This window comes from Sulfurovum sp. NBC37-1, from assembly GCF_000010345.1.
Classification (GTDB): domain Bacteria; phylum Campylobacterota; class Campylobacteria; order Campylobacterales; family Sulfurovaceae; genus Sulfurovum.
The window spans coordinates 1-461,373 of the sequence record NC_009663.1 but is presented as its reverse complement, the minus strand read 5'-3'; the positions used below and the strand labels follow the sequence as shown (position 1 = coordinate 461,373).

464 protein-coding genes, 6 tRNA genes, 3 rRNA genes and 1 pseudogene (1 of these 474 only partly in view) are annotated in these 461,373 nt (G+C 44.2%); 133 read left to right on the top strand and 341 right to left on the bottom strand.

What is annotated here, in order from left to right:
- Both SUN_RS02355 and SUN_RS02350 read right to left on the bottom strand, forming a co-directional pair.
- Positions 1 to 240, bottom strand: the 5' end (the start) of a protein-coding gene (locus tag SUN_RS02355) for an aspartate kinase (protein ID WP_011980149.1). 966 nt of this gene lie to the left of the window's left edge; only the first 240 of its 1,206 coding nucleotides appear in the window; the start codon lies at positions 238 to 240; its stop codon lies beyond the left edge, outside the window.
- A 54-nt stretch (positions 241 to 294) separates the two neighbouring features.
- Complete coding sequence (locus SUN_RS02350; protein WP_011980148.1) at positions 295 to 768, bottom strand: RNA pyrophosphohydrolase; 474 nt, start codon at positions 766 to 768, stop codon at positions 295 to 297.
- 138 nt (positions 769 to 906) lie between these two features.
- On the opposite strand from SUN_RS02350, the gene hemW reads away from it, so the two are divergent.
- The 7 genes from hemW to ruvX all read left to right on the top strand — a co-directional run bounded on the left by hemW (position 907) and on the right by ruvX (position 6,592).
- A complete protein-coding gene (gene hemW / locus SUN_RS02345) occupies positions 907 to 1,968 on the top strand; it encodes a radical SAM family heme chaperone HemW (protein ID WP_011980147.1) in 1,062 nt (353 codons plus the stop codon).
- 43 nt (positions 1,969 to 2,011) lie between these two features.
- Positions 2,012 to 2,500, top strand: a complete 489-nt coding sequence (gene tatB / locus SUN_RS02340) for a Sec-independent protein translocase protein TatB (RefSeq protein WP_011980146.1) — start codon at positions 2,012 to 2,014, stop codon at positions 2,498 to 2,500.
- Positions 2,500 to 3,543 (top strand): twin-arginine translocase subunit TatC, encoded by a 1,044-nt coding sequence (gene tatC / locus SUN_RS02335; protein WP_011980145.1) that lies wholly within the window; start codon positions 2,500 to 2,502, stop codon positions 3,541 to 3,543. Before tatB ends, tatC begins: the two co-directional genes overlap by 1 nt.
- Entirely contained in the window at positions 3,544 to 4,596 is a 1,053-nt protein-coding gene (gene queA, locus SUN_RS02330) for a tRNA preQ1(34) S-adenosylmethionine ribosyltransferase-isomerase QueA (RefSeq protein WP_011980144.1), read from the top strand.
- Positions 4,597 to 4,606: 10 nt separating this feature from the next.
- Positions 4,607 to 5,248, top strand: coding sequence for a C40 family peptidase (locus SUN_RS02325; protein ID WP_011980143.1), 642 nt, complete (start codon positions 4,607 to 4,609; stop codon positions 5,246 to 5,248).
- Positions 5,249 to 5,311: 63 nt separating this feature from the next.
- Positions 5,312 to 6,205 carry an NlpC/P60 family protein gene (locus SUN_RS12930; RefSeq protein WP_011980142.1) on the top strand — a complete coding sequence of 298 codons (894 nt, stop codon included), beginning with the start codon at positions 5,312 to 5,314 and terminating at the stop codon, positions 6,203 to 6,205.
- Positions 6,206 to 6,592, top strand: a complete 387-nt coding sequence (gene ruvX, locus SUN_RS02315; RefSeq protein ID WP_011980141.1) for a Holliday junction resolvase RuvX — start codon at positions 6,206 to 6,208, stop codon at positions 6,590 to 6,592.
- Positions 6,593 to 6,618: 26 nt separating this feature from the next.
- On the opposite strand, the gene SUN_RS02310 is transcribed toward ruvX, so the two are convergent.
- Positions 6,619 to 7,704: a glycoside hydrolase family 3 protein gene (locus SUN_RS02310; protein WP_011980140.1), complete on the bottom strand. Its 1,086-nt coding sequence runs from the start codon at positions 7,702 to 7,704 to the stop codon at positions 6,619 to 6,621.
- A gap of 292 nt (positions 7,705 to 7,996) precedes the next feature.
- Between SUN_RS02310 and SUN_RS02305 the strand changes: the two genes are divergently transcribed.
- Positions 7,997 to 8,515 carry a TlpA family protein disulfide reductase gene (locus SUN_RS02305; RefSeq protein ID WP_011980139.1) on the top strand — a complete coding sequence of 173 codons (519 nt, stop codon included), beginning with the start codon at positions 7,997 to 7,999 and terminating at the stop codon, positions 8,513 to 8,515.
- Positions 8,516 to 8,589: 74 nt separating this feature from the next.
- On the opposite strand, the gene SUN_RS02300 is transcribed toward SUN_RS02305, so the two are convergent.
- The 3 genes from SUN_RS02300 to ilvC all read right to left on the bottom strand — a co-directional run bounded on the left by SUN_RS02300 (position 8,590) and on the right by ilvC (position 11,892).
- Positions 8,590 to 9,366, bottom strand: a complete 777-nt coding sequence (locus SUN_RS02300) for a DNA-processing protein DprA (protein WP_011980138.1) — start codon at positions 9,364 to 9,366, stop codon at positions 8,590 to 8,592.
- Positions 9,367 to 9,446: 80 nt separating this feature from the next.
- Positions 9,447 to 10,511: a divergent polysaccharide deacetylase family protein gene (locus SUN_RS12925; RefSeq protein WP_011980137.1), complete on the bottom strand. Its 1,065-nt coding sequence runs from the start codon at positions 10,509 to 10,511 to the stop codon at positions 9,447 to 9,449.
- Between the two features lie 355 nt (positions 10,512 to 10,866).
- A complete protein-coding gene (gene ilvC, locus SUN_RS02290) occupies positions 10,867 to 11,892 on the bottom strand; it encodes a ketol-acid reductoisomerase (RefSeq protein ID WP_011980136.1) in 1,026 nt (341 codons plus the stop codon).
- 131 nt (positions 11,893 to 12,023) lie between these two features.
- On the opposite strand from ilvC, the gene SUN_RS02285 reads away from it, so the two are divergent.
- Positions 12,024 to 12,485, top strand: a complete 462-nt coding sequence (locus tag SUN_RS02285) for an NfeD family protein (RefSeq protein ID WP_011980135.1) — start codon at positions 12,024 to 12,026, stop codon at positions 12,483 to 12,485.
- A gap of 27 nt (positions 12,486 to 12,512) precedes the next feature.
- On the top strand, positions 12,513 to 13,373 hold the full coding sequence (locus SUN_RS02280) for an SPFH domain-containing protein (protein ID WP_011980134.1): 861 nt from the start codon (positions 12,513 to 12,515) through the stop codon (positions 13,371 to 13,373).
- Between the two features lie 42 nt (positions 13,374 to 13,415).
- Here the strand turns inward: SUN_RS02280 and SUN_RS02275 are convergent, their stop codons facing one another.
- From SUN_RS02275 to SUN_RS02250, 6 genes are all read right to left on the bottom strand, one after another.
- Complete coding sequence (locus SUN_RS02275) at positions 13,416 to 13,904, bottom strand: bacterioferritin (protein ID WP_011980133.1); 489 nt, start codon at positions 13,902 to 13,904, stop codon at positions 13,416 to 13,418.
- Positions 13,901 to 15,343 (bottom strand): catalase, encoded by a 1,443-nt coding sequence (locus SUN_RS02270; protein WP_011980132.1) that lies wholly within the window; start codon positions 15,341 to 15,343, stop codon positions 13,901 to 13,903. Before SUN_RS02270 ends, SUN_RS02275 begins: the two co-directional genes overlap by 4 nt.
- Before the next feature lie 26 nt (positions 15,344 to 15,369).
- Positions 15,370 to 16,029: a ferritin family protein gene (locus SUN_RS02265; protein ID WP_011980131.1), complete on the bottom strand. Its 660-nt coding sequence runs from the start codon at positions 16,027 to 16,029 to the stop codon at positions 15,370 to 15,372.
- A 273-nt stretch (positions 16,030 to 16,302) separates the two neighbouring features.
- The gene (locus SUN_RS02260) at positions 16,303 to 17,655 is read right to left on the bottom strand and encodes an IS5-like element ISSlsp2 family transposase (RefSeq protein WP_011980130.1); all 1,353 of its coding nucleotides are present in this window, start codon (positions 17,653 to 17,655) and stop codon (positions 16,303 to 16,305) included.
- Between the two features lie 344 nt (positions 17,656 to 17,999).
- Positions 18,000 to 19,466 (bottom strand): pyruvate kinase, encoded by a 1,467-nt coding sequence (pyk, locus tag SUN_RS02255; protein ID WP_011980129.1) that lies wholly within the window; start codon positions 19,464 to 19,466, stop codon positions 18,000 to 18,002.
- Positions 19,467 to 19,481: 15 nt separating this feature from the next.
- Positions 19,482 to 20,120, bottom strand: a complete 639-nt coding sequence (locus SUN_RS02250; RefSeq protein ID WP_011980128.1) for a M15 family metallopeptidase — start codon at positions 20,118 to 20,120, stop codon at positions 19,482 to 19,484.
- A gap of 303 nt (positions 20,121 to 20,423) precedes the next feature.
- Between SUN_RS02250 and SUN_RS02245 the strand changes: the two genes are divergently transcribed.
- From SUN_RS02245 to rpsR, 9 genes are all read left to right on the top strand, one after another.
- Positions 20,424 to 20,831, top strand: a complete 408-nt coding sequence (locus SUN_RS02245) for a DUF1566 domain-containing protein (protein ID WP_011980127.1) — start codon at positions 20,424 to 20,426, stop codon at positions 20,829 to 20,831.
- Between the two features lie 74 nt (positions 20,832 to 20,905).
- Entirely contained in the window at positions 20,906 to 21,736 is an 831-nt protein-coding gene (gene htpX / locus SUN_RS02240; RefSeq protein WP_011980126.1) for a zinc metalloprotease HtpX, read from the top strand.
- Positions 21,737 to 21,826: 90 nt separating this feature from the next.
- On the top strand, positions 21,827 to 23,350 hold the full coding sequence (locus tag SUN_RS02235; RefSeq protein ID WP_011980125.1) for an FAD-dependent oxidoreductase: 1,524 nt from the start codon (positions 21,827 to 21,829) through the stop codon (positions 23,348 to 23,350).
- 162 nt (positions 23,351 to 23,512) lie between these two features.
- Positions 23,513 to 25,480: a VacB/RNase II family 3'-5' exoribonuclease gene (locus SUN_RS02230; RefSeq protein ID WP_011980124.1), complete on the top strand. Its 1,968-nt coding sequence runs from the start codon at positions 23,513 to 23,515 to the stop codon at positions 25,478 to 25,480.
- Positions 25,480 to 26,457, top strand: coding sequence for a DNA polymerase III subunit delta (gene holA, locus SUN_RS02225; protein WP_011980123.1), 978 nt, complete (start codon positions 25,480 to 25,482; stop codon positions 26,455 to 26,457). The genes SUN_RS02230 and holA overlap by 1 nt, the downstream gene beginning before the upstream one ends.
- A 196-nt stretch (positions 26,458 to 26,653) precedes the next feature.
- Positions 26,654 to 28,561 carry an EAL domain-containing protein gene (locus SUN_RS02220; RefSeq protein WP_011980122.1) on the top strand — a complete coding sequence of 636 codons (1,908 nt, stop codon included), beginning with the start codon at positions 26,654 to 26,656 and terminating at the stop codon, positions 28,559 to 28,561.
- Between the two features lie 138 nt (positions 28,562 to 28,699).
- Entirely contained in the window at positions 28,700 to 29,083 is a 384-nt protein-coding gene (gene rpsF / locus SUN_RS02215; protein ID WP_011980121.1) for a 30S ribosomal protein S6, read from the top strand.
- Positions 29,084 to 29,104: 21 nt separating this feature from the next.
- Complete coding sequence (locus SUN_RS02210; protein WP_011980120.1) at positions 29,105 to 29,602, top strand: single-stranded DNA-binding protein; 498 nt, start codon at positions 29,105 to 29,107, stop codon at positions 29,600 to 29,602.
- Positions 29,603 to 29,613: 11 nt separating this feature from the next.
- Complete coding sequence (rpsR, locus tag SUN_RS02205) at positions 29,614 to 29,877, top strand: 30S ribosomal protein S18 (RefSeq protein WP_011980119.1); 264 nt, start codon at positions 29,614 to 29,616, stop codon at positions 29,875 to 29,877.
- 22 nt (positions 29,878 to 29,899) lie between these two features.
- On the opposite strand, the gene SUN_RS02200 is transcribed toward rpsR, so the two are convergent.
- The 7 genes from SUN_RS02200 to SUN_RS02170 form a co-directional block, all read right to left on the bottom strand.
- Positions 29,900 to 30,646, bottom strand: a complete 747-nt coding sequence (locus SUN_RS02200) for a class I SAM-dependent DNA methyltransferase (RefSeq protein WP_011980118.1) — start codon at positions 30,644 to 30,646, stop codon at positions 29,900 to 29,902.
- The gene (gene hisG, locus SUN_RS02195) at positions 30,639 to 31,259 is read right to left on the bottom strand and encodes an ATP phosphoribosyltransferase (RefSeq protein ID WP_011980117.1); all 621 of its coding nucleotides are present in this window, start codon (positions 31,257 to 31,259) and stop codon (positions 30,639 to 30,641) included. The genes SUN_RS02200 and hisG overlap by 8 nt, the downstream gene beginning before the upstream one ends.
- Positions 31,260 to 31,282: 23 nt before the next feature.
- Positions 31,283 to 31,903, bottom strand: a complete 621-nt coding sequence (locus SUN_RS02190) for a type III pantothenate kinase (RefSeq protein WP_011980116.1) — start codon at positions 31,901 to 31,903, stop codon at positions 31,283 to 31,285.
- Positions 31,904 to 32,000: 97 nt separating this feature from the next.
- Positions 32,001 to 32,324 (bottom strand): hypothetical protein, encoded by a 324-nt coding sequence (locus SUN_RS02185; protein WP_011980115.1) that lies wholly within the window; start codon positions 32,322 to 32,324, stop codon positions 32,001 to 32,003.
- Between the two features lie 205 nt (positions 32,325 to 32,529).
- On the bottom strand, positions 32,530 to 33,345 hold the full coding sequence (locus SUN_RS02180; RefSeq protein ID WP_011980114.1) for a tyrosine-type recombinase/integrase: 816 nt from the start codon (positions 33,343 to 33,345) through the stop codon (positions 32,530 to 32,532).
- A gap of 20 nt (positions 33,346 to 33,365) precedes the next feature.
- A complete protein-coding gene (locus SUN_RS02175) occupies positions 33,366 to 34,376 on the bottom strand; it encodes a hypothetical protein (RefSeq protein WP_011980113.1) in 1,011 nt (336 codons plus the stop codon).
- Complete coding sequence (locus tag SUN_RS02170; protein ID WP_011980112.1) at positions 34,376 to 34,954, bottom strand: hypothetical protein; 579 nt, start codon at positions 34,952 to 34,954, stop codon at positions 34,376 to 34,378. Before SUN_RS02170 ends, SUN_RS02175 begins: the two co-directional genes overlap by 1 nt.
- A gap of 159 nt (positions 34,955 to 35,113) precedes the next feature.
- Here SUN_RS02170 and SUN_RS02165 point away from each other — a divergent pair, with 159 nt between their 5' ends.
- Together SUN_RS02165 and SUN_RS02160 are read left to right on the top strand one after the other, a co-directional pair.
- Positions 35,114 to 36,304, top strand: a complete 1,191-nt coding sequence (locus tag SUN_RS02165) for a hypothetical protein (protein WP_011980111.1) — start codon at positions 35,114 to 35,116, stop codon at positions 36,302 to 36,304.
- Positions 36,305 to 36,318: 14 nt separating this feature from the next.
- Positions 36,319 to 37,956: a hypothetical protein gene (locus tag SUN_RS02160; RefSeq protein ID WP_011980110.1), complete on the top strand. Its 1,638-nt coding sequence runs from the start codon at positions 36,319 to 36,321 to the stop codon at positions 37,954 to 37,956.
- Here SUN_RS02160 and SUN_RS02155 read toward each other — a convergent pair whose 3' ends face one another.
- Complete coding sequence (locus tag SUN_RS02155; RefSeq protein ID WP_011980109.1) at positions 37,957 to 40,173, bottom strand: endonuclease MutS2; 2,217 nt, start codon at positions 40,171 to 40,173, stop codon at positions 37,957 to 37,959.
- Between the two features lie 122 nt (positions 40,174 to 40,295).
- On the opposite strand from SUN_RS02155, the gene SUN_RS02150 reads away from it, so the two are divergent.
- Entirely contained in the window at positions 40,296 to 40,685 is a 390-nt protein-coding gene (locus SUN_RS02150) for a diacylglycerol kinase (protein ID WP_011980108.1), read from the top strand.
- A gap of 3 nt (positions 40,686 to 40,688) precedes the next feature.
- Here the strand turns inward: SUN_RS02150 and SUN_RS02145 are convergent, their stop codons facing one another.
- The 3 genes from SUN_RS02145 to SUN_RS02135 are packed head-to-tail and all read right to left on the bottom strand — an operon-like array spanning position 40,689 to position 44,156.
- On the bottom strand, positions 40,689 to 41,423 hold the full coding sequence (locus SUN_RS02145; protein WP_011980107.1) for a fumarate reductase iron-sulfur subunit: 735 nt from the start codon (positions 41,421 to 41,423) through the stop codon (positions 40,689 to 40,691).
- Complete coding sequence (locus tag SUN_RS02140) at positions 41,416 to 43,401, bottom strand: fumarate reductase flavoprotein subunit (RefSeq protein WP_011980106.1); 1,986 nt, start codon at positions 43,399 to 43,401, stop codon at positions 41,416 to 41,418. The genes SUN_RS02145 and SUN_RS02140 overlap by 8 nt, the downstream gene beginning before the upstream one ends.
- Positions 43,398 to 44,156, bottom strand: coding sequence for a fumarate reductase cytochrome b subunit (locus tag SUN_RS02135; RefSeq protein WP_011980105.1), 759 nt, complete (start codon positions 44,154 to 44,156; stop codon positions 43,398 to 43,400). The genes SUN_RS02140 and SUN_RS02135 overlap by 4 nt, the downstream gene beginning before the upstream one ends.
- A gap of 179 nt (positions 44,157 to 44,335) precedes the next feature.
- Here SUN_RS02135 and SUN_RS02130 point away from each other — a divergent pair, with 179 nt between their 5' ends.
- Positions 44,336 to 44,890 (top strand): adenylate kinase, encoded by a 555-nt coding sequence (locus tag SUN_RS02130; RefSeq protein ID WP_011980104.1) that lies wholly within the window; start codon positions 44,336 to 44,338, stop codon positions 44,888 to 44,890.
- A 43-nt stretch (positions 44,891 to 44,933) separates the two neighbouring features.
- Here SUN_RS02130 and murC read toward each other — a convergent pair whose 3' ends face one another.
- The 9 genes from murC to SUN_RS02080 form a co-directional block, all read right to left on the bottom strand.
- A complete protein-coding gene (gene murC, locus SUN_RS02125; protein WP_011980103.1) occupies positions 44,934 to 46,247 on the bottom strand; it encodes a UDP-N-acetylmuramate--L-alanine ligase in 1,314 nt (437 codons plus the stop codon).
- 44 nt (positions 46,248 to 46,291) lie between these two features.
- On the bottom strand, positions 46,292 to 46,891 hold the full coding sequence (locus tag SUN_RS02120; RefSeq protein WP_011980102.1) for a hypothetical protein: 600 nt from the start codon (positions 46,889 to 46,891) through the stop codon (positions 46,292 to 46,294).
- 38 nt (positions 46,892 to 46,929) lie between these two features.
- A complete protein-coding gene (locus SUN_RS02115; protein WP_011980101.1) occupies positions 46,930 to 48,063 on the bottom strand; it encodes a succinyldiaminopimelate transaminase in 1,134 nt (377 codons plus the stop codon).
- A 278-nt stretch (positions 48,064 to 48,341) separates the two neighbouring features.
- On the bottom strand, positions 48,342 to 49,256 hold the full coding sequence (locus tag SUN_RS02110; RefSeq protein ID WP_011980100.1) for a hypothetical protein: 915 nt from the start codon (positions 49,254 to 49,256) through the stop codon (positions 48,342 to 48,344).
- A gap of 13 nt (positions 49,257 to 49,269) precedes the next feature.
- Entirely contained in the window at positions 49,270 to 50,139 is an 870-nt protein-coding gene (locus SUN_RS13555) for a PliI family lysozyme inhibitor of I-type lysozyme (RefSeq protein WP_083760388.1), read from the bottom strand.
- Positions 50,123 to 50,776: a L,D-transpeptidase gene (locus SUN_RS02095; RefSeq protein ID WP_011980098.1), complete on the bottom strand. Its 654-nt coding sequence runs from the start codon at positions 50,774 to 50,776 to the stop codon at positions 50,123 to 50,125. Before SUN_RS02095 ends, SUN_RS13555 begins: the two co-directional genes overlap by 17 nt.
- A gap of 33 nt (positions 50,777 to 50,809) precedes the next feature.
- Positions 50,810 to 51,085, bottom strand: a complete 276-nt coding sequence (locus SUN_RS02090) for a hypothetical protein (RefSeq protein WP_011980097.1) — start codon at positions 51,083 to 51,085, stop codon at positions 50,810 to 50,812.
- Between the two features lie 195 nt (positions 51,086 to 51,280).
- Positions 51,281 to 52,177, bottom strand: a complete 897-nt coding sequence (locus SUN_RS02085) for a CPBP family intramembrane glutamic endopeptidase (RefSeq protein ID WP_011980095.1) — start codon at positions 52,175 to 52,177, stop codon at positions 51,281 to 51,283.
- A 136-nt stretch (positions 52,178 to 52,313) separates the two neighbouring features.
- Positions 52,314 to 52,682, bottom strand: coding sequence for a hypothetical protein (locus SUN_RS02080; RefSeq protein WP_162465578.1), 369 nt, complete (start codon positions 52,680 to 52,682; stop codon positions 52,314 to 52,316).
- On the opposite strand from SUN_RS02080, the gene SUN_RS13290 reads away from it, so the two are divergent.
- On the top strand, positions 52,618 to 52,773 hold the full coding sequence (locus SUN_RS13290) for a DUF805 domain-containing protein (protein ID WP_083760387.1): 156 nt from the start codon (positions 52,618 to 52,620) through the stop codon (positions 52,771 to 52,773). The two genes, SUN_RS02080 and SUN_RS13290, sit on opposite strands and share 65 nt — an antisense overlap.
- Before the next feature lie 5 nt (positions 52,774 to 52,778).
- The gene (locus SUN_RS02075; RefSeq protein ID WP_083760386.1) at positions 52,779 to 53,054 is read left to right on the top strand and encodes a hypothetical protein; all 276 of its coding nucleotides are present in this window, start codon (positions 52,779 to 52,781) and stop codon (positions 53,052 to 53,054) included.
- 25 nt (positions 53,055 to 53,079) lie between these two features.
- On the opposite strand, the gene dacB is transcribed toward SUN_RS02075, so the two are convergent.
- From dacB to yajC, 7 genes are all read right to left on the bottom strand, one after another.
- The gene (gene dacB, locus SUN_RS02070) at positions 53,080 to 54,813 is read right to left on the bottom strand and encodes a D-alanyl-D-alanine carboxypeptidase/D-alanyl-D-alanine endopeptidase (RefSeq protein WP_011980092.1); all 1,734 of its coding nucleotides are present in this window, start codon (positions 54,811 to 54,813) and stop codon (positions 53,080 to 53,082) included.
- A gap of 5 nt (positions 54,814 to 54,818) precedes the next feature.
- Complete coding sequence (locus tag SUN_RS02065; protein ID WP_232501345.1) at positions 54,819 to 55,988, bottom strand: MalY/PatB family protein; 1,170 nt, start codon at positions 55,986 to 55,988, stop codon at positions 54,819 to 54,821.
- Positions 55,973 to 58,090 carry a 5-histidylcysteine sulfoxide synthase gene (gene ovoA / locus SUN_RS02060; protein ID WP_011980090.1) on the bottom strand — a complete coding sequence of 706 codons (2,118 nt, stop codon included), beginning with the start codon at positions 58,088 to 58,090 and terminating at the stop codon, positions 55,973 to 55,975. The genes SUN_RS02065 and ovoA overlap by 16 nt, the downstream gene beginning before the upstream one ends.
- A gap of 21 nt (positions 58,091 to 58,111) precedes the next feature.
- Positions 58,112 to 58,450: a DUF6394 family protein gene (locus SUN_RS02055; protein ID WP_011980089.1), complete on the bottom strand. Its 339-nt coding sequence runs from the start codon at positions 58,448 to 58,450 to the stop codon at positions 58,112 to 58,114.
- Positions 58,451 to 58,542: 92 nt separating this feature from the next.
- Positions 58,543 to 59,514 (bottom strand): protein translocase subunit SecF, encoded by a 972-nt coding sequence (secF, locus tag SUN_RS02050; RefSeq protein ID WP_011980088.1) that lies wholly within the window; start codon positions 59,512 to 59,514, stop codon positions 58,543 to 58,545.
- Positions 59,514 to 61,094 (bottom strand): protein translocase subunit SecD, encoded by a 1,581-nt coding sequence (gene secD / locus SUN_RS02045; RefSeq protein WP_011980087.1) that lies wholly within the window; start codon positions 61,092 to 61,094, stop codon positions 59,514 to 59,516. Before secD ends, secF begins: the two co-directional genes overlap by 1 nt.
- Positions 61,081 to 61,371, bottom strand: a complete 291-nt coding sequence (gene yajC, locus SUN_RS02040; protein WP_011980086.1) for a preprotein translocase subunit YajC — start codon at positions 61,369 to 61,371, stop codon at positions 61,081 to 61,083. The genes secD and yajC overlap by 14 nt, the downstream gene beginning before the upstream one ends.
- A 10-nt stretch (positions 61,372 to 61,381) precedes the next feature.
- Here yajC and SUN_RS02035 point away from each other — a divergent pair, with 10 nt between their 5' ends.
- The 7 genes from SUN_RS02035 to SUN_RS02005 are packed head-to-tail and all read left to right on the top strand — an operon-like array spanning position 61,382 to position 66,721.
- Positions 61,382 to 62,683 (top strand): apolipoprotein N-acyltransferase, encoded by a 1,302-nt coding sequence (locus SUN_RS02035; protein ID WP_011980085.1) that lies wholly within the window; start codon positions 61,382 to 61,384, stop codon positions 62,681 to 62,683.
- Positions 62,680 to 63,060, top strand: a complete 381-nt coding sequence (yidD, locus tag SUN_RS02030) for a membrane protein insertion efficiency factor YidD (protein WP_255322720.1) — start codon at positions 62,680 to 62,682, stop codon at positions 63,058 to 63,060. The genes SUN_RS02035 and yidD overlap by 4 nt, the downstream gene beginning before the upstream one ends.
- Complete coding sequence (pyrC, locus tag SUN_RS02025) at positions 63,035 to 64,057, top strand: dihydroorotase (RefSeq protein ID WP_011980083.1); 1,023 nt, start codon at positions 63,035 to 63,037, stop codon at positions 64,055 to 64,057. The genes yidD and pyrC overlap by 26 nt, the downstream gene beginning before the upstream one ends.
- Positions 64,050 to 64,694 (top strand): carbonic anhydrase, encoded by a 645-nt coding sequence (locus SUN_RS02020; protein WP_011980082.1) that lies wholly within the window; start codon positions 64,050 to 64,052, stop codon positions 64,692 to 64,694. Before pyrC ends, SUN_RS02020 begins: the two co-directional genes overlap by 8 nt.
- A gap of 39 nt (positions 64,695 to 64,733) precedes the next feature.
- On the top strand, positions 64,734 to 65,654 hold the full coding sequence (gene cysK / locus SUN_RS02015; protein ID WP_011980081.1) for a cysteine synthase A: 921 nt from the start codon (positions 64,734 to 64,736) through the stop codon (positions 65,652 to 65,654).
- Between the two features lie 17 nt (positions 65,655 to 65,671).
- Positions 65,672 to 66,262 carry an aminotransferase class IV family protein gene (locus SUN_RS02010; protein ID WP_011980080.1) on the top strand — a complete coding sequence of 197 codons (591 nt, stop codon included), beginning with the start codon at positions 65,672 to 65,674 and terminating at the stop codon, positions 66,260 to 66,262.
- A 6-nt stretch (positions 66,263 to 66,268) separates the two neighbouring features.
- On the top strand, positions 66,269 to 66,721 hold the full coding sequence (locus SUN_RS02005; protein ID WP_232501344.1) for a hypothetical protein: 453 nt from the start codon (positions 66,269 to 66,271) through the stop codon (positions 66,719 to 66,721).
- A 14-nt stretch (positions 66,722 to 66,735) separates the two neighbouring features.
- Here the strand turns inward: SUN_RS02005 and SUN_RS02000 are convergent, their stop codons facing one another.
- On the bottom strand, positions 66,736 to 67,638 hold the full coding sequence (locus SUN_RS02000) for a LysR family transcriptional regulator (RefSeq protein WP_011980078.1): 903 nt from the start codon (positions 67,636 to 67,638) through the stop codon (positions 66,736 to 66,738).
- Between the two features lie 220 nt (positions 67,639 to 67,858).
- Between SUN_RS02000 and SUN_RS01995 the strand changes: the two genes are divergently transcribed.
- Both SUN_RS01995 and truB read left to right on the top strand, forming a co-directional pair.
- Complete coding sequence (locus SUN_RS01995; protein ID WP_011980077.1) at positions 67,859 to 69,925, top strand: ATP-dependent helicase; 2,067 nt, start codon at positions 67,859 to 67,861, stop codon at positions 69,923 to 69,925.
- Positions 69,926 to 69,929: 4 nt separating this feature from the next.
- Entirely contained in the window at positions 69,930 to 70,763 is an 834-nt protein-coding gene (gene truB, locus SUN_RS01990; protein ID WP_011980076.1) for a tRNA pseudouridine(55) synthase TruB, read from the top strand.
- Positions 70,764 to 70,776: 13 nt separating this feature from the next.
- Here truB and SUN_RS12915 read toward each other — a convergent pair whose 3' ends face one another.
- Entirely contained in the window at positions 70,777 to 71,400 is a 624-nt protein-coding gene (locus SUN_RS12915; RefSeq protein WP_011980075.1) for a ferredoxin-thioredoxin reductase catalytic domain-containing protein, read from the bottom strand.
- A gap of 279 nt (positions 71,401 to 71,679) precedes the next feature.
- Here SUN_RS12915 and SUN_RS01980 point away from each other — a divergent pair, with 279 nt between their 5' ends.
- Positions 71,680 to 72,447: a 4-(cytidine 5'-diphospho)-2-C-methyl-D-erythritol kinase gene (locus tag SUN_RS01980; protein ID WP_011980074.1), complete on the top strand. Its 768-nt coding sequence runs from the start codon at positions 71,680 to 71,682 to the stop codon at positions 72,445 to 72,447.
- Here SUN_RS01980 and SUN_RS01975 read toward each other — a convergent pair.
- The 5 genes from SUN_RS01975 to SUN_RS01955 form a co-directional block, all read right to left on the bottom strand.
- Positions 72,444 to 73,019, bottom strand: a complete 576-nt coding sequence (locus SUN_RS01975) for a hypothetical protein (RefSeq protein WP_011980073.1) — start codon at positions 73,017 to 73,019, stop codon at positions 72,444 to 72,446. The two genes, SUN_RS01980 and SUN_RS01975, sit on opposite strands and share 4 nt — an antisense overlap.
- An 87-nt stretch (positions 73,020 to 73,106) precedes the next feature.
- Complete coding sequence (locus tag SUN_RS01970; protein ID WP_011980072.1) at positions 73,107 to 73,532, bottom strand: Hsp20/alpha crystallin family protein; 426 nt, start codon at positions 73,530 to 73,532, stop codon at positions 73,107 to 73,109.
- A 133-nt stretch (positions 73,533 to 73,665) separates the two neighbouring features.
- Entirely contained in the window at positions 73,666 to 74,103 is a 438-nt protein-coding gene (locus tag SUN_RS01965; RefSeq protein ID WP_011980071.1) for an Hsp20/alpha crystallin family protein, read from the bottom strand.
- Positions 74,104 to 74,227: 124 nt separating this feature from the next.
- Entirely contained in the window at positions 74,228 to 74,896 is a 669-nt protein-coding gene (locus SUN_RS01960; RefSeq protein WP_011980070.1) for a Crp/Fnr family transcriptional regulator, read from the bottom strand.
- On the bottom strand, positions 74,897 to 75,130 hold the full coding sequence (locus tag SUN_RS01955; protein ID WP_011980069.1) for a VF530 family DNA-binding protein: 234 nt from the start codon (positions 75,128 to 75,130) through the stop codon (positions 74,897 to 74,899). It abuts the gene before it with no gap.
- A 161-nt stretch (positions 75,131 to 75,291) separates the two neighbouring features.
- On the opposite strand from SUN_RS01955, the gene smpB reads away from it, so the two are divergent.
- On the top strand, positions 75,292 to 75,753 hold the full coding sequence (smpB, locus tag SUN_RS01950; protein WP_011980068.1) for an SsrA-binding protein SmpB: 462 nt from the start codon (positions 75,292 to 75,294) through the stop codon (positions 75,751 to 75,753).
- On the opposite strand, the gene SUN_RS01945 is transcribed toward smpB, so the two are convergent.
- The 11 genes from SUN_RS01945 to SUN_RS01895 form a co-directional block, all read right to left on the bottom strand.
- Entirely contained in the window at positions 75,747 to 76,673 is a 927-nt protein-coding gene (locus SUN_RS01945) for a hypothetical protein (RefSeq protein ID WP_011980067.1), read from the bottom strand. The two genes, smpB and SUN_RS01945, sit on opposite strands and share 7 nt — an antisense overlap.
- A 6-nt stretch (positions 76,674 to 76,679) precedes the next feature.
- Positions 76,680 to 77,255, bottom strand: a complete 576-nt coding sequence (locus tag SUN_RS01940) for a hypothetical protein (RefSeq protein WP_011980066.1) — start codon at positions 77,253 to 77,255, stop codon at positions 76,680 to 76,682.
- Between the two features lie 228 nt (positions 77,256 to 77,483).
- Positions 77,484 to 77,843: a 50S ribosomal protein L19 gene (gene rplS / locus SUN_RS01935; protein WP_011980065.1), complete on the bottom strand. Its 360-nt coding sequence runs from the start codon at positions 77,841 to 77,843 to the stop codon at positions 77,484 to 77,486.
- Between the two features lie 3 nt (positions 77,844 to 77,846).
- Entirely contained in the window at positions 77,847 to 78,530 is a 684-nt protein-coding gene (gene trmD, locus SUN_RS01930; protein WP_011980064.1) for a tRNA (guanosine(37)-N1)-methyltransferase TrmD, read from the bottom strand.
- Positions 78,530 to 79,066 carry a ribosome maturation factor RimM gene (rimM, locus tag SUN_RS01925; RefSeq protein ID WP_011980063.1) on the bottom strand — a complete coding sequence of 179 codons (537 nt, stop codon included), beginning with the start codon at positions 79,064 to 79,066 and terminating at the stop codon, positions 78,530 to 78,532. The genes trmD and rimM overlap by 1 nt, the downstream gene beginning before the upstream one ends.
- An 11-nt stretch (positions 79,067 to 79,077) precedes the next feature.
- Positions 79,078 to 79,320 (bottom strand): KH domain-containing protein, encoded by a 243-nt coding sequence (locus SUN_RS01920; RefSeq protein ID WP_011980062.1) that lies wholly within the window; start codon positions 79,318 to 79,320, stop codon positions 79,078 to 79,080.
- A 5-nt stretch (positions 79,321 to 79,325) separates the two neighbouring features.
- A complete protein-coding gene (gene rpsP, locus SUN_RS01915) occupies positions 79,326 to 79,556 on the bottom strand; it encodes a 30S ribosomal protein S16 (protein WP_011980061.1) in 231 nt (76 codons plus the stop codon).
- Between the two features lie 188 nt (positions 79,557 to 79,744).
- Positions 79,745 to 81,103 (bottom strand): signal recognition particle protein, encoded by a 1,359-nt coding sequence (gene ffh / locus SUN_RS01910; RefSeq protein ID WP_011980060.1) that lies wholly within the window; start codon positions 81,101 to 81,103, stop codon positions 79,745 to 79,747.
- A 73-nt stretch (positions 81,104 to 81,176) separates the two neighbouring features.
- The gene (locus SUN_RS01905) at positions 81,177 to 83,315 is read right to left on the bottom strand and encodes a L,D-transpeptidase family protein (RefSeq protein ID WP_011980059.1); all 2,139 of its coding nucleotides are present in this window, start codon (positions 83,313 to 83,315) and stop codon (positions 81,177 to 81,179) included.
- 119 nt (positions 83,316 to 83,434) lie between these two features.
- Positions 83,435 to 84,172, bottom strand: coding sequence for an RluA family pseudouridine synthase (locus SUN_RS01900; RefSeq protein WP_011980058.1), 738 nt, complete (start codon positions 84,170 to 84,172; stop codon positions 83,435 to 83,437).
- A gap of 120 nt (positions 84,173 to 84,292) precedes the next feature.
- Entirely contained in the window at positions 84,293 to 84,580 is a 288-nt protein-coding gene (locus SUN_RS01895) for a DUF167 domain-containing protein (protein WP_011980057.1), read from the bottom strand.
- A gap of 127 nt (positions 84,581 to 84,707) precedes the next feature.
- Between SUN_RS01895 and SUN_RS01890 the strand changes: the two genes are divergently transcribed.
- Positions 84,708 to 85,010, top strand: coding sequence for a glycine zipper domain-containing protein (locus SUN_RS01890; RefSeq protein ID WP_011980056.1), 303 nt, complete (start codon positions 84,708 to 84,710; stop codon positions 85,008 to 85,010).
- A 28-nt stretch (positions 85,011 to 85,038) separates the two neighbouring features.
- On the opposite strand, the gene waaA is transcribed toward SUN_RS01890, so the two are convergent.
- From waaA to SUN_RS01850, 8 genes are all read right to left on the bottom strand, one after another.
- The gene (waaA, locus tag SUN_RS01885) at positions 85,039 to 86,214 is read right to left on the bottom strand and encodes a lipid IV(A) 3-deoxy-D-manno-octulosonic acid transferase (protein WP_041672653.1); all 1,176 of its coding nucleotides are present in this window, start codon (positions 86,212 to 86,214) and stop codon (positions 85,039 to 85,041) included.
- A 71-nt stretch (positions 86,215 to 86,285) separates the two neighbouring features.
- A complete protein-coding gene (locus SUN_RS01880; protein ID WP_011980054.1) occupies positions 86,286 to 87,005 on the bottom strand; it encodes a zinc ribbon domain-containing protein in 720 nt (239 codons plus the stop codon).
- A 31-nt stretch (positions 87,006 to 87,036) separates the two neighbouring features.
- Entirely contained in the window at positions 87,037 to 87,765 is a 729-nt protein-coding gene (locus SUN_RS01875; RefSeq protein ID WP_011980053.1) for a Nif3-like dinuclear metal center hexameric protein, read from the bottom strand.
- Positions 87,766 to 87,865: 100 nt separating this feature from the next.
- A complete protein-coding gene (glyQ, locus tag SUN_RS01870; protein WP_011980052.1) occupies positions 87,866 to 88,750 on the bottom strand; it encodes a glycine--tRNA ligase subunit alpha in 885 nt (294 codons plus the stop codon).
- Positions 88,744 to 89,280, bottom strand: coding sequence for a hypothetical protein (locus SUN_RS01865; protein ID WP_011980051.1), 537 nt, complete (start codon positions 89,278 to 89,280; stop codon positions 88,744 to 88,746). Before SUN_RS01865 ends, glyQ begins: the two co-directional genes overlap by 7 nt.
- Complete coding sequence (locus SUN_RS01860) at positions 89,273 to 90,181, bottom strand: AAA family ATPase (RefSeq protein ID WP_011980050.1); 909 nt, start codon at positions 90,179 to 90,181, stop codon at positions 89,273 to 89,275. Before SUN_RS01860 ends, SUN_RS01865 begins: the two co-directional genes overlap by 8 nt.
- A gap of 67 nt (positions 90,182 to 90,248) precedes the next feature.
- Positions 90,249 to 90,743 (bottom strand): 5-(carboxyamino)imidazole ribonucleotide mutase, encoded by a 495-nt coding sequence (gene purE, locus SUN_RS01855; RefSeq protein ID WP_011980049.1) that lies wholly within the window; start codon positions 90,741 to 90,743, stop codon positions 90,249 to 90,251.
- A gap of 10 nt (positions 90,744 to 90,753) precedes the next feature.
- Entirely contained in the window at positions 90,754 to 92,094 is a 1,341-nt protein-coding gene (locus SUN_RS01850) for a peptidase U32 family protein (protein WP_011980048.1), read from the bottom strand.
- 107 nt (positions 92,095 to 92,201) lie between these two features.
- Between SUN_RS01850 and SUN_RS01845 the strand changes: the two genes are divergently transcribed.
- The 3 genes from SUN_RS01845 to SUN_RS01835 all read left to right on the top strand — a co-directional run bounded on the left by SUN_RS01845 (position 92,202) and on the right by SUN_RS01835 (position 95,030).
- On the top strand, positions 92,202 to 92,993 hold the full coding sequence (locus SUN_RS01845; RefSeq protein ID WP_011980047.1) for a histidinol-phosphatase: 792 nt from the start codon (positions 92,202 to 92,204) through the stop codon (positions 92,991 to 92,993).
- A gap of 70 nt (positions 92,994 to 93,063) precedes the next feature.
- A complete protein-coding gene (gene glnA, locus SUN_RS01840; protein ID WP_011980046.1) occupies positions 93,064 to 94,494 on the top strand; it encodes a type I glutamate--ammonia ligase in 1,431 nt (476 codons plus the stop codon).
- Between the two features lie 119 nt (positions 94,495 to 94,613).
- Complete coding sequence (locus tag SUN_RS01835) at positions 94,614 to 95,030, top strand: hypothetical protein (protein ID WP_011980045.1); 417 nt, start codon at positions 94,614 to 94,616, stop codon at positions 95,028 to 95,030.
- Positions 95,031 to 95,051: 21 nt separating this feature from the next.
- Here the strand turns inward: SUN_RS01835 and SUN_RS01830 are convergent, their stop codons facing one another.
- The 10 genes from SUN_RS01830 to gmd all read right to left on the bottom strand — a co-directional run bounded on the left by SUN_RS01830 (position 95,052) and on the right by gmd (position 107,640).
- Positions 95,052 to 96,359: a cation:proton antiporter gene (locus SUN_RS01830; RefSeq protein WP_011980044.1), complete on the bottom strand. Its 1,308-nt coding sequence runs from the start codon at positions 96,357 to 96,359 to the stop codon at positions 95,052 to 95,054.
- Positions 96,360 to 96,376: 17 nt separating this feature from the next.
- The gene (locus SUN_RS01825; RefSeq protein WP_011980043.1) at positions 96,377 to 98,536 is read right to left on the bottom strand and encodes a penicillin-binding protein 1A; all 2,160 of its coding nucleotides are present in this window, start codon (positions 98,534 to 98,536) and stop codon (positions 96,377 to 96,379) included.
- 13 nt (positions 98,537 to 98,549) lie between these two features.
- Positions 98,550 to 99,656 (bottom strand): aminotransferase class I/II-fold pyridoxal phosphate-dependent enzyme, encoded by a 1,107-nt coding sequence (locus tag SUN_RS01820; RefSeq protein WP_011980042.1) that lies wholly within the window; start codon positions 99,654 to 99,656, stop codon positions 98,550 to 98,552.
- The gene (gene maf / locus SUN_RS01815) at positions 99,657 to 100,217 is read right to left on the bottom strand and encodes a septum formation inhibitor Maf (RefSeq protein ID WP_011980041.1); all 561 of its coding nucleotides are present in this window, start codon (positions 100,215 to 100,217) and stop codon (positions 99,657 to 99,659) included. It abuts the gene before it with no gap.
- Positions 100,218 to 100,253: 36 nt separating this feature from the next.
- Positions 100,254 to 100,787, bottom strand: a complete 534-nt coding sequence (locus tag SUN_RS01810; RefSeq protein ID WP_011980040.1) for a hypothetical protein — start codon at positions 100,785 to 100,787, stop codon at positions 100,254 to 100,256.
- A gap of 1 nt (position 100,788) precedes the next feature.
- Positions 100,789 to 103,362, bottom strand: coding sequence for an alanine--tRNA ligase (alaS, locus tag SUN_RS01805; protein ID WP_011980039.1), 2,574 nt, complete (start codon positions 103,360 to 103,362; stop codon positions 100,789 to 100,791).
- 79 nt (positions 103,363 to 103,441) lie between these two features.
- A complete protein-coding gene (locus SUN_RS01800) occupies positions 103,442 to 104,560 on the bottom strand; it encodes a glycosyltransferase (RefSeq protein ID WP_011980038.1) in 1,119 nt (372 codons plus the stop codon).
- A 21-nt stretch (positions 104,561 to 104,581) separates the two neighbouring features.
- Positions 104,582 to 105,736 (bottom strand): glycosyltransferase family 4 protein, encoded by a 1,155-nt coding sequence (locus SUN_RS01795; protein ID WP_011980037.1) that lies wholly within the window; start codon positions 105,734 to 105,736, stop codon positions 104,582 to 104,584.
- Entirely contained in the window at positions 105,726 to 106,625 is a 900-nt protein-coding gene (locus tag SUN_RS01790) for a GDP-mannose 4,6-dehydratase (RefSeq protein WP_011980036.1), read from the bottom strand. Before SUN_RS01790 ends, SUN_RS01795 begins: the two co-directional genes overlap by 11 nt.
- Positions 106,603 to 107,640, bottom strand: a complete 1,038-nt coding sequence (gene gmd / locus SUN_RS01785) for a GDP-mannose 4,6-dehydratase (protein WP_011980035.1) — start codon at positions 107,638 to 107,640, stop codon at positions 106,603 to 106,605. Before gmd ends, SUN_RS01790 begins: the two co-directional genes overlap by 23 nt.
- Before the next feature lie 192 nt (positions 107,641 to 107,832).
- On the opposite strand from gmd, the gene SUN_RS01780 reads away from it, so the two are divergent.
- From SUN_RS01780 to SUN_RS12905, 6 genes are all read left to right on the top strand, one after another.
- Entirely contained in the window at positions 107,833 to 109,593 is a 1,761-nt protein-coding gene (locus SUN_RS01780; RefSeq protein WP_011980034.1) for a type I secretion system permease/ATPase, read from the top strand.
- Positions 109,580 to 110,920 (top strand): HlyD family type I secretion periplasmic adaptor subunit, encoded by a 1,341-nt coding sequence (locus SUN_RS01775; protein ID WP_011980033.1) that lies wholly within the window; start codon positions 109,580 to 109,582, stop codon positions 110,918 to 110,920. The genes SUN_RS01780 and SUN_RS01775 overlap by 14 nt, the downstream gene beginning before the upstream one ends.
- Complete coding sequence (locus SUN_RS01770; RefSeq protein WP_011980032.1) at positions 110,910 to 112,223, top strand: TolC family protein; 1,314 nt, start codon at positions 110,910 to 110,912, stop codon at positions 112,221 to 112,223. The genes SUN_RS01775 and SUN_RS01770 overlap by 11 nt, the downstream gene beginning before the upstream one ends.
- A gap of 12 nt (positions 112,224 to 112,235) precedes the next feature.
- Positions 112,236 to 112,916 carry a SapC family protein gene (locus SUN_RS01765; protein ID WP_011980031.1) on the top strand — a complete coding sequence of 227 codons (681 nt, stop codon included), beginning with the start codon at positions 112,236 to 112,238 and terminating at the stop codon, positions 112,914 to 112,916.
- A gap of 251 nt (positions 112,917 to 113,167) precedes the next feature.
- A complete protein-coding gene (locus SUN_RS12910) occupies positions 113,168 to 115,102 on the top strand; it encodes a tetratricopeptide repeat-containing sulfotransferase family protein (RefSeq protein ID WP_011980030.1) in 1,935 nt (644 codons plus the stop codon).
- Positions 115,099 to 117,021: a tetratricopeptide repeat-containing sulfotransferase family protein gene (locus SUN_RS12905; RefSeq protein WP_011980029.1), complete on the top strand. Its 1,923-nt coding sequence runs from the start codon at positions 115,099 to 115,101 to the stop codon at positions 117,019 to 117,021. The genes SUN_RS12910 and SUN_RS12905 overlap by 4 nt, the downstream gene beginning before the upstream one ends.
- A 225-nt stretch (positions 117,022 to 117,246) precedes the next feature.
- Here SUN_RS12905 and SUN_RS01750 read toward each other — a convergent pair whose 3' ends face one another.
- From SUN_RS01750 to SUN_RS01675, 16 genes are all read right to left on the bottom strand, one after another.
- Positions 117,247 to 120,840, bottom strand: a complete 3,594-nt coding sequence (locus tag SUN_RS01750; RefSeq protein ID WP_011980028.1) for a DUF4214 domain-containing protein — start codon at positions 120,838 to 120,840, stop codon at positions 117,247 to 117,249.
- Positions 120,841 to 121,185: 345 nt separating this feature from the next.
- Positions 121,186 to 122,865 (bottom strand): glycosyltransferase family 39 protein, encoded by a 1,680-nt coding sequence (locus SUN_RS01745; RefSeq protein ID WP_011980027.1) that lies wholly within the window; start codon positions 122,863 to 122,865, stop codon positions 121,186 to 121,188.
- The gene (locus tag SUN_RS01740; RefSeq protein WP_011980026.1) at positions 122,862 to 123,593 is read right to left on the bottom strand and encodes an SDR family oxidoreductase; all 732 of its coding nucleotides are present in this window, start codon (positions 123,591 to 123,593) and stop codon (positions 122,862 to 122,864) included. Before SUN_RS01740 ends, SUN_RS01745 begins: the two co-directional genes overlap by 4 nt.
- 28 nt (positions 123,594 to 123,621) lie before the next feature.
- Positions 123,622 to 124,923 (bottom strand): FAD-binding oxidoreductase, encoded by a 1,302-nt coding sequence (locus SUN_RS01735; protein WP_011980025.1) that lies wholly within the window; start codon positions 124,921 to 124,923, stop codon positions 123,622 to 123,624.
- Positions 124,920 to 125,327, bottom strand: a complete 408-nt coding sequence (locus SUN_RS01730) for a GtrA family protein (RefSeq protein WP_011980024.1) — start codon at positions 125,325 to 125,327, stop codon at positions 124,920 to 124,922. The genes SUN_RS01735 and SUN_RS01730 overlap by 4 nt, the downstream gene beginning before the upstream one ends.
- A complete protein-coding gene (locus SUN_RS01725) occupies positions 125,327 to 126,196 on the bottom strand; it encodes a UbiA prenyltransferase family protein (protein WP_011980023.1) in 870 nt (289 codons plus the stop codon). Before SUN_RS01725 ends, SUN_RS01730 begins: the two co-directional genes overlap by 1 nt.
- A 154-nt stretch (positions 126,197 to 126,350) precedes the next feature.
- Positions 126,351 to 127,319, bottom strand: coding sequence for an acyltransferase family protein (locus SUN_RS01720; protein ID WP_011980022.1), 969 nt, complete (start codon positions 127,317 to 127,319; stop codon positions 126,351 to 126,353).
- Positions 127,319 to 130,237 carry a glycosyltransferase gene (locus tag SUN_RS01715; protein WP_011980021.1) on the bottom strand — a complete coding sequence of 973 codons (2,919 nt, stop codon included), beginning with the start codon at positions 130,235 to 130,237 and terminating at the stop codon, positions 127,319 to 127,321. Before SUN_RS01715 ends, SUN_RS01720 begins: the two co-directional genes overlap by 1 nt.
- On the bottom strand, positions 130,234 to 131,436 hold the full coding sequence (locus SUN_RS12900; protein WP_011980020.1) for a class I SAM-dependent methyltransferase: 1,203 nt from the start codon (positions 131,434 to 131,436) through the stop codon (positions 130,234 to 130,236). Before SUN_RS12900 ends, SUN_RS01715 begins: the two co-directional genes overlap by 4 nt.
- A complete protein-coding gene (locus SUN_RS01705; RefSeq protein WP_011980019.1) occupies positions 131,426 to 132,652 on the bottom strand; it encodes an ABC transporter ATP-binding protein in 1,227 nt (408 codons plus the stop codon). Before SUN_RS01705 ends, SUN_RS12900 begins: the two co-directional genes overlap by 11 nt.
- A complete protein-coding gene (locus SUN_RS01700; RefSeq protein ID WP_011980018.1) occupies positions 132,649 to 133,443 on the bottom strand; it encodes an ABC transporter permease in 795 nt (264 codons plus the stop codon). The genes SUN_RS01705 and SUN_RS01700 overlap by 4 nt, the downstream gene beginning before the upstream one ends.
- Positions 133,444 to 134,814 (bottom strand): mannose-1-phosphate guanylyltransferase/mannose-6-phosphate isomerase, encoded by a 1,371-nt coding sequence (locus tag SUN_RS01695; RefSeq protein ID WP_011980017.1) that lies wholly within the window; start codon positions 134,812 to 134,814, stop codon positions 133,444 to 133,446. It abuts the gene before it with no gap.
- 200 nt (positions 134,815 to 135,014) lie between these two features.
- Positions 135,015 to 135,443, bottom strand: a complete 429-nt coding sequence (locus SUN_RS01690) for a hypothetical protein (RefSeq protein WP_011980016.1) — start codon at positions 135,441 to 135,443, stop codon at positions 135,015 to 135,017.
- Between the two features lie 81 nt (positions 135,444 to 135,524).
- Positions 135,525 to 135,917: a hypothetical protein gene (locus SUN_RS01685; protein ID WP_011980015.1), complete on the bottom strand. Its 393-nt coding sequence runs from the start codon at positions 135,915 to 135,917 to the stop codon at positions 135,525 to 135,527.
- A gap of 37 nt (positions 135,918 to 135,954) precedes the next feature.
- Entirely contained in the window at positions 135,955 to 136,971 is a 1,017-nt protein-coding gene (murG, locus tag SUN_RS01680) for an undecaprenyldiphospho-muramoylpentapeptide beta-N-acetylglucosaminyltransferase (RefSeq protein ID WP_011980014.1), read from the bottom strand.
- A 156-nt stretch (positions 136,972 to 137,127) separates the two neighbouring features.
- Entirely contained in the window at positions 137,128 to 138,312 is a 1,185-nt protein-coding gene (locus SUN_RS01675) for an FtsW/RodA/SpoVE family cell cycle protein (protein WP_011980013.1), read from the bottom strand.
- Between the two features lie 87 nt (positions 138,313 to 138,399).
- Here SUN_RS01675 and SUN_RS01670 point away from each other — a divergent pair, with 87 nt between their 5' ends.
- Positions 138,400 to 140,442, top strand: coding sequence for a peptidoglycan D,D-transpeptidase FtsI family protein (locus tag SUN_RS01670; protein WP_011980012.1), 2,043 nt, complete (start codon positions 138,400 to 138,402; stop codon positions 140,440 to 140,442).
- Here SUN_RS01670 and panC read toward each other — a convergent pair whose 3' ends face one another.
- On the bottom strand, positions 140,443 to 141,267 hold the full coding sequence (gene panC / locus SUN_RS01665) for a pantoate--beta-alanine ligase (RefSeq protein WP_011980011.1): 825 nt from the start codon (positions 141,265 to 141,267) through the stop codon (positions 140,443 to 140,445). It lies immediately after the preceding gene.
- 73 nt (positions 141,268 to 141,340) lie between these two features.
- Between panC and prfB the strand changes: the two genes are divergently transcribed.
- Positions 141,341 to 142,435, top strand: a complete 1,095-nt coding sequence (gene prfB / locus SUN_RS01660; protein WP_011980010.1) for a peptide chain release factor 2 — start codon at positions 141,341 to 141,343, stop codon at positions 142,433 to 142,435.
- Between the two features lie 37 nt (positions 142,436 to 142,472).
- On the opposite strand, the gene SUN_RS13840 is transcribed toward prfB, so the two are convergent.
- The 5 genes and pseudogenes from SUN_RS13840 to bcp form a co-directional block, all read right to left on the bottom strand.
- On the bottom strand, positions 142,473 to 142,607 hold the full coding sequence (locus SUN_RS13840; RefSeq protein ID WP_255322715.1) for a hypothetical protein: 135 nt from the start codon (positions 142,605 to 142,607) through the stop codon (positions 142,473 to 142,475).
- On the bottom strand, positions 142,604 to 143,254 hold the full coding sequence (locus SUN_RS01655) for an ABC transporter ATP-binding protein (RefSeq protein ID WP_011980009.1): 651 nt from the start codon (positions 143,252 to 143,254) through the stop codon (positions 142,604 to 142,606). The genes SUN_RS13840 and SUN_RS01655 overlap by 4 nt, the downstream gene beginning before the upstream one ends.
- Positions 143,255 to 143,472: 218 nt before the next feature.
- Entirely contained in the window at positions 143,473 to 144,534 is a 1,062-nt protein-coding gene (gene tsf, locus SUN_RS01650) for a translation elongation factor Ts (protein WP_011980008.1), read from the bottom strand.
- 289 nt (positions 144,535 to 144,823) lie between these two features.
- Positions 144,824 to 145,570, bottom strand: a pseudogene (rpsB, locus tag SUN_RS01645) (30S ribosomal protein S2); the annotation flags it as partial.
- 331 nt (positions 145,571 to 145,901) lie between these two features.
- Entirely contained in the window at positions 145,902 to 146,372 is a 471-nt protein-coding gene (gene bcp, locus SUN_RS01640) for a thioredoxin-dependent thiol peroxidase (protein WP_011980006.1), read from the bottom strand.
- 38 nt (positions 146,373 to 146,410) lie between these two features.
- Here bcp and SUN_RS01635 point away from each other — a divergent pair, with 38 nt between their 5' ends.
- Positions 146,411 to 146,626 carry a hypothetical protein gene (locus SUN_RS01635; protein ID WP_041672652.1) on the top strand — a complete coding sequence of 72 codons (216 nt, stop codon included), beginning with the start codon at positions 146,411 to 146,413 and terminating at the stop codon, positions 146,624 to 146,626.
- On the opposite strand, the gene SUN_RS01630 is transcribed toward SUN_RS01635, so the two are convergent.
- The 19 genes from SUN_RS01630 to SUN_RS01540 all read right to left on the bottom strand — a co-directional run bounded on the left by SUN_RS01630 (position 146,610) and on the right by SUN_RS01540 (position 163,595).
- Positions 146,610 to 148,259, bottom strand: a complete 1,650-nt coding sequence (locus SUN_RS01630) for a nitrite/sulfite reductase (RefSeq protein WP_011980005.1) — start codon at positions 148,257 to 148,259, stop codon at positions 146,610 to 146,612. The genes SUN_RS01635 and SUN_RS01630 overlap by 17 nt on opposite strands.
- On the bottom strand, positions 148,246 to 149,712 hold the full coding sequence (locus SUN_RS01625; protein ID WP_011980004.1) for a S1C family serine protease: 1,467 nt from the start codon (positions 149,710 to 149,712) through the stop codon (positions 148,246 to 148,248). Before SUN_RS01625 ends, SUN_RS01630 begins: the two co-directional genes overlap by 14 nt.
- Positions 149,709 to 150,179 carry a DUF523 domain-containing protein gene (locus SUN_RS01620; protein ID WP_011980003.1) on the bottom strand — a complete coding sequence of 157 codons (471 nt, stop codon included), beginning with the start codon at positions 150,177 to 150,179 and terminating at the stop codon, positions 149,709 to 149,711. The genes SUN_RS01625 and SUN_RS01620 overlap by 4 nt, the downstream gene beginning before the upstream one ends.
- A gap of 18 nt (positions 150,180 to 150,197) precedes the next feature.
- On the bottom strand, positions 150,198 to 150,680 hold the full coding sequence (locus SUN_RS01615) for a DUF420 domain-containing protein (RefSeq protein ID WP_011980002.1): 483 nt from the start codon (positions 150,678 to 150,680) through the stop codon (positions 150,198 to 150,200).
- Between the two features lie 112 nt (positions 150,681 to 150,792).
- Entirely contained in the window at positions 150,793 to 152,229 is a 1,437-nt protein-coding gene (locus SUN_RS01610) for an aldehyde dehydrogenase family protein (RefSeq protein WP_011980001.1), read from the bottom strand.
- 73 nt (positions 152,230 to 152,302) lie between these two features.
- Positions 152,303 to 152,542 carry a hypothetical protein gene (locus SUN_RS01605; RefSeq protein ID WP_041672651.1) on the bottom strand — a complete coding sequence of 80 codons (240 nt, stop codon included), beginning with the start codon at positions 152,540 to 152,542 and terminating at the stop codon, positions 152,303 to 152,305.
- On the bottom strand, positions 152,542 to 152,856 hold the full coding sequence (locus SUN_RS01600; RefSeq protein ID WP_011980000.1) for a hypothetical protein: 315 nt from the start codon (positions 152,854 to 152,856) through the stop codon (positions 152,542 to 152,544). Before SUN_RS01600 ends, SUN_RS01605 begins: the two co-directional genes overlap by 1 nt.
- 2 nt (positions 152,857 to 152,858) lie before the next feature.
- Positions 152,859 to 153,218: a chaperone NapD gene (locus tag SUN_RS01595; RefSeq protein WP_011979999.1), complete on the bottom strand. Its 360-nt coding sequence runs from the start codon at positions 153,216 to 153,218 to the stop codon at positions 152,859 to 152,861.
- Between the two features lie 10 nt (positions 153,219 to 153,228).
- The gene (locus SUN_RS01590) at positions 153,229 to 154,182 is read right to left on the bottom strand and encodes a WD40 repeat domain-containing protein (protein WP_011979998.1); all 954 of its coding nucleotides are present in this window, start codon (positions 154,180 to 154,182) and stop codon (positions 153,229 to 153,231) included.
- The gene (locus SUN_RS01585; protein ID WP_011979997.1) at positions 154,179 to 154,520 is read right to left on the bottom strand and encodes a hypothetical protein; all 342 of its coding nucleotides are present in this window, start codon (positions 154,518 to 154,520) and stop codon (positions 154,179 to 154,181) included. The genes SUN_RS01590 and SUN_RS01585 overlap by 4 nt, the downstream gene beginning before the upstream one ends.
- A gap of 110 nt (positions 154,521 to 154,630) precedes the next feature.
- On the bottom strand, positions 154,631 to 155,143 hold the full coding sequence (locus tag SUN_RS01580) for a ferredoxin-type protein NapF (RefSeq protein WP_011979996.1): 513 nt from the start codon (positions 155,141 to 155,143) through the stop codon (positions 154,631 to 154,633).
- Complete coding sequence (locus SUN_RS12895) at positions 155,143 to 156,111, bottom strand: nitrate reductase cytochrome c-type subunit (RefSeq protein ID WP_011979995.1); 969 nt, start codon at positions 156,109 to 156,111, stop codon at positions 155,143 to 155,145. Before SUN_RS12895 ends, SUN_RS01580 begins: the two co-directional genes overlap by 1 nt.
- Positions 156,112 to 156,129: 18 nt before the next feature.
- Positions 156,130 to 156,933, bottom strand: a complete 804-nt coding sequence (gene napH / locus SUN_RS01570; protein ID WP_011979994.1) for a quinol dehydrogenase ferredoxin subunit NapH — start codon at positions 156,931 to 156,933, stop codon at positions 156,130 to 156,132.
- Complete coding sequence (gene napG, locus SUN_RS01565) at positions 156,933 to 157,766, bottom strand: ferredoxin-type protein NapG (protein ID WP_011979993.1); 834 nt, start codon at positions 157,764 to 157,766, stop codon at positions 156,933 to 156,935. Before napG ends, napH begins: the two co-directional genes overlap by 1 nt.
- 4 nt (positions 157,767 to 157,770) lie before the next feature.
- Entirely contained in the window at positions 157,771 to 160,608 is a 2,838-nt protein-coding gene (gene napA, locus SUN_RS01560) for a nitrate reductase catalytic subunit NapA (RefSeq protein WP_011979992.1), read from the bottom strand.
- Positions 160,609 to 160,927: 319 nt separating this feature from the next.
- Positions 160,928 to 161,236, bottom strand: coding sequence for a metal-sulfur cluster assembly factor (locus SUN_RS01555; RefSeq protein WP_011979991.1), 309 nt, complete (start codon positions 161,234 to 161,236; stop codon positions 160,928 to 160,930).
- A 120-nt stretch (positions 161,237 to 161,356) separates the two neighbouring features.
- The gene (locus tag SUN_RS01550; RefSeq protein ID WP_011979990.1) at positions 161,357 to 162,592 is read right to left on the bottom strand and encodes a hypothetical protein; all 1,236 of its coding nucleotides are present in this window, start codon (positions 162,590 to 162,592) and stop codon (positions 161,357 to 161,359) included.
- 5 nt (positions 162,593 to 162,597) lie between these two features.
- Positions 162,598 to 162,939, bottom strand: a complete 342-nt coding sequence (locus tag SUN_RS01545; protein WP_011979989.1) for a hypothetical protein — start codon at positions 162,937 to 162,939, stop codon at positions 162,598 to 162,600.
- Positions 162,940 to 163,028: 89 nt separating this feature from the next.
- A complete protein-coding gene (locus tag SUN_RS01540; protein WP_011979988.1) occupies positions 163,029 to 163,595 on the bottom strand; it encodes a precorrin-2 dehydrogenase/sirohydrochlorin ferrochelatase family protein in 567 nt (188 codons plus the stop codon).
- Positions 163,596 to 163,758: 163 nt separating this feature from the next.
- Between SUN_RS01540 and SUN_RS01535 the strand changes: the two genes are divergently transcribed.
- Complete coding sequence (locus tag SUN_RS01535; RefSeq protein ID WP_232501342.1) at positions 163,759 to 164,709, top strand: siroheme decarboxylase subunit beta; 951 nt, start codon at positions 163,759 to 163,761, stop codon at positions 164,707 to 164,709.
- 342 nt (positions 164,710 to 165,051) lie between these two features.
- Here the strand turns inward: SUN_RS01535 and SUN_RS01525 are convergent, their stop codons facing one another.
- The 8 genes from SUN_RS01525 to SUN_RS01490 all read right to left on the bottom strand — a co-directional run bounded on the left by SUN_RS01525 (position 165,052) and on the right by SUN_RS01490 (position 171,681).
- A complete protein-coding gene (locus SUN_RS01525; protein WP_011979986.1) occupies positions 165,052 to 165,753 on the bottom strand; it encodes a Crp/Fnr family transcriptional regulator in 702 nt (233 codons plus the stop codon).
- A 96-nt stretch (positions 165,754 to 165,849) separates the two neighbouring features.
- On the bottom strand, positions 165,850 to 166,587 hold the full coding sequence (gene cobA, locus SUN_RS01520) for a uroporphyrinogen-III C-methyltransferase (protein WP_011979985.1): 738 nt from the start codon (positions 166,585 to 166,587) through the stop codon (positions 165,850 to 165,852).
- Positions 166,587 to 167,717 carry a radical SAM/SPASM domain-containing protein gene (locus tag SUN_RS01515; protein ID WP_011979984.1) on the bottom strand — a complete coding sequence of 377 codons (1,131 nt, stop codon included), beginning with the start codon at positions 167,715 to 167,717 and terminating at the stop codon, positions 166,587 to 166,589. Before SUN_RS01515 ends, cobA begins: the two co-directional genes overlap by 1 nt.
- Positions 167,718 to 168,041: a c-type cytochrome gene (locus SUN_RS01510; protein WP_011979983.1), complete on the bottom strand. Its 324-nt coding sequence runs from the start codon at positions 168,039 to 168,041 to the stop codon at positions 167,718 to 167,720. It lies immediately after the preceding gene.
- A gap of 166 nt (positions 168,042 to 168,207) precedes the next feature.
- Entirely contained in the window at positions 168,208 to 168,717 is a 510-nt protein-coding gene (locus tag SUN_RS01505) for a YcxB family protein (protein ID WP_011979982.1), read from the bottom strand.
- Entirely contained in the window at positions 168,710 to 169,315 is a 606-nt protein-coding gene (locus SUN_RS01500; protein ID WP_011979981.1) for a hypothetical protein, read from the bottom strand. The genes SUN_RS01505 and SUN_RS01500 overlap by 8 nt, the downstream gene beginning before the upstream one ends.
- Before the next feature lie 63 nt (positions 169,316 to 169,378).
- Positions 169,379 to 171,052, bottom strand: coding sequence for a cbb3-type cytochrome c oxidase subunit I (locus tag SUN_RS01495; protein WP_232501341.1), 1,674 nt, complete (start codon positions 171,050 to 171,052; stop codon positions 169,379 to 169,381).
- An 8-nt stretch (positions 171,053 to 171,060) separates the two neighbouring features.
- Complete coding sequence (locus SUN_RS01490; protein WP_011979979.1) at positions 171,061 to 171,681, bottom strand: hypothetical protein; 621 nt, start codon at positions 171,679 to 171,681, stop codon at positions 171,061 to 171,063.
- A 263-nt stretch (positions 171,682 to 171,944) separates the two neighbouring features.
- Between SUN_RS01490 and SUN_RS01485 the strand changes: the two genes are divergently transcribed.
- Entirely contained in the window at positions 171,945 to 173,084 is a 1,140-nt protein-coding gene (locus SUN_RS01485) for a multiheme c-type cytochrome (RefSeq protein WP_011979978.1), read from the top strand.
- Between the two features lie 15 nt (positions 173,085 to 173,099).
- On the opposite strand, the gene SUN_RS01480 is transcribed toward SUN_RS01485, so the two are convergent.
- From SUN_RS01480 to SUN_RS01405, 16 genes are all read right to left on the bottom strand, one after another.
- A complete protein-coding gene (locus SUN_RS01480; RefSeq protein WP_011979977.1) occupies positions 173,100 to 173,747 on the bottom strand; it encodes a phosphatase PAP2 family protein in 648 nt (215 codons plus the stop codon).
- Entirely contained in the window at positions 173,734 to 174,636 is a 903-nt protein-coding gene (locus SUN_RS01475; RefSeq protein WP_011979976.1) for a patatin-like phospholipase family protein, read from the bottom strand. Before SUN_RS01475 ends, SUN_RS01480 begins: the two co-directional genes overlap by 14 nt.
- Complete coding sequence (locus tag SUN_RS12890; RefSeq protein ID WP_011979975.1) at positions 174,626 to 176,470, bottom strand: mechanosensitive ion channel family protein; 1,845 nt, start codon at positions 176,468 to 176,470, stop codon at positions 174,626 to 174,628. Before SUN_RS12890 ends, SUN_RS01475 begins: the two co-directional genes overlap by 11 nt.
- A 93-nt stretch (positions 176,471 to 176,563) precedes the next feature.
- A complete protein-coding gene (locus SUN_RS01465) occupies positions 176,564 to 177,646 on the bottom strand; it encodes an ABC transporter permease (protein ID WP_011979974.1) in 1,083 nt (360 codons plus the stop codon).
- Positions 177,643 to 178,761 (bottom strand): ABC transporter permease, encoded by a 1,119-nt coding sequence (locus tag SUN_RS01460; RefSeq protein ID WP_011979973.1) that lies wholly within the window; start codon positions 178,759 to 178,761, stop codon positions 177,643 to 177,645. The genes SUN_RS01465 and SUN_RS01460 overlap by 4 nt, the downstream gene beginning before the upstream one ends.
- A complete protein-coding gene (locus SUN_RS01455) occupies positions 178,758 to 180,398 on the bottom strand; it encodes an ATP-binding cassette domain-containing protein (protein WP_011979972.1) in 1,641 nt (546 codons plus the stop codon). Before SUN_RS01455 ends, SUN_RS01460 begins: the two co-directional genes overlap by 4 nt.
- Positions 180,385 to 181,539, bottom strand: coding sequence for an MFS transporter (locus SUN_RS01450; protein ID WP_011979971.1), 1,155 nt, complete (start codon positions 181,537 to 181,539; stop codon positions 180,385 to 180,387). The genes SUN_RS01455 and SUN_RS01450 overlap by 14 nt, the downstream gene beginning before the upstream one ends.
- The gene (locus SUN_RS01445) at positions 181,536 to 182,693 is read right to left on the bottom strand and encodes an HlyD family secretion protein (RefSeq protein ID WP_011979970.1); all 1,158 of its coding nucleotides are present in this window, start codon (positions 182,691 to 182,693) and stop codon (positions 181,536 to 181,538) included. Before SUN_RS01445 ends, SUN_RS01450 begins: the two co-directional genes overlap by 4 nt.
- Before the next feature lie 11 nt (positions 182,694 to 182,704).
- Positions 182,705 to 182,950, bottom strand: coding sequence for a DUF2164 domain-containing protein (locus tag SUN_RS01440; protein WP_011979969.1), 246 nt, complete (start codon positions 182,948 to 182,950; stop codon positions 182,705 to 182,707).
- Positions 182,938 to 185,988 (bottom strand): efflux RND transporter permease subunit, encoded by a 3,051-nt coding sequence (locus SUN_RS01435; protein ID WP_011979968.1) that lies wholly within the window; start codon positions 185,986 to 185,988, stop codon positions 182,938 to 182,940. The genes SUN_RS01440 and SUN_RS01435 overlap by 13 nt, the downstream gene beginning before the upstream one ends.
- A 9-nt stretch (positions 185,989 to 185,997) precedes the next feature.
- Positions 185,998 to 186,708 (bottom strand): efflux RND transporter periplasmic adaptor subunit, encoded by a 711-nt coding sequence (locus SUN_RS01430; protein ID WP_011979967.1) that lies wholly within the window; start codon positions 186,706 to 186,708, stop codon positions 185,998 to 186,000.
- Complete coding sequence (locus SUN_RS01425; protein WP_011979966.1) at positions 186,705 to 187,952, bottom strand: TolC family protein; 1,248 nt, start codon at positions 187,950 to 187,952, stop codon at positions 186,705 to 186,707. The genes SUN_RS01430 and SUN_RS01425 overlap by 4 nt, the downstream gene beginning before the upstream one ends.
- Positions 187,949 to 188,533, bottom strand: a complete 585-nt coding sequence (locus tag SUN_RS01420) for a TetR/AcrR family transcriptional regulator (RefSeq protein ID WP_011979965.1) — start codon at positions 188,531 to 188,533, stop codon at positions 187,949 to 187,951. Before SUN_RS01420 ends, SUN_RS01425 begins: the two co-directional genes overlap by 4 nt.
- Positions 188,534 to 188,614: 81 nt before the next feature.
- Positions 188,615 to 189,544 carry a lipid A deacylase LpxR family protein gene (locus SUN_RS01415; RefSeq protein ID WP_011979964.1) on the bottom strand — a complete coding sequence of 310 codons (930 nt, stop codon included), beginning with the start codon at positions 189,542 to 189,544 and terminating at the stop codon, positions 188,615 to 188,617.
- An 85-nt stretch (positions 189,545 to 189,629) separates the two neighbouring features.
- Positions 189,630 to 190,712, bottom strand: a complete 1,083-nt coding sequence (locus SUN_RS01410) for a cytochrome-c peroxidase (RefSeq protein ID WP_011979963.1) — start codon at positions 190,710 to 190,712, stop codon at positions 189,630 to 189,632.
- 13 nt (positions 190,713 to 190,725) lie between these two features.
- Positions 190,726 to 191,538, bottom strand: a complete 813-nt coding sequence (locus SUN_RS01405; RefSeq protein WP_011979962.1) for an SDR family oxidoreductase — start codon at positions 191,536 to 191,538, stop codon at positions 190,726 to 190,728.
- A 336-nt stretch (positions 191,539 to 191,874) separates the two neighbouring features.
- Here SUN_RS01405 and SUN_RS01400 point away from each other — a divergent pair, with 336 nt between their 5' ends.
- Entirely contained in the window at positions 191,875 to 192,210 is a 336-nt protein-coding gene (locus SUN_RS01400; protein ID WP_011979961.1) for a c-type cytochrome, read from the top strand.
- 6 nt (positions 192,211 to 192,216) lie between these two features.
- Here the strand turns inward: SUN_RS01400 and SUN_RS01395 are convergent, their stop codons facing one another.
- Complete coding sequence (locus tag SUN_RS01395) at positions 192,217 to 193,131, bottom strand: helix-turn-helix transcriptional regulator (protein ID WP_011979960.1); 915 nt, start codon at positions 193,129 to 193,131, stop codon at positions 192,217 to 192,219.
- A gap of 13 nt (positions 193,132 to 193,144) precedes the next feature.
- Positions 193,145 to 193,960, bottom strand: coding sequence for an SDR family oxidoreductase (locus SUN_RS01390; protein WP_083760501.1), 816 nt, complete (start codon positions 193,958 to 193,960; stop codon positions 193,145 to 193,147).
- Between the two features lie 162 nt (positions 193,961 to 194,122).
- On the opposite strand from SUN_RS01390, the gene SUN_RS01385 reads away from it, so the two are divergent.
- A complete protein-coding gene (locus SUN_RS01385) occupies positions 194,123 to 195,526 on the top strand; it encodes a chloride channel protein (protein ID WP_011979958.1) in 1,404 nt (467 codons plus the stop codon).
- A 7-nt stretch (positions 195,527 to 195,533) separates the two neighbouring features.
- Here the strand turns inward: SUN_RS01385 and SUN_RS01380 are convergent, their stop codons facing one another.
- From SUN_RS01380 to SUN_RS01355, 6 genes are read right to left on the bottom strand one after another with little or no spacing between them, the layout of a single operon-like run.
- On the bottom strand, positions 195,534 to 196,040 hold the full coding sequence (locus SUN_RS01380; RefSeq protein WP_011979957.1) for an NADH-quinone oxidoreductase subunit B family protein: 507 nt from the start codon (positions 196,038 to 196,040) through the stop codon (positions 195,534 to 195,536).
- Complete coding sequence (locus SUN_RS01375) at positions 196,037 to 197,404, bottom strand: NADH-quinone oxidoreductase subunit C (RefSeq protein WP_011979956.1); 1,368 nt, start codon at positions 197,402 to 197,404, stop codon at positions 196,037 to 196,039. The genes SUN_RS01380 and SUN_RS01375 overlap by 4 nt, the downstream gene beginning before the upstream one ends.
- Positions 197,401 to 198,816, bottom strand: a complete 1,416-nt coding sequence (locus SUN_RS01370; RefSeq protein WP_011979955.1) for a proton-conducting transporter membrane subunit — start codon at positions 198,814 to 198,816, stop codon at positions 197,401 to 197,403. Before SUN_RS01370 ends, SUN_RS01375 begins: the two co-directional genes overlap by 4 nt.
- Positions 198,813 to 199,406 (bottom strand): hydrogenase, encoded by a 594-nt coding sequence (locus tag SUN_RS01365; protein ID WP_011979954.1) that lies wholly within the window; start codon positions 199,404 to 199,406, stop codon positions 198,813 to 198,815. The genes SUN_RS01370 and SUN_RS01365 overlap by 4 nt, the downstream gene beginning before the upstream one ends.
- Positions 199,407 to 199,409: 3 nt before the next feature.
- Positions 199,410 to 200,330, bottom strand: a complete 921-nt coding sequence (locus tag SUN_RS01360; RefSeq protein WP_011979953.1) for a respiratory chain complex I subunit 1 family protein — start codon at positions 200,328 to 200,330, stop codon at positions 199,410 to 199,412.
- A complete protein-coding gene (locus SUN_RS01355; RefSeq protein ID WP_011979952.1) occupies positions 200,327 to 202,210 on the bottom strand; it encodes a proton-conducting transporter membrane subunit in 1,884 nt (627 codons plus the stop codon). Before SUN_RS01355 ends, SUN_RS01360 begins: the two co-directional genes overlap by 4 nt.
- 170 nt (positions 202,211 to 202,380) lie before the next feature.
- Here SUN_RS01355 and SUN_RS01350 point away from each other — a divergent pair, with 170 nt between their 5' ends.
- On the top strand, positions 202,381 to 202,584 hold the full coding sequence (locus SUN_RS01350) for a hypothetical protein (protein ID WP_011979951.1): 204 nt from the start codon (positions 202,381 to 202,383) through the stop codon (positions 202,582 to 202,584).
- Positions 202,585 to 202,657: 73 nt separating this feature from the next.
- Here the strand turns inward: SUN_RS01350 and SUN_RS01345 are convergent, their stop codons facing one another.
- From SUN_RS01345 to SUN_RS01325, 5 genes are all read right to left on the bottom strand, one after another.
- Positions 202,658 to 203,356, bottom strand: coding sequence for an anaerobic ribonucleoside-triphosphate reductase activating protein (locus SUN_RS01345; protein WP_232501340.1), 699 nt, complete (start codon positions 203,354 to 203,356; stop codon positions 202,658 to 202,660).
- Positions 203,325 to 203,498, bottom strand: a complete 174-nt coding sequence (gene nrdD, locus SUN_RS13430) for an anaerobic ribonucleoside-triphosphate reductase (RefSeq protein WP_011979949.1) — start codon at positions 203,496 to 203,498, stop codon at positions 203,325 to 203,327. The genes SUN_RS01345 and nrdD overlap by 32 nt, the downstream gene beginning before the upstream one ends.
- Positions 203,498 to 203,827 carry a hypothetical protein gene (locus SUN_RS01335; protein WP_011979948.1) on the bottom strand — a complete coding sequence of 110 codons (330 nt, stop codon included), beginning with the start codon at positions 203,825 to 203,827 and terminating at the stop codon, positions 203,498 to 203,500. Before SUN_RS01335 ends, nrdD begins: the two co-directional genes overlap by 1 nt.
- Positions 203,827 to 205,923: a ribonucleoside triphosphate reductase gene (locus SUN_RS01330; protein WP_011979947.1), complete on the bottom strand. Its 2,097-nt coding sequence runs from the start codon at positions 205,921 to 205,923 to the stop codon at positions 203,827 to 203,829. Before SUN_RS01330 ends, SUN_RS01335 begins: the two co-directional genes overlap by 1 nt.
- A 142-nt stretch (positions 205,924 to 206,065) precedes the next feature.
- On the bottom strand, positions 206,066 to 207,097 hold the full coding sequence (locus SUN_RS01325; protein ID WP_011979946.1) for a type I glyceraldehyde-3-phosphate dehydrogenase: 1,032 nt from the start codon (positions 207,095 to 207,097) through the stop codon (positions 206,066 to 206,068).
- A gap of 123 nt (positions 207,098 to 207,220) precedes the next feature.
- Between SUN_RS01325 and SUN_RS01320 the strand changes: the two genes are divergently transcribed.
- Both SUN_RS01320 and SUN_RS01315 read left to right on the top strand, forming a co-directional pair.
- On the top strand, positions 207,221 to 208,234 hold the full coding sequence (locus SUN_RS01320; RefSeq protein WP_011979945.1) for a ribonucleotide-diphosphate reductase subunit beta: 1,014 nt from the start codon (positions 207,221 to 207,223) through the stop codon (positions 208,232 to 208,234).
- Entirely contained in the window at positions 208,200 to 209,141 is a 942-nt protein-coding gene (locus tag SUN_RS01315) for a glycosyl transferase (protein ID WP_232501339.1), read from the top strand. The genes SUN_RS01320 and SUN_RS01315 overlap by 35 nt, the downstream gene beginning before the upstream one ends.
- 20 nt (positions 209,142 to 209,161) lie before the next feature.
- Here the strand turns inward: SUN_RS01315 and SUN_RS01310 are convergent, their stop codons facing one another.
- The 11 genes from SUN_RS01310 to SUN_RS01265 form a co-directional block, all read right to left on the bottom strand.
- The gene (locus SUN_RS01310; protein WP_011979943.1) at positions 209,162 to 209,578 is read right to left on the bottom strand and encodes a thioredoxin family protein; all 417 of its coding nucleotides are present in this window, start codon (positions 209,576 to 209,578) and stop codon (positions 209,162 to 209,164) included.
- 3 nt (positions 209,579 to 209,581) lie between these two features.
- A complete protein-coding gene (locus SUN_RS01305; RefSeq protein WP_011979942.1) occupies positions 209,582 to 210,682 on the bottom strand; it encodes a cytochrome D1 domain-containing protein in 1,101 nt (366 codons plus the stop codon).
- Between the two features lie 98 nt (positions 210,683 to 210,780).
- Positions 210,781 to 212,235: a TrkH family potassium uptake protein gene (locus SUN_RS01300; protein WP_011979941.1), complete on the bottom strand. Its 1,455-nt coding sequence runs from the start codon at positions 212,233 to 212,235 to the stop codon at positions 210,781 to 210,783.
- Positions 212,217 to 213,542 (bottom strand): NAD-binding protein, encoded by a 1,326-nt coding sequence (locus SUN_RS01295; RefSeq protein WP_011979940.1) that lies wholly within the window; start codon positions 213,540 to 213,542, stop codon positions 212,217 to 212,219. The genes SUN_RS01300 and SUN_RS01295 overlap by 19 nt, the downstream gene beginning before the upstream one ends.
- A 31-nt stretch (positions 213,543 to 213,573) precedes the next feature.
- Positions 213,574 to 214,695, bottom strand: a complete 1,122-nt coding sequence (locus SUN_RS01290; RefSeq protein ID WP_148154626.1) for a multiheme c-type cytochrome — start codon at positions 214,693 to 214,695, stop codon at positions 213,574 to 213,576.
- An 84-nt stretch (positions 214,696 to 214,779) separates the two neighbouring features.
- Positions 214,780 to 216,495 carry a nitrite reductase gene (locus SUN_RS01285; protein ID WP_011979938.1) on the bottom strand — a complete coding sequence of 572 codons (1,716 nt, stop codon included), beginning with the start codon at positions 216,493 to 216,495 and terminating at the stop codon, positions 214,780 to 214,782.
- A 116-nt stretch (positions 216,496 to 216,611) separates the two neighbouring features.
- Positions 216,612 to 216,773, bottom strand: coding sequence for a hypothetical protein (locus SUN_RS13550; RefSeq protein ID WP_158298173.1), 162 nt, complete (start codon positions 216,771 to 216,773; stop codon positions 216,612 to 216,614).
- A 51-nt stretch (positions 216,774 to 216,824) separates the two neighbouring features.
- Positions 216,825 to 218,270, bottom strand: coding sequence for a cbb3-type cytochrome c oxidase subunit I (locus SUN_RS01280; RefSeq protein ID WP_011979937.1), 1,446 nt, complete (start codon positions 218,268 to 218,270; stop codon positions 216,825 to 216,827).
- Positions 218,260 to 218,931 (bottom strand): c-type cytochrome, encoded by a 672-nt coding sequence (locus SUN_RS01275; protein WP_011979936.1) that lies wholly within the window; start codon positions 218,929 to 218,931, stop codon positions 218,260 to 218,262. The genes SUN_RS01280 and SUN_RS01275 overlap by 11 nt, the downstream gene beginning before the upstream one ends.
- 11 nt (positions 218,932 to 218,942) lie before the next feature.
- The gene (locus SUN_RS01270) at positions 218,943 to 219,293 is read right to left on the bottom strand and encodes a hypothetical protein (RefSeq protein ID WP_011979935.1); all 351 of its coding nucleotides are present in this window, start codon (positions 219,291 to 219,293) and stop codon (positions 218,943 to 218,945) included.
- Between the two features lie 186 nt (positions 219,294 to 219,479).
- A complete protein-coding gene (locus SUN_RS01265; protein ID WP_011979934.1) occupies positions 219,480 to 219,845 on the bottom strand; it encodes a hypothetical protein in 366 nt (121 codons plus the stop codon).
- A gap of 139 nt (positions 219,846 to 219,984) precedes the next feature.
- On the opposite strand from SUN_RS01265, the gene SUN_RS01260 reads away from it, so the two are divergent.
- From SUN_RS01260 to hisIE, 5 genes are all read left to right on the top strand, one after another.
- Complete coding sequence (locus tag SUN_RS01260) at positions 219,985 to 220,368, top strand: hypothetical protein (protein WP_011979933.1); 384 nt, start codon at positions 219,985 to 219,987, stop codon at positions 220,366 to 220,368.
- A 2-nt stretch (positions 220,369 to 220,370) separates the two neighbouring features.
- Positions 220,371 to 220,559 (top strand): hypothetical protein, encoded by a 189-nt coding sequence (locus tag SUN_RS01255; RefSeq protein ID WP_041672646.1) that lies wholly within the window; start codon positions 220,371 to 220,373, stop codon positions 220,557 to 220,559.
- 74 nt (positions 220,560 to 220,633) lie between these two features.
- Positions 220,634 to 221,548: a branched-chain amino acid transaminase gene (locus SUN_RS01250; protein WP_011979932.1), complete on the top strand. Its 915-nt coding sequence runs from the start codon at positions 220,634 to 220,636 to the stop codon at positions 221,546 to 221,548.
- 41 nt (positions 221,549 to 221,589) lie between these two features.
- Positions 221,590 to 222,678: a prohibitin family protein gene (locus SUN_RS01245; RefSeq protein ID WP_011979931.1), complete on the top strand. Its 1,089-nt coding sequence runs from the start codon at positions 221,590 to 221,592 to the stop codon at positions 222,676 to 222,678.
- A 94-nt stretch (positions 222,679 to 222,772) separates the two neighbouring features.
- Positions 222,773 to 223,441, top strand: a complete 669-nt coding sequence (hisIE, locus tag SUN_RS01240; protein WP_011979930.1) for a bifunctional phosphoribosyl-AMP cyclohydrolase/phosphoribosyl-ATP diphosphatase HisIE — start codon at positions 222,773 to 222,775, stop codon at positions 223,439 to 223,441.
- A 104-nt stretch (positions 223,442 to 223,545) separates the two neighbouring features.
- On the opposite strand, the gene purF is transcribed toward hisIE, so the two are convergent.
- From purF to SUN_RS01195, 9 genes are all read right to left on the bottom strand, one after another.
- The gene (gene purF / locus SUN_RS01235; RefSeq protein ID WP_011979929.1) at positions 223,546 to 224,916 is read right to left on the bottom strand and encodes an amidophosphoribosyltransferase; all 1,371 of its coding nucleotides are present in this window, start codon (positions 224,914 to 224,916) and stop codon (positions 223,546 to 223,548) included.
- Position 224,917: 1 nt separating this feature from the next.
- Complete coding sequence (dapB, locus tag SUN_RS01230) at positions 224,918 to 225,685, bottom strand: 4-hydroxy-tetrahydrodipicolinate reductase (RefSeq protein ID WP_011979928.1); 768 nt, start codon at positions 225,683 to 225,685, stop codon at positions 224,918 to 224,920.
- Positions 225,686 to 225,695: 10 nt separating this feature from the next.
- Positions 225,696 to 226,637 carry a thioredoxin-disulfide reductase gene (trxB, locus tag SUN_RS01225; protein WP_011979927.1) on the bottom strand — a complete coding sequence of 314 codons (942 nt, stop codon included), beginning with the start codon at positions 226,635 to 226,637 and terminating at the stop codon, positions 225,696 to 225,698.
- 203 nt (positions 226,638 to 226,840) lie between these two features.
- Positions 226,841 to 227,158 (bottom strand): thioredoxin, encoded by a 318-nt coding sequence (trxA, locus tag SUN_RS01220; RefSeq protein ID WP_011979926.1) that lies wholly within the window; start codon positions 227,156 to 227,158, stop codon positions 226,841 to 226,843.
- Positions 227,159 to 227,275: 117 nt separating this feature from the next.
- Positions 227,276 to 228,058, bottom strand: coding sequence for a phytanoyl-CoA dioxygenase family protein (locus tag SUN_RS01215; protein ID WP_011979925.1), 783 nt, complete (start codon positions 228,056 to 228,058; stop codon positions 227,276 to 227,278).
- A 34-nt stretch (positions 228,059 to 228,092) separates the two neighbouring features.
- Positions 228,093 to 228,434 (bottom strand): YraN family protein, encoded by a 342-nt coding sequence (locus SUN_RS01210; RefSeq protein ID WP_011979924.1) that lies wholly within the window; start codon positions 228,432 to 228,434, stop codon positions 228,093 to 228,095.
- The gene (locus SUN_RS01205; protein WP_011979923.1) at positions 228,427 to 228,879 is read right to left on the bottom strand and encodes an ORF6N domain-containing protein; all 453 of its coding nucleotides are present in this window, start codon (positions 228,877 to 228,879) and stop codon (positions 228,427 to 228,429) included. The genes SUN_RS01210 and SUN_RS01205 overlap by 8 nt, the downstream gene beginning before the upstream one ends.
- 271 nt (positions 228,880 to 229,150) lie before the next feature.
- On the bottom strand, positions 229,151 to 230,062 hold the full coding sequence (locus tag SUN_RS01200) for a hypothetical protein (RefSeq protein ID WP_011979922.1): 912 nt from the start codon (positions 230,060 to 230,062) through the stop codon (positions 229,151 to 229,153).
- 233 nt (positions 230,063 to 230,295) lie between these two features.
- Positions 230,296 to 232,407, bottom strand: a complete 2,112-nt coding sequence (locus SUN_RS01195) for a molybdopterin oxidoreductase family protein (RefSeq protein WP_011979921.1) — start codon at positions 232,405 to 232,407, stop codon at positions 230,296 to 230,298.
- A gap of 133 nt (positions 232,408 to 232,540) precedes the next feature.
- Here SUN_RS01195 and SUN_RS01190 point away from each other — a divergent pair, with 133 nt between their 5' ends.
- Entirely contained in the window at positions 232,541 to 232,786 is a 246-nt protein-coding gene (locus tag SUN_RS01190) for a hypothetical protein (protein WP_011979920.1), read from the top strand.
- Positions 232,787 to 232,843: 57 nt separating this feature from the next.
- Here the strand turns inward: SUN_RS01190 and SUN_RS01185 are convergent, their stop codons facing one another.
- The 10 genes from SUN_RS01185 to SUN_RS01140 all read right to left on the bottom strand — a co-directional run bounded on the left by SUN_RS01185 (position 232,844) and on the right by SUN_RS01140 (position 240,258).
- Entirely contained in the window at positions 232,844 to 233,344 is a 501-nt protein-coding gene (locus tag SUN_RS01185; protein WP_011979919.1) for a YajQ family cyclic di-GMP-binding protein, read from the bottom strand.
- A 9-nt stretch (positions 233,345 to 233,353) separates the two neighbouring features.
- Positions 233,354 to 234,631, bottom strand: a complete 1,278-nt coding sequence (locus SUN_RS01180; RefSeq protein ID WP_011979918.1) for a homoserine dehydrogenase — start codon at positions 234,629 to 234,631, stop codon at positions 233,354 to 233,356.
- 3 nt (positions 234,632 to 234,634) lie between these two features.
- Positions 234,635 to 235,858, bottom strand: a complete 1,224-nt coding sequence (locus tag SUN_RS01175) for an LL-diaminopimelate aminotransferase (RefSeq protein WP_011979917.1) — start codon at positions 235,856 to 235,858, stop codon at positions 234,635 to 234,637.
- Positions 235,859 to 235,869: 11 nt separating this feature from the next.
- Positions 235,870 to 236,391, bottom strand: a complete 522-nt coding sequence (locus tag SUN_RS01170; RefSeq protein WP_011979916.1) for a hypothetical protein — start codon at positions 236,389 to 236,391, stop codon at positions 235,870 to 235,872.
- Positions 236,378 to 237,064, bottom strand: coding sequence for a 23S rRNA (guanosine(2251)-2'-O)-methyltransferase RlmB (gene rlmB, locus SUN_RS01165; protein WP_041672827.1), 687 nt, complete (start codon positions 237,062 to 237,064; stop codon positions 236,378 to 236,380). Before rlmB ends, SUN_RS01170 begins: the two co-directional genes overlap by 14 nt.
- A gap of 39 nt (positions 237,065 to 237,103) precedes the next feature.
- Positions 237,104 to 237,916, bottom strand: coding sequence for a 16S rRNA (cytidine(1402)-2'-O)-methyltransferase (rsmI, locus tag SUN_RS01160; RefSeq protein ID WP_011979914.1), 813 nt, complete (start codon positions 237,914 to 237,916; stop codon positions 237,104 to 237,106).
- A gap of 88 nt (positions 237,917 to 238,004) precedes the next feature.
- Positions 238,005 to 238,205 carry a 50S ribosomal protein L31 gene (gene rpmE, locus SUN_RS01155; RefSeq protein ID WP_011979913.1) on the bottom strand — a complete coding sequence of 67 codons (201 nt, stop codon included), beginning with the start codon at positions 238,203 to 238,205 and terminating at the stop codon, positions 238,005 to 238,007.
- Positions 238,206 to 238,721: 516 nt separating this feature from the next.
- Positions 238,722 to 239,084, bottom strand: coding sequence for a c-type cytochrome (locus SUN_RS01150; protein WP_011979912.1), 363 nt, complete (start codon positions 239,082 to 239,084; stop codon positions 238,722 to 238,724).
- Between the two features lie 93 nt (positions 239,085 to 239,177).
- On the bottom strand, positions 239,178 to 239,849 hold the full coding sequence (locus tag SUN_RS01145) for a 16S rRNA (uracil(1498)-N(3))-methyltransferase (protein WP_011979911.1): 672 nt from the start codon (positions 239,847 to 239,849) through the stop codon (positions 239,178 to 239,180).
- The gene (locus SUN_RS01140) at positions 239,833 to 240,258 is read right to left on the bottom strand and encodes a hypothetical protein (protein ID WP_011979910.1); all 426 of its coding nucleotides are present in this window, start codon (positions 240,256 to 240,258) and stop codon (positions 239,833 to 239,835) included. The genes SUN_RS01145 and SUN_RS01140 overlap by 17 nt, the downstream gene beginning before the upstream one ends.
- 107 nt (positions 240,259 to 240,365) lie before the next feature.
- Here SUN_RS01140 and glp point away from each other — a divergent pair, with 107 nt between their 5' ends.
- The gene (glp, locus tag SUN_RS01135) at positions 240,366 to 241,583 is read left to right on the top strand and encodes a molybdopterin molybdotransferase MoeA (protein ID WP_011979909.1); all 1,218 of its coding nucleotides are present in this window, start codon (positions 240,366 to 240,368) and stop codon (positions 241,581 to 241,583) included.
- A 1-nt stretch (position 241,584) separates the two neighbouring features.
- On the opposite strand, the gene SUN_RS01130 is transcribed toward glp, so the two are convergent.
- Together SUN_RS01130 and SUN_RS01125 are read right to left on the bottom strand one after the other, a co-directional pair.
- On the bottom strand, positions 241,585 to 242,166 hold the full coding sequence (locus tag SUN_RS01130) for a 6-pyruvoyl trahydropterin synthase family protein (protein WP_011979908.1): 582 nt from the start codon (positions 242,164 to 242,166) through the stop codon (positions 241,585 to 241,587).
- Positions 242,167 to 242,264: 98 nt separating this feature from the next.
- Entirely contained in the window at positions 242,265 to 243,482 is a 1,218-nt protein-coding gene (locus tag SUN_RS01125; protein WP_011979907.1) for an MFS transporter, read from the bottom strand.
- A gap of 138 nt (positions 243,483 to 243,620) precedes the next feature.
- On the opposite strand from SUN_RS01125, the gene SUN_RS01120 reads away from it, so the two are divergent.
- The gene (locus tag SUN_RS01120; protein WP_011979906.1) at positions 243,621 to 244,358 is read left to right on the top strand and encodes a sulfite exporter TauE/SafE family protein; all 738 of its coding nucleotides are present in this window, start codon (positions 243,621 to 243,623) and stop codon (positions 244,356 to 244,358) included.
- Here SUN_RS01120 and SUN_RS01115 read toward each other — a convergent pair.
- The 7 genes from SUN_RS01115 to mnmG form a co-directional block, all read right to left on the bottom strand.
- The gene (locus SUN_RS01115) at positions 244,355 to 245,113 is read right to left on the bottom strand and encodes a 7-carboxy-7-deazaguanine synthase QueE (protein ID WP_011979905.1); all 759 of its coding nucleotides are present in this window, start codon (positions 245,111 to 245,113) and stop codon (positions 244,355 to 244,357) included. The two genes, SUN_RS01120 and SUN_RS01115, sit on opposite strands and share 4 nt — an antisense overlap.
- Entirely contained in the window at positions 245,113 to 246,093 is a 981-nt protein-coding gene (moaA, locus tag SUN_RS01110) for a GTP 3',8-cyclase MoaA (RefSeq protein WP_011979904.1), read from the bottom strand. Before moaA ends, SUN_RS01115 begins: the two co-directional genes overlap by 1 nt.
- A 296-nt stretch (positions 246,094 to 246,389) precedes the next feature.
- Positions 246,390 to 247,295 carry a c-type cytochrome gene (locus tag SUN_RS01105; RefSeq protein WP_011979903.1) on the bottom strand — a complete coding sequence of 302 codons (906 nt, stop codon included), beginning with the start codon at positions 247,293 to 247,295 and terminating at the stop codon, positions 246,390 to 246,392.
- A 10-nt stretch (positions 247,296 to 247,305) separates the two neighbouring features.
- Positions 247,306 to 248,526, bottom strand: coding sequence for a cytochrome b (locus SUN_RS01100; protein ID WP_011979902.1), 1,221 nt, complete (start codon positions 248,524 to 248,526; stop codon positions 247,306 to 247,308).
- A gap of 10 nt (positions 248,527 to 248,536) precedes the next feature.
- Positions 248,537 to 249,073 (bottom strand): ubiquinol-cytochrome c reductase iron-sulfur subunit, encoded by a 537-nt coding sequence (gene petA / locus SUN_RS01095; RefSeq protein ID WP_011979901.1) that lies wholly within the window; start codon positions 249,071 to 249,073, stop codon positions 248,537 to 248,539.
- Between the two features lie 148 nt (positions 249,074 to 249,221).
- Positions 249,222 to 250,079, bottom strand: a complete 858-nt coding sequence (locus tag SUN_RS01090; RefSeq protein WP_011979900.1) for a hypothetical protein — start codon at positions 250,077 to 250,079, stop codon at positions 249,222 to 249,224.
- Entirely contained in the window at positions 250,079 to 251,950 is a 1,872-nt protein-coding gene (gene mnmG / locus SUN_RS01085; RefSeq protein ID WP_011979899.1) for a tRNA uridine-5-carboxymethylaminomethyl(34) synthesis enzyme MnmG, read from the bottom strand. Before mnmG ends, SUN_RS01090 begins: the two co-directional genes overlap by 1 nt.
- 113 nt (positions 251,951 to 252,063) lie before the next feature.
- On the opposite strand from mnmG, the gene ribE reads away from it, so the two are divergent.
- Positions 252,064 to 252,681 carry a riboflavin synthase gene (gene ribE / locus SUN_RS01080; protein WP_011979898.1) on the top strand — a complete coding sequence of 206 codons (618 nt, stop codon included), beginning with the start codon at positions 252,064 to 252,066 and terminating at the stop codon, positions 252,679 to 252,681.
- A gap of 35 nt (positions 252,682 to 252,716) precedes the next feature.
- On the opposite strand, the gene SUN_RS01075 is transcribed toward ribE, so the two are convergent.
- The 12 genes from SUN_RS01075 to SUN_RS01020 form a co-directional block, all read right to left on the bottom strand.
- Positions 252,717 to 253,484 carry a tRNA (5-methylaminomethyl-2-thiouridine)(34)-methyltransferase MnmD gene (locus tag SUN_RS01075; protein WP_011979897.1) on the bottom strand — a complete coding sequence of 256 codons (768 nt, stop codon included), beginning with the start codon at positions 253,482 to 253,484 and terminating at the stop codon, positions 252,717 to 252,719.
- Position 253,485: 1 nt separating this feature from the next.
- A complete protein-coding gene (locus SUN_RS01070) occupies positions 253,486 to 253,791 on the bottom strand; it encodes a hypothetical protein (RefSeq protein ID WP_011979896.1) in 306 nt (101 codons plus the stop codon).
- A gap of 1 nt (position 253,792) precedes the next feature.
- On the bottom strand, positions 253,793 to 254,302 hold the full coding sequence (gene luxS / locus SUN_RS01065; protein ID WP_011979895.1) for an S-ribosylhomocysteine lyase: 510 nt from the start codon (positions 254,300 to 254,302) through the stop codon (positions 253,793 to 253,795).
- 271 nt (positions 254,303 to 254,573) lie between these two features.
- The gene (locus SUN_RS01060) at positions 254,574 to 255,527 is read right to left on the bottom strand and encodes a thiamine pyrophosphate-dependent enzyme (RefSeq protein WP_011979894.1); all 954 of its coding nucleotides are present in this window, start codon (positions 255,525 to 255,527) and stop codon (positions 254,574 to 254,576) included.
- A 2-nt stretch (positions 255,528 to 255,529) separates the two neighbouring features.
- Positions 255,530 to 256,762 carry a 2-oxoacid:ferredoxin oxidoreductase subunit alpha gene (locus SUN_RS01055; protein ID WP_011979893.1) on the bottom strand — a complete coding sequence of 411 codons (1,233 nt, stop codon included), beginning with the start codon at positions 256,760 to 256,762 and terminating at the stop codon, positions 255,530 to 255,532.
- A 9-nt stretch (positions 256,763 to 256,771) separates the two neighbouring features.
- Positions 256,772 to 257,227, bottom strand: coding sequence for a 4Fe-4S dicluster domain-containing protein (locus SUN_RS01050; protein ID WP_011979892.1), 456 nt, complete (start codon positions 257,225 to 257,227; stop codon positions 256,772 to 256,774).
- 11 nt (positions 257,228 to 257,238) lie between these two features.
- Positions 257,239 to 257,802, bottom strand: a complete 564-nt coding sequence (locus tag SUN_RS01045) for a pyruvate flavodoxin oxidoreductase subunit gamma (RefSeq protein WP_011979891.1) — start codon at positions 257,800 to 257,802, stop codon at positions 257,239 to 257,241.
- Between the two features lie 92 nt (positions 257,803 to 257,894).
- Entirely contained in the window at positions 257,895 to 258,539 is a 645-nt protein-coding gene (locus SUN_RS01040; protein WP_011979890.1) for an HAD family hydrolase, read from the bottom strand.
- A complete protein-coding gene (locus SUN_RS01035; protein ID WP_011979889.1) occupies positions 258,536 to 260,149 on the bottom strand; it encodes an ABC transporter ATP-binding protein in 1,614 nt (537 codons plus the stop codon). The genes SUN_RS01040 and SUN_RS01035 overlap by 4 nt, the downstream gene beginning before the upstream one ends.
- Positions 260,146 to 261,543 (bottom strand): ABC transporter permease, encoded by a 1,398-nt coding sequence (locus SUN_RS01030; protein WP_011979888.1) that lies wholly within the window; start codon positions 261,541 to 261,543, stop codon positions 260,146 to 260,148. Before SUN_RS01030 ends, SUN_RS01035 begins: the two co-directional genes overlap by 4 nt.
- The gene (locus tag SUN_RS01025) at positions 261,540 to 262,517 is read right to left on the bottom strand and encodes an ABC transporter permease (RefSeq protein WP_011979887.1); all 978 of its coding nucleotides are present in this window, start codon (positions 262,515 to 262,517) and stop codon (positions 261,540 to 261,542) included. Before SUN_RS01025 ends, SUN_RS01030 begins: the two co-directional genes overlap by 4 nt.
- Positions 262,518 to 264,698 (bottom strand): ABC transporter substrate-binding protein, encoded by a 2,181-nt coding sequence (locus tag SUN_RS01020; RefSeq protein ID WP_011979886.1) that lies wholly within the window; start codon positions 264,696 to 264,698, stop codon positions 262,518 to 262,520.
- 285 nt (positions 264,699 to 264,983) lie between these two features.
- Here SUN_RS01020 and SUN_RS01015 point away from each other — a divergent pair, with 285 nt between their 5' ends.
- From SUN_RS01015 to SUN_RS01010, 3 genes are all read left to right on the top strand, one after another.
- The gene (locus SUN_RS01015) at positions 264,984 to 266,435 is read left to right on the top strand and encodes an NAD(P)/FAD-dependent oxidoreductase (RefSeq protein WP_011979885.1); all 1,452 of its coding nucleotides are present in this window, start codon (positions 264,984 to 264,986) and stop codon (positions 266,433 to 266,435) included.
- 83 nt (positions 266,436 to 266,518) lie between these two features.
- Entirely contained in the window at positions 266,519 to 266,683 is a 165-nt protein-coding gene (locus SUN_RS13645; protein ID WP_011979884.1) for a hypothetical protein, read from the top strand.
- Between the two features lie 112 nt (positions 266,684 to 266,795).
- The gene (locus SUN_RS01010; RefSeq protein WP_011979883.1) at positions 266,796 to 267,617 is read left to right on the top strand and encodes a peptide deformylase; all 822 of its coding nucleotides are present in this window, start codon (positions 266,796 to 266,798) and stop codon (positions 267,615 to 267,617) included.
- Here SUN_RS01010 and SUN_RS01005 read toward each other — a convergent pair.
- The 19 genes from SUN_RS01005 to SUN_RS00915 all read right to left on the bottom strand — a co-directional run bounded on the left by SUN_RS01005 (position 267,614) and on the right by SUN_RS00915 (position 286,050).
- On the bottom strand, positions 267,614 to 267,832 hold the full coding sequence (locus SUN_RS01005) for a hypothetical protein (protein WP_041672644.1): 219 nt from the start codon (positions 267,830 to 267,832) through the stop codon (positions 267,614 to 267,616). The genes SUN_RS01010 and SUN_RS01005 overlap by 4 nt on opposite strands.
- Before the next feature lie 284 nt (positions 267,833 to 268,116).
- On the bottom strand, positions 268,117 to 268,506 hold the full coding sequence (rpsI, locus tag SUN_RS01000; protein ID WP_011979882.1) for a 30S ribosomal protein S9: 390 nt from the start codon (positions 268,504 to 268,506) through the stop codon (positions 268,117 to 268,119).
- A 2-nt stretch (positions 268,507 to 268,508) separates the two neighbouring features.
- Positions 268,509 to 268,928, bottom strand: coding sequence for a 50S ribosomal protein L13 (gene rplM, locus SUN_RS00995; protein WP_148154734.1), 420 nt, complete (start codon positions 268,926 to 268,928; stop codon positions 268,509 to 268,511).
- A 100-nt stretch (positions 268,929 to 269,028) separates the two neighbouring features.
- Entirely contained in the window at positions 269,029 to 271,764 is a 2,736-nt protein-coding gene (locus SUN_RS00990; RefSeq protein ID WP_011979880.1) for a RecB-like helicase, read from the bottom strand.
- A 51-nt stretch (positions 271,765 to 271,815) separates the two neighbouring features.
- On the bottom strand, positions 271,816 to 272,343 hold the full coding sequence (locus SUN_RS00985) for a transposase (RefSeq protein WP_041672823.1): 528 nt from the start codon (positions 272,341 to 272,343) through the stop codon (positions 271,816 to 271,818).
- Between the two features lie 53 nt (positions 272,344 to 272,396).
- The gene (locus SUN_RS00980) at positions 272,397 to 274,727 is read right to left on the bottom strand and encodes a PD-(D/E)XK nuclease family protein (RefSeq protein ID WP_011979878.1); all 2,331 of its coding nucleotides are present in this window, start codon (positions 274,725 to 274,727) and stop codon (positions 272,397 to 272,399) included.
- A gap of 105 nt (positions 274,728 to 274,832) precedes the next feature.
- The gene (locus SUN_RS00975; RefSeq protein ID WP_011979877.1) at positions 274,833 to 275,381 is read right to left on the bottom strand and encodes a FixH family protein; all 549 of its coding nucleotides are present in this window, start codon (positions 275,379 to 275,381) and stop codon (positions 274,833 to 274,835) included.
- Complete coding sequence (locus SUN_RS00970) at positions 275,365 to 276,000, bottom strand: hypothetical protein (protein WP_011979876.1); 636 nt, start codon at positions 275,998 to 276,000, stop codon at positions 275,365 to 275,367. Before SUN_RS00970 ends, SUN_RS00975 begins: the two co-directional genes overlap by 17 nt.
- A 122-nt stretch (positions 276,001 to 276,122) precedes the next feature.
- Positions 276,123 to 276,353 carry a DUF4006 family protein gene (locus SUN_RS00965; RefSeq protein WP_011979875.1) on the bottom strand — a complete coding sequence of 77 codons (231 nt, stop codon included), beginning with the start codon at positions 276,351 to 276,353 and terminating at the stop codon, positions 276,123 to 276,125.
- 1 nt (position 276,354) lies between these two features.
- Positions 276,355 to 277,245, bottom strand: a complete 891-nt coding sequence (locus tag SUN_RS00960) for a c-type cytochrome (RefSeq protein ID WP_011979874.1) — start codon at positions 277,243 to 277,245, stop codon at positions 276,355 to 276,357.
- A complete protein-coding gene (locus SUN_RS00955; RefSeq protein ID WP_011979873.1) occupies positions 277,242 to 277,460 on the bottom strand; it encodes a cytochrome c oxidase, cbb3-type, CcoQ subunit in 219 nt (72 codons plus the stop codon). The genes SUN_RS00960 and SUN_RS00955 overlap by 4 nt, the downstream gene beginning before the upstream one ends.
- A gap of 5 nt (positions 277,461 to 277,465) precedes the next feature.
- Positions 277,466 to 278,155, bottom strand: coding sequence for a cytochrome-c oxidase, cbb3-type subunit II (ccoO, locus tag SUN_RS00950; protein WP_011979872.1), 690 nt, complete (start codon positions 278,153 to 278,155; stop codon positions 277,466 to 277,468).
- 11 nt (positions 278,156 to 278,166) lie between these two features.
- Entirely contained in the window at positions 278,167 to 279,633 is a 1,467-nt protein-coding gene (ccoN, locus tag SUN_RS00945; RefSeq protein ID WP_011979871.1) for a cytochrome-c oxidase, cbb3-type subunit I, read from the bottom strand.
- 224 nt (positions 279,634 to 279,857) lie between these two features.
- On the bottom strand, positions 279,858 to 280,898 hold the full coding sequence (locus SUN_RS00940) for a D-alanine--D-alanine ligase (protein ID WP_011979870.1): 1,041 nt from the start codon (positions 280,896 to 280,898) through the stop codon (positions 279,858 to 279,860).
- Between the two features lie 52 nt (positions 280,899 to 280,950).
- Entirely contained in the window at positions 280,951 to 282,069 is a 1,119-nt protein-coding gene (carA, locus tag SUN_RS00935; RefSeq protein ID WP_011979869.1) for a glutamine-hydrolyzing carbamoyl-phosphate synthase small subunit, read from the bottom strand.
- 90 nt (positions 282,070 to 282,159) lie between these two features.
- Positions 282,160 to 282,711 carry a DUF507 family protein gene (locus tag SUN_RS00930; protein WP_011979868.1) on the bottom strand — a complete coding sequence of 184 codons (552 nt, stop codon included), beginning with the start codon at positions 282,709 to 282,711 and terminating at the stop codon, positions 282,160 to 282,162.
- A gap of 108 nt (positions 282,712 to 282,819) precedes the next feature.
- The gene (locus tag SUN_RS00925; RefSeq protein ID WP_011979867.1) at positions 282,820 to 284,070 is read right to left on the bottom strand and encodes an adenylosuccinate synthase; all 1,251 of its coding nucleotides are present in this window, start codon (positions 284,068 to 284,070) and stop codon (positions 282,820 to 282,822) included.
- A gap of 7 nt (positions 284,071 to 284,077) precedes the next feature.
- Positions 284,078 to 284,923 (bottom strand): ATP phosphoribosyltransferase regulatory subunit, encoded by an 846-nt coding sequence (locus SUN_RS00920; protein ID WP_011979866.1) that lies wholly within the window; start codon positions 284,921 to 284,923, stop codon positions 284,078 to 284,080.
- Positions 284,923 to 286,050: a pyridoxal-phosphate-dependent aminotransferase family protein gene (locus SUN_RS00915; protein WP_011979865.1), complete on the bottom strand. Its 1,128-nt coding sequence runs from the start codon at positions 286,048 to 286,050 to the stop codon at positions 284,923 to 284,925. The genes SUN_RS00920 and SUN_RS00915 overlap by 1 nt, the downstream gene beginning before the upstream one ends.
- Positions 286,051 to 286,396: 346 nt before the next feature.
- Between SUN_RS00915 and SUN_RS00910 the strand changes: the two genes are divergently transcribed.
- Together SUN_RS00910 and SUN_RS00905 are read left to right on the top strand one after the other, a co-directional pair.
- Positions 286,397 to 287,590, top strand: a complete 1,194-nt coding sequence (locus tag SUN_RS00910; RefSeq protein ID WP_011979864.1) for an amidohydrolase — start codon at positions 286,397 to 286,399, stop codon at positions 287,588 to 287,590.
- Between the two features lie 2 nt (positions 287,591 to 287,592).
- Entirely contained in the window at positions 287,593 to 289,059 is a 1,467-nt protein-coding gene (locus SUN_RS00905; RefSeq protein WP_011979863.1) for a GNAT family N-acetyltransferase, read from the top strand.
- On the opposite strand, the gene ciaB is transcribed toward SUN_RS00905, so the two are convergent.
- Both ciaB and rdgB read right to left on the bottom strand, forming a co-directional pair.
- The gene (gene ciaB, locus SUN_RS00900) at positions 289,056 to 290,903 is read right to left on the bottom strand and encodes an invasion protein CiaB (protein ID WP_041672641.1); all 1,848 of its coding nucleotides are present in this window, start codon (positions 290,901 to 290,903) and stop codon (positions 289,056 to 289,058) included. The genes SUN_RS00905 and ciaB overlap by 4 nt on opposite strands.
- A 94-nt stretch (positions 290,904 to 290,997) precedes the next feature.
- Positions 290,998 to 291,627, bottom strand: a complete 630-nt coding sequence (gene rdgB / locus SUN_RS00895) for an RdgB/HAM1 family non-canonical purine NTP pyrophosphatase (protein WP_011979861.1) — start codon at positions 291,625 to 291,627, stop codon at positions 290,998 to 291,000.
- A gap of 67 nt (positions 291,628 to 291,694) precedes the next feature.
- Here rdgB and SUN_RS00890 point away from each other — a divergent pair, with 67 nt between their 5' ends.
- Positions 291,695 to 293,017, top strand: coding sequence for an MFS transporter (locus SUN_RS00890; protein WP_011979860.1), 1,323 nt, complete (start codon positions 291,695 to 291,697; stop codon positions 293,015 to 293,017).
- 81 nt (positions 293,018 to 293,098) lie between these two features.
- On the opposite strand, the gene tkt is transcribed toward SUN_RS00890, so the two are convergent.
- Entirely contained in the window at positions 293,099 to 295,078 is a 1,980-nt protein-coding gene (gene tkt, locus SUN_RS00885; RefSeq protein WP_011979859.1) for a transketolase, read from the bottom strand.
- Between the two features lie 4 nt (positions 295,079 to 295,082).
- Positions 295,083 to 295,937, bottom strand: coding sequence for a polyprenyl synthetase family protein (locus SUN_RS00880; protein ID WP_011979858.1), 855 nt, complete (start codon positions 295,935 to 295,937; stop codon positions 295,083 to 295,085).
- A 56-nt stretch (positions 295,938 to 295,993) separates the two neighbouring features.
- Between SUN_RS00880 and SUN_RS00875 the strand changes: the two genes are divergently transcribed.
- Entirely contained in the window at positions 295,994 to 296,230 is a 237-nt protein-coding gene (locus SUN_RS00875; RefSeq protein WP_041672639.1) for a hypothetical protein, read from the top strand.
- Positions 296,227 to 296,463 (top strand): hypothetical protein, encoded by a 237-nt coding sequence (locus SUN_RS00870; RefSeq protein ID WP_041672637.1) that lies wholly within the window; start codon positions 296,227 to 296,229, stop codon positions 296,461 to 296,463. Before SUN_RS00875 ends, SUN_RS00870 begins: the two co-directional genes overlap by 4 nt.
- Positions 296,464 to 296,488: 25 nt before the next feature.
- Here SUN_RS00870 and SUN_RS00865 read toward each other — a convergent pair whose 3' ends face one another.
- The 4 genes from SUN_RS00865 to SUN_RS00850 form a co-directional block, all read right to left on the bottom strand.
- On the bottom strand, positions 296,489 to 297,001 hold the full coding sequence (locus SUN_RS00865; protein WP_011979857.1) for a shikimate kinase: 513 nt from the start codon (positions 296,999 to 297,001) through the stop codon (positions 296,489 to 296,491).
- Between the two features lie 98 nt (positions 297,002 to 297,099).
- Positions 297,100 to 297,339 carry a hypothetical protein gene (locus SUN_RS00860; RefSeq protein ID WP_011979856.1) on the bottom strand — a complete coding sequence of 80 codons (240 nt, stop codon included), beginning with the start codon at positions 297,337 to 297,339 and terminating at the stop codon, positions 297,100 to 297,102.
- Between the two features lie 63 nt (positions 297,340 to 297,402).
- Entirely contained in the window at positions 297,403 to 298,728 is a 1,326-nt protein-coding gene (locus SUN_RS00855) for an MATE family efflux transporter (RefSeq protein ID WP_011979855.1), read from the bottom strand.
- Positions 298,729 to 298,749: 21 nt separating this feature from the next.
- A complete protein-coding gene (locus SUN_RS00850; protein WP_011979854.1) occupies positions 298,750 to 299,073 on the bottom strand; it encodes a hypothetical protein in 324 nt (107 codons plus the stop codon).
- Between the two features lie 65 nt (positions 299,074 to 299,138).
- Between SUN_RS00850 and thpR the strand changes: the two genes are divergently transcribed.
- Positions 299,139 to 299,630: an RNA 2',3'-cyclic phosphodiesterase gene (gene thpR, locus SUN_RS00845; RefSeq protein WP_041672635.1), complete on the top strand. Its 492-nt coding sequence runs from the start codon at positions 299,139 to 299,141 to the stop codon at positions 299,628 to 299,630.
- A 6-nt stretch (positions 299,631 to 299,636) separates the two neighbouring features.
- Here thpR and purN read toward each other — a convergent pair whose 3' ends face one another.
- Positions 299,637 to 300,191, bottom strand: a complete 555-nt coding sequence (gene purN, locus SUN_RS00840; RefSeq protein ID WP_011979852.1) for a phosphoribosylglycinamide formyltransferase — start codon at positions 300,189 to 300,191, stop codon at positions 299,637 to 299,639.
- Positions 300,192 to 300,264: 73 nt separating this feature from the next.
- Between purN and nosD the strand changes: the two genes are divergently transcribed.
- Entirely contained in the window at positions 300,265 to 301,494 is a 1,230-nt protein-coding gene (gene nosD, locus SUN_RS00835) for a nitrous oxide reductase family maturation protein NosD (protein ID WP_011979851.1), read from the top strand.
- Here nosD and SUN_RS00830 read toward each other — a convergent pair.
- A complete protein-coding gene (locus tag SUN_RS00830) occupies positions 301,460 to 302,905 on the bottom strand; it encodes a bifunctional ADP-dependent NAD(P)H-hydrate dehydratase/NAD(P)H-hydrate epimerase (protein WP_011979850.1) in 1,446 nt (481 codons plus the stop codon). The genes nosD and SUN_RS00830 overlap by 35 nt on opposite strands.
- 138 nt (positions 302,906 to 303,043) lie before the next feature.
- On the opposite strand from SUN_RS00830, the gene rpsU reads away from it, so the two are divergent.
- The 6 genes from rpsU (at position 303,044) to SUN_RS00800 (ending at position 308,275) form a co-directional block, all read left to right on the top strand.
- Entirely contained in the window at positions 303,044 to 303,256 is a 213-nt protein-coding gene (rpsU, locus tag SUN_RS00825) for a 30S ribosomal protein S21 (protein WP_011979849.1), read from the top strand.
- Positions 303,257 to 303,415: 159 nt separating this feature from the next.
- Positions 303,416 to 304,579: a formate-dependent phosphoribosylglycinamide formyltransferase gene (purT, locus tag SUN_RS00820; RefSeq protein ID WP_011979848.1), complete on the top strand. Its 1,164-nt coding sequence runs from the start codon at positions 303,416 to 303,418 to the stop codon at positions 304,577 to 304,579.
- Positions 304,569 to 304,985: a secondary thiamine-phosphate synthase enzyme YjbQ gene (locus tag SUN_RS00815; RefSeq protein ID WP_041672634.1), complete on the top strand. Its 417-nt coding sequence runs from the start codon at positions 304,569 to 304,571 to the stop codon at positions 304,983 to 304,985. The genes purT and SUN_RS00815 overlap by 11 nt, the downstream gene beginning before the upstream one ends.
- Position 304,986: 1 nt before the next feature.
- Positions 304,987 to 305,934 (top strand): D-2-hydroxyacid dehydrogenase, encoded by a 948-nt coding sequence (locus SUN_RS00810; protein ID WP_011979846.1) that lies wholly within the window; start codon positions 304,987 to 304,989, stop codon positions 305,932 to 305,934.
- A complete protein-coding gene (locus tag SUN_RS00805) occupies positions 305,931 to 307,547 on the top strand; it encodes an FAD-dependent oxidoreductase (protein ID WP_011979845.1) in 1,617 nt (538 codons plus the stop codon). The genes SUN_RS00810 and SUN_RS00805 overlap by 4 nt, the downstream gene beginning before the upstream one ends.
- Positions 307,544 to 308,275 carry a succinate dehydrogenase/fumarate reductase iron-sulfur subunit gene (locus tag SUN_RS00800; protein WP_011979844.1) on the top strand — a complete coding sequence of 244 codons (732 nt, stop codon included), beginning with the start codon at positions 307,544 to 307,546 and terminating at the stop codon, positions 308,273 to 308,275. Before SUN_RS00805 ends, SUN_RS00800 begins: the two co-directional genes overlap by 4 nt.
- Positions 308,276 to 308,483: 208 nt before the next feature.
- On the opposite strand, the gene SUN_RS00795 is transcribed toward SUN_RS00800, so the two are convergent.
- The 4 genes from SUN_RS00795 to leuC are packed head-to-tail and all read right to left on the bottom strand — an operon-like array spanning position 308,484 to position 310,855.
- Positions 308,484 to 308,888: an acyl-CoA thioesterase gene (locus SUN_RS00795; protein ID WP_011979843.1), complete on the bottom strand. Its 405-nt coding sequence runs from the start codon at positions 308,886 to 308,888 to the stop codon at positions 308,484 to 308,486.
- Positions 308,885 to 309,253 carry a HepT-like ribonuclease domain-containing protein gene (locus tag SUN_RS00790; protein WP_011979842.1) on the bottom strand — a complete coding sequence of 123 codons (369 nt, stop codon included), beginning with the start codon at positions 309,251 to 309,253 and terminating at the stop codon, positions 308,885 to 308,887. The genes SUN_RS00795 and SUN_RS00790 overlap by 4 nt, the downstream gene beginning before the upstream one ends.
- Positions 309,246 to 309,539, bottom strand: a complete 294-nt coding sequence (locus SUN_RS00785; RefSeq protein ID WP_011979841.1) for a nucleotidyltransferase family protein — start codon at positions 309,537 to 309,539, stop codon at positions 309,246 to 309,248. Before SUN_RS00785 ends, SUN_RS00790 begins: the two co-directional genes overlap by 8 nt.
- A 35-nt stretch (positions 309,540 to 309,574) precedes the next feature.
- Positions 309,575 to 310,855 (bottom strand): 3-isopropylmalate dehydratase large subunit, encoded by a 1,281-nt coding sequence (leuC, locus tag SUN_RS00780; RefSeq protein WP_011979840.1) that lies wholly within the window; start codon positions 310,853 to 310,855, stop codon positions 309,575 to 309,577.
- Positions 310,856 to 310,923: 68 nt separating this feature from the next.
- On the opposite strand from leuC, the gene SUN_RS00775 reads away from it, so the two are divergent.
- The 10 genes from SUN_RS00775 (at position 310,924) to SUN_RS00730 (ending at position 320,986) form a co-directional block, all read left to right on the top strand.
- Positions 310,924 to 312,267, top strand: coding sequence for an NFACT RNA binding domain-containing protein (locus SUN_RS00775; protein ID WP_011979839.1), 1,344 nt, complete (start codon positions 310,924 to 310,926; stop codon positions 312,265 to 312,267).
- A 55-nt stretch (positions 312,268 to 312,322) separates the two neighbouring features.
- The gene (locus SUN_RS00770) at positions 312,323 to 313,081 is read left to right on the top strand and encodes a phosphatidate cytidylyltransferase (RefSeq protein ID WP_011979838.1); all 759 of its coding nucleotides are present in this window, start codon (positions 312,323 to 312,325) and stop codon (positions 313,079 to 313,081) included.
- A 9-nt stretch (positions 313,082 to 313,090) separates the two neighbouring features.
- Positions 313,091 to 314,158, top strand: a complete 1,068-nt coding sequence (gene dxr / locus SUN_RS00765; protein WP_041672821.1) for a 1-deoxy-D-xylulose-5-phosphate reductoisomerase — start codon at positions 313,091 to 313,093, stop codon at positions 314,156 to 314,158.
- 42 nt (positions 314,159 to 314,200) lie between these two features.
- The gene (locus SUN_RS00760; RefSeq protein ID WP_011979836.1) at positions 314,201 to 314,737 is read left to right on the top strand and encodes an RBBP9/YdeN family alpha/beta hydrolase; all 537 of its coding nucleotides are present in this window, start codon (positions 314,201 to 314,203) and stop codon (positions 314,735 to 314,737) included.
- Positions 314,738 to 314,816: 79 nt separating this feature from the next.
- The gene (gene tsaD / locus SUN_RS00755; RefSeq protein ID WP_011979835.1) at positions 314,817 to 315,830 is read left to right on the top strand and encodes a tRNA (adenosine(37)-N6)-threonylcarbamoyltransferase complex transferase subunit TsaD; all 1,014 of its coding nucleotides are present in this window, start codon (positions 314,817 to 314,819) and stop codon (positions 315,828 to 315,830) included.
- Positions 315,831 to 316,140: 310 nt separating this feature from the next.
- Entirely contained in the window at positions 316,141 to 318,456 is a 2,316-nt protein-coding gene (gene gyrB, locus SUN_RS00750; protein ID WP_041672630.1) for a DNA topoisomerase (ATP-hydrolyzing) subunit B, read from the top strand.
- A gap of 3 nt (positions 318,457 to 318,459) precedes the next feature.
- Entirely contained in the window at positions 318,460 to 319,875 is a 1,416-nt protein-coding gene (locus SUN_RS00745; protein ID WP_011979833.1) for an EAL domain-containing protein, read from the top strand.
- Between the two features lie 10 nt (positions 319,876 to 319,885).
- Positions 319,886 to 320,263, top strand: coding sequence for a preQ(1) synthase (gene queF / locus SUN_RS00740; protein ID WP_011979832.1), 378 nt, complete (start codon positions 319,886 to 319,888; stop codon positions 320,261 to 320,263).
- Positions 320,264 to 320,354: 91 nt separating this feature from the next.
- Complete coding sequence (locus SUN_RS00735) at positions 320,355 to 320,591, top strand: helix-turn-helix domain-containing protein (RefSeq protein WP_011979831.1); 237 nt, start codon at positions 320,355 to 320,357, stop codon at positions 320,589 to 320,591.
- A 53-nt stretch (positions 320,592 to 320,644) separates the two neighbouring features.
- Positions 320,645 to 320,986 carry a DUF2853 family protein gene (locus SUN_RS00730; RefSeq protein ID WP_011979830.1) on the top strand — a complete coding sequence of 114 codons (342 nt, stop codon included), beginning with the start codon at positions 320,645 to 320,647 and terminating at the stop codon, positions 320,984 to 320,986.
- A gap of 5 nt (positions 320,987 to 320,991) precedes the next feature.
- On the opposite strand, the gene SUN_RS00725 is transcribed toward SUN_RS00730, so the two are convergent.
- The 19 genes from SUN_RS00725 to SUN_RS00635 all read right to left on the bottom strand — a co-directional run bounded on the left by SUN_RS00725 (position 320,992) and on the right by SUN_RS00635 (position 339,247).
- A complete protein-coding gene (locus SUN_RS00725) occupies positions 320,992 to 321,357 on the bottom strand; it encodes a hypothetical protein (protein ID WP_011979829.1) in 366 nt (121 codons plus the stop codon).
- Positions 321,358 to 321,528: 171 nt separating this feature from the next.
- The gene (gene fusA, locus SUN_RS00720) at positions 321,529 to 323,619 is read right to left on the bottom strand and encodes an elongation factor G (RefSeq protein WP_011979828.1); all 2,091 of its coding nucleotides are present in this window, start codon (positions 323,617 to 323,619) and stop codon (positions 321,529 to 321,531) included.
- A gap of 11 nt (positions 323,620 to 323,630) precedes the next feature.
- Entirely contained in the window at positions 323,631 to 324,098 is a 468-nt protein-coding gene (gene rpsG, locus SUN_RS00715) for a 30S ribosomal protein S7 (protein WP_011979827.1), read from the bottom strand.
- 132 nt (positions 324,099 to 324,230) lie between these two features.
- Positions 324,231 to 324,602: a 30S ribosomal protein S12 gene (gene rpsL / locus SUN_RS00710; protein ID WP_011979826.1), complete on the bottom strand. Its 372-nt coding sequence runs from the start codon at positions 324,600 to 324,602 to the stop codon at positions 324,231 to 324,233.
- Between the two features lie 208 nt (positions 324,603 to 324,810).
- Entirely contained in the window at positions 324,811 to 329,340 is a 4,530-nt protein-coding gene (gene rpoC, locus SUN_RS00705; RefSeq protein ID WP_011979825.1) for a DNA-directed RNA polymerase subunit beta', read from the bottom strand.
- Positions 329,333 to 333,490 (bottom strand): DNA-directed RNA polymerase subunit beta, encoded by a 4,158-nt coding sequence (gene rpoB, locus SUN_RS00700; RefSeq protein WP_011979824.1) that lies wholly within the window; start codon positions 333,488 to 333,490, stop codon positions 329,333 to 329,335. Before rpoB ends, rpoC begins: the two co-directional genes overlap by 8 nt.
- A gap of 319 nt (positions 333,491 to 333,809) precedes the next feature.
- The gene (rplL, locus tag SUN_RS00695; protein WP_011979823.1) at positions 333,810 to 334,184 is read right to left on the bottom strand and encodes a 50S ribosomal protein L7/L12; all 375 of its coding nucleotides are present in this window, start codon (positions 334,182 to 334,184) and stop codon (positions 333,810 to 333,812) included.
- 86 nt (positions 334,185 to 334,270) lie between these two features.
- A complete protein-coding gene (gene rplJ / locus SUN_RS00690) occupies positions 334,271 to 334,756 on the bottom strand; it encodes a 50S ribosomal protein L10 (RefSeq protein ID WP_011979822.1) in 486 nt (161 codons plus the stop codon).
- Positions 334,757 to 334,991: 235 nt separating this feature from the next.
- Positions 334,992 to 335,696 carry a 50S ribosomal protein L1 gene (gene rplA / locus SUN_RS00685; RefSeq protein WP_011979821.1) on the bottom strand — a complete coding sequence of 235 codons (705 nt, stop codon included), beginning with the start codon at positions 335,694 to 335,696 and terminating at the stop codon, positions 334,992 to 334,994.
- A gap of 87 nt (positions 335,697 to 335,783) precedes the next feature.
- The gene (gene rplK, locus SUN_RS00680; RefSeq protein WP_011979820.1) at positions 335,784 to 336,209 is read right to left on the bottom strand and encodes a 50S ribosomal protein L11; all 426 of its coding nucleotides are present in this window, start codon (positions 336,207 to 336,209) and stop codon (positions 335,784 to 335,786) included.
- A gap of 35 nt (positions 336,210 to 336,244) precedes the next feature.
- Positions 336,245 to 336,775, bottom strand: coding sequence for a transcription termination/antitermination protein NusG (nusG, locus tag SUN_RS00675; protein WP_011979819.1), 531 nt, complete (start codon positions 336,773 to 336,775; stop codon positions 336,245 to 336,247).
- Between the two features lie 12 nt (positions 336,776 to 336,787).
- Positions 336,788 to 336,967 (bottom strand): preprotein translocase subunit SecE, encoded by a 180-nt coding sequence (secE, locus tag SUN_RS00670; protein ID WP_011979818.1) that lies wholly within the window; start codon positions 336,965 to 336,967, stop codon positions 336,788 to 336,790.
- 17 nt (positions 336,968 to 336,984) lie between these two features.
- A tRNA-Trp gene (locus SUN_RS00665) sits at positions 336,985 to 337,060 on the bottom strand.
- A 60-nt stretch (positions 337,061 to 337,120) separates the two neighbouring features.
- On the bottom strand, positions 337,121 to 337,273 hold the full coding sequence (gene rpmG, locus SUN_RS00660; protein WP_011979817.1) for a 50S ribosomal protein L33: 153 nt from the start codon (positions 337,271 to 337,273) through the stop codon (positions 337,121 to 337,123).
- A gap of 54 nt (positions 337,274 to 337,327) precedes the next feature.
- A complete protein-coding gene (tuf, locus tag SUN_RS00655) occupies positions 337,328 to 338,536 on the bottom strand; it encodes an elongation factor Tu (protein ID WP_011979816.1) in 1,209 nt (402 codons plus the stop codon).
- A gap of 143 nt (positions 338,537 to 338,679) precedes the next feature.
- A tRNA-Thr gene (locus tag SUN_RS00650) sits at positions 338,680 to 338,754 on the bottom strand.
- A gap of 178 nt (positions 338,755 to 338,932) precedes the next feature.
- Positions 338,933 to 339,009 (bottom strand) — tRNA-Gly (locus tag SUN_RS00645).
- A 22-nt stretch (positions 339,010 to 339,031) separates the two neighbouring features.
- Positions 339,032 to 339,116, bottom strand: a tRNA-Tyr gene (locus tag SUN_RS00640).
- Between the two features lie 55 nt (positions 339,117 to 339,171).
- Positions 339,172 to 339,247 (bottom strand) — tRNA-Thr (locus tag SUN_RS00635).
- Positions 339,248 to 339,401: 154 nt separating this feature from the next.
- On the opposite strand from SUN_RS00635, the gene SUN_RS00630 reads away from it, so the two are divergent.
- From SUN_RS00630 to nhaA, 6 genes are all read left to right on the top strand, one after another.
- Positions 339,402 to 340,139 (top strand): YaaA family protein, encoded by a 738-nt coding sequence (locus SUN_RS00630; protein ID WP_011979815.1) that lies wholly within the window; start codon positions 339,402 to 339,404, stop codon positions 340,137 to 340,139.
- 158 nt (positions 340,140 to 340,297) lie between these two features.
- Positions 340,298 to 340,585: a putative quinol monooxygenase gene (locus SUN_RS00625; RefSeq protein ID WP_011979814.1), complete on the top strand. Its 288-nt coding sequence runs from the start codon at positions 340,298 to 340,300 to the stop codon at positions 340,583 to 340,585.
- A 3-nt stretch (positions 340,586 to 340,588) separates the two neighbouring features.
- Positions 340,589 to 341,764 (top strand): class II aldolase/adducin family protein, encoded by a 1,176-nt coding sequence (locus SUN_RS00620; protein ID WP_011979813.1) that lies wholly within the window; start codon positions 340,589 to 340,591, stop codon positions 341,762 to 341,764.
- 83 nt (positions 341,765 to 341,847) lie between these two features.
- Entirely contained in the window at positions 341,848 to 343,410 is a 1,563-nt protein-coding gene (lsrK, locus tag SUN_RS00615) for an autoinducer-2 kinase (RefSeq protein WP_011979812.1), read from the top strand.
- A gap of 9 nt (positions 343,411 to 343,419) precedes the next feature.
- Complete coding sequence (locus tag SUN_RS00610) at positions 343,420 to 343,761, top strand: translation initiation factor (protein ID WP_011979811.1); 342 nt, start codon at positions 343,420 to 343,422, stop codon at positions 343,759 to 343,761.
- A gap of 160 nt (positions 343,762 to 343,921) precedes the next feature.
- Entirely contained in the window at positions 343,922 to 345,100 is a 1,179-nt protein-coding gene (nhaA, locus tag SUN_RS00605) for a Na+/H+ antiporter NhaA (protein ID WP_011979810.1), read from the top strand.
- Positions 345,101 to 345,196: 96 nt separating this feature from the next.
- Here nhaA and SUN_RS00600 read toward each other — a convergent pair whose 3' ends face one another.
- Complete coding sequence (locus tag SUN_RS00600) at positions 345,197 to 345,547, bottom strand: DUF309 domain-containing protein (RefSeq protein ID WP_011979809.1); 351 nt, start codon at positions 345,545 to 345,547, stop codon at positions 345,197 to 345,199.
- A gap of 1 nt (position 345,548) precedes the next feature.
- Positions 345,549 to 347,543, bottom strand: coding sequence for a thioredoxin domain-containing protein (locus SUN_RS00595; RefSeq protein WP_041672626.1), 1,995 nt, complete (start codon positions 347,541 to 347,543; stop codon positions 345,549 to 345,551).
- 62 nt (positions 347,544 to 347,605) lie between these two features.
- Here SUN_RS00595 and SUN_RS00590 point away from each other — a divergent pair, with 62 nt between their 5' ends.
- Entirely contained in the window at positions 347,606 to 347,953 is a 348-nt protein-coding gene (locus SUN_RS00590) for a TraR/DksA family transcriptional regulator (protein ID WP_011979807.1), read from the top strand.
- Between the two features lie 89 nt (positions 347,954 to 348,042).
- Here the strand turns inward: SUN_RS00590 and SUN_RS00585 are convergent, their stop codons facing one another.
- The 4 genes from SUN_RS00585 to SUN_RS00570 all read right to left on the bottom strand — a co-directional run bounded on the left by SUN_RS00585 (position 348,043) and on the right by SUN_RS00570 (position 351,018).
- Entirely contained in the window at positions 348,043 to 348,696 is a 654-nt protein-coding gene (locus tag SUN_RS00585) for a LexA family transcriptional regulator (protein ID WP_011979806.1), read from the bottom strand.
- Between the two features lie 353 nt (positions 348,697 to 349,049).
- On the bottom strand, positions 349,050 to 350,252 hold the full coding sequence (locus SUN_RS00580; protein ID WP_011979805.1) for a molybdopterin molybdotransferase MoeA: 1,203 nt from the start codon (positions 350,250 to 350,252) through the stop codon (positions 349,050 to 349,052).
- 106 nt (positions 350,253 to 350,358) lie between these two features.
- Entirely contained in the window at positions 350,359 to 350,793 is a 435-nt protein-coding gene (locus SUN_RS00575; RefSeq protein WP_011979804.1) for a molybdopterin synthase catalytic subunit, read from the bottom strand.
- 3 nt (positions 350,794 to 350,796) lie between these two features.
- On the bottom strand, positions 350,797 to 351,018 hold the full coding sequence (locus SUN_RS00570; RefSeq protein WP_011979803.1) for a MoaD/ThiS family protein: 222 nt from the start codon (positions 351,016 to 351,018) through the stop codon (positions 350,797 to 350,799).
- 71 nt (positions 351,019 to 351,089) lie between these two features.
- Between SUN_RS00570 and SUN_RS00565 the strand changes: the two genes are divergently transcribed.
- Complete coding sequence (locus SUN_RS00565) at positions 351,090 to 351,725, top strand: MqnA/MqnD/SBP family protein (protein ID WP_011979802.1); 636 nt, start codon at positions 351,090 to 351,092, stop codon at positions 351,723 to 351,725.
- A gap of 93 nt (positions 351,726 to 351,818) precedes the next feature.
- On the opposite strand, the gene gltX is transcribed toward SUN_RS00565, so the two are convergent.
- The 17 genes from gltX to SUN_RS00480 form a co-directional block, all read right to left on the bottom strand.
- Positions 351,819 to 353,207, bottom strand: coding sequence for a glutamate--tRNA ligase (gltX, locus tag SUN_RS00560; RefSeq protein ID WP_011979801.1), 1,389 nt, complete (start codon positions 353,205 to 353,207; stop codon positions 351,819 to 351,821).
- An 86-nt stretch (positions 353,208 to 353,293) separates the two neighbouring features.
- Positions 353,294 to 353,629, bottom strand: a complete 336-nt coding sequence (locus SUN_RS00555) for a ComEA family DNA-binding protein (protein ID WP_011979800.1) — start codon at positions 353,627 to 353,629, stop codon at positions 353,294 to 353,296.
- 50 nt (positions 353,630 to 353,679) lie between these two features.
- Positions 353,680 to 355,461: a UDP-N-acetylglucosamine 4,6-dehydratase family protein gene (locus SUN_RS00550; protein WP_011979799.1), complete on the bottom strand. Its 1,782-nt coding sequence runs from the start codon at positions 355,459 to 355,461 to the stop codon at positions 353,680 to 353,682.
- Positions 355,458 to 356,558, bottom strand: coding sequence for a UDP-N-acetylbacillosamine transaminase (pglE, locus tag SUN_RS00545; protein ID WP_011979798.1), 1,101 nt, complete (start codon positions 356,556 to 356,558; stop codon positions 355,458 to 355,460). The genes SUN_RS00550 and pglE overlap by 4 nt, the downstream gene beginning before the upstream one ends.
- A 3-nt stretch (positions 356,559 to 356,561) precedes the next feature.
- Positions 356,562 to 357,161: a sugar transferase gene (locus tag SUN_RS00540; protein WP_011979797.1), complete on the bottom strand. Its 600-nt coding sequence runs from the start codon at positions 357,159 to 357,161 to the stop codon at positions 356,562 to 356,564.
- Complete coding sequence (locus SUN_RS00535) at positions 357,162 to 359,267, bottom strand: STT3 domain-containing protein (protein WP_070108837.1); 2,106 nt, start codon at positions 359,265 to 359,267, stop codon at positions 357,162 to 357,164.
- Between the two features lie 11 nt (positions 359,268 to 359,278).
- The gene (locus SUN_RS00530; protein WP_011979795.1) at positions 359,279 to 360,271 is read right to left on the bottom strand and encodes a glycosyltransferase family 2 protein; all 993 of its coding nucleotides are present in this window, start codon (positions 360,269 to 360,271) and stop codon (positions 359,279 to 359,281) included.
- An 85-nt stretch (positions 360,272 to 360,356) separates the two neighbouring features.
- Entirely contained in the window at positions 360,357 to 360,752 is a 396-nt protein-coding gene (locus SUN_RS00525; RefSeq protein ID WP_011979794.1) for a UDP-N-acetylglucosamine 2-epimerase, read from the bottom strand.
- Positions 360,749 to 361,846, bottom strand: coding sequence for a glycosyltransferase (locus SUN_RS00520; RefSeq protein ID WP_011979793.1), 1,098 nt, complete (start codon positions 361,844 to 361,846; stop codon positions 360,749 to 360,751). Before SUN_RS00520 ends, SUN_RS00525 begins: the two co-directional genes overlap by 4 nt.
- Positions 361,843 to 362,931 (bottom strand): glycosyltransferase, encoded by a 1,089-nt coding sequence (locus tag SUN_RS00515; RefSeq protein WP_011979792.1) that lies wholly within the window; start codon positions 362,929 to 362,931, stop codon positions 361,843 to 361,845. Before SUN_RS00515 ends, SUN_RS00520 begins: the two co-directional genes overlap by 4 nt.
- Before the next feature lie 43 nt (positions 362,932 to 362,974).
- Entirely contained in the window at positions 362,975 to 364,228 is a 1,254-nt protein-coding gene (locus tag SUN_RS00510) for a glycosyltransferase (protein ID WP_011979791.1), read from the bottom strand.
- Positions 364,221 to 364,943, bottom strand: coding sequence for a hypothetical protein (locus SUN_RS00505; protein ID WP_011979790.1), 723 nt, complete (start codon positions 364,941 to 364,943; stop codon positions 364,221 to 364,223). The genes SUN_RS00510 and SUN_RS00505 overlap by 8 nt, the downstream gene beginning before the upstream one ends.
- Positions 364,933 to 366,198: a lipopolysaccharide biosynthesis protein gene (locus tag SUN_RS00500; protein ID WP_011979789.1), complete on the bottom strand. Its 1,266-nt coding sequence runs from the start codon at positions 366,196 to 366,198 to the stop codon at positions 364,933 to 364,935. Before SUN_RS00500 ends, SUN_RS00505 begins: the two co-directional genes overlap by 11 nt.
- Positions 366,195 to 367,280 (bottom strand): DegT/DnrJ/EryC1/StrS family aminotransferase, encoded by a 1,086-nt coding sequence (locus tag SUN_RS00495; protein WP_011979788.1) that lies wholly within the window; start codon positions 367,278 to 367,280, stop codon positions 366,195 to 366,197. Before SUN_RS00495 ends, SUN_RS00500 begins: the two co-directional genes overlap by 4 nt.
- The gene (locus SUN_RS00490; RefSeq protein ID WP_011979787.1) at positions 367,277 to 367,846 is read right to left on the bottom strand and encodes an acyltransferase; all 570 of its coding nucleotides are present in this window, start codon (positions 367,844 to 367,846) and stop codon (positions 367,277 to 367,279) included. Before SUN_RS00490 ends, SUN_RS00495 begins: the two co-directional genes overlap by 4 nt.
- On the bottom strand, positions 367,846 to 368,808 hold the full coding sequence (locus tag SUN_RS00485) for a Gfo/Idh/MocA family protein (RefSeq protein ID WP_011979786.1): 963 nt from the start codon (positions 368,806 to 368,808) through the stop codon (positions 367,846 to 367,848). The genes SUN_RS00490 and SUN_RS00485 overlap by 1 nt, the downstream gene beginning before the upstream one ends.
- A complete protein-coding gene (locus SUN_RS00480) occupies positions 368,805 to 371,180 on the bottom strand; it encodes a multiheme c-type cytochrome (RefSeq protein ID WP_011979785.1) in 2,376 nt (791 codons plus the stop codon). Before SUN_RS00480 ends, SUN_RS00485 begins: the two co-directional genes overlap by 4 nt.
- A 148-nt stretch (positions 371,181 to 371,328) precedes the next feature.
- Between SUN_RS00480 and SUN_RS00475 the strand changes: the two genes are divergently transcribed.
- The 6 genes from SUN_RS00475 to SUN_RS00450 all read left to right on the top strand — a co-directional run bounded on the left by SUN_RS00475 (position 371,329) and on the right by SUN_RS00450 (position 377,966).
- Entirely contained in the window at positions 371,329 to 372,150 is an 822-nt protein-coding gene (locus SUN_RS00475) for a peptidylprolyl isomerase (RefSeq protein WP_011979784.1), read from the top strand.
- 17 nt (positions 372,151 to 372,167) lie between these two features.
- The gene (dcd, locus tag SUN_RS00470; protein WP_011979783.1) at positions 372,168 to 372,734 is read left to right on the top strand and encodes a dCTP deaminase; all 567 of its coding nucleotides are present in this window, start codon (positions 372,168 to 372,170) and stop codon (positions 372,732 to 372,734) included.
- An 11-nt stretch (positions 372,735 to 372,745) separates the two neighbouring features.
- Positions 372,746 to 373,651: a DUF2279 domain-containing protein gene (locus SUN_RS00465; RefSeq protein ID WP_011979782.1), complete on the top strand. Its 906-nt coding sequence runs from the start codon at positions 372,746 to 372,748 to the stop codon at positions 373,649 to 373,651.
- A gap of 113 nt (positions 373,652 to 373,764) precedes the next feature.
- Complete coding sequence (gene topA / locus SUN_RS00460; RefSeq protein ID WP_011979781.1) at positions 373,765 to 375,963, top strand: type I DNA topoisomerase; 2,199 nt, start codon at positions 373,765 to 373,767, stop codon at positions 375,961 to 375,963.
- A gap of 4 nt (positions 375,964 to 375,967) precedes the next feature.
- Positions 375,968 to 376,825, top strand: a complete 858-nt coding sequence (locus tag SUN_RS00455) for a biotin synthase (protein WP_041672621.1) — start codon at positions 375,968 to 375,970, stop codon at positions 376,823 to 376,825.
- A complete protein-coding gene (locus SUN_RS00450) occupies positions 376,812 to 377,966 on the top strand; it encodes a cation:proton antiporter (RefSeq protein ID WP_011979779.1) in 1,155 nt (384 codons plus the stop codon). Before SUN_RS00455 ends, SUN_RS00450 begins: the two co-directional genes overlap by 14 nt.
- Here SUN_RS00450 and SUN_RS12885 read toward each other — a convergent pair.
- The 4 genes from SUN_RS12885 to recA all read right to left on the bottom strand — a co-directional run bounded on the left by SUN_RS12885 (position 377,963) and on the right by recA (position 381,442).
- Positions 377,963 to 378,673 (bottom strand): hypothetical protein, encoded by a 711-nt coding sequence (locus tag SUN_RS12885; protein WP_011979778.1) that lies wholly within the window; start codon positions 378,671 to 378,673, stop codon positions 377,963 to 377,965. The two genes, SUN_RS00450 and SUN_RS12885, sit on opposite strands and share 4 nt — an antisense overlap.
- A 3-nt stretch (positions 378,674 to 378,676) precedes the next feature.
- Complete coding sequence (locus tag SUN_RS00440) at positions 378,677 to 378,928, bottom strand: FtsB family cell division protein (protein WP_011979777.1); 252 nt, start codon at positions 378,926 to 378,928, stop codon at positions 378,677 to 378,679.
- Between the two features lie 8 nt (positions 378,929 to 378,936).
- Positions 378,937 to 380,211, bottom strand: coding sequence for a phosphopyruvate hydratase (gene eno / locus SUN_RS00435; RefSeq protein ID WP_011979776.1), 1,275 nt, complete (start codon positions 380,209 to 380,211; stop codon positions 378,937 to 378,939).
- Between the two features lie 187 nt (positions 380,212 to 380,398).
- Positions 380,399 to 381,442 (bottom strand): recombinase RecA, encoded by a 1,044-nt coding sequence (gene recA / locus SUN_RS00430; RefSeq protein WP_011979775.1) that lies wholly within the window; start codon positions 381,440 to 381,442, stop codon positions 380,399 to 380,401.
- Positions 381,443 to 381,719: 277 nt separating this feature from the next.
- Here recA and SUN_RS00425 point away from each other — a divergent pair, with 277 nt between their 5' ends.
- Together SUN_RS00425 and SUN_RS00420 are read left to right on the top strand one after the other, a co-directional pair.
- A complete protein-coding gene (locus SUN_RS00425; RefSeq protein WP_011979774.1) occupies positions 381,720 to 382,586 on the top strand; it encodes a menaquinone biosynthesis family protein in 867 nt (288 codons plus the stop codon).
- 36 nt (positions 382,587 to 382,622) lie between these two features.
- On the top strand, positions 382,623 to 383,399 hold the full coding sequence (locus tag SUN_RS00420; protein ID WP_011979773.1) for a UDP-N-acetylmuramate dehydrogenase: 777 nt from the start codon (positions 382,623 to 382,625) through the stop codon (positions 383,397 to 383,399).
- A gap of 1 nt (position 383,400) precedes the next feature.
- On the opposite strand, the gene SUN_RS00415 is transcribed toward SUN_RS00420, so the two are convergent.
- The 9 genes from SUN_RS00415 to SUN_RS00375 form a co-directional block, all read right to left on the bottom strand.
- A complete protein-coding gene (locus tag SUN_RS00415; RefSeq protein WP_011979772.1) occupies positions 383,401 to 383,898 on the bottom strand; it encodes a DUF1566 domain-containing protein in 498 nt (165 codons plus the stop codon).
- 86 nt (positions 383,899 to 383,984) lie between these two features.
- Positions 383,985 to 384,575, bottom strand: a complete 591-nt coding sequence (locus SUN_RS00410) for a L,D-transpeptidase family protein (RefSeq protein WP_011979771.1) — start codon at positions 384,573 to 384,575, stop codon at positions 383,985 to 383,987.
- 1 nt (position 384,576) lies between these two features.
- A complete protein-coding gene (locus tag SUN_RS00405; protein ID WP_011979770.1) occupies positions 384,577 to 384,963 on the bottom strand; it encodes a hypothetical protein in 387 nt (128 codons plus the stop codon).
- 19 nt (positions 384,964 to 384,982) lie between these two features.
- A complete protein-coding gene (locus SUN_RS00400; RefSeq protein WP_232501338.1) occupies positions 384,983 to 385,555 on the bottom strand; it encodes a L,D-transpeptidase family protein in 573 nt (190 codons plus the stop codon).
- A gap of 102 nt (positions 385,556 to 385,657) precedes the next feature.
- Positions 385,658 to 386,179, bottom strand: a complete 522-nt coding sequence (tpx, locus tag SUN_RS00395) for a thiol peroxidase (RefSeq protein WP_011979768.1) — start codon at positions 386,177 to 386,179, stop codon at positions 385,658 to 385,660.
- A 168-nt stretch (positions 386,180 to 386,347) separates the two neighbouring features.
- Positions 386,348 to 386,746 carry a DUF6858 family protein gene (locus SUN_RS00390; protein ID WP_011979767.1) on the bottom strand — a complete coding sequence of 133 codons (399 nt, stop codon included), beginning with the start codon at positions 386,744 to 386,746 and terminating at the stop codon, positions 386,348 to 386,350.
- 56 nt (positions 386,747 to 386,802) lie between these two features.
- The gene (locus SUN_RS00385; RefSeq protein WP_011979766.1) at positions 386,803 to 387,975 is read right to left on the bottom strand and encodes an NAD(P)/FAD-dependent oxidoreductase; all 1,173 of its coding nucleotides are present in this window, start codon (positions 387,973 to 387,975) and stop codon (positions 386,803 to 386,805) included.
- A gap of 10 nt (positions 387,976 to 387,985) precedes the next feature.
- Positions 387,986 to 389,452: a cytochrome c oxidase accessory protein CcoG gene (gene ccoG, locus SUN_RS00380; protein WP_011979765.1), complete on the bottom strand. Its 1,467-nt coding sequence runs from the start codon at positions 389,450 to 389,452 to the stop codon at positions 387,986 to 387,988.
- Positions 389,452 to 390,138 (bottom strand): recombinase family protein, encoded by a 687-nt coding sequence (locus SUN_RS00375; protein ID WP_011979764.1) that lies wholly within the window; start codon positions 390,136 to 390,138, stop codon positions 389,452 to 389,454. Before SUN_RS00375 ends, ccoG begins: the two co-directional genes overlap by 1 nt.
- A gap of 190 nt (positions 390,139 to 390,328) precedes the next feature.
- Between SUN_RS00375 and moaC the strand changes: the two genes are divergently transcribed.
- Entirely contained in the window at positions 390,329 to 390,802 is a 474-nt protein-coding gene (gene moaC / locus SUN_RS00370) for a cyclic pyranopterin monophosphate synthase MoaC (RefSeq protein ID WP_011979763.1), read from the top strand.
- Between the two features lie 67 nt (positions 390,803 to 390,869).
- Positions 390,870 to 391,139, top strand: coding sequence for an HP0495 family protein (locus SUN_RS00365; RefSeq protein WP_011979762.1), 270 nt, complete (start codon positions 390,870 to 390,872; stop codon positions 391,137 to 391,139).
- On the opposite strand, the gene SUN_RS00360 is transcribed toward SUN_RS00365, so the two are convergent.
- Genes SUN_RS00360 through glmM form a run of 4 tightly spaced genes read right to left on the bottom strand, consistent with a single transcriptional unit; the run spans position 391,136 to position 394,685 of the window.
- Positions 391,136 to 391,954, bottom strand: coding sequence for a paraquat-inducible protein A (locus tag SUN_RS00360; protein ID WP_011979761.1), 819 nt, complete (start codon positions 391,952 to 391,954; stop codon positions 391,136 to 391,138). The genes SUN_RS00365 and SUN_RS00360 overlap by 4 nt on opposite strands.
- On the bottom strand, positions 391,951 to 392,901 hold the full coding sequence (locus SUN_RS00355; protein WP_011979760.1) for an esterase-like activity of phytase family protein: 951 nt from the start codon (positions 392,899 to 392,901) through the stop codon (positions 391,951 to 391,953). The genes SUN_RS00360 and SUN_RS00355 overlap by 4 nt, the downstream gene beginning before the upstream one ends.
- Positions 392,902 to 392,907: 6 nt before the next feature.
- Complete coding sequence (gene lspA / locus SUN_RS00350; protein WP_011979759.1) at positions 392,908 to 393,348, bottom strand: signal peptidase II; 441 nt, start codon at positions 393,346 to 393,348, stop codon at positions 392,908 to 392,910.
- Positions 393,348 to 394,685 (bottom strand): phosphoglucosamine mutase, encoded by a 1,338-nt coding sequence (gene glmM, locus SUN_RS00345; RefSeq protein WP_011979758.1) that lies wholly within the window; start codon positions 394,683 to 394,685, stop codon positions 393,348 to 393,350. Before glmM ends, lspA begins: the two co-directional genes overlap by 1 nt.
- A gap of 227 nt (positions 394,686 to 394,912) precedes the next feature.
- Here glmM and rpsT point away from each other — a divergent pair, with 227 nt between their 5' ends.
- Entirely contained in the window at positions 394,913 to 395,182 is a 270-nt protein-coding gene (gene rpsT / locus SUN_RS00340; RefSeq protein WP_011979757.1) for a 30S ribosomal protein S20, read from the top strand.
- A 77-nt stretch (positions 395,183 to 395,259) separates the two neighbouring features.
- The gene (gene prfA, locus SUN_RS00335) at positions 395,260 to 396,327 is read left to right on the top strand and encodes a peptide chain release factor 1 (protein ID WP_011979756.1); all 1,068 of its coding nucleotides are present in this window, start codon (positions 395,260 to 395,262) and stop codon (positions 396,325 to 396,327) included.
- 41 nt (positions 396,328 to 396,368) lie between these two features.
- Here the strand turns inward: prfA and SUN_RS00330 are convergent, their stop codons facing one another.
- Positions 396,369 to 397,349, bottom strand: a complete 981-nt coding sequence (locus SUN_RS00330) for a HupE/UreJ family protein (RefSeq protein ID WP_011979755.1) — start codon at positions 397,347 to 397,349, stop codon at positions 396,369 to 396,371.
- 1 nt (position 397,350) lies between these two features.
- Positions 397,351 to 398,088: a foldase protein PrsA gene (locus SUN_RS12880; protein ID WP_011979754.1), complete on the bottom strand. Its 738-nt coding sequence runs from the start codon at positions 398,086 to 398,088 to the stop codon at positions 397,351 to 397,353.
- Positions 398,089 to 398,249: 161 nt separating this feature from the next.
- On the opposite strand from SUN_RS12880, the gene SUN_RS00320 reads away from it, so the two are divergent.
- The 3 genes from SUN_RS00320 (at position 398,250) to SUN_RS00310 (ending at position 400,569) form a co-directional block, all read left to right on the top strand.
- The gene (locus tag SUN_RS00320) at positions 398,250 to 398,666 is read left to right on the top strand and encodes a thioredoxin family protein (protein WP_011979753.1); all 417 of its coding nucleotides are present in this window, start codon (positions 398,250 to 398,252) and stop codon (positions 398,664 to 398,666) included.
- On the top strand, positions 398,667 to 399,134 hold the full coding sequence (locus SUN_RS00315; RefSeq protein WP_011979752.1) for a hypothetical protein: 468 nt from the start codon (positions 398,667 to 398,669) through the stop codon (positions 399,132 to 399,134). It abuts the gene before it with no gap.
- Positions 399,135 to 399,201: 67 nt separating this feature from the next.
- Positions 399,202 to 400,569, top strand: coding sequence for an FAD-dependent oxidoreductase (locus tag SUN_RS00310; RefSeq protein ID WP_011979751.1), 1,368 nt, complete (start codon positions 399,202 to 399,204; stop codon positions 400,567 to 400,569).
- A gap of 299 nt (positions 400,570 to 400,868) precedes the next feature.
- Here SUN_RS00310 and SUN_RS00305 read toward each other — a convergent pair whose 3' ends face one another.
- The 17 genes from SUN_RS00305 to rpmI form a co-directional block, all read right to left on the bottom strand.
- Positions 400,869 to 401,810, bottom strand: coding sequence for a DUF302 domain-containing protein (locus SUN_RS00305; RefSeq protein ID WP_011979750.1), 942 nt, complete (start codon positions 401,808 to 401,810; stop codon positions 400,869 to 400,871).
- Between the two features lie 136 nt (positions 401,811 to 401,946).
- Positions 401,947 to 402,702 carry a tetratricopeptide repeat protein gene (locus SUN_RS00300; protein WP_011979749.1) on the bottom strand — a complete coding sequence of 252 codons (756 nt, stop codon included), beginning with the start codon at positions 402,700 to 402,702 and terminating at the stop codon, positions 401,947 to 401,949.
- Between the two features lie 88 nt (positions 402,703 to 402,790).
- A complete protein-coding gene (locus SUN_RS00295; protein WP_011979748.1) occupies positions 402,791 to 403,237 on the bottom strand; it encodes an MOSC domain-containing protein in 447 nt (148 codons plus the stop codon).
- Positions 403,237 to 403,677: a thioredoxin family protein gene (locus SUN_RS00290; protein ID WP_011979747.1), complete on the bottom strand. Its 441-nt coding sequence runs from the start codon at positions 403,675 to 403,677 to the stop codon at positions 403,237 to 403,239. The genes SUN_RS00295 and SUN_RS00290 overlap by 1 nt, the downstream gene beginning before the upstream one ends.
- A 5-nt stretch (positions 403,678 to 403,682) precedes the next feature.
- A complete protein-coding gene (locus tag SUN_RS00285; RefSeq protein ID WP_011979746.1) occupies positions 403,683 to 404,804 on the bottom strand; it encodes an MBL fold metallo-hydrolase in 1,122 nt (373 codons plus the stop codon).
- Between the two features lie 9 nt (positions 404,805 to 404,813).
- On the bottom strand, positions 404,814 to 405,116 hold the full coding sequence (gene soxZ, locus SUN_RS00280; protein ID WP_011979745.1) for a thiosulfate oxidation carrier complex protein SoxZ: 303 nt from the start codon (positions 405,114 to 405,116) through the stop codon (positions 404,814 to 404,816).
- A gap of 79 nt (positions 405,117 to 405,195) precedes the next feature.
- Positions 405,196 to 405,654, bottom strand: coding sequence for a thiosulfate oxidation carrier protein SoxY (gene soxY, locus SUN_RS00275; protein ID WP_041672614.1), 459 nt, complete (start codon positions 405,652 to 405,654; stop codon positions 405,196 to 405,198).
- A gap of 93 nt (positions 405,655 to 405,747) precedes the next feature.
- On the bottom strand, positions 405,748 to 406,920 hold the full coding sequence (locus SUN_RS00270; protein WP_011979743.1) for a c-type cytochrome: 1,173 nt from the start codon (positions 406,918 to 406,920) through the stop codon (positions 405,748 to 405,750).
- On the bottom strand, positions 406,901 to 408,217 hold the full coding sequence (gene soxC, locus SUN_RS00265) for a sulfite dehydrogenase (protein ID WP_011979742.1): 1,317 nt from the start codon (positions 408,215 to 408,217) through the stop codon (positions 406,901 to 406,903). Before soxC ends, SUN_RS00270 begins: the two co-directional genes overlap by 20 nt.
- A 26-nt stretch (positions 408,218 to 408,243) precedes the next feature.
- On the bottom strand, positions 408,244 to 408,663 hold the full coding sequence (locus tag SUN_RS00260; protein WP_011979741.1) for a hypothetical protein: 420 nt from the start codon (positions 408,661 to 408,663) through the stop codon (positions 408,244 to 408,246).
- Positions 408,664 to 408,686: 23 nt separating this feature from the next.
- The gene (locus SUN_RS00255) at positions 408,687 to 410,162 is read right to left on the bottom strand and encodes an NAD(P)/FAD-dependent oxidoreductase (protein ID WP_011979740.1); all 1,476 of its coding nucleotides are present in this window, start codon (positions 410,160 to 410,162) and stop codon (positions 408,687 to 408,689) included.
- 9 nt (positions 410,163 to 410,171) lie between these two features.
- Positions 410,172 to 410,543 (bottom strand): c-type cytochrome, encoded by a 372-nt coding sequence (locus tag SUN_RS00250; protein ID WP_011979739.1) that lies wholly within the window; start codon positions 410,541 to 410,543, stop codon positions 410,172 to 410,174.
- Between the two features lie 195 nt (positions 410,544 to 410,738).
- Complete coding sequence (locus SUN_RS00245) at positions 410,739 to 411,329, bottom strand: DUF302 domain-containing protein (protein WP_011979738.1); 591 nt, start codon at positions 411,327 to 411,329, stop codon at positions 410,739 to 410,741.
- Between the two features lie 278 nt (positions 411,330 to 411,607).
- Positions 411,608 to 413,140 carry a DUF3373 family protein gene (locus SUN_RS00240; protein WP_011979737.1) on the bottom strand — a complete coding sequence of 511 codons (1,533 nt, stop codon included), beginning with the start codon at positions 413,138 to 413,140 and terminating at the stop codon, positions 411,608 to 411,610.
- 232 nt (positions 413,141 to 413,372) lie between these two features.
- A complete protein-coding gene (locus tag SUN_RS00235) occupies positions 413,373 to 414,476 on the bottom strand; it encodes a deoxyguanosinetriphosphate triphosphohydrolase (RefSeq protein ID WP_011979736.1) in 1,104 nt (367 codons plus the stop codon).
- Between the two features lie 199 nt (positions 414,477 to 414,675).
- Positions 414,676 to 415,032, bottom strand: coding sequence for a 50S ribosomal protein L20 (gene rplT / locus SUN_RS00230; RefSeq protein ID WP_011979735.1), 357 nt, complete (start codon positions 415,030 to 415,032; stop codon positions 414,676 to 414,678).
- Between the two features lie 110 nt (positions 415,033 to 415,142).
- Positions 415,143 to 415,334, bottom strand: coding sequence for a 50S ribosomal protein L35 (rpmI, locus tag SUN_RS00225; protein WP_011979734.1), 192 nt, complete (start codon positions 415,332 to 415,334; stop codon positions 415,143 to 415,145).
- Between the two features lie 213 nt (positions 415,335 to 415,547).
- Between rpmI and SUN_RS13895 the strand changes: the two genes are divergently transcribed.
- The gene (locus SUN_RS13895; protein ID WP_349674931.1) at positions 415,548 to 416,798 is read left to right on the top strand and encodes a hypothetical protein; all 1,251 of its coding nucleotides are present in this window, start codon (positions 415,548 to 415,550) and stop codon (positions 416,796 to 416,798) included.
- A 48-nt stretch (positions 416,799 to 416,846) separates the two neighbouring features.
- Positions 416,847 to 418,478 (top strand): MutS-related protein, encoded by a 1,632-nt coding sequence (locus SUN_RS13890; RefSeq protein WP_349674930.1) that lies wholly within the window; start codon positions 416,847 to 416,849, stop codon positions 418,476 to 418,478.
- 94 nt (positions 418,479 to 418,572) lie between these two features.
- On the opposite strand, the gene rrf is transcribed toward SUN_RS13890, so the two are convergent.
- The 4 genes from rrf to SUN_RS00200 all read right to left on the bottom strand — a co-directional run bounded on the left by rrf (position 418,573) and on the right by SUN_RS00200 (position 423,903).
- Positions 418,573 to 418,688, bottom strand: a 5S ribosomal RNA gene (gene rrf / locus SUN_RS00215).
- Positions 418,689 to 418,874: 186 nt separating this feature from the next.
- Positions 418,875 to 421,755: ribosomal RNA gene (locus SUN_RS00210) — 23S ribosomal RNA — on the bottom strand.
- 435 nt (positions 421,756 to 422,190) lie between these two features.
- Positions 422,191 to 422,266 (bottom strand) — tRNA-Ala (locus tag SUN_RS00205).
- 126 nt (positions 422,267 to 422,392) lie between these two features.
- Positions 422,393 to 423,903: ribosomal RNA gene (locus SUN_RS00200) — 16S ribosomal RNA — on the bottom strand.
- Together the 16S, 23S and 5S rRNA genes with 1 tRNA gene alongside form the textbook arrangement of a ribosomal RNA operon.
- A gap of 420 nt (positions 423,904 to 424,323) precedes the next feature.
- Here SUN_RS00200 and SUN_RS00195 point away from each other — a divergent pair.
- Positions 424,324 to 425,010, top strand: a complete 687-nt coding sequence (locus SUN_RS00195) for a Bax inhibitor-1/YccA family protein (protein ID WP_011979733.1) — start codon at positions 424,324 to 424,326, stop codon at positions 425,008 to 425,010.
- Positions 425,011 to 425,048: 38 nt separating this feature from the next.
- Here SUN_RS00195 and SUN_RS00190 read toward each other — a convergent pair whose 3' ends face one another.
- Positions 425,049 to 425,777, bottom strand: a complete 729-nt coding sequence (locus SUN_RS00190) for a methyltransferase domain-containing protein (RefSeq protein WP_011979732.1) — start codon at positions 425,775 to 425,777, stop codon at positions 425,049 to 425,051.
- Positions 425,778 to 425,886: 109 nt separating this feature from the next.
- On the opposite strand from SUN_RS00190, the gene secG reads away from it, so the two are divergent.
- The 3 genes from secG to pyrE all read left to right on the top strand — a co-directional run bounded on the left by secG (position 425,887) and on the right by pyrE (position 427,531).
- Positions 425,887 to 426,234, top strand: a complete 348-nt coding sequence (gene secG, locus SUN_RS00185) for a preprotein translocase subunit SecG (RefSeq protein ID WP_011979731.1) — start codon at positions 425,887 to 425,889, stop codon at positions 426,232 to 426,234.
- 131 nt (positions 426,235 to 426,365) lie between these two features.
- Entirely contained in the window at positions 426,366 to 426,923 is a 558-nt protein-coding gene (gene frr / locus SUN_RS00180; RefSeq protein ID WP_011979730.1) for a ribosome recycling factor, read from the top strand.
- A 2-nt stretch (positions 426,924 to 426,925) separates the two neighbouring features.
- Entirely contained in the window at positions 426,926 to 427,531 is a 606-nt protein-coding gene (pyrE, locus tag SUN_RS00175) for an orotate phosphoribosyltransferase (protein WP_011979729.1), read from the top strand.
- 20 nt (positions 427,532 to 427,551) lie between these two features.
- On the opposite strand, the gene SUN_RS00170 is transcribed toward pyrE, so the two are convergent.
- The 10 genes from SUN_RS00170 to SUN_RS00125 all read right to left on the bottom strand — a co-directional run bounded on the left by SUN_RS00170 (position 427,552) and on the right by SUN_RS00125 (position 438,226).
- A complete protein-coding gene (locus tag SUN_RS00170; RefSeq protein WP_011979728.1) occupies positions 427,552 to 428,061 on the bottom strand; it encodes a PAS domain-containing protein in 510 nt (169 codons plus the stop codon).
- Positions 428,062 to 428,133: 72 nt separating this feature from the next.
- Complete coding sequence (locus SUN_RS00165) at positions 428,134 to 430,467, bottom strand: ATP-binding protein (RefSeq protein WP_011979727.1); 2,334 nt, start codon at positions 430,465 to 430,467, stop codon at positions 428,134 to 428,136.
- A 54-nt stretch (positions 430,468 to 430,521) separates the two neighbouring features.
- Positions 430,522 to 431,148, bottom strand: coding sequence for a type II secretion system protein (locus tag SUN_RS00160; protein WP_041672611.1), 627 nt, complete (start codon positions 431,146 to 431,148; stop codon positions 430,522 to 430,524).
- Positions 431,141 to 432,652: a GspE/PulE family protein gene (locus tag SUN_RS00155; RefSeq protein WP_011979725.1), complete on the bottom strand. Its 1,512-nt coding sequence runs from the start codon at positions 432,650 to 432,652 to the stop codon at positions 431,141 to 431,143. The genes SUN_RS00160 and SUN_RS00155 overlap by 8 nt, the downstream gene beginning before the upstream one ends.
- Positions 432,652 to 434,688: a type II secretion system secretin GspD gene (gspD, locus tag SUN_RS00150; protein WP_011979724.1), complete on the bottom strand. Its 2,037-nt coding sequence runs from the start codon at positions 434,686 to 434,688 to the stop codon at positions 432,652 to 432,654. Before gspD ends, SUN_RS00155 begins: the two co-directional genes overlap by 1 nt.
- Positions 434,675 to 435,517, bottom strand: coding sequence for a PDZ domain-containing protein (locus tag SUN_RS00145; protein WP_011979723.1), 843 nt, complete (start codon positions 435,515 to 435,517; stop codon positions 434,675 to 434,677). The genes gspD and SUN_RS00145 overlap by 14 nt, the downstream gene beginning before the upstream one ends.
- The gene (locus SUN_RS00140) at positions 435,501 to 436,016 is read right to left on the bottom strand and encodes a hypothetical protein (protein WP_011979722.1); all 516 of its coding nucleotides are present in this window, start codon (positions 436,014 to 436,016) and stop codon (positions 435,501 to 435,503) included. The genes SUN_RS00145 and SUN_RS00140 overlap by 17 nt, the downstream gene beginning before the upstream one ends.
- Positions 436,004 to 436,405, bottom strand: coding sequence for a hypothetical protein (locus tag SUN_RS00135; RefSeq protein WP_011979721.1), 402 nt, complete (start codon positions 436,403 to 436,405; stop codon positions 436,004 to 436,006). The genes SUN_RS00140 and SUN_RS00135 overlap by 13 nt, the downstream gene beginning before the upstream one ends.
- The gene (locus SUN_RS00130; RefSeq protein WP_011979720.1) at positions 436,402 to 437,334 is read right to left on the bottom strand and encodes a hypothetical protein; all 933 of its coding nucleotides are present in this window, start codon (positions 437,332 to 437,334) and stop codon (positions 436,402 to 436,404) included. Before SUN_RS00130 ends, SUN_RS00135 begins: the two co-directional genes overlap by 4 nt.
- Positions 437,312 to 438,226 carry a hypothetical protein gene (locus SUN_RS00125; RefSeq protein ID WP_011979719.1) on the bottom strand — a complete coding sequence of 305 codons (915 nt, stop codon included), beginning with the start codon at positions 438,224 to 438,226 and terminating at the stop codon, positions 437,312 to 437,314. The genes SUN_RS00130 and SUN_RS00125 overlap by 23 nt, the downstream gene beginning before the upstream one ends.
- 60 nt (positions 438,227 to 438,286) lie before the next feature.
- Between SUN_RS00125 and gspG the strand changes: the two genes are divergently transcribed.
- The 8 genes from gspG to mobA all read left to right on the top strand — a co-directional run bounded on the left by gspG (position 438,287) and on the right by mobA (position 444,037).
- Complete coding sequence (gene gspG, locus SUN_RS00120; RefSeq protein WP_011979718.1) at positions 438,287 to 438,730, top strand: type II secretion system major pseudopilin GspG; 444 nt, start codon at positions 438,287 to 438,289, stop codon at positions 438,728 to 438,730.
- 8 nt (positions 438,731 to 438,738) lie between these two features.
- Entirely contained in the window at positions 438,739 to 439,281 is a 543-nt protein-coding gene (locus SUN_RS00115) for a prepilin-type N-terminal cleavage/methylation domain-containing protein (RefSeq protein WP_011979717.1), read from the top strand.
- On the top strand, positions 439,278 to 439,706 hold the full coding sequence (locus SUN_RS00110; RefSeq protein WP_011979716.1) for a hypothetical protein: 429 nt from the start codon (positions 439,278 to 439,280) through the stop codon (positions 439,704 to 439,706). The genes SUN_RS00115 and SUN_RS00110 overlap by 4 nt, the downstream gene beginning before the upstream one ends.
- A 98-nt stretch (positions 439,707 to 439,804) precedes the next feature.
- Entirely contained in the window at positions 439,805 to 441,040 is a 1,236-nt protein-coding gene (locus tag SUN_RS00105; protein WP_232501337.1) for a type II secretion system F family protein, read from the top strand.
- A 36-nt stretch (positions 441,041 to 441,076) separates the two neighbouring features.
- Positions 441,077 to 441,859 (top strand): TIGR04219 family outer membrane beta-barrel protein, encoded by a 783-nt coding sequence (locus tag SUN_RS00100; protein WP_011979714.1) that lies wholly within the window; start codon positions 441,077 to 441,079, stop codon positions 441,857 to 441,859.
- Entirely contained in the window at positions 441,859 to 442,356 is a 498-nt protein-coding gene (locus SUN_RS00095) for an RDD family protein (RefSeq protein WP_011979713.1), read from the top strand. Before SUN_RS00100 ends, SUN_RS00095 begins: the two co-directional genes overlap by 1 nt.
- On the top strand, positions 442,353 to 443,474 hold the full coding sequence (locus SUN_RS00090) for an MFS transporter (RefSeq protein ID WP_011979712.1): 1,122 nt from the start codon (positions 442,353 to 442,355) through the stop codon (positions 443,472 to 443,474). Before SUN_RS00095 ends, SUN_RS00090 begins: the two co-directional genes overlap by 4 nt.
- Positions 443,471 to 444,037: a molybdenum cofactor guanylyltransferase MobA gene (mobA, locus tag SUN_RS00085; RefSeq protein WP_011979711.1), complete on the top strand. Its 567-nt coding sequence runs from the start codon at positions 443,471 to 443,473 to the stop codon at positions 444,035 to 444,037. The genes SUN_RS00090 and mobA overlap by 4 nt, the downstream gene beginning before the upstream one ends.
- Here the strand turns inward: mobA and SUN_RS00080 are convergent, their stop codons facing one another.
- Positions 444,038 to 444,943 (bottom strand): LysR family transcriptional regulator, encoded by a 906-nt coding sequence (locus tag SUN_RS00080; protein WP_011979710.1) that lies wholly within the window; start codon positions 444,941 to 444,943, stop codon positions 444,038 to 444,040.
- Positions 444,944 to 445,065: 122 nt separating this feature from the next.
- Here SUN_RS00080 and SUN_RS00075 point away from each other — a divergent pair, with 122 nt between their 5' ends.
- A complete protein-coding gene (locus SUN_RS00075) occupies positions 445,066 to 446,133 on the top strand; it encodes a YeiH family protein (RefSeq protein WP_011979709.1) in 1,068 nt (355 codons plus the stop codon).
- Between the two features lie 109 nt (positions 446,134 to 446,242).
- Here SUN_RS00075 and SUN_RS00070 read toward each other — a convergent pair whose 3' ends face one another.
- From SUN_RS00070 to tig, 4 genes are all read right to left on the bottom strand, one after another.
- On the bottom strand, positions 446,243 to 447,826 hold the full coding sequence (locus SUN_RS00070) for a YifB family Mg chelatase-like AAA ATPase (RefSeq protein ID WP_011979708.1): 1,584 nt from the start codon (positions 447,824 to 447,826) through the stop codon (positions 446,243 to 446,245).
- Between the two features lie 82 nt (positions 447,827 to 447,908).
- Positions 447,909 to 448,433 (bottom strand): peptide deformylase, encoded by a 525-nt coding sequence (gene def / locus SUN_RS00065; protein ID WP_011979707.1) that lies wholly within the window; start codon positions 448,431 to 448,433, stop codon positions 447,909 to 447,911.
- A gap of 8 nt (positions 448,434 to 448,441) precedes the next feature.
- Positions 448,442 to 449,029 carry an ATP-dependent Clp endopeptidase proteolytic subunit ClpP gene (gene clpP / locus SUN_RS00060; protein ID WP_011979706.1) on the bottom strand — a complete coding sequence of 196 codons (588 nt, stop codon included), beginning with the start codon at positions 449,027 to 449,029 and terminating at the stop codon, positions 448,442 to 448,444.
- Positions 449,030 to 449,315: 286 nt separating this feature from the next.
- A complete protein-coding gene (gene tig / locus SUN_RS00055; protein WP_011979705.1) occupies positions 449,316 to 450,599 on the bottom strand; it encodes a trigger factor in 1,284 nt (427 codons plus the stop codon).
- Between the two features lie 99 nt (positions 450,600 to 450,698).
- Between tig and SUN_RS00050 the strand changes: the two genes are divergently transcribed.
- The gene (locus SUN_RS00050) at positions 450,699 to 451,661 is read left to right on the top strand and encodes an A/G-specific adenine glycosylase (protein WP_173255950.1); all 963 of its coding nucleotides are present in this window, start codon (positions 450,699 to 450,701) and stop codon (positions 451,659 to 451,661) included.
- 41 nt (positions 451,662 to 451,702) lie between these two features.
- Entirely contained in the window at positions 451,703 to 452,281 is a 579-nt protein-coding gene (folE, locus tag SUN_RS00045; protein WP_011979703.1) for a GTP cyclohydrolase I FolE, read from the top strand.
- Between the two features lies 1 nt (position 452,282).
- On the opposite strand, the gene SUN_RS00040 is transcribed toward folE, so the two are convergent.
- The gene (locus SUN_RS00040) at positions 452,283 to 452,669 is read right to left on the bottom strand and encodes an STAS/SEC14 domain-containing protein (protein ID WP_011979702.1); all 387 of its coding nucleotides are present in this window, start codon (positions 452,667 to 452,669) and stop codon (positions 452,283 to 452,285) included.
- A 315-nt stretch (positions 452,670 to 452,984) separates the two neighbouring features.
- Here SUN_RS00040 and SUN_RS00035 point away from each other — a divergent pair, with 315 nt between their 5' ends.
- Positions 452,985 to 454,187 (top strand): NifS family cysteine desulfurase, encoded by a 1,203-nt coding sequence (locus tag SUN_RS00035; RefSeq protein ID WP_011979701.1) that lies wholly within the window; start codon positions 452,985 to 452,987, stop codon positions 454,185 to 454,187.
- 77 nt (positions 454,188 to 454,264) lie between these two features.
- On the top strand, positions 454,265 to 455,239 hold the full coding sequence (locus tag SUN_RS00030; protein WP_011979700.1) for an iron-sulfur cluster assembly scaffold protein NifU: 975 nt from the start codon (positions 454,265 to 454,267) through the stop codon (positions 455,237 to 455,239).
- 47 nt (positions 455,240 to 455,286) lie between these two features.
- Here SUN_RS00030 and SUN_RS00025 read toward each other — a convergent pair whose 3' ends face one another.
- The 5 genes from SUN_RS00025 to dnaA all read right to left on the bottom strand — a co-directional run bounded on the left by SUN_RS00025 (position 455,287) and on the right by dnaA (position 461,309).
- Positions 455,287 to 455,493 (bottom strand): hypothetical protein, encoded by a 207-nt coding sequence (locus SUN_RS00025; RefSeq protein ID WP_011979699.1) that lies wholly within the window; start codon positions 455,491 to 455,493, stop codon positions 455,287 to 455,289.
- Between the two features lie 2 nt (positions 455,494 to 455,495).
- Positions 455,496 to 457,079, bottom strand: coding sequence for a single-stranded-DNA-specific exonuclease RecJ (gene recJ / locus SUN_RS00020; RefSeq protein ID WP_011979698.1), 1,584 nt, complete (start codon positions 457,077 to 457,079; stop codon positions 455,496 to 455,498).
- Positions 457,080 to 458,711 carry a CTP synthase gene (locus tag SUN_RS00015; protein WP_011979697.1) on the bottom strand — a complete coding sequence of 544 codons (1,632 nt, stop codon included), beginning with the start codon at positions 458,709 to 458,711 and terminating at the stop codon, positions 457,080 to 457,082.
- Positions 458,712 to 458,722: 11 nt separating this feature from the next.
- A complete protein-coding gene (dnaN, locus tag SUN_RS00010) occupies positions 458,723 to 459,790 on the bottom strand; it encodes a DNA polymerase III subunit beta (RefSeq protein ID WP_011979696.1) in 1,068 nt (355 codons plus the stop codon).
- 190 nt (positions 459,791 to 459,980) lie between these two features.
- Positions 459,981 to 461,309 (bottom strand): chromosomal replication initiator protein DnaA, encoded by a 1,329-nt coding sequence (gene dnaA / locus SUN_RS00005; protein WP_011979695.1) that lies wholly within the window; start codon positions 461,307 to 461,309, stop codon positions 459,981 to 459,983.
- Between the last annotated feature and the right edge of the window lie 64 nt (positions 461,310 to 461,373).

The window sequence follows — 461,373 nt, the reverse complement described above, 5'->3', positions numbered from 1 at the left end:
AAGCAGTGCTGCAGTGATCCTCTCACCAGAACTCAACAGCATATCCATCTCTTTCTTTGCAGGATTCTTGCTGAAATGTTCCGCATACTCTATCAGCTTGTTCGTCTCACCGCTCATGGCTGAAACGACAATGACCAGGTCATGCCCCTCATCCCGAGCTTTGGCCACACGGTTCGCTACATTCTCAATGCGGTCCAGTCCACCTACGCTTGTACCACCATACTTCTGTACGATCAACATAAAAATATTTCCTTACTACAAATTTATACTGTTTTAGAACAGTACTCTACGTCTTTAGATCAAACCCTCTTTAATGAAGTGATCTATTACCCTGCGATACACTTTACGTTTAAAATAGGTCACCTTTTGGAACAGCTCATCATACTTGACAAACGTATACTCTTTAAACTCCGGGATCTCAAATGCCTGCAGGTTTATCTGTGCCTCCTCTTTGAGGCGGACCAGAAAATATTTCTGTGTCTGGCCGTCAAAAGGGTACACTTTCCCCCTTGCTGTTTTAGGAAAATCGTATGTGATCCACTCCGGGAATTCCCCCAGTATCTCAACATTATTGCATCCTATTTCCTCAAGCAGTTCCCTGTAGAGTGCATCTTCAGGCGTTTCACCCTCATCGATGCCGCCCTGTGGGAACTGCCAGGCATTTCTGATATCAGTTCGGTGTGCGACAAAAAATTCACACTTTTCCGGATATTTAGAAGAGAGTATGACGGCTGCAACATTAGGCCTATAGCTCTTTTTATTTTGCATACTAAATTACTCATCTTCGATAAAATTTTAAAATTGAAGCCACTTCGAACATGACTTCGACAATTTAGAGATAAACTCCCAAATTTCTGATATGATTCTATCTAAAATTCGGTTATAGCCTTTTGAAAAGAGTAAAAATTGTTAGCATATATCCACATCCCCTACTGCGATTCCAAATGTCACTACTGCAGCTTCAACTCCTATGTTGACAAGTTCGACACACGCAGTGAGTACATGCAGGCACTCTACCGTCAGCTCTCATTTGAACTGGAACGTTTTCATACTCAAAAAGAGAGTATCGAAACCCTTTTTATCGGAGGAGGAACACCTTCGACGGTCTCACCGGAACTCTACGAGCCGATCTTCGATCTGCTTGATCCCTATCTGCAAAAAGATGCGGAGATTACTACCGAAGCCAACCCCAATTCGGCAAGCAACTCATGGCTTCAAGGTATGAAAACCCTTGGTGTCAACCGTATAAGTTTCGGTGTACAGAGCTTCAATACCGACAAACTCAAAGCACTCAACCGTGCTCATACTCCGAAACAGGCAAAAAAAGTCGTACTTGCTGCCAAAGAGCTTGGTTTTGAACACATATCGCTTGACCTTATCTATAATTATCAGGGAGATACGAAAGAACTGTTATCGGACGATATCCGACAGGCATTTGAACTGCCTGTCGACCATATCTCTGCCTATGAACTCACCATTGAGGACGGGACCAGATTCTCTTCTTCCCCGGAAGTGAGACAGGAGGATGAAAAGCTGGCATTTTTTGTTGCGAACGAGATCAAAAAGCGGGGATTTATCCAATACGAGATATCCAATTTCGGTACCTACCAGAGTCGGCACAATAAAGGATACTGGAACTTGAAAAATTACATTGGTGCCGGAGCGGGTGCCGTCGGTTTTCTCAAAGATACCCGCTATTACCCGCAAACAGATATCGACAGCTACATCCAGAATCCCCTGCAGATTACCGAAGAACATCTCAGTCAGGAAGAGTTGTTGACCGAAAAAATATTTTTGGGTCTGCGTAGCACTATCGGTATTGAAAGATCGATCCTGACTTCAGAGATGAAAAAAAGAGCGGAGCTGCTTTATGGAGAAAAAAAACTTGAACATGATGGAAGCCGCTACTACAATAAGGATTTTTTCCTCAGTGACGAGCTGGCGCTCTATATTTTAGGGAACCTCTAACAATAATTTGCTAAAATACACCCAATCAATTTAAAGGCATTCGATGTTTGGCATAGGTTTTACCGAAATACTTCTCATCTCTATCATTGCGATCCTCTTTTTGGGACCGGACAAACTTCCTGAAACAATGGTTCAGATAGCAAAATTCATCAAGGGGGTCAAAAAGACTGTTGGTGACGCAAAAAGTGCGCTCGACGAAGAGATGCGCATTGCCGACCTGAAAGATGAAGCGCTCAATTACAAACAACAGCTTGACTCTGCAACCGACGAGCTCAAAAGCTTCAAGAACATTGGCCTGGACGACATGGATGATCTTCTCGGCGATACCGATACCAAAGAGACGAACAAACCTGCCAAAGACTCTTCCACTGCGAACGAAACACCCGTTACCCCCGTAGAAGCCCCCAATGATACTGTGACCTTCAAGAAAAAATCCAAGAAAAAGAAAAAACCTGCTGAAGAGAACGATACGGCAGGAAAAACAAAAGTTGCAAAAAAGAATAAAGACAAGAAAAGTGAGGACAAAGCCTGATGTTTGATGATCTCCGTCCCCACCTGGTCGAGCTTAGAAAAAGGCTCGGACTCTCTGTACTTTCCGTTTTTATCGCATTCATTATTGCTTTTACTTTCCACAACCAGATACTTTCCTGGATCACACAACCCCTGAATAATGCCCTGGTCGAAGTGGGCCGTATCATCGAGTCTCAGGAAAAAGCGACCTGGACCATGAAATCCGATGAAGTCAATGTAACGAAAACGCCGGCCGTACAGGCAGCCGATAAACTGAAAGACAACCTGTATGAAGCAGCCAAAGTGGCCGACCCGAAACTGGCTCCCCTGCTCAAGAATGCAGCCGATGCAGCCGAATCACTCGATAAGATCATCACAAAACGTGATGTTGAATCAGCACGCCCGAACCAGCATAATTTTGAAGGAAAGATCACAACCCACCAGGTCGGCGGTGCCTTCTTCGTTGCCCTGAAAGTGTCTTTCTTTGCCGGGCTTCTGGGTGCCATGCCTTTCATTCTCTACCAACTCTGGCTCTTTGTCGCTCCGGGGCTCTACAGCAATGAGAAAAAAATGGTTATCCCCTTTGTGGTCGGCGGTTCGGTCATGTTCTTCATCGGGGTTATGTTTGCCTATTATATTGTTACACCGTTCGGTTTTCAGTTCCTTATCACCTTCGGGTCTTTCCTCTATACCCCATTCATCAACATCGAGGATTATGTAGGCTTCTTTACCAAGATCATGCTGGGCTTCGGTGTAGCGTTCGAACTGCCGGTATTCGCCTATTTCCTTGCCCTGCTTGGGCTGGTAACGGATCGTACACTGATCGATTTCTTCAAGTATGCCATCGTCATCATCTTTGTGCTTGCCGCGCTCCTGACACCTCCGGATATCCTGACACAGCTGTTAATGGCCGCACCGCTTGTCATCCTTTACGGTATCTCCATTCTCATCGTTCGTATGGTCAATCCGGAGAAAAGCGAAGACGACGGAGAGGATGAAGAAGAAACAGAAAGCAAAGAGACAGCATCCGAAAAGTTGCTTCCCGATGAGTTAGACAAACCGTAAATGTCCCCCAATGAACTCTCGGCAGAACTGCTGACAAAAAACTACGATTATGAACTCCCGGAGGGGTTCATAGCTACAGAACCCGTGCACCCCAGAGACGAAGCCAAACTACTGGTATATGACAGGAGGAACGACACGGTCACCCACACTACTTTCAGGCACCTGCTCGATTTTCTTCCCCAAACATGCGATATCTTTCTCAATGATACACGTGTCATCAAAGCACGCATCTTCGGACACAAGCTCTCTACAGATGGTCAGGGGGGAGGCAAAGTCGAACTGCTCTTTAACAAGCCTCTGGATGCCCACCACTATCTGGTTTTGATACGCGGCAAGGTTAAAACAGGGACCCAACTGCTTTTCGACGACAGCCTGATGGCAACGGTCACAACCCTCAACAAAGATGGCTCACGTATCGTCACTTTCACCCGCCACGGCAAAGAGATACGCTTCGAAGAACTGGTACAAATACTCGATGAGATCGGTCATATTCCCCTGCCTCCCTATATGCAGCGAGAGGACAAAGCCGAAGATGAAAAAGACTATCAGACCCTCTTTGCCAAAAATGCCGGAGCGGTCGCCGCGCCTACCGCCTCCCTGCATTTTACCCCTGAACTCTTTGAAACACTGCAGCAGAGGCACAAAACGCACAAGGTCACACTGCATGTAGGTGCGGGCACTTTCAAACCCGTTGAAGCAGAGAAGATACTGGACCATCCGATGCACTCAGAGTACTTCGATATTCCACCAGAAGCGGCAAAAGTACTTGACAGTGACACAGAGATCCTCGCCATCGGCACCACTGTGACAAGGACCATAGAGTATTATGTCCGGACCGGGAAAACAGAGGGAGAGTGCGACCTTTTTCTCAACCCGCACAATCCGCCTCAAAGAGTCACCCATCTACTCACCAATTTCCATCTGCCCAAAAGTACGCTTATTATGCTCGTAAGTGCTTTCATCGGAAGAGAAAAAACGTTACAATTATATAAAGAGGCTATCGAAAAGAACTATCGTTTTTTCTCGTACGGGGATGCGATGCTCATACTCTAAAGGAGTTTCAATGAAAACAGCAGCTTACCTATATTATTTTTCTTTTCTGATCATTTTGGCATTTCTCTTCAGCGGATGTTCCCCCAAACCCTACAGCTATCCAAACTATGACATTATCAAACCTGAAAAAGTATGTCAACCCAACAGGGAGAACATTCAGAAACTTCTTAACCAGTATCTGGGAAAACCCTATATCTGGGCAGAGGAAGGGCCTTACGCCTTCGACTGCTCCGGTCTGACCTACAATATTTACGGATCAATGGGGGTACAGTTGCCAAGAACCGCCTGTGAACAGGCAAAAGTGGGAAAGACCGTCGCATTCAAAGATCTTACATACGGCGACCTCATCTTCTTCGGCTCAACAAACAAACGGAGCAAACGCATCAACCATGTGGGTATGTACCTGGGTGGCGGATGGTTCGCACAAGCCAGCAGCAAGCACCGAAAAGTAGTGATCAGCAGCTTTGAGAAAGAACCGCGGTACAGGAAGCGTGTCAAAATCTGCAAGCGATATATGAGCAAAGATGAAAGAGCCTTTTATATGAACTGCAGCGCACCGTTGAAAAAAATGGAGATCTCGAGTACCTACGATACCACTCCATGGCAGCCGGGAATGACGATCCCCAAAAAGGCAGTACCGTCAAGAAGATAAAGGCTGTTTTAAAGCCTTTACTCTATAATGCATTTTAGTAAAAATTTAGCAAAGGCAGATGGAATGCTGATATCCCGAAGAACACTCATTGTATTATTCTCCCTGATTTCACTGTTGTTGCTGACAGCCTGCAAACCCTCACCCCATCCCAAACATCCGCACTACGAGATCGAAAAGCCCAAAGTAAAATACCCTGCCCGTAAAAAAAGCCTTGAAAAAATGGTTAAAGAACTCAAAGGAAGCCCCTATGTCTGGGCGGAGGAAGGCCCGAACCAATTCGACTGTTCAGGCTACACCTATTATATGTACGGCAGTATGGGGATCGACCTGCCAAGAACCGCCAGAGAACAGGCAAAAGTCGGTAAGTACATCAAACCCTCCGAACTCAAATACGGTGACCTGATCTTCTTCGATACGACCAAAAGACGCAACGGAAAGATCACGCACGTCGGGATGTATCTTGGTGACGGATGGTTCACACATGCCAGTACAACTAAAAATGAAGTGGTCTACTCCAATCTGCGTACTTCACCCTACTACAAAAAGCGTTTACGCATCTGCAGACGTTACCTGCCTGCAGAAAAGCATACAACTCTGGCTCAGGCTTCAGGACAAACTACGCCATGGAAAGCCAAAGCCTTTAAAGAGCTCAAACAGAGAACCGATACCAGGATCGCACAGAAACCAACACCCAGACGGCCGGTCATCAACAACAGCAACCAAACAGGATCTTTCTATGTACAGGTAGGATCTTTCAGCGGCAAACCCAAAAGTGCCCTGCTTTATAAAATCACAAGATTGGGATACACCTATAAACTCATCCAGTTCCCACGCAACGGAAAGCAGATATCCAAACTGCTCATAGGACCGTACAAATATAAGGCAACAGCGCTTAGCATATTGCCAAAGGTCAAAAAAGAGATAGAACCCGGCGCATTCATCGCGGAGATCCTGTAGATGAAATTAGCAGCTATAGACGTAGGACTCAAACGTATCGGTACAGCGATCTGTCTTGACGGCAGGATCGTGATGCCCCAAAATGCTATATTGCGCAAGAACCGCAATCAGGCGGCACATGACGTTGTTTCTTTTCTGGAGGAATGGGAAATAGAGAAACTGGTTGTCGGTCTTCCCAAAGGCGGGTCCAGCTCGGAAGAGATGGAACGGCGCATCCAACACTTTGTCTCTCTTCTTGAGCTGGACATTCCCGTGGTCTACCAGGATGAACAGGGCAGCAGCTTTGAAGCCAAAGAGATGACACAGGGACAGTTCCGGCACAAGAAAGACGGCAAGATTGACTCCATTGCCGCCAAGATCATTCTGGAACGCCATCTGTCGCTTTGATTTTTAGAAATGCTTCATAAATAAGGTTACAGTTTTCGCTTCAAATTCTGGATGCGTATATAGGCATAGTCGATACTCTTTGGATTCACCTCGCCGCGCTTCAGTAGCGACTTGATCGTTTCAACAAGCTTTTTGGTACTGACCGTTTTTCGCGGATCGAGCTGATTACCAAAAAGCAGTATGTCGTCTCCTGCGTTGATCGCCAGTTTAAGCGTATTTTTCAAACCGTATTTTTTGCTGATGGCTCCCATCTGCAGATCATCCGTAATCACCACACCGTTAAAACCGAGTTGTTTGCGCAGTATTCCATTCACCGTTCTGTTCGAAAAGCTTGCCGGATATCTGGCGTCGAGTTTTTTGTTGAAGACATGCGCGACCATGACTGTGTCGGCTTTTCTGTTCAAAAGCCTGTAGGGTTCGAGCTCCACACGCTTCCAAAGATTCGTGACATCCACGAACCCTTTGTGCGTATCGCCTACAGAAGAGCCGTGTCCGGGGAAATGTTTCAGTGAGGTCAATACACCGTAATGGTGCATTGCATCGATGAAGGTACTTGCATAAGCCGCAACTGTTTTTGGGTCTTTCCCGAAAGAACGTCCGAGCCCGTGGATCACATGGTTCTTCGGGTTAATATCCAGGTCGACCACCGGGGCGAGATCATAGTTGATCCCCACAGATTTAAGTTCTTTAGCCATTTTTCTATATGTTTTTTTTATCTGTTTCTTGTCCATCCTGGTAACATCGGAAGCTTTAGGAAAATTCCCATAAAATCCGTACTTTCTTTTGAGACGCTGTACCTTTCCCCCTTCCTGGTCCACGGCGATCAGGAGCTTTCCGTCATAGGAACATTTCTGCAGTTGTGCCGTCAGTTTTTTCAACTGTTTTCTGCTTGCAATATTTTTGGGTTTACTTTTGTCGACAGGATTGTAGTCAAACAGTATGACCGCACCGATGTGATATTTTCGGATATCCTGACAGATCCGGCTGTTCTTGGGTGCAGAAGTTCCGTGAAAGCCAACCATAAGCATCTGTCCTATCTTCTGATCGAGGGAAACCCCGGCCCAAAGTGATGTTACAGCCATAACTGCGACCATTAAAAATATTTTTTTCATTATTATCCTTAAATTTCTAATTCTTGGTTTTCATATTCTACTATTCTCTTATTAGTGTTCGGTTAAACTACTTGTTTTATAATTCCTCCATAAGAGCATCAGAAGGAACCACATTTCATTCTCCCTTGACGTGAATTTGTGTCTCCCTTTTTCATAGATTTTTTTCCTCCTCCTTTTAAAACTTCTAGATGCTCTTTATTCATTCAAAAAATTTCTTTTCATTACACGATTTCTACATCTTCATTAGTGTATAATGTGTATAATTAAATAAATTAATCAAAAAAGGCTTTTCATGAAAAAAATACTATTGTCACTACTGATACTGTTGTCATTCTCTACGTTTTCGCAGGCGAGTAGCCAACCGCTAATGAAGATTACCGACATTAATGGTGTAACACACCAGATCACAGGTACTGAGCAAGGCTTGAATATCAAGGGTCTCGAAGGGAAGATCGTCTTTATAGAATTCTTCGGGCACAGATGTCCTCCCTGTCTTGCTTCGATCCCGCACCTGATCGACCTGCAGAAAAAGTACAAAAACAAACTGGCCATTATCTCTGTTGAAGTACAGGGATTGAACAATGCACAGCTTAAACAGTTCGCCAAAGAAAAAAGGATGAACTATATTGTCGTTTCAGATGAAAAAGCAGGTAACTTCACCAACTATATCGGGCAAAGAGCGCAGTGGAGAGGTAGTATTCCTTTCATGGTTGCATTGGACAGAAAAGGTAATGTGCAGTTCGTACAGGCAGGAATGCTTCCTGAAGCTTCTCTCGAAGAGCTCATCAAACAACTGGACGCTATTAAATAAAACATACGGAAGCGGAGACTTCAGTCCCACAAAAACGTTGGGGTGGAGCATCTATGCTTCACTTCCGAAAATCCCTAACTTAATCTCACCACCCCGTTTTCTATACTGATAATGCCATCCAGTTCCGCTTCATAGACACGCTCACCGAACTTTTCCACGGTCTGGTCGAAGGTTGGCATACTCTGGCAAAAATAAAAGAACTCGTCTTTTTCTACTTCGCTTTCCACCGCCCTTCCGAAACGTGAAGCAAATGCCTCTATGTCCATGATCGCCGTTGCCTTTTCCTCCTGAAGCAATGCATTTGTTCCCATGCTTTCGCCCAGTCTGTGGGGAAGGACAAATATCTCTTTTCCCATTTTCAAAGCAAATTCTACTGAACGCATGGAACCACTTTTCAAGTCAGCTTCCGTGACAACTAGAACATCACCCAGTGCCACGACAAGTTCGTTACGCACCACAAAACTCCATCCTGTAGCCCTGAAACCGTCATTGAACTGGCTTAGCATCAGACCATTTGACTCTATGGCCTCTATCATTTTTGCATGTACCACAGGGTAACGTATATCCAGACCGTTCCCGACAACGGCAATAGTATTTTCAAACCCTGCACCCTCATGGGCAATGCCATCCACACCCATCGCAGCACCACTGACGATACATACGCCCCTTTTTGTCAAAGCCTTCGCAAGCATATAGGTATATTCTCTGGTGTAGTTACTGGGCATTCTGGTCCCGACAATGGAGACTTTCGGACGCTTGAGCAAAGAGAGGTCACCCTTGTAAAAAAGTTCCGGGGGATACTTCTTCATACTCTCGAGTTCTGGGATGGGGAAAGGGACTGAAGCACTCATACATTTCCTTTTTTCCAATCATAACAACTCAAGGAAAAAGAATGCAAAAATATGTCAAATTGTCAGATAATCCGAGATAATTATTGTTTTTGAAAGATCTGGTCAATATAGACCAGTTCCACATCTTTGAAAATATCTCCGACAGTAGCCAGTGCCTGCATCGTCACTTTATGGGGATGGCCTATGGCAATGGCATAACCTTTCTTTTTGGCGATCTTGACCGCTTTCTTCAACTGATTGTGTATATAGGGTATACTCTGTGTATTGTCGATGAAGATATCTCTCGCCACATAGGCATCTCCGTATTTATAGGCGATCTTTCTTACTTTTGTCGTACCGATAGTACGACTGTCAATGAAGATGAAGCCCTCTTTTTTCATAATACCGTAAAGCGTATGCATCGCTTTGTAATCGTCCGTGAATACAGAACCAGTATGGTTGTTGATGTAGCGTGCTGTGGGAAAGAGCTGACGTATCTCTCTGATCCTTGCTTCCATTTGAGATTTGGTAAAAGAAGTTTTGAGTGTTTTGTACTGTTTGTTGAACTGACGGCTTCCAGACTCCATCGGTAAATGTATCATATAGTGTTTCAGGCTTTTTGCAAGGGTATGGCTTTTCATCGAAAGATGAGATGGAGGGAAAATAGAAGGCGTGATGGGCATATTAAGCGCTTTGATACGCTTCAGCTGTCCTGCATTGGAAACATCATCGATAATGATCACCAGTTTTGGTTTTTTGCTGCGGTAGGCTAAAACCACGTTTTCTTTGGATACCGGAACTTTAGACCGTTGTTCTTTTTTGACAGGTACTACTGCTTTTACTTTTTTAGGCTTCGTTGTCTCTACCTTGGAAAAGACCTTGGATGCAGTTTTATGATGATCTACTTTTTTGTGTGGAACCGTTTTAGTGTTTTTTACAGCAGAAGATGCTTTGCCCTGCTGACCAAGGTAATACCCAAATGCTACAAGGGAGACCATTGCAAGGAGTATAAAAATAAATACCACACTTCTTTTCGAATTGCTACGCTTCTTCTTTTTTCTTACTGTCCGTTTTTTCGTTGTTTGTTTTTTGGGTGTTGTTTTTTTAGGAGTTGTTCGCTTTTTTGCTACTGAAGTTTTACTGTTCTTACCAGGTCTAGGGGCCATGTTATCCACATAATTTTTGTTTTGCATATTATATCAAAGTAAGTGTTAAGTTGATGATTAATAAAGAGCATCAAGAAGTTTTAAAAGGAGGAGGAAAAAAATCTATGAAAAAGGGAGACCGAAATTTTATCAGGGGAGAATAAATTTGGTTCCTTCTGATGCTCTTATGAAGGAATTATAAAACAAGTAGTTTAACCGAATACTAATGGAGTTAGAAATTAGAAAAAGCCAACAAATTGACTAACTAAAGATTTTGGTTGAGTTGTGCTTAGATTTATGGGTTTGGGTAAGGGAGCTTACAGCTCGTAAGTGACTGCACCCATCCCAGAAAGATGAGTGCAAATCAACAAAAAGATTAGTTAGTTTCCTGATCGACGATTTTGTTTGCACTGATCCACGGCATCATCGCTCTAAGCTTGTTACCTGTCTTCGTGATCAACATCTCTTTGTCATTGTTTCTTTCAGCGTTCATTCTTGGGTATCCCGCCTGGCCTTCAAGGATGAAGTCCTTGGCAAATCTACCGTCCTGGATCTCTTTGAGGATCTCTTTCATCGCTTTTTTGGACTCTTCGTTGATGACACGTTTACCGGAAACATAATCACCATACTCAGCTGTGTTGGAGATGGAGTATCTCATATCTGCGATACCGCCCTCGAACATAAGGTCAACGATGAGCTTGAGCTCGTGAAGACACTCGAAGTATGCCAATTCAGGTGCGTAACCTGCTTCAGTCAATGTTTCAAAACCAGCCTGTACCAATGCCGCAGTACCACCGCAGAGAACTGCCTGCTCACCGAAAAGATCCGTTTCAGTCTCATCTTTGAAAGTTGTCTCGATGATTGCTGTTCTACCGCCGCCGATAGCCGATGCATAAGAAAGTGCCAACTCTTTGGTTGTACCGCTTGGGTTTTGACCCACCGCGATAAGGTCAGGAATACCACCGCCTCTTACGAACTCAGAACGTACAGTATGACCAGGCGCCTTTGGTGCGACCATAGTAACGTTGATATCTGCTGCCGGCTTGATACGTCCATAATGGATGTTGAAACCGTGACCGAATGCGATCGTTGCACCGGACTTCAAATTTGGAGCGATCTCGTTTTCATAGATCTCAGCCTGGTTTTCATCAGGAAGAAGGATCATAACTACATCCGCTTTTGCTGTTGCTTCGGCAACTGTCAATGTTTCAAAACCTTTAGCCTCAGCTTTTTTCCAGGAAGAACCGCCCTCTCTGAGACCGACGACTACATTTACACCGGAGTCTCTGAGGTTCTCTGCGTGTGCATGTCCCTGAGATCCGAAACCGATCATTGCTACTGTTTTTGATTTGATGATATTGATATCACAATCTTTGTCATAATATACGTTTAAAGTTGACATAATTATCCTTGATAGAGTAAAATTTTCGCGATTATACCCAAATAATACTTATTGTCTTGATTTTATCGGTCTTATCAACGTAAAAATAATTTATGCTATAATTTTTCTTAATACAGATTTAAGGAGATTCTTTGATCGAATTTTTAACGCAGTATATCACCTGGTGGCACTGGATCATCCTGGGTATACTTTTCATTATTATAGAGATGGGGACGGGTACTTTCATCACACTTGGCTTCGGTGTGGCAGCGATCATTGTCGGCCTGCTGGACCTTGTGGTCAGCATGAACTTTCTGGTACAGGTCACACTCTGGCTCATACTCTCCGTAGCCATCATCGCTTTTTTGTTCAAATATTTCAAAAAGCAGCCTACCGTTTCCAACACAGGACAGTCCGACCAGGGACTTGACACACTGGGAACTGTCACCAAAAGGATCGAGCAGCATGGAAGAGGCAAAATAAGATTTGACGAACCCGTGCTGGGCAATACTGTCTGGCACGCCTCAGCAAACCAGACACTGGATGTGGGTGAACGTGTAAAGATAGAAGCAGTGAACGGGCAGCTCATCAAAGTAGTGCCAGTTTCAGAATAATCATCATCAATTAAAAAGGAAGAGAAAATGCAGGAAACACTTGTCATAATGTTATTGTTGGCCGCAGGGGTCATCATCACTATCTACAAAGGGATCAATATCGTTCCGCAGGGCGAAGAATGGGTCGTAGAGAGACTGGGGAAGTTCAGCCGGACACTCAAGCCGGGCCTCAACATCATCATCCCCTATCTCGATGCGGTACGCCAAAAGGTCTCCACCAGAGATATCATTCTTGACATCCCGCAGCAGGAGGTCATTACCAGAGACAATGCTGTCATTCTGACCAATGCCGTCACATTCATACGTGTCACACGTCCGCAGGATGCCATTTACGGTGTGGAGGATTTCTATCTGGCCATACAGCAGCTCGTTATGACCACCCTACGTTCCATCCTCGGTGAAATGTCGCTTGATGAAGCCCTTTCAAACCGTGAACACATCAAGACCAAACTCAAAGACCAGATCATCGATGATGTCGCTGACTGGGGTGTCACCGTCAAATCGGTAGAAATACAGGACATCTCTCCTTCGGCTTCCATGCAGGACTCCATGGAGAGACAGGCAGCCGCGGAAAGAGAAAGACGTGCCATCGAAACCACGGCAGAAGGTAACAAGAACGCTGCTATTCTCGAAGCGGACGGAAAACTTGAAGCAGCCAAAAGAGAAGCGGAAGCGCAGGTCGCACTTGCCAACGCATCCGCCGAAGCGATCCGCCTGATCTCCGACAACATCCAGGACAAAGAGCTGCCGGCCATGTTCCTTTTGGGAGACCGTTACATCAATTCGCTTGAGCAGATCTCAAAAAGCCAGAACTCCAAATTCGTCATCTACCCTGCAGACCTGCAGGGTGCCATCAAAGGGATGCTGGGGAATGTGTTTAAACGGTAATTTTATTGCCGGGAGTGAATTCCCGGCTCCTGTTCATCCGTGTTACGGCATGGCTGAACGCGTTTTGCTTCTTTCGATCGACTGAAGCGCCAGGTAGCGGTCTCCGAATCTGTCAAGATTATCGATCTCGCTATCAAACTGCTCAAAGTGACGCTCTTCATCTATAACGATATCCTCAAAAAGCCGTTTGGTGACACTATCGAGGTTTTGGGCACACTGATTTGCAAAATCATTATACATCCTGATCGCATTCTCTTCTTCTCCTGCGGCAAAGGCCAGCATCTCTTTAATATCAGATATATAATGGACTTTTTGTGACGGCTCCATAACGATATCACCTTTCAAAAAGAGGATTCTGTCAGCAATGCTCTCTACGTGACGCATCTCTTCGATGGCTGTTTTTTTGAAAAGTGCACCCAGAAGGTCGTATCCTTGATCGTCACAGTGAAAGTGAAAATACATATACTGGTTGATTGCTGCCAGTTCATCTCCTATAGCGTTGTTGAGCAGGTCTATGCTTTTCTCTTTCATTTGTTTCTCCTTAATTGCTTTTCTATAGTTCCGCCATATCCTAGATCAGCCTTCTTAAAATGAGATATTTGCAAGGCTTGGATCTCTGATGTAGCATTACTAAGTGACCCCACAATATTGGTAACCAGATCATTTTGCTCACTTTTACTCAACAGTCTATAAAGATTCCCCGCTTGCACAAAGTCACTGTTCTCATCACTGTCATAAGCGTAACGGTCTGCATCTCCGTTTATTTTCAATGGTGGTTCAGAAAGTTCTGGTGACTCAGTCGGTACAGTATAATGGCTTGGCTCATAGTTTAAACTATCTCCACCATTGTCATCAAAACGCATGGCACCATTTCTAAAGCCATTATTGACTTCTACATCCGGTTTATTGATAGGTAAGGCATTATAATTTACACCCAATCTGTATCTTTGTGTATCTGGATATGAGAACAATCTTCCCTGAAGCATCTTATCAGGTGAAAGCCCGATACCCGGTACTTTATTAGACGGTGAAAAGGCTGCTTGTTCTACTTCGTTAAAATAGTTTTTTGGGTTTTTGTTAAGCTCCAAAATACCTACCTCTATCAGCGGATAATCAGCATGCAGCCAGACTTTGGTCACATCAAATGGATTTATAGCATAGTTTTCAGCTTCAACTTCAGGCATGATTTGTACATGTACTTTCCATGATGGGAACTCACCATTTTTAATTGAGACAAAAAGGTCTTCTGTCGCATAGTCAGGATTTGTTCCTGCTAATTTTGTCGCTTCGTCTGCTGAAAGATTTTTTATGCCTTGCATCGTTTTGAGATGAAACTTCACCCAGAATCGTTCATTGTTTGCATTGATGAAACTATAAGTATGCGAACTGTATCCATTCATATGACGATAACCATCCGGTGTTCCACGATTAGAAAAGAGGGTCGTGATCTGATGCAAAGACTCTGGTGATTTTGACCAGAAATCCCACATCATATTATCTGATTTCAAGTTGCTGTCAGGCATTCTTTTTTGTGTATGGATAAAGTCAGGAAACTTTAAAGGGTCTCGTATGAAAAAGACTGGTGTGTTATTTCCTACTAAATCCCAGTTTCCCTCAGCGGTATAAAACTTCGTGGCAAAACCTCTGGGGTCTCTAGCCGTATCTGCCGAACCGCGTTCACCCCCAACTGTTGAAAATCTTGTAAAAGTTCTTGTCTGTTTACCTACTTCAGAAAAGATATCAGCTTTAGTATAAGCAGTGATATCCTTTGTTACAGTAAAAGTACCATGAGCACCTGCACCTTTGGCATGAACGATTCTCTCAGGAATCTCTTCTCTGTCAAAGTGTGCTAATTTTTCCTGAAGATACACATCTTGCATCAACACCGGTCCGCGAGAACCTGCTGTTAACGAATTTTGGTTGTTATCTACTTTTCTTCCATTTGCCGTTGTCAAATCTATCTTTTTCATTATACTTTCCTTTTAAAATATATCATTTATCCTACAGTTATATCTTTAGATGCTTTTTTAAAGTACTCTTGCCCTGCCTTACATAGTGGACAAGCTTTTGGTGCTTTTTTACCTCTATGTACGTGTCCACACACTTCACAGATATACTCTTCATTGTTTTCACTGTCAAAGAAACCTTCTGCTTCAAGTGCCTCTTTTAGTGCCAAATACTCTCTCTCATGTTCCACTTCAACTTTACCGATGGCTCTAAAGAGTCTGGCAATATCTTTAAGTCCCTCTTCTTTTGCAATGGCTTCAAAGTTAGGATACATCTCTTCATGCTCATAACGTTCACCATCCGCTGCATAGACAAGGTTCTTTTTGGTCGTATCTAACTCTATGTCATTTACCAGTTTATTGTAAGCCTTAAACTCAGCCATCGCATGGTATTTCTCATTGTCTGCAGCCTCTTGAAAATGTCGTGCGATTCTATGTAGTCCTTCCGCATAAGCCACATCAGCAAAAAATTCATACTTATTTCGTGCCTGTGATTCACCTGCAAAAGCCTTCATAAGATTTACCGCTGTTAAGTTCTCAGTAATACACACCATATCTTCGCCACAGCAGCTCAATGTTCCAATACCAACCTCTTGTACCTCAATTTTGTTACCACATTTGTTACATTTATACATTTCGTATTGTCTCATTTCTTATTCCTTTTATATTATTAAGGATAATTTTTATCCTTTAGAAAGTGTACCTGCTTTATTCTTAAATAATAATTATTCTTATTTAAGAATTATTATTATTTGAATTTACTATCTTTTCACTGTAAAGTTTTAATAAACCTTCACTAACTAATGATCTGCATCCATACCTAATTAGTTGCCCGTGAACAACTCCATTTTCAGATCCAATTATCCAAAAGAATCATACCCCAAACACATCCTTATACCATTTCTAAAAATGCTATTCGGGATTTAAGCCCTGTTTGGAACCAACTGAACCCTGTATTGCTCCCTAAAGAGCATAAAAAACAAGACAGAAAGCATTTTCACGAATGCCTTCCTGAACTTGTTGTAGATTTTCCTTAGATTGTATCCACAGGCTGCCATAATCGTATTGACCAGATTGCCATGTTCTCCTATGAGGAAATTTCTTCCCATCCGGTGATCCTGTTTGGTATGGGAGAATACCGTTTCTATGGAGGATCTCCGTTTGAGCTTCTTGTGTCTTTTTTTGTTTGCAGATGTCTCGATCAGTACAGTTGTATCACCTTGATAACCGTGACCCCTGTACCCCTTATCGGTAAAGAGGTAATCAATACTTTTATTGAATAGATCGGATACACTCTCATTTGTTTTATCGAGTGCCTCTTTCAGCGTATGTCCGTCATAGGGATTGCCTTCATGCGCATCAGCGTGAATAATGAAACACTCCCTGGTGGTAGTGATGAAAGTGGACTTGTTGCCAAACTCATAACGCTTGTGTGCTTTGCCTTTTGAGATGCAGGCTGTATGAGGTTCATGAAAACTGTAGAGTTTGTTTTTGGAGTTGCGTTTTTGATCAAAGAGCTTTTGGCACTGTTCAAGAAGGATTCTGGCATCCAGGTCCAGGCTGATCCCATCCTCTTCGGATTTTCGTACTATTTCTCTCAAGACCCTTCCCAGTCTTATTTTGAGTTTCTTGAGTGTGGCAGCTTTGCGTCTGAACTGTTTGGCATGGTTGTAGCGGGAGTATTTGATCAGGAGTTTCTTTCCTGCTCTGATATAGCTTTGTCGGAGTCTGATATTCAGACGCCTGGCCAGTTTGGCAAGAAGAACAATGCCTTTGTAATAGAGTTTGGCATCTGTGGGGTAGGCAATGTTTTTCTCCTGTACCGTAGAGTCAATCACGGCGTACTCTATACTTTTGGGTTTGATTACTTTTGTTTGAAAACCGCTTTTGATGGTCTCTTGCAGCAGTTTGTAGAGTTTTTTCTTTTTGAGCCTCTCTCGAAATTTGCTCATAGAGCTTCTGTCTATAGGAAAAGTGTGTTGAAACACTTTCTCTCCGCAGAAGTACTGATAGTAGGGATTCTCGATATAGGCCCAGACGATACTTTCATCACTCAGATCAAACATGTAGCGCAGATAATGCAACCCTACCATCAGGCGGATAGGTTTATTGGGATGGCCTGTAGTGGAAGGATAGGCTTTACTGAGATCTTCTTCGATACTTTTCCAATCGATAGAGTTTGCCAATTTAACAAGCGGATGATTTTCATCGATGATGTCACTCAGCTGTTTGCAGTGATCAAACAAGGTGACTCTCTCTTGTTTTTCCTGAATCATAAAATACTCCAAAACTGCAAGGTTTTATAGTGTAGCTATGTGCTTTTATGTATATTTAGGGTAGCATAAAAGTGCTTTGAAACCCCTTGCAGTGGGGCTTTGTGGGTTTTTCACGGGGAACTAATTACATTTAAAAAAAATAACTGCTCTCATAATTTATAGTATTTTTGGATTGCATGCAAGAGGAGATGATTCTATCTGTTCAGATTATAATATTGGTATTGATAGCAATTAGCTGGTAAAATAGAGACCATCAACCCCACCTCACCCGAATAGATCTCAAAAGCCAAAACTCCAGGTTCATCATCTAAAGGATGCTGAGGGATATCTTTAAAATAGTACGCCTAATCTATCCATTCTTTCTCTTTTCGGAGGGAAGAGAAGAATTCCATCTCGTAGCGGGTCACTACACGTATGAGGTTTGTCGATCCCGGTACGCCCACAGGGTCACCGGTAATGAGTATATAGGTATCGTCCAGATCCAGTATGCCTCTTTTCAATCCCTGCACCATCACTTCGACTATCATGCTGCGCAGATCACTTTTAGCTACAAAGAATGCCGGTACTACACCCCACACAAGGGTCAAGGACTGTGCTGTCCGTTTGTCATGCGTGACGGCATAGATCGGCTGGCTCGGCCGGTAGCGTGCCGCTTTTTTGGCTGTACCTCCCGAGGAGGTCATCGCGATGATCCCGGCACAGTTCAGACTCCCGGAAAGCCGTACTGCAGCCTCATCTATCTTGTCTCCTCTGTCATGCATATCGAACTGCGAAAATTTCTGAAAGGGATAATATCGTTCTGCCGATTGAATGGTCTGCACCATGGTCTCCACAGCCCGTATCGGGTAATGCCCGATCGCACTCTCTTCAGAGAGCATAACGGCATCCGCCCCGTCAAGCACCGCATTGGCCACATCGCTGATCTCGGCACGGGACGCAGTCACCTTGGTGGTCATGGAGAGTAGCATCTGTGTCGCCACGATCACCGGTTTGCTCATATTGTTCGCCCGTTTGATGAGCATTTTCTGGATCAAAGGCACATCATAATAGGGAATTTCGATCCCAAGGTCCCCTCTGGCAACCATGATGCCGTCACTCGCTTCAAGAATGGCATCAATATTCTCGATGGCGTCGAACTTTTCTATCTTCGCCAGAAGCTGCACGCTTCCGCCGTTGGAAGTGATCACCTCTCTGGCCGCGGTCATGTCTTTTTGATGCTGGACAAAAGAGATCGCCATGAAATCCACTTCATGTTTTATCCCCCAGAGGATATCTTTTTTGTCTTTCTCCGTAAGTACATTGATACCCAGATGGGTATTGGGAAAATTGACTCCCTTTCTCGAAGAGAGCATTCCGTTATTCTCTATCTCGACCTTTACCATGTCCGCACTTTTCTCTTTGACTACTGCACGGATGATCCCGTCATACATATAGATGGATTCCCCCACCTCCAGCTGGTCAAGAATATCGGGTTCGTTGATGCAAAGACGGTAGACCCCCTCTTTGACTTTGTATCCCACGATCTCCTCTTTGACGAATTCGAGTATGTCGCCGCTTTTGAGGATGAAGTCCTCCTCCAGCATCCCTACCCTGATCTTCGGGCCGCTGATATCCTGCAGAATACCCGTGATCAGCCCTGTCTCTTCTATCGCCTTCCTGATCCGGCCAAGCACTTCGCTATGGTATTCGTGCGTACCGTGCGAGAAATTCAGCCGGAAAAGGTTGACCCCGGCACACATGAGTGCTTTGATCTTCTCGTAGGAATCCGTCGCCGGCCCGATGGTTGCTATAATCTTGGTTCTTTTTTTCATCTTCTCTCCTGTCTGTTATTTTGAAAAGTGCTGGTAATCTTTCACTCCGGACCAGTCGCCGCCCCACTTCCAGCCATACTTTTTAAAGATCTTCACAGCCCTGTCATTTCTAAGTAATACAGCTCTGTCAGCCGGAGTACTCTTTTTGTGGACACGTTTTCTGTACTGAAGTGATTCTTTATGTGCAATGCGCCCCGAGTGCGAGATATACGGGTTCTCTATGGAGTTGAGATCGATCGCCTTGCCGTAGGAATGTCTGGACCAGTTTTTGGAACCTGTCGCTTTACGGCAGTTGAAGGCTGAAGTATTGTCCGCTTCAATGGACTGCCAATCACTTCCTTTGTAGTCGCTCACCAGCTTCATCTTTCTTATGGGGTAGTCCGCTTCATACAGTTCTCTGAATATCCGCGTCACTTCGGTAGCGACCGTTCTGTTTACAACCATCTCCCCCTGCCTGTCTTTGCCGCTGAAATCCCGATAGGTCATCCGAAGATACCGAAGATCATTCAGGGACACGGGACAACCTTGTCGCCAGGAGTTTCCTTTAATCATCCGTTCTTTGATCTGCGGGGTGATCTTCGAGATACGGGCCCGATAATCGGCAGTGGCAGAACTGCCAAAAAAAAGTCCAACAACAAGTACAATATGTTTCATTCTAAAATCCTGTTTCATTTTCAACCCGGATTATGCATTAGAATTACTTGAAATCTGCCAAACGCTTGCTCTGTGAGTATTTGTGGAAAACTTGAGGTGCACCCGTAGGTGCATCGATGGTTTCTCCGTAAGTGCCCACGGTGCAATGGTTTGCGTAGCGTTCTGTAATCTCCAATGCATAATCCGGGTTCAAAGTGTAACATAGTTTTCTGACCCCTGTGAAAAATCAACCAAAAACAATAAAATACAAAAAGAGTCTCCAACTTTGGTATACTTGGAAACACAAAATAACAGGAGAAACAGATGAGAATACTCTTTTTGATGTTTATAGCCGGTAGCCTGTCTTTGGCATCCGATGTCTTTGTTGATAGTAAAACGGGGCTTATGTGGCAAGACAACAGTGACGCGAAATATATACAAAAAGATTGGAATGGGGCCATGTTATATTGCCGCCAGTTACGATTGGCCGGGCACAATGACTGGAGGCTTCCAAGCATTAAAGAACTCAAACATATACTCAGTACAGAACCACGCGACGGAGGTATGAAAAAAGGCTTTAACTATATGGGTGGCTCCGGATACTACTGGTCCTCTTCCGAAAATGAATCAAATGAAGAGTTCGCCTGGATGATGAATTTTAAACGGGGCTACGAATATAGTAATTACAAGAGCTATGAACGCCATATCCGCTGTGTACGAGACATACAATGACTACCCCGAAAAAATATTTACCTTCTATTTACACTCTTGAACTAAGATATACATTAAAAAAAGGATAAACCATTATGGAACAATTCAAAACCTATGCCCTGATGACCGGGCTTACCCTGCTTTTTATCTGGTTTGGCGGGATGATCGCCGGGCAGACGGGGATGGTCATCGCCTTTCTTGTAGCCGCGGGAATGAATTTCTATGCCTATTATTACAGCGATCAGCAGGTGCTGAGCCACTACCATGCCGAGCCAGTGGACAGAGCGCATGCCAGCGGACTTTACCAGATCGTTGAAAAACTGACACGAAGAGCTGGTCTGCCGATGCCCGCACTCTACATCATTCCCGAGCAGCAGCCCAATGCCTTTGCTACAGGAAGGAACTATGAACATGCTGCCGTGGCCGTGACCGAAGGCCTGCTGGACCTGATGACCGATGAAGAAATAGAAGCGGTCATCGCCCATGAACTCAGCCATATCAAGCACTACGATATGCTCATAGGAACCGTGGCCGCGACCATAGCCGGAGCTATTGCCATGCTGGCGAACTTCGGTATGTTCTTCGGCAGTGGTGACAGAGACAGACCGAACATCTTTGTCATGCTGGCACTCATGTTCATCATGCCGATGGCTGCATCCATCATTCAGATGACGGTGAGCCGTAACCGTGAATTCATGGCGGATGAAGGTTCCGCCAGAATGACGGGACACCCTGAATGGCTGCAGAGCGCTCTGACCAAGCTGGACAACTATGCAAGAAGCATCACTCTGCCAGAAGCCGATCCACAGACAGCGCATATGTTCATTATCAATCCTTTTAGCGGTAAAGATGTATCACTCAAACAGCTTTTCTCCACTCACCCGAGTACCGAAGCGAGAATAGAAAGACTCGAAGCACTCAAGTAATGCTTTTTCTGCCAGAGTTTTTCCGCCTCTTTCAGAGGCTTCTACAGATAGTTCCCCTATACTTTTGCAGATAAAATCTCAGGTAAACAAATGAACAACAATCACTATGAAGTCCTTATTGTAGGTGCCGGTATCTCCGGTGCCGCGCTGGCTTACGAACTGGCACGATACACCGATGTAAAAAGCATTGCCGTGCTGGAAAAATACGAAAAAGTAGCCCCACTCAATTCACAGGGAAAAGCGAATTCGCAGACCATACACTTCGGGGATATCGAGACGAACTATACCGTCTCCAAAGCATCCATTACCAAGAAGACTGCCAAAATGGTCGAGAAGTACTGTCTGCAGCACAAACTGGAGAATGAAGTGATTTTCTCCCATCAGAAGATGGCCCTAGGTGTGGGGGACAGGGAAGTGGAATTCATGCTGGAGCGTTACGAGGAGTTCAAGGATCTCTTTCCTAACCTGCAGGTCTGGGACAAAGAACATCTCAAGACCATCGAGCCCAAACTTGTCTTTGACGAGAATGGCAAAGAGCGATCAGAGACCATCGTAGGCATCGGGTCCCAGGGAGAATGGACCACGGTTGATTATGGGAAAATGACACAGAATCTCATTGACAATGCGAAGAAGGAACCGGATACCGAGGTGGACCTTTTTCTCAACACACAGGTAAAAAACATCACCAAACTGCCAGACGGCGGCTATGAAGTGGAGACCGGAAACGAGACCTTCACGGCTGATTCCGTCGTGGTCAATGCCGGTGCGCACTCGCTTTTCCTCGCACATAAAATGGGCTACGGCCTGGATTTCGCCACGCTCCCCATGGCAGGAAGCTTCTACATGACCAACCAGAAGATGCTCAGCGGGAAGGTCTACATGGTGCAGAACCCCAAACTTCCCTTTGCCGCGCTACACGGTGACCCGGATATCCTTGAACACGGCCTGACACGCTTCGGCCCCACCGCGCTTGTACTTCCCAAGCTGGAACGTTTCAAGCCGGGGACATACATGGACTTCTGGAAAACACTGAACTTCGATACCAACATCGTGACCATCTTCTATGACCTGCTCAAAGACAGCGATATCAGGGACTACATCTTCAGGAATTTTCTTTTTGAAGTACCCTACTTCAACAAGAAACTCTTTGTCAAGGATGCCAGAAAGATCGTTCCTTCCCTGAGTGTGGACGACATCCATTATGCCGAAGGTTTCGGCGGGGTCCGTCCACAAGTACTCAACAAAAAAGAGCGCAAACTGATGCTGGGAGAAGCTTCCATCAATACCGGCGAAGGGATCATCTTCAACATGACACCTTCTCCGGGAGCTACCAGCTGCCTGGGCAATGCCAAAAGGGATGTCATCAACCTCTGCAATTTCCTGGGGAAGACATTCAACAAAGAGATGTTCGAGCACGAACTGGTTGAAGAAAACCTGACCCAAAGCCAGATAGACCAGAAGCTCCAGGCCGAGTATGTCTCCCAGATCCGTGCAGAAATACACGAACACGAAGAGAAATACTTCCAGAACCTCAACGACGGACACGAACTTCCGAGTTACTGGGACAAGCCCTACTCCCCATGGAGAAACAGAAGGGATCACTGGTCATTTTAAACAAAAAAATTTGCTATAATTCATTTATGACAAGAATTGAAATTCACTACAGGCGGGTCCTTATACTATGACGAGTCGCAGAAACACCATCCGATATAAAAACCGTACGAATCAATGTGTACCGCTATCTCCCGTCCGTCAAAATTTCCGAAGGAATTTTTAATGTCCGCTTTTGCCGTACAACTCACCAATGGATGTCTCCCCTCGGATATCGAGCTTGAAGACAAGAATGCTTTTGAGGAACTGCAGCGTATCGGTGCGATTGAAGAAGTCGACGGACTATGGAAACTGGGTTCTCTCTACCGGGCAGGAGAACTCTACATCGGCAAAGACGGAAGAGGCTATGTGGAATCGCAGTTCAAAGAGCAGAAAGACCTGCTGGTCGAACCCGATCATCTCGGAGATGCAAAGAACGGCGATACGGTAGTGGTCAAACGTATCATTGCAAGACGCGGACGCGCCAGCGGGAAAGTGGTCATGGTCATTACCAAAGCCCATCTTTTTACCATTGCCTATACGCACAGGGATGAAGCAGGCAATTTTATGGTACTCAATATTAAGACCGGTGAACCGACCCATGCCGTCATGGAAGGGATGGACCTCAAAGCCTTCAAGCTGGGTACTGTGATGAAGGTGGATGCGGACGATGACAAGGTCCTCCAAGTCTTCGGGCATCTCGATGACCCCAGGGTGGATGAGAAGATCTCGCTTGCACTCTACAATCGTCACGACGAATTCCCACCGCAATGCGTGGAAGAGGCGCTACAGATCGAATCGGAAGTGACCAAAGAGGAGCATACCGACCGTATCGACCTTACCCATCTTGACTTTTGCACCATCGACCCGGTCACGGCAAAAGATTTTGACGATGCCGTCTATTTTGACCTCGAAACATATACGCTTTATGTGGCCATCGCCGATGTCAGCCATTATGTCCCCTACTTCACTGAGATAGACAAGGAGGCGAAGAAACGTGGATTCACGACTTATCTGCCGCACAAATCCTTCCCTATGCTTCCGCGTGAACTGAGTGAAAACATCTGTTCTCTCAAGCCCAAAGTGGACAGGCTTGCCTTCGTTGCGAAGATCACACTGGACCAAAACTCTCTCAAACCGCTCAAAGAAGAATTCTTCGAAGCCATTATCCACTCCAGACACCGCTTCAACTATGAACCGGTCGACAGGATCATCGACACAAACGGCAAAGAAGCGACAGGAAAGGTCAAAGAAATCCTGCACTATCTTCTTCCCCTCTACAGGATCACCCAAAGACTGCGCAAAGAGCGCCTCAAACACGGCTTCGATTTCAGAAGCGAAGAGATCAAGCTGACCCTCAACGAAGAGCAGCTCCTCGTCAGTACGCAGATAGAGACAGGTACCCCTTCACATTCTCTCATAGAAGAGTGTATGCTGCTGGCCAACCAGGCTTCCGCCAAACGATTTAAAGGGGACGGGGACAGCATTTTCCGTATCCATGAACTGCCGCAGCTTCAAAAGATAGAAGCGCTGCTCACCGAACTGGCAGCCATCGGGCTCTATGTTGAAGAGTATGAGGATTCCCCTTCGCTCATCAGGGCCATACAGAAAGAGGCTGGGAAGATGGGACTCTCCGCCGAAGTGGATGCAATGATCATCAAATCGCTCAGACAGGCAAGTTATTCATCTCATAACGTCGGCCACTTCGGTCTTGGCTTCAGCCATTACAGCCACTTCACCTCACCCATACGACGCTACGCCGACCTCATACTGCACCGTCTCATCAAAACACAGCTCACTAACAACGAGGAAGAGGCAGAATATCTCCTGCGCAACATCGAACCACTCTGCGTGAGGGTATCGGACCTGGAGAGGGAAGCGACCAAAGCCGAATGGGATTTCAGAGACCGCAAATTTGCCAGATGGGCCAAAACGCAGATCGGGGCCTTCTTCGAAGCCGAGGTCATTGAAGCGGGAGAGAGTGCCAAAGCCAGACTCTTTGGAGATATTCAGGGTGTTATCGTACATCTCAGAGGCGACAACATCATGCTCTTCGACAAAATACGCATCATGATCACGGAAGTGAACATCCCTCAAGCCATCATTATGGCGGAACTGGTCAATAAGCTGAGCAAAGAGGAGACGGAGCTGTAATGTACCAAAGAGAATTCGACCAGCGTCTCAACCAGGGACTCCCCAAAGCCGTACTTGTCTTTGGTGAAAATGAGTATATGATGGACCATTATGTCGAACTCTACAGAACCAAGCTCGATGCCAAAGAGAGTGCGCTGAACCTCTATTATGACGAATGGAATTTCGAACAGGCGAAGAACTTCCTTTCGCAGACTTCGCTCTTTGGCGGTACCAACCTGGTCGTGGTCAAACATGACAAGAAGATCCCCAAAAAAGAGCTGGATGCCCTGGTGGCTCTTGCAAACAGGAACAGTGACAACTATTTCCTTTATCTCTATGACGGCACGGCCAAAGATGCCAAAAGCATGCAGTCGGCATTTACCGACAAAAAAGGCGGTGTCTGGGTACGTCTTTTCGAAGCGAACATACGTGAGGGCGTGGCCATACTGCAGCAGAAAGCCCAGCGTATCGGGCTTGACATCGACCACTATGCACTCCAGCACTTGATGCTGCTGCTCAACAACAACATCGCACTCTGCTCCAACGAACTGGACAAGCTTGCCATTCTTCGCACTCCTGTCACCAGCAAGGACATTGACAGACTTGTCTACTCCACTGCACCGCTTGCTACGGAACAACTGCTTATAGACCTTTTCAACAAAAAGCCCATCACGGCCACCATCACCAAACTGCTTGACCTCGGAGAGAACGAGAACGACCTGCTGCGATCGACTCAATTCTTCGTCAACCAGATCTTTCTTTTCCATGCCTACATCAAGCTTCACGGGCATGTAGATTCGGCAGCCATCCTAGGCTACAAACTTCCAAAACAGATAGAAGATCAGAAAGCCCAGCTTGCCCTGCGTGTCAAGTCCGCTTCCCTGCTCAAGATTTTCGAACACCTTTTGGAGAGTGAAATAGAGATGAAAAAAGCCCCTGCGACCCAGAGGGAAGTGCTGCTTTACAGTATACTGATCAAGATACAGGGGTATCTATAATTCATCATCAACCAATATCTTTCAAAGAAGAAAAGTTTTTTTCTCCCTGTGTGCCTTATAAGTATTATGCTGTGACAATGTCGGTGAAGTAATAATGGTGCCTATCGAATTATTCTGAACCAGAGGAACACAAATATATTATGTCTATTTATAATAGGTTTTATAGTACCATTGCTATAAAAAAGGAGTAAGGCCCATGCAGTTGAATAGCTTTCTACGTTGTGGTTATACCTTTACTCCGGATGAATATGAGTTAGAAACACGGTATGTTTTCACCACTGCAGCACTAGCTATAATTAGTGTTTTCCTTATGATAATGACACTGATGTATTATATACTTGGTGATTATACTAATACCATGGCACATGGTACAGGCGTCTTGTTGACACTTATTTCTCTTTATCTTGCAAGAAAAGTAGGTAAAAACAATTACGCAAAACTTGTCTACGTGATGACAGTTTTCTTTTTACTCCTCACTATGTATGCTTACTATCTTTCCCCTACTATGGACCCTGTCTCTGCATGGATAATTATCCAAATTTTAGCATCCTTTTTAGTACTCAATATAAGGCTGGGTATACTCATCACCATTGTTTTTTCTACCTACGTAGTAATGATGAATTCTATCTTAGGGTATAACTCTCTAGAATTTATTCTTTTAAAAATAAGTCCTGTGATTATTGCTGTTGGACTTGTGGCGATGATTGAGAAAAAATTTCTTAGAACTATATTTCTATTGGAAGAATCAAATAAAAACCTGGAAGAAAGAGTCAAAGCAAGAACAAAAGATATCGAAGAGGAAAAAAGAAAACTTGACTATCAAGCGCATTATGATTTTTTAACCGATATACCCAATAGAAATAAATTTTATTCAGAAATACAGCAGTGGATTCAAAAGGATACGGCACATACGTTACAGTTTGCTCTCATGTTTATAGATTTAGATAGATTTAAAAGAGTGAATGACTCTTTAGGACATGATGTAGGCGATAATGTGCTAAAGGTAATTAGCAGAAGGATACAGAAAAATATCCCTAAAAAAGCCTTTTTTTCACGTATCAGTGGTGATGAATTTACGATTCTCTTCCCTCACGGAGAAGATAAGCATGAAGTAAAAGCGATGGCAAAAAGACTTATTGCTGTGATAGAAGAACCTATTACTCTTCAAAATCATACGTTCTATCTCTCTGCGAGTATAGGTATCAGCTGCTATCCTCAAAATAGTATATATTATGCAGACCTTATAAAATATGCAGACACCACAATGTTTGAAGCAAAAAAAGTAGGTAGGGGTACCTATAAGTTTTATGATAAGGAGATGACGCATCATATTAATGAGGTAGTGTTGATGGATTCAGATATACATGCTGCGTTTGCATCGGATACATTCCTTCTTTATTACCAACCTCAAATAGATACGCGTACCAATGCGATTGTTGGACTTGAAGCTTTGGTACGGTGGGATCACCCTACCTTAGGGTTTATTTATCCTGATGCCTTTATCCCTTATGCAGAAGAGACGGGTGTGATTATTGCCTTAGATTATTTTATCTTACAAAAAGGTATGAAACAGATAGTTACATGGAAAGAGCAAGGTTTAAAAATCCCTCGTATCTCTTTTAATTTTTCAACAAAACATTTACAACAAAAAGGGTTTGTTGAGTTCATAGAGACTCTTTTGGCTGAGACAAGATGTAAAGGACAGTGGATAGAACTGGAGATAACGGAGAGTCATATTATGGAAAATATTGATGAGGCTATCAGGGTATTGCAAGCCCTAAAAGACTTGGGCATTACCATTGCTATCGATGATTTTGGTACAGGGTACTCTTCTCTTACTTATTTAAAACGTTTGCCTGCAGATAAACTTAAAATAGACAAATCCTTTATAGAACAAATACCTAACAATTCTGTGGAAATGACAATAACCAATGCAATTATTCATATTGGTAACAGTCTTGGGCTACAGGTCATTGCTGAAGGTGTAGAAACGTCTTTGCAGGAGATTTATTTGACTAAGCAAGGTTGCCATTATATTCAAGGTTATCTTCATTATGAAGCCATATCTAAAGAGGATATTGAGAGCCTACTGAAAGAAAAATAACTACGGTATACATAGATAGACAATTCAACAAAAACAAAGCAAAAATACTGTAATATACTGCTTCCAAAATTCTTGCTCATTTTTGGACGGATAGGAAATATCCGCATTTATATGGGCTATTAAACCAAAAGGAACAACATGAATTGTTATGAAACACTGTTTGTAGTTAAACCTACATTGACAGAAGAAGAGACAGCAGCTGAGATCGCGAAGATCAAAGACGTTCTTGCCAAAGTAGACGCAGAACTTCTTGCTACTGATGACATGGGTATGAGAAAACTTGCGTATCCTGTACAGAAAAACGACAGAGGGTACTACACTGTGCTTTTCTACAAAGCAAACGGCGAAGCGATCGCAGAGATCGAAAGAAACCTCAAGATCAACGAAGAGGTCATTAAGTTTTTAACTGTAAAATATGTGAAAAACAAAGAGATCGCACAGTTTGACAAGCTTGTTGCAGCAGCGAACAAAAGCAAAGACGCTGAACCGGCTGAGCCAAAAGCAGAAACAACTGAGGCGTAATCGGCCCACAGGAGAAACCTTATGTACAACAAGATAATTTTAGCAGGAAACCTTACCAGAGATGTAGAGATACGATATACACAGGGTGGCTCGGCCATCGGAAGTACGGCAATCGCCACTTCACGTAAATTCAAGTCTCAGACAGGCGAACAGAAAGAGGAAGTACTTTTTGTCGACTTGACATTTTTCGGTAGAACTGCTGAAATTGCCAACCAGTACTTACGTAAGGGAAGCAAAGTTTTAGTGGATGGCAGGTTAAAGCTTGACCAGTGGACAGCACAGGACGGCACAAAGAGAAGCAAGCATTCAGTCACTGTAGAGAACCTGCAGATGCTCGATACAAAGAGAGAGAGTGAGCAGATGGCTGCGCAGGGCGGATACAACGCACCCCAGCAGCAGGACACTTACTCCCAGCCGGCGTCTTCTCAGAATGCAGCCCCTCAGCAGCCACAGCAACAGCAGGCACCTGCACAGAACATCCCGGAAATAGACATCAACGAAGATGAAATACCGTTTTAGGAGAACATACCATGGCAGAAAGAAGAAAATTTAAAAAGAGATTTTGTAAATATTGTGAGCAGAAAGTTGATTTTATCGACTATAAAGATCTGAATTCACTCAAGTTCAGCTTGAGCGAAAGATTCAAGATCATGCCAAGAAGATTGACAGGTAACTGTAAACGTCACCAGGAAATGGTAACAGTAGCAATCAAAAGAGCAAGACAGACAGCACTTATTCCGTATATCGTAGATAGAAAGAATGTTGTTGAAAACCCATTTGAACTGATCAAATAGTTTTATAATTAACGTATCCGGTTCATTCCGGATGCATCCTTTGAACTCCTCCCCATTTTTCCCTAACTTTTTGGAAGACAAGAAACGATTTATCCGCACTATCCATATCATATAGAGTCACACCATCACAACTCACCAATTCCAAACCACTTAATTCAACTATCTTATCCACCGTATGATAATACTGCCGGATCGTTTCCTGAGACTTGTTAAAGCAATCTCCCTCTTTTTCAAACAGTGTGAATTCCGAAATATACTCACTCTTTTCAAAATCACTGTCCACCGTCAAAAACCTCTCATCATCATCGACAATGTAGGAACCTACCGCTACATTCTCAAAGCCGTACAGCGTGTTGATATCACAGAGAAAATACCCGCCTTCATTAAGATGCTCTCTGACGCAGGATAGAAACTGCTCCATCTGTGTTTTGGTGAGATAGTTCAGCATATCAAAAACAGCCGTGATCACATCGTAAGTACCGTTCAGGTCACACAGGTCGATGCACTCTGCATCACAGCCCTGTTCTTGTGTCTGTGCCACCATAAGAGGACTGAGGTCTATGCCTTTGACTTTGTGGATCTGCAGGGCATCCTGCATCTGGCGAAGGAAATCCCCCGAGCCGCAGCCTACATCAAGCAGTGAATCGAATTCAACAGCATTAAGAAAAAGGAGATAGTATGCGTAGAGGCTCGGAGCGGCCTCCTTGACACCGAGAAGGTCCTCTACTTTGGCGTAGAGGTCAAGGGAGTCTGATGAATTATTATCCACGACTTTCTACAACGGCTTTGATCTTTTCATAAAGAGAGAGTATCTCCTCTTTTTTACCGTAAAAACTGTTCTTATTGGCAATGAGATGTGCGGAGGAATCCATAATATCCTCGGCGACCTTCAGTCCGTTCTCTCTCATCGTATTGCCCGTCTCGACAATATCCACGATAGCATCTGCCAGACCGACAAGAGGAGCAAGTTCGATGGAACCATAAAGTTTCACCACTTCTACACCGACCGCTTTCTGTGCAAAATAGTTTTTGGCTATGTTGACCATTTTTGTAGCTACTTTGATATTCGGACGGTTCCAGTCAAGCTCATCTTCATTTTTGATACCGATGGCCACTTTGCATTTACCCAGCTGCATATCGAGAAGCTGGATAATGTCGAGCTCTTTTTCGGTAATGACATCAAGACCGACCACACCTATGTCTGCCGCACCATGTTCCACATAGGTCGGTACATCCTGATTACGTACATTGAGGAATTTGAAGCCCTCTTTTTCCATAATGAGCTCTCGCCCTTCGAACTTGAATTCTCCGCCAAAGATCTCTGCAAAGATCTCCAAAGTCTGCTCTGCAATTCTTCCTTTTGGAAGTGCAACTGTTAACATGGTTCACCCTAATTTTAAATTTCTCATTTTTCACTTGCCTGCAATACATACTGCATGCCTTTAAAAACAAGTGCTTCATCATAGACCGCATCTCTAAAGAATCCGGCAAGCATTTGGCCATCTCCACCGGTGAAGTAGAGTCTTTTTTTGTCTTTATGCTTTTCTATGAGTGCTTTGATAGACGCGATTATACCATAGCTTATCTGCTCTTTTGTTGTAAGAGGAAGCTTGGTAAGATCAATGTGTTCATCCAGGGAAACATCCAAAGCCGGAGAGATTTGCCTATAGCTTTCCAGCATTGCTTTGATGCCCGGTAAGATATACCCTCCCTTATAGATACCTCTTTCCATCACATCCACCGTAATCGCTGAGCCTGCATCGATGAACATACCATTGTCATGACTTAGGCAGAGGGCTTTTCTGTCCACCCCCATCGTTTCGTATTCGTTGGGCAGGGATATCACCCCGGATACATTCTCCCAATTTTCTATATGGCCGATCTTTTGTTTGATATCATTGTTTACTGAAATATATTTCAACGGAACATCGGCATATTTTCTGATTGTATCCTCATAAAAAAGATGCACCACATGAGTACCGTCATAGATATGAAAATGGGTATTCCCTATATCGGCTAACAACATTCATCCTCCTCATGCAGGGTACTCTCTCCTGACAGCACCACTTTTTGTTGAATGTGTAATGTGATTGGTGCCGTGAGGGCACAGCACCCTACGCGGTCTACTGCCATACATTCCACCCATTCTCTTCGAGCAAGGCTTTTGCTTTGGAACAAAGCGGTGCTTTAATGATGATATACTTTCTGGTGATCTTCGCATCGATATACTTCTCGAGCTTCTCATGAAGCTGCATCAATTCCATTGCCTCTTTTCTGAGGATACGGCTTTTTTTCTCTATCTGCATTACCAGGGCGTAATAGTCCTTCAGGTCCACACCGACATAGAGTGCTATTTTCTTTCGACTGCCAAGCTCTTTTGGCGGGATCTCTTTCAAAGATTTAAAAACAATATTTTTATGCTGTAAAAACTCTACGATATCTTTCATTTTATTATCATAACCTAATTCAACTATAATAATCTAATTTAATCCAAATATCGAAATAGAATTCTTGTAATCTTTACCATGCTCGTGTACATGGGGTTTGTTTTCATGTTTGAGGCGCACCCGTAGGTGCGGTGATAAATATGAAGCAAAGTCCATGGATACGATGATGGTGAGGAGTACTGAATTTCTATTTCGGGATCTGGGTTTAACTCAACGGATGGTAATGTATCATCGTATCCTGCAAGTTCTGTTTCTGTATATGCGTATAAATCTGTGTCGTCTCAAGCGAACTGTGCCCGAGCAGTTCCTGCACCACACGCAGGTCTGCTCCACCGATGATAAGGGATGAGGCAAAAGAGTGGCGCAGCACATGCGGGGAGACCCCAAGGTACTTCTTGACGATCTTGTAGGCGGAAATACGGCTTAGCTGTTCAGCTCTGTAATTGAGCCAGAGATAGGAACTGCTCATATCCTGTGCCTGAAGATAGGCTTCAACTGCTTCTATGGCAATAGGAGCAAGCGGCACGACACGCTCCTTCTCCCCTTTGGCAAAACGGATCTTCAACCATCCTTCCAGAATATCGCTTCGCTGTGCATTCAGCGCTTCAGAGATACGGCAGCCGCTGGCATACAGAAAGAGTATCAGCGCATAATCACGCAGTCCTATGGTACTGCTTCTGTCTATGAGTGATATCCCCTCCATAATCTCTTCGGGAGAGAGGTATTTCGGAAGGTTCTTCGGTACTTTTGCCATAGGGATCCTGATCTTCTCATGGGTGAAGTTCTGCAGGTGGCAAAAATGAAAAAAGGTATTGATGGATGAGAGTTTTCTGTTGAGCGTGCGTTTGTTCTCAAAAGTGGAAAGGAATTTCAGTACATCCGTCGTATCGAGCTTGGTAAGCGGTTTCTGTACCGCTTCCTCAAGCTGTCTGAGGTCACCAAGGTAAGAGGAGATGGTTAGGGCGTCCAGTGCCTTGGTGACACTGATATACTCTTCGAATGCAACAAGCAGATCACTCATGACCGCTCTGCATAGAAAGATTAATAGTTCAACTTGGAAAGATCGACGATCTTCCCGTCTTTATAGAGTCTAGTACCGCTGATAAATACAGGACTTTCCGGTTGACCAAGGTCGTATACTTTATATTTTTTCAAGTCTAGTGAAAGGACGATGAGCAATCCCTGCTGGTCAAGTGCATATACCTTTCCGCCCACGACGGTCGATGCAGCAAAATGTGCATATTTGAATCTTTTTCTGGCCTGCTCTTCCAATATTCTGTTGAGTTTTATTATATCACCCTCTTTGGTGAACACATAGATCGTGCTGCCGGATACGGCAAGATCAGAAATATTGGCACGGTATTCCAACTGCCCGTCCACAGCGACCGTGATCAGTTTGTTAGGCGTTGCGGCAACCAGTGTATCACCGGAACGTGACAAGAAGATCACATTGTTGAATATCGGATCGCTGCTCAAATAGATTACTTTTGCATCGACAGGATCCTGTGAATCAAGTACAACCAGTTTGCCATCAAGTGTTGGTATAACGACTAAAGAGTCAATGAACATCGGACTTGCCGCCCTTGTATCGATAGCATAAGCCGTATCTGATTGGTTCTCCATGATCTTTTTATCACTACTAACACGATAGAGTCCAAAAGCATTGTTGTTCAGTATATAGGCGATGATACCGTTATGGATGGAAGCGGAAACGATCGGCACTTCAAAATCAACGGTACGAAGTACTTTACCGCTTCTTTTGTTAATGATCTTCAATTTTCCTTCAACATCGCCGGCAAGTACATAGGCACCATTTTCACTTAGAAAAGTGTATCCCTTTCCAAGATTGATCTTACCGATGCCTTTTTTACCGATATATTGTCCATTTTCCAGTGTTGCACCGTCACGGGTCAGTGATACGATCTTGCTGCCGTATGCAGTAACAGCACTGCCGGCTGAAAAGGCCTGTTCCGGTTCGAAATACTGTTTGGAGCTACACCCCGAAAAAAGCAGTGCCGCTGCAGCCAGTATCGGAAGTGAAAATCCTTTCATTATTTTACCTTTAGTGTTGCATGTTTCAGAAGTGCTGCGATCGGCGCAACAGCGGAACGTTCGTCTATCAGTTCCAGTTTCTCTTTGGCATGGGCAATGTTTCCGGCTTTCAGTGCGAGATACGCATCATCAAGGTCAGCCATTTCTTTGTAAAGTTTACTCTCTGCCTCTTTCCTCTCAAGCGTTGCAGTCACATATTTGCTGGAATCGGCAATGACCTCATTCTTGCTTGAAGTCAATGCTTTCAATGCTCCGGCATCCTGTTTTTTGGCTGCCTGCGAAAAAGTGAACAGTTCAAAAAGCTCAGGGTTTTTCTCTTTGAGTGTCTTAAGTGCGGAAGCATCATCAGGTTTTTTCTGCAGTGTCAAAAATGCATTGTTCGCATCTTCCAGCCTGGCATCACGAATGGCTTCCATCGCCGTGGTTCCGACAAAGAACAGAAGCACTGCCGCTGCAACACCCCAGATCAGAAGTTTATATTTTTTGTAGAGTGTCTCAAGCTTGAAGGCGCTCTCCAATATCTTTTCATCACCACTCAATTCACTCTTGACATACTTTACATCATCTTGAATACTCACCGACTTCTCCTCAGGGATATTTATATTGGATATATTATACCTTTTGGAGTTAAAAATATAGATATATTCAAAATATTCCGCTCTTACTATGCATACAAAAAATATATCTTCGTGCTATACTAACGTTAATAAAAAATAATTTTATCGTCAGGATCATTTATGCAATATATTTCACTTTTTCTGTTTTTCATCCTGGCTGTACCCCTTTCTGCAAAACAGCAAACGACACATCTGGCACAACTGCAGCTAAAACCATACGAAATGCAGCAGGTCTGTCTTGATATCACTTCGGACGGGGAAACAGTTATTACCAGAACATACGACCGGATAGACCTCTGGCACGCATCGGACCTTGAACATATGAGAACCATCAAACATGTCAACAAAGGGTACGGGTGTGACCTCAGTGCAGATGACCGTTACTATCTCGTACAGGATATGCACAAAGTCTATCTCTATGACCTTCGGAAACGAGAACATATTAAAGATTTTTCCATTCCAAACAAAAGACGCAATGACTCATTAATGTCCGCCTCCTTTTCCGAAGACGGGAAATACATCAACTCTTTTGAACATACTCAGACAAAACCCGGATACAGCAGACCCATACTCTACCGCTTCGACATACGAACGGGACAGAGAAAAGAGATCAGCTCTTTTGTAAAGCGTTCCGCTTCAAGTGAACTCATGCAAGACAGGCTCTACACCTACGACGGAATCCAGCAGAAGATCTTCGTTTACGATATTCAAAGCAACAAAGAGACCGAAGGTGACAAGAAAGAGATCAAACTGTGGCAGGATATCCGCGGATGGTGGGACTGCTCCCAAACCTCCCCAAAAACCAAAATATGCACGGTGCGCGGTGACATCAAATACTCCCTTGCCTCGGGAGACCTGACAAGAACCGAACTCAATGCAAGCAGATCGGTTACACCAAAGATCACCTATATGCACCAAAGACCACTCAGAGCACAATATTTCTATGAATCAGAATTCAAAATGCCCTACCTCATCAGCAAAACGACACAGCAGTATTTCGGGTGGAACCTTCTCAAGGGTGAACAGATATGGAGCATACGGCAGAAGCAGACTGTTTCCGCCGAGTTCGATTCCGTGCCGTCCAGCGGCATGTACTTTTTCAAAGATCAGGACAGAGCCATTGTTATTGCCGGCTTTACGGACAATATTCTGGACTTCAACATCACAACCGGACTGTTCAGCTACCTACCAAAATACAAGGATATCGTAGCTTATCACAGTATTGCACTCAGTGAGGACAACAGCGTGCTCAGCCTGACCGCTACAGAACAAAAAAACCTTTTCCACTCAAAACACACTATTTTCAAATAGATACATGGAAAAGATTGCCACACTATGATCCTTCCGATTTCAAAATTGCACGCAGTGAGCATGCAACACGATATACTGCATCATACAATAATACAGATTTTATACTTTTTCGAAAAAAAGACAATGTAAGACTTGCAACCTTTCATCACTTTATAAACGGGGAATGGGCCGTAATGACTCCCCAGGGATACTTTAATGCTTCTTCGAGGAATGTAATTCCCAATATCCTTAAAATACAGAACAAAAAAATAAACATAGATGAAGCAGATAAGCTCATTAAAAAATGGTACCGGCCTGACATTGTAGAGGCATTGTTGTCTGACAAAAATACGGTAATGTTGAAACAAAAAAGCAACACATTTACTCTGCCGCTTAAGCCGAAGGATAACAACCAGTTCAAAAACAGTCTTTTGCAGCAGATCACAATACAGCACCGTTATGATCTGCTAAAGCGTTTCAGCAGAAATAAATCGAGAAAAGATCTGGCGCTCTTCTTTGAAGGCATTCAAACGGCAAAAACAGGAGAAGCCTACAATGCCTACTACAAAATACTGAGTGCTTACCCCTTTACAAGATCGATCCGAAAATTTATTGAATCACGCATAAGCAGTTTGAAAGACCGCTCTCTGGAAACGGCACCGTTATTGACATTCCTCTACAGCAAGGCACGGAGGCTTAAGAGGAGTAAGAAAGTACGTCACAAGTATGCCATGGAGATCATCGATCACTATGCGCTCAATGATGACGCCCTTCTGGTCTCAGCAGAAAAAATGCCCTATGATGATGCAAAGAAACATTTAGATCTTTTTTGGAAGAGTTTGGAAAGCTTGCATTATCTTCGGGAAAAGATCTTTCCGCTATTGAAAGAACAGGATCCAGAACGCGCAAAAAAAGCGATGCTCGCATATAAAACATTCAAAACAGCAGAAGCAAAAAAAATTATTTTACAAGGCCGCAAAGAACTGCTGAATACAAAACAGTATACCAATGAAAGGGACAATGTAAACACAAAGATAGAAAAAGCTTTTCAAACACTATATGACCTCAATGTGACCGTGAACCTCTCTACAGAACTCGATATAGCCATGCAGCGCTTGCAGGCGTATATGGACGATTCAAAACTAGCATCAAGTACACCGAAGGTTTATATTGACTTTGTGATGAAGTATGCAGGCAGTCTCCAAAAGAAGATACTCCATACCAGAATAGAGATCTTTGTACTTCACTATATGTCAAAGACCAATAAAAGTCCCTATCTTGTTATGGGACTTTTCAAAGCTTACCTTCCCTACCGGCGGGATTTTGTTATCGACAGCATGGTCACCCTCTCCAAAAGCCCAGAGCGTGCTGTACGCTCAAGCGTGCTTTACAATATGGACGGTAACCATATTATAGGTATAGGTACTCAAAGTGAAAAGTTCATCTCTGTACTGCTTGAATATCTTGCTTCCGATGATGCTATGCTTAGAAACAATGCTCTGAGCGCACTACTGAAATACGATGCGCCCGTCATTTCCCAAACGATCACGGCACTCAACAGACTCGATGACTGCTCCAAGATAAACTATCTCGACCTGAGAAACAGCGTCATTGCAAAAAAAGTGAGCAAAGAGGAGTTCAAACGCTATAAATGTGGAAATCTGTACAAATAGCTACAACTCGACTACCGTGATCCCCAGATTGCCCGGCATTCGGTAGAATTTCTGGATCTTCGGGTGTCGTTTGAGATAGTCCGTGACCAGTTTGGAGAGAACACCTCCGCCCGTACCGTGGATGATCTGTACTTCGGACAAACCGTTTACCAGTGCATCGGAAAGAAATTTGTCCACAGTATCGATGGCTTCATCGCCGTACATCCCGATAAGTTTGACAGAAACCGAAGCACCACTTTTCTCCACATTCACCTTTGCCTCCTTGGGTTTCTGCGGCATTTTTATCTGAGATGTATCTCCTCTTCTTTTAAGCTGGGAAAGCGGTACACGCATCTTCAGTCCATCCACGATGATCGTGGCATCTTTCCCCCGTATGGAGAGCAGTTCGCCTTTGTGGGAACGGTACTTGACCTTGTCTCCCTCTTTGAGCGGTTCCTCCTGCACTTTCCTGATCTCTTTCTGTTTGAAATCCTTGCGCTGATGGGCAATGTTCAGCAGCCTTCGCCCCTCGGTGGACTCTTTGGCCTTGAGTGCCTCACGCGCTTTCTTGGTGGCAGCATTGTAGCGGTTCTCCAGCGTAGCGATCGCTTTTCTGTGCGCCTCTTTCAGTTTTTCTTCTTCCTCTTCCAGCCGTTGTTTCTGCTTTTCTACTGCGTTAAGCTCTTCGTCCACCTTTGCAATCTTCATACGCATTTCCCGTTCAAGCGACGTGGAACGTTCTATGAGCTCATTGAGGTTCTCTTTGTCCTCACCATAGACTTTTTTTGCCCTGTTCACAATACCCACAGGTACACCATAACGCTGTGCCGTCTCAAAGGCATAACTTTTCCCGATGCTTCCCTGCAGAAAAGTATAGGTCGGCACCCTGCGCTCTTCGTCATAGAGTGCCGCGATGAGTTCGACCTCATCATCACTTGCCATCAGGGAAGCCAAACGTTTATGGTGTGTGGTGACGATGAAAGTAATACCTTTTTTACGAAGTTCATCGAGCATGACACGAAAAAGGCTTGCTGCCTCGTCGGAATCGGTTCCCAGTTCTATCTCATCTACACCCACGATGGCATCTTCTTTGGTAAAGAGTTTGGCGAACTCCTGCATACGCCCTGCAAAGGTGGAAATGTCGTTCTTGACCGACTGCGGATCGTCGATGACCGCTTCGATACTTTTATAGTGCCCCACTTCCGTTTTGGAGGCATCACACTTGAAAGGCAGCAGATATTTGCTCATATAGACCGCTGAAAGCATCGATTTGAGCAGCATCGTTTTACCCCCGGCATTCACTCCGGTGATCAGCATGATCTGTTTGGAGAGGTCGATGGTAACGGGTACGGGATCTTCTATGGCAGGGTGTGCAAAATCCTGAAGTTTGATACGCTTCTGTTTGCCGGGCAGTATGAACTCGTACTCTTTGGCCCTGGCGAACATTACGCGTGCCTGGTAGTGGTCAACCCTGTCATACTCTTTGTTGATGTAGGCCAAAAAACGCTCCCATTTAAAGAAAGTGGCTGAGATCGATTTGCAGTAACGGTAGATAAGCTCCTCTCTATTGCTCAGCAATGCCGACTCTTTCTCTTTGAGATGGGAGATACCCTGGGGGAGTATGTAAAAGAAACCGGCCGAACTCCGCGCCACCACCGTCGCTTTGATGGCATTGTTGAAACCGCCGCGTACCAGCAATGTCTCCTCCCCGCCGTTGAAATGCACCTGTGTATCGACCAGATAGTCTCTGAGCCTGCTGGAATGCGCCAACTTGTAGAGTGTCTCCTTGATGTCAATCTTGTTCTGCTTGATAGCCCGTTCAAGTTTATAAAGTTCAGGGTCACGCTCGGGGTTGATGTCTCCCTCCTCCGTAAAATAACCCAATATCTCAAGAATCTCTTCATGGATCTCTATCCCCTGTATCCATGAAACAACGGGTTCGGGGAATGCGACGTTCTTCAGGGTATTGAAATAGGAGATCATCGTAACGAATGCATAAATTTCATCGAGGGAAAGTACAGCCTGCTTCCTCAGAAGGTTCAGTTCCCTGTCAAGGTTAGGCACAGGCGCGGGTGCAGGGAACTGTACATTGGAAAGCGCTTTGATATAACGGAAATGTTGATTGATATCTCCCATCATCGCCACGTTTTTTTCACGTGCGAAAAACTGTTTGAACTGTTGGATATATCCGTCAAGATCCAGTTTCTGTATAATGGTCTTTTCGTTTGTCTGCTGCATTGTTCTCCGTACATATGTTTCACTGATTTTGTTAATAGGATTATACTATAATAGCATAAAGAAGCGAGAGGCAACAAGGTAATTTAAATGAATAAAAAAGCATTGCCTGACAAAGGACGGAAATGATAAAAAACAAGTTCCATAAAAGCCTGAAAGACGGCTACCACCCTGTACGGAAACTCAAAGTGATCCTCTCCGGACTACGTTTTGCCATGGCGGATACAGCGGTAAGCTATAAGATCATTCTCTCTGTTTTTGTGATCGTTCCGAGCCTTTTTCTGCACCAGTGGATAGATACTTCCGTCATCATTTTGGCCACGGCCATGATGGTTTCAGCCGAACTTTTCAACACGGCCATTGAAGCGCTCTGCGACTATATGCAAAGTGAATTCGACCCGAAAATAAAGATCATCAAAGATGTTTCCGCGGCCGCTACGACCATTATGATCGTCGCCTGGCTCATCGTCCTTGCCGTGGAAGCCTACGAGCTTTTTTTCAGAATATCGCTCTAAACGTTACTTGACCTTGACCATTTTACGACGCATGTAGGCGATCTTGGTCTGGAGAGGAAGGTTTTTCGGACAGTGGTCTTCACAGCCCATGAGGCTCATACAGCCGAACACGCCATTCTCGTCCCCCACCAGTTCATAGAAGTCCGCATCGGTTCGCTGGTCATGCGGGTCGAGCAGAAAACGTGCCGTACGGTTCAGGCCTACTGCACCGAGGAAGTCCTCACGCATCACTTTCGTCGAACAGCTCGCCAGGCAGATACCGCACTCGATGCAGCGGTCAAGTTCGAAGACCTCATCAGCCACTTCGGGATCGACCGGCTTCTCGATGCGTGAAAGGTCCGTCTCTTCCTGCGTATGGATCCAGCTTTCCACCTTCACGCTCATATCGTTCATCCAGTTACCCGTATCGACCGAGAGATCTTTAATATGCTTGAAGACCGGCAGAGGCAGCAGGGTAATCTTTCCATCCTCGAATTCATTTGTACGTGTCTTGCATGCCAGCCTGGGCTTTCCGTTGACCACCATGGAGCAGCTTCCGCAGATCCCCGCGCGACAGACAAAGTCAAAACTGAGGTCATGGTCCATCTTCGACCATATCTGTATCAGGGCGATATAGAGCGTCATACCCGGTGTTTCGGTCAGCGTATAGGTCTGGTACTCCGGTTTGGAATCCTTGTCCTGAGGATTATACCGGAAAACGGTGATCTCTATCTCTCTGTAATTTTCATTCTCAGGCATAGCCTACTCCTACTCTTTCATTTTTATGTTTCAGGTTCCCCGGCAGTTCATAATCGAGCAGTGCTTCCTGAACGGTGAAACGGTCGACTGTATCGAGTGTTTTTTTGATCGCTTCGATCTCCGCTTCTCTCTGTGCGCTCAAAGGATTTTCGATAAGAGAATCTTTCCTTCCGTACCCCCTGAAAGCCGGCGGCATCTCCATCTCCATGATATCGATCTCTTCATAGTGTATGGTCGGGAGTGTATCCTCTTCATTCGGCCAGGTAGTGATGGTACGCTTGAGCCAGTGCATATCGTCTCGCTTGGGGAAATCTTCCCGGTAGTGCGCACCACGGCTCTCGGTACGCTGCAGGGCACCTTTGGCCACACAGAGGGCCAGCTTGAGCATTTTGGTGACCCGGTAAACCTCATTGAGCCCGGGGTTGTTCCCCATGCTTTTGGACTCAACCGTGATCTCTTTGGTCTTTTTGAGCAGCTCTTCAAGCTGGTGCACCGCATCGAGCAGGTCGTCACCGTTCCTGAATATTCCTACTTTATCCTGCATGATGGTACGCATCTCATCCTTGATATCGAATATATTCAGTCCGCCGTCCCTTTCCAGTATCTCCTTGAGGTAATCCACCTGTTTCTGGAGATGCTCCTCGATCACGGAAGTGTTGGTGTTGAGATGGGTCTCTTCGCAATACTGTGCAAAATACTCGCCTACGATCATACCCGAGACCACCGCTTCACTGACCGAGTTCCCGCCCAGTCTGTTAAAACCATGCAAGTCCCAGCAGGCCGCTTCTCCCGCACAGAAAAGCCCTTTCATAGTCGTACTTTCCCCACTGGGCTGGACCCGGATACCTCCCATGGAGTAGTGCTGCATCGGCAGTACCGGCATCCAGCCCTTCTCACCTTCATCCGCCGGGTCTATGCCGTTAAAACTGATGGCGATATCCTGGACATCACGCAGGTTCTTCTCTATGTGTTCACGTCCCAGGATGGAGATGTCAAGCCACAGATGATCGCCATACGGTGATTTGACCCCTTTGCCTTTTCTGATATGCTCTATCATCCGGCGGCTCACCACGTCTCTTGAGGCAAGCTCCTTCTTTTCGGGTTCGTAGTCGGGCATAAAACGGTACCCATCCTTGTCACGCAGCACGCCACCGTCCCCGCGGCACCCTTCTGTCAGCAGTATGCCCGAAGGTACGATCGGTGTAGGGTGGAACTGCACCGCTTCCATGTTGCCCAGTTCAGCGATCCCCGTTTCAAGCGCAATGGCCGTACCAATCCCCTTGCAGATGATCGCATTGGTCGACTGTTTGTAGATACGTCCGTATCCTCCCGTGGCGATCATCGTTCCGCGCGCCACATAGGCTATCAGCTCTCCATTGATCAGGTCACGTACTACGACACCGTGGCAGACACCCTTATCATGAATGATCGAGATCGCTTCCTTTTTATCGTGGATGGTTACATCACGCTTCAGCGCTTCGTTCGCCACGGCATAGAGCATCGTATGCCCTGTAGCATCGGACGTGTAACAGGTACGCCACTTTTTCGTTCCGCCGAAATCCCGCGCATTGATAAGGCCGTACGCCTCTTCCCTCTCCATGATCGTCTCTTTTTTCCCATTAATGACCACGGTATGGCCACCCTTGCCTATACGGCTCCACGGCACGCCCCATGCCGCCAGTTCGCGTATCGCTTTGGGTGCAGTGGTCACAAACATACGTGCAACCTTTTGGTCACATCCCCAGTCGCTTCCCTTGACAGTGTCGGCAAAGTGGACATCTTCATTGTCCCCTTCCCCCTTGACAGAGTTGGCGAGACTCGCCTGCATGCCACCCTGTGCCGCTACCGAGTGGGAACGTTTCACCGGCACCATACTCAGCACGATGGTATCAAGCCCCTTGTCCCTCGCGGCAATAGCGGAACGCAGTCCTGCCAAGCCTCCGCCTACGATCAATGCATCGGTATATATTATTTTCATTTCTGCTGCTCCACATATCTTTTTCCGTATTCACCCTGATGCTCGTAACCGATCTTCATATAGGTGCCCAAAGAGGCCAGCCCCAGAAGGAGATAGGCGCCAACAAGCACTTTGATGATCACCCTGCTTCTTTTCCTGTTGGTTCTCGGGTCCGTTCCGTCGAACCAGCCCCATTTTATGATCAGGCGGTACATACCGATACCCCCGTGCAGCACGACCGAGATCAGCAACACCAGATACATCGGCCACATCAGATCGCTGTAAATTCTGTCCGACGAAGCATAGGGCCCGATATTTTCCGGCTGTGTCATTATCATATAGAGATGGATGGAGCCAAGAAAGAACATGATGAACCCTGTAGTGATCTGCACATACCAGAGATTCGTATCATTATGCTTCAGTAGCGCTTTGTGTTCTATGTAACGGCGATACTCATGGTAAGAAGAGGGAAACTTGCGCAACGCTACACCCGCATGTACGACAAAAAGTGTAAAGATGATCACTGCCAGTGCAGAGATAATCAACGGTTCTCCCCCCTCGATAAAGGGCTCTCCTTCGAAGAGTTTAGTAAGTCTGTACATCGCTTCCTTTCCCAGAAGGATAGAGGACTCGAACAGAAGATGGAACATAATGAAGAGCGCCAAAAAAAGCCCTGAAACACTTTGCAGGAAATCGATCCTTGCAGGCATCCTGCTTTTGCGTTTTGTACTGTCCTTCCCCGTGAGGAGTTCCGTAGTATATTCCCGGTTCAACATGATTTTCCTTGGTATGCAATAATAGTTTATATTATATCAAAACAATAGATATCGATACGTTAAAAAAATCGATAAAATATGCTTTAGCATCTATTTTTTTCTTTTTATTCTTTTCTCCTGATAATAAGCCCCTTTTAACCCTACAATTTGATATAATATCGCAATACAAAGGAGAATTTATGCCAAAAAAACTTATATTGATCATCGGTGCACCCGGAGCAGGAAAATCAACTCAAGCAGAACTGCTTGCCCAGAAATACCCTGAAAAGATCACAAGTTATTCTACAGGTGAACTGTTGAAAAAAGAGACCCAGAGTGGTTCAGCTGTCGGGAGGATCATCAGTGACTATTTCTATAAAGGTCATCTCGTACCTTCCACCATCATCATCGATGTCGTACTTGATGCCATCAAAGCGGCACCGACCGATGTAGTAGTCATAGACGGGTTCCCGAGAAAAGAGAGACAGGTCAAACTGTTCGGCGACGTACTCTTTTCCCACAAAGATATCGAACTCGTCAATGTGATCGAACTCTCAGTAAGTGACATTGCAGGAAAAGAAAGATTTACCGGTTCTGAAGAGATATATGAAAATGAACTGCAGGCATACAAAGAAACCATTGCCGAAGTAGAAAAATACTATAAAGAACATGACCTTCTCAAAGTTGTTGACGCAGAAGCTCCGCTTGACGAGACCTTCAGGCAGATCGAAGTGATCATCCAGGATAAGATCTAAGCCCTGTTATTGCGTGGCCTGTCAAAGGTCACGCTCTATTGTTTTACGCTTCACCGCGTATCTGATAAGTGATATCTCCCGCTCCGAATGTTGCTACAAGCCCTTCACTGTACTCCCGTATAATATAACCATCCTTGAAAACTTTGACAATGCCGTCCTCTTTTGTCACTGAGTCCGCCATCAGCAGTGTGTAACGGCTGAACGCCCCTTTGAGGTCAATGTCCACTTCCAGTTCTCCCGCAGACCAGATAGGCAGAATGACCAGTTCATTTGCACCCTCGAAGCATTCCACGAAAGCAGGAAGGTTGTCAATGGTCCTTGAATACTTATGCGGCTGCCAGATCACGTTGAGCTGCGTAAAGCCGCGCAGTGCTTCATAGGTCTTGAGGGACTGCATGGTCACTTTGATCTCCGTAGGGTGATGTCCGTAATCATCGATGACCACACAGCTCTCTTGGTTCTGTACGATATCAAAACGTTTTTTGATCCCTTTGTAATTGCGCAGACGCGTACGGATCGGCTCGAGCTCTTCCCCAAGTTCCAGTGCGGCCAGTATGGCCAGAGCCGCATCCAGGGCGATATGTTCCCCAAAACCGAAGACTTCAAAGGCTCCAAGATCCAGCAGTTCAAATCGTGTATGCGGCTCACCGTTGACCAGTACAAACTCTATGTTGCTGATATCTCTGGAAGGATAAAGCTTGATACTCTCCATATCGAGTGAAGCAAGAAATTCATCTTCGGCATTGATGATACGTGTTTTTGCCAATGAGAGGAAATTTTTATAGGCATTGTAAAAACGCTCTTCATCATACTCGTAATACTCCATATGCTCCGGTTCCACATTGGTTACGATAGCCAAAGTCGGATTGGAGTTCAGAAAGCTCTCGTCACTCTCGTCTGCCTCAAAGACCACTTTGTCGTTGGGGAAGTTGCGCACGTTGGAACCGAACTCTTTTGAGATCGCTCCTATGAGGGCATTGGACTCCGGGATGAGCGATGCCAGCATAGAGGATGTGGTACTTTTCCCATGCGCACCGCCTACGGCATAGACCTCTTTGTCATCCAGAATGAACTTCAGTGCCTCTTTACGGGAAAGCAGTTCTATTCCCAACTCTTTGGCTCTTTGGTATTCCGGATTGTTCGGACGTACCGCTGCAGAGTAAATGACCCTGTCTGCCCCTTCTACAGCATCTGCATAATGAGGAATAGTGATCTTCGCATCGAAATTCATTGCAAGATCATTGGTAATCTCAGTCTGTCTGATATCTGATCCGGAGATCTTATGTCCGTCATTGTATAGGAATTTTGCCAGTGCAGAAAGACCGATACCGCCTATGCCTATAAAGTGTATTTTCATCCTAGTCCTTCTATTCTTATTTGCTACTGTGGAGATACAGCATCCTACGCGTTCTGATCTTTTTCAAGCACTTTCAATTCCTCTTTCCCCTGCGCGACATACTTGGCATACATCGTCAGAAGAATGTCGTTTGGCTGCACGAAACTCTGGATGAAAAGCGCCAGCGGATCGTTGGGGTCAATGTCACCCACATCCACCAGGTTGTCTATGAAGTCATCGAAGCCCATTCCCGACATCACGGCTGCTGCATGGATCATCATGGCATCTTTGAGTCCCGGGTGGTCTATGGTATGATGCAGCACAAGGAACATCTCTTTGGCTGCCTTCTGGTCATTCTCGCTGTAACGCTGAATGGCATGTTCATAGATCGCTCTGGCAATAGCCTTCTCTTCTTCATCGTTCATGTCGAAAGATCTGTGTTCAACCAGATATTGGGAAAGCTTGTCAAAAGCGGTGTTGACAATATAGGTAAAGATCTCATTGATCTCATCTTCATCCGCTTCGATGACAAGCTGTGCATCGAGTAACTGATACCCTTTGGCAATGCTCTCTTCTGCTTTGCACTCCTCTTCCAAACGTTTGATATTGGCAAGAAACTCAGGATCTTTTTTGAGCTCTTCTACGTGTATTTCCGGCATTTCCATTTTTATCCTTTTTTGGTGCGTGTTTGCGCACCCTACATTTATTGATTCAGCTCAGCCTGCAAAGCAGCGATGCGCTGCAGTGCTTCTCTTGTTTTGTCCGCTTCATAGACAAGTGCCAGCCTGACATAGCCTTTGCCTTCTCCTTCACGTCCCAGGAACGATCCGGGGAGCACTTTGAGATTGTACTTTTCATAGAGTTTGACGGTAAAATCTATCTCATCATCAACTTCAAGCCAAATGTAGAAGGTGGCCTCGGGTGCTTCCACACCCAGGACCTCTTTGGCGATCTCAAAATTCTTTCTATACTTCTGTCTAAATCCATCCACATGTTCCTGGTCGGCCCATGCCACCGCAGCAGCCTCCTGCAACGGCAAGGGAGAAGCGCACCCCACATAGGTGCGGTACACCATATAGGCTTTGAGTATTTCTGCATCTCCCGCAATAAAACCGCTTCTAAGCCCCGGTGCGGAAGAGCGTTTCGAGATGGAGTTGATCACCAGGATATTCCTGAAATCCTCATTGCCCGCTTCGATACTGGCATTGAGCAGGGAAGGTACGGGTTCATTGAGGTAAAGATCGGCATAACATTCATCATTGAGTAGAACGAATTCATGCTTAAGGGCGAGTTTGACCCACTTTATCATCTCCTCCATATCCATGACCGAACTGGTCGGATTGTTAGGGGAGTTGAGAATGACCAGATTCGCCTCGGCCAGCATAAACTCATCCACCTCCGGCTGAAAATCGTTGTCTTTGTTCAGGTTCAGGTAGACCACATCTCCCCTGCTCGCTTTTGCCGCTCCCTCGTAGATCTGGTAGAAAGGATTGGGAAAGACCATCAGGGCTCTCTCGGCATCATGCAGCAGGAACTGCGGAAAATTGAAAAGTACTTCACGGGTACCGAAAGTCGGAATGATCTGTGTATTGTCCAGACTCAGGCCGAAACGCTTTTGCAGATAGGTCAGCATCCCTTCGCGCAGAACTGCTTCGCCTGCGGTTTTGGGGTACTTGTTCAGCAGCGATGCATTGTCACAGAGCGCATCCAAAATAAACTGTGGCGTTGCAAACTGCGGTTCACCTATGGTCAGGCTCAATGGCGCAAAATCATTGTTTGGCGTTACGTTCTCAAGAAGTTGGTTGAGTTTTTCAAAGGGGTAGGTTTCGAAATTCATATATGCCCTGTATTTTTAGAAGATTATAGCGAAGATGGGGTTAAAATTTGAAAAAATATTATGCATAAGGCATCTATCTGATAGTTAATTGGAGGGGATTTATTTTATTTGCTTTCCACTGCATCAAGATACTGGACCACTTCACAGTTTTTATCATGGGTAAGGGTCAGGGTGTGAATACATTGGTATCATGTTTTACTTTTTTGATCTGCATTTCACACTCCAGTGCATTAAGACTGCCACTGACAACAAATAGAAGAAGTAAATATTTTTTAGCATCAAAAACTAAATCCAAATCCCCAGTTAAATCCATCCAGGTTATCCCCCCTAACAATATTAATATCAAATGATACTTCACTCACCCAATCGTTCAATGAAGTCGTACCCAGATGAAATGTTGAACCAAGAACATAAAAGTTGTTGGTATCCAAGGCTTCTTTCATATCTCCCGAGATCAAGACATCTGAGGCATAAAATTCAAGCTTAAGAGGCAAGCCAACGATAGAAGTAACAGCTGGTGTGATCACACCTACTTTTAACTTGGAGATAGTGGAAGTCGTGTCTGATATCGTAGCGAAAGGGTCATCTATTTTTGTATCGAAATATCTAATATCACCACGAACATAAGGTTCATACTCATTGATTGTTGGATGATACCCTATGGAGGTAAAGAGCTCATACGTGTTAAAATCATTATCACTGTTAAACACATAATCCAATGCTCTGTCAATGGGATCAGAGGAACTTAATGGTTGAGGCGTAACATAGTCACTGTTTACTTTGGAATAGATATAAGATCCACCGATCATCATATCTGTATCTTCCAATATATTCATACGCACACCACCACCTAACTTCAAAGCATAAGTTTTGATATCTATCTCATCTAAACTGCCTCTGAACTCAATGTTATTTTCTTTATACTTACTATAACCGATACTCCCATTGACATAAAAGTTATAAAAATCTGAATCATTTTCAAAATGATAGGTGAGAGGAAAGAAAGTGGTATCCAGTGTTTCATTTTCACTTCCAAACTCATACGACCCCGAAGAGATAATATTTTCCGAGGTAAAGAAAAGCAGTGTATTGGCTGCTTTTACATACACATTTTCTACTTCATTTTGAAAACCTGCCTGAGCTTGCGAAAGTAGTGCTGTTGACAGTAGTGGTAAAAGTATTCTTTTGTTCATAAGTTTCCTTTTTTCAATATGTTGTACTGTTCACTAGTTTTAATTGCCAGGAAGCTTCACCCGGAACCAGCTTATATTCCAACTGTCTTGTTCCACCTGTTGGCTTTGCATTGCTGTCCTCTTTGTTGTAAACAGGGAAGCGTCTTGCCAAACTATTCTCAATAACAGCAAATTCATCATGCCCCATATAGCCGACACTGTTTTTCTTATCATCTTCCAATGGTGGCAGATAGATACCGGAGAGTGATTTTTTGTTATTGGCACTATAGGCAACCAGTGTACCATAGGAGCCAGAACCTGCAGAGGTTACATAAACATAAATTTCCGGGGAGCCGTCTCCATTGATATCTGCTACTTCAGCACCTGTTACCGAACCATCGATCTCTTGTTCAATCACTCTGTTGTCGATCTCCAAACCACTAGGTGTGATAGTGAGTTGATTGAGAGAACCTTCATTTGTCGCTTGAACATGAAAGGTTATGCCTTGAAGTTTTAGCACTTTGTCAAAACCATTTAGGGTATCTGAAAGCCCATATTTCTCTTTAAGCTCTTTGATACGCAGTTGATACTGATCTAACATACAGGCTTTTTCATCTTCTGCTTTCCAACAGTCATTACGCCCTTTTATCCAGCCTCTTTGATGTGCTTTTAGCATATCTTCTTCAGATGCTTTTGCCAAAGCCTGTTTATATACAGTTGCCAGCTCTCTATCTATATCCATGAGTTCATCCGAGCTACAGATCAGACCTTCAGAACTCTTCTTTTCTACTTTAGAGCAGTCAAAACTGGGTTGATTTGCATACAATGTTGATGTCAATAGTATGGCTACAGATAAAACCGTTTTCGTTAATTTTATTGTATCTTTTCTAGTGTGATCTGTCATAGGCTTTTATATCGTTTTGGAAAGAGTTAAGCTCCTGGTTTAAGAACTGTGAGTAATGACCTCTCATAATGACTACTGGCATGCCCACTTTAGCCCATTTAAAGAGTGGAGCAATATCTTGTCGTCCTACATGAATACACCCATGTGACATTGCCGCTATATTACCAAGATGCAGTGCCTGTCCATCAGGGGTAAACTGAATTTCAAAATCCATATTATTTACACCGTTGGCGGAAGGGTGTGTTTTTGACATATGAAAGCGTCTTTTTACCAAGACATGAAAAAGATCATTATTTGTTTCATGTCCACCTCGTGGAACACTTTTTCCTCCCTTTTCCACCAAGCGTCCACCGCCTGCACCCGAAGAGATTCGTCCATTCCACCAAATAGTACCATCTTTGTCTACAGCATACACTCTTCCGTCACTTCCGGGTTCTCTTACAGAGACTACAAAAAAATCTTTCCCTTTAAGGTCTACTATTTTTGGATTCTTAAAATTAACATCGGTCAGTTCAAATTTTGTTGCCGAGAGTGCTTTGATATTGACTCTGTGCTTTCTGTACTCTGTTGCTTCTGCTGTACTTACCGCAAAAAGCATAACCAGTATGCCTAAAACTGTTTTTTTAAGATCTATCATTCTGTACCTCACTGTATTTTACTGTAACACTTATCATCTTTTCCCCTTACACTGAAGTCTTCCATCTTCCCAACCGCTGCGGTAACTCTCGTTATTGTTAAAGAGGTTATGGTCTTTTGTATACTCACCAGCCGCTGTTTTGCAGGCATCCCTTACGCCATGTTTAAAACTTGCATCACGATCGGACCCAAAGTTTATGTCATTATAGATATAGGCATTTTCCATAGAAATCCCAGAAGACGTACAAGCCGTCAGTAACAGTCCAGTAGTGATAAGCGCAGTGTTGAGAAGCATTTTTGTCTGTTTCATTGATGTTTCCTTATGTGTCGAATTAATATTCTTTTCAAGTTGCTATAAAGAAGCAACTAAAGAAAAATACTTTAAATTCAAAGGAGAGAAAATACTTTCTCTCCACCTCCTTGAAAGTCAATATATCCTGCCCCTGAATGATTTAAATTAATAATTTCAACCATAAAACTAATCACTAAAAGTAGTAGAGATAACTCAAATAAACCAACGATGAAAAATGGGAGTATTTCCATAAAAACTGTATTCATTATTGCTCCTTATGCAGTTAAACTTTTTTCTTTGTGTCATGATATGGTGGGTCTTATGCCAATGCCAATAGATAAATATTCCATAACTGATCGCAGGAAAGGCAACTGCCCCTGCGCCAAGTGCAGAGAACTGTGTAATATGTTCAGTAGCCCCCTGATTGTTTTGGGCAAGTACTGTAACCAGTGTAAAGAGTGAAAAATCCCAAATACCATGCAGTATCATCAGTGGCCAGATAGCACCTATATGTAAACGCAAAGAAGCATACAAAAAGCCCATACCCATGGCATGGATCACTTGATAGGAAGTTGCTGCAAAGGGTTTACCTGCCAGTATGTTGATATAGTGAAACAATCCAAAGATAACAGCGGATAAAAGTACGGTATACAGAGGGGTGAATTTTGACCCAAGCCCGTAAAAGAGTATGCCTCTAAATATTCCTTCTTCGGTAAAACCAAGAATCAGCATAACCAGAAGAAGTATAAAAAACTCTGAAGAACTACTAAACCCTGCAAACCAATTCTGTTGGTTGTCATTCAGCATCCAGGCAGTGATAAGCATGAGCATGGCAAGTATAAAAATCGGCAATAAGAACTTGATGCTTCCTGGATTCATTTTTGTAAAGCCGATGGTCTTCCACCATCCCAGAACAGTAAGTATACCCACAAGAACAAAACCAATAATAAGTTGGTTCTTCCATTGTGAAATACCTCCAGCAATACCATCTAAAACAGGCTTGTCGGGATTATAGAATCCAAACAGAACGGGAGAGATGAACCAAAATCCATAAATACCTATAATAATAAAAGCGGTAGATAGTGGGTTATCTCTAAATTTTTTTAACATGTATTGTTTCCTTTGCTAACAATAAGAATAATAGCATGCTAGATATTAGGGAAACATATTTTTATATAAAATATTTAAAAAATTATCAAAATAAAATATATTTTATTTTGAAGTGATAAATATGTGATTGATATATTTAAAAAGTCAACTTTAGCACAGTATCTGAAAATAAAATATCTTCCACAGGTGAGAGCATACCGTGCCATTCAAACCCGTATTCTTCATCTTCACCACTTGCGATCACTTTTATACCATAGTCTTTAGTGAGCAATACACCATCTGTTCTGCTACTGAATATCATCACGTTATCGGTGGTATCCATATGCACAAAAAGGTATAAATACGCTTTAACATTAAGTTCGGCAGCTATTTTTGGGCTTCTTCCATACAGCGCATGTACATAGAGTGCGCAAGAAGCCTCCAGGGGAGGATTATTGCAGATGATATTTGCTTTGGCACTTCTCATCCCTTCTATAGCTATAGGTGTACGAAGATTACATGACATTGGAAAAAGCGGATGGTGGCTCTTACTTGGTCTTATCCCTATTTTGGGTGGACTGGTACTCATCTATTTCTTTGTGCAAAAAAGCAAATAAACACCATGAACAAACGTAAAACTGGACAGATACTTATTTTCAGCTCTCTTTTTATCTGGATACTCAATAGAACGACAGGGGTCATTTCTAATATATTAGGTCAAATACTCTATGGAGATGACTATATGAGACCCGTTAATGGTGTGGTAGGCGATATGTCTTATGGTTTTAATACAGATATGCATCTTGCATTTTCTCTGGTAGTCATATTTATTTTTGGGTTAGTACTCTATATAAGTTCTAAAAAATCCAAACTTTTAGATTTAGATTCAACCAATTAACAAAATAAGGAATACAATGATATTCTCAGTAAAGTATTGCTGCTTTGCTTGGTGTTGTGTTGCTCTCTTCCACAAGGAAGGCACCTGAAGAGATATTTTCTTTGACTTTCTTCAGCACTACACCTGCAGCATCTTTACTTTTGTAATCACCGATGAAAACTTTGTAGCCGTTCTCTTTTGCTATCCTGTATTCCAGTCCCAGTTTGGAAATGTTGGAAAGGTAATAGGCATTGGGTGGATTGGAAAAGGAGCCTGCCTGTATACTGTAGCGTACATTTTCTGTCTGGATCGGAGATGTTTTTTTCTCTGTTTTTTTAGACACGGAAACTTGTTTTGGTTCTGTCCTTGCCACATAGGTACCCCTGCCTTTATAGGTCACAAGCCATTTGATGATGTTGTTCTGCAGCTGCGCCGCTTTCCATCTGCCCTTCTTGGTATTGACCAAGATCACCGTTGTGTAGACCCTGCCGTTTCTGCTTTTGACATATCCGCTGATATTCTTGACACGTTTGAGTGTACCTGTCTTCATCCAGGCACGGTTTCGGACAATGGTACCGCGAAAACGTCTTTTGATTGTACCGTCCACTCCTGCAATGGAGAGTGTTTTCATCCATCTCATCCCGTATCTTGTATAGGCATCGTCAAGGACACCCGCCAGGATCTTTGCTGTGATCCTTGAGCTGCGTGAGAGTCCGCAGCCGTTGTCGATATGCAGAGGACCGCTCTTGAGCGCTCCCCTGCTTTTGAGAATGTACTCTACGGCCTGTCTCCCCTTGGAAAGTGTCGAAGGCGCCCCGTACATCTTGGCACCCAGAAAAAGCATGATATGACGCGCGTATAGATTGTTGGATTTTTTCGCGGTTTTGGAGATGATCTTTTCCAGTGGCTGGGAATAGTGAGTAAAGAGTTCTTTGGCATCTCTCGGGATCTTGTTGAGTCGGAAGCCACCTTTTACAGAGACACCGGACTTTTGCAACGCATCCTTCAGCGCATAATAAAACGATTTGTAGGGTTTGGTAATGACCTGACAAAGCTTGCGTGTACCGCAATGCTTTGAAATGGGTCCTTTCAACAGTACCGTTGTAGGATTTTGTTTCTTATCCACTTTGAATGAAGGCCAGGAGTAGCGTCCCCTGCAGGGTTTGTTGACCGGCTTGAGCTTGTTCACCACCCTGTAGCTTGCATCCGGGGTCTGCTTCGTCACTACATTTTTTTTGGGAGTGACGCAAATAGTACTGATCCGCTCATTGAACATCATGGCATCCGGCATGGCATTGTAGGGGCTGTAGGTATGCTGGTCGAAACCGGAGTTGTCTTTGGTCCCCACCTTGAAGTAGCTTCTGTCAATCACGATATTGCCGGTGATCTGCCGTATTCCTTTGGCCTTGATCTTCGCTACGATCTCCGGAAGGTCCTTGTCAGAAAGTGTCGGGTCGCCGAACCCTTTGATCAGAAGATCACCGTAGAGTACCCCGTTTTTTATCTTCCCCGTGCTGTAGAATTTTGTGGGCCAGCGATAGTCAAACCCAAGTTTCAGCACAGCTGCATAAGTAGACAGAACTTTAACCACAGATGCCGGTGTACGTGATTTATCGGCATTGAGCGAAGCGACTACACGGTTACTGTTCCCTGCTTCTTTGATATAGATACTGATATCTTTTTTCGGGATCCCCGATTTGCCGATGATCTGGTTGATCCCGGCAGGCAATGCATGTATATACATTGTCAAGGCAAAGAACCATACGATACTTCTCTTCATTCTACTCACTTCTTTTCCCTGTAGGCTTTTTCTAATCTCTCCATCGCTTCCTGCAAAACTTCTCTGGATGTCGCTATGTTCAGACGCATGAAACCGTCTCCGCATTCTCCAAAACTCTTTCCGTCATTGAGACCGAGTTTGGCTTTCTGAATGAAGAATTGTACCAAATTTTCATGAGTCATTCCCATCGCCCGGCAGTCAAGCCACATCAGAAAGGTCGCTTCGGTCTCTACGGGGACAATAAGAATCTGATGTTTTTTCAAATACTCTTTGACAAAATCGATATTTCCCTGCAAATATTCTTTCAAAGCCTTGAGCCATGCTTCGCCTTCCTCGTAGGCGCTCATTAATGCTTCTATGCCGAACGGGTTGCCGTTGGTAATGCCCGACCTGTCCTGCTCGAGTCTATAAGCTCTTCGCATACGGGCATCGGGGATGATGGCAAAAGAGGTATTCAGACCTGCAACATTGAAGGTTTTGGAAGGTGCATTGAGTATGACACAATACTTCCGGATCTTTTCGAAACTGCCCAGCGCATGATGTGTTTTCCGATATACCATATCGGCATGGATCTCATCCGAAACGATCAGGACTTCATTCTCAATACAAATATCAATGATCTGCTCAAGTTCGGACCTGTCCCATGCTCGTCCCGTAGGGTTGTGCGGAGAGCAGAGCAGGAAAAGTTTTGCTTCTTTCGCTTTTGCTTCAAAATTTGCAAAATCGATCCTGTATTTTCCATCCTGATATACCAAAGTGTTCTCAAGCACTTTGCGTTTCCGGTGTTTCACCGAAGAGACAAAAGGCGGGTAGATAGGTGTCTGAATAAGAATGCTGTCTCCCGCCTTCGTATAGGCTTCAATGGCAAAGTTCATAGAGGGAACGACCCCATAGCACGGTACGATCCATTCCCGCGCTATCCGCCATTCGTACGCCCTTTCATACCAGCTTTCTATCGCTTCATAATAGCGTTCCGGGTAGACCGTATAGCCGTAAAGAGGATGCTTCGCTCTTTTGACCAGTGCTTCCTGTACACAGGCCGGAGAAGCAAGGTCCATGTCTGCTACCCACAGAGGCAGGAGATCATCTGTACCGAACTTCTTGACCGCATCTTCATACTTGGTCGTATAGGTACCGCTTCTGTCAACGGCTTCGAACATCATTTCTTTTCCCATACGGTCATCTCGGCAATGGTATGCTGGTGTTTTCTTGCTGTCTCCTGAATGACAAAGGGAACATCCCTTCTGTCTATCAGTTTGAAGTCTTTCTCCAGTATCTCTTTAAGTCCCTCAAAGGTGGTCACATTTTCTCCGTCTTTTTTGTATCCTCCTATCCACTTCTCTTTGGGCGTGGATTCTTCCTGCCAGGTATAGGGAGAAGTCAGAACGAACAGGCCTCCCTCATTTAAACGCGGCGCGATAGAATTGAGGAATTTTTTCGGGTCGTACAGCCGGTCCAGCAGATTCCCCGCAAAGATCAGGTCGAAGTCATCGAAAATTGGTTTGAGGTTGCAGGCATCCGCCTGCCAAAAATCGACCTTCTGCCGTTCTTTGTCCAGACCAAGCTGTGCAAGCGATACTTCATGGAATGATTCCAGTTCACCCTCTGCAGGCATCACATAACGCAGCGTGCCACTCTCTTTGAGTTTCTCTGCCTCCTGTATGAATCGTGCTGAGAAGTCCACCCCGATCACTTCATCGAAGTAGCGTGCCAGTTCAAAAGTACTTCTTCCAATAGCACAACCAATATCAAAGGCACGTCTTCTGGGTCTGTCCTGCATATGTTCAACGATCAGTGCAGCACATTTGGCAGGGTAGTTCTTCACTCCCAGCCTATTCTCCCCCCAGCCGAAATGGCAATATTGCGAAATGATTCTGTCGGTCGTGTACGGGTTTGTCGTCACCTTCTCTTCGTAGCGGCTCTCGACATAACGGAAACCTGCATGCTGATAGAAGTGTCTCCGAAATGCATAGCGGCTCTTCTCCAGTGCCAGATTGCCGCAGCTGATCCACGAACCGCCTTTGATGAGATTGTGTTTCCCGTCAAAAGTCGGTACAGTAAAATCATCATAGACCGGATGTACCTCAAATCCTTCGTAAGGATAGATCGGCGTACGGCTCCACTGCCATACATTCCCTATGACATCGTAAAATCCGTTATGCTCATACCGGTCGACCGGTACGGAAGAGGCGGCAGCCCTCAGGTCAATATTTCCCGGTACCGAAGTACTGGAAGACCATTTGGCATACCCGGGTACCTTCGTAACGGTCCGCAGACGCATATACTCATCTTCCGTAGGAAGAGTGATATTCCTGCCCTCTTTTTCTCCCAGCCACCGGCAAAAGGCTTCCGCTTCCAGACAGTTTACCTCTACCGGCCAGTTCATCGGCAGAGGGATCTCCGAGAGCATGGTACGCAGACGGTAACCGCTTGTCTGGCTCTTGTCTTTTATCCAGAAAAGAGGATGCTTCGCTTTCATATAACCTTTCCAGGCAACACCCTCTTCACTCCAGAGGGCATCATTCTCATAGCCGCCAGCCTTTACGAACTCCAGATACTCGGCATGGGAAACAAGGTATCTGGAAGCTTTGAATGCGGGGATATCCGCCTGGTGGTGGCCGTATTCGTTGTCCCATCCGAAATAGGCGGCATCTTTTCCTTTACCGAGAAGCACCCTGCCGCCTGCTACATCAAGCAACTCGTTCTCCGGTGCTTCACCGGATGCTTCACAAGTGTTCCAAAGTTCCGTTTCCTGTAGCATTTCAAGAGGAAGCTGACGTATCAGAACGGAAGAAGTCTCCAGATGGATATTCTCATGCTCGACCCCCATCAGAATCACCCACCAGGGCGAATCCTGTGTAATGGGCAGTGTCAAAGGAAGGGTGTCGATCAGTTCGGAAACCAGGGTATAGACCTCCTCCCTGTATGCCTGTGTATGTGAAAGGGTCGGCCAGTTGTAGTGTTGTTCATTGAGATCGTCCCAGCTCATTTCATCCACTCCGACCGCGAAGATGGATTCCAGTCCGGCATCGATGCGTTCGTCAATGATCTTGGCAAGTTTGAGTTTGTTGATGAAGAATGTAGCGGTATGGCCGTAATAAAAAATGATCGGGTGGCGGAGAGGATCCGCCTTGATGAAGTAAGCCTCTTCTTTGGCTACAGTTTCAAAAAGTGATTCGTATCGTTTAAAGCAGTGTTGAAAATAGTGTTTGATCTCAGAGCGTTTCAGCTCACTGTCATCCCCTGTAAGTGCCGGCATCTGAATTACAAGTTCCATATACCGATCCCCGACATGTTCTTAAAAATCGGCTTTCTCTTTCGCACTCTCGATCATGGAAACGAATATCGTATAGAGATTGGCGATCACAGCACCAATGACCAGGCCGACAGCTATCTTGTCGTTATCATAGAACTGCAGGGCAAAGAACGCCGGTATCAGGTGAAGGTCAGCGACCAGTGAGCCGGCCAGGAGTTCCGCAGAAAGGATATTTCGCACTCCGATCTTCAGAATGGTCGAGACCACATTCACCGAACCGGCGATAAAGAGTGCTACCGTTGAATTCTCGTACAAGAACGCCGCCGATGTCGTCAGTGACATCAGCGTAAAAAAGATATAAAAAACCTTGCCCCATTGCATTATTCTGCTCCTTTAAAAAAGCTTTTCGTTAAGAAAAGCATACCATAACTCTCTACTCTTAATGCTTCAGGCCTAAAAGTGCTATGCCGCTTTTAGACCGTCCCCTGCTCGTACATGGCACGCATTTTCTCTTTCTCTTTCTCTCTTTTGAGCTTTTCCGCCTCTTTCTCTCTAAAGTTGGAAACATCGAATCCAAGCCACATCAGGATCGGAGACGCCACAAATATCGATGAGTAGGTACCCACAACAATACCGACAAGAAGCGTAAATCCAAATCCGTGAATGATCTCACCTCCAAACATCCATAATGTAAAGACAACGAAGAAAGTCGTCAGTGAAGTCAGTGTCGTTCTTGAGAGTGTCTGCGTGACCGACTCGTCGATGATCGATGCAAGATCAGGTTTTTTAATCGTCCTGATCCCTTCACGGATACGGTCAAAGACGATGATCGTATCGTTCAGGGAGTACCCCAGAATGGTCAGGAGCGCTGCAAGGGTATCGAGATTCACCTCGATGCCGAAAAGCACTACCGCTCCCATAGCAATGGTAACATCGTGTATCAAAGCCATGACCGATGCCACGGCGAATCGCCACTCGAACCTGAATGAGACATAGATGAGAATACCGAGGATCGCAAGGAACATGGACATGAGCCCTTTTTCACGAAGTTCGGAACCGACTTTGGCACCGACCATATCCACCCTTCTTACTTCGAACTTGCCTGTACCTTTCAGGAGCTGCGTCATTTTGTCACTGAGATCTTCACCCAGTGCTTTCGAACTCATTTTCGTACGGATCACGACTTCGTCGTCACTGCCGAAGTAGGTCACGGTCGCGCTTTCATAATTCTTGTCGACACTGATGGCTTTACGCACCTTCTCAATGGGGGCTTTGCCCTCGTATTTCACCTGTACGAGCGTACCGCCCGCAAAGTCTATCCCGTAGTTGAATCCTTTGGTGAGGATGAGTCCCAGTGAAAGGATCACAACCACCACGGAAAGAATACCGAAACGTTTGCTTTGGCTCATCAAGGAGAGCGGTTTTTTCAGTCTGAACAGTTCCATTATTTTGCCCCCTCAGTTTTAATACCGAACCAGAAGTTCAATCTCTCTTTGCGCATTTTCGGAAGCAGCCACTGGTAGATACCGTGTGTTCCGACGATCGCTGTCAGCATCGAAGCAAGGATACCGATACTCATCGTAAGGGCGAAACCTTTAATGGCTCCCGTACCGTAGGCATAGAGTACGACCGCTGCGATCAGCGTGGTCACGTTGGCATCCAGAATGGCCGTAAAGGCATTGTCATAACCGTCTTCTATCGCTTTGGCTATGGACTTCCCTTCATGCAGTAGTTCACGGATACGCTCGTTGATAATAACGTTCGCATCCACCGCCATACCGACCGTCAGGACGATACCCGCCATACCCGGCAGTGTCAGTGTCGCACCAAAGAGCGACATGATCGCGAGGATCAGGAAGAGGTTCCCTACGAGGGCCACATTTGCGATGACTCCTGCCATACTGTAGTAGATCACCATAAAGGCGATGACCAGAATGAAACCGAGTGCCAATGCTATAGAGCTTGCCTTGATGCTGTCTGCACCAAGGCTTGGGCCGACTGAACGCTTCTCCATCACAAAGACCGGAGCGAGCAAAGCCCCGGAACGCAGTGCGATCGCGATATCGTGTGCCTCTTCAAGCTTGAAGTTACCCGAGATCTGCACATGCCCGCCACCGATCCTCTCACGGATCACAGGTGCCGAATAGACCTTATTGTCCAGCACGACGGCCATACGTTTCCCCACCGCTTTGGCAGTGAAGTCACCGAATATCTTGGCACCCTGTCCATTGAGTGAGAAATTGATCACTGGCATATTACTTTTGTCGAAGCCCACTTTGGCATCGGTCAGCATCGAACCGTCAAGTACAGGGATCTGTCGAAGCAGATACTTTTCGTTGGTATTGACATCCTTGAGGATCACATCACCATAACTCTTTGCTTCAGCAGCGCTCATGGTCGACACTCTTGCTGCACGGTCTTCATCCACAGCCATCAGCTGCAGGTGTGCCGCTCTGGCGATGAGTTCACGGATACGCTGCTCGTCTGCCTGTGTCTTGATACCCGGCACTTCAACCAGAATCTTGTCTTCACCCTGTTTCGCCACTGTCGGCTCGGCCAGGCCAAACTCATTCAGCCTGTTCCTGATGGTATCGACCGCCTGCTTGATGGCATTCTGTTTGGTCCTTGCCATCTCTTCGGGTGTCATTTGAACAGTGAATTTCATACCGTTCTGGTTTATAACGATCCCCGGGATCTCTTTTTTCAAAAGTGCGGTCGCCTTGGCCACATCGTCACTGTCAAGCAGTTCGAAAGTCACCTTGTCACCGTCAACCATACGAAGGTCGTCAAAAATGATCTCTTCATCGTCAAAAATATATTTGACCGTTCCGGCTATCGATTTTGTACGGGATGCGATGGCAACATCGCTTTTGATCCCAAGGAGCATATGAAGTCCGCCCTGCAGGTCAAGCCCAAGGGTGATCTTCTTCCCGCTCTCGCTCTGGGTGAGGGAAGGAATGGAGAATACCACACCGAAGATCAGTGCGAAAATAAAGAGTATAACTCTGAAATTAAGCGTTTTCATTACCTGTTTCAACCTTTTTTGCCACATATGCTTTGTCGAGTTTTACAACAGTGTCATCATTTAGTTTGATTTTGATAAAATCTTCTTCAACTTTAACGATAGTAGCAATAAGCCCGCCACTGGTAACGATCTTGTCACCTTTTTCAAGGCTTGTAAGCATCTCTTTGTGTGCTTTGACCTGCTTTTGCTGTGGTCTGATGATCAAAAAATAGAAAATTGCGAATAAGATGATAAGCGGTAGAAACGAACCTATCATGCTTCCTTGTTCTGCTCCCATAGGAATCCTTTTGAGTAAATTGAGAAATTTTCGTAGACATTTTAGCACCTTTGTACTAACAAGAGGCTTGACCACCGCTCTTCTCGGTTCCGCCTTCATCTACCTTGATCACTGGGGATTTTCCCTCTTCTGGCTCAATTCGATTTTGGGGATTTCTTTTCTCTATTTGCTCCTCTCCGCCGACAGAACCATTTGGCCGGTCACGGGGTTTTTCATTGGTATTTTCTGGTTCTGGTGGATCGCCCTGAGCTTCAACCACTACCACATGCCCTGGGCTGTTCCGATCGTTGTGATTGTCACGGGACTGCTTTATGGCACGCTCTTTTGGGCCATTGCTTTTCTGGCAGAAAAAATCCCAACTATCAATAAAAGTGTTGCAATGCAACTCAAACCGACACTCTTCACTCTGAGCCTGAAAGCCCTCGGCCTTTTGGGACTAAGCTACATCCACCCTTTCGGCTTCGACTGGTTCAAGCCCGAACTGATCTTCGTTGAAAGCTATTTCGGTATACAGAAGTGGCAATTTGCGATTATCCTTGCCGGTATTGTATTGACGTTATGGAAAAAACAGTATGTCTATCTGTTTCTTGTACTTTTCGCCTGGCAGCCTCTGTCCACAACAGCAATAAATCTTCCTCAAGATATTCGCATTGTCACGACATACACCAGCGTGGAAGAGAAATGGGACAAAACCTTGCATCCTCAACAGTTCAATACCCTGTTTACCGCCATCGATAAAGCTATAGATGAGAACAAAAGTCTGGTGATCCTGCCCGAATCGGTCTTTCCGGTATTCCTCAAACGCTCGGCATCTTTGATGCAGGCACTCGAACAAAGGTCGGGAAAGATATCTATCGTTGCAGGCGGACTTTACTGGGACGGCAAAACCCCCAGAAACTCCACCTATATCTTTACCGACAGCACGGTCCGGATCGCCAACAAGGTCCTGCTGGTCCCTTTTGGAGAGAGCAACCCCCTGCCCGACTTTCTCAGTGACTGGGTCAATAAAGTCTTTTATGACGGAGCCGTGGACTACAAGGCAGACAGCAACGTAACCGACTACACCGTCAACGACATAACCTATAGAAACGCTATCTGTTTTGAAGCGACTTCTGAAAAACTTTATGAAGGGCGACCCAGGAATATGATCGTTCTCAGCAACAACGGCTGGTTCACCCCATCCATTGAGCCAACTTTGCAGAAACTGCTGTTACAATACTACAGCAGAAAATACGGTACCACTATCTATCATGCTGTCAATATGGCAGAGTCATACATCGTACAGAACGGACGGACAAGGAGTATTCCATAGCAAACAGCAGACCAAAAAACAGCAAATTCTGGACGGCTCCGATCAGGGGGTATCAGTACATTTCCAAAATGCTTCCGGCAAACTGCCGCTACTATCCTACCTGTTCCGAGTATGCCAAGTGGCAGTTCGAATTCAATGCCCCCCATAAGGCATTGACGGCCAGTACCCTGCGCGTTTTGAGATGCAACCAGCTTTTCCCCGGGGGCATAGACTATCCGGTCGTTACATTTGCACCCCCAAAACCCGATGCTTTACGCAACCTTAATGCTTTTTGTGGCAAAATGAAAATTATCTACTGGTTCGTTCCCAAAGATGAAACCCGTTCGCAATATTACGTCATAAAGGATTTTGATGCCATCAACAACAGTGAGACTTGATGCCCCGTTAGATATGCACCTGCACCTCAGAGACGGTGAGATGCTCAGCAATATTGCCAAAGAGAGCGCCCATACCTTCAGCGGTGCCGTCATCATGCCCAATCTCGTACCGCCTGTCAGTAGTGAAGAAGAGATCGTTGCCTATAGAGAGCGTATTATGGAAGCTGTAGGCGAGGAAAGATTCACCCCCTACATGACACTCTTTTTCAAACCTGATTATGATAGAAAATTTCTTGAATCCCTCAGAGAAGAACTTACGGCTATCAAACTATACCCTGCCGGGATCACGACCAATTCCGAAGGGGGTGTAAGCGGTTTTGACGTAGAGGAGTTGCGGCCAACGCTTGAAGCGATGAGCGATCTGAATATCCCATTGTGCATTCACGGAGAGACCAATGGTTTCGTTATGGACCGGGAGATGGAGTTCGTCTCCATTTACGAAAAACTCGCTGCTGCGTTCCCGAAACTCAAGATCATCATGGAGCATATCACGACCAAGGAGAGCGTAGAGGCGCTTGAGAGGTTTGACAACCTCTATGCCACGATCACCTTACACCACCTTCTCATTACCCTCGATGACGTAGCAGGAGGCATGCTGCAGCCGCATCTCTTCTGCAAACCCATCGCCAAGCGTCCCGAGGACAGGGAAGCACTGCTGAACGTTGCGCTGAAAGCCCATCCCAAAGTGATGTTCGGCTCAGATTCCGCACCGCACCCAAAACATGCCAAAGAGGCTTGCGGCTGTGCGGCAGGTGTCTTTACCGCACCCATTGCCCTGCAGGTACTCACCGAACTTTTTGAAACACATGATGCACTTGACAACCTGCAGGCATTCATTTCGGGAAATGCCCAAAGTATCTACGGTATAAGCCCGGTTGCAAAAGAAGTCATTCTGGAGAAAAAACCTTTCATAGTTCCGGCAGACTACAATGACGTAGTCCCCATGTATGCAGGAGAAACATTAGCCTATTCCATCAAAGAAGTCAAACATGGATAACCGTCTCAAAGAGTTTGAAACAGGGCATGAAGCCTTCAGAAAGATCGCTTTCAACAAAAGCAAAGAGCGTTTCCGAAAACTGGTCGATGAAGGGCAGAATCCCAAAGCCCTTTTCATAGGCTGCAGTGACTCCAGGGTCATGCCTGCCATGATCACCAGCTCCAGACCGGGAGACCTCTTCATTGTCAGAAATATCGGCAACTTCGTAGCTCCCTTCAACCCTGATGCCGATTTCCATGCAACGGCCTCTGCTATAGAATATGCCGTGAGCATTCTGGAAGTCTCCGACATCATTGTCTGCGGACATTCGGACTGCGGTGCCATTTCGGCACTCTACAAAGATATCAAACAGACACCGGAGAATATCCATACTATCAAATGGCTCGAACTGGGACAGGAAGCGAAGAAAGTGGCCCTCCTTGCCCATCGGGACAGCACAAAAGAAGTTTTGCAGCGCTACACGGAAAAGATCTCCGTTGTCTTCCAGCTTGACAACCTTCTTAGCTATCCCGGTGTCAAAAAACGTGTCGAGGAAGGAACCCTTTTCCTCCATGGCTGGCATTACAACATCGAAAATGGAGAGATCGTCTATTATGACGATGAAAATTTCGAGTTCAAGTCATTAAGCCAAAAGTAATAATGTCGTATAATATTATATGATAAATCAGGAGATTAAATGATCGCGAACAATATTGAAGAACTCATAGGCAACACTCCGCTTGTAAAGATCAATTCCCTTTCGGAAAAAACGGGTGCAACGATCCTTGGAAAATGTGAATTCATGAATCCTACCTCTTCGGTCAAAGACAGGATTGCATTCAATATGATCAATCAGGCCATGAAGCAAGGCCATATCACCCAAGAAAGTACGATCATCGAACCTACCAGCGGAAATACCGGCATCGGTCTGGCCGCGATCTGTGCAGCCAGGGGCTTGAAACTGATCCTCACCATGCCTGACTCCATGAGTATCGAGAGGCGAAAGCTGTTGACCTACCTTGGGGCTGAACTGGTATTGACCCCTGCGGCGAACGGGATGAACGGTGCTATTGACAAAGCCCTTTCTCTGGAAAAAGAGATCGATGACGCCATCGTTCTGCAGCAGTTCAGCAACAAGGACAATCCGGATATTCACAGAAAGACCACAGCAAAGGAGATCCTTCACGATACGGAAGGAAAGGTCGATATATTTGTCGCCGCTGTAGGTACAGGCGGGACACTGACCGGAACTTCGGAAGTTCTCAAGGCGGAGATCCCCTTGCTTGAAGCCATTGCAGTCGAGCCTGAAAACTCTGCCGTCCTTTCAGGCAGACCTGCAGGCGCCCATAAAATACAGGGGATCGGTGCAGGCTTCATTCCGGAAATACTCAACACACATATCTACAACGAGGTTGTTTCTGTCAGCAATGAAGATGCATTCAATATGGCACAAAAAGTGGCAAGAGAAGAAGGTCTTCTGGTCGGTATTTCGTCAGGGGCAAATCTCTATGCCGCCTCTCTTGTCGCTTCACGGCCACAGAACAAAGGTAAAACGATCGTAACCATTCTCTGCGACACTGCAGAACGCTATCTCTCTACAGAGTTATTCGACATTTAACTGGTATCGCAACGAATATGCACCCTGCTTCCCCTCTTCTCCTTGAAACCATTAAAATAGAAGAGGGGGAAGTCTTTAACCTTCCCTACCATCAGGCACGGCTTGACCACAGCAGAAGCACCCTCTTTAATGCCGAAGACCCCCTTTCACTTTCCAAGATCATAGAAGCACCCCAAAAGGGTCTCTACCGATGCCGCATCCTTTACGATACCCAACTGCATTCCATTGAGTACATTCCCTATGTACCCAAAAAGATCACTACACTCAGGATCATCCCCTCAAACATTGAGTATGCCCACAAATATGCCGACAGGGAGGCTTTCGATACCCTCCTGAGAATGAACAGTAATGTCGATGAGATCATCATTGAAAAAGAGGGGTTGCTGACCGATACCACTATCTCCAATATCGCTTTTTATGATGGGGGAAAGTGGGTCACCCCCGTAAAACCTCTGCTTCAGGGGACTATGAGAAGCAAACTGATCGATGAAGGGTTTTTAGCAACAGCAGATATTACGAAAGAAGCATTGCACAAGTACACACATGTAGCTTTAATCAATGCTATGATAGGATTTAAAATTCTAAACCACTATGATATACGAACTTAAAGGGATATGATGACAATGAACCTTTTCCAGACACCCCAGTACAGAACACTGATGAAAGACCATATTGCCAAAACGATCATCTATCTTTTTGAAAAGAACCAGGAGTTCGCCATCGCCTGTGAAACGGAATATATCACATTCGAGCCTGAACTACCCTCCGACATCAGGGAAAGTTTCAATGAGACCGTACTTTTCGTCATAAGCGGCTATACATATGAAAGTGCTAAAGTCGATGATGAGTATTTTGTATTTGAAGCGGGGTTCGGAAGCGAGAATTTCGGATCAACCGTGCAGGTACCGCTGCTTGCGATCAAACAGCTTTTCGTGGGAGAGCATCCCATCGTTATCAATCTTGCTGATCCGGTGATACCACAAAAGCAGGCAGACAAAACAAAGAATTCCATGGAAGCCCTGCTCAACAATCCCGAGAATAAAAAACTTCTCAAGAAGAAGCAGTAACGCTTCTTCGATCCCTAGCAGCGGCCTGCAAGGATGTAATCTACCACATTATCCACATAGGCATTGTGTTTGTTCTCTTTTGAGTATACTATGTAGAATTTGCGTGTCATAGTATACCCTCTGATTCTCGCTTCAAAGAGTTCACCGTTAGCTACTTCATCTGCGATGGCATGCCTTGAAATAATGGAAACCACAGGTTTATCCGTACTTTTCTTACTTTTCTTGATCGTTTGAAGTACCGCTGTTGTATTACTCACTTCGGAGACCACATCAAAACTTTTACAGGAGACACCGAGGTCTTCAAATACCTCTGAGACGACCTTTCTGGTATGCGAAGTCTCTTCACGGCAGACCCATCTGTAATTATAAAGCTCTTCAGTTTTAAGTATCTTCGGGATCGGCACATTACTGACAACGACCAATTCGTCTTCAATCCATTCTCTGTAGATCACATCGCTGTCCATCACAGGAGATTCGATCAGACCGACATCAAGTTTTCTCTCTTTGAGTTTTTCAATGATATTCGCACTCATATCGATACTGAGGTTGACATCGTTGTTGATAGCCTGACTCATGGCATTGAGACACTCTCCGGGAATAACATAGGTTCCGATGGTATAGGAAGCACCCAGTCTGAACGTCATCTCTTTGTTGATGATCTTCAAAATATCTTTTTCCGCCGCATGGATCTCTTTTTCAAGTCTTGTAGCGATCTTGTAGAGCTCATCACCTTCAGGGGTCAATTTGATACCGTTCTTTTTTCTTTCAATAACCTTGACCGCCAGATATTTCTCAATGAATTTGATCTGCTGTGTCACTGCCGGCTGGGAGATACCCAGTTTTGCCGATGCTTTTGAAAAACTTCTTTCACGGGCTACCGTGAGGAATGTTTCGAGTTTTACAAAATCCTTTAACATTATCTGTCCTTATTGTATTAATTTATTCATTTAATTATTTATAAATGAATTATAACGCAGTTTCCTTAAAATACATAAGCTGGACTTATTAATATTATATTAACTTTAAAAATGCTTTTTTGTTAACTTACTGACATCAGGCATACGCTATAGGACACATATATCATGATTAAAGATAAAACGATATAATATATACTATATATAGGAGAGTAACGACCCAATGGAACAGATATCGAACGAACTCAATCCCTCACAGCGTGAAGCGGTAGAACATATAGACGGTGCTATGCTCATACTTGCAGGTGCCGGCAGCGGGAAGACCAAAACACTCACTGCCAGACTTGCCTACCTTGTCGGAGAGGTCGGCATCGATCCTGCAAATACCCTGACATTGACCTTTACCAACAAGGCGGCTGCAGAAATGCGTGAACGTGCTCTCAAACTGATGCCGACAAAGGTCTCCTACCCTCCGCTTTTGTGTACATTCCATAAATTCGGCCTGCTCTTTCTCAAATTCCATATCGAAAAGCTGGGGAGAAGCAATAACTTCGTGATCATCGACAGCGATGACAAAAAAAGGCTGTTACGTTCCATTGCCAAAGAGCTGAAGATCGACCTGAACCTCTCTTTTATTGCCTCTGAGATCTCCAAATACAAGAACTCACTGCTCACCCCTGAGGTGGTCATTCAAAAAGCGGAACTTCCCGATTACAAGAAAGTCGCCAGGATCTACGAACAGTATCAGGCAAACATCGAAGAAAATAACCTGGTCGATTTTGATGATCTCCTGATGCTGACATACAGGATCCTCGATGAGAATGAAGAACTCAGACGTGAGACCAGCAACCGCTACAAGTACATCATGGTGGACGAATACCAGGATACCAATGAGCTGCAGTTCCGCCTGCTTGAACATCTCTGTTCCGAACACAACAACCTCTGTGTGGTAGGAGATGACGACCAGAGTATCTACGGCTGGAGGGGTGCGAACATAAGAAATATTCTTGAATTCGCAGATCATTTTGAAAATACGAAAACAGTCAAACTCGAAACGAACTACCGTTCCACAGAGCCCATTCTGAAAGCGGCCAATGCACTCATCGAACACAATTCTACCAGGCTGGGGAAGAAGCTTGTTTCACATAAAGGAGAAGGCAAAGAGATCAAACTGCTGCACTCACTGGATGAGTCTATGGAAGCTAAAGCCATTGCCCACGAGATACATGAGCTCATCGATTCCGGCGTGGACCCTGACGAGATCGCCGTACTATACCGTATCAATGCACTTTCACGCTCACTTGAAGAGGGCTTTACCAAAGAGGGACTTGCCTTTAAACTCATTGGCGGCATGCGCTTCTATGAACGTGCGGAGATCAAAGACATCATCTCTTATTTCAGGGTATTGACGAACCCCCATGATGACTTCTCTCTTATCCGCATCATCAACAAGCCGAAACGCGGTATAGGAAAAGCTTCCATTGAGAAACTGCAAAAAGCTGCGTTCGATTCCCATCTTTCACTCTATGAATATATCGAACAGAGTAGCAACGGGAAACTTCCGAATGTGGTCAGTAAAAAAGTATCGGCCGCACTGGCAAACCTGCTGGAGGACATAGAGGTACTGCGTGAAGAGATGCAGACCTCCCTGGGCAACTTCATCACTCTCTTTGAAGAACGCATCAAACTCAAAGACCATTATGCCGCTATGGTGGACGGCTTCGACCGCATTCTGAACATCGATGAGTTCTACGGCTACTTCCGTGACGCTGTCATCAAGAACCCAGACCTTACACTCGAAGAGTTCCTCAATGACATCTCCCTGCAGAGCGACCAGGACCAGATAGAAGAGAATGCCATCACCATCATGAGCATCCATGCCGCCAAAGGACTGGAGTTCGAACATCTCTTCGTCATCGGGCTTGAAGAGGAGTTCTTCCCACTGCTCGGTGAAGGCAGCAACATGGAAGAGGAGCGTCGTCTGGGATATGTCGCCATCACCCGGGCCAAGTCCGACCTGACACTATGTTACGTCGACAGCCGATTCTACAAAGGCCGCAGAAAGATGATAGACAAAAGCCGTTTCCTCGGAGAAGCAGGCCTCATCCAGGATGCCTCGCTCAAGATCACCAAACAGGCCGCGTTCAAAAAAGGCGATCTCGTCAAACACAAGATCTTCGGTATCGGACGGGTCCAGGCTGCGACCAAATCGGGCAAAGAGTATAAACTGCTCATCAATTTCGGCGGGAACAAGAAAGAGATATTGAGTTCTTTTGTGCAGTCGATCTGATTTAATGAACAGATTATTCGTCGTCAACAAACCCATTTTCCGCACTTCCAACGGCTATATGGGATATGTCAAAAGAAAATACAACACAAAAAAAGTGGGGTTTTCCGGTACGCTGGACCCTTTTGCCACGGGTTGTCTAATCGTAGCCACCGGACAGTACACCAAACTCTTCCAATACCTCAACAAAACACCTAAAAGCTATAAAGCGACTTTATGGCTGGGCGCAAACTCTCCCAGTCTCGATATCGAAAAAGTGGATTCCATTCGTGAGGTAGCACCTTTTTCTCAGAAAACTATAGAAGAGGTATTGCAATCATTCAAAGGGGAGTTAACTTACTATCCCCCCAGGTTCTCGGCAAAAAAGGTCAACGGAAAGCGGGCCTATGAACTGGCACGTGAAGGGAAAGAGATAGACCTCAAGCAGATCACCTCTACCATTTATGAGATCACGCTGATCAACTATAACCATCCTTTCATACATTTTGAAGCCACGGTCAGCGAAGGCACCTACATCCGGAGTCTCGGAGCTCTCATCGCCGACAGGCTCAGGGTCGATGCAACACTCTCTTCTTTACACCGTATCCATGAAGGACAGTTCCATTATGAAAATGAAAAAGCACTTGACCCTTTTACACATCTGGCCATCCCTTCCAATATATACACGGGTGATGAAGCGTATCTGGAGCTGGGGAAAAAACTCTCTGTCGATTATTTTGAGGCCAAAGAAAATGGTATCTACCTCATAGAGACTTCAAACTTTTTCTCCATTATTGAAATCGTTGGGGAAGCAGTGAAATACAGATTTAACCGCATACCCAAATTTGAGGATACACCCTGATTGCAGGCAGCCATTAAGCTCTTAATATAAGTTCCGCCTCGATAAATCCATCTTTTTGTTCCCATGAACACCTATACCCTCTGTACTGGGCGATTTTTTCCAGATTGAGTGCCTCCTGCTCGCGCTCAACGATCACTATAAGCGTATTCCCTTTGTAGCCGTTGAGTACCGCTTTGACCTGATGCATCATATCGGGTACCGGTAATCCGCGTCGATGGTCCAGTGGCATACCGCGGGTGTCGAGTACACCGTTTTTAAGGTTCTTTGGTACCTGATACTCTTCCATCAGACGCTTGGACGAAGCCTTCCACTCTGCCTTGCTCAGATCTGCCGGTCCGAAAAGAGCACAGTGGCAGGTACCGTACTCTTTGATCTCATCTTCGACATAGTCGCACGGGCACATCATCTTCTTGTCCAGTTCCTTATCTCCAGACGGTTCGAAACAAGGGCAGTAACGCTTGCCGAATGTCTCTTCCATTTCACATAGGTTGCTTTTGAGGTTGGTAGCCATCATCCAACTGGGATTGATGGTGTAGCCGTTCTGTTCACAGTACTTTTCCATCCAGCGCTGCTGTTTCTTGGCGGGTTCTTTGTATTTGAAATAGTCTTTAAAAAATCCGATCATCATATTGATCATTGGTTTTTCCTTGTAGTAATATAATTTTTTTTTGGGGGGGGACTAAAAGTAGGAAGATACTCTCCCTTAAGCAAAACGTCAAAATTTTTCTCTAAATTATTCCTCATTGTTTTCAGATTGTACCAGATTATTCCAAGAAATATATTTGTTTCCGGCCATTTGGTGTTTATATCCACAGACAGGGCTCACATTTTGTCTAACACTATAAAACAATGACTTAAAAGTCTCTCCATGCTATAATCATTCCCAACACTAAAAACTCATCTCCCAAGGTCCTACATGTACAGCATCAATGCCCACGCAAAAGTTAACATTTTCCTCAAAATTACCGGCCATGAGAACGGCTATCATACCCTGCTCTCCCGCTTCATGCGCGTGGATGACCTTTACGATACCATCACTCTTGTTCCCGGAACATTTGACAGTTTTACACTGGAAGGATGTAAAGGGGTGCCTCTACATTTCAATACGATATACAAAGCGTATGAAGCACTGCTCGAACCCTTCCCGAAACTTGAAGATTTCTTCAAGTCGCATAAAGTCGTGGTGGAAAAATCCATCCCCTCACAGGCGGGGCTTGGCGGAGGCAGCTCTGATGCAGGGGCGTTCATGCGTCTTATAAATTCGCTTTCACAGAATCCTCTCAGTACCGATGCACTGGCTAAACTGGGCAGCAGCATCGGGGCGGATGTTCCCTTTTTTGTCTACAACTATCCCAGTGCCAATGTACGCGGTTTTGGAGAGATCGTCGAGCCATTCAGGGAAACACCCCTCAAACTGGAGCTTTTTACACCCGATATCGGATGTGACACAGCCAAAGTCTACCAAACCTACCACAAGTACCTCTTGCGAACTTTGGACCCAAAATCCTTCTTCGGATGGGAAAACATGGATTCAGGAACACTCCTACAGCTCATTGCAGACCCCGTCGCCCTCAATGACCTCTATCCTGCAGCACTTTCCACCTGCCCCGCACTGGAAAAACTCGATACCAAAGGGTGGTTCTTCAGCGGTAGCGGCAGTACGTTCTTTCGAGTGAAGGATTAGGTCGCGTTCGCGATGATCTGATCTCTGATCTCTTTGGCCGTATGACCACTCTCTTCATCCAGTTCACCGACCAGATCAGCGCGTATATAGACCGTCAGCTTTGCCAGGGCTTCTGAGAGAATGTCTTCATCTTTCATGCTTACATGCCTGTCTTCTGCGATCATTTTATTGAAAATATCCAGAAAATGTTCATACTCTTCCAGTACGGCAGGTGAAGCAAAGATGGCGAGTCGGTGCGTGTGGAACTTCAAACGTATCAGGTCATCGGCAGTGATGTCTTTGTGGATCACCATCTCTTCGATGGTATCGATGAGCTTCTCATAGGTCTCGGTTTTCAGCTCGATGAACTTGATGCTCTGCTCTTTCTCCAGCTCCACGGAAGTCTGCTTGTTCAGCAGGAGTGCCGTGATCAGAATGGTCGCCAGTGTCCCCAGGACTATCAGAATGATCTCCTGTGTAAAAGGCATCTTGTCACTCATATGATAGGCAAGACGAAGAAAGAAATAGCCTCCAATAAAGACAACCGCACTCATCAGCATCATTACTTTGTTGTTTTCAAACCATTTTTGCATCTGTAATTGTCCTTATGGGAGAGTAGTGTAGAGAGTATAGTACATCTTAGCTGATGATAGGGTGGGAGAACAGTCTCCCTAAGCCTATCACTTTACGCTAATGCTTTTCGCTTTTCTGGATTCCTCTTTTTCAAGGGTGATGTAGAGTCTTCCGTCTTCATATTTGGCATCCACTTTGTCTTTGTCGATGCCTTCCGGCAGTACGAACGAACGTGAGATAAGGCCGAAATTGCTCTCACAGAGATAATAATCCTCTTTCTTCACTTCATTCTTCATTTTGCGCGTCGCCTTAACTGTCAGTATATTATCTTCCACTTTCAACTCGATATCCTTCTTGTCAACCCCGGGAAGATCGATCTCGATACGGAAAGTATCACTCCCTTTTTTGGCAAGGTTGGCAAAAGGAAGATGGCTGGCCACATTGGCAAAACTCTCTTTTGCAACTTCAAGTCCGTGCTCCACTTTCTCTTCAACTGTATTGGCTACATCTTTTGCTGTTTTTACTACATCCATTGTTGGCTCCTTTCTCTTTTTCTTTCTTTTTTTATTCAGTTTCATTGTTTTTTAAACTATGCGACAAGCGATGCACCGTCCCCGAAGGGGTGGCTTTGCCATTTGCATCGTGCCGGAGTGTAGTTTAAAAAACTTATTTGATCTCTATTTTCTTAGGTTTTTTCTCTTCTTCTTTGAGTTTTGGAATGACCACTTCAAGCACACCGTCTTTGGATTCGGCATGAATGTTCTCTATATCCACTTTTTCCGGAAGCGTGAAACTTCTCGAGAATTTCCCATAGGCACTCTCTACTTTGTAGTAGTCTTCCTCTTTGACCTCATCCTTCATCTTTCTCTCACCGGAAATGGTCAGGACATTGTCTTCTGTGGTGATCTCGATATCTTCTTTCTTGATACCGGGAAGGTCAATCTCTACATGGTAGGCATCCTCACCCTCTCTTGTATTCACTCTCGGTACAAAAGAGGCGATCGCCCCCTCTTCTCGTGCTACATCGAAATTCTGCACTAAAGAATTGAACAGATCGAAACTTTTTTTCACTTCATTATATGGGTTGTATTTTGTTACTAACATTTTTGACTCCTTTATGCTTCATACTTTTAGTCTCTTTGACTAAATCTAAATGAATTATAAAGGGTATAGTGGAGAATCCAATGCTACTTTGGTTGCATTTTTATAAAAATTTGGAGCAGAAACTTTAAAAAAGGTTTATTTTATCCAGCAGTTTTCTTGCATCGACAATCTGTATGTTCCTGTTCTTCGTCTCTATGGTGCCATCTGCCTTCAGCGCTTTGAGATGTCGTTCGACCACATGCCGCACCGTACCTATGAGTTTCGCGATCTCCGTATGGGAAAGTCCCTGTATGAGATTGTACTTCATAAGGTTATTGGGGTCAAGATTCTGCAGCAACAATTTGATGAGCCGTTCTGATGTACTAAAGAGGGAGAGATCCGTTGCCAGTTCCTCCATCTGCCGCATCTGCCGCGCCAGATAGGGGAAGAATTTGCTATTGAACTCCTTGTTGGTAGAAATGAGTTCCCTGACAAATTCTATGGGCATCTGCAGCACTTCACTCTCTTCAAGCGCCTCATACATTACATCATGTTCCTGACCGTCAAGCAGCACGATCGTATCGAACATATCACCTTCTCGGAAAATGAAGATCGTCTGCTCTTTGGCATTGTTCAGATTGAGCTGGTAGCTTTTGATCTTCCCCCGGATCACAATGTAGAAATAACGCATCAACTCACCCTGCGTAAAAAGCGTTTCACCCTTCTTGAACATAATACGCTTCGTATGGCGGCTGATCTCGCTGACGGTCACCTCATCCAGACCGGAAAAAGGAAGCAGTTCGTACTTTGACATCTATTCTCCCTCTTTCACAATTGTTCTGAGATAAAGATTTTCCACCTTGGTACGTGCCCAGGGTGTTCTGCGAAGGAATTTCAGACAGGAGTTGACGGAGGGGTCATGTTTAAAACAGCGGATATTGATTCGTTCGGCCAACGCATCCCAGCCGAACTCCTCTACCAGTTCGTTCACTATCTGTTTGAGGTTGATACCGTGCAGCGGATTGTTCCCGTGTTCATTTTTTTCCATGTGACATCATACCATTAATAGACTCAAAAATGGGACTTAGCTACGGCTAGGCCTTCAAAAGAGTGCCTAGCCTAGACAAAAGCTGGCAATGTTATGAACATCTATAGTTATTAGAGGTGCCCATATGCTATAATTCCGGAAAAACAAAGTAAAGGCAGACATTGGCCATCAATATCGTAGCACAGAACAAAAAAGCCAGACACGATTATGAGATACTTGAAAAGTTCGAGGCGGGCATCGTACTCTCAGGTGCGGAGGTCAAAGCCCTGCGTGCCAAGCGCGCCAACCTTTCCGATGCTTTCTGCCGTTTCATCAAGGGTGAACTCTACCTCATGAACGCCCATATCGCCCATCTTGAAACCGCCAACAAATATTTCACCCCCGATACCCGTGCCCCAAGAAAACTGCTTCTGCATAAAAAAGAACTGGAAAAACTTTATGTCAAAGTACACAAGGACGGCCTGACCATTGTGCCCCTGATGATCTATTTCAATGAGCGTAACTACGCCAAAGTGAGCATTGCCATCGCCAAAGGGAAGAAGCTACACGACAAGCGCGCGGACATGAAAGCAAAAACACTCGACAGGGAAGCCAAAACGGCGATGAAGAACCGCTCCTACTGAGCCTGGTATTTTTTTCTTTCTTTTTTGAATCGATTGTATCTCGAAATACGTTTGCTTCTTTTATCTTTTTGTTTTTCCCGTTTTTGCTTCAACTGCTGCTGCCTGTTAGGTTCAAAGGCACGAAGCTCCCTTAACTGTTTGTAGGCAGGCACTCTTTTATATCCTATGAATTTATAGATCATCCTGCGTGTCTTTCCCAACAGCCACTTCAGGCCCCTTTGTACAGGATAATGAAAAAGTCTGCCCACACGCTCCTCAAACCACCTGAAACTCTTTCGTACCGTATGATACATCCAGCGTATACTGTTCGTCAGGAAAGGGACTTTTTCCAGCATATCCAACAGCCATGAGAATATCACTACCTCGATAATAGGTGCCAACCAGCTTCCCCAAATATAATCCGTAAAAAAATAAAGTATGGATGCACCTGTTTTGAGTACAATAGCCAAAAGAAATGACCAAATCTTGGCAATGAATACTTTCAATGCCAGCATCGTACCCATAAATTTACCTACATAACCCAATGAGCCCAAAAAAGCAAAAGCTGTAATGATCTTCTTTGTCATAGGAAATGATATGAAATTCTTTTTGACATGGTTGAGAAGACGTTTCAGGTCCAGTGCGATGTGGTTGAGAAAATGTATCTTGAAATGGTAGGTGAATACACGTTCTATCAGGTAACGCTTTCCAAGCCCTGTAGCGGAAAGAAAAAGGATCTTCTTCAAAAATATCTTGAGAATGAACTTACCTTTGACAAGGAAGAACGCCGCCAGGATAGCGACAAGGTTCTCTTTGGCGAAATGGTATATATCTTCTACCCATTTCCACACCACATCATGCAGGGGCCTGACCTCTATGACCAATCCAACAATGATGACGAAGGCCGTAAAGAGCCAGAACCAGACCGGTCGTTTTCCCATGCCTGCTTACTTCTTCAACGCTTGCTTGACACTGTAATAGAGCTTTTTGAGCCTTGTGACAAAAGGAGATTCTTTACTAAAATATTTTACTTTGACAGACCGCCAGAACTGCCTGATCTTCTCTTTGGTCATTTTGATTTTCAACATCATACTTTGGTATATATCCAGTGACTTCAGCCAGTCTATCGCAGCCATGATCTTTTCGTAGATCCACTTGAACCAGCCGAAACGCATCAGCTTGTCCTCGGTCACACGGAACATCCAGAAGGTAAATGCCGCAATGGGGATCTTGGTAAGATAGAGCGCAAGCCCCATAAGAATATGCCCGCTCACAAACATATACCCTGCATAGAGTCCAAACGCTTCAACAGAAGCCAGCATAACTACAAAGATGACCAGGATCACATATCGGTTGACCCCATGCAATTTTGCTTCGACCTTTTGAAGGATCTTCAGCGAATGTACATACTTATAGACCGGGTAGGCTACTCCCTCCCAAATTATCTCTTCAAAAAGTATAAAGATAATGACAAGCAGCAGTTGCAACAGTGTAATGAGTTTGTGTTTAATGGTTGACAGCATCTTAATAATATCCTGATTGGTTTTGAAAAAAGATATTATATCTGATTTATTGTTTAAAATTTTGGGATTAAAGGAAATAAAGATTTTTTTGGTTTGCTGTAGTTAAAAAATGTAAAATAGATTATTTTGTTTGAGTTGTACTTAGATTTGCGGGTTTGGGTAAAGGAGCTTACGAAAGTAAGTGACTGCACCCATTCCGAAAAGATGAGTGCAAATCGAACAAAAGAACTATTTTCTTCGGAGTTCTTTGATTCTGGCAGCTTTACCTTTAAGCTCTCTAAGATAGAACAGCTTCGCTCTTCTTACTCTACCTTTTCTGAGTACTTCGATACTCTCGATGCTGTCAGAATAAAGCGGGAAGATTCTCTCTACGCCTACAGAGTTCGCTCCCATTTTTCTTACCATGAAAGTTCTGCCTGTACCCTGACCTCTGATCGCAATGCAAAGACCTTCGTAGTTCTGTACTCTTTCTTTGGAACCTTCTTTGATTCTTACTGCCACTTTTACAGTGTCACCCGCTCTGAATTCGGGAATGTTTCTGTTTTCCAATTGAGCTTTTTCAAAGCTTTCAATATATTTATTTCTCATCGGTTATACCTTCTTTTTGTATAAGTCTGGTCGAAAGAACTTTGTTTTGCACAAAGCCAACCCTCTTTTTAAGTCCGTGATTTTACTATGATTACCCTTTAAGAACTCTGAAACAACTTCATTATTCTCGTAATTTATCGGTTTTGTAAAAGAAGGGGCTTCAAGCAGCGAGGCTTCGAAGCTCTCTACTTCCAGAGAAACGCTGTTCCCCAGTACTCCTTCCACATTTCTTGCCACGGCATCACAGAGCACCATGCTTGCCAGTTCACCTCCGGTCAGGATGAAATCACCGATGGAGAAAAGTTCATCGGCATGCCTCTCGATGACACGCTCGTCTATCCCCTCGTAACGACCGCTGACAAAAACAATATGCTCTTTTTTTACCAGGCGTTTTGCATCGTTCTGTATGAACGGTTTGGCTACAGGAGAGAGAAAAACGATATGCGCTTCAGGAGATTCCTCTTTGATCTTTGAAAGTGTATCCATCAAAGGCTGCGGGGTCATCAGCATTCCTGCACCACCACCGATCATCGGTGCATCGACACGGTTATGTTTATCTGTAGTTAGATCGCGGGGATTATAAAAATCAATGGAGATCTTGCCGTCATCAATAGCACGTTTGAGAATGGAATCTGAGAAATACCCCTCAATGATATTGGGGAAAAGTGTTACGAAAGAAAAGTGCATCAACTTGCTTCCAAAATGTCTTTCGCATCTTTGACATGAACGATCTTGCTTTTTTCATCTGTATTGATCACATAACGGTCGATATAGGGTACAAGGAAATTCTTGGGAAGACCTGTATCTACCAAAGCCTTATCAGTTTTGATGGAAAGATAATCAACATCCGCCAGACGCTGGATATCATCCACCACACCCAGTAACTCATCACCCTGATTTACCGTACATCCAATCACATTGAACCAGAAATGCTGTCCTTCTTCAAGAGGGCATTGTTCCTTGGTTTGCGCTTCATCGGCATAGAGTTTTGTATTGGTCAGTTTTTTAGCCGCATCAATACTTTCATAGCCCTGGAAACGGATGGTCCCGCGTTTGAAGTTGATATCGGATATCGTCAGTTCACCGCGGTTGCTCTGATAGCTGTTCCCCACTTTGAACTGTTCGGGAAAATCGGTATGAAGATGGAGTTTCAGGTCGCCCCAGAGTCCTACGGTTCGCCCGATCTGAGCGATAAAAAAATTTTCATTGATTGGTTTTTGCATGAAGTTCTGTTTCAGCCTGCTGCTTTGACATTGACACGGTAATTCTTACCGCCTTTTGCTTTACAGCCGGAGATGACTGTTTTAATGGAATTAATCATTCTTCCCTCTTTGCCGATGAGCTTACCGATATCTTCACTGTTGGCGAAGATGGTGATCTCATCGAATCCTTCATCCACTTCTGTGATCTCCAGAGAGATATCCTCCGGATTGTTCACGAGAAGTTTAGTATAGGCAAGAAGAAAGTCTCTTACCATTTAGACTATTTTTTACCTGCAAGTCTTTTTACAGTCGGGCTCATTTGTGCACCGACAGAAAGCCAGTAGTTCAATCTCTCTTCATCAAGCGTAAGCTCTTTGTTCTCAGAGACCGGGTTGTAGTGACCGATCGCTTCGATCCAGCCACCGTCTCTTCTTTTTCTACTGTCTGTTACTACGATTCTGTAAAATGGCTTCTTTTTTCTACCCATTCTTGTCATTCTGATCATTGTCATGTTATATCCTTAATGTTTTTTCTTTTGCTTATGCATGTCTCGAGGAAAAGTCATACATTTTTGTAACAAGTTCTGACAACTACTTTTTAATGACGTAAAGTACTCATCAAAACTTTGTAAATTCTTTTGGAACGCGATTTTACCATAATGATTATAAAGTTTTTATTAAACTGGTCTTATCCCGGTGTTTAACGTGTCATTCCCGGGAAGCCGCCACCGCCCTGCATCTGCTTCATCATATCCTGCATCTGCTTCATACCGCCCTTACCTGACATCTTCTTTGCCATTTTAGCAGCAGACTTGAACTGCTTGAGTTGGCGGTTGACCTGCATTTGACTTAGACCGGAACCTGCTGCCAAACGTCTTTTACGTGTATTGTTGAGAAGGTCCGGATTTTCTCTCTCTTTTGGCGTCATGGAGGAGACCATCGCTTTGATCATTTTGATCTCATCTGAATTCTCAAGGTCCATGTCTCCGATCTGCTTAGCCATGTTACCCATACCCGGAATCATTCCCATAATGGACTTCATACTTCCCAGCTTTTTCATCTGCTCCATCTGATCAAGGAAGTCATTAAAGTTAAACTGACCTTTCTTGATCTTCTGCGTCATACGTTTGGCTTCTTTTGGGTCGATCGCAGCGGCGGCTTTCTCCGCAAGAGACTCTACATCTCCTGCACCCATCAGACGGCTGACGATACGGTCAGGGATGAACTGCTCGAGGTCAGGCATCTTCTCACCTGCACCGATAAAGCGGAGCGGTACACCTACCTGCTGTGTGAGCCCCAGTGCCACGCCCCCTTTGGAGTCACCGTCGAACTTGGTGAGGATCACACCGGTAATACCGATCTTATCTTTAAAGGTCTGTGCCGTTCTGACAGCATCCTGCCCCGTCATGGCATCCGCCACATAGAAGAGTTCGTCCGGATTGGCGACTTTTTTCACCTCGGCAAGCTCATCCATCAACTCATCATCGATAGCCAGACGGCCGGCCGTATCTATGAGTACGACATCATACAGTTCATCTTCCGCTTTCTTCAAAGCTCTTTTAACGATCTCTGTCGGTGTAGCATTCTCATCGGCTACCAGATCCACATCGATCTGCGAGGTGATCTGCCTGAGCTGTTCTACAGCCGCAAGCCTCTGAAGGTCCGCTGCAACCACCAACACTTTTTTCTTTTTCTGCTCTTTGAGAAAATAAGCCAATTTACCTGTCGTGGTTGTTTTACCCGATCCCTGAAGACCGATCATCAATACAACGGTCGGTGGTTTGGAAGCGAAAGTAAAACCTTTCGGTGCACCTTCTATGGTCAGTATATCTGTCAGTTTGTCCTGAAGCGCTTTGAGAAAATTGTCTTTCCCAACACCGTTCTTTTTCGTCTCCAACTCAACGCTGGAGATGAGATCTTTGACCACTTTGTGATGTACATCTGCTTTCAAAAGTGATTTTTTAAGCTCTGCAGTGGCTTTTTTCAGTGCCTTTTCATCATCGTGAAAACGGATCTTTCCAATGGCATTTTTAAAACTGTCGGTTAACGTATCGAACATCTTTTACCCTATTTTTTATCTTTTTCTTTACTAATACTGCCGCGATTTTACCCTACTTGGACTTAATTCCCACTCAGTCCTTCTTGGGTCCCTGCCTACGCATAGCCATCTGCATCCTGTCATAGCCGTAGACATCATCATAGAACATCACAGTACCCTCTTTTGAGACCAAAGCGGTCAAGTAAACAATATCGACTGGAATCGACTTTGACAATCTGTACGGCGTTTTTTTATTTTCATCCAGGATCTCTTTAGATCTTTCATAATCTATCTTCGGCTCTATCTCTGCAAAGGTTTCAAGTAATTCAAAGGGTTTTTGCAGTCTGACACAACCGTGGCTCAATGCTCTGTAATCTTTTACAAACAGATAGCGCTGATTGGTATCATGCATATAAACAGAGTACTTGTTCGGGAAAAGGTATTTCACCTTTCCCAAAGCATTTTTTTCACCCGGAGACTGCATAAATCTGTATGGAGGCAATTTTCTTCCGTACTTGTGCCAGTTCACTTTGTACGGGTTGACCTTTGGAGAGTGTTCAGAATATCCGGTATGGATCTCAATGTTCTTCTTATTGGTATAGCCCGGATCTTTTTGCAGTTTGGGAATAGTCTCATGCCTGATGATACTTGGCGGTATACGCCAGTATGGGTTCAGTACAATGGTTCTGACCCGTCCGTAAAAGATTGGTGTCTCATGCCCTTTTCTTCCCGTAATGACCCTCATGGTGCGAATCATCTCTTTGTCGTCATACATATACATATGGAATGAAGGAATATTCACATAGATATGATACCTCTCATTGTCACGTTTGATCCACTTGATCCGGTCAAGGTTGAGCTTCAGTTTTTTTACCTTCTCTTCAGCGCTGACATTCAAAGCTTTACGTGTCATTTTTCCTATGAATCCTGCTGCTTCAAGACCGTGTCTTGCCTGAAATTTCTTTACCGCATCTACCAGGCATCCTCTGTAACGATTGCCTGTTTCATTGCTGTCACAGACATAGTCACCCTCTATGGCCAGTCTCTCTCTTAAAGCAGGCACAACAGAAGAACTCATTCCGGGTTTGAGGTTTTTAAATTCAGGCAATTTTTTCCAACCGCCGTTTTCAGCGATCTCTTTGTATCTTTTCAACGCCTGTAGCATTCTGTCATAGTGGTTGAATACCGGTTTTGCCTTTTTGAATGCGTACTCCAGAGACTTGTGTTTCATAGACTCTATGAGTAATCCCTCAGGCGTCTCCAAAATAGGATGCACTGTCCATACGCCATGTCTCATAGTTGTCCGAATGGTATGCTGGAATTTTTTCCAGTCTATGTCGCCATACAGTTTATGTGCCATGAACTTCTGGTACAGCTTGCCGATCTTGAACTCCATGGCAGCGATCTCTTTCTTCTGTGTTGGTACTTCCGCATTTTTAATGGCTTCATACTCCTTGTAGATAGTAGAATTCTTCTCCAGAGTAATATCCGACTCTATCTCGGAAAAAAGTGTTTTGCTGTAGTCGGTCAAACCTTTTTCCGTGATCCAGATAGGCTGATAGTTCAGCAGCTCGTACATCGCTTTGAGTCTGTCATCTTTGTCTTTGCCGATGAGTCTTGCAGCCAGTGCTCTGTATTTGGCCTGCTTGGCTTCCGATACTGTCAGATTCAGGTCACGCTGGAACGTTGTATCGATGATCCTCTCGTCTGCAATTTCATCGATCGCAGACATAATACTTTTCTCTGCCACCGCTTTTTTCAAAAGGGTCACGGCATCATATTTGCTCTTTTTGTTTTTCAAAATGTCATCAATGCGCTTTGCATAGAGTTTCATGATTCCTATTTCAACTTTTGCCCTGTCTTCGATGGAGTCTGAAGCAAATGCATGGTTTTCGTTGGGCATCAATGCTTTGTACTGCGCAACAAGATCTTTGTGTAAGCCCTTTTTAAAATCATCTTTAAGTTCGGAGATCAACATTTCCGTATGGTAAGAGAGGTAATCTTTATCTACCCAGACCGGTTGATAATCGATGACCTTATAGAGGTAGTTTACATATTTGGAAGCATCTTTAAGTTGTTTCTTTATCTCTACAGACATCTCTTTATTGAATGCTTCCTGATCCTGTCTCTCTACTTCCGCATACCCTTCCAAATCCGCAGCAGACAATGAGATAAAACCCATCATCAGCGCCATAAGCATTACTTTTATTGTCATCATCTGTTTTGATACCATATTTTATTGTGCTTCCTTACTTTTTTATATCATGATGCTAGCAGTTGGCGTGTTCCACCTGTTGGATTGGCATCGCTAGTATTATTATTTTTATTTTACCTCTATACTTCTCTTTAAGTTTATTTGTATCTTGCGATATCTTTAGGCTCTTTCGCATTGAATTCATAGTCGAGTATCTTCATTTTGGCCGAATGCAGTAGAATACGCTTGGCCTGTGTACGGCTTCCATACTGCTCGTCGCCCACGATCGGATGGCCTATATGCGCCAGGTGCACTCTAATCTGGTGTGTCCTCCCTGTCGTGATATCGATCTTCACTTTGGACTTTTTCCCCTGTACCTCTTCGGGATGTACGACCGTATGTGCTTTTTTACCCCGTACCGGGTCTATCATAGAGAAGGCTTTACCTTTCTTGACGGTGAAGATCGGTTCATCGATCTCCACAGTCTCATAGATCACACCATCGACCCAGGCTACATAATGTTTCTCTACCCTTCTGTTCTTGAATTCCTTGATGGCTCTCTCTATGAACTCTCTATTCCTGCCCAGAAGCAGCACACCGCTTGTATCTCTGTCGAGCCTGTGCAGAAGTTCCGCGCCTTCAATAGCATCCTGGATCTCGTAACTGTCCACTTGTGCCGGTTTGTTCACAGCGATGATATCTTCATCCTCGTAGAGGATCTCTATGTCCTCAGGGTACTCGATACGGAATGTCGTCTCCGTATTGATCTCAGCCCTTGCGATCCTGACCTTTCGGTCATCCACAAATACGAGCCCTCTATCTATCAGCTCTTTTGCCTTCTTATTGGAGATACCCTGCTGTTGGGCCAGTACTTTGTATGCTTTATCTGTAGCCATTTCTATATAACCTTCTTTATTTTATTGCATTTTTTCCATATGTTATGTATAACCACAATACGACAAGAAGCACTATCCCCGAAGGGGTGGATATACCATTTGCTTCACGCCGGAGTATTGTTATTTCACAGTTTCAACCCAGTTTTGAAATTTTTCAGTCAATGGAAACTCAACTATTTTGATCTTGCTGTTCTGTCCTGATTTGAAAATTATATCACTTTTTGGAACTTTGAAACTTTTTGCAAGAAATTTCATCAGCTCTTTGTTCGCCGCACCTTCGACTGCCGGTGCCTTGATGCGTATCTTGATGGCATCTTCCCCGTAGATATCGCAAAATTCATTCCTGCTCGCTGCAGGCTGAGCTTTGATACGCATACTGACTTTTGTATCGTGAATTTCATAGAACATTTTGGAATCCTTGCGATTTTTGTACCTACAATAGCAAAAAACAGTTAACATCCAAAAAAATGAACATTCTATTGAATTTTATGCTACAATTAAAATGTAACTATAACTAAATATGGAGGCAATTCAAATGAAAAAATTACATATGGCAATACTGACGGTAGCCGGAGCATCTATGATCGCAATGACAGGTTGTGCTTCGACAGGGACAAGTAAAACGACAGATGGTGCATTGATCGGTGCAGCTGGCGGTGCATTGGTAGGACAAGCGATCGGACATAATACCGGTTCAACGCTTGCAGGTGCTGCCATAGGTGGACTTGCGGGTGCAGCTATCGGTAACAACGAAGAGAAGAAAGACAGAAGATACTACAGAGATGAGCGTGGATATACCTACTACATCGGCAGTGACGGAAGACGCTACTACCAGTAAAATAATATAAGGCGGAACGCTTCCGCCTTTATCTTTCCAATGCAGTTTCAATACTTTTAAGTATAGGTGTGATATCTGTACGTACTTTGATCTTTGCAGGTTTTAGGAGTGCATGTTGCAACAGCCGCTTGGAGAGATTCGAAGCTTCTACAACAGCAATGCCTTCCACCGCTTCAAAAATATCTTTTTGGTTAAAATAATATTTCCCTGAAATGATCTTACATCTGAACTGCGCCGCTTCGCTCGCATTGTGCCCGCCTATGGGTTCAAAAGCTCCTCCAAGTATGACTATATCGGAGATTGCATAGAGGTTGACCAGTTCTCCCAACATATCTACGACTACGATATCACTCTCTATTGCTTCATTCTGAGAATACCTCTGCATACTCAGGCCATGTGCTTCGGTAAAGGCTTCAGCCATCTGTGTTACTTTATCAAAACGCTCGGGATGCCTCGGTACAAGAAGCAGCCTTACACTTCCTTCCTGTTTTTTTAATGCATGATACGCTGCAAGGACCAGTGCTTCTTCACCTTCATGCGTACTTGCCCCGCACAGAAGCAGACCCTCTGGTTTTTTCAACTGCTTTGTAGGGGAAGGAAGCTTCGAGAGTTTAATATTTCCCGTGACCGTTACATTGTTGGCCCCCAGTGACTCAAGGCGTTCCTTGTCCTGGGAGGTCTGCGCATAGACTTCATCGATATGTTTGAATATCTGCCTGTAAAGCCATGCCATCTTTTGATATTTGGGAAAAGAGCGATCACTCATGCGCGCATTGATGAGCAGTGTTTTGGCTCCTTTTCGCTTTGCAAGGGCAAAAAGAAGATACCAGAACTCCGCTTCCATGACCACCAGTGCCTTCTGGGGCTTCATCCAGAAAAAGAGCAGCGGTTCAAAGGGAAGATACCTGCTTTCTTGAGTATAGTCGCGTATAGCATCAAAACCCGTCTGGGTGGTCGTACTCATACGTAAAGATTCTTCGGGCAATGCATCCACAAGCGGTTTGATCGCTTTGGCTTCCCCGAAAGAACATGAGTGGAACCAGACACCATTTGGTTTGAAAGGTTTATTTTTCCATAGAAAGAATCGTGCGGGAATGGATCGTTGGTATTTAGGTTTAAAAGAATAAAAGAATAAAAAAGGAAGTGCTATAAGATAAACTACAGAGAGGATTAAAGTATAAAAGAAAAAAAATAGAGAATTCAAGCTGCCTCCGGATAAGGAGTGCCACAACACTCCTCTCTCAACGCTCAGCGCTTAACGCTTCACGCTTTAAATTACGCCTCTTCAGTAACTTTTTCAATATAAAGAATTCGACCGCAGTGAGGACAGTTCACGATCTCGTCACCTCTGATCACTTCAGAATAGGTCTTGTCATTGAGTTTCATAAAACATCCGTAACATGCCTGTTTCTTTACAGGAACTACTGCCGTATTACCTGCCCAGATACGGATCTTTTCATAAAATGAAAGTACCTTCTGTTCAATGTTTCTGCTAAGCTCTTCTCTCTGAATGAAAAGATCGCTTTTGCTTTTTTCGATCTCGGCCTTTTCAACGGAAACAACACTGTTGATCTCTGAGAGTTCTGCCGTCAGAAGATTCACTTTAGCTTCTGCTTCGGCAAGCAACTCTTTTTTCGTTTCATTGATACCCTGAAGTCTTTCGATCTCTTCATTGGCAAAGGTCATCTTTTCTTTGGCAATGTCTTCTTCAAGAGAAAGTGCTTTCATCTCTTTTTCAGTCGAGATCTCTTTGGATTTTTTCGCATTGGAAGCCAATTGCTCGTTAAGAAGCGTCAGCTGCTCTTCAAACGCTGTAATCTTCTCTTCATTATCGGCAATAGCAGAAGCAAGCTCATCCAATTCAGACTGAGCAGCATCTATCTTCTTCTGTACTTTTGCTACTTTTTTGTCAGCTGCTTCCAGCTGTGGGTTGTAACTGTCGATCGCTTTGTCTATTTTGGAAAGCTCTATCAGCTCTTGTAAATGTTTGTTCAATCTCTATCCTTTGGGGGTTTTGAGGGTTTTTTCAAAGTGTTTCCATATGAAACGGGTTTTTAGAATTCGCAATTATAGCCAAAATAGGTAAAACTTTCAATTCAGCCAAAAGTATCTCGGCAAAAAAGCGCTCACTTTCATAATGTCCGATGTCCACCATCATCAGCCCTTCGCTCATAGCTTTCATCGCATCGTGGTACTTGATATCTCCCGTCAGAAAGCAGTCTGCTTCAACCTCATCCATGAGTGAAGCACCCGCTCCCGTAGTCATCGCAATGGATGTTATCTTCTCTTTTTTGCCGATCACTTTAAGCGTCGGAAGCTGCAGTTTTTCTTTAAGCAAAGCAAGCAGTTCATGGTAATGCCATTCACCTACTGCCATACAGACAAAAGGTTCCTGGGATGCCATTTCAAACCCAAGGACTTTTTCGAAAACATAACGGTTCAGATGTGTCTGGTCAAAGTTGGTATGCAGTGCGATAAGTGACTGTTTTTTCAGTATCATCTTCTCAAGGAGGTTGGAGGGATACTTGGCAAAATCAAGCTGCGTAAGGTTACCGAATATCAGCGGATGATGTACCACGAAAAGGGTACCTTCTTTGGCCTCTTCTATCATATCACTGTCTATATCCAGTGAGACGACGATCTGCGGGACCTCACGCTTCATCTCACCGACGATCAGTCCGGAGTTGTCCCATTTCTCCTGGAGTTCAAAGGGGGAAAGTTTGTCCAGAAAATCATATACTTCTTGTAGCTTCATATTATTCCTTCGTAGGGTGCTGTGCCCTCACAGCACCTTTCTATTGATATATTATTTCATTGGTGCCGTCAGGGGACAGCACCCTACAATAATCCGCAATCTATGTACCCCGTACTCTTTGGTTACGCTCCTCTTCCTGCGCTTTATACAACTGCGCACATCCGATGGAAAGCTCACGCACCTTCAGAATGTAGTTCTGTCTCTGCGCCTGAGAGATCGCTTTTCTGGCATCCAGAACATTAAAAGCATGCGATGCGATCATACACTGGTCATAGGCAGGAAGCGGTAGTCCTACTTCAAGACAAAGCTTGCACTCATTACTGGCATCTTCAAAATGTTGAAAAAGTTTTTCTACCGTTGCCACTTCAAAGTGGTATTTGGAAAATTCATATTCGCTCTCTTTGTGCACATCCGCATAGGTCGTCACTTCATCACCATTCCTGTTCCACACAATGTCGAACACCGATTCGACACCCTGAAGGTACATCGCCAGTCTCTCGGTACCGTAAGTGATCTCCACGGCTACCGGATCACAGGCGATCCCTCCTACCTGCTGGAAGTAAGTGAATTGCGTCACCTCCATACCATCAAGCCAGACTTCCCAACCAAGGCCCCAGGCACCCAGTGTCGGTGATTCCCAGTTATCCTCGACAAAACGGATATCATGTTCTTTGAGGTTGAGGCCAAGATACTCCAAAGATTTAAGGTAAAGCTCCTGGATATTGTCCGGACTCGGTTTGATCAATGCTTGGAACTGGTAGTAGGCACCAAGTCTGTTCGGGTTCTCTCCGTAACGTCCGTCGGTTGGACGACGCGACGGTGCTACATAGGCAGCTGCCCACGGTTTTGAATCCAAGCTTCTAAGCAGTGTAGCAGGATGAAAGGTTCCCGCTCCCGCCGGAATGTCGTACGGCTGGACAATGTTGCATCCCTGCTCTGCCCAGAATTGCTGAAGTTTCAGTAACATATCACTAAATGTTAACACGTTAGTTCCTTTTGAAATTGTTTTTTAAATTCTTTTGTAAAAAAATCTACATCCTGTGTAAAAATTTCTTTTACTAGTCCTTCATTCTTATATTGTTTTAATCCGAACAATATTTTACCTTTATCAATACCACACTTATATCTATCACGTGGCTCAATACACTTTTTATAAGCAACACAATAAGCAAAATTATAATTGTTAGATTGAATATTCAATGATTGTAAAAGTGTATCTAATTCAGCCTTACCTGCTGTTAGTTTTTCACAAATATCTTGGTTATTTATTTGTGATGGTTTTTGATTTTTAAACTCTATACAAAAAATAATATTTTCATAAACATAAAGAGCATCAAATGATTTAGGTCGCACATTACTATCTGGATATTTCTCTGCTAAAACTTTATCGAAGTTAAGAACACTTTGACTTTCATCATTACACAAATACTGACTATTGTCACTATCAAAACTTGTCTTTCTAAACGTACTTTGAAAATTTTGATATTCTCGTATAAAATGACTTATATCAGCCATTGATTAACTTCTTCATTTTCTGACTGTCCATCTCTTCAAACACATCAAAAGGTTCAGAGAGTTTTTCAAATATTTTTGCTAAAGTCTCTGAGTTGCTATTATTTTCTTTTTTGATATAGCCATCTTCTGCTAAATAAAAATCTGAATTTATTTCTGCTAATTCACTATATCTTTGTAGTGCTTCTATCATATAAGGACTATGAGAATTTACCAATACTTTCACCCCATTTTTCACAAGTTCTACGATGATTTTTGCCATCTCGAGTTGCCATTTTGGATGAAGATGGACTTCAGGTTCGTCTAAAACTAAAACCGTATTTTTATTTAGATAATTATTTTGAGATAAAACTTGAAAGATTCCAAAGTATTTAATACCTGTCGCTGTATTGACAAGTTCTATTCTCTTTCCATTACGATTAAAGAAGTAACTACCCTTTTCATCTTTTTCAAATTTACCATCCATTAAAGAGGTCATTTTCTCTTTTATATCTACTCCATTAGAAGCATTTTTTATAAAAAGTTTGAAGTTCAAATCTTTCATAAGATATGGATAATCAATTTCTATATTCATTTGAGATTCAACAAGGGCTATATCTCTAAAAAAATCTGTGAAATTCCAGACTAGTGGAGTCTCAATAAAAATCGGTTGCAACTTGAAGTCTTTATTGTTATTTTCCACTGAAGATGGGGGAGTATTGTACTTCGCGATATTTGTTTTAAAAATGGATTCAAACAAAGTATCAATATCTTTTTTTGTCTTTAAGTCATGACATAAAGTAAAATATAGAAATTTCCCAACAGTACTCTTCCCCGTATCATTCTCCCCAGCAATCACAGTAAGACCATCTAATTTTATATTAGCCTCTTTAATCATACCAATATTTTTAAGTTGGAGTTCCATGCTTTGCCTTTTACGTCTAATTTAAAGTATTCATTACCACGCAGAGCGTGGGAACGAGTGTTTGGGGTTACAGTATCGTTTCGATCTCGGAAGAGTCAAGCTCTACTTTCTTCGCTTTGGAAATACGGTCTTCCTGAAGTTTGACTTTGAGCTCATCATCCTGAAGTGCCATGATCTGGATAGCAAGGTAGGCCGCATTGACGGCTCCTGCCTTACCGATGGCTACAGTTCCGACAGGCATTCCGCCCGGCATCATGACTGTACTGAGAAGGGCATCTTCTCCTCTAAGCGGTCCGCTCTCCATTGGTACGCCCAGTACCGGCTTGATCGTACTTGCTGCCAGAGCACCCGCAAGGTGTGCCGCCATTCCCGCTGCCGCAATAAATACCTGCGCACCCTTTTCTTCAGCTTCTTTGATGTAATTCTTTGTTCTTTCCGGAGACCTGTGTGCCGAAGAGATGATCATCTCATAAGGTACACCGAACTTTTCCAGGGTCTTTGCACTCTCTTCCATAATAGTGTAGTCGCTTTTGCTTCCCATTACGATCGATACGAATTTCATTTGCTTCCTTTTATGTTGATTTTGGTTCAAGATTCATAGGAGTGGACTCCGCTATGAGTCCTTTTTTCTTCAGTGCCTCGGCGATCTTTCTTCGCAGAATCGTATAGCCCGGTAAAGGCGTAGGCAGAACCAGTGCATTCAGATTGCCGCTATGTACGCATTCCAGTTCTTTGCCATCGGCTGTGACGATCTTTTTGAACGTCAGCCAGTACTGTCCGTTGACCTCGTCTATCTTTCCATATTCATTGTCGACCAGTTCCACACTTGCTCCCACAGGCAGAACGATCTCGACAGAGTCTCCTGCACAGGTCTTGTCTTTGCATCGCCATGTCGTACCATCTTCTCCGACAAGCCCGGCCACCTGATGTGTTCCGTACTGGATGGAAAATTCATGAGACTCGGCATCGCTCTTTTCGAAGGGACGCGAGGTCAGGTAAGCATCGGTAAATCCGCGGTTCTGTGTAGTATTCAGCTCTCTCTGGTAGCGTGAAGCATCAAAATCTTTGGTATAATAGTCATCGATGGCATGACGGTAGGCCTTTGTGACCACCCCTGCATAATAGGGTGATTTTGTACGCCCTTCGATCTTAAGTGAGTCGATCACACCGCTGTCGAGTATCTCATCGATATGCGAAGCCATGTTCATATCTTTGGCATTCATGATGTAGGTTCCGATCCCCTCTTCCTCATCGAGCCTGAAGGTCGTCCCGCTTTCGGGATTGTGGGCATAGACTTCGTAGGGGAAACGGCAGTCATTGGCACAGGAACCTCTGTTGGGAACGCGTCCTGTCTGCAAAGCCGAGATAAGACATCGTCCCGAGTAGGCGAAGCACATCGAACCGTGCACAAAGACTTCAAGTTCCAGGTCCGGGATCACCGATTTGATCGCTTCACAGTCCTTCAGACTGATCTCACGTGCCACGATGATACGCTTCACACCCAGATCATAATAGACCTCGGCATCCATCGCGTTCATCACGTTGGCCTGGGTGGAGAGGTGAATGGGAATATCCGGTGCGATCCTTTTGGCGATCTTCACTACACCGGGACTTGAGACGATGAGTGCATCGGGCTTCAGCTCTGCCATTTTGGCGATGTGATTCTCATAAAGCCTTATCTGCGAATTGAACGGAAAGGAGTTGACCGTACAGTAGACCTTCTTGCCTCTCTCATGGGCATAGGCTATCCCCTGTGCAAAAGAATCCATGTCGAACTCTTTTCCCGAACGGATACGCAGAGAGAAAGTGCTGGTACCGCCATAGACGGCATCTGCCCCGTAGTTGAGTGCGATCTTCATCTTCTCAAGGTTTCCTGCGGGTGCTAAAAGTTCTACTTTCTTGTTCTCTGTCATTTTTGTCCTAACGCTTATTGCTGTATCGGGTATATTTGCCTCCCGATAAATGGCTCTAATTTTACCCTATTAGTAGTAAAGAACAGTTTTTATGCTAAAATCATCACATGAATAAAAGAACACGCATAGATTTGCACAACCATACAGCACGCTGCAACCACGCTGAAGGCACTATTGATGAATACATACAAAAAGCCATCGATCTCGGCATTGATATCTACGGTTTCTCTGAGCATGCCCCGATGGATTTTGATGAAAAATACCGCCTGCCTTTATGTGATATGGATGCCTATGTCAATGATGTACTCTCTGCCAAAGAGAGGTACAAAGACCAGATCAAGATACTGCTCGGCTATGAGGTAGACTGGCTTCCCGGACATATGGAGGAGAATGTACTTAATGCCGATGTGGATTACCTCATCGGCTCGGTACACTTCATCGATAAGTGGAGTTTTGACAACCCGGAATTCATAGGCGGCTGGAAGAACAGGGATATCGACGAAATATGGCAAGCCTATTTCGAAGCGACCAAGGCGATGGCCGATTCGGGAAAATTTGACATTGTCGGGCACCTGGATCTCATCAAAGTCTTCAAGTATCTCCCAAAGACCGATACCCGAATCCTTGCAAAAGAGGCACTTCAGAGCATTAAAAAGTCCAAGATGGTTATAGAGCTTAATACCGCCGGACTGCGTAAACCCATCGGCGAAATATACCCCTCAAAAGCACTGCTTCAGGAAGCCTATGCATTAGATATCCCTATTACTTTTTCTTCGGATGCACACAGTGTGGAGCAGGTGGGATTTGGTTATGAGAAGGCTGTAGCACTTGCAAAAGAGGTCGGATACACCAAAGCTGTTACTTTTGAAGGCCGTGATAGGGAATTGGTTATTTTTTAGGCAAAAAGTCTGAAAAAACTTAATGATTAGTGGCTATAATAGTAGATACTAAAATTTATAGGAGAAATTAATGGGTAAGTTCGTTAACAACATCGACGAGTTTTTTAAATACTGCGAGGAGAATGAAGTAGAGTTTGTTGATCTTCGTTTCACAGACATCAAAGGTGCATGGCATCACTTGACATACAGAATGAGTGCGGTAAACGCTGAAAACCTTGAGAACGGTTTCCCGTTTGACGGTTCTTCCATCGAAGCATGGCAGCCGATCAATGAATCAGATATGATCTTGAAAGCGGATGTACCGACAGCATTCCTCGATCCGTTCACAGCTGATTCCACCATCATCGTATTCTGTGACGTTTATGATATCTACAAAGGTCAACTTTATGAAAGATGTCCAAGATCAATCGCCAAGAAAGCATTGCAGCATATTGAAGAGATCGGTATTGCCGATGCAGCCTATTTCGGTCCTGAAAACGAGTTCTTTATTTTTGACCATGTAGAATTCACGGACAATATCAATGAAGCGGGATATAGAGTTGACACGGAAGAGGGTGAATGGAACGATCCTTCAAGATTTGATGATATAGGCAATATGGGTCACAGACCAAGAACAAAAGGCGGTTACTTCCCGGTTCAGCCGACAGATTCCATGGTGGATCTCAGAGCTGAAATGATGCTTCTTCTTGAAGAAGTTGGTCTTGAAGTCATTCTGGGACACCATGAAGTGGCCCAGGGACAGGGCGAGATCGGTATCGTATTCTCCGACATCATCGGTGCAGCGGATAACGTCCAGAAGTACAAGTATGTCGTTAAAATGGTAGCACACCTCAACGGTAAAACGGCTACATTCATGCCAAAACCACTCTTTGGAGACAACGGTAACGGTATGCACGTACACCAGTCTCTTTGGAAAGACGGCAGCAACCTCTTCTACGAAGAAGGGAATTACGGCAACCTTTCTGAGATGGCCATCCACTATACAGGTGGTATCTTTAAACACGCAGCAGCCGTAGCAGCATTTACAAACCCAAGTACTAACTCGTACAAGAGACTTGTCCCTGGATTTGAAGCACCGTCTATTCTGACTTACTCTTCTCAGAACAGATCAGCTTCTTGCCGTATCCCTTACGGTGCAGGTGAGAAAGCAACACGTATCGAAATGCGTTTCCCTGACTCAACAGCATGTCCATATCTTGCATTTGCAGTTATGATGATGGCAGGTCTTGACGGTATCAAGAGCAAAACTGTGCCGGTCGGTCCAATGGATGAAGATCTCTTTGAACTTTCTCTTGATGAGATCCGTGAAAAAGGTATCCCTCAAATGCCTCATACACTACGTGAAGCGCTTGAAGGTCTTATTACAGATAACGATTTCCTTCAGCCTGTCTTCACACCAGAGTTCCTCGATGCGTATCAGCACTATATGTTCGAGAGACAAGTATGGCCAGACGAGTCTCGCCCGACAGCATTTGAGTTTAAAACAACTTACTCTTGCTAGTACCTCTTCCCGGGCTCTGGCCTGGGAATATATCTTCTTTACATTTTCCTATCAAAAAAACATATTCATTAAAACCCTCTCATCTTCCTCCTGCTATAATGCTGCCCAAAGGATGATATATGACACTGAAAAATACAAGTATATTTATAGCAGCACTATGGCTCTTCACAGGATGCAGTACCATTGATGATGCGATCAATACTGCGGTCAACGATGCAATCAGCGGAGATGTGACTGCCGATACGATGAAGCTCAAAGAGCGGGTAGTGATTATCAACAACGTTAATCGTGCAGCATGTTTCACGATCAAAAACGGATTGATCAGCAATGATTTTGAAAACCCGGAAGTACTGGTTACCGAATTGGGTGTCACCTGTAAAACATATAACAAAAAAGAGGGATCAATTACCGATCCGAATGCTACCTGTTATGAAGAAAACCTTGCTGACTGGCTCGATCATGAGAGCAACGGCAATATCACAGATCTTGAATCTGCCCAGGGAGACAAGGCCTGTGTGATCGGAGCGGATTTTTAAGCCTTGTATAAAGACGCAGAATCAATGGACGAATAACTTTGTCTCCTCCTCTTTTTTAAAGAAGGTAAAATATGCCCATAAAGTAGTGCCGTACACAAAGATAGAAAGTATCACCACACCAGTCGTCACCGCTTCAAAGAGTACTTTGTATTCGTAATCTGCCGGTATCATATGGACCAGGATAATGGAGAGTGCCCCTTTCATCCCAGAGAAGGTAAGGATGAACCACCCCTCAAACCCTACCGGCTTGATAGAATCGATCGTCTTTCCAAAAAAAGCAAACTTCGCCATCGAAAGCGCACGTATAAGCGTGGTAACACCGAACATGATCAGTATCTCCATTCGATAGCTCCACAGTGTATCAACATCCACCATCTCCGCCAAAACAAAGAAGATCATAACGGCTGCAATGTAACCAAACTCCTTTGCCATCTCATAAATATATTCCAGACGCTCCCTGGTCGTCGCGACAATTGAACCCATTCGCAAAGTACGCATGAAACTTTTTCGTTTTTTCTCTTCCGTCTCTTCAAGGGCTTTGATATCCATATCGATCCATGCTTTGGTAGCGATGATCGCTGTGATCAGCGTCAGAATACCACTTACATGCATTTCTTCTCCCAGAACATAGGCGGCATACCCTTCTATGATAAAAGCAAACAGTTCACCCCGCCTGTCCGAGAAAAGCTTCATCAGCATATAGAACGCATATCCTGTGGCCAGTCCCATACCGATACTTACGGCAAACACACGCAGAGCTTCAGTAGTTGCATGCATAGCATCGATCTCTCCACTCATCATCCAGGGGAGTCCTATGAAAAAGAACGCTATGACCGCCGTAGCATCGTTACCCAGCGATTCACCCTCGATGAGTACTTTGATGTCATGGCTTATCCCTTTGAAACGGGAGAGCACGGACTGTACAGAAACCGCATCCGTGGCCATATTGATCGCAAAGAGTGATACGTAGGCACCCAGCGTCAGGTCCTCGAATACATTGAAATGGTACAGACTTGCCCCAACCGTGATGGAGAGTGCCACTGCGATCACCGCCAGATAGAAGATGCTCCAACCGTGTTTTTTGATATCGGAGAAATGCAGATGAAGGGCATCGCCCATGAAAATCAGCGGTATACAGAAAAGGATGATCGTATCGAAATGTGTCGTCAGGTCTATGGGAACGGCCACTTTGAAATAGGTATAGATAAGGTATGAACCAATGAGAAGCAAAAAGACGGAAGGTATCTTGATCTTATTGGCAAGGGCATCTGAGAAGATCACCAGACTCAGTATGGTGATCAGCATTATTTCCGGGGCAAAACTGTGCATACTGTTCCTTTTTCTTGTTAAAACATAGTGCCGCTGTCTCTGGATGCAGGCACTACCGGTTCATTTCTTGTCGGATGCAGAGGATCGTCAATATTGACAGGTCCCTCCTGGATAATCTCATCGTCAATATTGATCGTCTCGGCGAAAGGACTTTCCTCATCAGGACTGACGTCTGTAGCATCATCCGGGTACTGGACCTGGGTATCCGAATCCCATATATCCATCACGTCATCCGTCTGATTCTCCTCTTCGGTTTTCTTTTTATTATCCTCAGGCAAAGGGGAAGTCTTGGTATACAGTTCGCTTTTTCCTTTATATTCCCCTCTGTATACCCCTTCAGGAATATCGAAAGTCCGCTTTGTTTCAGGGTACTCCTTGAGAAGTTTCCTGAAATAATAGGCAAAAGCCGGTGCGGCCAGTGCACCGCCCGTAGCCTTGCGTCCGATAGGCTTGTTGTCATCCCGTCCGAACCAGGAAATCACTTCGATCGTCGGAGAGTAACCGCAGAACCAGGCATCGACACCATTGTTCGTCGTACCGGTCTTCCCTGCAAGCTCTATCCCCTTGACCCTTGCGTTTTTTCCCGTACCGCGCTTGACCACGTCCATCAATATATCCGTCATCAGATAAGCCTGTTCGGGTGTCGTGAAATTGGCGATCTCTTTGGGACGGGTCTCGTAGATCACCGCACCTTCCTTGGAGATCACTTTGGAGATCAGTCTGGGTTCGATCATATGGCCGCCGTTGGCAAAGACGGAAAAGATCTGTGCCATTTTCATAGGGGACAGACCAAGGTTTCCCAGTGCGATGGACATATCTCTGGGAATATGCGGTACATCCAGGAAAGCCAGGCGTTTTCTGATGGTACTGACCCCGATCTCGGAGACAAGGTTGATCGTTGCCAGGTTCCGGGAATGTACCAATGCTTCCCTGAGAGGCATGAAGCCTTTAAAGTCCCTCTCATAGTTCTTTGGCGACCATACTTTTGGCTTACCATTCTCATAATACTGGAACGTTCTGGCAAGGTCTGTCAGAGGACTGGCAGGATTGTAGCCCATATCGAGCGCCGTCTGGTAAATGAAAGGCTTGAAGGCCGAACCTGGCTGCCTGAGCGTCTGTGTAGCACGGTTGAACGCCGATTTTTTATAATCTACCCCGCCGATCATGGCCAGTATGTCCCCTGTTTTGCTCTCCACTGCGACAAAAGCAGTATTGATGGTCGAAGTCTTCGGCTTCTCCCTGTATTTCTCCAATACTTTCTTATAGGCATAGTCGACCGCTTCTTTTGCGATCTTCTGCTGTTTCATATCGATGGTCGTATAGATCCGGTATCCGGCAGTTTTGATATCATCCCCACGTCCTTTGAAACGCCTGACCACTTCATCCACGACATAGGGGGCGATGTTCTGAGTCAACGAGGTTTTATAAACCTTTGGAGACTCTTTGACCGCTTTTAGGTACTCACTCTCCGTTAGCCATCCCAGGCTTTTCATACGGTAGAGAACATTGTTGGCTCGGTTGAGCGCACGCTTGTAATGTCTGATCGGGTTGTAGTAGCTCGGTGCATTGGGCAGACCGACCAGAAGCGCCGACTCTTTGAGCGTCAGCTCATCGAGTTCCTTATGGAAGTAACCATTCGCAGCAGTTTTGATACCAAAATAATTGTTCCCGTAAGAGATCTCGTTAAGATAACGCTCGATAATCTGTTCTTTGGTCAGTTCATGTTCGATCTTGAGTGCCAGGATCGCCTCTTTGATCTTTCTCGCCAGTTTTTTCTCGTTAGTAAGGATCTTGTTCTTGATCAGCTGTTGGGTCAATGTACTTCCACCCTCTACAAATTTACCGGCCTTGATATCTTTTATGATGGCACGGACGATCGCATCCGGATTTACACCATTGTGCTCGAAGAACTTCGTATCTTCCATCGCGACAAGCCCTTCGACTAGATGGCTTGGAAGCTCATCATACCTTGCATAAAGACGGTGTTGCTTATTGAACACATACGCGAGTTTCTTCCCGTTCCTGTCCAGGATGACCGAAGAGATCTCAGGCTGATAATTGATCAGTTTGTCTGCATCCAGAGAGATCTCTTCATAGGCATAGATGAATGCCGCCGTCAACGCAACAATGAAGATGATCATCAAGATGATGGAGCCTTTGATCAAACTGCTGAACACATAAAACCTTTTTTTAATTATTAAATGATTGTAGCGAAGTATCGCTAATGAGATGCAATGCTTTTCGCAAATGCTTCTTCGGGACGCCGAGTCTTGGTATCACACGCAGTATGGGAGAGTCGACCGTGGGCTGTCTTATCGCACCTGCGAGGAAGCCTTTATCCATCATTGCTTTTTGCAGCCGAAGTGCTTCTTCGTTGTTCTTCACGGGGATGGGAATGATCAGGCTTTCACTTTTTATCCCCAGTACCTCTTCTACGATCCTGAGCCTTGCATCGATCTTCACCCGGTATCTGGCCGCTTTTTTGCTGACCGTTTTTATGTTGATCAGAGCCAGAGCAGTATCGAGGACAGAAGGAGCGGTAGAGTAGATGATCGGTTTGGCCCTGTTCTCCAGAAAAGAGACGATTTCCGCATTGGCAAGTATGTAGGCACCGTAACTGCCGTATGCTTTACCCAGTGTCCCCATCTTGATATGGTTCGATGATATCTCTATCCCGTAATGTTCAAATACACCCAATAGGTTTTTACCCAGTACTCCCGAACTGTGTGCTTCATCGACGATAAGCAGTGCACTGTTCTCCCTGGCTATATCAAATACCTCCCTGCTGCATACCTCACCGCTCATGGAGTAGACACCCTCAACGGCAATGATCTGACGTTTGGCAGGATAGCTGGACATTTTCTCTCTAAGGTCCCCGGCATCGTTATGCCTGAAGAAAACGACCCGATCCTTTAGCAGTCCGGTCGCCATCATCCCGGAAGCATGATACTCTTCATCCATAAAAAGCATATCGTGCTTGCGCACCAGTGCTTCCACCAGTGACATATTTGCCAGAAAACCGGACCCGACGACCAATCCGGACTCAAATCCGTTCAGCCCACTGAGCGTCTCTTCAAAATGTCGGTGGATGGGATGGTATCCGTTGACAAGCATACTGGCTTTGGGCGAGAAGGTTTCATAGGTATCCATAAGCGTACAGAGTTTTTTGAACTGTTTTTTATCGTTTGCCAGTCCAAGATAATCATTGGAAGCCAGATCGGTCAGTTTTTCATCGAAAAGCTTCCGCTCTCTAAAACGGCCTGCTTTTTTCAGGGCTTTGAGTTCGTTCTCATACATCTATTGCTTCACCCACTCTATCCAGGGAAGCAGTGCCTCTACCTGCAGTCCCATGGCGGTGCTTTCATATCCATCCACTGATTTGATGTATTTTTTGCAAAACCCTTCGACCATGCATCCGCCTGCCTTTCCCTGCCAGAGTTCACTTTCAAGATAAGCTTCAAGGTCATCTGCATCAAACTTTGCAAAATGGTAATGGGTTGCAGAGGTATCGGTAAAAAGAAATGCTTTGGTTTTAAAATGCACAGAGGAGATGATGGAAATATATGAACCGCTCTGCAAAGAGAGGATACGTCTGGCATCCTCCCTGTTTTTAGGTTTTCTGAGTATCTCCCCCTCCGCCGTAGCAATTACGCTGTCTGCAGTCAGTAACGATATATCCAATCCATAGCGTTTTTCAGCAGTCTGCAGTTTGCCTTTGCTTGCCAGATAGACAAAATCTTTTGCAACATCGCTCACGATCTGATCTTCATCAAAATCAACAGATTTTTGCTCAAATTCAATACCGAACTTCTCTAACAAATACGCTCTTGACTCAGAAGCCGAACATAAACAAATCATAGATACCTCCGCAGGGTGCGGTCAGAAGACAGCACCCTACAACCCTCTCAGCGTAATACCCAGCCAGATCGCAGCGATACCAAGCACGATATTGATCGGGAGTAAAAGTTTCGGGATGATGGCTACCGTCTCTTTGGCTGCAGGAAGTTCACCCGCATTAAAAAGTTTCTGTGCCTTTCTGCGTTTGAAATACATCCATGTAAAGTTCAGTGTCATGACCATCCATATCACCTCTTTGACATGAACGATCTGATAGGTCGCATAGGCTGTTTCACTGAGAATATTTCCGGAAGCACTGACTGCTGCTGCACGGAAACCAAGACCGACCGCCATAATGACAGCCGTCAGAATGATGAGCAAAATAAAAGGCATAACGATATTAAAGAATCTTCCGGTGATCGCCAGCGTTCTTCCCAGTCTTACCTTCGGGTCTTCTATGAGCTGCAGGTTCGGATGGACTGCTAAACGTATGGCGATCATTCCCCCTACCCAGACAAAGGCCGAGAATACATGCAAAAACACGATCTCATGCGCATAAGTGCCGAAAAGATCAACCATTCCGGACTTCATACTAATTTCCGCCCTCAAGTATCTCGCTCAGGTAGACTTTCGCTTCTTCAAGTGCCGTTGTGATCCTGGAAGCATCTTTTCCTCCGGCCTGTGCGAAGTCCGGACGGCCGCCCCCGCCGCCACCGACGATAGGTGCGATCGCTTTGATCCAGTCACCTGCTTTGATCGGAGTATTCTTCGAACCGGCTGCCAGGAGCACCTTGTCACCTTTTTTCTGGAAAAGCATGACGGCAACATTATCATATTTGTTCTTGACATCATCTATCATTGATTTGATGTCGCCGGTTTGTACCTCTTCGACGATGACATTGACACCATTGACATTAACCGTGCTCAACTCTTTTTGAGATGCGCTCATGGCTGAGGCTACTTCACTTTTAAGTGTTTTTATCTGCTCTTTGAGTTTGGCTATTCCTGCGATCGGGTTTTGGTTCTTGACCTCTTCCTTGATCTGCGAGAGTTCCTCTCTGAGCGCTTTGACCTTCTCAACGGCTGCCCTGCCGCAGATAGCCTCTATACGTCTCACCCCTGCACTCACACCGCTCTCTTTGGTGATCATAAAGAGGCCTATCTGTGCCGTATTATCCACATGAGTACCTCCACAAAGCTCGATGGAAGCGTCACCCATACTGACAACACGTACTTCATTGCCGTACTTTTCTCCGAACAGTGCCATGGCACCTGCTTTCTTTGCCTCATCCACACTCATGATCTCCGTCTTTCTCGGAATGGCACGGCTGATCTTATCATTCACCCATGCTTCGACCTTTTCTATCTCTTCGGCTGTCATCGCTTTAGGATGGGAGAAGTCGAAACGCAGTCGCTTGTCATCATTGAGTGAACCCGCCTGGGCAATGTGGTCCCCAAGGATCGCACGTAAACCTGCATGCAGCAGGTGTGTCGCAGAGTGGTGCTTTTCGATCTCCACACGGCTTGGATCGACCACAGCTTTCACCTCATCACCCACAGAGAGTTTCCCCTCCACTTCGGAAAGGTTCATGTCCAGGAACTTCTTCGTATCCAGAACCCTAATTTCTAATTTCTCATTTCTAATTTCTAATTTACCCTTGTCGCCCACCTGTCCTCCGGACTCGGCATAGAACGGTGTCTTTTCAAGCAGTACCCAGCCTTTGCCATTTATGGCATCTGTCTTTTTAAAATTCTCATCTAGCAGTGCCAGTACTTTTGTTGTTACTTCCTGTGTTTCATAACCGACGAATTCATTTGTGTTGAACTCTTCCTTGAGCAGCTTGAAGTCACCTGTTGTCGCTGCATCACCGGTACCTTTCCAGTTCGCTTTGGACTGGGCTTTCTGTGCTTCCATCTTTTTGTTGAAAGCATCGATGTCCAATCTGATATTCTTCTCTCTAAGCATATCTTCGGTCAGATCCAGAGGGAAACCGAAAGTATCATAAAGTTTGAATGCCACTTCCCCGTTAAAGACATCCTGCGTATTTTTAAGCTCTTCGTTAAAGAGTTTGATCCCCGCTTCAATGGTCTCGAAGAAACGCTCCTCTTCCATCTTCATCGATGTTTTGATCGCTTCGGCTCTACTGGCAAGATAGTCGTACTGTTTTCCCATAAGGTCTACCAGCGTGTCCACAAGTTTGTACATGAACGGTTCACGCAGTCCCAGAAGATATCCGTGACGGATGGCTCTACGCATGATGCGTCTGAGTACATACCCTCGTCCCTCTTTGTCGAAGTTAACACCCTGTGCCAAAAGGAAAGAGACAGAACGGAGATGATCGGCAATGACCCTGTAGGAAGCGGAGTTAGGCGCATCAAAATCGTACGGCTTTCCTACCAGTTCGCCTATCTTCTCCAGAAAAGGCATGAAGAGTGAGGAGTGGTAGTTGTTGAATACGCCCTCTTTGATGGCAACGACCCTTTCAAGCCCCATACCTGTATCGATACTCGGTTTCGGCAGCGGATTTAGCGTACCCTTTTCGTCTCTTTCGTACTGCATGAAGACAAGGTTCCAGATTTCAAGGAAACGGTCACCCTCTCCACCCATCACATCCTCTTCTGAATGAAAGTGCTCTGCCCCCTGATCATAGAATATCTCCGAACACGGACCGCAGGGGCCGGTATCGCCCATCTGCCAGAAGTTGTCTTTATCACCGAAACGCATAATGCGATCTTCAGAGATGTATTTCTTCCAGATATCGTACGCTTCATCGTCACTGTCATGCACGGTCACCCAGATCTTCTCCACAGGCAGGTCCAGATATTTTTCATCGGTCACGAACTCCCAGGCATAGGCTATGGCATCTTCTTTGAAATAATCTGCAAAAGAGAAGTTACCCAGCATTTCAAAAAGCGTATGGTGGCGCGCCGTGTAACCGACATTGTCTAAGTCGTTGTGTTTCCCACCCGCTCTCAAACAGGTCTGCGAAGAGGTCGCTCTGGGAGGATTCGGGATAGGCGCTTCGCCCGTAAAGATGTTCTTGAACTGCACCATTCCGGCATTGGTGAACATCAGTGTCGGATCATCTGGTACCAAAGGCGAACTCGGTACAAGTTTATGGCCTTTGCTCTGAAAATAGTCTAAAAATGTTTTTCTAATATCCATTAAAAATGTCCTACATATAAATTGCAGATATTTTAGCGAATTTGTGGTTATTGGGAGGTGAAGGGTTTAAAATTAATTTTTAATTATTTTTTAAAAATTCTCCCCATTTACCATCAACAAATTTTTTTATCTCTTTCTCAAAACGTTTATTTGAAAATTTGGCAGCATGATTAGCTATTGTCACATAGTCAAAGTCCATTGTTTCAAACCTGTCAATGGCATTATTAAGAGACATTTCATTTTGCTCATCAAAAAAGAGTCCTACTTTTCTATCTATAAGTGTATCCCTAATGCCTCCTACACCATAAGCAATAACCGGTGTACCACATGCCATTGCTTCTACCGGAACAATACCGAAATCTTCATAGGCGGCAAAGAGGAAAGCTCTGGCCTTCTGCATAAGCTCTACAACCATCTGATCATCCACATATCCCAGTATCCTTATATTATCTGTTGCTATTTGTTCAATCTCTTTAAGTTGCGGCCCTGTTCCAGCCACCACCAAGGGTTTTCCGTTTTTAACAAATGTTTCTACGATCATTTTAACTCTTTTATAAGGCACTAATCGTGACATAGTAAAATAGTAATCCTGTTTATTTTCACATAATGTATAATTCTCTATATCCACAGGTGGATAAATAATCGTAGATTCTCTTCTATAATATTTTGCGATACGCTTTTGTACCAATCTTGAGATCGCTATAAAATGATCTACCCGATTCGATGCAATTACATCCCAAATTCTTATTTTATGCAATACATAAAATAAAAACTTTTCTTTGATTCCTTTCAAATTATGCTCTTTTCTGTAGTCAAAATACATATCCCAGGCATATCTCATTGGTGAGTAGTTGATACAGATATGCAACTGTTCCGGTCCTGTCATAACACCTTTGGCAATGGCATGGGATGAAGAGATAATTAGATCATATCCCCGTAAATCCATACGTTCAATCGCCAAAGGGAAAAGAAAAAGATAATGTCTGAAGATTTTTTTGGCAAAAGGAAGCCGTTGTATAAAAGTATAAGTGACTTTTTTTCCTTTTAGTACATCTTGCCGCTTCTGATCATCGAAAAAGTCCACAAGTGCAAAAAAATCTGCATCCGGATAAAGATTTAAAAGAGAAGAAATGACATTTTCAGCCCCACCTTTATTCTGATACCAGTCATGTATGATTGCTATTTTAGGATTTGGCATTTATTTTCTTTTTTAATTATATTATATACCCAAAATCTGCTCAAAGACCTTTATATGTTCAGCAGCAGCCTTCTCCCATGTAAACAATTTGGCATGTTCCAGGCCTTTATTGATCATTATATCTCTTTTAACAGAATCAGAAAGTATATCTCTGATCTTTTCAGCAATATCATGACTGCTCACTGGGTCAATATATTCGGCCGCATCACCACAGGCTTCAGGTAGGGAAGCAGCATTGGAAGCAATAACTGCTGTCCCGCAGGCCATCGCTTCCAGCGGAGGAATCCCAAATCCTTCATACAGACTGGGGTAAATGAAAAGTGTTGCAAGGTTATATACATGAGCCAACTCTGCATCAGAAAGATAGCCAAGATATCTAATATGTTCTTTCTCTTGTTCGATCTCGTACATAATCTCTTTATTCTCCCATCCTTTGAAGCCCACCAAAACAAGAGGATAATCTTTTTTGATTTCATCAGATAGAAGATGGTACGCCTTCAAGAGATTGAGAAGATTTTTACGGGGTTCTATACTGCCCACAAAAAGTAAATAGTGATCTCCTAATTCAAACTTCTCTTTTGTTGTTTGAAGTATGTGTTCATCATACACTTTATAGAGATCATGATCTACTGCATGGTAAATTACAGAGATCCTCCCTTCAGGATAGTTCATATACTTCATTATTTCTTTTTTTGTAAAGTTGGATCCGGTAATAATCCAGTCTGAAACAGCTGCTTTTTTCCAAAAGTTCTTCTGGTAGTATTTTAAGCGTTCTTTTGGATGCCATTCCGATTGAATATGAAATGAGAAGTCATGTACAGTCGTCACTACTTTTTCTGCTTTTACTTTTTTGGGAATGTAGTTGGGTTGCCAATAAAGATCATATTCAGGTGATGAAATATAACTTACAAAAGAAAGTACATTTCTTACAAAAGATTTAAGTAGGGGATTTGAAACAATAAAAGATTTAAGTTGTTTTAAAAAGTTTTCACTTGTTTTTGTACTATTCGGTTTAATGAGTTCTTTACTATGAAAGCCATAATCATAAAACCATTCATAGCGGTCTGAATATCGGCTTTGCATACGATAGGCATTTTCGTATGTATACTTTGCTACTCCTGTAAAAGGTGATAGCAAGGCCAGTCCATCTACAAGAATCTTTTTTTTAGTTTTCATACATTTCCATAAGTGTCTCTTTCAGTGAATACGTATCAGAAAGATCGATGATCTTTGCTAGTTTTTCCGTAGAACCGGCCAATGATTTTATTTCATTTGGTCTCACAAAGGCAGGATTGACCTTTACCTCAATCCGGTATCCTGCAATCTCCTGCATCACTTCAATGACATCCAAAAGCTTTACAGGATTGTTTGACGAGAGATTTACTATAGTGGATTTTGCTTCTGAAAACAAGAGCTTATGATAAATACCGATAACATAATTTATATCATTAAATTCTCTGGCAACATGAATATTCCCAAGCTCTATCTCTTTCTTCCCTTTTTTAAAGTGATCTACTATCTTGGGAATCAAGAAATGGCTTTCCTGTCCTATACCGGTATAATTAAAAGGACGGGTAATAATGACATCAAAATCATTGAAATAATTTGAGGCCATATGTTCCATGGAGAGTTTGCTGCAACCATAATGATTCACAGGTTGAGGACACATTGATTCATCTAGAACTTCTTTCCCCTGGTTCCCATATACAGTCGCACTGCTTGCCAAAATGACTTTTTCAGGTTTTACACTATTATCACGCAATGATTGTAAAATATTTTCGGTTCCTATAACATTCACATCGTAGATTAGAGAAGCATTACTCTCTCCAACAAAAGAGATAGCTGCTATATGGATGACATAATCTGGCTTGACTGAAGCTATAACTTTATCTATCTGTTCTTTTTTTGTGATGTCACAGTGCAGATGGTTTTTCTGTTTTGGTTCATCTATTACTGTACCGTAAACATCAAAACCCCGTGTATGAAGATATTTTTCCAAATGTACACCGGTAAAACCGTTGATCCCGGTGATCAGAATTTTATTAAAATGAGAATCCGGCTTCATTTCTTCTCAAATCTGCTTCAACCATCATTGTGCACAGCTCTTCCAATGTTGTTTTCGGCTCCCATCCCAATTCTTTTTTCGCCTTTTCAGGATTACCGATAAGCAGTTCAACTTCTGCCGGCCTGTAAAACTTCGGATTGACTCTTACAACAGTGTTTCCCGTAGCTTTATCAATCGCGATCTCATCTTCAGATTCACCTTTGAATTCAAGCTCGATTCCTACAGCCTTAAATGCCATGGTTACGAAATCCCTTACTGTTTCTGTTCGATTCGTTGCCAAAACATAGGTATCGGGATTGTCTGCCTGAAGCATCAGGTACATTCCTTCCACATAATCCTTCGCAAATCCCCAGTCTCTTTTGGCATCCATATTGCCCAACTCGAGCACATCAAGCTTTCCAAGTTTGATCTTGGCAACCGCATCCGTGATCTTACGTGTGACAAACTCCAGTCCACGGAGAGGTGATTCATGGTTAAATAAAATCCCGCTGGCCGCAAACATATCGTAGGATTCTCTGTAGTTCACAACCATCCAGTGCGCATACATCTTTGCCGCACCGTAAGGGCTTCTTGGCCAAAATGGTGTAGTCTCTTTCTGTGGAATCTCCTGTACTTTACCGAACATTTCAGAAGTACTGGCCTGGTAAAATTTTATCTTCGGGTTTACTATGCGAATGGCTTCAAGCAGGTGAACACAGCCAAGTCCTGTTATGTGGGCAGTTGCAAGCGGCTGATCGAAAGAGACGCCCACAAAGCTCTGTGCGGCCAGGTTGTAAATCTCGTCAGGCTGAATATCCATAACCATATGTACCGAGTTGGCCTGGTCCGTAAGGTCATATTCTATCAAGTGGAGATTTTCATGGTTTTTGATGCCAAGCTCTTCTATGCGCCAGAAATTTACAGAGGAAGTCCTTCTGTAGGTTCCGTAAACTTCATATCCTTTTTCAAGCAGCAGTTCTGCCAGGTAGGCAGCGTCTTGTCCTGTAACTCCGGTAATAATTGCTTTTTTCATCATTAAGATATTTGTCCTTTTTTTCTTAACTTTAAAGATCGTACGATATAATACCCTCTCTTTTTTAAAATATAGATGATTTCAAACAATTGGAAATAGTTTCTTCACCTTGTTTTTATTTTAAAATATAACTATTGAACTTAGTAATATTCAATAACTTGCTTAAAACTAAGTTGATTTAAAGGATTCTTTTACGTGACAAATAAAAATGCCAACCAACGAAACAAGTCTGATCTTCAGGTAGCTTTAAAAGAGATGAAGCATATTTTTATTATGCTTGGTATCTATAGCTTTTTTCTTAATATTTTAATGTTGGCAGCACCATTCTATATGTTGGTAGTATATGATATTGTTATGCCTTCCAAAAATCTAAATACATTATTGCTCGTAACCCTCATTACTATCATGTTTTTTATAGGAATGTGGATTTTGGATTATGTTCGGAGCAAATTGACCATTTATGCCAGCAATAAACTGGACCTGCTTTTAAATGAACGTATTTTTAATGCTACTTTTGCTTTAGCATCCAAATTCCCGGATAAAGCCAATACACAACCCCTACAGGATTTTAAAAGTATAAAGACATTTTTGAGCGGACAAGGAATATTTGCATTCTTTGATTTTCCGTGGTTTCCTATCTATATTGCGATCATGTTCGCTTTCAGCCCTGTATACGGCATATATGGATTGGTTGCAACTGCAATCATTCTTGTACTTACCTGGCTAAATGAAAAAATGACAAAAGAAGGTTTGGAAGAATCCAATAAATCGTATGCTCATGCAATGAATTTCTTTGGAAACAATATACGCAATGTTGAAGTGGTTCAGGCAATGGGGATGCGAGAGAATCTGCATAGATTGTGGATGGAAAAGTACAATAGTTATCTCATGACAAATAACAAAGCCAGCACAACAGGATCGTTCTACAGTAATGCTTCTAAATCATTCAGAATGCTTTCATCATCCATGATGTATGGTGTTGGTGCAATTTTGGTAATAGGAGGTAGTATTTCTCCAGGTATGATTATTGCCGGAGCAGTACTTATGGGGCGTGCCCTTCAACCGGTCAGTCAGATCATCGGAGGCTGGAAGCAATTTAGCGGTGCGAGAATAGCCTATCACAAGCTTAACAGTTTGCTTCAGGATTTTCCAAAAGAAGAAAAAAAATTATCCTTGCCTGAGCCAGAGGGTAAAATTACGTTCGATCAAGTTGTGACTATCCCCCCTCTTGGCAAAATACCTGTACTCAAGGGAATTAATCTTCAGATTAATACGGGTGAGACAATTGGTGTAATTGGACCCAGTGCGGCAGGCAAATCTTCTTTTGTTAAAACTGCTGTAGGCGTATGGGAGCCCTCTAATGGCCATATTCGTATTGACGGTGCCGATATACATCAGTACAATAGGATTGAGCTTGGAAAGCATATAGGTTATCTCCCCCAAGATATTGAGTTGTTTGGCGGGACAGTAGCTCAGAATATATCCAGATTTGAAGAAGATCCTTCAGATGAAGATATTATTGAAGCAGCCAAGTTGTCCGGCACTCACGAATTGATTCTTAATCTCCCTGATGGCTATAGTACAAGAGTTGGTGTGGGCGGCATGGCGCTGTCCGGAGGACAGAAACAACGTATTGGTCTTGCCAGGGCTCTCTATGGAAATCCAAAGATCGTAGTGTTGGACGAACCGAACTCAAATTTGGATGATGCAGGTGAATATGCATTGACAATGGCATTAAGGGTTATGAAAGAGAAGGGTATTACTGTTATTTTTGTCACGCATAAACAAAATATCTTATCTTTGGCAGATAAACTTTTAGTGCTTAACGATGGGAAAACTGTATATTATGATGAAAGAGAAAAAGTTATGAACGCTTTATATAAAAATTCAACTCAAGTTATTAATGACAAAACTCAGGAAAATAAAGATAAAGAAATAAAAAATGAAGACTCTTAAAACAAATACAGATGTTGAAAATCATCATGAATTATTAGAAAAGACACATCGTTCTGCACGTAAAGCAGGTATTATTACCATATTATTGATATTTGGTTTATTTGGTATATGGAGTGTATTTGCTGATATTGCTACGACTATCACTGCAAATGGAAAAGTCATTACCGATACCTACAATAAGATAATAACACATCCAAAAGGAGGGATTGTTAAGAAGATTTTTGTACATGAAGGTGATGTGGTTAAAAAAGGCGATAAACTGCTTGAAATAGACAGTACTGACTATTTGTCAAAATTAGATGCAGCCATCAGCCAATATGATGCGGCACTGTTTACGATCTGCAGATTAAAAGCTGAAGCTTCCTTTCTTAAAGAACTCAATTGTGATGCACTTGAAAAGAAGTTACTCAATCCGGAAGAATATCAGGAGCTTAAATCAGATGCAATATCTCTTTTCCATTCCGAAATGGAGAGTCTTAAATCAAAAATTACATTGTTAAAAAGTAAAAACAAGATACTTACCGAGCAAAATGTAGGTTTAAAGAAACATATAGAATCCAATAAAAAACTCTTGTCATCATATGAACTTGAACTTAAAAAATGGAAAAAGTTACTTAAGCAAAATGCTGTTGATGAACAGAAATCGATTGAAACGGAGCGAAAAATAGAACAAATACATCAGCAAATTGAATCATTAGAATCTACCATCAGAGAAAATATTGCCAGTATAGATGCCAATAAAAAGCAAATGGATCTTGAAAAAAATACTTTTAAAAATAATGCCCTCTCCAATCTAGGCAAGCTGAAACTTGAGAATAAACTGACAAAAACACAAATTATGTCGTATGAGAATGGAATAGATAATTCCATAATAAAGTCACCCGGAGAAGGACGTGTAACAGATATGAAGATTCACGCTTCCGGTGAAGTTGTTGCACCACAGAAACCCATCATGTCAATAGTACCTTTAAAACAAAAATTGAAAATTGAAGCTTTTGTTCTTCCTACGGATATAGAAAAAATCCATGTAGGGCAACAGACAGAAATCTCTTTTCCCTCTTTTGTTGATCCTTCTGCTATTCCAATTGCAGGGAAGATTAGTTATATTTCTGCAGATTCTATTGTACCTGAAGGTATGAAAGAACCATTTTATCGTATTTTGGTAAAATTCACTCCTGAAGGAGAAAAGGCAATCAAAAAAAATAATTTTTTAATTCTTCCCGGAATGCCTACAGCAGTTTTTGTTAAAACAGGCAAGATGACACTTTTAGAATATATAATGCAGCCTCTTATACAGTTGAGTAAAGGGATTTTCCATGCGAACTAGAGCGATATTCCTTTGCCTGCTTCTCTTCACCTCTCTTGAGGCAAAAAATGATTCGCTGGTAAAACTTTGCGAACACGGCATAAAAAACAATCCCAGGATCAAAAGCTATACACACAGAGTCTCTGCCAGTCACAGTGTCTATGACCAGAGTGTGGATCAGTACAAGCCGCATTTTGATATGTCTGGACAGTATGGTAGACAAAATTACCAATATGAATCCGTAAGTGGGATAAGGCCTTATAACGGTCTAAGCTATAACTACCAGTTCACTCTCAAGCAGCCTGTTTACCGTGCACAGCTTTTGCACATGATGACTGATGCCAGAGCCAAAGAGAAGCTGACGAGACTTCAGGAAAAAGATGAAAAAGCAAAACTGATCACACAGATCCTCCAGACGTCAGTAGAGTTGATAAGACAAAAAAAGATTGTAGTGATTTTGCAAAAAAAAACAGTTTTGCTTGAAAAGGCCTATGCAACCATTGTTGACAGGTACAATATAAAACTCGCTTCCGGTACTGATAAATCACAGTCACTTGCCAAACTTGAGCAAAGCAGGGCAGAGCTGATCAAGGCAAAACAGATCTATGCATATAATCTTTATAATCTCAGACTTTTGACCAAATATGAGAATGTTGAAAAATACATTTCTAAGCTTTCGTTCAATATCACTGCAGTGGAAAAGGCTTACAGAAAAGCTAATTTTCTTAACCTCAGAAAGAATATGCGTAACAATACGCGTATCATGCTTGATGAGCAAAGTACAAAAATTGCCAAGATACAGATAGGACTTCGCAACAGTGAAAGATCACCCAAACTCGATGCTGTATTGAGTTATGGAGATGCCGGGGGAACGATCGATTATGTTACCCGAAGAAATGACTCCAGGGCAATGTTGCAGCTCAGTTTCCCCATTTACCAGGGCGGTTATGTCGATGACAGGGTTAAGGAGGCAAAATTTCTCTATATGGCAGCACAGGAAGATACGGAAAATACCCGCCTCAACATTGAGATCTCGATGGAGAAAACTATGCAGGATATCAAAGGGGGAATTGCAAGTGTCAAAGCCCAGAAATCCGCTGTAGCAGCTTCGAAAAAGTATTTTGAAGGAACAGTGGAAAGCTACAAAAACGGTATGCAGAGTCTTACCGATGTCTATCTTGCCGAGTCTGACTACTACGACAATCAATTAAGACTCATCAATAATGAGTCGGATCTGATCCTTTCGGTTGTAGGAATGTATTACTACATTGGAAAATCAGATTTGAAGTATGTTGGTCAGGTACAAAATAAATATTTTAAATAAAGGAACATACATATGTACAAAAATATAGAAATACTCAACAAGAAAGAGCACAAATCTTTCTCATATACACCCGCAACGGATCTTATTTATGCAAAAGATCTCAACCTGATTCCTATTACATTTAGTGAGGTCAAATCACTTTGCTGTGAATTTCCAATTGTAATTATAATGCAGGGTAATACACCACAACTTATGATTTTAACAGGGGTAGAGAGCAATGGAGCGATAAATGAAAATGGCAAATGGAAAGGAAAATACATTCCTTCGTTTTTAAGAAGATATCCGTTTACATTGATTCAGGATGAAGCGAATGAAACACTTCATATAGGTTTCGATTCTGAAAGTGGTTTATTTAACTCAGACGAAGGAAATGCTTTATTTGACAGTGAAGGTGCCCCCACAGATATTTTAGAAAATATGAAAAACTTTTTAGCAGCATATCATGAAGAAAATCAGATAACTGAAAATATCTTGAAACATTTAAAAGAAAAAGGTTTGGTGGATGCAGCCGAATTCACTATCAAGAGAGAGAATGAAGAAAAGCAGAAAGTAGATGGTTTTTTTATTATTAACAAACAGAAGTTTTTCAAACAAGAAGATGCGTTTTTGCTTGAGGCTGTCAAAAATGGATGGATGGAAATAATAGAGCTGCATACTCTTTCGCTTGAAAATATAGGAAAACTATCTAAATAGATGAATTCCTCTGTCTCTTCAATTGCAAGATGCGACGTTTCCGCTTCGCTACAACATCGCATCGGCCGCACTGATCACTAAACGATCAGCGCGGCCGATATGTGTACTTATCACACCCCAAAATATCATCTATACCGAAATACAATAAAAAATTTATTTTGTGGAGTAAGTGGTGGTTTGCAGCTTCTTATAATACAATGTAAAATTGGGTATAATCATCTCTTAAACTAAACAAGAATTAAGAGGAAAGAATGGTTTACAGCCCTAAAGAACTCACTGTTAAAATGAAAGACGCCGCAGAGGCATATGAAGCAAAAGCGTATAATGATGCAGTTACAATTTTAAATGATATTATCAAGCATAACGATACGTATGCACCTGCATACAGAGAGTTGGGGAAAATCTTAACCCATTCCCGTTTTCAAAAAAAGGCGGAAGAACACTTAAATAAAGCTATTGCACTTATGCCTGAAGATCCTGAGAACTGGAAGGCTATGGGGTATCTCTATAAAAAAACAAAAGAGTATGCCAAATGTCTGGGTGCCTTCAAGAAGGCTTTGAACTTCATCGATACTGAAAGTGAAGAAGGAAGAGAGATCTACACTGGTATGCTTGAAGCTTATGATGTACTGGGTGATTCCCGTTCAGCATTTGAAATTTCCAAAATATTGCTTAAAAATGATCCTGATAAAATCCTCTATCAATACTGGCATGCAAGACTGATTGCTGCAACAGGGAAAAAGACCGAAGCCTTGGAGCTGTATGCACAGTTACTGCTTGATGAAAACCATATTGATCTTCCAAGCGAATTTCTGGAGGAGTGGCTGGATCTTATGATAGATTTGAAGCAGGTAAAAGAAGCACGAGCCAAGCTTGAAAACTGGATGGAGAAAGATCCTGACAATGTCCAATTGCGTAATCTCTATGCAAAAAGCTGTCAGTCTGACGGAGATGAGCTTTCTGCTTTGAGAGTGGCAGAGGAGACATACCACCGTTATCCGGATGATGTAAGGGTTAATTCGCTTCTAATCAATCTGTACAGCATCTTCAACGAAAGGGAAAAAGTTAATTTTCACTATAAAAAAGCATTGGAAATCAATCCGGATATACTGGTCCCCTTGGACCGTCTTATTGGTAAATACAAGATTCAATACGGTGATGAAATCTTCAGGCATTTAAATAAATTAGCCGTACACATGGCAGAGTTCAGTAAAGAACATCGTGTAGCTCTGCATTATAATCTGGGTAGAGCTTATGACGACGCTGGAGATCCGGCAACAGCTTTTGAACACTATCGCCTGGGAGGAACATTGCATTCCCAGGGACTGCAGAACATAGAGTACCGGTCATTGGACGAAAGACTGTATCAGTTGAGAGCGCTGCCGAAAAACTATTTCAAACCTTCACACCCCACAGGATGCACAAGCAGTAAACCGGTATTTATACTCGGTATGCCGCGTTCGGGAACAACACTGATGGAGCAGGTACTCTCAGGTCTGGGCAATGTACATGGTGCGGGTGAACTTGGCTATATTGACGAGGTGCTGCGGGGGATGGACGTGAACGGTCAGCCTTTCTTTCAACAAGAGAATACACAGAAGGAAAAGGCATTAAGCTACAAAGAGAGAGGGCAGAAGTACATTGAAAAAACAGAAGCCCTGGCACCAAAAGAAAGCAGGCGGATCGTAGACAAAATGCCGCACAATTTTATGCATACAGGATTCATCCACCTGATGCTGCCCAATGCGTCTATCATACATGCACGCAGACATCCGGTAGAGACCTGTCTCTCTGCCTATCGCATCCATTTTGCCGAAGGGCACTACTGGGCAGATGACCTTCGTACGATGGGGCGCTACTACCGGCTCTATACCGAGCTGATGGCATACTGGAAAAGTGTACTTCCCCAAGGTACGGTACTGGATGTACGATATGAAGATATGGTAGGGAATCTGGAAGGTGAATCAAAAAGAATTGCTGCACATATCGGGGTGGAGTGGAGTGAAGCGTGTCTTGACTTTCACAAGAGCAAAAAAGCTGTCCGTACGGCAAGTCTTTCTCAGGTACGTCAGCCTCTCTATAAAAGTTCTATGAACCGCTGGCGTAAGTACGAACCCTATCTCAAGCCTCTGCTTGATGAAATCGGAGATCTTGTCGAAGCATATGAAAAGGAGCTTGACATATGACAAAAGAACAAGAAACTATAAATAAAAAAATGCATCAGACAAACCAGGCACTTCAAAAACGAGACTATGACAGTGCCGTACTGCTACTGCAGGAATTGACAGCCGCTCATCCAAAATATTTACCTGCCCACAAACTGCTGGCATCGATCTGGATGAAGACAGTCACACCGGATTTTGCGTTACCTCTTCTTGAAAAAGCACTTGAAGTGACCTCTTCGGATGCCGAGGTATGGAAACTGTTGGGACACTACCATAAGCTCAAAGAGGAGTGGATGGCAGCTGTGGAGGCATTTTCCAGATCCATAGAGATAGATCCCAATCAGAGCAGGCTGCTCGAAGAATTATATCATTTGCATCACAGGCTCGGTGATATGCGATCGTCAAAAGAAATACTTTTAAAGCAGTTAAAGCTTGACCCCGGCAACAGCATACTTCTATGGCGGGAAGCAGATCTACTGAGCAAGTTCGGCAATAAAGCAGAAGCATGGGAAAAGTACGATGTTCTGGTCAAAGGGGATACTCCCAATATTTCCGAAAAACAGTGGAATACATGGTTTTTGCTAAAGAAAAAATATGGAGACGCCAGGAAAGAACATCAGTGGCTATACGAATCACTTCTGCTCTATCCTAAAAACAATGCGCTGCGATGGACTTACGGAAGAAGCTGCTTTGAGGCAAATAATTTTGACGAAGCACTTGAGCACTTTGAGGCAGTACAGAAAAGTGAACCGGAAAATATCGCTTTTAATCGTTCTCTTGGTATGGCTTACAAGATTTTGGGAGAATTTGACAAAGCTTCTTTTTGTTTTACAAAAGTTTTAGAGAAAGATCCTCTAAATATGGAAATTCTTCAAAGCTTAAGTTCAATGCATACCTATAGATACGGAGATGCGTTTTTTAAAAAGATATGTTTTGCACAGGCGAATATGGCTGATATGGCAGCAGAAAAAAGAGTATTGATGCATTATGCACTGGGGAAGGTTTATGATGATGTAGGTGAACTTGCTACAGCTTTTGAGCATTATAAAGTCGGGGGAATGCTTCGTTCGCAAGAGAGACATTTTAAAGAACTGGCAGTAACAAGATCCTATGTGCATGACAAGCTGAGAGCGCTGCCGAAAAACTACTTCAAACCTTCACACCCCACAGGATGCACAAGCAGTAAACCGGTATTTATACTCGGTATGCCGCGTTCGGGTACAACACTGATGGAACAGGTACTCTCAGGTCTGGGCAATGTATATGGTGCGGGCGAACTAAGCCATATAAGCGAAGTGCTGGAGGGGGTGAAGATAGATGGAGAATCTTTCTTCCCTGGAAAGAATGCACAGGGAAAAGAGGGACCAAGCTATAAAGAGATGGGGGAACGCTATCTTGACAAGATAGAGGCCCTTGCACCAAAAGAAAGCAGGCGGATCGTAGACAAAATGCCGCACAATTTTATGCATACAGGATTCATCCATCTGATGCTGCCCAATGCGTCCATTGTCCATGCACGCAGACATCCTGTGGAGACCTGTCTCTCTGCCTATCGCATCCATTTTGCCGAAGGGCACTACTGGGCAGATGACCTTCGTACGATGGGGCGCTACTACCGGCTCTATACCGAGCTGATGGCATACTGGAAAAGTGTACTTCCCCAAGGTACGATACTGGATGTACGCTATGAAGACATGGTAGGGGACCTGGAAGGCGAATCGAAGAAGATAGCCGGGCATATCGGGGTGGAGTGGCGCAAAGAATGCCTGGATTTCCACAAAAGCAAAAAGGCTGTACGAACTGCAAGCCTTTCACAGGTACGTCAGCCTCTCTACCAAAGTTCTATGAACCGATGGCGTAAGTATGAGCCATACCTCAAACCTCTTCTTGACGAAATAGGTGATCTTGTAAAAGCGTATGAAAATGAACTGAAAGATTGAAACTGAAAATATACCCGTAGTTGGAGCATTGGCATTCACTTCTGAAAGTTCCAATATAATTAATGGGTCAAATGGTTCTTTTTTGATATGTGTAGAATTTAGTAGATTTTTGCAGGATTTGTTTTTCTATTCATCCCCACCAAAAACGGTAGGAATGAGAAAGATAAATAAACTTTTATCTGAAACGCTTCCACCTTTCAGGCGGAAGCGCATAGAGTGTATTTATTATACTATGAAATCACCTGTCGTAGCCGTACCCGCTACACCAGTATTGTGAATATATAAATCAGACCCAGCATCATAAACGTTGTTACCGTTAAGGTCAACATAAATATCATTATTGGTCGTATCAAGATATACGTTCGCTGCACCGGCAGCACCACCCATAGCAGCACCATTCGCAAGTGATGCGGCAGCTGAACTAAAGTGAGCAGCCGTAAGTGTCGTAGCAACAGGACCAACAACTGCAGCTGCTACTGCTGCATGAACATTAATAAAATCAGTACCGGTAGTAAAGTCAGTGATTGTATCAACTGCACCTACCCATGAATCCAAACCGCTGGTGTACACAAATGTATCTGCACCAGCACCACCTGTCAGTGTATCTACGCCAGTACCACCGTCAATAGTATCTGCACCACCACGTCCGTTAAGAACATCGGCACCAGTACCACCATTAATGGTATCTGCACCACCACCACCTCTAACATTAAGCTGCAATGCTGCATTTGTCATGCCGTCAGTATTCATATCCAAGATAGAATCCGAGATAGCACCGTTGTCAATTGCTCTAATAGTCAATGTTTCATTTGTTTGACCAATTGTAGCAGCATTTGTGCCATCGGCTGCAGCTGTGTTGTTTACCATTCTGTCAACTACTGCATCATTTAAACTTAAAGTAATTGTCTGGTCAGTTGCCTGATCGTTTGTAAATCTCAAGTTAGAAACGTTGGTTATGCCAGCAAGGTCACCCGTTGTTACAATGGCAGTATTTTGAATTTCAAGAACATCTGCGTTTGCTGTGTGTCCAGCCGCTTTAGTACCACCAGCCGTATTGGTAACGTTTGCTCCACCATCGATTACTGAAGAACCGTTTATGTTTGCATCTGCAAATATAAATTTATCAGGTGTCATAAATGTTGCAACTGTAACAGTAGCATCTCTTTCCTGCCCATCATAGGTAAATGAATTGCTTGCAGAAAGCTTTGTTGCATCTATTGTCACACCGTTGTTCCGGCTTGCTGTAGGAACATTTCCGTTGTCATTGACGATATCCAGTTGATTGGCATCAGAAGCATTATCGTCTACCAACTGATCTGTCAAGATAAGGTTGTAAGCATTCTTTGTACCAACGGCAACACTATCGACTCCGCCATTTCCAACCAGTTGCAATGTTTCAAAACCGGAAACATTTGTCCACTCTGAAGCACCAAGGCTTATGTCTGTAGGAGCACCGGCAGCAGAAATGTCACCATCGATTACCAATGTATCGTTACCTGCAGCACCAGCTACAGTGTCAGAAACAGAAAGTCCTGATGTACCATTTTCAAGAGCATCAAAAATAACAGTATCATTTCCTGTACCCATTGTAATGTTTTGTGCACCGACAGCACCGTTTGCACCTTCAGAAACTCTTACCACTACATCACTCACTGCCTGTGAAGCATCAATGGTTGAAGCAGTCAGTCTAACATTTCCTGCGGTAGTACCAACATCTTGGATACCAGCTGTATCAACTGCATTACCTGAAGTGTCATATTGGTATAAACCTGATCTGTTTACCAAACCATTTGTATCGAGGTTCATAAAGTCACCAGCTTCACCGCCAATCAATGTGATGGTACCTGTCTGGTTACCATTACTGTTAAGATCGATCGTGTTACTTTCTGTATCCATATCTGTAATAGTTACATTTTCAAATGATGTACCTACTGTATCGTTCAACTGCAGGTTAAATCTAGGATCTACATTGATACCATCAGCAATTGTAACTCCCAGGCTGTCTGCGGCTGTGTTTGTTTTAACATCAGCAACAATGATATTGTTTGCGATACGGCTGTTACCTGTTGTACCATGAAGTACCTCAATATGATCAGCCTGCGCAACAGTCAAGTCATTCAGATTTACAACCATACCTTCAGCTCTGTTTACCGGAATACCACCAACTACTCTCATACCTTCATTTCTTACACTGATTGTAGCAAGTTCATCAAAAGCATCGGCATCTACAGTAACTACATCTCCAACTGCATTGTTGTCATGACCACTTCTAATATCCAAAGTCTGAATATGAGTCATTGAAGGACCTGTTGCTGCTTCAGCAAGCACTTGACCTATTGGACCATTCGCACCTGTCAATGTTAAAGAGTTTAGACCTGCTCCACCGTCAATTGTATCTGTATTTCCTACGGCTGATCCGATCTGTACACCATTTGTAATCACAAATGAATCGTTTCCGTTACCACCGACAACATGTAATTCTACAGATTGACCGCTTGTGCCATCTGCACCTGCATCCATTTCATTACCGATGTTATATGTTAAGTCTCCTGAGAGGTTTGTAGCATTTACTGTTGTCAGCGAACCTGCAACATTGGCCAAGCCTGCTGTGAAGAAGTCTCCTTCTCTCTGACCGCTTACCCCGTTTTGAATGGTTACGGTACCACCAAGTGTCAAGTTCTGGTCACCATCTATAAGCAGTGTCTCAAGCTCTTCGGCAGTAAAGGTATTCATCATGTTGGCATCTCCATGTGAAGAGAGGTTAATGGTTTCATAACCCTGAGTCACACCATCAAATCTAACATTGTTTACCTGAGCATCATTTAATTCCAGTGCTACTTGATCAGTTGCACCGGCAAGCGCTGCTGCTCTGTGATCAAAAATTACATTACTATTAGCGTCGTCATTCGTTCTAGATATGGAAGCATCCTGTAATCTATCTTGAATATTGTCAAATGTTACAGTAACCGCTTGATCAATTCTAGTTGCGTTCAGATGTGCAACACCTGTTGTGTCCTGCAGGTCAAGTGTCTGCAGAGGAGCCGAAACTGCATCAGCGGTAAATGCAACGTTGATTGTTTCCATGTTGTTCATCGTAGGCATGATATCGTAATCACCCGTCTCACTGTCAGTTACAAATGTAAAGTCCAACGTTGGGTTAGTACCTACACCTGTCAGATGGTCATCGTCGTTCAGTGTATTCATTTGGTCAGTACCACCGGGGTTCCATCCTCTGTCTGCGATGAATGTGCCTGCCGTTGCAGTGTCAGGATTGACTGTCAGGTGGAATGCACTCATATCGTTGATCTGCTCTTCTGCAGATGTAACTGTTGCAGCATCATCTGTTACATAAAGACCCGTCGGAGCTCCGAATGACAAAGCTGTTGCCCAGTCATCAGGTGCATTATGCAGTGTATCGGCTGTATAGTCTGAAACAACTGTTCTATTATGGAACTGGTTGTAAGCAGCCAATGTTAATGGATCTGTCGAGCCGGAGTAAGTGTTGATAGCGTCTATCATGTTAACTACCATTTCTCCTCTACTGACACCAGATGCAAGCTGGTCTACCCAGTACTGCTGACCATCAGGATCGTCTGCCACTGTTTTGTTTAGCGTGTTCTGATAAATCCATGCAACGAATGCTGCATCCGAATCCATGCTACCGCCAAAGTAATCTTTTGCAGCATCTGTGGCAAGCATATTGTTAGCAGCTGTTACAGCGTCTGTAGACGACTGCCAATATATATTCCCGTCCCCCTCACTTGCTCGATTGAAAATAGTAACGTATAGTTCTGAAACTTCTGTTTGAGTTAAAGCCATGTGTTTGTTCTCCTTGTTTATGGTTGTTTTTTTAAGTCATCTATAAAAATTTACTATTGAAAGCCGTTTACTCAAGCTGCTCTATTGCCCAAGCCCACAACTTTATCAATTGCAAACAGTATACACAACTCAACTATCGATAGTATTTTATAAATACTCAGATGTATTATATCATACATTTTTATAAAATGCAACATAAAAATATAAAGTTTTTAATAAAATAATAATTTATAGCAAAGATACATTGCAGATAGGCGATAAAATTGATATTTATACATATTTTTTTTAACATATATATAATGTATAATAAACCTCTTTGGGAAATTCATTATAGATTCGACTTTATCACTCTATGTCCAGAGATTTCAATGCCATAGCCAAAATTCGCCTGTCTCCATTCTCTGACCTGTGGGGATCGGAATATTCGAACCTTATGGTATTGATATCTTCGGGTTTTAATATATGAGGGTCGAAGTCAATTTTTAAATGGTTTGAATAACCTGCTATGCTACTTTCAGAAACAAGCGTATTGTTCAGATAGATCTTTACCTTCTGTTTACCGAATGCACCTACATTCAACAACAATGTCCCATGGTAGGTTTTGTTTTCCAGTTTTACGGAAAGGGCAGATTTGTCACCCAGGGACCAAATATGGTTTTTTTCAGGAAATGACCAGCCATAGCTGTAAGTTATTTTGGGAGAATCGAACAAAATAATATGTTTCATGTATTCGTTAAATTCTTTCCGTCTTGCTTCATGTCTGTGTTTGCTGTGTAAAAACTGTGGATATTTCCAGTCAAACAGATAATACGGATTTTGGTCAATATTTGGTTCGGTATTCCATTTCTTTGTATAAGGATTATACAGACCTTGATACGTGTTGATATATATCGCCAGCGGTACCGTAACAGCCAGAAAAATCAAATTTAGTTTGTTGTATACGGATGATCTCTTTTTGAAGATTTCGTAAAGCAATATGACAAACAACAGATAAATGGGAATCAAGACATCGATCATGAATCGAGGTCCATAACTCCATCCTGCCCACCAATGCGGAAATTTTGAAATAATAATGAGATGCAGTATGATCCAGGATGCAAATATGATCAACGTTTTATCGTTCTTCAGTACGGTAAATAATGTTTTTGCATTGAGAACAAATATGAATAAAAATGGAGAGAATATTAAAATGCCTCTTGAAGGACTAAGAAGATTGCCATAGAGGGCAGTCCAGAATGTTTGGCTTTCCAGTCGTTTTGGCAAATAGTAATCAGGCAACAGCTGATTGTACTCATGAAGAGAAAACAAAACGAACAAAACCAATAAGGCGGTGACCAGCAATGCTACTTTGACTGCAAGAGCTTTTTGATGGTTGAAAAATAAAAACAGTATGATGGAAATAGTCAATAGAGACATCGTAGGCCTGGTAAGATATGCCATAAATAATGCCAAGCCAAGCCAAGCCCACCACTTCCGGTGTCTGTCTTTTATGAAGCAGAGTCCCAAGTAAACCGAGATTGCTGCATACAATGTAGCAAAGTCCTGAGACCACAGGCCCTGCCCCAGTGTACTGGACAGGGATGTTGCAGACCAGAAAGAAGCGGCTATTATGATGCTGATTTTATCATTGAAGTAAAAAGTGGAAATCTTAAAAAGAAACAAAAATATAAGTACCGCAACAACGGCAATAATTATTTTCTGTACCTGCGTGTCGTCATCTGTTTTATTCATGTCTAAAGAAAATATGTATTTTGCTACCCAGACAAACGGTATGCTTGAGATCGACGAACCTAAAGGAAAATAATAATAGTAATGATCGTTTTTTTTGTATATTTGGTAACCGTATTTTTGTATATTTTCATAATTATCAAGTTTAATGGTTTGATTCTCGATGATACTTTGCGCAGTAAGCAGAGTACCTTTTGGATCACTGTTTACCGAATGATTTCTGGACAATCCCACTATCAGAAAGATAATCAGTGAAGTGAGAATTAAAAAAAATTTTGTACTTGAAGTACTTGTCATATATCCATGCTCCTGAATTTCCATTCCGGGATAGCTCTGATGATCATCATGATATACTTCCAGACCCATTTTGTATAAATCACATTTTTCCCTCTCTGTTGAGCACTAAAAATAGCTTTTGCTACTTCTTCGGGCTGTGCAGTCAGCTTTTCAGGAAGATCCAGGTTTTCCGTCATCTTGGTCGCTACAAACCCAGGTTTGACCGTCAGTACTTGTATCTGCGCATCATAAAGTCTGTTTCTCAGACCGGAAAGATAAGCAGTTAGTGCCGCTTTGGCTGAACCGTAGATATAGTTGCTTTTCCGACCCCTGTCGCCTGCAACAGAAGAGATACCGACCATAAAACCGCTACGTCGTTTCTCGAAGTCGGTGGCAACAATGTTGAACAGACTGACAATACCCGTATAGTTGGTGTCAATGATCCTCTGCGTTTCACTAAAATCATTCTGGGCTTTTTTCTGGTCTCCGAGATACCCAACGGCAGAAATAATACCGAGTGGTTTTTCCTGGAGATTTTCATAAAATGCCTGATGGCTGGTGTAATTCAGTACATCAAATTCTACAAGATCCACTTCTCTTTGCGTTCTCGTAATTATATCTTTTGCGAACTCGGTCAGTTCATCCACATTTCTGGCGGCAAGATAGAGATTGTACCCGTTTTTGGCATACTCTCTGGCAATTGCTCGGGCCATGTCACTTTTTGCGCCTATAATTAATATATAACTCATTTTATAAACCCTTTCACTTATAATGATGTTAAATTTGCACTCTTCTTGATTGCAGGGACTGGAATCTGGCAGTCATCTTATTCTTTTCTCTGTATTGTCTGAATTTCTCTATATGCGGGTATCCCTGCTCGAATGTTTTTTTGTTTACTCTGACATCTTTGGTAAGGTAAATTCTACCCTTGTGTTTCAGTACTATCTCATCGAGTCTATCCAGCAGTGAAAAGAGGCCTTTTTCTATCTTGAAATCAAGAGCAAGGCTGTAACCTTCCATGGGGAAAGAGAGCCAATTCCTGTTGGCCTTGCCGTAGAGTTTCAGTACGGCAAGGAAGGAGCCTTTGCCGGAGTCGGCAATGACGGTCAGGATTTCTTCCAAGCCTTTATAGCTTGTATCTTTAGGTAGAATGAACTGGTACTGTGTGAAACCATTTGTACTGTAGATACGGTTCCAGTGACCGATTGCGTCAAGTGGATAGAAAAAGGTATCGATGTCGACACTTTGTTTTGAAACCCGTTCTTTGACTTTACCGTAGTAAAGCCAGTTAAAAGCTCTAACACTCCACTTATTAAGCGCAAAGCCTGGAAAATTGAAAGGAATTTCTTTTTGCTTTTTTATTTTGTAATCCAGTCTGCCGTCATTCTTAAAATCTCCAACCATCAGCAGGCATTTGCCTATCTTGTCTTTTTTGGCAAGGCAGTCAATCCAGGCAACCGAATACGGCATATGGCTGTAAGCTTCAAAAGCTTCGAAAGTCTCTTTGAGATTTTGGGTTTTGATGGTGGTCTGCTCAATGTATTGCGAGTTTATCTTTTTAAGGTAGATTCTGGCATCGAGAATGACACCGGTCAGTCCCATACCTCCGCAAGTTGCTTTAAAAAGTTCTGGTGTTTTTTCTCTGGAACAGCTAACAACTTCTCCATGTTCAAGCATTATGCTGAAATCTTCAATACATTCAGAGAAACAGCCTTCCCTATGGTGGTTTTTACCATGAACATCAGAGGCAATCGCACCGCCAACAGTGATGAGCTTTGTTCCTGGTGTAACCTTAAGGAACCACCCTCTTGGAACGAAGTGTTCGAGAATATCCGAAAGTAGTACGCCTGCTTCAAGATGGAGCAAACCTTTCTCTTCATCAAAATCTAAAAAGTAATCGTGGGAGTTTAAAGTGATAATATTGGTACTTAATGCACTGTCACCATAACTTCTTCCGTTTCCGTAAGGGATCAGTTCACCATGGTTACTGATGATCCGTTTAAGGGTCTCTTTTTTATCGAACTTGAAGTATTGACATTTTATTTTAGGGTACATGCCCCACGCACTGCAGGTTTTCATGTTGTTGCCTCTTTTTTATGGATAAAAACATATTTTTTGTCAAGAAAGTACTTGATGATATAGCCAAGAGTCAGGCCAATAACGGCACCGGCATATTTGGCGTTAGGATTAGATATAAGATAATAAAAAGCCATTTCCGTTCCCCAGAAGATAATGGTGGTGAATATGCCCATGAATGAGTACAGCAAAAATTTCCTGGCATCATCTTTTTTGTCCTTTGGAGTATGATAAAATATCCATTTTTTGTCCAATATATATTTGGCAAACAAGCCTGCAAGTGTTCCAGCGAACATCGCTACATAAAGTGAGCCGAAACTATCGTAGACACTAAAACTCATCCATTGAAAAAAGAGATTGACCAATGTGGAGATTAGAGCAAAGATGCCATACTTTGCGACCAACATTAGTAAAGGATCCAGGCAAAAGTAATAATCCACCCAAATAATACAAGCTGCATAAAATGGTCTTTGAGCATGATTTTGGTTGGAGAACCGCTATTTTTGTGTATAAAGGCTATCTGAAGATAGCGCATAACACCCAAAATGACAAAAAGGGCAGTAATATAAAGATAGGAACTTTGTGTTCTATACACCACTTCAGGAGATGTGGTGTATATAGTATAGGCAACAATAACCACGGAAGCCATAATCGCCATTGCGGTATCAAGAAACTGGAGATTGTATCCATCGATAACCCTACGCATTTTTTTACCTGTATCGAGATAGATAAGTACATCGTCTCTGCGTTTTGCCAACGCCATGAAAAGAGCCAGAAGAAATGTCATGACAACGATCCACATGGAAAGAGGAACATCCGTAACAGCCGATCCGATAAAAAGACGCAATACAAAACCGATGGCGATGATAGTGACATCCAAAATTGCAATATGTTTAAAGTAGAAACTGTAGGCAATATTCATGACTACGTAGGCAAGGAGTATGCCTGCCGCTTCCCATGACAATGCAGTCATCAACAGAAATCCCAGTGTAGATAATATTCCCATGATTGCAATAGCCTGTGGTTTTGTAATGGCTCCAGATGCCAATGGCCGGTTTTTCTTTTTTGGATGTTGTTTGTCTTCTTGGATATCGTGATAATCATTAAGTGTATAAACGGCACTCGCAGTGAAAGAAAAAGCAATAAAAGCGAAAAAAGCGTTGGATAAGAGAGTAATATCTGTAATTTTCATGGCAAAGAAGAGTGGAAGGAATATAAATAGATTTTTAATATATTGATGAGGACGCATGAGCTTTACAACAGATAGTATATCCATAGAAGAAGCTCCTTCATTTGGCGGGGGAATTACCTAATTTTTTACTCATTAAATTAAATAAATTTAATACCTTATTATACAAAACAATATATATTGTTTTGATGAAAAAAAGAGATGGATGTACAAAAACAGAACTTGAAACAATAACGAAAAATCATTTTTTAATCCTTTTTTTTCTAAAATACTCTTCTATGAAAAAGACGCCAATGAATGAGAAAAAAAGAGAGATGCTTAGTACTTCAAGTATATACACAAAGGTCTGAGATGGCATTATTTTTAGATATTTCAGTATCCAGATAGATAAAAAATGTGTAAGAAACAAAGCGTAGGATAAGGAGCCTAAAAGAGCATTCAGCGGGAAGTTGTTTTTTATCTTTGAAATGGCAAATACAAGGGGTACCCCTACGGTTATGCCTATAAAGGTTTCCCGGCTAAATGCCTGGCCAAATGAACCTACCCATATAGATATAATTACAAATAAAATCGTTACAATCACTGTAGAAATCAGAATATAGCGATCTTCTTTTTCATTTTTATGAATGGAAACGCCAAGTAAAAAGATAAAAAAGACTCCTGCTATCAGTCTGTAGCCGAAATAATCGGGCTGAAGAAAAGAGAAATTGGCCAAAGTATATACGCTGTAAGTAATTATGAACAAAGCAAACTTTACTTGTCTGAATACGAGCGCAAGCGGCAGAAGTATATAGGCCTGAAGTTCCGTTCCCAAAGACCATGCAGGAGGGACAAGGCACCATTTGGGATCCTGAAGGATTGTGCTGTCTATGTACATATAATAGTTCAACGGTATGATTAGCAGATTCTCAACCATACGCAGAGGCTCAAACAGAGGGTTTCCAAAAGAGGTAGCAAGAAGAAAAATAAGTGTAATGGCTACAACATAAAGATAGAGAGGAAAGATTCTCAGTATTCTGTCTTTATAAAAATAAAGAAGTTCTTTCTTTTTGTCTGAAAAGATATCTCTGTAAAGATGAGAGACAACAAAGCCTGCCAGTATATAGAAGATAACTACAGCTGTTACTCCGGGATTCATTCCATATATTTTCACCCCAACATGAGACAGCATAACAAAAAAGGCCAGTGTAAACCTGAGGTATCCGAACATTAGCGGCCATTACTGAGCAGAAGGTCAATGACTCTCTGGGCATTCTCTTCCCAGCTGATATAATTCATCTCTTCAGAAAGGATGTGACCACCGTTACGATAGCTGTTCAGCCATTCAATAATCGCATTTGAGAGCGTTAAAGGTTCATTATCGTTCGGGAAATAGAATGCATGCCGGGAAGCTACTTCTTTGAATACAGGGATGTCTCTAGCAATAATTGGAAGTGTATAATGTGCAGCTTCAATAAGGGGAAGCCCAAAACCTTCATCCTCACTGGCCGCAATGAGGGCATCGGACTGTCGATAAAGTGTTTCCAGGAAAAGATCACTGGCTTTTTCAAACCAAAACAGTTTTTTGCCTAACTGGGGATGGTTTTTGATTTTATTTATGGTTTCAGGGATTGTTCTGCGATCAGAATCGGGAAGGCTTTTCCATCCTTCTGAGCCGATAATGACAAGATGGATATCCTCCTGCTTCTCCCAGAGCAATTCAAATGCAGCAAGAACCTGGAGGTGTCCTTTTCTTGGCTCGATGGTCCCAACCATTAAAAAAGTTGTCTTTGTGCCAATTTGATCAAGGGTCTCTTTAGCATTGTCTGGCAATTCTTCTGTAGGAGCTGATGCAGTGATGTCAGATCCAAGATGTACTGTTTCGATATGAATATTTTTCTCCAATGTTTCAGGAAGATAAGAAGATATCCATGTTTTTAGTTCGTTGGCAACTGTATTTGAAATGCAGACGAGGGTGTCTGAAACAGGTACAATCGCTTCGAGCCATTTGCTGTGGAGGTCCGAAGTTCCCTCAGGAAAAAAATGTGGATAGCGTATAGGTAAAAGGTCGTAGACAGCAAAATTTATGGTAACACCTTTTGCTGCCCAATGAGTAAAAATACCGCTTTCTGCTGCTTTTATGACACCATCTCTATAAAAATCTAGACCATAAAAGATATCACCGTTTTTGACGTCTACTACTTCTTCCCTGATGTGAACAGGAATATTTAATATATTTGCAGTAAAAGCAGGTGCATAACGATAGTGCAAACCGTTCTCTTCCGAAAGATAGACCGGCTCAACCCTGACAGTATCAGGCGTAATAGCTATCAATTCAAGAAGTTGGGCCCGTACTACACGCTCTATGCCGGTTCGTAAATCATTTTGGACAATGGCTGAAACATCGACAAGTAACTGTGTTTGTGTAATTTTTTGAAGGGTTGAATGGGAAATTGAGTCAGATATTTTATTTAATTCTTGAGATACAGCAGTGGAGGTTTGCTCCATCTTAGCCAACTTGCTGATAAGATCATTATAAGTTTTATGTTTAGTATAGTTTTTCTCAATAGTTTTCTGATATTTTTCGGCACATATAAAAGGATTATGATATTCTTGAATATATCTTTTGGCTTTTTGCCCCAGGCCTGTACGAAAGTTTTTATCTTTTTGCAGCTTTTCCAATGCATCCACCAGGTCATCAATAGTTAAATTATCATTAAGCATGAGTACTGCATCTTTGGGAAGTTCCGCCATGGAACCATTGGCATTGATAATAGTTGCCAGGCCGTAATTCATACAGTCAAGTACAGATGCAGAGGATTCTCCTCGTGATGCGGTACGCAACTGTATACCTATATCTGTAGCGCTGAGATAGTGATGAAATGTATTATCATCGACCCATCCAGTAATTATAATCTGTTTTTTGAGGCCTGATGCTTTGATAATTTCTTCAAGTTTTATTGCATATTCACCACTTTTATTTTCTCCGACAAAGACAAGATAGCAGTTTGGAATCCCAGACAGGTATGACTTTAAAAAAGCTTGAATAAGCATGTGATTGAGTTTGGTAGCATTGAGAATACCAAAACTGCAAAGGATAAGTGCGTCTTCAGGCAGTGAAAGAAATGCTCGGGAATTTTTTTTGTCTCTTTCTGTTACCGGTTCTCGCAGAAGCGGTACAGTACTCCACCTGTTAAGCGGATGGGGATTATACCAGTCATTGGCAAGATTTTTTGCATATTCTGAATGAACCACAATACCTGTTGCATATTGTAGTATCTCATAGTTGCAGGGGTATCGGTATTTGAGTTCTTCTATTTTGTCATCGTCAAAGCGCATCTGAAGTGCGTGATATCCATGAGATTTGAAGAGTTGTTCTGTCCAGACGGTTTTACCGTTAGCAAACTCTTCATAGGAGAGTAATCCACTAAGGAAGAAGTCGTGCAAAACTACTATACCCGGATAGTCTTTTAAAAGTGGCCACATATAACTATGATAAGAACTGTTTCCAAAATGATAGAGAATTCTGTCAAAATTCTCGTATTGTTCCTTAAAAGCATCGACAGATAGAATTTTATAGGGTCCCTTTTTATTTGCAAGTTGTGTTGTTATTGGATCTATAACCAGAGTAATGTCGTAGTATTTGCTGATATGCGGGAGAAGTTCTTTGCTGTAATGTGCAATACCACTTTTTACTGGTGGTATAGGAGAGAAATAGGCCAGTGACGGTTTTGGTTGAACCTTATGGTCTGAAGGCACCTTTCTCATTTTTGCTCTGCTTACGGAAACTTGGCAGCCGGAGGATGTACCCCCTATATGGGAATGATCCATATGAAGTATAATTTCAGGATGTAGCTGTGAAAGGAAATATTCTTCAATGAGATGATTGACTTCTTTTTCAAAGGGGTTTATGCTGTTTTGAAAAGGAAGATGAAAAACAAGGATGCGATCTTGTGGAAGTAAACCTCTTAGATTATGACGTATGGTAATAATGCTTTGCGGAAATGCGGCATTGCAGATAATCCATAAATCATATTTTCTATAAAGTTTATCAATATAAGCAGTAAAGGAATTAAGATTTTTTGTTTGTTCATTTTCCTGAAATGACATAAGTAGAGTTTCAGTAAGATGAAGTATGAGACGTTTCATTTTTCTTCCTTATGCTTTTTTATTGATTTTTTAAGATCTGAAGATATGGTTTGAGTATCGGGAATAAACAATTTAGGAGATTCAATACATATCTTCTTGTGGTTTGCCTGATTATGGAAAAGTTGTTTGATCTTCTTTCTGAGACCTGGTATTTTAAATAAAATATTTTTCATATTTAACGCAAGTCTGGGATGTTTTTGAATTTGGTATCTGATAGTTTCAAGTAATGAAAAAAGTGCTTTTTGGGGTATGCTATCTGATGAAAAAGTTACCCAGTGCTTTGCACTTGTTTTAAACTCTCTCGCAATTTTTACTGTACTACGTAAGGGCTTTGTGATCTTCCAGGAGCGACTATTGAGAAGCATGTGAAAATTGGCTTCTGCCTGTGTTGCTTTGGCTTCTGCCTGTGTTGCTTTGGCTTCTGCCTGTGTTGCTTTGGCCTCCATGTATTGAAAACGATTTTCAAATCTTTCCGTCAGCAGATTTAAAGAAATTCCAAAATCTTTTGAAAAAAGTTCATCGAATTGTTTCAGTGTCTCCACCGCAGCATTTTTTTGTGCAATAATTGCATAGTCGGGGCTTGCCCCGTCTAAAACCTGCCATAAGTTAATATTTTGTTGGTTTATAAGATCTCTGGACTCCTGCAGCCTCACTATTTTTGTACGCGTATAACCGTAAAACTCCGGTAAAAATGACAAGAGTTGGGAAGGAATAGGTTTTATATGTGTTGGATCTAGATAAAAGGTTTCCGTCGCTACTCTAATGTTTTCGGGATTAGGTGTTTCCAGGATTAACAGACCGCCTGGTTTCAGGACACGGTGTGCTTCATTCACAAGGTCATGAAGCTGGTCGAAAGAAATATGCTCAACCACATGAAATGCATTGATTGCAAGTAGGCTTTCATCAGCCTGTTCTTTGAGATAGGCAATTCCATCACCTTGTCGAACCTTAAGGCCTATCTCATGACAGGCATTAAGCATTCCCTGATCAAAATCAATACCTTCAGCCTCTATGGCATGTTCTTTCAATAACTCAAGCCACTCTCCTCTACCGCATCCAATATCAAGTACTCTGGTATCGGGATATAGTGCTTTTAAAGGAAAAAGAAAAGGAAGGTATATTTTTAGACGCTCTTTGATCATACCTCTTGATCCTCTGTATTTGTCTTCAAATGCTCTGTAAAAATTTTCAGTTAACATAATGTACCTCTATTTTTGGTTCAATCCACGAGAGACCGACAAATTCTTTTTTGTCGATATTGATCACATTGAAGAGTAATGCCTGATCTTTCCATTCGTAATTTGTTTCAAGATGTGTGTCTTGTGCATGTGCGGCAAGTGAAATTGCATATGATCCCACACCTACATTCATTGGAAATGCAAAATTGAATTCTATCTTTTCCCCTTGAGGGACATTGTTTAGAGTATGCTCAAGATGATGGGTATTTATCCCAAATACTTCTTGGCCTAACCTATCCTTAATCAAATAGCCCAGGACAAGCTGCGGGATATCTTTATGTACAGATATATCCACTTTAAGTGTCACATCCTCGCCTACGTTGATATACTCAACGGGTTCGTTGTGTGCATTGCAGAGTTGTGCATTTTCAATACTGACTTCACCTGTTCCCGATATTGTTTCCGTCTTTCCATCCTCTCTAACCACTTGTTTGATCGTGCTGTTTTCTTTTTGCGCAATAAGCGCATTGTAGAAATCCATAATTGCTTCAGGGTCTCCATCTTTGATGACTACACCTTTTTCAAGCAAGATAGCCCTGTTACAAATGGCCTGAATCGCTCCTTTGTCATGAGAGACTATCAGCAATGTTGTACCCTGTTTTTGAAATTCACGGATACGCTCAAAACTTTTATGCTGGAAATAGGTATCACCTACCGATAGTGCTTCGTCTACTATGAGGATTTCCGGTCTGTACATGGTTGCTACCCCGAAAGCAACACGCATCTGCATGCCGCTGGAGTATGTTCTAACCGGTTGATCAAAATATTCACCGATCTCAGTAAAACTTTCAATATCTGCGATTACTTTATCTATTTGTTCTACACTGTATCCCATGAGGCCGGCTGAATGGTAGACATTTTGCCGCCCTGTCAGGTCGGAATTAAACCCCATACCCAATTCAAGAATGGCGGAAATCCTGCCATTGACCTCAACAGTTCCTCCGGAGGGTTTGAGTGTGCCTGTAATGATCTTAAGAAGTGTACTTTTCCCGGCACCGTTTTGTCCTACTATTCCGACAGATTCACCCGGTGCAATTGTGAAATCTATTTTCTTGAGAATGTGATGCACTTCGATTGGTTTAAAATTAAATCCAAACCATGAGGCTATACGATACCATTCACTTTTATATTCTTTAAAAAATTTACTGATATTGCTTACTTTTAATACTAGTTTCATAGCACGTCCGTCATTTCTTCTCGTGCCTTATAGAATACCACCATCGCAAGCAGCATACTGATAAGCGCAAAAAGGGTAGGATAAACCAATAGTGAGAGGTCAGGTGCTTTATCGTAAAGCAGGATACTTTGAAATCCAGTAACAATGCCTGTCATGGGATTAATAAGAAAAAGTACATGATATTTTTCGGGCACAATGGAGATCATGTAGACGACGGGCGTCAGCCAAAACCAGAATTGCATGATGATCTCCATCATTTGGGCTATGTCCCTTATGAAAACATTGAGGGTTCCCAGAAACAGCCCTATACCTGTTGCCAATGCAAGAGTGATAAGTGTCAAGAGTGGAAGCCAATACAAGGCATGATAGGGAAGGTGTCCCAAAAAGCCAAAAACAATAAACATCATGACTGTAAAAATAAAAAAGTTTATAAGAGAGATACCTAAGGTAATAAGAGGTAGTGCCAGCTTAGGAAAAGACATTTTTTTGAGAAGATTTCCATTACTGATAAAAACATTTAATGAGCGATTCAGGATCTCTGAAAAGAGTGTCCATGCAAGCATTCCTGAAAGTATGTAAATGGGATATGCGTATTGTGTTTCTACTCCTGGAAATTTTGCTTTCATAATTTGTGAAAGTATGAGTGCATATATCAGGACTTGTGCCAAAGGATGCAGAACCATCCAGAAGCCGCCGAATTTACTACGGGCAAATCGGGATCGAAACTCAGTCTGTATGGAAGAGACAATAAAGAATCGGTATGCCCAAACGGCAAGAAACATCTGTTTCATTTAAGACCTTTGAAAATCATCTTGAATACGCACAATATCATCTTCACCAAGGTAACTTCCTACCTGCACTTCTATGAGAATGACATCTATTTTCCCCGGATTTTCAAGACGATGCATTTCTCCCATTGGAATATAGGTTGATTCATTTGGTTTTAAAAGATACTCCTTCTCACCCATTGTAATAAGGGCCGTTCCGGAAACAACGATCCAATGTTCGCTTCTATGAAAATGCTTTTGAAGTGAGAGACGTTTGCCTGGATGAACAACGATACGTTTTATTTTATATTTCTCATTCGTCTCCAGAATAGTATAAGTACCCCATGGCCTATGGGCGGTAAGATGGATATGATGCAGTTCCGACTCACCTTTTCGCAACAGTTTCACAACTTCTTTGACTTTTTGGGATACTCCTTTTTTGGAAATAAGCAGAGCATCCGCTGTATCGACTACTATCAGGTCTTCTATATCAACCAACGCAATAGCTCTCTCTTTTGTGTAAACAAAGTTGTTTCTTGCATCGATACTATAGAGATGTTCACTTTGCGTATTACCATTCTGATCTTTTGGCATTTCTTCAGCCAAAGCATCAAAACTGCCAAGATCTGACCATCCGATATCAGAAGCAACCATTTTGACTTTTTGGCTTTTCTCCATTACAGCATAATCAATACTGTCTTCCGGAATATTTTGCATATCATCATAAGCAATACGGATCATATCATTTATTTTGGCATGCTTATATGCTATTTCTGACGATTGGTAAATCTCTGGTGAATATTTTTGCAATTCTTCAAGAAACAACCCTGCTTTAAAACAGAACATACCACTATTCCAATAGAAATTGCCAGCATTGATGTATTTTTTGGCTGTTTGTATATCCGGTTTTTCATGAAATGCTTTTACTTCTTCCCCCACTGATTCAATATAGCCATAACCTGTTTCTGCATATTCAGGTTTAATACCAAACGTAACAAGATTATCCTGTTCTGCAAGTTCTTTTGCCCTGTGTAATACTTGAATATAGTTTTCCTCATCTTTTATGAGATGATCGGAAGGAGAAACAAGGATGATTTCATCAGGATCAAGCGCAAAACATGCAAGTGCAATAGCCGGTGCAGTATTACGGCCTACTGGCTCCAACAAAAACTTGCTTTGTGTAACCTCAAGTTCGTCAAGTTGATCTACTGCCAGAAAATACTGTTCGGCATTGGAAACAATAAACTGTTGATTGCATGCTGTACTGTTTCGTTTAACTGTAAGCTGAAAAAGTGATTCATCATTAAAAAGTTTCACAAACTGTTTAGGCATCAATGTTCGACTGATAGGCCATAATCTTGTCCCGTTTCCACCACATAAAATAATATTGGTCATCTAAGTATCTTTTCTTGTATAAATTAATACTTCTATTATATCCAAATAATCGTTAAGTTTTTGAAACAGTTACAGTTTTATATGTTATAGTTTTATATAGATATTTTTCCTATTTTTGGAAATAAAGACGTTGGTTTTACAAAAAGCATTTTTTCTATGCCGCTTCCTGTCAAACCTAATGTTTTTACCTTCCAATAAATTTAGAAATGGAATTTACAATATGCATCCATAGGATATGCAAACCAACCATCAAAATCAGTCACACCGCTTGTAAAATCTATACCATTATCACATTCATAAGGAATATCATCTTTGCCGAATAAGTCAATATCAACAATATAAAGAGGTACTGTTATATCGCCCGGAAAGCCGAATAAATCAAAGGTACAACGGTCTCCGAGAGCAAAAGTAAATTCACCATCAGGCATTGTAACATCATCCACAATGATTTCATCATAGGCATCGATACACGTATAAGGCACATGATCAATTCCTACACCAAACTCATCCACTAAATACAATGTAACGAGTTCCGGTCCAGGATCAACAATAACAGTATCTCCTCCTCCACAACCATTCAACGCAAAAATAGCCATACCGGCAAGAGCCAATCTTCCTATTTTTTTCATAAACTACTCCTCTTTAATACAATTTATTTAAAATATTATTCCCATAAATTGTGTTACTTTTGTGGGAAAACTACCAAAAGTTTACTGGTTCCACTTTCTGATCTTGTTATGGCAGGAGACACACTGATTCAACACTTTGGTATAGTTCGACAAAGCAGAGTGTTTTTTTCCTTCGTCCATATTCGTATTGAGTTTGTTGGCATACTTTACAATGTTCTTTGCCTGCCCTTCGGCAAAACTTGAACTGTAGTCCATGTCTGTCTTTGGTGCGATCTCAATATTTTTGGATGCTGCTTTCAGGCTTTCTACACCATCGCGTACCAGCTTCTTGTTGTTATAGAGAATACCTTTCTGCACTTCCGAGAGAGCATCTGCCATCGTACGCATATCTTTGATCCTGTCTTCCTGACTATAAGCATGTAAACCGGATGCCAATACTCCCATAGTAATGAATGATACAACTATTTTTTTCATATTTTTTCCTTTTATTCAATTTATTTAAACTATTATATCAGCTTTTTGCATAATTTTTTAAAAGATCTGCTATCTGTTTACTGCCATCCTTTTCCACAATCTCCATCAGGCCTCTGCTTTTTGTTTCAAGATCTTCGCCCAGGAGTGCCAATACTTTTTGGGTATCGATTTCCCCTTCTCTCATGATCCATGCCAGATCTTTTTCTACCAGGAACTGGGCATTATAGTACTGGTGATCGCTGACAGCATAGGGATATGGTATGAACAGAGTCGGCAAAGCCGTGGCCGAGAGTTCCCAAAGCGTGGAGGCCCCCGCCCTTGCTATGGCAAGATCCGCTTCTTTCATGTAGTCCGCCAGCTTTGTGGTGAAACCGAACACTTCGGCTTCAATGCCAATATCTTCATAGTCCTTGCGTACTTCGTCTATGTTCTTCTCTCCCGCCTGATGGATGATTCTGATACCTCTCTCTTTGAGTTTTGGCGCGATCTCGAGGGCCAGTTTATTAATGGCCTTTGCACCCTGTGAACCGCCGAGAAAGATGATGGTCTCCACGTTTTTTCTCACACGTACATTGTCAAAGAATACTTCCTTGATCGGATAGGCTTTGATGGGGCTCTCTTCAAGATAGGAGCTTATAAAAGCAGCAGCATAGGGGCGGAGTAGCTTGTTGAGAGAACCCAGTGCGGCGTTCTGCTCATGTATGACCAAAGGCACACTGGCCGACTTTGCGGCAAAGGCTGTAGCCGCAGAGGAGAACCCTCCTACCGAAAAAACGACTTTCGCATCGTATTTTTTAAGCAGTTTTCGGGCTTTCATCATCGCCTGCAACATCATCCAGAGTGATTTTAGTTTGCCAAAGCCTCTTTGGTTAACCACACCGCGTGTGTCGAAAAAATAGGTCTCTGTAAAATCCTCATCATTTTCGAACCACTGTCTGTCCTGCCCGGTCGTTGAACCAATATAGATGAGTTCTTCACCTTTGAGCTGCTCTTTTACTGCTTTGATGATGGCAAGATGTCCGCCTGTACCGCCGCCTGTCATAATGATACTCATTTTTTTCTCCTTTAAGCCTTTAGGGTACCTCTAATAACCCTAGATGCTCATAACATCTAGGGTTATTAGAGGTACCCTTTAGGCATTGTTTGTGACTATATGCGATATTCCTCATATGGTGGGCTATTGCCCACCCTACGCGCTCCTCACTACCCCTTACAGCATTCTCCCGTTACGATCCCGGGGGACTTTTTTGGAGACCATCAGCACCATACCTATGGCTACACAGGCAGCGATGATGTGTGATCCGCCGTAACTGAGGAATGGTACGGCGATCCCTTTGATCGGAGTGATGCCGGAGATACCGTAGGCATTGAGTATGAAAGCAAAAGAGATCAACAGACCCACGCCAATACTGAAAAGGTAATACATCGGGTTCTTCACTTTGGATGCGATCTTGAAGATGCGGAACACGATGAAAAGGATGGTCAGTGTCACCAGTGCAAGCCCCACATAACCCAGCTCTTCGGTGATCCCTGCCAGAATAAAGTCTGTATGGACCTCAGAAAGATAGCCCAGTTTAAACTGTCCGTTCCCCAGGCCCTGGCCAAAGAGGCCACCGTTATGTAGGGCATTGAGCGAGTTGGATATTTGATAAGGTTCCTTGGCCGTTGTCGCCACCCGCAATGTCTCAAGCCGTTCAAAAGGCAACACAGAAAGGATACTGTCTTGTACCGTACTCCACCAACTCTTGATCCTTGCCATACGGTGTGGTGCAAAAAAGATCAACCCGATAAATGCGATGAAAATACCCGAAAGCATCGTCAGAAAAAACTTCCATGAACTGCCCACGAAGAGAAACATCACCATCAATGTCCCACCGAGTACCACGACCTGTCCAAGGTCTTTCTGAAAGACCGCGATGATGACCACCGCTACAAGAAAAACAATGATATATGGCATGAAAGATCGGATCTCATCCACAAAACCGGTATGATTTTTGTTACTGAACTTACGGGCAAAACTCCAAGAGAGAAAAAATACGAAGCCCACTTTGAAGAACTCGACCGGTGCCAGGGAAATAGGTCCCAGATGTATCCATCTCTTTGCTCCGCCTACTGCTTTTACAAGAGAAGAAGGCATGAACTGCATCGCTATCATCAATATGAAAAATATAAAAAAGAGTGTCAGGCCCACCGGAGCGAACCATTTGTCCGGATCGAGTCTGCTCAAAACGACCATAGCGGTAAAGGCAATAAAAATCGAAATGCTCTGCCTGAGAAAAAAATGAAGATCATCATAATGGAAATGCAGCACTGTAAAGGTAGAGAGTGAATAGCTCATGACCATAGAGAGTGTCAATAGTGCCACAACTGCTGCCAAAAGAGGTTTGTCTATCATACTGTCTTCTTTAAATCCATATTAATTAGTATTTTAACGCATTTAATAGATAACTTTGATAAAATTGCAGAACATATAGGGAAATAAATGAACAAAAATATAGAAAATCTGGCACTGCACCAAAGAAAGAACAAGATCAGCTTTCTTTTTATACTGCTGGTCGCTGCCATGGCTATTTTTTTATTTTCGGTACTCAAGACCATACTTTCCCACAGACATATTCCCAGTCAATACACAATTGTCCATGACCGCTCTCTGCGCGGAGACATCGTTTCTGCAGACAACTATACCCTCAGCCGCTCCCAAAAGACCTATCAGGCGGTCATACATGGTGCGAGTATCGACCCTGCGAAACGCAAGGCATTCGTCAGGCTTTTCAGTATTTACAGCGGTATCCCCAAAGAGGATGTGCTGAAAAAATTCAAAGACAAAAAAGGCAAAGATATACAGGGGAATATCGTACTTGCAAAAGATATCAATTTCAAATCTGCCATGCAGCTCAAAGAGCTGGCCTACAAACTGAGAAAACTGGGTGCCTTCAAGACCACCAAGACCAGCAGCGGTATCGAAGTACTGTATGGGCTTGACATTGTAGAGAATGGAGAGACAAGAGAATTTCCTCTCAAGGACGTACTCAGTCCGGTCCTGGGATACGTTCGCAACAGAAATGAAGACCGCTACAGCCGACCCCACGGTATCAAGGGACTGGAACGCAAATATGAAAAACATATTACATCCAAGAAAAACGGCTATTTTAAAGGGGAAAGGGATGTCGTTGCATCGGTCATTCACAACAAGAACAGTATAGATATGCTTCGTGTCGATGGGATGGACCTGCATCTCAATGTGCCTCTTGCCTTCCAGCGAAGGGTCGAAATGATGATCGACCAGATGAAAACCAGTATCGATGCGGACGAGATCCTTGCAGGGGTCATGGAGAGTAAAACAGGAAAAGTCCTTGCACTTGCCAGTACAGAGCGCTACGATCCACGCCATATTCATAACAAAGACATTTCCGCACTGGATCCAAAGTTTTCCGAATACGCCTATGAAGCGGGCTCAGTACTCAAACCAATCACCCTTGGCATTGCCCTGGACCATAAGGTGGTCACACCCAATACATGGTTTAACACTTACAATGGTCGTCTCCAGATAGGAAAACGACGCTGGATCAGTGATGACGAGAAGTTTGATTCACTTACGGCGACTGATATTATTGTCCACTCTTCCAACGTGGGTATCTCCCAGATCTCGTGGAGGCTGACAGGACAGGAGTTCAGGGACGGTCTCATCAAGTTCGGCCTCTCCAGACCTTCAGGACTCGACCTTTCACGTGATGTCCCCGGAAGGATCAAACCACTGCACCTTCTTAATAACAAGATGCACCGTGCCAACTCCTCTTACGGTTACGGTATGCTGGTCACTTTTGCCCAGCTCTTTAAAGCTTACTCGGCTTTCAACAATGACGGTGTTGCCGTAACCCCGCGTCTGGTGGATTACCTTTCTGATGCCAAAGGGAGCCACTATACCCTTGAACCAAAGGTCGGTGACCTTAAAGCGGTAGACAAACAGGCAGCCAGACAAATACACAACATACTTCTTGAAGTTGTCAAACGTGGTACGGGAGTCAAAGCACAATACCCCGGACTCGAGATCGGCGGGAAGACAGGGACAGCACACATTGCCAAAGGCGGACGTTATGTCAGAGAATATCACAGCAGTTTTTACGGCTTTGCCAATGACAAAGAGGGGCACAAGTATACCATCGGCGTACTGGTGATCCGTGCAAAAAAATATCACAAATATTTTGCTTCACAGTCTGCGGTACCGACATTCAGACGTATAGTTGACACATTAGTAGAGCTTGATTACCTCAAACCTGAAGGCGGCAAGACAGATGCACTAGCACCTATAAAGCTGAATAAACCCAAAGAGATGAATGGCACTTCCCCTGAGCGTAGGGAAGTTAAAAATCCATCGATCAACAAACTCTTCAAGATGAAGCCTAAACCAAAGCCCAAGCCAAAAAAGAAATGTAAGGTCAAACCGAAGCCCAAGCCAAAATCACCGGTCAAAAAACCGTTCACAAAAGAGAAAATAGAGGAAATGTCTGCGGAAGATCTGTTTTAATCAGATCCAGATATTGTCGATGAGCCTCGGCTTTCCTATCCATGCAGCAACCAGAATGATAGTATTGCCTATCTGTACCTTTTCAAGCGCTTTGAACTGACGGTCCACAATGGCGATATACTCAACACGGTCCGTTTCGGAAAGTACCTGCATCATCTCTTTTTTAATGGCTTCCACATCCAGTTCACCCTGCATCACCATCTTGGTGGCACGTTTGAGAGAACGTGAAAGTGCCAATGCCCGATGCTTTTCTTCCTCATTTAAATAGACATTGCGACTGCTCAACGCCAAACCATACTCATCTCTGATGATCTCACAGGGAATGATCTGCACATCCATAAAATAGTTCTTGACCATTTGTGTGATGAGGGAAAGCTGCTGAGCATCCTTCTTTCCGAAGTAGGCACGGGTCGCAGAAGAGAGATTAAGCAGTTTCATGACCACCTGAAGCATCCCGTCAAAGTGCCCCGGGCGTTTCTCACCTTCCAGAATGTACCCGCGTATCGCCGGTGCTCCGATGCAGAGTTCATCTTTCTCATACATCTGCCCAATCTCCGGCATAAAGACAATATCCACCCCTGCCACTTCACAGATCTTCCTGTCTGCTTCTTCCCTGCGCGGATAGGCATTGAGGTCCTCTCCTTCAAGAAACTGTGTCGGATTGACAAAGATGGAAACAATGAGATGGTCATTCTCTTTTTTTGCCTGTTGTATAAGCGAGAGATGCCCCTGATGCAGCGCACCCATCGTCGGTACGAATCCGATGCTGCCATTCAGTTCTTTTTTCGCCTCCTGAAGTTCCCGGACCGTTCGTGCAATAATCATCTCTAACCCTCTATTTTGTAATATTTTGGTAAAATCATACCAAAATTTAATGAGGAACAAGGAACTTTTTCGAATGGATGCTTACGAATACGGCGAACTCCTAAAGACCCTCTCCAAAAAAATGGAGAACATCAGCAATATCGTCAAACCAGACGAACTGAAAAAACGTCTCGATGAAATAGAAGAAATGCAGCAGGACCCCAACTTCTGGAATGATACTGCAAATGCGGGAAAGATCTCCCAGGAGAAAACAAGAACAGAGCGTATTCTGGAAACCTACCATAATGCCAACGATGCCGTTTATGATGCCATAGAATATTTTGAAATGGCCAAGGCCGAGAAAGATGAAGAGACCCTCGAGATGCTCTATGAAGATGCCGAAACGCTCAAGGAACGCACCAATGCCCTCGAAGTACAGATGATGCTCAGCGGCGAGCATGACAGCAACAATGCCATTGTTTCCATTCACCCCGGTGCGGGAGGTACGGAAAGCCAGGACTGGGCGAGTATGCTCTACCGTATGTACCTGCGCTGGGCGGAGCGCCACGGGTTCAAAGTAGAAGTGCTGGACTACCAACCGGGTGAAGAAGCAGGAATCAAAGATGTTTCGTTCATCATTAAAGGAGAGAATGCCTATGGTTATCTCAAAGTAGAGAACGGCATCCACAGACTGGTACGCATCAGCCCATTCGATTCTAATGCCAAGCGACATACTTCTTTCACTTCCGTTATGGTCTCACCGGAGATCGACGACGATATAGACATTGAGATAGAAGACAAGGACCTGCGTATAGATACTTACCGTGCATCAGGAGCAGGCGGTCAGCACGTCAACAAGACCGAATCTGCCATCCGTATCACCCATGAGCCTACAGGCATAGTGGTACAGTGCCAGAACGACCGAAGCCAGCACAAGAACAAATCCGCCGCCATGAAAATGCTCAAATCACGCCTTTACGAATATGAAATGGCAAAAAAACAGGCAGAGATAGACGGTGTGGAGAAATCGGACATCGGATGGGGACACCAAATACGCTCCTACGTCATGCAGCCCTATCAGCAGGTAAAAGATACCCGAAGCGGGCAGGCATTCACCAATGTCGATGCGATTTTGGATGGAGACATTGACAAGCTTCTGGAAGGCGTATTGATCTCTCAGGCAAAGTAGGCGGTTTTGCTATAACCATCGTGCGTGAATACGCACCCTACTCTTCTTTCTCTTTTTCTTTATCATTAAACTTCAGCCATTTGGAGATGCTCTTTGTTATTACTATAGCGGAGACGAATGCCAGAAGTATCATCGAGACAGTATAGACCATGTTCATAATATCGATTTTCATGCACTTTTTTCCAATGTTTTGTCTTTGAGTTTGTAAATGGCATCACAGCGGGCCGCCATACTCTCATCATGGGTAACCAGTACCAATGCAGCATCGTGCTCTTTTATGTAGGCTGCAAGCACCTCCATAACCAGTTCAGCAGTCTCTTTGTCCAGATTTCCCGTGGGCTCATCTGCAAAAATGATACGCGGTTTCTTACTCAACACCCTGGCAATAGAAACCCTCTGCTGCTCCCCTCCTGAAAGCTCGGAGGTCTTATGTGCCATCAGATGGTCTATCTGCAGTTTCTTTAGTATTTCATTGTCAATGGTTTCACCCGAGAGCATGGTAGCGACAGAAATATTTTCCAAAGCACTCATCCCCTTGAAAAGATAATGGAACTGGAAGATGATCCCCACATCATAGCGTCTGAGCGATTCTATCTCACTGTCTTTCAAAGTGTATAATTCATGTTCAAAAAGGGTGACATTCCCGGAATCGGGCTGCAAAAAAGTTGAGAAAATATGCAGAAGTGTCGACTTTCCGCTGCCGCTGCGCCCAACGATGGCTGCACTCTGTTTTGCTGCAATACTGAAATGAATGTCTGAAAAAAGCGGATAGTCAAAACTGTGGGAAATACCGGTAGCTTCCAATAATGGTTGGGACATTACATACCTTTGGATAATTTTGGGTATTTTAGCATAAAAAGAGAAAATGGGGGATTGGTTAGTAGAGAGAAAGATTTTAGAATTATGATAAATATCTGTTTTCTGAAAATATAATAGTCTTTTGATTTATTGTAGGTTTGAGGGTTGTTGTTTGGGAGCATACAATAAGTATGTGACCAAACAAACTCCCTCAAAGATGCGATGAAGCAGAAGAACTATTATGCCATTTGCTTGGCTACTTCGGCTGCGAAGTCTTCTTCCTCAACCTCGATACCCTCACCTACTTCAAGTCTTACAAAGTGTACGATCTCAGCTGAACCGCCGGCTGCTTTCGCTTTTTCCTGAACGTATTCAAATACCGTCTTGCTGTCATCCATAACGAATTTTTGATCAAGGAGACACTGTTCCTGATCAAGTGTTGTGTTATCAGAGATAAATCTTGCCAGTTTTCCCGGAAGGATCTTGTCCCAGATTTTTTCAGGTTTGCCTTCTGCAGCAAGTTCTGCTTTAAGAGCCTCTTCTGCAGCAGCCATTACTTCATCCGTCAACTGGCTCATAGAGATGTACTGAGGAACATTCTTTTCAGTTTTCCCCAAACGTCTAAGCTCTTCATTCTCTGTTTCGATCGCTACGATTCTACCTTTGGTCTCATCTTCAACGAATTTTGGGTCAAAGTCTTTGAAAGAAAGTGTACTTGGAGCCATAGCAGCCGCATGCATTGCTACTTCTTTAAGAACCGGCGTCATTGCTTCCGCTGTTTTCGCTGAATCACATTTCGCTTCGATAATAACACCATTCTGTGCATTTGAGTGAACATAACCGTTTACTGCGGTTGTTTCATCTCCAACGATCAGTGCTGCTCTTCTTACAACAAGTTTTTCACCGATAATGGCGATCTGCTGAGAAAGGAAGTCAGCGAACGGCTCACCATTGATAGTGGAGTTGTTGATCGCTTCCGCGTCAGCAAGATTGTTCTCGAATGCATGGTTTACTACCGTGTCCATCAGTGCCTTGAACTTGTCGTTCTGTGCAACGAAGTCAGTTTGAGAGTTGATCTCGACGATCACAGCTTTGTGACCTTCAACTTTAATACCGATAGCACCTTCAGCTGCTACTTTTCCGGCTTTTTTAGCCGCAGCACCCATTCCCTGGTCTCTCAGCCACTCAACCGCTTTGTCCATATCGCCGTCAGCTTCGGTCAATGCTTTTTTACAGTCCATCATCCCTGCATCGGTCATCTCTCTGAGTTTTTTGATATCTTTTGGTCCAAAGTTTGCCATATTACGCCTCCGCCAATTCTTTTGCAGATGCTACTGCATCTCTGAAGTTTCCTTTGAAACTGTACTTCTCTTCCATTACATTGATCTGCTCATCTGTCATGTTCGCTACATCATTGAATGTGTAGAAACCTTCGTCATTGAGTTTGCCTGCATAGACTTTACCGACACCTGCGATCTTTGTAAGGTCATCACCTTTCTTTTCAGCTGCTGCCGCTTTTGGTGCTGCTTTCTCTTCAACCAGCTTTTCAACTTCAGCTTCAGTTGCAGGTGCTGCAGTTTCCTCTGTCGCTGCTTCAGCCATAACCGCTTCCATTTCACCTGCTGGTACTTCTTCAGCTTCTCCACCGTTCGCTTCAGCATATGCTGCTTTACCTTCAATAATAGCATCTGCCATTTCTTTACAGAAAAGGTTGATAGATCTAATAGCATCATCATTTCCCGGGATCGGATAGTCAATCACATCAGGATCACAGTTCGTATCGAGCGGTGCGATCACTTTCATGCCAAGTCTTCTTGCTTCTTTTACCGCAATGTTCTCTTTAACCGCATCGATAACAAACATCATGTCCGGAAGTTTTTTCATATATCTGAAACCTTCGAGGTATGAGCTCAGTTTCTCTTTTTTTCTCAAAAGCATCAATGCTTCTTTTTTGGTCAACATATCAAGCTGGCCGTTCTCTTCCATCTGCTCGATGATCTCAAGTTTTCTGATAGATTTTTTCATAGTTGGGTAGTTTGTCAACATACCACCGAGCCATCTTGTTGCAACGTAAGGCATACCCGCTCTCTCGGCATGTTCTTTAACTGCCTGTCTTGCCTGCTTCTTGGTTCCTACGAAAAGTACAGTTTGCCCTTCAGCAGCTGCATCTCTAACGACATTGTATGTATATTTGAAGTATCTGAGTGTTTTTTGAAGGTCAATGATGTAAATGTTCTTTCTTGCACCGAAAATGAATTTCTTCATTTTTGGATTCCATCTTCTTGTCTGGTGTCCGAAGTGTACTCCACACTCCAATAGGTCTTTCATTGTTACCATAAGTTTCTCCTTGGTATATCGTTAATAGAATATTTACACTGTAAATACTCAGTTAAAAGCATCGCTTCATCACTAGGTTTGATCCGCTGTAGTCCTCAATGTTCATTCCAAATAGTACTGGAATCACACAACCGTGCAAGGAATAACTACATGTGTTTTACTTACCCTCATAGAGAATAAGGAACGCGATTATACCGAAAAAAGTTTTAAGACTGTTTGAAAAGCGGGAGAATAGCTGTAGGGTGCGTACTCACACACCACAAAATAAAATCAGATAACAGACAAGTCGATGTCGAAAGGTCAAATACGTCAAGGCACAATACATTGCGCCCTACGCGGTCTGAAGCTCCTCAAGTTTCGCTTTCACCTCATCCACATGACCTTTTACCTTCACTTTCTCCCACTTTGCAGCTACTTTGCCGTCGGGATCGATGATGAAGGTCGAACGTACCACACCCATGTATTCACGTCCATAGTTCTTTTTAAGCTGCCAGACACCGAATGTCTGACAGAGTTCTTTTTCTTCATCAGCCAGAAGCGTGATACCCAGATCTTTTTTCTCTATGAAATTCCTGTGTTTCTTTGGAGAGTCAGGACTGACACCCAGCACGATAGCATCCAAGCCTTCGAAATCAGGCAGAGCCGCAGTGAAATCACATGCTTCTGTCGTACAGCCCGGCGTATTGTCTTTTGGGTAAAAGTAAAGTACGATCCATCTTCCCTTGATATCCCGAAAACAGATCTCCTCTTCGTCCTGGTTCGGCAGGCAAAAATCCGGTACCTTCTCTCCAACATTCAGCATATTGTATCCTTTATACATTTTTTTGGTAGTATAGCAAAATGAATGAAAAAAATATACCAGACAAAGAAAAACTGCTTCAGGAGATAGAAGAACTGATCGCTTACGGCAAAGAGGACCCGACCATCAACCCCGATCTTCTCGCCTATCTCTCCACCGAGGACCTCATCTCCATCAAAAAGAAGCTACTGGAACGCGTGGGAACACTCTCAGAGGAAGACAAAGCCTGGCTGGAGCAGTTCAAGAAGTACGAGTAAGTGCATCATCCCATAAAGCATGCATCATTATTTTGATACTTTCAATATAATTCTCATCCTCTTCAGATTTCGGAAAATCACTGTGCTCTAACAGTTTCTCATAGAGTCTTGCTTCAGGCAGGAGCGCCAGCCGAATCGGCACTTTTAGATAAAGTTTCGCGAGGAACCACAACGCAACAAAATTGCTACTGAGAAGGTTCAGATACATTCTACAGAATATTTCAAAGTCTGACTCACTACTGGCTTCAAATTCTTCGATGATACTCTCCAAAAGCCCGGAGAGATGCTGCAGTGGTACAGCATGGAAAATGAGTCTTGCTGCAGCTTTTCCACTACTGTACTCTCCTCCAAGAAAGACCCTTGCCGCTTTTTGGGTATCTCCAAATACATTGGTACGTAACCCGACAAGACCGATGTCCGCATGGTGGTGTCTGCCGCATCCTTTGAGGCAGCCGCTGAAACCGACCTGTATGTTATGCTGTTTTATCTTCTTCAGAGGCAGATAGGTTGTCTCTGCTTTGACATCCCACAGTGAGAGCCCACAATAGGCACTCCCCGCACAGGCAACAATATGGGAGGAACCCGTATCTGTTTCAAAGGGCACATATTTCTCTTTAAGTCCCAGAAGATAGATGTTCTGGTCCACACCCAGACGTATCTGCAGAGATTCTTTTTTGGCATAGTCCAAAAGTATTTCGAGTTCCTTCGTGCTGAGCTTCCCAAAATGTGTCTGGTAACAATAACCAAACGTGCCATCCTTGAGTTCAACAAACGAAGTAAAAGTGCATTTTTCATGCTGCAGGGCACCTGCCTTTTCCATAGTATACGGGTAGAACTCCGCTATTTTCTCTACAAAAGCTGTCATACCGATCTCTGAGAGCAGGTGGAACAGTCTGGTCTTAGCCCGGCTTCCGCGAAGTCCGTAAGTATTGTAAGCTTTAGCGACCGCTTCAAACATGGGCGGTACATTGTGTGGCAATACGAAAATGTCTGCCTCCCGCGCCACTTCGGAATTCTTACCCCCCAGATAAAGGTTAAATCCCCACTCTCCCTTCTTTTTGGCAAGTGCGAAGTAGAGGTCGTTCCCGAAGAAATGGAGATGACTTTTTTGTGTTCCGCTAATAGCGACATTGAACTTTCTGGGCAGCATCCCCATCCATGCTTCTTTGTTTAAAAAAAGCGTCTGCATCTGCATAATGAGAGAATAGACCTCTACCCTGTTCTCTTTTGTCGCACCATCATACGGATCAGTCACGATATTCCGGAAATTATCCGTAAGGGTCTGTAGAGTAGTGATATTGGCGTTTTGAAGCTTTTGCCAGACTTTCAGTACATTGTAGGCATTCAGGCCATGCAGCTCAATCTGTGCACGCGCTGTCACAAGCAGTTCAAGATGATATTCCCTGGCGATCCCAAAAAGAAAAGAAAGCATACCTTCCTCTACGCGTCCGCCTGCTATACGGATACGCAGCATAAATTTTTCGGGCATCAGCTTGATATTGTAGATACCCCAGTTCTTCAGGTAGAAACGGTCCTCTTCAGAAAGATCTTCAAGGTCAAGGCAGAAGATCTTCTCTCTGAAATCATAAGGGTGGTATTCCGATTTGAGGCGTTCGATCTTATTGGGCTTCATTGCTTTCCGACTGCTTCTTTCTTAGATCAATAGATCTGTCATACTCGATATTATACTTGTCAAGTATTTTTTTCTGTTTGGTTTCTGCCTCTTTTCTATCAATGACCACACGCACACCGTCCTTGTCTTCAAGGACGACATATTGCCCTTCAGCATTGTTGAACTTCTCGAAAAAGGTCTTGAAGCTGTCGAAAGTTTCACCGTTTATCTTCTCTATGGGCCACATGGCAAAACCATTATTGCCCCGGCTGATATCCGATGCCAGCACTTTGAGCAGTACGACCACCTCTTTTTTCTCTTTTGTAGGCCATTGTGTAGCAAAATAACTCAGTGCCAGCCTGTTCCGGTTGGTAGAGAGTAGCAAGTTTCTTGTCAAAGGAGAAAAGACATATCCGCCATAGATGTAATAGGTAGGCATCCTGTCGTAACGGGTCGTTTTCACCAGAAGAATATCGTCCGCCGTATTGGTCAGATTGGCATCCACCTTCATTTTTTCTCCATTGCGCAGCACTTCCAGCTCAACACTCTGATGCATCTGGTAGCGGTCCACATAATAGTTGAAATCTGTGAATTCATGCGGCCGAAAAGCAATCGTTCCGTCATTTTCTATCTTGTGCCCGTCTATCGCTGTCAGGATATCCCCTTTTTTCAGAATCCCCTTGAGCGAAGAGTTGTAAACGATCTCAGCCACGAGCTTCCCCGTCTCGTTCTCGTCCATATGGTAATAGTGCCTGATCGCGGGATTCTCCATTTTCTGTGTTGTCAGACCGAGGTCAGCAAATCCGTCACATTTCCCGTCCTCAATATCTTTGAGGAAATGTTTTACCATCATCACCGGTACAAGGTAACCGATATTCTGAGATCTTTTGATCACCTGCATGACCACGCCGACGATCTTTCCATTTGAGAGAGCGGGGCCTCCGCTGTTGCCGGGATTGACCGCGGCATCCACCTGGATGGCAAGGAATTTCTCGCCGCTGTGCGAATAGCGGTGATGCTCTATGCGCGATACAACACCGATCGTAGCCGACAGCGTACTTCCACCCATCGGATAGCCGTAGACGACCACTTTCTGCTCGATCTGTGGCAAACCGTCAAACTGAAGCGGAGTCACACCGTTGAAGAATGTCTCATCTTCCACTTCCAACAGTGCAAGGTCAGCCTGGTGCGAAACGAATTTTACCTTGGCAATGTAACGTTTTCTCTCCCCGTAGCGCTCGACTTCGATAAAAGTATGATTGGCCACCACATGCGCATTGGTCAAAATACGCTTGTCTTCGATGATGGCTCCGGAACCTGTCGCACTTGCCATGGAGGAGTTCCACGGTTCCTGGTAGTTTGGTGCTTTGAAAGTCGTGTATATTTTAACAATCGCCTGCTTGGCGATCTCCTCTTCTGTCGTTCCGGCCGTTAAAAAAAGTGTACCCAATAATAGTGTGATCAATAGTTTCAATGTTTATCCTTCTCTGTCGGATCACCGATCTTTTCAATATATGCTTCGGCATCGATCGCTTCAATACCCCTGTGCATCGCCTCTTTTGCCATGAGGCCTGCCGCCCCAGCACTGATCAGAACTTTGTGTTCATCATAAAGCTTTGCGGAACAGACCCCACAGCTTGGACTTCTGTCCTTCCCAATAAAAAGATCGATATCACTATACTTTTTTAAAAAATCTTTGGCATAGGCTTCGACCGGGGCAGAGAGATCTTCACCTGTTTCATTGGAGATCGCCCTGATCCCCTCTTGCATCTCTATCAGATCCATCGTAGGACGCGGTGTTCCGAAAGCATCGTCCTCCGGGCAAAAAGGGATCAGTTCACATCCTTCCAGTTTTTCCAAGAGCAGATCATCTCTGTTGTCCGTACCGTCATAACGGCAGGCCTCTCCCAGAAGGCAAGCGGAAATAGCAATTTTCTTCATAAGAAGTCCCCTTTTGCATCAAAACACGAACAGGAGCAGATAGAGCCATATCCCAGTCAGTGCCGTCAGTACGATACCGATAAAGGAACGGATACCCACTTTTTTATGTGATGTTGAATCCGGTCCGGGAAGCAGACCACCTCTTGCATAACTTTTTCTGGCATGCACAAGCGTGCCTGCCCACACACCCAGCGTAATAACGGAAATAGCAATATGCAAAACAAGAACGAACAAAAGATAATTATGGGAAACATGTGTCCCCTTCACAAACGCTTCATACCCTCCACCCAGACGTACACCATATTCAAAATAGCCCACTACAATGACAGAAATGATAAAGATTGTGATCTGAACTGTACTATGCAAGGTATATTTCTTATGACGCGCAAAAGAGATCGCTATGCCTACCAGCAGTGGCAGAAAAGCGACTATCAGTGTAACGAAATCCATAAAAAAAGGTGCTCTGGTTCCCAGAAAACCGGGTTGGAACATGTAGTCCATATTTATCCTTCCACTATGTCATCCTGAACTTGTTTCAGGATCTTTTTATCTTTCAAAATTACTTTTGCATCCTTGAGGGATTCTGAAACGAGTTCAGAATGACGTAAAACATTCAACATATAACAATACTTTTGATCTCTGTGAACTCATCAAGCGCCCATTTCGGGCCTTCCCGTCCCACACCTGAAAGTTTGGCACCACCGTAAGGCTGCACGTCAAAACGCAGTGTCGGGATATCGTTGATCACTACACCTCCGCACTGGGCATCGTCTATGAATGCCTGTGTCATTTTCAGATCATTGGTGAAGATGGAAAATTGCAGCCCGTAGGGAGAATCGTTCATCTTCTTCACGGCTGTATCATAATTTGGCACTGAGACCAGTGAAACAATAGGCGCGAAGACCTCTTCGCAGATGATCTTCATCTCATCGGTCACATCCGCCATGACGGTTGGGGGGAAGAGCCCTTCCACGGTTTCCTCTCCACCGACGATCACTCTGGCACCTTCAGCCTTGGCTGACGCTATCCAGTTCTTTGCTCTCTCTTTGGACTCACCGTCGATAAGCGGCCCCATGAAGGTATCGTCCTCATAAGGTGACTCTACCTTGAGTTTGGCCGTCTCCATGGCAATGAGTGTTGCGAACTCTCCGTAAACTTCCGCATTGACATAAATTCTCTGCAGCGAGATACAGACCTGTCCTGAGTTGTAAAAAGCACCGAAAGCACATCGTGCAGCCGCAAGTTCAAGGTCGGCACTTTCATCGATGTAGGTGGCGGCATTCCCGCCCAGTTCAAGGCTCACCTTTTTAATGCCCGCCTGAGACATAATGATATTGCCTACCGAGACAGAACCGGTAAAACTGATGACCCTCGGAATGTTACTTTTGACCAGAGTGGAACCTACCTCTGCATCACCATAGACTACTGAAAGTGCATCTTTCACGGCATACTCGGAAGAGACAAAAAGCTTGGCTAGCATATAGGCTGTCATGGGTGCCTCTGGTGTAGGCTTGAGCACTACGGCATTCCCTGCACCCAGTGCAGGTGCGATCTTGTGCGCTACAAGGTTCAACGGGAAATTGAAAGGCGTGATGCAGGCAATTACTCCTGCAGGTTCACGTCTGTAGTACGCCATAGTCTTCTTGCCGCTGGGCATGATATCTGTCGGAATGGTCTCTCCCGAAAGGTTGGCAAGTTCAAGAACAGTCAGTTTGATCGTCTCGATACATCTATCCACTTCAATACGCGAGAATGCGATGGGTTTTGCCACCTCTTTTGTCAGCATAAGAGCAAAAACTTCTTTCTCTTCTTCCAGTCTTTTTGCCACATCTTCCAGCCACAATATACGCTGGGAAAGAGATGTTTTTGCCGCCTCTTTGGCTGCCTCTTTGGCGATCTTCAGTGCATGTACCGTATCGTCGGCGTCACAAGCCTGTGCTATGCTGACAACAATACCGTCATAAGGGCTGCAGCGTTCTGTCTTCTCTTCTTTGGTTGCTTCAGTGGAACCAAAAAGAATCTTCGCTTCTACATCTTCTTCATCAAACATATTCATACCTCTTGTAGGGAATTGTAATGATTATAGCAAAAAAAAATGTAGGGTCGATTTATCCGGTTATGATTTATTTCTTTTTTGTCGTATGACTGCAGGAGGCACTGTCACAATAGCTTTTTTTAAGAACGAATTTATACACGAGATCTTTAACCATCAAAATAAGACAATAGACCCAAAGCACATCGATAATAATATTGTCTTTATAGTCCAGACCGTAACGCAGCAGCGGCCATCCAAAGAGGATAAGATACTTCATATAGTAGAAGAAAAGTATCCCTACACCGTAGATCTCTTTAAGTGCCTGCATTATTCCGCACTAAAGTTGGGAGTTCCATCAGGCATATGCTCCATATTCTCACGCTTCGCTTCCTGTTCGGCTTCATAGGCATTCATCTGCATACGTACTTCATTGATCTGCTCGGGGGTCACGCCGTCATCACTTGACCAGATCACTTCTACCTCATCTCCATACTCTTTGCCCATCTCTTCGACCTTCTCTGCATACTCGTAGACATCCAGACAGAATACCGGTTCGGCATCCTCTTTCATCGTATCTGTCAGTTCAATATACCAACGGCCCAGAGGAGAGGTTTTGATCACCGATTCTATTACGCCTGCCATAATTAAAATCCTAACTTTTTATGTCTGAGGTCACCGTGATATTCGACATCTCTGACATCGATATCATCATCGTTGAGCACGTCGGGTACCGGGTTCTCTTCTTCAAGTCTTTTGACTTCCGCATCGAGTTCATCTTCCTGATAGGTCATCATCATATCTGCCGCGATTACATTGGGAAGCCGCTGTATCTTGACGAGTTTTTCGATCTCCTCTTCCACACCTTTTCCTTCGACAGTTACAATGATCTTTCCTTTTTCTTTGTCATGCAGATGATAATCAATATAATCGGCCTCTTTAAAGAACGCCACCAGCTCATTGATATTTTTCGGCAAAGCCTGTACTACAATACTTGATACATTCATTGTTTCTCCTTTATTTTTTTAAGTCCCACACCATTACGGTGCTGTCATCACTGGATGAATAGAGTCTGTTCTCATCTTTGAAAATAATAACATTTAGTGTACTCTTTTGCCCCTTAAGCAAGGCTATTTTAGCCTTGTCAGAAGTACGATAGATGGAAATATTGTTCTGTTCGTCCATCGTAAACGCTACTTTCTCTGCAGAGGGGCTCAGTGCCGTTGCATAAATGAGAAAATCACCCTGGATGTACGTTCCTGTGCCGGTCGTTACATCGTACAAAGCCCCTCTTCTGTCCTGTCCTGCTGCCGAGACGGTCTTCTGCTTATAGTCGACTTTGTAAACATTGTCCACATTTTGTCCCTGCAGCTGTTTGATTACTTTCCCGCTTTTTACATCCACAACATTCAGTACACCGCTCTCACAGGCGAAAACCGCCTGGCTTTTGTCTTCATTGAGTGCAAAATCGGAAAATTTCGATTCACTCAACTGAACCCGGTAGCGCTCTTTTCTGCTGTTGATATCCAGTAGCGCCACCTCGTTACTGAGATAACCAAGCAAAATATGCGAATCATCCACAAATCGTGCTTTAATGATCGCTTCCTTGTCATCAGCGGACAAGAGTTGTTTCAATGTTTTATCATAGAGGTAAAGATTGGAGTAACCACCTTTTCCGCTGTCACTCAGCAGAAGATATTTCTCCCCTGTCACATCCGTACTCATGACCCTGGCCGGCATAATGTCACCCATAAAATCTTTCACATCCGGAATGGAGACCTCTTTGATCTTTTTCCTATTGGCTGTATCATACACTTCAATATGCCCCATATCGGTAGCAATGACCAAATGGCCGTTTGAGAGGACCATATCTTTGGCTGTCCCGTTGACCTCTATTGTCTCAACGGGTGAGAATATCGGTGTCGCCCAGGCAGCCATGCTCAAGAGGCAAAGCAGCAGGAGTCTTCTCATACCATCTCCTCGATGTGCTCCAGTAACAATGCAACAATTTCTTCCTCACTCAAGGCCGATTTTACGCCATAGAGATCGTCTTCAGAAATAACAAAATTTTCAAAAGCACTGTGATCGCCAAGTGTTTCTGCCAATGCTGACATCTTCTCTTCTCCCAGAATTTTCTGAACAGGTTCTGCAATATAGATTACAAAGTTGTACTCTTCAAAATCAAACTCATACTCTTCGGAATCATAATCTTCGTAGTTCTCATCCACATTGAGCAGGTGGCGTAACTCCACTTCTTTGTCTTCAAGTTTGTCAAAAAGTTTCGGATATTTCGCTTCCAAATTCATCATTCATTTCTCCAGTCAATCAATAGTTAGATCATTAATGACATAGTAGCAGGATTTCACTCAAATCTATTGAGCCAAATCAATTTCAACTAAACCTCTGTCTGATCCGCTTCCTACTTCAATGCAAACACTTCATAAGAGATCGCCTGTGTCGGGCATCTTGACATGCAAAAACCGCAAGCCGTGCATTTTTCATCATCGATGACTGGATTGAACATTCCGTTGAACAGAATGGCATCATCGATACAGGGTTCTTTACAGGCATGGCAGATGACGCCATGATGTGCTACACAAGCTTCAAGCGATATTTTGAACACAGCGTTGAGCCAGTCAGCTGTACCTTCATTCTCCAGCGAAAGTACACCTGTTTCACAGACTTCGGCACAGGCATCGCAAAAAGTGCAGCCGTTCTCTTTGAATGTGAGTGTCGGCGCACCGTCATCCGCTATAAAAATGATCTTCTCATCACAGGAAGCGACACAGCTTTTGCTTTCGCAAGAGGGACACTCACTCTGAAAAAGAGATTCGTCTTTACCGTAAGGCGGCCTCACCAAAAGAGGAGACTCCTCTTTGGTTTGACGCAGTGGTTTGGTGAAGGATCTAAAAAAATCTCTTCGATTTGCCACTATTTGACACCATCATCCATCATATTGACAAGATTTGAGTGTGTCTTAAACTCATCAGTCAATCCATCAGATTTAAATGTATTTGCAACAGCAGTTTTTACATTTGCCTGCGGTGCATGACACTGAGAACAGTTGAATCTACCCTGATAGAGGTGGTTGAGTTTTTTCACTTTGGCAAGTTTGATATCACCTACGTTACCCATGTCACCCTTTTGGATACCGACTTTTTTACCTTCTTTGACCAATTCACCATTTTTGTAAACAGTTGTAGGCCTGTAGTTAGTGAAGTGAGATGGGGGAATAGGTGTAGCGCCTACGCCTTTTGCCACATCAGGCATATGACATCCAAGACATTGGTTGTTGTCTTTGGTGATCGGCAGCAATCCTTCCACTGAGTGAGGGATCATCGGTGGTGCATTGACATACGCTCTTTCAAACTTTGGAGCAGTTCCAGGAGCCGGTCTGTCTTCTTTTCCTTTAACCGGTGCAACCTTTTCATCAAAAAGTGATGTTTTTCTCAGACCCAATACTGTCTCATCAACTACTTTTTTGTTTCCGAGATCTTCTTTGTCGATTCTCTTGGGATCACATACATCTTTGTTGATGTCGATCACTTTGGCCTGGGCTACTGCCGCTGCCGCTGCATTTTCAGTCGCGACATTTGTCGGTACAGCTGCACCGCCCTTGATGGAAGCAGCGATCGCTTTCATATCGGCATCTGAGAGTGAAGCGACCTGGCCTTTCATAAGACCTTTCATCGCACCACCGTACGTACCGTTCTTGTAGCCTTTGAGCGCTACAAGAATATCTGCTTCACTCATATCTTTTACGACTTTGGACTTACCCATCGCCTTTTTCTCAAAATGCTGTCCGTGGCATCCTGCACATGCTGTCGTACTTGCACTACCATACAGTGCTGAAGCAGCAAGCAGTGAACCCAATGCCATTACCTTGATTACTTTTGTCATTTCTTCTCCTTTAATCATTTACTTTTTTGTAAAACTTCTAATTCCAAATCCCAAAGCATCATCATTGCAGACGTCGATGCAGCGACCGCAGTTGGTGCACTCACCGTCTGTAACTGAAATACTCTCTTTGTTTATCATATGCAAGACCTGATTTTCAGGACATACCACCTTACACTCCATACAGGCTGTACAGGCTTCATGGTCATGTTTGACCCTGATAAGGCTTGTTTTGCCTATGAGCGAATAGGTTGCTCCCAAAGGACACAGGTGTCCGCACCAACCATTCTTGACCCCGAAGAGATCAAAAAGGAATATCGCTATGACCACCGAAATCCCTGCACCAAATCCAAAGATAATACCTCTTTGCATGATGGTAATAGGGCTCAGCGCTTCAAATGCGGCAATACCGACAATAGCCGAGACGATCAAGCCAAGTACCATGATCCAGTAACGTGCGCGTCTTTTAAGGAAACGATAATTCACTTCTTCTTTGTCTAAATTAAGTTTGCGTCTGAGCCAGTTGGCCAGGTCCGTCACCATATTGATGGGACATACCCAGCTGCAAAAAGCCCTGCCGCCTACGATCATATAGAAAAGCGTAATGATCAACGCCCCCAAAAGTACATCTGCTCCCAACACAAAACCTGTAGCTAAAACCTGCAGTGTCGTATAGGGATCAGCCAACGGGATCACACCAAAAAGTAGAGAGGAACCGAATGTACCTTTCAAGATAGTCCAACCATAAGCATTGGCACCAAAGTACAGTACCAAAAGCCCGATCTGTGTTACCCTTCTAAGAAGTAGATATTTTAAATTTTTCATTAATACTCTATCTCCTTATTCAAATAATCCACCGGCGCTTTTTCGCTTCGTTTTGTATGCGTTTCTATCTCTTCTGCTTTTCTGTTTCCTACTCTTTCCTGGTCTTTTTTGTCCCAACCTTTTACATAATGAGCTCCTGCTTTTCCTGTAGAATGCTCCCGCGGTAGTACAAAAATAGCTGGTTTTTCAGTCACACAGGCTTTTTCACACAACCCGCATCCTGTACAGACATCCGAATGGACGACAGGCAGCAAAAATGCATGTTTTCCCGTTCGTTCATTCTTCATATACTCCAGCGATATCGCTTCATCCAGCAAAGGACATGCCCGGTAACAGGCATCGCACTGCAAGCCCCAAAAGGCAATACAGCTCTCTTTATGCACGATGGCCAATCCCATTTGGGCTTTATTGATATCCAGTTCTCCTTTTTTGTCAAGAAGGCTTGGCATATCCAAAGCGCCTGAGGGACAGACCGGAACACAGGGAATATCATCACACATATAACAGGGAACATCCCTTGGTGTAAAGAACGGCGTACCCACCAGTCGGTGGTCGCCCCCTTTTGCCATCTGCAGGGTTCCAGGTCTTTGCTTTCCTGTCTCTTTGTCTATATTACTGTCACGATTATAGCACGCTTCCGCACACATTCCACACTTAATGCACGCATCAAGGAAATCCTTTTCTGCCAATGCACCCGGTGGTCTGAGTACCAGTGGTGATGCTTTTGCTTCATCACAATAGCCACTCCACAACAATCCACCAAGAGCCGTTAAGCCAACGCTTTGAAGGGTCGTTGCCATGAACTTTCGTCTGTTGTTGTCGGAGTTTGCCATTTACTTATGCCTTTGTGATCTTAACTGCACATTTTTTGTAGTCTGTCTGCTTAGACATTGGACATGTCGCATCAAGACATACTTTGTTGATGAAGACTTTCTCATCGAACCAAGGAACGAATACCAAGCCCTGAGGTGGTCTGTTACGACCTCTCGTCTCAATTCTTGCTTTAACCTTACCACGTCTACTTTCAACCCATGCAAGTTCGCCTCTCTTGAGACCTTTTGCTTTGGCATCACCAGGATGCATATAGCAGAGTGCTTCAGGAACCGCACGGAAGAGTTCAGGGACTCTCATGGTCATCGTACCTGAGTGCCAGTGCTCGAGAACACGACCTGTACATAACCATGTATCGTAAGTTTCATCCGGCATTTCCGGTGGATCCATGTATGGTCTTGCAAATATCTTCGCTTTGTTAGGAAGTGCATATTTGCCAAGTTTTTTGTTTGGCCCTTTCAAGTCACCCTGAAGGATCTTTTTCGCCAATGGACCATAGAAAGCGTGTGTTGACTTGCTGCCTGATTTTTTAACTGCTTTTGCCGCATACGGATCGTACTTGACGTTAAATCTCCATTGTGTCTCTTTACCGTCGACAACCGGCCACTTAAGTCCTCTTACTTTATGGTAAACATCGAATGGAGCAAGGTCATGTCCGTGTCCTCTACCGAAGCTTGCATACTCTTCAAAGAGATACTCATGGATCATGAATCCGTAACCTTTGAATACCTTACCATCAGAACCTTTTACATTTCTGCTATCACCAAGACATTCGGAGTTGTCAAACCCTTTTTGAGGGAACTTGGAAGTATCGATTTTGTACGATTTTCCTTTTTTGTTCGCATAAAGGATCTCATACATCGTCGTATCTTCGCTGTATCCCATTTTCTTCGCATCAGCGATAACGTTTGGAAGTTTTTTCTTATTTCTAAGTGTATATCCACCCCAAAGGTCTTTCACTGTAAATCTCTTGGAGAATTCAACCCACTGCCATGTATCTGACATCGCGTCACCTACAGGAAGTACCTGCTGTCTCCAGTGCTGTGTTCTACGCTCAGCGTTTCCATATGCACCCCACTTTTCATAGATCATTGCTGACGGGAGTACAAGGTCGGAAACCATTGCTGAGATACCTGGGTATCCATCTGAAGTAACGATGAAGTTATCCATCTCTCTTGCCGCTTTGATCCAGTGGCTGGCACTTGCTGAATCCTGGTATGCGTTACATACATTGACCCATGCAAATTTTACGACACCATCTTCAATATCTCTGTGGATCTTCATGATGTGCTGGTTACCTACAGGGTTTAATGTACCTGCAGGGATTCCCCATGTTTTTTCAGCATGAGCTCTATGCTTAGGGTTTTTCACCATCATATCTGCAGGCAGTCTGTGACAGAATGTACCGACTTCCCTTGCCGTACCACATGCTGAAGGCTGACCTGTCAACGAGAATGCACCGTTACCTGGCAATGCCTGCTTGTTCAGCAGGAAGTGAACATTGTAGGAAAGTGTATTGACCCAGGTACCTCTGGTGTGCTGGTTCATACCCATTGTCCAGAATGAAACGACTTTTCTGTCTTTTTCAATATAAAGCGCAGCGAGATCTTTGAGTTTTTTCTTGAATGATTCAAGAGACTCGTTAGGATCACCTTTTGCGATCTTAGCCACATAGTCGAGCGTGAACGGTTCAAGCGATTTTTTGTATTCTTCAAAAGAGATCTTCCAATGCTTGAGCGTACCTGCAGTGTTTTTCATCACATCACCCTCTTTGATACCGTATGGTGCCAATGCCGGTGCCTCTTTGGCTGAGATCTTTTTCTCCATCTCTTTATTGATGGTCTGCATCTCAAGAGCGCTGTATTTTCCTGCACTACCGTCTTTTCTGACCGGTGTAATGGATTTTTCGCCTGCTCTTCTCATACCGTAACCGATGTTGAGCGGTCCGGCTGTAAAGACGATGTTCTGCTTGACAAAATCCCAGTCGATCGCTTCAGGATGGTTGTAAACAATCTCATGAGCAATATAGTTCCACAACGCAAGGTCCGTGTTTGGTGAGAAGATAATGTTAAAGTCACCAAGGTCACACGTTCTGTGTGTATAAGTCTGGATGTTAACGACTTTTACTTTGTCAGGATTGGAAAGTTTTCTGTCCGTAACTCTTGACCAGAGGATCGGGTGCATTTCTGCCATGTTGGATCCCCAGGTAACGATAGTATCTGTAATTTCGATATCGTCATAACAACCTGACGGCTCATCGATACCGAATGTCTGGTAGAAGCCGACAACCGCTGATGCCATACAGTGACGTGCATTCGGGTCGATCGCATTTGATCTGAAACCGGCTTTCATCATTTTCTGGGCTGCATACCCTTCCATAACCGTATACTGACCGGATGCAAATACTGCTACACCTTCAGGACCTGAAGCTTTCAGCGCTTTTTTCGCATACTTTTCCATCTCGTCGAATGCTCTTTTCCAAGAGACAGGTCTGAATTTACCATGTTTGTCAAATTCACCCTTGTCGTTCATTCTGAGAAGCGGTGTCTTGAGTCTATCCGCACCATACATAATCTTTGCATTAAAGTAACCCTTAATACAGTTAAGACCTCTGTTCACCGGTGCCGCAGGGTCACCCTTAACCGCTACGATCCTACCACCTTTGGTCGCAAGCATGATACCACAACCCGTACCACAGAAACGACATGCTGCTTTGTCCCATCTCCAATCTTTCTGTGCGTCATTCGCTGCCGCGTTCAGACTGGATGGAACAGCAATTCCCACAGCGCTGGCCGCAGATGCTGCCGCTGCACTTTTTAGAAATTCTCTTCTATTTAAAGCCATATTACTTCCTCCGTAAATTGATTTTTGGTTATACGTCAAAAACCCTCTCAATATCCCTGCTGTCAGAGTTATTAAGAGAGTCTCCACGTACAACTACGTATATAGTTTATCACAGCAGTGTCAATAAAAAAGATGATTTATATCAAGAGAAGTAAATATTGTCATAAATATGACAAATAGGTAACGCTTTAATTTAGAGTAAAATTATCTTAGATAAATTATAAAAATGATATTTGAATTAAGATTAAAATATATTGATGAAATAAGGAGTAAAAGACTCCTATTTGCTCAGGCAAGTGCCTGAAAGCATGCTTACGGTCTACATACCACCCAATGCCTGCTTGACATTATCATGTGCCATAGAGATATTCCATGCCGGCTCCCAGACAACTTCCACTTCCACTTCACCCACATCTTCAATGCGTTCTACCGCCTCTTTGACCCAGGTGGTGATCATCTGATGCAAAGGGCATCCCTGTGTAGAGAGTGTCATGATGACATGAACATTGCAATCCTCATCGATGATCGCATCGTAGATCAGACCCATTTCAACCAGGTTGAACCCTACTTCCGGATCGATGACCGTAGAGATGGCATCGAAAACCGCTTCTTTTGTAATACTGCACATATTTATTCCTTATATTATTTATTGGTGCGTGTACCCCAAGGGCATTTCCGATGGGCATTACGCACCCTACAAAAAATTTATTTCATATTTGAACATGGCGAATAAAACCACCGAAATGGTTTATTTCCCATACGCCAGCATCTTCCGCATCGTAACGAAGAGGAAGATCGCCCCTGCAAAGAGGAAACTGGCACCGCCTTTAAAGAGAATACCATTCTCAAAGAGCAGTCCAAGACCTCCAAGTACAACGCCGGACGCCGTGAACCAGAACATCATCGATGCTCCCTCTTTGGAGTACATTTCATGGAGCATCGGTACTTTCTCTTTTCCCACCAAAGGTGCAAAACGTTCGAACCAGACCAGAAATGGAACGATCTTGTAAAGATGGCCTGTGATCATAGAGGAGATGAACCCCAGCAACAAAAACCATACCGATGCATGCAAGATGCTTTCCTTGCCGCTCATAAAATAAACCAAGCCCAGTACAATTGAAAGTATGAGTGCACCAAAAGCGAATATCATGGACTTTGCCCAGATATCCATCTCTTTACGCACCGTCAGTTTCGCAATAATATAGATCTGCCATATATAAAAGAATATACCCAGCATATTGACAGCATACCCTATGTACATGAACCACTCCTGGGTAAAAAGTGCTCCGGCAAAAACAATCCCGACACCGGTAATGACCAGCTTAAACGCCCTGTTGATCGCTGTTTCTTCAAAACCATGCGCCAGAGAGAACATCGGTATAAGGATCAGGGACAGGCCCATGATGGTTAGGACAACATATCCCCCAATTACAGCATAGACATGGGCTTTGAGCATCAGTGAAACATTGATGCCAAAGTTTCCGCTCAATCCCAGTGCGATGGCAAATCCGGTCAAAATACCCAGCAACAGATAGCCGTTACTCCAGGCAACCGTATCTATCGTTAATGTCCGAATGGTCGTCTTCTTGAGCGTGGCGATATTCTCCACAGCAAAAATGATCATGGCAACGAGTACCAGCAGGCCTCCATAGGGAAGTATCGCCGGCATGAGCCAGAAGCCGAATACCATTAGGGAAGCACCGACCAAAAGCAGAGGGAAAATGACATAATAGACATCTACCACTGCATGCCCTGCTTCAAGGACCACAGGGATCAACTGTGCCATGGCACCGAAGATGATCATCATCACAAAGCCAAGCAGAAAAAGATGTATCCACCCGGCCACATTCATCTGCGCATAACTGAATGTCGGCTCAAAAAAGAGCAGTGCCAGCATGGAGAGCAGATAAAAGACCACGCCATAACTGAAAAAGGGCGAGATCAGTTTCAGCGGTGGCGCAAAATCACTGGAGATAGCTTTCATCTAACCTATCCGTGACAAGCGGCATCATTGAGGTTTGCATTTTCACTCTCTCCCGATTTATAGGAGAAGATCAGTTTGACACGGCCGTCATCCATTTTTTCTGTTTCAATATCGTAATTCTCACCGATCTTGTCAAGCAGTCCCATTGGTTTCTTGTGGTTGATCATAACCACTTTCTTATTGGGTCCATCTATCATTTTGAGTCCCGCCATTGCATTGACCATTGGTTCAGGCGGTCCGCATTTGGATGTATCGAATTCAAAATACTGTGTTTCGCCCATCGTATAGGTAAAGAAAGGCACGGTTGCTCCAGGTACTTCTATAGCTTGTTTATTTAATTCAGACATAATTACTCCTATTTAGTTTTTATCATTTTAATGACTTATATTTAAAATAAGCTTGATTTATATCAAAATTATGTCAAATAATGTCAAAATCATTTGAAATTCTTCCTGAAATATTCTTCCACCAGTTCGTCAAAATATTTCATTCGTTCTTTGCCCTTGGGCATTGTCGAGCGCAAGGCTTTCATTTTTTTAAGAAAATCCCCGACCGAGTCGGGAATGATCTTCTCGAAATGGCGGCGGATATGTTTGGCGAAAGCCGGAGAAGCTCCTCCTGTCGAAAAAGCGATGGTCAGATCATCCTTTTTGACATAGGAGGGAAAGATGAAATCACAATAGTCCGTATTGTCCACGGAATTCACCAGTATCCTGCTGCCCCTTGACTCTTCATAGATCGATTTATGCAGATCCACTGTATCGGTTGCCACAATGACAATGTCGAAACCCTGAATATCCCCCTCTCTGTATGCCCGCTGATAAAGTGTCAGACAGTGGTCTTTGATCAGGCTGTCCGCCTCTACACTGACCTCGGAGGCGATCACTGTGATCTCTTTGGTGAAATCCACCAGTTTTTCAAGTTTTTCGGTAGCAATGGCACCGCCACCTACCACCAGTACCTTGAGGTTCTGCATATCCATGAACATGGGGAAATACGACATTGTGTTCCTTTATGTCAATTGTGTATCATAATTTAACAGAAATTTATCACATTTGCTTTGATATGTATCAATCTTTGCTACACTAGCATTTATTATTACCTTATTGGAGATTTAAATACCTATGCAAGACGAATTACTATACCAGATGCAAAATGCTTTTCCTATGACACAGCGGCCTTTCAAAGAGATCGCAGATATCCTCAATACGACCGAAGAGGAAGTGCTCTCTACCGTACAGAGGCTCAAAGACGAGAAGATCATCCGACAGACTTCCGCCATTTTCGATACCAAACGTCTGGGCTACAAGTCATCACTGGTCGCTTTCAAGGTAGCTGAAGACAATATAGACGAAGCCGCACAGACTATCAATGCCCATCCGGGTGTCAGCCACAATTACCTTAGAAACCATGACTACAACATCTGGTTCACAATGGCCGTTGCACCCGACAGCAAACTCGGACTGGAGAAGACCATCGAGATACTCAAAGAACAGACAGGCGCGGACGATGCCATCATCCTGCCGACCCTGAAAATGTTCAAGATCTCTGTCAAGATGGACACCACAGGAAAACGCGCCAAGAAAGAGAAGGTCAAAAAAGCAGCACATAAAGAGATAGAACTGACACCTCAGCACATAGAAGTCATCAAAGAGCTGCAAAAAGACATTGCTGTTACATCGGAACCCTATAAAGAAGCGACTGAAAAACTTGGTATGGATTATGATGCATTCTTTGCGATCGCCAATGAACTTAAAGAGAGCGGTGTCATGCGCCGTTTCGCCACTATCCTCAACCACAGAAAAGCCGGTTTCGGTGCCAATGCTATGTCCGTGTGGTCCGTACCGGAAGAAAAAGGTGAAGAGATAGGACGACAGATGGCAGAATTCTCAGCCGTCAGCCACTGCTACCTGCGCCCCTCCTACCCCAACTGGCCCTACAACCTCTTTGCCATGGTCCATGCCAAAACCCAGGAAGAATGTGACACGCTTATAGAAGAGATGGCCAAAGAAAGCGGTTTATCCGAATACGGAAAACTCTACTCAACCGTAGAGTTCAAAAAACAGCGTCTGGTTTATTTTGATGATGCGTTTAAAGAGTGGGAGGAGAGCGTTTAGCGTTTATACGCAAAATTGTGACATACTTTATCTGTATTTGTCAAGATTTTTGAAAAAAATCACTCTCATTAAAGCACACGCAGTGTGCCTGTCTCTGCGAACGACCTTGTACCCCTCTTACGCTTTAGCGACAGAGGTATCGCCATTTAGTGTCAGAAAAGCGAAGCGATTGTCCTCGTTCCTGCGGGATTTCATCGAGAGATACGACGATTTTTTTGCTTCGTTTTTTTCTAAAAAAAATGAAGAGAAGAACAACACCTCAATTACAATAACAGGGGAATTCGACAAACGAAATAGATCTATAAAAGATAGATTCCGGATCAAGCCCGGAATGACGTACATTTAATCCTTATACCCTATCTGCTCTTTAAAATGCGCGATACAATTCGTACAGTCCTTGATCGTATTGGTCTCGACGATGTTGTAAAGCGCCTCTTCATTCAAAATGATGATCTTCTGGTTCTTCACTGTGATGATCCCCTCCTTCTTGAACTTGGTCAGAATACGCGAAAATGTCTCCGGCGTCAGATTGAGCATCGAGGCGATCTCGTTGTTCTTGAGACGCTGAAAAAGAGGAAGTTTCTGTGTCATAAGATCAGCTACTTTCGCTTCGGAAGAGAGGACGGTCTCTTTGTGTACCAGGGCGGAAAGCAGTGCGACTTTTCCGGTAAGAGACTTGATGATCTCCAGGGAAAAACCTGGATTGTCAAGATGTTTGTAGACGAAATCAAAAGGCAGAAGTCCCATCACACCATCTGTAAGGAATTCGCATGTAGCGGGGAAAGGCTGATTCTCAAAACAGGCATACTCGCCTATCATTGCCGGTGCAGCAAGACGGTTGATCTGAATCTGCGTACCTTTGGGAGTGGTTTTGTAGAGTTTGATGTTGCCATCAAGCAGAATATGCAGGTATTTACTTTCATCTCCCTCATAAAAAACAATACTGTCTTTAGCATACTGTTTTATATGGGTCTGATCGTAAAGCTCTTTGAGATATGTCCCCGTCAGTGCCGAAAACATAGGAATCTCTTCAAGTTTATACATCTTAATACCTCTTTCATGTCTCTAAAGAGGGTACTATACTGTAAAAAAGATAAATATTCTCCTATATAACTGCGGATAAGCAGAGGAATCCGTGTTTTACTCCTGTTCGAACCAGGAAAGCTGCTCTCTAAGCTTTACCACTTCACCGACGACGATCAAACCAGGCGTCGGCAGGTCCTTCGCTTTAGCATAGATCGTTTCCAAGGTTCCTACCACCGTCTTCTCATCAGGCGTGGTCCCCTTACTGATGACCGCTACAGGATAGTCTTCTGGTTTTCCGATCTCAATGAGTTTTTTGCAAATATATTTGAGACGGTGCAGCCCCATCAGAAAAATGATCGTATCATCACTCTTGTAATTCTCCCAGGGGATCTGAGACTGGTCTTTGTTCTTCGACTCATGGCCTGTTACTACTCTGAAAGAGACCGTGATACCGCGATGTGTCACGGGGATGCCGGCATATTCCGGTACCGCGATCGCCGAGGTGATCCCGGGGATGAACTCGAACTCTATACCGCGTTCTCTCAGGTAGATCGCCTCTTCACCACCGCGTCCGAAGACCAGGGGGTCACCCCCTTTGAGACGGACCACTTTCTTGTATTTCAGTGCAGACTGGTAGATCACTTCATTGATCTCTTCCTGCGGCAGCGTATGATGCGAATCCTCTTTACCTACATAAATGAACTCACACCCCTCTTTCGTCTGCAAGAGAATATCGGGATTGGCCAGTCTGTCATAGATGATTACATCAGCCTGTTCTACCGCACGCAGTGCTTTGACCGTCAAAAGATCGATATCTCCCGGCCCTGCCCCTGTCAAATAAACTTTACCCATTAATTATTTCCTTTAATTTGTTCTTCCGTTAAATAGCATGATGGATCTTCCGCCCACATATCACCGTAGATCGCATAGGCACGGCTTCTTGAACCGCCGTTACAGATATTCAGGTATTGACATTCTACACATTTTCCGCCAAGCTCTCTCGGGTGCACACGCAACTTCTGCAGCAGTTCGGTCGGCTCGTTCGTCCAGATATCCGAAAAATCCTGTGTCAGGATATTGCCTATCTTCACAGGGAAGAAAGGGTCAGGCTTCACAAAACCTTCGGAATCAATGTTGAGCAGTTTTCTTCCCGCAGAGTTTCCACCCCATTCAATGAGCCTTCTCTTCATCTCTTCGGCATATTCAGGATACTTTTTTTCAAATCTGTCATAGAAGAGGATCGCATCCATTTCCATGTTACCCGTAACGATCTCTATATCTCTGCCGCTCTCATGATATTCGAACGCTTTGTCCAGAATGTAGTTGACCGCTGTGATACGCTGCTCTTTGCTCAGGTCCATCTCCAGGTTCTCCAGCCCGCGTCCGCTGTAGACCAGGTGCGAGATGTAGACTTTGGGGATATTATGCTCTTCAGCCAGTTCGAAAATGAACTGCAGGTCATCATAGGTATCTTTGGTGATCGTAAAACGGATACCTACTTTGGTCTTTCCAAAACTGTTGAGCAGGTCGACCGCTTTCATCGACTCGACGAAGGAGCCCTTGAGCCCCCTGAAAGCATCATGCACTTCGGGACTTCCGTCTATGCTGATACCGATATAGTCAAAGGTATCAAGGATCTTCTCGGCATTGCTCTTTTTGACATACAGACCGTTCGTAGAGAGGTAGGTCACGATACCCAGTTCCTTGCAGCGCGCCGCAATGTCGAACAGGTCTTTCCTCGTCAGTGGTTCACCACCCGAAAAAATGAGGAACTTCACTCCATTGGCTTTGAGCTTTGGCAGTGTCTCCATAATGTTCTCGGTCGTAAGTGTGTCCACGGCATCGAGGTCCGCTTTGGAGTAACAGTGCAGACAGGAGAGGTTGCATCGGTTGGTAAAGTTCCAGATGGCAATGCTTCCGTCCAGTACCCTTGCAGGTTTGCCTGCCGTGACCGATTTAAGCAGGTTCGATAGTCTAAACATTTATTTGCTCTCTTTGCTTTTGGGTTTGAATGACAATATATACGAAGTGATCGCTTTGAGTTCTTCCGGTTTCAGAGTAAATGCAGGCATAGCATTTCTTTTATAGCCGAAGAGCTTTGAAACAGAAGCAGGATCAGCGATCATCCCCTGTATCTCTTCTGCCGTTCTTTTGGATGCAATCTCGGCAAAAGGCGGTCCGAATGCTACGGCTGTCTGATGATGACACCCCCAACAATAGGTTTCAAATACCTTTTTCCCGCTCTCTGCCGATAACGGTATCCAACATGTCAAGATAATAAAAAAAGCTACTACAATCTTCTTCATATGGTCTGTCCTTAATGTAATAGAAGATGATAACAATTTTTTTATATTTAAAAGTTGATTTGGCACAAGAAAGTGTTAATTATTGTTGTCTTCATCCATTACGAAGCCTACAACAAGTAATCCGACAACAAAGAGTATGACAAGCCCTATGTAAAAATACTCCATTTTATGAATCCAATAGTTTATGATGCTCTCTTGCCATCTTTTTAAATCGGCTTTTATCTTCCAGGGTGGAAAAACCGTTTACAGGAATATAGTGGAAGTGGGGATATTTGTATACAATGAAATTATCTTCCAATACTACCACTTCATCCACCTCATCCCAGGACCACTCTGTTTTACCTTCGTGATTTTTAATGATAAAGCCTTCATCATTGACTTCCATATGGATGGTTTTGTTTCTGAATGAAGAAGTTTCAAAAAATTTCATTGCACGTTTTTTAGCAATTATTTTTTTTCCGTAATACCAGTACAACAGTATGATCGTTGAGAAAAGCAAAAGTTCAAAAGCACCTTTTTTCAGTGCAAAGACTACACCAAACTGCATAAGTGCAATAAAGAACCATCCTACATAACGCTTTGCCGAATGGTTGAACTGATATTTGTAGGACTCCTCAAAAAGTCTTTGGACATTCTCTTTGTCCCAAACATAAGATATCTTTACAGGTTTAGACATGTTCTTCGCCCTTGTCAATGATCAGATCAGATTTTTCAATACAACCTTGTCTTTCCATGTCAACTATCAGTTCCAGTGTCTTTTTATAGAGTTTTTCAAACTTTTCATTATTGAGGGCATATTTTTTCTGCTCTTTTTTTGCATACCACCATGCCACTGCAATACTACTTGCAAAAATACTGTAAATGAGTATCTGCCACTCTTTGAGATCCATAAGCACGATAAAATACTGCACGGAGAAGAGCACAAAGAACTCTATGGAAAAGATGATGACCAGTGTTGAACTCTGTTCAAAATCAAGTGTATACTTCTCTATTTCTCGCAGCATTTCAAGGTTTTCATTCACCTCTTTGGCTGCTTTGTGACAGGCACTGTCAACTTTGGAAAGATCTATATCTCTTAAATGAATATTACTTAAATTGTATTCGACATTGATCTGCTTATAATCCTCAAGTATTTGAGGGTTCGTTTGCATGATCTCTATGATTTCGTCTTCACTTACATTGGATTTTCCTGCAATTTTCTGCACATCCTGTAAAACCAAATCATACAAACCAATGGTTTTGATCTCTAATGCAACTCGAGGTAAGTGTGTCAAAGGGTTCCTTTTATTCATATGTGTGCTGTAGGTTCAACTTTATTGAACCTACTAATTTTCTGTTTACTGTGCAAACGCAGGATCATCCGCCGGTTCGATCTCCTGATCGATCCCATAAGAAGCTGTCGGGTCTTTTGCCGGCATAAAGATACCTATAAGCCCTTTGAGTCCTACAGACATAATAATGTTTAACAAAAACAGTGCCCATGCGATCAGAAGCATACTTCCACAGATCGCAGCCAGAATCATCCAGGTATCGAACTCTCCGTTTACATAAAGGTGTCGTCTCAGCATACCGTCAAGTCCGGCCATTCCCATAAATGCTCCCATACCGATACCACCGATGAGATGTAGCCAGAAATGTGCACTCGATAATTTATGCGAATAGAGCTTCGTGTTATTTGTCACTATCGGCCAGAGCACATAGACTGCTGAATAAAGTGTCATATAAAGACCGACAATCAGGGCAATATGCACGTGTGCACCAATGATCCACTGTGTATTGTGAAGGACACGGTTCATCCCCATATCTGCCTGAATGATTGCAGCGGGAACAGCCAAACCAAATCCAACCAGACCACCAAGAAGGTACTTGAGCTCAAATGTCATCTTGAGCGGTCTTGCTTTCCATAGCGTTACCAACGTAATGAAGAGTGCCAGTCCCTGAGTCAACAGTTCAAAGGCTGTGACCATTTCACCTGAAACAAGCTTCATCATCTCCGGCTGTCCTTGGTCTGCCAAAAGGTGGTGAGACCATACCATCCACGAAACAAGCAGTTCAAGCATCAATGCCGCTCTTGCCACGTTCTCCATAAAGAGTTTCTGCCCTGTGATCAAAGTCGCAAGCAAATACCAGGAACCCGCCACATAGATGAGTACCAGTCCGTCTGCGACAAGGTCAAGTCCCCACCAGAAGTAGTTTTTGTACAGCAATGCATCTACGGAGGCGACACTTAAAGGGTTGCCGCTGGCATCGAAAATCAAATAGACAAGCACCAGTATACCTGCACTCAAAATAACGATCGCATCCAGGAAAGTATCGACTGTACCACGGAAGATAGCCACAACCGGAAGTGCCAATGCCGGCTCTTTTGAGTAAGGTGGTCTGCCTGTAAGCTTGTGCCAAAGGTTAAGCATACCGTCGATACCAAAACCTGATATCAGCAGCTCTTTGGTTGTTTTGTCTTTGTGTACACCAACCCTTGCAAATATCGTTGCATAGATATTATAAATGAAACCGAGTGTTCCTATCATGATCAATGCCACACCGATAATAAAGACAATCCCACCAGTGACCTGGAACTGGGCAGTATCGGCAGGAAGCGGCCAGTAAAGTGTATAAAGAGGAGCATACTGCCAGACAAATGCAGCGATCCACGCCAGTGCCGTACCCACTGTGATCAGCAACCATACATAGTTGGCGAGTTTTACACTATAGAGTGGTTTTTTCGTTAAATAGGGTACAAGGAACATAAAGGCCCCAAATACCAGCTGATAGGTCGAACCGAATATCCCGACGATCGGATGTACTGTCATAATGGAAAAATAGTGATCAGGATGGGAGAACATATCCGGTATAGGTGCTCCGGGTCCTACCTGTACCATACGCATGATCATCCCCTCAATTGCTACCAGCCCATAAAAAAGGAAACTCATTACCACGGCTCTGAGTGTCACTTTCTGCAGTGCGTTCAGACTATCCGGATCAAAATTGGTTCCACTCACTAAGTTTTTCATAAAACTCATTATTTTTTCCCTCCTTCTTCTTTACATCCGACAACTTCAACGAAGTTTTTGACGAACATCAAATCTTTCCCCGAATGTTCATCATAAGCATCCGGTCCTGAATACTCTGTAGAGATCACATCAAAAACACCGTTATGATTAAATGTCCACAAAATATCGTTTGGTTCCAAAATACCGTTTACATCTGTTCCCGGATTTACCTGCATCTGCATGACCATTGAACCATCTTGTCTAAAAAGTCCAAAACCATACACAAGGTCACGGCTCCGCACATTAAACTCGATGGTCTGACCGCACTGCACCGTAACTTTCTTTGGCATATTGACCCACTTGTGGTCTTCTATCTCAAACGTATATGTCGCATCGGGCGTGATTTCATGCCTTGTAATATCCTGGGAGACCCATGGAATTGTATTGTACGTGAAAATATGGTGTCCTACCCCCATCGCTACCAAAAATCCGATATAGGTATAAAACGGTATACGGACAATCGATTTTACTTTCTCTTTTCGTGTCAGGTTGTACCCGAACCATGCAATCACTGAGATGATCAGTGCCGAATAGACACTGTAGGCAAACCAGTGGAACGACAATAACTCTGCCGAGTTTGAAAATGTCATCTTTTTCTCCTTCTTTTTTTGTAATGCATATTATAGTCGAGACTTATAGTAAGAAATTGATTTAAATCAAGTAGATAGGCAGTATATTGATTAATATTTAAACAGTATTAAGATGTTTTTATAAACTTTTTTTGATGAATGATTAATAAATAAACATTATGCCTTTTAAGCATAAAAATAAGTTTGATTTATATCAAGATAAAATAACTCCGATTTAAATACAATTCCTGACTTATAATAATAATTAAAACAAGGACTTATTTATGACAAAACTTTTTACTTTCCTGTTACTTTTTCTATTAAGTACGCAAAGCTATGCTGCATTGGAAAACACCACCTGCAAAAAATGCCATCCCATCATTACCGAGGAGTACCAAAGCTCCATGCACAGCAGGGCATCCATCTTCAAGGACCCTGTACACAAGGCTGTATGGGACAAACATCCGGATAAAGCAAAAGGGAATTATAAATGTGCCAAGTGCCATACTCCTTCCGATCATGCACTGATGGCAGGCAAAACCAAACTGACCGACAATGCTGTACAGGAGAACGAACCGATCTCCTGTCAGCAGTGCCACAGGATACAAAGCATAGAAAAACATGCCAAAGCGAACAAAAATGTCATGAGTAAAAAAGAAAAATACTTCTTCTCAGCCGATCCAAAAAGAAAAGGCAAAGAGATAGAATTCAAAGAGGAAAGCTCTCTCTTCGGCCTGATGACAAAAACTGTCGGTTCCCCTTACCACAAAATAGACTACGGCAATGAGAATTTCTATAACGGCAATGTCTGCATGGGGTGTCACTCGCACAAACAGAACGGCAAAGGCTTTACTGTCTGTGACCTTGAAGTGAAACAGAACGATTCCAAAGAGACCTGCATCACCTGCCATATGCCCAAGGTCAAAGGGACCTTCGTCAATCTGAAAGACAGCAAGACCCATGCATTCCATGGCGTGAACATCCACAAAATTACACCGGAACTGCTTTCAAAATACATAAAACTTTCTCTGAACAAAGAAGCAAATGGATTCAGTGTCACTGTAAAGAATGAAGCTACACATACCCTCTTCCCCCAACCACTCAGGCTGAATCAGTTGAGAATCAACATAGAAAGGGACGGAAAGACCATCGAGCTCAAACCGGTAAACTTTATGAGGGTCATAGGCACAAACGGTAAACCTTCCATGCCGTGGCTTGCGACGGAAGTGCTGAAAGACACGACCATCAAGGCGCATGAAACACGCAAGGTGACATTCGATACTGCCTTGCAGAAAGGTGACAGTGTCGTTGTGAAATTCGGATACTACATTGCCAATCCGAAAGCGGCCAAGAAGCTGGGTATCCAGGACCCAAGTGCCACCAAATTCATCATATTGACCAAAAAACGGTTTGATATAGACTAATTGATCTTCTCCTTTTTACTTCCGTACACTGTACGGGGGATAGACCATCGTACTGAGTGTCACCCAGAAAAGCCCCAGAGACAATCCTGCGATCACATCGGAGAACCAGTGTACGTTCAGATAGACCCGGGTAAAAGCTATCATCACCGGCCAGAGTATGCATAGCAGTAGAAGCAGCGCTCGCGGCACTCCTGCATCGATCCTCTTTACGAAAACAACATAGAGTGCCAATGCCAGCACGGTCGCCATGGTCGTATGTCCCGAAGGGAAAGAGTAGGTTGCAAGCTCGAAAAGACTTGTATCCGGACGGGCACGCCGCACGGTGAATTTAAACAGATTGAAAAGCAGTGTGGCACCGAGGAAAGAGAATAGGAAAAAGCGAAGATCCCCGTACCGTTTTTTATACCAGAGAAAAGTACTGATCAGTACAAAAAGGATAGTGCTTGCGACCACACCATTCAGGTCGGTCAGAAAGACAATCATTTTCGTCCCTGTTTCCGTGTGGAGTTCCGATACATGCAGACTGACCCATTCATCCACTTTCAGCATTGGTCCGTCGGTCAGTACATTCACAAACATAAGCAAAAAGACCACAAGCCCTGCCACAGAAAAGAAAACACTCCGGGGATGTGCTTTAAGAAGATCTCTTTTATACCGTTTCATCCCGATTCTCTTCCAAGTGTTCCCGTGCGATCAGCCTGCCAAGCTCTATCAGCTCGTATGCTTTGTTGAATTCGTAAAAACCGCAGGCATTGTTCGGCACACCGATGATCATATCGGGAGCATACCCTGCCATTTTACTTTCCATAATGGCATGCTGCATAATGTCAATCGTACGTCCCATTATGTCGAACATATCCATCTCATCAAACCTGTCGGTTTTCTCTCTGGCGAATAACTCTTCCGCCTTTTTTGCCATTTGAAAAAAGACCTCCTGCATACCGCTTGCTTTCTCCTGCTCTTTCCTGGGAACATCTATCTGATATTTTTTGGAGATATTGGCGGAGAGGTTCACGGCAATGGTCAGCTGTGTATCATCCGCTATCGTAGGGGCGATGGGCAGAGGGTTGAGCACACCGCCGTCTATGAGGTAGCGCTCACCGATCTTCTTTGGCGTGAAGATCGTCGGAATGGCGATGGAAGCCCGAATGGCATCGATAAGCTTTCCTTTCTGCAGCCAGACCTCTTTCTGCCGGAGAAGATCCGTCGCTACTGCGGTGAAAGGTATGGGAAGCTCTTCTATATATACATCACCTACCATCTCATTGATCACGTCGAATACCTTCTCACCCTGTATGATACCTGTCCCCGTAAACGAGAAATCGACCAGCTTTGCCACATCGATCAGATCAAGCCCCAAAACCCACTCTTTGTAGGCATCCAGCTTGCCGCAGGCATACAGGCCGCCGATGAGCGCCCCCATGGAGGAACCCGAGACCGACCTGATATCATAGCCGTGTTTCAACAGTTCTTCTATGACACCGATATGCGCATACCCTCTTGCCCCGCCGCTTCCGAGTACCAGCGAAATGGTTTTTGTTTTATTTTTCATCGATAGGCTCCTTTGCCGGAATATCGAGTTCCATCGGAAATACAATTTCCTTGTCAATGCTTCGTATATGCAGATCTCTTTGCGGAAATGGAATTTCTATATTGTTCTCATATAATGCATTATAGATGAGTATCAGAAAGCGGGACATGGTCCGTTTCGGATAGAGGATCTCCTTGCCTTTGATCCAGACAAGCAGTTCGAAATTGACACTGCTGTCACCCATTTCAGTCATCACAACACGTGTAATACGGCGTCTTGAAGTATAAATATCTTTAAAGCCACTCTTTTTAACCGCTTCAAGAACAACACGGATAACTGTTTCCGGTTTGGTGCCGTATCTGACACCAAATGGGACTTCAATACGTCTTATGTCATCCTCCATCGTCCAGTTGACAACATTGTTTTGAATAAAATTCTGGTTGGGTATGATCACATCGATGTTGGAATTGGTCTTGATAGTGGTAGCACGCATGCGAATGTCCGTCACATGGCCTTTGAGATTTTCATCAAGCTGAACATAATCACCGATCTTAATGCTTTCTTCAAACATTAAAATAAGACCGGATACTGAATTTGAAACAATATTCTGCAAACCAAACCCGATACCTACAGAGAGTGCTCCGGCAACAATGGCCAGGGAAGAGAGGTTGATGCCCAACACTTTTAATGCACCCAGAAATGTGATGACGATGATGATGTAGTATCCGAGATTTGAAAGTATCATTCTTGAGGAGTTGGCTAAGGTACTGCTGTCATCCTCTTCCGGATTTTTATGCAGGGTATATTTAAAAAATTTTCCGATCAAAAAACCGATGACAAGCACCAGCAGCACAAGCACTATTTTAAAAATACTGATCGGTGTCTCATTGATCTTAAAAAGAGGCTTTGCAAGCAACTTCCGGGCTGAATCTGCCGTGTACTTGACATCCTGTACGGTTGAACCACTAATCGTATTTACAATGCCGAGGTATTCTTTTTCCATCTCTTTAAGCAACTTTTTCAAAGCATGCTTTTCCTCAGCATCATTTGTGTACACCAAGATCTCTTTTTCCCATTTAAAGGCTGTTTGATCTTTTTTGTGTAAAGCATCGCAAAAGAGCATAAAATCTGTTGCAGCAATCACTTTGGAAATTTCAGTATAAATATTTTGCTCTTCTGTTTGCTGCCTGGCTAACTGCTCCAGCTGATCCACATTGCCAAGCAATGTCAGACGCTCTTTTTTTGTCTGCAGTGATTTAAGTATCTTTTTCTGAAAGATAAGATATTGCAACAGCTTTTCCTGATTGTCTGCTAAAAGCTTTTGATTCAAAAGCAATGTCTTTGGCATCCGATGAAACAATGTGCTTAACTCTTTTTCCTGATCGCCGAGGATCTTGATCTGCTGCTGTACTGATCGATTGTTTTTTACATAGAGCGCATATTGCAGCTGATAGGTCAACAGTGAAGCATCCTTGGCAGGCATCTCTTCTATTTGTTTTTTCAAAGTTGCCATTTTATTAAGAAGAGACTTTTGCTGCTGCTCCAGTTCTACTTTCTTTGACAGGTTCTCAATCCAGCTGGTAAACAGTGTCCTTGCCTCTTTTTCATCCTTGGGCAGCACATAAGTCGTTGTGTTTTGGGGTATATTTTCCTGAAAGTTGATCAATTTTTTCAGCAGGGTCTCCTGCAGAAGTATTTCATCATTTTTGGGTTCTGTTTGTTTAAGCCTGTCCTGCAGTTGGGCATAAATCGTTTTATCACCTGAGATCAGCGAAGTATTAAGGTCGGCTGCCTGCAGCAGGTTGTGTGCAAGCAGACAGAGAAACAAGAGCTTCAATAAACGATGTAAAAACATTGCATTCCTTTGGTAAATATGTCTGCCGTCTATCTATAATAATAGCATAACGGTTCTGTTCTTTGCATTTTATCTGCGTTTCCAACTTTCCTCTTAAAACAACTTACCGATCTTCCTGAACCCGTACCAGTATAGCAGCACCCCCAGAAGCAGAACACCGCCAAAATAGGGTAAAAGATCGATAAAGTCCGTGCCACGGAAGAAGATGCTCTCACTCCCCTCGATATAATAACGCAGCGGCGAAAAGAGTGAAAGAAACTGGAGCGCTGGATGCATGGCGTAGATGGGTGTCCAGGCACCACTGAGGAAGATCAGCGGCATCATGATGATGATGGATAGCTGCGCGACCTGCATCGTGCTTTTGGAAACGGCGGCAACAAAAAGGCCGATGCCCGCGCTGGAAAAAGAGTAAAAGAATGTCAGCAGCATAAACGTCCAGAACGAACCGTTCATCGGGGTATCGAACGCACCGAAGATGACAAAGCCCAGGGCCAGAAGCACACCGGCCATCACGATCATTACCTGGGAAAGCGATTTGGCCAGGATGATCAGTTTGGGGTCGACCGGCATCAGCAACATAATATCCCAAGTCCCCTCCTCTTTTTCGCGTACAAAGACCACCGCTGTGAGTATAACTATCAGCAGAGTGATGACGGAAAGCATCTCTGTCAACGCCATAAAGGAATGGTTGTCTGCATTCTGGTTGAAGAGTTTATGCGACTTGATGACGACGGGGAAATTGGGCTTTGAAAAATCCATCACAATATTCTGAAGATAACCCAGTGTCGTAAAACTCTGGCTTGCAGCGGTCGCATCGAGAAGAAGATTGAGCTGTGCCTTTTTGCCCTGGCGGAAATCCTTTTCGAAATCCTGGTCAAAGAGAATGCCTACCAGTATTTCTTTATCGAAGATGGCACGGCTGAGCGCCTCCTGTGATTTGAAGCGTCGCGGCGGGAGGAACTCCGGTCTGTGCAGGCGGGAGAGGATCTTCTGGCTGATACCTCCTCCAGTATCATCCACATACCCAATCTTCACGTTCCGCGGGGTGATCTGTATCCCCTCGCCAGCGATGTAGATGTCTGCCGTAAACGAATAGAGCACCGCCGCGACCAGCCCAATGGAGCGCAGGAAGCTCAGAATCTCTTTACCGAACACCACCCAGAAGACACGGCTCATTTCAGCTCCTTCTTCAAAAGAGTACTTCCCATAACAAGCAGGATCACAGCATAGATGATGAGAATAGCGAGATATTCAACCGTTTTGGCGGAGGCGAGTCCTGTCCCGGAGAGAAAACAGTCATAAATGATATGGTTGAAATACATGACCGGAAAAAGATGCGCTTCAATGTAAGACTCACCGGCCATAGAAGAGATCGGCATCAGGATCCCCGAATAGAGAAAGCCCGGAATGATCGTGATAATGATCGTAAGTACCACCGCGACGATCTGCTGCCTGGTGATAACCGATATCAGCATCCCGATGGAGAGGCTGATCAATATGTAGATCTCGGACGCGAACCAGTAGAGCATAAAACTCCCCCGAAACGGCACACCGAAGAGTTCCGTCGCCCAGAGAAAAAGGATAAAAATATTGAGCGAATGTAACAGAAATCCCGGTATCAGTTTTGCTGCAAGAAATTCGCTTCTGCCCAGCGGGGAAGCGTAAAAGTTGAAGATCGTTCCCCGTTCCTTCTCTTTGACGATCATCAGCGCAGAAAGTATGGCCGGTGCCACCAGCAGCACCAGACCTATCAGTCCGGGGACAATAGCATCTTCATCACGCATTGCCTGGTTGAAGAGATTCCGGCTGTTGATGGTGATCATACCACTTTGCCTGCCCAGCGACCCGCCTACACTCTGCGCGGTATCGAGGATGACCCCCTGCACATAGCTCTCCATTGTCATACCCCTGTTGGGAAAGGCACCGTCGACGAACACACCGATCTCACTCTTCTGTCCATGCAGAATACGTTTTTCAAACGAAGAGGGGATAATGACGATGATATCGGCCTTTGCCTGCTTGATGCGATGCAGGGCCTCGGCTTCACTCATCTGCGTGACCTTGGCGTTGAAATATTTGGAATGCTCGAATTTCGCTGTCAGCATTCTGGAAAAATGGCTGTGGTCGTTGTCGATGATAAGCGTTCTTGCATGTGTCACTTCCATACGGATCCCGTAGCCGAAAAGCAGCATGATCATGCTGGGTAGCAGATAGACCATGATGATCAGCTTCGATCGGAACAGCTCGGTGAACTCTTTGAGCATATAGGCCTTGACAACGGAGAATTTCATGATTCGCTCCTGTAGTAGCTCAGGAAGATATCTTCAAAGTTCCGGGCTTCGGGGTGTTTGGCGTAGAGTGCTTTGACCGTATCATCTGCGATCTTCCTGCCCTGGCGCATCAGAACGACCCGGTCGCAATACTCCGCCTCACTCATATAGTGTGTCGTGATCAGGATGGAGATACCCCATGATGTCTTGAGCCGGTGTAGCATCTCCCAAAACTGCGCTCTGGCGATCGTATCGACTCCCGAGGTCGGTTCGTCGAGGAAGAGAATGACCGGTTCATGAAGCAATGCCGCTGCTACTGAAAATCTCTGATTGATCCCCAGCGGCAGTTCGCCGGGCAAATGCTCCATATACGCATCGAAACCAAGCTCCCGCGCATAGCGGTTGATACGTTTGATCGCTGTAGCGACAGGGATACGGTGCATATTGGCAAAATAGATCAGATTCTCCCGTACCGTCATATCTTTATAGAGGGCGAAATGCTGGCTGACATAGCCTATCTTCGCCTTGAGCGCCTGGCGGTCATCACTGCTTTGGATACTTCTCCCCAGCAGTGTAAGTTCACCTTCATCGATAGGATAAAGCCCCAGCAGCATTTTCATAAAGGTGGTCTTGCCTGCACCGTTTGCTCCCAGAAGCCCCACGATCTCTCCGCCTTTGAGTCTCATATCGATATGATCGTTCGCGGTAAAGTCACCGAAACGCTTTGTCAGCCCCTTCGCTTCCATCACTGTTTCCGGTATCTTCGTTTCACCTTCACGTGCATCTATCTCTATCTTTGGCAAGGTACGTTTTTTCCTAAGTGCATTGACAAAAAAGAGCGCTTCGAGTGTCGGTTCGGCATGGGAAGATGAGAGAACGTCGAGACTGTAGCTGCGTTTGTCAAAAGTAAAGCAGTCACTCTCTGCATTTTCTTTTTCAGGACAGGCTCCCCCTTCAAAGGTATACTCCCTTACTGAATCGATGAGCTCCGGTACCGTTCCCCTGGCAATGATCTCCCCTTCGTCAAAAAGCAGTACCCGGTCCATTTTGGCCGCTTCCTGCATATAGGCCGTACTGACCAGTACGATCGTCCCTTCTTCTTTACGTATATTATCGAGGATCTCCCACAGTTCCAGACGGCTAAGCGGATCGACCCCGGTGGTGGGTTCATCGAGTATCAGCAGTTTGGGTCGGTGCAGAAGGGTACAAATAAGCGAGAGTTTCTGCATCATTCCTCCGCTGAGCTTGCCTGCCTGACGATTGGTAAAATCCGAAAGACCCGCCATGTGCAGAAGCTTCTGCCGATAGGTTTTGAACGAAGCATCCTGTCTGAGATTGCGAATATTCGCAAAGAACGATAAATGTTCTCCTACCGTAAGTGTCTCGTAAAGTACCAGACCGATCCCCTGCGGCATCAGTCCTGTATACGGTTTGATCTTCTCCGCCTCTTTGGGTGAATGGTACACCTGTTCAAAATAGCTGATCTCCCCTTCAAAGCGAAGCACACCGGCAACAGCATGCATCAATGAACTCTTCCCCGCACCGTCCGCACCGATGAACCCGATGATCTCTCCGGCATTGGCCTGAAGGGATGCCTCTTTGATCCCGACCTGTTTTTTGTAGGAGACCTCTACATTTCTGACTTCAAGATCGGCCATAATATCTCACCGTAAACAGTAACATAAGCAGTGACGTTCCTGCCAGAGAAAAGAGCAAAGCACTCTGCATACCGAAATGTTCCCATATCATACCGCTGATATAGGCTCCAACCGCACCGAACAGTGCCACCCCGGCATAAAAGACACCGTAGACTGAACCTCTGTTGTCCGCATGTTCTGAAATGAAAGCCCGGTTGGCATTGAGTGAAGCAACTGTAAAAAGGCCGAGAAAGGCATAAGCGACCCATGTGAAGATCGGACCATGAAGGTACAAAAGGCCCTGTGCAGCCACACCGCAGACATAGGCAAACAGTAAAACATGTTTAGCCCCTATCCTGTCAATGAATATACCGAACGTATAGCTCGTCAATGTCTGGGTGGCGGTGGAAACGACAAAAAGGAGAGGAATAAGGGCAGTGGCGATACCCACCTCTTTTGCCTGCATAGTAAAAAAAGCATCGCTGAAAACAAAAAGCAGATATAGAAAATAGAAGAGCAGAGAGACAATAGTCTGCTTGTCTCTCTTCGTCAACATAAATGTTTGTTTCGAAGTTATCACCAACTTGGGAATATCCCGTACAAAGAAGGCAACGATGATCAACCCTATGATTCCGGGTATCAGTGTCGCATAAAAAACGGTACGTATCACTGTTTCGCTTTGGCCGAAATACCATAGCAGCCCAAAAAGGATCAGTGTACCGCTGAGTTCTCCAGCAATATCCATTGTTTTGTGAAATCCAAATGTTTTTCCCGAAGCATTGGCTTTGCTGTAGCTTGAGATCATAAGGTCCTTGGGGGCAGAACGCATTCCTTTACCCAAACGCTCGAACGCTTTGAGCGCCGCCACGCTTTTATAGCCATGACTGAAGCCTATCAGCGGCTTGCTCAGTGCCGAAAGCACATACCCTCCGACGACCAGAGGTTTGACGATACCGTACCGGTCGGAAATGTATCCCGAGAGCAGACGAAGCGCATAGGAGACAAAAGTGGCGATGGCAACGATAATCCCCAGTTTGTCCATTCCCTGATGCAGTACAACCACGACAAAAATAGGCAGGATGGGATTGATCATGGCAGACGCCATATCGGTAAAGAAACTTACCCATCCCAGCATCACCACATTTTTGTCGATATTTTTCATAACACCGGTATCTCATCGAGTGATCTGGGTAATCCTTTGCCGTCTATGGAGATGACTCCGATGGCGGGAATACCCAGTTTCAAAAGTGGATCGACCTTCAATGGTTTCAAATGAACGGCAAACACACGCTGTATCCTGTCGCTTCGTACGCTCACTTCTTTGGGTGTGAACTCTGCCTGCTGTGCGACATTGACCACTTTGGCTTCTATGGGCCTGTTCGGGTAGGCATCGAGGAAGATCACCGCTTTATCCCCTATTTTGATCCTGCCGTTCTGCAGGGTGTCCACAAAGATCTTCAGATACAGAGAACGGGGATCTATCAGGGTTGCTACAGGCATCCCTGCACCCACCACTTCACCGACATTGGCGATCTTTTCCACCGTATAGCCGTCTATAGGTGATTTCAGTGTTAATTCAGCAATGATCGATTCTACCTGAGCCTTCGATGCTTCCAATGCCTTGATATTTTCCTTGAGCGCCTCAATGGAAGATTCGATGGAAAGTATCTGCTTTTGGGAAGCTTGTGCTTCCTTGACCACGCTTTGGGCCACAGAGATCGCCGCTTTGAGCTCATCACGCTGCAGCAGCAATGCATCATACTTGTCCTGTTCCGTATCGACTTTAAGTTTGGAGAGTTCAAATGCATGGGAATCGATCGCTTTACTCTTATAGAGAAATACCGATCTTTCATGATCTTTTTTTGCCTGCGCGAGTACTTTTTGCTGGGCTTTGATATTCTCTTCAAGGACTTTCAGCTTCGTCTGTGTCGACTTCAACTGCTCCTGAGCTTTTTTCAGTCCGGCAGGAATGGTCGTTCTGGAGATCTCCAGTTCGATCTGTTTGGCTTCAAGCGTTTTTTTCTGCGCGCTGATCTGCGCTTCTATCTGCGTTTTCTGCGCTTCATACTCTTTGCTTCCGAGAATGGCGACGATCATCCCTTTTTTAACGACTGTACCGTCATCCACCGTTATCTTTTCAACACGTCCCGGATATTTGGTGTTGAGGTTGGTCAGATCACCGTCGATCCGACCTGTACCCTCTACAAGATTTTTGGGCAGTGTTTTCGGGTGAAGCTTTGCATAAATCATCACCCCCGCAATCACGATGAGTATGGCTGCAACAATACCTATCCAGTATTTTTTGATGATTTGCATTTTTTTCCTTTCTAGTGTGTCAGCTCTTCCATCGTATAGAGCGTTTCTTTCATGGCATCGGTCTGTACCTCGATGACTCCGGCTGCATCCTGCAAGCCCTGGTTGTAATAATAGGGGCCGATCTCCCTACCAAAGAATTCCAGAAGGAATTCCGCATCGAACTGACCTATCTCTTCCCCAAGTTCACGGTTGAAATAGGCTTTGATCTTATGGACAAGATGTGCTTTTTGTTCAGGTGAAAATACTATGTTTTCCACTCTTCTATCTTCCCTTCATACCATTTCCTCAACCACTGATCCACAGGATTTATCATTCTGTAAATTACCGGTACAACCAGAAGTGTCAGCACCATCGAACTCAAAAGGCCCCCGATGACTGCGATCGCCATAGGTGCTTTCGTTTCACTTCCCAGAGAGTGGCTCAATGCCAGAGGAAGCATGGCGAAGATCATCGCGATCGTCGTCATCAGGATGGGTCGGAGTCTCTTTTCACCCGCTTCCAGCAATGCAGCATTGGCATCTTTTCCTCTGGCCACAGCCTCGTTGGCAAAGTCCACCAGCAGGACGGCATTCTTGCCGACCATTCCCATGAGCAGCATGAAACCGATCATGACGAACAAAGAGAAGTGCTGTCCGCTCAAAAAGAGTGCGATCATCACCCCGATGATACTCAGCGGCAGCGCCACCATGATGATGACCGGCTGTATGAGCGACTCGTACAGGATCGCCAGGATGATGAACATCAGGATCACGGAGAGTCCCAACGCCGCGCCGAATGCCTTGTTGGTCTTGACCATCTCTTCGGCAAATCCGGTGAATTTATAGCTTACACCCAGCGGCAGCAGTTTGTCGATACCCTCTTTGGTATAGTTGACCGCTCCTCCAAGATCGAGCCCAAACAGATCGGAATAAACCGTTACCTGCCGCTGCCTGTCGTAGTGGTAGATCGCCGCGATCGACTTGGTATTGACGAAATTGACCAGGCCATCGAGATAAACCAGGTCTCCGTTGGCCGCTCTCAGCTGTATCTTCTTGAGGTCTTCAAGGCTGACCCTTTCCGAGTCCGGGAAACGCAGTGTGATATTGTACTGTTTTCCTTTTTCCTCAAAGTAGGAGATCTCCAGATCACTCGAGAAAGCAATGGAGATCGCCTGGGCGATCTGCGATGCGGAGATGCCCAGACGGTTGGCATTCTCTCTTAAAATATTGATATCGATCTGCGGTTTTCCCTCATCCATATTCGTATCGACATCGACGAATCCCTTTTTCTTTTCAAGATAGGCGATCAGTTTGTCTTTGGCCACCCCGAGCGCTTTAAACGAATCGGATGTCAGGACGATCTGGTAGGGTACCGATACGCCTGCCCCTTTGATATTGGGAATGGCCGCCGCAGTGATGTACATCTTTTTCTGGTAGGGTTTGAGCTGCTCCCTGAAATTCTGGATGATCTGCTCCTGGCCGATGCTCCTCTTGCTTTTTGGCGTCAGTTTGACATAAATGAGCGCCTTGTTCTTCTCTTTGACCGAGTTATACCCGACGCTCAACGTGGTGAAAAGAACATTTTTGTCTTTTCTAACCAGACTCTCTATGGCTTTGGACTCTTTGATCATCTCTTCGAGTGAGATCCCCGGCTGCGCACGCAGTTTGATCTCGAACTCCGCTTTGTCCTCTTTGGGGATGAAATCCATACCGATCTTGGGGAAAAGGCTCAGAGAACCCACGAAAATCGCAATGATAACTATCAGGGTACTCACCTTGAAGCGCAAAACAAACCTCAGCGTAGCATCATATATCTTTTCCATCGCTTTGAAGAACGGCTCCGTAATGTTGTAGAACCAGCTCTCTCCCTTATGCAGCACCCTGGCACTCAGGCTCGGCATGAAAGTCATGGCAACGGTATAGGAAATAATTACGGCGAAGCCGACCGTCATCGCAAAACTCTCAAAGAACTTCCCGACAATACCGCTCATGTTCGCTACAGGAATAAACACCGCAAGCAGCATTGCCGAGATCGCCAGAATGGCAAAGGCCATCTCCTTGACCCCTTCGACCGCCGCTTCGAACTTGCCCATACCCGCTTCCATTTTCTTGTAAATATTCTCCAATACGACGATGGCGTCATCAATGATGATACCGATGGAAAGCGTCAGCCCTATCAGCGTCATTTTGTTCAGATTAAATCCCATGAAGTTCATCAATGCAATCGTACCCATGATGGAGACAGGAATGGAGAGTGCCGAGACAACAGTGATAGTGAAATTCCGCAGAAAACCAAAGATGATGATGACTGCCAAAAATGCACCATAGACCAGGTCGAATTCCACATCTTCAAGCGAGTGTATGATGAACGGTGTCGTATCCTGCAGTATCTCTACCCCGTACTTGTCCTCTGCCATTTTCTGAAGCCCTGGCACGGCTTCTTTGACACGTTCTACGATCTCAAGGGTATTGGTCCCGGAAATTTTCTGTACTTCGAGCATGACACCGGGGATCCCGTTGTAAGAGGCATAACTGTCCGGATCACTGAGTGTATCTTCCACCTTTGCGACATCTTTGAGACGAATGTCATTTTTAATAATAATATTTCTGAGCTCCTCAACGCTCAGGGCATCTGCCTTGGTCTTGAGAATGAACTCTTTGGTTTTGGTAATGAGCTTACCACCGCCGATCTTGACGTTTTCATGTTCGACGATACTGTTAAGCTCCCTGACGGTGATACCGAACTTGTTGAGCATTCTGATATCCGGCAGGATCTTGATCTCTCTGTCGCGGTACCCGATGATGTTGATCGCCCCTACCCCGTTGATCTTCTGCAGGGAAGGTTTGACCTTCTCGTCGGCAAAAAGCATCAGATTCTTGATAGTGTCTTTTTTGGCGGTCAAAAAGACATTGATCACCGGTGCTCCGCCGATATCAAGTTTACTCACCAGCGGTGTTTTGGCATCTTTTGGAAGCACGACAGCAGAGACTTTGTCACGCACGTCATTGGTCGCTTCATTGATATCACGCTCCAAAAAGAACTTGACCATAACGACTGAAGCACCCTCCGAAGAGGTGGAAGTGATGGCATCCACCCCTCCGATGCGAGAGATGGCCTCTTCGATCTTGTCCGTTACCTGTGACTCAACCGTGCTCGCTTCCGCTCCCGGATAGATGGTCTTGATAGTGACCATAGGGAAATCAACATTGGGGTAAAGAGCCGCGGGCATACTTTTGAAACTCAGCCATCCGAAGATCACCAGTGTAACAACATACATCAGTGTCGCGATGGGCCTGTTTATGGCTAATTTATACATCTGCCTGTCCTACTTCGCATCGGGAAGAAGAATATACCCGTCCCCAAAAAGTCCCGGTGTGAAGCCTTCCGCTTCTATCTCCGCTTTTATCTTTCTGTTGGCATCGTTCGCATAGGGGTAGACCTTGCTGATCTTTCCGGTATACACAGTGTCGTCCCCGTCTACGCTGTACCTGAATGTCAGGCCGGGTTTGAGCACTTTCCAGTATTTCTGGTCAATGGCAAGTACCAGTTTTCTTTTTTTCAGGCTTTGTATCTTCATCACGGTTCGTATCATGGCACCTGAGACCACATCTCCCACTTCCACACTTTTTTCATAGATCACGCCGTCAAAAGGCGCTTTGAGCTGCGTCTTGTCCAGCAGGGCCTGTTGGTAGGCCACCTGTGCTTTGCTGTGCTCGTACTTAAATGCGTATGTATCGAATCTTGAGGCATCGACCAGTTTCTTGACTTTTACCTGCCGTTCATAGTCTCTTTTGGCATACTTCATTGCGATCGTTGCAATGTCCAGCGCCGCCTTGAGGTCGGCATTGTTCAACTCGGCGAGAATGTCCTCTTTTTTCACCACGGAAGCCACGTCGACATTCACTTTTTCCACTGTTCCACTGGAAGTGAATGCCAGATCGGCATGCTGTGAAGCTTCCACATTGAATGTCGCATAGATCTCTTCCGCCTGCAGGCTCAGTGCGAACAGCATCAAACTCAAAATTATTTTCCTCATCGTATGAACTCCTTAGGGTCTTTCCCCGCATAATAGTAATAGATCGATTTCTTGACTTCATAATCGTACACCGATTCTTTATAGCGTGACTCTGCCAATGTTTTTGTCGCGAGTGCATCAAGAAAAGCGATATCGTCTACCAACCCTACTTCGAATTTCTGTTTGAGTACATTGTAGGTACTTGTTGCAGCCTTCAGTGCAGACTTGGAGCTTTTCATTTTTGCTTTGGTCGTACGCAGATTCTGTCTTGCAAGATTGAAGTTCATACGCTGCTCTTTTTTTGCCTGATCCAGCTGTGAAAGCAGTGCCAATTTCTTGTACTTCACAGCTTCACTGTCTTTTGACATCTTTCCATTATCAAAAAGTCTCATATTCACTGAAACGCCCACCTTGTTCTGATGGTCGATCAAAAAAGCGTCTCCTCCGCCACCCGGCATAGAGACAAGATCGTCAAAATGTGATTTGTGATACGTATCGGAAAGATTCACCTGCGGCATATACCCCGCATCTATCGCTTTGGCATTTTCACCTACGGCATTGGCATTTGCCTGAAGTATTTTGATAGTCTCGAACCACTCGAAATGTACATTTCTCGGCTCAAGAAAATAATTCCGTCTCAAATGTCTGGCCGGTAACCCGCTGATCAGTTTCAGGTTCTCTTCGCTGGTCTCAATGGCCAATTTCGTATTTTCAATGGTATACTGATTTCCCTCATAGACAGACTGAAGCTTATCGACCTCTTCCTGTGTCGCAAGCCCGGTCAGTTTAAATTTCTTGACACGGTCGATTTGTGCTTTAAGCTCTTTGGAGCGCTCCTGCAGAGCACTCAATGTCGCTTTGAGACTCTGTATGCCATAGTAATGACGTGCTATCTCAAGCGTGATGCTTTTCTCAAACGCGGTTTTTTCGAACAGGGAAGCTTTATGTTCAAAACCCTTGCTTCGCAACAAGGCATCTTTTCTGCCACCATCATAAAGGTTCAGATTCGCAGAAATAAAAGCATTACCTGTCTGTCCCGGACTTACTATGTAGTTAGGCGATTGAAAACTGTAATCAGCCCCAATATCCACCGTCGGCCAGTATGCACTTCTTGCCGCTTCCACTTCCTGCTCTTTCGATTTGATAGTCAACTTTTTAGCTTCGATCAGTCCGTTGGTCTTACTTGCACTCTCAATAAAGTTCTTCAAACCGTAACTCTGTGCCAGAACGAACAGCGGCAGGCATAACAGCAGTAATGCTTTCATTGGTTCTCCTTGATAATTATATTCAATAAACGATCGATCTCATCTTTTACATCCAGGCTTTTCAGACGTGAATCCACGATCAGACCGGTTGAGAACAGTATGAGTGAGTCTGCAGAACCCGACATCCTATCATCCAGCTCATGAGAACGCACTCCTGCTTCAAGAATGGCATTCAATATATCTCTAAAGTGCCCTCTGCAGGCTTCACTGAACGCGAGCATCTCTTCATTCTCCTGCATCAGTGAAATGGCCAGAAACTCCTTGTAGATATTCAAATGTTTTCGCGCCGTTTCATTCTCGAACAACAGGTAGAAAAACGCGAACAGTTTTTCTCTGACCGGCAACGCTGCCCGGCTGATCTCTTCAAGCCGCTTTTCATGCTCGACGATAAAAGTACGGATGATCTCAAAAACAATATCTTCCTTGTTCTCAAAATACTCGTAGATCGTTCCCTTGCCCACGCCCGCCGTTTTGGCGATCTGTGAAATGGTCAGCTCGCCAATGCCGTGCTTCAAAAGCAAGTCCCGGCAGGAGAGCGCAATGTTTCTGCGTTTCTCTTCTTTATTTACTATAATTGCCATACATTTCCTTTTGACTGACCGTCGGTCAATTAAATTATAGTTAAAATATCTTAAATGAATCTCAATCTATTAGTGCACCGGCTAGAAATGCCAGCCGAGTGTCATGCCTCCCCAACGCTTGTGCCGCTGTCCGTTGACATGCGTGGACTTGATCTTGTACGCATAAATAAAAGAGTCATACATCAGATGAAAAGCAACCTGCCACCCTGTAGTTCCCTTCATGGGTTCGAGATGGTAACCTTCATCGATCGCTTCGTCAACAATGTAGTAATTGTGGATGGCACTGGCGAAAACACCAAAAGAGATATCCCAGTTGAAACCTTCGGAATGCCCCACATTGAGCAGATCACTTTCATCGGTAACCGTAAAACTTCCTGCCGTAATAAAATTTTTTTGCGCAACACTGCTCAACCGTACCGTTGCGGAGCTCAGTGCGCCTGTATAATAATTCCCCAGTTCTGCCCGGACATTGCCTATGGCATCCAGTTTGTATCCATATAGGTTATATGCATCGGTTTTATAGGCGAACTGATATGACACACCGGCCATCATATGATTACCAAGCTGGGTGTCCCAACCTTTAAAAGGTTCATTTCCCCAAATATGGTGAAAAAATGTCTGCAGCTGTTCTGCATGTGTCACAGGTCCTACTGCACCGAAATTCACACCAAATTCATGAAAATAGTTACTGGTTGATTTATAGAGAAGAACATTGAATTTGGCATACCCTGCATAAGGGATATCATTTAACTGGGGTGTAGTGATCTCACCATCCACAGGGGTAAACATCTGATGTGTTAAGGAAAAAGCCAAATTGGTCTGCTCCTCTTCCAGAAAAGCATCAAAAAGATCCGTTGTATTGGCATCACTCATGTAGATCAGAAAGAGTCCATCAGTATAATGGTCATCTTCATCTTTCGTCCCGAAAAAATCATTTTCCAAGGTGAACGAAACCGTACCTCCATACAACAGCGCACCAATCATCGTATATAATAAAAGCAGTTTTTTCACGAACATTTCCTTAGGGGCATACAAGCACTAAAATGACTGACCACCGGTCAACTAAAAGGTAATTATATACTTTACTGCTTATATACTACTTTATATCGTAAGCGACAGGTTCCCCTTCAAGCGTCTTCAGAAATGCCACCACATCGTCTATCTGTTTGGGGGTGAATTCGTTTCCGACCTGGTACTTGCTCATAATGCGCACCACTTCCTCTATCTTCTCCACGGCACCGTTATGGAAGTATGGCGATGTCCTTGTAATATTTCTCAGGATCGGCACACGGAACTTCTGTTCACCATCCTTCCCCAGGAATCCACCTTCGTTAATGAAAGGGAAGGGGCTCTTTCTCAGGCGGATATCGGGTTCGAACCACAGTCCGATGTATTCGGAAACATAGCGTCTGAGAGGGAATTTCTGCATACTCTGTCCACCAACAGACATCCCCGAGTGACACCCCTTGCACCCTTTGGTAAGAAAGAGTGTCATACCGCGTTTTGCCTGCGCTGAAATGGCGGTATCATCACCTTCAAGAAAACGGTCGTAGGCACCTCGCGTAAGCAGAGTACGTTCATAGGCACCGATGGCTTTGCGTACCTGCTCAAAGGTGATATTGTCCTCATGGAAGACCTGTTTGAACTTTGCCCGATATTCAGGATGGCTGTTCAACCTGCTTTCCACCTCCTGTGGTGTCATATGCATCTCGAACGGTGCCTGTATAGGCCCGCCTGCCTGCTCCTCTACATCCTTGGCACGTCCGTCCCAGAACTGCGCTTTTGCCAGTGCGGCATTCAGTACCGTAGGAGAATTCAGATGGTGGGGATTTGGCTGTCCGTGCACACCGATTGCTGTGGGCAGATTGTCATCGCCTCCATCTTTCAGCACATGACAGGAAGCACAGGAAACGGTTCTGTCATCCGAGAGAATTATGTCGTTGAACAGTACTTTTCCCAGAGCGATCTTCTCTTTTCCCAGAGGATTGTCAGGATTGTCCACTGCTTTCAAAAGCCCCTCATAGGTTTTGGGGACAGGTTTGAACGTGGTCGAGAGTGCGCGTTCTCTGAGTTGTGCATCAGTTAGTACAGGAGTTTTCTTCTTCATGAAAAAAGGCAGAGAGATAATCAGCGCGACGACCACGAATGTAATAGTTACCGGATGTAAAAGTTTTTTCATAACGTATCCTTTATTAAATACCGAAAGTCTCTTTTACTTTCTGTTCAAATGCTTTATCGTTCAACTCTCTTCTCAGAGGTACAAAGGTTTCTGCTTCTGCACCCACAGGTACAAAAATATCTGCATTTTCATCTTCAATAATCATCTTGACCGCATCAGCAATAGGCTGCGGGTCCGGCCCGTCATTGATCGCCGATGCCACGATCGGTACAAAATGCGCCACCAATTCTTTATAGGGTGACTCTTCAGACGTCGTGGCAGCATTCGCAACCAGCCCCTCTTTGACAAAGTTCGTACCGAAAAGCCCGGACTGAATAGAGTGTACTCTGACATTGTACGGTAATGTCTCAAAACGTAGCGAGTCTACGATTCCCTCTACAGCATATTTACTTGCATTGTAATGTGCCAGGAGCGGTAATCCCATTTTACCCAAAAATGAAGAGATATCAATGATGACTCCTGACTTGGCTGCTCTCATGTGAGGCAGTACTGCTCTGGTCGCTTTAAGCAGTCCAAAAACATTGACATTCAACTGGTCAAACATCTCTTCATCGGTTCCATCTTCAACCGTTGAAAGCAGGCCATACCCTGCATTGTTGACAAGTACATCTATCTTTCCTTCATTTTGAATGATGGTCTCAACTGCCTGCTGAATCGACTCGGTATCGGTCACATCCAAATAGACTGGTTTCAAATTTTCTTTTGCTTCCATGCTCTCTGCTTTTCTGCTCCCTGCATAGACAATATAGCCGTTCTGTGCAAGAAACTCCGATGTTCTTTTACCCATACCGGAACTCGCTCCTGTGATCAACACTACTTTTGACATTTGGTATCCTTTTTATAATGGGCATCTATGGTTATTAGAGGTGCCCTAATTTTGATAAGTTCAGTATATAGGAAGAGAGACGAAGAATCAAGCTGTTTTTAGCACAAAAAGAATTTTATTTTAGCACAAAAAGATTTTTTTGATAAATAATTGTTTAAATAGGAGTATTTTTATCCTATTATTGATCCAGATCAATTTTTTATGTATTTCCTTGAGCTATATTTCGCATAAGTTTTTAATTAGGAGTATTTTTATCCTATTATTACTCCCCAAACGAATAGTCTGAATTTTCAGATCATTCATTGGGGAGTAATAAAATAAAAAAAAAGGTTTTTCATGAAAAAAACACTATTACTTATATTTTTACTGGGTACATCCCTTTTTGCAGATGTAGAGAAAGGAAAAGCTGTCTATGCTGCCAATTGCGCTATTTGTCATACAGTCAATGGAGGCAATGCCTTAGGGCCTGATTTTAACATGGTCTCATATACTAGAACCAAAGAGGAAATAGCAGCTTATGCTAAAGACCCTTACTCTCTTTATAAGAAATTTGGTCACTCTGCCAATGCCATGCCGACACTTCCTTTGGAAGATCAGGAGTTCAAAGATGTCGCTGATTACATCTCTTCTTTGCAACCCTTCAAAAAATGGATGATCAAAAAAAAGAAATAATCCGCTTTAGCCTTTGATCAACTCTTTTGGGTACACACCGTAAGCGCTAAAAAAGAGTTTTGAAAAGTGTCCCTGGTGTCTGTACCCTACCCTTTTGGCTATCTCTCCTATAGTAAGGTCTTCTTCTTTTAGTAACAGATTTGCCTCTTCGAGTCGCAGCTTTTGTACATAGCTGTGTATGGTGGTCTTGTAGACTTTTTTGAACACCGTTTTAAGTTTTGAAGTATTCGTAGCACACAGATGTGCCAGCGCTTCCACTGTAGGCGGATCGACGAAGTCACTCAATAATACAGACTTTGCTTTGGAAGCGAGCGCCAACGCCTCATCACTGACCTCATCGAAAATATCAAGCAGTGAAAAACGGTGTATCATGAATTCTATTACGCGATATTCTGCACGTATACTCTGCATGGTATCATGCTCTGTGATATTCAATATCTTCTCTACAGTGTAGAGAGTCAATGCATCTATGGGCAGGGTATTGATATGCTTCAAAGAGAGGTCCTGCTGTATTTTTCCATACAGAAAGTCTATGGGTTCCTGTCTGTTCCCGCTCAAATAGCGTTTCAGAAAGAAATCCGCTATGAACAATACAAAAATATCCGACTTCCCCTGCTCCGGGATATGAAAAGAGATATCCTGTCTTGATGAGCAAAAAATGGAAATATTCCCCTCGCTGACATGCGCTTCCCTGTCCGAGAGGTGGTCCTCAATGAAAAGTTCTCCCTCATTGACCATCACGATCATCACCATTCGGTCCAGATTCTTGAGCCTCAGTGCTTCTCTTTTTGCATAGCTTCTGCTTTCAATAAAGACGATCCCGTTGGAGATATCCACCCTGCGCATCAATGCCTTTTTATCTCTAAACAGTTCTGTGACCTTGTAGCGTCGCTCCGTAATATTAAAAAAGAAACTTTCCATTCAACTGCACTTTTTAAAGGTTATAATAGGCTCTTACCCTGCGCTCGAAATCTTCATCACTCAACTCTTTTTTCATGGGGATAAATTTTTTGGCTTTGTCTCCTACCGTTCTGCGTGCAGGGAAATCCGCATTGTCTATGATCTCCAGGATCATTTCCGAAACCTCTTGCGTGCTGTTTCCCCCATTGATCTGTGCGACGATTGTCGGAGCAAGTGTTGAGACCATTTTGGCATAAGGTGAATCCTCTTCAAAGGTCCTGGCATTGGTCACCAAGTTATCCCGTGCAAAATTCGTATTGAAAAAACCGGGCATAATGGCGTGTACACGTATGTTAAAATCTTTCAACTCATAACGCAGAGAATCAGTAATCCCCTCAACGGCATATTTGCTTGCATTGTAAAAAGTGAACAACGGCAGACCGATCTTTCCGAGAAAAGAGCTGATATTGATAATGACCCCTGATTCCTGTTTTCGCATCTTCGGAATAACCGCTTTACACACACGCAAGATGCCAAAGACATTGACATTGAACTGATCAAACATCTCCTCTTCTGTCACATCTTCAACAGTAGAGACCAGTCCGTATCCTGCATTGTTCACCAGTACATCTATCTGCTCTATGAAACCGATCGTCTCTTCTATACTTTGCATATCGGTAATGTCAAGGTGCACGGGACGTATGGATTCTGATTGAATATCAAACAGTTTTTCCGGTGTTCGGGAAGCTGCATAGACAGTGAACCCCTGCTTTGCCAGTGCAAGCACTGACGCTCTTCCCATCCCACTGCTGCTACCAGTGACCAATACCGTTATGTCTCTCTTTTTCATAAAAACAGTATAGTTAAAATGCTGTGAAATCGCATTGATAAACATCAACTCCGATAAAACCAATAGAATTCATAAAAAAACATACCTGACACTACTATTATTTACATTGTTTGTGGCATAATAATTACCACTACGACCAAAATCCAGATTTCGGACTTTTAAATGATACGAAAACACATTACGGAACAGACAGCCATTTTTTTCAGTGTAGCCAAATGGGTATTTTTGTCTTCTGTAGTAGGGGTGATCATTGGTGCAGTCGTAACACTCTTTCTGAATATTCTGGAATATGCGGATACGTCACGCTCATTTTTACCGTTCAACTACTATTACCTTCTACCCTTTGCGCTTGTATTCACCGTATGGCTGGTAAAAACCTTTGCACCAAGTGCTGAAGGACACGGAACCGAAAAAGTAATCTCTGCCGTACACAAAAGTGACGGGAAAATAGATGTTTCCGTCATTCCCGTCAAACTTCTGGCAACAGTTATCAGCATCTTTGCCGGTGCCTCCGTAGGTAAAGAGGGACCCGGTGCACAGATAGGCGCCGGTGTCGCCTCCGCCCTCTCAGAACTCTTCAAGTTCAGCAAACAGGATCGTAAAAAACTAGTTATCTGCGGTATCAGTGCAGGATTTGCAACAGTGTTCGGAACCCCTGTTGCCGGAGCGATCTTCGGTGTGGAAGTGCTGATCATCGGTGTCATACTCTACGATGTCCTGCTTCCCTCTTTCATCGCCGGATTTGCCGCTTTCACGACGGCACAGTTCCTAGGGATCAAATATACCTACTACAACCTGCACTTTTATCAGGATATCTCCTTGGATTTCGGTCTTATCATCAAAGTGGTCATTGCCGCGCTCTTTTTCGGCTTCGTATCCGACATTGTCATCACATCGGTATCCCACACGGCAAAAGTGATCAAAGAGCTCAAATTCAATATTTATCTCAAAGCATTTGCCGGAGGCCTGCTGATCGTGATACTCACACTGATATTCGGAGAGGAGTATATCGGACTGGGACTTGACACCATCAACCATACGGTCAATCCAAACTCCACCTATCTTCTCGATATTCACTGGTACACATTTCTGCTGAAAACCCTCTTTACTTCTCTATCCCTGGGTGCGGGAGGCAGCGGAGGGATCATTACCCCCATTTTTTATATCGGCGCGACAAGCGGGCACGCCTTCGGAGCACTCATCGCCCCCGAACATGTTATCATTTTTTCCGCACTTGGCTTCGTCAGTGTCCTTTCAGCCACGACCAATACACCCATCGCATCGACCATTATGGCCGTTGAACTTTTCGGTATCGACATTGCCCACTATGCGGCTCTTGGTGCAGTGATCGCTTTTCTGATCTCCGGACACAGGAGTATCTTCTCTTCACAGATCCTGGCGATGAAAAAATCCGAAATGCTCTCCGTAAAAATAGGTGAAGAGGTCGAGAATATCAATACTGAACTTGAAGATACGGAAAAAAGCAAATTCAACAAACTCAAAGAGAGATTGAACACCAAACGTGAACTGCTTAAAGCGCAGAAGCGTAACAAAAAGAAAAGCTAGACGCAGATCAGATCTTTTTCAGAAATTCCAGCAGTCCCCTGATGATCTCCAGCGGTTCTGGAGGACAGCCCGGTATATGGTGTGCTACGGGCAGATGATCGGCAGCAGGTGCCTTTACGGCAAAGGTTTTTTCAAAGGGGGCTTCCATCACCGGGCAGGCACCCAGCGTGATGACCCATTTGGGTTCGGGTATCTGTTTGTAGGCATCCAATACATGCGGTGTCATATTGAAAGTCATAAGACCGTTTAAGAGCATCACATCAGCATGCCTGGGACTCGCTACAAAGTAAATACCCAGTCTCTCCAGGTCGTAGTAAGGGTTCGAAAGTGCGTTACACTCTGCTTCACAGGCATTGCAGCTTCCGCTGTCTACCATCCTGATAGCCAGAGAGCCTGCAAATTTCTTTTTAACATTCTCTTTAATCTCTCTTTTGATCGCTTCCAACTCTTTATCCAGGGCTGTATCCTCTGTTAAAATACCCTCTTTGACTCTTTTATTCCAAAACTGTATCATAGATCGTTTCCTGCATAGCTGAGATCACAACTTTTATTGATAAGCGGAAAATCCGCAATGATATTGTTCGGCATCATCAGGTGAAGCGTCTGCCAGTTCATAAAACTGGGATCTCTGACAAAAAATCTCTCGATGACCCCATCTTTGATCTCTATGTTCATGAACAGTTCACCCAGAGAACTTTCCGCAAAGGCCGTATAGTCACCGTCTTTGATCTTTTCTATATCAATATGTGTATCATCCTCTTCCAGAAAGTGTTTCATCATGACAATCGAATTTTTGACCTCTTGCAGCCTGACTTTGAATCGTGCAGCCACATCACCGCTCTGTTCTGTTTGAATTTCAAAACCATGCTCCAGATAGAACGGTTCCGACCGTCTGTCAAGGGAGAACCCGGAAGCCCTCGCCACGACACCGACCGTATCGTATTTGAGCACATCGGCCTTTTGAAGAATCCCCGTCGTATCGAACCGGTCCCACAGTGAGGGAATATCCATAATCCAGGTTTCAAAAAATGCAATATCTTTTTGCAATCCATCAAGATAATCATACAAAGAGCTTATATCGAGTACTTTGTTCTCAAACCCTATTGCATCAAAACCGAAACGGTGTCCCGTTACATTTTGCAACTGCCGTCTGGCATCTTCAGACAGTTTGGAGGCAAATGCCAGTGCGGCACCGAACCCGGCATCGTTGGGGATGAACCCCAGATCGGTCAAATGGTGGATAATGCGTTCCATTTCCAGCAGAAAAGCATGCCGTTTTCTCAGGGAGAGCGGAAGTTCCATACCGGCTGCCTGACAGACAATATCACGCCAGGCTGTCTGGTAGGCAATGGATTCGTTCCCGCTAATACGTTCGATAACAGGTTTGGCTTCCAACAGTGTTTTACCCTCCAGCATCTTCTCTATTCCACGGTATTTGTAAAAGTGTCGCACCTCCTGATGCAGCATATCCTCTCCCGCCTGGGAAAAATGGAAATGACCCGGTTCGATGATCCCGGCATGGATAGGTCCGACAGAGACCTGAAAGACGCCGTCACCCTGTATCGCTTCATACTTGTAGGGTGTAAATTCTGCAAAGTCCAGCGTATTCTTTTGGAAAGCTTTTTGCATAGGATGTATGGCTTTGGGGAAACGCTCCTGATGTAGTAGAGGACGTTTATCAAAGGCATCCTCGATGACGATACCAAAATCATCACTCATTTTTCGCTCGAACCAGATCGCTGAAGGATGCTTTTTTGCCAAAGTCCTGATCACAGGGTTCTCTTTGGAGATCGTTTCTCTTTGGGTCTCGCTTTCAAAGACCGTGACGATCTCAAAGGTACCTTCCCTCTCTTTTGCATACCGGGCAATGAGTCTCATACAATACTCCTTAGATATGCCAACGATCCCGGCAGCAGAAGCGCAACAAGGGAAACAGCAAAAATGACCAATGCGAGAAGTTCGCTGGTGTAGACTCTCTTTTCACTCTCTTCTCCCTCATACTTCATGGACTGGTAGATCGCAACAAAACGGTAAAAGATCACCGACAGCAATATCAGCAACAGTAATACCGCACCGATCATGGCCAGCATATGATCGCTCTGTTTGGCATTGTCTATCATGGCAGCAAATCCGTACAGTTCGCTGAAGAACATCGGACTCGGAGGTAGCGAGATGATCGCCAGAAGAAAAAGAGAGACCAGAAACCAGAAAATGGTACCTTTTTTTCCGCTGTATCCGCGCAAAGCCCCGGCGATCCGATATTTCCCCTGAGATTCAAGCACACCGGTCGAAAGAAAAAGTGCCGGTTTCAAAAAAGCATGCGCTCCAAAATGCAGCAATGCGGCAAATGTACCGCCGCTCACCCAGAAAAGTGCGATCAGTGCCATATGCTCTATACCCGATAGGGAGAAAAGCCGCATAAAATCTTTGGCTCTGAAGATCAGGAAGGAGACGATGAAGATCGTCAGCAATGTGTAGACAAATACAAAAACGAAGAGGTGGGAATAGTTGACCTGTCTGGCAACTTCACTGAAGCGGAAGAAACCTATGATCACTGCAGATTCCAGAATACCGCTGAAGAGTGCTGCTACAGGATAGAAGGAAGCCCTTTCAATATTGGCCAGCCAGAGGTTCATCGGGAAAAATCCCATCTTGACGAACATGCCTACTGTTGCAATGGCAAAACCCATTTCAAACAGGAACGGAGACGGAATATCGCCTGCATATTTTACCAGGAGATCAAAACGCATGGCATCTTCACCCAAAACAGGCTTGGCACTGGCATACATCAGAATAATACCAAAAAGAAGCAGGGAGATCGCAATGGCACCGACGATCATGTAGTTCCATGCCTCTTTGTGCGCCGCTTTGGTATGATTGGTCTTTATCATATAGACAGTGGAGAGTGTCGCAAGTTCCAGGCCGATCCAATAGATCCCCATATGATTCGCCAAAATGGAGAAGATAAGTCCTACCCAGAAAAGTGCAAAGAAGCGGTAGAAACGGTTGTAGGCTTTTGCAGATACCCTGACATGTTTGTCCAGTGTCAAAAGTGCCAATGTCACGCCGATCCCAACGATCGACGAGACCAGAAGGATGTAGGTATCGAGTTTGTCCGCCACCAGATAACTGCCCCAGATACTGTAGGGTTTGGGGAGAAGAAAAAGTTCCACGATCGGCAGGAGGATCATCAAAGAGGTGATCGCCAGAAGGAATTTCGCTTTTTTATGTTTGAAAAAACTGACGATGAACATAATGACCGCCGGAAGAATAAGCAGAGTCAGCATCATAATGTAGTCTCCTCTTTATGGAAAAGCAGGTTAATGACCACGATCGCCATCAGCAGGTCGAAGAAGATGCCAAGCTCCACCAGCATCGGCATCCCATCTGTCGCCGTGATCCCCAGCAGAAACAGTGCATTCTCCATACTGAGGAAACCTATGATCTTCGGCGCGACATTTCTGTGCTCCATCATAAGCAGAAGAGATAGGAAAAGCGAGGAAATGCTGATCGCAACGTAATTGGCATTGCCACTCATCATATGGGTGATCGGATCTGCAAGGTAAAAGGTAAAGACCAGGATCGCCGGAATAAGCATAATGGCATACTGCACCTTGATTTCCGGGGTGATCTGACGTACAAAGTGAAATTTCTGACTCATATTTTTAAAGAAGTATGGGATCCCCACTGCTTTGATAAGGATCGTCGCCACACCGGTGATCAGCATCGCTTTGTCATCCAGCTCTTTCCCTATGAAAAGTGCCAGCAACCCCAGCATCAGCGAATTGAGAGAATACCACAAAAGCAGCCGATACAGCCTTGTGGCAAAGAGGGCCGTGATAAGAGAAGCCAAAAACAATCCGATCAGAAAATCAACCATAATTCAAGCCCCCAGTACATAAAAAGTGATCAAAGACAAAAAAGCGAACACGATCGCAATACCAAGCAGATTGGGAACCTTGAAGAGCCTGAGTTTTGCTGTGTTCACTTCTATAAGCGCTACGGCAAATGCAACAAGAAAGAGTTTTGCGACAAAGAACAACACGGCTATAGGCGCACTGTACTCCAACCCCATCGGCAGAAAAAGCGATACAAAAAGTGAAGAAAAAATGATAAATTTCACGGAAGATGCACTCTCGATGATCGCAAGATAGACACCTGTCAGATCGAGTATCATCGCTTCATGTACCATGGTAAGCTCCAGGTGTGTTTCAGGGTTGTCAATGGGAATACGGCCATTTTCAGCCAGAAGCAGTATGAAAAAACTGATACCTGCGAACAAAAAGCTTGCCATATGTTCTTTGGGGAAATGTGCTGCAAGATTGACACCTGCCTGCCCTACCCCCAGATCCCCTGCCATCATGGAAACACTGAAGATGGTCAAAACCATAGCCGGTTCCACAAGCGCAGCAATGAACGCTTCTCTCGAGCTGCCCATACCGCCGAAAGCACTTGCGCTGTCCAGTCCCAGAAGCATCAGGAAAAAGGTTGAAAGCGATATGAGCCCCGTAATAGTGAAGGCATCCATAAAACTCACATAAAAGGCCCCGTGAACCACAGGCGGCAGAAAAAAGAGTACGACAAGCAGCGGAGAGAGGACCAGGAACGGCGCATAACGTGTCATCGCACTTGTCTCTTCGGAAATGATCGTCTCTTTCTGCATCAGTTTTGAGAAATTCCTGTACCCCTGAAAAACAGAAACGGGTTTTTTAAAGAGCAGCAGCATCTTGACCGCCTTGATGAAAGAAAGCAGCAAAGGTGCCAAAAGAAGCAGCAGAACGATCGTCAACAGATAGGTGATCATTTTTTATCTCCTATGATCAGTACTTTGATCGAAATAATCATGACGATACCTTCAAGCACAAAAGTCGCCCATGAAAAAGTATGTGCAAAAATTCTGTAGCTGAAAAGCACCATCAGCATCAGGTTGAAAATCATCGCGGCATAGCGTGTCTGCTCAAAATGTGACAGACGATAGACCCAGTAGCTGATCGCATTGGCCGCTTTGGAGACAGAGTTGTAGAGTGACGTTTCAAACAGAGGCTTGACATGGACTTCGTAATGGGAACTGCTGAATTTGCTCTCATGCCCTGCCAGCGTCTCTTTGCAGAAATGCTCCTCCGGTTTATACAGCCAGTTGAAAAATCGTCGGATAGGGCCTGCAAATCCTGTAGCTGTGTATTGTGTCTTTGCCGATGTTCTGTATCCGCATCCCCAGGTATGGTGTACCCGCTCTTTGACCTTCAGCGTTTTATATGCAAACATCAGCAGTGCCGTTACGCCTATCAGCGCCGCCAGCAGGATAAGCGGAGAGACCACACCGCCGTGCATGCTTACTGAGTGCATATGCAGCACTCTTTCAGGGAAGATCTTGTCGTACACTGAAAGATGTCCCAGTGCTACAAGCCCTTTGTCGAACCATGCTATATAGAACGGTGTAAAGAGCATCAGTGAGATAACCACCAGTGCCATAAGTATCAAGCCGGACCGCATCAGAAAATTAACCTCATGGGCATGTTTTGCATTGGTACTTCTGTGCAGGCCAAGAAAGGTAATGCCATAGGCTTTGACAAAGCAGGCGATCGCCAGACCACCCGTCATGGCAAGAGCAAAAATGGCAAAGGGAATCGCCAGTTTTAGGGACATATTGCCAAGATGGCTTGAGCCGAGCATGGACTGGAAGATCATCCATTCGCTTAAAAACCCGTTCGTTGGCGGCAAAGCAGAGATGGAAATAGACGCAAGCAAAAAGGTCAGAGCCGTTATAGGCATGGATTTAATGAGGCCGCCGTATTTTTCTATGTTCTTTGTATGTGTCTGATGCAGCACAGAACCCGCTCCCATAAAGAGTAACGATTTGAAACTCATATGGTTGAAGGTATGGAAAAGTGCCGCAATAAAAGCGAAAGAACTCAAAACCTTCAAGTGCATACTGTCAAAGATCATTCCCATCCCGAAACCCATGAGGATAATACCGATATTTTCTATGGAATGGTTCGCCAGAAGCGCTTTGATATCATGTTCGCTCAGGGCATACAGTACCCCTACAAGCGAAGAGAGCGCACCAATGACCAAAATGACTATCCCCCACTCCAGCGGCCAGGGATAAAGTACATCGAACAAAAACCGGAACATCCCGTAAATAGCCACTTTCAGCATCACACCGCTCATGAGTGCCGAAACCGGGGAAGGGGCTTCCGGATGAGCATAAGGCAGCCAGACATGCAGAGGAACCGCCCCGGCCTTACTCAGGAAACCAAGGATCAAAAAGAAGAAAAGCAGTGTCGGGTACGCGAATGCCGAAGCGATCCCATGCATGGCGGCAAAACCTATTTCAAGGTCACCGTCAGTGACTATCAGGAAGAAGAGCAGCAGAAATACAAAACCGAAATGGGTCATAATAAAATAAAACTTGGCCGCTTCAATGGTCTTTTTCTCTTTCGCTTCCGTCAGGATCAGCTGCCAGCTTGTCAGACTCATCAATTCCCAGAAAAGCAAAAAGACAAGGGCATTGGCAGAGACAACAACGCCCAGCATGGAGAGGATGAATGCAAAATAGTGCAGCTGATAATGTATTTTTCTTTCGATATGGGGAAGGTATCCGTGCGAATAAAAAAGATTTGGGATCGCACCCAGAAGGATCAGTGCAACAAAAATCACGGAAAGGGTATCAAACTGAAACATAACACAACTCCATAAAATTGCAAATACGGATATACGAGTTCGGTGGGTGTTCCATCGGACAGGAGGGCTGTGAAGAGTCCTAAAATATTTACGGAATTATACTCCCAAAGTCCTTAAGATAACTTCTGTTTAAGATTTTGCATTATAATAGGATGAATAAGGATCACTCTATGTCAACATCTTCACTGCTTCTTTATATCTTTTTAGGTTCAGCGGCATTGGCCTATATGACTTACGGAAAATCCCAAAGAAAAGTTGTAGCACTTTTTTGCGGCATCGGCTTGGCAGCACTGCCCTATTTCAACATGGATATGTGGATCATGATATCGTTATCTTTTCTTATGATGGCTTTGCCTTTTTTCATACGTATATAATAATTTTGATACGTATCAACAACAAACAACTGAAAAAACAATCAAGCCTTGAGATGTTAAAAAAACTTGACCTCTATTTTCTCCAAACCACGTTCAACTCATCCCAAAGCTGTGATGTATCAAAAGGTTTTTTTTCTGCTTTCACTTTTCCGATTGTATGCTCTGTAAAAACAAACGGTTGCAGATAATAAGTACCCTTGTATTCTCTTTTGACCAAATCTCTGATGATTCTGTTAATCTCTTCTACTCTTAGCAGGTCACTGTGAACTGTTGTTCGCACCTCAAAAGGAAACTGTTTTTGTATTAAAAAATTGAGTGTCTTTGAAAAACGGTCAAAATGTTTATCCTTCGTGATCTCCAAATACTTCTCTTTGGGGGCCTTGTAATCAAGAGCGATATAATCAACCAACTTCTCCTCGACCAACTCTTGGATCATTTCCGGGTTCAATCCATTTGTATCAAGCTTGATCTTGAACCCTAACTGCTTTATCTTTTTACAGAAACCCGCCAAATCACTGTAAAGCGTGGCTTCACCTCCGGAGAGAACCACCCCTTCAAGAAGCCCCACTCTGCTTTTGAGGAATGCTATAGCCTCCTCCTGGCTTATCTCTCCTTCTCCAAATACAATATCTTTATTATAACAGTACCCACAGCGCATATTACACTTGGCAAACCAGAAGATGGCTGCCAGGTGATCGGGGTAATCCAGGGCTGTAAAGGGTGTAATGTCATAAAGCGGTTTATGCAGCATTGCTCTGTGATCTTTTTTCAAGAAAGAATTTTCTCTCCTTGTGCTCACCTTTTTTACCGATATTAAAACTTTCCACAGGCCTGTGGTAACCCATTACTCTTGTGTAAACGATACATTTTGTTCGTTCTTCTCCATGCTTTTCAAGTATTTCATTCTGTTTCATTACTTCTCCTTTAAAAAAATATTTACACATTTCTGTGCATTTTCAACCAGTAGATCGATCTCTTCTTTACTGGCATTATCAATATGAATGCCGCAAACTACCAGCAGGTCTTTTTCTATTGTATCATAAATAATACTCGCCATTTTTTCTGAAATGACATAATCTTTATGCCCTTTCTTACTTATGGTCTGTAAGCCTTTCTTTCCGTCCATCAATGTAGCCGAACCGATATGCGCCTCCTCTCCACCCGTAATAATGACCAATCGATCATTGCCTATCTCGAAGAACTCCAATGTCACCCGGTAGCGCCCTTCTCCTGCATGGATCATCAGCTTGCCTTCTGCAGAATCTCTTCATCACACTTGGGGCAATACTCATATTCTCCCGAGAGATACCCGTGCTTGTCGCAAATGGAAAATGTCGGTGTCACGGTAATGTAAGGCAGCCTAAAGTTGCCAATGACATTTCTCACCAGTTTTCTGGCTGCTTCTGAAGAGCTTATCTTCTCTCTCATATACAGGTGCAACACTGTCCCTCCTGTATATTTACACTGAAGATCATCCTGCAGCATCAATGCTTCAAAAGGATCATCCGTATAAAATACAGGGATCTGTGAAGAGTTGGTATAGTAGTTGTTTTCTTTCGTTCCCGCCTGGATAATATCGTCATACCTTTTGGCATCTTCTTTGGCGAAACGGTAGGTCGTTCCCTCCGCCGGTGTGGCCTCCAAATTATAGAGATTGCCCGAACGTTCCTGAAACTCCTTCAGCTGTTCTCTCATGAAATCCAGGATCCGCATTGCCATCTCTTTGCCAAATGCATCGGCTATATGATGTTTGTCAGCTGTGAAGTTTCGTATCATTTCATTCATGCCGTTGACACCGATCGTAGAGAAGTGGTTGTTGAATCCGGGCAGATACCTTGCCGTATAGGGGTAAAGCCCCCTGTCATACATCTCCTGTATGAACATCCTTTTCTTCTCAAGTGTCGAATAGGCATACTCCATCAGTTTCGTAAGCCGTGCCAGAAGTTTTTCTTCATCTCCAGCATACAGATATCCCAGTCGCGCCATATTGATCGTCACAACTCCTATACTTCCCGTCATTTCGGCACTCCCGAAGAGTCCGCCCCCTCTTTTGAGAAGCTCACGAAGATCCAGCTGCAGCCGACAGCACATACTTCTGACATGTCCAGGTTTATATGCCTCTTCATTGGGAATGAGTTCGCCTTTTTCATTCCTTACATACTGGCTGCCTATGAAATTCTGAAAATAGGAAGAGCCGATCTTTGCCGTGTTCTCAAAAAGAATGTCGGTATTTTCCCCATACCAGTCAAACTCTTCGGTAATGTTCACTGTAGGAATGGGGAATGTAAAAGACTGCCCGTTCCTGTCCCCTTCGGTCATTACTTCGTAGAATGCCTTGTTGATAAGGTTCATTTCGGGCTGAAAATGCTTATAGGTCATGCTTTCAAAAGAGCGGATCGTCCCATCTCTCCCTTTGGCAGCCTCCAGCAACACTTCATCCTCCAGATCATGAAACAGATGGATCTGCTCTCTTGTAGGTATCTGATCCTTCAGATCGACAGGCACTGTCCAGTCTATGGTGATATTGGTAAAAGGACTTTGCCCCCATCGAGCCGGTACATTAAGGTTATACACAAAACTTCTTATCGCCTTTTTGATCTCACCATAGGAGAGTTTGTCCCGAAACACATAGGGTGCCAGATAGGTGTCGAAAGAGGAGAATGCCTGTGCTCCCGCCCACTCACTCTGCAAAATGCCCAGAAAATTCGCCATCTGTCCCAGCGCTTCCCTGAAATGCCTGGGAGCACGGCTCTCCACCCTCCCCCTTACCCCGTTGAACCCTTCATCCAAGAGTACCCGAAGGCTCCATCCGGCACAATACCCGGTCAGACAGTCCAGGTCATGGATATGGTAATCCCCGTCCCGGTGCGCATATCCTTCCTCCTTGGAGTAGATCGAATCCAGCCAGAAGTTGGCGATCACCTTTCCTGCGGTATTGTTGACCAGACCGGCATTGGAGTAGCCCGTGTTCGAGTTGGCATTGATCCTCCAGTCCGCTTTGTCTATGTACTCTTTAATGGTCTGCGTAGAATTGATGTAGGTCGTATCCTCATTCAGTCCCAGTATCTGTTCTCTTTGTATCTTATGCATATGTCGGTAGAGTATGAAAGATCGCATTACTTCAAAATGCCGATGCTCGTAAAGGACTTTTTCTATCAGGTCCTGGATCTCTTCAACAGAGATTTCATCTCTGTCCTTAATACTCTCCATCAGTTCAGTAAAGACATGCTTGTCATATGCTTTGGCTTCACTGTCAAATGCCTTTTTGATGGCATCCTCGATCTTGAACGGTACAAATTTCTGGGAAGCTCCATCTCTTTTTATTATTGTTTTTATCATAAGTTCTGCTCCTGGTACAACATGCCGGTATTATAATAGAAGCTGTAAAAAAATGGTTTGACAATTGTCAATAAATTCAATATCTTCTTGACAGTCTGTTTTTTACTGCTACTTTTTGATGGAGATCAATAAAATTAATTGACTATTGTGCTATAGAAGCATCTGAATAACCAAGATACTTTGCTATATCTACCAGTCTTTTGGCATAGCCATACTCATTATCCTGCCAGGCGGAGATCCTGAGAAGATCATCTCCCACAATAGCAGTAAAGGGGAGGTTCACTACAGCACTGTAGGGGTTTTGTACATATTCCTCGGAAGATCGGGGAAATGCCGTTGCGTCCAGTATATGGGAATACGCTGTTTCTGCCTCCTGCAAGAGTATCTCATTTACCTCTTCGACAGTCGTCTCTTTTTTGATCCTGATATCCAATGCATACAGCGTGGTACCGGGGATGGGCACACGAATGCTTTTTGCATACATTCGATCCTTTAGATGCGGGAAAAAGTACCCGGTGGCCTCGGCAGCACTGCTGAGGAGAGGAATGATATTCTGTGTAGCCGAACGTGTCCTGCGTATATCTTTGGAATAGTGTTTTCCGTCAAGCAGATTCTGATATGCCGTATAACTGTGGTACATACTCATCATTGCAGCATCGATCCCAAAATGACCGTCTATGATCTTAAAAAGGGGGACAATGGCGTTGGCCGAACAACTGGAGTTGGAGATGATGGACTCCTGCCTGTACTCCCGATGATTCACACCAAATATATAGGTCGGGGTATCATCCGTCATGGGTGCAGAGACGATAACCCTTTTGGCTCCGTTCCCGATCAATGGCAGATTGGAGTGTGTTGTCAGAAACATACCGCTGCACTGCAGAACAACATCCACATTCAAAGAGTGAAGATCCATTCTCGTAGGGTCTCTCTCGCAAAAAAGCTTCACGGGAGACCCATCGATAATAAGTGTTCCGTTATTCAGGCTGACAGTATGCTTCAATATACCATAAAGGGAATCATACTTTAAAAGATAGGCCATCTGTTCATGATTGTAAAGATCATTGATACCGACCAGTTCAAAGCTCTCATCTTCAAGTAGAATACGTGCTGCACTTCTACCTATACGTCCGAATCCGTTAATGAAGATACGTATCTTTTGATCTTTTTTCATGCCATGGATTATAGTCAAAATCCATACACTTACCATTGACAAGTATCAAAATTGACAATTATCAACACATTTAGAAAATTAAAAAGGTAAAATGGTATATTTATATGACTGGAGAATAAATATATGGATGTCAAGCACTACTACAACCCACAGGGTGAAGAGATACTCGATGAGAAGATCTATGGCGGCTCCCCGACAGGTTTCGTCGACTTCAACCGTTCCAAATACCGATGGGACAGCAATATTTATGATCTGATGAATGCCAATACCTGGTTTCCTTCCGAAGTCAATACCAGTACTGAAAAGAAAAATTTCGAAGCGCTTACGGATAATGAGCAGTCCATCTACAAAATGACCTTCGCACAGCTGAGTTTCAACGACTCCGCACAGGAGGAGTACCTCAGTGACTTCAGACGGTTGGCAAACAACCGTCTGGTCAAATCGGTCATCTCGCTGCAGATCATGCAGGAAGTCAACCACTCCAAATCCTATGCGGTACTGCTCGATGCCTGCGGGAATTCAGAGGAAGTTTTCAACCTCTACAAGTATGACGCCGCCCTCAACAAAAAGAACCTGCAGGTCGCCGAACAGTTCGCCAAATATATCGACGGGGGTTCTGCGGACAAGATGCTGCTCTCCGCCATGGCAAGTGTGAACCTCGAGGGGATCTACTTCCTGCTCGGTTTCTCCTACATCTACCTGCTGGGGGACAAAGTACCCGGTGCACGGGATATGATCAAATTCATCGCAAGAGACGAGCTCAACACCCACCTTCCACTCTTTGCAAATATCTTCAAGACCATCCAGAAAGAGAACAATATCGCAACATCCACCATCGATGCAGCCTATAAGATGATACAAGATGCCGTCAAGATCGAACTGGAGTACGGGCACTATCTTCTTGACCAGTTCCCTATTATGGGGGTAACGCATGAGTTGATGGAGCAGACTGTTTACAATTATGCCAACGACCGCCTCAAAAAAATCGGACTCGATCCCATTTTTGACGAGAGTGCAACGACCTATCTTCAGAAACTGGTCACTAAACACCTGGAGATGAACGAAGTCAAAAGTAACTTCTTCGAGAGCAACGTCTCCAACTATGCCAAGTCAAGCATCGACCTCAATGACTTCTAAAGAGTTCCTCCCTTATCTTAAGTGTGTCGGCACCGGTCCCAAACGCAACCGTGATCTCAGCAAAGAAGAGATGAAAACCGTTATACGTGCCTTTTTGAAAAAAGAGGTGATCCCCGAACAAGTCGCAGCGTTCATGCTGGGCTGGAGGGTCAAAGGTGAGAGCATCGACGAATTTGCCGGAGCCATAGAGGTCTTTGACGAGTTCATTAAACATGACCCGCTGCCCAACTCCATCGAGTTCGGCTACCCCTATGACGGCAAGGTAAAAAACCCCTATCTGCTTCCGTTGACCGCACAGTATCTACAGAAGTTCGATGTCATGCTCTCGCTTCATGGCGGACTTCTGCAGCCGGCCAAAGGCGGCATCACGCTCAAAGAGATATGTGACAATGTCACTCTGCCTGCCAATACCCGTTTCTATGACAGAAAAGAGTATTTCCCCGAACTCTACTCATTCAGTGAGATCAGGAACAAACTGGGACTACGCTCTTCGTTCAATACCATCGAAAAACTTCTGGGCATTACCCAAAGCAATACAGCCATCATCGGTGCCTTCCACAAACCCTTCATCGAAAAGTACATCGCCCTCTACAAAGATCGTTACAAGAAACTGATCATCATCAAAGGAAATGAAGGCACGCCAGAGATATTCAGCAAATGCAGCATTACCATTGTAGAGAATGATGAAGTAACAGAAATGAAAGTCGATCCCGGAGCATTCGGCATTGCCTATTCAAAATCTAGGGAACCAATCACCCTCGAGAGATCTCTCGAATTTACACAGAACCCCAGTGACGAACTGTTAAAACTGGCCAAACTCAATGCAGCTGTCATCGGGTTTCTAATTGGAAGGATAGACACAATTGAAGAGGGTATGCTGGAACTGAAAAGCCAGATCAGGCTATAGCAAAAACTGTCAAGTTATTATTAATGGTGCGTGGTTGCATACCCTATGATTTTCTCCAGTAGAACAGGTGCTATCTTTTCTCCATAAAGTGGTTCACCCAAAACAATCTCCTTCCCACTGTCAACAAAGAACAGTGTCGGAAATACAGTCGTATAATACATCTCTACAGGGTAGCTCTTGCTACCTTCATAGGTTACAATGACCGAAACCATCTTCTCATTGATCATATCGACATAAGGTTTATTCATAAAAGCAGTTTGAATGATCTTGCCGGAGAGTGCTGAGTTTTGTTTGACTACAAGAACAAGAAGAGGTTTGTGCTCTTTCAGCGCTTTTTGGTGAGCCGTGTCGTAGTCACCCATCCAATGGATGAAATTGGCTGAAACAATAAGAGGGAACAGCCAAAGCCAAAGAAGCTTTAACGGCTGTTTGTGCATCGTCTATTTTTTCTTTTTTGACTCATACAGGAAGATGCCCGAAGGATGCTTTACCTGGAAAATCTCTCTCTCAAGGAACCATTCATCCGTATCGATCACATTTACCTGGTTGGCATCATTGACTGAAACGTATAAAGAAGGATATTCCTTTGACCATCTGACATGCAGTACTTTCCCCTTGAATGTAAAGGTTTTGATTATTTTCAACGTTTTGGTATCGATGATCTGGATCGTCGGAAAATCCTTACCCGAATAGGTCACTGCCAGATATTTTTTGTCCGGACTGAGCGAGGTAAATACAGGCAAACCCTGTGTTTCGATATTTTTGATGAAGTTGAAATTGTTGTCATACACCATCACGGCATTGTCACCCACAGCTGGGATAAAGGTTCTGTCATCACTGAGTGACCAGAAACCGAAATGCGGTACTTTAAGTACAGGCTTGTTGTCTTCCGCCGTAACTTTGATCTGGGAGTATGTCATTTTATCCAGGTCTATGACACCAAAGGCTTTACTCAAGAAGAAGCCAACAATATAGGTATTATCCTTGATCATTGCATCAAAAGGCATCTTTCCTACTTTGAATTCTTTGACTATCTTGAATTTCGGTGTCCCTTTTCCTGCATTTTCATCTTTAAGTACAGTGACCTTATCGTTATCCATCTGTGCAAAGATGATCATATCTTTGTATATTTTGATACCCACATTCTTCGAACCGGTCACTATCTTGTCAATGGGCTTGAGGTCACGGGTAAGAATATCGACCGATTTGTCATCATAGTTCGCTACAGCCACATAATTCTTGCCAATAACAAAGCCGATAGCGGATTTACTTGTTTTATACTCCGCTTCCACCTTTTCCGTTTTGGGATCGAATTTCACAATATAGCCATCACGACTGATCAGGTAAGCATCATCACCGTCGAACTTGATGATCCCGTGGTTCATATTGTGCATATGTTCCATATGCCTTTTGGCCAGGCCGTCTTCTATAACGGCAACAGATTCACTTTCACGCTCCACGACAAAATATTTTTCTTTCGCACTTAACGCAGTCGAAAAAAAGGTTGTTCCCAGAAGGAGTACAGAGAGGAGATATTTCATACATTTATCCTTATCTTACAAAATTGCTTCTATTGTACTGAAAAATATATAACAACTTTGTTGATAAATGTCAATTTAGGGAAAGGTACAAGAAAACCTTAGAACTTTTTCCAGAAACTTCTGCTGAAAAGCAGAAATACCGTATAGAACTCAAGCCTTCCAATGATCATCCCCATGGAAAGAACTATTTTATCAATATCCGAGAAGAACCCGTAATTATGTGCTGGCCCAGTCAGGGCAAATCCCGGCCCGATATTCCCTACACATGCCAGAGCGGTCGATACAGAGGTCATGGCATCGAAGCCTCTTGCGAACAGATAAAGTGTCAGGAACATATTGGTCATCACAAAAAGAAAAATGAACCCTGTTGTGGACGAGATGATCTGGGACGAGACCTTCTGATGGTCTATGAAAACACCCAATACTGCGTTGGGATGCAATGTTCGCTTAAACTGTACAGAAATATTCTTGAACAATACAATGTAACGTATCACTTTCACACCCCCTGCCGTTGAGCCGGCGTTTCCGCCTATCAGCATGGCTACAAAGATCACAGAGATCGCCATATGCCCCCACTGTTCGTAGTCAAGTGTGGCAAATCCTGTAGTAGTAAGCACGGAAGCGACCGTAAAAGAGGCATGTGTCAGAGCATGAAAGTAACTGTCATAATCCACAAAGATATCCACACTGCTCAAAAGCAGTGAAAGGGCAATGAAAATAGCCAGATACCAGAGTACCTCTTCCCTTTTATATCCGTCTGCTTTGCCGGTTGAGAAAAGTTTCAGATGTGCCAGAAAGTTGATCCCGGAAATGATCATGAAAAAGGTCGTGATCCATATAATCACATTGGAATCATAATACCCCAGCGAGGCGTTCTTCGTTGAGAAACCGCCTGTCGATATGGTAGAAAAAGCATGGTTCACAGCATCAAATATATTCATCCCTGCCAGCTTTAAAGCAATTGCATCCGCCACAGTGAAGAGCACATAAATACCCCACAATCTTATGGCGGTATCTTTGACCTTAGGTGTGATCTTCTCCATTTTGATCCCCGTCGATTCCGCTTTGAACAGTGTCATCGACCCACTGGGATTGATGAGCGAGAAAAGTCCTACTCCCAGAACGATGATCCCCATACCACCCAGCCAGTGCATCAGGCTTCTAAGGCAGAGTATTGATTTTGGCAGAGATTCAATGTCGGAGAAAACGGTAGCCCCGGTGGTAGTGAACCCGCTGACTGCTTCAAAAAAGGCATCTGCCGGAGTAATACCCGTATAAAGGAGAAAAGGGACCGCTCCTGCCACACCCAGAAGGACCCATATCAGATTGACGGAAAGTATACCGCCTTTGATGCTCAGTTTCATTCTGTGTTCTCTAAGTAGCAGAACTATGATCGCATTGATGGAAAACAAAGTGAGATCAAAATAGAGAAAACGGCTCATATCTTCATGATAGATCCATCCGACAATGATCGCGGTGAAAAGGAAAAGGCTCAGTGCCATACCGATCACAGAGACGAATTTAAAAATATTCTTTAAAGCGTGTATATCCACTGTTGTATCTCTTCTTTGTTTTCAAATTCTCCAAAGACCACCACAATGTCCCCCTGTTCGAACTGGCTGATCTCGGAGAAATCATAAAGTTTGCCTTCTCTTAAAAGCAGAACGATCGATCTGTCTATTTTTGCATTTCCAAGCTTCTTGCCTATCAATGTGGAGTTGGGATAGACCTTCCGCATGAAAAGTATCCCACTTCCTCCGCAAAAATGTCTCTGCGTGACGATCGAACTCGAAGATATCTTTTCCAGGATCGCATAATGAGCACCTGCCTTACTGCCTCTGACAACCACAACCCCCATTTTGTGCATCAGATTGTAATAGGCTTTATCGTTATTGACCGCTACGACTTTTTCTATACCGTATTCTTTTGCTTCAATACATTTCACGATATTTTTTTCATCATCATGGCTCGCAGCAATGATCATATCGGCATTTTTAAGCCCCTCATCTTCGAACAGACGCTGATCCTCGTAAGCCGAGTTAATGATGGTTACCCTGTCCTGCAGAAGTTCCGAAGCTGCCCGGCAATGGGAAATATCTTTTTCGATCATCTTGATATCCAGTTTTTTGTCCAACAGTGCCTTCGCGATCTTCTGAGCCAGTGTATTGGCACCGAAAATAACGATCTTCTTAATAGAAGAGGGCATCTTTTCATCCAGTTTGGCCGAAATATTTTCAATGGCATCCATATCACCAAAAAGATAGACAAGATCCCCTTTCTCAATACGCTCATCTTTGCTGGGAACAAAAAATGTTTTTTCTCTTTCGATACCAACTATGGCTACAGCATCACTCACAAACTCATTAACACGGTAAAGCATTTGCGCATCGTACTGTACCCGTATGGAAATAAGTTTGTGTTTTGTCTGGTGGAAAGTTTTGACATTATTTGCTTTGGGAAAGGTGAAAAGTGCTTTGACTTTATTGGCGGTTGTGATATCCGGGAATACCGCATAATCTATAGAGAGCTTTTCCAGAACATGGCTTTTTAGAAAACCATCATTTTTAAGCCTGATGATCTTTCTTTTGACCTCAACAACATCCTCCACGATAAGCGTAGAAAGCAGATTGGCTTCATCCGAATCAGTAACGGCGATGAACAGGTCCACAGTGTCAATATTGAGCGACTGGTAGGTTTTCGGATTTTCAACATCACCATGCACAACCAGAACATCGACATCTTCATCCAGCTTGTTGAGCTTGGAAAGATCTTTGTCTATCACCATAACATTATGTTGGAAAGAAAGAGTATGGGCAAGGCCATACCCCACGGTTCCCGCACCGGCTATCATAATATCCATACTTGCCTTCCTTTCTAAAAAGAGTACTCTCTTAAAACTTTAATGTCACTTTTTTAATGAGACTCGGTTCCATCAGGCTTTTATCTTCAAGCTCTATGGCGCTTGCACAATCACTTTTTCCCAGCTGAACATACAAAGAGACCATGACCACATCACCTTTTTCAAGAGAAGGGATATCGTACTGCAGTACTTTTGTCTCTTTTGCATTGAGATTATGTACACTTCCCTCTGTCGCTGTAGCCGGAACGATGATCTTTTTGCCATCCCTTTTGAAACTGTAGGCAAAATACCCCTGTTTATCCTTAGCAGGATCAGACTTGTAGTTTCTCCAAATGACTTTGCCCTTTCTCATTATTTCTATTTTTAAAAATTTGGCACGTGCAGGCTGAATGATGAGCGGATGCTCCATTTTGTTGGTCAGCGTCACATCCAGCTTTCCATTGTTGACGGTAATCCCAATATCGACACCCGTTTTCCTGAATGCTTTATCATGAATACCAAGAAATCTGTGGCTGGCATGGTGCCCTCTGGCTCTCTTGTCCATTTTTTCTGCACCGCCTTCGATCTCAGGCATATGGCATTTGATACACCCCAGACTGTTCTGTGTTTCATCCATGGCATGGAATATAGTCACATTATTGTCATTCAGCTTATGCGAATGGCATCCCGTACAGACTTTTTTGGCATAGACCGGGTTTGAAGCGGAAGAGTGCTTGTCGCTTTCATCCGGATTGACCAGTCTGCCGTACAGTGTCGGCTTATAATTCTCGGCCTGTCTTGCCTTGGTATTGATGTTGAATTTATGGGCTTTTTTGACATAGGCGATCGTATGGCAGAAATAACAGGAGATCGCATCGGTATGGGTTTTGTTGGCTCTGTCGGGTCTTGCCTTGCCGGAGAGCAGATCATTGATATTGTCTGCCATAGGCATGTGACAGGTGGCACAGGCATATTTCTTCTTATCTGCAGCATTGGCTATTTTGCGATGCAGTTCATCATTAAAGTAACTTTTGGAATGCTGTGACCCCTGAAATTCTTCATAAATATTTTCATGACACTCTTTGCAGGAGTGGTTGTCCATATATTTGGCATCAGCAAAAGAAAAAAAAGAATACAGAAGTATACAGAACCTAAGGAAAACCATTCGTTTCATTAGAAACCTTGATAATTTATTGAAGTGATCCGACGATCATCTCAATAAATTACCCTCTCCAAAAGGAGAGAGTAAAAGTATCAATTAAGCACCAGGAATATGTTGTCTGTGCTCAACTGAGTATGTAAATGTAGGTGTTGTCAAGTTATTGATATACTTAACGAACTTACCTGTTTCTGACTCATAGATACCGATTCTACCGGTTGTCCACTCAGAAATCATTGTCCATTTACCATGGTTAGCAGGTTCAGCGTGAAGCAGTCTTGGCTGTACACCCTCTTTTAATGCTTTACCTAAATGATCCGGCATTGGCATAATTTTTTCCTTACCAAATGTTTTTTCATTCATAGGCACTTTTTCATGCTGTGTTGCATCCCATGTTTGAAGTACTTTTCCACTTTTCGCATCGATCAACTGACCTTCAGTTTTACCGACTTTAATAATTCTGTCAGTTTCTAAAGTCTCTTTGTTGATCAGGTGAACTTCATTGTACTTGTCCGGCTTACCGAGAACACAGTCAGACCAGATCCAAGGTGTATGTTCACCTGTACCTACAAATAATCCGCCACCTGAAGTTTTTATTTTCTTAACAATCTTCCAACTTGGAGATTCCCAGATAACAACAGAACCAAAGTTCATAGAGTTTGTAGCATTCAGCTGTTTACCCATTTTTTTGTTGAACCATGAAGAACCTTGACCTGGGTGTGGCTTAGATTTTTTACCCGTATGTACTTTTGCTGCAAGTTGCATAGTCTTTTGATCTACAATACCCATCAAGTCAGAACCTTGAGAAGCAACTTGTACATAACGACCAAAGTCTTCACCCTCATTCTCATTTAAGAATGCATCGTGGAGTACTTTACCAATATTAGGAATATCACCCACAATTGGGAAGTCAGGCTTGCTATAGTCTACAACATACACATGACCTGCATCTTTCAATGCAAATGAGAAATAAGGACCATATGGTGTATCTGCGATATAAGCAACTCTTGATGGTCCAATTTGACCGTCAGTATCAATAACACGGCTTGTATCATAAACTTTTAGTGGCTCTAGTGTATGTGCATCACATAAAACTGCTCCACCTGGGTTATAGTTACCCGCCATTACATATTTACCATCTGGAGAAACTGCAAGACCTCTAGACTCTTGACCTACTTGAACAGTTGCCAATGCAGGTTGTCCAGGAGCTGCGATATCGAACATTGTTAATTTACCTGAACGAGAGATACAGTATGCATATCTAGGATCATGTTTGTTGGTTACTGTTACGTGAACAGCAAATCCAGCTTTATGACGAGAAAGTACTTTTCCTGTGGTTGAATCAATAAAGTCAACCAAAGAAGCATCTCTTTCTGTTGCAAAGGTAATATCTTTCACATCTTTCACATCTGTTGCTTTTGGATACTTTTTAGCCAAGGCATCTCTGTCTGCCAATTTTGTCCAGGTTTTATGCACTTGATCAAAATCTAGTTTAAGTTCAACTGTATTTTTCCAGTCCATTAACCAATGGACCATACCTGCTGCATCATCTTTTGAGAATGTAGCGTTCCATGCCGGCATTGCAGTATTTTCTCTACCCTCCATAATAGTTTCAGCCAACATTTCTGCATTTTTCTTTTTAAGTGCTTTGGGTCTAAGGTCAGATCCGACACCACCCTGGTGGATTGGTCCGTGACACCCTTGACACTCTTTTTCAAATACTTTTGCAAAATCCATATTGGATGTACCGGCAATTGCCATTGTTGCTGCAAAACTTGTTACTGCTGCCAAACCTAAAATTCTGTTTAATTTCATTTGTTCTCCTTTTTTAAAAACATCAATGTAACATAGGTAAAATGGATCATTTTACCTATGTTTTACAATACGTTTTACGAAGAGCTAACCCATAGCCCTTCGCAATATTGCAGGATTTACTTTTCCTGCTGCAATCTCTTTTTCTCACTGAAATAGATCCAGAACATCGGTAAAATAATTATCGTATGTAAAAAGATCGTTAGTGTCAGAGGTCCCTCATTGAGCCAACCAAAAAAACTCGGTACGACATCAGTAAACGGTTCAAACAATGTTCCCATTTTTCTCTCCTTCTTTTTTAGTTGGTACGGAAGATCCGTACCTTTTTGTATTTAGACAGCCTGTGCTGCTTTTTGCTCTTTACCAATGGTAAGAAGATCCCACACAAGATAGATGAATCCTACGAATGTCACTACACCCATAATGGCTCTCCACATCATAGCTTGAACGTACCAAGGTAGCTCCTGTGCCTGGAAGAATGCATTCCATCCGCCGCCAAGTTCAGCTCTCTCTACGAGTACCTGCTCATATCCGGCAATCGTCAAAGCTACAGTCATTCCCAGTACACCGAATACTATAAGGAAGATCCCCATTTTTGACTTGAAAGTTGCTTTCAAACGCTCTATACCATACGCATACTGAACACCAAGATACATCATCCCGATAAGGATCGTAGCATAAGCCCCGAAGAATGCCAGGTGGCCGTGAGCCGCCGTAAACTGTGTACCGTGTGTATAGATATTTACCTGTGGTAGTGTGTGGAAGAATCCCCAAACACCTGCACCCAAAAAGTTACCAAAGGCATTGGTTACGATCCATGCAATTGCCGGTCCATTGTTCGCAACAGCACCTTTATGGCCTTCTGCTTTTGCTGCACCCTGTTCTTTACCCCAATCATAGAGGACGTGAACGAACATTGCAACCAACGGAACTGGTTCCAGTGCTGAGAATAGTGCACCAATTTCCCACCAGTACTCAGGTGTACCGATCCAGAAGTAGTGGTGACCCATACCAAGGATACCAGAACCAAATAACATAAGAACTTCGATCCATAGCCACATTTCAACGATCTCTCGTTTAGCACCGATGATCTTGATAAGTGAATACGCTGCAAGAACCCCTACAAATACTTCCCAAGTCGCTTCAACCCAAAGGTGTATAACCCACCACCACCAGAATTGATCCATTGAGATGTTGTCTGTAAAGAACATACCTGCAACATAAAGACCGGCAAGTGCAAGCAAGTCAGCGACCATCACTGTCATGATCCCTGTTTTTTTACCTTTCATAAATGTTGCAAATACATTCCAGTAGAAGATAAGTACAACAACGACAATACCGATATCGGCCCATCTTGGTGCTTCAATATACTCTCTACCTTCGTTGATAAGCCAGATAGTTGCTTCTGTACCAGGTCCAACTTGAATGAAGATGTATACAAGTACAACCACTGTTACAGCAGCTGTTAGAACCCAGAATGCAAGTTTACCGATGCCGGCATGCACCAACTGTTCACCTGTCTCATCTGAGAGCATGAAGTAGACCGATCCGATCATTGCATAAAGCATCCAGACGACCAGTGCATTGATGTGCACCATTCTGGCAACGTTAAAGTCAAACAGTTCAAACAAGAACCCCGGAACCAAAAATTGTATTGCAGCGATAAGACCCATCAGAAGCTGTGCACCAAAGAGTATAATTGCTACTCTGAAATACATCATTCCTAATTCTTTACCTTTATCGCCCGCAAATTCATTTGTTTTAATACTAGTGAGCATATGTACCTCCTGCTTCGAATGTTTTAAGAGTTTTCGAGAAGCCTCTTGGGAAACCGTTGGTGTCGATACTACTCATCTGCTTGAGGAAAGCTACCAATCCTTTTGCTTCTTCCGCAGTAATACCGAGATCTGGCATCATACGTGCATGTGTAGGATACTGTGAAGGATGCTGCAGGAATTCAGCCATTGCCTCTTCCACAGTCTTTTTCCCTGTCATACCCTGAAGCGGTCCGCCATTTTGCCAAGCCGGATCAAGCCATGCTTTTGTAAGATCCGGAGCAAAATAGGCACCGTTACCCAAAAGTGTGTGGCAATTCATACAGTTCTTCGCCTGTGAAGTGAGTTTACCAAGGTGCAATAACTGATCTGCTTCCTTTTCACTCCACTCTTTACCAAAGAATGGCTGTTTTTCACCGATCACCGGTACCTCATGCCCTCTTTTTTTACTATATTTATAATCAATTTTATAATTGATTACACTTGCTGCCGGTACTCTCTTGTCTACCCCGTTCTTAAGGTCTGCCGCTGTACCCATACTGATCTGTCCAAGCGTATCGAACGAAAGCCAGATAAGCAAGATCGTTGCAAATCCTGTTACCCATGCCGCTGAACGACGCCAGAATGGAATACTGGTCCAAACCGAAACATTTTTGTTAGCCATGTGTCCTCCTTTTATTTTGTATCCTGTACGGTATCGTCTGCATCTTCGTAACGCTCATCTGCTGCACTTATCAGATAAAAATATAGGTGCGGGATAAAGAGATACGCCACCATCGTGACCATCAGCACTTTTACTGTGAAATGGTTACTCTGGATAAGCATCGCGAAGTCGTACAGGAAGTAAGTTTGTAATGCCCAAAATAGATACCCCACAGGCATCCATTTCTTGGAAAAGTACCCCATTTTGGCTAGGGTAATGATCGCTGCATACCCTATGCCGAAAACAAGTACCAGTGTCGATTCAATGAAGATCGGTAAGAACTGATCCAACGCGATCTCTGGGCGAACGATTAATGGCTCCATTCATGGCTCCTGTGGAAATATCTATTTACTAAAGGGGTCAAAACCCTAGAGCATAAGAGTATTATGACAGTTTAACGCTTGAATCGAATTGACATATATCAAGAAAAGGAGAAAAATTGAGGAAATTAAACGATTGGTTAAGTAGTAATTATAGTTGTTTTAAAAGAAAAAGTTATAGATGCATCGTTATTCAACGATACATCTCGCAGCAAAGAAAGGCCTTACATAGTTGGGAGAAACAAAGTTGTCTCCTTCAAGTGTCCAGTCGTCCTCTTTTTTAATATATACCGACTGAGCCACTTTACGCTGCATTCTGCTTTCGCAGATAACGGTTTGCCCATTCTCGAAAGCAGTTTTGACCGCTTCCATTCTGCTTGTGGTGATCTTGTAATGCAGCCCCACCATGACGGCGATCACCAGTGATACCCACAAAAGCCCTCTCTTCCAAGCTCCCTTGGACATGAACGGACGCGTACCGACAAAAAGAGTGATGAGAAGAATGATACCTCCCAGTATGAGGTAGGCACCTTCGAGATAAAAAAAGTTTTGCATAATCATTTGCCCTTATATATTAATAATGAATATAATAGTAACACAGTTTAGCCTTATGCCTATTGATACTCATCAAGCCTCTTTTAATGAAAAGCCTCTATACTTGCAGGAATCATTTTATAATTTTTAAAGGCCTACCATGCAGAACATGCGAAAATATCTTCTACCCGCATTTTTTCTCGGTTTTCTACTTATAGGTATCAACGCCCTCATAGAAAGCAAACCCAGCCCCAAAAATGCCAGAGTCTACAAAACCGTACAGCAGTTCAGTCCCTATATGCTCGAAAAGCGTTTTGGCGGCCTGCAGATCATCAACAAAGAAGATCCTGAGTTTAAAGAGAAACCCAACAACATGACCATTTTCAAAGAGTTCGAGCGCCTGGAAAAAGAGTGGGGGAAAAAGCATTTAAAACTTCAAAATGATACATTGCTCATCATGGACAACAACGGTACAACACTTCATAAGCTGCCTCTTCAGCGCAAAGAAGAGACAGAATTCATACATCGCTACTACGGAATTTAACCATGCTTGATATTGTCTTAACACTTGTCTTTTCCATTGTCATGCTGGTCTTCATGGCCTTCCCTGCTATGAAGATCTCCAACTGGCTGCAGGAGAAAATGGCATTCTCGGACAGAACCCATAATGTTCTCCAGATACTTCTCACTGTTTTCCTTTCCCTCTGCGTAGGCCTTTTCCTTAAGTATGCATAACCACATATTAACAACAATTTAGCTAAAATAATCCATTAATTTTACATCCGTATCGGGTGTCTTGGAGTATAACAATGAATGAAGCAAAATATATCTGGATGGATGGAGAATTGATAGCCTGGAAAGATGCCAAAGTGCATATTCTCACACATACAGTACACTATGGAAATGCTGTTTTTGAGGGGACCAGAGCATACCAGACTGAAGATGGCTTAGCCATTTTTAGACTGGATGATCACTGCAAAAGACTTTTTAATTCTGCCAAGATTGTTGCTATCAAACCAAATATGGATTATGAGACAGTAAGACAGGCACATATTGACGTACTGAGAAGTAATGAATTTACCGAAAATGTATATATGAGACCTCTTATATTCCTGGGGTATGGACAAATGGGAGTACATCATGTCAAAGCTCCTGTCAGAACGGCGGTTGCTGCCTGGGAATGGGGGGCTTACCTCGGTGATGAAGGCCTTGAAAATGGCATTAAGGTCTGCACCTCGTCTATTACACGCAATCCGAACCGTTCTACTTTCGGTAAAGCCAAGGCAGCAGCAAACTACCTCAATAGTCAAATGGCCAAATATGAAGCTATTGAAAATGGTTTTGAGGAAGCACTCATGCTTGACGAGAACGGTTTTGCCGCAGAGGGAACAGGTGAGTGTCTTTTTATCGTAAGAGATGGTGTTTTAATTTCACCTCCAAACGACAATTCCCTGGAATCTATCACCCAGGATACTATTTTGGAGCTCGCAAAAGATGCCAATATACCAATAGAGCGTAGAAATATTACCCGGGATGAGATCTATATCTGCGATGAAGCATTCTTTACCGGAACCGCAGCCGAAGTAACGCCGATCAACTCACTTGATCACAGAGTTGTCGGCAATGGAGCAAGAGGGTCCATGACAGAGCAGCTTCAAAGTGCCTATTTTGATGTTGTTTTTGGCAGAAATGAAAAATACAAACATTATCTGACTTATATTTAACATACAAATCAATAGATCCAGCAAAAACAAAAAGGAATGCAATGCCAGCAGACATGAACGACTATTTTAAAAAGAAAAAACCCAATAACAGCAATAATAACAATCAGGGGAACGGGAACAATAGTTTCCAAAACCCTATGGGCAATATGGGGAAAGGTGCCTCGTGGGTGCTTATTGTCATTGCTATTGCTTTTGGCCTTTTTGCCCTAAAACCTTTTACGATCATCAATTCCGGTGAAGTCGGAATCAAAATCAATACCGGTAAATTTGAGGACACTCCTTTGCAGCCGGGGCTTCACTTCTATATTCCAGTCCTGCAGAAGATCGTGCCGGTCAACACCCGTATCAGGCTCATCACCTACTCTGATGTTTCAACCGGTTCACTTGGTGACGGATACAAAAACTATGAAGGCGGGCTCAAGCGAAATCCTGCCATTACCGTACTTGACCGACGCGGTCTGACCGTCAACATCGATATTGCCGTTCAGTACCGTCTACGTGCAGAAACAGCACCAAAAACCATTGAAAAATGGGGTACGAGCTGGGAAGAGAAGATCATCAATTCAAAAGTACGTGAAGTGGTACGTGATGTCGTAGGACAGTACACAGCAGAGCAGCTTCCCGAAATGCGTAACGAGATCGCCGCAGCCATTGAAGCAAAGATCAAGCAAAGCGTCAATGAACTACCCGCAAAACCGGTCATCCTTACTTCTGTAGAACTCAGAACCATCAACCTTCCTACAAAGATCAAGGACCAGATCGAGCGTGTACAGATCGCAAAGCAGGAAGTGACCATTGCCGAGCAGATGAAAGAGAAAGCGAAACAGGAAGCACAGCGTAAAGCGGAGATCGCTCGCGGTGAAGCAGAAAAGAACCGTATCGAAGCACAGGGTGAAGCGGACAAGATCCGTATCGAAGCCGAAGAGCAGGCCAAAGCGAACAAACTCATTTCAAACTCACTCACATCTGATCTTCTGCAACTCGAGCAGATCAAGACACAGGGAAAATTCAACGAAGCACTCAAAGTCAATAAAGATGCTCAGATATTCCTGACACCCGGCGGCGCGGTACCGAACATCTGGGTAGATGCCAAAGGAAAAGAGCAAAGAGCCATCTCGGCTGCCCAATAATATCTCGTAGGGTGTGCAATTGCACACCACAGATAAAAAGAATAGATATCATCGGTGTGCAATTGCACACCCTACACATGGAGAAATTATCATAATGACCATAGACTGGAACAAAAACCCCCTTATCCCCGCCATTGCACAGGATGCACAGACAAACGATGTCCTTATGCTTGCCTACATGAATAAAGAAGCCTATGAACTCACCCTCTCTACGGGATATGCACACTACTTCAGCCGAAGCAAACAGCGGATCTGGAAAAAGGGTGAAAGCTCCGGGCATACACAGGAAGTCAAAGATGTACTGCTCGACTGCGATGCGGATACCGTGATACTCAAGATAAAGCAGAACGGTGTCGCCTGTCATACAGGACGTAAAAGCTGTTTCTTTACTTCTGTCCTCCAGGACAGGGTCATTCTGGACAAAGAGGTCGATACCGATGCCATTTACGGTGTGGTAGATACCCTTTACCATACCATTCTTGAACGCAAAAATGCCTCAGCAGAACAGAAATCATGGACAAAAAAACTGCTGGATGACAAAGAACTGATGCTTTCCAAAATTCGTGAAGAAGCGGACGAAGTCTGTGTCGCTATTGACGAAGAGAGTGATGAACAGGTCATCTATGAAAGTGCCGACCTGCTATACCATACCCTCGTCGGACTCGGATACAGAGAGATCTCTCCGGACAGAGTAAAACAGGAATTGGCAAGACGTTTCGGTATGTCGGGAATAGAAGAGAAAGAGAATAGAAAGAAATCGTAGGGTGACCGTGTCCCCACGGCACCATTTGCGTTTAAACCAGTGGTGCTGTCGGGAGACAGCACCCTACGCGGTTTTTGCATGCAGAAGACAGTGAGTCCAGCACATTAACACCCGCCGGCACATCCTGGGCTATCAGCACTTCCCCCTGCAAAGTAATCCCCATCAAAACTGACAAGTGAATAGTTTCTATCTTTTCCAAGAGACTCTTTTAATCCCTCTATGGATAAAAAACCAAGTGAATCGGCACCCATATTTTTAGCGATCTCTTCGGGAGTATATTTGGTAGAAACAAGCTCCTGTTTCGTCGGCGTATCGATACCGTATCGGCAGGGGTATTTGATCTCCGGTGCCGCGATGCGCATATGTACCTCTTTGGCACCTGCCTCTTTCAGCATTCTGACGATCTGCTTGGAAGTCGTACCTCTTACCAGTGAATCATCGATGATCGCTACTCTTTTCCCACGGATCAAATGTTTAATAGGAGAGAGTTTCATCTTCACTTTAAGGTCACGGATCTCCTGCGTAGGCTCAATGAACGTTCGACCCACATAGTGGTTCCGTACGATTCCCATCTCAAAAGGCACACCAAGTCCGTCCGCATACCCTCTGGCAGCAGCTACCCCGGAATCAGGTACAGGCAATACCAGATCAATGTCTGCCGGTGTCTCTTTAGCCAACTGTCTTCCCATCTGCAGACGCTTCTGATAAACATTTTTCCCATCGATAATAGAATCCGGTCTTGCAAAGTAGATGTACTCAAAAGCACACGGGTGATAATCGGGTTCAAATATCTGCTCAGAAAGCGGTTCCTTCCCCTCTTCGAAGATCAGCATCTCACCAGGTCTGACATCACGTACGAACTCTGCCCCTACAAGATCAAAAGCACAAGTCTCTGATGCAACGATCCATCCACCGTCTTTGAGCTTGCCGAGGCTGAGAGGACGGATACCGAATCTGTCGCGGATCACGAACATTTTGGAGCGGCTCTGAATTGCCAGACAGTAGGCACCCTCTATTTTATGTATCATATCTTTGATACGGTCGACCAATGCATCGTTTTGGCTTTTGGCGATAAGGTGAATGATATTCTCAGTATCCATATCGGTCTGGAAAATAGCCCCACGATCAATCAGTCTGTTACGCACTTCATTTTTATTAATAAGGTTCCCGTTATGTACGACGGAGATCTCACCCAACTTGTATTTTGCAAAAACAGGCTGGGAATCCCCGGCAGATTCACTTCCGGCCGTTGAATAACGATTATGCCCTACAGCACATCTGCCTTCCATACTGTCGAGTGTCTCCTGTGAAAAAACGTCTGCCACCATACCGCGTTTTTTGTACATGAAGATACGCTCACCGTTCGCCGTGGAGATACCCGTAGCCTCCTGTCCGCGATGCTGCATCGCAAAGAGAGAGTAGTAGGCTACCGTAGAAGCTTTTTTCGCACCGAACACACCGACAATTGCACACATATTAAATTCCTAAACAATCATTAATCGAATAAAGACCGTTCTTCTGGTCTACCAGCCATTTCGCCGCTCTGATGGCACCTTTGGAAAAAGTCTCCCTGCTGGTTGCCGTATGGTTGAGCTCGAGGAATTCACCATCATTGTAGAAACCGACGGTATGCCGCCCTACGATGTCACCGCCGCGCAGTGCCATTACCGCAATCTCATCCTTGGTTCTTGCACCGATCTGACCGTCCCTGCCCGATACCCGAACATCATCAAGATCAAGTCCACGCCCTTTGGCAGCGAATTCGCCCAGTGTCAGTGCCGTGCCGCTTGGTGCATCTACTTTGTGTCTGTGATGCTGTTCTACGATCTCTATGTCGAAATCTTTCAACGTCGCTGAAACCTGCTCAACCAACTGCTTTAAAAGAGCAATGCCCGCAGACATATTGGAAGAGTAGAGTACCGGCATCTCTTTGGCCGCTTCTGTCAGAAGGTTCTGTTGATGCGCCGTAAAACCGGTCGTTGCAATGACAAGCGCCGTAGGATTCTTCAGCGCTTCTTCACAAAGCTCCTGTGTAGCGACAGGGGCCGAGAAGTCTATCACGACATCACATGCTTTAAGCACTTCACTCATGGAATTGGTGATGAGCACTTCATCGGGGACATCTACCGTCAGCTCATCGAATACATGCAGCGCAGCAAGCTCCAGTCCCTCTTCTTCAAGCACATTCTTGATCAGATGCGCACCCATTCTTCCTGTACTACCGACGATTCCTACTTTTGTCATACTGTTATCCTTATGCCTGTTCTTGAATATATGAAATTACCTGCAATGCAGCTGTCGCACCGTCACCGGCTGCAACCACGACCTGCTTTGGTGCCTCGACACGAAGATCGCCTGCGGCATAAAGCCCTTCTACCGATGTCCTCATACTCAGATCAACAATTACCTGGCCCCAGTCGTTCATTTCACAGATGAATCCACCGTTCTCATCTTTCAGTACTTCATTGCGTACATCATGCCCGACAAACACAAAGAGCCCGGTATTTTTCATATCTGTAATTTCATCTGTTTTTATATTCCTGACCTTCATACCCTGAAGTCCCATCGCATCCCCATACGCCTCTTCAATCACAGAATCGGTCACAAGATGAATATTCTCTTTTTTCTCGACTCTCTCCATCGTTGGAGGGGCTGCTCTAAATGTATCTCTTCGGTGTATCACATAGACATCTGAACAGATGTTGGAAAGATACAATGCCTCTTCCAGCGCGGTATCGCCGCCACCTAGTACGGTAACAGGTTTGTCTTTATAAAAGAACCCGTCGCAGGTTGCACAGGTACTTACACCTTTTCCGAAAAACTCATCTTCGCCTTTGAATCCCGCACGTTTAGGTACGGATCCTGTACAGACAACAGTCGTTTTTGCTTCTACCTGTTCTCCGCCCTCAAGTGTAATGGTAAAATGCTCACCTGTTTTTGCTATGCGTTCTACTTTTTTCATCTCATGCTTGAGACCGAAGTGAAAACACTGCTTCTGCCAGGTATCCATGAAATCCATACCTGTTTTGTCATGCTCAAAAAATCCCGGATAGTTCTCTATCTCCGAACTCTGTGTGATCTGTCCGCCCGGCATTCCCATTTCGAACATGGTTACATTCTTCAGCCCGCCTCTGGTCGCATAGAGTCCTGCCGTAAGCCCAGCAGGCCCACCACCGATAATTGCACAATCTAACATGGTAAATCCTTAAAATTTTTAAACAAATAATTACTGAAATTATACACTTTAAATACTTGGTTAATAATTTTTTAGAAGAGGTTGTTAAAAGATTTCAAATCCCCGTCATCCTGAACTCGATTCAGGATCTCTTTGGGTTTCAAAATGATTTTGAAGTTTTAGGGGATTCTGAAACAAGTTCAGAATGACGTAAGATATATTACTTACAGCAGTGCGTTTATTTTTTCTGCAAATGCATCTTTGGAAGCGGCACCTACCATTTGGTCTGCGACTTCACCGTTCTTGAAGAAAAGGATCGCAGGGATAGATCTGATACCGTATTTAACAGCAAGTTCCTGCTGCTCGTCAGTGTTCACTTTAGCGATAGTCGCCTTGCCTTCGTACTCTTCTGCCAATTCCTCAACAACAGGAGCGATCATTCTACAAGGTCCGCACCATGGAGCCCAGAAGTCTACCATTGTTACACCTTCAGCTACTGTCGCGTCAAAGTTTTCGCTTGTTAATTCTACATATTTTGCCATATTAAATCCTTTTATTTGGTTTGATTTGAAAATTATATCTTAAATTCATTAATGGGTTATAGCTTATATTTATTATTTTGTCAACTTTTTTACCTAAATTACTTCAGGGAACACTTTTTATGTCAATGGTACCTCTTTAAACTCAGAAGAACGCGTTCCCTCAATCGCTTTGTTACTGCACCCTTTGACTGTATAGACGAATGATATCTTCGGTTCATCCGTACTGTTCCTGTTGGCTCTGTGCAGAAGTTTGCAATGAAAAAGGACCACATCGCCTTTCTGTAGAGGATAACTCACTTTTTTTGCAATGATCTCCTCATTCTCTTTATGGCTGTCCGAGAAATACTCTTTCTCATCAAACTGCGAGGGTATAAAATTCATTTTATGGCTTCCGGGGATGAATTCCAATACCCCGTTATCACTATTCTCTTCATCTAGTGCCAGCCAGACACTCACCAGATTGTCTGTTTCAAAATGCCAGTAACGGAAATCTTGATGCCAGGAGGTCTCAGTAGAGGTATGTGGCATTTTTGTCATAATGGAATTATGATGCGAGATAGTGATCGCAGGGGCTTCTCCCAATATTTGCTTGAGTACTGGACGTATCTTTTCGTTCTCCATCCACTGCTTGAAAACAATGTCACGATGATACACCTGACGCAGTCTGCGTACGGTAATATGTTTTTCGACCTGTTCAGAATGGGCATCCGAGATACGTTCTCTCTCTTCTTTCGATTTGGCAATGTACTCAAATTCAGTTTCAACAGGTGGTACTTTATGTTTCAGATGTGCCAGGGCAATATCTCGGATCGTATCACAGAGCTCATGGTCTGCAAATTGGGGCAATAGCAAAAAACCATTCGCTTCAAAATTCTGAAGTGCTTCTTCTGTCAATCTCATCATTCACTCTTTAAATATTTATTATTTGCAATGATTATAGCGTAACATTCTCAATGAATTCAACCTCGTCGCCCCGGATGATAAGTGCATCTACGGAAAAAGAAACATCGATCTTTTTACTTTTCATATAGTAGTGTGCGGAATTGATTACTTTTCTGAGCTTGTCAGGCGTCACATTATAGACAGGGTCGAAGTCCGCCTTTCCCGACTTCACTTCAATGAAATGCAGTACCTCATCTTTCTGGGCGATGATGTCGATCTCCCCTAGTTTTCTGGCGAAGTAATTCCGTTCGATGACAATAAATCCTTCCTGTTCCAGGAACAGGGTAGCCAGATCCTCACTTTTATCACCAAAAATTTTGGGGAGTTCACGCATCTCTTATAAATCCCATTACTTTTTCATCCGTTTTTTTAGTCTCACTTACAAGCGTATCCAAGATCGCAAACACCTCTTTGAACTGCTTGTCATTTTTACGTTCGAGTTCTATAAGTTTTTTACCCAGTGCATTGTAGTGCAAAGTAAATTCTCTGAGTTTCGTAAAAGTACGCATAATCTCTATACTCACCTCAATAGCCACTTGACTTTTAAGTACAGCCGAAAGCATATAGACACCATTTTCGGTAAAGACGTAAGGTAGATATCGCCTACCGCCATGCTGTTCTAAACTTGAGGTCACAATTTGTGACCTCAAGTTTTCATACTCTTTTTCAGTCAATTGAAACATAAAATCTTCAGGAAAACGTTCACTGTTTCTTTTTACTGATTGGTTAAAAACTTTTGTTTCCACTTCATATAGTTCTGCCAAATCACTATCAAGCATGATCTCTGCTTTCCACGTAGTGTGTATATTTTATGATGGATGGGTATGGTGAGTTCATTCATGGGTACTCCTGCCAGTTTATATTAGAAGTATAGAGGGAAAAAGAGGAAGGAGTTGAAAATATGTCATATTGTAATACTTTTCAAGCATTACAATTATATTTGCAAGTGTAGTTTCCCTACGGTCATGACATCTTTTTAATAATCTCTGACTAAGAATTTCATTCTAAACATCTGAAATGAAAAGAGAAAACCTTATAAAATTATATATTTTATAAGGTTTTTGACTCTAAACTTTTAATCAATGCTTTATTTGTTTCTATATTCCTCCACAAATCAATTTTTGTACTATCAATTCGTTTGACACCTTCAAATACTAAAATACCTGATACCATTCTTATTACTTTATAGCCAGGTGTTTTCTCATTGTCAGAACTTTGCCACTTATTATATTCTTCCAAAAATTTATTTTTTTCTTCTTTAAATTTTTTATCAAAATCTTTTAATTCTTCTTTTTTTAACGCATAGTATTCTTTGTTGTAATTTTTTATTGAAGAATCAACTTTTACCAAAAAATCATCTTTGAAATCACTATCTGCCTTGAGAACTTTAATCAAATCTATTCTATCTTTTTCAAGTGCTTCAAAAAATATTTTTGTATCAAATAATAATAGTTCCGACAGCCTGTTCTTGAAAAAATTTTCTTGTTCATTTGAAAAAAGATTATTTTTTAATCCCTGTGTTAAACTACTAATCGCTCTTTTCTCAATTTCAATTCGATACACCATACTTAATACTGACTTTTCATCAATATTATTCAATCCGTTGAAAATTTTGATGTATATATTCAATGCTGTATCTAACTTTCCAATATTTTCAAGGTACTTTATATATGATAAAAGACACCAATAATCATCACCTGTTAAAAGTATTTTTGGAATAGGAGCAACATCATTAAGAGTAGGCTCGACTATTAAAATAGGTTTTTTAATTTTCTTCAAAACCTCTGGCAAAAATTTTTCACCATATTTGATAATAAACTGATTTAAAGTCTCATTCTTATCATTCCAGCCATTTTCAACAATATATTGTAGCTGTTCAGTATTCTCTTCATTTGGTATTTCTAGTTTAAATTCAGACCATAATCCAAAGGTCAACAAAAAAAATAGTTTAATGATTTTCATAGCTTTTACTTCCTAATTTTTTATTATTAAGAGTGTATCAGAAATGTCTTGATATTGAGAAAATACTACAAAGCTATTAAGGTAAAAACGAAAACCTCATAATCTAACATATTTTATAAGGTTATCCGCTGTAGCGATGTTTGCGAGTCATAAACATATATCCTTCTATAAAAAACCTTATAAAATGTTCTATATAGGAGGTTTTATAAGGTCACAAACTGTGACCTTTCAGATTATCCGCAAGCGATCTCATCCCCTACAGGGATCACATCTACCTTGACCGATTTGAATCTTGCCGTCATAATAAGCTCATCACACTCATCCCCAAAAAGCGCATTGATACGGCTTTTGGCATGGTGAAAGGTGCAGAAAAGTGTCTTTGCCTTTACCTTTTCGGTATATTTTACCGTCAGCGCTTCACTTTCTCCATACTCACTTTTCAGGATCACTTTGTCACCGAACTTCTCTTCATCATCAAGTGGTGCGAGGAGGACATCTTCATCGTATTTTGTATCAAGTTTGGAGCTTCTTTTGGTTTGGGCGGCATTGTTGTAGTGTGCCAGTGTGCGGCCCGTTGTCAGGTAATACCCTTCAAGAGAGTCATTATAAAATCTCTTTTCCATGATCTCCTGTACCATGCCCCTTGGCTCATACTGCTTGTAGACATATTTTCCAAGTCCGTCATCCGTACGGAAATCAAGCAGATGGAGTACCGGGGTATCCTCATGGTAGATCGGCCACTGCATCCCTCTTTTTCTGTGACGTGCCAGCCTGTAGTAGTCCGCACCGCTGAATCTGCGTGGTGCCACTTCCCTTACCTCGTTCCAGACATCTTCGGATGTTTTGAAGTTGAAGTTCTCTCCGTCCCCAAGTTTCTGTGCCATTTGTGTAAGCACTTCCCAGTCATCAGGAAGATCGGATTTAACCAGTGGCTGTGAGAGGTGCAGACGGCGCATTGCATTGACATAGACACCTGTCTTCTCGTAGGCCGAACGCACACCGATGACCATGTCGGCACGCTGGGCAATATCGTTCATGAAAAGCTCCTGTACCATCAGGAACTCAAGCTCTCCAATCGCCTTTTCTGTCTTGTTGACATTGGGGTGGATATGGGTGATATCCTCTCCCATGTTGAGCAGCCCCTTAATACGTCCTTCTATCATCGCATCCACAAGCTGCGGTGTCATCAGTCCTTCTACTTTTGGCTGCTGATAATCCGGTGCAAAGTATGGCAGACATCCCATATCGCAGGCACCCTGTACATTGTTTTGTCCACGAAGCGGCATCAGGCCCGCACCCGTCTTTCCGACATTCCCCGTCATCAATGCCAGGTGGGTGATCGCCATGACTGCATAGGAACCGTCCAGATGCTCGGTGATGCCCAGACCCCAGAAGATCATCGATTTTTTGACGGCATACTCTCTTGCAATATTGGGGATCATTTTTGCAAGATACTCATACCCTTCGACCTCTTTAAAGAAAGAGGGATCGGCATACGGATCGTTCAGTATCTTCTCTTTGAATTCCTCAAAACCCTTGGTACGGGTGTTAATGAAACTCTCGTCGTACAGCTCTTCATCGATGATCACATAAGCCATCATATTGAGTATGAGCAGGTTGGATTCAAAAGGGATGACACAATTGTGTTTTGCCAGTCTTGCCAGCTTTGTTTCGCGCACGTCGATCACGGAAAGGTTGTTATGTTTCTTTGCCATATCGACAATACGGTTCGCGATGATCGGATGTGCTTCCATCGTGTTGGAACCGATAACGATCATATATTCACACTCGTAGATATCGTTGTACGGATTGGTTGCAGCACCCTCACCGATGGTCGCTCTCATCCCTTTGAGGCTTGGAGAATGACAGACTCTCGCACAGTTGTCCACATGTGGAGAGTCCATGGTCTCACGACAGAACTTCTGGAAGGCATAAGCGGATTCACAGGAAGTCCTGGCCCCGCCGATGGCACAGAAACTGTCACTGCCGTATTTCTCTTTGATCTCAGCAAATTTCATGGCGGCGATCGTGGTTGCCGTATCCAGATCGCAGGTCATATAATTGGTATCGAATTCGGAAAGTTTTGAAGAAAACTGCTTCTGGATATGAGGATTTTTTTCCAAAAAAGTCTTTTTAATACGCGGTTCACGTATCCGGTCCTTTGCATCGACAAAGTCATACCCGTACTTGCCTTTAATACAGAGTTTTCCTTCAGAAACCACCCCGTCCTTCTGTGCAAATATCTTTACGATCTTGTTGTTCTCCACCACACCCGTAATATCGCACCCGACACCACAATAGGTACAGACACTCTCTATCTCTTCTCTCTCATATTTCTTTGTCATAGTACGCCTTTTCAGTCAACATGCTTCTTTTTACAATAAATAAGAGTAAATTTATCCTATTTGGACTTAAATTAACGTTTTTTTTAAGCCCTTGCGGTTATTGTTAGAAACAATTATATCAAAAAGGATAAATATGTTTACAATTACTGTAGAAAAAGAGTGCGGATGTTTCCGAAAAAGCGGCTTAACGAACAATGTAGCCTTTGAGAATAAAGACGATGCCCTCATAGAAGCAATAAAAATGCTAAATCTTATGAACGAAGAGTTCTGTAATAAGCATGACTTCAGGCTTGAAGAAGATGGACAGAATTTCGATATATTCGTAGCGGAAAACCCAAGAGTACACTCAGGATGCTGTGGTGGGGGACACTGTGGCTAATCAGCCGTTCAACTGATTTGGAGTGCAGGATTGAAAAATGGTGCGCAATTGCGCACCCTACTTGAAGTTCCCAAAAGTCAATGGTGCTTTGAGATCCTCCATCTGCTTGACCAAGGCGATCACCGCCTGCAGATCATCTATCTTTTTCCCGGTAACACGTATCTCATCACCCTGAATGGAAGGCGTAACCTTCAACTTGGCATCCTTGATCGCCTTGACGATCTTCTTTGCCTCATCTTTTTCAATGCTGTCAACGATACGGTAAACCACCTTCACATTTCCGCCGCTGATCCCTTCCGTTTTTACCTCATCAAGTGACTTGGTGGAAAGCCCACGCTTTATCATCTTGCTCATCACGATATCTTTGAGTGCATCTATCTTACTGTCACTGGAACTGGAGAGATTCAGTACTTTCGCTTTTTCATTCAAGTCTATCTCTACCATAATTCCCTTGAAATCGAAACGTGTACTCACCTCTTTTTTTGCCTGCTCGATAGCATTTTTCATTTCCATCATATCCAGCTTGGCAGATATATCAAAATAGTGATCTTTTGCCATCCCTTCTCCTTATTTCTCTATACGCATCATAGCGATCTCGCCGTGTACCACATCGAGTTTCCAAAGTGCTTCGATCGCATTCTGCATCTTGCTCTCCTGGGTCTTGTGCGTTGTGAAAAGAAGCTTCGCGATCTCTTCGTTGTGGGTCGGTTTTTGAAGCATGGACTCTATGGAGATACCGAACTCACCCAGCGTAGAGGTGATGGCAGCCAATACCCCGCTCTGGTCATCGACTTCCAACCGGATATAGTACTGCGTCACGATCTCATCTTTGCTCAAGAGTCTGAGGCCACTCTCCAACCCTTTTTTATACCCGAGCATCGGTCCCTGGTTTCCACGCACGATGTCGACGATGTCAGCAATGACCGCGGAAGCGGTGGCATCGCCGCCGGCTCCCGGCCCGTAATACATCGTTTCGCCCACACGGTCACCTACAACGGTCACGGCATTCATCACGCCATCCACTTTGGCGATCATACTTTCCTGCGGTATCATGGTCGCATGTACACGCAGCTCCACACCGTTTTCACCATTTTCATCCTGTACTTTTTTGGCGATACCCAGCAGCTTGATCTCATAACCGAACTCTCTGGCAAAAGCCACATCGGTCTGGGTAATGTTCTCGATACCTTCTATGAGGATATCTTCCGGTTTGGCATCCAGGCCATATGCGATGGAAGCCAGGATCAGCAGTTTGTGCGATGCATCGAAACCACCCACGTCGAAGGTAGGGTCCGCTTCGGCATATCCAAGCTCCTGTGCTTCTTTGAGTATCTCATCATACTGCGCACCCTCATTGATCATTTTGGTAAGCATATAGTTGCAGGTACCGTTCATGATTCCCTGAATGGAGTCAATATGGTTGGCGGAAAGACCTGTTCTCAATGCACCGATCACAGGGATCCCTCCGGCAGTACTCGCTTCATACATCAAAGGGATATCTCCTGCGATCTCCTGAAGCTCGTAACGGTGGTAGGCAAGCAGTGCTTTATTCGCCGTCACTACCGCTTTACCGTTCTCCAAAGCTCTTTTGACCAGGGCATAAGGTTCTTCCACGCCACCCATCAGTTCCACGACGATATCGATCTCAGGATCATCTATGACATCTGAAGGATTATCGCTCAATACAATATCGACACCTCTCTCTTTGTTCAGGTTCTTGACCACACCCGATTTGACAACGATCTTCTTGCCGGCTCTTGCTTCGATGATATCACCGTTCTCTTCAAGTATCTTCGCGACACTTGCACCCACGGTGCCTACACCCAGAATTCCAATTTTGACCATCTTTTACTTCTTTGCTTCAAGTTCTTTCAGGAACTTCTTGATATTTTTTGCCGCCTGACGGATACGCTTTTCGTTCTCGATCAGCGCGATACGTACATATTCGTCACCGTACTTGCCGAATCCGACACCGGGACTTACCGCCACACCGGCATGGATCAACAGTTGTTTGGAGAACTCAAGTGAACCCATTTCCCGTGCCGCTTCAGGGATCTTTCCCCAGATGAACATTGAGGCATTCGGTTTTGCCAACGGCCAACCTGCGTTGCTAAATGCCTTGACCATCACATCACGCCTTTTTTCATAAAGCGGAATGATCTGTTTGACAGGAACATCATGATGCTCATTCAGCGCAACGGTGGCAGCTACCTGAATAGGCGTGAACATACCGTAATCCAGCCAGGACTTTATTGCCTGAAGTGCACTGATGAGTTTTTTGTTTCCAACCACGAAACCAACTCTCCATCCTGCCATATTGTAGGATTTGGACATCGTATAAGCCTCTACAGCCACATCTTTTGCCCCTTCTACCTCCATGATGGAAGGTGTCCTGTATCCGTCAAAGGTAATATCGGCATAGGCAATGTCAGAAATAATGTAAAAACGCTTCTCTTTTGCCAGTGCAACCAGTCTTTCATAGAACCGCGGCGTTACTGTTGCTGTTGTCGGGTTGTGCGGGAAATTCACTACAAGGAACTTGGCCTGCGGCACAGAGTTGTCCAGTGCCTCCTCGAGATCGGAAAGGAAACGGTCCTCATCCACCTCAAAGGTCTCCTCATTGAAGATCAGGTGCATCTTCTCGACATTCGCGCCTGCAAGAATGAATGCCTGAGAGTGGATCGGATAGGTAGGATCGGGTACGATCGCCACATCTCCGGGGTTGGAGATCGCCTGTACCAGGTGTACGTATCCTTCTTTGCTTCCCATGGTCGCAACGATCTCTGTATCCGGATCAAGGTCCGCATTGTACTTTCTCTTGTACCAGTCACTCATGGCCAGACGAAGTTTGTAGATCCCTTTACTGGCACTGTAACCATGTGTCTTGGAACGCTGTGCCACCTCACAGAGCTTGTCTATGATCGGCTGCGGTGTATCCGCATCTGGATTTCCCATGGAAAAATCGATGATATCCTGGCCTTTGCGTCGCAGATCCATCTTCAGATCATTGATCTCCGCGAACAGGTATTTTGGTAATCTGTTTATTTTTTCAAACTGTATTTCATCAAACATACTTTTCTCTCTTACTTATTTTCTGAACTGTTTATGTTATTATCGTTCTGTGAAGCGGCTGACTTATTATCTTCGGCTGCCAGAACATTTGTGATACTGAGTTCTTCATTGTCCACTTCCGTATTTTTAGGGGTTACTTTTTCTACACTGCTTGCTTCATTGAACGGCAGCAGTGCTTTTAGCTGAGACTGGTCATAGTTCTTGAAAAAGAACCATGAGGCATATCCCAGCAGGATAGGAACGATCAGCCAAAGCCACTTTGACCTTCCCTTCTTCTCTTCTATAATCGGGAGTCCCATCGTCACACTCTCGGCTAGACCATGTTGGTCATAATACGCCATGGCCTCTTCTTTGAGTTTGCTCAGGTTAACACCGTATTCCCTCTCAAGAATGGAGATGAATCCCAGCATCTTTACTTTTTTGATAGCACCGAAATCATTGTTCAGAAGATATTCCAGGTTCTCTTCTGAGATCTTTGTTCTTTCACTGATCGTTTTTGTGGTATTCTCTTCAAGTAATTCACTTAACTGCATAACCCATCCTGTGTATTAAAATTGCTGCTGCTGCACTGACATTCAAAGAATCAAATGCATGTTTCATCTCGATCGAAATGAGATGATCTATCTTACCCTGCGCCTTTTTGGAAAGCCCTTTGCCTTCACTACCCAGTATCAATGCCCGTTTACGCTCGAACTCCATCAACTGCACCGCGTCACCTTCCATCGCTGCACCATAGAGCTTGAAGCCTACCTGATGAAGCTCATTACAGACATCGAGGATGTTCGGTATCAGCAGGAACGGCATATCCAGCAGTGCCCCCGAACTCGTCCTTGCGATCGCTTCGAAGTTCAACTGCTTCACTCCAGTGGCGATCACGGCATCCGCACCCAGTGCATAGGCACTACGCACAATGGCACCGATATTCCCCACATCCGTCAACCCGTCGAGTATGACAAGAAAATCCTCTCTTTTCACGTCCGAAAGAGAAGGCTGTTCAAGTTCCGAGATCTCCAGAAGCAAGCCCTGATGATTTCCGCCTTTGCTCATGGACTGTGCCCATTTCTCTTCGAGGAACTTTATCTTGTCGTGGAACTGGTGAAAAAGCTTTTGCGGCAAGATCCCTTTTTTAGCGACATAAACAGTGCTGACAGTCTCAGGGTGTTTCTCTAAAGCATAGAGGCACACCTGCTTCCCATAAATAATCATAGGATAGATTTTATCCAATTTTTACTTGAGGGTGGTTTTCTAATGTTTAATTAAGGTTTCATACCACTCTTTGACAGGTCTGTCACTAAGCTGTGCCAGTAGTTTTGCCTTGACCTTCGGTGGTAGATCAAGCGTGAGAACTTCATCGAAACTGAGAGACTTGTGCAGGCTTTTTTTTGCTTTGATGACCACGACCCATTCACCGCGTATCGTTATCTCTTTAAAGTCATCTCTGAGGGATTTGGCATTGCCTCTATAGTAATGCTGATACTTTTTACTGATCTCTTTTGCCAGAAAAAGTTCACGTTCTGCATCCATCTCTACAATCTCGTCAAGCAGCTTCTCCAAACGATGAGGCGCTTCATAAAGCACAGTGTTATATCCGTTGTTCATTGCTTCACTCAAGGCAGAACTACGCTCTTTTCCCTTGTGGGGCAAAAAGGCGTAAAAGAGGAATTTTCCCTCTTCAAAGCCCGATGCCGCGTAGGCTGTAGTGACCGCTGATGCACCAGGAAGCACGTCGTATGCAATGGCATTTTGCTGACAATACGCCACCAGCAGCTGCCCCGGGTCGGAGATGACCGGCATCCCCGCATCGGAGACATACACCACCTCTTTGCTCTCCAGCACCTCACCGAACTGCGCAAGTCTCTCTTCACCGTTGTGTTCGTTGAAAGAGTGGAATTCCGCTTCGGGATACACCATGGCAAACCGCTCTTTAAGCAGTTTCAAAAGCCGTTTGGTATGGCGTGTATCTTCACACAGAAAAATTTCAGCCTTTTCAAAAATCTTCATAGCGCGAAGTGTGATATCCTGGGGGTTTCCGATAGGTGTTGGAACAAAGGTAAGCATAATATGACTTTAAATGTTTGGAAGAAGAAACGTCGGAAGAACCGAGCGTTTTTTACCCCGCAGCTTGCGGAGCAGTGCGTAAGAAAAATTAACCGAGGTTGTATTTTTTCTTAAACTTGTCTACTCTACCGGCAGCATCAAGGATCTTCTCAGAACCTGTGAAGAACGGGTGACATTCGTTACAGATATCGATGCTCATTTCAGGTTTGTTCGATCTTACTTCGAACTTGTTCCCGCAGGCACAAGTGACTTTACATTCCATATATTCAGGGTGAATACCTTTTCTCATGTTTGAACCTTTTAGTTTAGGGAACCTCTAATAATAGGTAATACCCGCAACATCTCTAGCTTTTGTCTAGGCTAGGCACTCTTTTGAAACCCTAGCCGTAGCTAAGGTAAAAAAGAATAACGACGCATAGGCGAAAGCTAGAGATGCCCAAAGGGTGGGCTTTGCAGACGCAATCTTGCACAAGATATTTACTTCGTCTTAGCTATGGCTAGGACTCATAAATCTTTTGCACAATCTCACATCTGCAAAGCCCATTGTGGGTATTACCTATTATTAGAGGTTCCCTTTATTTTAGTGACAGGTAACTAGCCTGTTCTAATGTATACACATTCTTCCACTGCAAAAGCAGGGGTCGCTGCAACGCTCTTTGGCGAGACAACTTTAAGGGCAGTATTATAGCCAAACATATTTAAAATATTATGAAATGTAACAAGGAATATGTTCCAAACAGGAAGAAAGAGAAGTCGAATACATATCAATAGGATATACTGAGAAGATCAGCATACCCTACCTGCATTATTTTAAACTGCTAATATATTTAGCAAGAGCACCAATTTGCATATCGGAAAGCTTAACGGTCTCATTTTTCATCAGCTCACTGCTTTTATGCATAGTATATGTTCCAATACCTTTGTCCTGATCTCTATATGCTCTTATCCTAAGTGCCAATATTGTTGCGTCTCTTCCCGCTAATGGTGCTATTCCTGGTTCAGGACTTTTTTCACCTTTTTCACCATGACAGAGTGAACATTGTCTTTTATAAATCGACGCAGCATTTATATCTTTTGCTGAAAATGCACCTGAATTGTTTGCCTGTGCAGCATCTGCCGCCATCAAACTCACACTTGCCAATAACGCTGTAAAAATAACTTTTTTCATTTTATAACCTTCATTTATTATATTAATATTTTATTGTAAGACATAAAATCTTAATTGTTTCTGAATATACAAAAGATGGAACTGGAAAAAATTTCAGAGAAGTGCCTTGGATGCCACCGCACAGACAGCACTTTCACTCTTTAAAACCAAAGGCGTATCAAATCCAAGTATCATCTCTTCATCAAAAAGAGCGACTTCATCTTCATGAAAACCGCCTTCACAGCCGATCACTATCGTCTCAATGTCTGCAGCACCCGATATAAAGTTATTTTCTGAGAAATTCAGCATTTTACTCTGGGGGTTCTCCGCCAGAAAAGATCGTAGATCTTCAGCCATTTCCAGCTGCATCATTTCAGACCTTCCTGATTGCTGTGAAGAGTTGAGCAGAATTTTTTCCAAACGCTTGAAGTCGGGTTTGAAACTTTTCTGGGAACGTTTACAGTAGATAAAGGTGATCTTTGCTACACCCATTTCATTGAGAGAGGGCAACACTTTCTCGATATTTTTGGGGTCTATGACACACCACCCGACATGCAGTACCTTGGATGCTTTGATTTCAAGTACAGTACTCTCCTCCAAAGTGAGGGTCGCAGAACGTTTGTCTATATGCGTGATGGCATAACGGTGCAACTGATTGTCATTGAGATTACGCAGATAAATGGTATCATCCGCCTTTTGACGGCGTACCTTGAAAAGATAACGATGTGCGTCACCTTCCAATGTCAGTTGCGGGCTTCCTGCCTCTTCGTTATAGAGATATTGCACCTTTGGCTTCCAGTATTTTAAATACGACCATGGCAACGACAAGGAAAACCTGTACTGAAGAGATCTTGATAAAAAGGCTTTTGAGCAGTGCATGTTTTGCCGGGTCTTCAACATCGGTGTATTTGATCACTCTGTATTTCTTGATCTCGATAAACATCATCGCCGTCCAGATAAGGATCATAAGAATAATACTGAACGTAAAACCGTAGTCACCCATGACCATTGCTACCAGACCCGTGAAGGCGATCATCGTTGCCAATGCCTGGAAGATCATCGTATAGATGAAACTTGCTTTTCTGAACTTCAAAGGATGTTTCGCCGTCATCATCGGGATGAAGAAACCCGCCACCAAAAAAGCTAAAAATATCTTGACCAATATACTGTGTGAAGCAATGACCTGTTCTACCATAAAAACTCCTGTTGGGGCCATGTCGCCCATAAATTAAAAGTGGATTATACCCTATTTTGATATAATCACTCCAAGTAGAAACAATCTTATCATATAAAGGTAAACTAATGGCTATCAGCATTTCCGAAGCCTTGGATATCGTCTATCAAAACACCCCTGTTGTTGATGACGAATGGATCCCCATTGAAGAGGCAGTGGGCCGCGTCATCAGTGAGGACTTGATCGCACAATTCGATCTGCCGCGTTTTGACAACTCTGCAATGGACGGTTATGCCGTTAAACAGAGTGATGCCGGCTCCTCCGTACCCTGCACAGAACATATCTTTGCGGGGGATGACCCTAAAAATGAACTCTTTGCGGGTTCCGCCATGAAGATCATGACAGGCGCTCCCATTCCAAAAGGATGTAATGCGATCGTTCCCGTAGAAGAGGTACAGGTCTACGAGGACAAGATCATTCTGCCTGTCTCCATCAAAAAAGATGCATTTATACGCTGGGCGGGAGAGGACATCAAGAGTGGTACTGTATTCCTTGAAAAAGGCGAAAAGGTCACGGCCTATACCATTGCCATGCTCGCTTCCCAGGGGATGAGCCATGTCAAGGTTAAACGCAAAGTCAGAGTGGCTGTCTTTGGTACAGGAGATGAGCTCAAACCACATTTTGAAAAGATCGAAGCCCATCAGCTCTATAATTCTAACACACCCATGTTCCTTGCACGCGCTAAGGAGCTTGGCTGCGAAACCCAATACATACGCAGCTCCAAAGATACCATACACGCGCTCCAGGAGGCGATCGGGCAGGCTTTGCATGCCGACATTATCATTACCAGCGGCGGGGTCAGTGTAGGGGACAAAGATTTTACCAAAGAGGCATTTACCCAACTGGGTATGGAACTCAATTTTGAAGGGGTGGAGATCAAACCCGGGAAACCTACAGCCTTTGGGAAAATAGGTAATACGGTCATTATCAACCTACCCGGAAACCCGCTGGCATCCATGGTCAACTATGAGATCTTCGTTCGTGCGGCCATTCGTAAAATGAGCGGTCTCAAAGCCCATTACCACAATACGATCGCAACCCCACTCAGAGAGACATTGAAGCTGAAAAAAGGAAAATTTACCGTTAAACTTGGCCATTTTGATGGGAAAAGTTTCGAGAGTATCACGCTTCAGATGCCGGGTATGGTTTCCCCTATGCAGGCTGCCGACGGGATGATCATCACAGAACCTGAAGTAGAACAGCTCGAAAAAGGGGCTTTGGTCCATATGCTCCCCATTGCATGGGAGTTGGTAAGTGAAAAAAAAGAAGATCTTTTTACACGTTAGACTACACCTTTTGGGGATTGAGTAGCTTCTCACCTTTCAGAAGTTTCTTCCAAAGTGCAGGATCACTCCACTCGGCCCTGACCTGCTCCGAGAAGACAATCTCTTCAAGTGCGATCCTTCCCATCAGTTCACTGTATGCATCTTCTTTGAACCCCTGGGCATAACCCGTTTCAGTCTCATGCACGATGATACTGTGAAGCTTCACCTCTTTCTCGCCGTTCTGCATTTCAGTACATTCAAGAACACGTTCCACCATCAGGTAGATCACACGGCTGAACTGTTCAGCAGACGGAGAGACGGGAAGCTCCACCCATCGGCTGCTGTAATGCTTCATCGCTTCAGTATAGGCAGAATCGTCTTTTGACCATAGTGTGATCGCATGATCAAAAGAATCGATCAGCTCTTTGATGTAGAGCTTGGTCAGGCCGAAGTCATACACCATCTGCCCATTATCAAGATAGTTCGATTCAAGCAGCACCTCCACCTTATAGGAGTGCCCGTGGATATTCTCACTGCAGCGTCGGGTAGAACAGTCACGTACAATATGAGCATTCTCAAATTTAAAAAGTTTTCTGATCAGCATTGCTTTCCTCAATAGGTGTGTATATGGCTCTGATTTTAACCAATATAACTTAAGGGCACCTCTAATAATAGGTGACACTCACAACAGTATAGTCTTATTTATTTAATTCCTTTTAATTGTTTACTGATTAAAAATCCGATACTCAAAAACAGGATACTTAAAAGATATATCACCGTATAACTGCCTACGAACCTTAAAATGATCCCTCCCAATACCGGGAAGAAAAGCCCCAGGGAACTGATATTTGTCTGTAGTGCCGTATAGATAGGTCGTTTCTCTTCAGGAGCAATTTCAATCACCAGATTCATCCCCGAAATACTGAATCCGTCCAAGGCAATACCAAAAAGTAAAAAGATGACTGCATACCAATAGACACTGTTGGCAAATAATGCAATAATAAAAGCAGCCATCATAAAGAGGAAACTGAGTGAAAGCATTTTTTCATAATCATCGACCTTTCTCCATAAAAAACTGCTGCCCAGAATACTGCCTGTCATTTGAACTGTAATAAATCCACCCAGCATCCAACCCGTGAGCGTGAAAGTACTGTTCGCATTGAGGATCACAAAAGGCATAGAGAGGAAATAGCTGAAACTAAGGAAAATTGCAAGAATCTGCTGCTGTAGTCTTTTGTCTTCTTTGAGTATTACAGTCGCATTTTTAATAAATGTTCTAAAATGTTTTTCCTTAATGGAAACATTCTCCTTGACAGGCTCTTCTATCGTTACAAACGTCACAAAACCTATGACCATAAAGAGACTGCTTACCATGAACAGATAAGCATAGTTAAGCGGTGCATCATAGTGATTAAGCACGTATCCCGCAACGCCTCCGCTGATGATAGAGGCAACAGAGCCTGCCACCTGTCTGTTCGCCATCGTTTTACCACGATATTTTCGGGAAAAGAGTTTGGCTTGAAGTTCTTTGAAATAAATGGCACCGAATCCTGCTGAAAAAGAGAAGAAAAAGAGCCCCAAACCTATGAGAAAAAGGGTTAGCGGTTTATTACTGTCACCGATAAAAAAGATACTCAAGCCTATGGAGAACCAGGAAATCCAGCGAAAGAAAAAGACTTTCCCCAGATAGGGAAGCACTCTTTTATAGGCTTGTGCATGAAAGGCTGCGTAAAGCTGTACCATAATCGCCCCGCCACGAAGCAAAGAGGCAAAAATACCTACGACAATAACACTGTTACTGAAGTGGTGCACCATTAGAGGAAGAATAGTTGAAGGTTCTGCGATGGTGATCGCCAAAGCCAAAAAGAAAGCGTGTATTACATTCTTGTAATTATTTTTAGGGTCATCTATTTTAAACATACAATCATCCATCCTGGCTTTACTACATCTGAAAATTGATAATCAGGATGATATTACTCCGATTTAAATATAATTTTCCTTATAAAATATTAGTTACTTATATTTTTTATTATTTCAACTTATTTTAGGAAGATGCTTATGCATGATTATCTTATCTACAGCAGTATTGCCTTTGTACTCTCCACTGTTTTCTCCATGGGAGGAACCGGTTCGGGAATCGCATTGATCCCTGTACTCAACTTTTTTGGCATAGAATTTATTGTCGCAAAGGCAACCGGTCTCTTTGCCGGAGCCTCTACTACCATAACTTCAAGTATAATGAACATAAAACGTAAAGTACTTGACTTCTCTTTTATCTGGCCTATTGCACTTATGATGCTCATTTTTGCACCGATTGGAGCCTACAGTAGCCAATTTATCAATGAGAGCCTTGTAAAATCTCTCTTTATTCTGCTTCTTTTTTACAGTGCAAGCATGATGATATTCGGAAAGAAAAAACCTCTCACACATACTAAAGGGAAAGCGATACTGTTTATAGTAGGAGCGTTTGTAGGATTTTTGGCAGGACTGCTTGGCGTAGGAGGGGGTAATATTTTAATGCCGTTGCTGATACTGCTGGGATTTGATCCTAAGAAGGTAGCGGTAACGGTCAGCTCTGTAGTACCCTTTGCGGCACTCAGCTCCTTCTTTACCTATGCCAGCTATGTCAAGCTTGACTGGATACTGCTTATCTGTGTGATGCTTGCTTCCATTGCCGGAGGGTACATTGGAAACTACCTCATGCATTTTAAGCTTGATCAGGCGAAAACCAAAAAACTTATGGGGGCTATACTTTATATATTGGCAATTAAAATGCTGTATAAAATGCTGTTTTAGACACCCTGCGTCGTATCAAAAACCCTGATATGCAGTCTGTCACTGTAGCGAAAATTATGTTTCATACAGAATTCAAAAACGGCTCTGTCATTTTTCCAGATCGTATCTCTGCTTTCACCTACAGGCATACAGAAGACTTCCAGCTCAGGCAGTATCTTCCTTATTTCATTGATCTCTTCGAACGCTGTGGTCTCAACAAGCTCTTTATCGATCGTAAATTTCAAAAAGGTCTCTTTTGAATAGGACTGGAGATTTTTCAGTGCCTGCGGGATGACACGCTTTGAGGCAGGTTCTCCACTGTTGGCAAGTTTTAATGAAAGTGCGAAAACACATGCTTTGTAAGCGGGAAACGCATCAAAGTCTATCTCGATCGTTCCATTGGTCTCAAAGGTGATCCGTACACCTCTGTCAACCAGCCAGCTTACAACTTCATAAAATACACTGTCGCTATGATACATCAAGGGCTCACCACCTGTAATGACGACATCCGGTGCATAGCCTATCTGTGTGAACTCCTCTTGAAGCCTGTCGACCAGTATTCTGCTGTCATCCACTTTCTTCCAGGACTTTGCATAAGCACTGTCCACAGCAAAATAGGTATCGCATCCGTAACGGATTTCTCCGTCAACTTCATATGTTGCGCCAAAGCCCGGACAGGAGAGGTTGCATCCCCCCGTTCTTAAAAAGTAGGAAGGTACCCCTGCATATTTCCCTTCACCCTGAATGGAGAAAAATTGTTCGGTCAGGTAGAACATCAGCCGCCGGTCTCATAAAAGGCACGGCTAGAGACTTCCTGCCCTTCTTCGAGTTCACCCTCGATCCAGCGGTTCTCTTTGGGTTTGTCTTTCAGCACAGTCGCTAAAACCTGTGATGCTTCCTCGATATCACCCTTTTTGACCGCTTCAGCAATACTCAAAGCCTCATCGAAGTAAAGGCATGGGATCAAAAAACCCTCTGCTGTCAGCCTAATACGGTTGCAGCTCTCACAGAAATCATGCTTGTGCGGATCGATAAGGCCAAACTCATAACCGTTCTCTTCGATGGTATAGTTAAATGAAGGACTGGCACCCTCACGCCCCAATGCATGGATAGTGTATTTCTCTTTGACCTTGGAAAGTATCTCCTTGCCATGCATACCTTTGAGTGCTTCCAGAGCATGGCGGTTCTCCATATACTCGATGAAACGGATCTTGATATTGCGATCCATACAGTATTCCATCACATCCAGGATCTCATTATCGTTGATACCCTTGAGCGGTACCATATTGATTTTGACACCCAGTCCCACTTCCAGGGCTTTGTCTATACCTTTAAGCACTTGACCCAGAACATCTTTCTGCGCGATCTGATGTGCCACTTCAGGCTTAAGAGAATCGAGCGAAATATTCAAACGCTTCAATCCGGCATCTTTGAGCTTTTGCGCCGTCTGCGGAAGCAGATACGCATTCGTTGTCAATGCCAGATCGATATCGGGTTTGTAGTCATGGATCATCTTGATGAAACTGTCCAGATCCTCTCTGAGTAGAGGCTCACCTCCGGTGATACGTATCTTGTTCACACCTTCATCCATAGCCACTTTCATAAACAAAAAGAGTTCTTCAAAAGAGAGGAGGTTCTCTTTTGGTACCCATGAAAAAGGTTTCTCCGGCATACAGTACTGGCATCTGAAGTTACAGCGTTCCGTTACAGAAACACGCAGATAGTCCACTGTCCGGCCATGTCCGTCTATTAGCATAATCATCCAATATATTGATTTTTGTTAGGGTATCCAAATGTAGATAAAAAGGGGATGATTTATATCAATAAGGAAGTAGGAAGTAGGAAGTAGGAAGTAGGAAGTAGGAAGTAGGAAGTAGGAAGTAGGAAAATTTTCAGATGTTGCGTTAATTGAAACTTAAAAAATTTATTTTGTGGTAGTTTGCTGTAAATTTGGGCTAATGGGATTTATGTAGTGAGAAAGCTTACATTGAAGTAAGTGACCGAACGGAATAAATTCCATTCGGTCAAAGTTGCAGTGAAATACCGCAAAAATTAGTGGTGACCTTTCCACATTGCTTTCTTCCAACCATACGCAAGGAACGTAAAGATAAAGAAGAACGCAAGTACCCATGGTCCAACCGCTTTTCTTTTTGGTGCACTCGGATCACCTGTCTCTTCAAGGTAAGTAAATACTTTTTCCATACCTTCCTTATTCAATCCGACTCTAGGCATCGCTGTACCAGGTAGCTGTGACTGAGGATCCTCTATGAACGTATGAAGGAAATGCTCAGATCTCGCTCTGATGATAATAGAGAGATCCGGTGGCAATTTACCCATATAGTCTGCCAGTTTGTTCTGGTAGACACCCAAATTCTTCTTGAAGTCAAGTGCTGCAAGATCTACACCGGTTTTGATGTTAGACTTTGTCTTAGGCACGTCACCGATCTGTGTCCATTTGTCATATCTGTTCGCATGACAACGTCCACAGGCAAACTCGTACCCTTCTTTTGCTGTCGCCTCTTTGGGTGCGATAGACTTAAAGTAGGCAACGATATCTGCCGCATCCTGCTCACTACCAGCACTTGGAGGCATTGCAAAGTGCTTGGACTTTGTCACTTCTGCCGGATTAAGCAGGAAGTGGGCAAAGAACTTTTCATCCAACATTGCTCCTGCAAGGCTAAGATCAGGTGGATTAACACCGTAAGCCTGCGCAGAAGCGACTGCATCCATAGGTGCAGGCATATTTTTTACTTTGATAGAGTGACATCCCACACAGGCAGCAGCTAAGGCTTCACCTTTTGCTGCATCACCTTTTGCCGCTACCGGCTTCAAGTCACTGTATTGCAGGTTGTCACCCTCGACATGCTTGTGCATTTGAGAATGCGCGAACGGTTCAACACCCCAATAAAGTATGAGAGTAAAGACTGCTACAATTCCAAATATTTTTAATTCTTTCATTCTCTACTCCTTATAGTTTTTTTTCTTTGGCTGTAATGATCGGTAATGCGATCCACAATGCCATAAAGGTCAATGCTGCGACCAAACCAACCGTACTCCAGATACCTTGCGGTGGCAATTTACCCATGAATGTCAATACGATCATGTCAATCAGCAGTGCCCAGAACCAGTACTTGAACAATCCTCTTCTGCTAGCAGGAGCAACATTCGGGCTTCTGTCCAGGAACGGAAGCGTAAAGAAAATCACCTGTGCTATGGCAAACGCGATCAGACCAATGTTAGTTGAGAATGGTCTCAGGATCTCATACGACCAGAGGAAATACCATTCAGGGTAAATATGTGTCGGTGTCTTCAGTCCGTTTGCCGGATCAAAGTTTACCGGGTCCATCGCAAATTCGAAATGGTAGAATACCAAATAGAAGAAGAGGATGAAGTAAATACCCATCACAAAGACATCTTTACTCAAGAATACAGGGTTGAAAGGAATCACTTTGGATTCTTTCACATTACCTGCTTTATACTGCTCGGCAGCCTCTTCAAAGTCAAATTCCTCACCGTCCTGGTTATTAACGTGTGGGATTCTGAGTGTACCAAAGTGAAGTACGATCACACCGATAATTGCCAACGGTACAAGAAGTACATGAAGCATGAAGAATCTGTTCAGGAACGCCTGTCCTGGAACATAGTCTCCTCTGATCCACTCAACAAGGAAGTCTGCGTGCAGTCCACCACCTGAGAAGAGGTTGGTAATAACCATACCTGCCCAGTAAGACATCTGTCCCCATGGAAGCATATATCCGGAGAAAGCCTCTGCCGAGAAGAGTACGAAAAGCAGCATACCTGATAGCCAGATAAGCTCTCTACCTCTCTTGTATGAGCCATAGTAGATACCTGTGAACATGTGAATATAGATGATCAGGAATACGATCGACGCACCCACACCGTGGATATGTCTCCATAACCATCCATACCCTACTTCGGACATGATTGTATAGTTTACAGAATCAAAAGCCAAATTAACATTTGGCTGATAATACATCAACAGGAAGATACCAGAGATCAGAAGTATTCCAAATGTAGCAGCGAGTACCATACCCATTGCCCAAAGGAAGTTGATGTTCTTTGGAATCCAATATTCAGTTGAGAGTACACGCTTAAGTGTATCTACAGCAAGTCTTTCGTTCATCCATTTATGGCTGAACGGTTTTGCATTTTCATCAAAATGTGCCATTTATCCCTCCTTATACCGGTAATGTTGTGCCATCAGCCAACATTTTTTCATATTCCGGGCCAGTTTCACCAAGAACAAGCTTTGTACCGTCTATTCTAAATGGAGGAATATCCAACCCTCTTGGCGGCGGTGCTTTTGTTACCATACCTGTGTCATCATACGTACCACCATGACAGGCACATAAAAAACTTTTATCTTCCGGATTATATCCAGGAATACAACCCAGGTGAGTACATAATCCAACGCAGACCATATAGTGTGCACCATTGATCGCTATAAGTCTTTTTTTATCCACATCGGTTGCTTTAGCCATCATCTCTTTAGACTGTTTCAGAACAAAGATCGGTTTCCCTCTCCATTTTTCTGTCACAAGTACATTGTCTTGTGCATCTTTTAGGTCTATTGTTGTAAACCCTGCTGCTTTAACGCTTGGCAATGGATCCCAAGTACGTTTCATCGCATACAGTGCGCCAATACCGCCCAAGGCAGTAAAACCACCCAAAGCCATACCCATAAAGTCTCTACGACCTTTTGTATTTTTAGCCATACTAATTCCTTCCTTCTATATTTTTAGCTATTTATTATAGGAGATTTGTACTTAAATAGGATTGATTTGTATCAACTACATTATAAAGGCTTCTTATAATTATATGAAATAACTATATTTGCCATACTTTTTAATAAATTGATCAATTTTACTTATAGATTTGAGTTATTTTACTGATGGTAAATCGTTCTATATTCTGTTCGGCTGCTCTCATATCATTCCCCAAAGCTTCTTTTACTCTATCTAAATCAAACCCCTCGACTATACCAATACCATACCTTTTCAAAAGCTCTACAGGATAAAGTGCTTCCTTCCCCAGATCGATATATACCACTTTGGCTTTGGCAGCTTTTGCCTCAAGTGCTGTCTGTGCCGAAGCGGTCACCACAGTACTGCTGCTTTTTATCAGGTCGGTATATTCATCGGGTTCATGCAGTGTGGAAAAAAGCTTTGCCAGCTCATCTTCATACTTGACAAAAAAGTAGTTACCCAGCAGTAACTCCATCTCAAAAGCCTGAAAAAAAGATGCATTGTTCAGAATAGTCTTATCATGATCCATGTCCTGCAGGAAGAAGAGTATACGGTCTTCTTTGTCTTCTGGCTCAAAATAGGTATCATCCACAATGACCGCACTCAGACACTCATCATCTTTACAGTCAACCCTGAAAAGGGTTTCTCCATGGATCGACCTGTCCTTCTCATCATGTTCGAAACGCCAGACATGTTTGAAGTCGGAACAGTATTTTACCAGTCTGCCATGGTCGTCCTCATTCGAATCGATGATCACCGAATCCCCGGTAACGGCAACTGCATCGATGTCCTGGATCGTCTCTATCGTGACATATTCACCGATCCCCAGGTCTCTGGCGGCAAGCCCTGCCCTGAAATCATTCAGCAGCAGTCTGCACTCGATTCCCTCTTTGGCAAGTCGCTTGATGACAGCCGCAGCTCTTCTTAGTCTGTCCAGGCCTATTTTGTGTCCTGTGTGTGCATAGTAATATAACATTAGATCTTTCCTTTTTGTGACATTTTGATATAAACATGTATAATTTCCAGCGCTGCCGGTGTCACACCGGATATCTCGGAAGCTGCGAAGAGTGTCGTCGGATTGGCTTTTTCAAGTTTTTCCACAATCTCGTTGCTCAGTCCCGAAACATTTTTATAGGTAAAATCCTCAGGTATCTTGATCTTGAGCATATCTTTCATCTGATCGATCTGCATCTGCTGTTTCTCGATATAACGGCTGTATTTGGCTTCTACCAGAATTTGCCCCATCACCTCATCATCATATTTGTCGAATTCCGGCAAAAGGGAAACCAGTTTGTCTCTGTTAAAATCACCACGCCCGATCACATCGATCCAGCAGGTCCGGTCATTGATCTTCACCGCACCGATCGCTTCAAGTTTGGCGAGGAACTCTTTGGTCGGTGTTACGTAATTCTCTTGCAAATAATTCAAGGCTTCTTCAATATTTTTCTGCTTCTCTTCGAATTTGGCGATATACGCATCATCGAGCAGTCCCAACTCTTTTCCGTATTTGGAGAGTCTCATATCCGCATTGTCCTCACGCAGCAGCAGTCTGTACTCCGCACGACTGGTGAACATACGGTAAGGCTCTTTGGTCCCTTTGGTGACCAGGTCATCGATGAGTACACCGATATAGGCTTCATCCCGTCTGAGGATCAGCGCTTCCTTTCCCTGTATGCTCAAAGCAGCATTGATCCCGGCCATCAGCCCCTGTGCAGCAGCCTCTTCATAGCCGGTCGTTCCGTTGATCTGTCCTGCCGTATAGAGCCCTTTGATCTTCTTGGTCTCAAGGGTATGTTTCAATTCTGTAGGGTCCACATAGTCATACTCTATGGCATAACCGTAACGCACAATCTTGGCATTTTTCATCCCTTCGACCGATCGGACCATTTCCAACTGCACATCGATGGGCAGGGAAGTACTCATACCGTTGATATAGTACTCCGTCTCATCGATCGTCTGTGGCTCGACGAAGATCTGGTGTCTCGGTCGGTCCCTGAAACGGTTGATCTTGTCTTCGATACTCGGACAGTAACGCGGTCCTACTCCTTCGATCTGCCCTGAGAACATCGGTGCTCTGTAAAAGTTGCTTTCGATGATCTCATGCGTTCTTTCATTGGTATAGGCGACATAACAGGGAAGCTGTTTGGGGTTGAAGGTACTTTTATCCGTCCTGAAGGAAAATGGCGGTGGTGGTGTATCGCCCGGCTGTACTTCCATCACGGAAGTATCGACCGATTTGGCATCGATCCTTGCACAGGTACCTGTCTTAAGCCGCCCGATATTCAGTCCAAGCCCTTTAAGATACTCTGCCAATTCCACAGAAGCGAACTCTCCCTGTCTTCCTGCTGTCTGCTTTTTATCTCCGATATGGATAAGCCCGTTAAGGAATGTTCCAGCCGTGATGATCACTTTGGAAGCCGTATATCTGTTGCCAAGCTGTGTCGTCACCCCCTTGACTTCACCCTCTTCCACGATCAGCCCGTCAGCTATCTCCTGCTTGACATCGAGGTTCTCCGTATTGAGTACCACATTGCGCATATAGATACGGTATTCATCCATATCGATCTGGGCACGTGACCCTCTGACCGCAGGTCCTTTTGAAGCATTGAGGGTACGGAACTGTATCCCGGTAGCATCGGTACAAAGCCCCATCTCACCGCCAAGTGCATCGACCTCTCTAACCAGGTGCCCTTTGGCAAGCCCACCGATGGCTGGGTTACATGAAGAGGCACCTATTTGTTCCGCCAAAATAGTGATGAGCAGTGTTTTCACACCCATACGTGCAGAAGCCAATGAGGCCTCTATGCCTGCATGACCGCCGCCGATAACTATAACATCGTAATTCATAAAATATCCTACTGTTTTTCTACAATCCACACTCGTAGCGTGGGCAGGAATGCCCACGCTACAAACTATTTTCGCTATAATTAGCGAATTATATCTAAATTAATTGAGGTCAAATGTTTACAGGACTTATCCGCGAGATCGCCACTGTCAAAAGCTACAAGAACAATGTTCTTACCATTCAGTCAAAGCATAAAGCCAAAGTGGGTGACTCCATTGCCGTCAACGGTGTCTGCCTGACCGTCATCAAGGTCAATAGTGACGGTTTTGACCTGGAAGTTGCAGATGAAACCCGTTCGATCGTGCCGGCAGAAAAGTTTCAGGGCAAAGTCCACATAGAGCCTGCCATGCAGATGAATGACCGTTTCGAAGGTCACATCGTACAGGGACATGTGGATTGCATAGGTGAAGTGACACAGATCACCAAACGGGAGAACGGAACAGATTTCATCATCAAAGTGAATCCCAAATATATCGCACATATCATTCCCAAAGGTTCGATCACCATTGATGGTATTTCCCTGACTGTCAATGATGTTTATGATGACGGTTTTCGTATCACCATCATTCCGCATACACTGGAAAATACTTTGATAAGAAGCTATAAAGTGGGGACCAAGGTCAATATCGAGACTGATGTCTTTGCCAGATATATCGACCATATCCTTGCCCACAGGTCATCCAAAAAATCTATGAGCTGGGATGATGTTGACAAGATACAGATGTCTTTTTAGATTGCTACACGTAGGTCGGGTGTCCCTACCCAGACCTACACGTAATCACAGCCTTTCATGCTTCGGGCTGTGGGATTCCGCTCCTTCTTCAACTCCATGTCTATGTATTCCAACCCATCTAGCATTTTCAGACTTGCTACCGTAGAGAACCGCATCATTTCCGCACGGTGTACAAAGATATAAAATCCATTTTCGTACAGTCCCAGACGGACAGCCGCTGCGGTTGAGTAGGTAGTGAGTATCGCATCATCCTTTGAGACGGCTCTGATATCACGAAAATGTTCGTAGGTCCAGAGCAGTGGATTATGCGCAGGGGAAAATGCATCCTGATAAATGATGTCTATCTTCTCATTGATTTTGGGAATACTCTCTCTTGCATCTCCGGGGAGTATCTCTATTTTAAACTGTTCATCTTCATAGTAGAGATCTTCACTTAGCACCCGGATGATGGTTTTGAGATCATCAAATTCAGGAGGGTATCCAAAAGAGTGGAGAGAATGCACAAGCGCAGTATCGAATTCCGGGGAGAGGATATGCACCTTGGTATTCAAGCAGTTTTTTTTGATGTAGTGCAATGTGGCAAAGGTGTTGTATCCCAATCCGAAACAGATATCCAGAATCGTCAGTTCTTCTTTGTCTTTACTCAGATTAAGGGCCGGTTTTACATGTTTTTCCAAAGATTCATGCAAAGCACCGTCTTTGGTAGAATGATACGGTTCATCAAACTCTTTGGAGTAAAGGGTGTTTGTACCGTCTTCGCAGAGAACGATCTCTTTTTGAGGACGTAATGTTTCATTATACAAGTTACAATCCGATCTCATCCAATTCTTTGAATTTGAATGCTTCAATAATATCTTCAATGCTCTCTTCTTCCCGCACGACCAAGACCATCATCCCTTCATTCATATAATCGATATAGTTCTCGAACTTGTTGGAAAGAATAATAAAATCAACCCACTCCCCTCCAAGCTCATCAATAGCGTTGTAAAACTCAAGACTCTTGACCTTCCCTTCATCAAAATCTACCAAAGCCCACTTGGTAGCTTCAAGCTGTGGCATGATCTTCGATGCTTTGCCATTGTCACTGTCCACGGGGATCCAGATGCGCATCTTACAATCCTTTTAAAAGTTTTTTGCTGAGTTTCAACTTCTTGTTATTCATAATACCAATACCTCTGTCTAACACGTTTTGTGCGATCTCCTTAGCCTCTTTAAGAGAATGCATCTTGTAGGAACCGCACTGATAGACATTGAGTTCAGGGATATCCTTCTGCGACTTCACATTCAAGACATCTTTCATCGATGCTGCCCAGGCTTTGGCAACTCTTTTAGGTTTCGGCGTACCCAGAAGAGACATATAGAACCCTGTTCTGCACCCCATAGGTGAGATATCGATGATCTCCACTTTTTTGGAGTTGAGATGCTCTCTCATGAAACCGGCAAAAAGGTGTTCAAGCGTATGTATCCCTTTGGAAGGCATTCTCTCTTCATTTGGTTTGCAGAAACGCAGGTCAAAAACGGTAATGTCATCTCCGCATGGGGTCTTCATTCTTTTCGCAACTCTCACTGCGGGAGCGATCATTCTAGTGTGGTCTACTGTAAAACTGTCTAATAGTGGCATGGGTTTTCCTTGTATAATTTTTCAAATTATAACGGAAAAAGTGAAGAGTGAAGAGTGAAGAGTGAAGAGTTGATTGAAAAATGGTTGATTTTTTAAAAAAGTGGCATATCCAAAGGATCTAAAGATTACTTTTTCTCGTATGTAAGATTTTGTGTTAATTTGCTGTAGATTTGATCGAATGGCGTGAGTGGAATGAGAGAGCATACATCAAGTATGTGACCGAATGGAACGAAGCCATTCGATCAAAGATTCAGTGAAGTAACACGAAAGATTATATGCGCGCTTCTTCGCGGCGCTGTAGCATTGTCCAATACTCATCAATATCTTTCTGTATTTTCTCGATCACATGTTTGTTCTCAGGCTTGAAGAGATGTTTGTAACGTCCCTGAGCCCCAAGGTAATCTTCTACTTTCAGTACATTTTTAGGTCTATAAAGAATGTTAAGTTCATGGCCGTCAATAATTTCATAGAGCGGGAACATCAATGTATCTGTTGCCAGGTCAGTCAGGAGAATCGTATCTTTTGGATCGAATTTCCATTCTGTTGTACATGGAGAGACCGTGTTGATGAAACAAGGCCCTTCTGTTTCAAGTGCTTTCTGGAAACCTTTTGCCATAGACTTCCACTTGTTCGGAGCCAATTGTGCAACATATGGCGCACCATGTGCAGCCATAATAGCGACAAGATCTTTTTTCTTCTCTTTCTTACCGTAAGAATGTGTTCCTGCCTGTGCTGTAGATGTTGTAGCACCAATAGGTGTTGCTGACGATCTTTGACCACCCGTGTTGGCATAGTTCTCATTGTCAAGACAGATGTACGTAAAGTCATGACCTCTTTCTACCGCACCTGAAAGCCACTGGAAACCGATATCGTATGTAGAACCGTCACCACCAAAAGCGACAAACTTTACCGGAGCGTCATTGTCCTTGAGCGTACCTTTTTTCTTTCTTGCTTTATACATTGCTTCCGCACCGGTTACCGCGGTTGCAGCATTCTCAAACCCGATGTGTATCCACGAGGTATCCCATGAAGTGAACGGATAAACCGCTGTAGATACTTCCAGGCATCCTGTATTGGAAGAGATGACAAGGTTGTCATCTGTACAATTCATAAGTTCTCTGACGATCATAGAGTGGGCACATCCCGGACACAGGGTATGTGCACCCTCAAATCTGTCATTATTTGTCGAAAATTCTTTTAAGTTCTTAATTGATGTAATAGCCATGATTAACCTCTTTGTGTTTGGAAGTATCCAAGGTGTGGACCTCTAAGTCCTGAGAACTGTTGGATATCTGTTGTAATATGTCCAGCATCTGCATTTGCCTGCTGCTCTTTAAATATTCTTTTTGCTTCATCGATGGAAAAATCACGTCCGCCAAGACCGTAGATATAGTTCGTTACAAGCGGTCTCGTATCTGTTGAATAGAGTGCTGCGGACACTTCGTTGAAGAAGGCCCCCATCGCACCGCCTGGGCTTGACCTGTCCAGAACGGCGATCGCCTTGGCACCTTTAAGTGCTTCTCTTACCTGATCGAACGGGAACGGTCTGAATACTCTGATCCCAACTACACCCGCTTTGACACCTTCTTCTCTCAACTCTTCCGCTGCCACAATTGCCGTCTCAACCGTACTACCTAGTCCCACGATAACAACATCGGCATCTTCCATCATATAGGTTTCAACCCTGTTGTATTTTCTTCCGCTGAGTTTCTCAAATTCGGCAAAAACCTCATCGATAACCGGGCGTGAATCCATCAGCGCTTTATGCTGCTTCGCTTTATGCTCAAAGTGCCAGTCTTCTTCCGTCTGTGCACCGTACGTCACAGGTCTGGAGAAATCAAGAAGATCATCAACCGGCTGAAAATCACCGATGAAGTTATATGCCGCCTCATCTGTCAACGGATAGATATTCTGAGCCGTATGCGAAGTGATGAATCCGTCCTGATGTACCATGACCGGCAGTCTTACCGAGTGGTCCTCACCAATCTTAAATGCACATAATACCAAGTCATAAGCTTCCTGTGCATTGAATGCATCTATCTGGATCCAACCGGAATCTCTACCAAGATACATGTCGCCATGGTCACCACGTACATTCAACGGCGAAGCCAATGCTCTGTTTACCACGTTTAGTACGATAGGGAGTCTCATGCCGGATGCCTGGTATAGTACCTCGACCATAAGGGCGAATCCCTGAGAAGAAGTAGCCGTAGCGACACGTCCGCCTGCTGCAGAAGCACCTACACATCCGGACATAGCTGCATGTTCAGACTCGACCATTACATATTCACCGTCAACATATCCGTTCGCTACATAGGCTCCATAATTTTCAACAATAGGGGTTGAAGGCGTAATAGGATACGCCGCAACAACATCAATCTGTGCCTGTCTCAGTGCCTGGGAAGCAGCATAGTTACCGTCCCAGACTTCTCTGTCATTTAAATCAAATTTTTCTGCCATTACAGTTCCTTACTTCTCTTCTTTTTTCTTTTTCTCTGGCCATGCAGCAAGTGCTTCATCCAATCCAGACTGCTCATTGAACATTAAAAGCGATTTCGGGTTTGTCGGACATACTTCAACACATACCCCGCATCCTTTACAGTGGTCATAATCGATCCCCAGCATCTGCTTGTCTCTAGAGATAATAGATGTATCCGGGCACCATACCCAACAGTTTTGACAATCGATACATACATCGATGTTAAATACCGGCTTTTCCACTCTCCAGGAAGCCACCGATGCCGTATAGGAGTTGAAATCCGAATAATGTCTCTGTTCCGCTTTTTGGTGAACAATTTCTGAGGCATCTCCTTCAAAAGAAGTAAGTATGATACCCTGTGTCACTTCATCCCATCCTACACGCTCATCACCGCCAAGCTGATGAATTCCTCTTTTTTCTGCTGCACATAAATGTAAATCTTGCATTGTCTTCCCCTTTATTTAACTTCGTTATATGCTCTGGTTATTGCTTCCATATTCGCATCAATGATCTTTTGCGGGAATTTTTTAAGCACTCTTTTCATATTTTCCAAAAAGTAATCCAGTTCAAACATACCCGATACTTTTACAAAAGCACCCAACATCGGTGAGTTAGGCATGGATCTACCAATGGTATCGAGAGAGATCTGAATACAGTCGACGACAAATACTCTGTCTTCCTTCCCCTGAAGGTCAGGAATGCCCGCGATCAGTTCATCTTTACCGAGGTGTGTAGTAATGATATATTTTGTTTCATCTTTCTCATGTTCAGTAATCGTATCTGTATAGGCCAATGCCGGGTCGATGACCAATACATAGTCAGGATGCATGAATTTTGCATGGTTTAGGATCTGCTCATCGGCAATTCGGTTGTATGCCCTTAGCGCAGCACCTCTTTTGGCTGAACCATAAAGAGCAAATGCCTGTACTTCTTTTCCTGTTGTTGCAACAACATCTCCCAGACCTTTGGCACCACTTACAGCACCCTGACCAGCACGGCTGTGCCATCTAATTTCAGTCATAATCTCTCCTCTTAAATCTATAGTAATATCTCCACCATTGTAATGTCCACACTCTTAAAGCATGTTGAAATTATAATTTTTTTAACTTCATGCTATTGCTTTGCTATGAAAGTAACGGTCTCATAGGCATTTGTGCATATGGTACCGCTACATTTTGACAGCTGTTCAACCGTACCATATCCACAGCTTACTGCAACCCCCTTAATATTCGCCGACTCAGCTGAATGCATGTCCATACAGGTATCTCCGATCATCCAGATATCACCTTCTGTACGGGGCAGCCTTTCCAATGCTTTGTGGATAGGTTCCGGATGCGGCTTGGGATGTTCCACGTTCTCCCGTCCTATCAATACATCAAAATAATCCATCAAGCCCATATGTTCGAGCAGCTCAATAGAATACTCTGCCGTCTTGGTGGTCACCACACCGAGTATAGCAAACTCCGAAGCCTTTTGAACCGCCTCTTTGGCAGAAGGAAGCAGTGTTGTCTTGGCTTTGCTGATCTTTCGGTAATGCTGCTTATAAGCTGCCACATGATCCCAGATCTTCTCTTCTTCTACCCCAAGCTTCAGGAACATCCAGTCCAGAGGGTGCCCGATCTGCGCTTTAATGAGATCATCGGCAGGACTCTCCTTGCCGAAATGGCTGAATGCAACGGTAAAACTCTCAAGGATCGCTTCAGTCGAATCGATCAGGGTTCCGTCAAGGTCAAATAATATAATGGTCTCTTTTGTCATAATTCCTCTTTTTGTATAGGTGGTGGCTTGGGTACGGCTTTGAGCAGTGTACGTGTGTATTCGTGCTGAGGGTTATGCATCACCTCATCCACAGGTCCCTGCTCTACCAATTTTCCCTCCTGCATGACAGCCACTTCGTCTGCAATGGAGGGGATAAGGGAGAGGTCATGGGTAATGAAAAGGTAGGAGACAGCAAAGTCATCCTGCAGTTTTTTAAGCAGGGAAAGAACCTGTGACCTTACCGTCACATCCAGCGCAGAAGTAGGTTCATCACAAATGATCAGTTCAGGTTCTACCGCCAGTGCTCTGGCAATACCGATACGCTGTCGCTGACCCCCGGAGAACTCATGCGGATAACGCTCGGTATACTCTTTTTTCAATCCTACCTTTTCAAGCAGTTCCCCTATACGAATATCCTGAGCCTCTTTCTCTTTGGGGCCTACCTTCAGGCTTACCATCCCTTCACGGATGATCTCACCAATGGTCATACGGGGATTGAGTGCCGAGTAGGGATCCTGAAAAACCACCTGAATTTTACTTCGGTAGGCTTTCAGGGACGCTTCATTCAATTCTGCAATATTCACATCTCTGAAGGCTATGGTCCCTTTTGTGATATCCAGCAGACGCAAAATGGCTTTGCCAATCGTACTCTTGCCGCTGCCCGATTCTCCTACCAGTGCAAGCGTTTTGCCTTTGGGTATGGCAAAGTTGACACCATCCACAGCTTTGACATACCCGACCGTACGCTGCAAGAGACCTTTTTTGATCGGAAAATAGACTTTTAGGTCTTTGACTTTAAGCAGTGTTGTTTCTCCTTCTTCTCCGGTCTCTTTCGCCTGCATCGCAATGGCATCTTTCAGAAGCCGCTGCGTATAGGGATGTTTGGGCTGCTCAAAAAATGTATCACGGGGTGCTGTTTCAAGCAACTCTCCCTCTTTCATTACGGCGATCCTGTCCGCCATCTGTGCGACTACCCCCATGTCATGGGTAATGAAGAGTATGGAAAGTTTTCTCTTCTCCCTGATCTGCTTTAGCAAAGAGAGCACCTGTGCCTGTATTGTTACATCCAGTGCTGTTGTAGGTTCATCGGCGATCAGCAGATCAGGTTCACATGCCAGTGCCATTGCGATCATTACACGCTGTTTCTGCCCACCGGATAGCTGATGCGGATACCAGAAATAACGCTCTGAAGGGTCTTTGATGCCCACCTCATCAAAGAGGGAGATCACTTTCTTTTTTACCGCTTCTTTTGTGAGTCCCAGATGCAGTCGGATCACTTCAGCCACCTGCTCTCCTACTGTCATCACCGGGTTGAGCGCAGACATAGGCTCCTGAAAGATCATCGCTATGGACTTGCCCCTGATCTTCTGCATCTGCGACTCCGTAATGTCAAAAAGAGAATGTTCTTTGAGTCTGATATCTCCCGTAACTACATTGATGCTGTCAGGAAGCAGCCGCATAATGGCCAATGAGGTCAGCGATTTCCCGCTACCGGATTCTCCGACCAGTGCAAAGATCTCTCCCTCTTTGATCTCGAAGCTGACAGAGCGCAAAAGCTGCTCTTTAGCTATGACAAGACTCAGGTTTTCTACACTCAGTATAGTACTCATGACTTGTTCCTCGGGTCAAGTACGGTCTGTACGCGGTCGGAGAGCAAATTGGCTGCCAGGACCAGAATGAACATGAAAATGAAAGCCGAGAAGAGTGACCACCACACCATCGGTTCTCTTGCCATCTCCAGTCGGGCCTGGTTGATCATATTTCCCCAGCTGTACATAGTCGGATCTACCCCGACACCTACGTAAGAGAGTACTGCTTCGGCCAGGACAAGTCCGGAGAAGTCCAGTACCACAGAGATGAGAATGATGTGCATCAGGTTTGGCATAATATGCCTGAAGATGATCTTCCATTTACTCACACCAAAAGCTTTGGCAGCAGTCACGAACTCTACCTGTGAGATCTTCAGCGTCTCGGCACGCAGCAGACGGCACAGCCCTGTCCAGCTTGTTACTCCCAGGATCATGATCAAAAAGAGTAGTCTGAGGTCCGAACGCTCCAGCGTAGTCTCGAACCACTGGGGGTGATTGTCCATCATCACCTGCATCACCAGTACGGCAGCAGCAATGAGCAGGACACCCGGAATGGAATTGAGCGTGGTATAGATATACTGTATGATATCGTCTATCCAGCCTCCGAAGAATCCCGCAGAAATTCCCAGAACGATAGAGACGGGCAGCATTACCAGTGTGGTCAATATGCCTATGAGAACTCCGGTACGGATACTTTTAAGACTCTGGTAGAAAACATCACCGCCCACTTTATCCGTACCCAGAACATGGTAATGGTAGCTAAGCACATAGAGCCATACGAAGGTAACGGTCAGCAGCAGGAAAGTAAGATATGCCGTTCTCCAGGGAAGTTCTGTCTCTCCCCGCCAGACATAACGCACTTTTTCACCGAAGCGTTCTTTTCCTTTCAATAACAAATGCAGGAAGACCAGTATCAGACTTACAAACAGACCAAGCCCGATCGCCCCCAGCGATCGCCGGACGATATCCTCCATTTCAGACTCTCCCGCAGGGATATTGACATATTTCAAAGGCAGATACGCCTGACGTGTCACATTGTCCTTTTCATCCACCACGATGGACTTGGCATACTCATGCGTGGCGAACGGTGCTGAGTAGGTACGTTCCGTATGTTCAATAGTGTGGGCAAAAAGAAGGTCCAGCAGACTGACCATTTCACCTTTGTAGTGAACTTCCGCAGAAGCGGCATGTCCGCTCTTGTCCTGTACTGTATGGCGCATATGCACCGAATCCAGCAGCGCGAAAGAGAGATAGAAAAGCAGGACGATCGCAGATGCCATCGCAATACGTGACCTGAAAATAGTATGCCACTGTTTTTTAACCTGCGGCGACCGCGAGACTACCCATCCCCACCCTATGAGTGCAAAGATCAGTATCCATACCATAATATCGGTCCAGAGCAGTGTCAGATTCATGAGAGCTTCACCCTCGGATCGAACAGCGTATAGGAGATATCCGTCAGGATAAGTCCGACAATGTAGAGTACCGATCCCAGAAAGACCATTGCTTTGACGATGGCAAAATCCTGTGAGTTGATGGCATCGATGGTGTAGGAACCAAGACCGGGAATGCCGAAGAAAGACTCCATGACAAGACTTCCCATGAAGAGTGAGGGGATCACCACGACAACGCCGGTCAGAATTGGCAGCATTCCGTTCTTAAGCACATGTTTGAAAAGCACGGAGATCTCTGAGAGCCCTTTGGCCCTTGCAGTACGGACATAGTCCTGATTCATCTGCTCCAGAAAGATACTTCTATACCAGCGTACACCAGCCCCCATACCTGCAAAGACCCCTATGATCACAGGGAGTATCACGAATTTGACGGCACTCCATCCCGGTTCATAGCCAGATATAGGCACCCAGTGCCAGACCTTGGAGAAGAGTACCTGTCCGGCAATGATGTAAAAGAGTCCGGAGATCGACATGATCATCACGGCAATGACCATCATACTGGTATCGAGTACAGATCCTCTGAAGAGCACCAGTAGAAGCGCCAGCGATATATTGGTGACCAGGGCAATAAAAAAAGTAGGCAGGGCGATGGCAAGACTCGGCCCCATACGCTCTTTGATATCCGAACCGATATCCCGGTTGGCATCTGAAAAACCAAAATCAAAGGCGAAGAGTTTCAGAGACTCCTGCATAAAAAGCGTGTCACTGATCTTTTCGACACCTGTAGCTTTCGGATTGAGAAAAAGCGGTTTGTCATATCCCTTTTCCACTTTCCATGCCTCTATCATCTGTGGTGTAACCTGTTTGGCACCGAGCTGTGCCCGCGCCATATCATCAGGGCTGTTGATCATGAAAAAGAGTACGAAGGTAATGAGGTTCACCCCGATCAGGATCGGTATGGCGTACAATATTCTACGCAAAATATAAGCCAGCATTTACTTCTCCCTCTTTCTTATCACAGTTTTCTGTCGGTTATTATAGGCACGATAGAGCAGCCAGGCCATCAGCAGCACAAAGACAAGGAGCAGTACCAGAGGCAGGATCACCGGCTGGTTCCACTCCTGCTGTTTTTTGGCCCGGAGTGCCGCATCGATCTTTTTGTATTTTAACGTATTGTTCGCCATGGCATTGGGCAGCACATTCCGGAACCACTGATGTGAGAGTGCAAGCGACTTGGGGTGAAAACCCCAGACCCAGGGGGCATCCTCTCTGGCGATCTGAACCATCTTCTCTATCTTCGCTTTTCTCTCAGACGTATTCTTCATTGTTTTGATCTCATTGAAAAGGCTGTCAAATTCAGGATTCTTGTAGTTGGAACTGTTGATCCCCGCCCCGTTGGTATCGACCGAAGCATTGCCTCCATACAATAAAAAAAGAAAGTTTTCCGGGTCGGGATAGTCCGCATTCCATCCCCAGGAGAATATCTGCGTTTTTCCTTTTCTGATCTTGTCCTGAAAACGGTTATAGTCCGTAGCACGGATCACCAGCTGGATCCCCAGTTTGGCAAACTGCTTGCGCCTCCAGTCCATCAGTGCCCGATCATCTGGACCTGTAGCCGTCGAATCGTAAAAGAGTTTCAGCTGCTTGCCTGTCTTTGACGAAATGCCTCCGGGATAGCCCGCCTCGGCCAACAATCTTTTGGCCACAGAAAGCGGCTTTCTGACCCTTTTGCCCTCTTTCCAGTCATAGACCACCTTGTTGGTCCCCGCTTCACCTTCTTCATATCCGAAAATACCGGGAGGAATGGGTCCCTGTGCCGGGATACCGCGTTCATTCATGAAAATGGAGATATACTCTTCCTGGTTCTGCGCGATACTGATCGCCTGACGCAGTTTTCTGGCAGATTCGGAGTAGCCTCCCACCACAGGATCGACCATATTGAATGCCATATAGAAGATGGAAGGCTGTACGGAACCCTTCAGTTCTATCCCTTTTTTTCGCATCTCCTCACTCAGGCCCATAGTACCCGAAGCGGAAATCTGTACTGCCTGGTCAAAGGCTTCCGAGGAAATACCCGAAGCATCATAATATCCCTGCAGAAACTTGTTCCACAGAGGGATATTCTCTTTTTCAAGCGAATAGATGATCTCATCGATGAAGGGGAGTTTTTTCCCTGCATCTTTGAGAAGCGACACATCGATACCTTCAGCTTTGGCCGATTCTTTATCCAATGCCGGGTAGCGCTCCTCATGAAAATTGGGATTGGCTTTGAGCCGCATCACTCTGTTGGGGTTGTTCTCGGCCAGATAATAGGCACCCGTACCCACAGGATACCAGTTCAGTGTCATATTTTTGGCGATAAGCCCCTTTTGCTGATAGAAAAGATCCGCCTCCCAGGGGATGGGGGCAAAAAAGTTCATCGAAAGCCAATAGAGAAATTGTGGATAGCGTCCCTTGATCGTGATGACCAGTGTATTCTCATCGACTGCCCGGACACCTTCTATATGGTAAGGTCTAAGGTCCAGCCGTTCCTCTTTCTCCTTTTTCTCCTGGGCGATTTTGCTGATCTTTTTGGAAAAGGTATTCAATCCAACAATATATTCTGTCATCGTATCAAGTATGGGTGAGTGGTTCTGCCTGACTGCCATCCGTTTGATGGCATAGGCATAATCTTCCGCTTTGAGCCTGCGTGTTGACTGCTTTTTGAAATCTTTTAGAGAGTCGATGGATGCCAATGCTTTTTCATCCAGATGGCCATAGAGCAGTTCCCCTTTTTCATTTTTGACAAAAGCGGGATGGTCCTGATAACGGATATCATCTCTCAGGTTCAGTTCATATTGTGTAAAGGCGACACTGCTGCTGTTCTCATCCACCTCTGTACCGTTCGCATCCAGGTAACGCACCAGAGGCATTTTGGTCAATGTCAACGGTTCGAGTTCATAGGGACGTTTCAGATAATTGTACTGCAATGGCGGTTCATAGATCTGTCCGATGAAGGCCCATTCGTTGGCATTGTAGGAGATAACGGGATCAAGCCGTTTGGGTGGCAGGGAAAAAGCGGAAAAGAGTGTATTGCTTTTCACTTTATTCACTTCGTGGGGGCTGTTCCAGACGGTACTCTGCAGTGATGTAGAAAAACCCAACAGTAACAGAAGAGAAAAAAAGTACCTATACATTCGTAAAAATCATTCCTTCAATAATATAGTAAATAGTGAAGGATTTTAGCATATTTTTCTATAGAATGATATACAAAATTAAATAGGGCATAATAACTCCTTATTTCATCAGTTTATTTGATGAGTAAGATCAGTAGTTTGATGAAAAAATCATTTTTTTTCACTGAACATAATTTAAACCATAATAACTGATTATAATCATAATTGAATTGTGAAGTTTAATTTAGTTTTAAATGAGCTTGGCCTAAAATGTAATTGTCTAAAAATTAATTAAGAAGGAAGGATATGGCACGATTAGTAGTTATGGGTGGTGGCGTCTCAGGACACACTGCTGCAACATTTGCAAAAGATTGGCTGGGTGACGAGCACGAAGTAGTGGTTGTAACTCCAAATTCACAATGGAACTGGATTCCATCAAATATATGGGTAGGTGTAGGTCAGATGAGCAAGGAGGAAGTTGTCTTCCCCCTGGCACCCGTGTATGAAAAAGCAGGTATCGATTTCAGACAGGCAAAAGCAGTTTCCATTCATCCAAATGGTGGAGAGAAGAGTGACAAAGAATATATCACGATCGAATATACAGGACAGGGCAAAGAGGGGCAGACCGAAGAAATTACTTATGATTACCTCATCAATGCTACAGGTCCAAAACTGAACTTCGGTGCAACACCTGGTTTGGATGAAGGTCACACTGTTTCTGTCTGTACAGCGGACCATGCGGTACATGCGAATCTTGAGCTCAAGAAGGTCTTCGAAAAGGCAAAAACAGAGAAGCAGAAAATTCTTGTCGGTACCGGTCACGGTATGTGTACCTGTCAGGGTGCCGCGTTCGAATATATCTTCAACATCGAGCACGAAGCGAACAAAGCAGGCGTCAGAGACAATCTTGAGATCAAGTGGATCTCCAACGAATCATTCCTCGGTGACTTCGGTATCGGTGGTCTACATATGAAACGTGGGGGTTATGCTGCCTCTTCAAGACTTTTTGCCGAATCTCTTTATTCTGAAAGAGGGATCCCTTGGATCATTGGAGCACATGTCTCCAAAGTTGAAGCAGGAAAGGCACACTACGAACTTCTTGATGGTTCGACCGGAGAAGAAGAGTTCGATTTTGCAATGCTCATTCCGCCATTTGCCGGTGTGGGGCTCAAAGCATACGATAAAGACGGTTCAGACATCACTGACACGATCTTCGCACCGAACGGCTTCATGAAAGTCGATGCGAAGTATGATGCTGGTGCCTACGAGAACTGGAAAGCGTCTGACTGGCCAAGAACGTATCAGAATCCGACATATTCAAATATGTTCGCATGCGGTATTGCATTCGCACCTCCGCACCTGATCTCCAAGCCGATGTCATCAGTGAACGGTACACCGATCAACCCGACACCGCCAAGAACAGGTATGCCTTCAGGTATCATCGGTAAAAATGTAGCACACTCGGTAACAGACCTGATCAAAAAAGGTCCTGACGCACACCTTCATGAAGCCTCCATGGCGGAAATGGGTGCAGCATGTGTTGCATCTGCAGGTAAAGGTCTTACAGACGGTACGGCTGCAGCATTGACCGTTTATCCTGTCGTTCCTGACTTCGAGAAATATCCGGGACTTGGCCGCGACCTTGACTATACCTTTGGTGAGATCGGACTTGCAGGGCACTGGATCAAACATATCCTGCATCACCTGTTCATCTATAAAGCAAAACTCAAGCCAGGCTGGACTCTCATCCCAGAGTAAAAACGGTTTAAAGCTTTATGCGAGAAAAATGGTATCCAAACAATGTTTGGATACCAAAAGATAAATTAATAAAAAGGAAAGACATGCAAAGAATTGAAGAAACAGTTAAACCTTATGATCAGAACTTTACAACCATGGTTCCCACAGGATTTGTCAAGTTCATGAGAACCTGCCTTATCTGGCAATTCATCAGATTCATCGCGATCAATATCAAGATGATCATTGTTGTTAGAAAAAGCCACGGTTAATCTCCTATCCGCATTCCTCTTTTTTGGGGGAGTGAAGATATCCAAACTTTCCTTATTTTAAAATAGAATTTCGATTTCCATTCTGTTTCACAATAAAGAAAAAGAAGACACTATGGTACAAAAACTGGTTATCTACCCCGACGACAGAATGAACTGCACCTCAACGGATGTACGTTCTTTCAACCAAACGCTCTGGGACGTATTGGAAGATATGCGCGATACAATGCTGGCACATGACATCAAAGCTATGGCTGCTATGCAGATCGCCTATCCCTACAATATTATTCTTATCAAAGAGGGGGAGGAGTATCACGAATATATCAATCCGCGTATCATCAAGAATGAAGACCTTTTCGACTCCGAAGAGAGCAGCATCCATTACCCGGATGTGACGGTCACCATCCCGCGTTACGGGAAGATAAAACTGGTGTATGAAGACCGTAACGGACAGGTACATTACGAAGACATCGAAGATAGGGAACTTGCTGCGACACTGCAGAGAAAGATAGATATTACCTTTGGCGGAAACATACTCGACAAGGTAGACAAAAATACCAGAGAGAAGATACTCGATGCTCTGGCAGGGAAAGGGCTCATGCCTCAGACAGATGATGTCTGCCCTACTTTCTCAAGAAAAGACTATTTTGTCAGTTTTACAGACAAACTTCTCATCCTGATGGGACTCTCTCTTTTGACACCGCTTTTCAAATTTTCAAAAGAGACCGTAGAGAACATCTATACCTTCGACAAGATCGCATTCCCGCTCATCATTGTGTTGATGATAGGCTTTTTCTTCTATGCGCAGTACGAAGCCAAAAAATATAAACAATGCAGCTCCTGTCAGATAGGGAACAACATAGGGGTAATGGTCAAACGCACCGTTGCCGCCCTGGCCTTCGCCATAGGCGCCTACTTCCTGGTCAACCCCTATTAGGAAGACTTTTTCGTCACCAGGATAGGCAGCATCCCAAAATATGCCAGCGTCCCGTAAGCCTGAGCGATATCGATATCAGGCTTAATCTCAAGTATCATCTTCTTGATACTTTCTTCATCCAGATCACCCATATATTCACCCTCACCGTGATCCTCTTTGTATATCTTCACCAAACGGTGCGTCTCTTTACTCTCTTCATATTTCCATATGGTCATATTGTCTCCTCATAAAATACATACTGCATAACAACTTTGTCACTGAGCACTGGGCGTGCCAATACGAAAGCGTGCATATTTTGCAGAGCAAACACGCTGTAGCTGTAGTATCGTCAGCACGCTTGTGAAGTGACGCTTTTTGCTCTACTTTTTCTAAAAAAGTAGAAATAACATTCGCATACTAACATATTTTTGAATTGAATTTGAATAGAAAGGGAAATAGATAGAAGGAGTTTCTGCCAAACCCGAAGGGCCTGAACAGAAGAGATAACGGAAAGTACCGATTATCTTTTTGAGAACTGTGGAGATCTTCTCGCTTTTTTCTTACCTGGTTTCTTACGCTCAACCACTCTTGAGTCACGAGTAAGAAGACCCATAGGCTTCAAGATCGCTCTGAAAGACGGCTCGAATTCAACCAATGCTTTGGTGATACCGTGCTTCAATGCATCTGCCTGTGCAGAGTAACCGCCACCGAGTGTAGTCGCTTTTACGTTCATAGACTCAAGCTGCTTAGTCGCTTCAAGAGGAAGTCTTACTTTCATTTTAAGTGTTTCGTGTCCACCCAACCATTGGTCAAGTGTTTTACCGTTAATTAGCATTTCACCGTTACCTGGTGTCAACCAAACTTTAGCGATAGCCGCTTTTCTTTTTCCTGTTGCATAAATAGTCGCCATGATTACGCTTCCTTGTTAATTTGTGCAGTATGTGGGTGCTCTGCACCGGCATATACTTTCAGTTTTTTAAGCATTTGTCTACCAAGAGTTGTCTTTGGCAGCATACCTCTTACAGCAAGCTTGTAAAGTTTCTCTGTGTGGTTCTCAAGCATATCGCCCAGTTTTTTACTTTTGGTTGAACCAAAGTAGCCTGAGTGAGTGAAATACTCTTTATCCTCAAGTTTGACACCTGTGAATTTCGCTTTTTCCGCATTGATGATCACTACGTAATCACCACAGTCTACGTTTGGTGTGAATGATGGCTTGTGTTTACCTCTTAGAAGTGTAGCGACTTCAGTCAGGATACGACCGAAAGTTTTACCTTCAGCATCGATCAAAACCCAGTCACGCTGTACTTCGGAAGGTTTTAGTACCTTTGTCATTTTCATGATGGTTGTCCTTGTTTTAGATAAAAATCTGCAAAGCAAATCTTTTTGTGGACGGATTGTACCCACTTAATCTTAAAATTTATTTAAATTCAGTTTATTTTAAGTTTACTATCTCAATTTTATCTTCCAAAAGATAAATGATCATCCCCTCAGTCGGCTTTTTTGCAATTTTTTCGATCGCTCTTTTATAGTAATTGACCTGAGCCTGATGCTTCAGGGCATACTTCTTCGAACTCTTGTAATCGATCACCAGCATATGGTCGTCATATTCCAGAAGCAGGTCAATCTGTTTCAGTTCCCCTTCAAAAGAGAGCGACTGCTCTTTCATGATCTTTGCCTCGTTCAAGAGTGCCTGGAATGTTTCATTTTCAATCAAAGACCTGACCCGTTTTTCGATCTGGGCCAAACCTTCATGGCCCAAAAGCTGTCCGTAACGGTTCCGTAGAGAGACCAAGGCTGATTTCAGGCTTTGCTCATCAAAATCTCCCATGATCTCCAGCGTGTAGTGCAGTGCCGTACCAAAAAGGATCGCTTCGTAGTCTTTCTCTTCCTCATCCTCTTTCGTACCAACCTCCTGTGTACCGTAATCAGAAATAGTCACCGATACTACTTCGCTCCCCCTGCTCTTCTCTTCCTTGACACCCAATACTGGACACTTAACGCTTATCTCTCCGATCTTTATCGGAAAGATATTGATCTCATCGAAAATGGACCCTTCCGGCTTCTTAATAACGATCAATCCCTCCACCGCACGGGTCAATGCCACATAGAGCACATTTTTTCTATCCTTGAGAGAAGAAGCCCTTCTCTCCTCCATAATCCTTGCATAGTTGCCATCGAAGTGTTCCCTGTTCTGTGTTCGGTAGAGTATCTGGTCAATATGGAGATCATCATTGTAATGGAAGATAAGCGGGGCTTTATCACTGTTGGGACGCGTCAGCTTGTCCAGCACGATCACATATTCAAACTCCAGCCCTTTTGAACCATGGATCGTCATGATATTCGCACCATGAATGGAGTGGGCCGCCACAGAAATACTCGAGGTTCTAAACTCATCCAAAAATGTAGGGATATCCGAAAACGATGAGGCGAACTCCAATAGTTTGAGCATATTGCGGTCATTGTCGAAGTAGCCGAATTCCCGTATCAGCCTGTCCACGATCTGCAACGGGCTCATAAAAACAGAGAACCACTCAAGATCGATTCGATCAAGTGTCTTGCCCACCTTCAGGAGCATCGCTTCCGCATCGATCTTCTCCCCACCGAACAGATAGGAAACCATAGCGACCAGCGCAGCGACCTTCGGTACATTCTTCAAAGAGGAGGAGGTTTTCAGCAGTGTATGAATACCCTCTTTTTCACAGGCCTCCTGCAGATTCTGCCCATCCTTGTTGGTACTGACCAGGAATACTATGTCATCTACGTCGACCCCAAGTTCCAGAAGACGTTGTGCCTGCACAACTGCATCGTCAATGATCTCTTCGGACTCAAAGACCTCTACATATCCCTCACTTGCATCCGTTTTGCTTTTTTGGGGCACGTAGCCCTCCATCGTATCTTTGAACCAGAGGTTTACCTGTTCCACTACATACCTGCTGCTTCGGTAGTTGGTGTCCATCTGTTCGATCTGCACACCATATCTCTGGGCGATCTTGTCAAAGAGCTCTTCCACCCCACCACGAAAACGGTACAGTGACTGCTTGGTATCTCCCACATAGAAGAAGGACTTGAAATCACTCTGCCCCTGTCCGGAAAAAATCTCGTCGATAAGCGGTTTGAGCAGCAGGAACTGCAGTGTAGAGGTGTCCTGAAATTCATCGAGAAGAATATGTCTGAACTTTGCATCGATCTTGAAGTACAGGAACTCACTCGAAGGCATTTCCTGCAAAAGCCGGTAGGTAAAATAGCTCAGGTCATTAAAGGTAAGCACCCCCGAATTTCTTGCATTCGTGATCGTTGCATTTTTGTAATAATCATAGATACTGAAGAGATGATGCAGTACAACCATTTCTTTAGCTTTTGCCCAAAGCAGCAGCCTCTGTTTAAGTGCGGCATAAACAGCTTCGATCTCCCCGTTGGCTATTTTTTTGTACCAGGAATGCTCACCCAGCGTCTCCTTCTCAAACAGCTTTTTGTTGAACAGTTCTTTAGTGTTTTTGGTATCGAACTGCTTCAGACAGCGGTCAGGCGCACCGGCATTTTCAAGTGCCTTGAGCATTTCCAGACGCAGTATTTCACAGGCCTCTTCCTCTTTGCTTATGGAAAGTGTCACTTCTGACTGAGCAGGAAGCAGCGGATCGACCTTGTAGAAGTTCTGCATTAGGTCAAATATCTTCTTGAAGCGTTTATCTTCAATGTCCATGGCCAGTTTCACCAGATCGGAAAGCATACCGTTCGCATCTACTTCATCCAGAAAATGTTTCTCCAGCTCTTCCTTGGGCTGTTCCTTAGTCACAAAATCAGGCTCAAGTCCAAGTTCCAGAGAGGCAGAACGCAGGATCTTCGAGAAAAAACTGTCCAGTGTCACAATATGGGATGTAGAGGAAAGAAATCGTTTCAAGACTTCCGGCTGTTTCCGGAACAGTACGTCCCTGCTCATCCCTGTCTCTACCTCAATGGCATCGAGGAATGCCTTGTTCTCCCCAAGGTGACGCAGTGAATCCACCACACGCTGCCGCATCTCTGCTGCCGCCTTGTTCGTAAATGTCGCTGCCAGTATGCTTCCTGCAGGCTCTCCCATAAAAAGCAGAGAGATGTAGCGTACAGAGAGCGCAAAAGTCTTACCACTCCCCGCAGATGCCGAATAGGCCAAAAAAGGTTTAAAACTCATAATTTTATCCACATACATGGAAGTGGAAACTTTAGTTCCACCTCTCTCATTTTATTCAAAATAACCATAAAACCTTTCCTTTGCATCTTCCAGTTTTGCTTTGAAAGCATTGTGTTTAATGTACTCATATGTAATTTGAAAGTGTTTTTCATCTCTTATTACCTTATCAAAATAATCGCTTGACCATACCTTACCCGTTCTGTTCAATCTTTTATTGATAATATGAGCTGAACCGCCTTTAAGAATTCTGACAATATCACTTAATGAACTTTTTTGTTTTACCAATGCATGAATATGATTTGGCATAATAGTCACAGCATATAAATCAAACTCTTTACCGTGATGATTAAAATAATAGTTTTGTATTTCCTGTATCAGACTACCGTTTAAAAAAGCTCCATTGATGCTTTTATCCAGATACTGGTCCATTTTATACTGTTTTATTTTTTCACTGTCATACTTGTTTGCATACAGTTGCTTCAGATAACTGTCTATACTTTCTTTTATTCTGAAAGTAATAAACTGATAATATCCTTTCATATCAATATGAGGAAGGTTTAAGTGTCCCCCCTGTTTCATTGACTTCTCCCTGAAGCTATATTTTTTTGGTGAGACTGAAGTCTTCACTTCCATTACAGATACTCCCCTCTTCCACACATCAGGGCAAATTCACAGTAGGTACATTTCTGGAGATCATCACATTTTTCTGCCACAAAACTTTTTGTCTGCTTTAGGTCAATGATATGTTCTGCCAAAAGGGCGTTTCTCTCTTCAAGCAGAGTGACCTGTTGTTTCTCTCCTTTTTCCAGTATATTGACGAAAGCCAGAGAGATATTCTGATATCTGTTTTGGAGCAGTTGGCGGTAAATACTCATCTGAAAATCACTGATCTTTTCAGGATTGAGTTTTTTGGGCTCTTTTTCCACCCTTCCACTTTTATAGTCAAGCACCAGTGTATCGGTTGCATTCTGGTCAATACGGTCTATACGTCCTTTGAACTTCAATCCGCCGATCTCGCCAACGACCTCAAGCTCCCTCTCCACTACACGCCATTCTGCCTTGAAGTGATCTATTTCTTTTTTTACGAAACCTTTGAGCTTTTCTCTCCAGAGCAGTTTTCTGTAACGGTTCTTTGCATCCTCTTCCAGCAGCAACTCATCCATCAGCGCATGGAGTCTCTTTGTCAGCTCCTTTTCACTTGCATAACTGTCCTGTTCTTTGTAAAGCTGCTCCAACAGGGTATGAAGGAAAGCACCTTCATTAAGCTCATCCTCTTCTTTAGCCTTGATATTTTTGATATAGCGGTAGTAGTATTTACGCTTGCATTCCAGCCAGGTCTTCAGTCTCGAAGCCGACCAGGTTTGGGCAGTCGCATCGAATGCTTCAACGACGGGGGCTTCCTCTGCTTTGAGCTGTGACGGATGGCCGTAAAGGAGGCTAAGTGGTACCTTGGGCCGTTCGGCCTTGCCTAAACCCAACTCGTAGAGAAACTTTGAAGGCAGATTGCTCTCGGAACTGCTGTAAATGATAGCAGCACTCTCTGCCTGTTGCAGCAGACGGTTGTAATACTGTTTCTGAAGTGCTTCCCTGTCTTGTCGTGTCGGCAGCCCGGCAAAGGTCCGTACCGTCGAATTGAGGAACATGTCTTTACTTGACGATGCCGGTACCGTACCTTCATTGAAATCCACGATCACCACACCTTTGAATGAGACACCCCTTGTCTCCAGCACCCCCAGGACTGTCACCTTCCCTCCGCGTACATCATCCAGAGTGATCTTCGAGAGTGTTTTGAGCCAGAGAAAAAGCCATTCTTTATAGGTGAGTGTTTCATCCCGGAAAAGTGTAAGAAAATGCCGATACTTCTCTTCTACCCGTTCCTGTTTTTCTGCATCCAGCAGATCAATTTCCTCCAGAAATCCAAAAAAGTTTTCCACACCTGTCTGTGCTGTCTTACTGACACTGTCGATCTTCTCTTTCAGAAGGCCGTAACGTTCTATCAGACTGACACTTTCCCTGTCATGCCGCTGCCAGTAGCGATACAGTGCATCCAGCGACCGGTAGATACGTCCGTTTGCATAATCGTACCCCATAGCAAAGTTCAGATTGTTATGTGTATCAAAGAGCATAAAGTGTTTTTTGAATTCTTCATCGGGCAGGATCAGGACGATCTCTTCAGGGGAAATGCCCGACTGTACCATCTCTTCTATCTTCATAAAGGCCAGAGCGACCTGTTCATCACGCTCCTCAACACTGTAGACAGAAGCTTCTATGGACAGCGTATCGGGATGGTCGCTCAAAATACGTCTGTTTCCAAGATCGAAAGTAACTTCCCTGTTGGGCTGCAGTTCAATACCAAAGGCTTCAAAACGCTCCAACATCTTCTGGTTGAAAGTACTTGTTGTATAATGGATGATCAGCTGTGTATGTTTCGCTATCTTCTCCAACAGTTCAAGTTCAAAACGGCTCAGATATCCTTCAAGAAATACCTCAATCTTCTCATACACTTTGACAAAGCCTTCATTTAGAGTGTAACACTGTGGGATGAACATCCGATCTGTCAGACCCTTTGCCTCAAGCAACTCTTTGTAGCGCCTTTGCAACTGTTCCAATGTTTCAAGGTGTTTGTCAAATTCCGCATAGGCATCTGCCTGGACCAAAGTATCATAATCCACATGCTCGGCAGAAAGTTCCTCAAAGAACTTAAAAAGTGCGTCACTTTTACTGAAAAAACGTACCAGGTCACGATCGACCTTCAATGTTTCAAAACTGTCGAACCGTGAAGCTTCTTTAAGAAAAAGTATACGTTGAAGGGGGTCGGCCTGTGTTCTTTCTTCCACAAGTACTGCCCGTTTTTCAAACTCATCCATTCGCATCAGTGTCGGGAGGAATCCATCAGAGTTTTTCAATGACTGGCTTACGGTTCTCAAAGCTCTGGAAGTGGGGTAGATATGTAATTGATTCATGGGAAAAGTATATCACAGAGTGACTATAAAACCTAAAAATATGTCAAATTGTCAGAGAAAACCTGTATCTTTGTATGGCAGGCGAGCGCCTGCCATTTTTTGGCATTAGGGCTTAAGATAAGCCGGTGTATCGGAATAGCCGACAGCCTCACCGATCCTGGCTCTAAAGCGGAGCACGTAGCGTCCCGGTTTTTCAACAGAAACCGTTACTCTGTACTTTCCGTCTGAAAAAGGAACTGTCTCTATCATAACATCATCCACTTTGGTATGTGGACGCGTCAGAAGAAAGCTCACATTGGCATCGGGTACATCTGCATTTTTTACATTAACTACTTCATAAGAAAAAGTGTTTTTACCTTTGGCAAGTTTTACCTGTGGCTTCTGCTTTCTATGAAGCACCTCGTTTTTCTTCACTGGGAGCATTTCAACATCTGAGATAATGATCTTGTACTTTTTATCGAAGGCCTTCTGTTTTTCAAGAATTTCATTGATATTCATATCGGCCTTCTGGTATTTGAGCATATACTCGTTCTCTTCCTGTACCGGCAGGGAGGTGGCATGCTTCACCGTCCAATATCCAAGGGTGATCCCTATGAGTAGAAAACCTACTATCATATGAGGCCAGTAGGTCTTCTCTTTATTCTCTTTTGCCATTTTTTATCCTCATCCATATCGGTCTTAACATAAATACCCACAAAACCAGAATTGCACCGATAATCACAATCACCTGGAGTACCCTGATGATAGTACGTGTCTCATTGGGCATGGTCGTGGTCATTTTCACATGCTTGCTTTCTGCGATCTGGTCTGCCAGTTCCGAAAATCCTTGTACCACGCCGATATTATATTTGTCGTTTTTGGTATTTTTGTCTTTAGTTGCAACGATATCAATCGTTGCATCCATCACATCACTTTTGTCGTAAAAAGCAGCTACTGCTTTATCAGACGGTATAAGTGCCACGCGTCCTGTCTCTTCAGACTTTTGAGTGATCTTCGCTTGTGGAGCGAAGATCAACATTACATAGGGCTTGCTCATGTTGGCTTCATACTTCTTACTGTACGCTACGAGATTGAACCCCGTGGGAAAATGTTCGTTCGTTGCGACCACATAACCGTTTATTCCTGTTTTTTGCAGCAGTTCACCTGCCATCGTTTCAACCAGCTTTGCAGCTTGAGGATTTAGAATGTCGTCTTTGAGAATATGCGGTGTTGCATTAAGTAGAAATGGAAGTAACAAAGCAAGCAAGGCGAACCTTACTTGAACTTTGAACATAGTTTAGCCTATAAAAAGGTGGTTTGGTGTAAGTACCGCCCAAGCTGTATAAATGGCTGTAATGACCATCCCCCAACCCAGAACTTTATCCATAATTGTAATCATTTTTTATCCTTTATGAATTACTTAGCATCTTTGAATGCGAACTGTGCGTTGTCTTTACTGATCTCTTTAACGTTGTCCAAATTACTTGTGATCGGTGTAGGATCATAAGGATTAGTCGCAGAGTGCTGCTGTACGCCAAGTCCCCATACTGTAAGGAACACAAGGATACTCAAAAGTAGCACTGTGGCTATCAACATACCTGTTACACCATTAAGGCCGAATACCGATCTATTTGTATTTTCTGTCATCTTATTCTCCTTTGATCGATCTGATGTATGTAGCAAGTGCTTTGAGCTGTACAGGCGTCATTCTGTCATGGAATGCAGGCATTTTACCAATTGCACCTTTTTTACCATTCTTCACAACATGCTCGATAAGTGTATCATCGTATTCAGCAATATTTGCCGCCATACCGCCCATACCTTTACCGTCCGGTCCGTGACAGGATGCACACGCTGCAAATGCTGCAGGCTGTTTCCCTTTCATACCACCGGCAATCCATGCTGCGATATCTTCAGCATCTTTCCCCTGAGCCATCATAGGAGGCATTGCACCCATCTGGTAACCAAGCTGGTTTGAACCGTTCTTGATCACGGCAAGAACCTGTTTTTTGCTCATTCTGCTTCCAAAATCCTGTGCTTTACCTGAAAGTCCGTCACCAGTCGTTCCGTGACACGGCGCACACTGAACAAGGAAGATGGACTCACCCATTTGCTGAAGTGTCGCTGCATCTGCATTTTTATGCACTTCTTCAAATTTCTTGTTATAGGCCTTTACCTCTGCATTCCACATACCGATCTGGCTGAAAGCATTGACAGGGTAACCCATTGTCCAATACCACAGTGCCCAGATCAATGTACCAAGAAATGAGTATGCCCAACCGGAAGGAAGTTCGTTTTTATACTCACCGATACCGTCCCAGTTCTCTTCAGCAAGCTCACCGCTTGCCGTATCTGTTTTCATTTGTGCAATATACTTTGCAGCTACCCCGAAAGATAGTGTTGCAATTGCAACCGCCCCTATCATGGTGATCGCATTGATCGGATCACTCAAATCGATATTCATCTGCTTTACAACAACCAATGTAGCTACAATCAGTATCGCTGCAAAAGCCAATGCTTTTATCACTAACCCATTCATTTATTTCGCTCCTTTTTTTCGTCAGGAGAAGGATCACTTGAATTGACCGGGGTACTATCGATCTCGTCATCGAGAGCGATATTCCCTAATTTCTCGTAATCCTTCTCACCCTTCTTTTCACTTCTATAGAGGTAAACAATATACCCATACAATGCCACGACCAGAAAAATGGTCATAAAGAAACTGGCATAGCCTTGAAGTTCTCTAATGTCCATTCAGTTTACTTTTTCGCCTCATAACGGCTTGTTCCCAAGCTGTTAAGATATGCTATCAGCGCAACGACTTCAGGTACTTTTCCTGCAGCTACTGCATCTTTAACATCTTTGTTCTTCATATTGGCAGCGATCTTTTGTGCTTCTGCCAAAACTTTTGGCTTATACGCTTCCCAGGCTGCTTTACCAGCTTGGATATCGTCACCGTATGGTGTTTTGAATACATTTTTAACGGTAACTGCTTCAGCATACGCCGTTTCGAGATCAGCTATGTTAGTGAACTGATGCTTATAGGCAGGCATAATGGAACCGGGAACGACCGATGACGGCTCCCACATGTGGTTCTCATGCCAGTCAGTCGTTCTGTAGTTACCTACACGGTGAAGGTCCGGACCGGTTCTTTTTGAACCCCAAAGGAACGGTCTGTCATACGCATATTCCCCCGAGAGTGAATACTGACCATATCTGTCTGTTTCCGCTTTGAACGGACGGATCAATTGTGAATGACATGCAATACACTGATCTTTCATATATACGTTTTTCCCTGCAAGCTCAAGGACCGTAAAAGGACGGAGTCCCGCTACCGGTCTTGATGCCTCTGCAAAGTTTGGCAGGATCTCGATAATACCTGCGAATGCGATAACCAAAAATACTCCTACTGCGAAGAAGAACGGATTTTTTTCTAACCAATGAAACATAACCTACCTCCTTATGCCATAGGTGATCTGAACTGTGGTTCTTCAGAAAGCTCTCTAGAAGAAGTCATAGTTTTAATCATATTGTAAGCGAACATCAAGAATCCTGTCAGATACATAACACCTGAAAGAGCCCTGATCGCATAGTATGGGTGAAGTACAGTTACCGTATCGATGAATGAATACATCAGGTTACCATACTCATCAACCGCTCTCCACATCATACCCTGTGTGATACCTGCGATCCACATGGATGTAAAGTAAAGAACAACTGCTGTTGTCTGAAGCCAGAATTGCGCTTCCAACAGTTTCTTGGAGTAGATCTCTCTCTTGAACATTCTTGGCGCCATATGGAACAGTGCCGCCATGATCATGAAGACAACCCAACCAAGTACACCATCGTGAACGTGTCCAGGAATCCAGTCTGTAAAGTGAGCAATCGCGTTAACTGATTTGATCGCCTGGATAGGTCCTTCAAGTGTTGACAACATATAGAATGTTGATGCCAATACCATGAACTTGATCAGTGGGTTTTCAGTCAACTGGTTCCACTCACCCTTCATGGTAAGGAGCATGTTGATCGCTGAACCCCAAGATGGGAGAATAAGTACTACTGAGAATACTGATCCCATTGTCTGCATCCAGTCTGGAACTGTTGACCATAGAAGGTGGTGTGAACCGGCCCAAAGGTAAACGAACATAAGACCCCAGAAAGAGAGGAGAGAAAGTTTATAAGAATAAACTGCCTGACCAGACTCTTTTGGAAGGAAGTAGTAGATCATCGCAACGATAGGCACAGTAAAGCCGAATGCAACCGCATTATGACCGAACCACCACTGAACCAAAGCATCATTTGTACCGGAGTACATAGAGACAGAGTGAAGAACGTTACCCAGACCACCTGCTACAAAGTATGTAGGGACAGACATGTTGTTGAAAAGGTAAAGCATAGCAATACCAAGGAAACATGCGATGTAGTACCACATAGAGATATAAAGCGCTTTTTCCCTTCTAATACCGATAAGACCAAACATTGCTACACCCCAAAGTACCCAGATGAGGACGATGACGATATCTATCGGCCACTCGAACTGTGCATACTCTTTTGCCTGTGTAATTCCCATAAGAAGAGTGATCACGGCTATGAGTGCTCCTACGAAATAGAGCCAGAAGTGAAATTTACCAATGAACATGAGAAATTTGGACTCCGCCATAGATACCTTCAACACTCTCTGTGCCGAGTAATAGAAAGTGGCCCATACACCACTCAGTGTAAATCCGTAAATCACTATGTTTGTGTGAAGCGGTCTCAATCTTGAGAACGTACCGTATTCACCCAGTAAGTAGTTAAGTTCCGGAAATGCCAGTTGAGACGCGATGAGCGTACCGATCAACATACCAAGAAATCCAAACAAAATCGTTGTATAAGTAAACAATTTCGCTACGGAATAATCGTATTCCAATGCTGCGTTTGATTGCATGCATACCCCCTTGTAAAAATTTATGTTGCAGTAAAATGCCAACATTCGCATTAATTATAGGTTTTTTTTTCACATAAAATGCTTAATTTTGGGGTTGTAAAGGAAGAATTGTTAACTTATGTTTAACAAAATGTAGAAAATCGTAGCAACTGCCACATTTTAGGGGAGAAGAAGGGTTTTAAATAGGAGTTTTTAAGTCCTATTTAATACCATTTTTTGGCGATTTAAGCCTTTCCTTTTGCACTCTGAATCGAATGGATATAAGTATAATCTATACTTATATTTTTTTCTTTCGGCAAAGCTTTTGAAAGGCGCCAGACCATACCTTCAAAATCCGGGAAAAGATAGTTCGCCATCGAGCCTGGGATAGGGTTTATCTCATTCAAAAGTATCTCATCATTTACAACAAAAAAGTCACATCTGATGATGCTTCCCATGAATAGAGGATCGTAGATCTTTTTGAATGTTACCTGGATATTGTTCTTCAATTCTTCTGAGATATCGGCAGAAAGTACCTGCGAATCGCGGGAAAAATCCATATATTTCTTCTCGAAATCAAGGAATTCCTCCTTTTGCGGCTCTTCTACGATGGAAAGTTCCCAATCGCCGGTATGACATCCGGCCTGATTGAACTCTTTGACACCATCAATGAAGGGTTCCACGATCACGTCATTGTCGAATTCGAACGCCACATCCAGCGCATAGTCAAGTTCCGCTTCACTTTTGACAATACTCACACCGATACTGCTGCCAAGTCGTACCGGCTTGATGATGACCGGATATTCCATGGATATTTTACGATCTCCGTTCTTGGACAAATGTTCATAAGGAACGGTTTTGACCCCAAGGCTTTCAGCCAGGAATTTGGTATAGAGTTTGTTGTAGCTCATTGCGGAAGCTTCAAGGCGTGGTGAGATGTACGGGATATTGAAAAATTCCATCATCGATGCGACCTTCCCGTCCTCGCCGTCCCTTCCGTGGATCAGGTTCAGCAAAACATCGAAAGCCACCTGCTTGCTCCCGAACATACCTTTGGTAAAAAATCCATCGTTTTTCAGGACAAGCTGCTTGCCTTTTTTATATTCACCCGAAGAGAAAAGTTTGGAATTGATCTTCTCCGTATCGATAAGGTAGAATTTTCTGTCTGCAGAGACAAAAATGTAGGTAAGGGTACTCTTTTTGAGTACTTTCTTCATCGTGATGGCCGAAACGATACTGATCTCGTGTTCGAAGCTCGAGCCACCGAATAGGATTGCTATGTTCATAATATTCCTTCGTTCATTTCACTGAACGCTCAACGCTGAACGCTGAACGCTTTTAAAGCATTTTGGCGAATTCGCCGAAAATGTACGCTGATTCGTGCGGTCCGGGGCTTGCTTCGGGGTGATGCTGCACGGACATGGTCGGTGAATCATTGTATCTGAGCCCTTCGATCGTATTGTCAAAAAGATTCACGTGGGTGACCTCTGCCACTTCTGTAATGTTATCAGGCACATTGTAGTTGTGGTTCTGTGCCGTGATCTCAACTGCACCTGTCCTCTCGTTTTTGACAGGATGATTTCCGCCATGATGTCCGAACTTCAGCTTGTAGGTGTCGTAGCCATGAGAAATGGAAAGAAGCTGATGTCCCAGACAGATACCGAAAAGAGGTATTTTTCTGGCGATCAGTTTTTTGATCTTCTCCTGCTCCTCTTCGAGGATGAGCGGGTCTCCCGGCCCGTTGGAGAGGAAAACACCGTCGATCTCTTTGCTCTCATATTTGCCTATGATCTCTTCAGCAGTCATAGAGTTGGGAACCACTGTCACTTCCATGCCTGCATGGATGAGCTCATTGAGGATATTGCGTTTGACCCCGAAGTCCAAAGCGATGATCTTCTTGCTTGTCTTTGGTGCTTCATACTCGAATGTCTGGGCATTGTAACGCGCTTTAGTATGGACATATGGCTCTTTCGTACTCACCTGCTCTATGTAGTTCACCTCTTCGATACGCGGTGAGGACTCAAGTACTTTCTTCAACTCTGCTTCTTCGTGGATCACGGTAGAGGCAATCATCATCATCGCACCTTCATCCCGAAGCATCTTTGTCAAAAAACGTGTGTCTATTTCAGCGATACCCAGTACATTCTCTCTTTTAAGCAATGTATCAAGACTTTCTTCAGAGCGAAAATTGGACGGACGGGACTGGTAGGTACGTACGATGATCCCTTTGCAGTATGCACCCTTGCTCTCCATATCCTGTGCGTTACAACCCACATTGCCTATTTCGGGCATGGTGAAGGTTACGAACTGTCCGGCATAGGAAGGATCGGTCACGATCTCCTGATAGCCTGTCAGAGAGGTATTGAACACGATCTCTCCGACCGACGTTCCCTCTGCCCCGAAACTTTTCGCCTCCAAAAACAGACCGTTCTCAAAATATAGACTTACTTTTTGCATTTTACTCTCCTTGGTGCATGATTACGCACCCTATATTCACTTGTTGTTCCCGGCTTGATGGGGAACCTTTCAAAGTGCGTGTTACGCACTCTACAGCATTCCTCTCTTCGCCAACTCTTCCTGATAGAGTCTTTCATAGAGCAGTTCATAGTCCTGGGACCCCGGGATCACCTCTTTTTCCATATTTCTGATCTTCGTGTATACAATATCGTCTATTTCATCATAGGCGTCCGCAAAGGCTTTGAAAGATTTAAAGATGACATTCTTCACCTGGTTCTCATTAACCGTATATTCGGCCAGGTAATTCTCGTAGAGTTCATCCAGAATGAGGTGGGCAAGGTCGTTGTAGCGGTCTTCATAGTTCATAATGACTCCAAACTCGGGAGCCATCTTTTTCTTGATCATGAAGAAGAGCTGTCTCTCATCGGCATGCTGGAATTCGATCTCATCATAATTTTCGTCGAGGATATGTTTCACCTTCTCATCAAGCGCACGCTCTTTGGCAAGGTTCTCATCGATGATCTTTTTGGCAGCTTCTACTACCGCCTCCCTACCCTTGGGTAAAGTAATAAAAGGAGCATTGGCCAGATCGATCCCGATCTTGGTCGCTACATATCCTGTCTGTTGTGGTTTTAGTCTCATTCTATGAACTCCTCAATTCAATTTTTTTTAAAGCGACTAGTCGCGCGAGCTCTCTGCTGAAGAGAACCCAGTGTTAACGTAGCCATTTGCGGCTTTGCTCAAATGGCGTTATCTAATGATCGTATCTTCACGTTCCGGACTGGTAGAGATGATGCCCATCTTCGTACCGATCATCTCTTCCAGTGCCAAAATATATGACTTTGCTGTTTCAGGCAATGCATCAAACTCTCTTGCACCTTCCGTCTTCTCCCATCCCGGGAAACTTTTGTAGATCGGTTTGACATCTTCAAGATCGTACGGTACATAGTCGATCTCTTTGCCTTCGAATTCATAAGCTACACAGACTTTTATCTCATCGAAACCGTCCAGTACATCCAGTTTCATCAAGGCAACCTGGTCTACACCGTTCACACGTACGGCATGTCTCATCGCTACGGCATCGAACCAGCCGCAGCGTCTTGGACGGCCTGTGGTCGTGCCGAACTCATGTCCGTTCTCTCTAAGTCTGTCACCCTCTTTACCCATGTCTTCACTTGGGAAAGGGCCGTTCCCCACTCTCGTACAGTAGGCTTTGGCGATCCCTGTGACCTTACCGATATCTTTGGGGTTCAGCCCCAGGCCTGAACATGCACCTGCAGAAACCGTAGTTGAAGATGTCACATAAGGGTAGGTACCGTGATCGATATCGAGCATTGTTCCCTGCGCACCTTCGAGCAGGATCCTTTTGTCTTCGTCGATGATCTTCCACATCAGCTGTGTCGTATCGCAGATATACGGTGCCAGGACCTTTCTGTACCCTTCAAGTTCTTCAAGAAGTGCCACTGTTTCTGGCATTTCAACTCCCATAGCATCGAAAACCGGCTTATTCATTTCAAAGAATGCTATGATCTTGGAAGCCAGCTTTTCCGGATGGAGCAGCTCTCCGAGTCTGTGTCCCACACGCGCTACTTTGTCACCATATGCAGGCCCAATCCCTTTTCCTGTCGTACCGATGGCTTTGTCACCCTTCATGCGTTCTCTTGCCTGATCGATATCTGCATGATACGGCAGGAGGATATGTGCTTTGTCAGAGAGGAACAGTCTGCCTTCAAGGTTGTCGAACTGCTCCATCTCTTTGATGAAGTCCTTGGGAGAGAGGACCACACCGTTCCCTACGACATTCTTTGCTTTGGGGTTTAATACACCCGAAGGGATCAGGTGCAGCGCATATGTTTTGTCTCCGATAACAATGGTGTGCCCCGCATTGTGCCCACCGGCAAAACGGCAGACATAGTCATGCGTCTGTGCCATATGGTCAACGATCTTTCCTTTTCCTTCATCTCCCCACTGGAGTCCTACTATCAAATCTGCTTTACTCATAAACTGCCTACCCTCTATTCATTTTGTTTACAATGCACTCATCCGTATAGAGTGCAAACCCTGCCGCTTCCACGCCGTCTATACTGTAGATACCGCCCATTGCCAGAAGACTGTTGCCTTCGAACATTCTGAATGTCAAAGAGTCGTAATAGCGCATCTTCGCATAAAAGAGTGGTGAGATCACCATCTTTTCATACGCCACATGCTGTGTAGCTTCCTTGATCTTTTCAAGTTCTTCCCTGATATCGGCAGGGAACATTTCAAGATCTTCGAGGTCTGCAACGGTATTGATTCGCACAAGATGCTCTATCCACGGCAGTTCCGCTTTCATGATCTGCTCGACATGCATCGACTTGAGCACGTCAAGAGAAACACCGTACTTTTCATTGAGCAGGTGCGGGATACGGATATTGGCGACCTGCATGACAGGCTCGATATCGATCTCTTTAAGCAGTATCGTGGCGGACCTTGCCACTTCTTCAAAACTTCCGTCAATGATCTCCGCGCCGACCTGGTACTGTTCTCTGGTCGGGAAAGTGACCGTAGGCTGTATATAGAACCACTTTTTGGACTCTGTACTTCTTCCCAGCCTTTTGGTCACGATGCGCACCACATCCGCCGTGGAATCCGCACGTAACGTCACTTCATGGTTGGACTCGTCATTGAGTCTAACCAACGGCTTCTTGTCATTGAAACATTCATGCTGATGGTAAGAGAATATCGGTGTAACGATCTCTTCAAAGCCAAGGTTGTCCAGCATCTCTGCCGAGACGAATTCAATCTCGCGCTTCAGTCTGGCACTTTCACCAAAATAGAGTCGGCTCCCGCTTGGGATCTCATGTTCAAATATCATTATTTCTCTTCTTTTTTCAGTGTGGATTTGAAGAACTCTTCGTTGAAGACACGGCTTGCCGTGCCGTCAAAGTCCCTGCGTCCCAGTTTGGCCAGCGCCAATTCAACAGCATTGACCACCCATACCATCTCATAAGGCTCAATGAGCCCCATCTGGTTGATGCGGAAGATCTTCCCTTTGAGATGATCCTGTCCGCCTGCGACGTTCACGCCAAAGTCCGTTTTCAACAGATTTCTGATCTCAGAAGCGTTCTCATCGTCGATGGTCGTCATCGAACGTGCCGGTGTTTTCGGATAGGAATGCAGTCCCAGCGCTTCAAGTGCGAAACGTGTCGCTTTGGCACGTCGTGCCGTATCGCAGTAAAGTTTCCCGATACCGCCATCGGCTTCAATCTGCTTCAGTATTGCACCCAGACCGATGATCAGAGTCGTCGCTGCCGTATAGGCCGTGGTATTTTGCTGCTGTTTTTTGATCTCCGAAGCCAGGTTGAAGTAATATCCTTTTCCTCCACCGATCTTCTCAATGGCTGCTTTGCTCAAACCGAGAATGGCGAGTCCAGGAGGCAGCATCAACGCTTTCTGACTTCCTGCGATCAGACAGTCAATGTTACTCACGTCGATACGCTCGACGCCCACCGCCGTAATACCATCTGCGATCACCATAATATTCGGATTGACCTCTTTAACCGCTGCTGCGATCTCTTCAACCGGATGACGAAGCCCGCCTGCCGATTCGGAGACCTGTATAGCGATGGTATCGATAGAGGCATTGGCCGTGACCGCTTCAAGTACCTCATTGACTGAAGCAGGAGTATCCCACTCGTGCTTGATCTCGACATTCTTCAGTCCGTGCGCCTGCGCGATCTTTCCAAAACGCTCGCCGAATTTACCTGAGTTGATATTGAGCAGCGTATCGTGACAAAGATTGGTTACGGCAGCCTCCATCGCACCGGTCCCGGTACTGGCAAGCATAACGACCTCATCGGTAGCAAAAAGGTCGAAAAGCAGTTCGCGTGTCTCTTTGAAAATCGCTTCGAATTCCGGTGTTCTGTGGTGCAGTGTCGGTTCGGCCATTGCCAAACGTACGGATTCCGGTACGGGTGTAGGTCCTGGGGTAAAAAGTAGCATAAGTATCCTCGCAATCGCCATCATGACGACGGCGTAATTGGTAGGATTATATCGAAAAGTTTGTTAGGATTTAGTGAAGTCCGGGATTTCCCGGGATTTTTCTTCGTTCTCTTCCCTGCTCAGCGTTCTTCTTTGTCGAATGCTTTAGCATCACGACCTAAAAAAAGAAGATCCAAAAAGCTGTACAGTGGTGATGAAGTAGTCTGAAGGTAACAAATTAGTATATTTTACAAGGAACCTACTATCGCACCAATCCAATGTTCATTAGCCGGCGGCATTCAATTTACTTTTACTGTCAAAAAGGTGTATAATTAATAAGAAACCTTTACAGCAAGGAGCAGAATTAATGAAAACGATAAAAAACAGACTTTTTGAAACAATAGACAAGATCAATGACCGGGTGATAGAGATACGACATGATCTGCATGAACATCCTGAGCTTTCCGGGCATGAGGAGCATACGAAATATCTGGTCAAAGGCATACTTGAAGCCAGCGGGTATGCGGTACGGGAGAGTGAAAAACATTACGGGCTGATCGCCGATCTGAAGGTGGATGAAAAGGCCAAAACCGTCGTCATACGTGCCGATATGGATGCACTGCCCATAGAGGAGCAGACGGGGAAACCCTACAGTTCCAGGGAAAAGGGGATCATGCATGCCTGCGGGCATGACAGCCACACCGCCATCGCATTGGGAACGGCCATTGCGATGGCGGAACACAAAGAGGCGCTTCCGGGCAATGTGCGTTTCATTTTCCAGCCTTCCGAAGAGAGCAAGGAAGGCGGCAGTGTGGAGATGATAGCCGACGGCGCGCTCGAAGGTGTGGACGGCATCTTCGGGCTGCATGCCTACCCCTACCTCAAAACAGGGCAGATCGGGTACAAATACGGTGTTATGATGGCCTCTGCAGACATCTTCACTATTGAGGTCTTTGGAAAGTCAGCTCATGGCGCAAGGCCGCATGAGGGCGTGGATGCCATCCTGGTGACCTCCATGATCGTCAACTCCCTCAACCATATCGTTTCGCGCATGATCGATCCGCTGCACCCTGCCGTCATCTCTCTGGGAACGATCGAAGGAGGACGGGCTTCCAACATCATTTGCGATCATGTGCTGCTGAAAGGAACGGTAAGGACCATCAATGAAGGCGTGCGGAACAATATTCCCAAAATGATGGAAGCTTCCATCAAAGGGATCTCCGAGTCGATGGGCGCTACCTACAACTTCGATTATGAATTCGGGCAACCTGAACTGATCAACTATGATGAAATGGTCGATATCATCGTGAATGAGGCCAAAGGGGTCATAGGAGAAGAGAACTGTATCGACCTGGTCGATCCCGTGATGGGAGGGGAGGATTTTTCCGAATACCTCAAGATCGTGCCGGGTGCTTTTTTCAGGCTTGGCACCTGCAATGAAGAGAAAGAGACCTGTGTTTCGCAGCATAACAGCCGTTTTGATGTCGATGACGATGCCCTGCAGATAGGCATGAAGATCATGGGGGCTGCCACCCTTGCCTTTCTTGCACGCAAGGAGTGAGGATGCATGAAAGTATCAGCCTGAAAATTCCCAGCGACCTGAAGTTCATGACGATCGTGGAAGACCTCATAAGGGATACCTGCGATACACTGCCGCTTACAAAAAAGGATACACAGGCGCTCATAGACAGCACGAGAGAACTGATAGAAAATGCCGTGTTTCATGCCTACAAAGACACTCCGGGATACATTCAGATAGGCCTGCATCCGTTCAAGACCGGCCTGCGTATCGACGTGCATGACTGGGGACTCCCCATGTCTTTCAAAAAACATATCAGTGTTCCGATTAAAGAGGGTGCCTCCGAAGGATTCAACCGCATCTATGACCTGATGGATCTTTTCGAGTACAAGAACCTCGGCAAAGACGGGAAAAAATTCGTAATCATCAAATATGCCTCCCACCCTCTGCATGAAGAAGAAAATGTACAAAAAGAACTTCCTGCCCCGGCGGACGAAAAACAATCAGATGAAGATGACACTTCCATAGTGGTAAGGGAGTTCAAAGAGGGCGACGAAGAGGGGATCGCCCGCCTTATCTTCAAAAATTACGGCTACAGCTACATCAAGGACCTGTTTTATTATCCGCAAAAGGTCTTTGAATCACACGGCAAAAAGTTCTACTCCATCGTTGCCCAGAAAGGCGAGAGGATCATAGGACATTTCGCCCTTGTACTGGTGCCTGATTCAACAATTGCGGAGATTGGTGTTGCCGTGGTGGACCCGGAGTTCCAGGGCAGAGGCATCATGAACAAAATGTTCAAACTGGTCCTGAAAAAAGCCGAAGAGATCGGACTCGATGCCGTATTCGGCGAGGCGATCATGTTCCATACCTACAGCCAGAAGGCCAACCTGAGCCATGGGTTTTCAGAAGCAGCCCTCATGCTGGGAAAAGTACCTGTAGACACCACCATTGTGAACAATGAACTGGCCAAAAAATCTAAGCGAGGAGCAGTACTTGTCGGGTATTATTTTTTCAATAGAGAAAGCAAAAAACTCTTTCTGCCGAATATCTATAAAAAACAGATAAAACAGATCTATAGAAATGCGAATGTACCTTTTAACAAGGCAAAAGAGAAGAAAGAAAAGATCCCTGAGCATATTTTTCTAAGCTACACCTTTGATCCACCGACCAATGTCGCCAAGATCAGGGTCGACCATTATGGGAAGGACTTCAATCAGAAATTCATCATACTGCTCAACCAGCTCAAAGCGAAACACTGTGATATGATCTATGCGGATATTTCCCTTGAAAAGATCCCACAGATCAATAAAGTGGTCAGGATCATGAACAAACGGGGATTTTTTTACAGCGGTGTTATGTTCTTCTACCATGAACGGGGAGACTACCTGAGACTGCAGCTCAAGCACAGTGACAAGATCGGCAGCAGAAACTATGTCTGCTACTCCGATTTCTGCAGGAAACTCTCAAAATTCATCCAAAAGGATGAGAAGAGGATCAAGAAAGCTTAATAATCCAGCGCAACTGTCTGCTGGCCGATCTCCTGATAGCGGGCATAATAGTGCTCTACGAAAGCTTTTATCTCCTTTTTGATCGGTAGATATACCCCCTCTTCCTTCACGGCATAGCGGCTTAGGTAGATGTTGGCATCTTCCTTTGAAAGATAGGTCTGTGCCAGCGCTCTATAAGCCTTTTGGTAGGCCTTTTCCATCGTATCATACTGATCATAGTCTATCCGTACCTGTCCGTCATATGTGATGACTTCCGACGAGAAAAGAATATCGAGGTGGATCAGCCCTTCACAGTAGTAGGGCAGCACCTCACCGACTTCACGCCAAGCCATCAGCCCGACCGCACGTGATACAAGGTCATCGACGATGTGGTGCTTCAGCGCTTCCCTCTCATTATGGAAGAAGGCCATGAGCCCGCCGGTAGTGGCTTTGAACTCTTCGATGTTCTTGAACTGTCCGGTACCGTTCATCTTTGTTTCGGTATCGGAATCGATCCACAGAATATGCCCGTACTCATGTCCGATCGTGGAGATATCGTAGATCTCCTGCCACAGTTCGGGTTCGTTTTCAACAAGTGCCCGCTGTTTTCTGACAAAAGCTTCACCCATCGTCTCCACGGAGAGCTTCATGACCGGTTTGGATTTTTTGCTCTCCATCACGAAGTCGGCATAGGCAAAGATCTTCTTACCCAGTTCGGAAGAGACCTCTTCATCATTGGGTACCACCTGTGCGGAGAAAAGTCCGTTGAACTCCGCCGCATAGTAGAACATCGGCTGGCCGATATAGAGTTGTGTCTCATCGACCTGAAGCAGGTTCCTGCTCATCGTGTGCAACGCCTCTTCCCCAAAGCTTTTTGCCATTTCGTAAGCAAATAGTTTGATATTATTCCTTGTATGTGAACCTTCCTGAAGTCTTGGATTGACGATACGCAGATCCCACTCGAGCGCTACGGCTTTTCGGTAATGGTCTTCATAATACTCCAGCGGATGTCCCACTTGGATCGGTGTAGTGATCGTCATCCAGCGTCTGTCTACCTCTGCCCACATTCTGACAAGTTCATCAATTTTTGTATGTGTAAAGGCCTCTTTGATGGCGCTGAAGTATGCGATCCACTCATTTTTCTGCCCATAGACCTCGTCTTCGTGCTTGCCCAGCAGCATAATGAGCTGTTCAAGTGCAGTTGCTACCTGTTTCACCTGTTCCGGGAATGCTTCGGCATAAGCAACACTTTTGAACTTATTGTCCTCTTTTTCAAGCACCGAGTAACATCTGTCCGCCACCCCTCCGTTTTCGTCCCTGTCCAGCAGTGACTTGTTCTGCAGCATTTCAAAGACCTTCGCATCGTCCCCGTTGAACATCTCGGAGAGTTCAAGGTTGACCGTATAGATGACCTGATGCGTCCAGTAACTCTGCCACTCGGAAAGACGCAGACCCACAAAGTGCGCTCCCAGGATCAGAGAACGGTAGAAAGGTGTCAGCAGTTTCCGATTCTCTATCCATCCGATGAGCGACTCATGCCGGGCAATATGCATGGTACTGACAAATCCGTACGCCAGTTCTTTCTTGACACGGATCTCGTCATCGTTCAGCCCAAGCTTGCCGAGTACCTGCTCCAGCGCATCTTCGCGCAGGTTGACGATACGCGTCAATGCTGCCATCACGCTGTCGTCGTTCCGCGGGATATCCAGCAGTTTCAGGAAAGCATCTACCACTTCCTCAGCTCTTGGGTTCTCACCACCTCTGGCGATCTCATAAAAACCGTTCAGTTCCGCCTGCCTGTCCTGCAACTCCAGGTATATCGCCTGAAGATCGTTCATAAATTGTTGTTTTTTACGACTCTGCATTTAGTGCCTCGCTATACTGAATTTTAATTCTTGTCATTTTTTACTTCCTTTTCTGTGATCAAAGTAACAACGAGCCATCAATATGTTCCTGCAATTACTTCAAATCGCTTGCGTTCTTTTCTTTATTTTTCAACATTTGTATGATCGGCTTCGCCAACGAGAGCGCTTTCCCACGGTGGGAAATTGCCGTCTTGACACCATCATCCATCTCACCCAACGTTTTGTCAAAGCCTGCCGGAATAAACATAGGATCATAACCAAATCCTTTGTCACCCCTGGCTTCATCTATCACATTGCCATGCATCCAGCCATGCACCACATATTCGCCCAGATCCGATACAATGGCGATGGCGGCCGTATAGTATGCAGGAGTGGATTTGAAGTCTTTCTCCTTAAGTGTATCAATGAGCTTATAGAGGTTCTCTTTATCGCTTGCACCTTCTCCGGCATAACGGGCAGAATAGATGCCCGGTATGCCGCCCAGTGCCGGTACCGATATACCGCTGTCATCTGCAATGACTACATATGCTTCTTCAGGATGTTTCTCTTTGAGCTTATTGTAAATCGTACGTGCTTTGATAAGTGCATTAGCGGCAAAGGTATCGCCATCCTCTACAATCTCAAACATCCCCAAAAGATCTGAGAACGGCAGGACCTCATCTTGACACATTTGGCGAAACTCACGCAGTTTTCCCTTGTTGCCTGTTGCAAGTACGATTTTCATCATTAACCTTCATTTTACTTAATAGGAATATAATTAGGACAAATTTTACCTTATTGGAGATATTAAGATGATTAAAAAGGTATTGCCTTTAAGCCTTATCGTGGCTTTACGCTTCTTCGGACTTTTCATAGTTCTTTCTGTACTTTCGAGTTATGCCAAGGAGCTTCCGGGTGGAACAGCTTTCCTTGCCGGTATTGCACTGGGTGGGTATGCACTGACTCAGGCAGTGCTTCAGGTACCTTTTGGTGTGATGAGTGACAAGTTCGGAAGAAAGAAGACGCTTCTGTTCGGGCTGCTGCTCTTTGCTGCCGGGTCTGTCGTCGCAGCGATGGCCGATAACATTTACATGCTGCTTGCAGGACGTTTCCTCCAGGGTGCCGGCGCCATCGGAAGTGTTGTGACCGCTATGATCGCAGATCAGGTCCGTGAAGATGAACGTGCCCATGCGATGGCGATCATGGGAATGGTCATTGCCATGAGTTTTGCCGCAGCAATGATCATCGGACCTGTGGTTGCGGGCTACTGGAGTGTCAGCACACTCTTCTGGCTTACCGGTGCACTGGCACTGACCGCACTGCTCATTCTCTTTACTGCCGTACCCGAACCTCCCCAGATTGAGCACCACTATTCCGAAGAGGAGGCAAAGATCAAAGAGGTCTTCAAGGACAAAGATCTGGTTAGAATGTACATTACCTTCCTCTTCCACAGTTCTACCATGGCCATTGCCTTTTTCATCATCCCTATCCTGATGAAAAGCAAATTCGATATGACCCGCATGGATTACTGGAAAGTGTATCTGCCTGCCGTGATCTTCGGGATCATTGCCATGGGACCTGCAGCCGTCCTTGGTGAAAAATACGGCAAAGGAAAGGAAGTATTTGTAGCCTCCGTGCTCTTCATTATCGCCTCGTTCGCCATGATGGGCTTCAGCAGCAACTTCTGGATCTTCGCTGCGGGAGCGACCTTCTTCTTCATAGGGTTCAATATGTTTGAACCGCTTTTGCAGAGCTTTGTTGCCAAATTTGCCAAAGTACACCAGAAGGGTGCCGCTCTGGGTGTTGCAAACACCTTTTCCTATGTCGGTATCTTCCTCGGGGGTGCGATAGGGGGATGGCTCTACGGACACTACCATGAACAGGGTGTTGCCATTGCCGTTATTGTTCTCTCTGTTTTCTGGATACTCTGGATACTCAGTATGAGAAATCCCGCTTTGAGGAAAAATCTTTTTCTTCCCACGGATATCTTCGACGAGAGCAAACTTCCGGAACTCAAAAATGTTGAAGGTATCAATGATTTCTATGTGAACAAAACTGAAAAGATCATCGTCATCAAATATGAAGATGAGATCATCGATGAAGATACGATTAGAGGCATGTTTCTGGAGAAGTAGGTGGATTTTTGATCTGCGGTTGAAGTATACATCCCCATCCCCGCAGGGATGCAGAAGAGATATTTTTTAATTGTTCAGGGTTTATTTGCCCAGATCGACAACCCTGTACTCCGCACCGACAAGCTCACAGGCTCTTTTGGTGATATTCTGAATAGTAAAGCCGAACTTCTCAAAAAGCAGATCAGCCGGAGCGGAGGCACCGAAGCTTTCCATACCCAGAACATCATCTGCGTAGCGGTAATACTCTGTTGCAGTCGCCGCTTCAACCGCCAGAACGGTCGTAGATGGGTTCACTACCGTTTCTCTGTATGCTTTGTCCTGCTCGTTGAAAAGGTCGAGACAGGGCACGGAGACCACATTGGCTTTTACACCCAGTACTTCAAGGTGGCATGCCGCCTGCAGACAAGGCATCAGCTCGGAGCCGCTTGCCATCAGCGTCATCGTTGCGCCTTCACGCTGCTTCACGATGTAGGCACCTTTGCTCACCTCTCCAAAATCCCTTTTTGGTTTGAGTGTCTTGAGTTTTTGTCGGCTGAGCACGAAACCGTGCGGCGCTTTCATGCCAAGTGCCGTTTTCCACGCTTCCACGTTCTCGGTCGCATCTGCCGGTCTCCAGACATAGAAGTTCGGCAGCGCCCTGAACTGGCTCAAATGTTCGATAGGCTCGTGCGTCGGGCCGTCTTCACCCACACCGATACTGTCGTGCGTCCAGACGAAGAAGTTCTGGATGCCGGTCAGTGCCGCGATACGTACAGCCGGTTTCATATAATCAGAGAAGACGAAGAAGGTTGCATTGAACGGCATGGTCGTGCCGTAAAGCGCCATGGCATTGGTGATCGCTGCCATGGAATGCTCGCGAATACCAAAATGCAGATTCTTCCCTTTGGGGAAATTACCCATATCCTTCAGTTCAGTTTTGTTCGATGGTGAAAGGTCTGCCGAACCGCCAAGGAAGGACGGTACCGCCTTGGCAATGGCATTGAGGATCTTGCCGTTGGAGTCCCGGGTAGCCACTGCAGCATCGTTTGAGAAATCCGGATACTCGACAGCCGAAACGTCAGGGTTGAGCAGTCTCTCCAGTGCTTCGTTCTGCTCGATCAGCGGCGCTTCCTTCTGTCTGTGGATCCACTCTTTCTCTGCCAGTTCTCCCTGCTCGACGGCACATCTGAAACGCAGCAGGACATCCTCGGGGATCTGGAAGGTCTGGTCGGGATCGAAGCCCTCTTTGGCTTTGGATGCACGAATGATCTCTTCACCCAGCGGTGCACCGTGCGTATGGTGTGTCCCTTCCAGCTCTCCGGCACCTTTTCCGATGATGGTATTGGCGATGATGATCGTCGGCTTGTCCGCTTTTTTGACTTCGTTCAATGCTGCATCGATCTTGTCATAGCAGTGTCCGTTGACTGTGAGAACATTCCAGTTCTGTGCTTCGAAGCGTTTGGCGACATTTTCGCTCCAGGCGATGTTTGTATCGCCCTCTATCGTGATCTCGTTTGAATCATAGATGAGTACGAGGTCTTTCAACCCGAGGTGTCCCGCCAAAGCACAGGCTTCATAGGAGATCCCCTCTTCAAGGTCTCCGTCACCGCAGAGACAGTAAACCTTGTGGTCAATGAGTTCACAGGTCTCTGAGTTGACCTGCTCTTTGGTAAAGGCTTCGGCCATGGCAAAACCGACTGCATTGGCGATACCCTGTCCCAAAGGACCGGTCGTGATCTCAATACCTGCAGTATGACCGTACTCCGGGTGTCCCGGTGTCTTTGAGCCCAACTGACGGAAGTTCTTCAGGTCATCAAGGCTAACATCATAACCCCAGAGGTGAAGCATCGAATAGATAAGTCCTGTCGCATGCCCTCCCGAGAAGACAAGACGGTCACGGTTAAGCCACTTCGGGTTTTTAGGATTGTGGGAGAGATGTTCGGAAAGTACCACTGCGATATCTGCGAGGCCCATCGGTGCACCCGGGTGTCCGGAGTTCGCTTTCTGTACCATATCTGCCGCGAGGAATCTGATGGTGTTCGCCATCTTTTTACGCATTTGATTCTGCTCTGTCATTGCCATTGAGTTATCCTTTGTTATGTCTGTACAAATATTTGTTCATCAGGGGTTGTAAGGCCATTTGCAACTTCTCGTCGAAGTCTTCAAATCGTCTTTGTAAATCTTTTGCCAGGGTGTCTGCCTGAACGACAGTATTCTCCAGTCCCAAAAGATTGACAAAGCTATTTTTATCTGCATCGTTTCCTGTGGTCTTTCCCGCTTCCTCTTCCGTCTGCGTCTCATCAATGATATCATCCTGTATCTGGAAAAGCAGTCCCAGGTCGATCCCGAAATCATACAGGGCTTTCTGCACATCTGGTGCAAGCCTGACGATCACTGCACCCATCTGCAGGCTTACGGCAATCAGTTTTGCCGTTTTATTGGTATGCAGTACTTTGACTTCATCGATCGTCAGAGGTCTGTTCTCGAAATAACAGTCGATCGCCTGTCCCAGAACCATCCCTCTGCTACCGCCGTCCCGGGCAAGCAGTTCGACAAGTTTGATCTTCACATCTTCACGCAGCGGGGCTTTGGCAATGAGATAAAACGCATCCGAATTGAGTGCGTCGCCTGCGAGAATAGCCGTTACCTCATCAAAACGTTTATGAAGGGTTTGGTGTCCGCGCCGCAGGTCTGCATCATCCATGGCAGGAAGGTCATCATGTATCAGAGAGTAGGTATGGAACATTTCAAGTGCCAGAGCTACAGGCAGTGCGGAGTCGTACAGCATCGGTTCATACGTATCCACGATACTCAAAAGCAACATCGGACGGAAACGTTTCCCCCCTGCCTGCAGCATCGCACCCAATGCCTCTTCATAGACAGGATGAAAGCTCGTTACTTCTGGTAGGTTCTCACTCAAATAGGTTTCAAATCTCTGCATTTATTCTCTTGAAAATTAAGTGATAGAATTATATCTAATTTCGATAAAATAAGCATATGGGAAATACACAATTGATGATTATGATAAAATGGCTGAAAAGAATATCGGCTGCTGCCGCGATAGGAATATGGCTGTATGCTATAGCTGTATTCGCCAAAGACCCTGCACCTTTTGCAGAACTTGTCCCTTACTGCATGGGGAGCACTATGCTGATCTTCGGTGTATTGACCGGAATATTCAAAGGGCTGGAATACTGGGAAGCACAACTAAAAGAGAAAGAGAAAAAACAATGAAGAAAAAACCCGTTAAAAACTCCACAATGTTCAACATGAAAGGCATTTTGATCCTGATCGCATTTGGAGTGTGGATCAACCTCATGATGGGCATCAAAGAGAATTATGAAACTCTGAAAGATGCGATCTATGCATTGAGCGGGAACACGCTTGTGGTCATAACGGTCACCTATGTAATTTTGGTGGTCATAGGTATTTTTGTCGAAACAAAAGATACTGACCGTTTCGCGTAGAGGGAAACACCAAAATATCTTTTCTTTACACTTTGCACTTTTTGGCGATCTCAGAGATCACTTCATCAAGACTCTTGTTCTCGACACTGACAATAACATCTGCGACTTTTAGATACGCTTTTTCACGTTCATTATAGAGTTTTTTTGCCTCTTCTTCTTTAGAAAAAAGCGGCCGCTTCGCCAGTTTGGCTTTGGCATTCTTCGCAGTTTTGAGACGATTGTGTATCCACTTAAATGAGGCATCCAGAAGGACCACGGTTCCCAGTCTGTCAATGTTGTTGACTTTATAAAACCCGCCTCCACAAGAGATCAAAGTACCAGTTACACAATTCTCTATCCAGTCAGCTGTCTGCTGTTCACACTTTCTGAAGTAAGCCTCGCCTTTCTTGGCAAAGATCTTCTTGACCAGCTTATTCTCTTTGGATTCTATGAGATCGTCCGTATCGATATTATAAACCCCGTACTTTTTTGCAAAAGCACGCGCAGTCGTTCCCTTACCCACTCCCATAAATCCGATTAAAATAATGTTTTTTTTCATTTAAGCCATTCCATCCTATAAAAGCATTGCTCCGCAATGCACGCCGCCAGCACCGTTCGCTCCTGCAATCATCCATCCGATGAAACAGAGTTTCACCGCTACACCATATTGTAGCGGTCAATAATCTTTCTGAGTCGTTTACGCAGATTTTTCAGTGCATCCTGGGCACTCTCCCCTTCAGCGACCAAAGATTCGAACTCGTCAAACTGTATCTTAGCGACCCATCCGATCTTCTTGTGTTTTTTGATCCCTACGAAACGTACTTCACCAAAATGCTCAATGGCCATTTTATAGATACGTTCAATTCTCTCATCCAGTGTTTTTGATTCTTTTCTCACGATATTCCTTTTTAACTTGATATGATTCTTATTACTTTGGCTCTCATTATAGCATAGCATTGATCAGACTTTGATCTTCTGCCACTCCCCTTTATCGAACGTCCTCCATAGCCAGATCGCCTTAACGAAAGTATCGGAAATCATCGCCAGATAGACAAAGAGGATATTTTCAAAATACCAACTGAGCAGAAACGCAGGAATGATACGCACGGTCCAGAGAGAGATCAGGTTGATCTTCAGAGTTCTTTTACTGTCACCTGCTCCTCTGAGCGCACCGGAGAGGACAAAGTTGAAGGCCAGGGGTATCTGAGAAACGCCCACGATCCGCAGATAAAGGCTAGCCTCTTTGATGGTGGCGGGGTCATTCGTAAAGAGCCAAACGATCTTTTCAGGCATGAAGATCATAAAAAATGAAAGTATGAACATGAATCCCGAAGTATATTTCAGCACCAAAAGAACATCTTCTCTGGCCTGTTGGGGATTCTTAGCACCCAACCCCTGCCCCATCAGCGCCATAGCAGCGATGGTAAACCCGATACCAGGCATAAATGCCAGACCTTCGACACGCAGACCTATCTGATACCCAGCAAGTACGGCCGTACCGTAGTGGGCAATAACGACGGTAAAAAGCATGAAAGATCCGAAGGTCAAAGCACGTTCTATGGAGGCAGGCAACCCCACTTTCAGTACACGTTTAAGCAGAGACTTTGAGTGGTACCATAGCGGTATATAAGGTGTCCTGTGACGTACATACAATACGACATAGACAAAAAATTCTATGATATTGACGATCACCGTACCCACGGCCGCTCCCATAACACCAAGTTCAGGAAAACCGTATTTACCAAAGATCAACAGGTAATTCAGTATTACATTCAGTAGAATAGAGGAAATTTTGACATACATCGGCGTTTTTGTGTCACCTGCAGAATTGAGTGCCGCTACGAACACCAGTTTCATAAAAACAAAAGGCATCATCCAGGTCAGTGTCTGCACATAATCTTCACCTAGAGCCACGACTTCAGGTGCCGTTCCGAACCATACATAAATATTCGATGCAAGGAAATACCAGAGGATCATTACCGGCAGACTCAGGAAGAAAGCGAAACGCAGCAGCGTCGAAAGCCCTATGGAAGCACGTTTCATACGCTGGGCACCTACAAAACGCGATAGCAATGCGGACGTACCTACATTCAGCAGCGTAAGCACAGCAAATACGAACATCAGAGACTGCAAACCAAGCCCTACTGCCGCCACAGCAAAGGCGGAGATACGCCCTACCATGATCAGATCGGTAATCACCTGGAGCATATCGAGCAGGGAGTTGATGGCAGCGGGGATGGAGAGTTTGAGTATCTTTTGGTGTTTTATGGGTAAATGTCTTAACAAGTCAGTTCTTTTTTGGGAGAATTATACTGCGATGAGCTGAGAGAGGAAGGCATAGAGGAAAACGATGGCCACAACTGCCCATCCAAGCATCCAGCCTGTGGCACGAAGTCGTTTATGTTCCCGGAACATCCTTCGTGTTTTATAGAGTACCATCGGGTAGGCAAACATAACGAATACGACAGGCAAATAGGCTATTGAAGTCAAATGATATTTCACTATTGCTAGTTTTGCTCCTACAAGAGAAGTATAGACAAAACTATAGACGATCAGCAGCATAAAGACTTGCAGCATGACAAAAGCGAAATAGACACCTTTGGCATTCTGTTCATCGTTGTAGTATTGCATTCCATCCCTTCGATTACTTTTCTGCTAAAATAATACAATAAATCACTTAGATAGAGGTGCCCTATATGAGACTTTTTATCGCTTCACCTGTCAGGCTTGAGAACTATAGTAAGATCAGAGATGATTTCAAAGATATTATGGAGGGAAAATGGGTCGAAGAGGAGAACCTCCATCTGACATGGGTCTTTCTGGGCAATGTTCCGGATGAGAGACCTGTCATCAAGAAAATGCAAAAGGTCAGCGTACCCGAAAGGGAAGTGACCATTGCCGAACTGGGGTATTTTGGTAGACCTCCCAGGGTCTTCTTTGCCAAAGCGGAAGATAGAGGTCTCTACGCAACAGCCCGAACTTTCAAAAAGGCCGGATTTGACCTCTACCGATTCAAACCTCATGTTACCCTTTGCCGCATCAAAGAAATCTATGATTACAAACGCTACAAAGAAGTGCTCAAAAGCTATAGAGAAAAAGATCTCGGCCATATCCTGCCACAGATCACCCTCTACAAAAGCGAACTCTCTGACAAAGGACCGGAGTATACATCTTTTTATACACTCTAAAAAAACCTATAACACTTTTCTGATCGCTTCGATGAGTGCCTCTTTTTCTATCTGCCGTACTGTTCGGTCATACTGTTCAAAATCCAGACCCTCTTTGGAAACTTTTTTTTGCAGGATGATCTCACCGCCGTCCAGTTCGGATGTCACCCAGTGGACCGATACTCCGCCCTCATCGTATGAGTCATTGTAGCTTTTCTCAATGGCATTGAGTCCTTTGTGCCTTGGCAGGAGTGAGGGATGCAGGTTGACAGACTTGACATGTTCTGTAAACACCGGTGTCAAGATACGCATGAAGCCTGCAAGTACTGTAAGATCCGGGGCATAACACTGCAAGCGATTGATGACCTCTGTATCAAAAGCTTCCCTGCTTTCATAGGCTTTTGAATCGACAATCTCCAGAGGGATATCCTCTTTTTTGGCCACTGCAATACCTCCGGCTTCAGGGTTGTTTGTCAAAGCGACGACAACTTCAGCCTCTTCAGGGTGTAAAGTATTGACAATATGGGCGAAGTTGGAACCTTTACCGCTGAAAAGCACTGCTATTTTTTTACGCTTTACCATCTCTTCTCTCGTTATATTGTTATTTTTAGAGCATATTCTATCGTATTACACCCAAATATGCTAAAATCCCTTTATGATAAAAATTTTACTTCTTTTTTTGACACTTATCATACTTTCCCCTGCCGGTATTCTGCAAAAAGCCATAGACAAGGCGCCGTCAGGAGCTACACTGAAACTGCCCTCTGGTATCTATCGTGGCAATATCGTCATCGACAAACCTTTGACGATCATAGGGTCGGGAAAGAGTGTCATCATCGAGGGTGACCTGAACGCTACGGTCATTACCCTGAACAGCTCACAGGTTACGCTCAGGAACCTCCAGATCACGGGTTCGGGCGACAGGATGGAGAACCTTGACGCCGCCATTTCGCTTAACCACGTAAGAGAGTGCGAGATCAGCCACTGCCAGATCAGCGACACGCTGTACGGGATCGATATGAATATGGTCAAAGATTCCGTCATTTCGGACAACACCATCACTTCCAAAAAGCATGCCGTTCCGCTCAGAGGCGATGCTCTGAAACTGTGGTACGCCAGCGGCAACATCATCAGGAACAATACCATCGAACGATCAAGGGATGTGACGCTGACCTACTCCCACCATAATCTTTTTTCGCACAATACCTTCCTGCACAACAGATACGGGCTGCACCTCAGTATGAGCCACGGCAACCGTATCGAGGACAATGCCTTCCGCTACAATGCCGTAGGCATACTGATGATGGGGATCAAAGACACCAACGTCACAGGCAACAGGATACTCAGTTCCAACGGTGCTGCGGGTATAGGCGTGGTCGCAGACAAGGTCTCCAATTTTCATTTTGACCACAATACGCTGAAATTCAACACAAAAGCGCTCTATATCGACATCAAAGGGACCGAGAGAGGCACACAGAGGTTCATTACGCACAATACCATAAGCTACAATACCGAAGCTTTCCATTTTCATGCCGATATCAGGAACAATATGATCGCGCACAATGTCATCAAAGGAAATATAGAAGATGTCCTGCAGGACCTCAAAGCCAAATACGGAAAAACCAATACTGTAGAGTACAACTACTGGGACCGTTATGAAGGTTTCGACAGGAACGGGGACAATATAGGGGATACACCTCACCGCATCTTTCTCTACGCAGACCAACTGTGGAAATATGACAACAAGATCAAGTTTTTCTATGCCACGCCCATCATGTCGGTCATCAACTTTCTCTCAAGAATCGCGCCGTTCATTACACCCGTTTTGCTTCTGGAAGACAGCAAACCGCTTATGAGCCTTCCAAAAGAGGGAGCCCCTCAATGATATCTGTTGGCAGCATGGCATAGGAAGCCCCCTCATACTTTCCGGCAGAGAGTACCAGGGCCAGAGAACCCTGTATGGCAGCTTCAATCCCAGGATACCCCTGGGCGAGGAGCGAAACGATGAGACCGGAGAGAACATCCCCGCTGCCGCCTTTACTCAGTTTTGCATTACCCATAGGGTTGATGCAGAGTCGCTCCTCCTGCATGATCAGCATATTCGCCCCCTTGAGGAGAAGCGTTACATGCGGATAGCGGGCATTGAACCTGCGTACGGTTTCAAAACGGTTCTTCTGTATCTCCTCCACACTGAGACACTCTCCCGTCAGATGCTCCCACATGGCGGAGAACTCTTTGGGATGCGGCGTTACGACGATATCCCTCTCTTTCTGCTTGAGGATCGACAGTATCTCGCTATGATGGAAGCTGTCCGCATCTAGAACGACAGGAAGATGGCTGTCAATGAGATACTGCTGAAGGAACTCCTGTTCGAAATGCTCTCCCAGCCCCATACCTATGGCTACCGCAGAAGCCGTTTCAGGCACAACGGTCGAATGCATCAGGGAGGGAGGTGGCGAGACTTTTTCATGCACCACAAGTGTTGTCAATCCCGCCCCAAATCTACTTGCTGCCATGCCTGCAATAATCCCTGCCCCCTCTTTCTCTCCGCAAAAAACGGCTGCATGGCCGAAACTGCCTTTGTGTGTTGTCTTCATAAAATCTCTAGTAGGTAAAGAAAGATCTTTTTTTTCTAGAAGCTTTGCACTTTTTTGACTTCCTTCAATATACCTATAATAATGTACCCCCAAATCAACTCTTACAATATCACCTACATACTCTTTGGCATAATCACTATAGAGTGCCTCTTTATATGCCCCCATTGTAATCGTTACATCTGCAAAAAAAGCTTGTGGAGAAGGAATACCATCTATATCTAATCCTGTTGGCATGTCACAAGCTATTCTATAGGCACCTATCATTTGCATTTTAACTAAAATCATTCTGGTTTCATCGTTTATATCTCTATTTAATCCTGCTCCATACAGTGCATCTACGATAATATCAGCCTCATCTACCTCTTCTACAATATCAATATTTAAACTCTCTACTCGTTGAAATTGTTTTTTTGCCATGTCTGTCTTTTGCCCAAAAGGCATATAGAGCTTTATTTTATAGGAACCAAATAAAAGCCGTGCCAATGCAATGCCATCAGCCCCATTATTTCCTGGACCTGCAACAATCAAAACTGTTTTAATTGTTTTTGCATTATCACCGTCTTGATATTTTGGGAACTTCTGCCATATATACCGTGCCATACCTAATGCTGCATGCTCCATAAGAATATCTTCTGTTAAATGAAGTTCTTCATAACACTTTTTATCCATCGCATAGCAAGATTTAAATACTGGTTGCATCGTAATATTCCTTTTATAGTTTTCCTATTGTTTCAATTTTATCATAATTTAATCCTCTTTGGATATAATTCTGCACTTTATTGATATTCGGACACGTAAATGGTCTGAAAATTTCCAATAGGAAGGGGGTGCTTTTCGATGCCAGGAATTAAACTTACACCACGTGACTCTTTTGATGATGCTTATAGAAAATTCAAAAGACAAAGTGACAGAAACCTTATCGTAACTGAGGCGAGAGCCAGACAGCACTACGAAACTAAGACTGAAAAGAGAAAGAAAGAGAAGATTGCTACTCGCAAGAAGATCCTTAAGAAACTCTTCATGCTTAGAAGATACGAGAGCAGACTGTAATTGGTCTCTGACGGAGCTTCGGCTCTGTCACTCGCCACTACTTTTTTACAAAAATCCCACAAAACATTTTCCAACTCATTACAACTTAGACAACTTTTTGATAGAATATCTCATCAATCATTAATTGTTAATTATTAATTCTAAACCGAAGGTTTTCCCATGACATTTACAGCCCCTCTCCAAAAAGACGCTATCAGGATCATGCTGCTTGGTTCAGGTGAACTGGGCAAAGAGGTCGCCATCGAGGCGCAGAGACTCGGTATCGAAGTAATCGCTGTCGACAAATATGAAAATGCACCGGCACATCTGGTGGCCAACCGTTCTTATGCTATAGATATGCAGGATAAATCTGCCGTACTTGAACTCATTGAAAAAGAGCAGCCCAGCTACATCCTTCCTGAAGTGGAAGCAATCTCCATCTCCGCGTTGTTCGAAGCGGAGAAAAGAGGTTTTCACGTCATTCCCAATGCCGAAGCGGTCAACAAAACGATGAACAGAAAGAATATCCGTGTCTTTGCCGCCGAAACGCTTGACCTGAAGACCAGCGGCTATGAGTTCGTCACGACTCTGGACGGACTGAAGGCAGCCGGTGAACGTATCGGTTTTCCCTGTGTCATCAAGCCTGTCATGAGTTCATCAGGGCATGGACAGAGTATCGCCAAGACAGCGAATGACATAGAAAGATCCTGGGAGATCGCCAAAGAGGCTCGCGGGGATGCAAGTGAACTGATCGTGGAAGAGTTCGTTCCTTTTGATTACGAGATCACCCTTTTGACTGTGCGCAATGAAACAGGGACCACATTCTGTGAACCTATCGGCCATGTGCAGAAAGACGGTGACTTTATCCTCTCCTGGCAGCCGATGCAGATGTCTCCCGAAGCACTCAAAAAAGCACAGGAGATCGCCAAAGCAGTCACGGACGGCCTGGGAGGACGCGGGATTTTCGGTGTGGAATTCTTCGTGAAAGATGAAGAGGTCTACTTCTCCGAACTCAGCCCACGCCCGCACGATACAGGGATGGTCACGCTGATCACGCAAAGCCAGAGTGAATTCGCGCTGCATGTCAGAGCTGTTCTGGGTCTGCCGCTTGACTTCACCTTCTACGGTGCAGGTGCCTGCGGTGCCTACAAAGCCAAGAACGAGAGCCACAACCCGGTACTCGAGATCCCTGATGATGCCTTTACAAAAGACAGTTTTGTAAGGGTATTCGGGAAACCGGAATCCCATGTGGGAAGACGTATGGCTGTCAGTCTGGTACTCGATGAAGTCAAGGAAGCCAAGCGCAGAGCAACAGAGATCGTCGAAACGATAGATGACCACTAAACAATATGCACTCACCCTTCCGCCTTTAGGCAGGGGGATGCATCTGATCACAGAGAAGATCAATGACCTGTTGGACGGGTCCATCCATACTGGACTTGCACATATTTTTCTACAGCATACTTCTGCCAGTCTTTGTATTAATGAAAATGTAGACCCCACGGTACGCAGTGATGCGGAGATCTTTCTGAACGACCTTGTTCCTGAAGACTATCCCAAATTCCGCCATACGTATGAGGGAGCTGACGATATGCCGGCGCATTTGAAAAATATGCTTCTTGGTACTTCACTGACCGTTCCTGTCACTCATGCCAGGCTTGCTTTGGGAACATGGCAGGGAATCTATCTGTTTGAGCACAGAGAATACACCTCGGGAAGAACCATTATTATCACACTACAAGGAGAGTAAGATGAAAAAACAGATCGTTATACTGGATACTGAAACATTAGGAGGGGATCTTGATCTCAGCGTGTTGAAACGATTCGGAGATGTGACAGGTTACACGACAACCACTACCGATGAGACACTTGACCGTATTCAGAAGGCACATATCGTCATCAGCAACAAAGTAGTACTCACGGAAGAGATGATGCAGCAGTGTCCCGTACTGGAACTCATCTGCATCGCTGCAACAGGTATGAACAATGTCGATCTGGAAGCTGCAGAAAAGCTGGGCATTGTGGTAAAAAATGTCTCCGGTTATTCAACACACTCTGTTGTTCAGCACACCTTTGCCATACTCTTTTACCTCCTTGAACATCTCAAATATTATGACAATGTCGTACAGAGCAGTCTTTGGACGATATCTGGTCTCTTTACCGATGTTTCACGTCCCTTCCATGAAATTTCCGGCAAAAAATGGGGGATCATCGGCATGGGTACGATCGGACAGGAGATAGCAAAAGTTGCTACCGCTTTCGGTGCGCATGTAAGCTACTACTCTACCAGTGGTGAGAACAGCGATCAGCCCTACATCCAGCAACCGCTTGATCTCCTTCTCTCTACCAGTGACATCATCTCTATCCATGCGCCGCTTACCGACAAGACTTACGGGCTCATCAACGAAACCAATCTCCCTCTGCTGAAAGAAAAAGCCATTTTGCTGAACCTCGGAAGAGGCGGCATCATTAACGAGACCGATCTGGCCTACGAACTGGACAGAAGAGAGATCTATGCGGGCCTCGATGTCCTTGAAAAAGAGCCGGTCGAAGCAGACAACAGACTCATGCAGATCTCACACAAAGAGAGACTGCTTATCACCCCGCATATTGCCTGGACGAGTATTGAAGCAAGAGAAAAACTGCTTGAGGGAATCGTGGAGAATATCAAACAATTTTTGAAAGCGACACCTGTATGATAGATGTATTGGTCATCGGTTCGGGCGGCACTGGTCTCTCTGCTGCACTTGCAGCCAAGGAAGCGGGAGCTTCCGTACTGGTCATAGGCAAAATGTACCCAACAAACTCCCAAACTTCCATGGCCCAGGGAGGTATGAATGCCGCACTTGGCAATGTCAATGAAGACCACATTTCCCTGCATATACAGGATACGATCAAATCTGCCCACGGGCTCTGTAATGAAGATATGGTACGCCAGATGTGCGGTGATGCTCCAAAGACCATTGAATGGCTTGAAACAATCGGAGTACCCTTCTCCCGTATTGATGCAAGTGGTGCCGTCGGGGGACAGCACCCTACCGTTGGTACGATCGCGCAAAGACAGATGGGCGGGGCTTCAGCCAAACGTGCCTGCTATGCACAGGACTATACCGGCCTGAAGATTCTTCATACGCTTTATGATACCTGTCTAAAAGAGGGTATTGAATTTCTCGATGAACACTATCTGCTTAACCTCATCGTTCCAAAAGATACAGTAAAAGGAGCCACTTTCCTCGATATCCGTACAGGAGAGGTCAAACAGATCGATGCCAAATCCATCGTAATGGCAACGGGCGGATATGGAAGCATTTACCACGGCTTTACGACCAATATGTATGGGGCGACCGGTGACGGGATCGCAGCGGTACTTCGTGCCGGAGGGGCAGTGAGCGACATGGAATTCATACAGTTCCACCCCACCGCGCTCAAGCACTCCTGCATCCTCATCTCGGAAAGTGCCAGAGGTGAAGGCGGCTATCTTGTCAATGAAGCCGGCGAACGTTTCGTCGATGAGCTCAAACCGCGCGATGAAGTGGCACGGGCGATCTTCGCACAGATGAAAGAGGGCCAAAGGGTCTTTCTCGATGTGCGCCACCTCGGAGAAGCCAAGCTGATGGAGCTGCTTCCACAGGAGGTGGAACTCTGCAAGATACACGAGCATGTCGACCCGGCCAAGGAGCTCATCCCCATCAAGCCGGTCGCACATTACTCCATGGGCGGGATCGATGTCGATCATGCACTGGAAGTAAATGGGATCAAAGGGTGTTTTGCGGCGGGAGAATGCTCCAATGCCAAGGTACACGGCGCAAACCGTCTTGGCGGAAATTCCCTGCTCGAAATTACCGCTTTCGGACGCTTTGCGGGGGAAAATGCCTACAAGCACACTATCTATGCCAGCTCCAAGCCTGCAGATGATATACAGAAGACGAAAGACAAAACAGAGATCGAATCACTTTTTTCAAAAGAGGAGGAAGAAAGTTTCTACAGCTACCGGGAGCTCCTCGGAGAACTCTTCTATGAAAAAGTGGGGATCGTCAGGGAAAATGGTCAGCTAAACGAATCTCTCGAAGAGGTCATCGCCATGCAGGTCGCACAGAAAAAGATGGGCATCGCCGACAAAAGCAGAAGCAACAACCAGAACCTCATCGAATTCCTCGAGTTCAAAAATGCCCTGCTTCTGGCACCCACCATCATCTCTGCAGCTATCGCCAGAGATGAAAGTCGTGGGGCCCACTATAAAGTCGGGTTTGAAGAAGAAAATGAAGCATTTAGAAAACATGTTGTATTGCAATGGAAGAAGGAGTCAGTATGATCATTTCCATCCTGCGAAGCGAAACAAATACCCATCAGAACTACAGGCTTCCCGCCGGTGAGATCCCTCTTCTGAGTGCCCTGGTCTACATCAAGGAGACCCAGGATGCCACGCTGACCTTTTCTGCAGGATGCCGTGCGTCCGTTTGCGGCACCTGTGCGGTACGAGTGAATAGAAGAGAAGAGCTCGCCTGCTCCTATAAGGTCAAACCCGGAGATGTCATTGAACCCCTGCAGTACCACTCCGTACTGCGCGATCTCAAAGTAGACAAGAACAAAGCCCAAGAGACACTCAAAAAAGCAACCACTTGGCTGCAGAAATTTCAGGAAGCCCCACTTACACATGAAGATGAAAAGCGCACAGAGAAACAAACAGACTGTATCCTCTGCGACTCCTGCTACTCTGCCTGCCCCGTCTTTGCAGTCAATCCTGACTTTTTAGGCCCCTTTGCCCTCACACGTGCCTACCGCTACAGTGAAGACAAACGCGAAGGCGATGCTAAAACCATCATAGACAATGTGCAGACCAACGGTGTGTGGGATTGTACGTTATGTGGGGAATGTACGGCTGTCTGCCCCAAAGGCATTGACCCCAAAATGGACATCACCATGCTCCGTGGCACTTCACTGCAGCACGGGCACCAGGACCCGTCATTTGCTTCGCAAAATTTCGGTGGACCTGATTTTGGAGGCGGAGGATTTGGGTTTGATCCGAATGGCGGATTTTAAGTATCTTTAAAATTTTCAAATGCGCCTTTTCTTGCTATCGTTTTTTTGACAGAATTGCCATTATGTTAACCGGCAAATCCCGTCCACAGCGAACGTTTAAGTTTAGAGCCGTTTTAACCAACCTTAAACGGAATGTTTAAAGCCCTTGTTTGCGGGGTTTAGTGGTTTAAGGTTTGGATTTTTATGGAGAAAAACTTAAATTGGCATTTTAGTAGTTTTCAAACCCCTCAATGATCTCCTGCGGGATCTTCATGGGCCGCATTTTTTTACTGTCCACAAAGACCCACTCAGTCTTTCCCTCGCAGATTAGCGCACCGTCACTCGGACGCGTCAGTTCATAGCGACGGGTTGACATGAGCTTCCCTATATCTTTTATCCACGTCTTCATCTGCAATTTGTCGTTTTCAAAAGCGGGTTTTTTGTATTCAATAGCATGGGATTTCGCGACCCATGTGCCGCCGAGTTCCAGACATTTTTCGTATCCGTAACCGACAGAGGCAGAGTGTTTTGTAGCAGCGTCTATCATCCATTCGAGATAGGTAACGTTGTTAACATGACCGTTGAAGTCTATGTCACCCGATTGTACTTTAAATTGGTATTTGTAGATTTTCACAATTCTTCTATCATTGACTGAATGGTTTGATGAAGACTATCCAACTCTTCATTGCACACGTTGAACACAGCTTCTGCATTCATGTCAAAATAGTGATGGGAAAGAATATCACGCATTCCTTTGATGGCTTTCCAGTCGATATGATCGTAGCGTTGCAATAATTGTTTATCTGTCAGTTTATCAATATTTTTCAAACTCTCACCTATAGCTATAAAAAGCATACAAAGGCTGTCAAGCTTTTCCTGTCCCTGGGGTGTATCTAAAAAATCATCGACAGAGTTGACCGGTTCAAAACGATATTTTATAGTAGTAATAGCATTTTCCACCTGAAGAATGATCTCTTTGACCAAAGGAGTACTAGGCACTAATTGCCTCTTGTTCTATCTGTTTTTTCAAATAGCTGTTCATCCTCTCTCGTAGCTGAACAATATCAGTTGGCACCCCCAGAAGCTCTTCGAGCTCTATACGGATACGGGAAAGTAAAAAAAGATTGGAGTGCTTTAAGGAGATAAAAACATCGACATCACTTTGCTCAGTGGCTTTTTCTCTGGCATAAGAACCAAAGATACCGATCTGTTCTATGCCATACTGTTCTTTGTGTTCTTCTTTATACTCATGAAGAGTCGCAAGGATCTTATCTTTTGTTAACATCTCTTACCTCCTCTTTTTGAGTTATTATATCATATTTAGATCTCTCTCGGATCAACGATCTTGCCGGCAATAGCACTCGCTGCCGCGACTGCCGAGTTCGCCAGGTAGATCTCCGATGTTCTGGCACCCATACGTCCCACAAAGTTACGGTTGGTCGTTGCCACACAACGCTCGCCGTCACCCAAAATACCCATGTATCCTCCAAGGCAGGCACCACAGGTAGGGTTGGAAACCACAGCACCCGCTTCTATGAGAATGTCCATCAGGCCTTCATGCTGTGCCTGCATCAGGATCTTCTGTGTGGCAGGCGTGACGATCATACGTGTATGTTTGGCGACCCGCTTGCCTTTCATGATCTCCGCAGCGATACGGAGGTCTTCGATACGACCGTTCGTACAGGAACCGATCATCACCTGGTCGATCTTCAGGTCATCTTTTACCGCCTGTTCTACCGGCTTTCCGTTGCTTGGCAGGAACGGATAGGCGATCACGGGAGAGAGGTTCTCCACATCGATCGTCACGACCTGGCAGTACGTTGCGTCCTCATCAGAGTAGTGGATCTTCGGCTCTGATCTCAATCCCCCGTTTGCTTCGGCTCTTTCAATGAGATAGGCTTCGGTAATGTTGTCCACTGCGATGATGCCCGACTTTGCACCGGCTTCGATGGCCATGTTGCACATAGAGAATCTGTCATCCATCGCAAGGTGCTGTATGGCATCTCCCGTGAACTCAAGGGCTTTATAAAGCGCGCCGTCAACCCCGAGGATGCGGATCAGTTCTAGAATGATATCTTTCCCATAAATGTGCTCGCCAGATTTACCCGTAAGTACGACTTTAATTGTCTCGGGTACTTTGAACCAGTTGCCGCCGGTGATCATACCAAAAGCAAGGTCCGTACTTCCCATACCTGTCGAGAACGCGCCCAGTGCTCCATGGGTACAGGTGTGGCTGTCCGCACCGATGATGACATCACCGGGGATCACCAAACCTTTTTCGGGAAGCAAAGCATGCTCGATCCCCATGTCTTTCTCATCAAAAAAGTATTTGAGGTCATGCTTGTAGGCAAATTCTCTTGAGATCTTTGCCTGGTTCGCCGAAGCGATATCTTTTGCCGGAATATAGTGATCCATCACGATAGAGAAATTGTCCGGTCTGGCAAGCTTTTCCGCACCGCTCTCTTCAAATGCGCGAATCGAAATAGGTGTTGTAATGTCGTTACCGATGATCATATCGATATCGACCCTGACGATCTCTCCTGCATGTACCTTTTTACCGGCATGTTCAGAGAAGATCTTTTCTGTAATTGTTTGTCCCATAGGAGAATCCTTACTATAGATAAATTACGCGAATTATAGCGAAATAAAATTATGCTAGAATTTCAAGCATGAAACTCTATGAACTCAAAGCCATCGCAGAACGTCTGAACGATTTTGGCTACATCTCCCGTGCAAGACGCATCGAGGACAATACGCTCGAGCTTGTATTTGACAAAGCTGACAGCTACTTCTTCAACATGACCAGAGGCCACAGCTTCGTTTATAAAGCCCCAAGCCAACGACCTTTGCAGGGTTACAATGCTCCTTTTGACACCCTGCTTCATTCTCTGCTCAGCGGAAGCAGACTTCTGAAGGTGGAGGTGCCAAACGATGACCGCATCCTGCGTTTCACCATTGCGCCAAAAAGTTCCTACAAAGACAAGATTATTTACCTCCAGCTCGAATTTACAGGGAAGAACACCAACGCCATTCTTCTTGATGAGAATGAGGTGATCATCGAAGCGCTCAGGCATATCGATGCAGACAGTTCGTTCAGGGTGATCCGTCCGGGGGTAGAACTGCTTCCCATCCCGCCGCATGAACGTAAAGAAGAGAGCAGACATATAGAAAATATCGACACCTGTCTCGAAGAAAAATTCAGAGAGGTACAGGCAAAAAAACTCTCCGAGATGAAGAAACAGAAACTCGCTTCCGTTTCCAAGAAGATCAAAAAGCTCTCGCAGCTTCTGGCAAAACTCCCCGACGAGAAGAAGCTTAAAGAAGAAGAGAAGAAACAGAAAGTGTACGGCAATCTTGTCCTTGCGAACCTCTATCAGATCAAACCCTATGACAGCAAACTGAAAACCTACGACTTTGAAGGCAATGAAATCACTATCCCTCTTCCCAAGAATGTTAAGGTCAACAGAATGAGCGATCATTTTTTCAACCTCTCGAAACGTGCCAAAAGCAAGGCAAAGAACATTCACATAGAAAAAGAGAACCTGGAGAGCAAAAAAACCTTTTACGAGAACATCCGTTATGCACTTGAACAGGCAAAAGAACCCTATGAGCTTGAACTGCTGGTTCCCAAAAGAGGAAAATCCCAGCGTAAGAAAGAGAAACTCAAAGAGGGGGAACTCTTCTGGATAGAGGACTACAAGGTAATGGTGGGGCGCAACAGCAACGAGAACCAGAAGCTCCTCTCCATGGCCAAAGGGAACGATATATGGATGCATACCCGGGAGATCCCCGGCTCCCATGTCATCATCCGTACTGACAAACAAAACCTTCCCGATTCCGTACTGCAGGCAGCTGCCAAACTCTGCGTGGACTTCTCTACCGATCAGCCGGGCAACTATCTGGTCGACTACACCAAACGGAAGTTCGTCAAGATCCAGGAGGGAAGCCATGTCGAGTATGACAAATACCAGACCATAGCTGTACTCAAAGAGGGTGTGGAGATACGTATATAGCGACCTCTAACCCTAGTCGTGCTATAATCATTGCTAATATAAAACAGGACAAAAAATGACACGGATTTTTACAGACTATCAGGAACGTTGGCTTACGGGTATCGGGCTGCTTGCCCTGGTTGGATTCATAGGGTGGATAGACAGCTTTTTTGTCATGTGGCTCTTTCTGGGAACTATCTACATGTTCGCATTCTATGAAGCGATGAAGCTCTTCAAACTGGTAGGACCTGGAGCCTATTTCTGGGCGGCGTTACTCTGGTTCTTTGCCTACATCTACCCCAATCCCGACGATCTGTTCTATTTCGTTGCGATCATCTTCGGTGCTTCTATCGCATACTTCCACAATTTTGACAAAAGACTGATCCTGCCTTTTCTCTACCCGGTCAGCGGTATTTTCTTCTTCCTGATACTCTACGATGATTTCGGCATTGCTGCGATGTTCTGGCTACTGGTGACCGTTGCACTGACAGATGTGGGCGCTTTCTTTACGGGCAAAGCGATCGGCAAGACCAAATTTTCCGACACTTCGCCCAACAAGACACTTGAAGGCGTCATCGGAGGCGTACTTGTCGCTACGGCGGCAGGGACCTATATCGGCATGATCGTCGCACCGCTCTGGATCGCTTTTGCCGTTACCTTTTTCACCTCCGTGGCTTCGGTCTTTGGCGACCTCTTCGAATCCTACCTTAAACGCGAAGCTGGTGTGAAGGATTCGGGAGACCTTCTCCCCGGCCACGGCGGGATACTCGACAGGATCGACGGCTACCTGTTTGGTGCACCTATGATGGTGATCGCTTTACGGGCGTTTTTATAATCCATGTCCATTGTTCTTCTTGGTTCCACCGGCTCTATCGGGGTCAATACCCTCATTGTTGCAGAACACTACAACATCGCTATCGAAGCACTGGTAGCAGGGAACAATATCGACCTGCTTAATCAACAGATCGCAGTACACCAGCCCAAATTGGTCGCCATCGCCAATAAGGCTGACAGGGACAGGGTCAACCACCCCCGTGTGTTCTGTGGCACTGAAGGCATACTCGAAGTCATAGAACGGTCACAAAGTCGTACAGTGGTCAATGCCCTGGTAGGCTATGCCGGCCTCGCTCCCACACTCAAAGCAACCTCTCTGGGGAAAAAAGTAGCCCTGGCGAACAAAGAATCCCTCGTCGTTGCCGGAGAATTCATCAATATGTCGCTCATCACCCCCATCGACTCCGAACATTTCGGACTCTGGTACCTGATGAACGATCGTCCCTTCTCCAAACTCTACATCACCGCAAGCGGCGGTGCTTTCCGGGACTGGGAACTGAACAAAATGAAAGATGCCACTTTCTCTGATGCACTTAAACATCCCAACTGGTCCATGGGAAACAAGATCACCATCGACTCTGCGACCATGACCAACAAACTCTTCGAACTGCTTGAGGCCAAATGGCTTTTTGACACTTCCAATATCGATGCGGTGATTGAAAAGAGATCGGTCATCCATGCCCTGGTCGAATTTGTCGACGGCTCTACAACAGCGCACTTTGCGGGAGTGGATATGAAGCTGCCCATCGCTTTTGCACTCAAGGGCGAAGTAACCAAAGAAATCCTGCCGCCAACAAACCTTCTGGGTATCGGATCGCTGGAATTTCTGCCCATAGAAGCTACCCGTTACCCCATCTGGAATATCAAAGAACACATATTGCAGAACCCACATCTCGGTGTGGTGGTCAATGCCGCCAATGAAGTTGCCATCAAAGCTTTCCAGAAAGAGAAATGCTCCTTTGTCGGGATGAGCGAGATGGTTTTGGATGCCTACAAAAAATTTGAGGATGTAAAGGCGAAGAATATTGAAGAGATCATCCAGATAGACAGGGAGGTGAGACATTATGTTAGCCACTAATCGTAGTGTGGGCAGGAATGCCCACGCTACAGGAAAATAAAAATGGATAAAGTCCTTATATTGCACGGCTGGGGAGGTTCTGATTCCCCGCACTGGCAGGCGGAGCTTGCTTGTGAGATCGCAAAGAATTATGGTACGGTCAGTTTCCCCCTGCTTGACAACTGCCATTTTCCAAGTAGGAACAGATGGATAAAGCAGGTCAAGACAATACTGAAAGATTTCAGACCGAACACCGTCGTATGTCATTCCCTGGCCAATACCCTCTGGTTCTGGCTCTGTGAAGAAGATATTGAAAGTGTAGAAAGACTTTTCATGGTATCCCCGCCAAGTCTGACCACAACTGAAAGTACCATCAGAACATTCTTCCCCTGTCCCATGCCGGACGATCTTCATGCCAAAGAGGTTCAGATGATTGTCTCAAGCAATGACCCGTGGATCACCGTAGAAGAAGCCTCACGGATCGCACAACATTACAATATCCCTCTTACAATCATTGAAAATGCAGGGCATATCAATGCAGACAGCGGGTACGGAAAATGGGAATTGATTGAACAATTAGTAATGGAGAAAAAATGTTAAAAAACCGTAGGGTGTTGTGCCCTCACAACACCAAATTAATCACGGTGCCATCAGGGGACAGCACCCTACAGAGGCAAATATGATCCTCAGTATCGAGTCCAGCTGTGACGACAGCTCCATCGCCGTTACCGAAACAAGCACAAAAAAGATACTCTACCACAAAAAGATCTCCCAGGAGGCGGAACACTCCTGCTACGGCGGAGTGGTCCCGGAGCTGGCATCAAGGCTGCATGCGGTAGCCCTGCCCAAGATACTCGAAGAGACAAAACCGTGGTTTGACAAACTTAAAGCAGTTGCCGTCACCAATCAGCCCGGCCTTGGCGTAACGTTGCTTGAGGGGATCGCTATGGCAAAAACGGTGGCTGTACTGCAAAACATCCCCCTGATTCCTGTGCATCATCTCAAAGGGCACATCTATTCGCTCTTCATAGAAAAAAAGACCCTTTTCCCTCTTTTGGTGCTTCTGATCTCTGGCGGACATACACAGATCATACGTGTCAAGGATTTTGAACATATGGAGATACTCGCAACGAGTATGGATGATTCTGTGGGTGAGAGCTTTGACAAATGTGCCAAAATGATGCATTTGGGCTATCCCGGTGGTCCGCTCATCGAAGCGCTTGCCCTCAAAGGGGACGAGAACCGTTTCGACCTACCTGTGCCGTTGCGCAATTCTCCCCTTATTGCCTTTTCCCTCTCCGGCCTGAAGAATGCCGTACGGCTTACCGTTGAGAAGCTTGGGGGTGCAGAGAAGATGACAGAACAGGACGAAGCCGACCTCTCCGCCTCCTTTCAAAAAGCAGTCAAACTGCACCTGCTCCAGAAAAGCAAGAAAATCTTTGCCAAAGAGCCTATCAGGGATTTTGCCATCGTGGGAGGTGCTTCAGCCAACCAGTACCTCAGAGGTGCCTATGCGGACCTCTGCAGGGAATTCAGGAAGACCATGCATGTCGCCCCACTCCAATACTGCTCCGACAACGCAGCCATGATAGGCCGATATGCCATAGATGCCTATGAACGAGAACAATTCATTGATCCCAACGAGATTGATATCGTCAGTACCAAAAAACAGCAGGCGGGAATGCTGTTGTAGGGTGTGCAACAGCACACCTTTCGAATGTCGGTTTTTATTTTAATGTCAATTTTGTTTATAGGTGTGCTGTTGCACACCCTACGAAGACTTAACAACAAAAAAACAAGCAAATTTTAATCTGTGGTGCATGATTATGCACCCTACGGAATTGCGTATCAAAAAAGTGATAATCTCATGATTTCAGACACACTTAAAGTATCCCAGAAAAATATTTTCCCAAATGCTGTGAAATCCCGGCTACAGCATGCTTTCCCTAAGTTTATTTCGCTAAAATATATAGTAATAATACCCCAAGAAACGGAGTTTGACTATGGCAGAATATGGTGCGAGTAACATTAAGGTCCTTAAGGGACTCGAAGCGGTAAGAAAAAGACCCGGAATGTATATCGGTGACACTTCCACAAAAGGGCTTCATCACCTTGTCTACGAAGTCGTGGATAACTCTATCGATGAAGCAATGGCAGGGTATTGTGATACTATCAAGGTCACCCTTACCAAAGCAGGTTCTGCCATCATTGAAGATAACGGCCGGGGGATCCCTGTTACAGAGCACCCTACAGAGAAAATCTCTGCTGCGACCGTGGTACTTACCGTGTTGCATGCCGGGGGTAAATTCGACAAGGACACCTACAAGGTCTCCGGTGGTCTTCACGGGGTCGGGGTCTCCGTTGTAAACGCACTATCCAAAGACCTGCATCTGACCGTCTTCAAGGACGGTGAGATACATGAACAATCTTTTCAGAAGGGTATCCCTCAGGAACCGTTGGTAGCCACCGGACCTACACGCAAAACAGGAACGAAAATAGAATTCTGGCCGGATGATTCCATCTTCACCGAGGGCGTCACTTTCCAGAAAGAGATCCTGCTGAAGCGTTTCAGGGAGCTCTGCTACCTCAACCCAAGCATTACCATCGAATTCAAAGATGAGCGTGACGGAACCAAAGAGAAATTTCATTTTGAAGGCGGTATCAAACAGTTCGTTGAGGACATGAACACCAAACCACCACTTTCAACGGCACAGTTCTTCCAGGGGAAAGCAGATGATATCGAGATCGATATCGCCTTGATGTATTGCGATGCGGATTCGGAAAAGACACTCTCTTTTGTCAACAACATCAAAACACCCGATGGGGGTACCCATGAAGCTGGATTCAGAGCCGGTTTGACCCGCTCTATGTCAAGCTACATCTCCAAAAATGCTTCAGCCAAAGAAAAAGGGACAAAGATCACTGGAGATGATTGTAAAGAGGGGCTTATAGCCATTGTTTCCGTACGTGTTCCCGAACCACAGTTCGAAGGACAGACCAAAGGGAAACTCGGCTCAAGCTATGTACGTCCCCTGGTACAGAAATTCTTCTCGGAGCAGTTCAACAAATACCTTGAAGAGAACCCTGTAGAAGCCAAAGCAATCATGGCACAGGTCCTGCTCGCCGCACGCGGCAGAGATGCCGCCAAAAGAGCCAAGGACCTGGTTAAACGTAAAGATTCCATGTCCATCGGAACACTTCCAGGCAAACTGGCGGACTGTCAGAGCAAGGATCCCAAGATCTCCGAGATCTATCTGGTGGAAGGGGACTCTGCCGGCGGTTCGGCCAAACAGGGACGAGACAGAGTTTTCCAGGCGATCCTGCCACTCAAAGGTAAGATCCTCAATGTTGAGAAAGCAAGACTGGAGAAGATCCTCAAATCAGATGAGATCAAGAACATGATCACTGCACTGGGTTGCGGGATCGGGGATGAATTCAATGAAGAAAAACTCAGATACCACAAGATCATCATTATGACCGATGCCGACGTTGACGGCTCACATATCCAGACACTGTTGATGACCTTCTTCTTCCGATTCCTGCAGCCGGTCGTGGAGAAAGGATACCTCTATCTCGCACAGCCGCCGCTTTACCGTTACAAAAAAGGGAAGAACGAAACGTACCTTAAAGATGACAAGGCACTGAACGATTTCCTCATCGAAAACGGTATCTCTGTGATAGAGAGCCACACGATGGGAGAGAACGATCTTGTCGACCTGTTCAAACTCGTGGCTTATTATAAAATGACACTCAAAGAGATCGAAAAGCGTTTCGCCCTTCCCGAAGTGCTTCGCTACATGATCGAAAATCCGGACATCATAGGAACATCCAACAAGGAACTGGCAAAAACACTTGAAAAGTACATCAAGAAGCTGGGATACAACATTCTGAACAAGACGATCACAGAAGACAGGCTGCACTACTTTGTCCAGACCAATGACGGACTCGAAGAACTGATCGTAGATGAGATCCTCTTTACCAATCCTCATTACAATGAAGCGATCCACATTCACCAGAAGATCCAGGAGCACATCACGGACGAATTTAAAGACAAAGACCTCCTGGCACTCTTTGCAGAAGTGGAAGCGTCAGCCAAAAAAGGTGCCTATATCCAACGCTACAAAGGTCTGGGTGAAATGAACCCTGAACAGCTCTGGGAGACGACTATGACCCCAGAGAACAGAAGGCTGCTCCAGGTCAGGATCGATGACAGCGAAGAAGCAAGTGAAACCTTTACCCTCTTTATGGGCGACGAAGTGGAACCAAGAAGAAATTACATCGAAAGCCATGCCAAAGATGTCAAACATCTGGATGTCTGATCCATGCTGCAATCTGAACGACAGGAGAGAGGAAGACGTTTTGAGCTGGCTTTAAGAGCCGGTATCCCGATCATTCTGCTCATTTCTGTGGTCTTCTATGCCATCTTCTTTCAGGGAAAAAAGATTGAACTGACCTTAGAGAACGGTATCCTCTTTGCTTCCATCGTATTTATTACCGTCTACTTCATCTATTTCCTCATCAATCTCAGTGTGAACGAGACGCTTGTAGACCTGGCGACACAGGGGTACAATGAAAAAGCTTTTATCTCACAGCTGGAGGCCTATCACCCAAAAACTGTCGCTCTTCTGGTCATCAAAAACCTCAGTACGATCAGCGAAAACTACAGTACCGATGAAGTGGACGTGCTTCTTTACTCCGTCGTCCACAAACTTCATAATGAATTCAATAAAGCCGGTTTTGGAAACACACTGATTGCAAGACGCTACGGTGCCGAATTTCTCATTGCTATCGACAAAGAGAGCGAAGAGATACAGCACATCTTTGAAAATTTCATTGATCAGAACAGAACCATTAACGATATAGAGCTCGATTACGCCTTCTCCATGATCAGAGACACAGATGAACACATCAAAAAAACTATTCTGCATCTCAAGGATCTTCTTGCCGCACAGGATCAAAACAAAGACAACTCTTCTGTTCCGGATGCAAAAGAGATCTCCCAGACTGAAGCAGCCGTAATACAGGCACTGAAAGAGAAGAACCTTCTTCTCTCTTTCAGACCGCTCCAGAATGTAAAAACCGGTACGATCGATATTTACGAGATCTCGGTCAAGCTGAGATCACCCGACAATGGGGACATACTTCCCAGGGTCTTCCTCCCTATCATCAACCGCCTGGGACTGGGAAGAGAGTATGACCTTACCATATTTTCACATATTCTTACCCTTTTACCCCTTGTTGATTCCAACATCTCATTCTCCTTCAATCTTTCCCCTTTCTCTTTACGTAATAAGAATTTTCAAAAAAAATTCTTTTCGCTTCTGGATGAAGCAGCGACCGATCCTTCGCGTATTATCATTGAACTGTATGAGAGAAAGACACACCACAACCTCAGCGGCTATCTGCAAACACTGAAAAAATTCCGCTCAAGAGGCATTCGTATCGCCATTGACAACTTCGGAGCATCTAACGCTTCCATGGAATACATGAAACATTTCAATTTCGATATTGTACAGTTTGACAGGGACTACGTCAGCAAACTGGATGATGCCAATACCCATGCCATGCTGAGCTCCATGGTCACCATGTCTAAGAACCTCCATATCACTACCGTGGCAAAATGGGTGGACAGCGACACACAGAAAAAAGAACTGATCGCATTGGGCATAGACTACCTGCAGGGCTTTGGCATCGGAAAACCCATTACAGAACAACAACTTATTCAAACATACAATTAAAAGGACAGCTATGAAATACGGAGAAAAAGAGATACAGGAATTCGACATCAATGCCGAAGAGAATTTCTGGCCAAACGAACACGAAAAGAATTACACTATCAACATAGAGCTCCCTGAGTTTATGTGTCTCTGTCCACGCTCGGGTTACCCAGACTTCGCAATAATGAAACTTTCATATGTTCCTGACAAAAAAGTCATTGAGCTCAAAGCACTCAAACTCTACATCAACTCATTCATGTACAGACACATCTCCCATGAGAACTCCGCCAATGAGATTTTTGATGCACTCTATAGCCAGCTGGAACCAAAGTCAATGAAACTCATTGCCGATTTTAATCCCAGAGGAAATGTACACACAGTTATAGAGATAGACAGCGAGACGTTTTAACAGATACACTATTTTATGACAATATGACATATATTTAAACACTTTCTCACAGATCCATTATCATTCTTTCATAACATTACTAAGGATGATAATGATAGATTTCAAGACTGTTATGCAGCGGATCAGAGAGATACTCATCTCTCAGGAAAAGAAAAAAAAGATACTGGACAGAGAGATCGCGTCAGCACTGCATCTAGATCCACAATACTTTGCCGTAATCAAAAAACGCAACAAAATCCCCTACGAAGCCATTGCCCACTTCTGCGAAGAACAGCACGTCAACATGAACTGGATTCTACTGAAGCAGGAACCGACTTATTTGACCTGATGATCATTTGACGCTATAATTAAATTGATAGACCACTTTTAAAAGGAGCATCAATGAGTACATTAGCAGAAAAAGTAGCACACTACACAGCAGTGAACAATGATCTGGGACTTGGGCTGAAAGAAGATCTTATATCCAAAGTAGCCAAAGGTCTCGGGCCATCCATTTACAAAAGTGATTCCGAGCTTGTTTCCTGCAGCGACAAAGAGGAACTTGCAAGGGTAAGAGAGAATTTTCTCAAAGGAAAACTTGGCTTCAAAGGCCACGAGGAAGACCTTGACCACGCCATAAAAGAGGCTTGTGAAGCAATGGGTACTTCAAACAGAAATAAATACAGAGCACTCTTTTATGCCCTGCTAGTTAGACGCCTTGGCCGAGAGGACGTTTACGCTTAAAGTAATTATATCTTGATAAAGAGGAGATATTTCTTCGTCTCCTCATTCTTTCCGAATCCCACTATTTCCATATTATTGTTCTTTGCATTCACGTCCATTCTAAGCTCATACATCATCGTATCCATATCAGATATCAAAAGCGGAGGGATAAGCGCCCCTACGTTGATCTGAGCATCACTGCCGTCCATTTTGAATATCAACTGCTTTCGCACCGGATCAAGATCATAAAGATTCAAAGGTGCCTCACCGGCGTAGATCAGTTTTTCAGAATCTTCCGGGTCCTCCTTCAAAAGTCCTGCCGTAATGACATAGTCTTCAGCATTGGCTATGGATTCTCGTATATCCTCTATAAGGTCTATAATGACTTTCATTGTTATCCTTTATTATATTAAATGTTTATCTATAAATAGCGCAAGATTTTGCTGTAGTTTGCTGTAAATGTGGTCTAATGGATTTTGTGGAGAGATGGAGCTTACTGATAGTAAGTGACCGAACGGAACAAAGTCCATTCGGCCGAAGTTGCAGTGAAATACTGCGAAAGATTAGCTGTTACGCTTTTCGATGATCTCTTTAGCTACATTCTGCGGAACTTCCTCATAATGGTCAAATTCCATAGCATATGTCGCACGACCCTGAGTCATTGAACGAAGGTCTGTTGAGTAACCGAACATTTCAGAAAGTGGAACAAATGCATTAACGATTTTGTTCCCTGCTCTGTCATCCATACCGGAAACCTGGCCACGTCTTTTAGCAACATCACCGATGACATCACCCATGAACTCTTCTGGTACTTCAACTTCAACTTTCATCATTGGTTCCAAAATAACTGGATTTGCTTCTCTACAACCATCTCTGAATCCCATTGAACCTGCAAGTTTAAACGCCATCTCAGATGAATCCACATCATGGTAAGAACCATCATAAAGTGTAACTTTAACATCTTCAACCGGATATCCTGCCTGGATACCTCTTGCCATTGCTTCCTGTACACCTTTATTAACCGGCTGGATAAATTCTTTAGGAACAACCCCACCTTTGACTGCATCAACGAACTCATAACCAAATCCTGGTTCCTGTGGCTCGATCTTGAGGAATACGTGACCATACTGTCCACGTCCACCGGACTGCTTCGCATACTTGTATTCTTTGTTGACCGCTTTTCTGATAGTCTCACGGTAAGCAACCTGTGGCGCACCAACTTCAGCTTCAACTTTGAATTCTCTTTTCATTCTGTCAACAAGGATCTCAAGGTGAAGTTCACCCATTCCTGAAATAATTGTCTGACCGGACTCTTCATCTGTGTTGACACGGAAAGATGGATCTTCTGCCGCAAGTTTGCTCAATGCAATACCCATTTTTTCCTGGTCAGCTTTTGTTTTAGGTTCAACTGCAACAGAGATAACCGGATCCGGGAAATCCATTCTTTCAAGAACGACTTTATCTTTGTCTGAACAGAGAGTATCACCGGTCGTTGTATTCTTAAGACCAACAACTGCGCCGATCTCACCAGCATAGATCTCGGAAATTTCTTCTCTTTTGATCGCATGCATCTTCATGATACGGCCAACTCTTTCCTTCTTCTCTTTTGTAGAGTTAAGGACATAAGAACCAGACTCCAGAGAACCTCTGTATACACGGATAAATGTCAACTGACCGACAAAAGGGTCAGTCATAATTTTGAATGCCAATGAAGCGAACTCGCCATCATCAGTAGACTCAACAACTACTTCTACATCTTCATCTTCCATTTTGGTACCCTTGATCGGTGGTGCCTCAACAGGAGATGGAAGATAATGAACGACTGCGTCAAGAAGTGTCTGTACACCTTTGTTCTTAAATGCTGTTCCAGGAAGCATTGGAACTACGTGCATATGGATTGTTGCCGCTTTGATACCGGCCATAATCTCTTCAGTCGTAAGTTCTTCACCTTCCATGTATTTTTCCATAAGCTCTTCGTTACCGTCAACTTCAGAAATACCTTCGATCAGTTTTTCTCTGAATGCTTCAGCCTGCTCCTGAAGCTCCGGACGAATATCCTGCTCATGGTATGCAGAACCCATTTCAGCATCTGCATCCCATACGATCTCTTTCATTTTTACAAGATCGACCACACCTTCGAAGTTCTCTTCAGCCCCTATAGGAAGCTGGATTACAAGAGGGTTACCTTTGAGTCTGTCTCTGATCTGTCTCTCGACCTCAAGGAAATCAGCACCGGTTCTGTCCATTTTGTTCACGAAAACCAGTGAAGGTACACCATAACGGTTTCTCTGTCTCCATACTGTCTCAGATTGCGGCTGAACACCACCAACTGCACAGAATACAGATACGGCACCGTCAAGTACTCTCATGGATCTTTCAACTTCGATCGTAAAGTCAACGTGGCCCGGAGTGTCTATGATGTTGATCTGTTTACCCAACCACTCACAAGTTGTCGCAGCAGAAGTAATCGTAATACCTCTTTCCTGCTCCTGCTCCATCCAGTCCATTGTTGCTGCACCATCGTGAACCTCACCGATCTTGTGCTCAACACCTGTATAGAAAAGGATTCTTTCCGTTGTTGTTGTTTTACCTGCATCGATGTGCGCGGCGATACCGATGTTTCTTACGTCTTCAAGTTTGTGCGTTCTTGCCATAACCTAGTTCCTTACCATCTGTAGTGAGCAAATGCTTTATTCGCTTCTGCCATTTTGTATGTATCTTCTTTCTTCTTGAAAGCAGAACCTTTTTCAGTTGCAGCATCCATCAATTCATTGGACAGACGCTCCATCATAGTTCTTTCGTTTCTTTTTCTCGCTGCTTCAACGATCCATCTGATTCCGAGAGATTGCTGTCTTGCAGGTCTGACTTCAATAGGCACCTGGTACGTTGCACCACCTACTCTTCTTGATTTTACTTCCATAACAGGCTTGATGTTATCCATTGCTTTGTTGAATACTTCAATACCTTTTTCACCAGTTTTTGATTCAATTCTTTCTAACGCCGAGTACATTACTTTTTGCGCTGTGCTTTTCTTACCATCAAGCATAACTGCATTGATGAACTTTGTTAATACTTTAGAACCGTATACTGGATCTGGCAGTACCGGTCTAACGGGAGCTTTTCTTCTTCTCATTATTTTTTTCCTCTTCAATCTTTTATTATTGATTTACTCAAGTTTTATCCCCTAAGGATTCTTGATAAAACCTGCTCAAGTCTGTTCCCAGACTAAACTTCTACTTTTTAACGTGCTTAAATAATGTTGAAATTATTTAGGTTTTTTAGTACCGTACTTAGATCTTGCAACTGTTCTTCCAGTTACACCTGAAGCATCGAGTGCACCACGAACAATGTGATACTTTACACCAGGTAAATCTTTAATTCTACCTCCACGTACAAGTACGATAGAGTGTTCCTGAAGGTTGTGACCCTCACCACCGATATAAGAGATCACTTCAAATCCTGAAGTCAATCTAACTTTGGCAACTTTTCTAAGTGCTGAGTTAGGTTTCTTTGGAGTTGTTGTGTAAACTCTTGTACATACGCCTCTTCTCTGAGGACATTTTACGAGCGCAGGTGATTTTGATTTTTTCACTTGCTTCTTACGTTCTTTACGAATCAATTGGTTAATTGTAGGCAAATCGTTTCCTTTCTTTGTTAGTTTGAATTGAATCTGGTTCTTACACCAAAACTAAATACTCACAAAGTACTTAATTTTGGCCTATAGAGACAAAAATGGAGGCATATTATATCGAAAATTTCTTTGTTTTTTCTTATATTCGGGGAGTGTGGTGTGAGCGGGATATTCATGCCACCCTAAAGGTGACATGAATGGGAGAAGGTGCTGCTTACTCAGCAGCGGAGAATTTAATCTCGTCAGAGTCGATCATACCTGTACCCACAGGGATGAGACGGCCGATGACGACGTTCTCTTTAAGGTCTTCGAGCATATCCACCGTACCGGCGATAGAGGCTGAAGTCAGTACTTTCGTCGTATCCTGGAAGGATGCCGCAGAGATGATAGAGTCTGCACCGACCGCTGCACGGGTGATACCCACAAGCATCGGTTCAGCAATCGCAGGCTCTCCTCCAAGTGCGATCACTCTCTGGTTCTCTTCCTGGAACTTACGGCGGGAGATAATGTCGCCCGCGATAAAGTTGGAGTCACCGCTCTCGACTACTTTGACCTGTCTCATCATCTGAGATGTTACGATCTCGATGTGTTTGTCAGAGATGTTAACCCCCTGTCTACGATAGACCATCTGGACTTCGGAAACGATGTAGTCATACAATGCTTTTTCACCCAGTGCCGCAAGGATATCGTGGCTTGAGACGATACCGTCGGTCAATTTCTCACCGGCATGGACATATTCGCCTGTATGCACAAGTGCTACTTTGTTCTTGTCGATGAACTGCTCAGTTATCTGGCCATTGTCACCGGAGATGATAAGTCTCTCTTTCCCTCTGAGCGGTTTACCGAAGCTGACCACACCATCGATCTGTGCAATAAGTGCGATATCTTTCGGACGTCTTGCTTCGAAGAGTTCTGAAACCCTTGGAAGACCCCCGGTAATATCTTTTGACTTGATCGCCGCTTTTGGTGTCTTCGCCAAAATATCGGCAATATTCACTTCTTCCCCATCCTTGACAAAAAGGATCGTTTTAGGATCCAGCTGATAACGGATCAATTCACCGGATTCTGTTGCAAGTGTGATCGCCGGTTTATACGCCGCCGGGATGTACTCGTTCAACTCAAGCCTGGTATCTCCTGTCACTTCATCAAACTGTTCGACAACAGTAACACCAGGAATGATATCTTCAAATTTCAACGTACCCTTCTGCTCTGCAATGATCGGTTCGGAATACGGATCCCATTCAGCGATCACGACCTGTGTCGTTTTTTCCGGTGCAGAAAGGGTCGCTCCTCTTTCCACTTTTGCATTGTTGTCCACATGGACTACGGAACCTCTTGAGATGTAGTGTCTTCCTGCCTCTCTGTTATTGTCATCGACAACCACAGCAAAGAGACCTTTCTCTTCCACTTTGTCTCCGGATTTTACACCATCGTGCGCTTCGAGGTAATCTCCCTTCAGCAGGAAGAACTTCACGGTACCCTTGGCTTCTGAAAGTACTTCCTGTGTCACAGGGGCACCGTCTTCCACTTTCAATTCAGATGCGAACGGGATACGGCTTGGAATACTCCAACCCTCTTTGATCACTTCGACAATGGAGTCGCCCTCTTCTACCATATCACCGTCTTTAAGCGGAAGGAAGAGTTTTCCTTCGATTTTACCGGCAACACCCGCAAGTTCGTTAGACTTGGCAACGTCTGATTTTCTCAGGTTGTATCTAACCTCGTCATCCCCATTGTTCTCTACAGAGATCACGATCTCATCGTGTGTAACGACAATAGAGACTTTCCCTTTGTTTACCGCTTTGATCTTTGGCTCGACCAAAAGTACCCCGGCATTTCTTCTGTTGGCAACGATCAGCTTGCCCTCTGTGTTACGATAGACTGAAAGATTGTAGTATCTGACGAAACCTTCTTTTGTCGCCACTACGGAACGCTCTTCTTTACCCGCTGTTGCCGTACCACCGGTGTGGAAGGTTCTCAGTGTCAGCTGTGTACCCGGCTCACCGATCGACTGTGCCGCAATGACACCGACCGCTTCACCACGCTTGACCATTTTGTTGTCAGCCATGTTCAAACCGTAACATTTCGCACAAATACCTTTAGGTGCCTTACAGCTGGAAGGTGCTCTCATGACCACGGATCTCACACCGGCTTCCTGTACTCTCGTCGCTGTCTCTTCATCGATCATTGTACCTTCGGAAACCAATACTTCAGACGTGATAGGGTCGATGATATCTTCCGCCAATACTCTTCCGTAGATTCTGTCTGCGAGTGGCTCGATCATTTCGTTACCCACAACAATATCGGATACTTCTACACCTTCGTGTGTACCGCAGTCTGTCATAGAGACCTTCACGTTCTGTGCAACATCAATCAGTTTTCTGGTCAGGTAACCCGCGTTCGCTGTCTTAAGTGCGGTATCTGCGAGACCTTTTCTCGCACCGTGTGTTGAAATAAAGTACTCAAGTACGTTCAGACCTTCACGGAAGTTGGACGTAATAGGTGTTTCAATGATCGATCCGTCAGATTTTGCCATCAGACCCCTCATACCGGAGAGCTGTCTGATCTGTGCAGCAGAACCTCTCGCCCCGGAGTCAGCCATCATGTGAACGGAGTTGAACCCGTCTTTGTCTTTTCTGATCAGATCCATCAATGCTTCGGCAATGGAGTTGTTTGCATCTGTCCAGATATCGATAATCTTGTTATATCTTTCCTGGTCCGTCAAAAGACCCGCAGCATATTGTCTCTGGATCTCTTTCACTTGTTCTTTTGCTGTTTGTACACGCCCTTCTTTCATTTCAGGAATCTTGATATCGTCCACAGAAATGGAAACACCTACCTTGGTCGCATATTTGAAACCCATATCCTTGAGATTGTCAAGGAAACCGGCTGTTTCGGAAACACCGCCGATCTTGTAGATATAATCCACCAATGCACCGATATCTTTCTTTTTCAGTACTTTGTTCCAGTATTTTTCCGGTACATAATCAGGGATGATCGACTTGAGGATCAGTCTTCCCGCCGTTGATGTGGCAATACGCCCGTCAAGTACCGTTCTGATACGTGCATTAAGGTCAAGCGCCTGCTGTTCGAATGCAATCTCTACCTCTTCCACATTGGCGAAGAGTTTGTGCTGACCTTTGACATCATTCTTTTCCAGTGTCAGATAGTACAGTCCCAAAATCATATCCTGGGAAGGTACCGCGATTGCTTTACCTGATGCAGGAAGCAGGATGTTCATGGACGCGAGCATCAATACTTTTGCTTCAGCGATCGCCTCATCTGAAAGTGGTACGTGTACCGCCATCTGGTCACCATCGAAGTCGGCGTTGAACGCAGAACATACGAGCGGGTGAAGCTGGATCGCTTTTCCTTCGATCAGTCTTGGGTGGAATGCCTGAATCGAAAGCTTGTGAAGTGTCGGTGCACGGTTAAGGAGTACCGGATAGTTCTCAACCACTTCTTCAAGACATTCCCATACCTCATTGACCTGCTGTTCGATCATTTTTTTGGCCTGCTTGAGTGTAGTTGCATACCCTTTCTCTTCAAGTTTTGCCATCAGGTGAGGCTTGAAAAGCTCGATCGCCATCTTCTTGGGAAGACCACACTGGTCCATTCTCAAGTCGGGACCGACAACAATAACAGAACGCCCGGAGAAGTCAACACGCTTACCGAGAAGGTTCTGTCTGAAACGTCCCTGCTTACCTTTGATCACTTCTGAAAGTGATTTCAGTGGTCTTTTGTTGGCACCTTTTACTGCATTTCCGCGTCTACCGTTATCGAAAAGTGCATCTACTGCTTCCTGCAGCATTCTTTTTTCGTTTCTGACAATAATCTCAGGTGCATCGAGTTCCACCAGCCTTTTCAAACGCTGGTTTCTGTTGATCACTCTTCTGTATAGGTCGTTTACGTCTGATACGGCAAATTTTCCACCATCAAGGCTGACCAATGGTCTAAGATCCGGGGGGAGAACCGGAAGCTGTGTCAGCATCATCCATTCAGGTCTGTTCCCTGAGTGAAGGAAGGCTTCTATGACCTTGAGTCTTTTAACGATCGTTTTTCTCTTCGCTTCAGACTTTGTTGCCTGGATATCTTCTTTGAGCTGTGCGAACATATCGACAAGGTCAAGGTCTGCAAGGAGTTCCTGCACGATCTCCCCACCCATTCTGGCATCAAGACCCGTGTCACCGAAACGTGAAGAGATCTGCTGATACTGCTCTTCATTGAGCACATCATACTTCTGTACAGGGTTGAGCCCTTCGTTATCATAACTTGCCTCACCCGGTGTTTTGACGATATACGCTTCATAGTAAAGTACACGCTCGAGGTCTTTCATCTTGACACCCAAAAGTGTACCGATTCTTGACGGGAGAGAAGAGACATACCAGATGTGTGCTACAGGTGCGATCAGGTCAATATGACCCATTCTGTTCCTTCTTACTTTTGAGGAGGTAACTTCAACCCCACATTTTTCACAGACCACACCTTTGTAACGCATCTTCTTGTATTTACCACACAGACACTCGTAGTCTCTGATCGGTCCGAAGATCTTTGCACAGAAGAGCCCGTCACGCTCCGGCTTGAGCGTCCTGTAGTTGATGGTTTCAGGCTTCTTGACCTCACCGTAACTCCAGGAAAGTACCTTTTCGGGACTTGCCACTTTCAATTGAAGGGCCGCAATATCCTTCGGTCGGTCATCACTGTTCAGATCAATTGGTGTTAAATTCTCTAAAAACTTACTCATCTTCACTCTCCACTTCTTTTTTACTCTCATATAGCTCTGCGTCAAGTCCAAGTGCCTGAAGCTCTTTGGTCAATACGAACATCGTCTCAGGTACACCGGAAGCCGGTACGGATTCACCTTTGGTCAGCGCTCTGTAAGCTCTGGCTCTACCTTCAACATCATCTGATTTGATCGTCAGCATCTCCTTAAGGATATGGGAAGCACCGTAGGCTTCAAGCGCCCAGACTTCCATCTCCCCGAATCTCTGTCCACCGAACAGTGCTTTACCACCGACCGGCTGCTGTGTAACAAGCGAGTATGGTCCGGTTGAACGTGCGTGTACTTTCTCATCGACAAGGTGGTGCAGTTTGAGCATATACATGTATCCCACGTTGACACGCTCAATCATCTTCTCACCTGTTTTCCCGTCATACAGTGTCATCTTACCGTCACTCTCGATCTTCGCCAGTTCAAACAGTTTGTCAAACTCGGTCTGGTTCGTACCTTCAAATACAGGTGCTGCGAATTTCACACCTCTGCTCCAGTCTCTACCGTAGGCAAGAAGCTCTTCGTCGCTCATTTGGGAAAGGACCTCTTTCGCATTCATCAGCTTCGCAACATCTGCGATCTCGATCATTTTGGCTCTGAGCTCTTTGATGAAATCCGCTGTTTTATTGTCGAACATCTCCTGGATCTGCTCACCCAGTCTCATACCGACAAGTCCGAGGTGAACCTCGAGGATCTGTCCGATGTTCATACGCGAAGGTACCCCGAGCGGGTTGAGAATGATCTCGACTGGTCTTCCGTCTTCCATGTACGGCATATCGATCTCGGGAACGATGTTGGAAACGATACCCTTGTTCCCGTGACGTCCCGCCATCTTGTCCCCGACTTTGAGCTTTCTCTTTGTCGCGATGTAGATCTTGACCAGTTTCGTCACACCCGAAGGAAGGATGTCGTCTTTTTCAAGAATGCTCAATTTTTCTTCATGCTCGTTCTTGAGTCTCTTCTTCTGCTTGAGGAAGTAGTTCTTCAACGCTTCATACTCATTCTGAACATCGTCGGAGTAGGACTGCACCACACCTCTGAGCGCAAATCGGTTCACGCCTTTGATGGTCTCTTCATCGATCTTGCTGCCTGCTTTGTATTCTTTGTCGCCGATCGTGACATCTTTTGCAAGCTCCTGCCCTGAAAGGTAGTGTGCGATTCTCAGGATCTCTTCCCTGTCGATCATCAATAACTGATCATGGTGATCAGAGTCAAGGATCGCTTTTTCCTCTTCATAGGCCTGGATCGCTCTTGCATCTTTCTCGTATCCTTTTTTGGTGAATACTTTGATATCAACAACAACCCCTTCCATAGATGCCGGGCAGTAGAGTGACTTGTTCACAACATGGCCCGCTTTCTCGCCGAAGATCGCCCTGAGGAGTCTCTCTTCAGGCGTAGGTTTGATCTCACCTTTTGGAGAGACTTTACCGACAAGGATCATTCCGGGTTTTACATAGGTACCAAGCTGAACGATACCGCTTTCATCGAGGTGAAGCAGTTCATCTTCACGGATATTCGGGATATCCCTTGTGATCTCTTCCGTTCCATGCTTCAACTCTCTTGCTTCCACCTCTTTCTCGTAGGTGTGGACCGAAGTGAATGTATCTTCACGAATGATCTTTTCAGAAACGATGATCGCATCCTCGTAGTTGTATCCATACCAAGGCATGAAGGCAACCATGATATTCTTACCGATGGCAAGTTCACCCTGATCCATGTTCGCACCGTCGGCGATCACCTGTCCGACTTCTATTACATCGCCAAGTTTTACGATCGGTGTCTGTGTAAATGTCGTGTTCTGGTTGGTTCTCATATTCTTTTCAAGAGGATAATGGTCGATGAACACGCCTGTCTCATCTTCACCCATGATGTAAATGTTCTTCGCATCCACTTTTTCCACTTTACCCGCTCTTTTGGCTTTGACCGCTTCCCATGCATCACGTGAAACGATCGCTTCCATACCGGTACCAACCACAGGCGCATCCGTCTTGAGCAAAGGTACTGCCTGACGCTGCATGTTCGATCCCATCAGTGCACGGTTCGCATCATCGTGCTCAAGGAACGGGATGAGTGCCGCAGCCGAACCGGAGATCATCAATGGAGAGATATCGATAAGGTCTACTCTTTTCGCCTCATTCAGCTCGATGTTTCCGTTCAGTCTCGTTTCGATAAGGTCTTCAACGATCTTCCCGTTCTCATCTACTTTGGTAGAAGCAGGTGCGATACACTTGTCCTCTTCCTGTGTCGCCGTGATGTAAACGATCTCATCGGTCACCTGCGCATCTTTCACCACTTTGTACGGTGCTTCGATGAACCCATGCTCGTTTACTTTCGAATAGGTCGCCAATGTGTTGATCAGACCAATGTTCTGACCTTCCGGTGTCTCGATCGGACAGATACGTCCGTAGTGCGTCGGGTGCACATCCCTGACTTCAAATCCGGCTCTCTCTTTGACAAGACCGCCTTCACCCAGTGCGGAAAGACGTCTTTTGTGTGTTACTTCGGAGAGTGGATTGGTCTGGTCCATAAACTGTGACAACTGCCCGCTTGAGAAGAACTCAAGGATCGTATTCGTGATCATCTTGGAGTTCACAAGATCGTGAGGCATCAACTCATCGAGTGTACCGGAGATCGTAGTCATCTTATCCTTGATCGCTTTTTGCATCTTGACAAGACCGTTGTGAAGCTCGTTACCAAGCAATTCACCGATCGCTCTGATACGTCTGTTACCCAGGTGGTCCCTGTCATCGATATGCCCGTGGCCATTCTTAACCTTGATCAGGTATTTTACCGTGTTGATCAAGTCTTCTGCCGTCAGTACAGTAGCGTACTGAGGGATGTCAAGACCAAGCTTGTGGTTCATCTTCATACGACCGACCTCTGTAAGGTCATATCTTTCCGGATCAAAGAAGAGCTGTCTCAGGAAGGATTTCGCCGCTTCGGGAGTCACTGGCTCACCGGGTCTCATTACCTTATAGATACGGATCGCAGAAAGAACGTTCTCATCGTCGATCTCCTCTGTCTGCTTGAGCAGTCTGAGGCTCTCGTTATCTGCAATGAAGGCATTAATGATCGATTTGTCAGTACCTTCCGCAAGGTCGTTGATGATCTCGATACTCTCGATACCCTGCTCGATCATCTTTTTGAGTTTTGTCTCGTCCAGCGGGGCAACCACGTCGTACAGTACTTCACCGCTTTCCTGGTCTATCACAGCTGTAGCCAAATGTCTTTCCATCAGCATTTCAAGCGGATATTCGATCCACTCGAGCCCATTCTCGATAAGCTGCTGTGCTTTTTTCTTTGTCAGTCTCTTACCGGCATTGACAATGACGTTACCATCCATATCTTTCACATCGTATTCCGCTCTTCCGCTGAAATCACTCGGGTCGAATTTCACAAGGAATCTGTTATCTTTGATACTGATCTCTTTAGTCGGGTAGAAAAGTTTGACGATGTCCTCTTTGGTATAGTCCAGCGCTCTGAAAAGGATCGTTACCGGGATTTTTCTTCTTTTGTTGATACGTGCATAAAGGATGTCTTTTGCATCATACTCGAAATACAACCATGATCCTCTGTCAGGAATGATCTGTGCGGAGTAGAGCAGCTTGTGACCTGCCGTCGTACTCTCTTCCTCTTTGAAGATAACACCAGGCGATCTGTGAAGCTGGTTGACAATGACTCTTTCTACACCGTTGACGACAAATGATGTTCTCTCTGTCATCAAAGGAATGTCACGAACAAATACCGCCTGCTCTTTGATCTCTTTGGGATCAAGCTTTTCACCTGTCTTCTCATCTCTGTTCCAGATGGTCAGTGCGATGTTCATCTTCAGTGATACAGAGTAGGTAAGCCCTCTCTCCATACATTCTCTAACGGTATATTTCGGTTTAATGATCTCTGAGTTTTTGTATGTCAATGTCAGTCTGTTCTGCTGATCGTGGATAGGGAAGGCCGACCTGAATACACGCTCGAGTGTAGAGTGTTTTCTGTCTCTTTCACCCAACATCAAAAAGTTTTCATAACTTTTCTGCTGAAGCTGCAATAGGTTGGGGATTTCAATCTCTCTTGGGGTTTTGGAAAAGTCAACGCGGAGTCTGTTACCAGAATGTAAAGAATTTAACATGGTTATCCTTATGTTTCATTGTTAAGAACGCTTTTAGAACAGAATCTAAAATCTTCAAAAGCCAGTTAAAATGCCAAGAGCATATCTTGAAGAGCATCTTAGTTGGCCTTTGGAGTCACGAATACCTATGCGCATCAGGTGGATCGTTATTTCAGTTCTGTCAATAAGGTTTAATAGTATTTGTTAATGTATTGGATACACAAAGAAACTATTAGAGGAGGGTATGAAAATGTCTCCGAATAGTTTATCGCTGTACCCAAGTAGGTTGTACAACTATGCTCAGGCACAGAGCCTGAACATTTTCAAATAATCGGAAGGATTATTTAAGCTCACAAGAAGCACCGGCTTCTTCGATCTGCTTTTTAAACTCTTCAGCTTCTTCTTTGGAAACACCTTCTTTAAGTACTGTAGGTGTTTCTTCGACAGCTGCTTTAGCTTCTTTAAGTCCAAGACCTGTGATCGCTCTTACTACTTTGATCGCATTGATCTTCTTAGCACCAGCATCTGTAAGAACTACGTTGAATTCTGTTTGCTCTTCAGCAGCTTCACCACCGGCAGCAGCTCCACCAGCAGCTACGACTGTAGCCTGTGCAGTTACGCCAAATTTTTCTTCAAATTCTTTTACAAGCTCAGAAAGCTCAAGAACAGACAAGTTTGAGATAAACTCTAATACATCTTCTTTAGTTGTTGCCATTTTTATTTCCTTAAAAATATTTTTTACCAATAATAATGAGAAACTATTTGCTTCTCAACAAAGAGCCGTGCAGCTCTCACCACACATTATGCCTCTGATTCTTTTTTATCAGCAAGTGCCTGCAAGCCAATTGTAAAGTTTTGTACCGGAGCATTCCAAACATTAAGAAGCATACCGATAAGTTCGTCTCTTGTAGGAAGTTTAGCCATTGCATTAATGGTTTCCATACTTGCGACTTCACCTTGGATGAGACCAGTTTTGATCGTAAAGTGATCTTTGAACTGTGTTGCCGCTTTATCGGCGATCTTACAAGGAAGTACTTGTGTATCACCCCAAATTACAAGGTTAGTGTCTTTGAAATCAACTGCTTCACAACCTGCATTCTGCAATGCGATCATTGCCAGTCTGTTCTTGACGACTTTGACTTTTGTATCTTCATCTTTCGCAAGATTTCTTACAGTTTCAAGATTTTCAACCGTCATACCCTTGTAATCACAAACGATAATGGCACCAGCGTCTTTAAACTCTGCTGTCATCTCTGCGACCAATTCTTCTTTTCTGGTTCTTGTCATATTTTTCTCCTTCCGATCTACAAAAGGGTGTGGATGACCACGCATATACCTTTTCAGATATATTAATTAAGCTTTCGCCCCTGTTGTCTTTGACCTAAGATATGAGAAATCACCGCTTTCCTATCTGGGATGTTACTGCCTGAGATATTACTGGCGGTTACTCTCAAACAAGTCCTACAGTTTAGAACTTGTTTGAAAATAAACACTCCGGCAGTTGCCGGAGCCGTAGAAAAAATTATTTGATTTCCATCACTTCTGATGTATCCAATGTGATTGACGGGCTCATTGTCAATGATACTGCCGCATTTGTGATATATCTACCTTTTGCAGAAGCAGGTTTTGCTCTGTTGATCTTTTCAAGCAGTGTCACGAAATTCTCTTTGATCTTGTCCGCATCGAAAGAGATCTTACCGATACCTGCATGGATATTCCCTTTTTTGTCTACTCTGAAGTTCACCTGACCGCCTTTAGCATTTTCAACTGCTTTGGCAACATCCATCGTTACTGTACCTGTCTTAGGGTTTGGCATAAGGCCTTTTGGTCCAAGTACTCTTGCCACTTTACCGAGTACACCCATCATATCAGGTGTAGAAATAACGATATCGAAATCGATTTTCCCTGCCTGGATATCTTCGATAAGATCTGCTGCACCGACAAGGTCTGCACCCGCTGCTTTGGCTTCGTCTGCTTTTGCATCTTTTGCAAATACTGCTACTCTGACCGTTTTACCTGTTCCATGAGGAAGAACAACTGATCCTCTGACCATCTGGTCTGCATGTCTCGGGTCTACGTTAAGGTTCAATGCCACTTCAACAGTTTCATCAAATTTTGCAGATTTGAGCTCTTTGAGTGTAGCCATCGCTTCATCAACGCTGTATTCTTTAGTTGCATCTACTTTCTTCAGCAGTGCCTCTCTTCTTTTACTTAATTTTTTTGCCATTTTTTTCTCCGCTTTTTTGCTCCCACATATTTTAAATCTATGTGGTAATGATTTTATCTTTCAAACAGCCCGTTCTCGCAAATGATATTAGTCTACGATCTCGATACCCATACTTCTACAAGTACCCGCAAGGATCTTTGCAGCCGCTTCTCTGTCATTCGTATTAAGGTCAGCGATCTTCTGATCGATGACCTCATCGAGTTTTGCTTTGGTGATAGACCCTACTTTGTTGAGTATCGGGTTGTCTGTACCTTTTTTGATACCGGCAGCCTTGAGGATAAGGTCACTTGCAGGTGGCTGCTTCGTTTCAAATGTAAAACTCTTGTCTACATATACTGTTACGATAACAGGAATCTTGAATCCCATTTTGTCTTTTGTCTTTTCGTTAAAAGCTTTACAAAACTCCATAATATTTACACCACGCTGTCCAAGTGCTGGACCTACCGGCGGTGATGGGTTAGCTGATCCGGCAGGGATCATCATTTTAAACTTTTCAGCTATCTTTTTTGCCATCTGTTCTTCCTTTGTTTGATTTAACCACTAAAGGGTTATATAATTTTTTCTACCTGAGTGTAGAGGATCTCGACCGGTGTGTTTCTACCAAAGATCGAAACATTCAACTTCAGCTTTCCATGGTCGAGATCATACTCTTCGACCATTCCTGTAAAGTTTGCGAACGGTCCGTCTACGATACGTACCATTTCACCTGTTTCGAAATCGACTTTTGGTCTTGGTGCAGCTTTCTGCTCCATTTTGTCCAAAATCACTTTGATATCCGCTTCAGTCAGAGCGGTAGGTGTCTTTTGTTCACCGATAAATCTAGATACTCTTGGCAGAGACTGTATCTTATGCCAAAGATCAGTATCCAGGTCTATATGTGCGAAAGCATACCCGGGATAAAGTGTTCTCTCAGTGATCTTCTTCTCACCGTTCTTCACTTCGATAACCTCTTCTGTAGGGACGACGATACGTTCAACTTTATCTTCCATACCGTAATCGGCAACAAGTTGTTCAATTGCTCTTTTGACAGATAGTTCACTACCTGAATATGTTTGAATTGCATACCACTGAAAAGCCATCTTCTCTTTACCTTATAAAACTGATGAAATGATTGATGACATCAAAAGGTCAACCAATGCTAAAAATATTGATATTACAGTCACTACGAGGAGGACTGCCAAAAATGCTTGTCTTACTTGTACTTTTGTTGGAAATATTACTTTATGTAACTCCGCTTTCGCGTTTGCAATAAATGTTGAAATTTTTCCCATTTGTGTTACCTTTGTTATGGCAGGCCAAGAGGGACTCGAACCCCCGGCACCTGGTTTTGGAGACCAGTGCTCTACCAACTGAGCTATTGGCCTAAATACTATTTAGGTTGTCATTCAAACCAAAGTTCAAATGACGGATTTCAAAGAATCAGCTTACAGCTTCATCTCTTTGTGAACAGTATGTTCTTTACACCATTTACAATACTTTTTCAGTGCAAGTTTTTCTGTTGTTGTTTTTTTATTCTTTGTTGTGTGATAGTTACGTCTTGTACACTTCTCACAACCAAGGTGAACTGTTTCTCTCATTATTATCTCCTATGATAAGTTTGCAAGAGGAAAATCCCTCCTGCAAGTGTTTACTTAAGCGATGATCTTGGAAACAACACCGGCACCAACAGTTCTACCACCCTCACGGATAGCGAATCTTGTACCTTCGTCAAGCGCGATCGGAGCAATAAGCTCAACATTGATCTTAACGTTGTCACCTGGCATAACCATCTCAGTACCTTCTTGAAGTTTCACTGAACCAGTTACGTCTGTTGTACGTACGTAGAACTGTGGTCTGTAGTTATCAAAGAATGGAGTGTGTCTACCACCTTCCTCTTTAGTAAGTACATATACTTCAGCTTCGAACTGAGTATGTGGTGTGATTGAACCTGGCTTACAGAGAACCATACCTCTTTGTACAGCTTCTTTATCGATACCTCTGATAAGAACACCACAGTTGTCACCAGCGATACCACAGTCCATTTCCTTACGGAACATTTCAACACCGGTTACAGTTGTTTTCTGAGTATCTTTAAGACCAACGATCTCAACTTCGTCACCAACACATACCTGACCTCTGTCAACTTTACCGGTTACAACCGTACCACGGCCCTGGATAGTAAAGATATCTTCGATTGCCATAAGGAAATCTTTGTCAGTTTCTCTTTTTGGCTCAGGAATGTACTCATCTACTGCATCCATAAGTTCCATGATTTTTGCTGACCACTCACCAAGGGTACCAGTTTTAGCTTCTTCAAGTGCCTGAAATGCAGAACCGGCTACGATTGGCGTATCATCACCCGGGAAGTCATACTCAGAAAGAAGTTCACGTACTTCCATCTCTACGAGCTCAAGCATCTCTTCTTTATCTTCATCATCAAGCTGATCTTCTTTGTTCAGGAATACAACGATGTATGGTACACCTACCTGCTTGGAAAGAAGGATGTGCTCTCTAGTCTGAGCCATTGGTCCGTCAGTTGCAGCGATAACAAGGATCGCACCGTCCATTTGAGCAGCACCGGTGATCATGTTCTTAACATAGTCAGCGTGACCTGGACAGTCTACGTGTGCGTAGTGTCTGGTTGCAGTTTCGTATTCTACGTGAGAAGTAGCAATTGTAATTCCTCTTTCTCTCTCTTCTGGTGCATTATCGATTGCATCATAATCCATGAGTTCAGTATCACCTGCAACAGCAAGTACCGCTGTAATAGCAGCTGTCAGTGTAGTTTTTCCGTGGTCAACGTGACCAATAGTACCGATGTTAATATGCGGTTTTGTTCGTTCGAATTTTTCTTTAGCCATGCTTTTTCTCCTAGCGTGAAATGTTTTAAAGGCAGTATTATACCTAAATTTACTTATATTACTCCCGACAAGAGTAATGACCCCATACCATATGGACAAAACTATTACACGACTGTAACACTTTTGTCCATATTTTTGGAACGTGGAGCCCATAGTGAGACTTGAACTCACGACCTCTTCCTTACCAAGGAAGTGCTCTACCCCTGAGCCATATGGGCAAATCTTTATATACGGATTCTCATATACAGAGAATTACCAATATAGTTAAAATGGAAATATTAAATCAAATTGTCTGAGATTATTAGTAGCATAAGGATTAACAACTATGTTGCCAGAACCGACTGCTGAAGTTAATAATAGTATGTGAAGTACATAATTCACACAGCTCCCAGTTTATGGAGCGGGAAACGAGACTCGAACTCGCGACCCTCAGCTTGGAAGGCTGACGCTCTAGCCAACTGAGCTATTCCCGCGTCTTTATGTGACTTAACATAATGGTGGTGAGTGAAGGATTCGAACCTTCGAAGACATAGTCAGCAGATTTACAGTCTGCCCTCGTTGGCCACTTGAGTAACTCACCACATATATTCGTTTGTCATATTACTGGTACAAACACTGATAATTATTGTTTTAAATGGAGCTGGTAAAGGGACTCGAACCCCCGACCTGCTGATTACAAATCAGCTGCTCTACCAGCTGAGCTACACCAGCACCATCGCATTGAAAGCTGTTACACTTAAAATGGACGGGAATTATAGACAAAAAAGTTTTAAAAGTCAAGGATTTATGTAAAAAAAACAAAAATTTCTCTTTTTTATCCTTTTTAACTAAAATACCTACATCATTACAGTGAAGGAAAATATCCATGAAGATACTACTGGCACCCAGCGAAACCAAGATATCCGGAGGAGAAGCACCCTTCAGGCTTGATACACTTTTTTTCCCCGAACTTTTGCCCTACCGGACCAAACTGCTGCACAGCTATACCAATATTCTTCAAAAAGGCGATATGCAGGTACTTTCTAAAATGTTCGGCCTGAAAAAAGAGGCGGATATCCGTTCACATATCAGAGACATCGTTCATGAGCCGGCCATGAAAGCCATCGAACGCTACACCGGTGTGGCCTTTGACCATCTTTCCTACACCGCGCTGGATACAAAGGCACAGAAATACATAGATGAGCATGTCATCCTCAACTCCAACCTCTTCGGATATCTCCGGGCCGACGACCTCATCCCGGAGTACCGTCTCAAACAAGGAGAGCCTGTCGGGGAGATCAGGGTGGAGAAGTTCTATCATGAGCATGGTGCAGCAGAAATGGAAAAATACCTTTCGAATGAGGAGATCCTCGACCTGCGTGCCGGCTTCTACGACAAGTTCTACAAACCCGCCAAACCCTACACTACTCTCAAATTCATCAAGGAGGGCAAAGTGGTCAGCCACTGGGCGAAGGCTTACCGGGGTATCGTACTGAAAGAGATCGCCAAAAGGGGAGTTGAAAGTATTGACGATTTCATGAAGCTGCCTATTCAGGGACTTGCCATACAGGAGATACAGACCAAAAAGAACAAAACTGAAATCATCTATAGCATAGAAGCATAAATATGAAACTACCAAGCGAAGAGACACTCTACTGGACCATGGTCATCCTGCTTTTTCTTGGTGTCATTCTCGGCATGCTTTTTGATACAAACTATGGGTAAAACAGAACCTAAACAAGATTTTGTTATGCTCTAATCACTTATTTTACAGGAGAAACCATGACCATTACCAAACGTGTGACATTCATTGCCAAAGAGGGAAGCGAAGAGAAGATGAAGGAGCTGCTTTCTGCCATGGTGGCGCCCAGCAAAGCCGAAGAGGGATGCATCTTCTACGAGATCTTCCAGTATGAGAACAAGCCCCGCAAGTTCATGGCGGTCGAGACCTGGAGGGACGAAGCGGCGCTCGACGGACACAAAGCTTCCGCGCACTACGCTGTCTACAAGTCAAGCTACGAACCCTACTGCGAAAAGAAATATACCGATGAACTCATCGTGTTGGGATAAGCTTTGAAGAATCTATGGGACGATACAAAAGCAGCTGCATGCAAGGATGACCTGAAACTTCGGGTCTATACTTCCAACCTGCTTGGGCAGAGTGATGAGCTTGTACTGCATGGTGGAGGCAACACCTCCGTCAAGATCAGAGAGAACGGAGAGGATATTCTCTATGTAAAAGGAAGCGGATGGGATCTTGTATCTATCAAAGAGGAAGGCTTCGCCCCTGTCAGGCTCGCAACTTTGCTGGAAATGGCAAAGCTCGAATCTCTGAGTGATACTGACATGGTGTCTGGACAAAAAGCCGCCATGACCGACCCTAAGGCACCCAATCCTTCGGTGGAAGCAATACTGCATGCGCTGATCCCCTTCAAATTTGTGGACCATACCCATGCCGATGCAGTAGTGACCATTTCGAACTCCAAAAAGGGCAAGGCGCTCATAGAGGAGTGCTTTCCCGGTTTTCTCATCGTCCCCTATGTCATGCCCGGGTTCATCCTTGCACATACTATATACAAAATGACACAGGATTTTGACTGGAAAAACTGCAAAGGGATCATCCTGCATCACCACGGCATTTTCACATTCGATGATGAGGCCAAACACTCCTATGACAAAATGATAGAAGCGGTCACCGTTGCCGAAGATTTCCTGAACAAGAGAACCACACTTACGTTCAATGACTATGAACCGAAAGCAAGCCTCGACACCGACAAGCTCAAAGCATTGATAGAAAAAGCCAAGGGACATGAGGTCATCATAAAAACAGATCAGAGCCCTTTGGCACTGACCTATGCATCACACCATAAGCTGAAAACATTCGCCACAAGAGGCGTCTTGACTCCGGAGCATATCCTCCGGACCAAAAGAGTACCGCTGGTCATCGAGGATCGTGACATTGCAGGAGCCATTACCGAATATATCGCTGCCTACATAGCTTATTTCAATCGTCATGCAACCAATGAGATCATGCTGAACCCCGCGCCGAACTATGCGGTTGTAAAGGATTACGGCGTGGTCTTCTTTGGAAAGGACGAGAAAGAAGCGGACATTCTCAAGGATATTGTGGCGCATACAATGAAAGCTGTACTCAGAGCAGACCAGCTCGGAGGGTACCGGAGCATCAGTGAAAAAGAGAGTTTCGAAATGGAATACTGGGAACTCGAACAGGCAAAGCTTAAAGCGTAGGGTGCGTAACACGCACCAAAGTGGACATCGGCATACGGTCAAAATACAAGCCGAAAGGCCTAAACAGTAAAGGAAACAAACTGATGCAATACCTCATGGCGATCGATGCGGGAACAGGAAGTATCAGAGTAGTCATCTTCGATACAAAAGGCAATCAGGTCTCCGCTTCGCAGCAAGAGTGGACACACATAGAGGAGGAAGGTGTACCGAACAGTATGACCTTCGATACGGAACACAACTGGATACTGGTGACTGCCTGCATCAGGGATGCGCTTGATCAGGCACGGCTTCAGGGAAGTGATATCGCCGCTGTGAGTGCGACCAGTATGCGTGAGGGGATCGTACTCTATGATGAAAACGGAGAAGCCCTCTGGGGTGTGGCCAATGTCGATGCCAGAGCTGCCGAAGAAGTAAGATATCTCAAAGAGCAGTTCCCGGACATTGAAGAAGCATTCTATGCCCTGTCCGGACAAACTTTTGCACTGGGTGCACTGCCCAGAATTCTATGGCTGAAGAACAATCGGCCCAAACTTTATGAGGAAGTCGCTTCCGTATCGATGATAGGGGACTGGATACTGGCAAAACTCTCCGGCATCATTGCAACAGACCCCAGCAACGGCGGGACCACCGGTATCTTCTCTCTTAAAGAGCGCACGTGGGTACCCTCCATGGCAGAGAAGGTTGGACTGAAAGCCGATATCTTCCCTTCCGTACTCGAACCCGGTACCGCCATCGGCAGCGTCACGGATGATGCCGCTGATGAAACCGGACTTTCCACAGCTACAAAAGTAGTGATGGGTGGAGGTGATGTGCAGCTTGGTTCTGCCGGACTGGGTGTGGTCAAAGAAGGGCAGGTTGCCATCCTTGGTGGTTCTTTCTGGCAACAGGTGGTCAACATCAAAAGTGACACCCCTCCGCCGGAAGATATGGGTATCCGTGTCAATCCACACGTAGTCGAAGGACTCTCGCAGGCTGAGGGGATCACCTTTTTCAGCGGGCTGATCATGCGCTGGTTCAGGGATGCTTTTTGTGATCTGGAAAAACGGGAAGCTGAGAAAAGTGACAGGGATGCCTATGCGATCCTCGAAGAAAAAGCCAAAGCCGTACCGGTCGGATCCTACGGGATCATACCCATTTTTTCCGACAGTATGAAGTATGGCAAATGGTACCATGCCGCCCCTTCCTTCATCAACCTTTCCATCGATCCGGAAATATGCAATAAAGCCTCCATGTTCAGAAGCCTCGAAGAGAACGCCTGTATCGTCTCGGAGATCAACCTGGAAAAGGTCAAAGCCTTTACCGGCCTGGACTTTGAGGAGATCGTCTTTGCCGGAGGAGCAAGCAAAGGGGAACTCTGGTGCCAGATACTTTCAGATGTCACAGGGTGCCGCATCAGGATTCCCACTGTGACCGAAGCGACCGCACTGGGCGCAGCAATGGCTGCGGGTGTCGGTACAGGCATCTATGAGAGCATTCCCAAAGCGGCTCAGCAGCTGGTGACCTGGGACAAGACGTATCATCCCAATATGGATCACCACAGGGGATATAGGGAAATAGCAGAAAAATGGCAGGAAGTCTATGCAGCGCAGCTTGCCCTGGTGGACCGGGGGCTGACAACATCCATGTGGAAAGCACCGGGAGTTTAGGAATACAGTATGGCAAAATCAAAGAAAAATCTGTTTGAAATGGGTAGCGATCTTGGTGATGACTGGCAGTCAGACAACAAAAGTAAACAGAGTAGCAAAGAGAAAACCGAAATCAAAACACCCGATAAACACCGCTTGCATTTCGCCAGGGAAAAACGGCGAGGAAAGACCGTAACGATTGTCAAGCCTTTCTTTCTGGAAGAAGATGCACTCAAAAAGCTTCTTAAAACACTCAAGTCCAAACTGGGCACAGGCGGTACAGTCAGAAACGACACGCTCGAATTCCAGGGAGAAGTACAGGAGCCTCTGCGCACCCTGCTTGGGGAACAGGGATACAGATTCAGGATATGATACAGGGCAGAAAGTTCCTTGATACAACATGTATGCTGAACATTGTTAGCCTATTCATGTTAGTATATTTGAAATATTTTATAAAACCCCGATCCTGGAACAGTATTCTTAATAAAGCGTGTTGTGCCTCCGTGTCAAATAGTTGGGTAAAGAGAGCTTTATGGACACTATTACATCATTTCTAAAAAAAGAGTCTTCTGCCGGTATACTGCTGATCATTGTCACTGTTCTGGCACTCATCCTGCAAAACAGTTTTCTCAGTGCCGCCTACACCAGCTTTCTGCATACGCCCGTAGAGATACGTTTTGGTGCACTTCATATAGCCAAGCCGCTTCTTTTGTGGGTCAACGATGGGCTGATGGCTATCTTTTTCTTCCTCATCGGGCTGGAGGTAAAAAGGGAGGTCATGGAGGGGCATCTCTCTTCCCTGAAACAGATCACGCTTCCCGGTATCGCTGCAGTCGGAGGAATGATCGTACCTGCACTGATTTTCATTCTTTTCAACAAAGGCGAATCATTTGCGATGAACGGATGGGCCATTCCTACAGCGACCGATATTGCTTTTGCATTGGGAATCTTATCTCTGCTGGGGCCCCGTGTGCCACTTTCGCTGAAAATCTTTTTAATGGCCCTGTCCATCATCGATGACCTGGGTGCCATTGTAATCATAGCCCTTTTTTATACGACTGACCTTTCCACGCTTTCCATTACCGTGGCAGCCATTTCCCTTGCCATACTTTTCATCATGAACCGTATGGATGTCGCGATCAAATCAGCTTACATCGTCATAGGCATCATACTGTGGGTCTCGGTACTGAAATCCGGTGTACATGCCACCCTGGCGGGAGTAGCACTTGCTTTTATGATCCCTATGGAGTCCAAAAACAAAAAGGGGAATCGCTTTTCCATGGCAAAAGAGATGGAGCACGACCTGCATTACTGGGTTGCCTTCCTGATCCTTCCTCTGTTTGCCTTTGTCAATGCGGGCGTAGATCTCAAAGGGATTTCTCTCGAAGCGATGAGCGGTCCTGTTCCTCTGGGGGTCATGCTGGGGCTCTTTGTCGGTAAACAGGCAGGGGTATTCGGATTCTCATGGCTGGCCATCAAAATGGGTATGGCCTCTTTGCCCAAGGAGAGCAGCTGGATGATGCTCTACGGGGTAAGTGTATTGACAGGGATCGGATTTACTATGAGTCTCTTTGTGGATTCCCTTGCCTACGATGATACACAGATATATCACTATGCCGACAAGCTGGCCATTCTACTTGGATCATTTCTTTCGGCTGCCACAGGATACCTTATCCTGCGTATGCAAAAAAACAAAAATGTAGAGAGTTGATCTCTACTTCCCTATCGCCAAAGCGTAAAGCACCATCTCCTCATTTTCCAGAAAGTCATTGACCTCATCGTCGTAATAGGCACCGATACCCGAACATCAGCACCACACTTCCGGATATGCGCTTTTCAACTCTTCAATCTTAATACAGGCAGCTTTAAACAGGATCGCATACCTTATCTCATCTGAATAAATCTCTTTATGCTTCTCGTAGGATGTCATGACCTTGCGCGCCTTTTCACTTGCATTACTTTTATTGCGCTTCAAATGTTCAAAAGCAACGGCACCGTTGATCAGGCCTTTGGTAAGATTTGCCAGAGGGTCCTTGTTCAGACGCAGGGGGTGCCAGGCTTCTTCAAGTACTTCATGCGCATCAAAGTATTCCCCCTTATCCAGCAGTATGATGTACTGTTTCAGCGCACCCTCAAGGTCTTCGTTCATGCTCAGCATACTACTTCACCGCCTCTTCTATTTTTTGGATCAATCGTGTCATATTCCTGTCATGTGCGAAACAGCTGTTGATCCTGCAGGCAAGATACTCGTCATTCTGTTCAACTTTGCTTAAAACGAAAGGATACCCTATACTATCAATCTCTTTTTGCGCATCAAGTAACATTTGCCTATCCGCATGGATGATAACATCACCTTTCTTGAGGCGAAGATACAATTCTGTGAGTTTGGCTGCTTTCGCCGGGGCACTCTGCAGCACACCTCCCTGTCCCTCTATTGTTTTTTTTACTATACTTAGGTATTTTAGTTTTTCACTCAACGCAGCTGTCTTCAGAAGAGCTTCGAGCATCACACTCTCTGCCGACGTATAGTAACGGTCATCAAAGTCAGCCACGGTTCTGACCCGATCGTCACTAAGATACCAAATACCCTTTCGGTAAAACTTCTCCACCGCCTCTTCGCACAATATTTTTGCCTGAGAGAGATAACGCTCGTCATAACTCCGTTCATAACCTTCTATCAGGGCATCCGTCAAAAAAGCATAGTCTTCCAATATTGCTTTCTGTTTGGGTGCTTTTCCGTAAAGTGTCTGATGGTAAAGCTTTCCGTCACGACGCATCAGCATCCAGAGTTTTCCCAAACTCTTTTTTGCATCATAAAGATACTCTGAATCAACTCGGGAAGCAACAAAAAGCGCTTTGACCATCATCGCATTCCATGCCGTAATGATCTTTGTATCCACAAAAGGGAAGCTCCTCGTTTTGCGCAGTTCCTTCAGGTATCGTTTGACCTCTTTAAGCCTTGAAGGTTCTTTGCTTCCTGTAATATGAGGGAGGGCAAGTTCTCCATCCACATTACCATCCTCCTCTATTCCCAGATAGGCAAGCGCTTCCTCTGTCTCAGAAATGCTCAATCCTTTTTTCAAAAGTGCGTCTTTCACTTCGTCGTAATTGTAAATGAAATAACCGCCCTCTTCTCCGTCACTGTCCGCATCGCTTGCGGAAAAGTAGAGGTCCTCTTGCATAAAGTGCTCCCGCATCTGCGCTATGGTCTCCTGCACGACCCTTTTGTACATAGGGTCCTTCGTCTCTTCATACATCTGCACATACACCGGGATCAGTTCGGCATTGGTATAGAGCATTTTTTCGAAATGCGGACTCTGCCACTCCCGGTCTGTCGTGTAGCGGAAAAATCCTCCCCCTATCTGGTCGTAAAGCCCGCTTAGGGCCATTTTTCTCAGTGTCGTATCGGCCATGCTGTAGGCCCTTTTGTCATCGTTCAGTCTGTAAATGGTCAGGAGCAGCGCTATCTTGGAAGCTTCCGGGAACTTGGGACGATCAGCAAATCCTCCGTTCTTTGGATCGTACGTTTTGACTATATCGTCCACGGTCCTTACAAGCAGACCTTTCGTGAGGTCCCGTGTAAGCATTTGGGAAGAACCACCCTTCGTCTGCACATTTTTATAGCCTTCTGTCAAACGCTTCAACTTCGTTGGATCTTTTTTCAGCGCAGCAAAATCAGGCAGCATCTTAAGCAGCCCCCTGGAACCGTATCCCTCCTCTTTGGGTATGTACGTCCCCAGATGGAACACTTCGCCTTCCGGCGTCATAAACACGCTCAGGGGCCATCCCCCTCTTTCACCGTAATAGTCCATATAGAGCTGCTGATACTTCTTGTCTATCTGTGGGTATTCTTCTCTATCCACCTTGATGGACACAAAGTCATCATTCAGTAATTTGGCTACCGTTTCATCCGTAAAGCTCTCCTTCTCCATCTCATGGCACCAGTGGCAGGTACTGTAGCCGATGGAGAGAAAAATGAATTTGTGTTCTTTCGCGGCTTTCTTAAACGCCTCTTCACCCCAGGGGTACCAGTTCACAGGATTGTGAGCATGCTGCTGAAGATAGGGGGAATTCTCTTTCACAAGGGCATTGGTGTAACTCTGCCCGGCACAAAGCCCGATCATCATAATACACCATACTAAAATACTTTTCATCTCTACTCCGCAAGGTGATTTTTTGCTATAATCAATGTCAACTATAACATAAAGCAACCCAAATGACAAAAGAAGAAAAAGAAACCATACGAAAAAAGATAGAAGAAGATATTGAAACGCTTAAAGAGCAGATCAGCACACTCGAAGAGAAGGTCAAACCCATTTCTCCCGACTGTTCACTGGGACGACTCACCCGGCTCGAAGCGATGGGAGAACAGCATGTCAACAACAAGATACTCGACGAGTCAAAGGTCCGGCTCACCAGACTCCAGAATGCCCTGCTTCGTATCGACAAACCGATGTTCGGTATCTGCATAGAGTGTGAAGAGGAGATAGGTACAGGCCGGATGTCCGTACGCCCGGAAAGTGTCAGATGTGTAGAGTGTGCAAACAACGCACAGGGTGTGTAGTCACGCACCTTTTATATCAGCCCTTTCGGGAGAAATTGTATTTCATTCAAATTTTAATATGCGGTGCGTGACTACGCACCCTACAGAAATCAAAGCGACTCAATATTCCCAACAACTTTCCCCACAATACTCACTTCATCCGGCGCCAGCACTTCGGGAGAGTAGGCTTTATTATCCGAGATGAGCTCCACCATACCGTCCGCTCTCTGACGGATACGCTTGATGAAGAGTCCCGCCGTGGTTGAAGCGATAAAAATACCGTCTTTATTGATATTGGTCTGGTTTCTGTCTACAAATACGATGGACCCGTCCTGAAGTGTCGGTTCCATAGACTCCCCGTCCACATGGATCGCTTCAAGTTCGGTGTTGCCCATGCCTACCATATTGTGCATGATCTTCTCATCGATGGTAATCGTCTCGTAATTCTCGTCAAAGACTTCAGCCCCGCCGCCGGCACTTGCACGTATATCAGAAAAATAGCGTACCTGAAAGAATTTTTCCGTCTGTTCTTTGAGCATATCGACTGCCTGGTCAAAGAAAAGCCAGTTGACCGATATCTTTTTAAGTGCACAAAACTCGAGTATCTCTTCGTAAGGGATTGAGTTTCTCTTTTTCATCGTGGCAAAGGTCGCCTGAGGGATATTAAGCGCCTGTGCGACATCTTTGTCAAAGACTTTCCCTCCAATCTTCGTTTCAGAGATCACATCTTTTAGTTTTTCTATTATTTCATTGAAATTCATCATTTTTTACTCCTTTTTTTATTATTAGGTCTCCTTGTTAAAGAACAAAGTCCCTTCACAATTCCTCTCACTAAAGCTTCCTCCTTGATGAGAATGTAACTAAACGCACATATAATATTTCAAATTATAATGTATTTTTCCTAAAAGTATGACAATTTGACATATTTTTTAACTATTTTCATACTTTTATATACAATTTGACATATATAGAGTTAAAAAAAACAAAGAAAAGGATTTAAAATGGATTTTAAAAGAAACAGAAATCTGCTAAATGAAGCAATGAACTCAGGATGTAGAACAGCAGCGGAGCTTGCACTCTTTTTGAAGATCAGAGCGAAACAGGTATAAAAAGCATGCTATTTCAAAAGCAGTATGTCAACCTCATCACCTACCTCTTTGGAGGCATCATCTTCTGAAGTTACAAGCAGCGCAACATCGCCGAGCATATTGGTAAGAATGGCAGAGGTGCCGACTTTCTTGCCTTTAAAGTCAACATAATATTCTCCCTGAAGCAAAGAGACGTTACAGGCGGTGAACTCCGCCTTTTTGGCACGTTTGATGAATGGCTCTTTCAGTTTGGCTTTTACTTTTCGCAAAACAGATTTCCCTTTCTGCAGTTTTTCTATCAACGGTAGGACGTACAACAGTGCCGTGACTGTTGATGAGTAGGCAAATCCGGGAAGCCCAACAATAAACTTGTCCCCTTTGCGTGCCACAACAATGTGCTGTCCGGGCTTGATACGTACCCCTTTGAACACCACTTCACAACCCAGTTCAGTGATCACATCTTTTACAAAATCAAAATCCCCTACACTTACACCACCTGTGGTCACGACAATATCACTTTTCTCCAGTGCTTCTGCCATGGCCTTCTGGATACTTGCTTTATCGTCTTTGATACAGCCAAGCTGCATAGCGATGCCGTCATATTTCCTCACAATCGCTTCAATGGTATAGTTGTTCGAAGATCGTATCTGGGAATCATTGGTCTGTACTTCTCCCAGATCAAGCAGTTCTGAGCCCGTAGAGAGTATGGCCACCGTCGGTTTTTCATATACTGAGACCATAACGATATTCAACCCTGCCATCACACCTATCTGTGGAAAATCGATCTTTGTTCCCGCTTCAATGAGTTTCTGTCCTTTGGCATAGTTCTCTCCCGGCTCACGTACGGAAAATCCCTGGGGAACCTCTTCTTTGATAACGATCTCGTCACCGTCTACTTCCACATTCTCTATGGGAATGAGCGTATCGGCACCTTTGGGCATCAGTGAACCCGTAAAAGTTTTGATACAGGTCCCGCCAATTACCTCGTCTCTCAAAGCGGAACCGGCGGGATTGATACTTGCGATCCTGAGCCTTCCCAGTGCCATATCATCATAATTGAGCGCATAACCGTCCATTGCCGCTGTCGGGAATTCCGGAGAGTTATGGTCTGCTACAATATCCTCTGCCAGCACATACCCCTGCGCATCCATGATAAAAAGTTTTTTTGTTTTGTATTTTTCGATCCGTACCCCTTCCAAGAGTGCCATCGATTCATCAAAGTGCATCATCATTAAAAAGTCCCTTTTGTAGGGTGCGTAACCACGCACCACATAATAAAATCAGCATACCGTCATATTTTTGCCGAAAGGATTTATAAAAGGTGCGTGTTTACGCACCCTACGCGAGCAATCCGCTTCCGTCCATCGGCGTACTTCTGTCTTCCGCATAGATACGTTCACCGTTCTTCACATCATACTTCCATATCGGCGCATTGGCTTTGAAATCTTCTACGAATTCATCGATCAACTCAAGTGCGACACGGCGCTTGGGTGAGAACACCGCAGAAACGTAAGAGGAAGTGTGAATGGGCACGTCGCCAATAGCATGTGCCATTTTGACCACCGCTCCGCGGGCCTCCGCTTTCTCCTGCCACTCATCAAACCACTTCTGAAGTACCGGTCCATAGATATCAAAACTAAGTGCTTCTATCCCGTCTTCGGCACGTATCGTTCCCACAAAAGGGATGTATGCACCATAGTTGGACTGTGCCTCTTCATCCAGCCACCTTCCAAAGATCTCTTTGACATCCAAGGGACCGTTATACAGTTCCATAACTCAACCTCCACAAACCGGCGGAAGGATAGATATCTTGTCTCCCTCTTTCAGCGGCGTACTTAGGTCACTTACCATCGTATCGTTCAAAGCTACTGCACATTTCGGCAGCCACTCTTTGACCATACCGTCCTCTTTGAGTTTTTCCGCCACATCCGCAAGCGTTGTCGCATCCATCTCTATCGGTGCCTTGCCGATAGGGCCTAAAAATTCTACTTTTATCATAAGGGTTCTCCTTGAACATCTGTGGATTATAATTCTTGTTTGGTATAATTACGCTTAAAAAAGGTGCGGGTATGATATTTGGTTCTATCAGCTATCTAAACCTTCTCCCTTTCCAACTTTTTCTCAAACGCTACCTCAAAAGTTCCTCGGCAAAAATGGCTTTCCGCTATAAACGTGCCGTTCCCTCACAGATCAACAGATCACTAAAAAGACAAGAGGTCAATGCCGCTTTCATTTCATCGATCGAATCCAGAAAATTCGGATGTACGGACCTGGGCATCATCGCAGATAAAAAAGTCTACAGTGTCTTGCTGCTGGAGGGAGAAGACCAATATGATCCCGCTTCCGCCACATCCAACAGACTGGCAAAAGTACTGGGTCTCAAAGGCAGGGTACTCATAGGTGATGCTGCACTCAAGTACTACCTGGACGGAGGAGAAGGCATAGACCTTGCAGAAGCTTGGCACGAAAAAACAGGTCTGCCCTTTGTCTTCGCCAGACTCTGCTACAACAAACACGGAAAACAGATCCAGAAACTGGCAAAGCAGTTTGCCCATACAAAAGTAAGGATCCCGCAATACATTTTAAAGAAGGAAGCAAGAAAAAGAGGTATCACTCCAAAACAGCTCACCTGGTATCTGGAACAGATCTATTATACGATGGGATACAGGGAGAAGAGGTCTTTGAAAACGTTTTTGAATTCATAGGGTGCGTAGCTACGCACCTTTTATTGCATGAGGCCTTTCGGCAAAATTTTTTCTTTCATACATATTGTATTATGCGGTGCGTGAATACGCACCCTACGCGATCGTTGATACCGCTCTCTCTATCCTCTCGATCGTCTCATCCACTCCGATGATCGCCATTACTTCGTCCATCCCTGCGCCGGTCATACTTCCTAGCAGGCTGACACGAAGGGGCATACCGATCTTCCCGAACCCGATCTCCTTCTCCGCAACGATCTTCTCCATCACTTCATGGTAATCGACAGGCAAGTGCAGCGGTTTCTCCCAGGTCTGAAGCATCGCGATGAAATCTGTCAATATTTCCTTTGCCTCTCCCTTGAAGGCTTTTTTAACAGCCTTCTCGTCATAGTCTGTCGGAGCAGTAAGGATAAGCTTGATCTGTTCAGCCAGCTCCACCAGTGTTTTCCCCCGCTCCTTGGTTGCATCCAGCAGCATCTCAAGCTTGTCATGTTCACTGATATCCACACCGAACTCTTTGAGCAGTTCCGCCAGTTCACTGTTACTCTTGTTCTTGATATAGTGAGCATTGAGCCAAAGCAGTTTGTCAAGATTGTAGTTGGAAGCAGACTTGTTAATATCTTTCGGGTCGAACTGCTCTATCATCTCTTCTACGGAAAAGATCTCCTGGTCTCCATGACTCCAGCCCAGACGCACAAGAAAGTTTAGCAGAGCCTCGGGCAGGAATCCAAGTGCCTTGTACTCCATCACATCTGTTGCCCCGTCTCTTTTGGAAAGTTTTTTGCCCTGTTCGTTGTTGATCATCGCTACATGGTAGAAGTTGGGTATACTGAAGCCCAAAGCATTATAAACCACGATCTGTTTTGGTGTGTTGTAAAGATGGTCATCTCCACGAATGACATCCGTCAACCCCATGAGGGCATCATCGATCGCAACAACAAAGTTATAGGTAGGTGTTCCGTCACTTCTTGCAATGATAAAGTCATCCACTTCATTTGCTGCAATATTCATCGCCCCTTTGACACCGTCCACAAAAGAGATTGTCCCTTCCTGCGGGGCCTTGATACGAATCACCGGCTTCACACCTTCGGGAGGTGTCCCTGTAAAGTCACGGTAACGGCCATCGTAGCGTGTACGTTCTTTCTTTGCCATCTGCTCTTCACGCAGTGCATTCAGCTCTTCTTTCGTCATATAACACTTGTACGCTTTGCCCTCTTCAAGCAACTGGTCAATATATTTTTTGTAAAGATCGAAGCGTTTGGACTGGTACACAACCTCTCCGTCATGACTCATACCGACCCACTCAAATGCTTTCAGGATGGCATCCTTGGCTTCTTCGGAGTTACGCGCCATATCCGTATCTTCGATACGCAGCAGGAACTTCCCGTTGTTATGTCTGGCCGTCAGCCAGGAGAAGAGAGCAGTACGCAGACCGCCGATATGTAGATACCCTGTAGGTGAGGGTGCAAAACGTGTTACTGTCATGATAATACCTTCGTATGAATTAGTGGAATTGTATCAAAAATGTGGTTAAAGAGGTGGAGGCGCAAAGGGCCGAAGCCCTTTGAGGATTATTTTTTCTTCTTGGAAGATGTTTTTTTATTTTTTGTCTCTTTTTTGGCAGAGGTGTTTTTCTTGATACTTTTTTTCACATCCTTCTTGACCTTGACATCGTTCCTGACATTCTTGGCCGTTTGTTCACCAATACCCTCGACCCTCTGAAAATCCTCAAACGATTTGAACTTTCCTTTTTTACGCTCTTTAATGATCGCATCAGCTTTCTTCTCTCCGATACCTTTTATCTGCATCAGTTCACTTTTTGAAGCCGTATTCAACTGATTCAGGCTCATACCAAACAATACTGAAGTTGCCAAAACCAAAAATCCTGTCACTACCTTTTTTAGCATTTTATTTCCTTGTATTTATTTTTTATTATGATTGCATATAACAAAGAATATTATATCGAACTATTTCTTGTATATTCTGGAACAATCCTTTGAAGTACTTCTGTTTTATCTTCAGACACCAACAGATCCTCTATATCTTGAGATAATTTATCAAGATCATATCTTGTAGGCTTTGCTATAAAAATTGAACTGTATTTTGTTTTTTGCTCACTGTCATCCAGTAAAAGTTCTTCAAAAAGTTTCTCTCCATCCCGCAACCCGGTAAAAACAATTTCTACCTCATCTTCTTTCCCATAAAGACGGATCATCTGTTTAGCAAGATCAACTATCTTGATCGGTTCTCCCATATCCAAGATAAAAAGCTCTCCCCCTTTCGCGATCGTAGCCGTTTGCAATACAAGCTGACAGGCTTCAGGGATCAACATGAAATAACGTGTGATTTCCGGGTGAGTCACAGTAACCGGCCCCCCTTCTTCTATCTGATGCTTAAATTTTGGGATCACCGAACCGCTTGAGCCCAATACATTTCCAAAACGTACAGCAACGATCTCTGTTTTTTCACTCATAACGTTCTGTGCATAAAGCTCGGCAACACGTTTTGTTGCGCCCATTACATTGGTCGGCCGGACTGCTTTATCCGTTGAAATGATCACGAGTTTTTCCACTCCGATTAAAATACTCATATCTATCACATTTTTAGTGCCTAAGACATTATTAATCACTGCAACATCCGGGTTGTGTTCACAAATAGGTACATGTTTGTAAGCAGCTGCATGAATTACTACTTCCGGTCTCTTCAATTCAAAAAGTTTTCGCAGAGATACTGCATCTGTCACATCCAATAATCGCAGATCAGCATCCTCTATCTCTTCTCCTATTTGGTAGAGATTATATTCACCATTGTCAACAAGTATCAAATTGCTTGCTCCAAACTGTTTGCACTGTCTGACAATTTCAGAGCCTATACTGCCTCCTGCTCCGGTTATAAGCACAGATTTCCCTTTGATGAAAGATGCAATACCTTCCTTGTCCAGATCTTTCGGGTGCCTGGCAAGCAGGTCTTCAATGGAGAGATCTTCAAGTTTTTCATGCTCCGAACCAAGCAGTTTAACCCTCTTGATCTCATTGACTCCCAATTCATTCAAATCATTGACCAACATTCTAAGTTCATCTTGCAAGATGGCTTGTGTTATGATCGCAGCAGTAATCTGTTTCTCGTTGACAACGTCTCCCAAATGCTCAAAATCATACACTTTTACATTATTAATATAAGCATCTTTTGAACTATTGTCTTTCCCCAGTGCCACAATCGCTGCAGGATAGTAGTCGATCTCATTTCTCATCGCACTCTGTATGATCGTCCCCGTTTTACTGCTTACGCCGATAAGCAGTGTTGGTTTGACCGCATGTGCTTGAAAACTCTCATTCCAGAACCGTTTACTCATCCGTATCATACCGATAAAAATGAGGGAGAGGAAAAAGTCGATAATAATTACAGAACGAGGAAACGGATGAAACAGTGAGGGGAAGAGTAAATAAAAAACTGTAAACATACCATACGCAAGTATATGTGCTTTGATAATATTCTTTGCATCGGAAAAACTGAAAAAACGCCAAATAATAAAATAGCTTTTGAACCAGAACATTGCAGCTACCTTGAAAACTGCCAGAGTCAGATAGACTCCCCAGAACGTTTCCAAAAACTGCTGTGGTATATAAAAATTAAAACGTAAAAGATAGGCCAAATAAAGTGTTCCCAGTGAGAGTAGAAGATCTATCACAACAAAAAACAGTGTACGTTTTAATGCAGTTGGACGGAAAAGTAATATCATTTCAACACCCTTTCCATGACCTTACAAACACAATCCACATCTTCATCCGACATGTTCGACCCGCTTGGCAGGCAGACTCCTGTTTCAAAGAGCTTCTGCGATATACCATTCTCAACTCTCAATGCCTCTTTGAAAAGCGGCTGAAGATGCATTGGCTTCCATAACGGACGACTCTCTATATTCTCATTTTCTAATGCCTCTATAACACGGGATGGATCAGTATGCTCCAGTGTTAATGTTGTCAACCATCGATTCCCACTACTCCCATGGATCTCTGGCATTAATGCGATTTCATCATAAGCAGAAAGTCTTTGGCTATAGAGGTCAAATATCTCACGTCTTCGCCGAACTCTTTCATCAAGTACTTCCATCTGTGCTACCCCTATGGCAGCGAGTACATTGGACATACGGTAATTGTACCCATATTCCTTATGCTCATAAAAAGGCTTATCTTCCTTGGCTTGTGTAGCCAGAAACTTCGCTTTGGCTATCAATGCTGCATTATCACTGACCAGCATGCCTCCGCCCGAAGTGGTCAATATCTTGTTCCCGTTAAATGAAAATACACCCATATCACCAAATGTACCGCTTTGCTCTTCCCGCAGTGTCGCACCGAGAGATTCCGCTGCATCCTCAATGACATAAATATCTTCATTCTTGCATATTTCCATGATCTCAGACATCTTTGCCATTTGTCCGTAAAGGTGCGTCACTATGAGTGCTTTTGGTTTTTTAGGAGCTTTGGCTATCGCCTTTTGCAATAAAACAGGGGAGAGGTTCCAGCTTTCATCACTGTCTACAAATATTGGAAGCGCATTTTGGTATAAAATGGCATTCACCGACCCTATAAATGTAAAAGATGATGACAATACATAATCCCCTGCACCAATACCCAGTACACGTAAAGCCAAGTGAAGGGCAGCTGTTGCCGTATTCGTCGCCACAGCATGTTTTACTCCGGTATACGCACAGATACTCTTTTCAAAATGCTCTACAAAAGCCCCAAGCGGTGCAATGTAGTTGCTCTCGAAGACTTCAGCGATGTACTGCTGTTCTTTTCCGCTCATATGCGGTGGAGAAAGAAAAATTCTGCTCATTGTTTACCCTGCGACCGTTTGTACCAGATACTTCATATCTTTCAGAAGTGACCACTCCTGAATATATTGCTTATTGATTTCCACCTTATCCGGCCAAATTACTTCCCTATTATATCGTTCTGGATCTTGCACTTTTGACAGTATCTCCTCTTCATTTTTGTATTTTAATGAAGCTGGTCCCGTAATACCCGGTCTTACACTTAAAATAATGCGGTCTTCTCCCCTAAGTCCATCTGCGTATCCAGGGACATCGGGCCGAGGTCCGACAAAACTCATATCCCCCAAGAGCACATTAAACAGTTGCGGCAACTCATCGATTTTGCTTCTACGAAAAAAAGTGCCGCTTTTTGTAATGCGGCGGTCTTGGCTTGTCGTTACTGTTGTATCAAGCCCGTCAAGCTGCTTCATGCTTTTTATCTTGAATACAAAAAAAGGCTTTCCTTCTTTGCCAATGCGCTTTTGCATAAACAGCCCATTACTCCTTGTTTCCACAGAGGCAATCATCCAAGCTGCCAATATGATCCACCATGTTAAACAAATGCCTATCGCAGAAAGTACTACATCAAAAAGTCGCTTCTGAAACCTGCCTGCTCTGTTTAACATTTATTTCTTTAGTTTATATATTTTACTGTATGGTGAAGAAACCACCAAATCAAACAGATCTTTATCATACTTCCCTAGTATGAACATCTGAACATACATGGAGTGGAATGTCTCTTCATCCATGACCACGAATCTGCCGTAACTCTTCATAAAAATGACCACATATCGTCCTTCTGCATGATATGGCTGTGTCTGTATCTGCGTTTCTCCGTTTTTGGTCATTTGGGCAACAACGAAATACTTTACAGGTACTTTCTGTTTTCCAAAAAAGAGCTCACCTTTTTTTGCATCAAACACAATCCCGTTGGAAAACTGGAGTACACCATTTTTATTTTTAATAGCACGCGTCGGATAGAACATTATCTTTCTTTCAGCTTTTCCCGTTGTCAAGTCCAGATTTCCAAAAACGGCTACTGTAGGAAAAATATTGAGCATTCTATACGGGAGATAAAGATAAATATCTCGTGTTTTCTCAGGCAGTTTGTAGGTACCATTTTCAAGCTCCCCTAATAAAATATTGGGATTGATCTGATCTTTTTTTCCATTTTTAAACAAGGTATCTGCTACAACAGAATAGTTTGAGTCAACATAAGTTTCCACGGCCAATCTACTTAAGTTCGCCGCTAGCTCCGGGGAAGATGTCTGCATGATCTTAGAAATGATAAAGTTATCATTGTTGTGCTTTCCTCCATCAATAAGTGTTGATGTATCGGAGTAGTACCAGATTGGATAACCATAATCCCACCAGCTCAAAGTATAATCTTTGCCACTTGCTATCTTGTCGAGCCTCACCAGATCTTCCACCTCTGGTTTATTAAGCACAGTCGGTACTTTATACCCTATTATATGTATGATATTTGGATATATCATTGCCCCTGTTACAACAATGATAAAAGCATATTTAGAACGTTTGTCTTTGAAAAAGTCCCCTATTACAAAGAAAAGATATACAGCACTCATTGCTGCAATCGGTACCGCGTATACCGTAAATCTTAAACCACCAAATAGTGCAAAAACCCCAATCCCTACTAAAGGAAGTGCCAGTATAAATGCCTTATGCCTAATCACAAGTACAATATATCCGACCAATGACAGAATTACCCCTATCTGTGATCCTGAAACTCGATTGGCAAAAGTTGAAAAAGGAATCTGTCCCGCTTCCCTTACTGTTTGATTGACAGCGTAAAAGTGGAGTCCGGACTCTTTGGTTCCTGTAATGGTATAGGTTGCTATTTTATGCAGGATCAATCCAAAAACATTTCCCAAAAACAGAAAAAGAATAAATAAAATACCCGAAGCTATTATTAAATTCTTCTCTTTTATCTTTTCCTGCTGCAAGACAAAATATACCACTATTAAAAGAATCAGGTGTACAACATAGGTTAAAGGTTTATCCATACCCAGAGGCAAAAGAGAGAGGAAAATCAAAATAAGCGATGCATAGGTCGTTTTGTCATGTCGATGAAACCAGACCATATAGCCTGCATAAATCATACCCATAGCATACACAATAGCCTGCCCCTGATCGTAAAGAAACGGGTACAGTACAATGGCAATGGCAGCATAGAGCGCCGAACGCAAATTAAAATCCACTGTACTCTTCATTAGAAAATAGAGGATGAACATCGGAGCCATTGCCGAGAACATATCCGTATCATAATACCCTGTCATGGTACGGTTATAGTAACTCCACGCAATACTTCCAAGTAACGCGGCAAAAAATCCCCACAGTGATTCTCCATACAGCCTTGCTATCAAAATGATAGGAATCACCACCAAACTTGACACTACCGCCGGCATATATAAAATGATCGTCTCAAGGCTTAAGGGGGTTATCTTTGCCAATAACGTCGTAAAAAACACCACTCCATATTCCCATAAAGCAGGTATTCTCGGATTATCGGCATGCAAACCGAAAAGTTCATGCTGTGCTCCTGAAGCAAAAAAATACCCATCATTGGTATTTATCATTAGCTGCCCGTTCCAGTAAAAAGCTGGATTATCCTGAAACTGATAAACCCATATCATACGAGTAACAAAAGAAAAAAGATATGCCAAAAGCATTAACCCCATCATTTGTCCTGTAGTCACTTGATTCTTCAACATTTTTGACTGCTTCACATCTTACCTTTTATAATTTTTTTGACAACGGTAAACAAACCTGCCAATGAACCCAGCCCGTAAAAGAGGTGCAGTGTCAGAAATGCACCTACAAGATAGGGAAGGTCTATCCACCTCTCTTTCAGTCTAAAGCTCATGATTATAACCAAAGTGAGATAACTAACCAATGACAGAAAAGTAAACCATGCAAGCTTTGGATATGCTACGGTAAAGAGCAGAGGCAAAAGCAGAGACAAAAGAAACAGCAACGGAACAAAATGGCGCAAACTCAATGAAGCAAAGGTTTTTGTATAGTATATCGTAAGAATATTCCAGCAGCCATTTTGATACTGGTTCCTTGCCAACTCTGTAAATGTTTCTCTGGCATAGTATACAGCTCGCACACTGGGCACAAGATATATGCTTCCGCCTCCGTGAACAATGCGTTTGTTTATCTCTATATCCTGATTGCGTACAAGGCGTTCGTCATATAAGCCATACTCTTCAAATGTCTCTCTGCTATAGCATCCAAAAGCAACCGTATCGACCTTTTTCACCTTATCTACTCCGGTTCTAAAATCGGCGTTGCCGACACCCAGCCTGTCTGTCAATACCTTTTTAATGGCGATAGATTTAGGGTTTTTGTTTTTCACTTCTGTTATTAAAACACCCCCAACACAATTGGCATTGAATTTTTTGATATACGCTGCCAAATCCGAAAAATAACTTTTGGGGTACTCTGCATGTGCCGATATAATAAAAATATACTTGCCTGTCGAAGCTTTGATACCGATATTCATACTGATAGGAGTAAACTTTCGAGGATTGTACAACAGTTTGATGTGTATATCTTGGTACCGTTGGATGATCTCTGCTGTTGCATCACTGCTTCCCCCATCCACGAATATGAGTTCATACGATTCCAAACCGGAACGGTTAATTGAGTCAATGCAAGCCGCTATGTAGTTCCCTTCATTGAGGCATGGGATAATTATGGATATCTCTGTCATAATTTCTTTTCAGTATTTAAGCTAATATATATTTTACCATACTTCCTGCCAAACAGTAGTGTAAAAATAGTTCTGAAATTCCAAATCAATGGCAATCCTCCCTTTCTCCAACTTCTTTAAAAGTAGAAGTTAAGCCATAAGAGTCAACTTTATCTTGAAAAAATGACGCTTTCGGCACAATGGAGGTGAAAATAAATAAGAGCAAATTGTTGTCTTGATTTTTCAGTCCACTATATTCTTCTATCTTTTCTATCATCTGTCCCGTCATAATACCATGTGTTTTTCCGCCTATTCCTAAAGAATAGTCCGATTTGGGAATTTTTATCTCATCAAAAAAGATATCACTCATATTGGCATCATAATGCTGCTCTGTATGAACAATAACTTCGTTTATCTCTTGGCGATTTGCTATCTCACGGCTTACGAAGCCTGCTTTTATGAACTGTGGTCTTGCACCTAATATTGTTAATATTTTTATCATTTTAAAACCTCGTTATAAACTTTTATCATCTGCTTTACATTATCTTTCCAATTATAAAGTTTACAAACTCTTGTTCTCCCCGCATCACCCATTTGAGTTCTAAAACTAGGGTCAAGTATTAATTTTTCAATTGCTTTTGCAGTCATCTCTGGATTTCTTGGTGGCACTATAATTCCAGTTACTCCATCTTCAATAACTTCAGGAAGACCACCTACATTTGACACTATAACGGGTTTGGCACATGCCGATGCTTCAATAACTGCAACCCCAAAACTTTCACTATTTGATACTGACACTGATACTGACAACATATTATGATATTTTGGTACATCTGAAAACGGCACTTTCCCTGTAAAGATTGTTTTGTGCTGAATGTCTAGTTTTTCAGTTAACTTTTTTAAGTTTTTCTCTAGTTTTCCACTACCAACGATCAAAAGCTTTAAAGGTAAGCCTGTATATTTGTCACTAAGTATTTTAAAGGCTTTAATTAAATACTCTATTCCATATTTTTCTTGCAGTGTTTTAACCGTTCCGATAACGATATCATGTTGAGTAAATAAACTTTCTGCTTTCATAGGTTTGAACTGCTCTATATCAATTCCAAATGGCGTTACTTCTATTTCTTTCTTTGTATATAAATTAGTTTCTTCTTTCATTACATGTGAAGTTGATAGTATTTTATCTGCTTTTTTAAGATTGAATTTCAAGATAGACTTATGTAAAAATGATTTATGTGGAAAATCGAATACATCGCTTCCCCATACAGAGAGTACAAATGGCGAAAAACTACTTAAAGCCCCTAAGAGTCCATAACTTGTAGCATAGTGGGCATGTATAATATCTGGCTTAAACTCTCTGATAATTTTTTTAATTGTTGGTAGTGCGTAAAGATATTTTATTTTATACCACTTTCCATCTTCTACATCAATAGTTTGGTTTAAATTTTTAACCGTTATATTAGTAATGCCATCATAATCATCAACTGTAAAATTGCCTAAACCAAAAATTACAATTTCAATATCATTTTCAGATAGCGATTTTGCCCATTTAATAGTGTGTACTGAATTAGGATCTGATAGAAGTAATAATCTCATTTTGAGAGGTCCTTTTGAACTTCTTCTGCTCTTGCTTCCCAGGAATGTTTATGCTTAATTTTGTTTATATTTTTAATTTTTGCATATAGTATAGATGAACTTTCTAACAAATATTTAAAAAAATTTTCAATGTCCTTTTCATTATACTCCAAACTCCATCCAATATCATTTTCGTTTACGAACTCTCCAGCTAAAGTCCCTATCGAAGCTATAATAGGTTTTTCTTGCCCAATATATTCATATAACTTAACGGGTGCAGCAAACTCCCAGTACTCCTGAGGCTTTACAAAAAGCATGGCTATATGTGCATTTTGATATAAATCTTTTAAATCACCACTACTTTTATGTACGATGGATATATTATTAGTAGTAGGTTCATACTCTTCTTTAATATTTTTCCACTCATTTTCTCTTGTACAAAGAGTAAAATGTATTTTAGGAAATTTTTTCAATACACTAAAAAGTTTGTGCATTTGATAGTGACTTCCTAATCCACCTATATAAAGTAGTTCAATTGGTTCATCAATAGTTTTCAACTCTTTTGTCGCATACTCATCCTGTCCAGGAGGAAGAGGCTTAAATTTATTTTGACTGACTGTTGGGATATATTTTGCCATCTGATATGATGGAAGATAAACAATATCTACTAAATCATTGTATTTTTGCAAATCATAGCGATAAAAAAATTTAGCTATTTTTCTTTTGAAAAAAGATAGAGATATACCATATTCTGGAAAAAGCCAATAAATATCTCTATAAAAGAGCCCTATTTTTATTCCGTTATTTTTACAAAATCTAAAAAAATTAAAATCTAAAAATGGGCACATTGGTAAATGATCTTTTTCTGTCAAAAGTGTCGGTTGAGTTGATGATTCAGAATAAAGAAAATCAAATTTTACACCAGAATGTATTTGCTGTTTAATATCTTCAATACTTTTTTTTCTTTCTCTGCAATAACCAGTAACCAATGTAACTTGATATCCAATTTTTTCAAATGCCTGCATCATTTTAAGTGGTCTGATACCACTTGCTGATGCCGTATTTTCCCTAAGAGGCAATGGATGATGAAATATAATCTTTTTCAATTTTTATTTCCTTAAATTATTTTTTATAGAGTGTTAAAATATTTCATATAACTTGCTTCACTTTAGTATCCACCAAAGCTTTCAGATCATTAATAAAATTATTATAATTGGTTTGTGCATTATATTTTTTCAAAAATATACTATGTGATTTTTCTCTTACTACTTCACTTTTAAAAAAATGAATATTTCCCAAGCTATCAACTATTTCATTTACTTCACATTTTTCATTCAACAACACACCATTAACTTTATTATCAATCATCTCACTTATGCCACCAATATTTGGCGCTATGATAGGAATATGACAACTCATAGCTTCCATAATAGAAACAGGAACACCTTCTGATTCACTAACATTGATTAATACATCTACTTTATTCTCTTTATAAAACTTATAAACTTCTTGGTTGGTTAATTGTCCTATAAAATTAAAAATAATATTTTCTTTTTGAGATAACTTTTTATTTGCTAAATCTTTCAAAGTTTTTTCAAGAGGTCCACTACCTATGTGGTTCCATATGAAAGTAACAGCATGAAACCTGTTTGCTAACGCGTGCAATGCATCAATAATTTTATCAACTCGCTTTACCTTCACCAAAAAGGAACATGAAACAATAGAAAGAACATGGTCTGGACCGGGTTTACAGTAGATACCGTAATCATTAACGCCCAGTCTATATACTTTTAATATTTCATGACTAAATCCATATGTTGTATTTAGATAGGTATTCGCTGACTCCGTAATTGTAAAAACTTTATCTATATTATGCGTAAAGAGGTGTTTTAGCGGCATATAGCCATCTTTTCTTCTCTCTTGGTAAAGATCCATTCCGTGAATTCTACTTACGAGTTTATAACCATATTTTTTTTTCAGACTTTGCAATGCATAAGTAGCTTCTGTATTCCAGTACGTATAGACAACAGTACTATTTAATTTTTCTTTTTTATGAAAATATACATCAAAGAGTTCATAAAATCTCTGGTATGTATACATGGAAAATAAAAATTGTTTTATCCTTTTTGTATTGGTACCTACCTGAGTTCTAAACTCTTTATAAAACAAACGTGTACCCATTGACTTAATCAAATAGTATAATTTATCTACTAAAGTTACACTCTTTTTGCACAAAAACTGATCCACTTTTATGCCATTGGGAACGTTTCTGTATTTTGGATGTGCGGTAATGGGCATAATTGTCAAATTTGCTCTCTTTGGGTAATACTCTACCTCTGTTTCCAAAAATTGCTCTCCGGGATAGTATGGAAACGAAGATGTTATAAGAATTATTTCAATCATGGCTCGATTTTAGTTCAATAAGTAACGTGTCTCTAAAGGTAAAATATTTAGATAAAAACATTTTTTTTACTATCTGTCTTCTGCTTAGAACGTCATGTTCACAAAATTCAAGCTTTTCAATATCAAAACCGGCATCGACAGCAATTTTTGATAGTGTGTATGGGGTAAACCAAAACCTGTGATCACTATTGATACATTCTATGTTTTTAAATGCAAAAATAAAATTATTGAGCCGAAATGCATTGGGCGTAGTTAGGATAATTGTATCTACATTACTAAATTTTTTTCGAATGGCTTGTAAAAATATTACAGGGTTACCGATATGTTCAATTACATCGGGTATTAATAAATAATCAATTTTTTCCTTTACTATCTCTTCAGGTAACTGATCCTTTGTTATATCTATCGTATGTAAGTGTGGAATACTGTATCTGTTTTGAATATATTCGATCCCTTTTTTATTGATATCAATACCAAAACACAGTTTGCTTCTATCAATAAGCCTCTGGTGCAGCCAACTTTTTTGTTCTATTTTTCGATCAATGATAGGAAGATGATCTACAAAACCCAAATGCACAACAATTTTATTTTCTGATACATGAAGTAAATATTCATCTCTGTTAAAAAGTTTTTTTTCATTTGTCAGCTTCATTTTCACGGCATTGCTAAATCGCATTCCTAATAAATATTCTAATACCTTATCGTCATACTGCATTGGCTTCCTTTTTAGTGTACCTTACGATATACAGGATATAAAACAGTAAAATAACACTCATACACATCGTAACCATGGAGAGGATTTCAAGAAATCCAAACTCATGAAAAAACATTAATATTAAAACTGGCACCAACGCATAAATCATAGATACATTCAGTATAACCTCCTGCTTGTTTAGAACTATTAAAATAGTGCCCAATGGTGAAGATATAAAATTCAAAAATAACCATGGGGTCAGAACAGAAGCTGCTTCACCTGCAAGTTTCCAATTTTCACCAAAAATAAAAACAAAAATATCGTCCGCAAACAAATAAATAAATAAAAAAACAGGGATGGCAACCAGTGAGGCTTTTAGTATAAAGCGTACTACAATTCTATATAAATCACTTCTCTTGGAACTTGATACTTTTTGATAAAACACTTGTGATAAAGAGCTGCTTATAAGAGACATAGGTGTTTGTACCATTTTAAATGCCAAAGAAAACTGCCCTAAAGTAGCAGCAGTAAAAAATTTCGCTATAAGTATACTTATTCCAGATAATCTAAAACCATCTATTATCGCATTAGGTAGATTATATATTGGTAATTTTTTATGTTTTTTGGCCAAGGAAAATATTTTTACTGTTTTTATCTGCAATAATCTCTGCCTATCTTCTTGCCAAACAAGTTTTCCAAGAATTGTTGTAGTAACCCCTTGTCCCAAAACACTACCGAGTATCAGCCCGCTACTTCCAAACCCACCAAGTCCCATCCCAAGATTTACAGCAGCGGTAGTTCCACTCTGAATAACCCTGCTTGCAGCTAATCTTTTATACTGTTTTTTTCTATTTGACCAATAATTAAGACTTTGATAAATGCCTGTCAACAAAACAGCAACAGGTATAAAATAGAGCCAAGTCGCTATTTCAGGATTCCCTAATAAATCTGTTATTTTGGCATTAAAAACATATATAACTATAAATGATATAAAACTTATAAAAAAAGATATTATTATAGAAAGTGCTACAATATTTATGGCGTCACTGTCCTTTTCCGGAAGCATTATGGCCAACTCATAACGACCAGTGGCCATTACAGAGAATAAAGAAGCTATACTCATATAGAGTGCGAATACTCCGAAATCTTCAGGTGTATAAATGCGAGTCAAAATCGGACTAATTGCTATAGGAATAGATTGAGCTATAGTCGTACCAGTCATAAGCGTAAGTACATTACGAGAAAATTCAGATTTTGGTTTTAACTTATTTATCATATTTGTTTAGCAATATACTCTATCTCTTCATCACTCAAATAAGGATTCATCGGTAAAGACATAATCTCACTTGAAACCTGTTCAGCTATAGGAAAGTCCCCTTTACTATATCCTAAATAAGAAAAACACTCCTGCAAATGCAAAGCTATAGGATAATGCACAGCAGTAGGAATACCTTGCTCTTTTAATTTAGATTGAACTTCATCTCTATTTTGAATTCTAACACTATATTGGGCCCAAACAGAAGTTGTCCTATTATCTACAAAAGGCAAAATAAAATCTTTGGCCTTTAAAGCTTCTGTATACTTCTGTGCTACTTCTTGACGTAACTTTAAATCTTTCTCATAATATTTTAACTTCACATTCACCACAGCACACTGCAATGTATCCATGCGTCCACCCATGCCAATGTACTTATGATGGTAACGTTTGGATTGTCCATGAACTCTTAAACTTTTTATCTTTTCTGCCAAAACATCATTATTGGTAAACACTACACCACCGTCACCAAAACACCCCAGTGGTTTGGCAGGGAAAAAACTTGTCGTTGAAATATCCCCCAGACAACTGTCGGTTTTCCCTTTGTATGTACTACCAAAGCTCTGAGCACCGTCTATAATAACTTTTAAATCATATTTGTCCGCAATGGCTTGAATAGCATCCATATCTGACGGCTGTCCATAGAGTGAAACTGGCATAATCACTTTTGTTTTAGATGTGATTTTCTCTTCGATTTTTTCAGGATCGATATTGTAGGTTTTTTCATCGATATCAACAAACACTGGCTTAGCTCCAAGAAAAGCTATCGTTTCCGCTGTTGCGATGAAAGTAAAAGGGGTTGTGATGACTTCGTCTCCCGCCCTAATCCCCAGCGCCATCATAGCAAGAAGCAGGGCATCTGTACCGCTACCACAGGTGATAGCGTGTTTGGCTCCGGAAAATTCTTCCAGCTTATCTTCAAGCTGCCTAACCTCTTCACCCATAATATAGTTGGATTTGTCCAATACATTCTGGATTGCAGCGTCTATCTCCGTTTTATACAACTGGTACTGATACTGCAGCTTTGCAAAATCTATCTTCACTTACGACTCACTTTCAGCACATCACTGTCAAGTTCATATCGGGCGAACATATCTTCAGCTCTGTTTTCCAGAAACCTGAGTGTTTCTCCAGATATACCTACCCATCCTATCTGTACTGCCGGCACTCCGGCCATCAGAGCATAAGGCTTGACATCTTTGGTGATCACTGCACCGGCAGCAACCAATGCATATTCGCCTATCGTTACACCGCAGACGATCGTTGCATTTGCACCGATGGAACACCCTTTTTTGAGCAGTGTTCTTTTAAATTCCTCTTTTCTGGAGATGAAAGCACGGGGGTTGATGACATTAGTAAAGACCATCGATGGTCCCAAAAAAACATCATCTTCCACCTCAACCCCTTCATAAATGGAGACATTATTTTGAACCTTGACCCCGTTGCCGACTTTTACCTTCGGGCCAACAACACAGTTCTGCCCAAACGAGCAATTCTCGCCAATGACCGTATGGGAAAGAATGTGTGAAAAATACCAAACTTTTGTACCTTTCCCCATATTGACATTTTCATCAACGTAACTGCTCTCATGGACAAAAACTTCAGACATTATCCAAACACCTTTTTACAGAATGGATGATACTCACCCTTTAGCCCCACCGCATCAAGACGGCGTATAGTTGAGACTGTATTGATAGAGCCGTAAGCCTCCTCAAGTCCAAACCCATTACCTTTGAGTATCTCTTCATAGCTTCGGGTATGAAGATCGGTAAACCCTCCGGAGAATTCTATCTCATCACCATCTACAGTAATAGACCGGTAAGTCCGCTGTCCCTGAGCTTTGATCTCTTCAGGGATGTAATCATAATTGACGGAAAGAAACCATCGTACATTGGCATGCTTGAGCTTGAATGATCCAGCGTTACAGTCAGGTGTTTTGACATGGACCACATTCTCTTCAACATCACCGAAGATCCAACAGAGCATATCGTAAAAGTGTACACCGATATTTGAAGCGATACCCCCTGACTTTTCCTGATCCCCTTTCCATGAGATGAAATACCATTTCCCTCTTGAAGTTAAATAGGTTAGGTCAATATCGTATATTTTATTTGGGTTTTCTTCTAGCTCTTTAATTACCTTTTCTTTAAGTGCAATAATCGATGGATGAAGTCTAAGTTGCAAAATATTATATACTTTATTACTAGTTTCTTCTTCTATGATCTTAAGTTGATCAATATTCCAGGGATTGAGAACAAGCGGTTTTTCACAGATCGCATCAGCACTGCTCTTGAGTGCAAACCGTATGTGTGAATCATGTAAATAATTGGGTGAACAGATGGAAACATAGTCTATCTTGTTACCGGTATCTCTTCTCCATTTATCAACAAACCTATCAAAACGTTCAAACTCCGTAAAGAAATTTGCATCAGGGAAATAACTGTCTATAATACCAATACCGTCATAGGGATCAAGTGCCGCCACAAGTGTGTTGTCTGTCTCCTTGATAGCCTTCATATGTCTTGGAGCAATATAGCCGGCTGCTCCAATTAATGCAAAATTTTTATTCATTTTCTTCTCTTTCTTCTCTTCATCAGCCAGTAGACCAGACTGCCACCCAGCACCAACGCGGACAAGACCTGCACCCAGGCACTCAAAAGAATGGTTTTGTGAATGATCGAATGGTGAACCTTGTTGTCAATCTTGACTCCTGCAAATTTGGCAGTATGTACCATCATGGAAACAGCTAGGTCTTCGCTTGGCATCTCCTGGTGGCAGCTGAGGCAGACGCCTCTTCTGTCGAGTTTGCTTCTTGTCTCGTTGTCAAGTGCTTGTGAAAGTTTCCAGTGATCTCCAACGGTCTGCAGCTGGGTACCATTCTCGTCAACGAAACGGGAGAGATCATCTTTGAGATTGGGGATGCTCGGCATCTGTTCGTCCGTTCTGTTCGGCAGGACGGTTTTGTCCGCGCTCATCAGGTCTACGATGGTCGTCTTGCTCTGGTCAGCAAAGTATTTTCCACCCTCTATGCCGTAGCCCAGTGCTTTGGCGGAGTCATGGCAGGAGGTACAGGTTCTTGCCTTTTTGGTAATGGTATGCGGATTGACAGGCGACATGACAATAGAGTTGACACCCTCTTTGCCTCTTCCCTCTTTATTGGGGATCTTAAAGATGTGGTTATGCAGTTTGGCCTTGCCATCCTTGCCGATGACCGTCAGAATGACCTGACAGCCCGGAATAACAGGAGAAATCCTTCCCTCTCCGTTCTGTGCCAGGGCAGGATTTTCCCAGCGCAGGTAGGATCGCGTCTCGGTCACTTTTCCGTCGACCAGGAAATCTTTGAGATTATGTACTTCCCCCGTCACACCGTTATGGTGTACGGCTGAAGCGGCCAGATAGTCCGGGTTCTGCTTGCCGCCGCTGTAGTCTATCTTGACATGACAGCCGTAACACTGTGGCGCCCAGGTAGCATGGCAGGTATAGCACTCCAGCTTGTCCGTATGTGCCTTGATCTGGTCCATCGCCACCAGCCCTTCTTTGGAGATCTTGCCCTCTTTTTTAAGCAGTTTGAGCGGCTTGAGCGTCAAATCTTTCCCTGAAGCCAGATGCATGACCACTTCATTGCCTTTTCTAATAGCTTTGGGAAGCGGGTTTCCGCGTGCAGAGAGCAGGAAACCGTCACCCTTGTCTTTGGGAACATACCCCTGCTCCAGGTATTTGGCCAGGGTATGCCCCACCCCTCTGGACTTACCTGTCTTCGGTGTGGTCTTGAACTCGTCACTGTAGCCAAGCGGCAGTTCCCATGGGTATTTGTCCGTTGTTCCGTGACAGTCCTGACACTCGATCTCCACGGCACCCAGGTTCGCTCCCACGTTAAAACCATCCCCATGATGGTCTATAGATGTGTGACAGTCCTGGCAGAGCATCCCTTTGGAGTAGTGGATATCTTCCTGAAGATGCAGATAGCGCTTGGTATGCAGCTTGGGCTGCCCGTTCCCCTGGATATCGAAGTTGGCTTGATACTCCGTTTCCATCAGCCCCTGATAACTTACCCCGATACGTTTACCACGGTTATGGCAGGTCGTGCAGGTCTCCACAGGGATACCCGAATAGGTCTTGTCGTGGACCTTTACCTTCACCTTCCGAGAGGACTGTATGGCATGCACGAGCATATGCCCGGTGGCATTTTTGTCGATGGTCGGGTCATTACCCTCATAATACCCTTCGTTCGAATAGGGAATATGGCAGGAGGAGCATCCGATCCCACGGAAGTCTCCCCTGCGTTTACGTCCCTTGCCGCCGGTATGGCATCTGAGACACTCCTGTCTGAGGTAAGTATAGACAGAGAGTGTAGGATCTTTTTCTATTTCCTCCGCGGTTGGAGCAGGCGGCAGCGCTTTCATCTTTTTTGGGAAACCCTGAGGCTCCTTTATGCTCAACTCATTCATATATTTTGTATAGACATCCGTACCGACACGTTTATGGATGTTTTCATTGCCGAAGTTGCTGTGGTTATGGTCGTACCCGTCCTTGGCACCAAATCCCCACAAGGCACCGTGGATCTTCCCCGCCTCGGTGGCCATAAGATTGTTCCACTGTGCCGCTATCTGCTTCTTATGGCACATCCCGCAGGTATTTTCGTTGATCCACGGGCTTCCCGGGTCCGGGTAGAAAGCTTTGGGGCCTTCATTGTCTTTAAAGTACTCCGGTGTTCCTTTATGCGCCTTTTCCTTGGTCGATGCCTCAGGATTTCCACCGTGACAGACTACGCAGTCATTGCCTGCTACATCGGCTTCATCCGCTTTGGCAAAGATCTTCTCCATCATTTTGGATTTGTGGTCTCTGATATGCTCGATACCCTGGTGGCATTTGAAACAACTGTTCGTCTCTCCTGCTGTCATCATGGCTGTCAACACCACCATAAAATACAGTATCTTCTTCATCTTCCTTGACCTCCTGCTGTAAAACACGATTATAGCAAAAAGATTTTAGTAAATGCGCCCTTCAGAGGATTCTTACCCGTTTATGCTATAATTTATCACTTTATTGCCCCCAAAGGGCACCCCAAAAAGCCCGAAAGAAAGAGACTAGATGAACAAACTCATACTCCTTGGATTGCTTACACTGCTGACCTTTTCGCATGCCCGGATGGTCAATGCGGTCGCACTTACGGTGGACGGCGAAGCGATCACCACCAATGAAATAAAGAAGGTACAAAGAAAGACCGGTATGTCCAAACAGCAGGCGATCGATCTTCTGATACAGGACAGACTGCAGAAAGAAGCCATGAAAAGCATCAAGATCTCAGAAGAGACCATTGATGCCAAGATCGCGCAGATTGCCAACCTCAACAATATCAGTATTCCAAAAATGCAGAAAATGCTCAAAAAACAGGGGACCAGCTGGAGCAAGTACCGTGAGTCCATACGACAGGCATTGAAAAAAGAACGTTTCTTCAAAGAGAAGATTTCCAGAAATATTACTCCTCCAAGCGAAGATCAACTCAAGCTCTATTATGAAACCCACAAAGAAGCATTCGCTATGCCGACTTCGATCCGGATGACAGAATATTCGGCCAAGTCTGAAAAAGTACTCCAGAATTTTTTGCGTACAGGAAGCGCCAAAGGTATCAAAAGCATTTCTGCGACCAAAAAGACAAAGGGGATGAATCCCGCCATGCTCTCCATGCTGCTTTCCACTCCTGACGGCAGATTTACCAAACCGATCAATGCCGGCGACAAATGGGTTGTTTTCAAAGTGAATGGCAAACAGGGCAGGAAACTCCTGCCCTTTGAAGAGGCGCGCAATGCTGTCGCAGGGCGATGGAGGCAGGAACAGCAGAATCAGGCGCTGAAGGATTACTTCTCCAAGATGAAAACAGAAGCCAATATCAAAGTAATCAGAAAACAATAAATAAGAAGGAAAAACAGATGGGATTAAAACCCGACAAGTGGATACGTGAAAAATCACTCAATGAGGCCATGATAACTCCTTTTTGCGAAGGACTTGTCGGAGAAGGTGTCGTCAGTTACGGACTGAGTTCCTACGGCTATGACATCCGTGTCTCGGATGAGTTCAAGATCTTTACCAATATCAATGCCGAAGTTGTGGACCCCAAAGATTTCAACGAGAACAATGTAGTTGATTTCAAAGGAGATATCTGTATCGTACCTCCAAACTCTTTTGCGCTGGCACGCACAGTGGAGTATTTCAGGATGCCCAAAGACACACTGGCGATCTGCCTGGGGAAAAGCACCTATGCCCGCTGCGGGATCATCGTGAACGTCACGCCTTTCGAGCCCGGTTTTGAAGGGCACATCACTATAGAAATTTCCAATACCACACCTCTTCCGGCAAAGATCTACGCCAATGAAGGTATTGCGCAGGTACTCTTCCTGGAGGGGGACGAACAGTGTGAAACAACCTACTCCGACCGCAAAGGGAAATACCAGAGCCAGACGGGGATCACACTTCCAAGAATCTTAAAACAACAATAGAAAGGCCTTTTTTGCGCGCTTTACTTCTTTCCATTCTCATCTCATTGTGCCTTATCGCGGAAGAGATTCCCCAGGAATCTTTCGGTGACTCCATTTACAACTCCATCATGAAACCGGCACAGTCCGAAGAGGAACTCATGGACAGAGTCCTCTACACCAACCTTGCCGGTGCTGCCCTTGTCACTGTGTGGGGCATCGCTTTCTGGGATTACTTCAGTACCACCCCTAGCCTGGGACATGAAGGATGGTTCGGCAAGGATACTAAATACGGCGGTGCAGACAAGATGGGCCACATGTATTCCACCTATCTCTGGTCTCTTGAATTTTCATCCCTTTATGAGTATTGGGGTATGGATACGAGCCGCTCCATGATCTATGGGTCACTTTCTGCCTGGTCTTTCCAGTTTCTCATGGAACTTGGGGATTCTTTCAGTGAATCACAGGGGTTTTCTTACGAAGATGTAGTTGCAAACACCGTAGGTGCACTTTTTTATTATGCCAGGGAGAAATACCCGCAACTGAAGAACAAAGTCGACCTCAGACTTGAATACCTTCCCGATTTTAACAGTGGTGGCGATGTTTTTACTATGTACAACTCCATGAAATACCTTTTTGCCCTAAAATTCAGCGGATTTGAAAGTATGCAGGACAACCTGCTCAAATATGGGGAAGTTCAGCTGGGTTACTATACCCGTGGCTACCAGGACCATGAAGACTATACACGGAAGGAACGCAATCTCTATGTCGGTATCGGTATCAATGTCTCCGAAGTACTCGCTTCCTGGGGATGGGTAAAAACGGGGAAAATATTCAACTACTACCAGTTACCTTATACCTACATTCCTTTCTCCTATGATTTTGACAGCGAGAGCTATTTCAAACCATATTCAAGGCCTTACCACGGGAGCAAACGATAAGTTCATCCATTATTACTTTACGATGGTATGGGACTAAAAACAGTATCAATAAGTAGCCTTTTATCCTCTTTTGTGCTACAATGCCAAAAATTTCTTATATAAAGTAAGTATGAATGAAAAATCTAATTATCGTCGAATCACCAGCAAAAGCACGTACTATTACCAGTTTTTTGGGCAAGGACTACAAGGTCATCGCCTCCAAAGGACACATCAGGGACCTTCCCAAAAGCACTTTCGGTATCACCATCGATGATGAAACAGGCGACCTCATCCCCAAATATTCCATCCCGAGGGATGCGAATCCCACTGTCAAAGAGCTGAAAAAACTCGCCAAAGAAGCTGAGACCATCTATATCGCGACCGATGAGGACCGTGAGGGAGAAGCCATTGGCTACCACATTGCCAAAGCGATCGGGAAAGAGCCTACGGAACTACCGCGTATCGTCTTTCACGAAATCACCAAATCAGCTATTCAGCATGCACTCGAGAACCCTCGAAAAGTGGACATGGACTCGGTAGATGCCCAGCAGACACGAAGACTGCTTGATCGCATTGTAGGGTACAAGCTATCACCTCTGCTTGCCAGTAAGATCCAGAAGGGCCTAAGTGCAGGAAGGGTACAGAGTTCCACACTGAAGATCGTAGTCGACAGAGAGCGTGAGATCAAGGCGTTCAAACCTGAAGAGTACTGGACCATCGATGCCCTGTTTGAAAAAAACATCGATGCCTCTATTTATGATTACAACGGTCTCAAGATTGATAAGCTTACCATCAAGACAGATGCTGATGCCAACGAGATCGTGGAATCTGCAAAAGGGGAATCCTTTGTGGTCTCTTCCATAGAGAAGACAAAAAGAAAGACCAAAACACCGCCTCCTTTTATGACTTCTACTCTTCAGCAGGCAGCATCTACACAGCTGGGGTTTTCACCCAAAAAGACGATGATGGTTGCACAGAAGCTTTATGAAGGAGTAAAAACAGATAAGGGGACCATGGGTATCATTACCTATATGAGGACAGATTCGCTCAACCTTGCAAAAGAAGCAGTTGAAGCTGCACGTACGCATATCAAAGAGACATACGGGGACAAATATCTTCCTGCCAAAGCAAAACACTATACAAGCAAATCAAAAGGCGCACAGGAAGCGCACGAAGCGATACGCCCTACCCGTGTTGACTTCGACGGTACAAAAGCGGCCAATTTCCTCAATGCTGACGAGCTCAAGCTCTACCGGCTCATCTACAACCGTTTCCTTGCCTGTCAGATGACAGAAGCAGAACTCGAATCACAGACAATCCTCTTCAAAGGAGACAAGTGCACATTCAAGGCCAGCGGAAGGAAACTGCTCTTTGACGGTTTCTACAGGGTGACAGGGTACAATGAAAAAGACAAACTACTTCCCGAACTCAAGAAAGAGCAACCTGTCTCTCTCGATGATATCAAAGCGGAACAGCACTTTACGGAACCGCCTGCACGCTATAATGAGGCCAGCCTTATTAAAAAACTCGAATCCCTTGGAATCGGTCGTCCAAGTACCTATGCACCTACCATTACCATTCTTCAGACACGAAAGTATATCGAGATAGAGAAAAAACGTATTCACCCTACAGAGATTGCATTTACCGTTATAGAGATGCTTGAAAAACACTTTCCGGAGATCGTAGACAGCGGCTTTACCGCAAACATGGAAGAGACGCTGGACAAGGTCGCCGAAGGGGAAACCGACTGGCAGACCATTCTCAAAGAATTCTATACACCTTTTCTGCAGAAGATCGAAGAGGGAAAAAAGAATATCAAGAGTCTTAAAGTAGCCATACCAACAGGAGAGAACTGCCCCAAGTGCGGTTCCGAACTATTGCTTAGAAAAGGACGCTATGGAGAATTCATTGCCTGCAGTAACTTCCCCAAATGCAAATACACCAAAAATACTGATGGTACGGAAGTTGAACAGCCCGAAGAAACTGATGAGAAATGCGAGAAATGCGGCTCGCCCATGGTGATAAAGAACTCTAAGAGAGGTAAGTTCCTTGCCTGCTCCGCCTACCCGAAATGCAAGAATGCAAAATCGCTTACCCCTCCCAAAGAGCTGAGCGTTCCCTGCCCTGAATGCGGTGGAAAACTTCAGGAAAGAGAAGGAAGACGTGGTAAATTCTTTGGCTGTGAGAATTACCCAAAGTGTAAATTCATCGCCAATTTCGAACCGGTAGACAAAAAGTGTCCCGAATGCGGATATACTATGGGGAAAAAGACACTTCGTGGTAAAGAGATATTTGAATGTTTCAAATGTAAACACAAAGAAGAGGCAAAATAACACCATGTCAACCCGGAAACAGATCTTTTTATGTGCCATTAACAATATTCTCAGCGGCACCTGCAAAGAGGACTGCAAATTCTGCACACAGAGCGTCAGGTATCATGCTGACATAGAACGTTACAGTTACAAGAAGATCGGGCAGATCGTAGAGGAGGCCAGGCAGGCAAAAGCCAATGGGGCTTTGGGATACTGTCTTGTAACTGCCGGCAAAGGTCTTGACGACAAAAAGGTAGACTTCGTAGCGCGTGCGGCACAGGCGGTCAAAGCAGAGGTAGAGGGGCTCAACCTCATTGCCTGTAACGGCACTGCAAGCCTGGAACAACTAATCTATCTAAAAGAACACGGCATTGACAGCTATAATCACAATCTTGAAACTTCCGAACGCTACTACCCCGAGATCTGCCTCACTCATGGCTGGCAGGAGCGCTATGAGACTTGTGAGAACGTCAAATCATCCGGTCTGGCACTCTGCAGCGGCGGGATCTTCGGTATGGGAGAAAGTATGAAGGACAGGGAAGATCTGCTCTCTGCAATCGCTTCACTTCAGCCAGAATCAACACCTCTGAACTTCTATCATCCCAATCCTGCCCTGCCTATCAAGACACGCAATATCGGTTTTGAGGAAGCACTGAATATCATCCGCAGAGCCCATACTTTGCTGGGAGAGGATCGTCTTCTGATGGTCGCAGGCGGCAGGGAATTGCTTTTCAACGGAAAAGAAGATGAAATGTTCAAAGCAGGAGCAAACTCCATCGTCATCGGTGATTACCTGACCACATCGGGATCGGCGCCAAAAATGGACCAGCTTATGCTGGAAAAATTGGGCTACGAGGTAGCGACTAGCTGTGATTCACACTGATATTTCACTGATACTCACCCTTTCTTTGCTAATATGGGGAAGTCCTTTTGTCTCGAAACTGCTGCGCATGCCAACACCTCCGGTGGAGATCATTCTGGGTTCTATCGTTGCCTATATTGGCCTGGTCGGGCATAACCAGTATTTTGACATTATTGCAGAGGTAGGCTTTCTTTACCTGATGTTCCTTGCAGGAATGGAAGTGGACCTCAAACAGATCACTCAAAGCCCCAAAGCAATTATCAGGCAATCGATGCTTTTTTTGGGGATTATGGCTTTTTTTTCTGTGGCTGCAGGAATACTCTTTCATCTCAACACCATCACTATCATTTCCATGCCCCTCATCTCCATAGGGATACTTGCCTCTCTGGCAAAAACCTACGGCAAAGAACAACCCTGGATCAAACTAGCTTTCATCGCAGGTATTCTGGGTGAGATCATCAGTATTGCCATACTGACCATTTTCGATGCTGCCAGCACAACCGGCGTGAACATGATATTGGTAACAAAGGTGAGTTATCTTGCCGGGTTCATTGCCGTGGTCTACCTGCTCTATAAACTGCTTCGCCTGCTCTTTTGGTGGATGCCTGAACTCAAGAATACCCTCATGCCAAAACTCGATACTTCCGATCAGGACATCCGTCTTGCAATGGCACTTTTTTTCATCCTGATTGCCATCATGCTCTATCTGAAACTGGAGTTGGCATTAGGGGCTTTTATCGCAGGGGTAGCCATTTCGGCATTTTTTCATCATGAAAAACAGCTCGAAGCCAAGATTTCAAGTTTGGGGTTTGGCTTTCTCGTTCCACTCTTTTTCATTCACGTTGGTGCTTCATTCGACCTGAAGTCATTGATAGAAGAAGGGGTGATCACCGGTGCGTTTCTGATCACCACACTAATGATCCTTTCACGTGTCCTGGCAGCAGTTGTTCTAAAGAAGATCAGTGGTTCAAGAGACGCACTGCTGGTCGCCTTCTCTCTCTCTATGCCTCTGACCCTCCTTGTTGCAGTTGCGACCATAGGGTATGAAACAAAACTGTTGCATATACTCAGTTACTATCAGCTGATACTTGCCAGTATCTTTGAAGTTATCCTCTCTATGCTGCTGATCAAATGGATTAACAGTAAAAAGAAAACCGGTTAGTCCTGATCAACTTCTCTGATTGCTTCTTTCAGGCTTTTTTCAGCATCTTCTGCTGCCGCTTTGGCTTCCTTGGCAATATTAATATCTTCAATGGTTTTGGCAACATGAGGCTCATCTTTTTTTGTATCTACAGATGCTTTGTTTGCTGCTTCTTTCGCCATCTTTTTCTCTAATGCTGCTTTCTCTGCTTCAAGCTTTGCAAGCTCTTCAGCAGCCTTTTTTTCTTTCTGAGCTTTTTTGATACGCTCCAGTTCTGCCGCTTCCTGAGCTGTCTTTTCTGCCGCTATTCTCTTCTGCTCTGCTTTTTCTGCGGCTACCCTTTCCGCCTCAAGACGTTCCTGCTCCTCTTTGACCTTTTTGAGTCTCGCCTCTTTCTCTTCTGGGGTTTCTATCGATACTGCCGAGGCTGAAGGTGTTTTGACTACTTTTGTTGTCTCTTCAACCACTTCAACTGCTTTTTCGGGAACATCTTCTGCAGGAGCAGCAGTCTCTTCCTCTACAGCAGGTTCGGGAGTATCACCCTCATCCTCTTCAAGATCCAACTCCTCTTTCGCTTCTTTCTCTTTGGCTATCTTATCCAGATCACTCAAAAGCTGCTGTTCAGCCTGATCTATCTTCTTGAGGTTCGTATTAAGATCAAAAGGATTTTCCGAGGCATTCACGCCTACCATTGCTACTATCGCTGCTACCCATACATACTGTTTCATATCCTACTCCTTTGGTTCTAATTGTTTTAGTTCAAAAAGCTCTTTCTGCAGCTTCTGGTTCTCTACTTTCAAACTTTTTTCTTCCTGCTTCAGCATCTCTTTTTTCTCTTTAAGCTGGTTCATCACCATCAATGAATTCTCCCCGTAAATCAAAATGCCCACATAGATACCAAAGAGCAGTATGCCGATCGCCGTGACTAGGATCGCTTTAAGCGACAGGCCGGCTATAGCTTCTACCCTGTTGGTACCGGACAAAACCTATCCTACTTTGAAAAAAGTGAGGTGCCAAGATACTCGAACTGTCCCAATTCCGCTTCGATCGCAAGCAGCCTGTTGTATTTGGCAATTCTGTCAGATCTTGCAGTCGATCCCGTTTTGATCTCTCCTGTATTCAGTGCTACGGCAAAATCTGCAATGAAAGTATCTTCACTTTCACCGGAACGGTGACTCATCACACAAGTATAACCTGAACGCTGAGCCAGTCTGACCGTCTGCATCGTCTCCGAAACCGTACCTATCTGGTTTGGTTTAATCAGGATTGAATTGGCAATGTCTTTCTCAATGCCTTCAGCGAGGATCGCTACATTGGTCACAAAAAGGTCATCACCTACCAGCTGGATCTTGTCTCCCAGTACTTCGGTGAGCTCTTTCCAGCCTTCCCAATCATCTTCACCAAGCCCGTCTTCAAGAGACACAATAGGGTATTTTTCAACCATATCCGCATAATATGCAATAAGTTCAGAACTTGTAAGTTCCCTACTTTCTGACTTCAATACATATTTTCCGGCATCATTCATGATTTCACTTGCTGCCACATCAAGTGCAATAGCAATCTGCTCACCAGGTTTATAGCCTGCCTTTTCAATTGCCTGCATTATGACTTGAATCGGTTCCTCGTTGGACTTAAGGTTAGGTGCGAATCCACCCTCGTCACCTACAGCCGTACTCTCGCCCATATCATCAATGATCTTTTTAAGATGATGATACACTTCCGACACTGCTCTCAAGCCTTCCGAAAATCTGTCAAAACCAAGCGGCATAACCATATACTCCTGGAAGTCTACAGAGTTGTTAGCATGTTCTCCTCCGTTGATGATATTCAACATTGGTACAGGCATTATTACTGCATTGGCGCCTCCAAGGTAACGGTAAAGAGGCATTTTCAGTGAGCTTGCCGCAGCACGCGCCACAGCCATCGAGACACCCAGCACCGCATTGGCACCAAGGTTGGCATAATTATTCGTACCATCCACTTCTTTCATGATCAGATCGATCTCTGCCTGATTGAAGGGGCTGAGACCTACCAATGCATCGCTTATGGCACCATTGACATTGTCGCAGGCCTGCAATACACCTTTCCCCATGTATCTGTCACCACCGTCACGCAACTCAAGAGCTTCTCTTTTCCCTGTGCTTGCACCGCTGGGGACAATGGCACTTTCCACAGTCCCGTCGCTCAAGCTTACGGTCGCTCGTACTGTTGGATTTCCTCGACTGTCCATCACCTCTGTTGCTACGATCTCATCTATAAAAACCATATATATCCTTTGATTGCTGTAATTGGATATATTTTATCTAAAAACTTCTGATAATTGGTATAGTGAAAATTTATCTTTGGGAAGAAAGAGGAAAAGAAACTGATTGAAAGGTATTTCCAAGAGACAAAGGTACTTTCGGGAAAGCCAAGGGAGTGGCGATGGCACTCTCTTGATGGAAACTATGCGTCTACTGGTCAGCGGAGGATATCTCTTCCTGATCCATACCCAATGCTTCCCCGAACCCTAATGCTTCTTTAACTTGCATTTCTATCTCTTCTCTAAGTTTCGGATTCTCTTTGAGTGTCAGTTTGGCATTCTCTTTCCCCTGACCGAGTTTCTCGGCACCGTAGCTGAACCAGGCACCCGACTTGTCGACGATATCCATTTTGATTCCGTAGTCGATCAGCTCACCGATATAGGAGATCCCCTCCCCAAACATAATGTCGAATTCCGCCTGTCTGAACGGAGGTGCTACCTTGTTCTTTACTACTTTGGCTTTCACCCGGTTACCGATCTGGGACTCGCCCTGCTTGAGCGTCGCAATACGTCTGACATCAATACGCACCGAACAGTAGAACTTCAATGCGTTACCCCCTGTGGTCGTTTCCGGTGAACCATATCCCATCGTTCCTATCTTCATACGAATCTGGTTAATGAAGATCACAGTGGTATTCGTTTTATGAAGGATCGCCGTGAGTTTACGAAGCGCCTGAGACATCAGACGTGCCTGCAGCCCCACATGTGTATCTCCCATATCACCCTCTATCTCCGACTTGGGTGTCAGTGCCGCTACGGAATCGACAATGATCAGATCCACCGCACCCGAACGCGTCAGTGTTTCAAGTACATCCAGTGCCTGCTCTCCAAAATCGGGTTGTGAGACCAGAAGGTTGTCCGTATCGACACCCAGGTTCTTTGCATACACTACATCCAGTGCATGTTCCGCATCAATGAAGGCACAGACCATCCCCTCTTTCTGAGCTGATGCGATCGTCTGCAAAGCCAAAGTCGTTTTACCTGAAGACTCAGGCCCATACACTTCAACGATACGTCCCTGGGGGATACCTCCGATACCCAATGCCATATCCAGACCCAGTGACCCCGTCGAGATCGCAGCGATCGGTTCGAACTCTTTATCTCCAAGTCTCATCAGTGTCCCTTTACCAAAGGTCTTGTCTATCTGCTTGATCGCCATATCCAGTGCTTTTTGCTTTTGTGCATCCATTGCCATTGTCATATCCTTTTCCTTTATCTGTTGAATTTTATCTAAAATATTTAGATATTGTTTAGTCATAGTCGCAGTTTAATGCAAATTTGAAAAAAGAGGTAAAAATATGTCAAATTGACATATTTTTATGTCAATTTGTCTTAGGAAGATACTGTATCTTCCATAAAGTGTGCTATGACTATCGGGAATAAATGTCCTTGGGGTGCATATTATTTGATTACATTTCTTTTTTGGGACGCTTATGATAAAATACTCCCACTATATATTAAGTGAGAAACCCATGTCCAGAACCATACAGCTTGCCCACTCCCCCGATGCAGATGATATCTTCATGTACTATGCCATCAAATTCGGATGGGTAGATACCAAGGGATATCTCTTCGAGAATATCGGTCTGGATATCGAAACACTGAATGTCGAAGCACTCAACGGCACCTATGATGTCTCTGCCATTTCTTTTGGAATGTACCCGCTCATCAAAGAGGAATATGCTCTCCTGCGTACCGCTGTAAGTTTCGGTGAAGGGTATGGCCCCAAACTGATCAGGCGTAAAGAAAAAAAGCTAAAACGTAACTTCAAAGTGGCACTCTCCGGAAAATATACAACCAATGCCATGCTTTTTCGTATCTATTATCCGGATGCACGCCCTGTCTATATGGACTTCCTCGAGATCGAAAAGGCGGTAGTGAATGGTAAGGTGGATGCCGGTGTACTCATCCACGAATCGATCCTTGATTTTGATGAAAGCCTGGAGGTTGAAAAAGAGATCTGGGATATCTGGGTGGAACTTGCGGGAGAGGGACTGCCTCTTCCTCTGGGAGGAATGGCCATCCGAAGAAGCCTCCCTCTGAACGTTGCCATTGACATAGAGAACATTCTCGTAGAAGGGGTCAAGGTCGCCAATGACAAAAAAGAGGAACTCTGCACCAAACTGGAAAAAGACCATCTGGTCAGGATTTCCGACAAGTTGCTCAAAAAATATCTCGACATGTATGCATCGGATGAATCAGTAGAACTCTCTGAGCTACAGCTCAAAGCACTCGATACACTCTACGATATCGGCTTCAAGCATGGCCTATGGGAATGTCCGATCAAAACAGAAGATTATCTTATTCCCAAAGAGTACAGTGAACTACGGACACAATAATGAATATCAGGCACCGCCAAAAACAAGGAGTACTTCTTGTTTTATAAGACCATAGATTTCTCCAAATACTCCAGTATAAAGATTGGACAGCCCACCGAAGTGCTGATGATCGAAAAAGGAGATATAATCCCCACTGACCGCTACCTTGTAGGAGGGGCTAACAATCTTCTTGTTTCACCAAATCCAACACCACTGATGATGCTAAGTAAAGACTTTGCTTTTATTGAACAGGATAAGGATATGCTTGTTATCGGTGCCGCCATGCCTACAGGGCGTATCGTCTCCTATTGCAAAAAAAATGATATTGGCGATTTTGAATTCTGCGCCAAGCTGCCGGGAACTCTCGGTGGCATGCTTGCAATGAACGCAGGGCTAAAGTCTTACGAGATCTTCAATATCCTGCACAGTATAGAGATAGATGGACATTGGATTGAAAAAAAGGATATCCCCTATGGATACCGTTATGCCGAACTTTCCGGTATTGCCACTGCAGCAAAATTTCCGATACACAAAGGATTCAGTCAGGATCTTCTTGACGAACTTCTTAGCCTGAGGAACAACCAGCCTCATGAGCCCAGTGCCGGTTCAGCTTTTAAAAATCCGGCGAATGACTATGCAGGAAGGCTGATCGAAGCGGTCGGGTTAAAAGGCATAAAAAAAGGGGTAATGCAATGGAGTGAAGTACATGCGAATTTTCTTGTAAATTTGGGAGGTGGTACCTACGAAGATGCCAAATATCTTTTGGATCTGGCGAAAGAAAGGGTCGAAGCGCAATTTGGCATTACACTTCAAGAGGAGGTCAAGCTCCTCTGAATTATCGTCGTACGTCCAAAGCCGTACAACGGACACACCTAATATAATTTGACTGGCTTGGCTTGCGCTGATACTGGTATGAATCCGCCGAATAAATGGCATTGTATTTGTTCCCTACCGTCGGCGTGGAACTCCAGAAGTCTCCTTCTCTGAAATACTTGAACACCTGTCCCGGAATTTTATGTACATGGATCAACTCATCCGAAGTAGGAAGTCTCCAATCCGTATATCCTGCATAATCAAGTCTTTTACAGTAATTCATGGCATGTTTCCATGAACCCGCTTTACTGTAAGAATGCTCTCTCTTGTATGCTCCGTCCTCTTTGTCTATATATTTTTGGTCCTGCCACATCAACTGGGCATCCTTTTCGATATATACACTATCAGGGTAACAGTTTGCACCCGCTTCCGAAATGGGTGCAACCGTTGAAACATCCCCTCCTGCAAACAGTAGTCCAAATGACATAGTCATACCCACTGCAATGAATATACTCTTCATCTTTTTCTCCTTTAGTGTCCAATATTATTCAATATGATAATATAACATTGATCAAACTAAGCTAAAAGCTCCAAGATTAGTTGAACTTATGGATGAATATCTATCTTCACGCCATTTTTTACTGATCTCCAAAGTGTATCTATGGCTTTGTTCGGTACGGCCATACATCCTTCTGTCCAGTCGTGTGCCAGTGTATAGCGGTCAGCATGTCCGTCCGCATTCCATTTGGGCTGGCCATGAATGGTAATGTAACCTCCCGGCTTTGCTCCATGGGCTCTTGCTCTTGCCTTGTCCGCTTCATTAGGGTAGGATATCATCAGAGATTTATAGAGTCTCGGGTCACATTTTTTACGTACTATCCAATAGCTTCCTTCCGGTGTACGGTAGTCCCCTGCCTGGATCTTGTTCCCTTTGTCCCCGTTCTTTCCCAGAGAGATCTTGCAGGCATAGAGCAGCTTTCCCTGCCTGTACATTGAAAGTTTTCGTTTCTTTTTATACACAACTATCTTGTCCGCGAGTTTGCCTTGGTCCACATCCGTACCATGTGAGAGTTCCTGTCTGCACTCACCTATGGCATAAGGCGTATTATCTACTTTTCCATAAGCCCGTGGTTCCCCGCATCCGCTTATGAAAACTGCTGTTCCCAAAATAGACAGTAATACGATATTTTTTATCATTTTATCCCCAATCTTCATTTTTATGTTTTGATCTGTGTTTCTCTTTTTTATAGGAGCTTCCGTTCTTCAGTTTCTGCAGACGGTTTAGATTACTCATTTCCGCCTCCCTTATATCATTGAATATTTTATCGTCAAAGCATATACTGCCACAGGTTTGTTGAAAAAGCCGCTCTATGTATGCTTTAAGCTGCTGATGATACTCTGAATCCAAGTGAATTTCATTTTTTTCATCGAATTTCTTTTTGAGCAGTGTAAATTTAACTTGAAAAACTTTAGCATCTACCTTTGCATCCCGGAACATACGAAACAGGTTTTTACTGATCTTCTCCAGTTCAGTAATATATTTCTGCCGGTTGAACTTCTCTATCTGTTTCTGCGTATACGCCAATTCTCAGTCTCTCTTTCTGCTACTTTATCGTAACAGGTACACCTTCGCGTACCGCATACCACAGCTTTTTCATTGAACTGTTCGTCACCGCGACACATCCCTGCGTCCAATTCCTGTTCAGTGTATACTTGTCCCCCTTACCATCCGCATTCCACTTGGGCTGTGCATGGATGGTGATATCTCCACCCGGATTCACACCTCTTGCTCTCGCGCGGGCTTTGTCTTCCGGTCTGGGGTAGGAGATGCACAAAGAACGGTAGTATTTGGGGGAACAAAGTTTTCTGTGGATGAAGAATTCCCCTTCAGGTGTGCGATAATCGCCTTTTTGCTGCTTGTGCCCTACGGGGTTCCTTCCCAGAGAGATCGGGAAAGTACCCTTGACCTTACCATCTTTGTAGAGATACATCTTCCGCTCTTTTTTGACCACCACTATCCGGTCAATGGCATCCGCTTCCGAGTAATCCTCAGCTGTCATCAATTCTTTTTTGCATTCAGAAAGATTATATTGGTTCTTTGGCCCACTGGGTTCACAACCGGAGAAAAACAGTACCAAAACAATAGAATAGATTAAAAAATAGATTTTATTATTCATAGAAGGATTGTAACGAAAATTTGGAAAAATATAAAGAGGTAGAAAGGGTAAATATAAAAAGAAGTAAGAATTCAAAGCCCGGAAAGGACTTTGAATGAGGGATTACGCGTTAGCAGCAGCTTTTGCAGCTTCAAGTGCTTCTTCGTAGTTAGGCTCTTCTGTAATTTCAGGAACAGTCTGCTTGTAAGTCACTTTCCCGTCTTTACCGATCACGAAGATCACTCTTGCAAGAACACCTGCCAAAGGACCGTCTGCCAAAAGTACACCGTAAGCGTTACCGAAATCTTTGTTTCTGAAGTCTGAACAGACTTTGATGTTTTCGATTCCAGCTGCGCCACACCATCTTGCCGCTGCAAATGGAAGGTCCATAGATACTGTGATCACTTCTACACCGTCAAGGCCAGCTGCTTCAGAGTTGAATCTTCTTGTTTCTGCATCACATACACCTGTATCAAGTGAAGGAACCGCTACTACAAGTTGAACTTTACCTTCTCCGCCTACCTGCTCGTCCTGAAGCATTGGGTTACAATTTACTACTGTTACTACCGGTGCCGTGTCACCTACATTGATCTCATTACCTGCGAGGTTACATACGATGTCGTTTTTAAATGTTACTGTTGCCATTTAATATCCTTTAATTAAGTTTGATAAATGTATTATGACTTAATTAGGATAAATTTAGTCTTAATTAAAAAATTAAATGATTTTTTGTCCTTTTTCAATCTCTTTAAAAGAGAGGAAGCACCCTATTTAACGACACATAAGGAGGTATGTGTATCGTACGGTAACACTTTAAGCTTTTTTGTTCGCAATATCCTTAACCCACTTTTCCATAGCTCCATTGGCATCAGGGTTCGGCGCTTCCAAAAAGCTTATAACAAAACTGTCTGCCATTTCTGCAGCACCAATAGATCTTGGTCTCACTGCCAACACTTCAGGCTTAGGTAATACTTTGCCAAAACAGCAGATGATATTTTTGGCAGCCTTGATCTCTTCATTGATCTTGCCTTCTTCCAGCGAAGAAGTATGTGCATAATGATCAAACTCCCCAATATAGGTCGCGATAGGATGTGCTTCGATCTGTGATCTCAAAAAAGCAAAGATTTCATCTATACTTGTGTAACTTGTCTCACCTTTATTCACTTCCAAAGTAAATACCGGATATTTTTCCAAAACTGTTATTTGTTTCATATTAATTCTTTTCCTTGTTTTTGATTATTTAGCAGAAATGTAATTTGCTTTTCAAACTACATTCCCGGCAATCTTGGGATCTTTCCGAGTTTGGAGTTTCGGCAGTACCAGCCCCACCCTTTCTTCATCCAGTGTCCTACGATCGGCATAGGAATCATCTTGCCCCCTTTGTTGTCACGATAAACAAAGGCAGCACCATTCCCGGTATCCATTACACACAGAATATTGAGATGTTCCATGTAACTATGTTTGGAGTCTATGCGCTGCATATGCTGGAAAATGTTGTAGGCAACGTTTCGGGCCATCACTTCTGCAACATGCCCCTGCTTGGCTCTCCATTCCGGTCCCATTAGGGAAGCAGTATCTCCAATGGCATAGATACCCTCAAAGCCTTCAATCTCATTGTATTCGTTGGTCACGACAAATCCTGCATCACTCAAAGGCAAGCCGGATTCCGCGATGATACCGTGCCCCACCCCGGCAGAAATGAACATAGTAAGATCCGATTCCAGTTTCGTACCATCTTCAAAAAGAATACCGTCTTCCTCAAAAGCCGTGATCTTCACCCCTATTTTTTTATTGATATGGGTCATCTTGAACATCTTGTCCATCATCACAAAAGCCTTATCACCCATCTTCTGACCCGGTTTCTCCATGGGTGCGAAGAATGTCAACTCGAAATTGTCACGGATCCCCTTGCTCTTCAAATAGGTATCAACATTGAAAAGTACCTCGAAGGCAGGTCCTCCCCGCACAGCGGAAGTATCTTTTGGATTGCCACCAAATCCCATGGCGATCTTTCCATGCCCTTTCTGTACCAGTGCATCCAGTTTTTCATGGAGGGCAGTCGCTTCCTCAGGTTTTCCACATATAGAAAGAGAATTCGCTTCCATTCCTTCGAGTTTGATCTTCTCCTGCCCCATGGCTACGACAATATACTCATATTCATCCAGTACCCGTCCGCTCTGAAGCGTGACTTTTTTGGCTTTTGCATCCAGGGCTATTACCGGATCGACGATGAGCTGAAAGCCGTGGGCAAAGGCAAGTTCATCCAGAGGTACAGAAACATCCTCCATTGTGGCTTCACCTGTAGGTATCCAGATCGATGTCGGATAGATATAAAAAAAGTCCCTGTCACTTACCAAGGTAACTTCAAGCTCCTGCTTTCTCAGATAGATAGCAGCCTCAACACCGGCAAATCCGCCGCCTAATACCAGTACTTTCTTCATTTGCATCTCCTTATTTTTTTATGAGGTCCGCACGAGGATAGACAAATACTGTATGTCTCTCTACCACGATCTTCTCTTTGTCATCCGTCGCAAACGCTTTAATCGTTACAGGGATCGGTACGTCTTTTCGTGTATCGTTCGCCAGTTTCTCTTTGGTTCTGAGCACAACCACTTTTTTACGCTTCTGACCCGCAGCGATACTGAACGGCTCTTTTGGTCTGACGATCTCAATTTTATTTTTAAGATCTCCCTCGATCTCAAAGTAATAGGTGTGCTTCTTGCTATCCGTATTGGCAAACAGGAAGATATAATCGTTCTCAACCCCGCCATGATCCAGTATTTTATACAGTCTTGTCGTTTTGTTCACGTTAAGCAGCATATGCTCTTTTTTGCTTCCCATCGTGAAAAGCGCGACCAGAACCAGTACCAGTACGGTAAAGTATGCAATAACTTTCGGTCTGAAGTAATTCGTTTTCCCTTTCTGGTAAATCACTTCATTCTCACTGGACCATCTGACAAGTGAAGGTTTTCCAAGTGCACCCATAACGGTCGTACAGGCGTCCACACACTCAAGACAGTTGATACACTCAAGCTGCAGACCTTTACGGATATCGATATGTGTCGGGCAGACTGTCACACAACTCTCACAGGTTGTACACTCTGCGTACGGTTCATCCGCAACAAGATCTTTTGTTTTGGTATATTTCTTATGTCGGTCATTACCATGTCCTTCATAGATATCCCCTCCACGATGCGGATCGTATATCGCCATGATCGTATCATCGTCATAAAGTACGGACTGCACACGGCTGTAGGGGCAGATATAAATACAAAAATCTTCTTTAATGAACACCACATCGGCAATGATAAAGAGTGCTATACCAATCAACATACCCATCAATATCGTATGGTCTGCCGGATGCTGGATATACTGGAAGAAATCTTCAGGCGGTACGAAATACCAGAGAAAATCCGCGGCGGCGATGAGTGCCAGAACGGACCATATCAGTATGGCTACCACTTTCTTTACCTGATTTTCCGGCTTGCTCATATCAGGATCTTTCTGCTTGTTCTTTATACGTTTTCTAAGGCCAAGCAGTTTCGTTTCAATGAAGTCCCTGTAAATAACACGGAAGACTGTCTGAGGACAGGCCCACCCACACCAGGCTCTACCACCAACCGCTGTGACAGCAAAAATCCCCAGGAATAAAAGCATCAGAAGGAACGGCATCAAGTAGAGCTCCTGCATATCAAATGCTACTCCTGCAAGGTGCAATTTCTTGTGGTCAAAGCTCAAGAGGAACAAGTGGTTCCCGTTGATCGTGATCCACGGCATGACCAAAGCAACAATGGTTACGACTGCATAGACCCAATACCGTTTGATACGGTACGGTACCCACCCTTTCAAATATTCTTTTGCCTGGTTTTTCTTCGGCTTTTTTACCACTTCTTCGTTGTTTTGTGCTTCAGCTTCCATTATAATATCCTTTCTTTTTGTTGTGACGTTTGTTTTTGGTTTTCTTGATCGAACGGGCAGATCAATATGGTATTGTCTACACCCGGAACCTGCTTAAGGGTGTTGATTTCCATCCATGACCCCTCTACCAACTCTCTGATTCCTCTTGACTCAATATAATCCTTCAAAGAACTGCGGCTTACCCCCAACTCTCTGGCGATCGCACTCACATTCATCCCCTCTCTCAGCAGAGAGATGATCTGTGCCTGATAGACATCGAATTTTGAAGAAGAACGGCTCCCTTTGGGACGCCCTATCTGGTTCGACCTGGCTTGTTGTGCTTCACGTAGATCATTCAGTAAAGGAAATATTTTGACAATGGGTGTCTCTTTGGTGACATGCAGCTGCATATTGGCCACATAGAGGTCGATGTCACGGCTCAACATGCAATTGAATACCTTGATCATCTCTTCAGCTTTGTCACTCAGTACCGAGAGGGTATCTACTACCAATGTATCCCCATCTTCTACAGAGTGAAGGAACTCCTCAAACTGTTTCCGCTCTTCTATAGGATGGTTTTTGGTAGAATACTCTATCACCTCTTTGTCTATCTCCATACCCTGAGTCAATGAAAACGAGAGAATGTTACGCTGTTGATCCGACAAATTTGCATTGTCAGGCATCTGTCTTAAATATGCATACGTCATACTGCTCCTTTATCATTTGATGTATTTTATCTTTATTTGATGATAAAAGTCAAGCTTTTTCACTATATTTTCGTCGTTTTATTATTTTTTTCGTCAGATTGACCTTATTTTCGTCAATAAGCCGGCTTTCTTCTGCTTTACATAGAAGTGCTGCTGTGCTAAAATACACAAAAACTTGAAGGAAAAACTTTTGAACCTCACACATCTCGACGAACAGAACAAACCCAAAATGGTTGATGTCTCAGATAAAGACAACACTACGCGTATCGCTACAGCAAGCGGAATTATAGAGGTTGGACAGGCAGCATTTGATGCAGTCATTGCCAACACGGCAAAAAAAGGACCGGTATTGCAGACCGCGGTCATCGCTGCCATTCAGGGGACCAAACAGACCAGTACACTCATTCCGATGTGCCATCCGCTGATGCTCACTTCTGTCAAAACAGACATTGAAGAACTGCCGGAACTGCCCGGTTTTAAACTAACGGTCACGGCAAAATTGACGGGACAGACAGGTGTGGAGATGGAAGCACTCACAGGTGTCAGCGTCGGCCTGCTCACCATTTACGATATGCTCAAAGCCATCGACAAGGGCATGGTCATCAGAAATGTACAGCTCGAACATAAAAGCGGCGGTAACTCAGGAGACTTCAACAGAGCGTAATGGTACTTAAGTAGCATTCCGTTTTACCAAAACAGTGTATAGTAGTTCAAAGCAACAAGGAGTTAACATGATTTTAGACAACAATACCCAAGAAAAACCACAGATCGAATACCCGACCAACTGGGGATTCAAGATCATCGGAAGGGACGAAGAAAAGCTCAAAGCCTGCATCAAAGAGGTTATGGGAGAGAAGGAACATCTCTGCTCTCTGGGAAACCGTTCAAGAACGGGAAAGTTCACAACCTACAATGCTTCCTGTATCGTAGAGAACCAGGAAGAAAGGGACCAACTCTTCAAATGTTTCCAGGACCATGACGATGTAAATATGGTGATCTAACGCTGTTTTGCCTGGTGCAGCATTTTATCTGCACTCAGGCTAACCAGCATTGAGACGATCACATACGCAAGAAAAAAGTAGAGTCCTACCTCAACCTCAGCACGGCTGACATCCCCTTTGTTCACTGTCAAATAGACCAGAAAGGTCGCCACGACAAAGACATCGACCATCGACCATTTTCCTATCATTTTGAAAAACCTGACAATGCCGTGTGCAAAAGGGGTATCCATAAAAACAGACACGATCATCATGGAAAAAGTTTTAAACAGCGGTATAAGTACGGAAAAGAGCAGTATCACCAGTGCAACCACAGTATCACCATTCTCGAAAAGTTTGGAAATGGAGCCTATTACCCCTTTGGATTCAAACGAGAGCACTACATCCCCAAGATACTCCACCTCTTTGTGTATGGTCACCATCATAACAGGCGCAATCAATCCGAAAGCAAGTGTTATCAATGCCCCAACGGCACCGAAAAAAGTAAAAGCCCGTAAAGAGATGAAAAAATAGCTTGCCAGCACACCCAGCAGCGGCAATAACGCATAGAGTGCATACTTCTTGCTCTGTTCCTTATGCATTTGCTGTTTTTTTTTCAGCGTTTCGATGAGGTCTTTCTTCCTGTTCTTATAAAATCCGAGAGAAACCGTCTCAGCCAACTCTTTGAGCTGGAACTTTGCCAGCTTCTCTGCACTCATCTCATCGATCAAAGAGGCGGTTGCTGTCTCATAAGCCTTGGCTTCTTTGTATGCTTTGACTCCAAAAAAGACCATGGTCACCAACAAAACTGTCAAGATCATGTATAATATATACTTCATTTCTCTTTCACCTCAAAATAGATCAAAAGTGTTTTCTGAAAAAAGTTGTCGTTATCATCGCTGATCATCACGTAACGATGCTTCCCCACTTTTGCCAAACCTTCAAAGTTATCCACATCCCAGCCTTTGTGGCTGTTCATCTTTGCAAGCACCTTCGCGGGGCACACTCTTTTCTTACATCGGTCTATGTAAACCTTTTTCAGTGTCACCACGAAAGGATTCATGTACCCCGTAAAAGAACGCTCGAGCACAAGGATGTTCCCATCGTCCATCACCTCTATCGCCGAGATGGCGCTGTTCACTTCGGGTTCGGCTTTGAAATGCCATTCTTTTCCGCTCAAAGCGTAGATGCTCTGTCGTTTTTTATCCACCCCTTTTGGCGGATATTCCAGTGCGGTCAGGATACCGTACTTCGGGTGCCAGGCCAGTGACTCCATTCCTTTGTTCTTACTTCGGAATCGTTTCATGCTGCGCAGCTTTTTGGGCAGTTCGTATTTTTTGATCAGGCGGCCGTATTTGTCCGAATTCTTGTGGAACCAGCCGATCTTCGGTTTTTCCTCAAAAGAGATCAGCAGCCGGCCTTTTCTGTCCAGTGTCATCCCTTCACTGTCACGACGCCATTTCTTGAATTTTTTCCCGTTCTTTTTGAGTAGTCTCCCTGCCCTCTGCGGTTCAAGCCTTTTGATTTTATCTGCAAAAACGGCTTTGAACTCAAAGAGTTTCCCCTCATCGCTGACCATAAAAAGGGATTTGGCCTTTTTATCGTATGCCAGATCGGAGATCTCGGAAAATTTCACACCGTCTATTTCCAAGAAAGAGAGTTCTTTCTGGTCAAGTATGCGGATCCCCAGCTTCTCCTTATCCATCTTCTGTGGAACGATATTGGCACCAAACACACCGGCTGCCAGCATTTGTCCCAAAATCAGAACAACAAAGAGTATCTTCATACTGTTTTATGCTTTTGGGGGAAAGAAGTAAACCATGATCAATATCCATGCCACCGCAAGATCGATCGCCACATCCGCAAAGTTGAACACGGCAAAGTTGAAGCCGCAATGCCATGCCACATAGTCCACCACTCCGGCATGCACGAATCGGTCATACAGATTTCCCAGTGCACCGCCTATCAACAAGCCTGCCGGGAAAGCATAGCGTTTAAGATATCCCTTTGAGAGCACATAGTAGAGTATCCCGCCTATCAAAAGTGCCTGCACCCATTTCAGGTACGGCCCTATGAACGCGAACATCGAGAAAGCCACGCCCTTGTTAAAATGCAGAGAGAGGTCTATACAGCTTCCTCCCCGATAATACCCTTCAAGAAAAAGGGTTTTGATGTTCTGATCTATAATGAATATCCCAATGGCCACAAGCAGAAAAATAGCGAAAGATCGCATCAGACAAGTGTTCTTTTAAAGAAATCCATACATTCATCCATCATCGTCTCAAGTGCTTTTTCATTCTTCCCTTCAAGCAGAAGACGGATCTTGTTCTCCGTACCGGAATATCGGAAAAGATGACGCATTCCCTCTGCTTCCACCTGCTCCATCAATTGCTCAAGTCCTTCAATACTCTCAAGGGGCTTTTTCTCTTCGATCGGAAGGTTAACCAGCATTTGAGGATAAGATTCATAAGGATTGAACGCCTCACTGGTCTTTGTACCCGTACTGACCAGATAGGCCAGGGCCTGCAGAGCAGAGGAGATGCCGTCACCGGTCTTCGCATAATCGGAGAAGATGATATGCCCGCTCTGCTCTCCACCGAAGTTCACACCTTTCTCCTGCATCATTTCAACGACATTCTTGTCACCCACAGCAGAACGGTACACGGTAATACCATGCTCAAGAAGATACTCCTCCAGTCCCTGATTACTCATGACCGTAGCGACCATTCCATCACCCCTGAGTTCACCTGTATTTTTGAGGTGTACGGCCAGTACAGCCATAAGCTTGTCTCCATCTACCGTCTCGCCTTTTTCATCGACTACAACCAGTCTATCTGCATCTCCATCCAGTGCCAGTCCTATATCCGCACGTTTATCGAGTACGACTTTGGCAAGGTTTTCAGGATGCATCGCTCCACAGCCCTCGTTGATATTGAATCCATCCGGTTCATCCCCGACGACAACCACTTCGGCACCAAGCTCCTGTAGTACCGTAGGTCCCACAATATAACCCGCACCGTTCGCACAGTCGATCACTACACGTTTTCCGGCAAGGCTCAAAGATTTGGGGAAAGAGTTTTTAATATGCACGATATAACGGCCGATGACATCATCGATCCTTTTAGATTTTCCGATATACTTGCCGGTAACCTGTGCATCTTCCAAAGCATCATCATCCGCAAAAATCTCTTCAATTTTCTCCTCTTCTGATCGGTTAAGCTTGTTCCCTTCACTGTCAAAGAACTTGATACCGTTGTCATAGTATGGGTTGTGACTCGCCGAGATCATGATCCCCGCATCACAACGCATATTTTCCGTCAGAAAAGCAATAGCCGGAGTAGGCATGGGCCCTATCTGGATCACATCGAACCCCACAGCAGTCAATCCTGATACCAAAGCATTCTCTATCATATAACCACTACGACGAGTGTCTTTCCCCACCAGTATCTTGTTCGTCTTGGCAAACTGCTTGAAGTAGATCCCCGTTGCCATAGCCAGACGCATCGTATTGACCGCAGAAACCTTCTTGCCTGCTTTTCCTCTTACGCCATCCGTTCCAAAAAGTGTCATAATTCCAATCCTTCTATACATTCTATAGTTAATGCTAATTTTACTTAAAATAGATTAATCTAACTCAACCTGAATCATCTAAACAGTCCGTATGTAATCGATTTTAATAAAACTTTAATCTTTTTTTGGATATTATTCGCGCACTAATTTCACCCAAAAGTCTTCTATGGTTACCTCATTTATTGGTCACCGGCAGCGAGGGTATTACATTTTAAAAGGAACATTTGATGGCACACCACAAATCGGCAAAAAAGAGAATTTTGCAGACAGCAAAAAGAACAGAAAGAAACAGATACTACAGAACAAGAATCAAGAACATTACCAAAGCGGTACATGAGGCGGTAGAAGCTGCTGACATGACAGCTGCACAGGAAGCGTTCAAAGTAGCGAACAAGCAGATCCACTCACTTGTCAGCAAAGGTTTCATCAAGAAAGCCACTGCTGCAAGAAAAGTTAGCCGCCTCCATAAAATGGTTAACAAAATCGAAGCTGCATAGTCAGTTTCAGTCTAACGGGTCAGCCTTCCGGCTCGGCCTCTCTCACCAAACCTTACAATCCAATATAAAGAACGACCATGTTCAAAGAAAAACTTCAACCATTCATAGACAGATATAATGAGATCAGCGAACTTTTGAGCTCTCCGGATATCGCCAGCGATATCAACCGTATGACCGAACTCAGCAAAGAGCAGTCAGGACTTGCCCCGCTTGTCGAAAAAGCAAACCTCTACATAGAGACAGCCGATGCCATTGCAGAGAACAAAGAACTGCTGAGTGACGAAGAGCTGGGAGATCTTGCAAAGGAAGAACTTTCCGAACTCGAACCGATGCTGCCAAAACTCGAAGAGGAGATCAAGATACTGATGATCCCCAAAGACAAGAATGATGACAAGAACATCTTTTTGGAACTTCGTGCCGGTGCCGGCGGTGACGAAAGTGCGCTTTTCGTTGCCGATGTCTTCCGGATGTATTCACGCTATGCCGAACAGATGGGTTGGAAAGTGGAGATCGTCAGTACCAATGATGGTACGGCAGGCGGGTACAAGGAACTTATTGCTGAGATCAAGGGACAGGGAGTCTACTCCCAGCTCAAGTATGAAGCCGGGACGCACCGTGTGCAGAGAGTACCCGATACCGAGACACAGGGACGAGTACATACTTCCGCCATTACCGTAGCCGTGATCCCCGAAGTAGACGATGTCGAGGTGGACATCAAGCCCAACGAAGTGAAAATGGATGTCTACCGTTCAAGCGGTTGTGGAGGACAGTCTGTCAACACCACAGACTCGGCCGTGCGTCTGACACACATTCCGACCGGTATCGTCGTAGCGATACAGGATGAGAAGTCACAGCACAAGAACAGGGACAAAGCAATGAAAGTTCTCAAGGCCCGTGTCTACGAATCTGAACTGCAAAAGCAGCTTGACGAGACAGCGGGACAGAGAAAACTGCAAGTTGGATCAGGAGACCGTTCTGAGAAGATCAGAACTTACAATTATCCGCAGAACAGACTCACCGACCACCGTATCGGACTGACACTCTATGCACTGGATGATGTCATGAACAACGGAAACCTCAAGCTGGTCATCGATCCGCTGATAGCACATGCACAAACGGAAGCCATTCAGGAAGCGGGACTTTAAGTCAGCAGCAATGCTGGCTCATCTTAACTTCTCAATTTTTATCAAAAAGCTAAAATTCTATCAAATACCCAAAAAGCAGAAAGTCCCCCTATGCCGTAAACAATGAACATTTCTACTTTCTCCATGAGCTTTGCATCTATTAAATGCCGGAGCAACAGAGCTACAAATACCACAATAGTCACAAATATCAACTGGCCCAACTCTACCCCGATATTGAAGAAAATAAGTGCCAGTGTAATCGCTTCCTGGGGCAATCCTATCTCGGCAAGTGCTCCCGCAAATCCAAAGCCGTGCAGTAACCCGAACGTAAAAGCAATGAGCCAGGGGTATCGCGAAGTGATACCTGGCTTGCCCTGTTCTTCATGCACGATCTCCATAGCCAGAAAGAGTATACTCAAGGCTATCATCGCCTCAACCGGTTGCTGCGGCAAATGCACAACACCCAGTGTTGACGCCGCCATAGTGATACTGTGTGCCAGAGTAAAGGCGGTAATGGTCCACAGAAGCCGTCGCATGTTTTTAACAATGACTAAAAGCAAAAAAACAAAACAAAGGTGATCAAAGCCCAATAAAATATGGGTGATCCCAAGCCATGTATAGGTTTTCATAACTTGCGTAGAGGGCGTGCGCTCTTTGACTATGTAGGAATTATGCTGGGGGTCAAGCAGTGCAGACTGGGAAGTGCTGTCCAAAAACTCCAAACGCAAAAGCAGATCTCTTTTTGTATTTTCAAGTCCCTGCACCTCGATCGTTTTTCCTTTGAGGCCCTGTGCACATACCAAGGTATATCTATCCGAATAAACACCTTTTTCAGACTCTCTGACGTGTTCCCCCTTCTCTTCACATCCCTCTATGGCGTTCACTTTCATGGGGGTCTTTGCATCTCCTTTTGCCGGCACCTTTAAAAACAGTGCGTAACTGTCCGGGTTTTTTTGAATAACCTCGAGGTAGACAGGCCGTATGAGGTCTGCCTGTGCAAGAGAAAAAAGAAAGGTAAAAAGAAAAACTATTTTATAAAACACTTTACTTCTCTTCTATACTGATAGTGTACTGTGACTTCAGTTTTTCATAAATTGCTTTGTTTTTCTGTTCTCTTTCTGCATTCAGGTAATCGCCTTTAAGCTTTTCCTTCACCGCATCAAAGGTTTTCGGCTTTGGAGTAGGCCTGTCTATGACACGTACGTCATGCACACCATACGTAGATTCTATTTTATGTACTTTTCCGTCTGCTTTCAGTGTAAAAAGCATGTCTGAGAACGCACGTCCGAAGATATTGCTTGCTTCAAATTTTGTGAGCGTATACTCTTTCTCAAACTCTGCTGCATCTGAACCCATCATATTTTGTGTAAAATGTATCTTCTCATCTTCCCTATATTTCTCCAGGTGCTCCTGCATGAACTTTTTCAATACTTCATCACTGGGGTCGGGTAGTTCATACGTATCGTAAGCGACAAACTCCATTTTTTGCGCAAGACGTCTTTTGATCTCATCGTCATTTTTATCCAAGCCTATTTTCAAGGCTTCCTTATATAACACAGTGGTATAGATCTCATTCTCTATCATTTTCTGTTTTTCTTCTTTCGTAGGTGTACGAAAAAACTTTTTTTCCCAATTTGAAGTGAGTTGGTCTATTCTTCCTTTGGAAATAATGATACTGTTCTCTTCATCTTCACCGTTTTGAACAAAAGAGTAACCAAGAAAGAGTAAGCCACCCAACACCAAAAAGTGAAGTAGAGGTTCATGCAATAGTTTTTTTAACAAATTATCTGCCTTTTATATCGTAGGATATTTGCGTTTTTCTGGAGCGTATTATAGCAAAGCAAGGCTAATAAAAAGCAACTCTTTCTAGCACTCCCGCATGGTGACAAAAAAGTATTCAGGATGCTGGGTTATAATACGCTATCGACACATAAAGGGCAACTATGCATAGATTTTCATTCATCGGCAAGGTATTGCTTTCACTGTTTCTGCTCATCTCTGCCCTTGATGCCGTAGAACTGAACTGGGAACACAACTACCAAAATGCTCTGGCAAAAGCGAAAAAAGAGCATAAGATGGTCTACCTTTTTGTAGGTGCCGACAAATGCAGACATTGCGACAGATTTAAAAAACTGACACTTTCAAACAAAGAGCTCATAGAGACGATGAAAAAAGAGTATGTATTGCTCTATATGTCAAGAGACCGGCATGAGATTCCTGACAAATTTGAAAAATACGGCGTGCCCATGCACTACTTTTTAACTGCTGACGGCAAAATTGTTGCCGTAGTACAAGGCAGCAGAGAACTGGCAGGCTGGTATGACGTACTCGATGAAGTTGAATTAAAAAAGGAGAAATAAATGACAACCTTTAAAAAAGTGCAGAAAACTGCCGATATCCGGGAACTGATAAGATCAACCTTTGACGTTGACCTTCCGCTGACAGGAAGCTGGGGATACACGGAAGAAGAAGCAACTATTGTTGAAGCTCTGCCGGAGGGCATGCCGCTTCTTCAGCTCGAACATGTGTTTGCTTCCATACGAGCACACCTTGAAATGAATATTACCCAGGAGCCTGAAAACAGGTACGGCGGTATCAATCTGCATGAAAAAGAACGTGAACAGAGCAAAAAGGAAAAAAGCATTTTCGACAAAGTCACGTATGAGATTACCGCCATAAAAGAAGACCTTTACAATGCTTTCATCAAGGAATACAAAGAGGGTTACGGGAAAGAGGGTTTTGACCTGAACGACCATTTTAAAAGAAGAAAAGAGGCTACACTTACCCGGGAAGTCACACACTACTTTGAAGTGAGCGCACTGGGGTAAGCAGTGAATAAGCACTAAAAAGATACTATAATTACCTATACATATTTAACATAATGAGGTATTATCTATGGATTCTTCAAAAAGAAAATTTCTAGCACTCTCCGGTCTCACTATCGCTTCTTCCCTCTGTGGAAGTGAAACTGCAAGCACTCCAAAAGAAAAAACACTGCCAAAAAGCAATAAAGCGGCTATTCCTGACACCAGCAAGCCCAGAGTAGTTGTCTTGGGCGGTGGGTGGTCAGGACTCTCTATTGCCAAAACAGTAAAAGAGTTCTCTCCCCAGGCTGATGTGGTTTTGGTTGAAAGCAGGCATGAGTTTATTTCCTGTCCCATAAGTAATTTATGGATGGTCGACAAAGTCGACCTTGAGTACATTACGCATGACTACCTTCAGGCGGCTCGAAACTACAACTACACTTTTTTCAATGCAACGGCCATCAATGTAGACAAAAAAAATCGTATTCTTCAAACGACACAGGGAGATATCACATTTGATTATCTTGTCCTTTCTCCTGGTATAGACTATGATTACTCCAGATGGACAACAGATCCGGCACTGGTTGCAAGATTGAGACAGGAGTATCCCGCAGGATTTATCCCGGGCTCCGAGCATATGACGATCAAAAATAAAATACACAAATTTAAAGAGGGCAACTTTATCCTTACCGTCCCCGGAGGGAACTACAGATGCCTTCCTGCTCCCTATGAGAGAGCCTGTCTGATTGCGGACTATTTCAAAGAGAAAAAGCTCAAAGCAAAAGTCATTATTTTGGATGAGAACAATGCGATCACCATTAAAAAGAAAGGCTTCTCCTCTGCCTTTGACGAACTCTACGCAGACTACATAGAATATGTTCCGAACAGCACGATTAAAAATATTGACCTGGACAAAAAGGTGGTTACAACCGAGATGGATGAATTCACATTTGCAGACGCTGCTTTCTACCCTCGTGTCAGAGGTGCAAAGATCATAGAAACCATGGGATTTGCAAAAGATGCCAAAGATATGATGGAGGGGCACATCAATCCCATCACCTATGAAGTCATAGGTGAAAAAAACATATTTATTGCCGGGGATGCTAGGCCGATGGGCTTTTCCAAATCAGGAAACACCTCAAATATTGAAGGAAAATATGTCGGAAAAGTTGTTGCACGACGTATCAACAAAGAACAGGCACCTCAGTGGGAATCACCTATAACCCTGTGCTTTTCTGCTATTTCCCTAAAACCTTTTAATGCTATCTATATCTATACCAAATACTCTTTTGACAAAAAAGACAAAAATCCAAAAAATGTAAAATTTATAGACTGGCAGAAGTTTAGTTTTACAGAGACAATAAGTAATGAAAACTGGAAAAAAACAGGTAAAGTCGATGCTGACTCTATTCTGTCCTGGGCGGATGCTTTATACTTCGATATGTTTGGTGCCAAATAGCGAATGACTGCAAATTAAAATTTTCAGATAGCGTCAATTCAAATCGAGATTTGAATTGACGCTACTACCTCCTCTCCCCTTCCAAGAAAAATACACTTAACGTTCATAACATTGCGAAAATGGCATTATATGGATATACTGGAACATTCCAATACCGTGGTAGGTTTTGCCATACCAACCGTTCAGGCAATGTTTGATTATGTATTGAGATGATTTAAGGAAATAAAGAGGTGTCTGTAGAGAGGCCCGATAGCCTCCTCTGTCCCTAGGGTAGAGGAAGTATGGGTGTTAGTAAGGATCTATTCTTCTGTTGCTTCATTCACAGCTGCATTCATTGCTTTCTGTGCTTTAAGAAGTACATCTTTTGATGCTTTATCGGTCACGTCGATAGAGCTGATCCAGTTATAGACAGACGGGTAAGCAAAATTCACTGTTTTATCACCTTTTTTCTTATACATAGAGAAAGAACATGGAGCAAATGCACCTGCTTCAGGGTGAGTTTTGGAGACTTCATAGATTACTGCTACTTTACAGATGGAGTATACATCAAAAAAGTCATACGTGTTATCTCCCGCTTTTGCCAGATCATCGCCAAGCTTATTGTAGCCTGCCAGGACAAAGCCTGCTGTCTCAAGTCCAGCTTCCAGTTCTTCCTGAAGTCCATCCAGCTCATCTTCTACCTCGTCAGGCTTTACATCCATTTCCATCGTAAATCTTTTGACAAGGTCACCTTCCGGCTTTGCTATCTTATAGTGAGTATCTTCAAACTTACCGTTTGGCATAGCCTTTGCGAGAACATCCGCAACGTCTTTCATATAGGCAACAAGGTCTGCATTGTCTGCAGGAATGCCGGTAATCTTGGCAATGCCTGCTGTAGACATAGATGATACGGAAATGTTTTTTTCACCCTTTTTGGTAAAGATAGACATACTCAGTGGTGTAAACAATGCCATGTTTGGATACTTCTTAAGTAGTTTGGTCACCGCATCTTTCTTGTGAAGCGTCATAAGATTGTATGCATCATGTGCATGGTCCTTGAACTTGGCTTCGAACGCTTTATTCATGTCGTTGTTACCGGTAATGTAGAAACCCGCATCTTTGAATGCTTTCTCGATCGTTTTGGCGTTTACTTTACCGCCTTGATTGTCTGCCGTATAAATACGGATATCCTGTGCAGCGTTTACCGCTACTCCAAATGTTAGCAATAGTGCTACTGCCAAACCTTTCAACTTCATGTTCATGTTGTTTCCTTTAATGTTGATTTTGTATCAATTATCTTATCAGAAAAGCCATAATAAATCACTTTTTTTATTCTTTATGTGGTGTTATAAGCTAATGTAAACCAAATGTGTTACATTATGCAATTTGATTCAAAAACTATTGATGATCTTTTTTACTTTTTTTCATCATTTCTTTTTTAACATAATCAATATTACTTTGTGTTTTTCGCACTATTGAATGTTCTTTCCCAAATATCTTTTCCCGTATCTGTAAGGTTTTATTCAATTCATTCAATGCTTTTTCATACTGCCCCAGCTTAAAGTAGATCAATCCTATATTACTGTAGGTTAAAGCCGTAGCATAATGCTCCTCCCCCACAGTATCTTTTCGTATCTCCAGTGCCTTTTTATAATACTCCAGCGCCTCACTGTACTTCCCCTGCTTGCGGTAGACCCCGGCTATGTTGCTGTAGGTAATGGCTGACGCACGATAATTCTCTCCAAAAAGTTTCTTTTGTATTTTAAGCGACATCAGATAGTGATCGATCGCCTCTTTGTATTTTCCCTGCTTACTGTAGATACCGCCTATGTTGTTGTAGGTTGTTGCTTCGGTCCTGTCATCTTCGTCCAGGAGTTTCTTTTGCAGTTCCAGCGCTTTGAGATTGTACTTCAGGGCCTCATCATATTTTCCCATCTTTTCATAGTAGTATCCTATCTTGGAATAACTGATAATATTCTCTTTGCCATCCACCCCATACGTTTCGATATCCGATTTCAGCTGCCTGAGCGCATATTTCACAGCTTTCTTGTAGTTGCCTTTCTTTCTGGCATCTTCCGCAAGATTGTAGTCCGCACCATGCGGCCACAGCAATGTAACGCCCAAAATAGCAATACCGAATAATATTTTTTTCATTTATATTCCTTGCATATCAATTATATATTTTATAGGGAAATATGTGTCTTTTTCAGCATGAAGCATACTGTTGCATTGTGGCATAGAATCAATCTAAAAGATAGACATCATCGCCCGTTCTGATCTTTCCGGGTTCTGTCACCTTGGCAAAAATGCCTCTGTCGTTTTTAAGGAGTTTCGGCAATTTTGCATCTACCTGCGAAAGGCCTTTGCATAGTGTACAGTGCTGGCTGATCTCCAAAACAGCATCGCCGATCTGAAGTCTTGATCCGCCCGGTAGATGGTACGGATTGTAATCCATGAGAATATTTTCACCCAATACACCATGAGGCAGCTCAATATCATACTTTTCCGCAAGTACATAGCTGTGCATCGAAGTAAGAAGGACGGACCTCTGTATGTTTTGGTTGTAGTGCTTGTCTTTCACGATGCCTTTGGTATCCAGCAGCATCTCATCAGCAGCGCTGCGACCATCAGCAGAAGAATAAAATAATGCATGAATAATACCGACTTTAGTCATTTTATTTACTTTCATTACTCTACATCATTGTAGGCTTTAGTGCTCACCAAATGTAAGGTATCAAGGAATTTAACTTCATCCCTGTAGCCTACTTCATCATATACAAGTTCTCCATTCTGATCAAAGAATAGACAACTTGGATACATGGGGTAACCTATCTCTTTTGCAAACTTGAGCTTGCTGACTTTTAACCCGTCAAAAGACACAATGCCTTCATCACGCACATTGATATCTACAAAAATAAAATCTTTTTTTATCTCTGCTTCTACCTTTTCATCATCAAAAGTGAACTCTTGCATCTTGAGGCAGTAGTTACATCCTGTGATGTGCAAAAAAACCAATATATGTTTATTGGTTTTTTTTGCATCATGCACAATCTGATCAAGATCGATGTCATTGGCAAATGCTATGCCAACAACAGTCAAGAGCATAAAAATAAGTCGTTTAAACTTCACTTCTTTTACGCTTCCTCGTCTTTCTCTTGATCGTTACCGCCATCACTCTTTTCAGCACTGAAGTCGATCAGATCATCTTCGTCGAACATTTCCAGTTCTTCATAAGATCTAAATACGTTTCCTGGACTAAGGATCCAGTACAGGTCTTTGTCTTTGAATTCCGGTAAAGTTACCTCTTTGGTAATCATGTCGGCAACGACACCCTCTTCCATTTTTGCAAGCACTCTGTCTTTGAGTAATGCAAAGTATTGTACAGACTCGTCCGCTGCCGATTTGTCAGTGACAAATCCATGTCCCGGAACCAAATGTTCCCACTCTCTGGCTCTGATCGCATTGATCGCATTGATCTGTCCGACAACGATACCGTCTCTGTTCGAAGTTACCCTACCGTTCATAACGACATCGGCAGCCAATACTACTTTGTCATCCGGCAAATAGAGGAACCAGTCATCTTCTGAGTGGGCATAACCGACTCTCACATACTCAAGATTCACACCTGAAATAGTGAATTTGCTAGTCTCTTCAAATGTTTTATCCACTTTTGCAAGTACGGTACCTCTGATCGCATTCTGGTAGAGTGCCTTGATCATTCTGGTTTGCATACCAGGATAATCTTTACCGTCAACATGTCTCGGACCGTAATAATCCTCATTGATCAATGGCGTACCATAGATCGTAGCACCGAATACCTCTTTATAGAAGTTGTTACCCAACCAGTGATCATCATGCTCATGGCTGATAATAACTGTTTTCACAGGCATATCAGCGATTTTTTTCATCTGTGCATATGCTTGTTTTGCAAAGATATACGATGGGCCTGTATCCCAAGTGATCCACTGGTCATCACCTTTGATATAACAACTGTTTGACATATATCCGGCATTGTCTTTTGTCGGCATCTCAAGCGCACCGAAGAAACACCATACACGGTCACTTATCTGAACCGGCTTTAGGTTGTAGTCCCATTCAGGACCGCCACCCGTATGTGGTTTGACCCACTCATGAACGATGAAGTTACCATCAGCATCCAGATGGCTCGGGTGTTCGACTTTTATACTTTTATTACCAATAAAGGGTATTGCCGCAGCAAATGCCACTATTATTAATATGGCTAATAGACTTTTCATAAGTGTCCCTTATTTTATTTTCTTCTTACCTGTCTTTGTTTTACCATTGTTATCAGTAACTTCAAATTCCAGTTCATCACCTTTTTTTGCTCCCGTAAATGAGAACTTCAACAATGGATTCTCTGACATAAATCCGCTTGTGTCAGCTTCAAAGACAACTTTACCGTTTACCTTTCCGACAATACGCTTAATGTACTGAACATCAATTTTCTTTTTCTCAGCCTCTTCTTTGTCAGCCATAAGACTTTTAAACATTGCTTTTACTTGAACAACGCCGTTTTTCTCTTTTGCTTTAATTTTCATTTTACCCATTTTGTATCCTTTTTTTAAATTTTTATGTATATCTTTTTTTACTCAATTCATTTTTCAGTCTATTGCGATAGAGGTTGAATCAACCACCACATCCACCGATAGATACATCGATCTCTTTTCCGGTCGTATAGAGTTTACCATCTCTTGTTTTTGCTACGATAGTAACCAGTGCAGTTTGTCTCATTTTAATTCTGAATGAGTAATCTACTTTTTGACCTTCCGGCACAGAGAATACCACTGATAGAGATCTGGGGTTTGCATCTTGGAAAAGTGCGATCGTTTCAATGTCCAGGTCACTTTTAAGTGTAATAGGAATCGATCCACCGTTCTCTGCCAGTTTTGGCGCTACGAATTTGATCTTATCTGTTTTTTCCAGTGGAGCATCTCCGAACAGTGCTTTGATTGCATCTGTTGATTTTGCCGCTTCCCATGCTTTTGGTTTAGTTTCTCTAAAGTTGATAGCGTGTAGTTTTGCCATTGGTGTTAACATTACTGCTGCTGCCGCAAGTCCCAAGCCTAAAAATTTTCTTCTTTCCATTATGTTTCCTTTAATTTGAATTTGGATTGCAGGAGGAGTCTCCTCCATTTGCAATATTTTATTGTTTTATTGTGAAGTAAATGTGAATTTCACTTATTTACTTGCACCCGCCATATACTCAACTATCTCTTTGATGTCTGCATCACTAAGGTCTGTGTTTCCGCCTTTTGGAGGCATGGCTCCTGTACCTTTGATCGCATTCACAAGTACTTTGTCCATACCTTTTTCCATGACTTTCTTCCACGCATCTGCATCACCCACTTTTGGAGCACCCATGGTATCGGTACCATGGCAAAGTTTACAGGAAGCCTCATACAGTTTCTGGCCTTTAGAAGCGCCCTGGCCTTTTGGCTCAGGCGGAAGATCTTTGGCATAAGCGTACGGAGGTACAACGTCTTTCATCTCATACTTGATCTTCATTACCTTCGGAGGAAGTCCTTTTTCACCAGGTCCTGAACTTGGATCTTTACAGTCTTTCATACATCTTTTACCCATACCGATATTTTTGGCACGGTCAGCAAAGAATGCTTTGACATTTGCAGGGCCTTTTGGTCCATCGATCTCAGGGTAGAAACCATCTTTGTTGGGGAGAACGACTTTCATCAGTTTCTCTCTGTTAAGAACATAATCATCATCCAACTCTTCACCGTCTATCTCTATCTCATTTTGCGCAAGAATATAGGCAGTGATCGCATACACTTCATCATCTGTTAAAGATTTTGGATGTGCATAAGGCATTGCATCCCTGATGTATGTAAACAATGTAGTGGCATATGGCCAGTAGGTACCCACTGTTCTTTTTGGTGCATCCATACCCGGCTTGATTCTCTGGTTTTTAAGCGTTTTGACAATACCGTTTTCATCTTTGTCCTGATTACCTCCGGTTAATTGAGGGTAACCCTTTCCTCCGCCACCGAACTCACCGTGACACACGGCACACTGTGCTTCGAAAAGTTCATCTCCAAGCTCAACGGACCCTTCGCCTTCAGGCAAACCTTTACCGTCTGGTCGTGCGTCGACATCCCATGCTTTGATCTCGTTCGCTGTAGGTGTCCGGCCATACCATATACCTTTGGTACTCTGTGTGTTGTATCTATATGCTGTGTAAACACCGTTTTTTCTCGGATAGATCACACCACCGTCGATCGCGCCCGGTTTTGATTCATAGACACCCGGCATACATTGAGTGGCAGCTGCAACAGCAAATGTTGAGCTCATCATCAATGTCATACCGAGGGTCACTAATTTACGATCTAACTTGAACATTGCTTACCTCCCCTTTTTCATTTACTGCCCATGTGATGATTGCGTTCCTGTGGTAAACACATTCGACACCCACTACACCTTTTTCCTGGTTGACTGTCGGCTGAACATCGCCTGAGTCATCGTAAGAACGGCTCTGCAGTAACAACGGCTTGCCTTCATACTTGTACATATATGAGAATCTGGTCCAACATTTTGGAAGGACCAGACCTTTTAACTGTGCTTCAACCCAGTTCTTTCCACCGTCAAAGCTGATATCTACACCCTTAATGGTTCCGTAACCACTCCATGCCAAACCTTCAATCTCGACAAGATCACCTTTTTTAAGGTCTGTCCAGTCTTTTTCAGGAGCAGGAGAAGTAATGATAGAGTTCGTCTCAAGTGCATAGAAATGCTGTATTGCTTTTCCGCTTGCTGTCAACGCTGTATACTTTGAAGTCTCCTCTTTTGCATGCCATGGCTCGTCACCAAACTCAAGTCTCTTCAACCACTTGACACACAGGTTGGCTTCCCAGCCCGGTGCGAACAGACGCACAGGATAACCCTGCTCATCACGAAGTGCCTCACCATTTTGTGCGTAAGCGATGATGACATCATCAAGTACTTTTTCAACCGGCAGTGTTCTACTCATCTCCGAACCGTCGGAACCTTCAGCAAGCATCCACTTCGCTTCAGGCTTGAGCCCGATCTCATCGAGGATCGTTTTAAGACGTACGCCGGTCCACTGTGCACAGGACATCATTCCTTTGACAAACTGGGCTGTACCGAACTGAGGCCCTTTCCACTCGGCGGCGGAGTTTGAAGGACACTCAAGGAAATAGATAAAGCTTTCGCTTGGATATCTCTTAAGCTGATCAAGTGTAAGCACAATAGGCTTCTCTACAAGACCGTGTATCATCAGTCTCCACTTGTTTGGATCTACATGTGCAACACCATTGTGTGTACGTGTAAAGTGTAACCCGTTTGGAACAATAATACCTTTCAGTTCAGCGATCGGTGTCATAGAGATCGCCGCGTGCATATCTCCGGCTGAAGACATTAGCGCTGATGTTCTTCTGACAACATTATGCTCATACTTTGACGGTACACCATAAGGGTTTTTGTTACACTCGTCTCCAAGTGTAGTACCCCACTTCACATGATGAACGATATTCGGATCGTCTTTTGTGCTTGCTTCACTTGCCAAAACTGTGCTTGGTGCAGCAACAGCGGTTGCAGCAACAGCACCGGCAGAAGCCGTTTTCTTAAAAAAATCACGTCTGCTGACAGATGCTATTTTTTCTTCTGTTTTTTTATTCAATTTTTCTCCTTTATATTTTGATTGTATCAACCCAGCTCAAGAATAAGCTCTTTCCTTCTTGTTGATAAATGTTCCAGAATCTCTTCTCCAACATCTTCTCTGTCTTGCCATTCCGACTCTTCATGAATATTGAAAAGTTTTTTAAAATACTCATAATGGCTGTCACCACTTGTGACTTTAAAAAAATAAAATCTTCTGTAGCTCACACCGTTGATATCGCTAATGGCAATTTTTTTATTCTCACTATCTTGATACACCTCCTCTTTGATATGTTTTAAAAAAAAGTCGGATTTTTTCAGCCAGCTGTAGAGAAGCAGATCTGAAGACTTCACTACTTCATAGGTCTTTGCCGCCTCATCATCCAACTCTATCTGGTAAATGTTTTCGTCCAATTCAAAACTGTCCAGTTCATCATCGTACGTGACAAGTTCAAAACTCAATTGCATACGAAAAATCCTTCTACCATACCTTATGCTCTACCCGAAAGCATTCCATACATAGTCATCGGTTTCAGTAAATAAATTTTCATCAACCACCACATCCATCTCTCGACCGTCGGGTCAAGCGGGAATGAAGGTGTCGGTTTTACTGTCCAGTCAAATTCCGCAAGCATGACCGTACCGATATCGGTGATCAATGGACAAACCGTATAACCTGCATACTTGGCTTCGGGTTTTTTCCCGTTCATAACTGATATAAGATTATCTACAAGCACTTTGTATTGCTTTCTTGCGGATCCACCTGTTTTACCCATCGGTACCTGAGCAATATCGCCAATAGCAAATACATTCTCATATCTGATATGCTGAAGCGTCTCTTTGTTTACAGGTACCCAGCCTTTGGCAGAACCCAGATCTGATTCCGCGATCTCTCTTGGAGCGATCTGCGGTGGTACAACATGCAGGAAGTCATAAGGCACTCTTCTTTTTTCATGCTTTGGAATAACCTCGAAATCTTTCAGAACAGGGTCCCATGGACCTTTTTCCTGCCATTTAGCATCAAACACAGCCTCTTTTTTCTCTTTGTCTACTTCTATAAGGTTATGTCTGTAGTGCCACTTGAATTTTTCCCTTTTAAACTGTCCGAGGATAGCATCATGATATTCAGGCACACCGAACATTGCTCCACCGTTTGGATAGAATGTGAGTTCTGCATTCTCTCTTGCGCCTGCTTCTTTCAGCCTTGCATTGGTCAAATACATGATCTTCTTTGGGGCACCACCACATTTGATCGGTGTATTGGGATGCGTGAAAACAAAGTTTGTCTTTTTGCCGGATTTGGCCTGTGCGATGTACTTTTGCATCTGCTCCCAGGTTTTGGTTGCACCTTTGGCCGTATAGATCGAACAGATACCGTCATCACCAAGAGCCTTAAGAAGTCTCTCATTGTCGCCGGCAGAGTATGCACGACCTGCTTCCTCCAACCCTCTGATTCTTTCAAAGTCAAGCTGCAGACCCATTGCAACGATAAGGTAATCGTACGAAACAACTGTTCCTTTGTCTGTAGTCAGCTGATTCTTTTGAGGATTAAAGAGTATACCTTTCTCCTTGATCACTTTTACACCGTCCGGCACAAAATCATCTCTTTTAAAGGCAATATCGTCTTCATCCCAGATTCCGCCACCGACAAGTGTCTGGCCCGGCTGGTATGATACTGAGAGTTCCTGAGGTTCGATCACTGTAATATCAGGGTTATCCATGTGAAGTGTCAGTCTTGCCGCGGTACTCATACCTGAAAGTCCTCCACCAAGGATGACTATCTTGCCTTTGGCATTAGTTTTCTCTATCTTCTTTTCTTCTTCAGCGTGCGCACCTGTAGCACCGCCCATAAAAAGGCCGGCACCGGAAAGACCTGCCATTTTCATAGCATCTCTTCTGCTCATACCGTGAGCTGACAAGTCTTTATCCATCTTCGATAACATTTTTTCAATATACTTATTATCCATATCTATCCTTTACTTTAAACCGTTGACATATTTGGCAACAGCATCGATCTCTTCCCAGGAAAGGTCTCTTGTTGCACTTTTCATTACCGCACCATAGCCGTACTTGTTAGGGAACTGGTAATCTTTTGCTTTTATACCGCCTCTGTACTCTTTCAGCGTTTTGGCCAGTACAGCTGTATCCATTCCGGCAATTGGAGCATAGGATGCTCTTGCTATACCCGTAAAGCTTGTCTGCTTACCATCTTTTCCATGGCAGAGCGCACACTCTTTTGCATAAATTTTATCAGCCTGAGGTGGTAACAGCAAACCAGATTTGTAGGGCGCTTCAGCAGCCACAAGACCAACACCAGCCAATAGCATAGAAAAAACTACTCTTTTCATTTTCAACCTTATTTTAAATTTTTTATTTTCACTCATTTGAAAATAAATTTTCGTTGCCAAGTATAATACTTTTTCTCTTAATTGTAAAGTTTATTTATCAAAACATACAATCCAGTTCAAAAATATTTCATTTAGTAACTTTAATGTTTAATATAACTAACTATTATATACTAAAATATTCTATATTTATAGTATTTAAAAGTCGCCTTTTGCACCGAGATCCATCATTTTATACATAGTATCTCTTACATGCTCTGCCTTCACCATCATTTCAGGAGGCAGCGTGTGCCCGCCAAAAAGCATAAGCTCCATCGCCATGGTGATCAGCCATCTATCACCATTGTCATCTTCCACGATAAGGATCCTACATGGCATAAAAGCACCGAATGCCAAAGAATAATCAATAAACTGTTTTGCAATACTCGGACTGCAGTAGTGCAAGATTCTGATGTACCGATTCCCTTTACCATCTTTGATCGACTTGTCAGACATATGCGAATCACCGACCTGGACCATGTTCGCATCGGTAGCGATACTCTTCATGGCTTCTACGACATCTTCTGTAGAAACATCCGGGTCGATCTTCACCCGTCTGACCATAGCATCGGTAGCCCTACCTGTTGTAAGTACTTTGTCAAACATGTTCATATAAGCACCTATCGCTTTAGGATCAAGCTTTGAAGCTTTTTCCATCTTATCGCCCAGGTCAAACTTCACATAGGCAACAATTGCGCCAATGATAACTATGCCACCTATGACTGCCAAGAAACTTTTCAAAAATTTCATTCTTTTCCTTTCAATTTAATTATTGCATAGTTACATTAACTGAATATTACTTTGCAATAATCGTATTTTTAATATGATCTCATAATCAATACATATTATTATAACTGAACTTCTTTTAATTGTATTATATAATAATAGTTATAGAGAAAAATAGAGAGAGAAAATATTATTTCCTGATTTTATATCAATCAAATAGATTATAGTAATAAAAATACATGAGATATAGTCAGGCTATACGGAAGAGGAGCAACAAAGGGCAAGCCCTTTGTTAAATAATTTTAGAATCTGTATCTAAGGTAGATTCTGAAGTCTTGCGCTTTTTCAACGACTTGAGATGACATACCTTTTGCCATCAACATGCCTTGAGCTTGTGCCTGAGTAAGACCTGCTCCCATTAAGTCACCAATTATTCCTGCGGGGTCTTGATGTTGAATTACACCAGCCGCAGCCATTTGGTCAAATCCGGCTGCACCTGCTTTTATATCATCAATCTTAATAGAGGCCCCAGAGTAGTTACCAAAGAAGCCGTTACTTCCTGTATAGTCATAAGAGATATCAGTATATCTTGCCTGAAGGCTCAATGCATCATTGATCTGGTATGTGTAGTAAGCTTCCCAAGCATCACCACGTGCAGCGACTTTTGATCCGATCATAGTGTCTTCAGCATAAGTGAATGGTCTCCAGTACTGTGAACCATGGTTGTATTCAGCACCGAATGTACCGTATTCAGCACCTTCACCTACAGGAAGATTTGCACCAATCCACCAGGAAGTACCTGTTTCGTCATCTGGTGAACCCATCATCATTTGACCTGCGAATGGCATAGATTTACTCCATGCAAAAGAACCAAATACTTTTGCATCAGCAAAGTAACCGTCCTCTGTCAAACCATCAACCAATACAGAAAGTGCTGCTCCCTGCATATCACCAAACTGGTGGAAGTTACCATCAAATTCCGGGTTCATTGGACTTTGCTGTCCCGGGAGATCCCAAGCTTTGAACCAAGTTGCTTTTACGATGAACTGTCCATCATTGTACGGTTCAAAGATAAACCCACCTAACTTGATATCATCTAAATTATTTTCCGTGTCCGCATATGGTGTAGGACCTGTAAAAAGTGGCTCAGCATTTGTTGCACCGTATCCCAAACATACTTTGAAAGACATACCAGCTACACCCGTCACGTTTGAAAGGTCAAGCTTTGAACTCAATCCATCAAATTCAACGTTGATGATGTGACCAAGTGGAGATTGTGCGGCATCGTCTTCTCTGAGGTTTGCAAGGAAACCGGTTGTAGATGGTCTTCTACCGATAGAGAATGTCCAAGGGATATCAGCACCGAATGCTTTGTCACCAAGATAGAGCCAGTATGCCTGTCTTACTTTCAGGCTGTTGTCTGTCAATGCTTCGTTTCCTGTCCAGTCGAACATTCCACCCATACTAAGGGCTCTTGTCTTATTGTTGGCAGTACCAAAATCAGCACCGAACGCTTTGTTCATGGAAAGCTGACCTTTAAATACATTGTGGCTGTCTGGTGCATACGCCATATTTAGCCAAAGTCTCATAGAAAGAAGTGAATCATTACCTACAGAGCTACCATCAGCCATATCATAGTTGATATTGTCATACGCTGTTCTGAAGTCTACACCCCATTTGATGTTGTCATTTGCAGATTGGGCATTAATTTTCCCCTGCTTTACTTTTAGTTTATCGATTTGAGCTTGAAGGTTTGCGATATCGTCCGCTGTAGAACCGAATGCAAAACTTGTAGCTGCCGCTGCCATTACTGACAAAGATACAATCTTTTTCATGTTTACTCCTGTAGTTTTTATATGTTTGTCCAAAAACATGTAAATACAGTTTAAAACAATAACCTTAAGGCTAACCTTAAATTAACAAAAAATTAATAGAAATTCAAATTATTTAATATATAGTTATTATAATTATTAGGATATATTGGGTCCTTAGAAGGATATATAAGAAATTAAACTAATTTTTATAAGTAAATAAAAAATTAACGTACTAACTGATAAAAAGACGTCACTACAGTGTCAATCCATACAACTCATGATAGGTTTTCATGGCGTATCTGTCCGTCATATCGGCGATATGGTCTGCGATCACCCGTTCTTTGGTACGGACATCCAGCAAAGCTTTCTGGTATGGAGGCAAAAGATCCTGGTCTTCCCTGAATGCTTTGTAGAGGCCTTTGATACACTGTTTGCCCGCATGCATCTTTCGTACGATCTTCTCATGCCGGTAGAGTTTGGTCAGCAACAGTTTCTTCAGTCGCTTCAGCTGTCTTGCCTTTTCTTTGGAAAAACCTACGGGCAGCTTCTGTGTCGCTTCGAGCGTTGCGCAGATAGGCATCTCCTCCCGGTATGTTTCTGCACCTACTTTTGAATGGACAATGAAATCTTCCACCAGCAGTTTGATAAGCCCCGCTACAAAACGGTGACGGTAGAGCGGTTCACCTCTTACAACACCCTCTTCCTGTACCATGGCATCCACACTCAGGCACAGTTCATCCTGCAAAAGCTCCTCAAAAGAGATAAGTCCATATTTGACACCGTCATCAATATCATGCGAAGTATAGGCGATCTCATCGGCATGGTCCACGACCATCGCTTCAAGAGAGGGATGTTTGTCAAAAGCAAAACGTGTATCCAGCCCTTCTAGGAAAGGTTTTTTGTAAGGGTATGAATGCTTCAGCACCCCTTCGAGCGTAGCAAAGGTCAGATTGAGCCCGTCAAATTCCTTGTAACGCTTCTCCAGTTTTGTCAACACCCGAAATGACTGGAAATTATGCTCAAAACCAAGTGCCCTGCCGTCTTCTTTCAGCAGTCTGTCCAGTTCATCTCCGCCTACATGCCCGAAAGGGGTATGTCCCAGGTCATGTGAAAGTGCGATCACTTCGGAAAGCGTCTCGTTCAGCCCAAGCATCCTGGAGAGTGTCCTTGCTATCTGGCTGACCTCCAAAGAATGTGTCAACCGTGTACGGAAGTAATCACCTTCATGGTTCAAAAAAACCTGTGTCTTGTACTCAAGCCTGCGAAATGAGCTGCAGTGTAATACCCTGTCCCTGTCTCTTGCAAAAGGTTCCCTGAAATCTTCCCGGAATGTATGAAATCGCTGAGTTGACTGCATGAAATACCTTTTGTAGGTTCTTTATTTGCTATTGTAACCAAAATCATCTCGCATTTACGTCATCCTGAACTTGTTTCAGGATCTAATTAGGATATGTAAATTGTTGTGGGGATTCTGAAACAAGTTCAGAATGACGTGTTTTTAATTAAGAAAAAAAGGGGAAGAGGAGCCAAGGCCCCTCAAAAGATAGAGGGCAGGCTTATTTAGTCAGTGCCGCTTTGGAAGCATCTGCTATTTTAGTGAATGACTCAGGACTGTTCATTGCCATATCGGCAAGGATTTTTCTGTCAAGTTCGATATTTGCAAGCTTGAGACCATGCATGAATCTTGAATAGTTCAAGTCATTGAGTCTTGCCGCCGCATTGATACGAACGATCCAGAGCTTTCTGAAATCTCTTTTCTTCTGTCTTCTATCTCTGTAAGCATATACAAGTGAACGCTCGAGTTGTTCTTTCGCTTTTCTGAAATGTTTTCTTCTACCGCTGTAGAACCCTCTTGCCTGTTTTAATAGTCTTTTATGACGTCTGTGTCTTACAACACCAGTTTTTACTCTCATGGTTTTCCTTTACCTTATCTTTTTAGAATCTTAAGAATCGGTGTCAAACATTCTCTCTGTTTGAACTTGCCCCTGATCGGGGGAAATAGTACTGACTAACCAAAAATCTCTTAGTTGATCATCTCTTTGATGTTTTTGGCATCTACTGTATCGACATGTTTGGAACTTCTCATTTGTCTATGGTGTTTACCATCGACTTTTGTAAGAATGTGACTTCTATATGCAGTCCCTCTTTTGATCTTGCCGCTTTTTTTCACTTTAAAACGCTTAACAGCGCCTTTTACGCTTTTCATTTTTGGCATATGCTTACTCCCTATAGAATTTTTCATGTCCGACAGACTAAACGTTTATCGACATAAAATGGGACGATATTATACCCAAATTATCTGAAAAGTTTATGAATGTATTATCTATGTTCCGACCGTTCCGGTTCCGAAGCTACAAACATGAAGCAGTTCATGTTTGCTTAACGCTTCTCATGATAAAATCTATACTATTAAATCAGAGGGCGATCCGTGGATAAAGCAGCAGAGATACTTTCCCAGAAGAACAAGCTTCTAACAGAAGTTTATTTCGATCTGCAGCGCTACTTTGAAGAAAAATACGGCAAAGACGCCCTCGTCCTCATGGAAATCGGTACTTTCTTTGAAACCTATGAAGTGAACAATGACGACCTGAAAATAGGCAAGGCAAAAGAGATTGCCGAACTGCTGAATATCCAATTGACACGAAAAAGCAAAGCCATTCTGGAGAATTCCATCTCCAATCCCCTGCTTGCCGGAGTACCTGCCGTTTCGCTCGACCGCTACCTATCACGGCTCATCGCTACCAAGAAATACACCATCATCGTCGTAAAACAGAAAGGGGAGATGCCCAACGTAAAGCGCTATGTGGCAAACATCATCTCTCCGGGTACCAACTTCGAGTACCTTTCCGAACCCAGCGAGAACAATATCGTTTCACTGGTGATCGATGAGAATGCCGGGATATACTCGGTGGGATACGCCGCTATTGATGTCAGTACGGGCAAGACTATCTGTAATGAGATACATTCGACACGTGATGACAAGACCTATGCGCTCGATGAAGCCTTTAATCTCCTGCAGACCTACAGTACTTCAGAAGTGATCATCACCCTGGAAAGCAAAGAGATTGACAAAGAGTGGATCATCCACTATCTTGAGCTCTCTTCTCTGCACTACAGCATTAACACGAAGCGTTTCAGGATTACTTTTCAAAATGAACTCTTTACCCGTATCTTTGAGATCAACTCTTTTCTCTCCGCTATCGAATATCTGGACCTTGAGCGTCATCCCTACACGACAGAGTCTCTGGCAATCCTTATAGACTTCATCATCGAGCATGACGAAAGCATTATCGAGAAGATGAACCGGCCGCAATTTCTTGGCAACAGCCGATACATGTACATCGGAAACAATGCCATGGAACAACTTTCCGTCATTTCGAGGGATCCTGCCGACATCACGCTGCTCGACCTCATAGACAAAACCTCCACAGCTTTCGGGAAACGCCTACTTAAGGAGAGGCTGCTCAATCCCATATGTGACAGGGAACTGCTTGAAGAGCGTTATGACCTGACAGAGAAACTTCTCCCGAACATTGACCGTTTCGAGACCCACCTCAAACAGATATATGATCTTGAGCGCATCGCGCGACGGATCAAACTACGCAAACTCCATCCGGTGGAACTTACCTACATTGCCATGTCCCTGGAATCCATACTAAACCTACTTGAAGATGCATAGGAGAATGCACTCGAAATAGACAACAGACTGCTGGATGAAAGCAGGGAGATGCTTACGGTACTTGAAGAAACCTTTGAACTGAACATCTGTGCACGCTTCCGCATTGAACAGATCAATGACAATATCTTTAAAAGCGGTATCTACCCGGCTATTGATACTATTGTCAAAAAGCAGCAGAACGAAGTGGACAAGATGGACAGCGTCGCCGAGCATGTTGAAGCCCTGTTCGACAAAGACAAACTCTTCAGCGGCAATACAAAATATGCAACAGTGAGCTATCTGGAAAGCGAAGGATACTACCTCAATCTGACAAAGAGCCGCTTTACCCTGATAGAAAAAGAGTTGAAGAACTCATTTGTCACCATTGACAACCAGCACCACTTCTTCAAGGATTTTCACTACAAGTATCTCAAGAACGCCGTAAAGGTTCAGGCACCGCTTTTTGAAGAGATCACCCGTTCCTATGAGACAGCACAGGTCAAACTGGTCTCACTCGTCAAGCAGCGATACATTGAAAGTCTCGATATGCTGGAAAATCGTTTTTCTTTGCTGCTTGACAAGCTCATTGCCTTCATTGCCAATATCGACGTTGCCATCTCCAATGCCAAATGCAGCCGAAACATGAACCTCTCCCGTCCCATCATAGAAGAAGGGAACTTCTATGAAGCGATCGGCCTACGCCATCCCATCATAGAAGCCAACGACGAACGGGGAATCTATGTACCCAACGATATTTTCCTGGGAGAAAATAACAATACGGCACACAATCATATTACTCTCAATGCCAGCAACGGTGAGGATGTCTACGGTATGCTTCTCTACGGCATAAACTCTTCAGGGAAATCCTCTCTGATGAAAAGTATCGGTCTATCGGTCGTACTTGCACAGGCCGGATTCTTTGTTCCGGCAGTAGAGCTTCGTTTCGGTCTTTATAATAAACTGTTCACAAGGATCGTCTCCAAAGACAATCTTTACAAAGGACTTTCTACTTTTGCCATTGAAATGCTCGAACTCAAAAATATATTCAACAGGGCAGATGAGCATTCATTGGTCCTTGGAGATGAGATAAGCCAGGGGACAGAGACAGAATCTGCCCTTGCTATCGTCTCAAGTGCCATACTCAAACTGATCTCTCTGAGATCAACTTTCATTTTTGCCACACATTTGCATCAGCTGGGCAACATACCACAGTTACAGAACCTCGATCATCTCATCTTCCTGCATCTTGGCATCAGGTATGACGAAGACAACGATACCCTCATTTACAACAGAGTACTGCAGCTTGGGCAGGGGGACAGTCTTTACGGCCTGGAATTTGCCAAGTCTCTGCATATGGACAAGGGCTTCCTGCAAACAGCCCAAAGCATCAGAGAGAACCTGAACCATTCAGGCAGCGATATCAAAAAACTGCGAACACAAAAAAGCAGCAAATATAACAAAGCACTTTATCTCAGTAAGTGCGCATTGTGCGATGCCAATGTCGAAGATGTCCATCATATAGCTGAACAGAAAGAGGCAAATCAAGACGGACAGATAGACCACTTCCACAAGAACCATAAATACAACCTCATACCGCTCTGCAAAAAACACCACAATCTCGTCCATGAAGGAAAGATCATCATCTCAGGTTTCGTGATGACGTCGGACGGATTGAAGTTGCATTATGAGGTGAAAGAATAAAGTAGTTGATGAGATAAAAATATAGTTGTGGTAAAAAGTAAAATGGGATAAAAAACAAAGTGATTAAAAAGAGAAGAAGTCAATGTAAAACTCAAAGTGGCAGCGACCTACATTCCCACAGACGTAGCCTGCAGTATTATCGGCGATGGGAGGCTTGACTTCCAGGTTCGGAATGGAGCTGGGTATGACCCTCCCTCTAGCCCCACCACTAAGAGAGAGATGAACACCGTAGTGTGCATGTCTCTCTTTGCTTTTGGAAAGCTTGAGAAACTTAGTATTGTTAAGAGCCTAAATAATGTTTACAATTACAATCTGCAAGTACCTTTTTCTGAACGCTCAGCGCTAAGCGCTAAACGCTCTGCCTTGCACTTAGCAAGGTAGTACCTATTGAAGAATAAAGTAAATACAAACGATCTATTAGTACTGGTCAGCTAAATGACTTTCATCACTTACACACCCAGCCTATCAACGCAGTAGTCTTCTGCGGATCTTCAGGGAAGATTCATCTTGGAGTTGGCTTCCCGCTTAGATGCTTTCAGCGGTTATCACATCCGAACATAGCTACCCAGCGATGCCCTTGGCAGGACAACTGGTACACCAGTGGTTCGTTCACCCCGGTCCTCTCGTACTAGGGGCAACTCTCCTCAATCTTCCAACGCCCACGGCAGATAGGGACCGAACTGTCTCACGACGTTCTGAACCCAGCTCGCGTACCGCTTTAAATGGCGAACAGCCATACCCTTGGGACCTGCTTCAGCCCCAGGATGCGATGAGCCGACATCGAGGTGCCAAACCTCCCCGTCGATGTGAGCTCTTGGGGGAGATCAGCCTGTTATCCCCGGCGTACCTTTTATCCTTTGAGCGATGGCCCTTCCACACAGAACCACCGGATCACTATGACCGACTTTCGTCTCTGCTCGACATGTACGTCTCGCAGTTAAGCTGGCTTGTACCATTATACTCTGCGATGGATTTCCAACCCATCTGAGCCAACCTTTGTAAGCCTCCGTTACTTTTTAGGAGGCGACCGCCCCAGTCAAACTACCCACCAGACATTGTCCTCCGCCGGGATAACCGGCGCAAGTTAGCAATCAGAATATATAAGGGTGGTATCTCAAGGATGGCTCCGCTGCAGCTAGCGCCACAGCATCAAAGCCTCCCACCTATCCTGCACAAATATATCCCAATTGCAGTGTCAAGCTATAGTAAAGGTGCACGGGGTCTTTCCGTCTTGCCGCGGGTAGGAGGAATTTTCACCTCCACTACAATTTCACTGGATCCCTGGTCGAGACAGCTCCCATCTCGTTACGCCATTCATGCAGGTCGGTATTTAACCGACAAGGAATTTCGCTACCTTAGGACCGTTATAGTTACGGCCGCCGTTTACTTGGGCTTCGATCAAGAGCTTCGTTCCGAAGAACTAACCCCATCAATTAACCTTCAAGCACCGGGCAGGCGTCACACCTTATACATCCTCTTGCGAGTTAGCAAAGTGCTGTGTTTTTGATAAACAGTCGGGAGGGACTCTTTGTTGCAACCTCTTTGGCTTTCGGACGCGAAGTCCTATACCAAAGGAGGCACACCTTATTCCGAAGTTACGGTGCTAGTTTGCAGAGTTCCTTAACCAGGGTTCTTCCACGCGCCTTAGAATACTCATCTCACCCACCTGTGTCGGTTTACGGTACGGGCAACTATTAATACACTTAGAGGCTTTTCTTGGCACGACGGTATCAACGATTCTGGCTTTACTCCGAAGAGCGCAGCCAGCCTGTCAGGTCTCGAAAACAGCCGGCGGATTTTCCTATCCGGCTTATCTACACCCTTCGAGCCACTATTCCATCAGTGACCTCGTTTAACCCTATGCGTCCCCCCTTCGTACTAAACTAATAGTTGGTATCGGAATATTAACCGATTTGCCATCGCTTACCCCTTTCGGACTCAGCTTAGGACCCGACTAACCCTACATTGACGAGCATCGTGTAGGAACCCTTGGGTTTTCGGCGAACGGGATTCTCACCCGTTTTATCGCTACTCATGCCTGCATGCTCACTTCTAGCCGCTCCACCACTCCTTACCGGTATGGCTTCAATGCTGACTAGAACGCTCTCCTACCACTTGAACTATTGTTCAAATCTACAGCTTCGGTGTCTATTTTAGCCCCGTTATATTTTCGGCGCAGAATCGCTAGACCAGTGAGCTGTTACGCTTTCTTTAAAGGATGGCTGCTTCTAAGCCAACCTCCTGGTTGTCTAAGCAACTCCACATCCTTTTCCACTTAAATAGAACTTTGGGACCTTAGCTGGTAGTCTGGGCTGTTTCCCTTTCGACGGTGGATTTTATCACCCATCGCCTGACTGCCATGAATTCACATGAGGTATTCGGAGTTTGACTGGGTTTGGTACCTTGGTATAGGCCCTAGCCCAATCAGTGCTCTACCCCCTCATGTTTCGAACATGACGCTATACCTAAATATATTTCGGAGAGAACCAGCTATCACTAAGTTTGATTGGCCTTTCACCCCTATCCACAGGTCATCGGAGAAGTTTTAAACCTTCACCCGTTCGGTCCTCCACTAGCTCTTACACCAGCTTCAACCTGCCCATGGATAGATCACTTAGTTTCGGGTCTACAGCAACTAACTTGGCGCCCTATTCAGACTCGCTTTCGCTACGGCTTCTCGTTTGATTAACCTTGCTAGTCACCATAACTCGCAGGCTCATTATGCAAAAGGCAGTCCATCACCCTGTATAAAACATAGGGCTCTGAATGATTGTAGGCAGATGGTTTCAGGTTCTATTTCACTCCGCTTGCCGCGGTTCTTTTCACCTTTCCCTCACGGTACTGGTTCACTATCGATCCTGGAGTAGTATTTAGCCTTGGAAGGTGGTCCTCCCATTTTCAGTCAGGGTTACACGTGTCCCGACCTACTCGAATAGTCCATGGTTAGTTTTCGTTTACGGGACTTTCACCCTCTACGGTCAAGCATTCCAGCTTATTCTACTAACACCCCACAGAGTTTAGGGCTAATCCCATTTCGCTCGCCGCTACTTTGGGAATCTCGGTTGATTTCTTTTCCTGCAGGTACTGAGATGTTTCACTTCCCTGCGTTCGCTCTCTCGAAAGAGTAACATGACTCGCGCCATGCTGGGTTGCCCCATTCGGAAACCCGGGGATCAAAGCTTCTTGGCAGCTCCCCCCGGCTTATCGCAGCCTAGTACGTCCTTCATCGCCTCTCCTGGTCTAGGCATCCACCATCTGCCCTTAGATTAATTTGACTTAATTCTAAGGTACTACCTTATTAAATGCAAAATGAACTGTTTGTGTCTTACCACTTTGGTTCGTTTTTTGTATGTTTAATAAGTTGAAGATTTCTTACGTCTTCTAATTTATTGAGTTTCTTGCACATGAAAGATATTAAGTCTGAAGAACAAGTTCTTCTTGTTAATATTTTCTGTTAAATTGTAATTGTTTTGTAAAATTTGATTCAAACGTTTATAAATAAACATTCTCTTCGCGTTTTGCAACATTACGTTAGACTCTTAACAATAATAAGTTAAATAACTTTAGGTGTAAAACCTAATATAAATACTCTTGGATGAATATTTATATTAAGTTTTTTCTTCCACATGATTTCGTGTAGATTGTGCGAAATATTTTAAACGAAGCGTACCAAGGTACGTGAGTTTCAAACTTTCGTGCAATATGCATGAAATGGTGGAGAATAACGGGATCGAACCGATGACCTCCTGCGTGCAAAGCAGGCGCTCTCCCAGCTGAGCTAATTCCCCAAATTAAGTCAAAGATCCCAATGATCTTTATCAACCAAACATAAGCTACTGAATAAACAGTGCAAACAAACCATCGTCTTATCGATTGTGATAATACTCTGTGAGGAAATATCATCTATACTCTTGAAAGGAGGTGATCCAACCGCAGGTTCTCCTACGGTTACCTTGTTACGACTTCACCCCAGTCGCTGATCCCACCGTGGAGGGTAGCCAGTTTAGCTTCCCCGCTTCGGGTGAAATCAACTCCCATGGTGTGACGGGCGGTGAGTACAAGACCCGGGAACGTATTCACCGTAGCATAGCTGATCTACGATTACTAGTGATTCCAGCTTCATGTAGTCGAGTTGCAGACTACAATCCGAACTGAGAACAGGTTTATAGATTTGCTCCACCTCGCGGTATCGCGTCTCATTGTCCTGCCCATTGTAGCACGTGTGTTGCCCTGGCCGTAAGGGCCATGATGACTTGACGTCGTCCTCACCTTCCTCCTCCTTGCGAAGGCAGTCTCACTAGAGTCCTCGGCCGAACCGTTAGTAACTAGTGACGAGGGTTGCGCTCGTTGCGGGACTTAACCCAACATCTCACGACACGAGCTGACGACAGCCGTGCAGCACCTGTTTTCGAGCTCCCGAAGGCACTCCAGCATCTCTGCCGGATTCTCTCAATGTCAAGGCCAGGTAAGGTTCTTCGCGTATCTTCGAATTAAACCACATGCTCCACCACTTGTGCGGGTCCCCGTCTATTCCTTTGAGTTTTAATCTTGCGACCGTACTCCCCAGGCGGAATGTTTAATGCGTTAGCTGCATCACCGAAGACACTAGGCCTCCGACGACTAACATTCATCGTTTAGGGCGTGGACTACCAGGGTATCTAATCCTGTTTGCTCCCCACGCTTTCGCGCCTCAGCGTCAGTACTGTTCCAGAAGATCGCCTTCGCTTTTGGTATTCCTAGTTATCTCTACGGATTTTACCCCTACACAACTAATTCCATCTTCCCCTCCCAGACTCTAGCCTAATAGTTTTGGATGCAGTTCTATGGTTGAGCCATAGGCTTTCACATCCAACTTAAAAGGCCGCCTGCGCGCGCTTTACGCCCAGTGATTCCGAGTAACGCTTGCACCCTCCGTATTACCGCGGCTGCTGGCACGGAGTTAGCCGGTGCTTATTCATATGGTACCGTCATTATCTTCCCATATAAAAGGAGTTTACACACCGAAATGCGTCATCCTCCACGCGGCGTTGCTGCATCAGAGTTTCCTCCATTGTGCAATATTCCCCACTGCTGCCTCCCGTAGGAGTCTGGACCGTGTCTCAGTTCCAGTGTGGCTGATCATCCTCTCAGACCAGCTAGGCGTCATTGGCTTGGTAGGCTCTTACCCCACCAACTACCTGATACCATATAGTCTCATCCCTTGGCGAAAAAACATTTCCCAACTTTAATTAATAAAGAAGGAGTATGAGGTATTAATCACCGTTTCCAGTGGCTATCCCTCTCCAAGGGGCAAATTAACTATACATTACTCACCCGTCCGCCACTTAGCTGACACTCTAGCAAGCTAGAGCCGTTCTCGTTCGACTTGCATGTGTTAAGCACGCCGCCAGCGTTCACTCTGAGCCAGGATCAAACTCTCCATTATAAAATAGAATGGTTTGAACCATTGTCAGAATCACTTAAGTTATTTCTACTTAAGTTAATTCATATCACTTTTTTGTTAAAAAGTGCAAAAATTAAATCTCAAATAGACGTTGATTTGTTTACTTATATTTGGTTGTCAAAGATCACTCAATAACACTCTTTCTAGCAACTCGCTAGCCGTCCATGTGTTGTTGGACGCGTATTATAGCACCGAAGTTCTTATTTGTCAAGGGTTTTTTTGGTTTTAGAGAAAATTTATCGCTTTTTCCTTATATCTTACATTATTATATAAGGGATTTATTCTTTGGGACATCTGTTATATTGAATTGACGTAAAAACAAATTGATTAACCTTATATTAATCTCCTGCGATTATACTTGCACTACATTTAACAAATTACTATATTAACAAAGGAAACAAAATGGCTTTATATGACAGAGATTATGCCTCCGCACAAGCTGGAGTTGCACGGGAAGAAGCTTCAGTCAGCTTTATGAAAAAAACGTACCAGCTTCTGGCGGTAAGTATGATAGCGGCGGCAGCCGGTGCATACGTGACGATGCCTTATGCAGAGGCGATTATGCAGTTTAAATGGTTCATCTTCGGTGCGGAACTGCTTGTACTCTTTTTCGGACTGAGTATGACAAGAAACAAACCAGGCCTTAATCTTGCAATGCTCTTCCTCTTTACCTTCCTCACGGGGGTATCTTTGGTGCCGCTTCTGGCTTCACTCATCGGTATGGGCAACGGTGCGGTCATCGGGAATGCATTCCTGATGACATCTGTGCTTTTCGGGGCACTCAGTCTCTTTGCGATTAACAGCAAATCTGACTACTCAAGCTGGGGTAAACCGTTGTTCATTACACTGATCATCGTAATCATTGCGTCACTGGTGAACTACTTCCTCCTTCAGAGCCCTATGATGCACATCATTATCACTGCTGGGATCCTGCTTCTGTTCTCACTGTTCACGATCTATGATACGCAGAACATTGCGAACGGTGCATATGATTCACCGGTCGATGCAGCGGTATCACTTTACATTGACTTCCTTAATATGTTCGTAACACTTTTACAGTTGCTTGGCATTTTCGGGAGTGATGACTAGACGATAAATTGTTTTTGTCGGGGTAAGAATACCCCGGCTTACCTACTTTTCGCTTCTACAAACAAGACTTCAAATTCGAGATAATCCAGCGGATAACTTTTCATCAGCGCTTTTGTCTCTTTGTATCCCAATTTCTTTTCTCCCCCGCTGACACCGCTTTTTTTGATGTAACGGAACATCTCATGCACAGAATCGAAATGCAGTTTGTACTGGCGCAGTTCATATTTGGCATCATAATACCTTTCCACCACCGCTTTGAGCCGTTCCGTATTATGTATCGGTGAATCAATACCTGCACACTGATGTAGTGTCTTGAATGTGTTGGAGGTAAAGATGGCGAAATATGCCCGGGGGGCAAGTTGGGAGAGCTTGGAGAAAGTAGCTTCTGGATCTGTGCTCCACTGAAGCGCGGAAGAAGAAAGCAGAAGCGTATTTTCATTTTTCTCCAAAGGATCAAAGGTCTCTAGACAGTTGAAATCTGCACAGATTTTTTCTACAGACTGTTCATTCGGATGAATATTTAGCATTTCCAAAGAAGAATCCAGTGCAATAAAACGTTCAAAAGAGATATGTTCAGAGAGAAGGCTATGGTAGACTTTACCACTTCCCGCACCGATATCGATGATCGTTCCATAATTCTTTTCAGACAGTTTTGAGACAAGAGTATTTGCTACTTCAGACTGTATGATATTGTACCGGTCATACACTTTGGCAAAACGCGAAAACTCTTTGATCGCGCCTGATATCCCTGTCTCTTTTCTCTTCAAAACTGCTCCAATGTTACTATTTATCACTATTTCAATATAGTTTGGGTATAATCGCCGAAATTATACCCAAATTTGATTTGGGCTACTCATAAACAGTAAAGAGGCATCAATGACATCAACACTATTAATCGTACAAATTGTACTGGCGATCGCTATTACGATCGCTATACTTCTACAAAAAAGTTCAAGTATCGGACTGGGTGCATACAGTGGAAGTAACGAATCTGTATTCGGAGCAAAAGGGCCGACAGGTTTTCTTGCGAAGCTAACTTTCTCCCTTGCTTTCCTTTTCATCGTCAACACATTGGCACTCGGTTATCTCTACACTTCACAGAATAGTGCTTCTGTCGTAGACGAAATCACACCGAAGAACAATGCCGTTATTCCTGCAGCACCTGCCACAGCACCGGAAAAACCTTCTGCACCTGCGGCACCGAAAGCACCGGCTACAAAATAATACCCACCATTAATACGTCGGGATATCTTTATCTCGACCTATATCTTCACCTCACCTCCCTTAAAACATACATTCACCTTCAAAGGTAAAAAAAGGTAAAATTCATTCAAATAATCCTCCAGGAGAGAATCATGGTCAATGAAATTTTTGAACACACCAAAGAAAATATGGATAAAAGTCTCGAAGCACTTAAACGTGACTTCGCATCATTGCGAACAGGAAAGGTCACTACCAATATCGTCGACAATATCAAAGTCGATTACTATGGAACACCTACACCATTGAACCAGGTGGGAAGCGTCATCGCTACGGATGCAACGACTATCAGCATCACACCATGGGAAAAAAACCTCCTCAGTGACATCGAAAGAGCCATTCAGGAAGCGAACATCGGCGTGAACCCGAATAACGACGGTGACTTCATCAAACTTTTCTTCCCGCCAATGACTAGTGAACAGAGACAGGAGATCGTCAAACAGGCAAAAGCCATGGCGGAGAATGCCAGAGTGGCTATCAGAAACATTCGTAAAGATGCGAACAACAAGATCAAAAAGCTTGAAAAAGATAAAGAGATCTCGGAAGACGAGTCCAAAAGAGCACACGATGAGATCCAAAAGATCACAGATGACCATATTGGTATGGTCGATGAGCTCTTCAAAGCAAAAGAAGCGGATATCCTAAAGGTATAGTGATGAATGTCGAACAGGTATACAAAGATGCCAATGCCCTTTTGGAAGGGCACTTTCTTCTTGCCAGCGGTAACCATTCCAGCCGATACCTCCAAAGTGCCAAGGTATTGGAGTATCCCCAGAAGGCATCCCTGCTTACAGATGCACTTGCTGAAATGATCAGAGAGAACGGAATTGAAGTCGATACGGTTTGTGCTCCCGCACTCGGCGGAGTGATCGCCGGCTACGAACTGGCACGCTCGCTTGGTGTCCGTTCGATCTTCGTTGAAAAAAAAGAGAGTGGTATGGAACTTCGCCGCGGGTTCGAGGTATCTCCGGGTGAAAAGATCATTATTTGTGAAGATATCATCACTACAGGCGGTTCCGCTTTGAAAGCGGCAGAGGCCATTGAAGCACTGGGTGCCAAAGTAGTCGCTTTCGCTTCCCTTGCGAACAGAGGATTCTGTAAGCGCGTCGGTGGCAGCAATGAAGCCAAAAGTGAATGCAAACTGCCAAAAGATGTGCCGTTCTTTGCGCTGGAAGATTTTACTTTTGAGATGTACACTCCAGAAGAGTGTCCCATGTGTAAAGAGGGAAGTACTGCTATTAAGCCAGGTAGTAAAGGATAGTACTTTTCAGTATGCGCTTCCTAAAAAGCGCAGGCACTTTCACCCAAATAAACTTCACCACAGAATTGGCCGCGGACAGTCTCTTCTCCTGAAGCCCTCATCATTTCATATTCTTCTTTCAGCTCTTCGAGCTTGGAGCCATCCATCTCTCTTCGTGTTGCCATATAACCGACAATCTTGCCCATCTCATTGACCTTTGGTTGGATGAGAAGTTCAGTCCAGTAGGAGATTCCCTCTTTGTTCATATTCTGCACCAAACCGCTCCAGGTCTTGCCTTCATTAGTCAGGTTACAGGCATCCTTAAAAATACTTGCAGGCATATCGGGATGCAAGTGCATACAGTGAGGTGAACCAACCACCTCTTCTTTGCTGTAACCGCTTGTTTCCACAAATCTTTTGTTGGCATAGGTAATGATCCTGTCGCTATCCGTCTCTACAACGAGCGGTTTCCCCGTATAAACATATTCCTCACCATTAGGCTCCTGCCGCTCCATCGATTTTTCCGTCTTGCTGTTTACATATGTTGACACACACCGTTCCTTATTATTGACTATATCTATTAATCATTTTTTATTATATACAAAGTTTTGTTAAGTTTCTCTTTACGATACTCGCCATACAATGGCACAACTCTCTATATCGATATCCGTCCGTCTCGGCTTGAGCTTAAAACTCTCGATTGTGCAGTTTTCTATGTTGTATTTCTCACTGAGTTTGTCGATTTTCTCTTCAAGTTCGTCATTCAGTGCATCGATGTCATCCTGCACTTTGGCAACTCTCTCTTCTGCGCGGCTCATCTCTCCATGCTCTTTGAGTATGCGCCCTCCCTTGCTGATGGTGCGCCCTATCTTCGTCGGGGATGTCTTGCCGAAAAGCGCTCCCAGAACAGAGATACCCATTTCGATCATTGACGAGGTGGAATCGGAGGACTCCTTTGCCACCCTTTCCTGCGCACGAAGCAGCCTGTCCTGCAGTACTTTCTCTTTGGAAGCATATCGTGTTTTGAGTTTCTCTATCTCATCCTCTTTTTTCTGCTGTAGCACATCCTGTACACTGACAATGAAATCTGAACGCGATTCTCCTGGCCTGGATTCGAGTTTCGGTGACCTACACCGATAAAGCTCCAGTCCCTCTTCCTGGTAGAGATATGCTTTCAACTCCCGAATGGTATGCTTCAGCCCTCTGTCCTCAAGTATCATCTTTGGCAGGTCATAATATTGTGCATTTTTCGGTGCAATATGCGGTAGATTGGTAAAATCCAATTCTTCTTTCCGGGCATCTTCCCAGGAAACTTGCTGCAGCTTGGCATCAAGTTCCAAACCAAGTAAAAGATGTTTCTCCTCATCGATACCTTTGCTTTGGTTGAAAAAATGCACTGTGACCTTCGCTCCGATCGTAGGAAAATAGATGTTCTGCTGCGAGGGATCCGGCTCATAGTACTGAGGGATGGAAGTATCGATATTCTGGAAAGAGCCTAATCGGTCATTCTTTCTCACCAGTGTTTCAATACTTTTCTCCTCTATGCCCTGCTCAGCTTTCTGTGTCTCCATCAACACAGATATCTCATCTCTTTTGAGCGGGCCTTTGAGATAGCTCAGCACCCATCTTGTCGTAAAGAGACGGATATCATCAAGATGCGCACTTTTAAGGAAGAAGGTCCTTTTCTTGAGGTTCGCCAGCAGTGTTTTGATTTCATTTTTGTCAAAATTCGAACCGATCTTTCCTCCCAGTCCGTCTATAACACGTTCAATATCCTGTGTGGTCTGCAGCCTGCCGATAAACCAGGTTCCGATGTTGGAGAGACCTTTATAGTCAAGATCGACAGGGTTCTGCGTGCTGAGTACCACTCCCACACCAAAAGCGCGTGCCTGTTTGAGCATCAGCAGCATAGGCTCCTTGCTCGGAGGGTTCTTCGTCGGCGGGAAGTAACCGAATATCTCATCCATATAGAGCAGGGTTTTGAGTGTCGAAGTACCACTCTGTCTGCGCATCCATGCAATGTATTTGTTCAGCAGCAGCGTTACAAAGAACATACGCTCGTCATCGTTAAGGTGTGCAATGGAAAAGATGGCGATCTTCGCCTTGCCATTCTCGTCATACAGCAGTTTCTGAATATCAAGATTATCCCCCTGCAGCCAGAGAGAAAAGCTGGGGCTTGCCAGAAGCGCATTGAACTTGGTCGCCAGTTTGAAACGCGCATCCTGCGGGTAGAAGTCATCGAGGGGAAGGACACCAATCTTTTTGAATGGAGGTTTAAGGATCCGGCCTATGATGGTTTCGATACTCAGGTCTTCTTTAGTCAACCAGGCTTGTGTGATGATCTGTGCCAGTAGGATATACTCTTTGGAGTCAAGCGGATCGGCAGTAATTCCAACAAGGGAGAGCAGTGAGGTCGTAGTACTCTTGAGGTAGGCATTAAAGATATCACTTTCCTCCATGATCTGTGCGGGGGGTAACTCAAGCGAGGACATGATATTGATAGCTACACCGGCAGATGAACCCGGAGTATAGATAGTTTTGGGAACTGCATGAAATTTTTCAACACGCGAAGCATCCTGTCCAAAACTCTCTATCCCCTCTTTCCACATCGTTGCAATCTTCTGTGCATACTTGGCAGGGTCTTCCTCCTTGGAAAGTGCTTCATCCTTCACCCAGGGTTCAAAGGTTTTGGCAGAGAAGGAAGGGTCACTCAGGCAAAGGTCTCCCATATCGCCTTTGGGATCTATAATGATCGAAGGGATGTTGTCAATGGCAGCCTCTTCGATAATGCCTACACCCAGCCCTGTTTTCCCCGAACCGGTCATACCGATGATCGCAGCATGTGTTGTGAAGTTCTTGTTCTTCAGCAGTGTCAGTGCTTCTACAGGCTCCATTGTTGCTTTGTCAACATCTTTACCAAGATAGAACAGCCCCAGTTTTTCATAGATTTCTTTCATACGTCATCCTCTTGCGTGATATCAAGAATATTGTAACAGATTTAACTAAAAATCCTAGGTGAGTGACGGTGGTGTAACTTGAGCCGGAGGTTTTGTCGTATTTTTCTCCTGTCTTCCGGGGGAACGGTTCTTTCTGACCGGTTTCTTGACGGCCTTTTTCTTTTTCTTCTTTTTCTTTTGCGGTTTCGTGACACCCTGCACCATAAAGGAGATTGGTTCTTTTTTTGCCTGCTGTATGAGAACCAGCACTTTGTCATTGCTGTGATAGACATCGAAAACTTCAAGATTCTTCATCACAACGTTCGCTTCCACTCTGTCATCTGCTCTCAATGGCAGGATATATCCGTTTCCTTCCACCCTGAGAAGGGCATGGTCCTTTTTCATTACGATCCAGCATATTTTGGCACTGGGAAGTTCATAGAGTGAATTCCTGGTCTGCTCTATACAGAGTCGTGTAAAGTCGTCTTTTTTGATGGTCAGGTTGCCGTCAGAACTCAGAATATCGAGATAAAGCGTCTCTGTCGCTTTGGTAATCTTTTTGGATTTTTCCACATAATCAAAAAGGTGTTTGTTAGAGTCTTTGAGCAGTTCGACACTCTGATAGAGTGCCGGGAGTATCAGTCCCAGCAGCGCAATGGAGATAAGTACCTCCAAGAGGGTAAACGCGCTTCTTTTAGCCATCCATGAGTCCGACACGGAGTGCTTCCTCATAACTTGTCTCACCTGAAAGCAACATCTCTTTGAGCTTGTCAGCAATGGTTTTCATGCCGTTCTTTTTCATCACTTCACGGACCTGATGGTCATTGAAACCATCCTTCATCATCTCTTTGACCCTGTCATCAATGATAAAAAGTTCTCCTATCGCCTGTCTTCCTTTGTAGCCGGTAAAGTCACACTCCTTGCAGCCCACGGCTCTGAAATATAGCTTGTCGACAGCCACACTGATCTCTTCTGCAATAGCAGACGGCAACAGTGCCTTTTCTTTACAGTGTACACAAAGCTTTCGTGTCAGTCTCTGTGCCAAAACACCCAGGAGGGTTGCCGAGATCAGGAAGTTCTCTATACCCATATCCATCAGACGGCTCAGGGAGGAGGTGGAGTCATTGGTATGTAGTGTTGAGAGAAGCAGGTGTCCGGTCAGTGCAGAACGCAAAGCGATGTCAGCCGTTTCGGAGTCACGTATTTCCCCCACCATGATGATATCCGGGTCCTGTCTCAAAATGGAACGCAATCCTGCCGCAAAGGTAAGCCCCACCTTGGTGTTGACCTGTATCTGACTGATATTGCTTGCATTGTACTCTACGGGATCTTCCACGGTGATAATGTTCTTGTCAGGCGTGGCTATATGCTGCAGGAAGGCATGCAATGTGGTCGATTTACCCGACCCTGTCGGCCCCGTGACAAGGATCATCCCGTGGGCATGGTTGAGCAATTTGTAGAGATCTTCGGTCAGATCCTCCGCAAAACCAAGTTCCTGAAGGCTGGGAATGTGCTCGCTCTGCATCAGTATCCTCATCACCACACGCTCACCGTAATAGGTAGGCAGTACAGAGACCCTGACGTCGAGTGTCTTCCCCGAAATGCTGATCTGGGTACGCCCATCTTGCGGTACACGTTTTTCGGAGATATCAAGGCTGGAAATGACCTTGATACGGTTGATGACCAGGTTGATGATACTCTTTTCAAGATCGAGATGCTTTTTGAGCGCGCCGTCAATACGCAGACGGACCTCTCCTTTTCGTTCTCCACTCTCTATATGGATATCGCTCGCACCCTTCTTGATAGCCTGAAAGAAGAGGGAGTTGACTAGCTTGATGATAGGTGCGGATTCTTCGCTGGAAAGCAGGTCCTGGGAATTACGGATAAAATCAAGCAGATCACCCTCTGCCTCAATAAGCTCTTCAGAAGTTGTGGGCATCTCTTCGAAGTCAGAACCGGTCTGAATCTCGAGGAATTTATTTTTGAGACGTACAAAACTCTCGGTATCGACCATCACCACCGGATAGTCAACAGAGAGTTTGGCGAGATAATTCAGCGCATCTGCCAGTGTCTCCTGCTGGACAACACAGCTGTCGATATCCTCGATCGTACTGAACAACAGAGAATGTTTCAGTGCGATCTTGTGGTTGATGGACTCCTCCCATAACGGTTCAAGATTGACATCCTGCAGTTTGGGGAATTGCATCAGAATTCCTCCTCGGCCTGGTTCAGCAGGTCGAGGTTGCTGGCATGTCCGCTACCTGCATGTGTCGAGGCAGGTTCGGGGACATACTCCGTTTTCGGGACCAGTGCTTTTGCCGGACTGCTGTGGTGCTTGCCTTTGTTCTTCTCCAGTGCCTGTTCAACAAGCCTGTTGTAGCGTACCTGGACCTCTTCGAGTTCTGCGAGCATCTCCTTGAGCTTCTGCAGGTCGCCGCTCTTTCTGACAATATAGGGCGTCAGGTAGATCACGACGTTCTGTTCTCGTTCCACATCACCTGTATGCGTAAAAAGCATTTCGCCCAATACGGGAATATCGCCAAGGAAAGGTACTTTGCTGATATTTTTTCCTCCCGCTCTCTTGATAAGGCCTCCGAGAATGATCATCTCACCGTTCCTGACGATAGCATTGGTCTTGACCGTTCTTTTGGTAGTCGTGGGCCTGTCTTCGACCTGTTCCGATGAAGGATCGATATCTTCGAGGACCGTTTCGACCTCGAGTGTCACTTGGTTGTTGCTGGAGAGTCTCGGCTTGACCTTGAGTGTCAGTCCGATATCTTCCCTGCTGTAGTTGTTGATGACGTTGGAGATCGCCGTCGTGGATTGCTGCGCCTGCGTTAGAATCGATCGTGTTTGCCCCACATAGATCTCGGCTTCCTTGTTGTTTGTACAGAGTACTGAAGGTTCACTCAGAAGATGTGCCGCACCGTTCTTCTCCAAAAGATCCAGTGCTGCACCAAGAGCAAAGGCTTTGTCCGTTGAATCAAACTTGAATGCAGGGTTGTTTTCTTGGATCACACTACCTGTAACAGGATCTGTATAGGTTTTTGTATTATTTGTGTTCAAAAAACCCAAAAGTGCCGGGGACATCTGTAATGCACTTGCTCCCATATTACCCGCCAGAGTAAAGAGTCCCGAAGAGGTGATCGTCCCTCCGTTCATTCCGTATTTCATACCGACCTGCTCGGCCATATTCTTGTCGATCTCCACGATTTTCGCCTTGACATAGACCTGTACTTTGGGAATATCTATCTTTCGTACCGTTTCACGAATATTTCGCATCTGTTCCCCCGTTGCAAGTACGATAAGCGCATTTCTTTCAATATCGGAAACCACCATCGCCTTGCTTGGCGGCTTGCCCCCTTTTTTTGGTCTTTTCGTCGCCATATTGTTCATCTGGGAGATCAATTTGCTCATGATCTTTTCCATCTCTTCGACATTGGAATTCTTCAGGCGGAGTACATACATTTTCTGTGTTTGGTCGTCCCCTTTCTGGTCGAGTTGCTTGATGTACTTGATCATCCGACGATCGTTATCTTCCTTGCCTACAAGGATGAGTGAGTTAGTCGCTTCATCCTTGAAGATATCCACTTTTTCGCTCTCGATGGTCTGAGGGAACAGTTTCTTTGCCATATTCTGCACATTGGGGAAGACTTCTTTAACACTGGCGTTCTTTAGCTTGACAACCACGGAACGTTTGACACCCCTCTTCTCGACCGCTTTGATGATCTTGGAGATTGACTGCAGTGTTCTCGGTGTGGCAGTGATCGCCAGGACATTGTTCTCTTTGAAGGAGATTATCTTGTCATTTCTGTTCAGCAGCGGTTTGATCTTGGCGCGCACGACCGCCGCATTGGAGTTCTTCAGCGGGAACATGACCGTTTTCATAGTTTCCCCATTAATGGAACTGCTGACATCGAGTCCCTCACCCGCTGCCGTGGAACCCTTGACCACTTTGTAGAATTCGCCCTGATCAATCAGTGCCAGCCCCTTGCTTCTCAAAATAGAGTTCGCCAGAGGTATCAGGGAAGATTTCTTGATCGGCTTGGTCGAAACAAAGTTGATCTTACCCTTCAGATCGGTGTCGATAAGGATGTTCTTCTGAGTGATCTTTGAGACCATTTCGATAAAATCCTTGACGGACAGGTCACGAAAATTCACATTGACTGTCTCGTCATCTGCCGCCTGCAGTGCAATCGTAAAGATCAACAGTATGCCCAAAAGTATTTTAGTTAATTTCATATTCCAACTCCATGTCTTCTTTTCCTCGCTGAATGACCAGCGTAAGGTTCTCTACATCTCCGACATTCTTATAAACATTAAATGCCGCATTATAACTGTTTATCTCCTGTCCGTTGATAGACTTTATAATATCTCCACGCCGCACCCCAAGTTTTGCAAAAGGACTGCCGCGCTTCACAAAGGTGATCTTGAAGCCTTTGAGGATTTTGCCCTCTTTGAGCTCGGTAATACCGATATTTTTGTAGATATCGTCCATGTTCTTGGCATAGTGTCTCAACAGGGCTCTGTCAACGATCTTATGGTCTCCCGCATCGACGATCTCTCCCTCAGCCACATTGTTTCCACTCTGAGGTTTTGAAACGGCGGAACGGGAAGCCGGTCGGATACTTCCTGATACTGAACCTTTTTTGCCTTTGATCAGGTCGACCCTGTAGGTCTTGCCGTTCTTGCTGAACGTAGCATAGGTGCTTCCTGCTCCTTCAAGTGTAAATCCATTGATCTCTCCCCCGCGTCCGAGTACTTTTGTCTTACGCTTGTACATCACAGTGACCACCGTCGTGTCAGGAGCATTGTATACGGCAAGGAGCTCAATGTCTTTGATGCTGCCCATAGGGGCTCTCTTTTCCACTTTTTTGGGAGCAGGTGCTTTGTTAGGGGAGAGATCGACCCTGTAGTAGAGGGATTTACCTCCCACCTCTTCAGTCTGGTTAATCCCCGCTGTGGGCAGAAGTTTCATTTCTACTGCCAGCCATACTAACTTGACCACAAGTATTGCAATGAGCAGTGTGAGTAACCACTTCAGTGTCCGGGGATTAAAAAGATGTTTCATAATACCATCCTTTCTCTCCCTTTTTCAGCTGGTGTTTCAAGACACCGGGTTTGCTGAGCTCGGTAAAATCAAGATGGACCTTGCGCTGTGCCAGGTCGATGTCACCTTCAAATGCCCCAAAGGCGCCCTTGCCGGAAACCTGTACATATCCGGGATGCCAGATAACATGGGAAAATACTGCTTCAGCCAGTTTTGTCGGCAGCATATTTTTCAAGGAGTCATCCAGTACGATCCCCTGAAGTGTCACCCTGCTGTAAAAAAGCAGGGAGAAGAAGCTGGCATGTTTGATGTGGATCAGGTCGATCCCCTTCATATAGACCACTGCCTCATCGATATTCAGCGTGAAAATCCCTCCAGTTATACTGCCTTCGTTGATCTTGACACCCTGTGTGGCAAGCACCTGTTCAACTTTATAATAGAGGTTACGCTTTGGCATGAAGAGTACAAAGGCGAACCAAACGGCAAACAGGATCATCAATGCTTTTTTTACCACTTGCATTTGCACTCCACATTATAATTCTCACCAGATTTGCTTATATCGAGCTCTATGATCTGCACAGCAAGGCTCATCACCTTTGTCATCAGCTTGTTCAGCTCTTTGGAAGTGAGCTCTTTGTAACGGGCTGTCAGTTTCTTGCCTTTTTTGTTCCATGTCACTTTGGATACAGGCACGATACTTTGCAGTCTGTCGATCTTTTTGGAGAGGCCCTTGTCACCCCATACCCTCTTGAGGGCAATGATCTCTTTGAAATCTCTCACTTCCTGCTTCATCGTGAAAAGCTGCTCCGCCTGTGAGGAGACCTGGGCATTTTTGTAAAAAAAGGCGATCAGCATCAAAAAGAAAGAAATCCCTACAATCAGTTCATATCGATACGGTCTCAGATTCATACGTTCCCCTCAATAACCACAATGTTACTGCCCTTGGCCCTTGTCACATTGAAGTGGGACTTTTTAGCCAACTCCTGTACCTTTTTTGCCACCTTGTCATTCGCACAGGAGAAGACCACCTTGAAATGCTTTTCGTTCATGTGATAGGAGGTCAGGGTCACTCCCTTGAAGATCATCGCAGCAAGTGTTTTAATGGTCTCTCTTTTTTTACGTTCTTTGCTGTCGATCGTTCGGTATTTGAACGCGATACTTTCTCTTTGCAGTTTGCTTTGCAGTGCCGGGTAGCCTTCAAGAAGTTCCTGCATCTCCTGCTGCTGCACCTTGAGGCTTCGGCTGTACTGCCATCCCTCGACAAAAAAGATTCCTGCAAAGACGGTGAAGATACCCGCCAAAACAATCGCCTCTTTTTTGCTGAGCAGTGAGGTATAGACACCCTGCAGCGCTACGCCGGATGAGGGGGTGAAACGGGCGCTGAACTCTGTTGCATGAAGGTCGCCGGAAAGTATCCCTTTGGGTATAAGCGTCACAATCCCGTCGATCGTCATCAATGCCTCTTTGTCACCGAGGAGCACCGGCTGCTCAAACAGCTTAGCTGTCTGCTGTGCAAAAAAGACCTTGGAGAGATGTTCAGCAAAGATACCTTTGGCAAGAAGGAGTTCCCTGATCTCTTCAGGGTCGTAGGCAATGAATACCCAGCCGTCCTTCTCTTTGAAAACAAAATACTCATATGTTCTGCTCTCATCCAAAAGTCCGTCAAAGAGCGAAGGTGCGATCTTTTTGGCCTGATAGAGGTATTTGACAGGAAGTGTCTCTTTTTTCATCGTGTAAAACTGAGGCGTGAGCATTACATTGACACTATGGTCGAGAGAGACGGGATTCATTCCCCTATGTACCAGCAGCAGCTCTTTATTGCTTCCCGTTAAATTCAAAATCTTTCACCTCTTCCTCATTGTCAATGAACGTAAATGCAAAGCGCTCATCCTCATAGGCATACTGTACACTGCACTTCACCTCTTCAACGAACTTCTGTGCAAAAAGTTTGTCGTTATACTCCCCGCCCATATTCTGGACAAAATCCTTCAGCTTCATGCCGCCTTCCACCCACTCTTCCTTGACACTGTCAAGGTCGATATCGAACAGCATCGCAATGAGTTCGGGAGAAAGATAATCCCCGTCTACCAGCGCACCGCTGTCGCCAAACACAAAATATTTCTTCCAGGGGACCAGAGAAATTTTCCGGTCATCCGTCTCGAACTGATAGCGTTGAAGGATCTGCCCGAATTGTTTAAAAGATATAATACCATTTTTTTGCAAAAGTCTGTTGTACTCTTTAACAATGAACGGTTTTTTGCTCTGCATCTCTTCAAGAAGTATTTCTTCGAGCCTACCTGCGTCTTCAAGATCATAGGTCTGGGCGATATTCTCAAAGAGTTTCCGGGCCGCATCATACTGCAATGACATCTTGGGGTCGTTTTCTTTTCCCAGCCAGTTGATGTTGATACCGTTCGCTCTGGGACGACATTGAATCAATATATCGAATCTTGCGTCCGGAGAGGCCAGCGGTACCGGCATCTGATACAGTGTAGTGTAGAGTGTTTTCTTCTCTTTGAATCCTTTGATGATCTTCCTGATATCAGTGTAGTAAAGGTCTGCCTGGATCAGCGCTTTGGTCCCTGCAGCATCTTTCCGTACTGTATCGAAATAGGAAAGAAGCACCCCTGTAAGAGCTATGAGTACCGCCAGTACCGAGAGTGTAATAAGCAGAGCGAAGCCTTTTCTCCCTGTTGTATTCCTGCTGACATGGTATTTGGGTTTATCCATCTAAAAGCTCTATTAAAGTAAAATTGTCAGATATTATACCAAAGCAAACTAAGGAAAGATATGCGCACAGCACAATCAACGGACCGAACACTCAGAGCGGGTTTCTCCCTGATAGAACTTCTCATCGTCATCGTGATACTCGGGGGGCTTGTCGCCGTCGTGGCACCCGGACTGATGGACTCTGCCGATCAGGCCAAAAGAGATACGGTCTGCCTTAAGATGAATGACATTGGCAAAAGACTCGACATGTTCAAACTCGACAACGGTGTTTACCCTGACACAGAAGAGGGACTTGAAGCGCTCCTGAGCAACCCTGATGCCGAAAAATACCCGAACTACAGGGCAAAACCCTACCTGAGGAAACTGCCGAAAGATTCGTGGGAAACACCCTTCGTTTACATCAAAAAAGGAGATGAGTTTGAACTTGTCAGTTTCGCTTCGGACAGAAAAGAGGGGGGAGAAGAGAATAATAAGGACATTCGCTTCTCTGAATGTAACAAATAGACCGGTTCATGCTCTCCTCAACAACACGAAGAAGTGCTTTCACCCTGCTTGAACTTCTTGTGGTCATCGTCATTGTTTCCATTGTATACTTTCTTGGATTCAACGGAATGGAGAAGAGTGAGAACAAACCCAGGGCACTGACCGCGCTCAACCTAAAAACAAGCATTCAGCATTCTGAACTTTTCAGCGGTGAAGCGACACTGATCTGCATTGACCAGTGCAGGAACTGCTATCTTCGTACAGATATTTCCTCTCCTTTTGAAGCCTACGAGAACAAGATAGACCTTGCAGAGACTAAAACCTATACCCTCAATTCACAGGAGTCGCTGCTGCTGCTTGAAGACGGGCGATACCAGGACAAGAAGATCTGTCTTGAGATGAACTTTTACAGGAACGGCAGCTCCACACAGTTGATACTGGAGAACCGACACGGTATCTATTTTCTCCCGGCATTTTTTGGAGAGCCAGCAAAAGTCGACTCTCTGGAAGAAGCCAGGGAGCTCTGGCTCAAGAACAGCAGGCTGGCTGCTGGAAGCGGGGATTTTTATTGAAAGATTTATTGCACAGAATGGCCCTGCGTCCTGCCTTTACCATCATAGAGATACTTGTATCCGTGATCATCATCTCCGTCTCCATCGTCTATGTACTCAAGGTGCACAGCCAGAACCATGAGCAGATCGTCTACATCACCGAAAGGAACAAACTCTCACTGCAAGATTCTCTCTTCCTTACCGATAATGCCTTACGCTACCACAAAGAGAAGAAGGATGCCTATGAAGTGTTACGATCCTATTTCAAAATTGATGATTTTAAAAGCAGGGAGATCCTAAAAAAGGCCCAGAGGGAGTATTTCATACCTGAAGCGGTCAACCTCACTCCCGAAGAGGATTCCGGTCCTGCCGCCACTGTCCAGGAGATCAAGCTCAAAGACAGATACTCTTCGGCCTATTTCCGCTTCAAGATCAGTACTTTTTAGAAGTTTATTGGTATGTTTTATCAAAATGAAAAAAGCCCTTCCCCCACTGCGCGTAAAGAACATACAGCTAAAAAAGTTATAATACAACCATCATAAAATTGGCAAGGACAGGCAGAGGAATGCTCTTCAAGTACAAAGGTTTCGACAAGACGGGGAAACGGGTCAAAGGAACGGTGACCGCCGGTACCACCGAAGAGGCCGGACAGAAACTTCGCACACAGAATATTTATTATGAATCCCTCACGCCAACCAGAGAGTTCTCCCTAGAAGCTTTTGCCAAAAGAGAAATGCCCGGTGAGATGCTGGCCACCTTCTCGAGGGAGCTCTCCTCCTACCTAAATTCGGGTATGACCATCTTGACCGCTATTCGATTGCTTGAGAATCAGCATGAGAATGAGAAAAAATATGTCTCTTTCCTTAACTCCATCAGAACGATGATCGATGAAGGAAAATCCCTTTATCATGCACTCAATACTCAGAAGGTCTATGCACTTCCTGAATTCTTCGTGCAGAGTCTCAACATTGCCGGGCAGAGCGGCAAGATGGTTGAAGTACTTACCAATATGGGAAACTTTTTTTCCGCACAGAACAAAGTCAAAAAACAGGTCAAGGGTGCCATGGTCTACCCTACGGTCATCTTTACGGTGGCCATTGCGATGACCTCTTTCCTCATCGCGTTCGTCGTCCCCAAGATCACGGGTATCTTCGAAGATACAGACCAGAAACTTCCGCCCATCACACAGTTCGTACTAAACATCAGCGATTTTCTCACCCACTACTATATCCATCTTGTCATAGGCATTGTACTCGTCATTGCACTCTTCAAACTCGCCTACAGCAAACTGTACTCGTTTCACCGTTTTTGGGATGGGCTGCTGCTGAAAGTGCCCATCCTGGGCTCACTGATCCAAAACCATGAACTCGGACGTTTCTCATACATCCTCTCATTGATGCTCGATTCAGGTGTTGCCTATGCACAGGCAGTCAAACTGTCAACCGCCTCATTTGGAAACTATAAGCTCAAGGAACTTTTTGAAACTGCTTCGGTCAAGGTACTGGAAGGAAACAAACTCTCCAATGCACTGCAAATGTCAAAAGGAGTGAAGCTCAAACGGAACTTCATGCAGTCTTTGGCGCTCGGAGAAGAGTCGAGTGAAGTTGCCAACATTCTGAACAACATTTCAAAACTCTATGCCGAAGAGAACGAAGACAGACTCAAACTGCTTCTCGGACTGCTCGAACCTCTGATGATGCTTTTGATCGGTGCAGTCGTCGGAGTGATCGTTTCAGCGATGCTTCTGCCTATCTTTACAATGACACAAGGTATAAAATAGTATCATTTCAACAAATAAAAATAATAAGGGAACATAATGATAAAAAAACTTGCACTTGCCTCTTTGTTAACTTCAGCTATACTCCATGCCGATATAGCCGGAGGAGAGATATCTGTCGGTATGTACAGCCACTCTCCAAGCGGATGCGCCTCCTATACTGAGCCCTATACAGGTTTGGGACTGGGCACATCTGCTGACGTGGAAGATACTTTGCACTGGGACAGCAATGAGAATGTTTTTCTCAAAGCCTATATAGAACACCCTGCACCGATGCTCCCCAATATCAAACTTGCCTATACGCAACTCTCCCAGGAGGGGAAAGGTGAGGTCGGCGATTTCACCTGGGGTGGCATCCATATTCCCGAGTTCGGAAGTATCGAAAATAACCTCGATATCAGCAAATACGATCTTACACTCTATTATGAGCTTCTCGACAATTGGGTGGAGGCCGACGTAGGTGTCACTCTGGGATACATTGACGGGAATATAGCTGTAACCACTCTGACAGGAATCGGGCCTATGTCTATTTCTGCTACTGAAGATACGGACTTTTCACTCTTTATACCTACACTCTACGGCAAAGCCAGATTCAATGTTCCCAATACCGATCTTAGCCTACAGTTCGAGGGCGATGTTTTCAGCTATGACGATACGACCTACTATAACTATGAACTCAGCGCCCGATACACATTCAGCATGGGACTGGGTATCGAAGCGGGGTATAAAGCCCAGCATCTTGACAGTAGTAACCTGGCGGACGGCCTTGTCGTCGATATAGACTTTGACGGCCCCTATGCCGCTGTCGTGTGGGACTTTTAATGGCAAAAAAACGCTTTCGTGACGTCAAACAGGGTAAAGTAGCCCAAGAGAATGATCACAGGAAATCTTCTCAAAAGCTCAAAAGGGATTATGCTTCCAAAGGCAGTAAACTCAAAGCTTTTTTGACGGACGCTTTCATGCTGGTCATGCCTCTCATGTATATTGTATTCTACCTTGTTATGGGTGGTCGTGAAGGATTTGCAGAGCACAAAGCTCTGGGCTGGCTCTATATTCTGGTGCCGTTGGTCATCGTACAGACCGCTTTCATGTACAAGACAGGGCAGACTCCCGGCTACCGGGCTTACGACCTGACGCTCATCGATGAGAGTACGGGAGAGAAACCCTCTCTCTTCATCATATTCTTCAGGAACGCTGCAGCGATACTTTCATTCTTCACTATCTTTGGCTGGGTCATGATGTTCTTTAGAAAAGACAGCAAGACTCTGCATGACCTTCTGAGCAACACGGCGGTGATCAACAAACCTGCAGACAAATGACCCAGATCAAACGCTTCGGCATGCTCCCCCCTTTTCTTGGCGCCTACTACTTTTTCTATTTTGCGCTGGTCGGTGTCTATGTGATCTTTATGCCCAAAGTACTTATTGATCTTGGGTACTCCACTATGGAAGTCGGCATCATTTACTCCGCTGCACCTTTCATGCGATTTCTGCTTCCTTTCATTTTCAAACATTATCTGCAGTTAACACCGAAGGTCTACCTCTTTTCCCTCATCCTCTCCTTTGCCGCCACGCTGATCTTTTTGGGGACGGTCAGAAGCTTTGAACTCTATCTGATCGCCAACCTGCTTTTCGGTGCCGCCATGGGGGTCTCCCTTCCTTATGTAGAGACCATTGCCCTTGCCTCACTGGCAAAGACTTCCTACGGGAAGGTCCGTCTCTGGGGCTCCATCGGTTTCATGGCCATCGCACTCTGGTTGGGAAAAGTACTGGAAGCACCATTCGAAGCACTCTATTACCTCTCTGTCATGACTTTTTTAACGCTTGTTTTCGGACTGATCCTGGTCAAATACGATACAACTTCCCATGATCAGGCACATGATGACGCCTCTTTTTCTCTCTCCAGGTACTGGGCATTCTGGGTTTCGGTCTTTTTGATGCAAGTTGGCTTTGGCGGTTTTTACAACTTCTTCACCATTTATGAGACCGCCCACGGTATCTCTCTGGAAATGACCAGCTGGATGTGGAGTTTCGGAGTGATCTGCGAGATATTCATGCTCTATTTTCAGGGACCATTGCTGCAGAGGAACCTGCTCAATATTCTGCAGTTCGCCATCCTTGTCACTTCCCTACGCTGGCTGATCCTTTACCTCTTCCCCGAATCCGTTGTATGGACATTCGCCTCACAGTCCCTTCATGCCATCTCATTTGCACTCTACCACACTGCTGCGATCACCTATGTCTTTTCACTTTATACACAGAAAAAACTGGCACAGCAATTCTTCCTTGGTATCGCCTTCGGCCTTGGTGGCTCGGTAGGGGCAGTTCTCTCCGGGCAGATCTACGGAGAAAATATGTTCCTCATCGAAGCACTGATCACTTTTATGGCATTTATTGTATTATGGATCCACCAAAAACGAAAAGAGTCGATCGTATGAAATACAAAATCCCCGCCGTAATCTTTGCCGGAGGTAAAAGTTCACGTATGGGTCGGGACAAAGCCCTGCTTCCCTTTGCCGATTACAATTCGCTGGCACAATACCAGTACGAACGCCTGCAAGGTCTCTTTGGAAAAGTCTATATTTCTGCTAAAAAGGACAAATTCGACTTCAGGACGGAACTGATCTATGACAGATATGACGTAAGTTCTCCTCTTGCCGGTATCCTTTCTATTTTCGAGACACTTGATGCAGATGAGATATTTATATTGAGTGTCGATGCACCTTTTGTAGACGAAAATGTGATCGAAAAATTATTGAAAGAAAATAAAGAAGGTATAGATACTGTGATCGCTCAGAGTCCTGACGGCCTACAGCCTCTCTGCGGTATTTATAAACGTTCCCTGCTTCCTTTGGCCAAGAAGCATCTTCAAGAGAATAGGCACCGGCTTACGCAGTTACTGAAAGAAGCAAAGAGTAAATTCGTAGCATTTGAAGATGATGATCCATTTACCAACCTGAACCATCCCCATGAATATGAAAAGGCGCTCAAACAGCTTTGATTACTTAAGCCGCTTCTCCTCATCGAGCATCTGCATCATCAGCTTTCTGGAAAAGAAAAGGAATTTCTCGAACAGTGTACTGTGGTACTTGTCCTTGTGGTATATCATGAGGAAATCCCGTTTACAGTCAAAGTTCTTGATCGGCACAGGGAACAGTTTTTCTTCTCTGATCTCGTTCCTGACCGAAATCTTGGAGATACAGGTAAAACATTCACGGTTCATCAGAATACTTTTGATCGACTCTGTATGTCCCAGTTCAAAAAAGATATTCAGGTTGTCGACCTTGTCTTTGATGTAGTTAAGGAAAACCTCTCTGGTCCCTGAACCCTCTTCCCTGAGTACCCATCTCATATCGGCAAGCTCATCGATATAACATGGTTTTGCCAGTTCCTTGTTGGCAGTAACCACTACCAGTTCATCCACACCAATCTTCTCTTTGATGATCTCCGGGCCGGAAACGATCCCCTCCACAAAGGCAACATCGATCGTTCCCGCCTTGATCATTTCAACGATCTCTTTTGTGTTCCCTTCTTTCAGCGTGATCTTGACATCAGGGTAGGAGCTCATATAGCTGCAAATGATCGAAGGCATCAGATAATCCACGATCGTCGTACTCGCTCCGACACGGATCATTCCTTTGTTCTCCGAATTTTTGAACTCATATTCGATATCCGAGAGCTTTTTGAAGATCGGATCGATCTCTTTGTACAATGCACGCCCCACTTCATTAAGTACGAGCTTTTTGTTAATTCTGTCAAAAACAGGACGTCCCAGAATATTCTCCATCTCCTTGATAGACATAGAAATAGCCGACTGGCTCAGGTTCATCTCTTTGGCAACATTGGTCAGGTGCCCGGAAGCGACCACATTGAGAAATATCTCCATCTGTCTAAGTGTTAATTTCATCTGCTCTCTTTTGTTCTAAAAGATTTATTATCTTTCTGTATTATATTGATTTGCATATTGTATCAAAATTATAGTAGAATTCCAAAATAGTTATCAATATTTTTGAACAAAGAAGGATCAGAATGGCTTTTTCACCTGAAAATCGTAAGGGTACCCTGAGCGGTATCCTATTTGTCGCCATATTTGCTGCGGCAGCGACCTACATCGCCGGTCTCGGACCGGTCAAGGCACTGGGACTTTCCCCTCTCGTTATCGGTATTGTCATGGGTATCTTCTATGCCAATACCCTGCACAACCAGACACCTGTCGAATGGCAGAGCGGTATCACATTCTCAGCAAAGAAGATCCTCCGTTTTGCTATCGTGCTTTACGGTTTCCGTCTAACTTTCCAGGAGATCATTGCCGTCGGACCGGATGGCTTCTTCGTCTCCCTGACCATGCTGACGACTACGCTCATTTTCGGTTCCTGGCTTGGCTACAAGGTCTTCGGTATGGAAAAAGATACGTCCATCCTGACAGCATCCGGAGCTGCCGTATGTGGTGCCGCTGCCGTTCTGGCAACAGAACCTGTACTGAAAGCGGAAGAATACAAAACTGCTGTTGCAGTATCCATGGTTGTACTGTTTGGAACTATCTCCATGTTTCTCTATCCGGTACTCTATACCGGACTCATCGAGCATGCGACAGGTTTCCTGCATATGACTGCCAGAGAATTCGGTATCTATACAGGGGGAACCATCCATGAAGTGGCACAGGTCGTTGCCGTCCCGGCTTCAGTACCCGGTTCTCCAAAAGAGATGGCCGACGCAGCCGTGATCGTTAAAATGACAAGGGTCATCATGATCGCGCCAATGCTGATCATTCTGGGACTTTACCTTGCATGGGATGCCAAAAGAAGCGGTGGAGAGCACAGCGGAAAAACGAAACTCGTCATTCCATGGTTCGCTGTCTACTTCATTATGGTCGCCGGCTTCAATTCACTGCACCTGCTGCCTGAAACACTTGTGAACGTCATCAACCAGGTCGATACCTTCCTGCTTACCATGGCGATGACTGCACTGGGTATGGGGACGATATTTGCCAAGTTCAAAGGGCTTGGGCTAGCACCGGTCTATACAGCACTGGGCATGTTCGCCTGGCTTGTGATTGGCGGATTTGTCGTTACAAAGGTCATTGTAGAAGTACTGTAACCTGATTTAAAATTGAAGAAGGAAGATGGAGAATTAAAAAATCTTCTCTTCTTTCACCTCAACTCTGATACAATAATATGTCTGTTCTTTAGACTGTAATCATCCATCATCATCTTCGACGATAACTCAGTGCTTCAAGTATATCCTTCTTCTCGATCTTCTCATGCCCATTGATATCTGCTATCGTTCGTCCTACTTTTTTGACCGATGCGATGCTTCTGTGTGAAAGACCGAATTTGGCAATGGCCCCTTCGAGTATCTTGTCTGCATCCTCCTTCAAAAGACAATAGTGCTCTATCTCATCTTCGGCCAGCTTCCCGTTCAGCCTCTGCTGTCCCCGCTCTTTCTGCTTTCTAAATGCGGCAATGACTGCTGCATGCATCGCTTTTGAACTGACATCTCCCTTATCATCTGAGTTGACTTCCTGCATCACCACAAAAAGGTCAATACGGTCAAGAAAAGGGTCAGAAAGTTTGTTCTGATAGCGCTTGATCTCCACCTCGGAACAGCGGCAGACTTTGGTCTTGGAAAGAAGGTTTCCGCAGGGACACGGGTTCTGTGCCGCAACAAACATAATATCCGCCTGATACTCAATCTTGGCATTAACCCTGGCAATGTGTACCTTCTTATCTTGCAGGGGTTCCCTCATCGCTTCGAGTACGTTTTTGGAAAAGTGGGGAATCTCATCGAAAAAAAGTATACCGTAATTGGCCAGGGCCACTTCACCGATCTTTGCCTGTCCGGAACCTCCTCCAAAGATGGAAGCGGACGTTGCAGTATGATGCGGAGAACGCATGGGGCGTATGGCTTTAAAGTCCGGTGTCTGACCATCAAGGAACTGATGTTTTGCGATGGAAAGCAATTCCTCTTCATACAGCGGCGGCAGTATGTCTTTCAATCGTTTGGCGATCATACTTTTGCCGCAGCCGGGATTACCTTCCATAAAGAAGTTGTGCATGCCTGCAGCCGCGATCATCGCAGCCCGCTTGGCAACCATCTGTCCTTTGACCTCGGCAAAATCACTCTCGTATCGCTCTTCGTAAAAATAGTCTATACCGGCTATCTCAATACTTTTGGCATCATAAGAGAACTGTTCAACATTGGCTTTGAACTCACCTTTTTTCAGCAGTGTTATGGCTTCGGACAGTGTTTCTACCGCAATGAAATCGACTCCGGAGATATGACACAGATAGCTGATGGCCTCTTTGGGAACGATCACTCTTTTGATGAAACCCTGCTCTTTGAGCGAAAGTATCAGGGGGAAGAGCATGGAAGAACTTTTCACTCGGCCATCAAGTCCCAGCTCTCCAAAGACAAAAAGCCCCTCTTCATCAAAAGCCTTTTTATTCAGGGCGACAAGCAGGGCAAGAGAGAGGTCGAAATGTGTACCGTTCTTCTTGATATCGCTTGGTGAAAGATTGATCGTTATTTTTAAAGGAGGAAATACAAATTCGTTGGTAAGCAGTGCGGATTTGACCCGTTCTTTCGCCTCCTGTATGTCACTGGAAGCCAGACCTACCACGGAAAAACCGGGCAATCCCTTTGTAAATGTAGCTTCAACTTCTATCACCTTTGCATTCACACCCTCCAGTGTTGCACAGGTCAGGCGATTGACAATGGCCGGCTGTTTTTCTTTAACTTTGACTTTTTTTGTTTTTGGTGGGAGATTACCACTATGCGTTTTTGCATTCATAGTGACAGTGTGACATAAAGAGGCACAGGAGATTTAAAAATATGTCATATTGTCATATTTTAGATTTTATATTGACCAGGGGCTATTGTGCCTTCTGTCTTTTAGCCCACTCTTTTTCAAATTTTTTTCTCTTCAGGAAAGAAAGTTTTTCTATAAACACTTTCCCATCAAGATGGTCGATTTCATGCTGCATGGCAATGGCAAGGAAGTCATCATCTTCGATAATATGTTTTTCGCCGTTTCTGTCATAGTATTCTACTTTGACATGTTTGGCGCGTTCCACATCTTCATAGACACCTGGGACGGAGAGGCAACCCTCCTGGAATTTCTCTTTTCCGTCCATCTCAACGATGACTGGATTGATCATTTCAAGTGTATTCTCTTTAGGCTGGTCATGTTCGCCCTCCTCTTTTTCCAAAGGTACGTTGATAATGAGTGCACGAAGGTCAACCCCTACCTGAATAGCAGCCAGTCCCACACCATTGCGCGCGATCATGGTCTCATACATATCGTCAAGCAGGTCATGCAGGGCACCGTCAAAAGACCCAACCTCTCTGGATATCTGCTTCAGACGTTTGTCCGGGTAAATGACTATCTCTCTAACCATGGGAAACCCTATGTAAAGCTTTTTGTGAGCACTTTATCGATGAGACCATACTCTACCGCCTCTTTGGCTGACATAAAGTTGTCTCTTTCGGTATCTTTCTCTATTCTTTTGGCTGTTTTTCCTGTCTTTTCTGCCATGATCTCGTTAAGCGTATCTTTGAGTCTCTGTATCTCCTGTGCCTGGATCTGGATATCCGTAGACTGTCCCTGTGCCCCGCCTGAAGGCTGGTGGATCATGATACGTGCATGCGGCAGGGCATAACGCTTCCCTTTGGTTCCGGACGCAAGCAGGAACGCACCCATGGAAGCCGCCTGTCCGATACAGATGGTAACAATATCGGGCTTGATGTAGTTCATCGTATCAAACATGCTCAGTCCCGAAGTGATCACACCGCCCGGGGAGTTGATGTAGAAGTAGATATCCTTGTCTGGATCTTGCGCTTCGAGGAAAAGTAGCTGCGCCACAATGGAAGAAGCAACCTGGTCGTTCACTTCGCCGCTGAGCATGATGATCCTGTCTTTGAGAAGACGTGAATAGATATCGTACGATCTTTCACCTCTGCCGGTCTGTTCTACAACGTATGGGATATAACTCATGAATTGCCTTTATTTAATAGATAGTAAAATGGATTGTTTTAACCCGGATTATACATTAGAAATTACAGAACGCTACACAAACCATTGTACCGTGGGCACTTACGGAGAAACCATCGATGCACCTATGGGTGCACCTCAAGTTTTCCGCAAATACCTACAGCACAAGCATTTGGTAGATTTCAAGCAATTCTAATGCATAATCCGGGTTTAATCGATTCAAATATACATTAAAAAAGTTAACAGAAGTGCCATAGGACCGGAGAACCGGTCCAACGGGTTATTTTTCCTACAGGCCGAGAAGTTTGCCGAAAAGTTTGTCTTCGATCATTCCCATCTTCACTGCCGGGAGAAGGTTATTCTTCTGGTAGTACTCGATCACCTGCTGAGGGTCCTGGCCGCTCATCATCGCTTCATAGTAGATCGCCTGTGATACTTCCTGGTCGTCTACGTTCACGTCCTCTTTTTTCGCAAGCGCGTCTACAATGAATGTCGCTTTAACCGAATTCTCAGCCTCTTCTCTTAGCTCTTCTCGAAGTGCTTCGACCTTTTCAGGGTTCTCTTTAAAATCGTTGAGCTCCTCTTCGCTCATCTCTCTTGCTTTTGCATTGATCTTCGCATCGATCTCCTGCTCAACGATATTGTTCGGAAGTGCGAAATCAAAGTGTGCAACCAGTGCTTCAATAATTTTCGGCTTGAGCTCTTCGTTATAGATTTTGGAGGTTTTTTCATTCACGATCTGCTCTTTGAGCTTCTCTTTGAGTGTATCAAGCGTTGCTTTTTCATCCTGAAGCAGTTTCTGTGCCAATGCATCATTCAATTCAGCCGGTACCTGTTCCTGGATCTCGTGAAGCTTCACTTTGAACTCCGCCTCTTTCCCTGCAAGTTCTTTGGACTGGTATTCTTCAGGGAATGCCACGGTGATCGTTTTCTCTTCATCATATTTCATACCGATGATCTGCTCTTCAAAGCCGGGGATAAACTGACCGGAACCGATCTTGAGACTGAATTTTTCCGCTTTTCCGCCTTCGAATGCAACACCGTCAACGAATCCTTCGAAATCGATCACAACTGTGTCACCGTCTCTTACCATTCTCTTTCTTTTGATCTTCTCGAACGGTGCCTGCTGTGCAGCGATCTCTTCAAGTTTTTCTTCTACTTCTTTCTCTGTCGCTTCGGGTTTTTCAAAAGCAGGAACCGCTTTCTCATATCCTTCCGCTTCGATCGTCGGTCGCAAAGAGATCTCAACTTCTACTTCAATACCCTCATCTTTCTTGTCATACTTCTTGAAGATCGGCTCACCGAGGATATCCGCCGTATTGATACCGGCTTCTTTCACACCAAGGTCAATAAGTGATCTGAGCGCATCACCCTCGGCATCCTGCTGAAGCTTGTCGCCATGCAGTTTTTTCACGACATGCGGAGGTACTTTCCCTTTTCTGAATCCGTCGACTTTCATCTGCTTGCCTGCTTCTCTTGCCAGTTTGTCGACATTCGCTTCAACTACTTTGTTCTCGATATTACCCTGAACTGCCACATTGGCATCATCAATCTTCTTTACTTCAACTTTCACTACAGTCCTTTGTATATAAATTGCGTGATTTTATCTAAAATTTGATAAAAACCCAATAGTACACAAATTATGGCATAAAATATGGCTATAATCGCCCTCATGAAAGTGAGCCTAAAAGAGATACACCAAAAGATCAGAACCTGGTACGAAGCATATGGCCGGCATGACCTTCCCTGGCGCAGCACAAACAACCCTTATCACATTTACCTAAGCGAGGTCATGCTTCAGCAGACACAGGTGAAGACCGTGCTTGAACGCTACTATTTTCCCTTCCTTCAAGCCTTTTCCTCTCTTGAAGCACTGGGTAATGCCCCGCTCGATGATGTGCTGAAACAGTGGGAAGGACTGGGGTATTACAACCGGGCGAAGAATTTGCACAGAACCGCCGGTCTGGTCAATGAACTTCCCCCGGAGATCGATGAACTGGTCAAACTTCCCGGTATAGGAAAAAATACGGCCCATGCCATTGCGGCTTTTGCTTTTCATCAACCCGTACCTGTCATGGAGGCCAATGTCAAACGCATACTCTGCCGCATGCACAGGCTACGTACACCCAATGAGAAAAAACTCTGGAAATTTGCCTACGCGTCAGTCGACAAAGAAGATCCTTTCAACTACAACCAGGCTATGATGGATATCGGTGCGACGCTCTGCCTGCCCAAAAACCCCCAATGCAATCGCTGTCCTCTTGAAAATATCTGCAAAGGGAAAAACAATCCTGAGTACTATCCGCTCAAGAAGAAGAAAACTGTACCGGCAAGGGAAGAGAACATTGTCATCTACCTCTACGACGATAGGCTTTCCCTGCAGCAGAGAAGCGGAAAGTTCCTGCATGGTCTCTGGGGATTTGAAAGTGTCGAAATACCTCCCTGTGCCGCTGAGTACATCGGAGAAGTCACTCATGCCTATACCCATTTTAAACTAAAGTGCAGAGTTTATCTCTACTTTGAAAGCAGCCCTGAGCAGGAGTATTATTTCACACCAGAGAAGATAGGAAAACTGGCGATCTCGAAGGTGGATGAGAAGATTGTTAACTTGTATTTGGATACAATTGTAAAATAAAAAGTAAATCTACCCTATCCCAAAATATAATGGAATACATAATGAACAAAGAAAAAGAGTTTGAAGAAGCTGTCACTAAGGTACTGGAACTTTTGGGGGAGGACCCGCAGCGCGAGGGTCTGCTCAAAACACCCAACCGTGTAGCAAAAGCCCTTACATTCCTGACCGAAGGCTATCATCAGGACCCGAAAGAGATCCTCAACCAGGCACTTTTCAGTACCAGTAACGACGAAATGGTCCTGGTGCGGGACATCGAGTTTTACTCCATGTGTGAGCACCATATGCTGCCCATCATCGGACGTGCGCATGTAGCTTACATCCCTGACGGCAAGGTGGTCGGTCTTTCGAAGATCCCCCGTATCGTCAATGTCTATGCCAGACGCCTGCAGATACAGGAGCAGATGACAGAACAGATTGCCGATGCCATTCTTGGTACCATCAAACCCAAAGGTGTGGCCGTCGTGGTCCATGCCCGTCACATGTGCATGGAGATGCGCGGCGTACAGAAGATCAATTCTACAACCGTCTCTTCCGCCCTGCGCGGCCTTTTCAAAAGTGATGAACGTACCCGTAACGAGTTCTACAACCTCATCAATACGCCCACGCCTTCCAATTTCTGATCTATTTCATCAGCCAGGTGAGCGCTTCACCCCGCTTCAGGAAGAATTTTGATTTTCCTTTCATCATATGGCTCATCATTGCCGTTGATTGTTCTTCCCATTTTTTGTTCCCAACAATAGCCATTTTGTCAAATTTGTTACGATGCTTGATACCGAATTTGAAATCATCCCAGGCAGCCAGCATTTCCCAACCTTTGAATTTTCTCATATCTACCAGAAGGTCTACTTCCAGCCCTTTGGCCTCTTTGAGTGCTTTGTCTATCATGGGTACGAATACCTTGTAATCTTCATGTGTCAGTTTGCCGATCATGGCCAGTTCTATGAAAAGTCTTTTCTTGCTTCGTTTGATCGCGACCGATATACCGTGTTCTTTGATTGTTGCTGCCATTTTTTCTCCTTTAAATATATACATTATCTATTATATCATATTCACATTTACCAAAAATCAATCGCAATTTACCTAAATAGGAGTATAATCCTCCTCTTTAACTGCTTTTTTATGTTAAATTAAGAAAATATACGTAATATGCAGAAAACTTTAATTAGGACTAAATTACTCCTAATTAAAAATGAAACTCGTTTTCATATATTAAAAAATAAGATTCCTCCTATGAACTGTCGCACTCAGACACCTGAGCCAAGGGCGAAACTTCAGTGAGGGGAATTTAAAAGGAACCCGTTCCTTTTAAAGGAGAAAGCCATAATGAAAGTCTATTTGGACAACAATGCCACTACGATCGTCGATCCGCATGTATTTGCTGAGATGGAGCCCTACTTCGTACAACGTTACGGCAACCCGAACTCGCTGCACCTTTTCGCCAGTGAAACACATCCGGCGCTCAAAGATGCCATGGAAAAGATCTATGCGGGTATCCATGCGCCCAAAGAGGACAGTGTCGTTATCACTTCCTGCGCGACAGAGAGCAACAACTGGGTACTGAAAAGTATCTACTTCGAACAGATCCTTACCGGGAAGAAGAACCATATCATCATCTCTGAAGTAGAACATCCTTCAGTGATCGCTACGGCAAAGTTCATCGAAAGTATGGGATGCAAAGTAACGTACCTTCCCATAAACCATGAAGGTATCATCGACGCACAAACCGTGAGAGATACAATCACCGATAAGACAGCCCTTGTATCAGTCATGTGGGCGAACAATGAGACAGGAGCGATCTTCCCTGTTGAAGAGATCGGAGAGATCTGTGCGGAGCACAATGTGCCTTTTCATACGGATGCCGTACAGGCTATAGGCAAACTGCCGGTAGATGTCCAGACCTTCAATGTAGATTATCTGACATTTTCTGCACACAAGTTCCATGGCCCCAAAGGAGTCGGAGCGCTCTACATCAAAAAAGGTAAAGAACTGATACCACTGCTTCACGGCGGTTCACAAATGGGCGGTTACCGTTCGGGAACACTTAACGTACCGGGAATCGTCGGTATGGGTAAAGCGATGGAACAGGCAGTCGATTCACTCGATTATGAGATGGAAGATGTTAGAGAGATGAGAGATGCCTTCGAAGACGAGCTGCTCAAGATTAAAGACACTTTTGTGGTCACACCAAGAGAAAAAAGAACACCCAACACCATCCTGATCTCGTTCAGAGGTATTGAGGGTGAATCTATGCTCTGGGACCTCAACCGTGCAGGTATCGGAGCGAGTACAGGATCTGCCTGTGCTTCCGAGGATCTTGAAGCCAACTCCGTTATGGAAGCCATCGGTGCAGCCGAAGACCTTGCACACACAGCGATCCGTTTTTCACTCAGCCGTTATACGACGCAGGAAGAACTGGACTATACACTTGACGTGGTCAGAAAAGCTGTTGAGCGACTCAGAGGTATCTCAAGTACCTATTCGTATGCGCCGGAAGGCCACGAAAGCGGTCTGGATGCACATCATTAGAATTAAGATTTAAGAACGATTACAAAGCTTGAGAGCATTTGTCAAAAGAAAAATGAAGATTATATAAAGGAAAAAATATGGGAATGGATAGTTTGATAGGCGGTACCATCTGGGATGAGTACAGTCAAAAAGTAACGGATCTTATGAACAACCCTCAAAATATGGGTGAGATCACGGAGGAAGAGGCTGAAGCGATGGGTGCCAAACTCATCGTTGCGGACTTCGGTGCCGAAAGCTGCGGCGATGCGGTACGTCTCTACTGGGCTGTAGACCCCAAGACAGACAAGATCCTCAAGTCAAAGTTCAAGAGTTTCGGCTGCGGAACGGCCATTGCCTCTTCTGATACAATGGCAGAACTCTGTAAGGGAAAGACCGTTGATGAAGCAGTAAAGATCACCAACATAGATGTGGAAAAAGCTATGCGTGACACACCAGATGTTCCTGCCGTACCGCCTCAGAAAATGCACTGCTCGGTCATGGCTTACGATGTCATCAAAAAAGCGGCTGCACAGTATAAAGGTGTAGACATGGAGAGCTTCGAAGAGGAGGTCATCGTGTGTGAATGTGCACGTGTCTCACTCTCTACACTCAGAGAAGTGATCCGCCTGAATGACCTGACAACGGTCGAAGAGATCACAGATTACACCAAAGCGGGTGCTTTCTGTAAATCATGTATCAGACCCGGCGGACACGAAGAGAAGGACATCTATCTTGTGGATCTTCTCGAAGAGTATGAAAAAGAGAAAATGTCAGCGGCTGCCACCCTTGGAAACGAAGGTGGTTCAACCGGTGCGTTTAAAGATATGACCATTGTCCAGAAGATCAAGGCGGTCGATAAGACCGTGGACGAAAACATCCGCCAGATGCTCATTATGGACGGCGGGGATATGGAAATCCTTGATATCAAGGACAACGGAGAGAACATCGACATTTACATCAGATACCTCGGTGCCTGTAACGGCTGTGCCAGTGCGAGTACCGGTACGCTCTTCGCCATCGAGAACATCCTCAAAGAGAAACTCGATCCGAACATCAGAGTACTTCCTATCTAATCCCCATAGCAGTGGCTGCTCCCACTGCTTCCCATAAGACAAAATACCTACCTTTTCAAGAACCTCACAATACCGCGTATAATCATGAACAGCAGATAGACCGCCAGTGTAATGACAAGTGGATGCAGACCGAACCAGCCCTGTGTGAACAGTGATTCAATATGTTCCATCGGGTGGTTTATACACTCTTTGAAGTGCATACCCAGTGCCAATACCAGAAAAATGGCCATAAATATCTTCAACTCTTTTTTCATGTTTATCTTCTCTTTATTTTATCTATCATCAGCTGCAGGGTCACGTTCCCTCTGAAATGGTTCTCGTTGACCGTATAGGTGATGCTCACCCTCTCTCCCGTTTCAAAATGCTCTTTGGTCTTGAATTTCACTCCCGGCATGACGATCCCCTCCTGTGCGAAAGAGAAACGCAGATGCTCTCCCTCTTTGCCCATCGTGTCTGCCTGCAGTATCTCTACATCACTGCTGATGAACTTGGGTCTGGGGTTTCCGTGGCCGTAGGGTTCATATTTTTGCATCATCTCCGTCAGTGCAAAAGAGATCTCCGAGAAATGCAGCTCCCCGACAATTTCGGGATCAATCTCCTCTTTCACATAATTGCCCTGGTGGTAGGATTCCTGGACCTTCTCTCTGAAGCTTTCAAAATGCGTTTCGTGCAAACTGAGACCAATGGCCGCTTTGTGCCCTCCGAACTTCTCCAGATCTTCCCTGCAGCCGTCTACAATGCCAAAGAGGTCACACTCTCCGTAGCTCCTGCCGCTGCCTTTGAGTATCCCTTCCTCGTTCCTGCTCAGAATGATACAGGGCTTTTCACGGACACGTGCCACCCTGGCCGCAACAATGCCCACAACACCCTCGTGCCATCCTTCTCCTGCCACGATGATCACCTCATCTTCCCAATCCGCTTTCTGCAGGGCCTTTCGGGTGATATCCTCTTCCGTCGCTTTTCGCTCTGTATTGAATCCTATCAAACGTTCAAGCCTGACCCTCGCATCGTAAATGTTGGTAGAGGTCAGGAAGTCCACGGCATGGGAGGCATCCTCCATGCGTCCGGCGGCATTGAGTATGGGTGCAAAAGAAAAAGCAATATCTTCCGAGCTCAGCTCTTCCTTCTGGGTATGTTCCATAAAAGCCTTTATGGCAGGTCTGCTGCTTTGGGACAGTGCTTTGATACCGCGTTCCACCATCGCTCTGTTGATGTGCCACAGCGGCATAACATCTGCAATGATCGCAATGGCTGCCAGTTCCATATAAGGCATCATATTGATCTTCAGAGCAAGCGCATTCTTCAGCGAAGCGATCAGATACCAGGCGATCTGTGCACCGCATACCTCTTCGTAGGGAAAAGAACATGCTTCCTGCTTCTGATCGATAATAGCATAGGCTTCAGGCACTTCGGGTGCGAGCATATGGTGATCGGTAATGATCAGTTCTATCCCCTCTTCTTTGCAGAGCTGTGCCGCATAGACCGCAGAGATACCGTTGTCCACGGTAATGGCGAGGTCCGTTCCCGCAATACGGGGAATAATATTGGCCGAGAGACCGTACCCATCCCTGAAACGGTTAGGTATGACCCATTCCACAGGGTAATCGATCTCGTCGAAAAAAAGCTTCATCAGCGTCGTGGAAGTCACACCGTCCACGTCATAGTCACCGATGATGCTGATCTTCTCTCTGTTTTCTATGGCCCTGACGATACGCTCCGTCGCTCTGTCCATATCTTTGAAGGTGGAAGGATGGGGGAGGTCTTTCAAAGAGAGAAATCCCTCTTTAAAGCGTTTTTGCAAAATTGCATCCAACGCTTCAAGCGTTACAGATGGATACATCTATTTTCTGTTTTGCATGGAAGCCTGCACAAATGCCAGAATGGAAGGGTTGACATTCTGCAGTCTTGACGTGAATTCAGGGTGGAACTGTACACCGAGGAACCAGGGATGGTCCACGACTTCCACCGCTTCGATAAGACCGTGCGATTCACCGGTAATCTCCATACCGTTGGCTTCGAGTGCCTCTCTGTATTTCGGATTGGCTTCGTAGCGGTGTCTGTGTCTCTCATAGATCATCGGTGCATCATAAGCTTTTCTGAGGTTCGATCCCTCTTTGGTTTCGCACTCGTATTCGCCCAGTCTGAGCGTACCGCCCATCGGCGAAGTGGTCGTTCGAATCTGCTTGGCACCTGCCGCATCGATGAACTCGTCGATCAGATAGATCACAGGATCCGGTGTATCTTCATTGAACTCAACCGAATTCGCCTCTTTGAGTCCCAGTACGTTTCTGGCAAATTCCACCATGGAAAGCTGCATACCAAGACAGATACCCAAAAATGGTATTTTCTCTTCACGTGCATACTGAATGGAAAGGATCTTTCCTTCCACGCCACGCTCTCCGAAGCCACCGGCGACCAATACACCATCACAATCGTTCAGGTACTTCGCCGCACCATCTTCCTCGACCTTTTCACTGTCCACCCATTTGATGTTCACACGACTATCGAGATGTGCACCCGCATGGATCAGGGCCTCTGTCAATGATTTGTAGGACTCTTTGAGATCAAGATATTTCCCTACAAAAGCAATCTTCACCTCTTCTGTAGGCATGATGATCTTGTGGACCAGATCGGTCCATTCATCCATCTTCGGCTGACAGTTTTCAAGCTCCAGCTGTTTACAGATCGGTGTCAAAATATCCTGACGTAGGAAATTCAACGGTACCTGGTAAATAGTTGCCGCATCCTCCGCTACAATGACGGAATCTTCATCCACATCACAACTGTAAGCAATCTTCCTCTTGATATCGCTGCTGACCGGTACTTCAGCACGCAGCACCAGCATATGCGGTGCAATACCGATGCGTCTGAGTTCCTGTACGGAGTGCTGTGTCGGCTTGGTCTTGAGCTCACCTGCCGCTTTGATGTAGGGAAGAAGCGTTACATGCACATTGATTACGGTCTTTTTACCCAATTCATGTTTCATCTGACGGATCGTCTCGAGGAAAGGAAGCCCTTCGATATCCCCTGTCGTACCACCCAGTTCAACAATAAGGATATCTTTACCCTCTCCTGCACGTACAATACGCTCTTTGATCTCATTGACAATATGGGGTACGACCTGAATCGTTTTACCCAGATATTTACCTTTACGTTCATTTTCGATAACCGTTTTGTAGACAAGACCCGTTGTAAAGTTGTTGTTCTGTGTCAGTGAGGTATCGAGGAATCTTTCGTAATGACCGAGGTCAAGGTCTGTTTCCGCACCGTCTTTTGTTACGAACACTTCACCATGTTCAAGCGGTGACATCGTTCCCGGGTCGACGTTGATATAGGGGTCGAGTTTAAGTACACCGACTCTCTGTCCTGTATGTTTTAACAGTGTTCCTATGCTTGCTGCAGTGATCCCTTTTCCCAAAGAACTCAGCACACCGCCTGTTACAAAAATATATTTTGTTGTTTTTTCGCTCATTAACACTTTCCTTATGCTACGATCGGCATGATGATCGTGATGAAATTCTCATCTTTCACAATAAAAGGAAGGGACGGTTCATTGAATTCCAGTAAGAATTCATTTTTGTCGATCTGTGAGATGAAATCAAGAATATATCTGCTGTTGAAAGAGAGTTCGTATTTTTCATTCAATCCGGTTCCGATCTCGATTTCCGTTTTTGCTTCTACATTGTCAGCACTGAGTGAATTGAAAATGATCGCATCCGAAAGTAATGTCATTTTGATCTCCTGGGAGATAGTCGTGATCATTTTGATCGAATCGATCATCTCTTTTTTAGGCAGTGTGATAGAGTGTTTTACCGATGCAGGGATGATTCTTTGGTAATCAGGGAATTTCCCGTTGATCAGCCTTGTATAGAAGAAGTAATTCTCATTGGTGATGATCAGATTGGTTTCGTCATAATAGATATTAATTTGGTCCAAAAAGAGTTTTTGTATCTCAAGGATTGCTTTTTTAGGTACGATGAGGGAGAGTTCTTCACTGTTGTTTCCCGGAATACTTGCAATAGCCAATCTTCTTGTATCGGTACCGACAAGATCTGTAGAGTCATGTTTGATATTGATAAGTGCACCGTTGAGCTCAAATTTAGGGTTATTCGTATCAATAGCAGGTGAGATCTTTTTGAGATTTTGGATCAGACTTAATGAATCAAGCGTGATCTGTGGTTTTTCATCGACAGAGGGAAAGGCAGGATAAGCATTCGGGTCAAAGGTCGGCAGTTTGAATTTGGAATGTTTCTGTTTGACAATGAGTGTATTGTCAAGTATCTCCATGATGATCTCATCGTCTTTGAGGATTCTGATGATATCGAGCAGTTTTTTACCATTGGCTGTAAATGAACCTTCGGACTCAATGAGTATATGATCGGTAACGATCTGAAGACCTATTTCACTGTCAGTTGCTTTGACGATACATTTATCATTCTGAGAAGAGAATAGTATGTGTGAGGTGATTTGACTTGCATCTTTTTTTTCCAAAAAAGGCTGTAGATTGATGAGGATCGATTCGATGATCTGTTTTTGAGCTCTTATCTTCATAGACTTCCCTTATTTTTAATAATTTTAGTACGTAGTAGTAGTTCAACATGAATATGTGAAAAACCGTTTTACTGCCTGCCTGAACGTTGTTTTTAAATGTGCAACTCCTTTTGGGAACATTCACATTTTTTCACTTATAAAATTATATCTTTTTTTTATTCAAGTTTTATTACCGTTTGATACCCGATTTCTACTCTTTATTCGTGTCAGTATTGATTTTGTTTGAAAGCTCTTCGAGAAGGACTTTGAAATTCTCGTCATTTTCAATGATTTCGTTGATCTTTTTCATGGCATGGGAAATGGCTGTATGGTCTTTCATACCAAAATAAAGTGCGATCTGCGGCATAGAGTTCGGAGTAAGATTTCTGGCTAAGTAGATAGCTGTCCTTCGGGCACTGACCACATTTTTGGTTCGTTTTTTTGATTTGATGTCGGAAGGTTTGATGTTAAGTTCTTTCGAAACGATCTTGACGATATCATCGATGCTGATATTTTCTTTTTTCTCTTTCAACTGGTCTTTGATGGCATTCTGTGCAAAATCAAGTGTGATATCCTGATTCAGCATGGAGGAGAGAGCATTGAGCTTAATGATCGTCCCCTCAATTTCACGGATATTGTCCCCCATATTGGTTGCAATGAAATTGATTATCTCATGGTTGAGTCTGATTCCGTCAAGTTCACATTTTTTCTGGATGATGGCGATCTTCGTCTCCAGTCCGGGAGGTTGTATGTCTGCCATCAACCCCCATTCGAAACGGCTTCGTAGTCTGTCAACGAGTCCGGCTATTTTATTAGGCTGACGGTCGGAGGTAATGACAATCTGCTTGTTGGTATTGTAGAGTTCATTGAAAGTATGAAAGAACTCCTCCTGTGTCTGTTCTTTCCTGCTGAGGAACTGTATGTCGTCTATCAGCAGCAGGTCACATTCCCTGAATTTCTCTCTGAAACGGTCCATTGTCTGGGAACGCAAATGGGAGGTGAAGGAGTTCATGAACTGTTCAAGGGTAGTGTAGATCACGGTCTTCCCCAGGGCAATGTGGTAATTTCCTATGGCTTGTAGCAGGTGGGTTTTTCCCAGACCGACACCTCCGTAGAGGAAAAGCGGGTTGTATATTTGTCCCGGTTTTTCTGCTACTGATTTGGCGGTGGTATAGGCAAACTGGTTCGAAGGCCCTACAATGAAACTTTCAAAGGTAAGTGAAGGGTTCAGATAGGTACTTTTGGAGTGCTGTTTTTCATTGCTTTGTTTGACAACGGGTTTACTTGTCTTTTCCGTCTGTTTCCCTACCGTGATTTCTATTTCGGGTTTAACTTCATTCTGCAGTTCGAAAAGATGTGCAAGTTTATCGCTGTATTTGGTTTTGATCCATTTGGCGACTAGCATATTGGGTGCATTGAAGTAGACAATGTTGCTTCTGGAACGGCGTGTATCATAGACCAGTTTTTTTATATAACGTTCATATTCCGTTTCGGAGATCTCTTTTTTAAGTTCGAACAGTACTTTTTGTCCAATATTCATTCCATGCATTCCTTCTTTTCACATTTTATATGAGGTTCCGCATATAAATGTGAATAACTTCCGG

What these genes read in the sequence shown, in the direction of transcription:
- rplJ (WP_011979822.1), bottom strand. Translation starts at nt 334,756, where the DNA reads ATGACAAGAACCAGAAAAGAAGAATTGGTCGCAGAGATGACAGCAGAG.
- SUN_RS00580 (WP_011979805.1), bottom strand. Translation starts at nt 350,252, where the DNA reads ATGATGATGCACTTTGATGAATCGATGGCACTCTTGGAAGGGGTACGG.
- SUN_RS01790 (WP_011980036.1), bottom strand. Translation starts at nt 106,625, where the DNA reads ATGAAGCCGGATTCTCATTTTAATAAAATTCTGATCACCGGGATCAAC.
- eno (WP_011979776.1), bottom strand. Translation starts at nt 380,211, where the DNA reads ATGGTTTTTATAGATGAGATCGTAGCAACAGAGGTGATGGACAGTCGA.
- SUN_RS00235 (WP_011979736.1), bottom strand. Translation starts at nt 414,476, where the DNA reads ATGCAGTCAACTCAGCGATTTCATACATTCCGGGAAGATTTCAGGGAA.
- SUN_RS01255 (WP_041672646.1), top strand. Translation starts at nt 220,371, where the DNA reads ATGCTTGATATTGTCTTAACACTTGTCTTTTCCATTGTCATGCTGGTC.
- SUN_RS01540 (WP_011979988.1), bottom strand. Translation starts at nt 163,595, where the DNA reads ATGTCGTATTTCCCCATGTTCATGGATATGCAGAACCTCAAGGTACTG.
- gmd (WP_011980035.1), bottom strand. Translation starts at nt 107,640, where the DNA reads ATGATGAAAAAAGCAATTATTACCGGAGTTACAGGACAAGACGCTGCC.
- SUN_RS01735 (WP_011980025.1), bottom strand. Translation starts at nt 124,923, where the DNA reads ATGAAAACCTGCAGTGCGTGGGGCATGTACCCTAAAATAAAATGTCAA.
- SUN_RS01820 (WP_011980042.1), bottom strand. Translation starts at nt 99,656, where the DNA reads ATGTATGAGAACGAACTCAAAGCCCTGAAAAAAGCAGGCCGTTTTAGA.
- SUN_RS00015 (WP_011979697.1), bottom strand. Translation starts at nt 458,711, where the DNA reads ATGAGCGAAAAAACAACAAAATATATTTTTGTAACAGGCGGTGTGCTG.
- SUN_RS01205 (WP_011979923.1), bottom strand. Translation starts at nt 228,879, where the DNA reads ATGCTTGATAGTGATTTGGCAGAACTATATGAAGTGGAAACAAAAGTT.
- SUN_RS01695 (WP_011980017.1), bottom strand. Translation starts at nt 134,814, where the DNA reads ATGACCAATATTATTTTATGTGGTGGAAACGGGACAAGATTATGGCCT.
- SUN_RS00035 (WP_011979701.1), top strand. Translation starts at nt 452,985, where the DNA reads ATGAAAGTCTATTTGGACAACAATGCCACTACGATCGTCGATCCGCAT.
- SUN_RS00525 (WP_011979794.1), bottom strand. Translation starts at nt 360,752, where the DNA reads ATGATAAAAATATTAACAATATTAGGTGCAAGACCACAGTTCATAAAA.
- SUN_RS01410 (WP_011979963.1), bottom strand. Translation starts at nt 190,712, where the DNA reads ATGAAAAAACTTTTACATCCGGTAACTATTACATTCGTGGTCGTCGCG.
- htpX (WP_011980126.1), top strand. Translation starts at nt 20,906, where the DNA reads ATGGAACAATTCAAAACCTATGCCCTGATGACCGGGCTTACCCTGCTT.
- SUN_RS01995 (WP_011980077.1), top strand. Translation starts at nt 67,859, where the DNA reads ATGGAACAGATATCGAACGAACTCAATCCCTCACAGCGTGAAGCGGTA.
- gyrB (WP_041672630.1), top strand. Translation starts at nt 316,141, where the DNA reads ATGGCAGAATATGGTGCGAGTAACATTAAGGTCCTTAAGGGACTCGAA.
- SUN_RS00480 (WP_011979785.1), bottom strand. Translation starts at nt 371,180, where the DNA reads ATGAAGAAGATACTGTATTTTATGGTGGTGTTGACAGCCATGATGACA.
- SUN_RS02300 (WP_011980138.1), bottom strand. Translation starts at nt 9,366, where the DNA reads ATGAGTGCTTCAGTCCCTTTCCCCATCCCAGAACTCGAGAGTATGAAG.
- SUN_RS01485 (WP_011979978.1), top strand. Translation starts at nt 171,945, where the DNA reads ATGACAAAACTTTTTACTTTCCTGTTACTTTTTCTATTAAGTACGCAA.
- petA (WP_011979901.1), bottom strand. Translation starts at nt 249,073, where the DNA reads ATGGCTAAAAATACAAAAGGTCGTAGAGACTTTATGGGTATGGCTTTG.
- moaA (WP_011979904.1), bottom strand. Translation starts at nt 246,093, where the DNA reads ATGCTAATAGACGGACATGGCCGGACAGTGGACTATCTGCGTGTTTCT.
- ccoN (WP_011979871.1), bottom strand. Translation starts at nt 279,633, where the DNA reads ATGCAATCAAACGCAGCATTGGAATACGATTATTCCGTAGCGAAATTG.
- SUN_RS01330 (WP_011979947.1), bottom strand. Translation starts at nt 205,923, where the DNA reads ATGATAAAAACAATAATAAAAAGAGATGGAGCTTCCCAGAAATTTGTA.
- SUN_RS01090 (WP_011979900.1), bottom strand. Translation starts at nt 250,079, where the DNA reads ATGTTATATTACTATGCACACACAGGACACAAAATAGGCCTGGACAGA.
- SUN_RS01505 (WP_011979982.1), bottom strand. Translation starts at nt 168,717, where the DNA reads ATGTCTAAACCTGTAAAGATATCTTATGTTTGGGACAAAGAGAATGTC.
- SUN_RS01920 (WP_011980062.1), bottom strand. Translation starts at nt 79,320, where the DNA reads ATGGTAAGAGACTTTCTTCTTGCCTATACTAAACTTCTCGTGAACAAT.
- SUN_RS00025 (WP_011979699.1), bottom strand. Translation starts at nt 455,493, where the DNA reads ATGAAAAAAGAGTTGAAGATATTTATGGCCATTTTTCTGGTATTGGCA.
- SUN_RS01635 (WP_041672652.1), top strand. Translation starts at nt 146,411, where the DNA reads ATGAATGAAAAAAATATACCAGACAAAGAAAAACTGCTTCAGGAGATA.
- SUN_RS01475 (WP_011979976.1), bottom strand. Translation starts at nt 174,636, where the DNA reads ATGAAAAATAAAACAAAAACCATTTCGCTGGTACTCGGAAGCGGCGGG.
- SUN_RS01945 (WP_011980067.1), bottom strand. Translation starts at nt 76,673, where the DNA reads ATGGGAAAACGACCGGTCTGGTTCTGGCTCTTTACGGCCTTCGTCATC.
- SUN_RS00850 (WP_011979854.1), bottom strand. Translation starts at nt 299,073, where the DNA reads ATGCAATACTACAACGATGAACAGAATGCCAAAGGTGTCTATTTCGCT.
- SUN_RS00500 (WP_011979789.1), bottom strand. Translation starts at nt 366,198, where the DNA reads ATGATAAATAAGTTAAAACCAAAATCTGAATTTTCTCGTAATGTACTT.
- SUN_RS01905 (WP_011980059.1), bottom strand. Translation starts at nt 83,315, where the DNA reads ATGGTATCAAAACAGATGATGACAATAAAAGTAATGCTTATGGCGCTG.
- mobA (WP_011979711.1), top strand. Translation starts at nt 443,471, where the DNA reads ATGAAATACAAAATCCCCGCCGTAATCTTTGCCGGAGGTAAAAGTTCA.
- SUN_RS01860 (WP_011980050.1), bottom strand. Translation starts at nt 90,181, where the DNA reads ATGGAACTCCAACTTAAAAATATTGGTATGATTAAAGAGGCTAATATA.
- SUN_RS01055 (WP_011979893.1), bottom strand. Translation starts at nt 256,762, where the DNA reads ATGGCAGAAAAATTTGATTTAAATGACAGAGAAGTCTGGGACGGTAAC.
- secE (WP_011979818.1), bottom strand. Translation starts at nt 336,967, where the DNA reads ATGGGAAAAATTTCAACATTTATTGCAAACGCGAAAGCGGAGTTACAT.
- SUN_RS01030 (WP_011979888.1), bottom strand. Translation starts at nt 261,543, where the DNA reads ATGAATCTGACACTGCTCTGGACCGATATTATGGTATGGATACTGATC.
- SUN_RS01465 (WP_011979974.1), bottom strand. Translation starts at nt 177,646, where the DNA reads ATGAGCCGTGTCTTCTGGGTGGTGTTCGGTAAAGAGATTCTGAGCTTC.
- SUN_RS01195 (WP_011979921.1), bottom strand. Translation starts at nt 232,407, where the DNA reads ATGACAAAGAAATATGAGAGAGAAGAGATAGAGAGTGTCTGTACCTAT.
- SUN_RS01320 (WP_011979945.1), top strand. Translation starts at nt 207,221, where the DNA reads ATGGATGTCAAGCACTACTACAACCCACAGGGTGAAGAGATACTCGAT.
- SUN_RS02065 (WP_232501345.1), bottom strand. Translation starts at nt 55,988, where the DNA reads ATGGGAAAAGAAATGATGTTCGAAGCCGTTGACAGAAGCGGTACCTAT.
- SUN_RS02185 (WP_011980115.1), bottom strand. Translation starts at nt 32,324, where the DNA reads ATGAAAGATATCGTAGAGTTTTTACAGCATAAAAATATTGTTTTTAAA.
- SUN_RS02155 (WP_011980109.1), bottom strand. Translation starts at nt 40,173, where the DNA reads ATGCAGCAGACAAACGAAAAGACCATTATACAGAAACTGGATCTTGAC.
- SUN_RS00455 (WP_041672621.1), top strand. Translation starts at nt 375,968, where the DNA reads ATGTCAACCCGGAAACAGATCTTTTTATGTGCCATTAACAATATTCTC.
- SUN_RS01375 (WP_011979956.1), bottom strand. Translation starts at nt 197,404, where the DNA reads ATGAGACTCATTGCCCGGTATGCAAAAGAGAGGGAAGGTACCTTTGAG.
- SUN_RS01700 (WP_011980018.1), bottom strand. Translation starts at nt 133,443, where the DNA reads ATGAAACAGATGTTTCTTGCCGTTTGGGCATACCGATTCTTTATTGTC.
- SUN_RS00910 (WP_011979864.1), top strand. Translation starts at nt 286,397, where the DNA reads ATGAAAACGATAAAAAACAGACTTTTTGAAACAATAGACAAGATCAAT.
- gspD (WP_011979724.1), bottom strand. Translation starts at nt 434,688, where the DNA reads ATGAAATTAACTAAAATACTTTTGGGCATACTGTTGATCTTTACGATT.
- SUN_RS01140 (WP_011979910.1), bottom strand. Translation starts at nt 240,258, where the DNA reads ATGGTAGAACAGGTCATTGCTTCACACAGTATATTGGTCAAGATATTT.
- SUN_RS01745 (WP_011980027.1), bottom strand. Translation starts at nt 122,865, where the DNA reads ATGACAAGTACTTCAAGTACAAAATTTTTTTTAATTCTCACTTCACTG.
- rplK (WP_011979820.1), bottom strand. Translation starts at nt 336,209, where the DNA reads ATGGCAAAAAAGATAGCTGAAAAGTTTAAAATGATGATCCCTGCCGGA.
- SUN_RS01445 (WP_011979970.1), bottom strand. Translation starts at nt 182,693, where the DNA reads ATGCAAATCATCAAAAAATACTGGATAGGTATTGTTGCAGCCATACTC.
- SUN_RS00955 (WP_011979873.1), bottom strand. Translation starts at nt 277,460, where the DNA reads ATGGACATTAGAGAACTTCAAGGCTATGCCAGTTTCTTTATGACCATT.
- rpsR (WP_011980119.1), top strand. Translation starts at nt 29,614, where the DNA reads ATGGCAGAAAGAAGAAAATTTAAAAAGAGATTTTGTAAATATTGTGAG.
- tsf (WP_011980008.1), bottom strand. Translation starts at nt 144,534, where the DNA reads ATGGCAAACTTTGGACCAAAAGATATCAAAAAACTCAGAGAGATGACC.
- def (WP_011979707.1), bottom strand. Translation starts at nt 448,433, where the DNA reads ATGGTTAGAGAGATAGTCATTTACCCGGACAAACGTCTGAAGCAGATA.
- SUN_RS01265 (WP_011979934.1), bottom strand. Translation starts at nt 219,845, where the DNA reads ATGCAAAACTTTTTTTATCTCGAAGGTGCCTACCTCATACTGGGAGGT.
- SUN_RS01050 (WP_011979892.1), bottom strand. Translation starts at nt 257,227, where the DNA reads ATGCAAGATTTACATTTATGTGCAGCAGAAAAAAGAGGAATTCATCAG.
- SUN_RS00535 (WP_070108837.1), bottom strand. Translation starts at nt 359,267, where the DNA reads ATGTTGAAGAATCAAGTGACTACAGGACAAATGATGGGGTTAATGCTT.
- tatC (WP_011980145.1), top strand. Translation starts at nt 2,500, where the DNA reads ATGTTTGATGATCTCCGTCCCCACCTGGTCGAGCTTAGAAAAAGGCTC.
- SUN_RS02010 (WP_011980080.1), top strand. Translation starts at nt 65,672, where the DNA reads ATGCACCCTGCTTCCCCTCTTCTCCTTGAAACCATTAAAATAGAAGAG.
- alaS (WP_011980039.1), bottom strand. Translation starts at nt 103,362, where the DNA reads ATGGATATTAGAAAAACATTTTTAGACTATTTTCAGAGCAAAGGCCAT.
- SUN_RS01970 (WP_011980072.1), bottom strand. Translation starts at nt 73,532, where the DNA reads ATGGATGTAGTAAAAACAGCAAAAGATGTAGCCAATACAGTTGAAGAG.
- SUN_RS00770 (WP_011979838.1), top strand. Translation starts at nt 312,323, where the DNA reads ATGACACGGATTTTTACAGACTATCAGGAACGTTGGCTTACGGGTATC.
- SUN_RS01365 (WP_011979954.1), bottom strand. Translation starts at nt 199,406, where the DNA reads ATGGTTGATTTTCTGATCGGATTGTTTTTGGCTTCTCTTATCACGGCC.
- soxY (WP_041672614.1), bottom strand. Translation starts at nt 405,654, where the DNA reads ATGGAAAGAAGAAAATTTTTAGGCTTGGGACTTGCGGCAGCAGCAGTA.
- SUN_RS00145 (WP_011979723.1), bottom strand. Translation starts at nt 435,517, where the DNA reads ATGAAACATCTTTTTAATCCCCGGACACTGAAGTGGTTACTCACACTG.
- SUN_RS00805 (WP_011979845.1), top strand. Translation starts at nt 305,931, where the DNA reads ATGATAGATGTATTGGTCATCGGTTCGGGCGGCACTGGTCTCTCTGCT.
- SUN_RS01175 (WP_011979917.1), bottom strand. Translation starts at nt 235,858, where the DNA reads ATGTTTGATGAAATACAGTTTGAAAAAATAAACAGATTACCAAAATAC.
- thpR (WP_041672635.1), top strand. Translation starts at nt 299,139, where the DNA reads ATGAGACTTTTTATCGCTTCACCTGTCAGGCTTGAGAACTATAGTAAG.
- SUN_RS01185 (WP_011979919.1), bottom strand. Translation starts at nt 233,344, where the DNA reads ATGGCAAAAGATCACTATTTTGATATATCTGCCAAGCTGGATATGATG.
- SUN_RS01390 (WP_083760501.1), bottom strand. Translation starts at nt 193,960, where the DNA reads ATGAAAAAGAGAGACATAACGGTATTGGTCACTGGTAGCAGCAGTGGG.
- SUN_RS00285 (WP_011979746.1), bottom strand. Translation starts at nt 404,804, where the DNA reads ATGAAAAGTCTATTAGCCATATTAATAATAGTGGCATTTGCTGCGGCA.
- SUN_RS01270 (WP_011979935.1), bottom strand. Translation starts at nt 219,293, where the DNA reads ATGGAGCCATTAATCGTTCGCCCAGAGATCGCGTTGGATCAGTTCTTA.
- SUN_RS01310 (WP_011979943.1), bottom strand. Translation starts at nt 209,578, where the DNA reads ATGCACAAACAGCCGTTAAAGCTTCTTTGGCTTTGGCTGTTCCCTCTT.
- SUN_RS01260 (WP_011979933.1), top strand. Translation starts at nt 219,985, where the DNA reads ATGCAGAACATGCGAAAATATCTTCTACCCGCATTTTTTCTCGGTTTT.
- SUN_RS00810 (WP_011979846.1), top strand. Translation starts at nt 304,987, where the DNA reads ATGAAAAAACAGATCGTTATACTGGATACTGAAACATTAGGAGGGGAT.
- ilvC (WP_011980136.1), bottom strand. Translation starts at nt 11,892, where the DNA reads ATGTCAACTTTAAACGTATATTATGACAAAGATTGTGATATCAATATC.
- SUN_RS01400 (WP_011979961.1), top strand. Translation starts at nt 191,875, where the DNA reads ATGAAAAAAACACTATTACTTATATTTTTACTGGGTACATCCCTTTTT.
- rpoC (WP_011979825.1), bottom strand. Translation starts at nt 329,340, where the DNA reads ATGAGTAAGTTTTTAGAGAATTTAACACCAATTGATCTGAACAGTGAT.
- glnA (WP_011980046.1), top strand. Translation starts at nt 93,064, where the DNA reads ATGGGTAAGTTCGTTAACAACATCGACGAGTTTTTTAAATACTGCGAG.
- SUN_RS01685 (WP_011980015.1), bottom strand. Translation starts at nt 135,917, where the DNA reads ATGAAAAAAATAGTTGTATCATTCATTACTATGGGAGTATTGGCATCC.
- SUN_RS01130 (WP_011979908.1), bottom strand. Translation starts at nt 242,166, where the DNA reads ATGCTGATCAGAAAACTTTTTAAATTTGAGAATGCTCATATTGTACGT.
- nosD (WP_011979851.1), top strand. Translation starts at nt 300,265, where the DNA reads ATGATAAAAATTTTACTTCTTTTTTTGACACTTATCATACTTTCCCCT.
- SUN_RS01510 (WP_011979983.1), bottom strand. Translation starts at nt 168,041, where the DNA reads ATGAAGAAGATTGTAGTAGCTTTTTTTATTATCTTGACATGTTGGATA.
- SUN_RS02210 (WP_011980120.1), top strand. Translation starts at nt 29,105, where the DNA reads ATGTACAACAAGATAATTTTAGCAGGAAACCTTACCAGAGATGTAGAG.
- SUN_RS00555 (WP_011979800.1), bottom strand. Translation starts at nt 353,629, where the DNA reads ATGCTAAAAAAGGTAGTGACAGGATTTTTGGTTTTGGCAACTTCAGTA.
- SUN_RS01435 (WP_011979968.1), bottom strand. Translation starts at nt 185,988, where the DNA reads ATGTATAAATTAGCCATAAACAGGCCCATCGCGACACTGATGTATGTT.
- SUN_RS00070 (WP_011979708.1), bottom strand. Translation starts at nt 447,826, where the DNA reads ATGAATGCAAAAACGCATAGTGGTAATCTCCCACCAAAAACAAAAAAA.
- pyrE (WP_011979729.1), top strand. Translation starts at nt 426,926, where the DNA reads ATGAATGTCGAACAGGTATACAAAGATGCCAATGCCCTTTTGGAAGGG.
- SUN_RS00090 (WP_011979712.1), top strand. Translation starts at nt 442,353, where the DNA reads ATGACCCAGATCAAACGCTTCGGCATGCTCCCCCCTTTTCTTGGCGCC.
- SUN_RS02140 (WP_011980106.1), bottom strand. Translation starts at nt 43,401, where the DNA reads ATGAAAATAATATATACCGATGCATTGATCGTAGGCGGAGGCTTGGCA.
- SUN_RS00940 (WP_011979870.1), bottom strand. Translation starts at nt 280,898, where the DNA reads ATGAACATAGCAATCCTATTCGGTGGCTCGAGCTTCGAACACGAGATC.
- SUN_RS01280 (WP_011979937.1), bottom strand. Translation starts at nt 218,270, where the DNA reads ATGCTCACTAGTATTAAAACAAATGAATTTGCGGGCGATAAAGGTAAA.
- SUN_RS00410 (WP_011979771.1), bottom strand. Translation starts at nt 384,575, where the DNA reads ATGATAAAAAATATCGTATTACTGTCTATTTTGGGAACAGCAGTTTTC.
- prfA (WP_011979756.1), top strand. Translation starts at nt 395,260, where the DNA reads ATGTTCAAAGAAAAACTTCAACCATTCATAGACAGATATAATGAGATC.
- nhaA (WP_011979810.1), top strand. Translation starts at nt 343,922, where the DNA reads ATGGACACTATTACATCATTTCTAAAAAAAGAGTCTTCTGCCGGTATA.
- dnaN (WP_011979696.1), bottom strand. Translation starts at nt 459,790, where the DNA reads ATGAAGATAAGAGCTCAAAAACAGATCATCGAATCGATCCTCATCAAT.
- SUN_RS12895 (WP_011979995.1), bottom strand. Translation starts at nt 156,111, where the DNA reads ATGACAAAAGTAATCAAGGTAATGGCATTGGGTTCACTGCTTGCTGCT.
- SUN_RS00550 (WP_011979799.1), bottom strand. Translation starts at nt 355,461, where the DNA reads ATGATATTACTTTTCCGTCCAACTGCATTAAAACGTACACTGTTTTTT.
- murC (WP_011980103.1), bottom strand. Translation starts at nt 46,247, where the DNA reads ATGAAAATACACTTTATAGGCATAGGCGGTATCGGTCTTTCTGCACTG.
- panC (WP_011980011.1), bottom strand. Translation starts at nt 141,267, where the DNA reads ATGATTATTGCACGAACGGTCCGGGAACTTCAGGAGGCGAAAAAAGAA.
- SUN_RS00375 (WP_011979764.1), bottom strand. Translation starts at nt 390,138, where the DNA reads ATGACGTATGCATATTTAAGACAGATGCCTGACAATGCAAATTTGTCG.
- SUN_RS01690 (WP_011980016.1), bottom strand. Translation starts at nt 135,443, where the DNA reads ATGAAAAAAATAGGAAGATTGGCTCTTGCCGGTATGGCTATTTTTGCG.
- SUN_RS01005 (WP_041672644.1), bottom strand. Translation starts at nt 267,832, where the DNA reads ATGACCATATGGAAATATGAAGAGAGTAAAGAGACGCACCGTTTGGTG.
- SUN_RS00030 (WP_011979700.1), top strand. Translation starts at nt 454,265, where the DNA reads ATGGGAATGGATAGTTTGATAGGCGGTACCATCTGGGATGAGTACAGT.
- trmD (WP_011980064.1), bottom strand. Translation starts at nt 78,530, where the DNA reads ATGCACTTTTCTTTCGTAACACTTTTCCCCAATATCATTGAGGGGTAT.
- SUN_RS01045 (WP_011979891.1), bottom strand. Translation starts at nt 257,802, where the DNA reads ATGACTGAAATTAGATGGCACAGCCGTGCTGGTCAGGGTGCTGTAAGT.
- SUN_RS00570 (WP_011979803.1), bottom strand. Translation starts at nt 351,018, where the DNA reads ATGATAAAAGTAGAATTTTTAGGCCCTATCGGCAAGGCACCGATAGAG.
- SUN_RS02270 (WP_011980132.1), bottom strand. Translation starts at nt 15,343, where the DNA reads ATGAAAAAGATAGATTTGACAACGGCAAATGGAAGAAAAGTAGATAAC.
- SUN_RS12890 (WP_011979975.1), bottom strand. Translation starts at nt 176,470, where the DNA reads ATGTTTTTACATCGTTTATTGAAGCTCTTGTTTCTCTGTCTGCTTGCA.
- SUN_RS00490 (WP_011979787.1), bottom strand. Translation starts at nt 367,846, where the DNA reads ATGTCTGAAGTTTTTGTCCATGAGAGCAGTTACGTTGATGAAAATGTC.
- SUN_RS00520 (WP_011979793.1), bottom strand. Translation starts at nt 361,846, where the DNA reads ATGAGATTATTACTTCTATCAGATCCTAATTCAGTACACACTATTAAA.
- rplS (WP_011980065.1), bottom strand. Translation starts at nt 77,843, where the DNA reads ATGAGAAATAAATATATTGAAAGCTTTGAAAAAGCTCAATTGGAAAAC.
- SUN_RS13890 (WP_349674930.1), top strand. Translation starts at nt 416,847, where the DNA reads ATGCTTACGGTACTTGAAGAAACCTTTGAACTGAACATCTGTGCACGC.
- SUN_RS02190 (WP_011980116.1), bottom strand. Translation starts at nt 31,903, where the DNA reads ATGTTGTTAGCCGATATAGGGAATACCCATTTTCATATCTATGACGGT.
- SUN_RS01060 (WP_011979894.1), bottom strand. Translation starts at nt 255,527, where the DNA reads ATGGCTATTACATCAATTAAGAACTTAAAAGAATTTTCGACAAATAAT.
- SUN_RS00320 (WP_011979753.1), top strand. Translation starts at nt 398,250, where the DNA reads ATGCATAGATTTTCATTCATCGGCAAGGTATTGCTTTCACTGTTTCTG.
- SUN_RS00565 (WP_011979802.1), top strand. Translation starts at nt 351,090, where the DNA reads ATGATATTTGGTTCTATCAGCTATCTAAACCTTCTCCCTTTCCAACTT.
- bcp (WP_011980006.1), bottom strand. Translation starts at nt 146,372, where the DNA reads ATGCTGAATGTTGGAGAGAAGGTACCGGATTTTTGCCTGCCGAACCAG.
- SUN_RS02265 (WP_011980131.1), bottom strand. Translation starts at nt 16,029, where the DNA reads ATGAGACAATACGAAATGTATAAATGTAACAAATGTGGTAACAAAATT.
- SUN_RS01040 (WP_011979890.1), bottom strand. Translation starts at nt 258,539, where the DNA reads ATGACAAAAGAGACCATTATATTATTTGACCTTGACGGAACCCTGATC.
- fusA (WP_011979828.1), bottom strand. Translation starts at nt 323,619, where the DNA reads ATGGCAAGAACGCACAAACTTGAAGACGTAAGAAACATCGGTATCGCC.
- ciaB (WP_041672641.1), bottom strand. Translation starts at nt 290,903, where the DNA reads ATGCAGAGTCGTAAAAAACAACAATTTATGAACGATCTTCAGGCGATA.
- SUN_RS00505 (WP_011979790.1), bottom strand. Translation starts at nt 364,943, where the DNA reads ATGCAGTATGACGATAAGGTATTAGAATATTTATTAGGAATGCGATTT.
- dacB (WP_011980092.1), bottom strand. Translation starts at nt 54,813, where the DNA reads ATGAAGAGAAGTATCGTATGGTTCTTTGCCTTGACAATGTATATACAT.
- ffh (WP_011980060.1), bottom strand. Translation starts at nt 81,103, where the DNA reads ATGTTCGATACGTTAACCGACAGTTTTAAAAATGCCATTGGAAAGATC.
- rplM (WP_148154734.1), bottom strand. Translation starts at nt 268,928, where the DNA reads ATGACAAAGGTACTAAAACCTTCCGAAGTACAGCGTGACTGGGTTTTG.
- SUN_RS02150 (WP_011980108.1), top strand. Translation starts at nt 40,296, where the DNA reads ATGATAAAAAACAAGTTCCATAAAAGCCTGAAAGACGGCTACCACCCT.
- SUN_RS01895 (WP_011980057.1), bottom strand. Translation starts at nt 84,580, where the DNA reads ATGTTCTATGAAATTCACGATACAAAAGTCAGTATGCGTATCAAAGCT.
- tpx (WP_011979768.1), bottom strand. Translation starts at nt 386,179, where the DNA reads ATGGCAACAGTAACATTTAAAAACGACATCGTATGTAACCTCGCAGGT.
- rpsU (WP_011979849.1), top strand. Translation starts at nt 303,044, where the DNA reads ATGCCAGGAATTAAACTTACACCACGTGACTCTTTTGATGATGCTTAT.
- SUN_RS01035 (WP_011979889.1), bottom strand. Translation starts at nt 260,149, where the DNA reads ATGAGTACTATACTGAGTGTAGAAAACCTGAGTCTTGTCATAGCTAAA.
- SUN_RS01490 (WP_011979979.1), bottom strand. Translation starts at nt 171,681, where the DNA reads ATGACATTTTCAAACTCGGCAGAGTTATTGTCGTTCCACTGGTTTGCC.
- SUN_RS01725 (WP_011980023.1), bottom strand. Translation starts at nt 126,196, where the DNA reads ATGGATATACTATCTGTTGTAAAGCTCATGCGTCCTCATCAATATATT.
- SUN_RS00965 (WP_011979875.1), bottom strand. Translation starts at nt 276,353, where the DNA reads ATGACAGAAAATACAAATAGATCGGTATTCGGCCTTAATGGTGTAACA.
- SUN_RS00930 (WP_011979868.1), bottom strand. Translation starts at nt 282,711, where the DNA reads ATGAGACTAAAACCACAACAGACAGGATATGTAGCGACCAAGATCGGG.
- clpP (WP_011979706.1), bottom strand. Translation starts at nt 449,029, where the DNA reads ATGAGTTATATCCCATACGTTGTAGAACAGACCGGCAGAGGTGAAAGA.
- SUN_RS01765 (WP_011980031.1), top strand. Translation starts at nt 112,236, where the DNA reads ATGTACAAAAATATAGAAATACTCAACAAGAAAGAGCACAAATCTTTC.
- SUN_RS01290 (WP_148154626.1), bottom strand. Translation starts at nt 214,695, where the DNA reads ATGAAACGAATGGTTTTCCTTAGGTTCTGTATACTTCTGTATTCTTTT.
- SUN_RS12925 (WP_011980137.1), bottom strand. Translation starts at nt 10,511, where the DNA reads ATGGCCCCTAGACCTGGTAAGAACAGTAAAACTTCAGTAGCAAAAAAG.
- SUN_RS01420 (WP_011979965.1), bottom strand. Translation starts at nt 188,533, where the DNA reads ATGGCAATTATAGTAAATAAAGAAGAGAAACGCAGAAACATTGCGCTC.
- SUN_RS01460 (WP_011979973.1), bottom strand. Translation starts at nt 178,761, where the DNA reads ATGAAATTCTCCGTTGTCAAGGCCTATATGCTCAAAGAGTTCACCGAG.
- murG (WP_011980014.1), bottom strand. Translation starts at nt 136,971, where the DNA reads ATGAGTATCATTATGACAGGCGGCGGTACAGGCGGACATCTTGCCATC.
- SUN_RS01250 (WP_011979932.1), top strand. Translation starts at nt 220,634, where the DNA reads ATGAATGAAGCAAAATATATCTGGATGGATGGAGAATTGATAGCCTGG.
- SUN_RS00630 (WP_011979815.1), top strand. Translation starts at nt 339,402, where the DNA reads ATGAAGATACTACTGGCACCCAGCGAAACCAAGATATCCGGAGGAGAA.
- SUN_RS00400 (WP_232501338.1), bottom strand. Translation starts at nt 385,555, where the DNA reads ATGAATAATAAAATCTATTTTTTAATCTATTCTATTGTTTTGGTACTG.
- SUN_RS00195 (WP_011979733.1), top strand. Translation starts at nt 424,324, where the DNA reads ATGGCTTTATATGACAGAGATTATGCCTCCGCACAAGCTGGAGTTGCA.
- rpoB (WP_011979824.1), bottom strand. Translation starts at nt 333,490, where the DNA reads ATGTTAAATTCTTTACATTCTGGTAACAGACTCCGCGTTGACTTTTCC.
- tuf (WP_011979816.1), bottom strand. Translation starts at nt 338,536, where the DNA reads ATGGCTAAAGAAAAATTCGAACGAACAAAACCGCATATTAACATCGGT.
- SUN_RS01405 (WP_011979962.1), bottom strand. Translation starts at nt 191,538, where the DNA reads ATGTCAAAAGTAGTGTTGATCACAGGAGCGAGTTCCGGTATGGGTAAA.
- SUN_RS02230 (WP_011980124.1), top strand. Translation starts at nt 23,513, where the DNA reads ATGTCCGCTTTTGCCGTACAACTCACCAATGGATGTCTCCCCTCGGAT.
- SUN_RS12900 (WP_011980020.1), bottom strand. Translation starts at nt 131,436, where the DNA reads ATGTTAACTGAAAATTTTTACAGAGCATTTGAAGACAAATACAGAGGA.
- luxS (WP_011979895.1), bottom strand. Translation starts at nt 254,302, where the DNA reads ATGCCACTATTAGACAGTTTTACAGTAGACCACACTAGAATGATCGCT.
- SUN_RS01385 (WP_011979958.1), top strand. Translation starts at nt 194,123, where the DNA reads ATGATACGAAAACACATTACGGAACAGACAGCCATTTTTTTCAGTGTA.
- SUN_RS01210 (WP_011979924.1), bottom strand. Translation starts at nt 228,434, where the DNA reads ATGCGTGAACTCCCCAAAATTTTTGGTGATAAAAGTGAGGATCTGGCT.
- ribE (WP_011979898.1), top strand. Translation starts at nt 252,064, where the DNA reads ATGTTTACAGGACTTATCCGCGAGATCGCCACTGTCAAAAGCTACAAG.
- recJ (WP_011979698.1), bottom strand. Translation starts at nt 457,079, where the DNA reads ATGTATCCATCTGTAACGCTTGAAGCGTTGGATGCAATTTTGCAAAAA.
- SUN_RS01830 (WP_011980044.1), bottom strand. Translation starts at nt 96,359, where the DNA reads ATGCACAGTTTTGCCCCGGAAATAATGCTGATCACCATACTGAGTCTG.
- SUN_RS02055 (WP_011980089.1), bottom strand. Translation starts at nt 58,450, where the DNA reads ATGCAATGGGGCAAGGTTTTTTATATCTTTTTTACGCTGATGTCACTG.
- SUN_RS00725 (WP_011979829.1), bottom strand. Translation starts at nt 321,357, where the DNA reads ATGAAAGTCATTATAGACCTTATAGAGGATATACGAGAATCCATAGCC.
- secF (WP_011980088.1), bottom strand. Translation starts at nt 59,514, where the DNA reads ATGGAACTGTTCAGACTGAAAAAACCGCTCTCCTTGATGAGCCAAAGC.
- SUN_RS00125 (WP_011979719.1), bottom strand. Translation starts at nt 438,226, where the DNA reads ATGGATAAACCCAAATACCATGTCAGCAGGAATACAACAGGGAGAAAA.
- SUN_RS02130 (WP_011980104.1), top strand. Translation starts at nt 44,336, where the DNA reads ATGCCAAAAAAACTTATATTGATCATCGGTGCACCCGGAGCAGGAAAA.
- SUN_RS12885 (WP_011979778.1), bottom strand. Translation starts at nt 378,673, where the DNA reads ATGAAACAGTATGTATGGGTAGCAGCGATAGTAGCAATGGTAGGCGTG.
- trxA (WP_011979926.1), bottom strand. Translation starts at nt 227,158, where the DNA reads ATGGCAAAATATGTAGAATTAACAAGCGAAAACTTTGACGCGACAGTA.
- topA (WP_011979781.1), top strand. Translation starts at nt 373,765, where the DNA reads ATGAAAAATCTAATTATCGTCGAATCACCAGCAAAAGCACGTACTATT.
- SUN_RS02350 (WP_011980148.1), bottom strand. Translation starts at nt 768, where the DNA reads ATGCAAAATAAAAAGAGCTATAGGCCTAATGTTGCAGCCGTCATACTC.
- SUN_RS01115 (WP_011979905.1), bottom strand. Translation starts at nt 245,113, where the DNA reads ATGTTCTACCTGACCGAACAATTTTTCTCCATTCAGGGTGAAGGGAAA.
- SUN_RS01845 (WP_011980047.1), top strand. Translation starts at nt 92,202, where the DNA reads ATGAATAAAAGAACACGCATAGATTTGCACAACCATACAGCACGCTGC.
- hisG (WP_011980117.1), bottom strand. Translation starts at nt 31,259, where the DNA reads ATGTTAACAGTTGCACTTCCAAAAGGAAGAATTGCAGAGCAGACTTTG.
- SUN_RS00600 (WP_011979809.1), bottom strand. Translation starts at nt 345,547, where the DNA reads ATGCTGAGCATGAACGAAGACCTTGAGGGTGCGCTGAAACAGTACATC.
- napH (WP_011979994.1), bottom strand. Translation starts at nt 156,933, where the DNA reads ATGAAAAATTTAAAATATCTACTTCTTAGAAGGGTAACACAGATCGGG.
- SUN_RS12905 (WP_011980029.1), top strand. Translation starts at nt 115,099, where the DNA reads ATGACAAAAGAACAAGAAACTATAAATAAAAAAATGCATCAGACAAAC.
- SUN_RS02115 (WP_011980101.1), bottom strand. Translation starts at nt 48,063, where the DNA reads ATGAATTTCGAAACCTACCCCTTTGAAAAACTCAACCAACTTCTTGAG.
- SUN_RS00745 (WP_011979833.1), top strand. Translation starts at nt 318,460, where the DNA reads ATGCTGCAATCTGAACGACAGGAGAGAGGAAGACGTTTTGAGCTGGCT.
- SUN_RS02220 (WP_011980122.1), top strand. Translation starts at nt 26,654, where the DNA reads ATGCAGTTGAATAGCTTTCTACGTTGTGGTTATACCTTTACTCCGGAT.
- maf (WP_011980041.1), bottom strand. Translation starts at nt 100,217, where the DNA reads ATGATTTGTTTATGTTCGGCTTCTGAGTCAAGAGCGTATTTGTTAGAG.
- SUN_RS01495 (WP_232501341.1), bottom strand. Translation starts at nt 171,052, where the DNA reads ATGAAAAACTTAGTGAGTGGAACCAATTTTGATCCGGATAGTCTGAAC.
- SUN_RS01070 (WP_011979896.1), bottom strand. Translation starts at nt 253,791, where the DNA reads ATGCGCATCTGGATCCCCGTGGACAGTGACAATGGCAAAGCATCGAAG.
- leuC (WP_011979840.1), bottom strand. Translation starts at nt 310,855, where the DNA reads ATGGGACAAACAATTACAGAAAAGATCTTCTCTGAACATGCCGGTAAA.
- SUN_RS02245 (WP_011980127.1), top strand. Translation starts at nt 20,424, where the DNA reads ATGAGAATACTCTTTTTGATGTTTATAGCCGGTAGCCTGTCTTTGGCA.
- SUN_RS00115 (WP_011979717.1), top strand. Translation starts at nt 438,739, where the DNA reads ATGCTCTCCTCAACAACACGAAGAAGTGCTTTCACCCTGCTTGAACTT.
- SUN_RS00510 (WP_011979791.1), bottom strand. Translation starts at nt 364,228, where the DNA reads ATGATTGAAATAATTCTTATAACATCTTCGTTTCCATACTATCCCGGA.
- SUN_RS01200 (WP_011979922.1), bottom strand. Translation starts at nt 230,062, where the DNA reads ATGAAAATCATTAAACTATTTTTTTTGTTGACCTTTGGATTATGGTCT.
- rplT (WP_011979735.1), bottom strand. Translation starts at nt 415,032, where the DNA reads ATGAGAGTAAAAACTGGTGTTGTAAGACACAGACGTCATAAAAGACTA.
- SUN_RS01350 (WP_011979951.1), top strand. Translation starts at nt 202,381, where the DNA reads ATGTCAACATCTTCACTGCTTCTTTATATCTTTTTAGGTTCAGCGGCA.
- SUN_RS00540 (WP_011979797.1), bottom strand. Translation starts at nt 357,161, where the DNA reads ATGTTAAACAGAGCAGGCAGGTTTCAGAAGCGACTTTTTGATGTAGTA.
- SUN_RS01615 (WP_011980002.1), bottom strand. Translation starts at nt 150,680, where the DNA reads ATGGACTACATGTTCCAACCCGGTTTTCTGGGAACCAGAGCACCTTTT.
- SUN_RS01960 (WP_011980070.1), bottom strand. Translation starts at nt 74,896, where the DNA reads ATGTCAAAGTACGAACTGCTTCCTTTTTCCGGTCTGGATGAGGTGACC.
- SUN_RS00870 (WP_041672637.1), top strand. Translation starts at nt 296,227, where the DNA reads ATGAAGAAAAAACCCGTTAAAAACTCCACAATGTTCAACATGAAAGGC.
- SUN_RS02020 (WP_011980082.1), top strand. Translation starts at nt 64,050, where the DNA reads ATGGATAACCGTCTCAAAGAGTTTGAAACAGGGCATGAAGCCTTCAGA.
- carA (WP_011979869.1), bottom strand. Translation starts at nt 282,069, where the DNA reads ATGCAAAAAGTAAGTCTATATTTTGAGAACGGTCTGTTTTTGGAGGCG.
- SUN_RS02280 (WP_011980134.1), top strand. Translation starts at nt 12,513, where the DNA reads ATGCAGGAAACACTTGTCATAATGTTATTGTTGGCCGCAGGGGTCATC.
- frr (WP_011979730.1), top strand. Translation starts at nt 426,366, where the DNA reads ATGGTCAATGAAATTTTTGAACACACCAAAGAAAATATGGATAAAAGT.
- SUN_RS00925 (WP_011979867.1), bottom strand. Translation starts at nt 284,070, where the DNA reads ATGAGTAAAGCAGATTTGATAGTAGGACTCCAGTGGGGAGATGAAGGA.
- SUN_RS13555 (WP_083760388.1), bottom strand. Translation starts at nt 50,139, where the DNA reads ATGACAGATCACACTAGAAAAGATACAATAAAATTAACGAAAACGGTT.
- SUN_RS00135 (WP_011979721.1), bottom strand. Translation starts at nt 436,405, where the DNA reads ATGAATCTGAGACCGTATCGATATGAACTGATTGTAGGGATTTCTTTC.
- SUN_RS02180 (WP_011980114.1), bottom strand. Translation starts at nt 33,345, where the DNA reads ATGAGTGATCTGCTTGTTGCATTCGAAGAGTATATCAGTGTCACCAAG.
- SUN_RS00730 (WP_011979830.1), top strand. Translation starts at nt 320,645, where the DNA reads ATGAGTACATTAGCAGAAAAAGTAGCACACTACACAGCAGTGAACAAT.
- SUN_RS01535 (WP_232501342.1), top strand. Translation starts at nt 163,759, where the DNA reads ATGACACAGCGGCCTTTCAAAGAGATCGCAGATATCCTCAATACGACC.
- SUN_RS02165 (WP_011980111.1), top strand. Translation starts at nt 35,114, where the DNA reads ATGCAATATATTTCACTTTTTCTGTTTTTCATCCTGGCTGTACCCCTT.
- SUN_RS00260 (WP_011979741.1), bottom strand. Translation starts at nt 408,663, where the DNA reads ATGCAATTGAGTTTTGAACTTGTCACGTACGATGATGAACTGGACAGT.
- SUN_RS01275 (WP_011979936.1), bottom strand. Translation starts at nt 218,931, where the DNA reads ATGGCTAACAAAAATGTTTCGGTTTGGACCAGTATTCCATTCTGGCGT.
- holA (WP_011980123.1), top strand. Translation starts at nt 25,480, where the DNA reads ATGTACCAAAGAGAATTCGACCAGCGTCTCAACCAGGGACTCCCCAAA.
- ovoA (WP_011980090.1), bottom strand. Translation starts at nt 58,090, where the DNA reads ATGGAACTTGTAATTCAGATGCCGGCACTTACAGGGGATGACAGTGAG.
- SUN_RS02075 (WP_083760386.1), top strand. Translation starts at nt 52,779, where the DNA reads ATGAACAAACGTAAAACTGGACAGATACTTATTTTCAGCTCTCTTTTT.
- SUN_RS02120 (WP_011980102.1), bottom strand. Translation starts at nt 46,891, where the DNA reads ATGGAAATGCCGGAAATACACGTAGAAGAGCTCAAAAAAGATCCTGAG.
- secG (WP_011979731.1), top strand. Translation starts at nt 425,887, where the DNA reads ATGACATCAACACTATTAATCGTACAAATTGTACTGGCGATCGCTATT.
- purE (WP_011980049.1), bottom strand. Translation starts at nt 90,743, where the DNA reads ATGAAATTCGTATCGATCGTAATGGGAAGCAAAAGCGACTACACTATT.
- SUN_RS01655 (WP_011980009.1), bottom strand. Translation starts at nt 143,254, where the DNA reads ATGTCCCAACCATTATTGGAAGCTACCGGTATTTCCCACAGTTTTGAC.
- SUN_RS01100 (WP_011979902.1), bottom strand. Translation starts at nt 248,526, where the DNA reads ATGGCACATTTTGATGAAAATGCAAAACCGTTCAGCCATAAATGGATG.
- gltX (WP_011979801.1), bottom strand. Translation starts at nt 353,207, where the DNA reads ATGACAGTAACACGTTTTGCACCCTCACCTACAGGGTATCTACATATC.
- SUN_RS00360 (WP_011979761.1), bottom strand. Translation starts at nt 391,954, where the DNA reads ATGAAGTATATATTATACATGATCTTGACAGTTTTGTTGGTGACCATG.
- SUN_RS01170 (WP_011979916.1), bottom strand. Translation starts at nt 236,391, where the DNA reads ATGCAGTTAAGTGAATTACTTGAAGAGAATACCACAAAAACGATCAGT.
- SUN_RS00865 (WP_011979857.1), bottom strand. Translation starts at nt 297,001, where the DNA reads ATGAAAAAAAACATTATTTTAATCGGATTTATGGGAGTGGGTAAGGGA.
- SUN_RS01355 (WP_011979952.1), bottom strand. Translation starts at nt 202,210, where the DNA reads ATGTTTCAGTTTGATACCCTTTCCGTGATTTTTGTTGCACTGATCCTT.
- SUN_RS02135 (WP_011980105.1), bottom strand. Translation starts at nt 44,156, where the DNA reads ATGTTGAACCGGGAATATACTACGGAACTCCTCACGGGGAAGGACAGT.
- rpsF (WP_011980121.1), top strand. Translation starts at nt 28,700, where the DNA reads ATGAATTGTTATGAAACACTGTTTGTAGTTAAACCTACATTGACAGAA.
- SUN_RS00155 (WP_011979725.1), bottom strand. Translation starts at nt 432,652, where the DNA reads ATGCAATTCCCCAAACTGCAGGATGTCAATCTTGAACCGTTATGGGAG.
- rplA (WP_011979821.1), bottom strand. Translation starts at nt 335,696, where the DNA reads ATGGCAAAAAAATTAAGTAAAAGAAGAGAGGCACTGCTGAAGAAAGTA.
- SUN_RS02305 (WP_011980139.1), top strand. Translation starts at nt 7,997, where the DNA reads ATGAAAAAAATACTATTGTCACTACTGATACTGTTGTCATTCTCTACG.
- SUN_RS01770 (WP_011980032.1), top strand. Translation starts at nt 110,910, where the DNA reads ATGCGAACTAGAGCGATATTCCTTTGCCTGCTTCTCTTCACCTCTCTT.
- SUN_RS01010 (WP_011979883.1), top strand. Translation starts at nt 266,796, where the DNA reads ATGGTACAAAAACTGGTTATCTACCCCGACGACAGAATGAACTGCACC.
- soxZ (WP_011979745.1), bottom strand. Translation starts at nt 405,116, where the DNA reads ATGGGTAAAATGAAAATTAAAGCAAAAGAGAAAAACGGCGTTGTTCAA.
- cysK (WP_011980081.1), top strand. Translation starts at nt 64,734, where the DNA reads ATGATCGCGAACAATATTGAAGAACTCATAGGCAACACTCCGCTTGTA.
- rpsP (WP_011980061.1), bottom strand. Translation starts at nt 79,556, where the DNA reads ATGACAATGATCAGAATGACAAGAATGGGTAGAAAAAAGAAGCCATTT.
- SUN_RS01900 (WP_011980058.1), bottom strand. Translation starts at nt 84,172, where the DNA reads ATGGCTACAGATAAAGCATACAAAGTACTGGCCCAACAGCAGGGTATC.
- mnmG (WP_011979899.1), bottom strand. Translation starts at nt 251,950, where the DNA reads ATGAATTACGATGTTATAGTTATCGGCGGCGGTCATGCAGGCATAGAG.
- SUN_RS01015 (WP_011979885.1), top strand. Translation starts at nt 264,984, where the DNA reads ATGGCACGATTAGTAGTTATGGGTGGTGGCGTCTCAGGACACACTGCT.
- SUN_RS00625 (WP_011979814.1), top strand. Translation starts at nt 340,298, where the DNA reads ATGACCATTACCAAACGTGTGACATTCATTGCCAAAGAGGGAAGCGAA.
- prfB (WP_011980010.1), top strand. Translation starts at nt 141,341, where the DNA reads ATGGATGCTTACGAATACGGCGAACTCCTAAAGACCCTCTCCAAAAAA.
- SUN_RS01965 (WP_011980071.1), bottom strand. Translation starts at nt 74,103, where the DNA reads ATGTTAGTAACAAAATACAACCCATATAATGAAGTGAAAAAAAGTTTC.
- recA (WP_011979775.1), bottom strand. Translation starts at nt 381,442, where the DNA reads ATGGCAATGGATGCACAAAAGCAAAAAGCACTGGATATGGCGATCAAG.
- SUN_RS00960 (WP_011979874.1), bottom strand. Translation starts at nt 277,245, where the DNA reads ATGAATGGGTTAGTGATAAAAGCATTGGCTTTTGCAGCGATACTGATT.
- SUN_RS01245 (WP_011979931.1), top strand. Translation starts at nt 221,590, where the DNA reads ATGCCAGCAGACATGAACGACTATTTTAAAAAGAAAAAACCCAATAAC.
- SUN_RS00315 (WP_011979752.1), top strand. Translation starts at nt 398,667, where the DNA reads ATGACAACCTTTAAAAAAGTGCAGAAAACTGCCGATATCCGGGAACTG.
- SUN_RS00905 (WP_011979863.1), top strand. Translation starts at nt 287,593, where the DNA reads ATGCATGAAAGTATCAGCCTGAAAATTCCCAGCGACCTGAAGTTCATG.
- SUN_RS01360 (WP_011979953.1), bottom strand. Translation starts at nt 200,330, where the DNA reads ATGATCACCTATCTGTTGACGATCGTTCTGCTGCTTCTTTTGGCACCT.
- SUN_RS00985 (WP_041672823.1), bottom strand. Translation starts at nt 272,343, where the DNA reads ATGAAACAGGGGGGACACTTAAACCTTCCTCATATTGATATGAAAGGA.
- SUN_RS13840 (WP_255322715.1), bottom strand. Translation starts at nt 142,607, where the DNA reads ATGAAAATCGATATTATGAACATGGTCTATACTGTCTCGATGATACTT.
- SUN_RS00100 (WP_011979714.1), top strand. Translation starts at nt 441,077, where the DNA reads ATGATAAAAAAACTTGCACTTGCCTCTTTGTTAACTTCAGCTATACTC.
- SUN_RS02325 (WP_011980143.1), top strand. Translation starts at nt 4,607, where the DNA reads ATGAAAACAGCAGCTTACCTATATTATTTTTCTTTTCTGATCATTTTG.
- SUN_RS00530 (WP_011979795.1), bottom strand. Translation starts at nt 360,271, where the DNA reads ATGACAGAGATATCCATAATTATCCCATGCCTCAATGAAGGGAACTAC.
- SUN_RS01775 (WP_011980033.1), top strand. Translation starts at nt 109,580, where the DNA reads ATGAAGACTCTTAAAACAAATACAGATGTTGAAAATCATCATGAATTA.
- SUN_RS02250 (WP_011980128.1), bottom strand. Translation starts at nt 20,120, where the DNA reads ATGAAACATATTGTACTTGTTGTTGGACTTTTTTTTGGCAGTTCTGCC.
- SUN_RS13550 (WP_158298173.1), bottom strand. Translation starts at nt 216,773, where the DNA reads ATGGGAACATTGTTTGAACCGTTTACTGATGTCGTACCGAGTTTTTTT.
- SUN_RS00775 (WP_011979839.1), top strand. Translation starts at nt 310,924, where the DNA reads ATGAAACTCTATGAACTCAAAGCCATCGCAGAACGTCTGAACGATTTT.
- SUN_RS01295 (WP_011979940.1), bottom strand. Translation starts at nt 213,542, where the DNA reads ATGGATATTATGATAGCCGGTGCGGGAACCGTGGGGTATGGCCTTGCC.
- ccoO (WP_011979872.1), bottom strand. Translation starts at nt 278,155, where the DNA reads ATGTTTCATTGGTTAGAAAAAAATCCGTTCTTCTTCGCAGTAGGAGTA.
- pglE (WP_011979798.1), bottom strand. Translation starts at nt 356,558, where the DNA reads ATGAGCAGAATTTTTCTTTCTCCACCGCATATGAGCGGAAAAGAACAG.
- SUN_RS00975 (WP_011979877.1), bottom strand. Translation starts at nt 275,381, where the DNA reads ATGGCAAAAGAGAATAAAGAGAAGACCTACTGGCCTCATATGATAGTA.
- SUN_RS01215 (WP_011979925.1), bottom strand. Translation starts at nt 228,058, where the DNA reads ATGAGATTGACAGAAGAAGCACTTCAGAATTTTGAAGCGAATGGTTTT.
- lspA (WP_011979759.1), bottom strand. Translation starts at nt 393,348, where the DNA reads ATGCGATCTTTCGCTATTTTTCTGCTTGTGGCCATTGGGATATTCATT.
- SUN_RS00760 (WP_011979836.1), top strand. Translation starts at nt 314,201, where the DNA reads ATGGATAAAGTCCTTATATTGCACGGCTGGGGAGGTTCTGATTCCCCG.
- SUN_RS00140 (WP_011979722.1), bottom strand. Translation starts at nt 436,016, where the DNA reads ATGCAAGTGGTAAAAAAAGCATTGATGATCCTGTTTGCCGTTTGGTTC.
- SUN_RS00300 (WP_011979749.1), bottom strand. Translation starts at nt 402,702, where the DNA reads ATGAAAAAAATATTATTCGGTATTGCTATTTTGGGCGTTACATTGCTG.
- dcd (WP_011979783.1), top strand. Translation starts at nt 372,168, where the DNA reads ATGGGATTAAAACCCGACAAGTGGATACGTGAAAAATCACTCAATGAG.
- SUN_RS00245 (WP_011979738.1), bottom strand. Translation starts at nt 411,329, where the DNA reads ATGAAATTTTTGAAAAGTTTCTTGGCAGTCATAGGTGGCATAGTTATC.
- SUN_RS00595 (WP_041672626.1), bottom strand. Translation starts at nt 347,543, where the DNA reads ATGAAAAGTATTTTAGTATGGTGTATTATGATGATCGGGCTTTGTGCC.
- SUN_RS00310 (WP_011979751.1), top strand. Translation starts at nt 399,202, where the DNA reads ATGGATTCTTCAAAAAGAAAATTTCTAGCACTCTCCGGTCTCACTATC.
- SUN_RS12930 (WP_011980142.1), top strand. Translation starts at nt 5,312, where the DNA reads ATGCTGATATCCCGAAGAACACTCATTGTATTATTCTCCCTGATTTCA.
- napA (WP_011979992.1), bottom strand. Translation starts at nt 160,608, where the DNA reads ATGGCTTTAAATAGAAGAGAATTTCTAAAAAGTGCAGCGGCAGCATCT.
- dapB (WP_011979928.1), bottom strand. Translation starts at nt 225,685, where the DNA reads ATGACAAAAGTAGGAATCGTCGGTAGTACAGGAAGAATGGGTGCGCAT.
- SUN_RS00040 (WP_011979702.1), bottom strand. Translation starts at nt 452,669, where the DNA reads ATGGCAGCAACAATCAAAGAACACGGTATATCGGTCGCGATCAAACGA.
- rplL (WP_011979823.1), bottom strand. Translation starts at nt 334,184, where the DNA reads ATGGCAACAACTAAAGAAGATGTATTAGAGTTTATCTCAAACTTGTCT.
- SUN_RS00915 (WP_011979865.1), bottom strand. Translation starts at nt 286,050, where the DNA reads ATGCTACTTTTTACCCCAGGACCTACACCCGTACCGGAATCCGTACGT.
- SUN_RS01835 (WP_011980045.1), top strand. Translation starts at nt 94,614, where the DNA reads ATGACACTGAAAAATACAAGTATATTTATAGCAGCACTATGGCTCTTC.
- SUN_RS01545 (WP_011979989.1), bottom strand. Translation starts at nt 162,939, where the DNA reads ATGTCTGAATTAAATAAACAAGCTATAGAAGTACCTGGAGCAACCGTG.
- SUN_RS00590 (WP_011979807.1), top strand. Translation starts at nt 347,606, where the DNA reads ATGACAAAAGAAGAAAAAGAAACCATACGAAAAAAGATAGAAGAAGAT.
- pyrC (WP_011980083.1), top strand. Translation starts at nt 63,035, where the DNA reads ATGCCATCAACAACAGTGAGACTTGATGCCCCGTTAGATATGCACCTG.
- SUN_RS01120 (WP_011979906.1), top strand. Translation starts at nt 243,621, where the DNA reads ATGCATGATTATCTTATCTACAGCAGTATTGCCTTTGTACTCTCCACT.
- SUN_RS01620 (WP_011980003.1), bottom strand. Translation starts at nt 150,179, where the DNA reads ATGAAGAAAATTGCTATTTCCGCTTGCCTTCTGGGAGAGGCCTGCCGT.
- SUN_RS01515 (WP_011979984.1), bottom strand. Translation starts at nt 167,717, where the DNA reads ATGTTTAGACTATCGAACCTGCTTAAATCGGTCACGGCAGGCAAACCT.
- SUN_RS02095 (WP_011980098.1), bottom strand. Translation starts at nt 50,776, where the DNA reads ATGATAGATCTTAAAAAAACAGTTTTAGGCATACTGGTTATGCTTTTT.
- rpmE (WP_011979913.1), bottom strand. Translation starts at nt 238,205, where the DNA reads ATGAGAAAAGGTATTCACCCTGAATATATGGAATGTAAAGTCACTTGT.
- SUN_RS02080 (WP_162465578.1), bottom strand. Translation starts at nt 52,682, where the DNA reads ATGTCATGTAATCTTCGTACACCTATAGCTATAGAAGGGATGAGAAGT.
- SUN_RS00390 (WP_011979767.1), bottom strand. Translation starts at nt 386,746, where the DNA reads ATGAAACAAATAACAGTTTTGGAAAAATATCCGGTATTTACTTTGGAA.
- SUN_RS01455 (WP_011979972.1), bottom strand. Translation starts at nt 180,398, where the DNA reads ATGGCCGATCTTGAAGTCAGAAATGTAGAGGTCTCCTACAAAAAACAG.
- SUN_RS13645 (WP_011979884.1), top strand. Translation starts at nt 266,519, where the DNA reads ATGCAAAGAATTGAAGAAACAGTTAAACCTTATGATCAGAACTTTACA.
- queF (WP_011979832.1), top strand. Translation starts at nt 319,886, where the DNA reads ATGAAATACGGAGAAAAAGAGATACAGGAATTCGACATCAATGCCGAA.
- SUN_RS01595 (WP_011979999.1), bottom strand. Translation starts at nt 153,218, where the DNA reads ATGAATGTATCAAGTATTGTAGTACAGGCTTTGCCGAAAAATATCAAT.
- SUN_RS01850 (WP_011980048.1), bottom strand. Translation starts at nt 92,094, where the DNA reads ATGACAGAGAACAAGAAAGTAGAACTTTTAGCACCCGCAGGAAACCTT.
- SUN_RS00255 (WP_011979740.1), bottom strand. Translation starts at nt 410,162, where the DNA reads ATGGATAATAAGTATATTGAAAAAATGTTATCGAAGATGGATAAAGAC.
- SUN_RS00385 (WP_011979766.1), bottom strand. Translation starts at nt 387,975, where the DNA reads ATGAAGAAAGTACTGGTATTAGGCGGCGGATTTGCCGGTGTTGAGGCT.
- SUN_RS00425 (WP_011979774.1), top strand. Translation starts at nt 381,720, where the DNA reads ATGTCCAGAACCATACAGCTTGCCCACTCCCCCGATGCAGATGATATC.
- SUN_RS01670 (WP_011980012.1), top strand. Translation starts at nt 138,400, where the DNA reads ATGAACAAAAATATAGAAAATCTGGCACTGCACCAAAGAAAGAACAAG.
- SUN_RS01630 (WP_011980005.1), bottom strand. Translation starts at nt 148,259, where the DNA reads ATGAAGCCCAATAAGATCGAACGCCTCAAATCGGAATACCACCCTTAT.
- rdgB (WP_011979861.1), bottom strand. Translation starts at nt 291,627, where the DNA reads ATGAAAATCGTACTTGCAACAGGCAACAAGGGAAAACTGCGTGAGTTT.
- purT (WP_011979848.1), top strand. Translation starts at nt 303,416, where the DNA reads ATGACATTTACAGCCCCTCTCCAAAAAGACGCTATCAGGATCATGCTG.
- truB (WP_011980076.1), top strand. Translation starts at nt 69,930, where the DNA reads ATGAACAGATTATTCGTCGTCAACAAACCCATTTTCCGCACTTCCAAC.
- SUN_RS02005 (WP_232501344.1), top strand. Translation starts at nt 66,269, where the DNA reads ATGATGACAATGAACCTTTTCCAGACACCCCAGTACAGAACACTGATG.
- SUN_RS00575 (WP_011979804.1), bottom strand. Translation starts at nt 350,793, where the DNA reads ATGGAACTGTATAACGGTCCCTTGGATGTCAAAGAGATCTTTGGAAGG.
- purN (WP_011979852.1), bottom strand. Translation starts at nt 300,191, where the DNA reads ATGGTAAAGCGTAAAAAAATAGCAGTGCTTTTCAGCGGTAAAGGTTCC.
- rpsT (WP_011979757.1), top strand. Translation starts at nt 394,913, where the DNA reads ATGGCACACCACAAATCGGCAAAAAAGAGAATTTTGCAGACAGCAAAA.
- SUN_RS01315 (WP_232501339.1), top strand. Translation starts at nt 208,200, where the DNA reads ATGCCAAGTCAAGCATCGACCTCAATGACTTCTAAAGAGTTCCTCCCT.
- SUN_RS01610 (WP_011980001.1), bottom strand. Translation starts at nt 152,229, where the DNA reads ATGTTTGATGAAGAAGATGTAGAAGCGAAGATTCTTTTTGGTTCCACT.
- SUN_RS01190 (WP_011979920.1), top strand. Translation starts at nt 232,541, where the DNA reads ATGTTTACAATTACTGTAGAAAAAGAGTGCGGATGTTTCCGAAAAAGC.
- SUN_RS01325 (WP_011979946.1), bottom strand. Translation starts at nt 207,097, where the DNA reads ATGAAAAAAGATCAAAAGATACGTATCTTCATTAACGGATTCGGACGT.
- SUN_RS12910 (WP_011980030.1), top strand. Translation starts at nt 113,168, where the DNA reads ATGGTTTACAGCCCTAAAGAACTCACTGTTAAAATGAAAGACGCCGCA.
- SUN_RS01285 (WP_011979938.1), bottom strand. Translation starts at nt 216,495, where the DNA reads ATGAAATTAAACAGAATTTTAGGTTTGGCAGCAGTAACAAGTTTTGCA.
- SUN_RS01715 (WP_011980021.1), bottom strand. Translation starts at nt 130,237, where the DNA reads ATGAAACGTCTCATACTTCATCTTACTGAAACTCTACTTATGTCATTT.
- SUN_RS01955 (WP_011980069.1), bottom strand. Translation starts at nt 75,130, where the DNA reads ATGGAAAAAAATGAACACGGGAACAATCCGCTGCACGGTATCAACCTC.
- SUN_RS01425 (WP_011979966.1), bottom strand. Translation starts at nt 187,952, where the DNA reads ATGAAAGCATTACTGCTGTTATGCCTGCCGCTGTTCGTTCTGGCACAG.
- dnaA (WP_011979695.1), bottom strand. Translation starts at nt 461,309, where the DNA reads ATGAATATTGGACAAAAAGTACTGTTCGAACTTAAAAAAGAGATCTCC.
- nusG (WP_011979819.1), bottom strand. Translation starts at nt 336,775, where the DNA reads ATGGCTTTTCAGTGGTATGCAATTCAAACATATTCAGGTAGTGAACTA.
- SUN_RS00800 (WP_011979844.1), top strand. Translation starts at nt 307,544, where the DNA reads ATGATCATTTCCATCCTGCGAAGCGAAACAAATACCCATCAGAACTAC.
- SUN_RS00610 (WP_011979811.1), top strand. Translation starts at nt 343,420, where the DNA reads ATGGCAAAATCAAAGAAAAATCTGTTTGAAATGGGTAGCGATCTTGGT.
- SUN_RS01605 (WP_041672651.1), bottom strand. Translation starts at nt 152,542, where the DNA reads ATGCAGGCACTTAAAGAGATCTACGGTGTAGGGATACTTTTCTTCTAC.
- SUN_RS02110 (WP_011980100.1), bottom strand. Translation starts at nt 49,256, where the DNA reads ATGAACAAAAGAATACTTTTACCACTACTGTCAACAGCACTACTTTCG.
- hisIE (WP_011979930.1), top strand. Translation starts at nt 222,773, where the DNA reads ATGACCATAGACTGGAACAAAAACCCCCTTATCCCCGCCATTGCACAG.
- nrdD (WP_011979949.1), bottom strand. Translation starts at nt 203,498, where the DNA reads ATGAAACAGAATGAAATACTTGAAAAGCATGGAGAAGAACGAACAAAA.
- gspG (WP_011979718.1), top strand. Translation starts at nt 438,287, where the DNA reads ATGCGCACAGCACAATCAACGGACCGAACACTCAGAGCGGGTTTCTCC.
- rimM (WP_011980063.1), bottom strand. Translation starts at nt 79,066, where the DNA reads ATGCAAAAACCAATCAATGAAAATTTTTTTATCGCTCAGATCGGGCGA.
- SUN_RS00875 (WP_041672639.1), top strand. Translation starts at nt 295,994, where the DNA reads ATGGGAAATACACAATTGATGATTATGATAAAATGGCTGAAAAGAATA.
- SUN_RS01980 (WP_011980074.1), top strand. Translation starts at nt 71,680, where the DNA reads ATGTACAGCATCAATGCCCACGCAAAAGTTAACATTTTCCTCAAAATT.
- SUN_RS01395 (WP_011979960.1), bottom strand. Translation starts at nt 193,131, where the DNA reads ATGGAAAGTTTCTTTTTTAATATTACGGAGCGACGCTACAAGGTCACA.
- SUN_RS02275 (WP_011980133.1), bottom strand. Translation starts at nt 13,904, where the DNA reads ATGAAAGAGAAAAGCATAGACCTGCTCAACAACGCTATAGGAGATGAA.
- SUN_RS00240 (WP_011979737.1), bottom strand. Translation starts at nt 413,140, where the DNA reads ATGAAAAAGATTGTATCTTTGTCAGTAATGGCAGCGGCAGCTACAAGT.
- folE (WP_011979703.1), top strand. Translation starts at nt 451,703, where the DNA reads ATGAACAAAGAAAAAGAGTTTGAAGAAGCTGTCACTAAGGTACTGGAA.
- SUN_RS00735 (WP_011979831.1), top strand. Translation starts at nt 320,355, where the DNA reads ATGATAGATTTCAAGACTGTTATGCAGCGGATCAGAGAGATACTCATC.
- SUN_RS13290 (WP_083760387.1), top strand. Translation starts at nt 52,618, where the DNA reads ATGATATTTGCTTTGGCACTTCTCATCCCTTCTATAGCTATAGGTGTA.
- SUN_RS01305 (WP_011979942.1), bottom strand. Translation starts at nt 210,682, where the DNA reads ATGAAATATCTCCTCTCTGTACTCCTTCTGGGAACAACCTTTTTTTCG.
- tatB (WP_011980146.1), top strand. Translation starts at nt 2,012, where the DNA reads ATGTTTGGCATAGGTTTTACCGAAATACTTCTCATCTCTATCATTGCG.
- SUN_RS01125 (WP_011979907.1), bottom strand. Translation starts at nt 243,482, where the DNA reads ATGTTTAAAATAGATGACCCTAAAAATAATTACAAGAATGTAATACAC.
- SUN_RS01675 (WP_011980013.1), bottom strand. Translation starts at nt 138,312, where the DNA reads ATGATAGACAAACCTCTTTTGGCAGCAGTTGTGGCACTATTGACACTC.
- SUN_RS02175 (WP_011980113.1), bottom strand. Translation starts at nt 34,376, where the DNA reads ATGAAAGGATTTTCACTTCCGATACTGGCTGCAGCGGCACTGCTTTTT.
- SUN_RS00295 (WP_011979748.1), bottom strand. Translation starts at nt 403,237, where the DNA reads ATGAAAGTAAATAAAATGACTAAAGTCGGTATTATTCATGCATTATTT.
- SUN_RS01890 (WP_011980056.1), top strand. Translation starts at nt 84,708, where the DNA reads ATGAAAAAATTACATATGGCAATACTGACGGTAGCCGGAGCATCTATG.
- yajC (WP_011980086.1), bottom strand. Translation starts at nt 61,371, where the DNA reads ATGGGAGCAGAACAAGGAAGCATGATAGGTTCGTTTCTACCGCTTATC.
- SUN_RS02085 (WP_011980095.1), bottom strand. Translation starts at nt 52,177, where the DNA reads ATGTTAAAAAAATTTAGAGATAACCCACTATCTACCGCTTTTATTATT.
- rpsI (WP_011979882.1), bottom strand. Translation starts at nt 268,506, where the DNA reads ATGGCGACTATTTATGCAACAGGAAAAAGAAAAGCGGCTATCGCTAAA.
- SUN_RS01585 (WP_011979997.1), bottom strand. Translation starts at nt 154,520, where the DNA reads ATGATGAATTTGGAAGCGAAATATCCGAAACTTTTTGACAAACTTGAA.
- rsmI (WP_011979914.1), bottom strand. Translation starts at nt 237,916, where the DNA reads ATGCTTACCTTTGTTCCAACACCTATCGGAAACCCCCAGGATATCACA.
- purF (WP_011979929.1), bottom strand. Translation starts at nt 224,916, where the DNA reads ATGTGTGCAATTGTCGGTGTGTTCGGTGCGAAAAAAGCTTCTACGGTA.
- SUN_RS00980 (WP_011979878.1), bottom strand. Translation starts at nt 274,727, where the DNA reads ATGAATCAATTACATATCTACCCCACTTCCAGAGCTTTGAGAACCGTA.
- SUN_RS01590 (WP_011979998.1), bottom strand. Translation starts at nt 154,182, where the DNA reads ATGAGAAGACTCCTGCTGCTTTGCCTCTTGAGCATGGCTGCCTGGGCG.
- SUN_RS12915 (WP_011980075.1), bottom strand. Translation starts at nt 71,400, where the DNA reads ATGATCAATATGATGATCGGATTTTTTAAAGACTATTTCAAATACAAA.
- SUN_RS01380 (WP_011979957.1), bottom strand. Translation starts at nt 196,040, where the DNA reads ATGATACAGTTTTGGAATAAAAGAGTCAAAGAGGGTATTTTAACAGAG.
- rlmB (WP_041672827.1), bottom strand. Translation starts at nt 237,064, where the DNA reads ATGATTATTTATGGGAAGCAGGTGTGCCTCTATGCTTTAGAGAAACAC.
- SUN_RS00880 (WP_011979858.1), bottom strand. Translation starts at nt 295,937, where the DNA reads ATGCAGAGATTTGAAACCTATTTGAGTGAGAACCTACCAGAAGTAACG.
- SUN_RS01335 (WP_011979948.1), bottom strand. Translation starts at nt 203,827, where the DNA reads ATGATCCATGCAGGAGAAGGGCGCTACCGGGTGACATTGGAGTTCTTC.
- SUN_RS00080 (WP_011979710.1), bottom strand. Translation starts at nt 444,943, where the DNA reads ATGAAATTAACACTTAGACAGATGGAGATATTTCTCAATGTGGTCGCT.
- SUN_RS00785 (WP_011979841.1), bottom strand. Translation starts at nt 309,539, where the DNA reads ATGTTAACAAAAGATAAGATCCTTGCGACTCTTCATGAGTATAAAGAA.
- SUN_RS01370 (WP_011979955.1), bottom strand. Translation starts at nt 198,816, where the DNA reads ATGATGCTGACTCTGCTTATTCTTCCGGCGGTCATTATGTTCATCGTC.
- tkt (WP_011979859.1), bottom strand. Translation starts at nt 295,078, where the DNA reads ATGGCAATGACAGAGCAGAATCAAATGCGTAAAAAGATGGCGAACACC.
- SUN_RS01450 (WP_011979971.1), bottom strand. Translation starts at nt 181,539, where the DNA reads ATGAAAAATATCGACAAAAATGTGGTGATGCTGGGATGGGTAAGTTTC.
- SUN_RS00075 (WP_011979709.1), top strand. Translation starts at nt 445,066, where the DNA reads ATGGCTTTTTCACCTGAAAATCGTAAGGGTACCCTGAGCGGTATCCTA.
- SUN_RS00355 (WP_011979760.1), bottom strand. Translation starts at nt 392,901, where the DNA reads ATGAAGATACTCTTTGTTGTTCTGATTTTGGGACAAATGCTGGCAGCC.
- trxB (WP_011979927.1), bottom strand. Translation starts at nt 226,637, where the DNA reads ATGTTAGATTGTGCAATTATCGGTGGTGGGCCTGCTGGGCTTACGGCA.
- SUN_RS02260 (WP_011980130.1), bottom strand. Translation starts at nt 17,655, where the DNA reads ATGATTCAGGAAAAACAAGAGAGAGTCACCTTGTTTGATCACTGCAAA.
- SUN_RS00250 (WP_011979739.1), bottom strand. Translation starts at nt 410,543, where the DNA reads ATGAAAAGAGTAGTTTTTTCTATGCTATTGGCTGGTGTTGGTCTTGTG.
- glp (WP_011979909.1), top strand. Translation starts at nt 240,366, where the DNA reads ATGGCTATCAGCATTTCCGAAGCCTTGGATATCGTCTATCAAAACACC.
- SUN_RS00270 (WP_011979743.1), bottom strand. Translation starts at nt 406,920, where the DNA reads ATGTTCAAGTTAGATCGTAAATTAGTGACCCTCGGTATGACATTGATG.
- napG (WP_011979993.1), bottom strand. Translation starts at nt 157,766, where the DNA reads ATGGCAAACTCCGACAACAACAGACGAAAGTTCATGGCAACGACCCTT.
- SUN_RS00890 (WP_011979860.1), top strand. Translation starts at nt 291,695, where the DNA reads ATGATTAAAAAGGTATTGCCTTTAAGCCTTATCGTGGCTTTACGCTTC.
- SUN_RS01525 (WP_011979986.1), bottom strand. Translation starts at nt 165,753, where the DNA reads ATGTATAAACTTGAAGAGATTCCTATGTTTTCGGCACTGACGGGGACA.
- SUN_RS01720 (WP_011980022.1), bottom strand. Translation starts at nt 127,319, where the DNA reads ATGTTCGGATACCTCAGGTTTACACTGGCCTTTTTTGTTATGCTGTCT.
- SUN_RS01555 (WP_011979991.1), bottom strand. Translation starts at nt 161,236, where the DNA reads ATGTGCAGTATTACAAAAGAAGCGGTTTTCGATGCCATCTCTACGGTC.
- SUN_RS00475 (WP_011979784.1), top strand. Translation starts at nt 371,329, where the DNA reads ATGAACAAACTCATACTCCTTGGATTGCTTACACTGCTGACCTTTTCG.
- SUN_RS00970 (WP_011979876.1), bottom strand. Translation starts at nt 276,000, where the DNA reads ATGTTCAAAGTTCAAGTAAGGTTCGCCTTGCTTGCTTTGTTACTTCCA.
- SUN_RS01105 (WP_011979903.1), bottom strand. Translation starts at nt 247,295, where the DNA reads ATGAAAGAATTAAAAATATTTGGAATTGTAGCAGTCTTTACTCTCATA.
- SUN_RS01600 (WP_011980000.1), bottom strand. Translation starts at nt 152,856, where the DNA reads ATGGCAGGCGTAATAGAATCGGTGATCAAAACCTCTCCTCTGGGCCGT.
- SUN_RS02090 (WP_011980097.1), bottom strand. Translation starts at nt 51,085, where the DNA reads ATGAAACAGACAAAAATGCTTCTCAACACTGCGCTTATCACTACTGGA.
- SUN_RS00815 (WP_041672634.1), top strand. Translation starts at nt 304,569, where the DNA reads ATGACCACTAAACAATATGCACTCACCCTTCCGCCTTTAGGCAGGGGG.
- SUN_RS01150 (WP_011979912.1), bottom strand. Translation starts at nt 239,084, where the DNA reads ATGAAAAAAGTTATTTTTACAGCGTTATTGGCAAGTGTGAGTTTGATG.
- SUN_RS01740 (WP_011980026.1), bottom strand. Translation starts at nt 123,593, where the DNA reads ATGAGTTATATATTAATTATAGGCGCAAAAAGTGACATGGCCCGAGCA.
- SUN_RS01750 (WP_011980028.1), bottom strand. Translation starts at nt 120,840, where the DNA reads ATGGCTTTAACTCAAACAGAAGTTTCAGAACTATACGTTACTATTTTC.
- SUN_RS00050 (WP_173255950.1), top strand. Translation starts at nt 450,699, where the DNA reads ATGAAAGTGAGCCTAAAAGAGATACACCAAAAGATCAGAACCTGGTAC.
- rpsG (WP_011979827.1), bottom strand. Translation starts at nt 324,098, where the DNA reads ATGAGAAGAAGAAAAGCTCCCGTTAGACCGGTACTGCCAGATCCAGTA.
- pyk (WP_011980129.1), bottom strand. Translation starts at nt 19,466, where the DNA reads ATGAAAAAAAGAACCAAGATTATAGCAACCATCGGGCCGGCGACGGAT.
- lsrK (WP_011979812.1), top strand. Translation starts at nt 341,848, where the DNA reads ATGCAATACCTCATGGCGATCGATGCGGGAACAGGAAGTATCAGAGTA.
- SUN_RS01025 (WP_011979887.1), bottom strand. Translation starts at nt 262,517, where the DNA reads ATGCTGGCTTATATTTTGCGTAGAATATTGTACGCCATACCGATCCTG.
- rpmI (WP_011979734.1), bottom strand. Translation starts at nt 415,334, where the DNA reads ATGCCAAAAATGAAAAGCGTAAAAGGCGCTGTTAAGCGTTTTAAAGTG.
- SUN_RS00485 (WP_011979786.1), bottom strand. Translation starts at nt 368,808, where the DNA reads ATGAATAAAAATTTTGCATTAATTGGAGCAGCCGGCTATATTGCTCCA.
- SUN_RS00160 (WP_041672611.1), bottom strand. Translation starts at nt 431,148, where the DNA reads ATGGCTAAAAGAAGCGCGTTTACCCTCTTGGAGGTACTTATCTCCATT.
- SUN_RS02310 (WP_011980140.1), bottom strand. Translation starts at nt 7,704, where the DNA reads ATGAAAAAAATATTTTTAATGGTCGCAGTTATGGCTGTAACATCACTT.
- SUN_RS01430 (WP_011979967.1), bottom strand. Translation starts at nt 186,708, where the DNA reads ATGAGGAAAATAATTTTGAGTTTGATGCTGTTCGCACTGAGCCTGCAG.
- SUN_RS01865 (WP_011980051.1), bottom strand. Translation starts at nt 89,280, where the DNA reads ATGGCTGATATAAGTCATTTTATACGAGAATATCAAAATTTTCAAAGT.
- secD (WP_011980087.1), bottom strand. Translation starts at nt 61,094, where the DNA reads ATGAAAACGCTTAATTTCAGAGTTATACTCTTTATTTTCGCACTGATC.
- SUN_RS01975 (WP_011980073.1), bottom strand. Translation starts at nt 73,019, where the DNA reads ATGCAAAAATGGTTTGAAAACAACAAAGTAATGATGCTGATGAGTGCG.
- SUN_RS01940 (WP_011980066.1), bottom strand. Translation starts at nt 77,255, where the DNA reads ATGCTGTCAACCATTAAACACAAACTCATTACACTGTTGCAACTGCTG.
- ccoG (WP_011979765.1), bottom strand. Translation starts at nt 389,452, where the DNA reads ATGGAAGCTGAAGCACAAAACAACGAAGAAGTGGTAAAAAAGCCGAAG.
- SUN_RS02000 (WP_011980078.1), bottom strand. Translation starts at nt 67,638, where the DNA reads ATGTTAAAGGATTTTGTAAAACTCGAAACATTCCTCACGGTAGCCCGT.
- SUN_RS00095 (WP_011979713.1), top strand. Translation starts at nt 441,859, where the DNA reads ATGGCAAAAAAACGCTTTCGTGACGTCAAACAGGGTAAAGTAGCCCAA.
- SUN_RS01810 (WP_011980040.1), bottom strand. Translation starts at nt 100,787, where the DNA reads ATGAAGTCCGGAATGGTTGATCTTTTCGGCACTTATGCGCATGAGATC.
- tsaD (WP_011979835.1), top strand. Translation starts at nt 314,817, where the DNA reads ATGATCCTCAGTATCGAGTCCAGCTGTGACGACAGCTCCATCGCCGTT.
- SUN_RS02145 (WP_011980107.1), bottom strand. Translation starts at nt 41,423, where the DNA reads ATGCCTGAGAATGAAAATTACAGAGAGATAGAGATCACCGTTTTCCGG.
- rpmG (WP_011979817.1), bottom strand. Translation starts at nt 337,273, where the DNA reads ATGAGAGAAACAGTTCACCTTGGTTGTGAGAAGTGTACAAGACGTAAC.
- SUN_RS01480 (WP_011979977.1), bottom strand. Translation starts at nt 173,747, where the DNA reads ATGAAACGGTATAAAAGAGATCTTCTTAAAGCACATCCCCGGAGTGTT.
- SUN_RS01020 (WP_011979886.1), bottom strand. Translation starts at nt 264,698, where the DNA reads ATGTATAGGTACTTTTTTTCTCTTCTGTTACTGTTGGGTTTTTCTACA.
- SUN_RS01180 (WP_011979918.1), bottom strand. Translation starts at nt 234,631, where the DNA reads ATGGTCAAAATTGGAATTCTGGGTGTAGGCACCGTGGGTGCAAGTGTC.
- SUN_RS00585 (WP_011979806.1), bottom strand. Translation starts at nt 348,696, where the DNA reads ATGATGAATTTCAATGAAATAATAGAAAAACTAAAAGATGTGATCTCT.
- SUN_RS01875 (WP_011980053.1), bottom strand. Translation starts at nt 87,765, where the DNA reads ATGAAGCTACAAGAAGTATATGATTTTCTGGACAAACTTTCCCCCTTT.
- SUN_RS01730 (WP_011980024.1), bottom strand. Translation starts at nt 125,327, where the DNA reads ATGTTGGTCGCAAAGTATGGCATCTTTGCTCTAATCTCCACATTGGTC.
- SUN_RS00920 (WP_011979866.1), bottom strand. Translation starts at nt 284,923, where the DNA reads ATGATATTTGAACATGAGATCCCAAGCGGGAGCCGACTCTATTTTGGT.
- SUN_RS00415 (WP_011979772.1), bottom strand. Translation starts at nt 383,898, where the DNA reads ATGAAGAGTATATTCATTGCAGTGGGTATGACTATGTCATTTGGACTA.
- ruvX (WP_011980141.1), top strand. Translation starts at nt 6,206, where the DNA reads ATGAAATTAGCAGCTATAGACGTAGGACTCAAACGTATCGGTACAGCG.
- cobA (WP_011979985.1), bottom strand. Translation starts at nt 166,587, where the DNA reads ATGGGTAAAGTTTATTTGACAGGGGCAGGGCCGGGAGATATCGATCTT.
- SUN_RS00830 (WP_011979850.1), bottom strand. Translation starts at nt 302,905, where the DNA reads ATGCAACCAGTATTTAAATCTTGCTATGCGATGGATAAAAAGTGTTAT.
- SUN_RS02235 (WP_011980125.1), top strand. Translation starts at nt 21,827, where the DNA reads ATGAACAACAATCACTATGAAGTCCTTATTGTAGGTGCCGGTATCTCC.
- glmM (WP_011979758.1), bottom strand. Translation starts at nt 394,685, where the DNA reads ATGACACTTTTTGGAACGGATGGCGTAAGAGGAAAAGCAGGCAAGAAG.
- SUN_RS01550 (WP_011979990.1), bottom strand. Translation starts at nt 162,592, where the DNA reads ATGAAAGCTATCTCCAGTGATTTTGCGCCACCGCTGAAACTGATCTCG.
- SUN_RS00990 (WP_011979880.1), bottom strand. Translation starts at nt 271,764, where the DNA reads ATGAGTTTTAAACCTTTTTTGGCCTATTCGGCATCTGCGGGGAGTGGT.
- SUN_RS00365 (WP_011979762.1), top strand. Translation starts at nt 390,870, where the DNA reads ATGATTTTAGACAACAATACCCAAGAAAAACCACAGATCGAATACCCG.
- SUN_RS00165 (WP_011979727.1), bottom strand. Translation starts at nt 430,467, where the DNA reads ATGAAAGAAATCTATGAAAAACTGGGGCTGTTCTATCTTGGTAAAGAT.
- SUN_RS01705 (WP_011980019.1), bottom strand. Translation starts at nt 132,652, where the DNA reads ATGAAACTAGTATTAAAAGTAAGCAATATCAGTAAATTTTTTAAAGAA.
- SUN_RS01800 (WP_011980038.1), bottom strand. Translation starts at nt 104,560, where the DNA reads ATGCCAAATCCTAAAATAGCAATCATACATGACTGGTATCAGAATAAA.
- queA (WP_011980144.1), top strand. Translation starts at nt 3,544, where the DNA reads ATGTCCCCCAATGAACTCTCGGCAGAACTGCTGACAAAAAACTACGAT.
- SUN_RS00305 (WP_011979750.1), bottom strand. Translation starts at nt 401,810, where the DNA reads ATGAACATGAAGTTGAAAGGTTTGGCAGTAGCACTATTGCTAACATTT.
- SUN_RS01795 (WP_011980037.1), bottom strand. Translation starts at nt 105,736, where the DNA reads ATGAAAACTAAAAAAAAGATTCTTGTAGATGGACTGGCCTTGCTATCA.